The 446,750-nt window shown below is 66.7% G+C and carries 414 protein-coding genes, 9 tRNA genes, 2 pseudogenes and 1 riboswitch (2 of these 426 running past the window's edge); of the genes and pseudogenes, 201 read left to right on the top strand and 224 right to left on the bottom strand.

Annotation, left to right across the window (positions count from 1 at the left end):
* Positions 1-318: the 5' portion of a tripartite tricarboxylate transporter substrate binding protein gene (locus ACSQ9E_RS09585; RefSeq protein ID WP_436217574.1), read on the bottom strand. 687 nt of this gene lie to the left of the window's left edge; 318 of the gene's 1,005 nt are visible here — the first part of the coding sequence; it begins with the start codon at positions 316-318; the stop codon falls past the left edge of the window.
* 117 nt (positions 319-435) lie between these two features.
* Between ACSQ9E_RS09585 and ACSQ9E_RS09580 the strand changes: the two genes are divergently transcribed.
* Positions 436-1,335, top strand: coding sequence for a LysR family transcriptional regulator (locus ACSQ9E_RS09580; protein ID WP_436217573.1), 900 nt, complete (start codon positions 436-438; stop codon positions 1,333-1,335).
* 53 nt (positions 1,336-1,388) lie between these two features.
* A complete protein-coding gene (locus ACSQ9E_RS09575) occupies positions 1,389-2,009 on the top strand; it encodes a GNAT family N-acetyltransferase (RefSeq protein ID WP_436217572.1) in 621 nt (206 codons plus the stop codon).
* A 100-nt stretch (positions 2,010-2,109) separates the two neighbouring features.
* On the opposite strand, the gene ACSQ9E_RS09570 is transcribed toward ACSQ9E_RS09575, so the two are convergent.
* A complete protein-coding gene (locus ACSQ9E_RS09570; protein ID WP_436217571.1) occupies positions 2,110-2,574 on the bottom strand; it encodes a VOC family protein in 465 nt (154 codons plus the stop codon).
* Positions 2,575-2,694: 120 nt separating this feature from the next.
* On the opposite strand from ACSQ9E_RS09570, the gene ACSQ9E_RS09565 reads away from it, so the two are divergent.
* A complete protein-coding gene (locus ACSQ9E_RS09565; protein ID WP_436217570.1) occupies positions 2,695-4,434 on the top strand; it encodes a hypothetical protein in 1,740 nt (579 codons plus the stop codon).
* Between the two features lie 26 nt (positions 4,435-4,460).
* Here ACSQ9E_RS09565 and ACSQ9E_RS09560 read toward each other — a convergent pair whose 3' ends face one another.
* From ACSQ9E_RS09560 to ACSQ9E_RS09520, 9 genes are all read right to left on the bottom strand, one after another.
* Entirely contained in the window at positions 4,461-4,964 is a 504-nt protein-coding gene (locus tag ACSQ9E_RS09560; protein WP_436178733.1) for a GNAT family N-acetyltransferase, read from the bottom strand.
* 183 nt (positions 4,965-5,147) lie between these two features.
* Positions 5,148-6,263, bottom strand: a complete 1,116-nt coding sequence (locus tag ACSQ9E_RS09555; protein ID WP_436217569.1) for a Rieske 2Fe-2S domain-containing protein — start codon at positions 6,261-6,263, stop codon at positions 5,148-5,150.
* A 42-nt stretch (positions 6,264-6,305) separates the two neighbouring features.
* On the bottom strand, positions 6,306-7,265 hold the full coding sequence (locus tag ACSQ9E_RS09550; protein ID WP_436217568.1) for a PDR/VanB family oxidoreductase: 960 nt from the start codon (positions 7,263-7,265) through the stop codon (positions 6,306-6,308).
* Between the two features lie 29 nt (positions 7,266-7,294).
* The gene (locus tag ACSQ9E_RS09545; RefSeq protein WP_436217567.1) at positions 7,295-7,852 is read right to left on the bottom strand and encodes a MarR family winged helix-turn-helix transcriptional regulator; all 558 of its coding nucleotides are present in this window, start codon (positions 7,850-7,852) and stop codon (positions 7,295-7,297) included.
* A 29-nt stretch (positions 7,853-7,881) separates the two neighbouring features.
* A complete protein-coding gene (locus ACSQ9E_RS09540; protein ID WP_436217566.1) occupies positions 7,882-8,598 on the bottom strand; it encodes an ABC transporter ATP-binding protein in 717 nt (238 codons plus the stop codon).
* A 5-nt stretch (positions 8,599-8,603) separates the two neighbouring features.
* The gene (locus ACSQ9E_RS09535) at positions 8,604-9,362 is read right to left on the bottom strand and encodes an ABC transporter ATP-binding protein (protein WP_436217565.1); all 759 of its coding nucleotides are present in this window, start codon (positions 9,360-9,362) and stop codon (positions 8,604-8,606) included.
* The gene (locus tag ACSQ9E_RS09530) at positions 9,359-10,360 is read right to left on the bottom strand and encodes a branched-chain amino acid ABC transporter permease (RefSeq protein ID WP_436217564.1); all 1,002 of its coding nucleotides are present in this window, start codon (positions 10,358-10,360) and stop codon (positions 9,359-9,361) included. Before ACSQ9E_RS09530 ends, ACSQ9E_RS09535 begins: the two co-directional genes overlap by 4 nt.
* An 8-nt stretch (positions 10,361-10,368) precedes the next feature.
* Positions 10,369-11,226, bottom strand: a complete 858-nt coding sequence (locus ACSQ9E_RS09525; RefSeq protein WP_436217563.1) for a branched-chain amino acid ABC transporter permease — start codon at positions 11,224-11,226, stop codon at positions 10,369-10,371.
* Between the two features lie 39 nt (positions 11,227-11,265).
* On the bottom strand, positions 11,266-12,453 hold the full coding sequence (locus tag ACSQ9E_RS09520) for an ABC transporter substrate-binding protein (RefSeq protein ID WP_436217562.1): 1,188 nt from the start codon (positions 12,451-12,453) through the stop codon (positions 11,266-11,268).
* 280 nt (positions 12,454-12,733) lie between these two features.
* On the opposite strand from ACSQ9E_RS09520, the gene ACSQ9E_RS09515 reads away from it, so the two are divergent.
* Positions 12,734-13,624 (top strand): chromate resistance protein ChrB domain-containing protein, encoded by an 891-nt coding sequence (locus ACSQ9E_RS09515; RefSeq protein WP_436217561.1) that lies wholly within the window; start codon positions 12,734-12,736, stop codon positions 13,622-13,624.
* A 41-nt stretch (positions 13,625-13,665) separates the two neighbouring features.
* Positions 13,666-15,021: a chromate efflux transporter gene (gene chrA / locus ACSQ9E_RS09510; protein ID WP_436220206.1), complete on the top strand. Its 1,356-nt coding sequence runs from the start codon at positions 13,666-13,668 to the stop codon at positions 15,019-15,021.
* On the opposite strand, the gene ACSQ9E_RS09505 is transcribed toward chrA, so the two are convergent.
* Positions 15,018-15,902, bottom strand: coding sequence for a LysR family transcriptional regulator (locus tag ACSQ9E_RS09505; protein WP_057206917.1), 885 nt, complete (start codon positions 15,900-15,902; stop codon positions 15,018-15,020). The two genes, chrA and ACSQ9E_RS09505, sit on opposite strands and share 4 nt — an antisense overlap.
* 219 nt (positions 15,903-16,121) lie before the next feature.
* Between ACSQ9E_RS09505 and ACSQ9E_RS09500 the strand changes: the two genes are divergently transcribed.
* From ACSQ9E_RS09500 to ACSQ9E_RS09490, 3 genes are read left to right on the top strand one after another with little or no spacing between them, the layout of a single operon-like run.
* A complete protein-coding gene (locus ACSQ9E_RS09500; RefSeq protein ID WP_428000389.1) occupies positions 16,122-17,135 on the top strand; it encodes a tripartite tricarboxylate transporter substrate binding protein in 1,014 nt (337 codons plus the stop codon).
* Between the two features lie 2 nt (positions 17,136-17,137).
* Positions 17,138-18,319 (top strand): M20 aminoacylase family protein, encoded by a 1,182-nt coding sequence (locus tag ACSQ9E_RS09495; protein ID WP_436217560.1) that lies wholly within the window; start codon positions 17,138-17,140, stop codon positions 18,317-18,319.
* 54 nt (positions 18,320-18,373) lie between these two features.
* Positions 18,374-19,237, top strand: a complete 864-nt coding sequence (locus ACSQ9E_RS09490) for an alpha/beta fold hydrolase (protein ID WP_436217559.1) — start codon at positions 18,374-18,376, stop codon at positions 19,235-19,237.
* A 20-nt stretch (positions 19,238-19,257) separates the two neighbouring features.
* Here the strand turns inward: ACSQ9E_RS09490 and ACSQ9E_RS09485 are convergent, their stop codons facing one another.
* Both ACSQ9E_RS09485 and ACSQ9E_RS09480 read right to left on the bottom strand, forming a co-directional pair.
* On the bottom strand, positions 19,258-20,295 hold the full coding sequence (locus ACSQ9E_RS09485; protein WP_436217558.1) for a phenylacetaldoxime dehydratase family protein: 1,038 nt from the start codon (positions 20,293-20,295) through the stop codon (positions 19,258-19,260).
* A gap of 23 nt (positions 20,296-20,318) precedes the next feature.
* Positions 20,319-21,350: a carbon-nitrogen hydrolase family protein gene (locus ACSQ9E_RS09480; RefSeq protein ID WP_436217557.1), complete on the bottom strand. Its 1,032-nt coding sequence runs from the start codon at positions 21,348-21,350 to the stop codon at positions 20,319-20,321.
* A gap of 288 nt (positions 21,351-21,638) precedes the next feature.
* Between ACSQ9E_RS09480 and ACSQ9E_RS09475 the strand changes: the two genes are divergently transcribed.
* Both ACSQ9E_RS09475 and ACSQ9E_RS09470 read left to right on the top strand, forming a co-directional pair.
* The gene (locus tag ACSQ9E_RS09475; protein ID WP_436217556.1) at positions 21,639-22,604 is read left to right on the top strand and encodes a helix-turn-helix domain-containing protein; all 966 of its coding nucleotides are present in this window, start codon (positions 21,639-21,641) and stop codon (positions 22,602-22,604) included.
* Between the two features lie 20 nt (positions 22,605-22,624).
* Positions 22,625-23,419 carry a GNAT family N-acetyltransferase gene (locus tag ACSQ9E_RS09470; RefSeq protein ID WP_436217555.1) on the top strand — a complete coding sequence of 265 codons (795 nt, stop codon included), beginning with the start codon at positions 22,625-22,627 and terminating at the stop codon, positions 23,417-23,419.
* Positions 23,420-23,437: 18 nt separating this feature from the next.
* On the opposite strand, the gene ACSQ9E_RS09465 is transcribed toward ACSQ9E_RS09470, so the two are convergent.
* The gene (locus ACSQ9E_RS09465; protein ID WP_436217554.1) at positions 23,438-24,034 is read right to left on the bottom strand and encodes a hypothetical protein; all 597 of its coding nucleotides are present in this window, start codon (positions 24,032-24,034) and stop codon (positions 23,438-23,440) included.
* An 11-nt stretch (positions 24,035-24,045) separates the two neighbouring features.
* A complete protein-coding gene (locus ACSQ9E_RS09460; protein ID WP_082604450.1) occupies positions 24,046-24,705 on the bottom strand; it encodes a DUF1003 domain-containing protein in 660 nt (219 codons plus the stop codon).
* 440 nt (positions 24,706-25,145) lie between these two features.
* On the opposite strand from ACSQ9E_RS09460, the gene ACSQ9E_RS09455 reads away from it, so the two are divergent.
* Both ACSQ9E_RS09455 and ACSQ9E_RS09450 read left to right on the top strand, forming a co-directional pair.
* A complete protein-coding gene (locus ACSQ9E_RS09455) occupies positions 25,146-25,811 on the top strand; it encodes a lipocalin family protein (protein ID WP_436217553.1) in 666 nt (221 codons plus the stop codon).
* Between the two features lie 52 nt (positions 25,812-25,863).
* A complete protein-coding gene (locus ACSQ9E_RS09450) occupies positions 25,864-26,217 on the top strand; it encodes a FlxA-like family protein (RefSeq protein WP_082604452.1) in 354 nt (117 codons plus the stop codon).
* Between the two features lie 4 nt (positions 26,218-26,221).
* On the opposite strand, the gene ACSQ9E_RS09445 is transcribed toward ACSQ9E_RS09450, so the two are convergent.
* A complete protein-coding gene (locus tag ACSQ9E_RS09445; RefSeq protein WP_436217552.1) occupies positions 26,222-28,075 on the bottom strand; it encodes a sigma 54-interacting transcriptional regulator in 1,854 nt (617 codons plus the stop codon).
* Between the two features lie 267 nt (positions 28,076-28,342).
* On the opposite strand from ACSQ9E_RS09445, the gene ACSQ9E_RS09440 reads away from it, so the two are divergent.
* The 10 genes from ACSQ9E_RS09440 to ACSQ9E_RS09395 are packed head-to-tail and all read left to right on the top strand — an operon-like array spanning position 28,343 to position 38,602.
* Positions 28,343-29,818 (top strand): benzaldehyde dehydrogenase, encoded by a 1,476-nt coding sequence (locus ACSQ9E_RS09440; protein ID WP_436217551.1) that lies wholly within the window; start codon positions 28,343-28,345, stop codon positions 29,816-29,818.
* 52 nt (positions 29,819-29,870) lie between these two features.
* Positions 29,871-30,638 (top strand): coniferyl-alcohol dehydrogenase, encoded by a 768-nt coding sequence (locus ACSQ9E_RS09435; RefSeq protein ID WP_436217550.1) that lies wholly within the window; start codon positions 29,871-29,873, stop codon positions 30,636-30,638.
* A 15-nt stretch (positions 30,639-30,653) separates the two neighbouring features.
* Positions 30,654-31,568, top strand: coding sequence for an alpha/beta hydrolase (locus ACSQ9E_RS09430; RefSeq protein ID WP_436217549.1), 915 nt, complete (start codon positions 30,654-30,656; stop codon positions 31,566-31,568).
* A 34-nt stretch (positions 31,569-31,602) separates the two neighbouring features.
* Positions 31,603-32,802 carry an ABC transporter substrate-binding protein gene (locus ACSQ9E_RS09425; protein ID WP_057268841.1) on the top strand — a complete coding sequence of 400 codons (1,200 nt, stop codon included), beginning with the start codon at positions 31,603-31,605 and terminating at the stop codon, positions 32,800-32,802.
* Between the two features lie 35 nt (positions 32,803-32,837).
* The gene (locus ACSQ9E_RS09420) at positions 32,838-33,737 is read left to right on the top strand and encodes a SphA family protein (protein WP_436217548.1); all 900 of its coding nucleotides are present in this window, start codon (positions 32,838-32,840) and stop codon (positions 33,735-33,737) included.
* A 29-nt stretch (positions 33,738-33,766) separates the two neighbouring features.
* Positions 33,767-35,101 carry an ABC transporter substrate-binding protein gene (locus tag ACSQ9E_RS09415; protein WP_057206944.1) on the top strand — a complete coding sequence of 445 codons (1,335 nt, stop codon included), beginning with the start codon at positions 33,767-33,769 and terminating at the stop codon, positions 35,099-35,101.
* Positions 35,102-35,107: 6 nt separating this feature from the next.
* The gene (locus tag ACSQ9E_RS09410; protein WP_057206946.1) at positions 35,108-35,869 is read left to right on the top strand and encodes an ABC transporter ATP-binding protein; all 762 of its coding nucleotides are present in this window, start codon (positions 35,108-35,110) and stop codon (positions 35,867-35,869) included.
* Positions 35,866-36,651 carry an ABC transporter ATP-binding protein gene (locus ACSQ9E_RS09405; RefSeq protein WP_057206948.1) on the top strand — a complete coding sequence of 262 codons (786 nt, stop codon included), beginning with the start codon at positions 35,866-35,868 and terminating at the stop codon, positions 36,649-36,651. Before ACSQ9E_RS09410 ends, ACSQ9E_RS09405 begins: the two co-directional genes overlap by 4 nt.
* A complete protein-coding gene (locus ACSQ9E_RS09400; protein ID WP_436217547.1) occupies positions 36,648-37,547 on the top strand; it encodes a branched-chain amino acid ABC transporter permease in 900 nt (299 codons plus the stop codon). The genes ACSQ9E_RS09405 and ACSQ9E_RS09400 overlap by 4 nt, the downstream gene beginning before the upstream one ends.
* 8 nt (positions 37,548-37,555) lie before the next feature.
* The gene (locus ACSQ9E_RS09395; protein ID WP_436217546.1) at positions 37,556-38,602 is read left to right on the top strand and encodes a branched-chain amino acid ABC transporter permease; all 1,047 of its coding nucleotides are present in this window, start codon (positions 37,556-37,558) and stop codon (positions 38,600-38,602) included.
* A 78-nt stretch (positions 38,603-38,680) separates the two neighbouring features.
* Here the strand turns inward: ACSQ9E_RS09395 and ACSQ9E_RS09390 are convergent, their stop codons facing one another.
* The 4 genes from ACSQ9E_RS09390 to ACSQ9E_RS09375 are packed head-to-tail and all read right to left on the bottom strand — an operon-like array spanning position 38,681 to position 44,327.
* On the bottom strand, positions 38,681-40,297 hold the full coding sequence (locus tag ACSQ9E_RS09390) for an ABC transporter ATP-binding protein (RefSeq protein ID WP_436220205.1): 1,617 nt from the start codon (positions 40,295-40,297) through the stop codon (positions 38,681-38,683).
* A gap of 20 nt (positions 40,298-40,317) precedes the next feature.
* Positions 40,318-41,424: an ABC transporter permease gene (locus ACSQ9E_RS09385; RefSeq protein ID WP_057206954.1), complete on the bottom strand. Its 1,107-nt coding sequence runs from the start codon at positions 41,422-41,424 to the stop codon at positions 40,318-40,320.
* Positions 41,425-41,428: 4 nt separating this feature from the next.
* Positions 41,429-42,463 (bottom strand): microcin C ABC transporter permease YejB, encoded by a 1,035-nt coding sequence (locus ACSQ9E_RS09380; RefSeq protein WP_057206956.1) that lies wholly within the window; start codon positions 42,461-42,463, stop codon positions 41,429-41,431.
* 49 nt (positions 42,464-42,512) lie between these two features.
* On the bottom strand, positions 42,513-44,327 hold the full coding sequence (locus ACSQ9E_RS09375; protein ID WP_436217545.1) for an extracellular solute-binding protein: 1,815 nt from the start codon (positions 44,325-44,327) through the stop codon (positions 42,513-42,515).
* 118 nt (positions 44,328-44,445) lie between these two features.
* Here ACSQ9E_RS09375 and fabI point away from each other — a divergent pair, with 118 nt between their 5' ends.
* Positions 44,446-45,237, top strand: a complete 792-nt coding sequence (fabI, locus tag ACSQ9E_RS09370) for an enoyl-ACP reductase FabI (protein ID WP_436217544.1) — start codon at positions 44,446-44,448, stop codon at positions 45,235-45,237.
* Between the two features lie 817 nt (positions 45,238-46,054).
* On the opposite strand, the gene ACSQ9E_RS09365 is transcribed toward fabI, so the two are convergent.
* The 6 genes from ACSQ9E_RS09365 to ACSQ9E_RS09340 all read right to left on the bottom strand — a co-directional run bounded on the left by ACSQ9E_RS09365 (position 46,055) and on the right by ACSQ9E_RS09340 (position 52,306).
* Entirely contained in the window at positions 46,055-46,720 is a 666-nt protein-coding gene (locus ACSQ9E_RS09365; protein WP_057206961.1) for a methionine ABC transporter permease, read from the bottom strand.
* Between the two features lie 14 nt (positions 46,721-46,734).
* A complete protein-coding gene (locus tag ACSQ9E_RS09360) occupies positions 46,735-47,790 on the bottom strand; it encodes a methionine ABC transporter ATP-binding protein (protein WP_436217543.1) in 1,056 nt (351 codons plus the stop codon).
* A gap of 152 nt (positions 47,791-47,942) precedes the next feature.
* Entirely contained in the window at positions 47,943-49,151 is a 1,209-nt protein-coding gene (locus ACSQ9E_RS09355) for an MFS transporter (protein WP_436217542.1), read from the bottom strand.
* Positions 49,152-49,227: 76 nt separating this feature from the next.
* Positions 49,228-50,181 carry an ABC transporter substrate-binding protein gene (locus ACSQ9E_RS09350; protein ID WP_436217541.1) on the bottom strand — a complete coding sequence of 318 codons (954 nt, stop codon included), beginning with the start codon at positions 50,179-50,181 and terminating at the stop codon, positions 49,228-49,230.
* Positions 50,182-50,333: 152 nt separating this feature from the next.
* The gene (locus tag ACSQ9E_RS09345; protein ID WP_057206966.1) at positions 50,334-51,488 is read right to left on the bottom strand and encodes an acyl-CoA dehydrogenase family protein; all 1,155 of its coding nucleotides are present in this window, start codon (positions 51,486-51,488) and stop codon (positions 50,334-50,336) included.
* Positions 51,485-52,306 (bottom strand): class II aldolase/adducin family protein, encoded by an 822-nt coding sequence (locus ACSQ9E_RS09340; protein ID WP_436217540.1) that lies wholly within the window; start codon positions 52,304-52,306, stop codon positions 51,485-51,487. Before ACSQ9E_RS09340 ends, ACSQ9E_RS09345 begins: the two co-directional genes overlap by 4 nt.
* Positions 52,307-52,528: 222 nt before the next feature.
* Between ACSQ9E_RS09340 and ACSQ9E_RS09335 the strand changes: the two genes are divergently transcribed.
* Positions 52,529-53,551, top strand: coding sequence for an ABC transporter substrate-binding protein (locus tag ACSQ9E_RS09335; protein ID WP_436217539.1), 1,023 nt, complete (start codon positions 52,529-52,531; stop codon positions 53,549-53,551).
* A 65-nt stretch (positions 53,552-53,616) separates the two neighbouring features.
* On the opposite strand, the gene ACSQ9E_RS09330 is transcribed toward ACSQ9E_RS09335, so the two are convergent.
* A complete protein-coding gene (locus tag ACSQ9E_RS09330) occupies positions 53,617-54,723 on the bottom strand; it encodes an LLM class flavin-dependent oxidoreductase (protein ID WP_428000374.1) in 1,107 nt (368 codons plus the stop codon).
* A gap of 327 nt (positions 54,724-55,050) precedes the next feature.
* Between ACSQ9E_RS09330 and ACSQ9E_RS09325 the strand changes: the two genes are divergently transcribed.
* Both ACSQ9E_RS09325 and ACSQ9E_RS09320 read left to right on the top strand, forming a co-directional pair.
* Complete coding sequence (locus ACSQ9E_RS09325) at positions 55,051-55,215, top strand: hypothetical protein (protein WP_157421898.1); 165 nt, start codon at positions 55,051-55,053, stop codon at positions 55,213-55,215.
* A gap of 6 nt (positions 55,216-55,221) precedes the next feature.
* Positions 55,222-55,566, top strand: coding sequence for a hypothetical protein (locus ACSQ9E_RS09320; RefSeq protein ID WP_436178757.1), 345 nt, complete (start codon positions 55,222-55,224; stop codon positions 55,564-55,566).
* A 27-nt stretch (positions 55,567-55,593) separates the two neighbouring features.
* On the opposite strand, the gene ACSQ9E_RS09315 is transcribed toward ACSQ9E_RS09320, so the two are convergent.
* From ACSQ9E_RS09315 to ACSQ9E_RS09300, 4 genes are read right to left on the bottom strand one after another with little or no spacing between them, the layout of a single operon-like run.
* The gene (locus tag ACSQ9E_RS09315; protein ID WP_057206977.1) at positions 55,594-56,769 is read right to left on the bottom strand and encodes a c-type cytochrome; all 1,176 of its coding nucleotides are present in this window, start codon (positions 56,767-56,769) and stop codon (positions 55,594-55,596) included.
* A gap of 9 nt (positions 56,770-56,778) precedes the next feature.
* The gene (locus ACSQ9E_RS09310) at positions 56,779-57,582 is read right to left on the bottom strand and encodes an ABC transporter ATP-binding protein (RefSeq protein WP_436178758.1); all 804 of its coding nucleotides are present in this window, start codon (positions 57,580-57,582) and stop codon (positions 56,779-56,781) included.
* Positions 57,576-58,661: an ABC transporter permease gene (locus tag ACSQ9E_RS09305; protein ID WP_157412721.1), complete on the bottom strand. Its 1,086-nt coding sequence runs from the start codon at positions 58,659-58,661 to the stop codon at positions 57,576-57,578. Before ACSQ9E_RS09305 ends, ACSQ9E_RS09310 begins: the two co-directional genes overlap by 7 nt.
* A 7-nt stretch (positions 58,662-58,668) precedes the next feature.
* Positions 58,669-59,697: an ABC transporter substrate-binding protein gene (locus tag ACSQ9E_RS09300; RefSeq protein ID WP_436217538.1), complete on the bottom strand. Its 1,029-nt coding sequence runs from the start codon at positions 59,695-59,697 to the stop codon at positions 58,669-58,671.
* A 157-nt stretch (positions 59,698-59,854) separates the two neighbouring features.
* On the opposite strand from ACSQ9E_RS09300, the gene ACSQ9E_RS09295 reads away from it, so the two are divergent.
* From ACSQ9E_RS09295 to ACSQ9E_RS09270, 6 genes are all read left to right on the top strand, one after another.
* The gene (locus ACSQ9E_RS09295) at positions 59,855-60,514 is read left to right on the top strand and encodes a cysteine dioxygenase (RefSeq protein ID WP_436217537.1); all 660 of its coding nucleotides are present in this window, start codon (positions 59,855-59,857) and stop codon (positions 60,512-60,514) included.
* Between the two features lie 32 nt (positions 60,515-60,546).
* On the top strand, positions 60,547-62,148 hold the full coding sequence (locus ACSQ9E_RS09290) for a rhodanese homology domain-containing protein (RefSeq protein ID WP_436217536.1): 1,602 nt from the start codon (positions 60,547-60,549) through the stop codon (positions 62,146-62,148).
* A gap of 276 nt (positions 62,149-62,424) precedes the next feature.
* The gene (locus tag ACSQ9E_RS09285) at positions 62,425-62,958 is read left to right on the top strand and encodes a molybdopterin-dependent oxidoreductase (RefSeq protein WP_436217535.1); all 534 of its coding nucleotides are present in this window, start codon (positions 62,425-62,427) and stop codon (positions 62,956-62,958) included.
* A complete protein-coding gene (locus ACSQ9E_RS09280) occupies positions 62,939-64,576 on the top strand; it encodes a GGDEF domain-containing protein (protein ID WP_436217534.1) in 1,638 nt (545 codons plus the stop codon). Before ACSQ9E_RS09285 ends, ACSQ9E_RS09280 begins: the two co-directional genes overlap by 20 nt.
* Positions 64,573-64,935, top strand: coding sequence for a response regulator (locus ACSQ9E_RS09275; protein ID WP_436217533.1), 363 nt, complete (start codon positions 64,573-64,575; stop codon positions 64,933-64,935). Before ACSQ9E_RS09280 ends, ACSQ9E_RS09275 begins: the two co-directional genes overlap by 4 nt.
* A 1-nt stretch (position 64,936) precedes the next feature.
* A complete protein-coding gene (locus ACSQ9E_RS09270; RefSeq protein WP_436217532.1) occupies positions 64,937-65,551 on the top strand; it encodes a chemotaxis protein CheC in 615 nt (204 codons plus the stop codon).
* 21 nt (positions 65,552-65,572) lie between these two features.
* On the opposite strand, the gene ACSQ9E_RS09265 is transcribed toward ACSQ9E_RS09270, so the two are convergent.
* Both ACSQ9E_RS09265 and ACSQ9E_RS09260 read right to left on the bottom strand, forming a co-directional pair.
* Positions 65,573-66,505, bottom strand: a complete 933-nt coding sequence (locus ACSQ9E_RS09265) for an aldose 1-epimerase (RefSeq protein WP_436217531.1) — start codon at positions 66,503-66,505, stop codon at positions 65,573-65,575.
* A gap of 22 nt (positions 66,506-66,527) precedes the next feature.
* Positions 66,528-67,457 carry an SMP-30/gluconolactonase/LRE family protein gene (locus tag ACSQ9E_RS09260; protein ID WP_436220204.1) on the bottom strand — a complete coding sequence of 310 codons (930 nt, stop codon included), beginning with the start codon at positions 67,455-67,457 and terminating at the stop codon, positions 66,528-66,530.
* Between the two features lie 131 nt (positions 67,458-67,588).
* Between ACSQ9E_RS09260 and ACSQ9E_RS09255 the strand changes: the two genes are divergently transcribed.
* Positions 67,589-68,386: an SDR family NAD(P)-dependent oxidoreductase gene (locus ACSQ9E_RS09255; RefSeq protein ID WP_436217530.1), complete on the top strand. Its 798-nt coding sequence runs from the start codon at positions 67,589-67,591 to the stop codon at positions 68,384-68,386.
* Here the strand turns inward: ACSQ9E_RS09255 and ACSQ9E_RS09250 are convergent, their stop codons facing one another.
* Positions 68,387-69,349 carry a LysR family transcriptional regulator gene (locus tag ACSQ9E_RS09250; protein ID WP_057265621.1) on the bottom strand — a complete coding sequence of 321 codons (963 nt, stop codon included), beginning with the start codon at positions 69,347-69,349 and terminating at the stop codon, positions 68,387-68,389.
* A 118-nt stretch (positions 69,350-69,467) separates the two neighbouring features.
* Here ACSQ9E_RS09250 and ACSQ9E_RS09245 point away from each other — a divergent pair, with 118 nt between their 5' ends.
* The 15 genes from ACSQ9E_RS09245 to ACSQ9E_RS09175 all read left to right on the top strand — a co-directional run bounded on the left by ACSQ9E_RS09245 (position 69,468) and on the right by ACSQ9E_RS09175 (position 88,393).
* Positions 69,468-70,919, top strand: a complete 1,452-nt coding sequence (locus ACSQ9E_RS09245) for an aldehyde dehydrogenase family protein (protein WP_436217529.1) — start codon at positions 69,468-69,470, stop codon at positions 70,917-70,919.
* Between the two features lie 64 nt (positions 70,920-70,983).
* Positions 70,984-71,949, top strand: a complete 966-nt coding sequence (locus ACSQ9E_RS09240; RefSeq protein WP_436217528.1) for an ABC transporter substrate-binding protein — start codon at positions 70,984-70,986, stop codon at positions 71,947-71,949.
* A 111-nt stretch (positions 71,950-72,060) separates the two neighbouring features.
* Entirely contained in the window at positions 72,061-73,131 is a 1,071-nt protein-coding gene (gene chvE, locus ACSQ9E_RS09235; protein WP_436217527.1) for a multiple monosaccharide ABC transporter substrate-binding protein, read from the top strand.
* A gap of 99 nt (positions 73,132-73,230) precedes the next feature.
* The gene (mmsA, locus tag ACSQ9E_RS09230; protein ID WP_436217526.1) at positions 73,231-74,748 is read left to right on the top strand and encodes a multiple monosaccharide ABC transporter ATP-binding protein; all 1,518 of its coding nucleotides are present in this window, start codon (positions 73,231-73,233) and stop codon (positions 74,746-74,748) included.
* 1 nt (position 74,749) lies between these two features.
* A complete protein-coding gene (gene mmsB, locus ACSQ9E_RS09225) occupies positions 74,750-75,976 on the top strand; it encodes a multiple monosaccharide ABC transporter permease (RefSeq protein ID WP_436217525.1) in 1,227 nt (408 codons plus the stop codon).
* A gap of 5 nt (positions 75,977-75,981) precedes the next feature.
* The gene (locus ACSQ9E_RS09220) at positions 75,982-77,517 is read left to right on the top strand and encodes a sugar ABC transporter ATP-binding protein (protein WP_436217524.1); all 1,536 of its coding nucleotides are present in this window, start codon (positions 75,982-75,984) and stop codon (positions 77,515-77,517) included.
* Complete coding sequence (locus tag ACSQ9E_RS09215) at positions 77,510-78,568, top strand: ABC transporter permease (protein WP_057265633.1); 1,059 nt, start codon at positions 77,510-77,512, stop codon at positions 78,566-78,568. The genes ACSQ9E_RS09220 and ACSQ9E_RS09215 overlap by 8 nt, the downstream gene beginning before the upstream one ends.
* The gene (yjfF, locus tag ACSQ9E_RS09210) at positions 78,565-79,608 is read left to right on the top strand and encodes a galactofuranose ABC transporter, permease protein YjfF (protein WP_436217523.1); all 1,044 of its coding nucleotides are present in this window, start codon (positions 78,565-78,567) and stop codon (positions 79,606-79,608) included. The genes ACSQ9E_RS09215 and yjfF overlap by 4 nt, the downstream gene beginning before the upstream one ends.
* A 30-nt stretch (positions 79,609-79,638) precedes the next feature.
* Complete coding sequence (locus tag ACSQ9E_RS09205; RefSeq protein ID WP_436217522.1) at positions 79,639-81,372, top strand: IlvD/Edd family dehydratase; 1,734 nt, start codon at positions 79,639-79,641, stop codon at positions 81,370-81,372.
* A gap of 19 nt (positions 81,373-81,391) precedes the next feature.
* Positions 81,392-82,330 carry a dihydrodipicolinate synthase family protein gene (locus tag ACSQ9E_RS09200; RefSeq protein ID WP_436217521.1) on the top strand — a complete coding sequence of 313 codons (939 nt, stop codon included), beginning with the start codon at positions 81,392-81,394 and terminating at the stop codon, positions 82,328-82,330.
* Positions 82,330-83,355 (top strand): 2-dehydro-3-deoxygalactonokinase, encoded by a 1,026-nt coding sequence (locus ACSQ9E_RS09195; RefSeq protein WP_436217520.1) that lies wholly within the window; start codon positions 82,330-82,332, stop codon positions 83,353-83,355. The genes ACSQ9E_RS09200 and ACSQ9E_RS09195 overlap by 1 nt, the downstream gene beginning before the upstream one ends.
* Positions 83,352-83,996 (top strand): 2-dehydro-3-deoxy-6-phosphogalactonate aldolase, encoded by a 645-nt coding sequence (locus ACSQ9E_RS09190; protein WP_436217519.1) that lies wholly within the window; start codon positions 83,352-83,354, stop codon positions 83,994-83,996. The genes ACSQ9E_RS09195 and ACSQ9E_RS09190 overlap by 4 nt, the downstream gene beginning before the upstream one ends.
* A gap of 35 nt (positions 83,997-84,031) precedes the next feature.
* Positions 84,032-85,180 carry a galactonate dehydratase gene (gene dgoD / locus ACSQ9E_RS09185; protein ID WP_057207026.1) on the top strand — a complete coding sequence of 383 codons (1,149 nt, stop codon included), beginning with the start codon at positions 84,032-84,034 and terminating at the stop codon, positions 85,178-85,180.
* 103 nt (positions 85,181-85,283) lie between these two features.
* Positions 85,284-86,087 carry a hypothetical protein gene (locus tag ACSQ9E_RS09180; protein WP_436217518.1) on the top strand — a complete coding sequence of 268 codons (804 nt, stop codon included), beginning with the start codon at positions 85,284-85,286 and terminating at the stop codon, positions 86,085-86,087.
* Positions 86,084-88,393 carry an ATP-dependent DNA helicase gene (locus tag ACSQ9E_RS09175; protein ID WP_436217517.1) on the top strand — a complete coding sequence of 770 codons (2,310 nt, stop codon included), beginning with the start codon at positions 86,084-86,086 and terminating at the stop codon, positions 88,391-88,393. Before ACSQ9E_RS09180 ends, ACSQ9E_RS09175 begins: the two co-directional genes overlap by 4 nt.
* On the opposite strand, the gene ACSQ9E_RS09170 is transcribed toward ACSQ9E_RS09175, so the two are convergent.
* Entirely contained in the window at positions 88,382-89,155 is a 774-nt protein-coding gene (locus tag ACSQ9E_RS09170) for an alpha/beta fold hydrolase (protein ID WP_436217516.1), read from the bottom strand. The two genes, ACSQ9E_RS09175 and ACSQ9E_RS09170, sit on opposite strands and share 12 nt — an antisense overlap.
* A gap of 10 nt (positions 89,156-89,165) precedes the next feature.
* Positions 89,166-90,179, bottom strand: a complete 1,014-nt coding sequence (locus ACSQ9E_RS09165; protein WP_057265869.1) for a M14 family zinc carboxypeptidase — start codon at positions 90,177-90,179, stop codon at positions 89,166-89,168.
* Between the two features lie 159 nt (positions 90,180-90,338).
* On the opposite strand from ACSQ9E_RS09165, the gene ACSQ9E_RS09160 reads away from it, so the two are divergent.
* The 3 genes from ACSQ9E_RS09160 to trhA are packed head-to-tail and all read left to right on the top strand — an operon-like array spanning position 90,339 to position 91,263.
* The gene (locus ACSQ9E_RS09160; protein WP_255357714.1) at positions 90,339-90,470 is read left to right on the top strand and encodes a hypothetical protein; all 132 of its coding nucleotides are present in this window, start codon (positions 90,339-90,341) and stop codon (positions 90,468-90,470) included.
* Entirely contained in the window at positions 90,436-90,603 is a 168-nt protein-coding gene (locus tag ACSQ9E_RS09155) for a hypothetical protein (protein ID WP_164470696.1), read from the top strand. Before ACSQ9E_RS09160 ends, ACSQ9E_RS09155 begins: the two co-directional genes overlap by 35 nt.
* A 24-nt stretch (positions 90,604-90,627) precedes the next feature.
* Complete coding sequence (gene trhA / locus ACSQ9E_RS09150) at positions 90,628-91,263, top strand: PAQR family membrane homeostasis protein TrhA (protein WP_057265652.1); 636 nt, start codon at positions 90,628-90,630, stop codon at positions 91,261-91,263.
* Positions 91,264-91,275: 12 nt separating this feature from the next.
* Here the strand turns inward: trhA and ACSQ9E_RS09145 are convergent, their stop codons facing one another.
* The 11 genes from ACSQ9E_RS09145 to ACSQ9E_RS09095 form a co-directional block, all read right to left on the bottom strand.
* Complete coding sequence (locus tag ACSQ9E_RS09145; protein ID WP_436217515.1) at positions 91,276-92,652, bottom strand: LLM class flavin-dependent oxidoreductase; 1,377 nt, start codon at positions 92,650-92,652, stop codon at positions 91,276-91,278.
* A 157-nt stretch (positions 92,653-92,809) separates the two neighbouring features.
* Entirely contained in the window at positions 92,810-93,025 is a 216-nt protein-coding gene (locus ACSQ9E_RS09140) for a TOBE domain-containing protein (protein WP_056168199.1), read from the bottom strand.
* 65 nt (positions 93,026-93,090) lie between these two features.
* Positions 93,091-93,915, bottom strand: coding sequence for an ATP-binding cassette domain-containing protein (locus tag ACSQ9E_RS09135; RefSeq protein ID WP_057265656.1), 825 nt, complete (start codon positions 93,913-93,915; stop codon positions 93,091-93,093).
* A 4-nt stretch (positions 93,916-93,919) separates the two neighbouring features.
* Positions 93,920-94,891, bottom strand: a complete 972-nt coding sequence (locus ACSQ9E_RS09130) for an aliphatic sulfonate ABC transporter substrate-binding protein (RefSeq protein ID WP_436217514.1) — start codon at positions 94,889-94,891, stop codon at positions 93,920-93,922.
* A 142-nt stretch (positions 94,892-95,033) separates the two neighbouring features.
* Positions 95,034-95,903, bottom strand: a complete 870-nt coding sequence (gene ssuC / locus ACSQ9E_RS09125; protein ID WP_436217513.1) for an aliphatic sulfonate ABC transporter permease SsuC — start codon at positions 95,901-95,903, stop codon at positions 95,034-95,036.
* Positions 95,900-96,274: a VOC family protein gene (locus ACSQ9E_RS09120; protein WP_436217512.1), complete on the bottom strand. Its 375-nt coding sequence runs from the start codon at positions 96,272-96,274 to the stop codon at positions 95,900-95,902. Before ACSQ9E_RS09120 ends, ssuC begins: the two co-directional genes overlap by 4 nt.
* A gap of 29 nt (positions 96,275-96,303) precedes the next feature.
* Complete coding sequence (ssuD, locus tag ACSQ9E_RS09115; RefSeq protein ID WP_436217511.1) at positions 96,304-97,467, bottom strand: FMNH2-dependent alkanesulfonate monooxygenase; 1,164 nt, start codon at positions 97,465-97,467, stop codon at positions 96,304-96,306.
* A 29-nt stretch (positions 97,468-97,496) separates the two neighbouring features.
* Complete coding sequence (locus ACSQ9E_RS09110; RefSeq protein ID WP_164470697.1) at positions 97,497-97,637, bottom strand: hypothetical protein; 141 nt, start codon at positions 97,635-97,637, stop codon at positions 97,497-97,499.
* A gap of 21 nt (positions 97,638-97,658) precedes the next feature.
* Positions 97,659-98,630: a sulfonate ABC transporter substrate-binding protein gene (locus ACSQ9E_RS09105; protein WP_436217510.1), complete on the bottom strand. Its 972-nt coding sequence runs from the start codon at positions 98,628-98,630 to the stop codon at positions 97,659-97,661.
* A 175-nt stretch (positions 98,631-98,805) separates the two neighbouring features.
* Positions 98,806-99,396: an NADPH-dependent FMN reductase gene (gene ssuE, locus ACSQ9E_RS09100; protein WP_436217509.1), complete on the bottom strand. Its 591-nt coding sequence runs from the start codon at positions 99,394-99,396 to the stop codon at positions 98,806-98,808.
* 31 nt (positions 99,397-99,427) lie between these two features.
* The gene (locus ACSQ9E_RS09095; RefSeq protein WP_436217508.1) at positions 99,428-100,450 is read right to left on the bottom strand and encodes a sulfate ABC transporter substrate-binding protein; all 1,023 of its coding nucleotides are present in this window, start codon (positions 100,448-100,450) and stop codon (positions 99,428-99,430) included.
* Between the two features lie 159 nt (positions 100,451-100,609).
* Here ACSQ9E_RS09095 and ACSQ9E_RS09090 point away from each other — a divergent pair, with 159 nt between their 5' ends.
* The 15 genes from ACSQ9E_RS09090 to ACSQ9E_RS09020 all read left to right on the top strand — a co-directional run bounded on the left by ACSQ9E_RS09090 (position 100,610) and on the right by ACSQ9E_RS09020 (position 115,683).
* The gene (locus ACSQ9E_RS09090; RefSeq protein WP_057207053.1) at positions 100,610-100,885 is read left to right on the top strand and encodes an oxidative damage protection protein; all 276 of its coding nucleotides are present in this window, start codon (positions 100,610-100,612) and stop codon (positions 100,883-100,885) included.
* Positions 100,886-100,907: 22 nt separating this feature from the next.
* Positions 100,908-102,842 carry an FAD-dependent 5-carboxymethylaminomethyl-2-thiouridine(34) oxidoreductase MnmC gene (mnmC, locus tag ACSQ9E_RS09085; protein WP_436217507.1) on the top strand — a complete coding sequence of 645 codons (1,935 nt, stop codon included), beginning with the start codon at positions 100,908-100,910 and terminating at the stop codon, positions 102,840-102,842.
* 135 nt (positions 102,843-102,977) lie between these two features.
* The gene (locus ACSQ9E_RS09080; RefSeq protein ID WP_428000341.1) at positions 102,978-103,781 is read left to right on the top strand and encodes a sulfite exporter TauE/SafE family protein; all 804 of its coding nucleotides are present in this window, start codon (positions 102,978-102,980) and stop codon (positions 103,779-103,781) included.
* Between the two features lie 10 nt (positions 103,782-103,791).
* Entirely contained in the window at positions 103,792-105,576 is a 1,785-nt protein-coding gene (locus ACSQ9E_RS09075) for a nitrite/sulfite reductase (RefSeq protein WP_436217506.1), read from the top strand.
* Between the two features lie 30 nt (positions 105,577-105,606).
* Positions 105,607-105,999, top strand: coding sequence for a DUF934 domain-containing protein (locus ACSQ9E_RS09070; RefSeq protein ID WP_436217505.1), 393 nt, complete (start codon positions 105,607-105,609; stop codon positions 105,997-105,999).
* Positions 106,000-106,003: 4 nt separating this feature from the next.
* Entirely contained in the window at positions 106,004-106,627 is a 624-nt protein-coding gene (locus tag ACSQ9E_RS09065) for a phosphoadenosine phosphosulfate reductase domain-containing protein (RefSeq protein ID WP_436217504.1), read from the top strand.
* Positions 106,628-106,646: 19 nt separating this feature from the next.
* Complete coding sequence (gene cysD / locus ACSQ9E_RS09060; RefSeq protein WP_057265676.1) at positions 106,647-107,597, top strand: sulfate adenylyltransferase subunit CysD; 951 nt, start codon at positions 106,647-106,649, stop codon at positions 107,595-107,597.
* Positions 107,597-108,955 carry a sulfate adenylyltransferase subunit 1 gene (locus ACSQ9E_RS09055; protein WP_436217503.1) on the top strand — a complete coding sequence of 453 codons (1,359 nt, stop codon included), beginning with the start codon at positions 107,597-107,599 and terminating at the stop codon, positions 108,953-108,955. The genes cysD and ACSQ9E_RS09055 overlap by 1 nt, the downstream gene beginning before the upstream one ends.
* A gap of 135 nt (positions 108,956-109,090) precedes the next feature.
* On the top strand, positions 109,091-109,420 hold the full coding sequence (gene fdxA / locus ACSQ9E_RS09050) for a ferredoxin FdxA (protein WP_436217502.1): 330 nt from the start codon (positions 109,091-109,093) through the stop codon (positions 109,418-109,420).
* 21 nt (positions 109,421-109,441) lie between these two features.
* A complete protein-coding gene (locus ACSQ9E_RS09045; protein ID WP_436217501.1) occupies positions 109,442-110,521 on the top strand; it encodes an NAD(P)/FAD-dependent oxidoreductase in 1,080 nt (359 codons plus the stop codon).
* Positions 110,522-110,575: 54 nt separating this feature from the next.
* A complete protein-coding gene (locus ACSQ9E_RS09040) occupies positions 110,576-111,277 on the top strand; it encodes a response regulator (RefSeq protein WP_436217500.1) in 702 nt (233 codons plus the stop codon).
* Positions 111,274-112,605 carry an ATP-binding protein gene (locus tag ACSQ9E_RS09035; RefSeq protein WP_436217499.1) on the top strand — a complete coding sequence of 444 codons (1,332 nt, stop codon included), beginning with the start codon at positions 111,274-111,276 and terminating at the stop codon, positions 112,603-112,605. The genes ACSQ9E_RS09040 and ACSQ9E_RS09035 overlap by 4 nt, the downstream gene beginning before the upstream one ends.
* Before the next feature lie 1,046 nt (positions 112,606-113,651).
* A complete protein-coding gene (locus ACSQ9E_RS09030; protein WP_436217498.1) occupies positions 113,652-114,725 on the top strand; it encodes an intradiol ring-cleavage dioxygenase in 1,074 nt (357 codons plus the stop codon).
* Positions 114,726-114,913: 188 nt separating this feature from the next.
* Positions 114,914-115,090, top strand: a complete 177-nt coding sequence (locus ACSQ9E_RS09025) for a hypothetical protein (protein WP_157412592.1) — start codon at positions 114,914-114,916, stop codon at positions 115,088-115,090.
* A 116-nt stretch (positions 115,091-115,206) separates the two neighbouring features.
* Positions 115,207-115,683 carry an ABC transporter substrate-binding protein gene (locus ACSQ9E_RS09020; RefSeq protein WP_436217497.1) on the top strand — a complete coding sequence of 159 codons (477 nt, stop codon included), beginning with the start codon at positions 115,207-115,209 and terminating at the stop codon, positions 115,681-115,683.
* Positions 115,684-115,730: 47 nt separating this feature from the next.
* Here the strand turns inward: ACSQ9E_RS09020 and ACSQ9E_RS09015 are convergent, their stop codons facing one another.
* The 3 genes from ACSQ9E_RS09015 to ACSQ9E_RS09005 all read right to left on the bottom strand — a co-directional run bounded on the left by ACSQ9E_RS09015 (position 115,731) and on the right by ACSQ9E_RS09005 (position 118,210).
* Entirely contained in the window at positions 115,731-116,264 is a 534-nt protein-coding gene (locus ACSQ9E_RS09015) for an Rrf2 family transcriptional regulator (protein ID WP_179680754.1), read from the bottom strand.
* Positions 116,265-116,604: 340 nt separating this feature from the next.
* The gene (locus tag ACSQ9E_RS09010) at positions 116,605-116,949 is read right to left on the bottom strand and encodes a hypothetical protein (protein ID WP_436217496.1); all 345 of its coding nucleotides are present in this window, start codon (positions 116,947-116,949) and stop codon (positions 116,605-116,607) included.
* A 76-nt stretch (positions 116,950-117,025) separates the two neighbouring features.
* The gene (locus ACSQ9E_RS09005; protein WP_436217495.1) at positions 117,026-118,210 is read right to left on the bottom strand and encodes an esterase-like activity of phytase family protein; all 1,185 of its coding nucleotides are present in this window, start codon (positions 118,208-118,210) and stop codon (positions 117,026-117,028) included.
* Positions 118,211-118,352: 142 nt separating this feature from the next.
* On the opposite strand from ACSQ9E_RS09005, the gene ACSQ9E_RS09000 reads away from it, so the two are divergent.
* Positions 118,353-118,910, top strand: a complete 558-nt coding sequence (locus tag ACSQ9E_RS09000) for a hypothetical protein (RefSeq protein ID WP_436217494.1) — start codon at positions 118,353-118,355, stop codon at positions 118,908-118,910.
* Positions 118,911-119,665: 755 nt separating this feature from the next.
* Here ACSQ9E_RS09000 and ACSQ9E_RS08995 read toward each other — a convergent pair.
* The gene (locus ACSQ9E_RS08995) at positions 119,666-120,268 is read right to left on the bottom strand and encodes a hypothetical protein (RefSeq protein WP_436217493.1); all 603 of its coding nucleotides are present in this window, start codon (positions 120,266-120,268) and stop codon (positions 119,666-119,668) included.
* A gap of 122 nt (positions 120,269-120,390) precedes the next feature.
* Positions 120,391-120,495, top strand: a riboswitch (TPP riboswitch).
* Positions 120,496-120,596: 101 nt separating this feature from the next.
* Here ACSQ9E_RS08995 and ACSQ9E_RS08990 point away from each other — a divergent pair.
* The gene (locus tag ACSQ9E_RS08990; protein ID WP_436217492.1) at positions 120,597-121,877 is read left to right on the top strand and encodes a purine-cytosine permease family protein; all 1,281 of its coding nucleotides are present in this window, start codon (positions 120,597-120,599) and stop codon (positions 121,875-121,877) included.
* On the opposite strand, the gene thiD is transcribed toward ACSQ9E_RS08990, so the two are convergent.
* Positions 121,878-122,741: a bifunctional hydroxymethylpyrimidine kinase/phosphomethylpyrimidine kinase gene (gene thiD / locus ACSQ9E_RS08985; protein ID WP_436217491.1), complete on the bottom strand. Its 864-nt coding sequence runs from the start codon at positions 122,739-122,741 to the stop codon at positions 121,878-121,880.
* A 233-nt stretch (positions 122,742-122,974) separates the two neighbouring features.
* Between thiD and ACSQ9E_RS08980 the strand changes: the two genes are divergently transcribed.
* From ACSQ9E_RS08980 to ACSQ9E_RS08965, 4 genes are read left to right on the top strand one after another with little or no spacing between them, the layout of a single operon-like run.
* Positions 122,975-124,105 carry an FAD-dependent oxidoreductase gene (locus ACSQ9E_RS08980; RefSeq protein ID WP_436217490.1) on the top strand — a complete coding sequence of 377 codons (1,131 nt, stop codon included), beginning with the start codon at positions 122,975-122,977 and terminating at the stop codon, positions 124,103-124,105.
* Positions 124,102-124,299, top strand: coding sequence for a sulfur carrier protein ThiS (gene thiS / locus ACSQ9E_RS08975; RefSeq protein WP_436178803.1), 198 nt, complete (start codon positions 124,102-124,104; stop codon positions 124,297-124,299). Before ACSQ9E_RS08980 ends, thiS begins: the two co-directional genes overlap by 4 nt.
* A gap of 15 nt (positions 124,300-124,314) precedes the next feature.
* Positions 124,315-125,127 carry a thiazole synthase gene (locus tag ACSQ9E_RS08970; protein ID WP_057203559.1) on the top strand — a complete coding sequence of 271 codons (813 nt, stop codon included), beginning with the start codon at positions 124,315-124,317 and terminating at the stop codon, positions 125,125-125,127.
* Positions 125,120-126,028, top strand: coding sequence for a thiamine phosphate synthase (locus ACSQ9E_RS08965; RefSeq protein WP_436178804.1), 909 nt, complete (start codon positions 125,120-125,122; stop codon positions 126,026-126,028). Before ACSQ9E_RS08970 ends, ACSQ9E_RS08965 begins: the two co-directional genes overlap by 8 nt.
* Positions 126,029-126,088: 60 nt before the next feature.
* Here the strand turns inward: ACSQ9E_RS08965 and ACSQ9E_RS08960 are convergent, their stop codons facing one another.
* Positions 126,089-128,362 carry a hypothetical protein gene (locus ACSQ9E_RS08960; RefSeq protein ID WP_436217489.1) on the bottom strand — a complete coding sequence of 758 codons (2,274 nt, stop codon included), beginning with the start codon at positions 128,360-128,362 and terminating at the stop codon, positions 126,089-126,091.
* Between the two features lie 73 nt (positions 128,363-128,435).
* Between ACSQ9E_RS08960 and ACSQ9E_RS08955 the strand changes: the two genes are divergently transcribed.
* The 5 genes from ACSQ9E_RS08955 to ACSQ9E_RS08935 all read left to right on the top strand — a co-directional run bounded on the left by ACSQ9E_RS08955 (position 128,436) and on the right by ACSQ9E_RS08935 (position 134,364).
* Complete coding sequence (locus ACSQ9E_RS08955; RefSeq protein WP_057203562.1) at positions 128,436-129,959, top strand: 3-hydroxyacyl-CoA dehydrogenase; 1,524 nt, start codon at positions 128,436-128,438, stop codon at positions 129,957-129,959.
* A gap of 207 nt (positions 129,960-130,166) precedes the next feature.
* Positions 130,167-130,946, top strand: a complete 780-nt coding sequence (locus ACSQ9E_RS08950) for an oxepin-CoA hydrolase, alternative type (protein WP_436217488.1) — start codon at positions 130,167-130,169, stop codon at positions 130,944-130,946.
* Positions 130,947-131,135: 189 nt separating this feature from the next.
* Positions 131,136-131,855, top strand: a complete 720-nt coding sequence (locus tag ACSQ9E_RS08945) for a Crp/Fnr family transcriptional regulator (protein WP_057203564.1) — start codon at positions 131,136-131,138, stop codon at positions 131,853-131,855.
* Positions 131,856-131,969: 114 nt separating this feature from the next.
* Entirely contained in the window at positions 131,970-133,055 is a 1,086-nt protein-coding gene (locus ACSQ9E_RS08940; protein WP_436217487.1) for a phosphotransferase, read from the top strand.
* Positions 133,056-133,089: 34 nt separating this feature from the next.
* Complete coding sequence (locus tag ACSQ9E_RS08935; RefSeq protein WP_057265713.1) at positions 133,090-134,364, top strand: acyl-CoA dehydrogenase family protein; 1,275 nt, start codon at positions 133,090-133,092, stop codon at positions 134,362-134,364.
* A gap of 51 nt (positions 134,365-134,415) precedes the next feature.
* Here ACSQ9E_RS08935 and ACSQ9E_RS08930 read toward each other — a convergent pair whose 3' ends face one another.
* Together ACSQ9E_RS08930 and ACSQ9E_RS08925 are read right to left on the bottom strand one after the other, a co-directional pair.
* A complete protein-coding gene (locus tag ACSQ9E_RS08930; protein ID WP_436217486.1) occupies positions 134,416-134,829 on the bottom strand; it encodes an OsmC family protein in 414 nt (137 codons plus the stop codon).
* Positions 134,830-134,934: 105 nt separating this feature from the next.
* Complete coding sequence (locus tag ACSQ9E_RS08925) at positions 134,935-135,654, bottom strand: hypothetical protein (protein ID WP_436217485.1); 720 nt, start codon at positions 135,652-135,654, stop codon at positions 134,935-134,937.
* Between the two features lie 80 nt (positions 135,655-135,734).
* On the opposite strand from ACSQ9E_RS08925, the gene ACSQ9E_RS08920 reads away from it, so the two are divergent.
* Positions 135,735-136,469 carry a hypothetical protein gene (locus tag ACSQ9E_RS08920; protein WP_436178810.1) on the top strand — a complete coding sequence of 245 codons (735 nt, stop codon included), beginning with the start codon at positions 135,735-135,737 and terminating at the stop codon, positions 136,467-136,469.
* A gap of 8 nt (positions 136,470-136,477) precedes the next feature.
* Here ACSQ9E_RS08920 and ACSQ9E_RS08915 read toward each other — a convergent pair whose 3' ends face one another.
* From ACSQ9E_RS08915 to ACSQ9E_RS08905, 3 genes are all read right to left on the bottom strand, one after another.
* Positions 136,478-137,491: an asparaginase gene (locus ACSQ9E_RS08915; RefSeq protein WP_436217484.1), complete on the bottom strand. Its 1,014-nt coding sequence runs from the start codon at positions 137,489-137,491 to the stop codon at positions 136,478-136,480.
* A gap of 26 nt (positions 137,492-137,517) precedes the next feature.
* A complete protein-coding gene (locus ACSQ9E_RS08910; protein ID WP_436217483.1) occupies positions 137,518-140,076 on the bottom strand; it encodes a penicillin acylase family protein in 2,559 nt (852 codons plus the stop codon).
* Positions 140,077-140,187: 111 nt separating this feature from the next.
* A complete protein-coding gene (locus ACSQ9E_RS08905) occupies positions 140,188-141,117 on the bottom strand; it encodes an adenylate/guanylate cyclase domain-containing protein (protein ID WP_057265725.1) in 930 nt (309 codons plus the stop codon).
* 418 nt (positions 141,118-141,535) lie between these two features.
* On the opposite strand from ACSQ9E_RS08905, the gene ACSQ9E_RS08900 reads away from it, so the two are divergent.
* Positions 141,536-141,892: a hypothetical protein gene (locus ACSQ9E_RS08900; RefSeq protein ID WP_057203834.1), complete on the top strand. Its 357-nt coding sequence runs from the start codon at positions 141,536-141,538 to the stop codon at positions 141,890-141,892.
* A 40-nt stretch (positions 141,893-141,932) separates the two neighbouring features.
* Here the strand turns inward: ACSQ9E_RS08900 and ACSQ9E_RS08895 are convergent, their stop codons facing one another.
* The 4 genes from ACSQ9E_RS08895 to ACSQ9E_RS08880 form a co-directional block, all read right to left on the bottom strand.
* Positions 141,933-142,925 carry an LD-carboxypeptidase gene (locus tag ACSQ9E_RS08895; RefSeq protein WP_436217482.1) on the bottom strand — a complete coding sequence of 331 codons (993 nt, stop codon included), beginning with the start codon at positions 142,923-142,925 and terminating at the stop codon, positions 141,933-141,935.
* Positions 142,926-143,006: 81 nt separating this feature from the next.
* Positions 143,007-144,401 (bottom strand): tRNA adenosine(34) deaminase TadA, encoded by a 1,395-nt coding sequence (tadA, locus tag ACSQ9E_RS08890; protein WP_436220203.1) that lies wholly within the window; start codon positions 144,399-144,401, stop codon positions 143,007-143,009.
* Between the two features lie 5 nt (positions 144,402-144,406).
* A complete protein-coding gene (locus ACSQ9E_RS08885; protein ID WP_436217481.1) occupies positions 144,407-144,670 on the bottom strand; it encodes a hypothetical protein in 264 nt (87 codons plus the stop codon).
* 173 nt (positions 144,671-144,843) lie between these two features.
* Positions 144,844-145,464: a LysE family translocator gene (locus tag ACSQ9E_RS08880; protein ID WP_436217480.1), complete on the bottom strand. Its 621-nt coding sequence runs from the start codon at positions 145,462-145,464 to the stop codon at positions 144,844-144,846.
* Positions 145,465-145,563: 99 nt separating this feature from the next.
* Here ACSQ9E_RS08880 and ACSQ9E_RS08875 point away from each other — a divergent pair, with 99 nt between their 5' ends.
* A complete protein-coding gene (locus ACSQ9E_RS08875; protein ID WP_436217479.1) occupies positions 145,564-146,568 on the top strand; it encodes a GlxA family transcriptional regulator in 1,005 nt (334 codons plus the stop codon).
* A gap of 4 nt (positions 146,569-146,572) precedes the next feature.
* Here ACSQ9E_RS08875 and ACSQ9E_RS08870 read toward each other — a convergent pair whose 3' ends face one another.
* On the bottom strand, positions 146,573-147,688 hold the full coding sequence (locus ACSQ9E_RS08870) for a branched-chain amino acid ABC transporter substrate-binding protein (RefSeq protein ID WP_436220202.1): 1,116 nt from the start codon (positions 147,686-147,688) through the stop codon (positions 146,573-146,575).
* 219 nt (positions 147,689-147,907) lie between these two features.
* Between ACSQ9E_RS08870 and ACSQ9E_RS08865 the strand changes: the two genes are divergently transcribed.
* Together ACSQ9E_RS08865 and ACSQ9E_RS08860 are read left to right on the top strand one after the other, a co-directional pair.
* Positions 147,908-149,914 carry a peptidase U32 family protein gene (locus ACSQ9E_RS08865; RefSeq protein WP_436217478.1) on the top strand — a complete coding sequence of 669 codons (2,007 nt, stop codon included), beginning with the start codon at positions 147,908-147,910 and terminating at the stop codon, positions 149,912-149,914.
* Between the two features lie 162 nt (positions 149,915-150,076).
* Positions 150,077-151,360 carry an O-acetylhomoserine aminocarboxypropyltransferase/cysteine synthase family protein gene (locus ACSQ9E_RS08860; protein WP_428000316.1) on the top strand — a complete coding sequence of 428 codons (1,284 nt, stop codon included), beginning with the start codon at positions 150,077-150,079 and terminating at the stop codon, positions 151,358-151,360.
* 417 nt (positions 151,361-151,777) lie between these two features.
* Here ACSQ9E_RS08860 and ACSQ9E_RS08855 read toward each other — a convergent pair whose 3' ends face one another.
* The 4 genes from ACSQ9E_RS08855 to egtD form a co-directional block, all read right to left on the bottom strand.
* Positions 151,778-152,221 (bottom strand): hypothetical protein, encoded by a 444-nt coding sequence (locus ACSQ9E_RS08855; protein ID WP_157421904.1) that lies wholly within the window; start codon positions 152,219-152,221, stop codon positions 151,778-151,780.
* Between the two features lie 2 nt (positions 152,222-152,223).
* Complete coding sequence (locus ACSQ9E_RS08850; RefSeq protein WP_436217477.1) at positions 152,224-156,933, bottom strand: RHS repeat-associated core domain-containing protein; 4,710 nt, start codon at positions 156,931-156,933, stop codon at positions 152,224-152,226.
* A 212-nt stretch (positions 156,934-157,145) separates the two neighbouring features.
* Entirely contained in the window at positions 157,146-158,456 is a 1,311-nt protein-coding gene (gene egtB / locus ACSQ9E_RS08845; protein ID WP_436220201.1) for an ergothioneine biosynthesis protein EgtB, read from the bottom strand.
* Between the two features lie 100 nt (positions 158,457-158,556).
* On the bottom strand, positions 158,557-159,651 hold the full coding sequence (gene egtD, locus ACSQ9E_RS08840; protein ID WP_436217476.1) for an L-histidine N(alpha)-methyltransferase: 1,095 nt from the start codon (positions 159,649-159,651) through the stop codon (positions 158,557-158,559).
* 239 nt (positions 159,652-159,890) lie between these two features.
* Here egtD and ACSQ9E_RS08835 point away from each other — a divergent pair, with 239 nt between their 5' ends.
* The 3 genes from ACSQ9E_RS08835 (at position 159,891) to ACSQ9E_RS08825 (ending at position 161,950) form a co-directional block, all read left to right on the top strand.
* On the top strand, positions 159,891-160,964 hold the full coding sequence (locus tag ACSQ9E_RS08835) for a metal-dependent hydrolase (protein ID WP_436217475.1): 1,074 nt from the start codon (positions 159,891-159,893) through the stop codon (positions 160,962-160,964).
* Positions 160,965-161,075: 111 nt separating this feature from the next.
* Positions 161,076-161,327 carry a DUF1272 domain-containing protein gene (locus ACSQ9E_RS08830; RefSeq protein ID WP_322596572.1) on the top strand — a complete coding sequence of 84 codons (252 nt, stop codon included), beginning with the start codon at positions 161,076-161,078 and terminating at the stop codon, positions 161,325-161,327.
* The gene (locus ACSQ9E_RS08825; RefSeq protein WP_436217474.1) at positions 161,324-161,950 is read left to right on the top strand and encodes a LysE family translocator; all 627 of its coding nucleotides are present in this window, start codon (positions 161,324-161,326) and stop codon (positions 161,948-161,950) included. Before ACSQ9E_RS08830 ends, ACSQ9E_RS08825 begins: the two co-directional genes overlap by 4 nt.
* Here ACSQ9E_RS08825 and ACSQ9E_RS08820 read toward each other — a convergent pair.
* Positions 161,947-162,552 carry an OmpW/AlkL family protein gene (locus ACSQ9E_RS08820; protein ID WP_436217473.1) on the bottom strand — a complete coding sequence of 202 codons (606 nt, stop codon included), beginning with the start codon at positions 162,550-162,552 and terminating at the stop codon, positions 161,947-161,949. The two genes, ACSQ9E_RS08825 and ACSQ9E_RS08820, sit on opposite strands and share 4 nt — an antisense overlap.
* A gap of 310 nt (positions 162,553-162,862) precedes the next feature.
* A complete protein-coding gene (locus ACSQ9E_RS08815; RefSeq protein WP_057265757.1) occupies positions 162,863-163,855 on the bottom strand; it encodes a DUF808 domain-containing protein in 993 nt (330 codons plus the stop codon).
* 202 nt (positions 163,856-164,057) lie between these two features.
* Here ACSQ9E_RS08815 and ACSQ9E_RS08810 point away from each other — a divergent pair, with 202 nt between their 5' ends.
* Complete coding sequence (locus ACSQ9E_RS08810; RefSeq protein ID WP_057203585.1) at positions 164,058-164,762, top strand: class I SAM-dependent methyltransferase; 705 nt, start codon at positions 164,058-164,060, stop codon at positions 164,760-164,762.
* Positions 164,763-164,849: 87 nt separating this feature from the next.
* Here ACSQ9E_RS08810 and purL read toward each other — a convergent pair whose 3' ends face one another.
* Complete coding sequence (gene purL, locus ACSQ9E_RS08805) at positions 164,850-168,845, bottom strand: phosphoribosylformylglycinamidine synthase (protein WP_436217472.1); 3,996 nt, start codon at positions 168,843-168,845, stop codon at positions 164,850-164,852.
* A gap of 108 nt (positions 168,846-168,953) precedes the next feature.
* On the opposite strand from purL, the gene map reads away from it, so the two are divergent.
* Together map and ACSQ9E_RS08795 are read left to right on the top strand one after the other, a co-directional pair.
* Complete coding sequence (gene map / locus ACSQ9E_RS08800) at positions 168,954-169,805, top strand: type I methionyl aminopeptidase (protein WP_436217471.1); 852 nt, start codon at positions 168,954-168,956, stop codon at positions 169,803-169,805.
* 81 nt (positions 169,806-169,886) lie between these two features.
* Positions 169,887-172,478: a [protein-PII] uridylyltransferase gene (locus ACSQ9E_RS08795; RefSeq protein WP_436217470.1), complete on the top strand. Its 2,592-nt coding sequence runs from the start codon at positions 169,887-169,889 to the stop codon at positions 172,476-172,478.
* Between the two features lie 3 nt (positions 172,479-172,481).
* Here ACSQ9E_RS08795 and paoC read toward each other — a convergent pair whose 3' ends face one another.
* The 5 genes from paoC to ACSQ9E_RS08770 all read right to left on the bottom strand — a co-directional run bounded on the left by paoC (position 172,482) and on the right by ACSQ9E_RS08770 (position 178,608).
* Positions 172,482-174,689, bottom strand: a complete 2,208-nt coding sequence (gene paoC / locus ACSQ9E_RS08790; RefSeq protein ID WP_436217469.1) for an aldehyde oxidoreductase molybdenum-binding subunit PaoC — start codon at positions 174,687-174,689, stop codon at positions 172,482-172,484.
* A 3-nt stretch (positions 174,690-174,692) separates the two neighbouring features.
* Entirely contained in the window at positions 174,693-175,643 is a 951-nt protein-coding gene (locus ACSQ9E_RS08785) for an FAD binding domain-containing protein (RefSeq protein ID WP_436217468.1), read from the bottom strand.
* Entirely contained in the window at positions 175,640-176,296 is a 657-nt protein-coding gene (gene paoA / locus ACSQ9E_RS08780) for an aldehyde dehydrogenase iron-sulfur subunit PaoA (protein ID WP_057265768.1), read from the bottom strand. The genes ACSQ9E_RS08785 and paoA overlap by 4 nt, the downstream gene beginning before the upstream one ends.
* Positions 176,297-176,415: 119 nt before the next feature.
* Entirely contained in the window at positions 176,416-177,618 is a 1,203-nt protein-coding gene (locus tag ACSQ9E_RS08775) for a serine hydrolase domain-containing protein (protein WP_436217467.1), read from the bottom strand.
* Between the two features lie 9 nt (positions 177,619-177,627).
* Entirely contained in the window at positions 177,628-178,608 is a 981-nt protein-coding gene (locus tag ACSQ9E_RS08770; protein ID WP_436217466.1) for a Bug family tripartite tricarboxylate transporter substrate binding protein, read from the bottom strand.
* 117 nt (positions 178,609-178,725) lie between these two features.
* On the opposite strand from ACSQ9E_RS08770, the gene ACSQ9E_RS08765 reads away from it, so the two are divergent.
* From ACSQ9E_RS08765 to ACSQ9E_RS08755, 3 genes are all read left to right on the top strand, one after another.
* Positions 178,726-179,634 carry a LysR family transcriptional regulator gene (locus ACSQ9E_RS08765; RefSeq protein WP_436217465.1) on the top strand — a complete coding sequence of 303 codons (909 nt, stop codon included), beginning with the start codon at positions 178,726-178,728 and terminating at the stop codon, positions 179,632-179,634.
* Positions 179,635-179,779: 145 nt separating this feature from the next.
* A complete protein-coding gene (locus ACSQ9E_RS08760) occupies positions 179,780-180,415 on the top strand; it encodes a YbhB/YbcL family Raf kinase inhibitor-like protein (RefSeq protein WP_436217464.1) in 636 nt (211 codons plus the stop codon).
* A gap of 12 nt (positions 180,416-180,427) precedes the next feature.
* Positions 180,428-181,312: a helix-turn-helix transcriptional regulator gene (locus tag ACSQ9E_RS08755; protein ID WP_436217463.1), complete on the top strand. Its 885-nt coding sequence runs from the start codon at positions 180,428-180,430 to the stop codon at positions 181,310-181,312.
* 159 nt (positions 181,313-181,471) lie between these two features.
* Here ACSQ9E_RS08755 and ACSQ9E_RS08750 read toward each other — a convergent pair.
* The 11 genes from ACSQ9E_RS08750 to folC all read right to left on the bottom strand — a co-directional run bounded on the left by ACSQ9E_RS08750 (position 181,472) and on the right by folC (position 188,336).
* Positions 181,472-181,548, bottom strand: a tRNA-Asp gene (locus tag ACSQ9E_RS08750).
* Between the two features lie 52 nt (positions 181,549-181,600).
* Positions 181,601-181,676, bottom strand: a tRNA-Glu gene (locus tag ACSQ9E_RS08745).
* A 40-nt stretch (positions 181,677-181,716) separates the two neighbouring features.
* Positions 181,717-181,792: transfer RNA gene (locus tag ACSQ9E_RS08740), tRNA-Ala, on the bottom strand.
* 45 nt (positions 181,793-181,837) lie between these two features.
* Positions 181,838-181,914: transfer RNA gene (locus ACSQ9E_RS08735), tRNA-Asp, on the bottom strand.
* Between the two features lie 58 nt (positions 181,915-181,972).
* Positions 181,973-182,048, bottom strand: a tRNA-Glu gene (locus ACSQ9E_RS08730).
* Positions 182,049-182,084: 36 nt separating this feature from the next.
* Positions 182,085-182,160 (bottom strand) — tRNA-Ala (locus ACSQ9E_RS08725).
* A 99-nt stretch (positions 182,161-182,259) separates the two neighbouring features.
* Positions 182,260-183,690 carry a glutamate--tRNA ligase gene (gene gltX / locus ACSQ9E_RS08720; RefSeq protein WP_436217462.1) on the bottom strand — a complete coding sequence of 477 codons (1,431 nt, stop codon included), beginning with the start codon at positions 183,688-183,690 and terminating at the stop codon, positions 182,260-182,262.
* Positions 183,691-184,002: 312 nt separating this feature from the next.
* Positions 184,003-185,508 (bottom strand): amidophosphoribosyltransferase, encoded by a 1,506-nt coding sequence (gene purF, locus ACSQ9E_RS08715; protein WP_179680798.1) that lies wholly within the window; start codon positions 185,506-185,508, stop codon positions 184,003-184,005.
* Between the two features lie 72 nt (positions 185,509-185,580).
* Positions 185,581-186,069 carry a CvpA family protein gene (locus tag ACSQ9E_RS08710; RefSeq protein ID WP_057203839.1) on the bottom strand — a complete coding sequence of 163 codons (489 nt, stop codon included), beginning with the start codon at positions 186,067-186,069 and terminating at the stop codon, positions 185,581-185,583.
* A 23-nt stretch (positions 186,070-186,092) separates the two neighbouring features.
* Complete coding sequence (locus ACSQ9E_RS08705; RefSeq protein WP_428000298.1) at positions 186,093-186,983, bottom strand: SPOR domain-containing protein; 891 nt, start codon at positions 186,981-186,983, stop codon at positions 186,093-186,095.
* Between the two features lie 24 nt (positions 186,984-187,007).
* Positions 187,008-188,336, bottom strand: coding sequence for a bifunctional tetrahydrofolate synthase/dihydrofolate synthase (gene folC / locus ACSQ9E_RS08700; RefSeq protein WP_436217461.1), 1,329 nt, complete (start codon positions 188,334-188,336; stop codon positions 187,008-187,010).
* Positions 188,337-188,393: 57 nt separating this feature from the next.
* On the opposite strand from folC, the gene ACSQ9E_RS08695 reads away from it, so the two are divergent.
* The 4 genes from ACSQ9E_RS08695 to argG all read left to right on the top strand — a co-directional run bounded on the left by ACSQ9E_RS08695 (position 188,394) and on the right by argG (position 191,447).
* A complete protein-coding gene (locus ACSQ9E_RS08695) occupies positions 188,394-188,783 on the top strand; it encodes an arsenate reductase (protein WP_436217460.1) in 390 nt (129 codons plus the stop codon).
* Between the two features lie 146 nt (positions 188,784-188,929).
* Positions 188,930-189,553: a glycine zipper 2TM domain-containing protein gene (locus ACSQ9E_RS08690; RefSeq protein WP_057265790.1), complete on the top strand. Its 624-nt coding sequence runs from the start codon at positions 188,930-188,932 to the stop codon at positions 189,551-189,553.
* 212 nt (positions 189,554-189,765) lie between these two features.
* Positions 189,766-190,083 carry a pyrimidine/purine nucleoside phosphorylase gene (locus ACSQ9E_RS08685; RefSeq protein ID WP_428000295.1) on the top strand — a complete coding sequence of 106 codons (318 nt, stop codon included), beginning with the start codon at positions 189,766-189,768 and terminating at the stop codon, positions 190,081-190,083.
* A gap of 23 nt (positions 190,084-190,106) precedes the next feature.
* A complete protein-coding gene (argG, locus tag ACSQ9E_RS08680) occupies positions 190,107-191,447 on the top strand; it encodes an argininosuccinate synthase (protein WP_057265792.1) in 1,341 nt (446 codons plus the stop codon).
* A gap of 71 nt (positions 191,448-191,518) precedes the next feature.
* Here argG and murB read toward each other — a convergent pair whose 3' ends face one another.
* Positions 191,519-192,592 carry a UDP-N-acetylmuramate dehydrogenase gene (gene murB, locus ACSQ9E_RS08675; protein ID WP_436217459.1) on the bottom strand — a complete coding sequence of 358 codons (1,074 nt, stop codon included), beginning with the start codon at positions 192,590-192,592 and terminating at the stop codon, positions 191,519-191,521.
* A gap of 73 nt (positions 192,593-192,665) precedes the next feature.
* Between murB and ACSQ9E_RS08670 the strand changes: the two genes are divergently transcribed.
* The 3 genes from ACSQ9E_RS08670 to ACSQ9E_RS08660 are packed head-to-tail and all read left to right on the top strand — an operon-like array spanning position 192,666 to position 194,891.
* Positions 192,666-193,151: a YajQ family cyclic di-GMP-binding protein gene (locus ACSQ9E_RS08670; protein WP_008906652.1), complete on the top strand. Its 486-nt coding sequence runs from the start codon at positions 192,666-192,668 to the stop codon at positions 193,149-193,151.
* Positions 193,152-193,176: 25 nt separating this feature from the next.
* Entirely contained in the window at positions 193,177-193,830 is a 654-nt protein-coding gene (locus ACSQ9E_RS08665) for a retropepsin-like aspartic protease family protein (RefSeq protein WP_057203605.1), read from the top strand.
* 26 nt (positions 193,831-193,856) lie between these two features.
* Positions 193,857-194,891, top strand: coding sequence for an HD-GYP domain-containing protein (locus ACSQ9E_RS08660; protein WP_057203606.1), 1,035 nt, complete (start codon positions 193,857-193,859; stop codon positions 194,889-194,891).
* A gap of 50 nt (positions 194,892-194,941) precedes the next feature.
* On the opposite strand, the gene plsY is transcribed toward ACSQ9E_RS08660, so the two are convergent.
* Genes plsY through ACSQ9E_RS08645 form a run of 3 tightly spaced genes read right to left on the bottom strand, consistent with a single transcriptional unit; the run spans position 194,942 to position 197,099 of the window.
* Positions 194,942-195,595, bottom strand: a complete 654-nt coding sequence (gene plsY / locus ACSQ9E_RS08655; RefSeq protein ID WP_057203607.1) for a glycerol-3-phosphate 1-O-acyltransferase PlsY — start codon at positions 195,593-195,595, stop codon at positions 194,942-194,944.
* Between the two features lie 48 nt (positions 195,596-195,643).
* The gene (locus ACSQ9E_RS08650; protein WP_057265799.1) at positions 195,644-196,135 is read right to left on the bottom strand and encodes an aminoacyl-tRNA deacylase; all 492 of its coding nucleotides are present in this window, start codon (positions 196,133-196,135) and stop codon (positions 195,644-195,646) included.
* A 25-nt stretch (positions 196,136-196,160) separates the two neighbouring features.
* On the bottom strand, positions 196,161-197,099 hold the full coding sequence (locus ACSQ9E_RS08645; protein ID WP_057265801.1) for a LysR family transcriptional regulator: 939 nt from the start codon (positions 197,097-197,099) through the stop codon (positions 196,161-196,163).
* 167 nt (positions 197,100-197,266) lie between these two features.
* Here ACSQ9E_RS08645 and ACSQ9E_RS08640 point away from each other — a divergent pair, with 167 nt between their 5' ends.
* The gene (locus ACSQ9E_RS08640; protein WP_436217458.1) at positions 197,267-198,259 is read left to right on the top strand and encodes a Bug family tripartite tricarboxylate transporter substrate binding protein; all 993 of its coding nucleotides are present in this window, start codon (positions 197,267-197,269) and stop codon (positions 198,257-198,259) included.
* A 7-nt stretch (positions 198,260-198,266) separates the two neighbouring features.
* Positions 198,267-199,712 (top strand): M20 family metallopeptidase, encoded by a 1,446-nt coding sequence (locus tag ACSQ9E_RS08635; RefSeq protein WP_436217457.1) that lies wholly within the window; start codon positions 198,267-198,269, stop codon positions 199,710-199,712.
* 97 nt (positions 199,713-199,809) lie between these two features.
* Here ACSQ9E_RS08635 and ACSQ9E_RS08630 read toward each other — a convergent pair whose 3' ends face one another.
* The 8 genes from ACSQ9E_RS08630 to ACSQ9E_RS08595 form a co-directional block, all read right to left on the bottom strand.
* Positions 199,810-200,871: an aldo/keto reductase gene (locus ACSQ9E_RS08630; RefSeq protein WP_057203612.1), complete on the bottom strand. Its 1,062-nt coding sequence runs from the start codon at positions 200,869-200,871 to the stop codon at positions 199,810-199,812.
* Between the two features lie 78 nt (positions 200,872-200,949).
* Positions 200,950-201,834 carry a LysR family transcriptional regulator gene (locus tag ACSQ9E_RS08625; protein ID WP_057203613.1) on the bottom strand — a complete coding sequence of 295 codons (885 nt, stop codon included), beginning with the start codon at positions 201,832-201,834 and terminating at the stop codon, positions 200,950-200,952.
* A gap of 77 nt (positions 201,835-201,911) precedes the next feature.
* The gene (locus tag ACSQ9E_RS08620; protein ID WP_200963917.1) at positions 201,912-202,997 is read right to left on the bottom strand and encodes an ABC transporter ATP-binding protein; all 1,086 of its coding nucleotides are present in this window, start codon (positions 202,995-202,997) and stop codon (positions 201,912-201,914) included.
* A 13-nt stretch (positions 202,998-203,010) separates the two neighbouring features.
* Positions 203,011-204,756, bottom strand: coding sequence for an ABC transporter permease (locus ACSQ9E_RS08615; RefSeq protein ID WP_436217456.1), 1,746 nt, complete (start codon positions 204,754-204,756; stop codon positions 203,011-203,013).
* Between the two features lie 80 nt (positions 204,757-204,836).
* A complete protein-coding gene (locus ACSQ9E_RS08610) occupies positions 204,837-206,162 on the bottom strand; it encodes an ABC transporter substrate-binding protein (protein ID WP_057265815.1) in 1,326 nt (441 codons plus the stop codon).
* A 133-nt stretch (positions 206,163-206,295) separates the two neighbouring features.
* Positions 206,296-207,516, bottom strand: coding sequence for a dienelactone hydrolase family protein (locus tag ACSQ9E_RS08605; RefSeq protein ID WP_436178849.1), 1,221 nt, complete (start codon positions 207,514-207,516; stop codon positions 206,296-206,298).
* 36 nt (positions 207,517-207,552) lie between these two features.
* On the bottom strand, positions 207,553-209,097 hold the full coding sequence (locus ACSQ9E_RS08600) for a flavin-containing monooxygenase (RefSeq protein ID WP_436217455.1): 1,545 nt from the start codon (positions 209,095-209,097) through the stop codon (positions 207,553-207,555).
* A gap of 12 nt (positions 209,098-209,109) precedes the next feature.
* The gene (locus ACSQ9E_RS08595; protein ID WP_436217454.1) at positions 209,110-209,910 is read right to left on the bottom strand and encodes an SDR family oxidoreductase; all 801 of its coding nucleotides are present in this window, start codon (positions 209,908-209,910) and stop codon (positions 209,110-209,112) included.
* A 246-nt stretch (positions 209,911-210,156) separates the two neighbouring features.
* On the opposite strand from ACSQ9E_RS08595, the gene ACSQ9E_RS08590 reads away from it, so the two are divergent.
* On the top strand, positions 210,157-211,200 hold the full coding sequence (locus ACSQ9E_RS08590) for an AraC family transcriptional regulator (protein ID WP_436217453.1): 1,044 nt from the start codon (positions 210,157-210,159) through the stop codon (positions 211,198-211,200).
* Between the two features lie 7 nt (positions 211,201-211,207).
* On the opposite strand, the gene ACSQ9E_RS08585 is transcribed toward ACSQ9E_RS08590, so the two are convergent.
* The 10 genes from ACSQ9E_RS08585 to ACSQ9E_RS08540 all read right to left on the bottom strand — a co-directional run bounded on the left by ACSQ9E_RS08585 (position 211,208) and on the right by ACSQ9E_RS08540 (position 220,351).
* The gene (locus ACSQ9E_RS08585) at positions 211,208-212,278 is read right to left on the bottom strand and encodes a CDP-6-deoxy-delta-3,4-glucoseen reductase (RefSeq protein WP_436217452.1); all 1,071 of its coding nucleotides are present in this window, start codon (positions 212,276-212,278) and stop codon (positions 211,208-211,210) included.
* A gap of 17 nt (positions 212,279-212,295) precedes the next feature.
* On the bottom strand, positions 212,296-213,015 hold the full coding sequence (locus ACSQ9E_RS08580; RefSeq protein ID WP_436217451.1) for an ABC transporter ATP-binding protein: 720 nt from the start codon (positions 213,013-213,015) through the stop codon (positions 212,296-212,298).
* Positions 213,012-213,785, bottom strand: coding sequence for an ABC transporter ATP-binding protein (locus tag ACSQ9E_RS08575; protein ID WP_436217450.1), 774 nt, complete (start codon positions 213,783-213,785; stop codon positions 213,012-213,014). Before ACSQ9E_RS08575 ends, ACSQ9E_RS08580 begins: the two co-directional genes overlap by 4 nt.
* Positions 213,782-214,771 carry a branched-chain amino acid ABC transporter permease gene (locus ACSQ9E_RS08570; protein WP_436217449.1) on the bottom strand — a complete coding sequence of 330 codons (990 nt, stop codon included), beginning with the start codon at positions 214,769-214,771 and terminating at the stop codon, positions 213,782-213,784. Before ACSQ9E_RS08570 ends, ACSQ9E_RS08575 begins: the two co-directional genes overlap by 4 nt.
* A 6-nt stretch (positions 214,772-214,777) precedes the next feature.
* Entirely contained in the window at positions 214,778-215,698 is a 921-nt protein-coding gene (locus tag ACSQ9E_RS08565; RefSeq protein WP_436217448.1) for a branched-chain amino acid ABC transporter permease, read from the bottom strand.
* A gap of 37 nt (positions 215,699-215,735) precedes the next feature.
* Positions 215,736-216,950, bottom strand: coding sequence for an ABC transporter substrate-binding protein (locus tag ACSQ9E_RS08560; RefSeq protein WP_436217447.1), 1,215 nt, complete (start codon positions 216,948-216,950; stop codon positions 215,736-215,738).
* A 63-nt stretch (positions 216,951-217,013) separates the two neighbouring features.
* Positions 217,014-217,325 (bottom strand): anthranilate 1,2-dioxygenase ferredoxin subunit AndAb, encoded by a 312-nt coding sequence (gene andAb / locus ACSQ9E_RS08555; RefSeq protein ID WP_436220200.1) that lies wholly within the window; start codon positions 217,323-217,325, stop codon positions 217,014-217,016.
* Between the two features lie 86 nt (positions 217,326-217,411).
* The gene (gene andAd, locus ACSQ9E_RS08550) at positions 217,412-217,930 is read right to left on the bottom strand and encodes an anthranilate 1,2-dioxygenase small subunit AndAd (protein WP_436217446.1); all 519 of its coding nucleotides are present in this window, start codon (positions 217,928-217,930) and stop codon (positions 217,412-217,414) included.
* Between the two features lie 13 nt (positions 217,931-217,943).
* Entirely contained in the window at positions 217,944-219,224 is a 1,281-nt protein-coding gene (gene andAc / locus ACSQ9E_RS08545; RefSeq protein ID WP_436217445.1) for an anthranilate 1,2-dioxygenase large subunit AndAc, read from the bottom strand.
* A 122-nt stretch (positions 219,225-219,346) separates the two neighbouring features.
* Positions 219,347-220,351: an AraC family transcriptional regulator gene (locus ACSQ9E_RS08540; RefSeq protein ID WP_082604276.1), complete on the bottom strand. Its 1,005-nt coding sequence runs from the start codon at positions 220,349-220,351 to the stop codon at positions 219,347-219,349.
* Between the two features lie 200 nt (positions 220,352-220,551).
* Between ACSQ9E_RS08540 and ACSQ9E_RS08535 the strand changes: the two genes are divergently transcribed.
* The 9 genes from ACSQ9E_RS08535 to ACSQ9E_RS08495 all read left to right on the top strand — a co-directional run bounded on the left by ACSQ9E_RS08535 (position 220,552) and on the right by ACSQ9E_RS08495 (position 230,019).
* The gene (locus ACSQ9E_RS08535; RefSeq protein ID WP_436217444.1) at positions 220,552-221,478 is read left to right on the top strand and encodes an alpha/beta fold hydrolase; all 927 of its coding nucleotides are present in this window, start codon (positions 220,552-220,554) and stop codon (positions 221,476-221,478) included.
* 220 nt (positions 221,479-221,698) lie between these two features.
* Positions 221,699-222,803, top strand: a protein-coding gene (gene prfB / locus ACSQ9E_RS08530) for a peptide chain release factor 2 (RefSeq protein ID WP_436178860.1) whose coding sequence is annotated in 2 segments (ribosomal slippage) — positions 221,699-221,779 and positions 221,781-222,803 — 1,104 coding nt in all. Because the reading frame shifts where the segments join, the coding sequence is not laid out codon by codon here.
* Positions 222,803-223,537, top strand: coding sequence for an HAD family hydrolase (locus ACSQ9E_RS08525; protein WP_436217443.1), 735 nt, complete (start codon positions 222,803-222,805; stop codon positions 223,535-223,537). Before prfB ends, ACSQ9E_RS08525 begins: the two co-directional genes overlap by 1 nt.
* On the top strand, positions 223,521-226,235 hold the full coding sequence (gene pepN, locus ACSQ9E_RS08520; protein WP_436217442.1) for an aminopeptidase N: 2,715 nt from the start codon (positions 223,521-223,523) through the stop codon (positions 226,233-226,235). The genes ACSQ9E_RS08525 and pepN overlap by 17 nt, the downstream gene beginning before the upstream one ends.
* 15 nt (positions 226,236-226,250) lie before the next feature.
* Positions 226,251-227,093, top strand: coding sequence for a tetratricopeptide repeat protein (locus ACSQ9E_RS08515; RefSeq protein WP_436217441.1), 843 nt, complete (start codon positions 226,251-226,253; stop codon positions 227,091-227,093).
* A gap of 36 nt (positions 227,094-227,129) precedes the next feature.
* Positions 227,130-228,137 carry a class 1 fructose-bisphosphatase gene (locus ACSQ9E_RS08510; protein WP_436217440.1) on the top strand — a complete coding sequence of 336 codons (1,008 nt, stop codon included), beginning with the start codon at positions 227,130-227,132 and terminating at the stop codon, positions 228,135-228,137.
* Positions 228,138-228,149: 12 nt separating this feature from the next.
* Positions 228,150-228,225: transfer RNA gene (locus ACSQ9E_RS08505), tRNA-Thr, on the top strand.
* 462 nt (positions 228,226-228,687) lie between these two features.
* Positions 228,688-229,611: a proline dehydrogenase family protein gene (locus ACSQ9E_RS08500; protein ID WP_436217439.1), complete on the top strand. Its 924-nt coding sequence runs from the start codon at positions 228,688-228,690 to the stop codon at positions 229,609-229,611.
* Positions 229,612-229,812: 201 nt separating this feature from the next.
* Complete coding sequence (locus tag ACSQ9E_RS08495) at positions 229,813-230,019, top strand: hypothetical protein (protein WP_057265841.1); 207 nt, start codon at positions 229,813-229,815, stop codon at positions 230,017-230,019.
* 84 nt (positions 230,020-230,103) lie between these two features.
* On the opposite strand, the gene ACSQ9E_RS08490 is transcribed toward ACSQ9E_RS08495, so the two are convergent.
* On the bottom strand, positions 230,104-230,421 hold the full coding sequence (locus tag ACSQ9E_RS08490) for a single-stranded DNA-binding protein (protein WP_057203633.1): 318 nt from the start codon (positions 230,419-230,421) through the stop codon (positions 230,104-230,106).
* Positions 230,422-230,995: 574 nt separating this feature from the next.
* Here ACSQ9E_RS08490 and ACSQ9E_RS08485 point away from each other — a divergent pair.
* Complete coding sequence (locus ACSQ9E_RS08485) at positions 230,996-231,214, top strand: hypothetical protein (protein WP_057265843.1); 219 nt, start codon at positions 230,996-230,998, stop codon at positions 231,212-231,214.
* 36 nt (positions 231,215-231,250) lie between these two features.
* Here the strand turns inward: ACSQ9E_RS08485 and ACSQ9E_RS08480 are convergent, their stop codons facing one another.
* From ACSQ9E_RS08480 to ACSQ9E_RS08420, 13 genes are all read right to left on the bottom strand, one after another.
* Positions 231,251-232,018 (bottom strand): hypothetical protein, encoded by a 768-nt coding sequence (locus tag ACSQ9E_RS08480; RefSeq protein WP_436178866.1) that lies wholly within the window; start codon positions 232,016-232,018, stop codon positions 231,251-231,253.
* 355 nt (positions 232,019-232,373) lie between these two features.
* Positions 232,374-232,450, bottom strand: a tRNA-Pro gene (locus ACSQ9E_RS08475).
* Between the two features lie 31 nt (positions 232,451-232,481).
* A complete protein-coding gene (locus tag ACSQ9E_RS08470; protein ID WP_057203635.1) occupies positions 232,482-232,913 on the bottom strand; it encodes a MerR family transcriptional regulator in 432 nt (143 codons plus the stop codon).
* Positions 232,914-233,011: 98 nt separating this feature from the next.
* Positions 233,012-233,365: an integration host factor subunit alpha gene (locus ACSQ9E_RS08465; protein WP_057203636.1), complete on the bottom strand. Its 354-nt coding sequence runs from the start codon at positions 233,363-233,365 to the stop codon at positions 233,012-233,014.
* A 40-nt stretch (positions 233,366-233,405) separates the two neighbouring features.
* A complete protein-coding gene (gene pheT / locus ACSQ9E_RS08460; RefSeq protein WP_436217438.1) occupies positions 233,406-235,853 on the bottom strand; it encodes a phenylalanine--tRNA ligase subunit beta in 2,448 nt (815 codons plus the stop codon).
* 107 nt (positions 235,854-235,960) lie between these two features.
* Complete coding sequence (gene pheS, locus ACSQ9E_RS08455) at positions 235,961-237,013, bottom strand: phenylalanine--tRNA ligase subunit alpha (protein WP_436178869.1); 1,053 nt, start codon at positions 237,011-237,013, stop codon at positions 235,961-235,963.
* Between the two features lie 104 nt (positions 237,014-237,117).
* Positions 237,118-237,477 (bottom strand): 50S ribosomal protein L20, encoded by a 360-nt coding sequence (rplT, locus tag ACSQ9E_RS08450; RefSeq protein WP_057203639.1) that lies wholly within the window; start codon positions 237,475-237,477, stop codon positions 237,118-237,120.
* A 24-nt stretch (positions 237,478-237,501) separates the two neighbouring features.
* Positions 237,502-237,705 (bottom strand): 50S ribosomal protein L35, encoded by a 204-nt coding sequence (gene rpmI, locus ACSQ9E_RS08445; protein WP_082604278.1) that lies wholly within the window; start codon positions 237,703-237,705, stop codon positions 237,502-237,504.
* A gap of 189 nt (positions 237,706-237,894) precedes the next feature.
* Complete coding sequence (infC, locus tag ACSQ9E_RS08440; protein WP_057203640.1) at positions 237,895-238,431, bottom strand: translation initiation factor IF-3; 537 nt, start codon at positions 238,429-238,431, stop codon at positions 237,895-237,897.
* A 151-nt stretch (positions 238,432-238,582) separates the two neighbouring features.
* Positions 238,583-240,502 carry a threonine--tRNA ligase gene (gene thrS, locus ACSQ9E_RS08435; RefSeq protein WP_436217437.1) on the bottom strand — a complete coding sequence of 640 codons (1,920 nt, stop codon included), beginning with the start codon at positions 240,500-240,502 and terminating at the stop codon, positions 238,583-238,585.
* Positions 240,503-240,920: 418 nt separating this feature from the next.
* Complete coding sequence (aceA, locus tag ACSQ9E_RS08430; protein ID WP_057203642.1) at positions 240,921-242,240, bottom strand: isocitrate lyase; 1,320 nt, start codon at positions 242,238-242,240, stop codon at positions 240,921-240,923.
* Between the two features lie 330 nt (positions 242,241-242,570).
* Positions 242,571-242,993, bottom strand: coding sequence for a gamma-glutamylcyclotransferase family protein (locus ACSQ9E_RS08425; RefSeq protein ID WP_436217436.1), 423 nt, complete (start codon positions 242,991-242,993; stop codon positions 242,571-242,573).
* A 27-nt stretch (positions 242,994-243,020) separates the two neighbouring features.
* The gene (locus ACSQ9E_RS08420) at positions 243,021-243,998 is read right to left on the bottom strand and encodes a zinc-binding dehydrogenase (RefSeq protein WP_436217435.1); all 978 of its coding nucleotides are present in this window, start codon (positions 243,996-243,998) and stop codon (positions 243,021-243,023) included.
* A gap of 176 nt (positions 243,999-244,174) precedes the next feature.
* On the opposite strand from ACSQ9E_RS08420, the gene ACSQ9E_RS08415 reads away from it, so the two are divergent.
* A complete protein-coding gene (locus ACSQ9E_RS08415) occupies positions 244,175-245,128 on the top strand; it encodes a DMT family transporter (protein ID WP_057203645.1) in 954 nt (317 codons plus the stop codon).
* Here ACSQ9E_RS08415 and rraA read toward each other — a convergent pair.
* Positions 245,120-245,632: a ribonuclease E activity regulator RraA gene (gene rraA, locus ACSQ9E_RS08410; protein ID WP_057203646.1), complete on the bottom strand. Its 513-nt coding sequence runs from the start codon at positions 245,630-245,632 to the stop codon at positions 245,120-245,122. The two genes, ACSQ9E_RS08415 and rraA, sit on opposite strands and share 9 nt — an antisense overlap.
* Positions 245,633-245,946: 314 nt before the next feature.
* Between rraA and ACSQ9E_RS08405 the strand changes: the two genes are divergently transcribed.
* The 11 genes from ACSQ9E_RS08405 to ACSQ9E_RS08355 all read left to right on the top strand — a co-directional run bounded on the left by ACSQ9E_RS08405 (position 245,947) and on the right by ACSQ9E_RS08355 (position 256,500).
* Complete coding sequence (locus ACSQ9E_RS08405; RefSeq protein WP_007856154.1) at positions 245,947-246,279, top strand: SWIB/MDM2 domain-containing protein; 333 nt, start codon at positions 245,947-245,949, stop codon at positions 246,277-246,279.
* Positions 246,280-246,583: 304 nt separating this feature from the next.
* The gene (locus tag ACSQ9E_RS08400; RefSeq protein ID WP_436217434.1) at positions 246,584-248,824 is read left to right on the top strand and encodes a TonB-dependent receptor; all 2,241 of its coding nucleotides are present in this window, start codon (positions 246,584-246,586) and stop codon (positions 248,822-248,824) included.
* 57 nt (positions 248,825-248,881) lie between these two features.
* Entirely contained in the window at positions 248,882-249,574 is a 693-nt protein-coding gene (locus ACSQ9E_RS08395) for a Fe2+-dependent dioxygenase (protein ID WP_436217433.1), read from the top strand.
* Between the two features lie 27 nt (positions 249,575-249,601).
* On the top strand, positions 249,602-250,750 hold the full coding sequence (locus tag ACSQ9E_RS08390) for an alpha-hydroxy acid oxidase (RefSeq protein WP_436217432.1): 1,149 nt from the start codon (positions 249,602-249,604) through the stop codon (positions 250,748-250,750).
* An 82-nt stretch (positions 250,751-250,832) separates the two neighbouring features.
* Positions 250,833-251,105, top strand: coding sequence for a (2Fe-2S)-binding protein (locus ACSQ9E_RS08385; RefSeq protein WP_082604280.1), 273 nt, complete (start codon positions 250,833-250,835; stop codon positions 251,103-251,105).
* Positions 251,106-251,206: 101 nt separating this feature from the next.
* On the top strand, positions 251,207-251,902 hold the full coding sequence (locus tag ACSQ9E_RS08380) for an energy transducer TonB (RefSeq protein ID WP_057265863.1): 696 nt from the start codon (positions 251,207-251,209) through the stop codon (positions 251,900-251,902).
* Between the two features lie 15 nt (positions 251,903-251,917).
* On the top strand, positions 251,918-252,640 hold the full coding sequence (locus ACSQ9E_RS08375) for a MotA/TolQ/ExbB proton channel family protein (protein WP_057203651.1): 723 nt from the start codon (positions 251,918-251,920) through the stop codon (positions 252,638-252,640).
* Between the two features lie 3 nt (positions 252,641-252,643).
* Positions 252,644-253,051 (top strand): ExbD/TolR family protein, encoded by a 408-nt coding sequence (locus tag ACSQ9E_RS08370; protein ID WP_436217431.1) that lies wholly within the window; start codon positions 252,644-252,646, stop codon positions 253,049-253,051.
* A gap of 213 nt (positions 253,052-253,264) precedes the next feature.
* Positions 253,265-253,489 carry a hemin uptake protein HemP gene (gene hemP / locus ACSQ9E_RS08365; protein ID WP_057203653.1) on the top strand — a complete coding sequence of 75 codons (225 nt, stop codon included), beginning with the start codon at positions 253,265-253,267 and terminating at the stop codon, positions 253,487-253,489.
* A gap of 381 nt (positions 253,490-253,870) precedes the next feature.
* Positions 253,871-255,067, top strand: coding sequence for a fatty acid desaturase family protein (locus tag ACSQ9E_RS08360; protein WP_436217430.1), 1,197 nt, complete (start codon positions 253,871-253,873; stop codon positions 255,065-255,067).
* 131 nt (positions 255,068-255,198) lie between these two features.
* Positions 255,199-256,500 (top strand): IS4 family transposase, encoded by a 1,302-nt coding sequence (locus tag ACSQ9E_RS08355; RefSeq protein ID WP_436220183.1) that lies wholly within the window; start codon positions 255,199-255,201, stop codon positions 256,498-256,500.
* Positions 256,501-256,558: 58 nt separating this feature from the next.
* On the opposite strand, the gene ACSQ9E_RS08350 is transcribed toward ACSQ9E_RS08355, so the two are convergent.
* Positions 256,559-256,966: a GlcG/HbpS family heme-binding protein gene (locus ACSQ9E_RS08350; protein ID WP_057203655.1), complete on the bottom strand. Its 408-nt coding sequence runs from the start codon at positions 256,964-256,966 to the stop codon at positions 256,559-256,561.
* A 250-nt stretch (positions 256,967-257,216) separates the two neighbouring features.
* On the opposite strand from ACSQ9E_RS08350, the gene ACSQ9E_RS08345 reads away from it, so the two are divergent.
* Together ACSQ9E_RS08345 and ACSQ9E_RS08340 are read left to right on the top strand one after the other, a co-directional pair.
* Positions 257,217-257,912, top strand: coding sequence for a Bax inhibitor-1/YccA family protein (locus ACSQ9E_RS08345; protein WP_057203846.1), 696 nt, complete (start codon positions 257,217-257,219; stop codon positions 257,910-257,912).
* Between the two features lie 108 nt (positions 257,913-258,020).
* Entirely contained in the window at positions 258,021-258,380 is a 360-nt protein-coding gene (locus tag ACSQ9E_RS08340; protein ID WP_436217429.1) for a hypothetical protein, read from the top strand.
* Between the two features lie 61 nt (positions 258,381-258,441).
* On the opposite strand, the gene rlmD is transcribed toward ACSQ9E_RS08340, so the two are convergent.
* The 3 genes from rlmD to ACSQ9E_RS08325 all read right to left on the bottom strand — a co-directional run bounded on the left by rlmD (position 258,442) and on the right by ACSQ9E_RS08325 (position 260,833).
* Positions 258,442-259,905, bottom strand: coding sequence for a 23S rRNA (uracil(1939)-C(5))-methyltransferase RlmD (rlmD, locus tag ACSQ9E_RS08335; RefSeq protein WP_436217428.1), 1,464 nt, complete (start codon positions 259,903-259,905; stop codon positions 258,442-258,444).
* A 68-nt stretch (positions 259,906-259,973) separates the two neighbouring features.
* Entirely contained in the window at positions 259,974-260,276 is a 303-nt protein-coding gene (locus ACSQ9E_RS08330) for a hypothetical protein (protein ID WP_057203658.1), read from the bottom strand.
* An 83-nt stretch (positions 260,277-260,359) separates the two neighbouring features.
* Positions 260,360-260,833: an Lrp/AsnC ligand binding domain-containing protein gene (locus ACSQ9E_RS08325; protein WP_057268732.1), complete on the bottom strand. Its 474-nt coding sequence runs from the start codon at positions 260,831-260,833 to the stop codon at positions 260,360-260,362.
* A 127-nt stretch (positions 260,834-260,960) separates the two neighbouring features.
* On the opposite strand from ACSQ9E_RS08325, the gene putA reads away from it, so the two are divergent.
* The gene (gene putA, locus ACSQ9E_RS08320) at positions 260,961-264,707 is read left to right on the top strand and encodes a trifunctional transcriptional regulator/proline dehydrogenase/L-glutamate gamma-semialdehyde dehydrogenase (RefSeq protein WP_436217427.1); all 3,747 of its coding nucleotides are present in this window, start codon (positions 260,961-260,963) and stop codon (positions 264,705-264,707) included.
* A 15-nt stretch (positions 264,708-264,722) separates the two neighbouring features.
* Here the strand turns inward: putA and ACSQ9E_RS08315 are convergent, their stop codons facing one another.
* The 10 genes from ACSQ9E_RS08315 to ACSQ9E_RS08270 all read right to left on the bottom strand — a co-directional run bounded on the left by ACSQ9E_RS08315 (position 264,723) and on the right by ACSQ9E_RS08270 (position 276,759).
* Entirely contained in the window at positions 264,723-265,355 is a 633-nt protein-coding gene (locus ACSQ9E_RS08315; protein ID WP_305743357.1) for an ANTAR domain-containing response regulator, read from the bottom strand.
* Positions 265,356-265,626: 271 nt separating this feature from the next.
* Complete coding sequence (locus ACSQ9E_RS08310) at positions 265,627-266,778, bottom strand: transporter substrate-binding domain-containing protein (protein ID WP_436217426.1); 1,152 nt, start codon at positions 266,776-266,778, stop codon at positions 265,627-265,629.
* 9 nt (positions 266,779-266,787) lie between these two features.
* Positions 266,788-267,816 (bottom strand): asparaginase, encoded by a 1,029-nt coding sequence (locus tag ACSQ9E_RS08305; protein ID WP_436217425.1) that lies wholly within the window; start codon positions 267,814-267,816, stop codon positions 266,788-266,790.
* Position 267,817: 1 nt separating this feature from the next.
* Positions 267,818-268,537, bottom strand: a complete 720-nt coding sequence (locus ACSQ9E_RS08300) for a branched-chain amino acid ABC transporter ATP-binding protein (protein ID WP_436217424.1) — start codon at positions 268,535-268,537, stop codon at positions 267,818-267,820.
* The gene (locus ACSQ9E_RS08295; protein WP_436220199.1) at positions 268,534-270,324 is read right to left on the bottom strand and encodes an ABC transporter permease subunit; all 1,791 of its coding nucleotides are present in this window, start codon (positions 270,322-270,324) and stop codon (positions 268,534-268,536) included. The genes ACSQ9E_RS08300 and ACSQ9E_RS08295 overlap by 4 nt, the downstream gene beginning before the upstream one ends.
* 37 nt (positions 270,325-270,361) lie before the next feature.
* The gene (locus ACSQ9E_RS08290) at positions 270,362-271,195 is read right to left on the bottom strand and encodes a branched-chain amino acid ABC transporter permease (RefSeq protein WP_428000253.1); all 834 of its coding nucleotides are present in this window, start codon (positions 271,193-271,195) and stop codon (positions 270,362-270,364) included.
* 457 nt (positions 271,196-271,652) lie between these two features.
* Complete coding sequence (locus tag ACSQ9E_RS08285) at positions 271,653-272,843, bottom strand: substrate-binding protein (protein WP_082604281.1); 1,191 nt, start codon at positions 272,841-272,843, stop codon at positions 271,653-271,655.
* Positions 272,844-272,863: 20 nt separating this feature from the next.
* The gene (locus tag ACSQ9E_RS08280) at positions 272,864-274,525 is read right to left on the bottom strand and encodes a methyl-accepting chemotaxis protein (protein WP_057203665.1); all 1,662 of its coding nucleotides are present in this window, start codon (positions 274,523-274,525) and stop codon (positions 272,864-272,866) included.
* Between the two features lie 165 nt (positions 274,526-274,690).
* Positions 274,691-275,854 (bottom strand): substrate-binding protein, encoded by a 1,164-nt coding sequence (locus tag ACSQ9E_RS08275; protein WP_056172262.1) that lies wholly within the window; start codon positions 275,852-275,854, stop codon positions 274,691-274,693.
* A 71-nt stretch (positions 275,855-275,925) separates the two neighbouring features.
* Positions 275,926-276,759, bottom strand: a complete 834-nt coding sequence (locus ACSQ9E_RS08270; protein WP_436220198.1) for a nitrilase family protein — start codon at positions 276,757-276,759, stop codon at positions 275,926-275,928.
* A 500-nt stretch (positions 276,760-277,259) separates the two neighbouring features.
* Here ACSQ9E_RS08270 and ACSQ9E_RS08265 point away from each other — a divergent pair, with 500 nt between their 5' ends.
* Positions 277,260-278,174, top strand: a complete 915-nt coding sequence (locus tag ACSQ9E_RS08265) for a diguanylate cyclase domain-containing protein (RefSeq protein WP_436217423.1) — start codon at positions 277,260-277,262, stop codon at positions 278,172-278,174.
* Between the two features lie 40 nt (positions 278,175-278,214).
* On the opposite strand, the gene ACSQ9E_RS08260 is transcribed toward ACSQ9E_RS08265, so the two are convergent.
* Together ACSQ9E_RS08260 and ACSQ9E_RS08255 are read right to left on the bottom strand one after the other, a co-directional pair.
* A complete protein-coding gene (locus tag ACSQ9E_RS08260; protein ID WP_436217422.1) occupies positions 278,215-278,925 on the bottom strand; it encodes a response regulator in 711 nt (236 codons plus the stop codon).
* 49 nt (positions 278,926-278,974) lie between these two features.
* Complete coding sequence (locus ACSQ9E_RS08255) at positions 278,975-279,673, bottom strand: helix-turn-helix domain-containing protein (RefSeq protein WP_057203670.1); 699 nt, start codon at positions 279,671-279,673, stop codon at positions 278,975-278,977.
* A 132-nt stretch (positions 279,674-279,805) separates the two neighbouring features.
* On the opposite strand from ACSQ9E_RS08255, the gene ACSQ9E_RS08250 reads away from it, so the two are divergent.
* The 10 genes from ACSQ9E_RS08250 (at position 279,806) to ACSQ9E_RS08205 (ending at position 291,893) form a co-directional block, all read left to right on the top strand.
* The gene (locus ACSQ9E_RS08250; protein ID WP_436217421.1) at positions 279,806-280,207 is read left to right on the top strand and encodes a response regulator transcription factor; all 402 of its coding nucleotides are present in this window, start codon (positions 279,806-279,808) and stop codon (positions 280,205-280,207) included.
* Positions 280,173-280,943: an HD-GYP domain-containing protein gene (locus tag ACSQ9E_RS08245; protein WP_235514706.1), complete on the top strand. Its 771-nt coding sequence runs from the start codon at positions 280,173-280,175 to the stop codon at positions 280,941-280,943. The genes ACSQ9E_RS08250 and ACSQ9E_RS08245 overlap by 35 nt, the downstream gene beginning before the upstream one ends.
* 25 nt (positions 280,944-280,968) lie before the next feature.
* Complete coding sequence (locus tag ACSQ9E_RS08240) at positions 280,969-281,763, top strand: ABC transporter substrate-binding protein (RefSeq protein WP_436217420.1); 795 nt, start codon at positions 280,969-280,971, stop codon at positions 281,761-281,763.
* Between the two features lies 1 nt (position 281,764).
* Positions 281,765-284,308 (top strand): sensor histidine kinase, encoded by a 2,544-nt coding sequence (locus ACSQ9E_RS08235; RefSeq protein ID WP_436217419.1) that lies wholly within the window; start codon positions 281,765-281,767, stop codon positions 284,306-284,308.
* A gap of 335 nt (positions 284,309-284,643) precedes the next feature.
* Positions 284,644-285,162 (top strand): chemotaxis protein CheW, encoded by a 519-nt coding sequence (locus ACSQ9E_RS08230; RefSeq protein ID WP_436217418.1) that lies wholly within the window; start codon positions 284,644-284,646, stop codon positions 285,160-285,162.
* 88 nt (positions 285,163-285,250) lie between these two features.
* Positions 285,251-287,002: a methyl-accepting chemotaxis protein gene (locus ACSQ9E_RS08225; protein ID WP_436217417.1), complete on the top strand. Its 1,752-nt coding sequence runs from the start codon at positions 285,251-285,253 to the stop codon at positions 287,000-287,002.
* 151 nt (positions 287,003-287,153) lie between these two features.
* Positions 287,154-288,515, top strand: a complete 1,362-nt coding sequence (locus ACSQ9E_RS08220) for a methyl-accepting chemotaxis protein (RefSeq protein WP_436217416.1) — start codon at positions 287,154-287,156, stop codon at positions 288,513-288,515.
* Complete coding sequence (locus ACSQ9E_RS08215; protein WP_436217415.1) at positions 288,493-290,121, top strand: chemotaxis protein CheW; 1,629 nt, start codon at positions 288,493-288,495, stop codon at positions 290,119-290,121. The genes ACSQ9E_RS08220 and ACSQ9E_RS08215 overlap by 23 nt, the downstream gene beginning before the upstream one ends.
* 66 nt (positions 290,122-290,187) lie before the next feature.
* A complete protein-coding gene (locus ACSQ9E_RS08210) occupies positions 290,188-291,477 on the top strand; it encodes an HD-GYP domain-containing protein (protein ID WP_428000240.1) in 1,290 nt (429 codons plus the stop codon).
* 50 nt (positions 291,478-291,527) lie between these two features.
* The gene (locus tag ACSQ9E_RS08205) at positions 291,528-291,893 is read left to right on the top strand and encodes a hypothetical protein (protein ID WP_436217414.1); all 366 of its coding nucleotides are present in this window, start codon (positions 291,528-291,530) and stop codon (positions 291,891-291,893) included.
* A 429-nt stretch (positions 291,894-292,322) separates the two neighbouring features.
* Here the strand turns inward: ACSQ9E_RS08205 and ACSQ9E_RS08200 are convergent, their stop codons facing one another.
* From ACSQ9E_RS08200 to ACSQ9E_RS08180, 5 genes are all read right to left on the bottom strand, one after another.
* Positions 292,323-293,879, bottom strand: a complete 1,557-nt coding sequence (locus tag ACSQ9E_RS08200) for a methyl-accepting chemotaxis protein (protein ID WP_436217413.1) — start codon at positions 293,877-293,879, stop codon at positions 292,323-292,325.
* A gap of 825 nt (positions 293,880-294,704) precedes the next feature.
* A complete protein-coding gene (locus ACSQ9E_RS08195) occupies positions 294,705-295,037 on the bottom strand; it encodes a hypothetical protein (RefSeq protein WP_436178893.1) in 333 nt (110 codons plus the stop codon).
* A gap of 41 nt (positions 295,038-295,078) precedes the next feature.
* The gene (locus tag ACSQ9E_RS08190; RefSeq protein WP_436217412.1) at positions 295,079-297,046 is read right to left on the bottom strand and encodes a putative bifunctional diguanylate cyclase/phosphodiesterase; all 1,968 of its coding nucleotides are present in this window, start codon (positions 297,044-297,046) and stop codon (positions 295,079-295,081) included.
* A gap of 220 nt (positions 297,047-297,266) precedes the next feature.
* A complete protein-coding gene (locus ACSQ9E_RS08185) occupies positions 297,267-297,908 on the bottom strand; it encodes a response regulator (RefSeq protein ID WP_057203681.1) in 642 nt (213 codons plus the stop codon).
* On the bottom strand, positions 297,905-299,455 hold the full coding sequence (locus ACSQ9E_RS08180) for a PAS domain-containing sensor histidine kinase (RefSeq protein WP_436217411.1): 1,551 nt from the start codon (positions 299,453-299,455) through the stop codon (positions 297,905-297,907). The genes ACSQ9E_RS08185 and ACSQ9E_RS08180 overlap by 4 nt, the downstream gene beginning before the upstream one ends.
* Positions 299,456-299,608: 153 nt before the next feature.
* On the opposite strand from ACSQ9E_RS08180, the gene ACSQ9E_RS08175 reads away from it, so the two are divergent.
* From ACSQ9E_RS08175 to ACSQ9E_RS08160, 4 genes are all read left to right on the top strand, one after another.
* Positions 299,609-300,328, top strand: coding sequence for a helix-turn-helix domain-containing protein (locus tag ACSQ9E_RS08175; protein ID WP_436217410.1), 720 nt, complete (start codon positions 299,609-299,611; stop codon positions 300,326-300,328).
* A 48-nt stretch (positions 300,329-300,376) separates the two neighbouring features.
* On the top strand, positions 300,377-302,092 hold the full coding sequence (locus tag ACSQ9E_RS08170) for a methyl-accepting chemotaxis protein (RefSeq protein ID WP_436217409.1): 1,716 nt from the start codon (positions 300,377-300,379) through the stop codon (positions 302,090-302,092).
* 202 nt (positions 302,093-302,294) lie between these two features.
* Positions 302,295-303,923: a methyl-accepting chemotaxis protein gene (locus ACSQ9E_RS08165; RefSeq protein ID WP_436217408.1), complete on the top strand. Its 1,629-nt coding sequence runs from the start codon at positions 302,295-302,297 to the stop codon at positions 303,921-303,923.
* Between the two features lie 150 nt (positions 303,924-304,073).
* Complete coding sequence (locus ACSQ9E_RS08160) at positions 304,074-306,707, top strand: diguanylate cyclase domain-containing protein (RefSeq protein ID WP_436217407.1); 2,634 nt, start codon at positions 304,074-304,076, stop codon at positions 306,705-306,707.
* 278 nt (positions 306,708-306,985) lie between these two features.
* Here the strand turns inward: ACSQ9E_RS08160 and ACSQ9E_RS08155 are convergent, their stop codons facing one another.
* From ACSQ9E_RS08155 to ACSQ9E_RS08145, 3 genes are all read right to left on the bottom strand, one after another.
* Positions 306,986-307,642, bottom strand: a complete 657-nt coding sequence (locus ACSQ9E_RS08155) for a 2'-5' RNA ligase family protein (protein ID WP_057268745.1) — start codon at positions 307,640-307,642, stop codon at positions 306,986-306,988.
* A gap of 92 nt (positions 307,643-307,734) precedes the next feature.
* The gene (locus tag ACSQ9E_RS08150) at positions 307,735-308,469 is read right to left on the bottom strand and encodes a siderophore-interacting protein (RefSeq protein ID WP_436217406.1); all 735 of its coding nucleotides are present in this window, start codon (positions 308,467-308,469) and stop codon (positions 307,735-307,737) included.
* Positions 308,456-309,112: an MSMEG_1061 family FMN-dependent PPOX-type flavoprotein gene (locus ACSQ9E_RS08145; RefSeq protein WP_436220197.1), complete on the bottom strand. Its 657-nt coding sequence runs from the start codon at positions 309,110-309,112 to the stop codon at positions 308,456-308,458. The genes ACSQ9E_RS08150 and ACSQ9E_RS08145 overlap by 14 nt, the downstream gene beginning before the upstream one ends.
* A gap of 352 nt (positions 309,113-309,464) precedes the next feature.
* Here ACSQ9E_RS08145 and ACSQ9E_RS08140 point away from each other — a divergent pair, with 352 nt between their 5' ends.
* Complete coding sequence (locus ACSQ9E_RS08140; RefSeq protein ID WP_436217405.1) at positions 309,465-310,241, top strand: AraC family transcriptional regulator; 777 nt, start codon at positions 309,465-309,467, stop codon at positions 310,239-310,241.
* A 9-nt stretch (positions 310,242-310,250) separates the two neighbouring features.
* On the opposite strand, the gene ACSQ9E_RS08135 is transcribed toward ACSQ9E_RS08140, so the two are convergent.
* Together ACSQ9E_RS08135 and ACSQ9E_RS08130 are read right to left on the bottom strand one after the other, a co-directional pair.
* The gene (locus tag ACSQ9E_RS08135; protein ID WP_436217404.1) at positions 310,251-311,207 is read right to left on the bottom strand and encodes a succinylglutamate desuccinylase; all 957 of its coding nucleotides are present in this window, start codon (positions 311,205-311,207) and stop codon (positions 310,251-310,253) included.
* Positions 311,208-311,211: 4 nt separating this feature from the next.
* Positions 311,212-312,216 carry a Bug family tripartite tricarboxylate transporter substrate binding protein gene (locus tag ACSQ9E_RS08130; RefSeq protein ID WP_436217403.1) on the bottom strand — a complete coding sequence of 335 codons (1,005 nt, stop codon included), beginning with the start codon at positions 312,214-312,216 and terminating at the stop codon, positions 311,212-311,214.
* Positions 312,217-312,341: 125 nt separating this feature from the next.
* Here ACSQ9E_RS08130 and ACSQ9E_RS08125 point away from each other — a divergent pair, with 125 nt between their 5' ends.
* From ACSQ9E_RS08125 to ACSQ9E_RS08110, 4 genes are all read left to right on the top strand, one after another.
* Positions 312,342-313,202, top strand: a complete 861-nt coding sequence (locus tag ACSQ9E_RS08125; protein ID WP_436217402.1) for a MurR/RpiR family transcriptional regulator — start codon at positions 312,342-312,344, stop codon at positions 313,200-313,202.
* A gap of 58 nt (positions 313,203-313,260) precedes the next feature.
* Positions 313,261-313,893, top strand: a complete 633-nt coding sequence (locus ACSQ9E_RS08120) for an intradiol ring-cleavage dioxygenase (protein ID WP_436217401.1) — start codon at positions 313,261-313,263, stop codon at positions 313,891-313,893.
* Positions 313,894-313,958: 65 nt separating this feature from the next.
* Positions 313,959-314,207, top strand: a complete 249-nt coding sequence (locus tag ACSQ9E_RS08115; RefSeq protein WP_436217400.1) for a hypothetical protein — start codon at positions 313,959-313,961, stop codon at positions 314,205-314,207.
* Complete coding sequence (locus ACSQ9E_RS08110) at positions 314,204-314,959, top strand: zeta toxin family protein (RefSeq protein ID WP_436217399.1); 756 nt, start codon at positions 314,204-314,206, stop codon at positions 314,957-314,959. The genes ACSQ9E_RS08115 and ACSQ9E_RS08110 overlap by 4 nt, the downstream gene beginning before the upstream one ends.
* Here ACSQ9E_RS08110 and ACSQ9E_RS08105 read toward each other — a convergent pair.
* The 5 genes from ACSQ9E_RS08105 to ACSQ9E_RS08085 form a co-directional block, all read right to left on the bottom strand.
* A complete protein-coding gene (locus ACSQ9E_RS08105) occupies positions 314,870-315,118 on the bottom strand; it encodes an Atu4866 domain-containing protein (protein WP_436217398.1) in 249 nt (82 codons plus the stop codon). The genes ACSQ9E_RS08110 and ACSQ9E_RS08105 overlap by 90 nt on opposite strands.
* A gap of 76 nt (positions 315,119-315,194) precedes the next feature.
* On the bottom strand, positions 315,195-315,332 hold the full coding sequence (locus tag ACSQ9E_RS08100) for a winged helix-turn-helix transcriptional regulator (RefSeq protein ID WP_436217397.1): 138 nt from the start codon (positions 315,330-315,332) through the stop codon (positions 315,195-315,197).
* Between the two features lie 95 nt (positions 315,333-315,427).
* Entirely contained in the window at positions 315,428-317,146 is a 1,719-nt protein-coding gene (locus tag ACSQ9E_RS08095; RefSeq protein WP_436217396.1) for an acyl-CoA dehydrogenase family protein, read from the bottom strand.
* Between the two features lie 22 nt (positions 317,147-317,168).
* Complete coding sequence (locus tag ACSQ9E_RS08090; RefSeq protein WP_057203692.1) at positions 317,169-317,819, bottom strand: TetR/AcrR family transcriptional regulator; 651 nt, start codon at positions 317,817-317,819, stop codon at positions 317,169-317,171.
* Between the two features lie 177 nt (positions 317,820-317,996).
* A complete protein-coding gene (locus ACSQ9E_RS08085) occupies positions 317,997-318,992 on the bottom strand; it encodes an SLAC1 anion channel family protein (RefSeq protein ID WP_436178911.1) in 996 nt (331 codons plus the stop codon).
* Positions 318,993-319,101: 109 nt separating this feature from the next.
* Between ACSQ9E_RS08085 and ACSQ9E_RS08080 the strand changes: the two genes are divergently transcribed.
* The gene (locus ACSQ9E_RS08080) at positions 319,102-320,055 is read left to right on the top strand and encodes a GlxA family transcriptional regulator (protein WP_436217395.1); all 954 of its coding nucleotides are present in this window, start codon (positions 319,102-319,104) and stop codon (positions 320,053-320,055) included.
* 19 nt (positions 320,056-320,074) lie between these two features.
* Here ACSQ9E_RS08080 and ACSQ9E_RS08075 read toward each other — a convergent pair whose 3' ends face one another.
* From ACSQ9E_RS08075 to ACSQ9E_RS08060, 4 genes are all read right to left on the bottom strand, one after another.
* Positions 320,075-321,127 (bottom strand): hypothetical protein, encoded by a 1,053-nt coding sequence (locus tag ACSQ9E_RS08075; RefSeq protein ID WP_436217394.1) that lies wholly within the window; start codon positions 321,125-321,127, stop codon positions 320,075-320,077.
* A gap of 217 nt (positions 321,128-321,344) precedes the next feature.
* Positions 321,345-322,424, bottom strand: coding sequence for a hypothetical protein (locus ACSQ9E_RS08070; protein WP_436217393.1), 1,080 nt, complete (start codon positions 322,422-322,424; stop codon positions 321,345-321,347).
* 463 nt (positions 322,425-322,887) lie between these two features.
* Positions 322,888-323,709, bottom strand: a complete 822-nt coding sequence (locus ACSQ9E_RS08065; protein ID WP_436217392.1) for a hypothetical protein — start codon at positions 323,707-323,709, stop codon at positions 322,888-322,890.
* A gap of 61 nt (positions 323,710-323,770) precedes the next feature.
* Positions 323,771-324,157 (bottom strand): hypothetical protein, encoded by a 387-nt coding sequence (locus tag ACSQ9E_RS08060; RefSeq protein WP_436217391.1) that lies wholly within the window; start codon positions 324,155-324,157, stop codon positions 323,771-323,773.
* 735 nt (positions 324,158-324,892) lie between these two features.
* Here ACSQ9E_RS08060 and ACSQ9E_RS08055 point away from each other — a divergent pair.
* Together ACSQ9E_RS08055 and ACSQ9E_RS08050 are read left to right on the top strand one after the other, a co-directional pair.
* Positions 324,893-327,184, top strand: coding sequence for a hypothetical protein (locus tag ACSQ9E_RS08055; protein ID WP_436217390.1), 2,292 nt, complete (start codon positions 324,893-324,895; stop codon positions 327,182-327,184).
* Between the two features lie 12 nt (positions 327,185-327,196).
* Positions 327,197-328,894 carry a phospholipase D-like domain-containing protein gene (locus tag ACSQ9E_RS08050; RefSeq protein ID WP_436217389.1) on the top strand — a complete coding sequence of 566 codons (1,698 nt, stop codon included), beginning with the start codon at positions 327,197-327,199 and terminating at the stop codon, positions 328,892-328,894.
* A gap of 37 nt (positions 328,895-328,931) precedes the next feature.
* On the opposite strand, the pseudogene ACSQ9E_RS08045 reads toward ACSQ9E_RS08050, so the two are convergent.
* From ACSQ9E_RS08045 to guaB, 7 genes and pseudogenes are all read right to left on the bottom strand, one after another.
* Positions 328,932-329,855 (bottom strand): annotated as a pseudogene (locus tag ACSQ9E_RS08045) (IS30 family transposase).
* 102 nt (positions 329,856-329,957) lie between these two features.
* Positions 329,958-330,809, bottom strand: coding sequence for a hypothetical protein (locus ACSQ9E_RS08040; protein ID WP_436217388.1), 852 nt, complete (start codon positions 330,807-330,809; stop codon positions 329,958-329,960).
* Entirely contained in the window at positions 330,809-332,515 is a 1,707-nt protein-coding gene (locus ACSQ9E_RS08035; protein WP_436217387.1) for a hypothetical protein, read from the bottom strand. The genes ACSQ9E_RS08040 and ACSQ9E_RS08035 overlap by 1 nt, the downstream gene beginning before the upstream one ends.
* 113 nt (positions 332,516-332,628) lie before the next feature.
* The gene (gene guaA, locus ACSQ9E_RS08030) at positions 332,629-334,278 is read right to left on the bottom strand and encodes a glutamine-hydrolyzing GMP synthase (protein ID WP_436217386.1); all 1,650 of its coding nucleotides are present in this window, start codon (positions 334,276-334,278) and stop codon (positions 332,629-332,631) included.
* 57 nt (positions 334,279-334,335) lie between these two features.
* Positions 334,336-334,770, bottom strand: a complete 435-nt coding sequence (locus ACSQ9E_RS08025) for a type II toxin-antitoxin system VapC family toxin (protein WP_057268806.1) — start codon at positions 334,768-334,770, stop codon at positions 334,336-334,338.
* Positions 334,767-335,042: a type II toxin-antitoxin system Phd/YefM family antitoxin gene (locus ACSQ9E_RS08020; protein ID WP_428000207.1), complete on the bottom strand. Its 276-nt coding sequence runs from the start codon at positions 335,040-335,042 to the stop codon at positions 334,767-334,769. The genes ACSQ9E_RS08025 and ACSQ9E_RS08020 overlap by 4 nt, the downstream gene beginning before the upstream one ends.
* Before the next feature lie 109 nt (positions 335,043-335,151).
* The gene (gene guaB / locus ACSQ9E_RS08015; protein ID WP_436178924.1) at positions 335,152-336,627 is read right to left on the bottom strand and encodes an IMP dehydrogenase; all 1,476 of its coding nucleotides are present in this window, start codon (positions 336,625-336,627) and stop codon (positions 335,152-335,154) included.
* A gap of 140 nt (positions 336,628-336,767) precedes the next feature.
* Here guaB and ACSQ9E_RS08010 point away from each other — a divergent pair, with 140 nt between their 5' ends.
* Positions 336,768-337,319, top strand: a complete 552-nt coding sequence (locus ACSQ9E_RS08010) for a DUF4124 domain-containing protein (protein WP_436217385.1) — start codon at positions 336,768-336,770, stop codon at positions 337,317-337,319.
* Between the two features lie 60 nt (positions 337,320-337,379).
* Here ACSQ9E_RS08010 and ACSQ9E_RS08005 read toward each other — a convergent pair whose 3' ends face one another.
* Positions 337,380-337,739 carry an RnfH family protein gene (locus ACSQ9E_RS08005; protein WP_436217384.1) on the bottom strand — a complete coding sequence of 120 codons (360 nt, stop codon included), beginning with the start codon at positions 337,737-337,739 and terminating at the stop codon, positions 337,380-337,382.
* Positions 337,732-338,172 carry a type II toxin-antitoxin system RatA family toxin gene (locus ACSQ9E_RS08000; RefSeq protein WP_428000205.1) on the bottom strand — a complete coding sequence of 147 codons (441 nt, stop codon included), beginning with the start codon at positions 338,170-338,172 and terminating at the stop codon, positions 337,732-337,734. The genes ACSQ9E_RS08005 and ACSQ9E_RS08000 overlap by 8 nt, the downstream gene beginning before the upstream one ends.
* Before the next feature lie 148 nt (positions 338,173-338,320).
* Between ACSQ9E_RS08000 and smpB the strand changes: the two genes are divergently transcribed.
* The 5 genes from smpB to ACSQ9E_RS07975 all read left to right on the top strand — a co-directional run bounded on the left by smpB (position 338,321) and on the right by ACSQ9E_RS07975 (position 341,092).
* Positions 338,321-338,794 (top strand): SsrA-binding protein SmpB, encoded by a 474-nt coding sequence (gene smpB, locus ACSQ9E_RS07995; RefSeq protein ID WP_057268812.1) that lies wholly within the window; start codon positions 338,321-338,323, stop codon positions 338,792-338,794.
* A gap of 126 nt (positions 338,795-338,920) precedes the next feature.
* Positions 338,921-339,289, top strand: coding sequence for a COG4315 family predicted lipoprotein (locus ACSQ9E_RS07990; RefSeq protein ID WP_436178929.1), 369 nt, complete (start codon positions 338,921-338,923; stop codon positions 339,287-339,289).
* A gap of 21 nt (positions 339,290-339,310) precedes the next feature.
* Positions 339,311-339,883 carry an RNA polymerase sigma factor gene (locus ACSQ9E_RS07985; RefSeq protein WP_436217383.1) on the top strand — a complete coding sequence of 191 codons (573 nt, stop codon included), beginning with the start codon at positions 339,311-339,313 and terminating at the stop codon, positions 339,881-339,883.
* Positions 339,883-340,776, top strand: a complete 894-nt coding sequence (locus tag ACSQ9E_RS07980) for an anti-sigma factor family protein (RefSeq protein ID WP_436217382.1) — start codon at positions 339,883-339,885, stop codon at positions 340,774-340,776. Before ACSQ9E_RS07985 ends, ACSQ9E_RS07980 begins: the two co-directional genes overlap by 1 nt.
* A gap of 115 nt (positions 340,777-340,891) precedes the next feature.
* Entirely contained in the window at positions 340,892-341,092 is a 201-nt protein-coding gene (locus tag ACSQ9E_RS07975) for a hypothetical protein (RefSeq protein WP_436217381.1), read from the top strand.
* Between the two features lie 39 nt (positions 341,093-341,131).
* On the opposite strand, the gene ACSQ9E_RS07970 is transcribed toward ACSQ9E_RS07975, so the two are convergent.
* The 10 genes from ACSQ9E_RS07970 to ACSQ9E_RS07925 form a co-directional block, all read right to left on the bottom strand.
* Positions 341,132-342,256: an enoyl-CoA hydratase/isomerase family protein gene (locus tag ACSQ9E_RS07970; protein WP_436217380.1), complete on the bottom strand. Its 1,125-nt coding sequence runs from the start codon at positions 342,254-342,256 to the stop codon at positions 341,132-341,134.
* Positions 342,253-343,125, bottom strand: a complete 873-nt coding sequence (locus tag ACSQ9E_RS07965) for a DMT family transporter (RefSeq protein ID WP_436217379.1) — start codon at positions 343,123-343,125, stop codon at positions 342,253-342,255. The genes ACSQ9E_RS07970 and ACSQ9E_RS07965 overlap by 4 nt, the downstream gene beginning before the upstream one ends.
* A 214-nt stretch (positions 343,126-343,339) precedes the next feature.
* Complete coding sequence (typA, locus tag ACSQ9E_RS07960; protein WP_057268817.1) at positions 343,340-345,160, bottom strand: translational GTPase TypA; 1,821 nt, start codon at positions 345,158-345,160, stop codon at positions 343,340-343,342.
* Entirely contained in the window at positions 345,157-346,149 is a 993-nt protein-coding gene (truB, locus tag ACSQ9E_RS07955; RefSeq protein ID WP_436217378.1) for a tRNA pseudouridine(55) synthase TruB, read from the bottom strand. Before truB ends, typA begins: the two co-directional genes overlap by 4 nt.
* A gap of 3 nt (positions 346,150-346,152) precedes the next feature.
* Positions 346,153-346,527 carry a 30S ribosome-binding factor RbfA gene (gene rbfA, locus ACSQ9E_RS07950; RefSeq protein ID WP_057203714.1) on the bottom strand — a complete coding sequence of 125 codons (375 nt, stop codon included), beginning with the start codon at positions 346,525-346,527 and terminating at the stop codon, positions 346,153-346,155.
* 3 nt (positions 346,528-346,530) lie between these two features.
* Positions 346,531-349,404, bottom strand: a complete 2,874-nt coding sequence (gene infB, locus ACSQ9E_RS07945; RefSeq protein WP_436217377.1) for a translation initiation factor IF-2 — start codon at positions 349,402-349,404, stop codon at positions 346,531-346,533.
* Between the two features lie 24 nt (positions 349,405-349,428).
* Entirely contained in the window at positions 349,429-350,916 is a 1,488-nt protein-coding gene (nusA, locus tag ACSQ9E_RS07940) for a transcription termination factor NusA (protein ID WP_057203716.1), read from the bottom strand.
* 88 nt (positions 350,917-351,004) lie between these two features.
* The gene (gene rimP / locus ACSQ9E_RS07935) at positions 351,005-351,598 is read right to left on the bottom strand and encodes a ribosome maturation factor RimP (RefSeq protein ID WP_057203717.1); all 594 of its coding nucleotides are present in this window, start codon (positions 351,596-351,598) and stop codon (positions 351,005-351,007) included.
* Between the two features lie 251 nt (positions 351,599-351,849).
* Entirely contained in the window at positions 351,850-355,428 is a 3,579-nt protein-coding gene (locus tag ACSQ9E_RS07930; protein ID WP_436217376.1) for an SNF2-related protein, read from the bottom strand.
* Between the two features lie 314 nt (positions 355,429-355,742).
* Entirely contained in the window at positions 355,743-356,132 is a 390-nt protein-coding gene (locus ACSQ9E_RS07925; RefSeq protein ID WP_057203719.1) for a thioredoxin family protein, read from the bottom strand.
* A 151-nt stretch (positions 356,133-356,283) separates the two neighbouring features.
* On the opposite strand from ACSQ9E_RS07925, the gene ACSQ9E_RS07920 reads away from it, so the two are divergent.
* Positions 356,284-356,778 (top strand): rod shape-determining protein, encoded by a 495-nt coding sequence (locus tag ACSQ9E_RS07920; protein WP_057268835.1) that lies wholly within the window; start codon positions 356,284-356,286, stop codon positions 356,776-356,778.
* A 58-nt stretch (positions 356,779-356,836) separates the two neighbouring features.
* Positions 356,837-357,169 carry a helix-turn-helix domain-containing protein gene (locus ACSQ9E_RS07915; RefSeq protein ID WP_436217375.1) on the top strand — a complete coding sequence of 111 codons (333 nt, stop codon included), beginning with the start codon at positions 356,837-356,839 and terminating at the stop codon, positions 357,167-357,169.
* A gap of 26 nt (positions 357,170-357,195) precedes the next feature.
* Here ACSQ9E_RS07915 and ACSQ9E_RS07910 read toward each other — a convergent pair.
* Both ACSQ9E_RS07910 and ACSQ9E_RS07905 read right to left on the bottom strand, forming a co-directional pair.
* Positions 357,196-358,189: pseudogene (locus tag ACSQ9E_RS07910) on the bottom strand (Bug family tripartite tricarboxylate transporter substrate binding protein).
* Between the two features lie 43 nt (positions 358,190-358,232).
* A complete protein-coding gene (locus tag ACSQ9E_RS07905) occupies positions 358,233-359,330 on the bottom strand; it encodes a lactonase family protein (RefSeq protein WP_436217374.1) in 1,098 nt (365 codons plus the stop codon).
* A 436-nt stretch (positions 359,331-359,766) separates the two neighbouring features.
* Here ACSQ9E_RS07905 and ACSQ9E_RS07900 point away from each other — a divergent pair, with 436 nt between their 5' ends.
* The 4 genes from ACSQ9E_RS07900 to ACSQ9E_RS07885 all read left to right on the top strand — a co-directional run bounded on the left by ACSQ9E_RS07900 (position 359,767) and on the right by ACSQ9E_RS07885 (position 363,343).
* A complete protein-coding gene (locus ACSQ9E_RS07900; RefSeq protein WP_007857619.1) occupies positions 359,767-360,744 on the top strand; it encodes a Bug family tripartite tricarboxylate transporter substrate binding protein in 978 nt (325 codons plus the stop codon).
* 39 nt (positions 360,745-360,783) lie between these two features.
* Positions 360,784-361,695, top strand: coding sequence for a 5-dehydro-4-deoxyglucarate dehydratase (kdgD, locus tag ACSQ9E_RS07895; RefSeq protein WP_436217373.1), 912 nt, complete (start codon positions 360,784-360,786; stop codon positions 361,693-361,695).
* Positions 361,696-361,828: 133 nt separating this feature from the next.
* The gene (locus ACSQ9E_RS07890) at positions 361,829-362,293 is read left to right on the top strand and encodes a nuclear transport factor 2 family protein (protein WP_428000195.1); all 465 of its coding nucleotides are present in this window, start codon (positions 361,829-361,831) and stop codon (positions 362,291-362,293) included.
* A 93-nt stretch (positions 362,294-362,386) separates the two neighbouring features.
* Complete coding sequence (locus tag ACSQ9E_RS07885) at positions 362,387-363,343, top strand: 2-hydroxyacid dehydrogenase (protein WP_428000194.1); 957 nt, start codon at positions 362,387-362,389, stop codon at positions 363,341-363,343.
* Positions 363,344-363,416: 73 nt separating this feature from the next.
* Here ACSQ9E_RS07885 and ACSQ9E_RS07880 read toward each other — a convergent pair whose 3' ends face one another.
* Positions 363,417-364,688: a M20/M25/M40 family metallo-hydrolase gene (locus tag ACSQ9E_RS07880; protein WP_436217372.1), complete on the bottom strand. Its 1,272-nt coding sequence runs from the start codon at positions 364,686-364,688 to the stop codon at positions 363,417-363,419.
* Positions 364,689-365,507: 819 nt separating this feature from the next.
* The gene (locus tag ACSQ9E_RS07875) at positions 365,508-366,479 is read right to left on the bottom strand and encodes a ketopantoate reductase family protein (RefSeq protein ID WP_436217371.1); all 972 of its coding nucleotides are present in this window, start codon (positions 366,477-366,479) and stop codon (positions 365,508-365,510) included.
* 182 nt (positions 366,480-366,661) lie between these two features.
* On the opposite strand from ACSQ9E_RS07875, the gene ACSQ9E_RS07870 reads away from it, so the two are divergent.
* The 4 genes from ACSQ9E_RS07870 to ACSQ9E_RS07855 all read left to right on the top strand — a co-directional run bounded on the left by ACSQ9E_RS07870 (position 366,662) and on the right by ACSQ9E_RS07855 (position 371,729).
* Positions 366,662-367,192, top strand: a complete 531-nt coding sequence (locus tag ACSQ9E_RS07870; protein ID WP_428000191.1) for a MarR family winged helix-turn-helix transcriptional regulator — start codon at positions 366,662-366,664, stop codon at positions 367,190-367,192.
* A 42-nt stretch (positions 367,193-367,234) separates the two neighbouring features.
* The gene (locus tag ACSQ9E_RS07865) at positions 367,235-368,707 is read left to right on the top strand and encodes an efflux transporter outer membrane subunit (protein ID WP_436217370.1); all 1,473 of its coding nucleotides are present in this window, start codon (positions 367,235-367,237) and stop codon (positions 368,705-368,707) included.
* A 67-nt stretch (positions 368,708-368,774) separates the two neighbouring features.
* A complete protein-coding gene (locus tag ACSQ9E_RS07860; protein ID WP_436217369.1) occupies positions 368,775-370,085 on the top strand; it encodes an HlyD family secretion protein in 1,311 nt (436 codons plus the stop codon).
* Positions 370,086-370,097: 12 nt separating this feature from the next.
* Positions 370,098-371,729, top strand: coding sequence for a DHA2 family efflux MFS transporter permease subunit (locus ACSQ9E_RS07855; RefSeq protein ID WP_255357698.1), 1,632 nt, complete (start codon positions 370,098-370,100; stop codon positions 371,727-371,729).
* A gap of 71 nt (positions 371,730-371,800) precedes the next feature.
* On the opposite strand, the gene ACSQ9E_RS07850 is transcribed toward ACSQ9E_RS07855, so the two are convergent.
* The 5 genes from ACSQ9E_RS07850 to ACSQ9E_RS07830 form a co-directional block, all read right to left on the bottom strand.
* Positions 371,801-372,316 (bottom strand): MarR family winged helix-turn-helix transcriptional regulator, encoded by a 516-nt coding sequence (locus ACSQ9E_RS07850; protein WP_057203731.1) that lies wholly within the window; start codon positions 372,314-372,316, stop codon positions 371,801-371,803.
* 94 nt (positions 372,317-372,410) lie between these two features.
* Positions 372,411-373,046: a maleylacetoacetate isomerase gene (gene maiA, locus ACSQ9E_RS07845; RefSeq protein ID WP_436217368.1), complete on the bottom strand. Its 636-nt coding sequence runs from the start codon at positions 373,044-373,046 to the stop codon at positions 372,411-372,413.
* A gap of 14 nt (positions 373,047-373,060) precedes the next feature.
* Positions 373,061-373,765: a fumarylacetoacetate hydrolase family protein gene (locus ACSQ9E_RS07840; RefSeq protein WP_057203732.1), complete on the bottom strand. Its 705-nt coding sequence runs from the start codon at positions 373,763-373,765 to the stop codon at positions 373,061-373,063.
* A gap of 38 nt (positions 373,766-373,803) precedes the next feature.
* Positions 373,804-374,841, bottom strand: a complete 1,038-nt coding sequence (locus tag ACSQ9E_RS07835) for a cupin domain-containing protein (RefSeq protein WP_057269749.1) — start codon at positions 374,839-374,841, stop codon at positions 373,804-373,806.
* A gap of 21 nt (positions 374,842-374,862) precedes the next feature.
* Positions 374,863-376,074, bottom strand: coding sequence for a 3-hydroxybenzoate 6-monooxygenase (locus ACSQ9E_RS07830; protein WP_436217367.1), 1,212 nt, complete (start codon positions 376,072-376,074; stop codon positions 374,863-374,865).
* Positions 376,075-376,336: 262 nt separating this feature from the next.
* On the opposite strand from ACSQ9E_RS07830, the gene ACSQ9E_RS07825 reads away from it, so the two are divergent.
* A complete protein-coding gene (locus tag ACSQ9E_RS07825; protein WP_436220196.1) occupies positions 376,337-377,281 on the top strand; it encodes a Bug family tripartite tricarboxylate transporter substrate binding protein in 945 nt (314 codons plus the stop codon).
* Between the two features lie 123 nt (positions 377,282-377,404).
* Complete coding sequence (locus tag ACSQ9E_RS07820) at positions 377,405-377,563, top strand: DUF3309 family protein (protein WP_007856361.1); 159 nt, start codon at positions 377,405-377,407, stop codon at positions 377,561-377,563.
* 90 nt (positions 377,564-377,653) lie between these two features.
* Here ACSQ9E_RS07820 and ACSQ9E_RS07815 read toward each other — a convergent pair whose 3' ends face one another.
* The 4 genes from ACSQ9E_RS07815 to ACSQ9E_RS07800 form a co-directional block, all read right to left on the bottom strand.
* The gene (locus ACSQ9E_RS07815) at positions 377,654-378,211 is read right to left on the bottom strand and encodes a hypothetical protein (RefSeq protein ID WP_436217366.1); all 558 of its coding nucleotides are present in this window, start codon (positions 378,209-378,211) and stop codon (positions 377,654-377,656) included.
* 152 nt (positions 378,212-378,363) lie between these two features.
* Positions 378,364-378,741: a PH domain-containing protein gene (locus ACSQ9E_RS07810; RefSeq protein WP_057203736.1), complete on the bottom strand. Its 378-nt coding sequence runs from the start codon at positions 378,739-378,741 to the stop codon at positions 378,364-378,366.
* 40 nt (positions 378,742-378,781) lie between these two features.
* A complete protein-coding gene (locus tag ACSQ9E_RS07805; protein WP_057203737.1) occupies positions 378,782-379,234 on the bottom strand; it encodes a YiiD C-terminal domain-containing protein in 453 nt (150 codons plus the stop codon).
* Positions 379,231-379,767 (bottom strand): NUDIX hydrolase, encoded by a 537-nt coding sequence (locus ACSQ9E_RS07800; RefSeq protein WP_436217365.1) that lies wholly within the window; start codon positions 379,765-379,767, stop codon positions 379,231-379,233. The genes ACSQ9E_RS07805 and ACSQ9E_RS07800 overlap by 4 nt, the downstream gene beginning before the upstream one ends.
* 86 nt (positions 379,768-379,853) lie before the next feature.
* On the opposite strand from ACSQ9E_RS07800, the gene ACSQ9E_RS07795 reads away from it, so the two are divergent.
* Entirely contained in the window at positions 379,854-380,651 is a 798-nt protein-coding gene (locus tag ACSQ9E_RS07795; protein ID WP_436217364.1) for an inositol monophosphatase family protein, read from the top strand.
* Between the two features lie 5 nt (positions 380,652-380,656).
* Here the strand turns inward: ACSQ9E_RS07795 and ACSQ9E_RS07790 are convergent, their stop codons facing one another.
* On the bottom strand, positions 380,657-381,568 hold the full coding sequence (locus tag ACSQ9E_RS07790; protein WP_057269744.1) for a LysR family transcriptional regulator: 912 nt from the start codon (positions 381,566-381,568) through the stop codon (positions 380,657-380,659).
* Positions 381,569-381,742: 174 nt separating this feature from the next.
* Between ACSQ9E_RS07790 and ACSQ9E_RS07785 the strand changes: the two genes are divergently transcribed.
* The 6 genes from ACSQ9E_RS07785 to mmsB (ACSQ9E_RS07760) all read left to right on the top strand — a co-directional run bounded on the left by ACSQ9E_RS07785 (position 381,743) and on the right by mmsB (ACSQ9E_RS07760) (position 386,795).
* Positions 381,743-383,266 carry a CoA-acylating methylmalonate-semialdehyde dehydrogenase gene (locus tag ACSQ9E_RS07785; RefSeq protein ID WP_057203741.1) on the top strand — a complete coding sequence of 508 codons (1,524 nt, stop codon included), beginning with the start codon at positions 381,743-381,745 and terminating at the stop codon, positions 383,264-383,266.
* Positions 383,267-383,368: 102 nt separating this feature from the next.
* A complete protein-coding gene (locus ACSQ9E_RS07780) occupies positions 383,369-383,767 on the top strand; it encodes a lysozyme inhibitor LprI family protein (protein WP_436178951.1) in 399 nt (132 codons plus the stop codon).
* 47 nt (positions 383,768-383,814) lie between these two features.
* Positions 383,815-384,981 (top strand): acyl-CoA dehydrogenase family protein, encoded by a 1,167-nt coding sequence (locus ACSQ9E_RS07775; RefSeq protein WP_057203865.1) that lies wholly within the window; start codon positions 383,815-383,817, stop codon positions 384,979-384,981.
* A gap of 13 nt (positions 384,982-384,994) precedes the next feature.
* Positions 384,995-385,450, top strand: a complete 456-nt coding sequence (locus ACSQ9E_RS07770; protein ID WP_057203743.1) for a TfoX/Sxy family protein — start codon at positions 384,995-384,997, stop codon at positions 385,448-385,450.
* A gap of 24 nt (positions 385,451-385,474) precedes the next feature.
* Positions 385,475-385,867, top strand: a complete 393-nt coding sequence (locus tag ACSQ9E_RS07765; protein ID WP_436217363.1) for a DUF488 domain-containing protein — start codon at positions 385,475-385,477, stop codon at positions 385,865-385,867.
* Between the two features lie 40 nt (positions 385,868-385,907).
* Positions 385,908-386,795, top strand: a complete 888-nt coding sequence (gene mmsB, locus ACSQ9E_RS07760; RefSeq protein WP_436217362.1) for a 3-hydroxyisobutyrate dehydrogenase — start codon at positions 385,908-385,910, stop codon at positions 386,793-386,795.
* An 18-nt stretch (positions 386,796-386,813) separates the two neighbouring features.
* On the opposite strand, the gene ACSQ9E_RS07755 is transcribed toward mmsB (ACSQ9E_RS07760), so the two are convergent.
* From ACSQ9E_RS07755 to ACSQ9E_RS07740, 4 genes are all read right to left on the bottom strand, one after another.
* The gene (locus ACSQ9E_RS07755; protein WP_436217361.1) at positions 386,814-387,353 is read right to left on the bottom strand and encodes a retropepsin-like aspartic protease family protein; all 540 of its coding nucleotides are present in this window, start codon (positions 387,351-387,353) and stop codon (positions 386,814-386,816) included.
* 73 nt (positions 387,354-387,426) lie between these two features.
* A complete protein-coding gene (locus tag ACSQ9E_RS07750) occupies positions 387,427-391,080 on the bottom strand; it encodes an EAL domain-containing protein (protein WP_436217360.1) in 3,654 nt (1,217 codons plus the stop codon).
* A gap of 25 nt (positions 391,081-391,105) precedes the next feature.
* Positions 391,106-391,501, bottom strand: a complete 396-nt coding sequence (locus tag ACSQ9E_RS07745; RefSeq protein ID WP_057203747.1) for a response regulator — start codon at positions 391,499-391,501, stop codon at positions 391,106-391,108.
* Positions 391,498-393,342, bottom strand: coding sequence for a PAS domain S-box protein (locus ACSQ9E_RS07740; RefSeq protein WP_436217359.1), 1,845 nt, complete (start codon positions 393,340-393,342; stop codon positions 391,498-391,500). Before ACSQ9E_RS07740 ends, ACSQ9E_RS07745 begins: the two co-directional genes overlap by 4 nt.
* A gap of 267 nt (positions 393,343-393,609) precedes the next feature.
* Between ACSQ9E_RS07740 and ACSQ9E_RS07735 the strand changes: the two genes are divergently transcribed.
* Together ACSQ9E_RS07735 and ACSQ9E_RS07730 are read left to right on the top strand one after the other, a co-directional pair.
* Complete coding sequence (locus ACSQ9E_RS07735) at positions 393,610-394,059, top strand: hypothetical protein (protein ID WP_436217358.1); 450 nt, start codon at positions 393,610-393,612, stop codon at positions 394,057-394,059.
* Positions 394,060-394,061: 2 nt separating this feature from the next.
* A complete protein-coding gene (locus ACSQ9E_RS07730; protein WP_057203750.1) occupies positions 394,062-394,667 on the top strand; it encodes a hypothetical protein in 606 nt (201 codons plus the stop codon).
* Between the two features lie 55 nt (positions 394,668-394,722).
* Here the strand turns inward: ACSQ9E_RS07730 and ACSQ9E_RS07725 are convergent, their stop codons facing one another.
* The 4 genes from ACSQ9E_RS07725 to ACSQ9E_RS07710 form a co-directional block, all read right to left on the bottom strand.
* Positions 394,723-395,889 carry an ABC transporter substrate-binding protein gene (locus ACSQ9E_RS07725; protein ID WP_428000175.1) on the bottom strand — a complete coding sequence of 389 codons (1,167 nt, stop codon included), beginning with the start codon at positions 395,887-395,889 and terminating at the stop codon, positions 394,723-394,725.
* A 139-nt stretch (positions 395,890-396,028) separates the two neighbouring features.
* Positions 396,029-396,766 (bottom strand): SIR2 family NAD-dependent protein deacylase, encoded by a 738-nt coding sequence (locus ACSQ9E_RS07720; protein ID WP_436217357.1) that lies wholly within the window; start codon positions 396,764-396,766, stop codon positions 396,029-396,031.
* A gap of 4 nt (positions 396,767-396,770) precedes the next feature.
* Positions 396,771-397,517 carry a 23S rRNA (guanosine(2251)-2'-O)-methyltransferase RlmB gene (rlmB, locus tag ACSQ9E_RS07715; RefSeq protein ID WP_007859295.1) on the bottom strand — a complete coding sequence of 249 codons (747 nt, stop codon included), beginning with the start codon at positions 397,515-397,517 and terminating at the stop codon, positions 396,771-396,773.
* A 75-nt stretch (positions 397,518-397,592) separates the two neighbouring features.
* Complete coding sequence (locus ACSQ9E_RS07710) at positions 397,593-398,288, bottom strand: ABC transporter ATP-binding protein (RefSeq protein ID WP_007859298.1); 696 nt, start codon at positions 398,286-398,288, stop codon at positions 397,593-397,595.
* A 15-nt stretch (positions 398,289-398,303) separates the two neighbouring features.
* Here ACSQ9E_RS07710 and ACSQ9E_RS07705 point away from each other — a divergent pair, with 15 nt between their 5' ends.
* Complete coding sequence (locus ACSQ9E_RS07705; RefSeq protein ID WP_436217356.1) at positions 398,304-398,978, top strand: arylesterase; 675 nt, start codon at positions 398,304-398,306, stop codon at positions 398,976-398,978.
* A 69-nt stretch (positions 398,979-399,047) separates the two neighbouring features.
* Here ACSQ9E_RS07705 and ACSQ9E_RS07700 read toward each other — a convergent pair whose 3' ends face one another.
* The 3 genes from ACSQ9E_RS07700 to ACSQ9E_RS07690 form a co-directional block, all read right to left on the bottom strand.
* Positions 399,048-399,233 (bottom strand): hypothetical protein, encoded by a 186-nt coding sequence (locus ACSQ9E_RS07700; protein ID WP_057203754.1) that lies wholly within the window; start codon positions 399,231-399,233, stop codon positions 399,048-399,050.
* 72 nt (positions 399,234-399,305) lie between these two features.
* Positions 399,306-400,535: a PLP-dependent transferase gene (locus ACSQ9E_RS07695; RefSeq protein ID WP_436217355.1), complete on the bottom strand. Its 1,230-nt coding sequence runs from the start codon at positions 400,533-400,535 to the stop codon at positions 399,306-399,308.
* 287 nt (positions 400,536-400,822) lie between these two features.
* Entirely contained in the window at positions 400,823-401,281 is a 459-nt protein-coding gene (locus ACSQ9E_RS07690; RefSeq protein ID WP_057203755.1) for a BON domain-containing protein, read from the bottom strand.
* A gap of 128 nt (positions 401,282-401,409) precedes the next feature.
* On the opposite strand from ACSQ9E_RS07690, the gene ACSQ9E_RS07685 reads away from it, so the two are divergent.
* The 4 genes from ACSQ9E_RS07685 (at position 401,410) to ACSQ9E_RS07670 (ending at position 405,712) form a co-directional block, all read left to right on the top strand.
* Complete coding sequence (locus ACSQ9E_RS07685; RefSeq protein ID WP_436217354.1) at positions 401,410-403,107, top strand: SulP family inorganic anion transporter; 1,698 nt, start codon at positions 401,410-401,412, stop codon at positions 403,105-403,107.
* Between the two features lie 85 nt (positions 403,108-403,192).
* Positions 403,193-403,960 (top strand): GGDEF domain-containing protein, encoded by a 768-nt coding sequence (locus ACSQ9E_RS07680; protein ID WP_057203757.1) that lies wholly within the window; start codon positions 403,193-403,195, stop codon positions 403,958-403,960.
* 10 nt (positions 403,961-403,970) lie between these two features.
* The gene (locus ACSQ9E_RS07675; protein ID WP_057203758.1) at positions 403,971-404,825 is read left to right on the top strand and encodes a MinD/ParA family protein; all 855 of its coding nucleotides are present in this window, start codon (positions 403,971-403,973) and stop codon (positions 404,823-404,825) included.
* A gap of 140 nt (positions 404,826-404,965) precedes the next feature.
* Positions 404,966-405,712 carry a sulfurtransferase gene (locus ACSQ9E_RS07670; RefSeq protein WP_057269736.1) on the top strand — a complete coding sequence of 249 codons (747 nt, stop codon included), beginning with the start codon at positions 404,966-404,968 and terminating at the stop codon, positions 405,710-405,712.
* 57 nt (positions 405,713-405,769) lie between these two features.
* Here the strand turns inward: ACSQ9E_RS07670 and ACSQ9E_RS07665 are convergent, their stop codons facing one another.
* The 4 genes from ACSQ9E_RS07665 to ACSQ9E_RS07650 form a co-directional block, all read right to left on the bottom strand.
* Positions 405,770-406,669, bottom strand: a complete 900-nt coding sequence (locus ACSQ9E_RS07665; RefSeq protein WP_436180159.1) for a pirin family protein — start codon at positions 406,667-406,669, stop codon at positions 405,770-405,772.
* 240 nt (positions 406,670-406,909) lie between these two features.
* Positions 406,910-407,461 carry a flavodoxin family protein gene (locus tag ACSQ9E_RS07660; RefSeq protein WP_057269734.1) on the bottom strand — a complete coding sequence of 184 codons (552 nt, stop codon included), beginning with the start codon at positions 407,459-407,461 and terminating at the stop codon, positions 406,910-406,912.
* Between the two features lie 51 nt (positions 407,462-407,512).
* Positions 407,513-407,926, bottom strand: a complete 414-nt coding sequence (locus ACSQ9E_RS07655; protein ID WP_057269733.1) for a DoxX family protein — start codon at positions 407,924-407,926, stop codon at positions 407,513-407,515.
* Positions 407,927-407,979: 53 nt separating this feature from the next.
* Positions 407,980-408,681 (bottom strand): pirin family protein, encoded by a 702-nt coding sequence (locus ACSQ9E_RS07650; protein WP_436217353.1) that lies wholly within the window; start codon positions 408,679-408,681, stop codon positions 407,980-407,982.
* Positions 408,682-408,786: 105 nt separating this feature from the next.
* Here ACSQ9E_RS07650 and ACSQ9E_RS07645 point away from each other — a divergent pair, with 105 nt between their 5' ends.
* From ACSQ9E_RS07645 to ACSQ9E_RS07625, 5 genes are all read left to right on the top strand, one after another.
* Positions 408,787-409,725 (top strand): LysR family transcriptional regulator, encoded by a 939-nt coding sequence (locus tag ACSQ9E_RS07645; protein ID WP_436217352.1) that lies wholly within the window; start codon positions 408,787-408,789, stop codon positions 409,723-409,725.
* 75 nt (positions 409,726-409,800) lie between these two features.
* The gene (locus ACSQ9E_RS07640) at positions 409,801-410,958 is read left to right on the top strand and encodes an NAD(P)/FAD-dependent oxidoreductase (RefSeq protein ID WP_436217351.1); all 1,158 of its coding nucleotides are present in this window, start codon (positions 409,801-409,803) and stop codon (positions 410,956-410,958) included.
* Entirely contained in the window at positions 410,955-411,896 is a 942-nt protein-coding gene (gene gluQRS / locus ACSQ9E_RS07635; protein ID WP_436217350.1) for a tRNA glutamyl-Q(34) synthetase GluQRS, read from the top strand. The genes ACSQ9E_RS07640 and gluQRS overlap by 4 nt, the downstream gene beginning before the upstream one ends.
* On the top strand, positions 411,854-412,657 hold the full coding sequence (gene trmB / locus ACSQ9E_RS07630; protein WP_428000165.1) for a tRNA (guanosine(46)-N7)-methyltransferase TrmB: 804 nt from the start codon (positions 411,854-411,856) through the stop codon (positions 412,655-412,657). Before gluQRS ends, trmB begins: the two co-directional genes overlap by 43 nt.
* Before the next feature lie 36 nt (positions 412,658-412,693).
* Entirely contained in the window at positions 412,694-413,737 is a 1,044-nt protein-coding gene (locus ACSQ9E_RS07625) for a GGDEF domain-containing protein (RefSeq protein WP_057269728.1), read from the top strand.
* Between the two features lie 33 nt (positions 413,738-413,770).
* Here the strand turns inward: ACSQ9E_RS07625 and ACSQ9E_RS07620 are convergent, their stop codons facing one another.
* Complete coding sequence (locus ACSQ9E_RS07620) at positions 413,771-414,709, bottom strand: dienelactone hydrolase family protein (protein WP_428000164.1); 939 nt, start codon at positions 414,707-414,709, stop codon at positions 413,771-413,773.
* Between the two features lie 22 nt (positions 414,710-414,731).
* Positions 414,732-417,365, bottom strand: coding sequence for an alanine--tRNA ligase (gene alaS / locus ACSQ9E_RS07615; RefSeq protein WP_057269726.1), 2,634 nt, complete (start codon positions 417,363-417,365; stop codon positions 414,732-414,734).
* A gap of 483 nt (positions 417,366-417,848) precedes the next feature.
* On the opposite strand from alaS, the gene ACSQ9E_RS07610 reads away from it, so the two are divergent.
* From ACSQ9E_RS07610 to ACSQ9E_RS07565, 10 genes are all read left to right on the top strand, one after another.
* Entirely contained in the window at positions 417,849-418,763 is a 915-nt protein-coding gene (locus ACSQ9E_RS07610) for a dihydrodipicolinate synthase family protein (RefSeq protein WP_057203768.1), read from the top strand.
* A gap of 46 nt (positions 418,764-418,809) precedes the next feature.
* Positions 418,810-419,940, top strand: a complete 1,131-nt coding sequence (locus ACSQ9E_RS07605; RefSeq protein WP_436217349.1) for a branched-chain amino acid ABC transporter substrate-binding protein — start codon at positions 418,810-418,812, stop codon at positions 419,938-419,940.
* A gap of 81 nt (positions 419,941-420,021) precedes the next feature.
* Positions 420,022-420,960, top strand: coding sequence for a 4-hydroxyproline epimerase (locus ACSQ9E_RS07600; protein ID WP_436220195.1), 939 nt, complete (start codon positions 420,022-420,024; stop codon positions 420,958-420,960).
* Positions 420,961-420,975: 15 nt separating this feature from the next.
* Entirely contained in the window at positions 420,976-422,094 is a 1,119-nt protein-coding gene (locus ACSQ9E_RS07595; protein WP_436217348.1) for an NAD(P)/FAD-dependent oxidoreductase, read from the top strand.
* Positions 422,091-422,354 carry a (2Fe-2S)-binding protein gene (locus ACSQ9E_RS07590; RefSeq protein WP_057203772.1) on the top strand — a complete coding sequence of 88 codons (264 nt, stop codon included), beginning with the start codon at positions 422,091-422,093 and terminating at the stop codon, positions 422,352-422,354. Before ACSQ9E_RS07595 ends, ACSQ9E_RS07590 begins: the two co-directional genes overlap by 4 nt.
* Positions 422,351-423,667, top strand: a complete 1,317-nt coding sequence (locus tag ACSQ9E_RS07585) for an FAD-dependent oxidoreductase (protein ID WP_436217347.1) — start codon at positions 422,351-422,353, stop codon at positions 423,665-423,667. The genes ACSQ9E_RS07590 and ACSQ9E_RS07585 overlap by 4 nt, the downstream gene beginning before the upstream one ends.
* 141 nt (positions 423,668-423,808) lie before the next feature.
* The gene (locus tag ACSQ9E_RS07580; protein ID WP_057203774.1) at positions 423,809-424,444 is read left to right on the top strand and encodes a TRAP transporter small permease; all 636 of its coding nucleotides are present in this window, start codon (positions 423,809-423,811) and stop codon (positions 424,442-424,444) included.
* Between the two features lie 20 nt (positions 424,445-424,464).
* Complete coding sequence (locus ACSQ9E_RS07575) at positions 424,465-425,733, top strand: TRAP transporter large permease (RefSeq protein ID WP_057203775.1); 1,269 nt, start codon at positions 424,465-424,467, stop codon at positions 425,731-425,733.
* A 57-nt stretch (positions 425,734-425,790) separates the two neighbouring features.
* On the top strand, positions 425,791-426,810 hold the full coding sequence (locus ACSQ9E_RS07570; protein WP_436217346.1) for a TRAP transporter substrate-binding protein: 1,020 nt from the start codon (positions 425,791-425,793) through the stop codon (positions 426,808-426,810).
* A 67-nt stretch (positions 426,811-426,877) separates the two neighbouring features.
* Positions 426,878-427,555, top strand: coding sequence for a GntR family transcriptional regulator (locus ACSQ9E_RS07565; protein WP_436217345.1), 678 nt, complete (start codon positions 426,878-426,880; stop codon positions 427,553-427,555).
* 124 nt (positions 427,556-427,679) lie between these two features.
* Here ACSQ9E_RS07565 and ACSQ9E_RS07560 read toward each other — a convergent pair whose 3' ends face one another.
* Positions 427,680-429,089, bottom strand: a complete 1,410-nt coding sequence (locus ACSQ9E_RS07560) for a PLP-dependent aminotransferase family protein (RefSeq protein ID WP_436217344.1) — start codon at positions 429,087-429,089, stop codon at positions 427,680-427,682.
* Positions 429,090-429,242: 153 nt separating this feature from the next.
* Between ACSQ9E_RS07560 and gabT the strand changes: the two genes are divergently transcribed.
* From gabT to ACSQ9E_RS07540, 4 genes are all read left to right on the top strand, one after another.
* On the top strand, positions 429,243-430,535 hold the full coding sequence (gene gabT, locus ACSQ9E_RS07555; protein WP_057203779.1) for a 4-aminobutyrate--2-oxoglutarate transaminase: 1,293 nt from the start codon (positions 429,243-429,245) through the stop codon (positions 430,533-430,535).
* Between the two features lie 165 nt (positions 430,536-430,700).
* Complete coding sequence (locus ACSQ9E_RS07550) at positions 430,701-432,179, top strand: NAD-dependent succinate-semialdehyde dehydrogenase (RefSeq protein ID WP_436217343.1); 1,479 nt, start codon at positions 430,701-430,703, stop codon at positions 432,177-432,179.
* 150 nt (positions 432,180-432,329) lie between these two features.
* The gene (locus tag ACSQ9E_RS07545; RefSeq protein WP_428000153.1) at positions 432,330-432,686 is read left to right on the top strand and encodes a hypothetical protein; all 357 of its coding nucleotides are present in this window, start codon (positions 432,330-432,332) and stop codon (positions 432,684-432,686) included.
* A gap of 132 nt (positions 432,687-432,818) precedes the next feature.
* Complete coding sequence (locus ACSQ9E_RS07540) at positions 432,819-433,172, top strand: hypothetical protein (RefSeq protein ID WP_436217342.1); 354 nt, start codon at positions 432,819-432,821, stop codon at positions 433,170-433,172.
* A gap of 3 nt (positions 433,173-433,175) precedes the next feature.
* Here ACSQ9E_RS07540 and ACSQ9E_RS07535 read toward each other — a convergent pair whose 3' ends face one another.
* From ACSQ9E_RS07535 to ACSQ9E_RS07505, 7 genes are all read right to left on the bottom strand, one after another.
* Positions 433,176-434,330: an ROK family protein gene (locus ACSQ9E_RS07535; RefSeq protein ID WP_436217341.1), complete on the bottom strand. Its 1,155-nt coding sequence runs from the start codon at positions 434,328-434,330 to the stop codon at positions 433,176-433,178.
* 105 nt (positions 434,331-434,435) lie between these two features.
* A complete protein-coding gene (locus tag ACSQ9E_RS07530) occupies positions 434,436-435,659 on the bottom strand; it encodes a YeeE/YedE family protein (protein WP_436217340.1) in 1,224 nt (407 codons plus the stop codon).
* Positions 435,660-435,733: 74 nt separating this feature from the next.
* Positions 435,734-436,627 carry a sulfurtransferase gene (locus tag ACSQ9E_RS07525; RefSeq protein WP_200961150.1) on the bottom strand — a complete coding sequence of 298 codons (894 nt, stop codon included), beginning with the start codon at positions 436,625-436,627 and terminating at the stop codon, positions 435,734-435,736.
* A gap of 291 nt (positions 436,628-436,918) precedes the next feature.
* Positions 436,919-436,992: transfer RNA gene (locus ACSQ9E_RS07520), tRNA-Gly, on the bottom strand.
* A 33-nt stretch (positions 436,993-437,025) separates the two neighbouring features.
* A complete protein-coding gene (locus ACSQ9E_RS07515) occupies positions 437,026-437,391 on the bottom strand; it encodes a ribbon-helix-helix domain-containing protein (RefSeq protein ID WP_057203784.1) in 366 nt (121 codons plus the stop codon).
* A gap of 63 nt (positions 437,392-437,454) precedes the next feature.
* Positions 437,455-438,036, bottom strand: coding sequence for a DJ-1/PfpI family protein (locus tag ACSQ9E_RS07510; protein ID WP_057203785.1), 582 nt, complete (start codon positions 438,034-438,036; stop codon positions 437,455-437,457).
* 126 nt (positions 438,037-438,162) lie between these two features.
* On the bottom strand, positions 438,163-440,193 hold the full coding sequence (locus ACSQ9E_RS07505) for a Cache 3/Cache 2 fusion domain-containing protein (RefSeq protein WP_436217339.1): 2,031 nt from the start codon (positions 440,191-440,193) through the stop codon (positions 438,163-438,165).
* Positions 440,194-440,321: 128 nt separating this feature from the next.
* On the opposite strand from ACSQ9E_RS07505, the gene ACSQ9E_RS07500 reads away from it, so the two are divergent.
* The gene (locus ACSQ9E_RS07500; RefSeq protein WP_436217338.1) at positions 440,322-441,119 is read left to right on the top strand and encodes a 2-keto-4-pentenoate hydratase; all 798 of its coding nucleotides are present in this window, start codon (positions 440,322-440,324) and stop codon (positions 441,117-441,119) included.
* A gap of 10 nt (positions 441,120-441,129) precedes the next feature.
* On the opposite strand, the gene ACSQ9E_RS07495 is transcribed toward ACSQ9E_RS07500, so the two are convergent.
* The 7 genes in view from ACSQ9E_RS07495 to ACSQ9E_RS07465 are tightly spaced (at most 28 nt apart) and all read right to left on the bottom strand, a layout consistent with a single transcriptional unit that may run on beyond the window.
* Positions 441,130-441,822, bottom strand: coding sequence for a glutathione S-transferase N-terminal domain-containing protein (locus tag ACSQ9E_RS07495; RefSeq protein ID WP_436217337.1), 693 nt, complete (start codon positions 441,820-441,822; stop codon positions 441,130-441,132).
* A gap of 3 nt (positions 441,823-441,825) precedes the next feature.
* A complete protein-coding gene (locus ACSQ9E_RS07490; RefSeq protein WP_436217336.1) occupies positions 441,826-442,785 on the bottom strand; it encodes a Bug family tripartite tricarboxylate transporter substrate binding protein in 960 nt (319 codons plus the stop codon).
* A 28-nt stretch (positions 442,786-442,813) separates the two neighbouring features.
* Entirely contained in the window at positions 442,814-443,563 is a 750-nt protein-coding gene (locus ACSQ9E_RS07485; RefSeq protein ID WP_436217335.1) for an enoyl-CoA hydratase/isomerase family protein, read from the bottom strand.
* A 7-nt stretch (positions 443,564-443,570) separates the two neighbouring features.
* Entirely contained in the window at positions 443,571-444,377 is an 807-nt protein-coding gene (locus tag ACSQ9E_RS07480; protein WP_436217334.1) for an enoyl-CoA hydratase, read from the bottom strand.
* Positions 444,374-445,570 carry a CaiB/BaiF CoA transferase family protein gene (locus tag ACSQ9E_RS07475; protein ID WP_436217333.1) on the bottom strand — a complete coding sequence of 399 codons (1,197 nt, stop codon included), beginning with the start codon at positions 445,568-445,570 and terminating at the stop codon, positions 444,374-444,376. Before ACSQ9E_RS07475 ends, ACSQ9E_RS07480 begins: the two co-directional genes overlap by 4 nt.
* 23 nt (positions 445,571-445,593) lie before the next feature.
* The gene (locus tag ACSQ9E_RS07470; RefSeq protein ID WP_436217332.1) at positions 445,594-446,658 is read right to left on the bottom strand and encodes an ABC transporter ATP-binding protein; all 1,065 of its coding nucleotides are present in this window, start codon (positions 446,656-446,658) and stop codon (positions 445,594-445,596) included.
* 20 nt (positions 446,659-446,678) lie between these two features.
* Positions 446,679-446,750 carry the final stretch of an ABC transporter permease gene (locus tag ACSQ9E_RS07465; protein WP_436217331.1) on the bottom strand. The gene runs 1,638 nt beyond the window's last position, so 72 of the gene's 1,710 nt are visible here — the last part of the coding sequence; its start codon lies off the right edge, out of view; it ends in the stop codon at positions 446,679-446,681.

The following is a 446,750-nucleotide window of genomic DNA, read 5'->3' as shown; positions in this document are numbered from 1 at the left end:
CACGGTCTGCAGGCCGATGGTGTAGCCATCCGGTGCGGCCTTGGCCACCATGTCCACGCCGATGTTGCCACCGGCACCGCCCTTGTTCTCGATGAACAGCGAGCCACCTAGGGCCTTACCCCACTCGTCCGTGACCAGGCGGGCGGCGATGTCGGCGCTGCCGCCGGGGGCATAGGGCACCACGAGCTTGATGGCCTTGTTGGGGTAGCCGGCCGCCTGGGCCAGGGCCGCGGCGGGCGACAGCAGTGCCAGCGTGGCGGCAGCGGTTGCCGCCAAAGCCAGCCGGCGGCCTGGAAAACGGGACGGGAAATCAGTCATGGATTTGTCTCCTGCAGATGGTTATTTGTTGTGGATGGATCTTATGAGTGATGTGCAAAGCCATAAATACCGTCAAAATTACTTCATTCATAAATTCAAAGCACGAATCAAGCACCCATGGATGGCTTTTCGGACCTGCGCTTCTTTGCCCTGCTCATGAAGGAGGGCAGCCTGGCCGCTGCCGCACAGCAGATGGGCATCACCCCGCCCGCGGTCAGCCGGCGCCTGGCCCAGTTGGAGCACCGGCTGGGCGTACGCCTGCTGCACCGCACCACCCGGCGCATCCACCTCACGCCCGAGGGCGAGACCTACCTGCTGGACGGCGCCCGCATCCTCGGCGACCTGGAGGCGCTGGAGCGCACGGTGGCCGGCGCGCGCAGCTCGCCGCGCGGCCTCATCAAGCTGGCCGCCACGCTGGGCTTTGGCCGCGTGCACATCGCCCCTGCCCTGTCGGCCTTTGCCCGCGCCTACCCCGAGGTGGAGGTGCAACTGCACCTGACCGACCGGCCCGTGAACCTGGTGGAGCAAGGCTTCGACGCCGCCGTGCGCTTCGGCGACCTGCCCGACTCGCGCCTCACGGCCCGCCGCCTCATGGCCAACCAGCGCGTGCTGTGCGCGTCGCCCGCCTACCTGGCCCAGGCGGGCGAGCCCACGCAGCCGGCCGACCTGCTGGCCCACCATTGCATCGTGATCCGCGAGAGCGACGAAACCTATGGCACCTGGCACCTGTACCAGGGGGACAGGCAGGAGACCGTGAAGGTGCGTGGCATGCTCAGCACCAACGATGGTGCCGCTGCCACCACCTGGGCCCTGGACGGGCATGGCGTGCTCATGCGCTCGCACTGGGACGTGGCGCCCTACCTCGCCTCAGGCCGCCTGCGACTGGTGCTGCCGGGCTGGGCGCTGCCCGCGGCGGACGTGACGCTGGTGTATCCGACCAAGAGCGACCTGTCTGCCAAGACGCGGGCGCTGGCGGATTTTCTGGGGGAGTGGTTTGGCGGACGGCGGGTGGCGTAAGCAGCCGGCGCACGGATGCAGAATGCAGGCACACAGCAAGGGAGCACACAGGCATGGAGATCCGCCCCATCGCACGATCAGAACTCTTGGAGCTGCTGGCGCTCTACACGCACCTGCATGCTGACGATGACCTACCGCCCGACGGCGGGACGGCCGAGCGGATCTGGGATGAACTGCAGGGCAGCGGCCGCTATCGGTATGTGGGTGCCTATGTGGATGGCCAGCTGGTCTCCAGTTGCACCATCACGGTCATCCCCAACCTCACGCGCGGCGGCAGGCCGTATGGTTTGATCGAGAACGTAGTGACCCATGCCGACCATCGCGGGCGTGGCTACGCCAGGGCCATGCTGCAAGATGCCCTTGCGTTCGCGTGGGCGCAGGGCTGCTACAAGGTGATGCTGATGACCGGACGCAAGGATAAGGGCCTGTTAACACTAATTTCGGGGTCGCGAAGGCCCTTGCCGGCCTGCCAATCTAGGCGCGCGACGCAGCGTGTGCATGTGCACACGCAAGGAGCGCAACGACGAGTGGCAGGCCGGCAAGGGCCTTCCCTTCGGGTTGACCGGCCTGGGGGCCGTCTGCGGCGTTGCCCGCGCTTGCAAGGTTCCTACCTTGCTGCGCACGCGCGCCTTGCATCCAGCCCCCAGGCCGGGCAACGCGATCCCCGAAATTAGTGTTAACAGGCCCTATGCCACGCTGCGTTTTTATGAATCTGCGGGCTTTGACCGGCATGGCAAACAGGCCTTCATTGCCAGGCCTTGAGCCCCATTGGGTTCATGCAACGCCCGCAAACGCATCCTCGATGAAGCGCTGAAGCTCTTTTTCTTCCAGCAGTTCGATCGAAAAATGGCCAAAGCGCCTGGGCAGCCACAGGATGCGCGCGCCGCTGGGTGACTGCAGATCGCCACGCGCCAGGGGCTTGCCATGCTCGTCTTCCGGCTGCACACCGGCGGCCACCAGCTCATCGTAGGCCGCCTCGATGTCAGGGGTGGAGTAGCAGTGGCGGTAGATCGTGCCCTCGCCCTGGGTGTCCATCAGCGCCTTCAAGTTGCCGGCAATGGGCTGCACGAGCATGAAGCGCTCGGTGCCAAACATCACCACGGCATAGCGCACATGCAGGCCACCGCGCTCCCATACCTGGGTCTTGGAGACCCGGGCGCTGAAAACCCCGGCATAGTAGGCGCAGGCCTCCTCCAGGTTGCTGACCAGAACATCGACGTGGCTGAATTTCAGATCCATGGCTTGCCATCACTCCTCATTTTTTCAAGGGTGCAGAGCTTCGCACAGGCCAGGACCTTCAGTTTTCTCAAGCCCTGCCGAAAACAGCCGGAACCGCATCAACAAACCAAGAACCAGAAAATGAGCGCCGTCAGTCTTTCCTCTCCGGCAGCAGCCCTGGGCACACAGAGTGCCGCCATCAAAGCCTCCACCGCATCGAGCACGGTCCCTGCAACAGCCTCCAGTGGAGGGGGCGCAGCGGTCGCCACGGCCACGAGATTCACTGCATCTGTCCCACCGGCGATTGCACCATCGGCCACCGGCGACACCCGCTTTCTCCACGTCACGCAGTACCCCGCGTCCCTCGAAGCAGTGGACGTGACCTACGAGGCACTGGCGAACCTGCAGACCCGCAACGGGCAGATGCAGGTGTGGGAGCAGGCACCCACCACGGCGGTGGACCAGATCATCGGCCGCAACGCCAGTGCCACCACAGAGAAGGCCCGGTTTGCCGGGCTGGGCTCGGCCCTGCTGGAGCAGGTGGCCAGCACGGGCGCCAGCTACCGGCAGACCATCGTGAATGTGGGCGCAACCTACTCGCCGGGCAAGATCCAGGGCAAGGCCACCGATGCGCTGTGGGCCATCCAGTCCCGGCCCAGCGCCAGTGCCGAGCTGACCATCAAGACCCAGTCGGGCGCAACGGTTCGCATCTCGATTGCCGACCAGCGCGAGCCGATCGGCACGGGTTCGGGCATCGCGGTGCAGATCGATGTCGAGGGCGATCTCACGCCACAGGAGAAGCAGGCGCTGCAGTCACTGGCCAAGGGCTTCGACCAGGCCATAGAGGGCCTGGTGGGCGAGCCGCCGACGCTGGACCTGGAAGGCCTGTCGAAGTTTGACACCCAGTTGCTGGGCAAGGTCGAGTTCAAGACCAGCCTCTATGGCGTGGACGACAACGGCTCGCGCATCCAGAAGCTGGGCGTCCGCTACACGGCCGACGCCAGCAACCGCGAGATCGAGATCAAGACCCCCCAGGGCACGGTGGCCATGAAGACCGACCTGCGCCAGAGCGCGCTGTGGGGCACGGTGGACCAGAAGGCCTATGCCGTGCAGCAATACCTGGGCCGCATCGACAAGGCTGCCCAGCGCGGCAATGCAGACGCGGAACTGGTGGCGCTTTTCAAGTCCAGCTTCACGGCCATGAACGGCAGCTACGGGTCGGCAGCAGGCGCCTCAGGCAGCCGCACCACCACCGGCCTCGGGCCAACCCAGTCCGTGGACTTGAACCGCGATGCAGGCGCCTTCAGCGAAGAGGACCAGAGCCTGCTCACAGGCCTGGCGGATTTCAACGCCTCGATCACTGCCACCCGCCGCGCTTCGAACCCGCGCCGCCTCAAGGAGGTGGACAGCTTCGAGTACACGCTCAACCAGTCCACCCAGGTCTCAGGCACCTCGCCCGGCAACCGCGCCGTCACCCAGACCCAGACCGCCAGGCTGCTGGCGTCCTTCCACCAATCGCTCGACGGACCTTCGGCCAAGCTCAAGCTGACCTCCGATTCCGCCACGCAGAACTACTACTACAAGAAGGTGGAAGACAGCAGCAGCACCCAGGTGGAGCTGGCCTACGAGAAGGACGAGCCGGTGCGCGCACTGGTCACCCAGACCGCGTCGCAATCGCTGCAGTCGCTCAAGGTGGAAAACAACCGGATCACCGAGAACACGGCCGATCCGGCCCGCCAGCAATCGAAGCAGACGGACCTGCTGCCCCTGCTCAAGGAACTCAAGCGCCAGCAGGAGGCGAATGCGCTGGCGGATGACGAGAAGCAGAAGACGTTGCGGGAGTGGAATGGGATGGTGCTGGGGGATTGGGGAACGGCGTAGGGCCCCGGCTGCGCACCCGAATCCTGTCAGGAAGCCACCGCCAGCTCATACCGCGCCAACGCCCAGTTACCCTTGGGCACCTCGCTGTGCAGCACGAACCCGAAGCGCTCATAGATCGTGCGCAACGCCTTGCGGTCCGCCACGCAGTCCAGCCGCAGATGCGAAAGCTGCAGTGCCCGCGCCCGCTCGCGCGCAAAGTCGAGCAGTGCGGTGGACACGCCCTGCCCCGCCCAGGCCCGGCGCACCGCAAGCTTGTGCAGATAGACCGAGGTGCCGGGCGCGATCTCGGGCCAGCAGTGGGGGTCTTCCAGGTCCAGGCGCATCACGCCCGCCGCCTCGGAGCGGCTCCTATCGGGCCGGGCAAGCCAGTAGGCGCCAGCGCTGACCTCGCGCGACACGCGCTCAGGGCCGAATTCGGTGGGAGACCACAGGGGCCGGCCGGCGTTCTGCAGCCACTGCGCAACCTCCTGCAGGGTGGAGATGACGGCCTGCAGATCTGAGGCGCTGGCTTGTTCGATGTGCAATGGCATCAGGCTCGGCGGTGACTGGGATGGGCCGCCATCTTAGAGCGGCTAACAAAACTCTTCTGGCGTCGTTGCTGCGTCTTGTCGTACTGCTCGTACTGCCTGCGACGCAGCGCCTAGCCAGAACCGCTTCGCTGAGTTTTGTTAGCCGCTCTTAGCCAGCACACGCCACAGGTGCGCCGCCCTCGCTCAGGCTGCCCCACCCCGTTGCTGCTCCAGCAGCTTGGCCACGATGCGCCGCGCCCGGTTGCCGCCCACGTCCACGTGGATGTCGGTCCAGGTGGCACGCTCGCCGAACTGCAGCATGTTGCGGTACTGGGCCTCGATGATCGCGCGGTCTTCGTCGAAGGTGAAGGCGGTCTGCTCGATCACGGCCTCGATGTTGTCGGGCATGTCGGGGTGCTTGGTGCTCGACATGCTCCAGAAGTAGTGGCAGGTGTCGTCGGTCTCGGGGGTGATGCCGTGAAAGCCGCGCATGTGAAAGCCGCCACGCCCGGGGTCGTCGATGGCGTCGGTGCCGGGCTCCACGGCACCGGTCCAGATGCGCAGGTGGCTCACGTCGAACTCGATCTCCTGCCAGCGGTCGCACTGCTCACCAAAGGGCCAGGCGGCCTTGTAGGTGGGCGGCGGGGTGGAGCCAGGCATGAGGCGCACGACCTTGACGCCGTCGCCTTCGGAAGTGACCTTCATCTCGGCATTCATGTGCAGGCGCGCGTTGCCGCCAATGGTCTTGAGGTGCACATAGCCCAGGTGGCTCAGGTCCAGCAGGTTGTCGTGGATGAGCTGCCAGGGCGCCTGGTAGTGGTAGTTGCCACTGCCGAATTTATAGCGCGGGTCGTCGTGGTAGGGGTAGTCCGGGGGGGCCTTCGCGGGCTCGGTGCCTTCGGCTCGGGGCATCCAGATCCAGACGATCTGGTTCTTCTCGACCACGTGGTAGGCCCGGACCCTGGCCTTGGACGGAATGCGCTCCTGGCCCGGGATCTCGATGCACTGGCCGCTGGGCGCGTACAGCATGCCGTGGTAGCCGCAGCGCACGCCCGCGCCCTCCACGGTGCCGCACGACAGGGGCAGAGAGCGGTGGCAGCAGCGGTCTTCCAGCGCGGCCACCTGCCCGGCCCCGGTGCGGAACAGCACCACCTTCTGGCCCAGGAAGGTGCGCGCGATGGGCTTGTCCACGAGCTCGGACGAGAAGCCGGCCACGTACCACTGGTCCAGCGGAAAGCGGCCTGGGTCCGGGGCTGCGGCGCTGGTGGAGGGCTTGGTCTTGATCTCGCTCAAGGGGATGCAGGCGGTGGGGGTGTTCATGGGATGTCTCCTCTTGTCGTCAGGGATGGTGGGTGGTGGTGCTCAGAGTTCCAGCACCAGCAGCGGCGTGAGCGCCCTGGAGCAGCACGGCGTGAACTGGTCGTTGGCGGCGCGCTCGGCCTCGGTCAGAAAGGTGTCGCGGTGCTCGGGCACGCCTTCGAGCACCCGGGTCAGGCAGGTGCCACACACGCCGGATTCGCAGGAGTACGGCACATCGATGCCTTCGGCCGTGAGCACCTCGATCACGCTCTTTCCCGCAGGGATCTGGAATGTCTGGCCGGAGCTGGCCAGGCGCACGCCGAAGCTGCCGTCCGATGCGAGCGCGGTGGCGGTGCCGGCAAAGAATTCGCGGTGCAGTTGCGCCTCGGGCCAGCCATGGCGGCGCGCGGTATCGAGCACATGGTTCATGAAGCCGGCGGGGCCGCACACGTAGAGATGGGTGCCGGCCTCGGGGTGGGCCAGCACTGCATCCGCATCAAAGCGCTGGGCCTCGGGGCCATCGTCGGCATGCACCTGCACCTGGGCGGCGAACGGGGCCTGCGCCATGTCATGCACAAAGGCCATGCGGGCAGCGGCCCGGCCGCAATAATGCAAATCGAAGCTCTCGCCCGCGCTGTGCAGCGCCTGCGCCATGGCCCAGAGGGGGGTGATGCCGATGCCGCCGGCCAGCAGCAGGCTGTGGCGTGCGCCAGGCGCCAGCCCGAAATGGTTGCGCGGTGCGCTGATGGTGAGCGCCTGGCCCACCTGCACCTGCTCGTGCATGCCCGCCGACCCGCCGCGCGAGGCCGCTTCGCGCAGCACGGCAATGCGGTAGTGGTCAACGGTGGCCGGGTGGTTGCACAGCGAATACTGGCGCACCAGGCCAGGAGCCACGTGCACGTCGATATGGGCGCCGGCCGTGAAGGCCGGCAGGGCCTGCCCCTCGGGGTGCACCAGCTCGAAGCTGCAGATGCCTTCGGCTTCTGCGCGCCGGCTGCGGACGATGACTTGCATTGCGTTCATGGTGGGGGTGGCGTGGTCGCCGGGTTGTCTCAGTCGCCGGCCTTGTGCTGGCTGGCTGGCTTGGGAAAGTGCTTCTTCGCATAGTCCTGCGTGGCGGCATCCACCGCGGGCAGGTTCTCGTGCAGGCGGCGCAACATGCTCAGCAGCAGGTCCACTTCACCCTGGTCCAGCACGGACAGGAAGGCGCGCTCGCGCTCCAGCGCCATGCCCATGATCTGGCCGTGCAGCGCGCGGCCCTCGGGTGTGAGCACGGCGATGCGCAGGCGGCCATCGGTCTTGTCCAGCTCGGTGGTGATCAGCCCGCGCTCCTGCATGCCTTTGAAGCAGCGGCTCACCGAGCCCTTGTCCATGCCGATCACCTTGGACACCTGCTGGGCCGATATGGAACCCTCGATGGCCAGCAGCACCAGGCAGCGCCAGGTCTCGATGCCCACGTCGAAAATTTCCAGGTAGTGCTGCGAGGCCCCGCGCGAGAGCTTGTTGGCGATCCAGGTCAGGTAGGCCGGTACGTAGCGCTCCAGGTCCACCACGCTCTGCGCGTCGGGGAGCTGCACGTCGGAAGGCTTGCTGGCTTTCTTTTTGGTCATAGTCGATTCAATACGGAGTAAGAGGGTTTTCAGTGGACGGCCATGCCCACCCAACGCTCTAGCGTAGCTTCGTCTTCCAGCAGCTCGGCGGCGCCAGCTTCATGGACCACCGTGCCATGGTCCAGCACCACAGCACGCTGGGCGTAGCGCAGGGCTTCGTCCACCTGCTGCTCCACGATGATGGTGGCGATGCCGGTCTGCTGCGCCATCTGGGCGAACGCATGCAGCAGCTCCTGGCGGATCAGCGGGGCCAGGCCCTCCAGCGGTTCGTCGAGCAACAGCAGCGTGGGCCGGCCCAGCAGCGCGCGTGCCACCGACAGCATTTGCTGCTCGCCGCCCGACAGCTGGGTGCCGCCGTTGCGCCGGCGTTCGGCCAGGCGCGGGAACAGGGCGTAGGCCTCGTCGAGCGCGCTGCGCGGGCGGCGCTTGAGGCCGGCCAGCAGGTTCTCCTCCACCGTCAGCGAGGGGAAGATGTCGCGCGTCTGCGGCACATAGCCCAGGCCCAGCTCGGCACGCTGGTGCGGCAGCAGCGCGGCAATGTCCTGCCCCTTGAAATGCAGGCTGCCGCTGCGCAGCGGCACCAGGCCCATCACGGCGCGCAGCGCGGTGGTCTTGCCCACGCCGTTGCGACCGATCATGGCCAGGCGCTCGCCGGCATGCACGTCGAAGGACAGGCCGTCCAGCACGGTGGTGGGGCCGTAGCCGGCCACCACGTTCTGCAGGCTCAGCACAGGTGAGGAGTTCATGGTTCTCAAGCTCCCAGGTAGGCGGCGCGCACGCGCGGGTCGCGGCGGATCTCGTCGGGGCTGCCATCGGCCAGCACGGCGCCTTCGGCCAGTACCACGATGCGGTTGGCAAAGCGGAACACCAGGTCCATGTCGTGCTCGATGATGAGCACGGCCAGGTCGCCGGGCAGCGCGTCCAGTGCGGCCAGCAGCCGGGCGCCGTCGCCCTTGGGCACGCCGGCCATGGGCTCGTCGAGCAGCAGCACCTTGGGGCGCAGGGCCAGGGCCAGCGCCATCTCGATAAGGCGCTGCTCGCCATAAGCCAGGTCCTGTGTGGCCGTGGCGGCATGGGCCTGCAGCCCGAAGCGGGCCAGGATGTCCTGGGCCTCGGCCTGCAGCGCGGGGTAGCCGTCGATGCTGCGCCACAGGCGGCCCGTGAGGCCCTCACGCTCGAACAGCGCCAGCTCGATCTGCCGCTGCACCGCAAAGTGCGGCGCCAGCGTGGTGATCTGGAAGGTGCGGGCCAGCCCGGCGCGCACGCGCTGGGCCTGGCTGGTGCGCGTGACGTCGGCACCGCGCAGCCAGATCTGGCCGGCACTGGGTTCCAGCACGCCGCTGATCTGGTTGACCAGCGTGGTCTTGCCTGCGCCGTTGGGGCCGATCAGCGCCAGCCGGTCGCCCGCGCGCAGCTGAAAGGAGACATTGCGCGTGACATGCAGCCCGCCGAAGCGCTTGTCCAGCGCCTGCACATCCAGCAGGGTGTCCGGGGTGGCGTGGCCGCTCATCGCACTCCTCCCGCGCGCTGGCGCAGCCAGGCCCAGGCCTTCGCGGGCGGCACCAGCACCACCAGCATCAGCAGGCCGCCGACCACGAAGAGCCAGTGGTAGGGGTTGATGGACGCGGCGGTGTGGTGCAGCAGCGTGAACACCGTGGCCCCCACCAGCGCACCGGTGAGCTGCCCTGCCCCACCCAGGATGAGCATGACCAGCGCCTCGGCCGAGAGCGCGAACGAGAGGCCGTCGGTGCCCACCACCGCATTGGTCTGGGCCGACAGGGCGCCAGCGGCACCCGCCAGCGCACCCGCCACCGTGTACAGCAGCCACAGGCGGCGGAACACGGGCGTGCCCAGGGCGGCCATGCGGGCGCGGTTTTCATGGATGCCGCGCACCGCCAGGCCAAACGGCGACTGCACGATACGCTGCGCCCCATAGAACAACAGCACCAGCACCACGAGCGAGTACACGGCAGCCACCTTGCCCTCCAGGTCAAACGCAAAGCGGCCCAGCAACGGCGCCATGGCAAAGCCCGAGAGGCCGTCGTCGCCGCCCGTCCAGTCACGCGCCTTCTGCACCAGGCTCAGCACGATCTGCGAGACCGCCACCGTCAGCATGAGGAAGGTGAAGCCCTGGTAGCGCAGCAGGAAGGCGCCCGAGACCAGTGCCGTGAGCGCCCCGGCCACGATGCCCACGCCCAGGCCCAGCAACGGGTCGGCATGCGCATGCAGCGCAAAGATGCCGGCCGCGTAGGCGCCCAGTCCGAACAGGGCCGCATGCCCCAGCGTGGCCAGGCCCGCCACACCCACCACCAGGTCGAGCGAGAGCACGAACAGGCCGGTGATGAAAATGCGCGTGATGAGCCCCAATTGGTCGGGAAACGCGGCGCAGGCCGCCAGGCCCGCGACCAGCAGCAGCAGGGGTGCGCGCCAGGGCGGCGCACAGCGCGGTGCCGCCTGGGCAGGCTGCACGGGCATGGCCACGGCAGCGGCGGCTTGCACAGGAGTCATGGTGGTGTTCATCGCTTCAGGAGACCATGGGGTCGCCAGGCAAGCAGTGCAGCCATGGCGACAAAGAAGAACAGGCTGCCCCATTCGGACGCCAGGTAGCGGCTGGCGGTCTCGATGGTGCCCAGCAGCACGGCAGCAGCCAGCGAGCCGGCAATGCTGCCCATGCCGCCCACGGCCACCACCACGAGCACCAGCACCAGGTACTTGAGGGCGTAGTACGGCTCCAGCGGCATGAGCTCGGCACCCAGAATGCCGCCGAAGCCGGCCAGCGCGGCACCGGCCGCAAAGCTGGCGCACTGCACGGTGCGTATCGGTATGCCCAGGGTGGATGCGGTGCCGCTGTGGTCCACTGCGGCACGCAGCCACACGCCAAAGCGGGTGCGGGTCACCGTCCACGCGGCGGCCGCTGCCACGGCCAGCCCGGCACCGATCACCAGCAGGCGCTGCGCCGGCAGCGTGCGAAAGCCCAGGTCCACCGAGCCGGCCAGCAGCGGGGGCAGCACGATAAGCTGCACCTGAGGGCCGGCAATGGCGTTGGTCGCGGCGATCAGCACAAAGCTCAGGCCGATGGTGAAGAGCACCTGGTCCAGCTCCTTGCGGCGGTACAGGTGGCGCAGCACCAGCGCTTCGAGCACGGCGCCCAGCAACGCGGTGGCGGCAATGGCCACGGGCACGGCCAGCCAGAAGCTCCACTGCGCCTCGCGGGTGAGCCATGCCGCACAGTAGCCTCCCACCATGGCAAAGGCGCCATGGCTGAGGTTGACGAAGCGCATCAGGCCCAGCGTGACCGACAGGCCCACGGCGATGACGAACAGCACCATGCCGTAGGCCAGCCCGTCGATGAGGATGTTGAAAAGCGTGTTCACGGCGAAGGCAGATTCGTTGGGTTCCCGGCTGCGCTGGCCTTACTTGGCATCAAGCCCGTAGTCGCCGTGCGGGCCGAAGCTCTGCACCTCTTTGTTGACCAACTGGCCACCCACGCGCTCCACCTTGCGCAGGTAGACGTTCTGGGTGATGTGCCGGGTCTTGGCATCGATGCGCACCGGGCCGCGCGGGCTCTCCCACTGCAGGGTTCGGGCGGTGGCCAGGGCCTTGGCGCCGTCCTTCTTGCCGCCGGTGGCCTCGATCATCTTGTGGATCACGTGCATGCCGTCCCACGCGCCCACCGAGGCGTAGTTGGCCACGGCAGCGGGGTCACGCTTCTTGAGGGCATCGACAAACTTCTTGTTTTCGGGCGAGTCATGGGCACCGGAGTAGTGGAACGCCGTGGTCAGGCCCAGGGCCGAGTCGCCGAACTTCTGCAGATCGAACTCATCGGTTTCGGCCGTGCCCAGGAACTGCACGCCGGCCTTGGCCAGGCCGTTCTCGTTGTAGGCCTTGACGAAGCCCAGGTTGGGTGGACCTCCGGGCAGGAAGGTGTACACCGCCTGCGCGCCACTGGCCTTGATGCGCTGCACGAAGGGGCCGAAGTCGGTGGTGGCGATGGGCATGCGGATGCTCTCGACCACCGTGCCGCCCTGCTTCGTGAATTCGGCCTTGAACGCGGTTTCGGCGTCGATGCCGGGGCCGTAGTCGGTCACGGCGGTCACCACCTTCTTCATGTCCTGTCTGGCGGCCCACTGGGCGATGGGCACCGTGACCTGCCACAGCGTGTAGCTGGTGCGGATGAAGTACTCGGACTTCTCGGTGATGGCCGAGGTGGCGGCGTTGAAGATGACGGTGGGCGTCTGGGACTGCTGGATCAGCGGCGCCACGGCCAGCGCGTTGGGCGTGAAGACGAAGCCACCCAGGTAGTCCACCTTGTCCTTGACGATGAGCTCCTGCACCAGGGTCTTGGTCTGGCCGGGGTTGGGACCACCGGTGTCGCGGTAGATGAACTCGATGTCCTTGCCCGCGAGCTTGCCGCCCTGGCTGGCCACATAGGCCTCGGCCGCCGCCTTGAACAGTGCGCCGTAGTGTGCGAACGGCCCCGAGAACGGCCCCACCACCCCCACCTTGACGGCAGTGCTTTGCGCCTGCGCCTGCACGGGGGCAAGGGCCAGGCCGGATGCGGCAAGCAGCGCGCAGGCAAGGGTGCGACGGGTCGGGTTCATGGGGAGTCTCCTGGGTTGGACGCCTGCGTGGCAATGCGCTCGCAAGTCGTGTTGATATGCGTCAAATTATGGTTGGCTTACCAACCAGTTGCAATACCAACTTGTTAGGGGTTTTCCCGGAACGGACGTGCATTGGCAGGGCCAGGGGTGCCAGCGCTTGCGACGGAGAGTGCGTCAAAGACACCTGTTAAGATTTGCGCATCGGGAATCCAGCCTCCCGAATCCTCACGGATAGATGGTGTCCCATCCAAGCGCTGATCACTCTTTGCCGGAGTCATCCGTGGACACCTCTATGGGCAACGCCCTTCCCCTTTCCGTTCTTCCCCAAGACCTCGCCGCCCGCATCGGCACGCCCCGTGCCCCGCTCATCCTGGATGTGCGCCGGCGGCCCCGCTTTGCCGAGAGCACGCACCTGCTGGCCAGCGCGCGGCACTGCACACCCGAAGACATTGCCGCCCTGGCCGCCGACGCCCCGCCCTGTGAGGCCGTCGTGTACTGCGTGTACGGCCACGCCGTGAGCCAGGAGGCTGCGGCCGTGCTGCGGCAGGCGGGCTGGAATGCCCGCTTCCTGGCGGGAGGGTTCGAGGGGGGCGAGCCCGGCGTCGACACGCCCGAGGACCTGGCCCGCTGGCGCGCCGTGCGGCCCCTGGCGCTGCGCAAGCGGCCCGACCTGGGGGTGGATGGCACGGCCCCATCGCGCTGGATCACGCGCGCGCGGCCCCAAATCGACCGCATTGCCTGCCCCTGGCTGGTGCGCCGCTTCATCGACCCGCGCGCGGAGTTCCTCTACGTGGAAGCGGCGCAGGTGCTGCCCGAGGCGCAGCGGCTCCATGCCGTGGCCTACGACATTCCCGGTGCGCCCATCACGCACGAGGGCGCGCTGTGCAGCTTCGATGCGCTGCTGGCCGCGTTGGGACTGCAGGCCGACCCGGCCCTGGCTGCGCTGGCCCGCATCGTGCGCGGTGCCGATACCGACCAGCTGCAGCTGGCGCCGCAGGCCGCAGGGCTGCTGGCCTTGTCGGAGGGGCTTTCGCAGCTGCACGCCAGCGACGACCTGGGCATGCTTGCGGCGGCCATGCCCGTGTACGACGCGCTCTACGCCTGGTGCCGCCAGGGGGTGACAGGGCCGCAGGAAAGCCACCACTGGGCGCCCGAAGGCATGCCAGCATGACCGATGTGAATGAAATGACCGACACGAGCAACGTGGCCACGATGGCCGACAAGGGCGACGGCGCCGCCGCCGATGCACGCCCCGCTGACGTGCCGTTCGCCCAGGCCCTGTGGTTCTGGCTCAAGCTCGGCTGTATCAGCTTTGGCGGGCCGGCGGGGCAGATCGCCATCATGCACACCGAGCTGGTGGAGCGGCGCCGCTGGATCAGCGAGAAGCGCTTTCTGCATGCGCTCAACTACTGCATGGTGCTGCCCGGCCCCGAGGCGCAGCAGCTGGCCACCTACATCGGCTGGCTGATGCACCGCACGCGCGGAGCTCTGGTGGCGGGTGGGCTGTTCGTGCTGCCCTCGCTGGTGCTGCTGATACTGCTGTCCTGGGTGTACATCGCCTATGGGCACCTGCCCGTGGTGGAGGGCATCTTCTACGGCATCAAGCCCGCGGTGACGGCGCTGGTGCTGCATGCAGCCCACCGCATCGGCACGCGCGCGCTCAAGAACCGTTGGCTGTGGGGCATGGCGGCGGCAGCCTTCGTGGCCATCATGGCGTTCAGCGTGCCCTTCCCGGCCATCGTGCTCGCGGCCGCGCTCGCCGGGCATGTGGCCGGGCAGCGCTGGCCGCAGCTGTTCACGGCCGGAGGCCACGGCAGCGCCCAGCGGGGCTATGGGCCCGCGCTGATCGACGACGACACCCCCACCCCGGCCCATGCCCTGTTCAGCCGCAAGCGCCTGGCGCAGGTGCTGGCCGTGGGCGGAGGCCTGTGGCTGGCGGCCATGGGGGTGCTGGTGGCGCTGGTGGGCTGGGAGGGCACGCTCACGCAGATGGGCTGGTTCTTCACCAAGGCGGCGCTGCTGACCTTTGGCGGGGCCTATGCCGTGCTGCCCTACGTCTACCAGGGCGCGGTGGAGCACTACCAGTGGCTCGATGCCAGGCAGATGATCGATGGCCTGGCGCTGGGCGAGACCACGCCCGGCCCGCTGATCATGGTGGTGGCCTTCGTGGGCTTTCTCGGCGGCTGGCTGCACAACGTGCTCGGGCCCGACGCGGCCTTCTGGTCCGGCGCGCTGGCGGCATCGGTGGTGACCTTCTTCACTTTTTTGCCATCGTTCGTGTTCATACTGGCCGGCGGGCCGCTGATAGAGACCACGCACAACCAGTTGCGCTTCACGGCGCCGCTCACGGCCATCACCGCAGCCGTGGTTGGCGTGATTTTGAATCTTGCCCTGTTCTTCGCCTGGCATGTCTGGTGGCCGCAGGGCTTTGCCGGTGGGGTGGACATCGCCTCCATCGGCATCACCGTGCTGGCCGGTGTGGCGCTGTTCCGCTTCAAGCTGGGGGTGCTGCCGCTGCTGGCCGGCTGTGCGCTGGCGGGCCTGGCCCTGCGCATGCTGGGCGGCTAGTCCTTCAGAAGTTCCTGCACCAGTGTGCGCACGATGGGCATGGCCGGGGCTTCGGCGCGGCCGGCCAGGGTGACCAGGCCGAACAGCGCGGTGGTGATCTCCCCGGGCACCATGGGCAGCTCCACCAGGTCGGGCGCGGCGGCGCGCACGGCCAGCAGGATGGCGTCGCTCTTGCGCACCACCTCGACCAGGCTCGGTATCTCTTCGCAGCGCAGGGTCACGCAGGCGGCGGGGTGGGCCTCGGGGCCGTAGGTTTCCATGAGCCGGCGCGCCACCTCGTCGCTGAGCGGGGTGGAGGCGATGGGATAGTCCTTGAGCATCTCGAAGCGCACGCCGCCGCGCTTGCGCAGCAGCGGGTGGCCCCGGCGGACCATGAAGGAGCCGCGGATCTCGCAGACCAGCTCGGTGCGCAGGTCGGTGGCGGGCTGCAGCGAGCGGGCGTCGATCACCAGGGCGTCGAGCTGGCGGTCACGCAGGGCCTGCACCAGCCGGTCGGTGCTGCCGCGCGAGATTTCCAGCGTGAGCTGCGGGTGGCGCGTGGCCACCTGCATAAGCAGCGGCGTCATCAGCAATGCGCCGGGGCCCGAGCCCAGGCCGATGCGGATGGCGCCGCCCTCGCCCTGCTGCATGCGCTGGCCCAGCGCGTGCAGCTCGGCGGCATCGTCCACCAGGCGCTGGGCGCGCTGCAGCACCTGGCGGCCAAAGGGCGTGAGTTCGCTGCGCCGGCCGATGCGGTCGAACAGCGGCAGGCCGAGCTCGTCCTCGATGGCGCGGATGCTGCGGCTGAGCGCGGGCTGCGTGAGGTGCATGGCCTCGGCCGACTTGCTGAACGAGCCGGTCTGGGCCAGCGAAATGAAGTGCCGAAGCTGCACCAAAGTCATGCCGATTGCCCCCTTCTGGTGCAAAAAAGTTGAATAACTTCAACTCATGCTAACCCACTTTGCAATGCATTGGACGCGCAGATAGGCCAATCCTAAGATGGCCCGACTGACCTGCCACAGCCCCTGACAAGAGAAGCGTGGCGGGACCAGGGGTGTCGAAGAAATGGAGACCATGGGATGCCATGGCCGCTTACCAATCTGTCTGCAAGGGATCGATCAATGAACACAACGATTGCGATGAAACGCCTGCTCGCCACACTGGCCGGGCTCACAGGCCTGGTGCTCGGCGCCAGCCCCCTGGCCGCGCTGGCCCAGGCACCCAATGCCTACCCCGCCAAGCCGGTAAGCCTGATGGTGCCTTACCCTGCGGGCGGCCCGTCCGACGCGATGGCCCGCATCCTCAACACCCCCATGACCCGCGAGCTGGGCCAGCAGGTGATCGTGGAGAACCTGGGCGGCGCAGCCGGCGCCATGGCCGCGCAGAAGGTGCTGGCCGCGCCGGCCGACGGGTACTACATCTTCCAGGGCTCGCCCAACGAGGCTATCCTGGCGCCGCTGGCCAATGCCGCAGTGAAGCTGCGCACGGAGGACTTCCGCCTGGTGCACCCGGTGTCCGACGCGGCCATGGTCTTCGTGACGCGCAAGGACCTGGGCGTGAACAGCGTGGACGAGCTGATCGCGCTGGCACGCACGCCGGGCAAGGACCCGCTGAGCTACGGCAGCGTGGGCATCGGCTCGCTGTACCACCTGATCCTGGAGAAGGTGCAGCAGACCACGCACACCACCATGCAGCACATCCCCTACAAGGGCAATGCGCCCTTGCTGCAGGACCTGGGCGGCGGGCAGCTCGACTTTGCGGTGCTGGTCTACAGCTCGGCCATGGGCGCCATGGCCGACCAGGGGCGGCTGAAGATCATTGCCCAACTGGGCGCGCAGCGCTCGGAGATGCTCAAGAACATCCCCACGGTGAGCGAGGGCAAGGCCCTGCCCAACTTTTCGTACAAGATCTGGACCGGCTTCATGGTGCCCAAGAAGACGCCCGAGCCCGTGGTTCAGCGCCTGCACCAGGCCATCGGCCGCGCGCTCAAGGACCCGACGGTGCACACCCAGTTGGCAGCGCAGTCCATGGTGGCATCGCCCGCAATGACGCTGGCCGAGTCCACCGCCTTCTTCGAGAGCGAAACGGCCCGCTACCGCGAGATCGCCCGCTCCATCAACCTGCAGCCGCAATGACGATGACGACGATGAACCGCAGCTTGTTCGACACCCTGCAGGAGCACGCGAGCGAGTTCATCGCCCTGCGCCGCGACATCCACCGCCACCCGGAGCTGGCCTTTGAAGAACAGCGCACGGCCGAACTGGTGGCGGAGCGGCTCACGCGCTGGGGCTACGCGGTGGAGCGCGGCATTGGCGGCACCGGGGTGGTGGGCAGGCTGGTGCGCGGCCAGGGCCCGCGCCTGGGCCTGCGCGCCGACATGGACGCCCTGCCCATCACCGAGGCCACGGGCGTCGCCTGGAGCAGCGCCCACCCGGGCGTGATGCACGCCTGCGGGCACGACGGCCACACCGCCATGCTGATGGCGGCGGCCTGGTACCTCGCGGAGCACGGCCAGTTCAGCGGCACGCTGAACCTGGTCTTCCAGCCCGCCGAAGAAGGCGGCGGCGGCGCGCTGCGCATGATGGCCGACGGTTTGTTCGAGCGCTACCCCTGCGATGCCGTGTTTGCCATGCACAACATGCCCGGCGTGGAACAGGGCCACCTGCTGCTGCGCGATGGGCCGGCCATGGCCTCGAGCGACTACGCCACCATCACCCTGGAGGGCGTGGGCGGCCACGGCGCCATGCCGCACGTGGCCATCGACCCGGTGGTGGCTGCGGCCAGCCTGGTGATGGGGCTGCAGACCATCGTCTCGCGCAATGTCGACCCGCAGCAGATGGCCGTGGTGACGGTGGGCGCGCTGCACGCCGGCCAGGCCAACAACGTGATCCCCGCCAGCGCCGTGCTGGAGATCAGCGTACGCGCCATGGACAGCGGCGTGCGTGCGCTGCTGGAGCAGCGCATCCGCGCGCTGGTGGACGCCACCGCCACGGGCTACGGCGTGGTGGCCCGCCTCGACTGGCGGCCGGGCTACGCCGTGCTGGTAAACACCCCGGCGGAGACCGAACTGGCGCGCGAGGTGGCCCTGGACCTGTTGGGCCCCGAGCGCGTGACGCTGCAGGCCGCGGCCCTGCCCGCCAGCGAGGACTTTGCCTTCATGCTGGAGAAGGTGCCCGGCTCCTACCTGCAGATCGGCAACGGCAATGCCCCCGGGGGCTGCATGGTGCACCACCCGGGGTACGATTTCCATGACGGCAACATCGTGGTGGGCGGCGCGTACTGGGTACGGCTGGCCGAGACCTTTTTGCCGCCGCAGTGACCGAGGGTGCACCACCTTTCGCCCATTGAACCAACCGCCAGGGAGCCCGACCGCATGTCCGCAGATTCGACCTTCGACGCCCGACCATCGCCCAGCCGCGTGCTCTCCATCGGCTCCGAGCGCATCTCGGTACACGACAGCGGCGGCAGCGGCCCGGCTGTGGTGCTGGTGCATGGCAACTCCTCCTCGTCGCGCGTGTGGGAGCCCCTGCTCACCGGCGAGCTGGGCAAGAAGTACCGCCTGATCGCGCCGGACCTGCCGGGCCACGGCCAGTCCGCCGATGCCGAGCAAATGGTGCGCAGCACGGTCTACAGCATTCCCGGCTATGCCGATGTGGTCCGCGCCGTGGCGGGCCAGATGGGGGTGGAGAACGCCGTGTTCGTGGGCTGGAGCCTGGGCGGGCATGCCGTGCTCGAAGCGGCGGCATCCCTGCCGCAGGCGGCGGGCTTCATGGTCTTCGGCACGCCGCCCCTGCCGTTTCCGCCCACGGCGGATTTCGGCGGTGCCTTCCTCAAGCTCGGCCTGGGCTTCGTCAAGGACTGGTCCGAGGACGACGCCCGCGCCTGGGTGGCCGACTACATGGCGCCCGGCGTGGCTGCAGCCGATTTCATGCTGCAGGACGCCCGCCGCACGGACGGCCACGCCCGCGCATCCCTGGCGGCAGGCATAGGCACCGTGGGCTATGCGGATGAGCTCAACATCATCGCCACCATCGGCCGGCCCCTGGCCATCGTGCAGGGCGCGCACGAGCAGATCGTGAACGCGGCCTACCTTGACGGCTTGGCCCCCACCATCCCTACCCTGTGGCGCGGCAAGGTGCAGGTGGTGGAAGGCGCCGGCCACGCCGTGCAATGGGAGAACCCGGCGCAGTTCGGCGCGCTGCTCGACGCCTTCGTGGCGGTTTGCCAGCGGGGTTGAGTGCCGCCCATAGGGAGCGCCTACCCTGCCGCCCCCAGCATGCCCGTGCGCGGGTGGCAGTTGAAGTATTCGAAATACTGCTCTGCCGCCGTGGCCACCGTGACCTCGTGGTAGAGCTTGAGCTGCGCCGCCGGGCCCATGGTGCCCAGGTACTTCATGGCCGCGCCAAAGATGGCCACGTGCGTGGGGTGCGATTCGGCCCAGCGCTCCAATGACGCGAGACTGCGCCACCAGCCCATGCCGAAGCTCTTGTCCATGGGCTTGCCTGCAGCATCCACCACGGCCATGTAGCGGTTGGCATAGCAGTCCACCTGGCGACCCTGGTCTTGCAGGAAGTCCATGCCGGCGCGCAGCACGGGCTCGACTTCCTCAGTGTACATGCGCCGCTCATCGCCCTCTGTACCGGTCCAGTCCTGGCCGGAGCGGATGAGGCACAGGTTCTCGTGCGGCAGCACGCGCTGGTGCAGGCCCTCGGTGACCACCTTCGGCGCCCCGGCCGGCGACATGCCACTGGTCTGCGACAGGGCCAGGCGGTCGCGCATGCCGCCCCAGTAAGCGTGCTCCTGGATGGGTTCGCCCAGGCCTGTGGAAACACCAGCCACGCCCTCGACCACATCGCCGGAGAACAGCGTCTCGAAGCGGTCCGCTGCGGGCTGCAGCACCTCGGTGAACAGGCCCAGCCCGGGCTCGTTGAACGCGCCGGATGCCCAGCGCTCGCCGTGCTCGGCAAACCAGGCCGCATAGGCGGCCGGGTTGTCCCAGTAGCCGATGGTGATGGTGTTGAGGTAGCCCGCCTGGTCCACGCACTGCGCGCGGTCCCAGTGGCCCGGGCCGTTGGCCGCGGCAAAGGCCTCGGTGATGCAGTGCAGCGCCCGGGCGGCCAATGCCGGCGCCGGTATGTCAGCCCGGTACTGGATGCCGAAGTACCCCATGACCACACGCGTGACTTCTGGGTGGTAACGCGCCACGGTGGCGGGGTATGGCGGCACATAGTCGTCGGGCACCCTGCGGTGGCGCAGGCGCGGGCATTGCAGGTGGGTGGGGATGGCGGATTCCATGGCGCGGCTCCGGTGCGCAATGCTCAGGACTCGGCCAGCACGAGTGCGGGCTCGGCGCTGGCTTCATTGGCCGCCGCTGCCGCCATGCCGGCGGGTACCTGCGAGACCACACGGTCGCCCGGCGTCTGGTTGAGCAGCAGCCGCGTGACGTCGGGCCGGGCGTAGTGGCCGGCAGGGTCGGCGGCGGTCTTGGCCAGGGAGATCGTGCCCAGGTCGATATCGGCAATCACCAGGCCTTCATCCTTCTCGCCCAGCGGTGTACCTAGCAATGCGCCGTCAGGGCCGTAGATGCGCGCAAAACCGCCGCCTTCGAGCAGCAGCTGGCGCTGCAGATCGTCGGTGCAGAGCATGGCGTGCATGTCCTTTGACACGGTGGCGCATGGCGCGACGACGAAGCAGCCGCCTTCGACCGCGTAGATCTGGCTTGCGGCATTGTTGACCTCGGCCCCCAGGGCGTTGGCCGCACCCCGGTACAAAGAGAAGCTGGGCCAGGCGCCGATGTGGATCTGCTCGTTCTGCGCGTACATGGCGTACTTGCTCAGGGGCTGCAGGTGCTCCCAGCAGGCGAGCATGCCGACATTGCCGATGGCGGTCGGCATGACCGCCAGGTCGCTGCCGTCGCCCTCACCGAACACGGTGCGCTCCACGTGGGTAGGCTTGAGCTTGCGCCGCGTCTTGACCACGCGGCCCTGATCGTCGAACAGGGCCTGGGCGATGTAGAGGCTGCCGCCGGCACGTTCGCTGTAACCGGTGGACATCCAGATACCGATGTCGCGTGCGGCCTGCGCCAGGCGCTGGAACTCGGCCGAGCCGACCACCAGCGAGTTGTCGTTGTAGCGCTGCACATACTGCATGCCCATGGCGGGCGAGTTGAGCCAGATCCACCAGGGGTAGCCGGGGATCCACGTTTCGGGGAAGGCCACGAGTTGCGCGCCCTGCCTGGCCGCCTCCTTCATCAGCGCAATGGTCTTGTCGATGGTGGCGTCGAGGTCGAGGAACACGGGCGCGGCCTGGACGGCGGCTACGCGCAGCTTGGGGTGGAGGGTGGCGGGCATGGATGGGTCCTGTCGATCAAGTTGAAGGGGGGCTGGGGCCGTGCGCGGGCAATGCCTGCTGCGGTTCCCGAATGCTCGGGCCGAAGCAGCGCGCCGTCTTGCCTGTGGGTCTCGCGGCTCTTGCCGTAAAGCCACGCGGACGGCGACTTGACTGAAAGTCTCCCAAGGCTTGATCCAGGCTCGCCACCTGGGGTTAACCGGCATAGGCCTTGCTTGAAGAATGGGCGCGCCCGGAGGATGATGGGTGCTTCCGCTCCCTTCCTCCCCATGCCCGCTTGAGACCCCGCCATGAGCCAACTCTTGAGTACCGACCCCATTGCGCCGCGCGACCGGCTGGCCTACTGGACCGACATGATCTGCACCACCTACGTGCAGCTCGAATGCGATGCGCCGCGTGGCGACCGCTTTGGCGGCTCCATTCAGAGCCACCACCTGCCGGGGCTGGACCTGTCGGTGGTGCGCTCCTGCGCGCAGCGCGTGGTGCGCACGCCGAGCTTCATCTCACGCGCCACGGACGACTGCTTCATCGTGAGCCTGCAAACCAAGGGGCACGGCGTCATCTCCCAGGACGGGCGCGACGCCGCCGTGGCCCCCGGCGACTTTGCGCTGTACGACAGCACGCGGCCCTACACCCTGCAGTTCAGCGAGGACTTCGAAGAGATCGTGCTCAAGCTGCGCGGCGAGCAATTGCGTGCGCTGGTGGCGGGTACCGAGCAGCTTACGGCCACCACCGTCTCGGGCCGCAGCGGGGCCGGGCACCTGATGGCCAGCATGGATACCGCCTTGCGCGGCGAGGTGGACACCCTGCCCGCCGCCTCGGCCGCTGCCGTGGCCAGCGGCGTCATCAGCGTGCTGGTGGCCGGCCTGCAGTCGCTGCCCGCCTGCAGCCGGGCCGAGCCCTCGACCATGGGTGCCTACCATGTGGCGCGCATCAAGCGGCACATCGATGGCCGGCTGCGCGACCCGGCGCTGACCATCGAATCCGTGGCCACCGACCTGGGCATGTCCAGCGGCCACCTGCACCGCCTGTTCAAGGCCGAGCCGCAGTCACCATCGCACTACCTCTGGGGCCAGCGCCTGGATGGCGCGAGCCGCGAGTTGCTGGATGCACGCCGCACGAAGACCTCGGTGGCGGAGATCGCGTTCGGCTGGGGCTTCAACGATGCGGCGCATTTCAGCCGGGCGTTCAAGGAGCGCTTCGGGCAATCGCCACGGGGGTGGCGGGCACAGGGGCTGGCTGAAATCAGGGGCTGAGCGTTGGCACAATCGGCCCCATGCATGAACTGAATGCGGAAGATTTCCACCTACTGACCCCGCTGCTCGATGGGCTCCACGCGGGCACCGAGATCATGGGTGCCGTGCTGTCGGGCCACACCCGGGGCCGCATCTTTGTCCCGAAAGACGGCGACCTGCGCGCCGCCTTTGTCTACGACAACGGCTTTTGCGTGCTGGCGGGCGAGCGGCCCGACACGCCATTTGCAACGGCCTGCCTGGACTGGCTGCAGGCGCCTGCCCAGCAAGACTTCTTCATTCTGTACCCGGGCCATGCCGCCTGGGAGCAGGTGCTCGACCAGCGCCAGGCGCAAGGCGTGCAAAAGCTGCAGCGCGTGGCCTTCTCGTACGACCGCAGCCGCTTTGCGGCGCAGCGCACCGAACAGCCCCTGCCGCCGGGCCATCGCCTGGTGCCCCTGGATGCCCAGCTGCTGCGGCACCTGGCCGATGGTGGCCAGTACCCCTTTGCGTCCGGCATGTGGGCCTCCGATGCGCAGTTCGAACGCGATGGCGTCGGTTTTTGCGTGCTCCACGAGAGGCGGGTGGCCAGCCTGTGCTACTCGGTGTTCGTGAAGGGGGCGCGGCACGACATCGACATCTGCACCTTTGACGGTTACCGGCGGCTGGGCCTGGCCAGGGCTGCAGCCACGGCGTTCATCGATGCGTGCCTGCGGCGCGGGCTGGAGCCGGGGTGGGATTGCTTCAAGGGCAACCGGGCCTCCTACGAACTGGCCCAGGCCCTCGGATTCAAGCCGGTCCACGAGTTTGCGGTTTACTCCTGGAATCTTTCCAGCTGACAGAAGGAGAAGGTCGATTCACCCCAGCGACGGCCCCACCAGGTGCAGTTCGGCAAACGGCATGTGGTGCATCAGCTCGCGCAGCAGCAGCAAGGTGGTGGCGAACTCCACGCTCTCGGGCAGGCCCTCGCTGGCAGCGGGCCGGCCTTCGGACACGACGGCCAGGCGCTGGAACAGGCGCTCCATGGCGTCCAGGGTGAGCAGCATGGCGGGTGCACGGGGCAGGCCGGCCAGCTCAGCCAGGGCCACCAGATGCGCGTCGGTAGACCACCAGGCCCTACCCCGCGCATTGCCCTGCGCAGCGTACTGCCGGTGGGCCAGGTAGACCTCGTCTTCGACGCTGGCGATGGCGTTTTCCAGCTCCAACGGGGTCGGTATGTCGCGGCGGAAGAATGCGCGAGCGGTCTTGTGCGTGCCCAGGGCCAGGGTGATCGCGGCACCATGCGGGGCAGCGCCGGCGGGGTCCACTGGCACGATCAGCGTGCGCTCCGGCCCCAAGTACAGCAGCGTGAGAGGCCGCCCCGGCACGGAGTGGGCCTGCAGCAGTTGCAGGTCGCAAGCCGTGTCGAGGGCTGTGGCGCCATCGGTGGCAGGAAGCGGGTAGCGAGCGAACATGGCGTGGTCCTTCACCCTTGGCGCGGACCGCCCTCACCGCTGCCGCCATAGCTGCTGCCGGGCCCGCCAGACTGCTGGATGCCCGGCTGGTCGGCCTGTTGCTGGGCCCGCGCGAGGGCGGGCACGTAGTGCATGCGGTGGTGCATTTCCACCGTGAGGCTTTCGATGCGCTCGCTGAGCTTCTTGGTCATCTCGGTCAGGCGGGTGTTCTGCTCCAGCAACTCGATCAACTGGGCGGTGTTCTGGGTGGCAATCGCCTGGCGCTGCTCGGTGGCTCGGGCCAGGTCTTCACGGTGCTGGGCATCGGCATCGGCAAGCGCCTTGTCGCGCTCGGCCTGGCGTGTCTGCGCCAGCAGGATCAGGGGGGCGGCATAGGCCGCCTGCAGGCTGAACGCCAGATTGAGCAAGATGAAGGGGTAGGCATCGAATTTGGCAACGCCCGTCATGTTGGCGATGATCCAGACTGCGACGAATGCGGTCTGCGCGGCCAGAAATTTGGGGGTACCGAACACGCGTGCAAAGGCTTCGGCCTTGCGCGCGAAGCCGTCGTTGCCGAAGGCCGGGGACAGATGCTCATGCTTGCGCAGAAACCGCAGGTGATCGACCACGGGAGGCGAATCCTTGGCGGGAGCGGTGGACGCTGTACCGGGGACGGTGGATGTTGTCGTCATGCGAAGGACCTCATGCAAGCGGGGGAACAGAACTGGGCGCGCCATACGGCACAGGGTTGGTGCCACTCTACCCTGCAGTGCCCTGCCCCCTGGGAGCCTTCAAGTTCTGTGCCAGCAGGCGCGGGGATTGCGCGGGCAGTACGGCCGCCCCACTCCTGCCGCCAAACCGTGACTTTTGTGGCAATAACGCCGGCGGACTTCCAGCCCATCCACCTAAAACGGCGCCGCCCCATGGTGTGATGCGCGGCGGTGACCAGGGGGCGCTGCGCAGCATGGCCGCGCAGCCCCCTTCCCGCCGACAGGGGATGCCAGCGCGCGCCTACACGCGGCGGCCAGTGCCCTCACTACATTGACCACACCGCCGCAGAACAGGCTGCGCCCGCCCCAATGGCCGGCCCATGCCAAGGACTGCGACGAACCCCTCAGCCAGGGACAACACCATGCCTGACACGATTGAACTGCGAGCCATGCGAGACACGCCAGAACAACATCCACAGCACGCCGCCACCGCTGCCCGCACCGGTGCGGCGCGCTCTGCCGGCCGCCGCTTCCTGCCCAACACCATTGGCGTGCTGGCACTGGGCGCGGTGCTGTTCTTCACGGCCTGCTCCACGCACCCACCTGCCGGTATTGAGCCGGTGGCGGGCTTCGACGCGCAGCGCTATGCAGGCCAGTGGTACGAGGTGGCCCGGCTGGACCATTCGTTCGAGCGCGGCCTGCAGCAGACCACGGCCAACTACCTCCCCAACCCGGATGGCACCATCCAGGTGATCAACCGCGGTTTCGACCCCGGCCGGGACCGCTGGAAAGAGGCCGAGGGCAAGGCCCGCTTTGCCGGCGAGTCCGACAAGGGCGCCCTCAAGGTCTCGTTCTTCGGCCCCTTCTACGGCGGCTACAACGTGGTGGCGCTGGACCCGGACTACCAGTGGTCCATGGTGGTCGGCTCCAACCGGGGTTATTTCTGGATCCTGTCGCGCACCAAGACACTGCCGCCCGGCGTGCGCGAGCAATTGCTGGCCAAGGCCCAGGCACTCGGGGTGCAGGTGGACAAGGTGCTGTGGGTAGCGCAGGATGGCCCGGCTCCGGCAGCCCAATCGAAGAGTTGAGAGACCCCACACCGCACTAAAGTTTTGCGCCCACCCTGCCGATAAGGGAGGCATGCAAGTCTCCTCCTCATCATCGGCCGGCAAGGTGTCTTCGTCCAGCAGCGGCGGCGGCAGCGAGATCGGCAAGCTGCAAAAGCAGCTGCAGTCCCTGACCGAAGAACTCAAGAACGTGGCCACCTCCGACATGGACGCCAAGGCCAAGAAGGAGAAGGTCAAGCTGCTGCAGGCCCAGATCCAGATGGTGCAGGCGCAGATCGCTGCCATCCAGCGCGCGCGGCAGCAGGAACAGCAGGCCGCACAGGCCCAGAAGGCCGAGGTGGCAGCCCAGGCCGCACGCGAGCAGCGCGCCAAAACCGAAACCCAGGCCTCCACCAGCCTGGGCAGCCAGCTCGATACCTACGCCTGATCCCTCAGGGTCGACCAGCAGGAATGCCGAACTTTCGCAAGCGGTAGGCCAGCGTGGCGCGGCTGATGCCCAGCAGGCGGGCGGCAGAGGCCACATTGCCGGCGGCGCTGTGCAGTGCCTGGCGCAGCAGTTGGGCCTCGGCCTGGTGCAGCGGGGCCACCCCGGGCATGGCCGCTGCAGCGGCCTGGGTTGCCGGGGGGCTGCCCCCCGCCCAGGGCATGTGCAGGGTTGCGGTGGTGTCGGCACCCAATTGCAGGGACATCACGCCGGTGCCAGGCTGCTCGCCACTGCTAAACAGGTGGTGGGGCGCGATGGGTTCGCCATCGTTAACGAGGATCACACTGCGCTCGATGAGGTTCTGTAACTCGCGGATGTTGCCCGGGAAAGGGTAGTTGAACATGGCCTTCACGGCCGCCTGGCTGAAGCCCGGGCCCTGGCGCCGGTGCTTGCGCTGGTAGTGCGCGAGAAAGTGCCCCATCAAGAGCGGGATGTCATCGCGCCGGTCGCGCAGCGGCGGCAGGTGGATGGGAAAGACGTTGAGCCGGTAATACAGGTCTTCGCGGAAGCTGCCCTCGCGCACGGCCTGGCGCAGGTCCACATTGGTGGCGGCCACCAGGCGCACGTCCACCGTGATGGTGCGCGTGCCGCCCACCCGCTCGATCTCTCCCTCCTGCAGGGCCCGAAGCAGCTTGCCCTGCGCCACCAGGCTGAGGGTGGCGATCTCGTCCAGGAACAGGGTGCCGCCGTGGGCTCGCTCGAACCGCCCGGGCCGCGATGCCCCCGCGCCGGTATAGGCGCCGCGCTCCACACCAAACAGTTCGGACTCGACCAGTGTCTCGGGGATCGCGGCGCAGTTCAGCGCCACCAGGGGCTGGGCCTGGCGCGGGCTGATGCGGTGCAGCATGCTGGCAAACATCTCCTTGCCCACGCCGGACTCGCCGGTGAACAGCACGGTGGCAGCCGTGGGCGCCACGCGTTGCAGCATGTGGCAGGCGGCATTGAAGGCCGATGAGGCGCCCACCATGGTGGCACCATCGGCGGCGGGAGCCCCTGCCAAGGCCACCGAACCCGGCGAAGCCCCCAGGGTGCCCTTGCGCGATGGCGCCCGGGCCGCAGCGGGCGGGGTGCCCACGAAGTCCTGCGCGTTCAGGTAGAACAGGTCCTGCCCGGGGTCATCCCAGCGCTCGGCCGACTTGCCGATGACGCGGCAGTGCGCCGAGCCCGAGGAGCGGCACTCCACCTCGCGGAACACGATCATGCGGCCAAACAGCGTGCTCACATAGCCCGTGGCGTAGCCCACCTGCATCCAGCAGGCCGGAGACCCCCCCACGCCATAGGCGGCGATGTGCTCGTCGTCCTCGCTGGAGTTGTGCCAGATGAACTCGCCTTCGTAGTCACCGGTCTCGGCGTCGTAGCGCACGTGGACCACCTCCACCTGGACCACCCCTTCCAGCGCATGCAGGCGGGTGCCGGCGATGGCGGCGGCCGGGGGATCGGCGTCGGGCCACTGCTGGCGCACCATGCGCGCATCGCGCGCGCCACCGACGTAGCCGGCGCGGGTGAGCAGGCCGCGCGCCTTGTCCAGGCCAATGCTGTCGATCAGCTCGCGCCTGAGCGAGCCCAGGGCCTCGGAGTGCAACAGGATCATGCGCTGGTCCTGCAGCCAGATGCGACCGTCTCCCGGCGAGAAGAACAGGCATTCGCTGATGTCCGCCACCGTGGGGTGGGCATGCTGGCTCACGCCCACGGTGTCAAACCCGCCCAGCGCGGCCGGCAGCGCAGGCCCCGGCAATCCTGCGGCCTGGCCGGTGGCGGTGCTGCGGTTCAGGTCGGCCAGGGAGACACGGCGTCTGGGCATGGTGGTTACCAGGAAGTGATCGAAAAGTGATCATTTGAGCAATTGCCATTGCCCAAACTGCTTATTAATAGTAACTATTTTTGCGCAAAAAGTCGCCCGATCCAGCCGCTTGGATGCCTAGGGAAAGTCCGTAGCCTCGCCTCTCAAAAAGCAGGTGCCAGAGGCTGTTTTCGGCCGCCTTGCCCAGAGGGCTGGTACGCCCGTTGCAAATCCCTGTGCAGTTGCCGCCACAGTGCGCGCCGATTCTTTCAACCAAGGAGCAATGCAATGGGTGTTTCAGAAAAACCAGGCCTGCTGGACAACCGCCTGTGGGCGGGCAAGGCCTTCGACGGGGCATGGACCACGGCGCTCAAGGAGGTGCGCGACGTGGTGGAGCCGGCCACGGGCCAGGTGCTCGGCCGCGTGGGCATTGCCAGTGCGCAGGACATGCAGGCCGCCATCGGCCTGGCGCACCGGGCGCAGCCGGCCTGGGCAGCGCTGGGCCCGCGCGAGCGCGCCGCCATCTTCCACCGGGCGGCCGCCGTGTTCCAGCAGCACTTTGACGAACTGGCGCTGGCGATTGCCCGCGAAACCGGAGGCATTCTGGCCAAGGGCCAGCACGAGGTGCGCGAGGCCATCACCCTGTGCCAGTTGGCCGCCAGCCTGCCCATGCAGGCCCAGGGCCAGGTGCTGCCCAGCACCCCGGGCCGCCTGTCGATTGCGCGGCGCGTGCCGCACGGCGTGGTGGGCGTGATTTCGCCATTCAACTTTCCGCTCATCCTGGGCTTGCGCTCGGTGGCCCCGGCCCTGGCGCTGGGCAATGCCGTGGTGCTCAAGCCGGACACGCGCACCCCCGTGAGCGGTGGCTTCATCATGGCCCGGGTGTTCGAAGAGGCCGGGCTGCCCGCCGGCCTGCTGCAGGTGCTGCCGGGCGACGCGGCTGCGGGCGAGGCGCTGGTGGTGGACGAGCGCGTGCCCATGATCGCCTTCACCGGCTCGCCCGCCGTGGGCCGCCGCATCGGCGCGCTGGCCGGGCAGCACCTCAAGAAGGTGTCGCTGGAGCTGGGCGGGGCCAACAACCTCATCATCCTGGAAGACGCAGACCCCGATGCTGCCGCCAGCGCAGCCGCGTTTGGCGCGTGGTTCCACCAGGGCCAGATCTGCATGGCCGCCAACCGCATCCTGGTGCACGAGTCGATTGCCGACGCCATCCTGCAGCGCCTGGTGGGCAAGGCCACCCACCTGCCCGTGGGCGACGGCGCCAGCGGCCAGGTGGCCCTGGGGCCGATGATCGATGCCAAGCAGCTCGAACGCTTTGACCGGGTGATTCACGACAGCATCCAGCAGGGCGCCAGGCTCGAAGCGGGTGGCACCTACCGTGGGCTGTGCTACCAGCCCACGGTGCTCTCGGGCGTCAGGCCCGGCATCCGTTCGTTCGACGAAGAGCCGTTTGGCCCGGTGGCCAACCTCGTCACCTTCCGCACCGATGACCAAGCCGTGGCCCTGGCCAACACCAGCCAGGGGGGCTTGTCTGCCGCCGTCATCAGCCCCAGCGTGGGCCGCGCCATGGCCATCGGCCAGCGCCTGCGCGCCGGCATGGTCCACATCAACGACCAGACCGTGAACGACGACTGCACCAACCCCTTCGGCGGCCCCGGCCTGGGCGGCAACGGCGGCAGCGTGGGCGGGCCGGCCGACATGGATGAGTACACGCAGTGGCAGTGGATCACCGTCAAGGACACGCCGCCGCCCTTCCCTTTCTGACCGACAAGACGGCAATTGCTTTTCACAAAAAACATCCACAGGAGACAAATTCATGGCATTGCACAACAAGACCATCGTCGTCACGGGCTGCTGCTCGGGCATTGGCGCCGACTTCGCCAAGCTGGCGCGCCAGCAGGGCGCCCGCGTGATCGGCGTGGACCGCAACGCCCCCACGCTCACCCTGGACGGCTTCATCCAGGTGGACCTGGGCGACCCCGCAGCCATCGACGCCGCCGTGGCGCAACTGCCCGCGCAGGTGGACGCGCTGGCCAATATTGCCGGTGTGCCCGGCACCGCGCCCGCCGAGCTGGTGGGCCGGGTGAACTACCTGGGGCTGCGCCACTTCACGCAACGCGTGCTGGAGCGCATGCCCGAGGGGAGCTCCATCGTCCACATCGCCTCCATCCTGGGCGCCCAGTGGCCCGAGCGGCTGGAGCAACACCGCACCCTGGGCGCCACCACCAGTTTCGAAGCGGGCGCTCAGTGGCTCGCCAGCCACCCGGTGCCTCAGGAGACCTGCTACCAGTATTTCAAGGAGGCGCTGATCGTCTGGAGCGCCACCCAGTCGCAGAAGATCTTCATGGAGCGCGGCGTGCGCATGAACTGCGTGGCCCCGGGCCCGGTGTTCACCCCCATCCTGGGCGACTTCGTGCAGATGCTGGGCCAGGAGCGCGTGGAGAAAGACGCGCACCGCATGAAGCGCCCCGCCTTCAGCGACGAGGTGGCGCCCGTGATCGCCTTCCTGTGCAGTGACGCGGCGCGCTGGGTCAGCGGCATCAACCTGCCCGTGGACGGCGGGCTGGCCTCGACCTATCTCTGATCGAGGGGATTGCCCATGTCCGCACAACAACTTGAGGCCATCCTGCAGATGGCCGCGCAGAACCCGCCACCTGCACAGGCCAGCCCCGCGCAACTGCGCGCCTGGTTTGATGCCAGCAACTCGCAGATGCCCCTGGCCCAGGGGCTGGCCATAGAGAGCCTGCGCATCCCGGATGCAGCCGGCGGCAGCATGGCGGCAGAGCTGCTGGGCACGCCGCAGGCCGACCCGCGCAAGCTTGTCATCTACTACCACGCGGGCGGCTTCGTGTTTGGCTCGCTGGCCTCGCACCGGGCGCTGTGCTCCTACCTCGCGCAGTTCAGCGGAGCCCGGGTGCTCAATGTGGACTACCGGCTGGCCCCGGAGCACCCGGCACCTGCGGCGCACGACGATGCCTTTGCGGCCTACCAGTGGGCGCTGGCCAACGGCTACGCCGCGTCGGCCATTGCGCTGGCGGGGGACTCTGCGGGCGGCAACCTGGCCTTGTCCACCGGGGTGCGCGCCCGCAACCAGGGTCTGGCCCTGCCGGCGGCCATCGTGGCGCTGTCACCGGCCCTTGATCTGGCATCCGAGGGCGAGTCGCACCGCACGGTGGATGACCCGTTCATCACCCGCGAGCTCATGGGTTTCTTCAACGCCATGTATGTGCCCGGTGGCGATGTGCGCTCACCCACCGTCACGCCGTTCTACAGCGCCGAACTGCAGGGCCTGCCGCCCGTGCAACTGCAGGTGGGCAGCCGGGAGCGGCTGCGCGACGACGCGGTGACCATGGCAGCGCGCCTGAAGGCGGCGGGGGTGGAGGTCGAATGCACGGTGTGGGACGGCATGGTGCACTGCTGGCAGCTGTTTGCGCCCGTGCTCGATGAAGCCCTGGCGTCGCTGGAGCAGGCCGGGCGCTTCATGGCCGCACGCCAACGCAGCAGCGCGGCGTGATGCGACGGCGCACTGGCTTCCCCAAGGACTGACCATGACGACACGACCTACCGGCACCGGCCGGGGCGCGAGCCTGCGCAGCGCAGGGGTTGCGGTGCTGCTGTGCGGCGCCCTGCTGCTGCCCGCAGCCCATGCACAGGAGACGCACCGCCCCATCAAGGTGGGTGCGGTGAGCGCCCTGAGTGGGCCCCATGCCTTCCCGGAGTCGTCGCAGGCGGCCAGGGCCTATCTGGACGCGGTGAATGCCACCGGGGGCATACGGGGCCGCCGCGTCGAATACCTCTCGCTCGACGAAGGGAGCACGCCTGCCACGGCGGCGGCCGCTGCGGGCCGGCTCATCAACGACCCCGAGGTGGTGGCCCTGGCGGGCAGCTCCGGGCTGCTCGACTGCGCGGCCAACGCCTCCCGCTACGAGGCCGGCCGGCTGATGTCGCTGCAGGGCGCATCGGTCGCACCCGCCTGCTTCAGGTCGTCGCATGTGGTGCCGCTCAACAACGGGCCCTATGTCGGGCTGGCCAGCGCCGTGCTGTTCGCCCGCACCACGCTGCGCAGCACCAGGCTTTGCGCGGTGGCGCTGGATCTGCCGGGCATGGTGGAGGGCTACCGGCAGGCCCTCCGTCGCCTCGCCAAGGCGAAAGCCATGGAGGTGCCGCTGCTGCAGACCCTGGGGCCGGAGCAGGACCCTGCGCCCCTGCTCAGGACCTTGCAGGGGCAGGGGTGCGACACCGTGGTCTTCACCGGGCACGAGGACGCCGTGCTGCGCTGGAGCGGGGCCGTGCATACCCTGGGAGGGCGCGGCATGGCCTTCATCTACCTGACCCCGGCCTACACCGACCGGGTGGCCCGGGCGCTGGCGGCGCACGACGGCACGGTGTACGTGATGGCCGAGTTCGAGCCGTGGAAGAGCCGGTCGCTGCCGTCCCAGGACTGGCGGCGCCTGATGCAGGAGGCCCGGTTGCCGCTGAGCTCTCTGTCCCAGGGTGGCTATGTGGCGGCCCAGATCCTGGTGCGGGCCCTGCGCCAGATCGAGGGCCCCATCACCCGGGAGACGGTGACCCGTGCCTTGCAACAGATGCCGCCCACCAGCCATCCCCTGCTGGGAATGCCGTTCGAGATCGGCAACCGCCGGGCCCACAACCCCAACCGCACGGCCCTGCCGCTCAGGCTGCAGCAAGGCCATTGGTACATCGCCACCCCCGCCTGGATTGAAGTGCCCGAGCTGTTGGCGCCCTGATGCCCCCAAAAAATGAATTCAACAAGGAGACAAGCATGACAACGCAACACCCCTCTTCCCGCCTGGCGGTACTGGCCCTGGCCGGTGCCCTGTCGACGGCCGCCTTGGCCACCGAAGGCGGGGGCTCCACCTACCCGCTGGGCACCGAGAACTTCATAGCCGGTGCTGCCCCGCCGCCCGGGCTGTATGTGCTGGAGTACCTGAATTACTACACCACCAGCCGCGTGAACGATGGCCAGGGCAATGCCCTGCCCATCCCCGGCTTCAAGGTGCGCGCGGCGGCAGCGGCCACGCGCCTGATCTGGATCACACTGCAGCAGGCGCTGGGCGGCCAGGTGACCGCGCACGCCATCCTGCCGCTGGTGGACCTGTCGGTGCGGGCCGGCGGCGCAAGCGACTCGCGCACCGGCCTGGGCGACGTGACGGTGGGCGCTGGGGTGGCCTGGCACCACTCGGCCCAATTGCACAGCGTGCTGGGCCTGGACGCCGTGCTGCCCACCGGGGCCTACGACCGCACGCGCCAAGCCAACATTGGCCGCAACTACCTGTCGGTGCAGCCCCTGGGTGTGCTGACCTTCACGGACCCCGCCGGTTTCAACGGCGATGTGAAGGCCACGCTCAACTTCAACCGCACCAACAGCGACACCGACTACCGCTCGGGCCGCGAGCTCATCGTGGACTACGCCGCAGGCTGGGGCCTGGGCAATGGCTGGGTGCTGGGCGTGGGCGGCTACCTGTACCGGCAATGGAGCGATGACAAGGTGGGCGGCGTGGCCCTGGCGGGCTCGCGTGGCCGCAGCCAGTCGATCGGGCCTTCCGTGCGCTACGCCGACGGCAAGGGCTGGCTCATCACCGCCAAGCTCGAGAGAGAGTTCGGTGTGCGCAACCGCGCCCAGGGCTCGCAGTTCTGGCTCAAGACCACCGTGCCTTTCTGAACCCCACGCCCACTCTCTGAGAAATCACCATGAAAAATACACTTCCATCCTTCCCCGTGGCCGCCGAGACGGCCACGCCCCGCAAACTCTCGCGCCGTGACTTGATCACTGCGGCGGGTGCCGGCAGCCTGACGCTGGGCTCCGGCCCGCTGTGGGCCCAGGCGGCCGCTGCGGCGCCCGTGCTCAAGGTGGGCTTCATCAGCCCCCGCACCGGGCCGCTGGGCGCACTGGGCGAGACCGACAGCTTCATCCTGGCGCAGGTGCGCAAGACCCTGGCCGCAGGCCTGACCATCGGCGGTGTGAAATACGCGGTGGAGATCCTGGACCGCGACACCCAGTCGGACCCGGCTCGCGCGAGCCAGTTGGCCAAGGGCCTGATCAACAACGACAAGATCGACCTCATGCTCACCACCACCACGCCCGAGACGGTGAACCCGGTGTCGGATGCGTGCGAGGCGGCGGGCGTGCCCTGCCTGTCCACCGTGATGCCGTGGGAGGCCTGGTACTTCGGCCGGGGCGCCAAGCCCGGCGCGCCTTCGCCCTTCAAGTGGACCTACCACTTCTCGTTCGGCGGTGGCGGGTTCGCCAAGTCCTACCTTTCGCAGTTCTCCCTGGTGCCCACCAACCGGAAGATCGGCGTGCTCTACCCCAACGACGCCGACGGCAACGCCATCCGCGCCACGCTGGCGCCCGAGCTCAGCAAGGCCGGCTTCACTGTGGTGGACGCAGGGCCCTATGAAAACGGCACCACCGACTTCTCTGCGCAGATAGCGCGCTTCAAGGCCGAGCGCTGCGAGGTCTTCAACACCTTCCCCATTCCGCCGGACTTCGCCACCTTCTGGCGGCAGGCGGCCCAGCAGGGCTACACGCGCATGGTGAAGATCGCGCAGATCGCCAAGACCGGCCTCGTGCCCTCGCAGGTGGAGGCCCTGGGCCCGCTGGCGGTGAACCTGGGCGCGGGGTGCTTCTGGCACAAGACCTTTCCCTATGCATCGCCGCTCACCGGGCTCACCGGGGTGCAACTGGCCGATGCCTACGAGGCTGCCACGGGCAAGCAGTGGACGCAGATGCTGGGCTCCACGATGTCGCTGTTCGATGCGGGCAGCGAGGCCTTGAAGGCCAGCACCAACCCGCGCGACAAGGCAGCGCTGGCGCGTGCCATCAGCACGCTCAGGGCCACCACCATGCAGGGGCCGGTGGACTTTGCCAAAGGGCCCGTGCCCAACGTGTCGGTGACGCCGGTGGTGGGTGCGCAGTGGGTCAAACCTGCGCAGGGCAGCAAGTTCAAGCTGGACATCAGCATCACCGAGAACGCCAACGACCGCAGCATTCCGGTCGCGGCGGCCCTGAAGTCCTACAGCTGAGCGGCCATGGCACATCTACAACCACGAGGCCTGCCTGCGGGCGGCCCGTTGCTGCTGAATGCCCAGGGCATAGGGATGCGCTTTGGCGCGCTAAAGGTGCTGGACCGGCTGGACTTTTCCGTGGGCGCCGATGAGGCCGTGGGCATCGTCGGGCCCAACGGTGCGGGCAAGACCACGCTGCTGAACGTGCTGGCCGGGGCGCATGCGCCCAGCCAGGGAACCGTCTGGTTCAAGGGGGTGGACGTGGGCGCCTGGGGCGCGGCAGACCGCTGCCGCGCAGGCATTGCGCGCACCCACCAGGTGCCGCGACCGTTCCTGGGCATGACGGTGTTCGAGAACGTCCTGGCCGCCGCCACGCACGGCGCCGGCCTGAACGCCCGCGATGCGGGCGACCGGGCCATGGAGGCCCTGCACCTGTGCGGCATGGGGGCACTGGCCAACCGCCGCGCGGAAACCCTGGGCCTGCTGGGCCGCAAGCGGCTGGAGCTGGTGCGCGCGCTGGCCACACAGCCCACCGTGCTGCTGCTCGACGAGATCGGCGGCGGCCTGACCGATGCCGAGGCGAGCGAACTGGTGGACCTGGTGCGCGCCATCCGCAGCCACCGCATCGCCATCGTCTGGATAGAGCACCTCGTGCATGTGCTGCTGCAGGTGGCCACGCGCCTGGTGTGCATGGAGGGCGGCCGGGTCATCGCCAGTGGCGATCCGCAGGCCGTGCTGGCCGACGCCACGGTGGTCGAGGCCTATCTGGGCGGGGTGGCGGCATGAGCGCCCTTCTGGACATCGGTTCTGTGGACGCCCACCACGGGCAACTGCCTGCCGTGCGCAGCGTGTCGCTGCAGGTGCACCCGGGCGACATCCTGGCCCTGGTCGGCGCCAACGGCGCGGGCAAGACCACATTGCTGCGCACCGTGGCCGGCGCACACCGCGCCAGCAGCGGCACGCTGCGGTGGGACGGCGAGGACATCACCTGCCTACCCGCCCACCAGCGCGTGGCCCGGGGGCTGGCCCTGGTGCCCGAAGGGCGGCGCCTGTTTGCCGGCATGACGGTGCGCGAGAACCTGCTGGTGGCGCGGGCGGCCGGCCGGCGCGGGCCCTGGACGCTGGACACGGTGCTCGGTGCATTCCCCCAGCTGCAGCCCAAGCTGCATGCGCGGGCGGGCGAGCTGTCGGGCGGGCAGCAGCAGGCCGTGGCCATTGGCCGCGCGCTGATGACCAACCCGCGCCTGCTGCTGCTCGACGAAATATCACTAGGCCTGTCGCCCCTGGCCGTGCAAGGTGTGTACGACGCGCTGCGCGGCGTGGTGGGACAGGGTACCCCCCTGGTGCTGGTGGAGCAGGACCTGCAGCGTGTGCAGGCCGTTGCCACCCGCATCGTCTGCATGCTTGAAGGCCGCGTGGTGGCCGATGCGCCTGCGGCCGAACTCTCGCGTGCGCAGATCACCGCGCATTACTTCGGTGCGCAGCGGCCTGAGAGCGCGCGCACCGTTCACCACGCAGGTAGCCCAGGCGAGGCGTCTGCCGACAACCTCTACAAGGTGGCCGCATGAACCTGCTCAACCAGATCATCCAGGGCCTCTTGCTGGGGGGCTATTACGCCCTGCTGGCCTGCGGGCTGTCATTCATGTTCGGGGTCATGCGCATCATCAACCTGGCCCATGGCAGCTTGGCCGTGGTGGCCGCCTACCTGCTGTGGCTGCTGGCCGAGCCCATGGGCTGGCACCCGCTGCTGGCCCTGCTGGCGGTGCTGCCCGCCATGGCGCTGCTGGGCTGGGTGTTGCACCGGCTGGTGCTGGAGCGCAGCGCACGCCTGGGGGCACTGGTGCCCCTGCTCGCCACCTTCGGCCTGGCCAGTGTGATCGACAACCTGCTGTTCCAGCACTTCGGCGCCGACACCCGTTCGCTGGCCACCGCCATCGGCACGCTGGCCTACGACAGCTGGGAGCTGCCCGGCGGCATCTACGTGGGGCAACTGCCCGCCATGGTGCTGGTGTTTGCGGTGACCCTGCTGGGCGGACTGCACGCGATGCTGGCGCACACGGCGCTGGGGCGGCAGATCCGCGCGGCCTCGGAAGACGCCGACACCGCACGCCTGGTGGGCGTGCACACCGGGGCCGTGTTTGCAGCGGCCTCGGCCATCACCACGGTCACCGTTACCCTGGCCGGGGCATCGCTGGCCATGCGGGCCACGTTCGACCCGTTCTCGGGGCCACAGCAGCTCATCTTTGCGTTCGAGGCCGTGATCATCGGCGGCGCGGGCTCGCTGTGGGGCACGCTGCTGGGCGGCGTGGTGCTGGGCGTGGCGCAGAACCTGGGGGCGCAGGTGCATCCCCAGGGCTTTTTGATCGCCGGGCATGCCACCTTCCTCGCCATCCTGCTGGCCCGGCTCTGCGCGAGCGGCGCACTGCGCAGCTTCTTTTCCACCCGCCGTCAGCCCACACCATGAGCCTCCCTATGAGTTCCCCTTCTCCTGCACCCGTGGGCCAGCCCGCCTGGACCATTCAGCGCTGGACGCGTGCATCCGCTGTCTGCGCCGGGGCCGCCGTGCCGCTACTGGCCGTGCTCTTTCTGGGTCCGCTGTGGCTGCAGGCGGGCACGGTGGACCGGCTCACCACGCTGTTCATCTACGTCATCCTGGCGGTGATGTGGAACGCCCTGGCGGGCTATGCCGGGCTGGTGTCGATTGGCCACCAGGCATTCTTCGGGCTCGGTGCCTACGCCATGGTCCGGCTGGCCGATGCAGGCCTGGGCCCGTACCCCGCGCTGTTGCTGGGTGCCGTGCTGGTGGCGCTGGTGGCGGTGCCGCTGGCGGCCTTCATGCTGCGCCTGCAGGGCGGCGAGTTCGCCATCGGCATGTGGGTGGTGGCCGCGCTCGCGCACCTGTGCGTGAACCTGGACAGCCTGGTGCAGGGCGAAACCGGTACCTCCATGATTGCGCTGCAGCAGTACGCTGCGGGCGAGCGGCGTGCCTATACCTACTGGGCGGCGCTGGCGGCCATGGCGGGGCTGTGCGGGGCCGTGTTCCTGCTCTTGCGCAGCAAGGTGGGCACGGCGGCGCAGGCCATCCGCGACAACGAGACGGCGGCCATCTCCATCGGCGTGCGCGTGGTGGCCGTCAAGCGCCTGGTGTTCGTGCTGTCGGCGTTCGGCTGCGCGCTGGCCGGGGGGCTGTGGCTGGCCACGTCGATCAGCTTTCAGCCCAAAACGTACTTCAGCGTGCAATGGACGGCCTACATGATCTTCATGGTGCTGGTGGGCGGCATCGGCACCATGGAAGGCCCCATCCTGGGCGCGCTGCTGTTCTTTGCGGTGGAGACCTGGTGGGGCGGCCAGGGCGTGGCCTACCTCATCGGGCTGGGGGCCGTCGCCATGTTGTTTGCGCTGTTCCTGCCCAAGGGAATATGGGGTGCGGTGCAACAGCGCTGGGACCTGCACCTGCTGTCGGCCGGCTACCGCGTGCGCGCACGCGAACCTCATACGGATTTGCATTCAATCGGATAGCTAGGCGGTAAGCCGCAGACAGTGCCATAGCACGGCAAGGCGACCCAACGACGCTAGCCGGTTGAAGGCAAATCCGTATCAGTCCAGCCCGGCAGAGGCCACCAACCGCTGCGTGTAGGGGTGCTGCGGTGCATCCAGCACCTGGCCCACGGGGCCGCTTTCGAGCACGTTGCCGTCCTTCATCACCAGCACCTCGTGCGCCATGGCGCGTATCACCTGCACGTCGTGTGTGATGAGCAGGTAGCTCAGCCCCTTTTCCTTTTGCAGGCGCTGCAGCAGCTTGAGCACCTGCTGCTGGATGGTCACATCGAGCGCACTGGTGGGCTCGTCGAGCACCAGCAGCTGCGGCTGCACGATGAGGGCGCGCGCAATGGCCAAGCGCTGGCGCTGCCCGCCCGAGAATTCATGCGGGTAGCGGGCCAGCAGGCCAGGGAACTGCGCCTCGGCCAGGCCTACCTCGGCCAGGGCCGCCTCCACGCGGGTGCGCCGCTCGGCCACGCTGAGCGTGGCCTCGTGCACGCGCATGCCTTCGCCCACGATCTCCTCCACCGTGAGGCGTGGCGACAGCGATGAGAACGGGTCCTGGAACACCACCTGCACCTTGCGGCGCAGTTGCTGGTTGGCCGGCGAGTTGCGCATGGCCGGCGCCTGCCAGCCCTGCCCCGCCACCTGCAGCGATCCGCCAAACGGCAGCAGCCCCAGAATGGCCTGGGCCAGGGTGGACTTGCCCGAGCCCGATTCACCCACTACCCCGAGCGTGCGGCCGGGTGGCAGCGCCAGGCTGGCGCCCTGCACGGCCACGAACTCGCCCTTCTTGAACCAGCCACGCAAGCCAGGCAGTGGCGTGGGGTAGACCACACGCAGGTCGCTGGCCTGCAGCACGGGCGGGGTGCCGGGCGCAGGTGCGATTTCGGTCACGTCGCGCTGGGGCTGGCTTTGCATCAGCTTGCGGGTGTAGGCATGCTGGGGCGCACCGAACACCTCGGCCACTGCGCCCTGCTCCACCAGCACGCCCTGCTCCATCACGGCCACGCGGTCAGCAAAGCGGCGCACCAGGTTCAGGTCATGGGTGATGAGCAGCACGGCCATGCCGGTCTGGCGCTGCAGGTCGGACAACAGGTCAAGGATCTGGCCGCGCAGGGTCACGTCGAGCGCAGTGGTGGGTTCGTCGGCCAGCAGCAGTTGCGGCTCGCTGGCCAGGGCCATGGCGATCATGGCGCGCTGGCGCTGCCCGCCCGAGAGCTGGTGCGGGAAAGAATTGGCCCGGCGCGCAGGCTCCGGGATGCCGGTCTTGGCCAGCAGCTCGATGGCGGCCTGGGCACACTGCGCGCCCGTGAGGCCCTTCTTGAGCTGCAGGATCTCGGCGATCTGCTGGCCTATGGTCATCAGCGGGTTCAGCGCCGTCATGGGCTCCTGGAAGACCATGGCGATCTCGCCGCCGCGCACGCCGCGCATCTCACGCTCGCTCAGCGCCAGCAGGTCGCGCCCGCGCAGCAGCGCCTGGCCGCTGACCCGGGCATCGCCCGCCAGGCGCAGCAGGCTCAGCGCGGTGATGGTCTTGCCCGAGCCCGATTCGCCCACCAGGGCGAGCTTTTCGCCGGGGGCGATGGTGAAGCTGGCGCCGCTCACCACTTCCTTGGTGCCGAAGTGCACATGGAGATCGCGCACATCGAGCAAAGGGCCCGAAGGTGCCATGCCTGGACTGGATGCGGCGCTCACTTGTCGGCCTTTCGCGGGTCCAGGGCGTCGCGCAGCGCATCGCCCATGAAGGTCAGCAGCAGCAGGGTGATCACCAGCACGGCAAAGGTGCTCAGCGATATCCACCAGGCATCGATGTTGTTCTTGCCCTGGCTCAGCAGCTCGCCCAGGCTGGGCGTGCCGGGTGGAACACCCAGGCCCAGGAAGTCGAGGGCGGTGAGCGACAGAATGGCGGCGCTCATGCGAAACGGCAGAAAAGTGACCACAGGGGTCAGGCTGTTGGGCAGGATGTGGCGCCAGATGATCTGTGCGTTGCTGACACCCAGGGCGCGCGCGGCCTTCACGTAGTCGAGCTGTCGGTTGCGCAAGAACTCGGCGCGCACATAGTCCGACAGGCCCATCCAGCCAAACAGGGAGAGCAGGATGAGCAGCAGCGAGATGCTGGGCGAAAACAGCGCACTGAAGATGATGAGCAGGTACAGCTCCGGCATGGAGCCCCAGATCTCGATGAAGCGCTGGAACGCCAGGTCCGTCTTGCCGCCGAAGAAGCCCTGGATCGCGCCGGTGATGATGCCCAGCACGGTGCCGATGAAGGTCAGTGCCAGGCCGAACAGCACGCTGACGCGAAAGCCGTAGAGCAACTGGGCCACCATGTCCCGGCCGCGGTCATCGGTGCCCATCCAGTTGTCCCGCGTGGGGGCCGATGGATTGGGCTCCTTGGCGAAGTAATTGAGGGTGGTGGGCCCGTAGGGGATAAGGGTGTAGAGCGCCCAGTTGCTGCCGGCGCTCAAGCGCTGCTGAATGAAGGGGTCCAGGTAGTCCGTGGGGGTCTCGAAATCACCACCGAAGGTCTTTTCGGGGTAGGTCTGGAGCATGGGGAAGTAGGTCTGCCCTTCGTAGCGCACGATCAGGGGCCGGTCGTTGCTGACCAGCTCGGCCGCCAGGCTGATGACCACCAGCACGCAGAAGATCACCAGGCTCCACAAGCCCAGGCGGTTGCGTTTGAAGCGCAGCCAGGCCCGGCGCGAGGGAGAAAGGGACACGGGGGCCGTTGAGGCGGCTGGCGGGGCAACCGGCATGGCGGCTGCGGTGCTGCTGGAGGGACTTGCAGAGGGCAGGTTCATGCGGTCAGTCAAACTTCACGCGGGGATCAACCCACACATAGCACAGGTCGCTGATGAGCTTGGTGACCAGGCCGATCAGGGTGAAGAGGTACAGCGTGCCCAGCACCACGGGGTAGTCGCGGCGGATCACGCTCTCGTAGCCGAGCAGGCCCAGGCCGTCGAGCGAGAACAGCGTCTCGATCAACAGCGAGCCGGCGAAAAAGGCTCCGATGAAGGCGGCAGGGAAGCCGGTGATGATGGGAATCAGCGCGTTGCGGAACACGTGTTTCCACAGCACCTGCCGCTCCGACAGGCCCTTGGCCCGCGCCGTCAGCACGTACTGCTTGCGAATCTCTTCGAGAAAGGCGTTCTTGGTGAGCATGGCCGTCACCGCAAAGCTGCCGGCCACCATGGCCGTGACCGGCAGGGTGATGTGCCACAGGTAGTCGACGATGCGCGCGCCCCAGGTCATCTGGTCCCAGTTGGACGACACCAGTCCACGCAGCGGGAACCATTGCAGCTGCCCGCCAAAAATCACCAGCAGCGCCACCCCGAGCACGAAGCCCGGTATGGCATAGCCCACCAGGATGAGCAGCGTGGTCACCAGGTCGAAGCGCGAGCCCGCGCGCACCGCCTTGGCCACGCCCAGCGGTACGGCAACCAGGTAGCTGATGAAAAAGGTCCAAAGCCCCAGGCTGATGGAGACAGGCAGCTTTTCCTTCACGAGCTCCCACACGTTCTTGTTCTGGAAGAAGCTCTTGCCCAGGTCGAAGCGCGCAAACTGGCCCAGCATGATGAAGAAGCGCTCGTGCGCGGGCTTGTCGAAACCATAGAGCGCCTTGATCTGCTCCACCCGCTTGGGATCCACACCCTGGTCACCTCGGTAGACCATGCCGCCGCCTTCCGCACCGCGCCCCTTGCCTGCTGCAGCGCGCGCCTCGGCCATGTACTGCTCCACCGGGCCGCCAGGCACAAACTGGATCACCGCAAAGGTCAAAAGCAATACGCCCAACAGGGTGGGCAGCATGAGCAGCAGGCGTTTGGCGATGTAGGCAAGCATGGCGTGTGGCTGGGCTCCAGGGGTCAGGGCTGCATCGGGGGCTGGGCCATCATGGCTTGATGATGCTCCACCAGGAGAACATCAGCCACTCTTCTGCCTTGGCATAGGGGGGCATGGGCTCCTTGTAGGCCAAGCGCTGCTGGTTATAGACCACGCGGTGCGACGACAGGGTCCACTGCGGGATCAGGTAGTGGCTGTGCATGATCAAGCGGTCCAGCGCGCGGCAGGCGGGCAGCAGCTCGGCCTTGGTGTCGGCGCGCGTCAATCTGGTGACGATGGCGTCGACGGCCGGGCTCTTCACCCCCGTGTAGTTGCCAGCGCCCTCGACATCGGCGCGCTTGCTGCCGAAGTACTCCTGCATCTCCTGGCCCGGGTTGTAGGTGCCCTGAAACGCCAGGCTGATCATGTCGAAGTCGAACTTGTCCAGGCGCTGCTGGTACAGGGCATAGTCCACCGTGGCAAAGCGCAAGGTGACGCCCAGCTTTTCCAGATTGCGTATCCAGGGGGTCACGGTGCGGGCACCGCCCTCTTTGCTGTCCAGGAACTCGATCACCATGGGGTCGCCCTTGGCGTTGCGCAGGGCCCCGTCGCGGTAGGTCCAGCCCGCATCGACCAGCAGTTGGCGGGCGCGGCGCAGGTTCTCGCGCAGCGAATGGCCTTCGCCCTCGGTCACCGGCGGCTGGTACATGGGGCCGAACACAGCCTCAGGCACCTTGCCACGCCAGGGCTCCAGCAGCTTGAGCTCCTCGGGGCCGGGGGTGCCGGTGGCCTGGCAGTCGGTGTTGCCGAACAGGTCGGTCACGCGCGGGTAGCCGCCGTAGAACATCTGGCGGTTCATCCACTCGTAGTCGATGGCCAGTCCCAGCGCCTCGCGCACACGCGGGTCGCTCAGCATGGGCCGGCGGGTGTTGAGCACATAGCTCTGAAAGCCCGCAGGCAGGCGGTGCTTCATGTCCTTCTTGACCAGCACACCCTGCTTGAACAGCTTGCCGTTGATGCGGCGCGCCCAATCGCCTGCCGAGTACACGGTCATGAAGTCGAACTCGCCGGCCTTCACGGCCTCCAGCCGGGCGGTGTTGTCCTTGTAGATCTTGACGGTAATGTTGTCGAAGTTGAACGCGCCCTTGTTCACGTTCAGGTTGCGGCCCCAATAATTGGGGTCGCGCGCATAGGTGATGTCGCGCCCGAAGGCCACCGGACCGATGCGGTACGGGCCGCTGCCGATGGGCGTGTCGGTCACGACCTCATCGAAGCGCTTGGCCTTGCCATCGGCCTGGCGGCCCCAGGCGCGGCTGAAGATGGGCAGGCTGCCCACCGTGAGCGGCAGTTCGCGGTTGGGCAGCTTGAAGCGAAAGCGCACCGTGCGCTTGTCGACCACGTCCACGCCGGCCACTTCCTGCAGCGAGGTGGCGTAGCCAGGCGAGGCCTGGGGGCTGATCAGCGTCTCATAGGTGTGCTTGACGTCGGCCGCCTCCACGGGGCTGCCATCGTGAAAGCGTGCCTCGGCCCGCAGGCGGAACGTTGCGCTGAGCCGGTCGGGCGCCACGTCCACGTCCTCGGCCAGCAGGCCGTAGCCCGAAGCGGTCTCGTCCATGGAGCCGGTGAGCAGTGTCTCGAACAGCAGGTCCGACAGGTAGGCCGGCGGCGACCCCTTCATGGTGAAGGGGTTGTACTTGTCGAAGGTGGAGTAGCGCAGGTTGCTCACCATGCGCAGCTCGCCCCCCTTTGGTGCATCGGGATTCACATAGTCGAAGTGGGCAAAGCCGGCTGGGTACTTGAGGTCACCCCACAGCGCATAGCCGTGCGCGGCCCAGGCCGGTGCCGTGCAACAACCCATCAGCAAAAAAGTGAGCCAAAACCGCATGCGACAATTCTGCACTACGTTCGGCCGGCCCTGCAGCGGATAGCGCATATCCATACGCGGTGAATACCCCCGGCCCTGCATCGCCATTCATTCCCCCAATTCCACAGGAGAACAAACCATGGGTTTTCTGACCGGCAAGAAGCTGCTCATCACGGGCGTGCTGTCCAACCGCTCCATCGCCTACGGTATCGCCCGGGCCTGCCACGCGCAGGGCGCAGAACTTGCCTTCAGCTACGTGGGCGAGCGCTTCAAGGACCGCATCACCGACTTCGCGGCCGAGTTTGACTCCAAGCTCATTTTCGACTGCGACGTGGGCAGCGACGAGCAGATCGACCGCATGTTCGCCGAACTGGCCCAGGTGTGGCCAAAGTTTGACGGCTTCTTGCACAGCATCGGCTTCGCTCCGCGCGAAGCCATCGCCGGCGACTTCCTGGAAGGCCTGTCGCGCGAGTCGTTCCGCATTGCGCACGACATCAGCGCCTACAGCTTCCCGGCCATGGCCAAGTCGGCCCTGCCCTACCTCAACGAGAAATCTTCGCTGATCACGCTGAGCTACCTGGGCGCGCTGCGCACCATCCCCAACTACAACACCATGGGCCTGGCCAAGGCCAGCCTGGAAGCCAGCGTGCGCTACCTGGCCGAGGCGCTGGGCCCCAAGGGCATGCGTGTGAATGGCATCAGCGCCGGGCCGATCAAGACACTGGCTGCCAGCGGAATCAAGGACTTTGGCAAGCTGCTGTCGATGGTGGCGGATTCTTCTCCATTGCGCCGCAATGTGACCATTGAGGACGTGGGGAATGTGGCGGCGTTTTTGCTGTCGGATCTGGCCGGAGGGATGACGGCTGAGATCACGTATGTGGATGGTGGGTTCAGCCAGACGGCTGGGGTTAGCCGGGATACGGTGGGCTGATTGTCTTTGTTTGAAGCTTCACGGCCTTCGGGTCTGTGGATGCTTCAGTTGTTGATTGAAGGGCGGAGGCCGGGGTGTGCGCCCGGCGGCGCACCTACCTTCTTTTGCGTCGCCAAAAGAAGGTAGGCCAAGAAAAGGCGACCCCGCTGCCCGTGTCCCCCTCGCACTGCGTACGAGGGGGCAGCCTGCGATGCTCGGTCCTGGGGTGACGCCGAAGAACTCCCTGCGCTGCCTCTGCGAGGCAGCTCCGGTCAAACAGCTTCGGCGAGCCAGATGACGATGCGCGTGTCCTTCGGCACGCGCTCACCCCAGGCCCTGCGCTTCTCGGCACGGTCAGAAGGGGGTGGGAGCGGGCTCCATACGGGCCATTGCTTCGCTCGGCCTGTGGTCCTTCGATGCGCTCGGCTCGCCAGGGCGGCTGCGCCGCCCGTCGGCAGCGCGCAGCGCGTACCCGACCCCAGGCGCAGCTGCGAAGCAGCAGCCGTCTCTGACCCCGCTCCCCACCCCTGCTGGCTGCGCCGAGAAGCGCAGGGGCTGGGGTGGGTGCGTGTGCCGAAGGACACACGCACTTCGTGCTCTAGCTTGCCGATGCTGTTTGAGCGGAGTTCGAAGAACGCAGCGAGTTCATCGGCACCACCCCAGTTCCGAGCATCGCAGGTTGCCCCCATCGCCCGACAGGGCGATGGGGGACGCAGACTGGGGGCCGCCTTCTCTTTGGTGACTTTCTCTTGGCGGCCTAGAGAAAGTTACTGCGCCGCCGGGTGCACATCCCGGCTCCCGCCCTCAATCAAGGCAAAGAGCTACCACAGCCGACAAATCAACGATGGCTCAGCCGACGCACAGCCCAATCCCCAAGGCTCTGCACCGCCTGCACAAAGAAAATCAACACCAACACAACAGCCAACATGATCTCCGGCAAAAACCGCTGGTACCCATAACGGATCCCCAGATCCCCCAGCCCACCACCACCAATAGCCCCTGCCATGGCCGAGTACCCAGTGAGGCTGACAAAGGTGATGGTCAAGCCGGCAACGATGCCAGGCAAAGCCTCAGGCAGCAGCACCTTCCAGACGATCTGGCTGGTGGTAGCCCCCATGGCCTGAGCGGCTTCGACGAGGCCGTGGTCGACCTCGCGCAGGGCGGCTTCCACCAGGCGCGCCACGAAGGGGGCCGCCGCAATGGTCAGCGGCACCACGGCCGCCGCCGTGCCGATGGACGAGCCCGTGATGAAGCGCGTGAACGGAATGATGGCCACCAGCAGGATGATGAAGGGCGTGGAGCGCACGGCATTCACCAGCCAGCCCACGAGCTTGTTCACGGGGCTGTTTTCCAGCACGCCGCCCTGGTCCGTGAGGCGCAGGAACACGCCCAGCGGCACACCCAGCAGGCCTCCGACAAGGCCGGAGATGCCCACCATGATGAGCGTCTCCCACAGGGATGAGGCAAAGAGCTCCAGCATGGCCGGAGTGAAATGGTCGAACATGGCTTGTTGCCCCCTCAGGTTTCAATCGTGACTTGTTCGACCGCGACGCCACCGGCGCGCAGGTGCTCCACGGCGCCACGCAGGCGTTCAGGCTCACCACTCGCATAGACGGCCAGCGAGCCGAAGGCCTCGTCCTGGATCTCGTCGACCTGGCCGTGCAGGATGCTCATGTCCACGCCGAACTCGCGGATCAGTTGCGACAGGATGGGCTGGTAGGCGCTGTCACCCGAGTACGACAGGCGCAAAAGCCGGCCGGTGTTGCCGGGTGCCGTGGCGGCCAGTTGGCCGGTGAGCTTGCGCACATGGTCGAGCACGCTGGCGGGCAGCTCCTGCGGCAATATCTCGTCGATCAGGCTCTTGGTGATGGCCTGCTGGGGGCGGGTGAAGACCTCCAGCACCCGGCCCTGCTCCACGATGCGGCCGGCCTCGATCACGGCCACGCGGTCCGCCACCTGCTTGATGACCTGCATCTGGTGGGTGATGAGTACCACCGTGAGGCCCAGTTCGCGGTTCACCTGGCGCAGCAGGTCGAGGATGGCGCGCGTGGTCTCGGGGTCGAGCGCCGAGGTGGCCTCATCCGAGAGCAGCACCTTGGGGCGGCTGGCCAGGGCGCGCGCAATGCCCACGCGCTGCTTTTGCCCGCCGCTGATCTGTGCCGGGTAGCGGTTGGCCAGGGCCGACAGGCCCACCAACTCCAGCAGCGGGTTCACCCGCTCGCGGATGGCAGCCTTGTCCATGCCCGCCAGCTCCAGTGGAAGCGCAGCGTTGTCGAACACCGTGCGCGAGGACAGCAGGTTGAAATGCTGGAACACCATGCCGATGTCGCGCCGCGCCGCGCGCAGTTGCGCGTCGTCCAGCTTCGTCAGGTCGCGGCCGTTGACGATGACCTCGCCCTCTGTAGGCCGGTTGAGCAGGTTGATGACCCGCACCAGCGAGCTCTTGCCGGCACCACTCTTGCCGATGATGCCGAAGACCTCGCCCGGGTTGATGTGCAGGTCAATGCCCCGAAGGGCTTCCACCGGGCCTTGTGGGCCCGGATAAATCTGGGTGATACCCCGTAAGTCGATCATGAAACGCAAAGGGCCGCCGTACGCCTGTGGCGCCGGTTCGGCCCTGGATGAAGAGGATTAGGGAATGTACTATTGCAACATAAAGAAACCAACTATCAAAAAATTGAGTAATAAGACATGTTGGTTATTTAGAAAGCCCCCACCCTGCTGCATCATGCAGTGGCGGCCTGCATAACCCGGCCCTGCACCTTGCGCGACACAAGCACACCCAGCACCACGATGCCGAGCGAGGCGATCGAGAACACCTGCGCGATCCAGCCCCGGTCCACACTGGCCGCCACTGCCAGCACTCCGACCGACTGGCCCAGGAACAGCAGGCAGGCGAACAGCGTGACCGCCGTGCCGCGCGCCTCGGGCGCCATCTGCGTGGCCTGCACCTGCAAGGTGTTGTGCAGCATGTAGAAACCCAGGCCTGCACAGAAGCAGCCCACCACCGCCAGGTGCACCACGGGCGCCCAGGCCAGCAGCAGCAGGCCCACCGCGATCATCATGGCACCCAGCAGGGCCAGGCCCTTTTCGCCCAGCAGGGCCAGCCAGCGGCGCGCCATCAGGCTGTAGACCAGGCCACCCACGCCATACAGCACCATCACGCCACCGGCAGCCGAGGCCGACAGGCCAAAGCCATCGACCATGCGCGCCGGCACGAAGGCCATGGTGCCAAAGCCCAGCGCCCCCTCCACCGCCACGATGGCCAGCACCCAGCGCACGCGGGGCATGCGCAGCAGGCGCCCCGTGGTGGCCAGGTAGGCCGGTAGCGAGAAAGCAGCCGGCTCGGCCGGATGGTCACCCGCCGCTGCAGCACCCGCCACCGTGGCACGCATCTGGCGCAGCAGCATGGTGGCAGCCGTGAGGAACAGCACAGACAGCACGGCAAACGCCCAGCGCCAGCCCAGGGCCTCCACCGCGAAGCCGCCGAACCACTGACCCGCCATCATTCCCGACACGGTGGCCACCATGAGCCGGGCCAGCGTCTCCTGGCGCTGCTCGTAGGCCACGCTGTCCCCGATCCAGGCCATGGACAGCGGGATGATGCCCGCCGCCGCCGCACCCATGAACGCGCGCGAGACCACCAATACCGGCAGGGTCGGCGCCAGCGCCGTGACGGCACTGAAGACCGCGCAGGCAAAGGTGGCGCCGATGATCACGCGCACCTTGCCAAAGCGGTCACCGAGCGGGCCGTAAAAGAGCTGCAGCACACCGTAGGCCACCGCGAACGCGGCGATCACTGCCGATGCATCGCCGGTGGTGACATGGAACTCCTGGGACAGGGTGACCAACATCGGATCGCACACGCGCATGGATGCCATGCTGGAGAAGGCCGCCACGCTGATCAGGCGCAGCATCGTCGAGGAAGAATGCATAGGCGCCGATTGTGCGGCGCAGCGTGGCAGGCTGCAGGCGGCGGGTCAAATGCCCTGGGGCGCGGGGCCCCTGCCGTCAGGCCTTGCCGGTATTGAACCGCGTATCGAAGGTGCCCCGCACGTCCAGCCGCTGCTTGAGGAGGCCGGCCGCCAGGTAGAAATCCGCCGTGCGCTGCTGGTCGGCCAACACCTGGGCGTCGATGTCCTGCCAGCGCGTGGCGCGACGCTCGAATTGCAGTTGCGCGGCGTCGGCCGGAATGCCGATGATGCGCGCGAGCGATTGGCCAAAGGGCTTGGCGTTCTGGTACGACCAGACCTGGGCGCGCACCACGCGCTCCTTGAAGTCCTGCAGCACCGCCGTCTTCTCGGCCAGGGCCACCTCGGTGGCGGCCAGGTAGCTCAGCCCGGTCCACAACCCGCGCCCGTTGACCAGCACACGCGCGTGGCCGCTGGTCTCTGCCAGCGCGGTGTAGGGCTCCCAGGTGGCCCAGGCATCGACGGAACCCTGCGTCAGCGCGAGCTTGGCGTCTGGCGGTGGAATGAAGCGCAGCTGCACGTCGTCGGCCTTGAGGCCCGCCGACTCCAGCACCTTGAGCGTGACGAAGTGGCCGATGGAGCCACGGTTGGTCGCAATGCTCTTGCCCTTGAGGTCGGCTGCTGTCTTGAGCGGCGAATTTGGCGCCACCAGCACCGCCGTGCCATAGGCATCGGAACGGCTGGCGGCAAAAGCCTTCACACGGCTGCCTGCGGCCAGCGTGAACAGCAGTGGCGCATCGCCGATGGGTCCGAAATCCACTGCATTGGCGTTGAGCGCCTCGGCCAGCGGCGCAGCCGCAGGGAACTCGCTCCACTTGATGTCGTAGGGCAGGTTCTTGAGCTCGCCTGCAGCGTCGAGCAGGGCCTGCAGCCCGCCTTTCTGGTCGCCCGCACGCAACAGCACGCGCGACTGTGCGTGGGTGAGCACCGGCGACAGAAAGGAACTGGCGGCGACGGAGGCGGTGAGCAGGTGGTTGAATTGGCGGCGCAGCATGGTGGCGTTGGGCAAGAAGTGATCGGGTTGGACAGGCCTCATTGCAGCACCCGCCGCGCGCCAGGCCAACGAAGCCTTGCGTCCATGGATATGCGGTTTTCGCATGCAGCGGACATCGGTCCGGGGTCGGCACCCCGGACCGCATTGCCCCGTCAGCCCAGGGCCGCCTTGCCCGCCGCCACATGCACGCTGTCATCCTGCGGCGTGTGGATGCGCCCGCACAGCACGTCGCGCAAATGGCGCTCCAGCGGGTTGCGCCGGGCCAGGCCGTGGTTGCTGGTGAGCGACAGGGCCACCTCCACCGCATGCACGGCGTTGTGGGTCACGGTGGACTTGATCAGGCCGCTGTCCACCGACGAGACCGGCACACCGGCATCCATGTCGGCCGCCAGGCCGCGCAGCAGGCGCTCATTGGTGAGCAGCAGCCCTTCCAGCGTGCCCACGGCCTCCTGCACGCGCGGCAGGCTGGCCAGCGGCGCGCCCAGGCTGGCGGGGCTGCGCGTGCGCAGGAAGTCGAGCAGCCATTCGCGCGCAGCCCGTGCCACACCGGTGTAGAGCCCGCCCAGCAGGACCACCATCTCGGCCTGCACGGCGGAGTCACCCCGCGCCCAGTCCTGCGGCAGGCGCAGTTCCAGCGCATGGCTGGCGGGCACCGGCACGCTGTCGAAATGCACATCGTGGCTGCCGCTGGCGCGCAGGCCCAGGTGGTCCCAGGTGGGGTCGATGCGGATGCCGGGCGCCCCTGCCCGCACCAGGAAGGCGCCGGTGCGCGGCGCCTCCTCGTCGGTGCGGGCCCACACCACATACCAGCGCAGGATGGGTGCGCCGGTCGAATAGATCTTGTGGCCGGTGATGCGCCAGCCCGCGCCCGCACCCTCACCCGCGCGGCGTGCCACCGTGGCCGGCAGGCCGCCGCGCGCGGGCGAGCCCAGCTCGGGCTCCACACGCAGGGCATTGATCAGCGACACCTCGCGCACCGACTCCTGCACCAGTTGGCGCGCCAGCGCCTCGGGCCAGGGCGAACCGGCCCGGCCCATGGCGCGCTGCTGCATGTACTGCATGGTGAGCACGAGCGCGGTGGCCGGGCAGCCCTGGGCCACGGCACCGACCACCTCGCCCAGTTGGGCCAGGGATGCGCCCTGCCCGCCCAGATGGCGCGCCCCGGCCAGCGACAGCAGACCGGCCTGCTGCAGTTCGGTGAAATTGCGGTGCGGAAAGCTGCCTTCGCGGTCATGCACGGCAGCGCGCGCGCCGAACTCCACGGCCAGCGTGCGGGCCAGTTGGCCTGCCGTGAGGGGCGCGTTCACTGAAGCACCTCGGGGTGCTCGCGCACCACGATGTCGAACAGGCTCTTGAAGGTGAAGTGCGCCCCGCCCGGCCCACCAATCTGCGAATGCGGGTGGCGCGCCACCTCTGGGCGGATGGGCCGGGGCACGCCCGCGGCCTCGGCCAGCAACTGGGTGTGGCAGGCGTTCTCGAGTGCGATGTACCACCAGGCGGCTGCCTCCACCGAGGGGCCGGCGGTCAGGATGCCATGGTTCTGCAGGATCACGGCCTTTTGGTTGCCCAGGGCTTGGCCGATGCGAAAGCCCTCGTCCGTCTCCAGCACCACGCCCGTGAAGTCATCGAACAGCGCATGGTCCTCGTAGAAGATGCACGAGTCCTGCGTGAGCGGGTCGAGCCGGCGGCCCAGCGCCGACCAGGCCTTGCCGTAGGTCGAATGCGTGTGCGCAGCGGCCACGATGTCGGGCCGCGTCTCGTGCAACGCAGCGTGGATGGCGAAGGCCGCCCGGTTCAGCGGGCCATTGCCGACCACAATCTCGCCCGCGGAGTTGACCAGCAACAGGTCCGACACCTTGATCTGTGAGAAATGCAGGCCCAGCGGGTTGACCCAGAAGTGGTCCGCCCACTCCGGGTCGCGCGCCGTGATGTGGCCCGCCAGGCCATGGTCGAAGCCATGCTGGGCAAACAGGCGAAAGGCCACCGCCAGGTTCTCCTGTCGGTGGCGGCGCTCGGCCTCCAGCGTGGCGCGCGCTGCAGGCGGATCGAACCAGTCCTTGCGCTGGGGCGCGGGATTGCGGGCAGGAAAGTTCGGCGACGGGAACAGCGTGGCAGAGGAGGACATCGGGAGGCCTTGTGTCTGGGGAAATGTGCTGTCCACCATAAAGGCCGCCCCCGGCACCGCCAACGAAGAAAAGCGCGTGTACACATTCGGTTTTGGCATGAGGCGGGGCGCATGCTGCGGACCGCTGATTTGCGTATATCGATGCTACGCAATGGTCGTTGGAGCGGGAAAGCGGTTGCCGGAACCTTGGCGTTCCCGCAGAACGACGAAAGGACTTTCTCCATGCCATTGCCAACCACCTCCGGCACCCACCGCCGCACCTTGCTGCGCGCCGGCCTGGGCGCAGCCACCCTGGCCACTCTAGGCGCACCCGCCGTGGCGGCAGGTGCCACCGACCTCTCCAAGGTCACCCTGCGCATCGGCACCTACAAGGGCCTGTGGCGCCCCCTCATCGCGGCCAGCGGCCAGGGGCAGACGCCCTACCGTATCGAGTGGCGCGAGCTCAACAACGGCGTGTTGCACATCGAGGCCATCAACGGCGACGCGCTGGACCTGGGCTCGGGCAGCGAGATACCGGCCCTGTTCGCGGCGCGGCAGAAGGCGCAGGTGCGCTTCATCGCCGTCACGCGCGAGGATCTGAACAACCAGGTCACCCTGGCGCGCAAGGACGCTCCCATAACGCGCATCGCCGACCTCAGGGGCAAGCGCGTGGGCTATGTGCGCGCGACCACCTCGCACTATTTTCTGAGCCGGCAGCTGGCCGAAGCGGGCCTGTCGTTTGCCGACATCACGCCTGTGAGCCTCACACCGGCCGACGGCCTGTCGGCCTTTGACCGGGGCGACCTCGACGCCTGGGCCATCTATGGCTACAACGGCCAGCTGGCGCGCATGCGCTACGGCGCGCGCGTGATCAAGACCGGGGATGGCTACCTCTCGGGCAATTTCCCGATCTATGCCAACCCCAGGTCTGTGCAGGACCCGCTCAAACACGCCGCCATCAGCGACTACCTGCAGCGCCTGCGCCGCGCCTACCTCTGGGCCAATGGCAACTACCTGGCCTATGCCCGCGCCCAGTCGGAAGAGACGCGCGTGCCGGTGGGCGACCTGATCGAGCTGTGGAACAACCGCAGCACCGACTACGACCTGCGCGCCGTGGACGATGGTGTCGTCAAGGGCCACCAGGCCGTGGCCGACACCTTTCTGAAGCTGGGTGTGCTCGATGGACCGGCCCAGGCGGCCCCGCTGTGGGACCGCAGCTTCAGCGGGGCATTTGGGGCAAGAGGCGCTGTGCAGCCACCCGCCTGAGCCAAAAGCACTGCGGCGCGCACTCGCAAGAAGTGCGCGCCGCATCTGCCTGCAAGGCGCAGGACTCAGGCCACCTTCAGCGCCACATGTGCTGCGGTCTGCCGGTCCCGCTCGGCCACCTTGGCGCGCACCAGGGGCAGCAGTTCACGGCCATAGTCGATGGCATCCACCAGCGGATCGAAGCCGCGGATCAGGAAGGTGGTGATACCCAGGTCGTAGTATTTCAGCAGCGCATCGGCCACCTGCTCGGGAGTACCGACCAGCGAGGTGGAATTGGAGCGCCCGCCGATCTCGCGCGCAATCGCGGTCCACAGGCGCTCGTCCACCCGGTCGCCCTTGGCGGCGTCGGCCAGCAGGCGCTGCGCGCCCTCGCTCTGCTGGGGGCCATTACCGCGCGAGTAGCCCTGCTGCACGCGCAGGCGGCGCGTGTCTTCGAGGATCTGCTCGGCGCGCGCCCAGGCTTCGTCCTCGGTCTTGCCCAGGATGGGGCGAAAGGAGATGCTGAACTCCACCTCGCGGCCATGCAGCGTGGCCTCGGCGCGCACGCGGCGCACCAGGTCGCCGGCCTGGGCCAGCGACTCGCCCCACAGGGCATACACGTCGGCATGCTTGCCGGCCACCTGCAACGCGGGCGCCGAGGCGCCGCCGAAATAGATCGGCACATAAGGCTGCTGCAACGGCTTGACTTCGGACCAGACGCCCTTGGCGCGGTAGTGGGCGCCCTCGTGGTCGAAGGGCTTGTCGGCCGTCCACACGCGGCGCAGCAGTTCCAGGTACTCATCGGTGCGGGCATAGCGCTGGTCGTGGTCCAGGAAGTCGCCATCGCGCTGCTGGTCTTCGTCGGAGCCGCCGCTGATGTAGTGCACCGCCAGGCGCCCGCCGGTGTAGTGGTCCAGCGTGGCGAGTTGACGCGCTGCCAGCGTGGGCGCCACGAAGCCTGGGCGGTGGGCCAGCAAAAAGCCGATCTTTTCGGTGACCGAAGCCGCATAGGCCACAGTGAGCAGCGTGTCCGGGCTCGACGAACTCGCCGGCACCAGAATGCGGTCGAAACCTGCGTGTTCGTGCGCCTGGGCGAACACGCGCACATAGGCAGAATCCACGGCCGGACCCTTGCGGGCAATGGTTTCAGAGACTTCGTGCGGCTGGATCATGCCGATGAACTGGACGGGCATAGCGGGCTCCTGGTGATGCAAGAAAATGAACCGGTCCATGATGGAGCGCCCACCGCAGTCAGCCAACGAAGAAAACCGCGTTTGCAAATTCACTGCGCACATACCGCCTGCGGCCATCGCTGCGATGTGCGGTCACTACTGCCTCCCCCGGCCCCACCCCATGGCAGGACATGCGCATGTTGACGGCGGCGCCGTTCGCCATGAACGCGCTGGAGGGTTGAGCGCAGCCCTGGCAAAATGCCGGAAATAACACGACGAGAGAGGGATTTTCATGCATTGCAACCAAGGGATGGCCGTGCCTGCCGTACCCGCCCCGGAGGGTTTCAGATGAACCGCAAGACCCAGGCCGGAATCGCCGGCATGGCCGTCGGCGGGCTCTGGCTGCTGGCCAACCTGCGGCACGTCCAGGCACAGGGCTTCGTGGCCATCGGCATGCCGCTCGTCATCCTGGTGCTGGGCGGCATCTACTTCGCGTGGGGACGCAAGGAGTAAGCGGTCATGGATATTCGACACACCTTGGCCGGCATCGCACTGCTGGCACTCTCCGGCAGCGCCCTGGCGCAGCAGGGCACCGGCTGGCTGGCCGGCACCTGGCAACTGGCCGAAGACCGCAAGAAGCCCGGCTTCACCGACGACTTCATGGACTTCGACGCCCAGGGCACGGTGGTGCTGCGCGACAGCCAGAAGGCCTATGCCCACTGCCGCTACCAACCGGGTGCCGGCGTGCTGCTGCTCACCTGCATCGCGGGCGGCAAGGAACGGCCGATGACCATGCGCGTAGCGCCCGACAAGGCATCGCTGACCAATTCGGTGGGCGACGTGTACCGCAAGAGCCGCAAGTAGGGGCGCGCCAGTCCGCCCCCATCCGATTCAGTGCGGAAAGCCACCGCGCGTGAGCCGCACCGGTTCTGCGTCCATGCGGCGGATCAGCGCCTCCAGCCCGTCGCCCGGTGCGACGGCGGCGACCGCCACCGGTACATCGGGGGGCGCCCCGGGCACGGTGGTCGAGCGGCAGACCAGGTCGTCCTCGGACCAGGCCGCCTTGCCTGGCTGGCCGCGGGCACGCAGCCAGCCGGCGCGGTCCACGATCAACTGGTAGCCCGGCAGTTCGGCGGCCGGGATGCCCAGGACCAGCGCCAGAGCCTGGTCTAGAGCATGCAGGTCTGCCTGCGGCCGGCATTCGGAATCGCCCCCTGCAGGCAGAACGCCGGCGACCAGGGTGACCAGGCGCGGGTCGTCGGCCACGGGCTGCACGCCGGGCCCCGCCACGGCCACGCGCACGCGCTGCCCCACCAGCTCGCGGCTGTGTCGCGCGCCACCCTGGCGGCATTGCACGGCCATGGCCGGCAGGCGCACCGGGCGGTCCCAGGTGCCCGATTCGCGCAGCATCTGCCCGGCGGCATGGGCCTGCAGGTAGTCGAGCACCTCCCAGATCTGCGCGTCGCTCAATGCGCCGCCCACGCCGGGCATGGTGGGCACGCCCGCGCGGTTGTGCATGCCCTCGCGCACGCGCCAGAACAACTCGCCGTCGAGCCGCTTCCACAGCAGTGCGCCGTTCAGGTTGGGCGGCCACTGCACGAGCTGCGGCGCGTCGGGCCCCTCTCCGCGGCCGTCGGTGCCATGGCAGCGCACGCAGTGCTGCTGGTAGGTGGCTTGGCCACGCACGATGCCTGCCGCAGCAAAGCCGGTGGGCGACTGGTGCAGGCTGGTCGCCACGGCCGGCGCCAGCAGCAGGTGCGCCTGGGGCCAGGGGGCGAACACCAGCAAGGCAATGGCCAGCGCCCAGAGGGGAAGACGCGCACGTCGCCAGGGCAGCGATACCAACAAGACGACTAAGGCGGCGCCCGCACACACCAGCGACAGCAGAACGCGCCGCGCATGGCCGGCATCCACCACCAGCATCTCGGCCGCAATGCGCTGCCCCCAAGGCCAGGCGGGCTGGCCGTGCACTTCAGGAGCCAGGCCCAACGCGTGCAACAGGGCACGCAGCCCTTGCTGCGCGGCCTGCAGGCCTTCGAGCAGGCCGTTCAACAGTTCCGGCGACAACAGCCCGGCCTACCAGCTCGCATCCAGCCCCAGCAGGGCCAGAGCCTCATGGCGCAGCGCGGCCAGGCGCGGGTCGCCGCGGTGGCGTGGGTAAGGCAAATCGTTCACCAGCACCTGCTGGATACGCGCCGGCCGGTCGGAGAACACCACCACGCGCTGCGCCATGAAGAGCGCCTCTTCCACGTCGTGCGTGACCAGCAGGGCCGAGAAGCCGGTGCGCTGCCACAGGTCCACCAGCTCGGTCTGCATGGACAGGCGCGTGAGCGAGTCGAGCTTGCCCAGCGGTTCGTCGAGCACCAGCAGGCTCGGGTCGTTGACCAGGGCCCGCGCCAGCGCCACGCGCTGCGCCATGCCGCCCGACAGCTGGTGCGGAAAGGCCTTGGCAAAGTCCTGCAGCCCCACCAGGCTGAGGGCCTGGTCCACCCGGTGGCGCTGCTGGCGCAGGATGCCGCGCGCCTGCAGGCCCAGGGCCACGTTGTCCCAGACCGTGCGCCAGGGGAACAGCGTCGGGTCCTGGAAGACCACGATGCGCGAGGGATCGGGCTCGGTGATGGGGGTGCCGTCCTGTAGCAACTCCCCCGTGGTCGCGGGCTCGAGCCCCGCCACCAGGCGGAGCAAGGTGCTCTTGCCACAACCGCTGGGCCCGAGCAGCGCCACGAACTCGCCGGGGGCAATGGAAAGGTCGAGCTCGTCGATGACGTGCAGCGGGCCTGCGGGCAGGTCGAACCAGTGGCTCACATTGCGCACGTCGATGCGCGCACCAGTGACCCGGGCTGCGGCGCCCGCCTCGGCGGCAATCGCTGTACTCACCATTTCACCACCCCCTTCTGCCACGACAGCACCCGGTCGCGCAGTACGAACAGCAAGGTGATCACGCCCGAGAACAGCAGCGCCATCACGATCAGTGCGGCATACATGTTGGGGTACGCCGCCCAGCCCTGGGCCCAGGTCAGGTACCAGCCCAGGCCGGCCTTCACGCCCAGCATCTCGGCCACCACCAGGGTGGAGAACGCCGCGCCCAGGCCCATGAACAGGCCCACGAAGACCTGCGGCAGCGCGGCCGGTATGGCCACGCGCAGCACCAGGAACCAGGGCGATGCGCCCATGGTGCGTGCCACGTCGTAGTAATTTTTGTGCACGCCCGCCACGCCCGACCAGGTGAGGATGGCCACCGGAAAGGCCGTGCCCAATGCGATCAGGAAGATCGCCGTGGACCAGCTCGACGGGAAGAAATAGAAGCTCACCGGCAGCAGCGCCGTGGTGGGCACCGGCCCCAGGATGCGCAGCACCGGGTGGATCCAGTAGCTGGCCTGTCGCGACCAGCCGATCAGCACGCCGGTGACGAAGCCCGCCGCCGCGCCGATGGCGATGCCCAGGGCCAGTAGGCGGATGGATGCGCCGGCGCTTTCTAGCAGGCGCGCCCAGTCGGTCACATACACCTCCACCAGGCTTTGCGGCGGGGCAAAGAACGGGGGCGGCAGGGTACCCAGCTTGGCGGTGAACATCTCCCACACCGTGAGGCCGACGGCAATGGCCACCAGCCAGGGGCCCGCGCGGCGCGCGCGCGCACCCACGGCGCCGAAAGCCACCGGGGTCAGGGCCAGCGCCACCAGTGCCACGGCCACTACGCCGGCTCCCAGGGCAAATTCCTGGGTGAACTCCCATTCGCTGAAGCCCGCGGGCTTGTTGGGCCACAGGTAGGTGAGCAGGCCCAGGGCCGCCCAGGCGAAGGCAGCCACCAGCCCAGCCCACCAGATGGAGGGAACAGGCTGGGCCGCGCCGAAGGTGGCGGGCGCAGCCACTTTGGTGGCGGGCGCCGTGGCACGGGGCGCCCGGGGCGCATCGGCCACGGATGCGGGTGCAGGCAGAATATGGTCGGCAACGGTGCTCATGGCGGGATCAGGCCAGAACGTCGGCGTGCACATGTGCGGCAAAGCGCGCGGGGTCGGTGGAGGGCTTGAGCACCCCCACCAGCTTGAAATCGCGCGCGTAGAACTCGATCTCCTGGCGCAGGGCCGTGCCCACCGGGTGGCTGCGGTGCGTGAGCGTGCCCAGCACGGCACGCAGGTCTTCCTGCGGCACCTTGGAGTAGGGGCTGAAGATGCGTGCCGTCTCATTGGGGTTGTCGGCCACGAAGTCCGACGCCTCGATGATGGCGCGCGTGAGGGCCGCCGCCGTGCCCTTGTCGCTCCGCACCATGGCGCCGCTGACCCCCAGCACGCAGCAGGTCTTGGCCGCGTATTCGCCCGAGAGGTTGGAGGCCAGGTCCACCAGGCCCTTGGTGCGCCGCTGGATCAAGAGCAGGTTGGGGTCGCCGTCGGCAATGGCCTGGGCCTCGCCCTTTTCCACGGCCAGGCCCAGCATGTCGCCGGGGAATTGTCGCCAGGTGACGTCCTTCTCGGGGTTGAGACCGGACTTGGCCAGCAGCACCGAGAAAAAATTCTTGCCCGGGCTGTTGAGGTCCGAAACCGCGATGGTCTTGCCTTTGAGCTTTTGCAGGCTGGTCACGCCCGCCGCCTCGTAGCCCACCAGGCGCGAGCAGCCGCCGTGCGAGCTGCCCACCAGCTTCACGTCGAAGCCCGACTCCAGCGGCTTGATCCAGCGGTGCACCATGCCCAGGCCGGCATCGGCCTTGGAGGTGGCGATGGTTTCGAGCAACTGGTCGGTGGAGCCCGCGAAGTTGACCAGTTCGACCTTGAGGCCATGCTTTTCGAAGATGCCACGCTCGATCGCCACCGGGGCGGCCGACAGGCAGATGGCGTTGGCGTTCCACGCCAGCTTGACTTCGCGCAGCTTGCCGGCCGCCAGCACCTGGCTGCCCACCACGCCCGAGGCGCCCACCACCGTGGCCGCGCCCGTGGCCCGCAGCAACTGCCGGCGCGACCAGCGCACTTCTCCCCCACCCAGAATCTGGCCCTTGTTGTTCATGCTTGATACCCTGTGTTGAATGCAGACGACGACGGTGCTGGCACCGGACTGAACGCATTGCAAACTACGGGGCCCCGAAAGCAAACGAAGAAAAACGGAAATGGATATGCAAAACTTTCCACACACCCCTGCGCCCAACGCTGGTGCAATGCAGGGCATGAATGCCCTCGCCTCCACCGCCAAAGAACCAACTGCCCCCACCGCCGCCCCGACGTCCCCCGACACCGCGCGCCTGCGCAGCTTTGTGCAGCAACTGGCGGCTCTGGTGGAAAGCGCCCCGCCCGAGCCCGAACTGCTCAAACGCGGCGGCGCCCTGCTCGGCGCGCTCGTGGCCCATGACGACTGGCTGCCCGCCGCCTATGCGCAGCCCAGCCCCGAGCGCTACCAGCAGTTCCTGCTGCATGCCGATGCCCTGGGCCGCTTCTCGGTGGTGAGCTTTGTCTGGGGCCCGGGCCAGGCCACACCCATCCACGACCACACGGTGTGGGGCCTGATCGGCATGCTGCGCGGGGCCGAGGATTCGCAGGCCTTTGCCCGTACCGCAGACGGACGCTGGGCCGCCGATGGCGCGCCGCACCGCCTGCAGCCAGGCCAGGTGGAGGCCGTGTCCCCCAGCATCGGCGACGTGCACCGCGTGAGCAACGCGGTGGATGGCCAGACCTCCATCAGCATCCACGTCTACGGTGCCAACATCGGTGCCGTGCAGCGCAGCGTGTACCTCGAAGACGGCACGCGCAAACCCTTCATCTCGGGCTATAGCAACAGCACCCTGCCCAACATCTGGGACCTCTCGAAGAACCCGGCTCCCTCGGCCTGACCCTGTTTTCAAAGACCCGTACGATTCCAACAATGACCGCACCCGCCATTCCAGAAACTTCCGTCCTGACCGTCCGCGAGGCCCTGCTGGCCCGCGAGGAAATCGCCCTGCTCGACGTGCGCGAGGAAGACCCCTATGCCCAGGGCCACCCGCTGTTCGCCGCCAACCTGCCTGCGGGCAAGATCGAGCTGGACGCCTTCACGCGCATCCCCCGCCGCGACACCTTCATCGTGGTCTACGACGATGGCGAGGGCCTGGCAGAGCCAGCCGCGCGCACGCTGCAGCAACTGGGCTACACCCAGGTGACCTTGCTCGCACGCGGGCTGCAGGGCTGGCGCGATGCGGGGGGCGAGCTGTTCATCGACGTGAACGTGCCCAGCAAGTCGTTTGGCGAGCTGGTGGAGTCCGAGCGCCACACGCCCTCGCTGGCCGCCGAGGAGGTGCAGGCCCTGATCGACGCCAAGGCCGACGTGGTGGTGCTGGACGCGCGCCGCTACGACGAATACCACACCATGAACATCCCCACCGGGGTGAGCGTGCCCGGCGCCGAGCTGGTGCTGCGCGCCCAGGCGCTGGCGCCCAACCCGGCCACGCAGATCATCGTCAACTGCGCGGGCCGCACGCGCAGCATCATCGGCACGCAGTCGCTGGTCAATGCGGGCATTCCCAACCCCGTGGCCGCCCTGCGCAACGGCACCATCGGCTGGCTGCTGGCCGGGCAGACGCTGGAGCGCGGCGCCAGCCGCCGCTTCGACCCTGCCGTACACATCGACCGCAACCAGGCGCCACAGCAGGCGCGCAATGTGGCCGACCGCGCCCGCGTGCAGCGCGCCCAGGCCGACGACCTGGCCCGCTTTGCAGCCGAGGCCGGCCGCACCACCTACCTGCTGGACGTGCGCACGCCCGAGGAGTTTGCCGCCGGCCACCTGCCCGGCTTTCGCAACACACCGGGTGGCCAGCTGGTGCAGGAGACCGACCACACGGCCGCCGTGCGCGGTGCCCGCCTGGTACTGGTGGACGACGATGGCGTGCGCGCCAACATGAGCGCATCGTGGCTGGCCCAGATGGGCTGGGAGGTGTGGGTGCTCGACAGCGCACACCCCGCAGACTTCAGCGAAACCGGCGCCGTGGCCAACCAGGTGCCCGAACCCGCCGGCCCCATCGCCTGGACCACGCCGGAGCAACTGGCCGCATGGCTGCAGCAGGAGCCGGCCGGGCACACCGCCGTGCTCGACCTCACCAGCAGCGCCAACTACACCCAGCGCCACATCCCGGGTGCCTGGTTTGCCCTGCGCTCGCAGCTGGCACACGCCGTGGCCTCCATCCCGCAGGCGCGCCGCTACGTGCTCACCTGCGGCAGCAGCCTGCTGGCCCGTTATGCGGCGCAGGACCTGGCGCGCCTGACCGGGGCCGAGGTGCAGGTGCTGGACGGAGGCACCCAGGCCTGGATCGCCCAGGGCCTGCCGCTGGAGCATGGCGAAACGCGCCTGGCCTCGCCACGCACCGACCGCTACCGCCGCCCCTATGAGGGTACGGAAAGCCCGCGCGAGGCCATGCAGGCCTACCTGGACTGGGAGTTCGGGCTGGTCGAGCAATTGGCTCGCGACGGGACGCACGGCTTTCGGGTCATTTGAAGCGGTACCGCATGGGCGGCCGGCAAGACCGGCCCGCACACGCGTGGAACCCCGGGTGCCATAGGCCATTCTTGCGCACCATGGGCGCCCGGAATGCGCCGCCCGTCCACCCTTGCGGGGCACCGGGCTGCGTGGCCAAGCTGTCAACAATTGTCAAAGCGGGCCTATTGCCCCCACAACAGCGCGTAAACAGGCCCACCTTGCAGGGCATCCCGGCATAGTCGCTGCGTCTGCTCCCAAAACTGCATCCGAGGAGCGAGCCAGCGAGACCCCTTCATGACGCCCTGTTTTCGCGCGGGGCTGCCCTGCGCAGCGTTCGCCCTGTTTGTTGTCCTTTCCAGCCTGTGGCTGCCGTTGCCCTCCCATGCCGGCCTGGTGTGCCCGCCATCAGGGGCGCGGTCGGTGCTGCAACTGCAACGCCCAACCCAGCCGACCCTGGCCTGCGACCTCCAGGCGCTGGAGAGCCTGCCGGCCCGTGACATCGTCACCACCTTGCCGCAGGCACTGGGGATTGCCGGCAAGTCCCAGTGGCGCGGCGTATCCCTGCGCCAGCTGGTGGAACGGATGGGCGGCAACGAGCGCCACCAGATCGAGCTGACCGCCCTGAACGACTACGCCGTGCGCATCCCATGGAGCGACCTGTTGCAGTACGACCCGGTACTGGCCTACCGCCGCAATCACCAGCCGATCGGCGTGCGCGACAAGGGCCCCTTGATCCTGATCTATCCCTTTGACGCACACCCCCAGTTGCAAAAGCAGGACTACGTCAACCGCTCCATCTGGCAGGTCAATGTCCTCTCCGTCCGATAAGCCCCTGTCGCCTGCGGCGCAAGCCGCCCGCCTGCCACGCCACCAGCGTGGAACCTATTGGCTGCTGGCCCTGGTGCTGGCCATGGTGGTGGCGACATCCGTCGCCTTGTGGTGGACGCTGCGGCAGGCGCAATCGCTGGCGCAGCCGTTTCAGAAAAGCGATCTGTGGTACGTGTCGAGCGTGCACAGCGAGCTGGGGCGGGTCGCCCTGCTGGCGCGCAAGGTGAAAGCGCTGGAGGCGCCCGAGGAGGAGCTGCGCGAGCGCCTGGAGGTTCTCTACAGCACCCTGGACATGGCCGGCGCAAGCCAGCGCATCGGCGCGCGGCTGCGGCAGGATCTGGCGCAGCCAGCACTCGATCTGGAGGAACTGGGCCGGCATGTAAAGCGCTGGTCCAGCCGCATGGCCTCTGCACCGCCCGAGCGTGCGGGACTGAGCGACGACATCATCGCGCACACCGATGCCCTGCTGCAGAGCACCCGCAAGGCCGTGGTGGCGGTACACCTGTTTTCCTCGCAGGACACGGACCGGGTTCGCCAGGAACTGCACGACCATTTCATGCTGCTCAGCGCCGTGCTGGGGGGCCTGCTGATAGGCACGGCCCTCTTGATCCGCAAGCTGCTGCAAGAAGCCCGGGCGGCACAGGCCCTGTCCCAGCAGCTGGCGCAGGCCAACCGCCAGCTGGAGATGCGCGTGGCCAGCCGCACGCGCGAGATCGATGAGAACCGCGCGTTGCTGGGCTTCATCCTCGACTCCAGCCCCAGCGATGTCGTTCTTGCGGACGTCGAAAGCGGCTTCGTGCACTTCATCAACAACCAGATGGTGGAACGCCTGGGGCTGCAGTGGCCACCCATGAAGCTGTTCCTGCCCGAGTTGCTGCACGACCCTGCCACCAGCCGGCAATTGATGGATGCGCTGGAGAAGTATGGCCAGGTGGATGGCATGGAAGCGCTCATCGGCACCAGGAAACCACGCTGGAGCTCGCTGTCTGCGCGCCTCATCGAGGTCGATGGCAGACTGGCCCATCTGCTGTGGGGCTTCGACATCAGCACGCACAAGCAACTGGAATCGCAGTTGCGTGAACTGGCCACGCGCGATTCGCTGACCGGCCTGCTCAACCGGCGGGCCTTTCTGGAGCGCGGCACCGCACTGCTCGACCACTGCCGCCGCCATGCCAAGCCGTGCGCGGTGCTGATGATCGACATCGACCACTTCAAACGCATCAACGACCGGTATGGGCACCAGACCGGCGACGACTCGCTGCGTGCATGCGCCACCTCGATTGCGGGCGCGCTGCGCGAGGCCGATATCCTGGGGCGACTGGGGGGCGAGGAATTTGCGGCCCTGCTGCCCCACTCGTCCACCGAAAGTGCACACCTGGTTGCCGAGCGCATCCGCGACGCCATCTCGCAACTGCAGATCCTCTCCATCGCCAGCGAGCCGCTGAGGATCACCGTGTCCATCGGCATGGCCGAGATGGCGCACCGGGATGCCGGGATCGAGACCATCCTGGCATGGGCCGACCAGGCCCTGTACCGCGCCAAGGCCACCGGCCGCAACAAGGTGCTGGCCTACGAACGATCCACCCCGTCTCCAGATCCAACCGAGATCCTGCCATGAGCCTGCGACTTTTGATTGTTGACGACAGCCGCATGTCCCGGCTCATCCTGCAAGGATTCGTCTTGCAGGCCCACCCCCAATGGACCATCCTGCACGCCAGCAGCGGCGAGGAAGCCCTGAAAATGTGTGAAGAACACCCGGTGGACCTGGTTTCCATGGACTTCAACATGCACGGGATGACCGGCCTGGAGGCGGCCCTGGCATTGCGCGAGACCCGGCCCCACCTGCCCATCGCCATCCTCACCGCCAACGTCCAGTCTGCGATGCAGGAACGCATCGACGAGGCCGGCCTGGTATTCATTGCAAAACCCATCACAGCCGATGCAGCGAGGAAGCTCGCGGCACTGGCAGGAGCATGACATGACTGCCAAGCTTGATGCGGAACAAATAGACGCGCTCAGCGAAATCTTCAACATCGGTGTCGGCAAGGCTGCTGCGGCCATGGGCGATCTCATGCACGACGAGGTGCTGTTGTCGGTGCCGCACGTGAGCATTTTCACGGTGAGCGAGGCGGCCCAGCAACTGGGCACCGCCGGCAGCACCATGTATGGGGTGCGCCAGCCCTTCCGGGGCCTGTTCAGCGGCGACGCGCTGCTGATCTTTCCGGGCGACAAGAGCCTGGAGATCGTCCGCATCGTTGCGGGCCAGAGCGTGCCGGGCGAGGACCTGAGCGCCATCGAGCAGGATGCCATGACGGAGCTGGGCAACGTGATGCTCAGCGCCTGCCTGGCCACCCTGGCCGACCTGCTGGGCAACGAGTTCGAGCTGAGCCCGCCCCGTGTCGATATCGGTGACAGCCGCACCATTCTGGGCACGCGCATCCAAAACCACCTGGTGGTGTTCCTGCACATCCGCTTCGAGCTGCTCAGCAGCCAGATCGAAGGCTTCGTGGTGTTCGTGCTCAACACCACCTCCTTGCTGGCGCTGCGCGCGGCGGTGGACCGGCTGTTGGGCCGCCAGGCAGAGGTGGACTGATCCGACGGAAATCGCCTGTTGCTAGCCAACGGCCAGCCGGCCGTAGCGCCACTGCACGTTCAGCGCAAAGGATTCCCCCTGTGCCAGCACGCGCAGGCCCGGCTGCCCCCGCAGGTGGAAGGCATCGATGGGCTGGGTGATGGGCTCGAAGCAGAAGGCCGGGCCCTGCGGTGGGCGGTAGATGAGGCAAAAGTGCTGCCCGGCGCCGCCATCGGCACCGAAGTCGGGCATGCGGGCGGTCAGCCGCAGGCCGTGCTCGGGCCAGTCGATCTGCGCCGTGCCACCCCAACCGGTGTAGCCGTTGTCGATCAGGGTGCCATGGGCCGAGACGCCGGCATTCAGGTCCCAGCCTTCAGGGAACTGCCGGGTGTGTTCGGTCGGCAACGGGTCGTTGCCGCACAGCCAGACGGCCTGCACCGGTGCGCTGATGCGCGTGCCCGGCGTGCGCGGAAACCAGGGGTGCACGCCAATGCCGTAGGGCAGCGGCTCGGCACCGAGGTGGCGCACCAGCACATGCTGGTCCAGCCCGCCCTCCACCAGGCGAAAGGTCTGCACCGATTCGTAGTCGTAGGGGTTGCCTTCGAAGCGCTCCGAGCGCAGCTGCATCTGCAGCGTGTCCGGGGCGGGCTGCGACAGCACCCACGGCTGCAGCCAGCCATCGCCGTGGATGGGATACGGCTCGCCTGCCCGGTTGGGCTGCATGGGATGGAACTGCCCGGCGTGCGTGAAGCCGCCGCCGCTGATGCGGTTGGACCAGGGCACCATGGCAAACGAGGCCAGCTGGTACAGGTCGGGAGTGGCACCGTCCCAGGGGCGCCAGAGGTCGAGCCGGCCCCCGGGTTGCTCCGGGGCGTCGATCTGCCAGGCGGCCACGCTGCCGCCCAGGGAGGGGACCAGCCCCAGGTGCTGGCCCGCATGGCTCAGCCAGGTGATGGGATGGGTGGTTTCGCTCATGTGCAAGCTCTCGTGAAAAGGGTCAACCGCCGAACAGATGGGCGGGCACGCCGGGGCTGTCGATCTCCACAGCAAACACGCTGCCCGCCAACGGCTCGGTAGCAAGTTGCGCCGGCGTGAGGCCGACCCGCGCGGTGGTGATGAACAGCGTGCGCAGGTCCGCGCCGCCAAAGGCGCAGGTGGTGACCTGGCTGGCGGGCAGCACCACGCGGCCCAGTTCCTCGGCCGTCTCGGGGTCGTGGCAGCTCACGCAGTGGCCGCCCCAGTGGGCGATCCAGATGCGGCCCAGGGCGTCGGTGGTCATGCCGTCGGGCAGGCCGTCCTCGGCACTGAAGCGTTTCCACATCTGCTTGTTGGACACGGTGCCTGCCACCGCATCGAAGTCGTAGCGCCAGGTGATGGAACTCAGCGTGTCGTTGAAGTACAGGCGCTGTCGGCCCTCCGCCATGGCCCAGGTGGGCCCGTTGGTCACCACGAAGCCCTCGTCGTGGCGCGTGCAGCGGCCGTCGGGGTCGTAGCGGTAGAGCGCACCGGTGGGCAGCTTGCAGTCAAAGTCCATGCTGCCGCCCCAGAAGCGGCCCTCGGCATCGCACTTGCCGTCGTTGAAGCGGTTGCCCGGCAGCTCGGCTGCGGGCTGGTGCAGGCAATGCGGGGCGCTGTCGGTGGCGGGGTCGAACAGCGCGAAGCCGCGCCGCAGGGTGATGATCAGACCGGGCGCGTCCCGGCGCTCGGCCAGGGCCGATATCTCTTCGTCGAAGCTCCACTGCGTCTGCAGGCCCGTGGCCGGGTCCAACCGGTACAGGCGGCAGCCTAGGATGTCGAGCCAATACACCACCTGCTCCCGCACGGACCATACAAGCCCCTCCCCCAGCTGCGCATCGGCTTCGACCACGCAGCGCAGGGGCCCCGTGAGGGTGGGGACGGGAAATCGCGACGCAGCGGACGCTGCCATGGGACTCTGGTTGCTCAAAGCTTGTCTCCTGTTTGTTGTTTACCTGCCTGCCTCTTGACGCCGGGCATCTTATCAACGTCAATTGATGCATGGAATGATTATTTTTGGAATTTTTTGATATACAAATTGCAATGACAACTGGTATCCATATCCCCTCACAGCCCGCCACGCTCGCCCAATTTCCGAGCTTGCAAGGCCGCTCGGTCTTCATCACCGGCGGCGGCAGTGGTATCGGCGCTGCCATCGTCGCAGCGTTCGCCGAACAGGGTGCGCGCGTGGCCTTCGTGGACGTGGCGCGCGAAGCCAGCGAAGCGCTGGCGCAACAACTCGTGGACGCAGGCCACGAGCGCCCGTGGTGGCAGGTGTGCGACGTGCGCGACATCGCCGCGCTACAGGCGGCCGTGGCCGAGGCAGCAGGCGCGTTGGGTGATTTCTCGGTGCTGGTCAACAACGTGGCCAGCGACGACCGCCATACGCTGGAGTCCGTCACCCCCGACTACTACGACGAGCGCATGGCCATCAACGAGCGCCCGGCCTTCTTCGCCATCCAGGCCGTGGTGCCCGGCATGCGCCGCCTGGGCGCGGGCTCGGTGGTCAACCTGGGCTCCACGGGCTGGCAGGGCAAGGGCTCGGGCTACCCCTGCTATGCCATTGCCAAGTCGTCGGTGAACGGACTCACGCGCGGCCTGGCGCGCACCCTGGGGCAGGACCGCATCCGCATCAACACCGTCTCGCCCGGCTGGGTGATGACCGAGCGCCAGATCAAGCTCTGGCTCGATGCCGAGGGCGAGCAGGAGATCGCGCGCAACCAGTGCCTGCCCGACAAGCTGCGCCCGCACGACATCGCGCGCATGGTGCTGTTCCTGGCCTCGGACGATGGTGCCATGTGCACCGCCCAGGAATTCAAGGTCGACGCCGGCTGGGTCTGATCAGTCCCCGGCTTCCAGCCGGCGCCCGTACTGCACCAGGCTGGTCTGCTTGAGGGCCTTCATCATCACCTTGGCGGCCGGCGACAGCAGCCGGTCGGTGCGGGTGATGATGCCAAACGCATCCATGTGGCAGGGCATGGCCAGCGGCAACACCGCCACCATGCCGTGCGATGCGTAGTAGTGCGCCACGTCGGCACCGACCACGGCGATCATGTCGCTTTGCTGCAGCATGCGCGTCATGAACAGCAGGGCCGCCGTCTCCACCACGTTGACCGGCGGGGCCAGCCCGTCCTGCTGGAACATCAGATCGAAGCGGTGGCGCAGCACGCTGCCTGCGGGCGGCACGATCCAGCCGGCGGCCAGCACGTCGCGCAGGGTCAGCCCGGCCATGCCCGACAGCGGATGGCCCGGTCGGGTCACAGCGCAGACCAGTTCCTCGCTCAGCGGCTCGTAGCGCAGGTTGGCCTTGTCGTGCTCTTCGAACAGGCGGCCCACCAGGATATCGAGCTTGCCCTGCTCCAGCCGGTCCATCAGCACCGGGCTGGTCTCGATGTCGAGCGAGATGCGCAGGCTCGGGTGCTCCTGCTTGACCAGGGCCACGGCGGCGGGCAGCAGGCTCAGGCCCGGCGAGGTGATGGCCCCGATGCCCACCTGGCCGAAATGCCCGGTCTTGAGCGCTGCCAGCTCCACATGCGCCTGGTTCAGGCTGGCCAGCGCCATGCGCGCGTGGCGGATCATGGTCTCGCCATACCAGGTGGGGCGCATGCCGCGCGGCAGGCGCTCGAACAGCGATACCTCCAGCACGTCCTCCAGGTCCTTGAGCAGCTTGGACGCGGCCGGCTGCGTCATGCTGAGCACCTGGGCCGCGCGGTGGATGTTGCCCTCTTCGGCCAGGGCCACCAGCAAGAGCAGCTGGCGCGTCTTCAGGCGTGCGCGAATGAACCAGTGGTTGTAGGTGCTCATGGGGTTTTCCAGAATGCGTAGACGTATATCTATTTTGTCAAAAAAACTATTAGATTGATATCTAAATCGATCTTAGACTTTGCCGCACACCAGCACCAAGGTTCTTTCCAAGGTCTCCATGAAACTCGGCGATACGCAGCAAAACCCCCGGCACCTGATCAATGGGCGCTGGGAGATCGGTACCACCACCGGGGTGAGCACCAACCCGTCGGACATCCGTGAGGTGGTGGCCGAGTACGCCCGGGCCGACCGCAACCAAACCGAGCGCGCCATCCGCGCCGCCGCCGACGCCCTGCCCCACTGGAGCCAGAGCAGCCCCCAGCGCCGCGCCGACGTGCTCGACCACATTGGCAGCGAGCTGCTGGCACGCAAGGACCAGCTGGGCACCCTGCTGGCCCGCGAGGAGGGCAAGACCCTGCCCGAGGCCGTGGCCGAGGTGGCCCGCGCCGGCCAGATCTTCAAGTTCTTTGCCGGCGAGGCGCTGCGCATTCCGGGTGAGCTCATGGCCTCGGTGCGCCAGGGCGTGCAGGTGGACGTGACCCGCGAACCCGTGGGCGTGGTCGGCATCATCGCCCCCTGGAACTTTCCGTTTGCGATCCCGGCCTGGAAGATCGCCCCCGCCCTGGCCTATGGCAACACGGTGGTGTTCAAGCCGGCCGAGCTGGTGGCGACCTGCGGCTGGGCCTTGGCCGAGATCATCAGCCGCTGCGGCCTGCCGGCCGGCGTGTTCAACCTGCTCATGGGCAGTGGCCGCGAGGTCGGCCAGACCCTGGTGGACCACCCGCTGGTGAATGCGATCAGCTTTACGGGATCGGTCGATACCGGAGAGCGCATCCTCCAATCCGCCACGGCGCGCCGTGCCAAGGTGCAGCTGGAGATGGGCGGCAAAAACCCCCTGGTGGTGCTGGCCGACGCCGACATGGACCAGGCCATCGACTGCGCGCTGCAGGGCTCGTACTTCTCCACCGGCCAGCGCTGCACGGCATCGAGCCGGCTGATCGTCGAAGCCAGCGTGCACGATGCCTTCGTGGACCGGCTGCGCCAGCGGCTCGTGGCCCTCAAGGTGGGCCATGCGCTGGAGCGCGGCACCGAGATGGGCCCGGTCGCCGATGCCAGCCAATTGGAGCAGAACCTCTCTTATGTGGAGATCGCCCGCAGCGAGGGCGCCCAGCATGTCTGGGGCGGCGAGCGGCTCGAACGCGCCACGCCTGGGCACTACATGGCCCCGGCCCTGTTCCTGGCCAAGCCCGAGCACCGCATTGCGCGCGAGGAGATCTTCGGCCCGGTAGCCTGCGTGCTGCGCGCCGATGACTACGAGCATGCGCTGGCACTGGCCAACGACACGCCCTACGGCCTGTGCGCGGGCATCTGCACCACCTCGCTCAAGCACGCCATGCATTTCAAGCGCAACGCGGTGGTCGGCATGACCATGGTCAACCTGCCCACGGCGGGGGTGGACTTCCACGTGCCCTTTGGCGGGCGCAAGGATTCGAGCCACGGCCCGCGCGAGCAGGGCCGCTACGCCGCAGAGTTCTACACCACCGTCAAGACCGGCTACATGCTCGCTTGAATCGACCAATTTCTTTCCCGCAGTGCATTTCTTTCTTCAACAACAGACAGACAGGAGACAAATGATGAAACTGAACCGCCGGACCCTCGTATCCGCCCTTGCCTGCGCCCCCGTGGCCGGGATGCTCCCGGGCGCCGCCTGGGCCCAGAAACCCATCGTGCTGGGCTTCAGCCAGGTGGGTGCCGAGAGCGAGTGGCGCACCGCCAATACCGAATCGATCAAGTCCGCCGCCAAGGAGGCCGGCATCGAGCTCAAGTTCTCCGACGCCCAGCAAAAGCAGGAGAACCAGATCAAGGCCATCCGCTCCTTCATTGCACAGAAGGTGGACGTGATCGCCTTCTCGCCCGTGGTCGAGTCGGGCTGGGAGAATGTGCTGCGCGAGGCCAAGGCCGCCAAGATCCCCGTGGTGCTGACCGACCGCGCGGTGAACACGAAGGACACCTCGCTGTATGTGACCTTCATGGGCTCGGACTTCGTGGAAGAAGGCCGCAAGGCCGGCCGCTGGCTGGTGGACAAGATGAAGGACCAAAAGGGCGACGTCAACATCGTCGAGCTGCAGGGCACCGTGGGCTCGGCCCCGGCCATCGACCGCAAGAAGGGCTTCGAGGAAATCGTCAAGGCCGACCCCAAGTTCAAGATCCTGCGCTCGCAGACCGGTGACTTCACGCGCGCCAAGGGCAAGGAGGTGATGGAAGCCTTCCTCAAGGCCGAGGGCAAGAAGATCAACGTGCTCTACGCGCACAACGACGACATGGCCATCGGCGCCATCCAGGCCATCGAAGAGGCCGGCATGAAGCCCGCCAAGGACATCACCATCATCTCCATCGATGCGGTCAAGGGCGCCTTCGAGGCCATGATCGCCGGCAAGCTCAATGTGAGCGTGGAGTGCAGCCCCTTGCTGGGCCCGCAGCTGATGACCGCCGTCAAGGACATCAAGGCCGGCAAGGCGGTGCAAAAGCGCATCGTGACCGAGGAAGGCATCTTCCCGATGGAAGTGGCCGCTGCCGAGTTCCCAAAGCGCAAGTATTGATGATGCCGCTGCTGTCGGCGCAATGCCGGCAGCATGGCGGGAGGCCGCCCCGGGGCCATCGCAGGCCTGCAGGGGCCGGACACAAAACCATAAAACCAGGAGACAAATTCAATGAAACGCATCCTATTCAAGACCGTACTGGCCACCGCGGCCCTCGCCGCCCTGGGCGCCGCGCCGCTGGCGCTGGCCCAGGACAAGGGCAGCATCGGCATCTCCATGCCCACCAAGTCCTCGTCGCGCTGGATCGCCGATGGCGACAACATGGTCAAGGTGCTCAAGGAGCGCGGCTACAAGACCGACCTGCAGTACGCGGACGACGACATCCCCAACCAGCTCGCGCAGATCGAGAACATGATCACCAAGGGCGCCAAGGTGCTGGTGATCGCCTCCATCGACGGCACCACCCTCTCGCGCGTGCTGCAGAGCGCGGCCGACAAGGGCGTGAAGGTCATCGCCTATGACCGACTCATCAAGGGCTCGAAGAACGTGGACTACTACGCCACCTTCGACAACTTCCAGGTCGGCGTTCTGCAGGCCAGCTCCATCGTCGACAAGCTGGGCTTGAAGCAGGGCAAGGGCCCGTTCAACATCGAGCTCTTCGGTGGCTCGCCCGACGACAACAACGCCTTCTTCTTCTACGACGGCGCCATGAGCGTGCTCAAGCCCTACATCGACAGCGGCAAGCTGGTGGTGCGCAGCAAGCAGCTGGGCATGAACAAGGTGGGCACGCTGCGCTGGGACGGCTCGGTGGCCCAGGCCCGCATGGACAACCTGCTCTCGGCCTACTACGGCAAGGACAAGGTGCACGCCGTGCTCTCGCCCTACGACGGCCTGTCCATCGGCATCCTGTCGTCGCTCAAGGGCGTGGGCTACTGCACGGCGCAGCAGCCCTGCCCGGTGGTGAGCGGCCAGGACGCGGAGATCCCCTCGGTCAAGTCCATCCTCAAGGGTGAGCAGTTCTCTACCGTGTTCAAGGACACGCGCGAACTGGCCAAGGTCGCCGCCAACATGGTGGACGCCACGCTCTCGGGCAAGCAGCCCGAGATCAACGACACCAAGACCTACAACAACGGCGAGAAGGTGGTTCCGTCGTACCTGCTCAAGCCGGTGTCGGTCGATGCGTCCAACTGGAACGCGGTGCTGGTGGGCAGCGGCTACTACAAGGAATCGCAAGTCAAGTAACCCAGGCCTGGGTCAGGGGAGGCAGCGCATCTCCCCTGGTACCAGGGCCACGTGAGACAACAGAGGAAGCCCGCAGCGCTTCCTGCACGAGCCCAGTCCATGATTCTTGAAATGCGGAACATCCGCAAAACCTTCCCCGGCGTGGTCGCACTCAACCAGGTGAACCTGAACGTGCGCGCCGGCGAGATCCACGCCATCGTCGGCGAGAACGGCGCGGGCAAGTCCACGCTGATGAAAGTGCTCTCGGGCGTCTACCCGCACGGCAGCTACAGCGGCGAGATCGTCTTCGAAGGCCAGGAGCGCCAGTTCGGCGGCATCCGCGACAGCGAGCACCTGGGTGTGATCATCATCCACCAGGAACTGGCGCTGGTGCCGCTGCTGTCCATTGCCGAAAACATCTTCCTGGGCAACGAGACGGCGCGCCATGGCGTGATCGACTGGATGGCCGCGCACAGCAAGGCCCAGGCCCTGCTGAAAAAGGTGGGGCTCAAGGAGTCGCCCGAGACCCTGGTCACCCACCTGGGCGTGGGCAAGCAGCAGCTGGTGGAGATTGCCAAGGCGCTGTCGCGCCAGGTGCGCCTGTTGATCCTGGACGAACCCACGGCCAGCCTCAACGAGAACGACAGCCAGGCGCTGCTGGACCTGCTGCTCGAACTCAAGAAGCAGGGCATCACCTGCATTTTGATCTCGCACAAGCTCAACGAAATATCGCGCGTGGCCGATGCCATCACCGTGCTGCGCGACGGCAGCACCGTGGAGTCGCTCGACTGCCGCACCGGCCTGGTCAGCGAGGACCGCGTGATCAAGGCCATGGTCGGCCGCGAGATGGCCGACCGCTACCCGCCGCGCCAGCCCGACATCGGCCCCACCGTGTTCGAAGTGCGCAACTGGCGCGCCCACCACCCGCAGCATGCCGATCGCGAGGTCATCAAGGGCGTCGACCTGCATGTTCGGCGCGGCGAGATCGTGGGCATCGCCGGCCTCATGGGCGCGGGCCGCACCGAACTGGCGATGAGCATCTTCGGCAAGTCCTGGGGCCAGCGCATCAGCGGCCAGGTGCTGCTGAACGGCCAGGAGATCGACGTCGGCACGGTGGAGAAAGCCGTGCGCCATGGCCTGGCCTACGTCACCGAGGACCGCAAGGGCAACGGCCTGGTGCTCAACGAAGACATCCAGTTCAACGTCTCGCTGGCCAACCTGGGCGGCATCTCCACCGCCACGGTAATGGACCCCGGGCGCGAGCACCAGGTGGCGCAGGACTACCGGCGCAAGCTGCGCATCCGCTGCTCGGGCGTGGACCAGAAAACCTTGAACCTGTCGGGTGGCAACCAGCAGAAGGTGGTGCTCGGCAAGTGGCTCTTCACCAACCCCGAGGTGCTGATCCTCGACGAGCCCACGCGCGGCATCGACGTAGGCGCCAAGTACGAGATCTACACCCTGATCGCCCAGATGGCGGCCGAGGGCAAGTGCGTGATCGTGATCTCGTCGGAGATGCCCGAGCTGCTGGGCATCACGGACCGCATCTACGTGATGAACGAGGGCCGATTCGTCGCCGAAATGCCCACCGCAGAAGCCTCGCAAGAAAAAATCATGCGCGCGATCGTGAAAGCAAGTTGAGATGACCCCAATGACCCCCTCCCCCATTGCCACCCTCGCCAATCCTGCCGAGGCGGCCGCCCGCAACGACAAGCCGCTGCTCGAACACCTCAAGCACAACTTCCGTGAATACGGCATGCTGATCACGCTGGTGGCCATCATGGGCTTCTTCCAGTACATGACCGACGGCACGCTGATGCAGCCGCTCAACCTCACCAACCTGCTGCTGCAGAACAGCTACATCGTCATCATGGCGCTGGGCATGCTGCTGGTGATCGTGGCTGGGCACATCGACCTGTCGGTGGGCTCGGTCTGCGGGTTCATCGGCGCGCTGGCGGCGGTGCTGATGGTGGAGTACCACTGGCACTTTCTGCCCGCATCGCTGGTGTGCCTGCTGTGCGGCGGCATCATCGGTGGGCTGCAGGGCTGGTTTGTGGCCTTCTCGCGCATTCCGTCCTTCATCGTCACGCTGGCGGGCATGCTGGTGTTCAAGGGCCTGGCGCTGGCGCTGCTGGCCGGGCAATCGGTGGGGCCGTTCCCTGCCGAGTTCCAACTGCTCAGCTCGGGCTTCATACCCGACCTGTTCAGCGTGGAGGGGCTCAAACTGACCTCACTGCTGCTGGGCGTGGCCGTGGCCGTGGCGCTGGCCGTGGCCGGCGTGCGGGCGCGGGCCAACCGCCTCAAGCACGGCGTGCAGGCCGAGCCGCTGGCCTTCTTCGTGGCGCGCACCGCCGTTTTCGCGGCGCTGCTGGTCTATTTTGCCTACCTGCTCGCCTCGTACAAGGGCCTGCCCAACGTGCTGGTGGTCATGGCGCTGCTGATCGTGCTGTTCGACTTCGTCACCAGCCGCACCACCATCGGCCGGCGCATCTATGCCATGGGCGGCAATGAAAAAGCGGCCAAGCTTTCGGGCATCAAGACCGAGCGGCTGTCGTTCTACGCCTTCATCAACATGGGTGTGCTGGCCGCCTTGGCGGGCCTGGTGTTCGCCGCGCGGCTGAACACGGCCACGCCCAAGGCGGGCCTGGGCTTCGAGCTCGACGTGATCGCCGCCTGCTTCATCGGCGGTGCCTCGGCCTCGGGTGGCGTGGGCAAGGTCATGGGCGCGGTGATCGGCGCCTTCGTGATGGGCGTGATGAACAACGGCATGTCCATCCTGGGCATCGGCATCGACTACCAGCAGGTCATCAAGGGCGTGGTGCTGCTGGCCGCAGTCTTGGTCGACGTCTACAACAAGAACAAGGCCTGAAAGCCATGGACTCGGCCGCCGTTCACGCCCTTGCTCCCGTGCTGGAACTCGCGGGCATCCACAAGCATTTCTCGGGCATCCCCGTGCTGCGCGACGTGCAGCTGAACCTGTACCCGGGCGAGATCCACGCCCTCATGGGCCAGAACGGCGCGGGCAAGTCCACGCTGATCAAGGTGCTGACCGGCGTGCTCGAAGCCAGCGGCGGGCAGATGCGCCTGGCCGGCCAGGCCGTGTGGCCCGATTCACCGCTGGCCGCGCAGCGCCTGGGCATCAGCACCGTGTACCAGGAGGTCAACCTCTGCCCCAACCTGTCGGTGGCCGAGAACATCTTTGCCGGCCGCTACCCGCGTTGCGGCATCGCCCAGGGCTTTCGCATCGACTGGGCCACGCTGCACCAGCGCGCGCGCGATCTGGTTGCGCGCATCGGCCTGTCCATCGATGTCACGCGACTGCTCTCGGACTACCCGGTGGCCGTGCAGCAGCTGGTGGCCATTGCCCGGGCGCTGAGCATCGAGGCCAAGGTGCTGATCCTGGACGAGCCCACCTCCAGCCTGGATGACGACGAGGTGCAAAAGCTCTTCGAGGTGCTGCGCCGCCTGCGTGGCGAGGGCCTGGCCATCGTCTTCGTGACCCACTTTTTGAACCAGGTGTATGCCGTGTCGGACCGCATCACCGTGTTGCGCAACGGTGCCTGGGTGGGCGAGTGGGCGGTGGGCGACCTGGGCCCGCAGGCCCTGATTGCCGCCATGCTGGGGCGCGAGCTGGCAGCGCAATGCACCGAGCCACCGGTGATCCCCGTGTTCGACGACGCGGCGCCGGCCCTGCTGGAGACGCAAGGCCTGGGCCAGAGCGGGCAGTTGCAGCCCATCGACCTCAAGGTGCGGGCCGGCGAAGTGGTGGGCCTGGCGGGCCTGCTGGGATCGGGCCGCACGGAGCTGGCACGGCTGCTGTTCGGTCTGCAGGCGCCCGACAAGGGCGTGCTGCGCATCGATGGCCGTACTGTCACCTTCTCCAATCCCATGGATGCGATCCGCGCAGGCCTGGCCCTGTGCCCCGAGGAGCGCAAGACCGATGGCATCGTCGCCGAACTCTCGGTGCGCGAGAACATCGCCCTGGCGCTGCAGGCGCGCATGGGCATGGGCCATTTTCTGTCGCGAGCCGAGCAGACCGCGATTGCGGAGCGCTATGTGCAGCTGCTGGGCATCAAGACCACCAGCGTGGACACGCCCATCGCGCTGCTTTCGGGCGGCAACCAGCAAAAGGCGATCCTCGCGCGCTGGATGGCCATCGAGCCGCGCCTGTTGATCCTGGACGAGCCCACGCGCGGTATCGACGTGGCGGCCAAGCAGGAAATCATGGAGCAGATCCTGTGCCTGGCCGATGCCGGCATGGCGGTGGTCTTCATCTCCTCCGAAATGAGCGAGGTGGTGCGCGTGGCGCACCGCATCGTGGTGCTGCGCGACCGCCGCAAGGTCGGCGAGCTGCCTGCAGGCAGCAGCGAAGAAGCCGTGTACGAACTGATTGCCGCCGAAAATGCCTGACGCACCCTCCCCCTCCTCTTCCTTGCTGGCCGCTGCGCTGCGCCACCGGCTCACCTGGCCGCTGGTCACGCTGGCCCTGCTGCTGGCCGTGAACACGGCGTTCAACGCGAGCTTTCTGCACATCGAGTGGCGCGACGGCCACTTCTACGGCAGCCTGGTCGACATCCTCAACCGTGCGGCGCCCCTGGCGCTGGTGTCGCTGGGCATGACCATGGTGATCGCCACGCGCGGCATCGACATCTCGGTGGGTGCGGTGGTGGCCATCGCCGCCGCCGTGGGCGCCTGGATGATCGGCGGCTCGGTCTCGGGCGGCGAGAGCCGCTTTCCCCTGCCGCTGGCCATCCTGGGCGCCATCGGCGTGGCGGCCCTGTGCGGGCTGTGGAACGGCCTGCTGGTGGCCAAGGTGGGCATGCAGCCCATCATCGCCACGCTGATCCTGATGGTGGCCGGCCGGGGCATTGCGCAGTTGATCACCGACGGGCAGATCATCACCATCTACTACGCGCCCTTCTTCTTCCTGGGCGGGGGCTACCTGCTGGGCCTGCCGTTTTCGCTGTTCGTGCTGGCCGCCGTGTTTGCCGGGCTGTACCTGGCGGTCACGCGCACGGCGCTGGGCCTGTTCGTCCAGGCCGTGGGCATCAACCCCACGGCGGCGCGCGTGGCCGGCGTGCAGTCGCGCCGCCTGGTGGTCGCGGCCTACACCTTCTGCGGCGTGTGTGCGGGCATCGCCGGCCTGCTCATCAGCTCCAACGTGAAGAGTGCCGATGCCAACAACGCTGGCCAGATGCTGGAGCTCGACGCCATCCTGGCCGTCACGCTGGGCGGCACGGCGCTGACCGGCGGGCGCTTCAGCCTGGTGGGCAGCGTGATCGGCGCGCTCATCATCCAGACACTGACCTACGCCATCTACTCGCTGGGCGTGCCGCCCGAGATCAACCTGGTGGTCAAGGCCGTGGTGGTGTTCATCGTGATGCTGCTGCAGTCGCCCGACTTCCGCGCGCAGATCGGCGCCCTGGTGCGCCGGCCTGCGGCCGGGGGAGCCCTGTCATGAGCGGCGGACACAGCCCCACCCTGGATGTGGCACCTGCCGCCGCCGCGCCAACACAACGCCCTGTTTCTCCCAGCATGCGCCTGAACCCCAAGTACCTGCCGCTGGCGGCCACCATCGCGCTGTTCCTGGCCATGGCCACGGCGGGCTCGGTGCTCTACACCGGTTTCTTCTCGGCCCAGGTGTTCCTCAACCTGCTGATCGACAACGCTTTCTTGATCATCGTCGCGGTGGGCATGACCTTCGTGATCCTCTCGGGCGGCATCGACCTGTCGGTGGGCTCCGTGGTGGCGCTGACCACCATGGTGCTGGCCAGCCTGGTGGAGCACCACCACTGGAGCCCATTCGCAGCCATCCCGCTGGTGCTGCTCATGGGCACGGTGTTCGGGGCCTTCATGGGCTTTCTGATCGAGCGCTTTCGGCTGCAGCCCTTCATCGTGACGCTGGCCGGCATGTTCCTCGCGCGCGGCCTGTGCTACCTGATCAGCATCGACTCGATCAGCATGGCCGACGAGGCCTATTCCGCGATGGCGCAGTGGCGCCTCGAACTGTGGGAGGGTGCCTCGCTCTCGCTGGGCGCGCTGATCGCCATGGCCGTGCTTCTGGCCGCCATCTTCGTCGCGCACTGCACGCCGTTTGGCCGCAACGTGTATGCCGTGGGCGGCAACGAGCATTCGGCCGTGCTCATGGGCCTGCCAGTGCGCGCCACGGTGATAGGCGTGTACACGCTCTCGGGCCTGTGCTCGGCGCTGGCCGGCGTGGTGTTCACCTTCTACATGCTCTCGGGCTACGGCCTGCACGCCACGGGCATGGAGCTCGACGCCATCGCCGCCGTGGTGATCGGCGGCACCCTGCTCACGGGCGGCGTGGGCTACGTGGCCGGCACGCTGTTCGGCGTGCTGATGCTCGGAATCATCCAGACCCTGATTTCCTTCGACGGCACGCTCAGCTCGTGGTGGACACGCATCGTCGTCGGCGTGCTGCTCTTCGTCTTCTGCCTGCTGCAACGTTTGCTGACCCATCGCAGCGGCAAGCCTTCCTGAACCCATCGTATCTCCTCTCCCGATAAAAACATGACCACCTCCCCGCGCAAGCTCCGCTCCGCCGAATGGTTCGGCACCGCCGACAAGAACGGCTTCATGTACCGCAGCTGGATGAAGAACCAGGGCATCCCGGACCATGAATTCGACGGCCGCCCCATCATCGGCATCTGCAACACCTGGTCCGAACTCACACCCTGCAACGCCCACTTTCGCAAGATCGCCGAGCATGTCAAGCGCGGCATCTACGAGGCAGGAGGCTTTCCGGTCGAGTTCCCGGTGTTCTCCAACGGCGAGTCCAACCTGCGCCCCACGGCCATGCTCACGCGCAATCTGGCCAGCATGGACGTGGAGGAAGCCATCCGCGGCAACCCCATCGACGCCGTGGTGCTGCTGGTCGGCTGCGACAAGACCACGCCCGCCCTGCTGATGGGCGCGGCCAGCTGCGACGTGCCGGCCATCGTGGTCACGGGCGGGCCCATGCTCAACGGCAAGCTCGACGGCAAGGACATCGGCTCGGGCACGGCCGTGTGGCGGCTGCACGAATCGCTGAAGGCCGGCGAGATCAACGAGCACCAGTTCTTCGCGGCGGAAGCCGGCATGTCGCGCTCGGCCGGTACCTGCAACACCATGGGCACGGCCAGCACCATGGCCTGCATGGCCGAGTCGCTGGGCACCTCGCTGCCGCACAACGCGGCCATCCCGGCCGTGGACTCGCGCCGCTATGTGCTGGCGCACATGTCGGGCCGGCGCATCGTGGAGATGGCGCACGAAGGGCTCACTCTCTCGAAGATCCTCACGCGCGAGGCGTTTGAAAATGCCATCCGCACCAATGCGGCCATCGGCGGCTCCACCAACGCCGTGATCCACTTGAAAGCCATCGCCGGCCGCATCGGCGTGCAGCTGGACCTGGAGGACTGGACGCGCATCGGCCGCGGCACGCCCACGCTGGTGGACCTGCAGCCTTCGGGCCGCTTCCTGATGGAGGAGTTCTACTACGCGGGCGGCCTGCCTGCCGTGCTGCGCCGCCTGGGCGAGAACGGCCTGCTGCCCCACCCGGACGCGCTCACCGTCAACGGCAAGAGCCTGTGGGACAACGTGCGCGAGGCGCCGCAGTACAACGACGAGGTGATACGCCCGATAGACAACCCCTTGATCGCCGATGGCGGCATCTGCATCCTGCGCGGCAACCTGTCGCCGCGCGGCGCGGTGCTCAAGCCCTCGGCGGCCTCGCCCGAACTGCTGAAGCACCGGGGGCGTGCCGTGGTGTTCGAGAACCTGGAGCACTACAAGGAGCGCATCGTCGATGAAGACCTGGACATCGACGCCAGCTGCGTGATGGTGATGAAGAACTGCGGCCCCAAGGGCTACCCCGGCATGGCCGAGGTGGGCAACATGGGCCTGCCGCCCAAGCTGCTGCGCCAGGGCGTGAAGGACATGGTGCGCATCTCCGACGCGCGCATGAGCGGCACCGCCTACGGCACCGTGGTACTGCACGTGGCGCCCGAGGCGGCTGCGGGCGGACCGCTGGCCGCCGTGCGCGACGGTGATTTCATCGAACTCGACTGCGAGCAGGGCCGCCTGCACCTTGACATCAGCGACGAGGAACTGGCTGCGCGCCTGGCCGCGCTGGCCAATACCGACATGGGCGGGCGCGGCGGCTACCAGCGCCTGTATGTGGACCATGTGCTGCAGGCCGATGAAGGCTGCGACTTCGACTTCCTGGTCGGCTGCCGGGGCGCTGCCGTACCGCGCCACTCGCACTAAACATTGACCTGTAGACACCATGCCAGCAACCTCCCCCCAAAAACCCCCTCGCTACCGCGGCATCTTCCCCGTGGTGCCCACCACCTTCCACGAGGACGGCACCCTCGACCTGGCCAGCCAGAAGCGCTGCCTCGACTTCATGATCGATGCCGGCGTGGACGGCCTGTGCATCCTGGCCAACTTCTCCGAGCAATTTTCCCTTTCGGACGCAGAGCGCGAGACCCTCACCCGCCTGTCGCTCGAGCACGTGGCCGGCCGCGTGCCGGTGATCGTCACCACCACCCACTACGGCACGCGCGTGTGCGCCGAGCGCAGCCGCGCCGCGCAGGACATGGGCGCCGCCATGGTGATGGTGATGCCGCCCTACCACGGCGCCACCTTCCGCGTGCCCGAGGCGCAGATCTACGAGTTCTATGCCCGCGTGTCGGATGCGATCGGCATTCCCATCATGGTGCAGGATGCGCCCGCCAGCGGCACCATGCTATCGGCCCCGTTCCTCGCGCGCATGGCGCAGGAGATCGAACACCTGGCCTACTTCAAGATCGAAGTGCCGGGCGCGGCCAGCAAGCTGCGCGAGCTGATCCGCCTGGGCGGCGCCGCCATCGAAGGCCCCTGGGATGGCGAGGAGGCCATCACCCTGCTGGCCGACCTCGACGCCGGCGCCACCGGTGCGATGACGGGCGGTGGCTTTCCCGATGGCATACGCCCCATCCTTGAGGCGCACCGCCAGGGCGATGCCGACCAGGCCTTTGCGCTCTACCAGCGCTGGCTGCCGCTCATCAACCACGAGAACCGCCAGGGCGGCATCCTGACCGCCAAGGCGCTGATGAAGGAAGGCGGCGTGATCGCCAGCGAGGCTGGCCGCCACCCCTTCCCCGCCATGCACCCCGAGGTGCGCCGGGGGCTGATCGACATCGCGCGCCGGCTCGACCCGCTGGTGCTGCGCTGGGCGCGGTAATGACGAGCAACACAGCCCTTTCCAACGGCGCGGCCGCCCTGATCGGCCTGGACTGGGGCACCAGCTCGCTGCGCGCTTTCCGCTTCGATGCCGCTGGTGCCGTGCAGGAGATGCGCCACCGGCCCTGGGGCATCATGAACCTGCCCGTCGCAGCCAATGGCCAGGCCCACGCGACCCAAGGCGCTGCTTTCGAGCATGCCTTCGACGATGTCTGTGGCGATTGGGTGCAGGCCCGGCCCGGCATCCCCGTGCTGGCCTGCGGCATGGTGGGCAGCGCCCAGGGCTGGCGCGAAGCGCGCTACCTCGAATCGCCCGCCTCGCTGGACCACCTGGCGCGCGGACTCACGCTGGTGGAGCACAGCACAGGCCCCCGCGTGCATATTGTCCCCGGCCTGCTCCAGCGCGGCGACCTGCCTAATGTGATGCGCGGCGAGGAGACGCAGGTGCTGGGCGTGATGGCGGCCTCGGCCCTGCCGGGCGATGCCCCGGTGCTGATCGGCCTGCCCGGCACGCACAGCAAGTGGGTGCTGGCGCGCCGCCGCTCCATCGAACAGTTCCACACCTTCATGACCGGTGAGGTGTTTGCGGCGCTGCGCGGACACACCATCCTCGGGCGCACCATGCAGCCTGCCGAGGCGCCCGACGACGCAGCGTTTGCGCGCGGCCTGCAGGTGGCGCGCTCGGCAGAGGCCTCGCTGGGCCTGCTCTCGCACATCTTCAGCACGCGCACGCTGGGCCTGACGGGCGCGCTGCCCGCCACGGCCCAGGCCGACTACCTCTCCGGTCTGCTCATCGGCCACGAGGTGGCTGCACTGGCGGCCCAGCAAGAAGCAGGCGCCACGCCCGCACATATCGTGCTCTGCGGCGAGCCCGACCTGTGCCGGCGCTACGCCCTGGCCCTGGCCGCCTGCGGCTTGCCAGCACCCGAAATGGCCGACAACGCCACCGCGCGGGGGCTGTGGCAGATCGCGACCGCCGCCGCGCTGGTGACCCCTACCGACACACAAGCTGCACGATGCGCATGACTCCTTCAGACCTTCTTTCCGCCTCCATGCAGCGCTGCGGCCTGGTTGCCATCCTGCGCGGTGTGGCGCCCGCCGAAGTGGTACCCATCGGCCAGGCGCTCTGCGAGGCCGGCTTTCGCATCATCGAGGTGCCGCTCAACTCGCCCGAGCCGCTGGCCAGCATCCGCGCTCTGCGCGACGCGCTACCGGCCGAGGTGCTGATCGGCGCCGGCACCGTCATCCGCCCCGAGGACTGCGCCGCCGTGGCCGCGGCCGGCGGGCAGATCGTGGTCATGCCGCACAGCGATGCGGCGGTGATCCGCGCCGCCAAGGCGGCCGGCATGGCCTGCGCACCGGGCGTGGCCACGCTGACCGAGGCCTATGCGGCGCTGGCAGCCGGGGCCGATGCCCTCAAGCTCTTCCCCGCCGAGGCGCTGGCGCCCGCCGTGCTCAAGGCCTGGCGTGCCGTGCTGCGCCCGCCCGTGGCGCTGCTGCCCGTGGGCGGCATCACGCCCGAGGGCATTGCGGCCTATGCCGCAGCCGGTGCCAGCGGCTTCGGCCTGGGCTCGGCCCTTTACAAGCCCGGCGACAGCGCCGCCAGCGTGGCGCGCCAGGCGGCCGCCTTCATGCAGGCCTGGCGCCAGTCCTATCCCGCCTCCTGACGGACCCCACTCCACTTTTCGACGAACTCCCCGCAATGAAGATCACCCGACTGACCACGTTCCTGGTGCCACCGCGCTGGTGCTTTCTGAAAATCGAGACCGACGAGGGCATCGTCGGCTGGGGCGAGCCCGTGCTCGAAGGCCGGGCCCACACCGTGGCGGCCGCCATCGAGGAGCTGGGCGACTACCTGATCGGCAAGGACCCGCGCCACATCGAGGACCACTGGACGGTGCTCTACCGCGGCGGCTTCTACCGGGGCGGCGGCATCCACATGAGCGCCCTGGCCGGCATCGACCAGGCGCTGTGGGACATCAAGGGCAAGGCCCTGGGCGTGCCGGTGTCCGAACTGCTGGGGGGCTGCGTGCGCGACCGCATCAAGGTCTACAGCTGGATCGGCGGCGACCGGCCCGGCGAGACCGCGGCAGCGGCCAAGGCGGCCGTGGACCGAGGCTTCACGGCGGTGAAGATGAACGGCACCGAGGAACTGCAGTACGTGGACAGCTTCGACAAGGTGGAAAAGTGCCTGCAGAACGTGGCGGCCGTGCGCGAGGCCGTGGGCCCCAACGTGGGCATTGCCGTGGACTTCCACGGCCGCGTGCACAAGCCCATGGCCAAGGTGCTGTTCAAGGAGCTTGACCCGTACCGGCTGATGTTCATCGAGGAACCCGTGCTCAGCGAGCACTACGAGGCCCTGAAGGAACTGGCGCACCTCTCGTCCACCCCCATCGCGCTGGGCGAACGGCTGTACTCGCGCTGGGATTTCAAGCGCGTGCTGTCCGAGGGCTATGTGGACATCATCCAGCCCGACCCCTCGCACTCGGGCGGCATCACCGAGACGCGCAAGATCGCCTCCATGGCCGAGGCCTACGATGTGGCGCTGGCCCTGCACTGCCCGCTGGGGCCGATTGCGCTGGCGGCCAACCTGCAGCTCGACGGCGTCTGCTACAACGCCTTCATCCAGGAGCAGAGCCTGGGCATCCACTACAACGCCAGCAACGACCTGCTCGACTATGTCTCCAACGGCGAGGTGTTTGCATACGAGGACGGCATGGTCGCCATCCCCCAGGGCCCGGGCCTGGGCATCGAGGTCAATGAAGCCTATGTACGCGAACGCGCCGCCGAAGGCCACCGCTGGCGCAACCCGGTGTGGCGCCACAAGGATGGCAGTTTCGCGGAGTGGTGAGCTTCCCGGCGGTGTAACAACACGGTGAAGGGGTGACGGCAAGGGCGAAAGGGAGGAAAATACTGTAATTACAATCAGTGTTTTGACCAATCCCCGAGCCCATATGACGGCGCCGACCATCAACCGCTTCCACCGCACCCGCCTGATGCAGATCTGGCGTTCGGCTGGCTGGCCCTGCAAGGACGCGCTGGAGATCGACCTGCTGGCTGCGCAGTTGGTCGCCCTGCACACCTCGCCCGAGGGCTTCGAGACCCTGAAACTCACCGAGGACGGCATCCGCACACTGGCCGAGGCGCGCAAGCGCAGCGTGCGCGCCCTGAGTGCGCACGACCGGCTGGGCCAGAAGTTTGCCGCGCACCTGCTGGCCTCGGGCCGCATCGTCTGGCGCGAGCTGTCGCTGCGCGCCGTGATCGAGGGTGCGGCCCCGGAAACTGCGCCGCTGACTCCGGCAACCAGCAACCCGCTGTGGAGCGAGGACACGCCCGCAAGCCGCAAGGCCGCCAATGTCTGGCGCATGGCACGGCCGGACCTGTTCTCGGTGCGCAACACCACGGTGCCGGCCTACCTGCAGCCCATGGTGCACGAGATCAAGTACAGCCGCGCCGACCTGCTGTCGGACCTGCGCCACGACGCCAAGCGCCAGGCCTACCAGTGGCTGTGCGAGGAGTGCTACTACGTGTTCCCTGCCGGCGTGGCCGAGCCCGGCGAGATCCCCGAGCACTTCGGCATCTGGGTGCTGCACGGCGGGCTCGACGAGGGCCGCTTCGAGATGCTGCGCCCCGCGCGCCATGCCAGCTGCACCCTGCCCTTCGCGGTGTGGATGGCCCTGTGCAAGGCCACGCCGCTGCGCAGCGAAGACGAGCTGGCCCAGGCGCACCTGGGCGAGCCGACCACTGGCGGCCTATGACCTATACCGTGGCGGTGCGCGAGCTGTGCGAGTTCACCGCCAAGCAGGGTGATCTGGACCTGCGCTTCACCCCCGCCCCCACGGCCCTGGAGGGCATGGCCGGCCATGCGGTGGCTGCCGCGCGCCGGGGCGACGGCTACCGCACCGAGGTGGCGCTGGCCGGCAGCTACAAGAGCCTGCGTGTGCGCGGCCGGGCCGACGGCTTCGACCCGGCGCATGCACGGCTCGACGAGGTCAAGACCTTCAAGGGCCGGCTCGACCGCCAGCCCGCATCGCACCGCGCCCTGCACTGGGCCCAGGCGCGCATCTACGGCTGGCTGCTGTGCGCGCAGGAGGGGCTTGAACACATCGACCTGGCGCTCGTGTACTTCGACATCGGCAGCCAGAAAGAGACGGTGTTCACCGAGCGCCGCAGTGCGACCGAGCTGCAGCGGCATTTCGAGGAACAGTGCGAACGCTTTCTCGCCTGGGCCGAGGCACAGGTGGCGCACCGCATGGCGCGCGATGCGGCGCTCACCACCCTGGCCTTCCCGTTCGGCGGCTTTCGGACCGGCCAGCGCCCGCTGGCCGAGGCGGTGTACAAGGCCGCCAGCGCCGGGCGCTGCCTCATGGCCCAGGCGCCCACGGGCATCGGCAAGACCATGGGCACGCTGTTCCCGCTGCTCAAGGCGGCGCCCACGCAGCGGCTGGACAAGCTGTTCTTCCTGGCGGCCAAGACCTCGGGGCGGCAGACCGCCCTCGATGCCCTCGCGCGCCTGTGCGACAGCGCGCCCGCACTGCCGCTGCGGGTGCTTGAGCTGGTGGCGCGCGACAAGGCCTGCGAGCACCCTGACAAGGCCTGCCACGGCGAGTCCTGCCCGCTGGCCCAGGGCTTCTACGACCGCCTGCCGGCCGCGCGTGCCGCAGCACTGCAGGCCACCGCCGGCAGTGAGCGCATCACCTTGCACCAGGCCGAGGTGCGCACTGCGGCGCTGGCGCACCAGGTCTGCCCCTACTACCTGAGCCAGGAGCTGGCGCGCTGGGCCGACGTGGTGGTGGGCGACTACAACTACTACTTCGACATGGGTGGCCTGCTGCATGGCCTGGCCCAGGCCAATGGCTGGCGCACGGCGCTGCTGGTGGACGAGGCCCACAACCTGGTGGACCGGGGCCGCAAGATGTACACCGCCGAGCTGCGCGCCGATGGCCTGGCCCTGGCGCGCAAGTCCGCCAGTGCCAGCCGCTACCCTGCCGTCAAGAAGGCACTGGACAAGGTGCGCCGCGCCTGGGTGGCGCTGGACAAGCGGCAGGCTACCGCCTATGCGGTGCACGAGGCCTTTCCCGAAGACCTGCTCACCGCGCTGCAGCAGTGCGGCAACACCCTCACCGACCACCTGGCCGAGCACCCGGCAGAGCCCGATGCCGCCCTGCAGGCCTTCTACTTCGATGCCCTGCACCTGGTGCGCATGGCCGGGCTGCTCGACGCGCATTCGCTGGTGGACATTACCCAGCCGAGCGCGCCGGGCCTGCCCAAGGCAGCGCGCGCGCCCGGCAGCTCCACCCTGTGCATCCGCAACCTGGTGCCCGCGCCCTTCCTCGGCCCGCGCTGGGAGGCCGCGCACACCAGCACACTGTTCTCGGCCACGCTGCGGCCCGAGCGCTACTACACCGACCTGCTGGGCCTGCCTACGGACCACTTGGCCATCGACGTGGAATCCCCGTTCCAGGCCGCGCAACTGACGGTGCAGGTGGCGCGCCACATCTCCACCCGCTACCCGGACCGCAAGGCTTCGCTCGCACCCATCGTGGCGCTGATGGCGCAGCAGTTCACCGAGCGGCCGGGCAACTACCTGGCCTTTTTCAGCAGCTACGAGTACCTGCAGCAGGCCGCCACCATGCTCGCCGAGCGCCACCCGCACCTGCCGCACTGGAGCCAGTCGCGGCGCATGCTCGAATCGGAGCAAAAGCAGTTCTTGGCGCGCTTCACCGAGAGCAGCGAGGGCATCGGCTTCGCGGTGCTGGGCGGTGCGTTCGCCGAGGGCATCGATCTGCCGGGCCGGCGCCTGATCGGCGCTTTTCTGGCCACGCTGGGCCTGCCGCAGGTCAACCCCGTTAACGAACAGGTCAAGGAGCGCATGCAGGCGCTGTTCGGCGAGGGCTACGACTACACCTACCTCTACCCTGGCCTGCAGAAGGTGGTGCAGGCTGCGGGCCGCGTGATCCGCACGCCCAGCGACGAAGGCGTGGTGCACCTCATGGACGACCGCTTCGGCCGCCCCGAAGTGCGTGCGCTGCTGCCCACCTGGTGGGCGCAGTCAGGCCGCTGACCGGCGGGCCGCCGCCCAATCGGCCACCTGCCCGGCCACCCAGGCCGGATCGTCCAGCGGCAGGTCGTGCCCCGCCCAGGGGTGCAGCACCAGCGGGCAAGCCCAGGCGCTGGCGATGGCCTGCGAGCACTGGCTGCTCACCAGGCCGTCCTGGGTGCTGGCCAACAGCAGCATGCGGTCCACAGGGCATGTGCGCGGCGCCCGGTAGCGTGCAGCGGCCACCAGTTGGCGCAAGGCGTTCGATGAAGACACGGGCCTTTGCGCGCGCGCGGCCACCCAGTCGGCCACCACGGCCGCACGCTCCGGCGCACGTTTGCTGGTGAGCCGCAGCACGGCGGACTCCGCTGCGAGCGGGGTGGGCGCCATCAACACCTCGCGCAGCAGCGCCACATAGTTGCGCGGCCGCAGGCGCCGGTAGAAGGGGCTGAAGGTGCCGAAGCTGGTGTTGATGAGCACGCAGCCCTGCACCTCGGCCGGGGCGGTACGCGCCCACTCGGTGGCCACCATGGCCCCGAGCGACATGGCCAGCAGGTGGTGCGGCCCGGTGCTGCCGCGCCGTTCCAGCTCCGTCCGGCATTCGGCCACCATGGCCGCAACCGACAATGGGCTTGGGCGCGCATGCCACTGGCCGTTGCCCGGCAAGTCCAGCATCAGCACCTCAGCACCCGGAATGGCGGCCAGAAAGGCCGGCACGAAGCTGCCCCAGTGCACGGCCTCGCGCGTAAGGCCACGCAGAAAGATCCAGCGGTTTGGCTGCGGCATCGCCATGCCATCAATACCAGAAGCTGAGCGCATCGGCACGCCGCTGCACCCGCGCTTCAGGCGCAGGCACCCAGCGCTCGTGGCTGCCCGCCGCGCGCGAGAGAAAGTCGAGCAGCGGCATGTGCCGGCGCAGCACGCGCTGCAAGCGGTGGTTGATCAGCGGGTTGAAGATGCCCTTGCGCGAGAACAGCTGGCGCGGGTTTTTCTTGATCCAGCGCCACGAGCCCATCTCCAGCGTCAGCGGCAAGAAGGTGCGCGTGGGGTCGTTGCAGGCCTGCATGTACAGGTGGTCCCACAGGTCGCCATGCGTGAGGTACTGCGCGCTCTGCGGCTCGATGATGTAGGGGTGGTAGGCATGCGCCTGCAGAAAGATCTCGTGCAGCGCATGCAGCTCCGGCAGGTGGGCAATGGGCTTCTTCGTGTGCGCGAACGGAAACCACAGCCGGTCGCTGATGCCAAAGCCCGAGTGGCAGTCCAGCGCGATGCTGAACGGGCGCGACAGCAGTTCGTCGTGCACCACCTCGCACAGGGCCCGGCTCTCGGCCTCCATGGGCGCACCCGGTTTGCCGCGGTACCAGGGCAGGCCCGCGCTCAGGCGCTGGCCGCCGATGAGGAAGGGCACCCGGTCCAGTGCGTCGACCGGGGCATTGCGCATCAGGTCCACCCCATTGGGGTTGGCCCGGGTGGCGGCCCACATGCCGCCCGGGTTCACGATGGGCATGAACACCAGGCGCACCTGCTCGAGCTGCTGGTTCAGGGCCAGGTCCCAGGGCAGGCGCGTCACCACGTTCTGCAGGTAGGCAATCACCACCTCGGCGCCGATGCCTTCGAGCCCGTGGATGCCGCCGAAGAAGCCCATGGCCGGCACGCTGCGGTCGGGGTTGCCCAGGCTGATGGCGTGGATGGGAAAGCGCTCGCCCGAAGGCATCTCCACGGTATGCACCACCCGGGCGTCCAGGCGGTCGCCGCCTTGGTCGATGATCTTTTGCAGCGCCGCAAGTTCGGGCAGAACGGTGTCGGGCACGGTGGTGGTTGTCTCTGGCAGCGAAAAACAGCCAGCATAGCGCCCGCAGCCCCCTGCGCCAGGGTCTTTGCGCAGGCCTGTTGCGATTGCCACACTGACGCAAAACCGTCACACGGCAAGGCTATCTTGGGGGAGCTTCACACCACCCAGGAGGTCACCATGCTCTGGAAATTTCTCGGATTGCAGCGGTTGTTCGACGAGCTCTTGGACGAGAGCTGGTTCTCCTTCGACCTTCCTGACAACGACTGCTTCTTCCATGACGAACCGCTCCCGCTCTCCGCGCAGGATTGAACCGCTGCGCACCGTGGCGCTGTTCGGGATCATGGGCTGCGCGATGGCCTGGGGCCTGGTGGAGCTGTTCGCGCTGCAGCGCTCGCGCTACCACGCCTGGCGCGAACGGCAGCACACGGCCCTGCACCGCTGATCCCGGGCCGAGACGGTCCTTGCCATGCAGTGCCGCGACCAGACCCCTGGCGAAGAACTGGCCAACAGTGCCAGCCACGGCCTGGCACTGCTGGCCGCCGTCATCGCGGCCCCTTTCCTCATCGCCTCCGCACGCCCGCAGGGCGCTGCCAGCGTGGCCGGCGCCATCGTCTTCGCCGCCACCATGGTGCTGCTGTACCTGGCCTCCACCGTCTACCACGCCCTGCCCGAAGGGCGCTTCAAGCAGGCGGCGCTGAAGCTCGACCACGGTGCCATCTACCTGTTCATCGCGGGCAGCTACACACCCTTCGCCCTGCACCGTCCCGATGGCGACTGGAACTTCGCCCTGCTGGCGCTGGTCTGGGCCGTGGCCGCGCTGGGCCTGGTGCTCAAGGCCTTCAACCGGCTGCGCACGGCGTGGCTGTCCACCGGCATGTACGTGCTCATGGGCTGGCTGGCCCTGGTGGCCGCCCTGCCCCTCATCGGCCACCTCACGCAGTGGAGCGCGCACTGGCTCATCGCCGGCGGCGTGGCCTATACCGTGGGGGTGGCATTCTTCGTGCTCGATTCACGGCTGCGCTACGCCCACGCCGTATGGCACGGCTTCGTGGCCGCAGGCACGGGCTGCCATGCCGTGGCGATCATGGGCTACGGCGGCTGAGCCGGCCAGGGCTCAGGCTGCTACCGCTTCTTCGCGCACAAAGGCCGAACCTGCGGCCGCTACCGTATGCCGATTGGCGGGCACCGGCAGCTGGAAATGGCTGCGCAGCGTTTCGCCCTCGTATTCCGTGCGCAGCAACCCGCGCGCCTGCAGCACCGGCACGGCCAGTTCCACGAAGGCCTTGAGCGAGGTATTGGGCAGTGCCTCGAAGAAATTGAAGCCATCGGCCGCGCCGCCCTCGAACCAGCGCTGGATTTCATCGGCCACCTGCTCGGCCGTGCCCACGAAGGTGCGGCGCGGTCGGGCGTGCCACAGGGCCACCTCGCGCAGGGTCAGGCCGTGCTCGCGCGCATGCTGCTTGATGCGGTCGCTGGTGCTCTGCTGGCTGTTGCGGCCCAGGTCACCGAGGTCAGGGAAGGGCTCGTCCAGCGGGTACTGCGAGAAGTCATGGTCGTTGAACGGCCGGGCCAGCGCGGCGATGGCGTTCTCGATGTGTACCAGCGCGGCCAACTCTTCGTAGCGGCGCTCGGCCTCCTCCTCGGTGCTGCCCACGATGGGGCGAAACCCCGGCAGCAGGAACACCTCGTCAGGGTTGCGCCCCTCGGCCCGCACACGGGCCTTCACGTCGCGGTAGTAGGCCTGCGCCTCCTCGAAGCTGTCGGCATGGAAGAAGATCGCATCGGCCCGCTGCGCCGCAAAGGCCTTGCCATCGGGCGAGGCACCGGCCTGGAAGATCACGGGTTGGCCCTGGCGCGAGCGCGCGATGTTCAGGGGCCCCTCCACGGCGAAGAACTCGCCCTGGTGGTCCAGGCGGTGCAGCTTGGCCGGGTCGAAGAACCGGCCGGTGGCCTTGTCGCGCACCATTGCGTCGTCCTCCCACGAGTCCCACAGGCCCTGCACCACGTCCAGGTGCTCACCGGCCAGGCGGTAGCGCACGTCGTGCGCATAGTGCTCCTCGCGCCCGTAGTTGCGCGCGCTGCCGTCGAGCCATGAAGTGACCACATTCCAGCCCGCACGGCCGCCGCTGATGTGGTCGAGCGAGGCGAACTGCCGGGCCACGGTGAAGGGCTCGCTGTAACTGGCCGTCACGGTGGCCACCAAACCGATGTGCGAGGTGGCGCCGGCCAGCGCAGAGAGAATGGTCAGCGGCTCGAAGCGGTTGAGGTAGTGGGGACTGGACCGCGGCGTGATATGCACGCTGTCGGCCACGAACAGGAAGGTGAAGCGTGCCTGCTCGGCCAGCTGCGCCTGCGCCTTGTAGAAGCCGAAGTTCACGCTGGCATCGGTGACCGCATTTTCATGCCGCCAATCACCCCAGCCAGCGCCTACGCCATGCAGCACCAGGCCGAGTTGAAGGGTACGGGGCTTTGCGGTGCTGCTGGCGGTCATGCGGGAATCCTGTGGAGGCGAATCGAAGCCCGCAGCTTAGGTCTGGACGCTCCGGGAGCCAACGAAGAAAAACGGATATGGCTATGCCCGCCCCGCAAATGTGAAGGCCCCGCGTCGCGGGGCCTTCAAGGGGGCTGAAGGCGCCCCCAGGCAGGCATCACAGCTTGGCGATGGACACCTCGGTCGATTTCACCAGCGCGACCACGTCGGAGCCCACGACCAGCGCCAGATCGTCCACCGAGCGCGTGGTGATGACGGAGGTGACGATGCCCCAGGGGGTTTCGACATCGACCTCGGAGACGACGTCGCCGCGGATGATCTCGCGCACTTTGCCCTTGAACTGGTTGCGCACGTTGATGGCTTGAATGGACATGGTGTTTCTCCTTGAAAGTCCGGGAACGGATGGATGGGTCAAAAAATCAGAGGGGGCGAAGGCGCTCACACCGCCCAGCGCAGGCCATGCGCGGGCACGCCGGGCCAGCGCGCGTCGGCGGCGCTGGGCCCGGCATCGGGCTTTTGCAGCACGCGGTCGAGGATGCGTTTTTCGATGGCGGCAAACGCGGCATCGCCATGCGAGCGCGGGCGCGGCAGGTCGATCAGCTGGTCCAGCGCAATCTGCCCGTCTTCGATCAGGATCACGCGGTCGGCCAGGGCCACCGCCTCCTGCACGTCGTGCGTGACCAGCAGCGCGGTGAAGCCGCTGGCCTGCCACAGGCCTTCGATCAGGCGGTGCATCTCGATGCGGGTCAGCGCATCGAGCGCGCCCAGGGGTTCGTCGAGCAGCAAGAGGCGCGGGTTGTGCACCAGCGCACGCGCCAGGGCCACGCGCTGGCGCTGGCCGCCCGACAGGCGTGCCGGCCACTCGCCCAGCCGGTCGCCCAGGCCCACGCGGGCCAGCACGTCGGCGGCGGCGCCACGGCGCTCGGTGGGCAGGCCCAGGGCCACGTTGTCGGCCACACGCTTCCAAGGCAAGAGGCGCGAGTCCTGGAACATGATGCGCGTGTCCTGGCTCAGGCCGTCCACGGCCTGGCCGTCGAGGCGGATGGTGCCACCCGAGACAGATTCGAGGCCCGCCACCAGGCGCAGCAGCGTGCTCTTGCCGCAGCCGCTGCGGCCCACGATGGCCACGAACTGACCGGGCTCGATCACCAGCTCGGTCTTCTTGAGCACCTCGCGGGCGCCGTAGCGCTTGTCCACGCCGCGCACTTCCAGGCGCACGCCGTTGTTGCCGCCTGCGGGCGATGAAACGTTGGTTTGTGCCATGGTGTCAGGCTCCCGGCTTGAAGAGCGCCACGTCCAGCGTGTTCACACGCCGGGGCAGCAGTTTCTCGGACAGAAAGGCATCGGCAATGCGTTGCTGCTCGGAGAGGCCGCCCGGCAACACGGCACGCACCTCGTAGCTGCGGCGGCTGTTGGCCTGCTCCACCGTGGCGGCATCCAGCCCCCACACGGGTGCCAGCAACGCGGCGGCGTCCTTGGGGTTGCGCTTGACCCAGGTGCCGGCCTTCTGCAGCTCGGCGAACAGCACGCGCAGCACGTCGGCGCGCGCCTGGGCATATGGCGTGGCGGCCAGGTAGTAGCGCTGGTAGGAGGCCACATCGCGCCCGTCGGCCAGGATGCGCACATTCGACTGGCGCTGCACGGCGGCAAGGAACGGGTCCCACACCACCCAGGCGTCGATGGCACCGCGCTCGAAGGCGGCGCGGCCGTCGGCCGGCGTGAGGTAGGCGGGGTCGATGTCCTTGAACGACAGGCCGGCCTTCTCCAGCGCGGCGATCAGTAGGTAGTGGGCACCGGCGGCCTTGGCAAAGCCGATCTTCTTGCCCTTGAGGTCGGCCACGGTCTTGAGCGGCGAATCGGCGCGCACCACGATGGCCTGGGCCGAGGGGGACGGCGCCTCCTGCGCCACGAAGGTCAGTGCGGCGCCAGCCGCCTGGGCGAACACCGGCACGGTGTCGGCCACGTCGGCGCTCACGTCGATGTTGCCCAGGTTCAGGGCTTCGAGCAGCGGCAGCCCGCTGGTGAACTCATGCCAGGTGACCTTGGTGCCCAGGGGCGCCAGCAGCTTTTCGAGCGTGCCCTGGGTCTTGAGCACCACGATCAGGGTGGACGACTTCTGGTAACCAATGCGCACGGTATCGGGCTTGGCGCCGCTTTGTGCGGACGCCAGGCCGCTGGCCGTGGCAGCCAGCAGCGCCAGCGCCGTGCGCCGGGAGAGGATGGAAGAATAGGCAAACATGCGGGTCCTTGGAATCTTGGAATGCGGTGGTAGGGGTCCTACGGATTCGCGTTCGACCGTATGACTAGGCGGGAAGCCGCAGACAGTGCTGTAGCACGGCAAGGCGAACCAACGACGTCAGACGGTTGAAGGCGAATCCGTATCAGGCGCTCTGGTAGCCGGGGTGCCAGCGCAGCCAGTAGCCTTCCAGGCCCTTGGCGAACAGGTCGGCCAGCTTGCCCAGCAGCGCGTACAGCAGGATGCCCACGAGCACGATGTCGGTCTGCAGGAACTCGCGTGCGTTCATGGTCAGGTAGCCGATGCCCGACTGCGCCGAGATGGTCTCGGCCACGATCAGGATCACCCACATCAGGCCCAGCGAGAAGCGCAGGCCCACCAGGATGCTGGACAGCGCACCCGGCAGGATGATCTGGCGGTACAGCTGCCAGCGCGACAGGCCATAGGTGCGGCCCATCTCGATCAGGCCCGGGTCCACGTTGCGGATGCCGTGGAAGGTGTTCAGGTAGATCGGGAAGAACACCGACACGCTGATCAGGAACAGCTTGGCCGACTCGTCGATGCCGAACCACAGGATCACCAGCGGGATCAGCGCCAGCGCCGGGATGTTGCGCACCATCTGGATGGTGGAATCGAGCAGGGTCTCGAACAGGCGCACCGAGCCCGTGAGCAGCCCCAGTGCCAGCCCCAGGCCGCCACCGATGGCCAGGCCCGCCAGCGCCCGGCCGGCGCTGACCTTGACGTGCGTCCATAGCTCGCCCGAGGCGGTCAGCGTCCAGGCGGCCTTGACCACTTCCAGCGGCGCCGGCAGCACCCGGGTGGAGAGCCAGCCCAGCGACGAGGCGATCTGCCACACCACGATCAGCGTGACGGGCACGGCCCAGGGCAAGAGGCGCTGCAGCACGCCCTTGGCAAAGCGCAGCCATTGCGAGGGCACCAGCGGCGCCAGGCTGGGCGCGTCGATGGAGTCGGCCACAGGCGAGACCTGCAGCTCACGGAGGGATGATGAAGTCATGCAAACTCCTGTCGTTCGGTGTCGGGTTCCAGAAATTCCAGCTGGTTGCCCGCCGGGTCTTTCACGTAAAAGCGCAGGTAGCCGGGCAGCGCCCGGTTCTCCACCAGGGGCAGTTGGGCCTGCAGCAGGCGCCCGCGCAGTGCGGGCAGGTCCTGCACCTCCAGCGCCAGGTGCGACACCGAGGGCGCGCCCTGCCAGTGGTCGGTGGGCACCAGGTCGATGCGCTGGGTGCCGGCGGCAAAATGCAGCGCGTTGCCGGCCGCTGTGTGCACCTCGGGCAGGCCGAGCAGGCGGCTGTAGAAATTGCGGATGGGTTCCTCGGCACCGGCCGGAAAGGCCAGTTGCACGTGGTTGATGGAATGGATGGCCATGGGCGATCTCCTTGGGTGCTGTGCGGCGCTCAGCTTTGCGAGGCGCGCGGTGGCAGCTCGTTGGCGACGGATTCGCCGAACGGGCCCAGCGGGTTGCCGCCGGATAGCTTCTCGCGCACTGACAGGGGCAGCAGCGGGAACACCAGCTCGGCAAAGCGGTAGGCCTCCTCCAGATGCGGGTAGCCCGAGAGCACGAAGGTGTCCAGGCCCAGGGCTGCGTATTCGGTAATGCGCGCAGCCACCGTCTCAGGGTCGCCCACCAGGGCCGTGCCGGCACCGCCGCGCACCAGGCCCACGCCGGCCCACAGGTTGGGGCTGATCTCCAGGTCGGCCCGGGCGCGCTTGGCGCCACCGGCATGCAGGCGCGCCATGCGCCGCTGCCCTTCGGAATCCATGCGCGCGAACACCGCCTGGGCCCGCACCACGGTCGCATCGTCCACGTGGCTGATAAGCTCCTCGGCCGCAGCCCATGCCTGCGCGTCGGTCTCGCGCACGATGACGTGCAGGCGGATGCCGAACTTCACCGTGCGGCCCTTTTTGGCTGCGCGCGCACGCACGTCGGCCACCTTCTTGGCCACCTCGGCCGGGGGTTCGCCCCAGGTCAGGTAGGTCTCGACCTGCTCGGCCGCCAGGTCGTGGGCCGCGTCGGACGAACCGCCGAAGTACACCGGTGGATGCGGGTTCTGCAGCGGCGGGAAAAGCAGCTTGGCGCCCTTCACCGTGAGGTGCAGGCCTTCGAAATCATAGGTCTCGCCGGTGTGGCTGCGGGCCATGATCTCGCGCCAGATGCGGATGAACTCGGCCGACTGCTCGTAGCGCGTGGCATGGTCCAGGAACACGCCATCGCCCTCCAGCTCGGTCTGGTCGCCCCCCGTCACCAGGTTGATCAAGAGGCGCCCGCCCGAGAGCCGGTCGAACGTGGCGGCCATGCGCGCAGCCAGCGCGGGCTGGTGCAGGCCGGGGCGCACAGCGACCAGGAACTTGAGCTTCTTGGTGACCGCGATCAGGCTCGATGCGATCACCCAGGGGTCTTCGCACGAGCGGCCGGTGGGAATGAGCACGCCTTCGTAGCCCAGGCTGTCGGCCGCCACGGCCACCTGCTGCAGGTAGTCGTGGCTGAGCTGGCGCGCGCCCTTGGAAGTGCCCAGGTAGCGGCTGTCGCCGTGGGTGGGAATGAACCAGAAGATCTGCATGGGAAACCTTTTTTTGGTTTGTTATGGCGTCAGTAGGAGATGGCAAAGCCGAACCGGGGCGCACGCACACCCGCACAGCGCGGCCGGGTGGGCAGGCCCCAGGAACTCGCGGTCACGCACAGCACGCGGCGCAATTGCTCGTGCAGGGGAAAGGGCATTGGGGTGTGCATAGAAGGCTCCCGGGAAGAGGGTCAGGCGCCCAGGTCCACCGGCGCGGCGTGCAGCAGGTTGAGCTTCTTGGGGATGAGCTTGAGCTCGAAGAAGGTGTCGGCAATCGACTGCTGCTCGGCGATGATGTCGCGCGTCACGGGGGCGGTGCCAAACTTGGCGCGGCTCAGGTACAGGTCGGTGATGCTGCGGTCCAGGCCCAGCACTGTGGTCAGCTCTGCGGCGGCGGCGCCCTGGTTCTTCGAGGCCCAGGTGTCGATGGCATTGACCTCTTCGATGGCGATGCGCAGCACGTCGGCGTTGCGCGTGGCGTAATCGCGCGAGGTGAAGTAGTAGGCGCGGTTGTTGACCACGCCGGTAGCATCCACCAGCAGGCGCGCGTCCAGCGTCTTTTGCGCTGCGGCCAGGAAGGGGTCCCAGATGATCCAGGCGTCCACGGCGCCCTTCTCGAAGGCGGCACGCGCGTCTGCCGGGGCCAGGAAGATCGACTGCACGTCACCGTACTTCAGGCCGTTCTTCTCCAGCAGCTTGACCAGGAAATACTGCACGTTGGAGCCCTTGTTGTAGGCCACTCGCTTGCCCTTGAGGTCGGCCACGCTGCGGATCGGCGAGTCCTTGGGCACGATCACGGCCTCCAGTGCCGGGCGTGGCACGGTGGCGCCGGCATACACCAGCGGCGCACCGGCGGCCTGGGCAAAGATCGGGGGCGCTTCGCCCACGTCGCCGAAGTCGATGGCGCCCACGTTGAGTGCCTCGAGCTGCACCGGGCCGGCGTTGAATTCGGTCCAGGTGACCTTCACGCCCAGCGGGGCCAGGCGCTTTTCGAGCGTGCCGCGGCCCTTGAGGATGGACAGCCAGCCCTTCTGGTGGCCTACGCGCAGCACGCGTGCCGGCGTCTGGCCGAACGCCGTTCCACCGGTGGCGCCCAGGGCGGCAGCGGCCAGGCTGGAAAGGACCACCTGGCGGCGGCGCGAAGAGAGGAAGGTTTGTGTCATGGCAAGGTGTCTTTCAGCAATATCTGGTGGTGCGGTGGTTCGACCGGTGGCGGCGGGCATGCGGCGGCCTGGCCTGCCCGCATCGGCGGGTGCCGGCTCGACAACAAAATGGGGAGAAAAGAGGGGGATGTGGATGCCGCCGGAGCGTTGAAAAGCTCGGGCGACACCCACTGCGTCAGACGCTACATCGCACCTGCGAGAAGTGCACCGGCGCAAAGCGCCCGGCCTGCGCCGCCGGTGGGCGCAGGGTTTCGGTGATCAGCACGTTGACCGCTTCGTCCAGGCGTGCGGCAATGTCGGCATGCAGGTCGTAGGCGCCCTCGGGCGTCAGGGCGACCTGGGAGTCGGTGGCGTAGATGCTGGGCAGGATGTGCTTGGCGCCCAGCGACTGCAGCACGGGCCTGAGCGCATAGTCCAGCGCCAGCATGTGGTGCGGGCTGCCGCCCGTGGCCAGGGGCAGCACGATCTTGCCCTTGAGCGCGGTCTGCGGCAGCAGGTCCAAAAAGACCTTGAGCACGCCGCTGTAGGCCGCCTTATAGACCGGCGTGGCCACCACCAGCACCCAGGCCTGGGCCACCTGGTCGACGGCGCCGACCACCGTGGGGTGGGCGAAATCGGCCAGCAGCAGTGCCTGGGGCGACAGGTCGCGGATGTGGATGCGGTCCACCAGCGCGCCGCGCACCGACAGGCGTTGGGCCACGGCGTCCAGCAATGCGGCTGAGCGCGAGCGTTCCGACGGGCTGCCGGCAATCAAGAGGGCTGACATGGAGAACTGTCCTTTGCGCGATGGGCGGGGTTCACTTGCGTGTGTAGATCTGGTCGAAGCTTGCGTTGTCGGCAAAGTGGTCCTTGGCCGCCTTGTCCCAGCCACCGAAGGCGCCGTCGATGGTCACCAGGTTGAGTTTGGGGAACTGCTTGGCGTACTTGGCCTTGGCCTTCTCGGAAATCGCCGGGCGGTAGAAGTTCTTGCCGGCAATGTCCTGGCCTTCCTCGCTGTACAGGAACTTGAGGTATTCCTCGGCCACCACGCGGGTGCCCTTCTTGTCCACGTTCTTGTCGACCACGGACACGGCGGGCTCGGCCAGGATGGAGAGCGAGGGGGCGATCACGTCGAACTTGGTGCCGAATTCCTTTTCCAGCAGGTAGGCCTCGTTCTCCCAGGCGATGAGCACGTCGCCCTGGTTGCGCTGGGCGAAGGTGATGGTGGAGCCGCGCGCACCGGTGTCCAGCACGGGCACGTTGCCATAGAGCTTGGCCACGAAGTCCTTGGCCTTCGCGTCGCCGCCCAGCTTGCGCTTGGCGAATTCCCAGGCGGCCAGGTAGTTCCAGCGGGCGCCGCCCGAGGTCTTGGGGTTGGGCGTGATCACGCTGACGCCAGGCTTGACGAGGTCGTCCCAGTCCTTGATGCCCTTGGGATTGCCCTGGCGCACCACGAGCACGATGGTCGAGGTGTAGGGCGAGCTGTTGTGCGGCAGGCGCTTTTGCCAGTCTTTGGGGATCCAGTTGCCGTTGGTGTGCAGGGCGTCGGTGTCGCCAGCCAGCGCCAGCGTGGCCACGTCGGCGTCCAGGCCGTCGATGATGGAGCGCGCCTGCTTGCCCGAACCGCCGTGCGATTGTTTGATCGTCACGTCCTGCCCGGTCTTGCCCTTCCAGTACTTGGCGAAGGCCTGGTTGAACTCCACGTACAGCTCGCGAGTGGGGTCGTAGGAGACGTTCAGCAGCGTCACCGACTGGGCCAACGACGGCAATGCCGTCAGGGCCAAGCCACCCGCAAGGGCGAGAGCGAAAGGAAACTTGATAAAGTCGCGGCGAAAGTTCATGGAAGAGCCTCTTCAATTAGGGATGCGAATGGGTGCTGGACACCGATGGATCGCATTCTGGGAGGCCGCCATCAAAACTGAAACAACTAAGATTTCAGTTCTTTATACCGAAACTATCTGAGCACTTCGCTCGCACAACGATTTACAAGGAAAATCCCCATGGCACGCACCGTTCAATGCATCAAGCTCGGCAAGGAAGCCGAAGGCCTGGATTTCCCTCCCTACCCGGGCGAGCTGGGCAAGCGCATCTGGGAAGGCGTGAGCAAGGAAGCCTGGGCCGGCTGGCTCAAGCACCAGACCATGCTGGTCAATGAAAACCGCCTGAACCTGGCCGACGCGCGCGCGCGCCAGTACCTGGCACGCCAGATGGAGAACCATTTCTTCGGCGGCGGTGCCGACGCAGCAGCGGGCTACGTGCCCCCAACGCCTGAATAAGCGCTCAGCGCACGCCCTGCCCATGTCCGAGCCTGTCGACTGGCTGCCGGACGGCACCCCCTACAGCCCCCGCTTCGGCGACCGTTACCACAGTGAAAACGGCGGCCTCACCCAGGCCCGCCAGGTGTTTTTGCACGGCTGCGGCCTGCCGCAGGCGTGGGCTGGGCAAGCGCAATGGCGCATCCTGGAAACCGGGTTCGGCTTCGGCTTGAACTTCCTGGTGACCTGGGCTGCGTGGCGTGCCGATCCAAAGCGCTGCACCCTGCTGCACTTCGTCTCCACCGAGGCCTGGCCCGTGGGGGCCGATGACCTGCTGCGCGCCACCACGGCCCATCCCGAACTGGCACCGCTGGCGCAGCAGTTGCACGCCCAGTGGTGGGGCCTGCTGGCGGGCGTGCACCGGCTCAGCTTCGACGCAGGGCGGGTGCTGCTCACCCTGTACGTGGGCGACACCCAGGCCATGCTGCGCCAGCAGGCGCTCACCGTGGATGCCGTCTACCTCGATGGCTTCAGCCCCCAGCGCAACCCGGAGATCTGGGACACCCACACCCTCAAGGCCGTGGCACGCTGCTGCCGGCGCGGCACGCGGCTGGCCACCTGGACCATCGCGCGCGCCGTGCGCGATGCCCTGGCCCAGTGCGGCTTCGAGGTCACGCGCATGCCCGGCGTGCCGCCCAAGCGCGACAACCTGCACGCCACCTACAACCCACACTGGGAACCGCGCACCGCGCCGCAGACCCGGCAGGCGGAGCCGGAATCCCGGCCACCGGGAGACTGCATCGTGATCGGCGGCGGCGTGGCCGGCGCGGCCTGCGCAGCCAGCCTGGCACGGCGCGGCTGGCGCGTGCGGGTGCTGGACCAGGCGGCGGCACCAGCAGCCGGCGCCTCGGGCCTGCCCGCCGGCGTGTTCGCCCCCCATGTCTCGCCCGACGACAGCCTGCTGTCGCGCCTGTCGCGCAGCGGCGTGCGTGCCACCCTCGCCCAGGCCCGTGCCGTGCTGAGCGAAGGGCAGGACTTTGGCCAGAGTGGCGTGCTGGAGCGCCATGCCGCCGACAAGGCCCGCAACAAGGCCCTGCCCGCCACCTGGGCCCAGGGCCCCGGCACCGACTGGAGCCAGCCGGCCAGCGAAGACACCCTACTACAGGCCCAGCTGCCGGCCGACACCCCCGCCAACTGGCATCCCCACGCGGGCTGGCTGCGCCCTGCGCGCCTGGTGGCCGAACTGCTGGCCCAGCCGGGCATCACCTGGCAGGGCGACTGCCGCGTGGCGCGGCTGCAGCGCGTGGACGATTCACCCGGCGCCGCATGGCAGGCGCTGGACGCCGAGGGCCGCGTGCTGGCGCAGGCCCCGGTGGTGGTGATTGCCGCAGGCGCCGACAGCCGCCCGCTGCTGGCCAGCCACTGGCCCCTGCAGGCCTTGCGTGGTCAGGTGTCCATCGGCACCTATGGGCCCGGTGAGGCGCCGCTGGCGCCCTTCCCGCTCAACGGCAACGGCAACCTGGTGCCCAACTTTCCGCTGTCGGACGGGCCGGATGCGCCCCGCGCCTGGATCATGGGCTCGACCTTCGAGCGCGGCGCCACGGCCCTGCCCCCCACGCCCGCCGAACAACGGGAGGCCCATGCCGCCAACCACGGCAAGATGCAGGGGCTGTTGCCGTCTGCGGCCGAGCGCCTGCGGGCGGACTTTGCCGCCATGGCCGGCCCGCACGCGCCGGCCGAAGGTCTGCGCACCTGGGCCGCCGTGCGCTGCACCCTGCACGACCGATTGCCGGTGGTGGGCCCGGTCGATGCCGTGGCACTGCCGGGTATGTGGACCTGCACAGCCATGGGGGCGCGCGGACTGACCCTGTCCATCCTGTGCGGTGAGCTGCTCGCGGCCCGGCTGCAGGGCGAGCCTCTGCCGCTGGATGCGAAGCTGGCCAAGGCGCTGGGTGCCGAGCGGCTGGCCGGTGTGTAACCAGCATGCAACAAGGGTCTGGACCCTCCTGACCCATCGCAAACCCGCGTCAGCACTGGCGCATAAGCTTATCCGCATAAGGGCAGGACAAAACAATCGTTTGTTTCCATAAGGAGCGCTCTTACATTCGCTGGCATGCACGATCTGGCGTTTGTCTTTGCGGGGTTTGCGGTCGGGTTCATCGTTGGCCTGACCGGTGTGGGCGGTGGCTCGCTGATGACGCCTGTGCTGATCTTTTTCTTCGGCATCAAGCCCCACCTGGCCATCGGCACCGACCTGCTGTTCGCCGCCTTCACCAAGATGGGCGGCACGGTGAGCATGGCGCGCCAGCGCCTGGTGCCCTGGCGCGTGGTGGGCCAGCTGTGTGCGGGCAGCATCCCTGCCGCCATCCTGGCGCTGTGGGCGCTCAAGGAACTGGGGCCGGCCAGCGCCCAGGCCCAGCGCATCATGACCACCACGCTGGGCTTTGCCCTGCTGCTCACAGCCGCCGCCACGCTGTACAAGGTGGTCGCCTTTTCGCGCCAGCGCCAGGCGGCCGACCATGCCCTGCGCCTGGCCAACGCCGATCAGGCCACCCGCCCGCGCCACTGGAGCCTGCCGGTGCTGCTGGGCGCAGTGATCGGCACGCTGGTCACCTTCACCTCGGTGGGTGCGGGCGCCATCGGCGTCACCGTGCTGCTGCTGGTCTACCCGCTGCTGCCGCTGCCGCGCATCATCGGCGCCGACATCGCCTACGCCGTGCCATTGACCCTGGTGGCAGGATTGGGCCATGCCTCACTGGGCTCCGTGGACTGGAGTTTGCTTGCACAATTGCTGGCTGGCTCGCTGCCGGGCATCTGGCTGGGCTCACGCCTGGTCACCCGCACGCCCGAGCGCCTGATCCGCTCCGCCCTGTCCGTCCTGCTGGCCTGGGCAGGCGCCAAACTGATTCTGATTTAAGCCCACGACGATGTACCAATACACAGAATTCGACACCCAGTTCGTCCACCAGCGCGCGCGCCAGTTCCGCGACCAGCTCGAGCGCTGGCAGGCGGGCAAGCTGCCGGAAGACGATTTCCGCCCGCTGCGCCTGCAGAACGGCTGGTACGTGCAGCGCTACGCGCCCATGCTGCGCGTGGCCGTACCCTACGGCGAGATCGCCAGCCGCCAGCTGCGCGTGCTGGCCACCATCGCGCGGGACTACGACGAACCTGAAGCGGCAGTCTTCAAGGCCGCCATGGACGGCCAGGGCCTGCTGGGCACGACCTTTTTGCCCAAGAACTGCGCCCACTTCACCACGCGCACCAACGTGCAGTTCAACTGGATCCCGCTGTCCAAGGCGGCCGACGTGATGGACCTCTTGGCCAGCGTGGACATGCATGGCATCCAGACCAGCGGCAACTGCATCCGCAACACCACCACCGACGCACTGGCCGGTGTGGCCGTGGACGAGCTGATCGACCCCCGCCCCTACGCCGAAATCCTGCGCCAGTGGACCACGCTGCACCCCGAGTTCGCCTTTTTGCCGCGCAAGTTCAAGATCGCCATCAGCGGTGCAGCAGACGACCGCGCCGCCACCGGCTGGCACGACGTGGGCCTGCACATGGCCCGCAATGAAGCCGGCGAGATCGGCTTCAAGGTCTTCGTGGGTGGCGGTATGGGCCGCACCCCGGTGATCGGCACCGTGATCCGCGAGTTCCTGCCATGGAACCAGATCATGAACTACATCGAGGCCATCGTGCGCGTGTACAACGAGCACGGCCGGCGCGACAACAAGTACAAGGCGCGCATCAAGATCCTGGTCAAGTCCGAAGGCCAGAAGTACATCGACGATGTGGAAGAAGAGTACCGCCAGATCATGGAGATCGACGGCGGCCCGCACACCGTGCCCCAGGCCGAGTTCGACCGCGTGGCTGCCTGCTTCGTGCCGCCCGTGCTGGCCGACATCCCCGATGCCGACCCCGCCGCCCTGGCCGCATCGCTGCAAGCGCAGGCCGCCGAGCACGTGGCCTTTGGCCGCTGGCTGCAGCGCAACGTGCACGCACACAAGAATGCACAGCTGCGCACCGTGACGCTGTCCTTCAAGCGCCCTGGCCAGTCGCCGGGCGACGCCACCAGCGAGCAACTGATCGCCGTGGCCGACCTGGTGGACCAATACTCCGCAGGCGAAGCCCGAGTGACGCACGACCAGAACGTGCTGCTGCCTTGGGTGCACGCCAGCCGCCTGTTCGACCTGTGGCAGGAAGCCAAGGCTTTGGGCCTGGCCAGCGCCAACGTGCAGCTGCTCACCGACATGATCGCCTGCCCCGGCGGCGACTTCTGCTCGCTGGCCAATGCGCGCTCGCTGCCCATCGCTGAAGCCATCACGCAGCGCTACCAGGACCTCGACGAACTCGACGACATCGGCGAGATCGATCTGCACATCAGCGGCTGCATCAACAGCTGCGGCCACCACCACAGCGGCCACATCGGCATCCTAGGCGTCGACAAGGACGGCAAGGAGTGGTACCAGGTCACGCTGGGCGGCTCGGACGGCTCCGACCTGTCGGGCGCGGCCGTGGCCGGCAAGGTGATCGGCCCCTCGTTCTCGGCGGCCGAAGTGCCCGACGTGATCGAGGCCGTGCTCGGCACCTACCGCGACCTGCGCGAAAGCGGCGAGACCTTCCAGAGCACCGTGCGCCGCGCCGGCCTGGACCCGTTCAAGGAAGCCGCCAAGACGGCCCGCCACAAGGAAGAGGCCGTGGCTGCCGCCTGAGCCCCGCCCCAGAACAGAGATAGACACCCCATGAAGATACTTGCATCCCAAGACCACCAGGCCCCTGCCGAAGGCGACACGCGCAGCGTGGCGCTGGCCAACGATGCCGATGCCCTGGCGCTGGCACTGGACGGCGTGGAGCGCGTGGACCTGCACTTCCCCAGCTTCACCGACGGCCGGGCCTTCAGCCAGGCCTTTCTGCTGCGCCGCCGCCGCGGTTTCAAGGGCGACATCCGCGCCACGGGCGACGTGCTGATCGACCAGCTGGTGCAGATGCAGCGCACGGGCTTTTCGTCGGCCGTGCTGCGCGAGGGCGTGGACGCAGCGGACGCGCAGCGCCAGTTCGAGATGTTCCCTGGCTTCTACCAGGGCGACGCGGTCAACCACCAGCCGATCTTTGCCGACAAGGCCGCCACCGCCTAACACCATGAGCCAATTCGATCTCGCTACCGTCAATGCCGAACTCGGCCGCAATGCCGAAGGCCTCGTTGCCTGGGCATTGGGCCTGGGCCAGCGCCCCATCGTCACCACCAACTTTCGCCCCTTCGAGGCCGTGATCCTGCACATGGTCAGCCGCGTGCAGCCCGATGTGCCGGTGGTCTGGATGGACAACGGCTACAACACCGAAGCCACCTACCGCTTTGCCGATGAAGTGACGAAACAGCTCGGCCTGAAGCTGCAGATCTACCTGCCGCGCCGCTCGCGTGCGCACCGCGAAGCCGTGGAGGGCGCCACGCCCGGGCTGGACGACCCGCGCCACGCGGCCTTCACCGAAGAAGTGAAGCTCGAACCCTTTACCCGCGCCCTGCGCGAGACGGCCCCCAAGGTCTGGTTCACCGCGTTGCGCGCCACCGACACCGCCGTGCGCGCCCAGATGGACCCGGTGAGCATCAACCCCGACGGGCTGATCAAGGTCGCGCCGCTGCTGCACTGGTCGTCCAAGGAGCTGTACGAGTACTGCCAGAAGCACGGCCTGCCGAACAACTTCGACTACGTGGACCCCACCAAGGGCGAAGAGAACCGCGAATGCGGCCTCCATATAGCCCACTGACCCCACCGCTGACCCGACCATGAACGCCCGCACCGATGCCGCGCTGCTGCAGAACAAGAACATGAGCCACCACCTGAACAACTCGCACCTCGACGCCCTGGAAGAGGAAACCATCTTCATCCTGCGCGAGGTGGCTGCCGCCTTCGAGCGCCCCACCCTGCTGTTCTCGGGCGGCAAGGATTCGCTGGTGATGCTCAAGTGCGCAGAAAAGGCTTTCGGCGCGGGCCGCATCCCCTACCCGCTGCTCATGATCGACACGGGCCACAACTTCAAAGAGGTCACGGACTTTCGTGATTCGCGCGCCAAGGAACTGGGCGCCGAACTCATCGTGCGCAGCGTCGAGGACTCGATGGCGCGCGGCACCGTGCGCCTGGCCCATCCCGGCGAGAGCCGCAACGTGCACCAGTCGGTCACGCTGCTCGAAGCCATTGAGGAATTCCGCTTCGACGCACTGATCGGCGGCGCCCGCCGCGACGAAGAGAAGGCCCGCGCCAAGGAGCGCATCTTCTCGCACCGCGACAGCTTCGGCCAATGGCAGCCCAAGGCCCAGCGCCCCGAGCTGTGGACGTTGTTCAACACCCGCCTGCAGCCCGGCGAGCACTTTCGCGTGTTCCCCATCAGCAACTGGACCGAGCTGGACGTGTGGCAGTACATCGACCGCGAGCAGATTGGCCTGCCCAGCATTTACTACACGCACAAGCGCGAGGTGGTGGACCGCCGGGGCCTGCTGATGCCCGTGACCGAGCTGACGCCACCGCGCGAAGGCGAGACGGTGCAGACACGCGACGTGCGTTTTCGCACGGTGGGCGACATCACCTGCACCGCGCCGGTGGAGAGCACGGCCGCCACCCCGGCAGAGATCGTGATCGAGACCCTGGCCGCCGACGTGAGCGAGCGCGGCGCGACCCGCATGGACGACAAGACGAGCGATGCCTCGATGGAAAAGCGCAAGAAGGACGGGTATTTCTGATGACCACCGCACACCAAGCCACCGCCCCTGCCGCAGCCAACGCTGGCAGCAACCATGCCTCGGCCCTCAAGTTCATCACCTGCGGCAGCGTCGACGACGGCAAGAGCACGCTGATCGGCCGCCTGCTGGTGGACAGCCGCGCCGTGCTGCAAGACCATCTGGCCGGCGTGCAGCGCGGCGGCGAGACGGACCTGGCCCTGCTGACCGACGGCCTCTCGGCCGAGCGCGAGCAAGGCATCACCATCGACGTGGCCTACCGCTACTTCGCCACCGAAACGCGCAAGTTCATCATCGGCGATGCGCCCGGCCATGAGCAGTACACGCGCAACATGGTCACCGCCGCCAGCAGCGCCGACGCCGCCGTGGTGCTGGTCGATGCGACCAAGCTCGACTGGCAGAACGCAGCCCTGGCACTGCTGCCGCAGACGCGCCGCCACTCGCTGCTGGCCCATCTGCTGCGCGTGCACTCGCTGGTGTTCGCCGTGAACAAGCTCGATGCCGTGGCCAACCCCGAACTGGCCTTCGCGCACATCAGCGCCGCCCTGGCACAGTTCGCCGAAGCTGCCGGTATTGCCGTGCGCGCCACGGTGCCGGTCTCGGCCCTGAAGGGCTGGAACGTGGTGGACGCCCACGCCGGCTGGTGCGGCTACAACGGCCCCACGCTGCTCGAAGTGCTCGAACAATTGCCCAACACCCCGGCCGACACGGGCCTGCCGCTGGCCTTCCCGGTGCAGTGGGTAGAGAAGTTCTCGTCCTCCGCCGACACATCGCAAGGCCGCCGCGTGTTCTGGGGCCGGGTGGCCGCAGGCGCCGTGGCGCCCGGCACGGCCGTGCAGATCTTCCCGAGCGGTCAGAGCGCCACCGTGGCCCAGGTGCTCGACCATGCGCGCCGCCCCGTGGGCGTGGATGCGGGCCAGAGCGCCGGCATCATCCTCGACCGCGAGGTGGACGTGTCGCGCGGCGACTGGATCCTGGCCGCCCCCACGCCCGCTGCGGCGGCTGCCGAGGACGATTTCGACACCCCTGCCGCCGTGCCCGCCTGGCCCGCCAGCCGCGAGCTGCTGACCACCGTGGCCTGGATGGACGACGAGCCGTTGGTGGCCGGCCGCGTTTACTGGGCGCTGCACGGGCACCGCTGGGTCAAGGCCAAGGTCAAGCGCGTGGTGCACCGCCTGGACATCAACACCCTGGCAGAGGACGACGCCACGCAGCTTGACCCCAACGCCATCGGCCACGTTGAACTGCTGCTGCAGGAGCCCCTGCCCGCCGCCCCGTTCGGCCAGGCGCGCGTGCTCGGCTCGCTGATCCTGGTGGACACGGCGAGCCACAAAACGGCCGGCGCCGTCCTGGTCAACTGATCCGCATTCGCAATGGGCACCTCTTTGTGTGCCCCAAACCCCTGAGTCACCCCCTCAGACCCAGGGGCCCCGCAACCCAAGGCCGGTGAAAGCTCCTAAAATAGAGGGTTTTCACTGACCCACACAACTCTCGTCATGACCCACGTCGTCTCCGAAAACTGCATCAAGTGCAAGTTCACCGATTGTGTGGACGTCTGCCCCGTGGACTGCTTCCGCGAAGGCCCGAACATGCTCGTCATCGATCCCGATGAGTGCATCGACTGCGCCGTGTGCATCCCCGAGTGCCCGGCCAACGCCATCTTTGCCGAAGAAGACCTGCCGGCCGACCAGATCGCCTTCATCAAGCTCAACGCCGACCTGGCCTTTGCCGACGGCTGGAAGAGCATCACCAAGCGCAAGCCCGCCCTGCCTGACGCCGACGAGTGGAACGGCAAGCCCGGCAAGGTCAACGACCTGATCCGCTGAGCGGTATCGCTGCATTCGCCGGTGTCCACGCTCGCGCAATCGTCCCCTCCCATCGCCACGGATGCCGTGGTCATCGGTGCAGGCCCGGTGGGCCTGTTCCAGGTCTTCCAGCTCGGCCTGCAGGGCATCACTGCCCATGTGATCGACGCCCTGCCCCATGCCGGCGGCCAGTGCGTGGAGCTGTATGGCGACAAACCCATCTACGACATACCGGGCGTGCCCGTGTGCAGCGGGCGCGAGCTGGCGGCCTTGCTGCTGCAGCAGATCGCCCCGTTCCAGCCGCACTGGCACCTGGGTGCGCTGGTCGCGTCCGTGTCACTGCAGGACGATGGCCGCATCCTCATCGAAACCAGCCAGGGCAAGGCCCTGTTGGCGCGCAGCGTGTTCATCGCTGCCGGCGTGGGCGCCTTCGTGCCGCGCACGCTCAAGGTCGAGGGCATAGAGCCTTTTGTCGGCGCGCAGGTGCACTACCAGCACCTGCCCGCAGGCACCGTGGTGGCGGGCCAGCGCGTGGTGGTGCATGGTGGTGATGACGCCGCCGTGGCCCATGCCATCACCCTTGCAACCCTGCCCCAAGCCGAAGCCCCTGCCATCGTCCGCCTGCTGTACCGGCGCGATGCCTTCCAGGCGCCACCCGAGCAGTTGCAGCAATTGCAGGCCCTGCGCGATGCGGGGCGTATCGAGGTCATCGTCGGCCAGATCACCGGCGTGGTGGCTGCGGGCGGGCGCCTGACCGCCCTGCAGGTGGTGGACACGGAGGGCCGCAAGGCCAACGAACCGCTCGACTGCCTGATCGCCGCGCTGGGTATCTCCCCGCGCCTGGGGCCGATTGCCGACTGGGGCATCGCCATCGAACGCAAGCAGCTGGTGGTGGACACCGCCAGCTTTCGCACCAGCGTGCCCGGTATCTACGCCGTGGGCGACATCAATACCTACCCGGGCAAGCGCAAGCTCATCCTGTGCGGTTTTCACGAGGCCACGCTGGCCGCCTTTGCCGCGGCCGAGGCCCTGAGCGGCGACAAGGTGGCCTTGCAGTACACGACCACCAGCCCGAGGCTCCACGCGCTACTGGGCGTTGCCGCACCGCAAGCAGCCTCCTGAATCCGCCAGGGCTGTGCTACCTTCGGCCCTTCACCACTGCCACAAGATTTCCGCATGATCCGATGCCTGCTGGTGGACGACGATCCCGCCATCCGCACCCTGCTGCTCGACTACCTGGGAACCTTCGGCTTCACCACCGAGGCCGTGGGCGATGGCCGGGGCATGCGCGCTGCGCTGGCGCGCCAGGGTTTTGACGTGGTGCTGCTCGACCTGATGCTGCCCGACGAGGACGGCCTGACCCTGTGCCAGTGGGTACGCCGCGACCATGGCCAGTTGCCCGTGATCGTGCTCACCGCGCAGGGCGACCCGATGTCGCGCGTGCTGGGACTCGAACTCGGGGCCGATGACTACCTGTCCAAGCCCTTCGAGCCGCGCGAGTTGGTGGCACGCATCAAGGCCGTGCTGCGCCGCGGCACCGCCGCCCCGCCACAGGCCGACGCACCCCAGGTGCGCTTCGAGGGCTGGACCTTCGACCGCCTGCGGCGCGAACTGGTCTCGCCCGACGGCACCATGGTGGCCCTGTCGAGCGCCGAGTTCCGCCTGCTGGAGGCCTTCACCGCCCATGCCGGCAAGGTGCTCAGCCGCGACCGGCTGCTCGACCTCTCGCGCGCCCCCGGCGTGGTGGTGAGCGACCGCAGCATCGACCTGGCCGTATCGCGCCTGCGCGGCAAGCTCGGTGAAGGCCAGCGCGATCGCCCCCTGATACGCACCCTGCGCGGCGAGGGCTACCTGTTCGACGTGGAGGTGCAGCGGTGAAACCCGCAGCGCCGGGTGGGCGCTGGAATTGGCGTCGCCTGGACACCCTGTTCCTGCGCCTGTTCATCCTCATGTGGGTGGCGCTGGCCGGCAGCCACCTGGTGGCCTACCTGGTGGTCACCAACCTGCGCCACCAGCAGGACCTGGGCACTGCGCTCTCGCGCCTGCCGCCGCTGGCCTCGCTACCGCCTGGCAACCCCCTCACCGGCTCCGGCATGCCCGGTGGCCCGCCGCCGCCGCGGTCAGGACCGAATGCAGGCCCCGGCGGCAGCCCCTGGCCCGGCCCGCCGCCCATGGTTGGGGGCGAGCGCATGGCTGCGCCGTCCTTCCAGCCCCCCGGGGGCAGCGCGGGCAGCGGCGATGGCCGCCCGCCCAACCCGTTCACCGCCCCGGGTCCGCAGCGCATGGGCGGCTCCATGCCCGGCAACGCGCTGTGGCTGGACTACGGCATCCGCTTCGTGCTAATCGGCCTGGCGGCCTTCCTGGGAGCGCGCTGGCTGTCTCGCCCCATGCTGCGCCTGTCCCATGCCGCCAGCGCCCTGTCGCAAGGCATCGACAAGGGCGGCAGGCCGCCCGTGCTCGATGAAACGCTGGGCACCGTGGAGGTGCGCAACGCCGCACAGGTGTTCAACCAGATGTCGCAGCGGCTCAAGGAGCAGTTCGACGCGCGCGGCCTGCACATGGCCGCCGTGTCGCACGACCTGCGCACGCCCTTGACCCGGCTGCGCATGCGCGTGGCCCAGTGGCCCGAAGGCCCGGCGCAGCAGGCCGCCATCAGCGACATCCGCGAGATGGACGAAATGATCGGCGACACCCTGGCCGTGCTGCGCGAGCAGCACGAGGGCAGCCAGGCCCGCTCCATTGACCTGGTGGCCCTGCTGCAGGCGCTGGTGGACGACCTGGCCGACCAGGGCCAGCCCGTGCAACTGCAGGCCCCGGTCGGCAGCGCACCCGTGCGCGTGCGCGCCCGCACCGCTGCACTGCGCCGCGTGATCGGCAACCTGGTGGGCAATGCCGTGCGCCATGGTGGCGGCGCCACGCTCAGCGTGCACGCCCTGCCCGAAGGCGCGGTGCTGCACATCGACGACTCGGGCCCGGGCATCCCCGAGGCCCAGCTGGAGCAGGCGCTGGAGCCCTGGGTGCGGCTGTCGCAGGACCCGCTGCCGGCCCATGCCATGGCGGGCGAACTCCCGGCGCACACCGCCGGCTACGGCCTGGGCCTGGCCATCGCGCGCGACCTGGCGGAGCGCGATGGCTGCCGGCTGAGTCTGCACAACCGGCCCGAGGGTGGGCTGCGCGCGCAATTGGTGATACCGCTGGCAGGCTGACTGCTTGCTGCTTGCTGCAGCGAGAGGCCCTCAGTTCGTCCTCTTGTGCCGAGGCCAGAGTGCGGGATGTGAGCACCGTGCTGCCACTTTTTTTTAGCGGTGTGCCTTGGTGGAGGGCGGGAGCCGGGATGTGCGCCCGGCGGCGCAGTAACTTTCTCTTGGCCGCCAAGAGAAAGTCACCAAAGAGAAGGCGGCCCCCAGTCTGCGTCCCCCATCGCCCTGTCGGGCGATGGGGGCAGCCTGCGATGCTCGGATCTGGGGTGGTGCCGATGAACTCGCTGCGTTCCCCCTGCGGGTGAACTCCGCTCAAACAGCATCGGCAAGCCAGATCACGAAGCGTGTGTGTCCTTCGGCACACACGCCCACCCCAGCTCCTGCGCTTCTCGGCGCAGCCAGAAGGGGTGGGAGCGGGGTCACGAACGGCTGCTGCTTCGCAGCTGCGCCTGGGGTCGGGGACGCGCGCGGTGCGCGCTGCCGACGGGCGGTGCAACCGCCCTGGCGAGCCGAGCGCAGCGAAGGACCACGGGGCCGAGCGAAGCAAAGGTCCGCGTGGAGCCCGCTCCCACCCCCTTCTGACCGTGCCGAGAAGCGCAGGGCCTGGGGTGAGCGCGTGCCGAAGGACACGCGCATCGTCATCTGGCTCGCCGAAGCTGTTTGACCGGAGCTGCCTCGCAGAGGCAGCGCAGGGAGTTCTTCGGCGTCACCCCAGGACCGAGCATCGCAGGCTGCCCCACTCGCCCACCGGGCGAGTGGGGACACGGGCAGCGGGGTCGTCTTTTCTTGGCCTACCTTCTTTTGACGAAGCAAAAGAAGGTAGGTGCGCCGCCGGGCGCACACCCCGGCCTCCGCCCTCAAAACAACACCAGAAGCAACCACCGCCCCAGCCATTCCAACAGCGATCCAATAGCCCTTCATTTCAACCACGACACAAACTGCATAAACAGGGGATACAGGCTGGCGACACACTGTGCACACGGTCACCCAGACAGCCAAAGGCAGCGCAGTCCGGGTGAGTGGTTTTCTTCATCAACAGAACCTGCAAGCCCATGAACACCAACACCCTGCACCACGACGACGACACCGCCCACCACCACGGGCTCCAGCACGACCTCAAGACCCTGACCCGCCAGGCCGCCACGCGCCGCAATGCCTTGCGCTGGCTGGCCGTGGGCAGCATGGCGCCCATGTCTCTGCTCTCGGGCAACAGCATGGCCGACACGGCCAGCGACGCATCCACAGTGCTCAACTGGGCCCAGGCCAGCTACCCGCAGTGGTTCCCGGCCAGCTCGGCCGTGGCGCAGAGCAATGCCAATTTCATCTTCCGCTTCTACCCCACCACCGACAACTACCTGGGCGTGAGCCTGCAGGATTCGAACCTGTACGCCTACGGCCGCGAGACCGGCTACGCCTTCCTGAACCTCGGCCCCCTGTCGCACTGGGTGAGCATGGCCGCAGGCGGTGCCACCAGCCAGACCTGCAGCATCATCCCGCAGGAGACGGCCGGCCCCTACCCTGGCGACGGCACCAACAGCAACCAGTCGGGCGTGGCCAATGCACTAACACTCTCGGGCATCGTGCGCAGCGACATCCGCCCCAGCATCGGCGGCGCTACCGGCATCGCAGCGGGCATCCCCCTGCGCATCGAACTGGAACTGGTCAACGCCGCATCGAGCTGCGCCAGCCTGTCGGGCTACGCCATCTACCTGTGGCACTGCACGCGCGACGGCCTGTACTCGATGTACTCGAACGGTGTCACCAGCGAGAACTACCTGCGTGGCGTGCAGGAGACCAGCGCCTCGGGCGTGGCCACCTTCCAGTCCATCTTTCCGGGCTGCTATTCGGGCCGCATGCCGCACATCCACTTCGAGGTGTACCGCAACCTCGCCAGCGCCACGCGCGGCTCCAATTCCATCCGCACCTCGCAGCTGGCCTTCCCCGCCGCCGTGTGCCAGCAGGTCTACACCGCCGATGGCTACAGCGCCAGCGTGCGCAACCTCTCGCAGATCACGTTTGCCACCGACAACGTGTTCAGCGACGGCGTCTCGCTGCAGACCGCCACCGTGACGGGTGACAACGCCAGCGGCTACGTGGCCAAACTGCGCGTCGGCGTGAGCGGCTGAGGCTGCGCAGCCGCCATTTCTTTCTCTCTTCCCTCCCTTGGGTGCTGCCGGCCTGCCGGCGCACCTTTTTTTCATGCCCGGCGGGAACGCCCCACAACCGACTGCGCACTACAGCCAGGCCACCCATCGGCCTACAGCCGCCCCGCCCATGTGCGCCCAGACTGTGCGCACGACACCGGGAGACTTCCATGAGCGCGATTCCACCCAAGGACACCTACCAACTGGTCTTCGACTGCCTCACCGAGCAGGACTCGACGACGGCAGAGCGCACGGCGCGTCTGCTCGCCCAGGTCATCGACCACCTGGAGCAGCGCCGGGAGCTAGACCGCCAGGAAATCGAGGACATGGTCCGCAAGCTCGGCTGACCTGCCACGCTTCGTGCGGGCGGGTATCCATGCGCAGCCAATGCCTTTGGCGCAGCAGGGCCAAAGACCGGTTCAGTAGCATGTCCGCTCACCTGTACAAGGACCTGGATCTACCCATGAATGCTTCGCTTCGCACCACCTCGGCCGTCATCGCCCTGGCCATCGCCGCCCTGACCGTTCCCACGCTCGCGCAGGCCAAGCGCATGGGAGGCGGCAGCAAGCCCGCTGCGGCCCGTCCAGCACCTGCAGCAACCCCGGCTGCCACCGCCGCGCCCAAGGCGCCGGCAACTCCCGCCACCCCAGCAGCTGCCGCACCGGCTGCAGCAGCCCCTGCCGCTGCAGCACCTGCTGCGGCAGCGGCACCCACAGCGCGCCCCGGCATCGGATCCACCCTGGGCGCTGCCGCCGTAGGCGGCGTGGCCGGCGCCATGATCGGCAATGCCATGGCCAGCCCCAGCGCAGACAAGGATGCCAAGGCCAAGGAAGCCAAGGTGAAAGAAGCCGAAGCCGCCGAAAAGGAAGCCAAGGAACTGCAGCGCAAGGCCGATGAAGCCAAGGCCAAGGCCGAGGCAGCTCGCACGGCCGCCAAGTAACCGTAAGCAGCGCGGGCTGCGGCGGGCCAGCCCGGCCCGCTACCGCGCTACTCCAGCGCCCTCAGTGCGCCCAGTGCAAAGACGGAGTTGGGAACCCCTTCCCGGGGCAGCTGTGGCCGGGGCTTCATGCGCTTGGCAGGGCTGCTCTTTTCTGCGGCCACCGGCATGCGCTCGATGGGTGCCTGCTGGCTCACCAGCTCGGCCACGGACACCGATGCCAAGTACTCCATCACCGAATGGTTGAAAGCAGCCCAGAGGTCCGCCGTCATGGCCCCTTGCGAGGAACTCATGGCATCGACCGGTCGGCTGGAACCACCCGGTTTGCCGACCTCTGAAGCCAGCACGATGTCGGCCACCGAAATGTCGCGCGCGCCGCGGGCCAGCGTGTAGCCGCCGCCCGGGCCCCGGGTGCTGATCACCAGTCCCGCCTGGCGCAGACCGCTGAACAGGACCTCCAGGTAGGACACCGAAATCTCGTACCGCTCGCTCAGGGCAGACAGTGCCACCGGGCTGCCCACAGAGCGGGACGCCAGGTCCACGATGGCGACAACGGCAAACTTGCTACGGGTGGTCAGGCGCATGGCTTGCTCCGGAAATGGGGGGAGCTGTGGTGGGCATGCACCCCGGTGTTCTTGTTCATGGTGGTCAGGTGGGCAATGGCACCAGGGCCCGCAAACCCGCAAGGGTTGGACAGCCGCTTGGGCAGAAGAAAAGCAGGCACGGTGGCGATTTCCATGGTGAATGTCTGGGGCCGGTCGCCGGCGCCACGGGGTGGCGGCGCAGGGAATACCGGTGGGCGCTTCGGTGCAGAGGGGGATGCGGCAACAGCCAGGTGCGCGTGGCGCAAGGCTGCCGGGAGGCAGCCTCCCAGGAGAAACACCGCTTCAGCAGCGAAGGGGGAGCCGGCCGTGGGCCGGACGCTCAGGCGAGGATGCCCAGAGCTTTTGGCGGTTTGTGCGGTGGCGCAATGGCCGCAGAAGACGTTCGCACGGGGGTCAGCGCAATCAGGCCCCTGTCAGCAACCGTGCCGGTATCGGGCAGGGGCTGGGGCTGCAGCAGATCAGGAAAGTCCTGCCGGTCATCGAGCAGGGCATGGTCGTCCGCATCGGAATTGGCACCGGGCGCCTCCTGCACTGGTGCAGACTGGCTCAGCGCCGCCACGTCCTGCGGATCGAACGACGTATAGGGCTTGCTGGAACCGACGACGGAAATCCCCACGCACAGCAAAAAGTGCAGGAGAAAGACGGCGACAAGGCTCCGGAACATGGTGGCCAATTATAGGCAGCATGGCGGGCCTCCCAGGCCCGCCATGGATTCACATCGCCATCGGCAATGACCTCGATCAAGGAAGGACTTCAAACACCAGGTATTGGTTGCGGTCGGTCTGTGAGTCTGCCGTGGGAAAGTTGTCGTCCGCCACCACCACCAGCGAATCGCGCCCGTTGGCCAGCTTGGGGCCGAAGGTGATGCCTTCCAGATTGGCGATGCCGCCCAGCGGGCCCTTGAGCGTTTCGAAGTCGAGCACCAGGCGCTTGGTAACGGGCGTGTAGGCGGCACCGGCCAGTGCGGGCGTGGTCAGCACGTTCGAGGCGTTGGCGGTGTTGATTTCATACAGGCGGATCTGGTTGCCCACCACGCCCACGGAGAAGCTGCGCTCCAGCACCAGGAAGCGCGTGCCGCTCAGGGCCAGGATTTCCGTGGCACCGCTGACCGTGAACTGGTCCGCCGGCACGGGCACGGCCTGCACCTTGTCGACGGGATAGGCGTACTGCGCCACGGCCGCACCGGTGGCACGGTTGAACATCGTAATGCGCGACACGCTGCCGGCCGTGGTGGTCGATGCCGGGCCATCCTGCAGCAGCGCACCTTCCATCAGCACGGCAGCCCGGCTGTTGTCGGGCGTGAAGGCAATGCCTTCGAAGGCGAGGTTTCCGCGCGGACCGGTGTTGTCGGCCGACATGCGGAACATCGCAGGGATCTGGTACTCGCGCACATGGGTGCCGTCGGGCCGGATTTCGCGGATGAACGGGTCGATGATGCGCGCGGCGCTCGTGCCCGAGGCCAGCGTGCGGTCGCCCTCGCTGACCCAGACATAGTTGCCCGTGGCGCGATCGACGCGCACCGATTCAGGGTCGGCCACGAGCGGATCGGGCACCTTGGGGTACACCGCGCCATTGGGCTGCTTCATGCTGAAGGTGGAGAGGAACTGCACGCCGCTGAAGCTGCTGGCGTCGTAGTTCAGGCGCACGGTGTACATGCGCGGCGCATTCGCCGAATCGGTCGTCGTGCGGTCGTCCGACAGCAGGATGAACTGGTTGCTCTTGTCGTCATAGTCGATGCCGGAGATACCGCCGACGACGGTGCCCTGGTACTCCATGCGACGCGGCAGGATCTGCTGGCCGATGAGGCGCAGGGAGCCGACGCTGCGCTCGCCGTTGTTGTTGTCATCGCTGCCGCCACAGGCGGCGAGCAGTGCGGTGGCGGCGCATACCGCGCCCAGCGTCCAGATGCTGCGAAGAACTGTCATTGTGGTTTTCTCCCCGTGAGTAAAGCCGGGGAGTCTAGGGAGGGCGTGTGACAGAACGGAGACCTCTCGATGGCAGCCGGAGCACCACCACGCCGGCACGGCAGGAAAGCGATGCTAAATTTGCGGCAATCAAAGGATCCATGTGCCACTCTTGAAACTCTCGTGTGCCAGTTGCTCAGCTCCACTTGAGATCAGCGAGGATCTGGAGCGTTTCGCCTGCGGCTACTGCGGAACCCAACAGATCGTCAAACGCGCCGGTGGAGCCGTCTGGCTGAAAAAAATCGAGACCGCCGTCCGGGACGTGCAAAAAGGCACGGACCGCACGGCTGCGGAGCTGGCCCTGGTGCGGCTGGAACGCGAACTGGAAGAAGCCCAGGAAGCCAGGGCAACGCTGGTGCGTGAAGCGGATTCAAAGCGCGCCATGGCCAATGCCGGTCGGCTATTGCACGGCCTTGTTCCCTTCGTGGCCGTGTTCCTGATCGGCCCGTTCATCATCATCCTGCTTAACGAAACGTTCAGCGTATTGTCCGTGCTGGTCTGGCTTGCCGCTTGTGTTGGCGTCCCGGTGCTCGCTTTCCGGTCGATCAAGCTCCCTCCCATTGATATCCAGCCTTCACTGGCAGAAATCGACGCTCGAATCGCGCAAATCCATGAGCGCATGGAGATGAACCGGGCGATTCTGGATGCACCGCCGGCATGACGGCAAGCCGGACCATTGCCACGCACGGGGTGTGCCATCCAGCAGAGGGCGGCCGGTTGGCTTCAGAGCGGACAAGCCCGAGGTCGTTGGATGCATCCCGGGCATGTAAACCCGGAGCATGACCATAACCATGGGTCGGTATGATGCAGGACGACCTGCCTGCCTACCTGCACCCAATTGGGTGCTGGCATGAGCACCCGATATTCACCACAATAGCATGCCATGCCTCGATGCCATTCAAGGCCATCAAATAGTCAATATCACCCTCTATTGTCATATATATGCGCAAGACATTATTTATATTTATCGCAGCCATCTCATTATCAAGCACTGTAAGCGCGCACATATACAAGTGCAAGGATAAGAATGGAGTATGGAAAGAAGAGGCATGCCACGACTACGAGCAAAGAAGACAGCAAGAAGGGCGAAAAATTCTTGATGAGGCAGCCAGAAAAAACTGGACCCCTCAGATTGGCATGACTGCGACCGAGATAGAAAAAACCTTAAGAAGCTCTACTTGTCTCGAAATGAGGGTGAGACACTGGTGTCCACCCTGGAAGGTTAATACAACCAAAACAGCCCTCGGCACCAGAGAACAGTGGGTTTGGTCTGATGGCAATGGAATGCCAGTTTGGTTTATGTATTTTAATAATGGAGTACTTGTGTCGATCCAAGAATAGGCCCCACCCATTGGCCGACGTTCAACGACCGGCAACAACCCAAATGTTCGGCTGGGTTATTGCCGTGCACTACAGTCAGATCGGCAGCGTATCCAGAATGCGCCGGTTCGCCTTGATGTGCTCCCGGACCTTGTCGATCCTCTCGTCCAGGTGCTCCGTTTCTTGCACCAGATCGAATTTCGGCAGCTTGGTCTCCCGATAGACCAGGGCCGGGGTCCCGATCACCACCACCCAAAAAAGCATGATCTTCACGATGTTGCCCAGCGTCGATGTCGGCGCGATCGGACTCACGAAGATCGCCCAGAGGATCGCAACGCTAAACGTGGCGATGACGGCCATCGTGAGCCGACCGCTTTTGGCTCGCTCCAACCGCTGTTGCAACCGATGCACCACCTGGGCCCTCTGCGCCATGAGCTCATCCAGTTCACGGCTCAAGCGGGGCATGGCCAACTCCGCCGCCGTCCGGTCGGTGCCCCTTTGCACTGCGCTGATTGCCGCCTCCAGCTTGCGCGTTGACACCACCCCGCCCGAGCGCTCAACTATCTGCGCCGTCCCACAGTAGCTGCAGGTGAATCGCTCCAAATCTGCGGCCACCTCCAGCGGCGCAGAACAGTTTGCACAAGACAACGTCAACAACGGCACAAAGATCCCCTCTTTCGAATCGCCCGAATCTACCATCGGTGACCGAATGTAAAAACACCCAAATGTCGCAGATGATCAAAATGAAAATGCAGACCTGAGCATCCTCGGCAAGCCAAGGCCCGCACCACACGGGCCGTTTTGTTTCTGGCTATAGAATCGCGCCCAGCTAGGGGTGCCGAAGCCGGGAAACCGGGTGAGGCTGAGAGAGTCCCTTTGAACCTGATTGAGATCATCCTCGCGCAGGGAAGCAGTCCGCATACGCCATACCTGGCGCCCTGCCCTCGCGGCTGGTGCGTTGGGGTCCAGCCAGTACGCTGCCGACCCTGCTCTGTCGTCCATTGTCTGAACGGAGAGCCCGACCACCATGTCCGCACATGTTTCCACGACCGCCCCTGCCAACGAGGCGCTGGCCCCGGTAAGCCCCGACCGCCGCGTCTTCCAGTGGCATGACCATGCCTCGCTCTGGTTCAGCCTGGGGGTGGGCCTCCTGGTCATGCAGGTAGGCAGCTACCTCATGCCCGCGCTGGGCACCAAGGAGGCGCTGATCGCCATCGTCGCCGGCTCCATCGTGGGCGCGGGCCTGCTGGGCTGGGTGGCCAAGCTGGGCTGCGACAGCGGGCTGGCGAGCGCCGGGTTGATGCATGCAGTCTACGGCCGCACCTTTGCCAGCCTGCCCATCATTCTCAACATCGTGCAACTGGTGGGCTGGGGCACGTTCGAACTGGTGGTGATGAGCGAAGCCACCGTGGCCATCGGCCGCCAGTCGGGCAGCATGGCGGGCACGCAGTGGCCGGTGCTGGCCACGCTGCTGTGGGGTGGCGTGGTGATGCTGCTGATCAGCGCATCGATGGTGCAGTTGGTGCGCAAGGTGATTGCGCGCGTGGCCCTGCCGCTGGTGGTGCTGTCGCTGCTGTGGCTGAGCTGGCAGTTTCTGTCCCTGGCCAACGCCCAGGGCCTTGCGCAGCTGTGGAACCGGCCTGGCGCCGGTGGCATGGGCGTGCTGCCCGCGCTGGACCTGGTGATCGCCATGCCCATCTCGTGGCTGCCGCTGGTGGCCGACTATGCGCGCCATGGCAAAAACGGTGGATCGGCGCTGCGCGGCACCTGGCTGGGGTACGCGCTGGCCAATATGTGGTGCTACACGCTGGGTGTGCTGGTGGCGCTGACCCTGCCGAGCAAGGATCTGGTGCAGGCCCTGCTGCTGGCCCAGGGCGGGCTGATCGCGCTGTCGCTGATCCTGATCGACGAGGTGGACAATGCCTATGGCGATGCCTACTCGGGCGCCGTGTCGGCCCACAGCCTGCTGCCGCACTGGGGTGTGCGCCGCTGGGGTATCGCCATGGCCGCGGGCTGTACGGCCCTGGCGCTGGTGCTGCCCATGCACAGCCTTGAGCCCTTCTTGCTGCTGCTCAGCTCGGTGTTCGTGCCCTTGTTCGGCGTGATCCTCGGCCGCCTGGCCTTTGGCTCCAATGCCCCGGCACTGCTGCAGCGCGCGCCCCGGATCAACTGGCTGCCCGTGGCCATCTGGCTCGTGGGCATTGCGGTGTACCACCTGGCGCCGCTGGTGCTGCCGGGCGCGGGTTCTGCCCTGCCCGCGCTGGTATTCAGCTTCGTTCTGGCCTGGGCTACACGCCCAAAAGCCTGATCAGAACACGCGCTGCGCCACGGGCGCATAGCCATGGTTCAGCGGACCATGGCCGCCACCGGTGACCACATTGGCACCGGCGGCAATCGCACCCAGGATGTAGGCGCGCGCGCTTTCCACCGCCTGCTGCAGCGGCTGGCCCAGGGCCAGGTGCGCCGCAATGGCGGATGACAGTGTGCAGCCCGTGCCATGGCCGTTGTGCGTGGCGATGCGCGCCGACTGCAGGCGGTGGCCGGGCTGGCCCGGGGCGGTGGCCAGCATGTCCACCACCCAGTCGCCGGGCAGGTGGCCGCCCTTGAGCAGCGCGGCGCGCGCGCCCAGGCCCAGCAGATCCTGCGCAGCCTGTTCCAGATCATCCAGGCCCGCCAGGGTGCGGCCCAGCAGCCAACCGGCCTCGTCGAGGTTGGGGGTGATCACCTCGGCCAGGGGGAACAGCTCGCGTACCAGAACGCCCACGGTCTCCTGCGCGATCAGGCGGTCGCCGCTGGTGGCGACCATCACCGGGTCCAGCACCACGTGGGGCAAGCGGTATTCACGGATGGCATCGGCCACCACGCGCACCACCTCGGGCGAGTGCAGCATGCCGATCTTCACGGCGTCCACGCCAATGTCCTGCACCACCGCGTCGATCTGGGCCTTGAGCATCTCGGGCGGAATGCCATGGATGCCCGTCACGCCCCGCGTGTTCTGCGCGGTGATGGCGGTGATGGCGGTCATGCCGTAGCAGCCCAGCGCGGCAAAGGTCTTGAGGTCGGCCTGGATGCCTGCGCCGCCCCCGCTGTCGGAGCCGGCAATCGAGAGCACGCGTGCATAGCGCGGGGCCGTGGAGGGCCCAGCGGGCGCGTTGAGGGGGGCAGAAGTCATAGGGGGAAAATTATCGCGCATGACCTGGGTCAGCACCGGCCCGGAGGGTTGTGCTGTAATTGCGGCTTACGGACGAAACAGGGGTGTCCCGCCCATGCGGCGCGCGACTGAGAAATACCCTGGGGCCCGCGTACACGCGGCCCCGCTACCCGATCCAGGTCATGCTGGCGTGGGGAGTTTCCACAGTGACGGAAAGCCATCCCGTTTTGTCCACCTGTTGCACAGCTGGACGCATGAACCTCCCTTCCTCCTCGTCGTTTGCCATTCTGGGCGCAGGCCTCATGGGCCGGCTGCTGGCCGTCGAACTGGCCCGCCAGGGCCACGCCGTGGACATCTACGACGCCGCAGGCCCGGCAGCCGAGCAGTCGGCCGCCACGGTGGCCGCAGCCATGCTGGCGCCGCTGGCCGAGTCGGCGGTGACCGAGCCCGGCGTGGTGCGCATGGGCCAGCACGGGCTGGTGCGCTGGCCGCAGTTGCTGGCAGGGCTGGAGAAACCCGTCTTCTTTCAGCAGCAGGGCACGCTGATCGTCTGGCACCGCCAGGACGCGGGCGAGGCCCAGCGGCTTACGCTTCAGTTGCAGGCCAACAACCGGGCCATTCCCGAACTGCCCCCGCTGGAATTGCTCGACGGCACGGGCCTGGCCACCGTGGAGCCGGCGCTGGCTGGCCGCTTTACCAAGGGCCTGTACCTGCCCGGCGAAGGCCAACTGGACAACCGCCAGTTGCTGGCCGCCCTGTTGCACGAGATGCAGCGCCTGGGCGTGGACACGCACTGGCATGCGCCGCGCCACCCCGATGCCTTCGCCCCCGGCGAGCCGGGCCAGCCCGACTGGGTGCTGGACTGCCGCGGCCTGGGTGCACGCGACCCGTGGCGCGCCCTGCGCGGCGTGCGCGGCGAGGTGGTGCGCGTGCACGCGCCCGAGGTCACGCTGCAGCGCCCCACGCGCCTGGTGCACCCGCGCTACCCGATCTACATCGCCCCCAAAGAGGACCACCTGTTCGTGATCGGCGCGACCGAGATCGAGTCCGACGACCTCTCGCCCGCCAGCGTGCGCTCCACGCTGGAGCTGCTGAGTGCCGCCTACGCCGTGCACAGCGGCTTTGCCGAGGCGCGCATCGTCGAGGTGGCCACCCAGTGCCGCCCCACGCTGCCCGACAACCTGCCCGCCATCCGCCAGCAGCGCCCGGGCGTGCTGGAGGTCAACGGCCTGTACCGCCACGGCTTCATGATCGCACCGGCCATGCTCGATGTGGTGATGGAGTTGCTCGCTGCGGGCCAGTCCCGGCTCGCCCCCCGATTCGATCTGAACCTGCAATTGCTGCAGCAGCCCCAGGAGGCTGCTGTCGCTGCCCTTTTGCCATGAACGTTTCCATCAACCAGACCCCGCACGAGCTGCCCGAGGGCGCTACTGTCGCCTCTGCCGTGGCCGCCATCGCTGCCCGCCCCCCCTTTGCCGTGGCCGTGAACACGGTCTTCGTGCCCAACAGCCGCTATGCGGCGCACACGCTGAACCCAGGAGACAAGGTCGAGGTCATTTCCCCTGTAACAGGCGGCTGAGCACACCCCACCACCATGACAACACCCGCAATCAACGACCCCCTGGTCCTGTACGGCCAGACCTTCGCCAGCCGCCTGCTGCTGGGCACCTCGCGCTACCCCTCGCCCGCCGTGCTGGAAGCGGCGGTGCAGACCGCCCGCCCCGCCATGGTCACGGCCTCGCTGCGCCGCCAGGGCAGCAACCCGGCCGAGTCGGGCAGCAGCTTCTGGGAGCTGCTGCGCCGCCTGAACGTGCCGGTGCTGCCCAACACCGCTGGCTGCCACAGCGTGCAGGAGGCCATCACCACCGCGCAGATGGCGCGCGAGGTGTTCAACACGCCGTGGATCAAGCTCGAGCTGATCGGCGACGACTACACCCTGCAGCCCGACACGCTGAACCTGGTGGGTGCTGCCGAGCACCTGATCAAGGAAGGCTTCCAGGTGCTGCCCTACTGCACCGAAGACTTCGTGCTGTGCCAGCGCCTGGTGGACGTGGGCTGCCAGGCCGTGATGCCCTGGGCCGCGCCCATCGGCACCGGCCGCGGCCCGGTGAACCCCTATGCGCTGCAGATGCTGCGCGAGCGGCTCAAGGTGCCCATGCTGGTGGACGCCGGCCTGGGCCTGCCCTCGCATGCCTGCCAGGTGATGGAATGGGGCTACGACGGCGTGCTGCTCAACACCGCCGTGGCCCTGGCGCAAGATCCCGTGGCCATGGCCGGCGCCTTTGCCAACGCCGTGCATGCCGGCCGCACCGCGCGCCTGGCCGGTGCCATGACCGCGCAGGATGCAGCCCAGCCCAGCACGCCCGTGCTCGGCACCCCTTTCTGGCACCACGACGACCATGCCTGACACCGCACCCACCGAACTGGCCAAGGCCATCCTCGCGCACCACGCTGCCACGTTTGCAGGCTTCAGCGCCGAGCCGGTGCCGGCACCCACGTCCAGCGAGCCGGCCTACCTGGCCGCCCTGCAGGCCGCCAGCGCCCTGGGCTTCATCGCCCACGATGCCGAATGCATCGCCCGCGCCTGGCAGGCACGCACTGTCCGCACGGGCGCCGTGAGCCCCGAAACCTGGCCCGACGCACCTGAAGACTTCGGCCTGCAGGCCCTGCCCCGCGCCCACGCATTCACGGCCTGCCCCAAGGACCTGGGCCTCTACGCCGTGCTGCCCGATGCCGCCTGGGTGGGCCGCATGGCGCGCGCGGGCGTGCCCACGGTGCAATTGCGCTTCAAATCGGACGACCCGGCCGCCATCGACCGGGAAGTGAACGCTGCCGTTCAGGCGGTGCAGGACACCGGTGCGCTGCTGTTCATCAACGACCACTGGCGCGCGGCGATCAATGCCGGTGCCTACGGCATCCACCTCGGACAGGAAGACCTCGATGCCCTGAGCGCGGGCGACCTGCAGACCCTGCGCAACTCGGGCCTGCGCCTGGGCGTGAGCACCCATGGCTATGCCGAGATGGTGCGCGCCGATGCCGTGGGGCCGAGCTACATCGCCATGGGCGCCGTGTTCCCCACCACGCTCAAGAAGATGGCCACTGCGCCGCAGGGCGTGGGCCGGCTGCAGGGCTACGCGCGGCTGCTGCGCAGCTACCCGCAGGTGGCGATCGGGGGCATCGGTGCAGAGCAGTTTCCCAAGGTGCTGGCCACGGGCGTGGGCTCGATTGCCGTGGTGCGTGCGCTGGTCAACGCGCCCGACCCTGAGGCCGCCGCCGCAGCGCTGATGCAGGCGATGCAAGGCTCTTAGCAACACCCCAGGCCCACAAGCGGCCCTGTAAAAACAGGCCTTGAAGGCCTGTTTCTTTTTCTACTTCTTGCGTTCGTCGTCGTCCTTGCGCTGCTCCAGCTCCAGGCGCAGCTCCATGAGGTCGTTCTCCGCCCCGAAACCTACGGCCTGGCCGGCCGGCGGAGGGGGCGTGACCGGCACGGGCGGCAGGTCGCTCAGCGTGAGGTGCAGGGGCTCCGACAGATCCACGTCCAGGTTGATGGACGACCTGGTGTAGGTTGCCGGCGGATGGCGCGGCTGCGCGGAAGTCAGCGGTGCGGGGGAGGAAGAAACCCCCATGATGGGCGACAGGCCCGATGCAGGCTCCAGCCTCAGCTCGGCAGGCCCGGAATGCCGTACCACCGGCGCCGGAGCGGGCGAGGGAACCTCACCGAAATCGAACTCCAGGCTGGCGGCCAGCGAATCGAGCGGAAAATCGGGCTGTGTGTTGTCCAGCGGCGACAGATGGCTCAACCCCTTCTCGGCAGCGGCCTCGAACGAGTCTTCCACGGGCGTGGTGCGCTTGCGCGGCGGCGGTGCGCCCCGCGCGCTCGACGGCGTGGTCTGCGCAATGCCCAGCAGCAGCAGCAGGTCGTCGTAGGCGGCCAGATCGAAGGGCTCGGCCGCCTGGTTGCCCGGGCGGTGGAACAGAAACTTGTCCAGCGTGTGCAGCACGGCCGGTGAGCTCCACTCGGCCTCGACCTCGGCCAGCGCATCGGGGTAGCGGTCCAGCGGACGCCCCTGGCGGTTGAAGGCCGAAAACTCGGGCACCTTGGCGTTGAAATAGCGCATGAACTGCGCACGCAACTGCATGAAGTCCTCGGCCCGGCTCAGGGTGTGGAACAGGCGCAGCAGCTCCAGGTAGGCCACAGGCGTGGTTTCCTTGTGGTCAACGATGTGCTTGCGCAGCACCTCCACCGCCTGGTTGTGCTCGCCCACCGAGACAAAGAACTCGGCCTGCTGCTGGATGTCGAACAGGTCATCGGGGTTGACGATCTGCAAGGCCCTTGCCGGCTCGACCGCAGGGGCTGGCGCCTTGGCCTGAACTGGCACCCGGGCGGCCGCAGCCGCCACCGCCGTCGAGGCGGCATACAGGGGCGCCGGTGCGGAGACCGTCTTGGCGTCCTTGAACAATGCGGCGCTGCCGGATGGTGCCAGCAGATCGCCCTTCATCGAAGGGACGGGCAAGGTTTCGAGCGGCTCCCATCCAGGATCGACCTGCCCTGCCGTGGGTGCGCTGGAGTCCACGGCGCTGACCTTGACCGACTCGCGCCACGATTTTTGCGACAGCGTGGCCTGGCGGCTGGCGCGCTGCCAGACCCAGGCCAGCAGGCCCAGCGCCAGCGCCAGCAAGGCGCCCAGCACGTAGACCACCGTGGCGGGAAAGCGCTCCTGGGCCTCGTCGAGCTGCTGCTGCAATTGCTGCGTGGTGGCCAACTGCTGGGCCGAGCCCGCCTTCACGGCCTTGGCCTCGGCCTCCAGAACGCGCAGGCGCTCGGCATCCTGCGCCAGCGTTTCCGGCGTGGCGTTCAAGGCCTTCCAGGCGGCAGCCGCTTCGGCACGCTGGGGCGAGGACTCCTCTGCCGGGGTCGACAGCAGCTGCGCCGTGGCGCGCAGGGCCACCGGGCTTTCGAGCCACAGATCAAGGGGCTCCAGCACCAGGCGCGGGCCGGCGGCTGCTGGGGCGGGTGCCTGCGCACCGGCGAGCACGCGCGCATTGGTGCGGGCGGGTGCAGTAGCGGCGGCACGCGGGGCACGCACTGCAGCGGCGCTGGCCGGTGCCGCCCGGGTGGGCGCTGCGGCAGCGCCACGGGCTGCTGCACCGGCAGCATTGCGATCGAGTGGGGAAGAAGCACCGGCCAGGCCCGATGCGCCCGCAGCGAGGGTGCCCGGCAGTGCCGCCGGCACCGTTGGCAGTTGCCCTGCGGCAACAGGGGGGAGGCGCGCGGGGGGGTCTGCCAGAAAGGTGTAGCTGCGCGTGACCTTGCCTGCGCAGCCTGCGGTGAGCGTGACGGTCAATACGGGCTCGTCGACCACAGAGGTGGTCTGTACGCGGACGGAGGCCGCGCGCCCGGCCGATTCGGCCTGGGGCGTCACGCGCACCCGGGAGGCGCTGATGGGGGTGTCGCCCGCGACCAGGGTGGCACCGATACATGACGATGCGACGTCAGAGCCCTGGTCTGGCTGGATGTCGAAGACCAGATCGACGGGCGAGCCGATCACCACGGCGCCCCGCCCGTTGCCCATTGAAAGCGCCGAGGCGCCCATGGCAACCACCCACAAACCGGCTCCCAGAATGGTGTTACGGATATTCACAATAATTTCTGTTTTGAGCGCAGCCCATTCTTGCACATAAGTGCGCAGGCATGTCCACAGCCATAATGGCGCTATGAAAATTCAGTTTCTCAATGTCGGCATCGTGGGTTCGGGCGCCATGGGTCGCGGTATTGCACAGATCGCTGCCCAGGCCGGCAGCCAGGTTTTTTTGCTGGATGCCCAAGATGGTGCAGCACTTGCCGCCAAAGACAGTATCCACGACCAGTGGCAAAAACTCGTAGGGAAAAATCGCATTTCTGCAGAGCAGGCCACGGCCTGGTCTGCGCAATTGCACATTGTTGACAATGCGGCCGGCCTGGCGCAGTGCGACTTGGTGATCGAGGCCATCGTCGAGCGGCTGGATGTGAAGCGCGGCCTGTTTGCCGACCTGGAGAAGGTCGTCGGCGCTGACACCGTGCTGGCAACCAACACATCCTCCCTGTCGGTCACCTCGATTGGCGCAGGCATGCAGCGGCCCGGGCGCCTGGCGGGCTTTCACTTCTTCAACCCCGTGCCGCTGATGAAGGTGGTGGAGGTGATTGCCGGGCTCAAGACCGAGCCGGCTGTCTGCACCGCCCTGTCGGCCTACGCCAAGCAGATGGGCCACACGCCCGTGCAGGCGCAGGACACGCCGGGCTTCATCGTCAACCACGCCGGGCGCGGCTACGGCACCGAAGCCCTGCGCATCGTGGGCGAAGGCGTGGCCGATTTCGCCACCATCGACCGCATCCTGCGCGACCAGGTGGGCTTCAAGCTCGGGCCGTTCGAGCTCATGGATCTGACGGCACTGGACGTTTCACACCCGGTGATGGAATCCATCTACCAACAGTACTACGACGAGCCGCGCTACCGCCCCAGCGTGATCACTGCGCAGCGCCTGGCCGGCGGCGTGGTGGGCAAGAAGGTCGGCGAAGGCTTCTACCGCTACGACAAGGGCGTGGCCCAGGTGCCCGCCGAGCCCCCGGTGCCCGTGGTGGCCGAGATCCCGCCGGTGTGGGTGTCGCCCCGCGCCGCACGCCGGGCCGAGCTGTACCAGTTGCTCAAGGACCTGGGCGCCACCATCGAAACCGGCACCTCGCCGTCGCCCACGGCCCTCACCCTCGTGGCCCCCCTGGGCTTTGACGTGACCACCGTGGCCGTGGTGGAGCGCTTGGACCCGGCGCGCACCATCGGCATCGACATGCTGGTGGAAGAAGCCGCCACCAAGCGCCGCGTGCTGGCCACCAACCCCGCCACGCGCGTGGACATCCGCAACGCCGCGCACGCCCTGTTCGCCCGCGACGGCAAGCCGGTGAGCGTGATCCGCGACAGCGGCGGCTTCGTCACCCAGCGCGTGGTGGCCACCATCGTCAACATCGCCAGCGACATCTGCCAGCAGGGCATCTGCAGCCCGCGCGACCTGGAGACCGCCGTCACCCTGGGCCTGGGCTACCCCCTGGGCCCACTGGCCATGGGCGACCGCTGGGGCCCAACCAACATCCTGGAAGTGCTGTTCAACATGCAGACCGTGTATGGCGACACCCGCTACCGCCCCAGCCCCTGGCTGCGCCGGCGCGGTGCCATCGGCCTGAGCCTGACGCACGTCGAAGAAGCTTGATTCGGTACATCCCCCTGAGTCGCTTCGCGCCGTCCCCCTTCTCTCGAATGGCTGTGCAATTCGGGAAGGGGGACGCAGCCAGTGCGGCGGGGCGGCCCTTGCACGGCTGCCCTGGCTTGGGCCGCGCCCTGTTCGATAAGCTGAAGACGATGCGTAGCCCCGTGAAAACCTGACAACAGCCGTCCAAAGCCTTTACCCGGAGACAAGATGCCCGCAGAACTCAAAAGCACCAGCCAGGGCAAGACCCTGGTCCTGACCATCCACAACCCCGAGCGGCGCAACGCCATCGAGCCGGCGATCTACGCCGCCGGCGTGGAGGCCCTGAGCGTGGCCGAGAACAGTGACGACATTCGCAGCGTGGTGATCACGGGCTCGGACAGCATGTTCTGCGCGGGCGGCAACCTGCAGCGCCTGCTGGCCAACCGCCAGGAGCTGCCCGAGGTGCAGGCGCAGAGCATCGAAGGCCTGCACAACTGGATCGAGATGGTGCGCACCTACCCCAAGCCCATCATCGCGGCAGTGGAAGGAGCGGCAGCGGGCGCGGGCTTCTCGCTGGCGCTGGCCTGCGACATGGTGGTGGCCGCGCGCAACGCCGTGTTCGTGATGGCCTACAGCAATGTGGCCCTGTCGCCCGATGGCGGCGCCAGCTGGAGCCTGGCGCAGGCCCTGCCGCGCCAGATCGCCACCGAGATCCTGATGTGCGGCGACCGCATCCCCGCCGAGCGCCTGCACGCGCTGGGCGTGGTCAACCAGCTGGCCGACCCGGGCAGCGCGCTCGAAGTCGCCATGGCCCTGGCCGAGCGCCTGAACGCGCGCGCACCGAACGCACTGGCCAGCATCAAGGAACTGCTGGGCGATGCGCCCGGCAACCACCTCACGAAACACCTCGCGAGCGAGCGCGACCACTTCGTGAAGAACCTGCACCACGCCAACGGCGGCGTGGGCATATCGGCCTTTCTCGACAAGCGCACGCCGACCTACGAGTAGGCTCAATCGCCCTGCCCTGGGCGCAAACCTTGTCTTCACCGCACACACACGGCCCTTGCACAGGGCCGTGTGTGTTTGCGCTCGCGTTCGCCCAACAGATATCCAAGACGCTCAGGTGACAACCCTGACGCGGCGCGCCGGTCCCTCACGCGACAATGGGGCTGTTTCTAGTCACGCAAAAGACAGGCCATGGACGACCCGATTCTTACCATCGAAGAACGTGAAGCGATCAACTCAGGTCGCTGGTTTTCATCCCTATCACCTTCTCTACGCCACGACATCCTCCGATGTGCCTACGTCAAACGCTTCAAGGATGGCGGCCTCATAGCCGCCCGCGGGGACCCGCCCGAGGAGTGGATTGCGTGCGCGCGCGGTGCGGTGCGGGTGAGCTCCACCTCCATCTCGGGCAAGCAGATCACGCTGACCTACGTGGAGCCGGGCATCTGGTTCGGCGACGTGGCGATCTTCGACGGGGACCGGCGCACGCACGATGCCTATGCCCATGGGGACACCACCATCCTGTGCGTGGCCAAGGCCGACTTTCGCAAGATCCTGGCGGCGCACACCGAGCTCTACGAAGCCATGCTGCGCCTGCACGCACGGCGCATACGCCAGCTCTTCGGCCTGGTGGAAGACCTCAACACCCTGCCCCTGCGCTCGCGCCTGGCCAAGCAGCTGGTGCACCTGGTGCGCAGCTACGGCGTGCCCAGCCTGTCGGACGGCAGCGAGATGCGCATCGGCCTGCAACTGGCGCAGGAAGAACTGGCGCAGCTGCTGGGCGCATCGCGCCAGCGTGTGAACCAGGAACTCAAGTCGATGGAGCGCGAGGACGCCATCCGCATCGAGCCGGGCGGCCTCGTCATTCGCGACCGAGAAGCGCTGATGCGCATAGCCGACGCGGACACCTGAATCTGGCCGCAGCGAAGTCCGGTACGGCCCTCGCCACCTACAAGAACACCACCGCCTGCGCGCAGCGGTGGACAGAGACAAGCACGCGGCAACCCGCGTGGGGAACCCCAGTACATGAGCAATTTTGACCACTTCGTCGGCACCCGCGCGGTGTCGGAGCAGCACGCATTCGACGTCGAGGCCCTCACCGCCTGGCTCACCGCCCACATGCAGGGCTTCGAAGGCCCGATGACCGTGGAGATGTTCAAGGGCGGGCAATCCAACCCCACCTACAAGCTGGTGACCCCAAAGGCGAGCTACGTGATGCGCGCCAAGCCCGGCCCGGTGGCCAAGCTGCTGCCCTCGGCCCACGCGGTGGAGCGCGAGTTCGCGGTGATGAGCGGCCTGGCGGGTACCGACGTGCCCGTGCCGCGCATGCACGTGCTGTGCGAGGACGAGTCGGTGATCGGCCGCGCCTTCTACATCATGGAATGCATGCAGGGCCGCGTGCTCTGGGACCAATCGCTGCCCGGCATGACGCCCTCCGAGCGCGGCGACATCTACAACGAGATGAACCGCGTGATCGCCGCGCTGCACAGCGTGAAGTTCGCCGAGCGGGGCCTGGCCAGCTATGGCAAGCCGGGCAACTACTTCGACCGCCAGATCGGCCGCTGGAGCAAGCAGTACGTGGCCTCCATCACCCAGCCCATCCCCGAGATGGACAAGCTCATGGAATGGCTGCCCGCGCACATGCCGGCCAGCGCGCGCGACGAGGGCCATGTCTCCATCGTGCATGGCGACTACCGTCTGGACAACCTGATGTTCCACCCCACCGAGCCGCGCGTGATCGCCGTGCTCGACTGGGAGCTGTCCACCCTGGGCCACCCGCTGGCCGATTTCAGCTACCACTGCATGAGCTGGCACATCCCCGCCGGCATGGGCCGCGGCATTGCGGGCATGGACATCGCGGCGCTGGGCATCCCCGACGAGGACAGCTACATCCGCCTGTACTGCGAACGCACCGGCATCACCACGCCCGAAGCACTGCGTGCCGACTGGAACTTCTACATGGCCTACAACATGTTCCGCATCGCCGCCATCCTGCAGGGCATTGCCAAGCGGGTGGAGGCCGGCACCGCCTCCAGCGCCCAGGCCAAGGCCTCGGGCGACACCGCGCGGCCCATGGCCCAGCTGGCCTGGTCGTTCGCCCAGCGCAGTTGAGAACACACCCCACCGATTACCAACGGAGACCCCCATGGACTTTGACTATTCCCCCAAGACCAAGGACCTGCAGGCCCGACTGCTCCAGTTCATGGACGAGCATGTCTACCCCAACGAGGCGGCGTACAAGAACGAGCTGGCGGCCAACACGGCCGCAGGCAAGCGCTGGACGGCCCTGTCCACCATCGAGAACCTCAAGCCCAAGGCCCAGGCCGCCGGCCTGTGGAATCTGTTCCTGCCGGTGGACAGTGCCGCCGCATCGGGCTATGCAGGCGCCGGCCTGACCAACCAGGAGTACGCGCCCCTGGCCGAGATCATGGGCCGCGTGCCATGGGCCAGCGAGGTGTTCAACTGCTCCGCACCCGACACCGGCAACATGGAGACCATCGCCCGCTACGGCGACGATGCCAACAAGGCGCGCTGGCTCAAGCCGCTGCTGGAAGGCAAGATCCGCTCGGCCTTCGCGATGACCGAACCCGACGTCGCATCGAGCGATGCCACCAACATCGAGACGCGCATCGAGCGCGATGGCGACGAGTACGTGATCAACGGCCGCAAGTGGTGGATCTCGGGCGCGGCCGACCCGCGCTGCGCCGTATTCATCACCATGGGCAAGAGCGACCCCGACGCCCCGCGCCATTCGCAGCAGAGCATGGTGCTGGTGCCGGCCGACGCCAAGGGCATCACCATCATCCGTCCGCTCAATGTGTTCGGCTACGACGACGCCCCCCACGGCCATGTGGAGATGACCTTCGAGAACGTGCGCGTGCCGGTCTCCAACATCCTCTTGGGCGAGGGCCGCGGCTTCGAGATCGCCCAGGGGCGCCTTGGCCCTGGACGCATCCACCACTGCATGCGCCTGATCGGCCTGGCCGAGCGCGCGCTGGAACTGATGTGCAAGCGCGCCAGCTCGCGCATCGCCTTCGGCAAGAGCGTGGCCCAGCAGACCGTGACGCAGGAACGCATTGCCGAGGCTCGCTGCAAAATCGACATGGCCCGCCTCTTGACCCTGAAGGCCGCCTGGCTGATGGACGTGGCCGGCAACAAGGTCGCCAAGACCGAGATCGCCATGATCAAGGTGGTGGCCCCGAGCATGGCCTGCCAGGTGATCGACTGGGCCATGCAGGTGCATGGCGGCGGCGGCATGTGCGACGACTTCCCGCTGGCCTACGCCTACGCCGGTGCGCGCACCCTGCGCTTTGCCGACGGCCCGGACGAAGTGCACCGCAACGCCATCGCCAAGTGGGAGCTGGGCAAGTACGGCGCCTACGGCCGCGATGCCGGCGTGCCCATCACGCGCGGCAGCTGAGCAAGCCCTGCCCCTGCGCGCAGCGCAGGGGCTCTGCGCTGGCGCACGGCGTCAGCTTGGTTCAACGAGCGCAGAAGCGATGCGCACCTCACCGGTCAGCAGCTTGTGCACCGGGCAGGCATTGGCCACCTGCAACAGGCACTCGCGCTGCTCCTCGCTCAGCGCGCCCGACAAAGTGATCGTGCGCGTGATGTCGCTGCCGCTGGCGGGCGTGCCGGCGGGGTTGAGCTGCAGGGCCACCTCCACACCGGCCAAGGGCCATTGCTTGCGCGCAGCGAACATCTGCAGGGTGATGACGGTGCACGCCCCCAGGCTCGACAGCAGCAGGTGGAAGGGGGAAGGCCCGGCATCGGCCCCGCCAATCTCCGCAGGCTCGTCGCCCAGCCAGGTATGCCCGGCCTCATCGACCAGAGTTACGGTGTAAGGGGTGGTCCCGCCAATGGCGCGGACAGAGGGTGTGGTCATTCGAAATCTCTATGGAACGCAGGCCCTGATGATAGGAGCACTGCGAGCCCCGGCGCCGCAGGCGGGAGATTCGCAGAAGCCTGCCCCTGAAGCAGGGACCGCAGGTCAGGAATCCAGGTCCACCGGCGGTGCCGGCAGGTGCTGCGCGGCGGCCTGGGCTGCCGTCAGCAGCACCGAACGGGCATGGACGATTTCGGACAGGGAGCGGCGCGTGTGCTCGGTGCGCAGGTAGACCCGGCCGCGCGCAAGCATCAGCACCATGGGGGTTTCCGAGCGCAGCGCGCCCTGCTCGCCCTCTACCGCGTTGAGCAGCTCGGACACCAGGTGCGCGTGGATCCAGCGCTCGGCATGCTCGATGCGCTCGGCCACCACGGCGAAATGGCGCCGGAACGAGCCAGGCAACTCGGGCCAGGACACCTCGTCGAACATGGACAGCCAGCGCATCTCCTCCGGCAGGCGCGCGTCCACGCTGGTCTGCAGGCTGTCGGTGATGGCGTTGTAGGCATGGCGCTCGAGCGCGTCGCGCAGCGGGCGGTTGAGCACCAGCACGGCGGCGTCGGGGGCGGCATCCACGTCGGCGCGCCCGCGCAGTTCCAGCCCCAGGATGTAGTCGCGCGTGGAGGTGCTGCCCTCCAGCCGCCAGGGGCGGCCCAGTATGTCGCCCCCCACGTCGAAATGGCCTTCGACCGGCTGCGGCACGCTGTGCAAGCCCTGCTCTGCGATCCAGCGGGCCAGTTGCGCGCCGGTGACCGGCCCCGCATGGCCCAGAGTGGAATCAGCGTCGGCGGCGGTGCCGGCAAAAGCCTGGCGAATGCGATCGAACATGGTGGTCACAGGCCCGGGGGCCTTGCGGAAGTCGCGGGTAGCGCCATTATTGGCACAAACCGCTACGATTGGGGGGCACCATGACCTGCCCAACCGATATCACCTCCCCCGTCCGTGAATTTTTGGCGCTTTCAAGCGCACAGCAGCCCTGCGCCGTGCCGCGCCGCGCCCTGCTGGCCAGCGCCGGAGTGTTGCTGGCAGCGGCCGCCTGGTCACCCGCTGCCCTGGCGGCGGCGGACCCGTGGAGCCGCTCAGGCGCCTCGGTGGATGCACAGCGCCTGGTGCGCTGGGTGGCCGCCAGCGCCAACCACCAGGGCATGGCCTTTGCCGTGATCGACAAGCCTGCCGCCACCATCCACGTGTTCGGCCCCGCAGGCGGCTACGCCGGCAGCGCGCCGGTGCTGCTGGGCTCGGCCCTGGGCGACCGCTCGGCACCTGGCATCGGCCAGAAGCCGCTGTCACAGATCCGGTCGCACGAGCGCACCACGCCAGCGGGCCGCTTCGTGAGCGAGCCCGGCAGCAACCTGCAGGGCCATGACATCGTGTGGATCGACTACGATGCCGCCGTCTCGCTGCACCGTGTGCGCGGCGCCCCGGCCGAGCGCCGCGTGCAGCGCCTGGCCAGCCCCGTGCTGGCAGAGCGGCGCATCAGCAATGGCTGCGTGAATTCGCCCGCCGAGTTCTACAACCGCTGCGTTGCGCCCTGGTTCGGGCGCGAGGCGGGGGTGGTGTACGTGTTGCCGGACTCGGAGCCGTTCGCCACCTTTTTCCCGGCAGCGGATGCGGCCTACCCTCTCGCCAACCTGCCCTCCTGAGCCTCGCGTCAGGCTGCAGCGGTACCGAGCCTGAACACCGGCCGGCGGGTACCCACCTCGATCCCCTTCGGATTGACCAGGTGCGCCGAGCGGCGAGGGGCCAGCGCAGAGCGCTGCGCATCGCTGAGCCAGCCGAGCTGGTCCATCACTTCGACGGCCGCCGCCACCTGGGCCGGCATGTTGCCATCCATGATCTTGAGCGCGAAGGCCTCGCCCCGACTGCGGCTGCCTACCACCTGCACGCCATCGGCCCCGGTCTTGGAGACCCAGTCTCCGGCGCCCACGCGCATGAAGTCGAGGTCGTGCCGACCCGTGCCCGAGCCCAGCTCGGGCCGTACCACCATGGCATCGGCCAGCGCCGTGAGGCTCTCGTCGAGATCGGTGTCCGGCGCACCGCCGGCCAGGCGTGCATAGCCGCGCGCCAGGTTGGCCAGCGGCATGGCGTAGTTCGGGGCCGAGCAGCCGTCGGTGCCGGCGGCCAGGTCATTCACTTCCAACCCCACGGCCTGGGCCACATAGCCACGGATCGCTGCCTGCAGCGGGTGCCCGGGGTCCAGGTGGTCGTCCAGCGGCAGGCCCTGCTGCACACAGTAAGCGACGAAGCCGGCGTGCTTGCCGCTGCAGTTGTTGTGGCGTTCGTCGGGCACGAAGTCCGCCGGCAGGGAGCCGAGCCCCAGCTCGGCAAACAGCGGCCGGTGGCAGCCGCAGCGCAGCGCGTGGTAGTTTTGCCCCACGCTGGCGAGCATGTGCTCCACCTGCGCTACATGCATGGGCTCGCCGTTGTGGCTGGCGCACAGCAGCGCCAGGTCGGCAGGGCCCCAGCCCAGGGCCTTGGCCCCGCCCGATTGCATGAAGGGCAGCGCCTGGAAAGCCTTGATGGTGGAGCGCGTGAACACCACCGACTGCGGGTCGCCCACCTGGGCGAGCAGCCTGCCCGCGCGGTTGGCCACGGCCACGGCACCCCAGTGCTGGCATTCGACCAGGGCGCCCCGGGTCACTTCGATCAACGGTACGAAACCCATGGAAATCCTTGGAAACTGTTCTTGGCTCAAGGCGCCGGCGCGAGCGTCAGGGAGTGGCTGAAGCGCGCTGGCTGGCGCTGCAGCAGCCGGGTGCCAGACCCCGCCCAGGCGGTCGCCATGTCGCGGTAGCGCGGCGAGAAGACCAGGCCGCTTTGCCCCGTCTGGTAGATGAAGGTCGATTTTTCCAGGTCCGCCAGGTCGTAGATGGCGCGCAGCGACGCGGCGTGGCGGTTGGCGAAGGGGCCCTTGGCCTCGCCCGCGTTGTACTGGCCCACGTTCACGGTGTAGCCGTCGCCATGGGAAGGCACGCTCACGTCGAAGAAGCGCGCCAATGCCGCCACACTGCCAAAAGGCCGGTGGGCACTGAGCGCGGGGTGGGCATCGCCCCAGCGCCACGCGGCCGGGTCGGCGCCATAGGCGGCCTGCAGGCGATCGAGCGCACGGCCCAGGGCGGCGCCGGCCTGCTCCGCGCAGGTGGAGGGCTGGCACCACCAGGTGTCGTTGCGCTGCAGGATGCCTTCGATGCCGGCGCGGTAGTCGCGCTTGCCATAGGTGGCGGCAAAGCGTGCCTCGCCAATGCGCGGAATGATCACACCACGCGCCAGCTCGTCGGCCCAGGCGGCAAACACCAGTGGCGCTGCACGCCCGGCGTCCATCACGCCGTCAAAGTCCTTGAGCAGGGCCTGCGCCCTGCCGGCCAGCGGGTGGCTGGATTGGGCCTGCTGCAGGTACGGCAGCAGGCGCCGGGTGGCCAGCGAGGTGATGTCGAGCTGGATGGCCTGCAGGCTGGCAGCCGTGTGCCGAGGGCGCGCCTCGATCAGCTCGGCGATGCGCTCGTAGCGGTAGGGCAGCACCCAGTCCTGCGCCAGGTAGTGGGGGTAGCCGGGCGGCGTGACGCGCTGGTTGGCCGTGGCGATCCAGCCCTTGGCGCCCTCGTCCTGCGGGGTCTGGTCCAGCGGCAGCCAGCCCTTCCAGTCGTAGCGCGCGTCCCAACCGGGCGATGGGGCCACGCCGCGGATGTCGTTGTCCGGCGCGCGCACGGGCACGCGGCCCATGGCCTGGAAGCGGATGCGCCCACTCACGTCGGCCGCCAGCACGCTCTGCATGGGCGCCTGGTGGTACTCAAAGGCGGCGAACAGGTCCTCCACCGTGGTGGCTTGGTTGACCATCAGTCCCGCCAGCACGGTCTGGTTGTCCGCCTCCAGCGCCGTCCAGCGCAGGGCCAGCACGTACTTCTTGAGGTCGAGCACGTCGGCGTGCGACCTCTGTGCATCGCTGAGCACCGGGCCGTGGCGCGTGCTGCGCAGGGCGATCTCCACGTCGGGCTTGCCCTTGACGCGGATGGTCTCCTTGCGCACGGCGAACGGCGCCCAGCCTTCGGGCGTGCGGTACTGCGTGGCGTCCGCCGGGTTGATCTGCTCCAGGTACAGGTCCTGCACGTCGGGGCTGGTGTTGGTGAAGGCCCAGGCCACGCTGGCGGTGCGGCCCAGCACCACGAAGGGCAGGCCCGGCAGGGTGGCACCCATGGCATCGATGGCGGCGATCGGCGAACCGTCCGACGCCTTGCCGGCCGGTGCCTGCAGGCGCGCGAAGTACCAGATGGCAGGCGCGCTCAGGGAGAGGTGGGGATCGTTGGCCAGCAGGGGCTTGCCGCTTTCGGTGCGTGAACCTGCCACCACCCAGTTGTTGCTGCCCTTGCCATCGCTGGTGCCAGCGTTGTGCGTCAGCTCATCGGCCCAGGCCAGCATGCCGGCGCTGATCTGGCGCGAGAGCGGGTTGCCGCCCTGCTCTGCCGCAGGCGCAGCGTCGGGCTTTCGGGCCTGCAGCGCGGCGCCACGGGCCAGACCGGCGCTGGGCGCGGCGGCAGCGGCATCGCTGCGGTAAACGCCCAGTTGCCGGTACAGCGCCGCCAGGTCGGCCGATGCGGCGGGTGGCTCGCCCGGGTATGGCGGCATCAGCTGCCACAGCCGGTCGGTATTGAGCGTGCGGGCCACGGAAAGGCGCGCGAATTCATTGCCCCAGTTGCCGCCCAGGTCCAGCGCCATCATCAGCGCCCAGCCCACGCTGTCCTCGGGCTCCCACACCGCGCCGGCCTCGCCACCGGGCTTGGCGCCGAGCACCAGGAACTCGGGCGGCAGGGCCTGCGGTCGGTCCTTGTGGAAGGCATGGATGCCCTTGCTGTAGGCCTGCAGCGCCTCGCGGGCGTACAGGGGCAAACCGGCGTACTGCTTGCGCGCCGTGCCCAAGATGTCCAGCGAGCGCATGAGCTTGTCGGTCTCCAGCGTGGCTTCGCCAAACACTTCGGAGAGCTGGCCATGCATCACACGGCGGTTGAACTCCAGCTGCCAGGTGCGCTCCTGCGCATGCACATAGCCCATGGCGAACCAGGCATCCTGCGGGCTTTGCGCGCCGATGTGCGTCACGTCCGCGCCGTCGCGCCGCACGCTCACGGGCTGGGCCAGGCCGGCGACGGTGATCTTGCCGTCCACCACCGCAAACGTGCGCTGCACGTAGATGGCAGCGCCCGCACCCGCCAGCAAGGCCGCAGCCACCAGGCCCACGGCCGTTTTCTTGATCCACGCCATTGTTGCGTCCTGTCTTGTCTCGGGTTTTCTTGTGCCGGCGATTGTGTCAGAACGTACGCAGGCGCTGAAAGCGCACCGATCCTCGCCAGCCCGCAGACGGCATTCCAGCCCTCAGCCGAGATGCACGTTGCCGCCCACCACCTGGAAGCGCATCTTGGGCGCAGTGGACTCGCTGAAAGAGACGCCCAGCGCAATCTCCCCCGTGCCGTGCAGGATGCAGGCATCGCGGCGCAGGCGCACGGGCGAGTCGCTGCCCTCGAAGCGCACCCAGGTGCCGAAGCTGCTCATGTCGGTCAGCACGAAACCGCTGTTGCGCCAGTCGATGCGGGCGTGCAGGCGCGACACGCGGGGGTCATTGATGCGCAGCTGCATCTCGGTGGCTCGGCCCACATGCACGGGGGCATCGGCCGAGCTGAACGACAGGTCCACCCCATGCCAGGAGAACTGGATCTGCCCCAGGATGGAATCGACGGGCGAGAAACTGCTGATCAGCGCCGACTGCATGGTGAGCGAGTCGGGCTCCTCGTCCTGGCGCCACTCCACCTGGTAGAGCATCAGGGTTTCGGCCTTGCCACGGATTTCCATCATCCCCAGCTTGCGGTACCAGACCGAGGCCGCAGCGCCTGCCAGCAGTACCGCCGTTTCGGTGGCCCAGATCTCGGACGGGCCGGCCCGCTCGCACAGGCGAGAGGCCACGTTCACGGCGTCACCATAGCAATCGCCATCGACATCCACCACCTCGCCACTGGCCACGCCCACGCGGATGTCCATGCGCAGGGGGTGGGGCCAGCGGTCCAGCCGCACCAGGTGCATGCGCTGCATCTCGGCCATGGCCGAAACGGCACCGGCGGCATCGCCAAAGATGCCCAGCACCCCATCGCCCAGTTTCTTGACGACGCGGCCGGCATTGGCTTCGATGGTGTCGGCGATCCACTGGGTCAGCTGCGTCACCGCTTCGGTGGCGCGCTCGTTCCCCAGCGTCTCGTACAACGACGTACTGCCGGAAATGTCGGCAAAGACCACCGTCGATAAAACCGTCATGGGTACGCAAGCGCAGGTAACTTCATGTGAATCAGTTTAGTTCAAGCGCCCACAGAGCGCATGGCGCCACTGCGGCTGCACACGCCTGGCAACGGCCCTGCGCAGAGGCACGGCGGCCCGGCCGGGCGGTCTTTGCTGGCGCAGCCACACGGCAGGCTTTTAGCCCGCATTCACAGGCCAGCAGCGCTTTGCAAGCAGCTGCCGGTGGATGGTTCGAAGCGTTCAGAGCACCGGGCATGACTTCTGCTTAATCCATTCGTACTACATTCAAAAACAAATCGAAAGTTTGCAATTGTTTGCAAAAAGCTATCGAGGCTTGTTGGCTTTATGCGAAAAGCGGGAGCGGCCCCCTTGCATTTGCGCAGTCGGCCACGTACCTTGAGTCCCTTGTTACTTATTTATGGTGAAGAACCATTCCATGCGCTGGAACAAACCCTACGTACGCGGCAGCAGTCTGCACGGCCTGATCGGCCGTGACGCACCCGCGTCGACCGCCTGGGTGCGTGACCAGCAACTGGAGGAAGTGCGCCGCGCCATGATCGGCAGCCTGTCGGGCTTTTCCGGCTGCGAAGTGGCGCGCATGAACATCCGCCTGCGCTATGCAGGCGACATCGAGGCGCTGTGGTACCTGCGCACCGACCTGCAGAGCACCCTGGTCCCCTTGCAGGGCGAGCCTTCTGCCAAAAACGTCATCGCGCAGGTGACACTCCTGTTCCAGGGTCTGTTGCCGCGCGCCTTGGGTACGCCGGTGGCACGCGCGTCGTCGGCATCCTGAGCGGCAAGCCCCTGCGTCGCGCGGCGCCTTTGTGCAGGGCCTACAGATGCCCCCAATAAATCAGCGCGTCGCGCTCTTCCACCGACAGTGACACCGTAGCCCCCACGGGCAGCAGCACCTTGGTCTCCACATGCCCGAACGGCAGGTTGGTGAGCACCGGCGCCTTGATCTGGCTGCGCAGCCAGTCCACCACAGATTGCAGTTTGTAGCCCTTGTCGTGCGGCACCAGCTTGAACTGGGTGAACTGGCCCAGCACCACGGCCTTTTGCTGCGCCAGCACGCCCGCGTGCAGCAACTGCGTCAGCAGCCGCTCGATGCGGTAGGGGTGCTCGTTCACGTCTTCCAGGAACAAGATGCCGCCCTTCACGCCGGGCAGGTAGGGTGTGCCCACCAGCGATGCCAGCACCGCCAGGTTGCCGCCCCACAGCTGGGCACTCTTCACGTAGATGTCGGGCACGGCCGGCTTGCCGGTGGTGGCATGGGGCTTTTCGCGGTGCATGCGCCAGCCCGCGCCTTCGCCGTGGCCGGTAAGCAGGTCGTCGAAGCAGGCCTCCATGATGTCGTCGGGCTCGCCCGCGACGCCGAAGTCGGCGCCCAGGGCGGGGCCGGCCCAGCTCACGGCGCCGGTCTGCGCCAGCAGCGCATTCTGGAAGGCCGTGAAATCGCTCAGGCCGACGAACTTCATGCCCTTGTCGATGGCCTTGGCCACCGCCTTGTAGCGGATGCCCGACAGGATGCGCGACAGCCCATAGCCCCCGCGCGAGATCAGTGCCACATGCGCGCCGCTGGCGGCCGCGCGGTGGATGGCGGCCAGGCGGGTATCGTCGTCGCCGGCAAAACGGGTGTGGCTGGCCAGCGCGTCCACATCCACCTCCACCTCATGCCCCAGGGCCTTCAGGCGGGCAATGCCCCGCTTGAAGGCGGCCTTGTCGCGCACGGCGCTGGAGGGCGAGTAGATATAGATGTGCTTGGGACCATGGTCGTGGTCGCAATCGGCGTGGTCGTGATGGTGGTGATCGTGATCGTTGTGCAAAGCGTTCAGGCGCCGGTGTCGGGCCTGCTCCGTGGAATGGTATGCCGCTGGCGGGCCGCAAAAAGCGGCGCTGGCGTGCGGTCAGGGTGCGAAGTATTCCACAGCCCGTTCGGCAATGCCCCGGCCATGCTCCTGCACGAAGTGCCCGGCCTGCGGCAGCACCACGGGATCAGAGCAGTTGCGGATGTCCTTTTGCAGCGCCTGCATGGTCGCCAGGCCCAGCACCGGGTCCTGCGCGCCCACCACCATCAGGCTCTGGCCCTGCCACCGTTGCTGCCAGAAATCGCGCGCCTGGCGCGAGACTGCGGCGCCCTCGTCCCCCGGACCGGCAGGCACCCGCTCGGGGAAGGCACGCAGCGCGGCACGGTAACCCTTGTCCGGGAAAGGCGCGTCGTACGCTGCGCACTCGGCCGGCGAGAGCTGAAGATTGCCGCGCCCCAGCAATCGGCCCACGCCATACAGCGGCTTGTCGCGGCACATGGCACGCCAGTCCACAAAGCCCTGCGGCAGCGGCACGTCGCCGGTGGCGAGCAGCGTGTTCATCACCAGCAGGCCCTTGAAACGCTCAGGGCAGTCCATGGGCAGCGTAAGCCCCAGAATGCCGCCCCAGTCCTGCACCACCAGCACGGTGCGCTGCAGGTTGAGGCGCTCCACCAGCTCCAGCAGCACCTGGCGGTGCCACTCGAAGCGGTGCGCGGCCTCCTTCTTGGGCTTGTCGCTCTTGCCAAAGCCGATCAGGTCGGGCGCCACCACCCGGTCGCCCGCCGCCAGCCACACGGGCAGCATGTGGCGGTACAGGTAGCTCCAGGCCGGGTTGCCATGCAGGCACAGCCAGGTGCGCGGTGCATCCTGCGGGCCTTCATCCAGGTAGTGCAGGCGCAGGCCGGCCAGGCTGGGCAGGTCGCTCACGTAGTTGGGGGCCCAGGGGTAGCCGGGCAGGTCGGCAAAGGCCGCCTCGGGCGTGCGCAGTGCGTCGTCGCGCAGCGGGTGGCGTGCCAGCGCGTCGGCACGCTGCTGGCTGCGCCGTGCGCCAAAAAAACCGGTGAGCAGCGCGCTGCATTCGTCCGCCAGCACCCCGCCCTGCACACCCGTCTGGTGGTTGATGGCGGTGTGGGCAAACAGGTCCAGCACCGAGCCCGCAGCGCCGGTCCGGGGCTCGGTGGCGCCGAACACCACGCGCGCCAGCCGCGCATGCAGCATGGCGCCGCTGCACATGGCGCAGGGCTCCAGCGTGACATAGAGCGTGCAGCCGTCGAGCCGGTAGTTGCCCAAGTGCTGCGCGGCCGCGCGCAGGGCCACGATCTCGGCATGCGCCGTGGGGTCGTTGGCCTGCACGGGGGCATTGCGGCCGGTGGCGATCACCTGGCCGTCCTTGACGACCACGGCGCCCACAGGCACCTCGCCAGCCTCTGCGGCGGCACGCGCTTCGGCCAGCGCCAGGCGTATGCCGTCCTCGTCGGTGAGCACCACGGCCACGCCCGTCACTTGTCGGCGTCCGGCAGGGCCTGCGCGCGCTGCTTCATGATGTCATCGAGCTGCTGCTGGACCTGTTGCTGCACCTGCTGGCTCTGCTCGCGCACATTGCCCGTGGGGTTGATCACCGGGGCCGATGCACCGGTGCCCGCGATGGGCGCCTGTTGCAGCGCCGCCGCAGGCGCGCGCGTGGCCGACAACTGCTTCTTGGCGACGATGCCCACGATGGCCAGCACCACGACCAGCCCCACCAAACCAAACAATCCACGCATTCCCTGCTCCCGGTACGCGACTGACAAAACTCTTCTGGCGTCGTTGCTGCGTCTTGTCGTACTACCGTACTGCCTGCGACGCAGCGCCTAGCCAAAACCGCTTCGCTGAGTTTTGTCAGCCGCTTGTTTTACTGTGCAGCCCGCACTGTAAACCGGGACGGCGGTGAAGGAGGTCAATGCGTCATCGGCAACGCCGCCCCCATCAGCCCGAACAAGGCCCCGCAGGAGCGGTTGAACTTGCGCCCCGTGCGCTGCAGCCAGGGGCGGATGCGGTGCGCCAGGCTCGCCAGGCCGAACTCCACCAGGCACTCGACCGCCGCGAAGGTGCCCGCCATGACCACGAACTGCAGCCACAGGTCGCGCCCCGGCGCGATGAACTGCGGCAGGAACGCGCCGTAGAACAGCAGCACCTTGGGATTGGAAATCGCAGCCAGCAAGCCTTGCCGGAACAGCCTGCCGCCGGTGACCACCCGCTCGCCCTGGGCATTCGGCAAGGCCTCCAGCTGCATGGCCGGCGCCCGCCACAGCTGGATGCCCAGCCATACCAAATAGGCGCCACCCACCCACTTCATCACCGTGAGCGCATGGGCCGACGATTGCAGCAGCGCCCCGATGCCCAGCATGGACAGCCCGATCAGCGCCACGAAACCCACCGCCCCGCCGCCAATGGTCCACAGCGTGCGCGCCCGCCCGTGCAGGGCGCCATGGGCCAGCACCAGCAGGCTGTTGGGGCCGGGGGTCAGCGACAGGCCAATGACCGCGAGCAGGTAGATCAGCCAGATTTTCAGTTCCATTGCGGCACCATCTTCTTGAATATGGTCTGCAGTCTAGGTGGGTGGGGTCGTCCGTATGGCATCGAATTTGGCTACTATCAATACCAAACTGGACTCCCCATGAGCGCCCCCAGCCCCCTGCCCCGCCCCGACGTGCGCCTGTTGCTGCTGCCGCTGCCCGACTTCGCGCTGCTGCCCTTTGGCGGCTTTCTGGACAAGCTGCGCTTTTCGGCCGACGACGAAGACCACAGCCGCCAGCGCTACTGCGCCTGGACGCTGCTGGGCATCGACGATGCGCCCGTGCTCTCCAGCAGCGGCGTACAGGTGAACATGGACACCACGGCCGATGCCGTGGACCTGGCGGCATTCGAATACCTGGTGGTCTTTGGCAGCCGCACGGTGCAGGCCTCGCGCGCGCATGTGCAGGCCTATGGCCCGCTGCTGCGCAAGGCGGCATCGCGGGGCCTGCCGCTCGTGGCCATCGACAACGCCAGCTTTCTGCTGGCCGAGGCCGGCCTGCTCAAGGGCCATCGCGTGGCGCTGCACTGGCGCCATGTGGCCGAGTTCCGCGAGGCCTTTCCGCGCATCGTGGTGGCCGATGAGCTGATCTATTGCTTCGACCGCGACCGCATCACCTGCGCGGGCGGCACGGCGGCCATCGACATGGCGGTGGAGCTGCTCTCACGCCACTGCGGCCGGGTGCGCGCCTTCAAGGGCCTGGCCGACATGCTGGTGGACGCGCCCCGGCACCAGGCGCACCACCTGCAGTCGATGGAAGGCGCAGGGCCCGACCTCACCCGCCACCTGTCGCGCGCGGTGGCGCTGATGCGCAGCGCCCTGGCCGATGGCCTCACCGTGGCGGATCTCGCCGAGCGCATCGGCATCGGCCGCCGGCAGCTGGACCGGCTGTTCGCCGAGCAGATGGGCATGAGCGCCCATGACCACTGGACAAAGATGCGCATGGAGCACGCCCACTGGCGCGTGACCAATTCGCACCACAGCCTGGCCGCCATTGCCGACGAGGTGGGCCTGGGCAATGCCAGCAGCCTGGCACGGCTGTTCCGCAAGCACTATGGCACCAGCCCGGGCGCGGTGCGCGCAGGGCGGGCCAAAGCCGCGCCCTGAAAGATCAGTTCAGTGCTACGCGGCTGCCGTCCTTGTACGTGTACAGCGTCACGGCCGGGGTCGTCAGCTCGCCCTTGGCCGTGAAGGCGATGTTCGCCGTCACGCCCTTGTACTCGGTCTTGCCGATGAAGGGGATGAACACCTTGGGGTCCACCGAGTTGGCGCGCTTCATGGAGTCGACCAGCACCATGGCCGCGTCGTAGGCGTAGGGGCTGTAGATCTGGAACTGGCCGGGGAACTTGGCGTCGTAGCGCTTCTTCCAGTCGGCGCCGCCCTGCATCTTGGCCACCGAGGCGCCGCCCGTGGCGCAGGTCACGTTCTTGAGGGCGGGGGTCTTGCCGGCCAGCTCGGGCAGCTTCTCGGTGCACAGCGCATCGCCACCAAAGAACTTCACGCCGCCCAGGCCCAACTGCTCCATCTGGCGCAGCATGGGGCCGGCCTGCGCGTCGAGGCCGCCGTAGAAGATGGCATCGGGCTTCTTGTTCTTGATGGCGGTGAGGATGGCCATGAAGTCCGTGGCCTTATCGGTGGTGAACTCCTCGCCCACCACCGTGAGGCCCTTTTGCTGCGCCGTGGCCTTGAAGACCGAGGCCACGCCCTGGCCATAGGCCGTGCGGTCGTCGATGATGGCCACGGCCTTGAGTTTGAGGTGGTCGGCCGCGAAGATGGCCAGTGCCGCGCCCAGCGCGCTGTCGTTGGCGATCAGGCGGTAGGTGGTCTTGTAGCCGGGCTTGGTCAGGTCGGGGTTGGTGGCCGCAGCCGTGATGTGCGGCACGCCGCACTTGTCGTACACCGATGCGGCGGGGATGGATGTGCCCGACTGCAGGTGGCCCACCACGCCAGCCACCTTCTGGTCGCACAGTTTCTGCGCCACGGCCGTGGCCTGGCGCGGGTCGCCCGCATCGTCTTCGGCAGCGATCTCGAACTTGATCTTCTTGCCACCAATCACCAGGTTCTGCGCGTTCAGGTCATCCAGCGCCAGGCGCACGCCGTTTTCCGTGTCCTTGCCGATGTGGGCAATGCCGCCCGACAGCGGGCCCGCATGGGCAATCTTGACGACCTGCACGTCCTGCGCCAGGGCGGCGGAGCAGACAACGGTGGCGGCTGCCGCAGCAACCAGTGAGAGATGAAAGCGCGAACGGTAAGCAAAAGACACGGGCAAAACTCCGGATGAACAAGGACAAGGGAGAGCGCTCTGACCAGAGGCCCGGCCAGGCGCCGCCATCCTATCCCGTCTTCGGTACATCAGACTTGCACAACAGAATTGCATACAGCATTAGTCGAGCTAATTGCAATCCCATTGGACCGGGAGTGGCCGCCGCTGGGATAATTGCGCCCCATGTCTCTCTTGCCCCACCAGCTCGAACTGCTCGCGCCTGCGCGCGATGCGGACATTGGCATCGAAGCCATCAACCACGGTGCCGACGCCGTCTACATCGGCGGCCCGGCCTTCGGCGCACGCGCCGGGGCGGGCAATGACATCCGCGACATTGCGCGCCTGGTGCGCCACGCGCACCGCTTCAACAGCCGCATCTTCATCACGCTCAACACCATCCTGCGCGACGATGAACTCGAAGACGCGCGCCAGATGGCCTGGCAGGTGTACGAAGCCGGGGCCGATGCGCTGATCATCCAGGACATGGGCCTGCTCGAAATCGACATGCCGCCCATCCAGCTGCATGCCAGCACGCAGACCGACATCCGCACGCCCGAGAAGGCGCGCTTTCTGCAGGACGCGGGGCTGTCGCAGATCGTGCTGGCGCGCGAGCTCACGGTGCAGCAGATCGCAGCCGTCCACAAGGCCCTGGGCCCGGTGGACGCGCCGAGGCGCGCCAACATCGAGTTCTTCATCCACGGTGCGCTGTGCGTGGCCTACAGCGGCCAGTGCAACATCAGCCATGCGCAGACCGGCCGCAGCGCCAACCGCGGCGACTGCAGCCAGGCCTGCCGCCTGCCCTACCAGGTGACCGACGCGCAGGGCCGCTTCATCGCGCACGACAAGCACGTGCTCAGCATGAAGGACAACAACCAGAGCGACAACCTGCGCGCCCTGATCGATGCCGGCGTGCGCAGCTTCAAGATCGAAGGCCGCTACAAGGACATGGGCTACGTGAAGAACATCACCGCCCACTACCGCACCCTCATCGACGGCATCATGCAAGAGCGCGAGTCCTCGGGCCACCCGCTGTCGCGCTCGTCGAGCGGGCGCACCAGCTTCACCTTCACGCCCGACCCGCTGCAGAACTTCAACCGCGAGTTCACCGACTACTTCGTCACCGGCCGCAAGCAGGACATCGGCGCCTTCGACACGCCCAAGAACCCCGGCCAGGCCATCGGCTGGGTCACCAAGGTGGGCGCCGATTTCGTGGAGCTCGAAGTGAGCAGCCCCGCCACCGTGCTGCACAACGGCGACGGCCTGTGCTACTACGACCTGCACAAGGACCTGGTGGGCATGGCCATCAACCGGGCCGAGCCCGTGTCGCCGCGCAGCACCACGCAGTGGCGCGTGTTCCCCAAGGATCCGATGGAGGGCTTCAAGGATCTGCGCAAGGGCACCGAGATCAACCGCAACCGCGACATGGACTGGGTGCGCACGCTCGACAAGAAGTCAAGCGACCGCCGCATCGGCCTATGGGTCTACCTGTCTGAAAAGCCAAGCGGCTTTGCGCTGACCCTGACCGACGAAGACGGCTATGCTGGCGGCGCGCAACTCGACCACGCGCACCAGCCGGCCACCGATGCCGCCAAAGCCGAGGCCAGCCTGCGCGAGCACCTGGCCCGCTTTGGCGCCACCATCTTCGCGGTGAACGACGTGGGCCTGCAGCTCTCGCAGCCCTGGTTCATCCCCGCATCGGCCGTCAACGCCCTGCGCCGCGACGCACTGGCCGACCTGGAGGCCAATCGCGCCAAGGGTTTTACGCGCCTGCAGCGCGCCACCCCGGTGGAGCCCCCGGCCCCGTACCCTGAGGACACGCTGAGCTTTCTGGGCAACGTGTTCAACCACAAGGCGCACGACTTCTACGTGCGCCACGGCGTGAAGGTGATCGACGCAACGTACGAGGCGCACGAAGAAGAAGGCGAAGTCAGCCTCATGATCACCAAGCACTGCGTACGCTTCTCGATGAGCCTGTGCCCCAAGCAGGCCAAGGGCGTCACCGGCGTGCAGGGCACCATCAAGGCCGAGCCCTTGATGCTCATCAACGGCAAGGAAAAGCTGACCCTGCGCTTTGACTGCAAGCCCTGCGAGATGCACGTGGTGGGCAAGATCAAGCGCCAGGTGCTCAACAGCCAGGCGCGTGAGACGCCGCTGAACTTCTACCGCACGCGACCGCAGCAGGGCAGCTGAGCGGGGCGCCAGCCTGGCAGGTCCACCCCTGCCGTCACTGGCCGCATAAGCACATACGAAACGATTCGATCTGCCTCGGGAGGGGCGGTGGAAGAATGGTTCAGGCACTCCATTGGGGTGCTTGGCCCCTTCGTACCAAACCCTTCCAAGAGACAAACCCTCATGCAGATCGAAACGCTCGCAGTCCACGCCGGCTACAGCCCCGACCCAACGACAAAAGCAGCCGCCGTACCCATCTACCAGACGGTGGCTTATGCCTTCGACAGCGCGCAGCACGGCGCCGACCTGTTCGACCTCAAGGTGCCGGGCAATATCTACAGCCGCATCATGAATCCGACCAACGACGTGCTTGAAAAGCGCGTCGCGGCGCTGGAGGGCGGCATTGCCGCGCTGGCCGTGGCATCGGGCATGGCGGCCATCACCTACGCCATCCAGACCATCGCCGAGGCGGGCGACAACATCGTGTCGGCTAGCACGCTCTACGGGGGCACGTACAACCTGTTCGCCCACACCCTGCCCCAGCAAGGCATCACCACCCGCTTTGCCGACCCGCGCGACCCGGCCAGCTTTGCGCAGCACATCGACGCGCGCACCAAGGCCATCTTCATCGAAAGCATCGGCAACCCCCTGGGCAACGTCACCGACATCGCCGCCCTGGCCAAGGTAGCCCACGACCATGGCGTGCCGCTGATCGTGGACAACACCGTGCCCAGCCCCTACCTGCTGCGCCCCATCGAGCACGGGGCCGACATCGTGGTGCACTCGCTCACCAAGTACCTGGGCGGCCACGGCAACAGCGTGGGCGGCGCGATTGTGGACAGCGGCAAGTTCCCTTGGGGCCAGCACAATGCCCGCTTCCCGCGCCTGAACGAGCCCGACGTGAGCTACCACGGAGTGGTCTACACCGAAGCCCTGGGCCCCGCCGCCTTCATCGGCCGCGCCCGCGTCGTGCCCCTGCGCAACACGGGTGCCGCGCTGGCACCGCAGAACGCCTTTTTGATCCTGCAAGGCATCGAAACCCTGGCCCTGCGCATGGACCGCATCTGCGACAACACCCTGGCCATCGCCCAGTACCTGCAGGCCCACCCCAAGGTCGAATGGGTGCGCTACGCCGGCCTGCCCGACCACCCGGACCATGCGCTGGTCCAGCGCCAACTGGGCGGGCGCGCATCGGGCATCCTGAGCTTTGGAGTGAAGAACAGCGATGCCGATCCGCGGGCTGCGGGGGCGCGTTTTCTCGATGCATTGCAGCTGTTCACCCGCCTGGTGAATATTGGCGATGCGAAGTCACTGGCCACGCACCCGGCATCGACCACGCACCGCCAGCTCAATCCCGAGGAACTGGCCAAGGCCGGGGTGAGTGAGGGGATGGTGCGGTTGTCGGTGGGGATTGAGCACATCAGTGATCTGAAGGCGGATTTGGAGCAGGCGCTGGCGAAGGTTTGATGTCGACCTGCCGACGACGACCTCTGCAATTAAGTATTGTCTCGTCACAAATCGGATTTAAGGGGCTACGCGAATGGCCCTTTTTTTATATCTGCCGCTAACCTACAGCTTTAGTTTCTTGCGCTCAAATTCTCCGCAGAAGACGAGCTGCAGTTAACCCCCTCAACAGTCTACCCCTTTGGGAAGGTCTGCATAAATCGATTATTCGCTCATTCGCCGCTATAACTCGTTGATTTAATTGATGCACACCATACTGAAGTTGATTTATGCAGAGGATCCTTTGACGCATGCATGATGCATTAATAATACACAGAAAATCCTCCCATCGAAATTCGTATTTTTAGGCCTCGGAATTGAATGGATTTTTTATAGGTTGCCGCCTACCCGCACCCGCCTTAAGCCCTTCCATCAAAAAACTCATCCCCCTATTCCTTTCAGCACCTTCTCAACAGAAGGTTTCCAAATTCCCTTCATTGCACCAACCCGCTCACGCGCGAGACTCATTAAAGCGGGGTGAGATGAGGCAATATAAACCCTTGAATTATTCATTTCATCCAAAACAGCAATAATATCACGCACCTCCAAATCTTCGTCAGAAATCTTCAGCCGCGCTACTAAAAGAGCCACGGCAGGCTCTCCATTTTTGGCAAACTCATTTATCAAATGAATTTGCGGCGGATGGACATTTTCATTCCCAACCCTCATCAGCCTATACTGCTCATCAATCGAATAAGAACGAAATTGCAATATTTGCTCGTTTGTTTTTATGCGAAAAAATCGCAAATCCGCTTCACGCTCCACCTTGAAATTGCACCCTACCAATACGAGCATCAAAAATAAAACCGCGAATACTCTTGACATACTCACTCCTTCCACGAGGCCTTAAGCTCTCTGTAAATTTTGCGATGCAAATCATGCGCCGGTATTTCATAGGCATTTTTCTCATATCCGTTTTTACTGGCTAACAGGTAGCTCAGCCAAGTCATTCCCTCACGATACTGCCCCACGTGAAATAATTCATGACCCAATAAAGCCAAATCCTTTGGCGTGCAAAATGTTTGCCCTGGATCTGTAAAATAAATTACATTCCCACGAGTTATCGCATCCACTCCGTTTTGCGTGTAAAACGGCTTTTCACCAACTCGTATGTCAGCACTATCCAAGTCGATTTTTGGAATATACGGCTCCAAAAAATCCTTCTCACGCTGAGTTAGTGGCCGAAGCCCCCAATAGTCAAAATTATTTAGAGAATTCCCCTCCACATATCCAAACCGATTGAACCCACCCTCCAACCCAATCGGATCCGCCTGCGTATACCGCCCCCGCTCCGCACTGTAGCTGCGGAAGTAGTTGTAGTGCAGGTTGCTTTCTTTATCGTAATACTGCCCCGGGTAACGCAGGTTGAAGGTCACCTCGGGGATGGTGGTGGTGCCCGTGGTGGGGTTGGTCGTTTCGTTGGTGAAGCGCTTGGAGCCCAGGGTAGGCTGTTCGTCGCCGAAGGCGCTGTAGGCCCATTGCCAGGCCACCTGGCCGTCGGGCTGGGTGAGCTTGCGCGGGGTGTTCAGGTGGTCGCTGTGCACGGCATAGGCAACCCCATTGACGATGGCGGCAATGGGCATGGGGCCGTTGGCCGTGGGCAGGTAGATGTACTGGGTGGTGCCGGTGCTGTTGCTGCCGCCCATGCCGTATTCGCCCAGCAGGGTGCCGTCCTGGCCGTAGACATACGCGAAGCCGAGCTTTTGCGCGTCGCTGCTGCCGGGGCTCCACAGGCGGGTGAAGAATTCGTAGGCGGTCTGGATCAGGCCTTTGTCCTGTTCCTTCTCCGCTTGCTCCTGGTCTTCGGGGTCGGCCAGCAGGTTGTTGAGGTTCTTGCCGCTGGTGGTGCTGCCTGATCCTGATCCGCTGGCTGCAAACAGCGGTTCGGTCTTGAACACGCGCTGGCCCAGGGCGTTGTGGGCGTACTGGGTGCTGGGGGCGTCTGCTCCCGTGCCGGTGGTGACTTTTTCCAGGCGTTCCTGGCTGTCGTACTGGAAGGTGCGCAGGCCGTCGGTCAGCAGGTCACCGGCGACGTTGTACTGGAAGTCGACCAGGGTGTTGGCGGTGCCGCCAGGGCCGGACTTGGTCTGGCTGAAGGCGGTCTGGCGGTTGGCGGTGACGGCGTAGGTGCGGTTGGTGGTGGTGCCTGCGCGCTCCTGGGTGCTGGTGGTGCGGTTGCCGTTGGCGTCGTAGGTGTAGGTGGTGGTGTCGACCGGCATGCCAGGGTAGGCGTGCCGGTTGAAGCCGATGATGCGGCCTGCGCGGTCGTATTTCACGGTCCAGCCGAACTCTGCTTGCAGGGTGCTGCTGCCTTGCGGGTCACTCTCGACAGGATAGCGCAGCATCTGTGTCAAGGCGGTGATGCGGCCCCCTTCGTCGTAAACGTAGTTGCTGAATTCGGTGCTCTTGAGCCTTCCAGCCGTATCGTAGGAGCGAGCGGCGGGAATGGCGGCTGCGCTGCCTGCCAGGTTCCAGTTCCAGCCGGTGGGCTGCCCCAGAGGCGTCCATGCAATGCTGCTGACAATGGGCTGGCCAGCCCATGTCAGGCCAGTGAGTTGGCCGGTGGCGTCGTAGACGTTCTGCAGGGCCTGGCCGCCGGGGTAGGTGGTGCTGGCCAAGAGACCCGTAGTGGCGTTGTAGCTGTAGGCCAGGGTGCGGGTGTCGTTGTTGATGAGCTTTTGGGTCTGGCTCACTACGCGGCCGTGCGCATCGCGCTGGTAGGTGGTCAGGCCGCTCGAATCCTCGATCTCGCTGAGGTAGCCCTTGCTGGCCGGGGTCTGGTCGTAGCGCAGGGTGGTGGTGCCGCCTGTGTGCACGATGGACGTGGGGCGGCCCAGCAGGTCGCGGGTGATCGTCGTTGCCTGGCCAAGGGCATTGGTGATGCTGCTGGGCAGGCCCAGGGCGTCGTACTGGGCGGTTTGGTTGCCGCTATCGAGGCTGGATTCGCTGGTAGCGTTGCCCTGAAAATCACGGGTGTAGTCCGTGGCTATGCCATTGAAATCCTTGGCCTGGGTGATGGCGTCCGCACCGCTGTAGGTGAGGCTGGCGGTGGCATTGGCCGCATTCGTAATGCTCTTGACCCGCCGAACTGGATCGCGCCCGTAGAACTCGGTGTGGGGAACGCCGCCCATCGTCTGCGACTGTCTCGTCATATCCCCGTTGCCGTCCTGCCAATAGGTTAGTGGCTCTGCGGAATCGCCCAAGGTCGTGGTTTCTACACGGTTGATGTAGCTCATCGTGCGCGCCAACCGCCATGCTAATTGACCGTTGCCGGCGCGCACCTCCTCTACCGTGCGATTGCCCATGGCATCGAGCACGTATGTGGCTGACGCTCCGCGGTTGTCTGTCCATCCATTCAGGCGGTGCGCGCCATCGTAGTTGTATGTGATGCGGTGGCCATGCGGCAAAATGACGGTGGCAACCTCGCCGCTGACCCTGTAGGTAAAGGTGGTGACCAAGCCGCCACGATTGAGGGTCAGCACATTGCCGCGAGGGTCATAGGTGTAGGCCGTGACCAAGCCATTGGGCGCGGTATGGGTCAGCACCCGGCCCGTACTGTCGTACGTGTAGGCATCCACATGCCCCAGCGCGTTGGTGGCGCTGGTGAGGTTGCCTGCGCCGTCGTACTGGTAGATGGTGACGGCGCCGTTGGGCGCCTTCTCGGTGGCAACCAGCCCGCTCACATGGTAGGTCCAGGCCCAGGTATTGCTGGCGGTGGCACCCACCTCTGTCTGGGTCAGTACATTGCCGAACGTGTCATAGGTGTAGTTGACGATGCCACGGCCCGGCACCGAGACGGTGGAGGGCGAACGCCATTGCGGGTGCCAGATGAAGTTGGTAGCACGGACTTCTGGCTTGCCAGGAGCTTCGGTGATGGAGATCGGCAAGCGGCGTGGTGCATCCCATTCATAGGTGGTTTCGTTGTACTCCTGGTCATACTTCTGAGCAGGCAATCCGTCTTCCCGTATGGTGCGGGATTTAATAGGTGGATCGCTTGGCGATGCTGAAGCCAAGGATGAACCGGTATACACCAGTTCATTGCCATAGACGCGGAAGCTATGGCTACGCGAGGTTCCCAACGGATCTACAAATCCATCCACATAAGGTACCGAATATTTGTCGACACCTCCCGCCTTTTCCGTGCTGAATGCAAAGCCCTCTTCGTCGTACTTGAAGGTGGAATGCCGTTGTCCATGCTCGTCAATCCGGCCCGCGAGCAATGAGCCCACCGTTGGCGTGCTGACGGTGTACACATACTCGCTGGTGGTGCCGTCGGCTTGCTGAACTGTCTTGAGGGCACCGGCGTCCGTGTAGGTGAACGATACGCTGCGCTGGTCGTTGCTGGTAACGCTCACGAGCTTGCCTACACCGGAATACACGAACCCCAGGCTTTGCCCGAAATTGTTGGTCACCGACGCGGGGCGATTGCCCGAATCGTAACCATAGCTCAGGCGCCAGCCATTGCGGTAGATTTGCTCCACAAGCAGGCCTTTTTCACTGAAGACATAGCGCCTCTCGTTTTCTGTATCGTCAAAGACCCAGCGATTACCGTCCTTAACCAGCGTGTGAAGCTTGTTGCGACCGATGAATGCCGAGTCGCCATTCTGTCGGTGAAAGTAATTGAAGGTGCCGTCGCCCATGTGCACACGGACCAGTGCGAAGCCACTGCCCAGGTCAAACCCGCTTTCCTGCCCGCTGCGGGTAGCGCTGCTTGAGTGGATGGCGGTGCCATCGCTGGATTTGGCGGACGCCAGGTAAATGTCGTGGTTGTGGAGCCAGCCGTCACCGAGGGAGTCCTGGCTGGCGCTTTTTTTGAAATAGGTGCCGAACCAGAGTTTTTTATCGCGCGCGCGGTGGCTGCGGTACAGGCGGCGAAACTCCAGTGGCATGGGGCCGGCGTTGACCAGGTCAACCACCGACTCGATCTTTTCTCGGGTGGTCACCAAAATGGGGTTGCCTTTTAGGGCGATTTGCGGACATGTCTCGCATGGCGGAGGAGTTTTCGCCACCGGGTTGACGCACATGTAGGTCTGCTTGTCCAAAGCCCAATATCCTGCAGTGCCACTCCATGGATGATTGCAAGTAATTGCACGTGAAGCATAGACCTTGACGATGCTTGAACTCACATCGCGGCATGTGGTGCCGCTTTTCCATCCATATGTAATGGTCAGCGGTGCATACTGGAAAAGGGGCTCTTTAGATTGGATAAACTGATCACGGTCAATAACTTCAACCCCTCCTACTGAGTAGGAAAATTGACACATATTTCCATAATTCGGGTTGGTGTATATCAGGTAATTGAGGGTCTCCTGAACCGCCTTGTCCTCTGTCGCATAGCTACTTCCCGAATCGGGAGGAGCCACTCCGTAGCCAGAGCCATACCCCCAGTCAGTAAATCCATCCGGTTTGAGCCGACAGGTCATGTAGCCATTTGGACCTCCCTCGACACAGGAGTCTTTGAAATTGCTTTGCGCGTTTGCCGCCCCCACAAACAGCAACGTGCACGCAACCACCACCCTGGCAAACCAAGTCTGCATATCCCACCCTCTCTTTGTGAATCGCTTCTTTTGACAAGCTGGTCCCGCCTACGCTGGCCAGCCATGCTTAAAGTTTCACACAGGTGGGGGACTGAAAAGAATTTTTACAAGAGCGGTTGGCATTTTCCAACGCGTGTTCAGTACCCGACGTTGGTCACAGGCGAACCGAGCGCTGCCTAAGAGACGGCGCTCTTCCAATTCAGTGCGTGAATCTACACATCCCGCGCCAACCGCACCCCCGAAAACTGCCACCGCGCAGTCGCCGGAAAGAAGTTGCGGTACGTGGCCCGCACATGCCCCGCAGGCGTGGCGCACGAGCCCCCGCGCAGCACATACTGGTTGACCATGAACTTGCCGTTGTACTCGCCCACGGCGCCCTCGGCCGTGCGGAAGCCGGGGTACGGGGCGTAGCTCGACTGGGTCCACTGCCAGGCATCGCCGAACATCTGCGCCATGCCCCCGCCCTCGGCCGCACCGGGGTGCAGCAGGGCATCGGGGCCATCGGCAAAATGGCCCTGCAGGGGCTGGCGCGCGGCGGCGCATTCCCATTCGGCCTCAGTGGGCAGGCGGGCGCCGGCCCAGCGGGCGTAGGCGTCGGCTTCGTAGTACGACAGGTGCACGGCGGGCAGTGCGCTGGCCAGGGGTACGAGGCCGGCCAGGGTGAATTCGTGCCAGGCATCGCCATCACCGCCCTGCCCTGCGCGGTGCCAATAGATCGGTTGTTCTAGGCCCTGCGCGGTGCGCCAGTCCCAGCCTTCGGCCAGCCAGTGCACGGGGTTGCGATAGCCGCCGTCTTCGATGAAGGCGGCATATTCGCCATTGCTCACCAGGCGCGATGCCAGGGCGTGGGGCTGCAGGTAGACGCGGTGGCGCGGCAGTTCGTTGTCGAAGGCAAAAACGCCGTTGTTATTGTTGTTGTTGCCACCGGCATGGCCGATTTCGACCACGCCGCCGTCGCTGCGGTGCCAGGTGAGGGGCTGGGCGGGGCCGCTGCCTGCAGTAGTGGCTGGCTGGAGGGCGTGGTACGGCGGGAACAGCGGGTTGCACGACAGCAGGTGCTTGATGTCGGTAACCAGCAGCTCCTGGTGCTGCTGCTCGTGGTGCAGGCCCAGCTCCACCAGGGCCAGCAGCTTGGCGTTGCCTGCGTGGCGGGCCAGCAGGTGCTGCATGCGCTCGTCCACATTGGCGCGGTAGGCCAGCACTTCGACCAGCGAGGGGCGGGTGAGCAGGCCGCGCTGCGCGCGCGGGTGCTTGGCGCCCACGCCGTTGTAGTACGAATTGAACAGCACGCGGAACGCGTGGTGGAACGGCGCAAACGCCAGTTCATGCGGTTCCAGCACAAAGGTCTCGAAGAACCATGTGGTGTGCGCCAGGTGCCATTTGGCGGGGCTGGCGTCGGGCATGGACTGGGCGCAGGCGTCTTCCGCCGACAGCGGGGCCGCCAGCTCTACCGAGCGCTGGCGCACGGCGGCATAGTCTGCGGGCTGAGGGGGCGGGTTTGTCGTCGTCGCCAGCGTGTTCATCATCCTGCCAGTGTGCCCCAGCGTGGCGGCATTCGGCTGGGAAAATCGCTCGGGCAACCCCGCGTTGCCGTGCAGTGGTGGCGGCGCAAGCCGCGTGTGATCAAGGCTGCGCATGCACCACCGCAAACCAGCCACGCGGATCGGTCCAGGCCTGGGCGCGCGAGAAGCCGGCGCGCGCCAGCAGGTCGGTAAAGGCAGGCAGCGTGTACTTGTAGCTGTTCTCGGTGTGGATGCACTCGCCCGCCGCAAAGTCGCGCACACCGCCGCCCTGCCAGCGCACCTGCAGGGGCGACATGGCCTGCAGGTGCATTTCGATGCGCGATTGCAAGGTGTTGAAGAAGGCCAGGTGGCGCCACTGCGCAGGGTCGAAATTGCTGCCGATGAGGCGGTTCACATGCGTGAGCACGTTAAGGTTGAAGGCGGCGGTGACACCGGCGGCATCGTCGTACGCGGCCTCCAGCACGTCCACGTCCTTGGGCAGGTCGATGCCGATGAGCAGGCCGCCGTTGGCATGCGGTTCACCCTCGCCGTCTACCAGGTCGCGCATCTGCTCCAGCAGCATCAGCGCGTGCGGCGGGTCGAAGTTGCCGATGGACGAACCGGGGTAGAACACCAGGCGCCCGGTGCGCGGGATGTCGGCCGGCAGGGTGACGCCGCGCGTCATGTCGGCGCCAACCGCGCGGGCGTCCATGCCGGGGAACTCTTCGCGCATGCGGGCCACGGCCTCCTGCAGAAAATCGGCCGAGATGTCCACGCCCACAAAGCAGGCCGGGGCCAGCGTGCGGCACAGGGTGCGCGCCTTTTCGCAGTTGCCAGCGCCCAGTTCAATCAGCGTACGGCCGTGGCCCACGGCGTCTGCAATGGCGGCGGCGTGCTGCTGCATCACCGCATGCTCGGTGCGGGTGGGGTAGTACTCGGGCAGTCGGGTGATGGACTCGAAGAGCTCCGAGCCGAGCTGGTCGTAAAAATACTTGGGCGAGATGGTGGCGGGCTGCTGCAGCAGGCCCTCGGTGATCTCGTCGAATACGGACTGGTCTGCCAGCGCGGATACGGCTTGCGCGTTGTCGGTCTCGGGGGCCAACCCCTCGAAGGCTTCGAAGGCCAGGTGGGGTGGCTTGGCGTTCGAGGCCGCTTGGCGCGGCGCGCCCTGGGTTGGAAGCAAGGGCGACGGGTTCTGGAGGAGTGCGTGGGCCATGGTTCGGTAGGTTAGCGGCGGGGCCGGGGCCCCAAAGTAGGACGAGCGCGCATGTGCCTGATCATGGGGCATCCTGGATGGCGCTGCTTGGGCGCAACTGCGCAGGCTTTCCTGTCATCGGGCCATGCCACCATGATGTCGCCACCAAGCGGGCGCGGCAAGCCCTGTTGTGGCTGGCCCGCATTTCGCTTGCAGACACATCTTTGCCACAAATACACCAGACAAGGACACACCGCCCCATGGATTCATTGACCCAGATCGCCCTGGGCGCCGCCGTCACCCTCGCCACCATGGGCCGCCGCACCGCCGCGTGGAAGGCCGTCTTCTGGGGCGCCGTGGCCGGCACCCTGCCCGACCTGGATGCCTTCATCGACCATGGCGATGCCATGCTCAACATGGTGCTGCACCGCAGCAGTAGCCATGCCTTGCTCAACCTCACACTTTTGTCAGGCCCGCTGGCCTGGCTGGTGGCGCGCCTGCATGGCGAAATACCGCACCTGCTGCGCTGGTGGCTGGCCTTGTGGCTGGCGCTGGTCACGCACCCGCTGCTCGATGCGATGACCGTCTATGGCACCCAGCTGCTGTACCCGTTCACCAACCACCCCTACGGCGTGGGCAGCGTGTTCATCATCGACCCGCTGTACACCGTGCCGCTGATCATCGGGGTGGTGGCCGCACTGGTGGCACGCGGCAGGGACGGCAGGCGCGGCCTGCGCTGGAATGCCTGGGCGCTGGTGTTCAGCACCGCCTACCTGGGCTGTGGCGTGCTGGCGCAGCAGCATGTGGAGGGCATTGCGCGTGCCTCGCTGCAGTCAGAGGGCATCACTGCAGAGCGCGTGCTGGTGACGCCCGCACCGTTCTCTGCCGTGCTGTGGCGCGTGGTGGCGATGACGCCTACGCATTACCTGGAGGGCTTTCGCTCGCTGGCCGATGGCAGCCAGCAGCCCATGCGCTGGACGCGCCATGAGCGCGGTGCAGACCTTTACGCCACCTACCAGGGCAATGCGCATGTGCAGCGCCTCTCGCGCTTCACCCACGGCTTCTACCGCATGAACGAGGCCGGTGGGCATGTCTACATCACCGACCTGCGCATGGGCATGGAGCCTGCGTACTCGTTCCACTTCGACATCGGCACGCCGCAGCAGGTGCTGGCCGGCACGGCCAGGGCCCGGCAGGAGTTGCAGCGCCCCGATCTGGAGACCGCCCTTCCCTGGCTGTGGCGGCGCATGTGGGCGCTCGACGATGGCCCCCTGCGCCCACCGCCAGGCACCGGGCCGACAACACCCGCGCCGACGGCGACCCCGGCGGGCTGAGCACGCAGGCAGCAGTACAGACGGCGCTGCTGGCAGCAGCTGTCTGTATCTTGCCGGGCACGGCCGCTGCGCATAGAGTGAGCGGTCTACCGACCACCCCGAGGCCCCGCCATGCTCCAGATGCGCCCCAGCTGCGAATGCTGCGACAAAGACCTGCCCCCTGATACGACTGCCGCGCGCATCTGCACCTTCGAGTGCACCTTCTGCAGCACCTGCGCGGGCGGCCCACTGGGCGGCATCTGCCCCAACTGCGGGGGTGAGCTGCTGCAGCGCCCGCGCAGGCCCGCATCCAAGCTCGCGAAGTTTCCCGCGTCGACCGAACGCGTGCACAAACCGCAAGGCTGCGGCCCGGTGCTGGCATGAGCACCACCACCCTGCTGCTCTTTGCGCTGGTGGCCCTGGTGGCCATTGCCACGCCCGGGCCCACGGTGCTGCTGGCGCTGGCCAATGGCTCGCGCTATGGCGTGCGCCGTTCGGTGCCGGGCATGCTGGGAGCGGTGGCGTCCGACTTTGTGCTGGTAGGCGCCGTGGCGCTGGGCCTGGGTGCGCTGCTGGCGGCCTCGGAGTTCTGGTTCTCGGTCGTCAAGTGGGTGGGCGCCGCCTATCTGGCCTGGCTGGGGCTGCGCCTGCTGCGCTCGCAGGGCGGGCTGGAGCTGTCGCAGCCCGGCGGTACCCAGGGTGTGACGGCCCGCAGCGTCTTTGCCAAGTCGTTCCTGGTGGCGGTCACCAACCCAAAGGGCTATCTGTTCTGCTCGGCCCTGTTGCCGCAATTCATCGACGCGAATGCGCCTCAATGGCCGCAGTACGCTGCTATTGCGGTGGTGTTCGCAGGCCTGGATTTCGCGGTGATGCTGGCCTATGCCATTGTGGGCGCCAAGGCAGTACAGCTGCTGCGCCGCCGCGCCGTGCTCTGGCTCGACCGCTGCTGCGGCGGGGCGCTGTTGGCGCTGGCCGGGTCTTTGGCGTTCTACCGCCGTAGCGCCTAGAACCGGTAACCCAGACCCACGCCGACCAGCACCGGATCCACCTTGAAAGTCCCCGCCTTGGCGCCGCCAGCGAACACGTCGGTCTGGATGTAGACCTTCTTCACGTCCAGGTTCAAATACAGGTTCTTCGACAAGGGAATGTCCACTCCCACCTGAAGCGCGCCGCCCCAGCTGCTCTTGTCGATGCCCACGCCGGCAGGCAGGTGCACGCTGGAAAAGCGCGTGTAGTTCAGTCCCGCGCCCACATAGGGCTTGAAGCCGGGCGCGTCGAAGTGGTACTGCAGCAGCAGCGAGGGCGGCAGGTGCTTGAGCGTGCCGATCTTGCCGTTCAGCGCAGTGGCGTTGACATCGTGCTTTTGCGGCACGGTCAGGACCAGCTCGGCGGCGATGTTCCTGGTGAAGAAGTAGGAGACGTCGACCTCGGGGATCACCTTGTCGTTGATCGACAGGCCCAGGCCGGTGAAGTCCTTGTTGGCACTGGCCAGGTTAACGGCGCGGGCGCGCACCAGCCAGGGGCCTTCGGATTCTTGTGCCATGGTGGCGCCGGATGCCAGCGCGCAGGCGGCCACCAGGGCCAGGTTCAGCAGCTTGTTGTTCTTCATGGGAGCGATCGATTCGATGCGGTTGCACGGGGACGACCCCCGTGCATGCATTGGGCCCCCACGCGCACCGATGCGCCTTGCCACAGATCAACCATCGGCACCGCTAACGCGGCGCGCCACCGACCCAGCGCCCAGGCTTCGATCTGGATCAACAATCTGTGCGCCACCCGCGTCGCATGAAACTGGCGCGGCCTAAGCCAGCGCCCCCGCGCAAGGGCCGCCCCGCCGCGCTGGGGGCGTCCCCCTCCCGAATCGCGTAGCGAGTCGAGAGAGGGGTGAAGGCGCGCAGCGCCTCAGGGGGTGCTTCACTTCAGTGCGAGGCCGCGCCCTTGCCGCGCATTTTTTGCACGGCAGTCACCACAGCCACCACCAGGCCACCCGCGACGATGCCCACCACCGCATTCAGCAGATTGGAGATCAGCCCGCCCCAAAGAGCGCCCGCAGGCCAGGTGCCGGCTGCAGCGCCAGCCCCCTCCACGGCATGGTGCAGGGCCGGAATGCCGTGCACCAGAATGCCACCGCCCACCAGGAACATGGCGGCCGTGCCGGCGATAGACAAAAATTTCATGAGCCAGGGGGCCGCATTGACGATGCCCGTGCCCAGCGCCTTGGCCACGGCGCTGCGCTTGTTGTTGAGCCACAGGCCCAGGTCGTCGAGCTTGACGATGCCGGCCACCAGTCCATAGACGCCTATGGTCATGATGACCGCGATGCCCACCAGCACAGCCACCTGCTGCGCAAACGAGGCCGTAGCCACCGTGCCCAGCGTGATGGCGATGATTTCTGCCGAGAGGATGAAGTCGGTGCGCACGGCGCCCTTGATCTTGTCCTTTTCCATGGCCACGAGGTCCACGGCGGGGTTGGCATTGGCCTGGGCACGGCTTTCGTGCTCGGCCTCGTCCTTGCTCTCGCTGTGCAGGAACTTGTGGGCGATCTTCTCGAAGCCCTCGAAGCACAGGAAGGCGCCGCCGATCATCAACAGCGGCGTGACGGCCCAGGGCGCGAAGGCGCTGATCAACAGCGCTGCCGGCACCAGGATGGCCTTGTTGATCAGGGAGCCCTTGGCGACGGCCCAGACCACCGGGATCTCGCGCTCGGCGCGCACGCCGGTGACCTGCTGGGCGTTGAGCGCCAGGTCATCGCCCAGCACGCCGGCCGTCTTCTGTGCGGCCACCTTGGTCATGACCGATACGTCGTCGGCCATGGCGGCGCTCTTCTTGGCCGCCACCTTGGTCATGAGGGCGACGTCGTCGAGGATGGTGGCGATATCGTCCAACAGGGCTAGAAGGCTGCCAGCGGCCATGGAATGTCCTTGCGATTGCGGTGAATGCGCCGACTATAGCAACGCGCAGGGCCCGTCCCCACGCGTCCAACGGCTACATGCAAAGTAGGCCAGGAGCCCATTGCGGGCCACGCAAGGAAGCCCCTACAGGCCAAAAGGCGCATACTTGGCGCTGCACCACCAACCTTTGGGGTCCCTTGATACCGGGCTTCTCGCCCGGGCCATGCCAGGCTACCTCACCAAGCAAGACAGCGTCCCGATCGCGGGCGCTGCGAATCTCATCATCCGTTCGCTGCTGGACAGGCAGCAGTTCTCTGACCCGCTGGGCGAAGCCGAGCGGCTCGGCATTTCGTCGGCCCTGTGGCCGCTGTTCGGCATGCTGTGGCCCTCGGGCACGCAACTGGCTGAGCGCATGGCCACCCGGCCGCTGAAGGCGGGCGAGCGCGTGCTGGAGATCGGCTGCGGCCTGGGCCTGGCCAGCCTGGTGTGCCACCGGCGCGGCATGGACATCACTGCCAGCGACGGACACCCGCTGGCCGACCGCTTTTTGCTAGAGAACCTGCGGCTGAACGCCCTGCCGCCCATGAAATACTGCGCCGGCCACTGGAACCCACCCGAAGGCACCGAGGGCGACGGCACCGCCGCCAGCACCGTGAGCGGCCAGTTCGACCTGATCATGGGCAGCGACGTGCTCTACGAGCGCGACGCACGCGCCACCCTGGCCGGCTTCATTGACCGCCACGCCGGCGTGGGCGCCCAGATCTGGATCGTGGACCCGGATCGCGGCAACCGCAGCGCCTTCCACAAGCAGATGGCCGTGCACCGATTCGCCGTGGTGGAAGAGCGCCTGGACCACCCGGCCCTGGACGACCGCCCGGCCTACAAGGGCCGCCTGCTGGTCTACCAGCGGCCTGCACTGGCCAGTTGAGACAGCAAACGGCTCGCCCATGAAAAAACGGGGCCGAAGCCCCGTCCCTTGATCCCGGTCACGGCCTGAACGGCCGTACCCACCGGATCAGCCAACCCACTTGCGGGCATTTTGCCAAAGGCGCATCCACGGGCTCAGCTGGGTGCGGTCTTCGCTGGTCCAGCTCATCTGCACGTTGCGGAACACGCGCTCGGCGTGCGGCATCATGGCCGTGAAGCGGCCGTCGGCCGTGGTCACGGCGGTGAGGCCGCCCGCGCTGCCGTTGGGGTTGAAGGGGTACTGCTCGGTGGCCGCGCCGTGGTTGTCCACGTAGCGCATGGCCGCAATCGCCTTGTCGGCATTGCCGCGGTAGCGGAAGTTGGCATAGCCCTCGCCATGCGCCACGGCGATCGGCAGGCGGCTGCCGGTCATGCCCTGGAAGAACAGGCTGGGGGATTCAAGCACCTCCACCATCGACAGACGGGCCTCGAAGCGCTCGCTCTGGTTGGTGGTGAAGCGCGGCCAGTCCTGCGCACCGGGGATGATGTCGGCCAGCTCGGCAAACATCTGGCAGCCGTTGCATACGCCCAGGCCGAAGGTGTCCGTGCGGCCGAAGAAGCCCTGGAACTGCTCGGCCAGCACCGGGTTGAAGGTGATGCTGCGCGCCCAGCCGATGCCGGCACCCAGGGTGTCGCCATAGCTGAACCCGCCGCAGGCGACCACGCCCTTGAAGTCCGCCAGTTGGGCACGGCCGGTCTGCAAGTCGGTCATGTGCACATCGTAGGCCTCGAAGCCCGCTTCGGTGAAGGCATAGGCCATCTCGATGTGCGAGTTCACGCCCTGCTCACGCAGGATGGCGACCTTGGGGCGCGCGAGGTTGAGGTACGGCGCTGCCACGTTCTCGGCCGTATCGAATGTGAGGTGCACGTGCATGCCGGGATCGGCCGGGGCGCCGGCAGCGGCGTGCTCGGCATCGGCGTTGGCGGGGTTGTCGCGCTGCTGGCAGATCTTCCAGCTCACGGCGTCCCACACCTGGTGCAGATCGGTCAGCGGCGCGCTGAACACGGCCTTGGCATCGCGCCAGACCTGCAGCTCGCCCTTGCCGGCGTCGATGGTGGAAGACACGGGCCGCGTCTTGCCCACGAAATGGCTGAAGCGCGACAGGTGGTGCTCGCGCAGCAGCTGCATCACGTCGTTGCGCTCGGAGGTGCGCACCTGCAGCAGCACGCCCAGCTCTTCGTTGAACAGGGCCTTGAGCGTGAGTTCTTCGCGGCGTGCGCTGACCTGGGTCGCCCAGTTCTTGGCGTCGCCGGTTTCCATGCGGCTGTCGCTGATGCCGTCGCCTTCGGTGACCAGCAGGTCCACATTGAGCGACACGCCCACGTGGCCGGCAAAGGCCATTTCGGCGGCAGCGGCCAGCAGGCCGCCATCGCTGCGGTCATGGTAGGCCAGGATCTGGCCCTTGGCGCGCAGCGCGTTCACGGCGTTGACCAGGTTCACCAGGTCCTGCGGGTCGTCGAGGTCGGGCACCACATCGCCGCTCTGGTCCAGCGTCTGGCCCAGGATGCTGCCGCCCATGCGGCTCTGGCCCTTGCCCAGGTCGATCAGCACCAGGGTGGTGTCGGCTTCGGTCGCATCGAGCTGCGGCGTGAGCGTGCCGCGCACGTCGGCCAGCGAGGCGAAGGCGCTCACGATCAGGCTCACGGGCGAGGTGACCTTCTTCTTGTCGCCACCCTCTTGCCACTGCGTGCGCATGGACAGCGAATCCTTGCCCACAGGGATGGAGATACCCAGGGCCGGGCACAGCTCCATGCCCACGGCCTTCACCGTGGCGTACAGCGCGGCGTCTTCACCGGGTTCGCCACAGGCGGCCATCCAGTTGGCGCTGAGCTTGACGCGCGGCAGCTCGATGGGCGCGGCCAGCAGGTTGGTGATGGCCTCGGCCACGGCCATGCGGCCCGATGCGGGGGCGTTGATGGCGGCCAGCGGCGTGCGCTCTCCCATGCTCATGGCCTCGCCGGCAAAGCCCTTGTAGTCGGCCAGGGTCACGGCGCAATCGGCCACGGGCACCTGCCAGGGGCCCACCATCTGGTCGCGGTGCGACAGGCCGCCCACCGTGCGGTCGCCAATGGTGATGAGAAAGCGCTTGGACGCCACCGTGGGGTGGGCCAGCACGTCGATCACGGCCTTCTGCAGGGGCACGCCGGTGAGGTCCATGGGCGCGAACTGGCGCTCCACCGTGGCCACGTCGCGGTGCATCTTGGGCGGTTTGCCCAGCAGCACGTTCATGGGCATATCGACGGGGTTCTTCTGGTCGCCAGCGGCCACGGCCGTGTCTTCCAGCACCAGCTGGCGCTCTTCGGTGGCGGTGCCGATCACGGCAAAGGGGCAGCGCTCGCGCTCGCAGAAGGCCTGAAACTGGGCCAGCGAACCGGGGGCGATGGCCAGAACGTAGCGCTCCTGGCTCTCGTTGCTCCAGATTTCCTTGGGCGCCATGCCCGATTCTTCGAGCGGCACGGCGCGCAGGTCGAAGCGTGCACCGCGGCCGGCGTCGTTGGTCAGCTCGGGGAAGGCATTGGACAGGCCGCCCGCACCCACATCGTGGATGGCCAGGATGGGGTTGGCATCGCCCTGCGCCCAGCAGTGGTTGATGACCTCCTGTGCGCGGCGCTCGATCTCGGGGTTGCCGCGCTGCACGGAGTCGAAGTCGAGCTCGGCCGCATTCGTGCCGGTGGCCATGGAGCTGGCGGCGCTGCCGCCCATGCCGATGCGCATGCCGGGGCCGCCCAGCTGGATCAGCAGCGAGCCGGCGGGGAACTCGATCTTCTTGGTCAGGCCGGCGTCGATCACGCCCACGCCGCCCGCGATCATGATGGGCTTGTGGTAGCCGCGCTGCACGCCGCCTACGTTTTGCTCGTATTCACGGAAATAGCCGGCCAGGTTGGGCCGGCCGAATTCGTTGTTGAACGCCGCGCCGCCCAGCGGGCCTTCGACCATGATCTGCAGTGGGCTGGCGATGTGCTCGGGCTTGCCGACCTCGCTGCCCCAGAGCTTGGAGACCGTGAAGCCGGTCAGGCCCGCCTTGGGCTTGGAGCCCCGGCCGGTGGCGCCTTCGTCGCGGATTTCACCACCCGCGCCGGTGGAGGCACCGGGGAAGGGAGAGATCGCCGTGGGGTGGTTGTGCGTTTCCACCTTCATCAGCACATGCTGGAGAGCCTCGCTCTTGGCATAGCCCACCGTGCCGGCATCGCCCATGCGCGCCAGGAAACGCTCGACCTGGTGGCCTTCCATCACCGAGGCGTTGTCCGAATAGGCGATCACCGTGTGCTGGGGTGCCAGCTGGTGGGTGTTGCGGATCATGCCGAACAGGCTCTTGTCCTGCGCCACGCCGTCGATGGTGAACTCGGCGTTGAAAATCTTGTGACGGCAGTGCTCGCTGTTGGCCTGGGCGAACATCATCAGCTCGACGTCGCTGGGGTTGCGCGCCAGGCCGGTGAAGGCGTTGACCAGGTATTCGATCTCGTCCTCGGCCAGGGCCAGGCCGAAGCGGGTGTTGGCGGCCTCCAGCGCGGCACGGCCGCCGCCCAGCACATCCACATGCTCCATGGGGGCGGGCTGCAGCTCGGTGAACAGCGCTGCGGCGCCGCTGCGGTCGGCCACCACCGACTCGGTCATGCGGTCGTGCAGCAGGGCCGCGACCTGGGCCACCTGGTCGGCGCTCAGCTCGGGCGTGCCGCCCAAGAGGCCGGGCTTGAGAGCCACGCGGTATTCGGTGATGCGCTCCACGCGGCGGATCGCGATGCCGCAGTTGCGCGCGATGTCGGTGGCCTTGGAGGCCCAGGGCGAGAGCGTGCCCAGGCGCGGGGTGACGACGATGACCGCGCCATTGTCTGGGCCGGAATAGGGGTCCCCGTAGGTCAACAGGGCCGCCAGACGCTCCTGATCGGCTGGCGAGGGTGCCGCATCGGTGGCCACCAGGTGCACGAAGCGCGCAGCGATGCCAGTGATCTTGGGGTGGATGGCCTCGAGGGCAGGCTGGAGTTGCTGGGCGCGAAAGGTGCTGAGGGCGTTGCCGCCCGCCAGCGTGGTCATGTGCAAGGTCACGGTAGCGGCCTGTTGGGGTGTGAGGGGTACGGTGGGCGCCGCCGCCATCCGAAAAACGCAGGCTTGGTGGCGGTTAGCCTCCCATTTTAACCGGCGTCGCCCCACCGCATGCGCCGTCCGGCCCGCAATGGGATAATCCCCTCCATGAGCATCACCATCAAAACTGCACAGGACATCGAGGGCATGCGCGTCGCCTGCCGCCTGGCGTCTGAAGTGCTGGACTACATCGCCCCCCACATCAAGCCCGGAATCACCACCAACGAAATCGACCGGCTGGCCGCCGAATGCATGGTCCAGCAGGGCACGATTTCGGCCACGGTGGGCTACCAGCCGCCGGGCTACCCGCCCTACCCCAAGTCGCTGTGCACCTCGGTCAACAACGTGGTATGCCATGGCATTCCCAACGACAAGCCCCTGAAAAAGGGCGACATCGTGAACGTGGACGTCACCGTGATCACCAAGGAGGGCTGGTACGGCGACAACAGCCGCATGTACCTGATCGGCGAAACCTCCATCGCCGCCAAGCGCCTGTGCGCGGTGACCTTCGACGCCATGTGGCACGGCATCGTGCAGGTCAAGCCCGGCGCCCACCTGGGTGACATCGGCCACGCGATCCAGAAGTTTGCCGAAGGCCTGGGGTTTTCCATCGTGCGCGAGTTCTGCGGCCACGGCATCGGCCAGCGCTTCCATGAAGAGCCCCAGGTGCTGCACTACGGCAAGCCGGGCACGCTCGACGAACTCAAGCCCGGCATGGTGTTCACCATCGAGCCCATGATCAACGCCGGCCGCCGCGAGGTGAAGGACCATGGCAACGACGGCTGGACCATCGTCACCAAGGACCATAGCCTCTCGGCCCAGTGGGAGCACACGGTGCTGGTCACCGAGACGGGCTATGAGGTGATGACGCTGTCGGCCGGCTCGCCGCCGCTGCCGTCCTTTGTGACCGCCACAAAGACATAAAAAGTCAGCGGGAACCCCGCTGCGCACGACTCTTGCGTGGAACACTGCATGGCCATATCGACTGCAACGCCCCTATCGTCCATGACCGACATCCACGCCCTTCGGGACGCCTACCGCCGCGACAAGGCGGCACTGATGGCCTCCATCCAGGCCACAGGCGCCTCCACGCGCGGCATCCGGGTGCTGCTGCGCAAGCTCTCCACACTGGCCGGCGCCCTGCTGCAGGAGCTGTGGCGACGGGCCGAGCTGCCCCCCGACCTGGCCCTGGTGGCGGTGGGCGGGTTCGGGCGCGACCAGCTGTTCCCGTATTCCGACGTGGATGTGCTGCTGCTGCTGCCCGACGACCGGGCCGCCGATGGCTGCAGCGTGCTGCGGGCCCAGCTCGAAGCCTTCATCGGCAGCTGCTGGGACGCGGGGCTGGAAATCGGCTCCAGCGTACGCACCGTTACCGAATGCCTGGCCGAATCGGCCGCCGACGTGACGGTGCAGACCTCGCTGCTCGAAGCGCGGCAGATCTGCGGCAGCACCGGGCTGTTCGCGCAGTTCCAGGTGCAGTACCGCGCACAGATGGACCCGCAGGCCTTTCTGGTGGCCAAGACGCTGGAGATGCGCCAGCGCCACAACAAGTACGAGAACACCCCCTACGCGCTGGAGCCCAACTGCAAGGAGTCGCCCGGCGGCCTGCGCGACCTGCAGATGATCCTGTGGGTGGCCCGCGCGGCCGGCCTGGGCAGCACCTGGAAGGAGCTGGCCACCAGCGGCATGGCCACCGCCTTCGAGGTGCGCCAGATTGAGCGCAACGAGGCCGTGCTGTGCCTGATCCGCGCGCGCCTGCATGCCGCAGCCGGCCGTCACGAGGACCGCCTGGTGTTCGACCTGCAGACCACGGTGGCCGAATCCTTCGGCTACCGCTCGCAGGCGCCCGACGGCTCACGCCTGCCCATGCGCGCCAGCGAGGCCATGATGCGCCGCTACTACTGGGCGGCCAAGGCGGTCTCGCAGCTCAGCCAGATCCTGCTGCTCAACATCGAGGAGTCGCTCAACCCCTCGGCGCACGAACCGCGCCCCATCAACGAGCGCTTCTTCGAGAAGTCGGGCCTGATCGAGGTGGCCAGCGACGACCTGTACCTGAAGGACCCGCACGCCATCCTGGAGACCTTTCTGCTCTACCAGACCACCGTGGGGCTCAAGGACCTGTCGGCCCGTACCCTGCGGGCCCTGTACAACGCCCGCAGCGTGATGGACGGGGCCTTTCGCAGCGACCCGGTGAACCGCGCCGCCTTCATGCGCATCCTGCAGCAGCCCGCCGGCATCACGCATGCCATGCGACTCATGAACCAGACTTCGGTGCTGGGGCGCTACCTGTGGGCGTTTCGCGGCATCGTGGGGCAGATGCAGCACGACCTGTTCCACGTCTACACGGTGGACCAGCACATCCTGATGGTGCTGCGCAACGTGCGCCGCTTCTTCATGGCCGAGCATGCGCACGAATACCCCTTCTGCTCGCAACTGGCCGGCGGCTGGGACAAGCCCTGGATCCTGTACCTGGCCGCGTTGTTCCACGACATCGGCAAGGGCCGCGGTGGCGACCATTCGCAGATCGGCGCCATGGAGGTGCGGCGGTTCGCCCGCCAGCACGGCGTGGACCGCGAGGATGCGCAGCTCGTCGAATTCCTGGTCAGCGAGCACCTGGCCATGAGCCGCATCGCGCAAAAGGAAGACCTGAGCGACCCCGACGTGATCGCCGCCTTTGCCAAGCGCGTGGGCAATGAGCGCTACCTCACGGCGCTGTACCTGCTGACGGTGGCCGACATCCGCGGCACCAGCCCCAAGGTGTGGAACGCCTGGAAAGGCAAGCTGCTGGAAGACCTGTACCGCGCAACCTTGCGCGCCCTGGGCGGGCGGGCACCCGATGCCGCCGCCGAGGTCGAGGCGCGCAAGCGCGAGGCCCTGGTGCTGCTGGCCCTGAGCGCCCTGCCCTTCGAGGCGCACAAGGCCCTGTGGGCCACGCTGGACGTGAGCTACTTCATGCGCCACGAGGCCGCCGACATCGCCTGGCACACGCGCCACCTGTCGCGCCACGTGGGCGCGCCGCGCGCCGTGGTGCGTGCCCGCCAGTCGCTGGCCGGCGACGGCCTGCAGGTGATGGTCTACGCGCCCGACCAGGAAGACCTGTTCGCCCGCATCTGCGGCTACTTCGACCGCGCGGGCTTCAGCATCCTGGATGCGCGCGTGCACACGGCCAACAACCAGCATGCGCTCGATACCTTCCAGATCGTGGCCGACGACCAAGCCGGCCACTACCGCGAGCTGACCCACATGGTGGAGAGCGACCTGGTGCATGTGATCGAGGAAGGCGGCCCGCTGCCCGAGCCCACGCGCAAGCGCGTGTCGCGGCGGGTCAAGAGCTTCCCCATAGCCCCGCGCGTGACCCTGCGCCCGGACGAGAAGGCCCAGCGCTGGCTGTTGGCCATCTCGGCCAGCGACCGCGCGGGCCTGCTCTACCTGGTGGCCCGCGTGCTCGCCAACCACCACCTGAGCGTGCAACTGGCCAAGGTCAGCACCTTGGGCGAGCGGGTGGAAGACACCTTTTTGGTGCAGGGGCCCGAGCTGCAGAACAACGCGCGGCAGATCCAGATCGAGACGGAGCTGCTGCGCGAGCTGTCGAACTGATCGTCAGGTCACTTCAGGCAGCTTGTCGAGCAGCTTGTCCAGCGTGACGGGGTAGTCTCGCACCCGCACGCCCGTGGCGTTGAAGACCGCGTTGGCCACAGCCGCCGCCACGCCGCACAGGCCCAACTCGCCCACGCCCTTGGCCTTCATGGGCGAGGAGACCGGGTCCGTTTCGTCCAGGAAGATCACCTCCTGGTGCAGGATGTCGGAATGCACCGGCACCTCGTAGCCTGCCAGGTCGTGGTTGACGAAGAAGCCCTGGCGCTTGTCCACGGCCAGCTCTTCCATCAGCGCGGCGCCCACGCCCATGGTCATGGCGCCGATCACCTGGCTGCGCGCGGACTTGGGATTCAGGATGCGGCCGGCGGCGCACACCGCCAGCATGCGGCGCACGCGGATCTCGCCGGTGGCCACGTCCACCCCCACCTCCACGAAATGCGCGCCGAAGGTCGATTGCTGGTACTTCTTGTCCAGGTCGCCGTATTCGATGCTGTCCTCTACCACCAGTTCGCCACCCACGGCGGCCTCGGCCAGCGGTACGGAGCGCTCGCCCGAGCGCACCATGCCGTCGGCAAACACGGCGCCATCGACCGGCACGCCGAGCTTCTGCGCCACGGCCTCGCGCAGCTTCACGCAGGCGGCGTACACGCCGGCAGTGGACGAGTTGCCACCCCACTGCCCACCCGAGCCGGCCGACACGGGGAAGGCCGAGTCGCCCAGGCGCACCATGACCTTGTGGATGGGCACGCCCATCATCTCTGCAGCGGTCTGCGCGATGATGGTGTACGAGCCGGTGCCGATGTCGGTCATGTCGGTCTCCACCGTCACCACGCCTCGGCTGTTGAGGCGCACCCGCGCGCCCGACTTCATCACCATGTTGTTGCGAAACGCCGCCGCCACCCCCATGCCCACCAGCCAGCGGCCATCGCGCACCTGGCCGGGCTCGGCCCGGCGCTGGCCCCAGCCAAAGCGCTGGGCACCGGTGCGCAGGCACTCGATCAGCTGGCGCTGCGAGAAGGGTCGCTCGGGCTTTTCGGGGTCGACCTGGGTGTCGTTGATGATGCGCAGCTCCACCGGGTCGATGCCGAGCTTGGTGGCCATCTCGTCCATGGCGATTTCCAGCGCCATCAGCCCAGGAGCTTCGCCGGGCGCGCGCATGGCGTTGCCCTCGGGCAGGTCGAGCACGGCCAGGCGCGTGGCGGTGAGCCGGTGGGCGCCGGCGTAGAGCAGCCGTGTCTGGTTCACCGCCGTCTCGGGCTTGCCGTCCGGCAGATCGCCCGACCAGCTCTCGTGCGCAATGGCGCTGATCTTGCCGTTTTTGGCGGCGCCAATGCGGATGCGCTGGATGGTGGCGGGCCGGTGCGTGGTGTTGTTGGCCACCAGCGGCCGCTGCAGCGCCACCTTCACGGGCTGGCGCGCCGCCTTGGCGCCCAGGGCGGCCAGCAACACGTCGGCACGGGTGAAGAGCTTGCCGCCAAAGCCGCCGCCGACGAAGGGCGAGACCAGGCGTACATTGTCCTTGGGGATGCCCAGGGTCTTGGCCAGGTCGCCCACGCTCCAGTCGATCATCTGGTTGGAGGTCCACACCGTGAGCTTGTCGCCCTTCCACGCTGCCGTGGAGGCATGCGGCTCCATCATGGCGTGCGAGTGGTCGGGTGTGGTGTAGGTCGCATCGTGCTGCACCGGGGCGGTATCGAAAGCTTTCTCGAAATTGCCCTTGCGCGTGTCGGCGGGCGACCCATCCTGTTCGGGCGGCTTTTGCGCCGAGGGGCGGGCCGCAGCCAGATCGAAACGGCCGTTGGCGCGGCTGTACTGCACCTTCACCAATTGCGCAGCCGCCCGCGCCTGCTCGAAGGTCTGTGCCACCACCAGCGCAATGGCCTGGTGGTAGTGCGCGATCTCGGGGCCGCCGAGCAAGGCGGCAGTGTTGAACTGGCCCTTGCCGAGCTTGCCCGCAGTCTGCGCCGTGACGATGGTGATCACGCCCGGCGAGGCCTGTGCGGCGCGCAGGTCCATGGACTCGATGCGCCCCTTGGCGATGGCCGCACCCACCACTACGCCGTAGGCGGGGTTCTGCACCGCGTCGTGGCGCTCATAGGCGTAAGGGGCGGTGCCGCTGGTCTTCATGGGCCCGTCGATGCGGTCCGTGGGCTGGCCAATGAATTTGAGCTGATCAATGGGGTTGGTGGTGGCGGGGGTATCGAACTTCATGGCTCAGCTCCTTGCCTGCAACAGTACGGCGGCGATGGTGCGCTCGGCCAGCGTCAGCTTGAATGCGTTGTCGTGCGCCGGCTGCGCGCCAGCGAATAGCCTGGCTGCCACGGCCTTGGCGCCCTGGGGCATCTCGGCCTCAGCGGCCGCCACGCGCCAGGGCTTGTGGGCCACACCGCCCAGGGCGATGCGGCCGGTGCCATTGCGGTTCACGATGGCGGCCACCGATACGAGCGCAAAGGCGTAGGACGCGCGATCGCGCACCTTGCGGTAGATATGCGTGCCGCCCAAGGGCTTGGGCAGCGTGACGGAAGTGATGAGCTCACCCGGGGCCAGCACCGTCTCCACATGCGGGGTGGTGCCGGGCAGGCGGTGGAAGTCGGCGATGGGAATCACCCGCGTGCGGCCATCGCCGCGCACGGTCTCCACCGTGGCGTCAAGCACGCGCAGGGCCACGGCCATGTCGCTCGGGTGCGTGGCGATGCAGGCCGCGCTGGTGCCAACCACCGCATGCTGGCGCGTGACCCCGCCGATGGCGCTGCAGCCGCTGCCCGGCTGGCGCTTGTTGCAGGGCATGTGGGTGTCGTAGAAATACGGGCAGCGCGTGCGCTGCAGCAGGTTGCCGGCCGTGGTGGCCTTGTTGCGCAACTGGCCCGAGGCACCGGCCAGCAGTGCGCGCGAGAGCACCGCGTAGTCGCGTCGCACGCGCTCGTGCGCGGCCAGGTCGGTGTTGCGCGCCAGCGCGCCGATGCGCAGGCCGCCGTCGAGCGTGGGCTCTATCCTGTCGAGCTGCAAGGCGTTCACGTCCACCAGGTGCACGGGGTTTTCGATCTGCAGCTTCATCAGGTCCAGCAGGTTGGTGCCGCCGGCGATGAACCTGGCGCCGGGGACGCGTTCGACGGCGGCGGCCGCCTCTGCGGGGGACTGGGCGCGTTCGTAGGTGAAGGGCTTCATGCTTTTGCTCCCGCCGCCACTTCGGTGATGGCATCCACGATGTTCGAATAGGCGCCGCAGCGGCAGATGTTGCCGCTCATGCGCTCGCGCAGTTCATCGGCCGACAGCAGGGGCCGCGCCGTGAGGTCGGCGCTCACATGGCTCGGGATGCCCCGGCGGATCTCGTCGAGCACGCCCACCGCCGAGCAGATCTGCCCCGGCGTGCAATAACCGCACTGGTAGCCGTCGTGCTTGACGAAAGCCGCCTGCATGGGGTGCAGGTTGCGCGGCGTGCCCAGGCCTTCCACGGTGGTGACCTGCGCTCCCTCGTGCATGACAGCCAGGGTCAGGCACGAATTGATGCGCCGGCCATCCACGATCACCGTGCAGGCACCGCACTGGCCATGGTCGCAGCCCTTCTTGGTACCGGTAAGGTGCAGGTGCTCGCGCAGCGCGTCGAGCAGCGTGGTGCGGGTGTCCACCTCCAGCTCGCGCGGCTGGCTGTTCACGATGAACGTGACCTTGGCCATGGGGGTGGGCACGGTGACGCCGGGCGGCTGGGGCGCCACGGGTGTCTGGGCGTCGGCGGGCATGGCGGCTGTCGCCGCGCCGGAAGCGGCGCCGACGATCAGCAAATCGCGCCGGGAAATCGGCAGCGCAGTCGCTTGTTGCATGTTTTTGTCCTGTGGGGGCGGATCAATGCATGCTGGGCGCTGCAACCTTCCGCGCCATGGCGGCCGTGTCCTGATTTTCTGTAGGACCAGGCCCCGCCCTCTCCAAGAGACCTTGCGGGTCAGGCCCTGCAGGCCTGTATGAAGCTGTGCAGCTCCGCATCCCGGTCGTGCTCGTGTGCGCCCACGTAGCGCGGCTCGGGGTACACCGCCAGATTCACCACCACCAGCTTTTCGGCGCGGTGGATGTAGATGCGCTGGCCCGAATGGCCCATGGCCAGCATGGCGCCGTCATCGGTCAGCCACCAGCCAAAGCCGTAGCCCGTGACCCCCAACGAGCGCCGGGCGGGATGGAAATCCTCAGGGATGTCGAAGGCGCGGGTGGCCATGGCGTCCACCCAACCCGGGTGCAGGATGGCCGCGCCATCCTGCACGCCGTACGCCGCGACCAACGACGCCAGCCGCCCCATGTCGCGCAGAGACATGCCCGCGCGGCTGCCCGCGATCTCCTGACCGCCATCGGATTCGAGCGTGTAGTACGCATCGTCCTCCATGCCGCAGGGCTGCCATACGCGGGCGCTCATGTAGTCGGCCAGGGTCTGCCCCGTGGCCGCACACAGCACGCACCCGAGCAGGTAGGTATCGCCCGTGTTGTAGTGCCAGGTGCTGCCGGGCGCGTGCTGCGGGGGCACGGCCTGCAGCATGCGCAGCACCCCGCCCGGCACCTTGTCCGCGAGCGACTTGCTGTAGCGGTTCACGTCGGACTGCTTGTCGGTGTAGACCTCGGACCAGGCCACGCCCGAGGACATGGTCATCAGTTGCCGCACGGTGACCTCGGCGTAGCCGGACGCCTGCAGTTGCGGCAGGTAGCGCACCACCGGGTCGTCCACGCTGCCGATGGCGCCATCGCGCACGGCAGCGCCCACCAGTAGCGCCGTCATCGACTTCACGGTGGACATGGTGCTCCAGCGCTCACCCGGCTGCAGGCCCAGGCCATAGCGCTCGAGCACCACCTGGCCATCGCGGATCACGAGCAGGCCGGCCACGCTGTTGCGGTCCATGAAGTCCTCGACCGTGCGCGCCTCGCCCGCGTGGGCATAGTGCAGCTGCAGTTCACGGCCACGCACAACAGGTCTGGCGACTGGGCCACGCCGGATGGTGCGCGTGGCAAAGAGCTGGTCCACGATGCGGTAGCCATAGGCCTGCAAGGGGGGCGACCAGAGCAGGAAGTCCTCGCTGCGCGGCAGGTGCACCCTGGGTTGTGCGGTGGGGGCCGTGTCGATGGAAGGAGAAAAAGGCATGTCGGACACCGTATTGCGCTGCATGAAGGGTGCTCACTCGTTCTGGATGCCCAGGCGCTTGATGATCGGGCCCCATACCAGGGCCTCGTCCTGCATGGTCCTGGCGACCGCTTCGGGGCCCAGGGCCATGGGCGGGTCCATGAACAGCGCGTCCATGCGGGCCTTGACGGTCGGGTCGGCCCAGAACTTCCTCGTCTCGGCATTCAGCAGCGCCACCACCTCTCTGGGTGTGCCCTTGGGCACCATCAACCCATACCAGCCGCCGGCAGGGAAGTCCTTGAGCCCGGCTTCGTAGACCGTGGGCACATTTGGCAAGGCCGGTGAGCGCTGGCTGCCGAACACCAGCAACGGCACCACCTTGCCGCCCTTGGCCTGGGGCACCACGCTGGTGATGGCATCGGCCGTGACCTGGGTCTCGCCGCCCATGAGCCCGACCATGGCGGGGGCCGCGCCCTTATAGGGCACGTGGGTCATCTGCAGGCCATAGTGCTGCGCCAAGAACTCGACGTTGAGGTGCGTCGAATTGCCCTTGCCGGCAGACCCGTAGTTGAGCGAGTCGGGCTTGGCGCGGGCCAACCTGACAAGGTCGTCCAGCGACTTGATGCCCGACGCCGGATTGGCCACCAGCACCTGCGAGGTGCCCGCGAGCATCAGCACCGGATCGAAATCCTTCACCGGGTCGTAGGCGAGCGTCTTGTATGAGAAGCGGTTGAGCGACATGTTCGACGTGCTGCCGAACAGGATGGCGTAGCCATTGGCAGGCTGCTTGGCGACGTAGCTGGCCGCAATGCCGCCATTGGCACCGGGCTTGTTGTCGACCACCACGGGTTGCCCGAGCGATTTGCCCACATGGTCGGCCCAGGCCCGCGCCAGGCCATCTGCGGCACCGCCCGCGGCCACCGGCACGACCACGGTGATGGCCCTCGACGGATAGGCCTGCTGGGCCTGCAGCGGCATGGAGGCCAGAGCGCAAAGGCCCATCGCCAGGCTTGCGAGAAGAGGATGTGAAACCATGGATCGCCTTCGCAGTGAGTTGATTGCAGGGCAATGCTAAGCAGCGCGAATCATGCCGTCCAATGCATAATTATTTGAAATCTCATTACCAACCCTCATAAAATCCGAGGCACTTGCATGAACCTCCAGCAGTTCGATCACTTGCTCGCCGTTGCCGAAACCGGCTCGTTCAGCCGGGCGGCCGAGCAGCTGCACCTCACACAGCCCGCGCTCAGCCGCAGCATCCTGGCCCTGGAAGACGAGCTGGGTGCCCCGCTCATCGAGCGCGCCGGCAAGCGCAAGGAGCTCACGCCGCTGGGTGTTCTGGTCGCTGCGCGCTCCCGGCGCATCGGGCTGGAGCTGTCCGAGCTCAAACGCAGTGCCAGCCTGCTAGCCGGTCTGGAAGTCGGCACCGTGAAGCTGGGCCTGGGCCCTGCGCCCACGGCGATGCTGGCCGTGCCGCTGTTGCAGCACATGCTTGCGCACCACCCGCGCATCAAGGTGCAGCTCTCCAGCGGCCCGGCGGAGCTGCAGTTGCAGAGCCTGCGCGCCAGGCACCTAGACGCGCTGGTGATCCACCGGCGCTCCCTGCCCCCGTACGACGACCTCAACGTGGACCTGTTCCCGGAAATGCGCCTGGGCTTCGTCTGCCGCAGCGGCCATCCGCTGCAGGGGGCCGCGCAGGTGTCGTTCGCCCAATTGCGCCAGTACCCGCTGGCCGCCAGCGGCACGGGCCTGAGCGACGAGGCGGTGCAAAGCCTCAATGCCCACTTCGGCCAGTCCGTGCACTTCAACGAAGCCATCCAGCTCCAGTCGGACGAGGCGGCCTGCCTGCTCGAAGTGGTGCGCACCACCGACGCCGTGTTCCTGGGCGCCATCGAAGTGGCGCGCTCGCCCATCGACCGGGGCGAACTGGCGGAACTGCGGCTGAGCCGCCCGCTGCGGCTGACTTCGCAGTTTGCCTTCGTCACGCTGGAAGGCATCACCGAAGCCCCCGCCCTGAAGGTGGTGCGGGACTTCTGCGCAGAGCGGATGCACGACCGCTGACGGCACGGCCGCCACGCAAAGGCTCAAATGCCGTCACATTGAGCGGATCGGGAGTCCATTTGATTGGCCCTGGAACGTCATCGGCGCGGCATGTCCCTAGAATTCGGCAGCATCCATCCCTCACCCCCAACACAGGACACAAGCCATGCAACTCACCAGCCAAAGTTTCCAGGACGGCCAGGCGATCCCAGGCGAATTCGCGTTCGCGGTGCCCGACGCCGCCACGCACGTCGCGCTGTCGTCCAACCGCAACCCGCACCTCGCCTGGAGCGGAGTGCCCGAGGGCACCCAGTCGTTCGTGGTGGTCTGCCACGACCCGGACGTGCCCAGCCGCGGTGACGACGTGAACCAGGAGGGCCGCGAAGTGCCCGCAGCGCTGCCGCGCGTGGACTTCTTCCACTGGCTGCTGCTCGACCTGCCGGCCGATACCCGGCAGATCGCGGCGGGCAGCCATTCCGACGGGGTGACGCCGCGCGGCAAACCCGGTCCTGCCGCACCCGGCGGTGCGCGCCACGGCATCAACGATTACACCGGCTGGTTCGCGGGCGACGAACAGATGAAGGGCGACTACCACGGCTACGACGGCCCCTGCCCACCGTGGAACGACACACTGGTGCACCACTACATCTTCACCGTCTATGCACTGGCCACGCCCACGCTCGCCGTCGCAGGCCCGTTGACGGGCGCCAGCGTGCGCGCGGCGCTGGCCGAGGCCCCAGTGCTCGGCCAAGCCAGCATCACGGGGCTGTACAGCCTCAATCCTGCGGTATCGGTTGGCTGAGCGATTGGCCCGATGGCGCCCAGGCAGGTCTTTTCCACCGGCACGCGCTCGCCGCAAGAAGCCAGCGGCACGCCCGTGCCCTGGCAGTTCCCATCGGGTGCGCCCGTGCTGCGGCGCAGCCTGTGCACGCTGGCGCAGCCCTGCCTGAAACAGCCGCAGCACACGCCGCGTTTCGTGTTCCACGAGGCTGCGGTGGTGCTGGTAACGGCAGGCCGGCTTGATCTCGACGACGGCGTTGCACAGGTGGCAGTAGACTCACCGGCATCGCTGCTGCTCGTCGAGCCCAACACCCGCGCGGACCTCGTGAAGACACCAGGTGGCAGCGAACAGCGCTTTCGCTCGATCCTCTTGACGCTCGCCTCCCCGCTGCTGGAGGCATTCCATCGCGCCCGCTCACCCGCCCCAGCGGACCGGCAGCCGCACCCAGCCCCGTTTCGGCAACTGCTACTGGACGACGACCTCGCCTCGACCTTGCGGCACGTGCATGCCAGCGTCGAGGTGCAGCGCGTGGGCGATGAGCGGCTCCAGTACCGGCTGATGGACCTGCTTGCAGCCTTGGCTGAACGCGGCCATGTCTTTGCGCCAAGCGCGCAGCACAGCACCGCCGGACGTCTGCGCTCCCTGATCGGCGAGGCACCCGAGAGGCGCTGGACGGCCCATGAGGCCGGGCGTGCGCTCGCCATGAGCGAAGCCACGCTGCGCAGGCGCCTTGCGAACGAGCGCGAGCGCTTTGACAATCTGCTGGTCGATGTGCGCATGCACCACGCGATGATGCTGGTGCAGACCACGTCGTGGAGCATCCCGCTCATCGCGCAGGCCTCGGGCTACCAGTCGCGTGCGCGCTTTGCCGAGCGCTTTCGCGCGCGCTTCGGCTACCTGCCCTCATCTGTTCGCTGAACCGGAGCCCCCTCCCCTGAAAACAGCTTATCGGTAAATCAGCGACAACGCAGCTTGAATACCAGCCAGCGCGGCCGCGCGATCTAGACCGGATTAATACCCACGCCGCGCGAGAAAAGAAAAAAGGGTTACGCCATTGCTGACGTAACCCTTTAATGGTGGCGGAGTGGACGGGACTCGAACCCGCGACCCCCGGCGTGACAGGCCGGTATTCTAACCAACTGAACTACCACTCCTGGTAGATAGCTTTCGCCTGCATCTTTGTGACACAGGCCAAGCGCTACAACTTGGCGACCCTACGGGGATTCGAACCCCGGTACTCACCGTGAAAGGGTGATGTCCTAGGCCTCTAGACGATAGGGTCAAAACCTTGGAACCAACTCACTGACTGACTCAACAAACCGTGGTGGAGGTAAACGGGATCGAACCGATGACCTCTTGCATGCCATGCAAGCGCTCTCCCAGCTGAGCTATACCCCCACAAACCTCTGTGCGCCACCAACGCGACACACAACGGCAATAAACTGGCGGAGTGGACGGGACTCGAACCCGCGACCCCCGGCGTGACAGGCCGGTATTCTAACCAACTGAACTACCACTCCTGGCAGGCAGCTTTCGCTTGCAGCGGTGTTGCCACCACACAAGCCAAGCGCTACAACTTGGCGACCCTACGGGGATTCGAACCCCGGTACTCACCGTGAAAGGGTGATGTCCTAGGCCTCTAGACGATAGGGTCAAAACCTTGGAACTTGCGAACCGTTTCCGATGTAAGTGGTGGAGGTAAACGGGATCGAACCGATGACCTCTTGCATGCCATGCAAGCGCTCTCCCAGCTGAGCTATACCCCCACTTGAAGTGGCCGAAAATCTCTTTTCAACCACTCTTTTCAGACTTCATTCACACTGTGTATGTCGTCTTCATCAGAGCCTTGAATTATAGACAGGTTTTTAGCGGTTTTGCAAACGAACGCCAACTTTTTCGCGTCCAACCAATTCCAGCACCGCATCGACCGATGGAGTATGCGCCGTTCCGACCGTGAGCACACGCACGGGCATGGCCAGTTGGGGCATCTTCAGGCCCTGTGCAGCCAGCACCTGCTTGAAGGCGGCGCTGATCGCGGCCTTGTTCCACTCGCAAGTGGCCAGTGCTGCAGCCAGCGCATCGATGGCGGGGGCAATGGCCTCGGTCACATGCTGGGTGCGCTCGGCTTCGTTAGGGGTCACGTCGCCATAGAACACCTGGGCCCAGTCGGCCAGGGCCACCGTGGTGTCGCAGCGGTCCTTGAACAGTGCGCAGATGCGGGGCAGGCGGCCATCAGCCAGCTCGGCTGCGGCCACGCCGCGCTTTTGCAGCAGGGCCGACACCAGGGCAGCCAGGGCCTCGTCGTCCATGGCCTTGAGGTGCTGGGCGTTCACCCAGCGCAGCTTGGCCTCGTCGAACTGCGCGGCGCTGCGGCCCAGGTGGTCCAGGTTGAACCATTCGAGGAACTGCGCGCGGCTGAAGATCTCGTCGTCGCCGTGGCTCCAGCCCAGGCGGGCCAGGTAGTTGACCATGGCGTCGGGCAGGTAGCCCTCGTCGCGGTACTGCGTCACGGGCTTGGCGCCATTGCGCTTGCTCATCTTCTCGCCCTGCTCGTTCAACACGGTAGGCAGGTGGGCGTAGACCGGCGGCTCCTTGCCCAGGGCGCGGAAAATGTTGATCTGGCGCGGCGTGTTGTTCACATGGTCGTCGCCGCGGATCACATGGGTGATGGCCATGTCGATGTCGTCCACCACCACGCAGAAGTTGTAGGTGGGCGTACCGTCGGGGCGCGCGATCACCAGGTCGTCGAGTTCGTCGTTGCTGATCTCGATGCGGCCCTTGACCTTGTCGTCCCAGGCGACCACGCCGCCCTGCGGGTTCTTGAAGCGCAGCACGGGCTGCACGCCTTCGGGGATGGCCGGCAGGGTCTTGCCAGGCTCGGGGCGCCAGGTGCCGTCGTAGCGCGGCTTTTCCTTGGCGGCCATCTGCGCTTCGCGCAGGGCATCGAGCTCGGCGATGCCCATGTAGCAGGGGTAGACCAGGCCGGTGGCCTTGAGGTCTTCGAGCACGGCGCGGTAGCGGTCCATGCGCTGCATCTGGTAGAACGGGCCCTCATCGGGCTGCATGCTCAGCCATTCCATGCTTTCCAGAATCACGTCCACCGCGATCTGGCTGGAGCGCTCCACGTCCGTGTCTTCGATGCGCAGGATGAAGTCGCCGCCCATGGCGCGCGCGAAGGCCCAGGGGTACAGGGCCGAACGGATGTTGCCCAGGTGGATGAAGCCCGTGGGAGACGGGGCAAAGCGGGTACGCACGCGGCCCGCAGCTGGGGTGGAGGTGTTGTTCTGGTCGGTCATAGGTCTTGCTGGGTGGGGCGCCCTGCCCTGCTGCGATGCGGGCAGGTGCGAAGGCGGCGGTCGATGCCGGTAATGATAAGTGCCCGTGCCGTGGCCGGGCTTCCGGGCACCTGAAACGGAACGGGCGCCCCGACCGATCGGCGCGCCCATGGGCGGATGTTCAGTGAGCAAGGCGTGCGGTGCACAAAGCGCCGCACCAAAACCTCTCCTGCGGATTTGGATTCAGCCGGATAACTAGGCGGGGAGCCGCAGACAGTGCTGTAGCACGGCAAGGCTCCCCAACGACGTTAGCCGGTTGAAGGCAAAGCCGCGTCAAGCGTCCTGGGCGTTGGGCAGGGCCAGGCGAGAGGTGTCTTCCTCGTTCTCTTCCACACCCACGCGGCCTTCGTTCAGGCGGGCGATGTCTTCGGCAGTGATGTCACCGGTCACATAGGTGCCGTCGAAGCACGATGCGTCAAAGCCAACGATGGCCTTGTTGAGCGAGCCGATGGCGCGCTTCATGCCGTCCACGTCCTGGTAGATCAGGGCGTCGCAGCCGATGACTTGGCGAATCTCTTCCACCGTGCGGCCATGGGCCACCAGCTCGCTGCTGGTGGGCATGTCGATGCCGTACACGTTGGGGTAGCGCACCGGCGGCGCAGCGCTGGCCAGGTAGACATTGCGGGCACCGGCGTCGCGCGCCATCTGCACGATTTCGCGCGAGGTGGTGCCGCGCACGATGGAATCATCCACCAGCAGGACGTTGCGGCCCTTGAACTCGCTGGCGATCACGTTGAGCTTCTGGCGCACGGACTTCTTGCGCACGCCTTGCCCCGGCATGATGAAGGTGCGGCCCACGTAGCGGTTCTTCACGAAGCCTTCGCGGTACGGCACGCCCAGCAGGTGCGCCAGTTGCGTGGCGCTGGGGCGACTCGATTCGGGGATCGGGATGATCACATCGATCTCGTTGGGCGGCACGGTGGAGACCACGCGCTTGGCCAGGGCCTCGCCCAGGTTCAGGCGGGCCTGATAAACCGAGATGCCGTCGAGCACCGAATCGGGGCGTGCCAGGTACACGAACTCGAAGATGCAGGGATTGAGCTGCGGGTTCTCGGCGCACTGGGCCGAATGCACGGTGCCGTCGAGCGTGATGAACACGGCCTCGCCGGGTTCGACATTGCGCTCGAACACGTGCGATGTGCCTTCCAGCGCCACCGATTCGCTGCCCACCATGACGTTGCCGTCCGCGCTGCGGCCGATGGCCAGCGGGCGGATGCCATGCGGGTCGCGGAAGGCCAGCAGGCCGTGGCCGGCGATCATGGCGATCACGGCATACGAGCCCTTGATGCGCTTGTGCACGGCACGCACAGCGTCGAACACATTTTCGGGCCGCAGCGGTACGCCTGCGGTGGCGCGCTCGAGTTCGTGCGCGAACACGTTGAGCAGCACTTCCGAGTCGCTGTCGGTGTTGGTGTGGCGGTGGTCGGTCTGGAACAGCTCCGTGCGCAGCGTCTGGGCATTGGTCAGGTTGCCGTTGTGCACCAGCACCAGGCCGAAAGGCGCGTTCACGTAGAAGGGCTGCGCCTCTTCTTCGCTGTAGGCGTTGCCGGCGGTGGGGTAGCGCACCTGGCCCAGGCCCACATTGCCAGGCAAAGCCCGCATGTTGCGCGTGCGGAACACGTCGCGCACCATGCCCTTGGCCTTGTGCATGAAGAACTTGCGGCCCTGCTGGGTCACGATGCCGGCGGCATCCTGGCCCCGGTGCTGCAGCAGCAGCAACGCGTCATAGATCAACTGATTGACGGGCGCGGTACTGACGACGCCGACGATTCCACACATAGTTCGTTTCCATCCGTTTGCGGGAACATCCCCGCTGCAAACCCACGACAACAGCTTCTGGCCGTTGCCGCCTCACGAAGGCAAGTGCCTCGTAAATTCTTCCGGAAGCGCCGGTTTCAACCCTTCGAGTACCTGGGTCAATACCGGTGCACCCCGCGATTCCTGCCACCACGCAGCCTCGTGCAGGGGCGTGAGCCCCGCCACCACGGCCACGGCCAGCAGCAGCACCATGCCCCGGAGCACCCCGAAGGCCGCACCCAGAGTGCGGTCCACCGGGCGCAGGCCGATGGACTCCACCAGCTTCTTGACCAGCCACGCCACGAATCCGCACGCAAACACCGCACCGATGAACACCAGGGCAAAGCCCGCCGCATAGCGCAGGCCAGCGGCCGATTCGCCCATGGGCAGCAAGGCCGCCATATCGTCGGCCAGCCACTGCGCCACAAAAAACGCCACCACCCATCCCACCAGGGACAGCACCTCGTACACCAGGCCGCGCCAGGCCCCCATCAGCATGGAAGCGAGCAGGACGGCCACGAAAACCCAGTCCAGCGCGGCCATCACCGGCGCAGCCTGCTCCGGCATCAGAGCGTCAGCACCGATGCCGACAGTTCCAGCGCGCGGATCTTGCCAGCGGCCTTGTCCGCATCGGCCCGGTTGTTGAAGGGGCCCACGCGCACCCGGGTGCGCTTGCCGTCCTTGGTATCCACCACCTGCACAAAGGTCTTGAGGCCGGAGCGCTCCACCTTGGTGCGCGCCTCGCGGGCCTTGTCCGCGTCTGCAAACGCGCCCACCTGCACGATGAAACGGGCATCCTCAGAGCTGGCCGAAGCCACGGCGGCAGCGGCCGGCGCCGCGGTGCGGCCCTCCAGCAGGGCACGGGCGCGGGCGGCTTCGTCGTTGGCACGCGCCGGCACCGCCGGGGCGGGCGCTGGCGCGGCCGCCACCACTGCCGGCTTGGGCTCGGGTTTCGGCTCCGGTTTCGGTTCGGGCTTGTGCTCTGGCTTGGGCGCGGCGGCCACCACGGGCGGCTTGGGCACCATCGCGGGCTTGGGGCTGGCGATGATCTCCTCGCCCTCGCTCAGGCCATTGCCTGCGCTGGCCTGTCCCACCGCAGTGCGGCTGCCGGAGGGCGTGGCCGGTGCCGCTGGGCGTGCCACGGCCGCAGAGGCCGGCGCAGGCGATGGGGCCTGCGCGGCAGCGGGTGCGGGCACCACCACGGGCGCGGTCTTGTTGCGGTCGGGGATCTCGATGGGAATGTCCACCGCAATGGGGCGCGGCTGGGTATCGAACAGCAGCGGAAATCCCACCACCCCCAGGGCCACCAGCACGGCCGCACCAATGAGGCGGTGGCGCGCACGCCGGCGCATCGCTTCGATGCTTTCGGCGGGGGGCGCTGCGCGCGAGCGCTTGGCCGGCTTGTCGGCCGGTGCGGGTTCACTCTGACCGGGCCACCGAAACTTGAAAAATGCCATGGAGTTGAGACTCGTGCGGGGTGCTTACGCGCCCAGATGTTTGGCGTGCAGGCGGGGGGTGCCGTTGATCAAGACCCCGCCCACCGTGTAGAACGAGCCAAAGACCACGATTCTATCAGCGGGCCCTGCCGCCGCCACGGCGGCCTGCAGTGCCTGCATGGGGTCTTGGTGCACGCTGGTGGCCACCTCGCGGCGCCCGCCGGCCACCATCTGCAGGGCGTTCCACTTCTGCTGCACCGCCGCCCCCGTCTCGGCCCGCGCCGTGGGCAGGCTGGTGAAGTACCAGCGGTCCACCAGCGGGCCCACCTTGGCCAGCATGGTGGCCAGGTCCTTGTCCGCCATAGCGCCGAACACGGCGTGCGTGGTGGGGAAGAAGCCCATCGCATCCAGGTTGGCCGTGAGGGCCGCCACCGAATGCGGGTTGTGCGCCACGTCCAGCACCAGCGTGGGCTCGCCCGGCACGATCTGGAAGCGCCCGGGCAGCTCCACCATGGCCATGCCCGTGCGCACGGCCTGGGCCGTGACGGGAATACGCTCGCGCAGCGCCTCGAAGGCGGCCAGCACGCCGGCGGCATTCACCAGCTGGTTGGCACCGCGCAACGAGGGGTAGGCCAGGCCCGCATAGCGGCGCCCGCGCCCGGCCCAACTCCACTGCTGCTTGTCGCCCGAGACATTGAAGTCGCGGCCCGAGCGCCACAGGTCGGCGCCGATCTCGGTGGCATGGTCCACCACGCTCTGCGGGGCCATGGGGTCGCTCACGATCACCGGGCGGCCGGTGCGCATGATGCCGGCCTTCTCGCGACCGATGCTTTCGCGGTCCTTGCCCAGAAATTCGGTATGGTCGATGTCGATGCTGGTGATGATGGCGCAGTCGGCGTCGATGATGTTGGTGGCGTCGAGCCGCCCGCCCAGGCCCACCTCCAGGATCGCCAGGTCCAGGCGCGCCTGGCTCATCAGCCGCAGGATGGCCAGCGTGCTGAACTCGAAGTAGGTCAGCGAGATGGCCTCGCCGCCCTGCACCCGGGCGGCCTCCACCGCCGCGAAGTGCGGCACCAGGTCGGCGGCGGCCACGATCTCGCCATGCACGCGGCAGCGCTCTTCGAAATGCACCAGGTGCGGCGAGGTGTAGACCCCCGTGCGGTAGCCCGATTGCAGGCCCACGGCCTCCAGCATGGCGCAGGTGGATCCCTTGCCATTGGTGCCCGCCACGGTGATCACCGGGCAGTCGAAGCGCAGCGCCATGCGGCGGGCCACTTCGCTGACCCGGTCCAGGCCCATGTCGATGTTGTGCGGGTGCAGCTGCTCGCAGTGCTGCAGCCAGCCTTCCAGGGTGTCGATATTATTGGTGTGCATACAGCCCGCGATTGTCGCCGAGCCCACGGTCACACACATCCTCAAGCCCTATTTCCCATGACAACTGCACCCACTATCACCGTCTACGGCATTCCCAACTGCGATACCGTCAAGAAGTCGCGCACCTGGTTCACCGACCAGGGCCTGGCCTACGTGTTCCACGATTTCAAGAAGCAAGGCGTGCCGGCCGACCGCCTGCCCGGCTGGCTGGCAGCTGCGGGGCGTGACAAGCTCGTCAACCGCCAAGGCACCACCTGGCGCAAGCTCGACGCAGACACCCAGGCCGCCGTGACCGACGACGCCAGCGCCAGCGCCCTGCTGCAGGCCCAGCCCAGCGTGGTCAAACGCCCTGTGGTGGAGTGGGTGCAGGGCGGCACCACCCGTATTTCGGTCGGCTTTGTGCCCGAAACCTGGAACGAATGGGGTTCAGCGGGCTCCAACAGCTGACATCGCAGAGATTGCGTGCACTGAAACCGGAGATATTGCACAAATCTTTACGCAGTTTTACGGCCTGCCCACCCGGTATTGACGGGTTGCGCCTAAACTTTTCAACAGTCTGGTGCGTTATGTACCGACCTGAAAGGAGTTTCTCCATGAAAAAGATCGTCATTTTTTCCGCCATGGCAGCCATTGCCTCCCTGGCCGCAGCCCAGGAACAGGGCCGCGTGCTCTCAACCACCCCCATCGTCCAGCAGGTGGCCGTGCCCCAGCAGGTATGCAACAACGAAACCGTGTACAGCGGCAACCGCACCACGGGTGGCGGCGCAGTGATTGGCGCCATTGCTGGCGGTGCCGTCGGCAACCAGATCGGCAAGGGCAGTGGCCGCGCGGCGGCTACGGCACTGGGCCTGATCGGTGGTGCCGTGCTGGGCAACAACATCGAGGGCGGCCAGCCGCAGTACGAAAACGTGCAGCGCTGCCAGAACCAGACCTACTACGAGAACCGCACCGTGGGCTACAACGTGACCTACGAATATGCAGGCCGCCAGTACACCACCCGCACCCAGTACGACCCGGGCCGCTGGATCCCCGTGAGCGTGCAGCCGGGCCAGACCTACTCCACCGAGCCCTCGTACCAGCAGGGCTATGCCCAGCCCGGCGTGGTCACCTCGACCTACCCGGCACCGCCCCCCACCTACGTGACGCCCCCGGTCACGGTGATCGAGTACGGCTACGACCGCTCGTACCACCACCCGCGCAATCCCTACTGGCGCTAAAAACCGCTGAGTTTTGGCGGGCAGCCCAGGCAGCTGGCGGCATGAACACGCTGCCGGCCCAGTGACCATTGCCGTTGACGGCCGCCCTCCCCTGGTGTCCAGTCCTCCAAAGAGCCCTTCGGGGCTCTTTTTTTTGCCCTGCGCCGTATCGAAAGCTTCCCTGCAGCACGGTGGCCTAAAATCAGGGGTTTCCCTCTAACCAACGCGCATCCATGACCACCGAAAAAATCGACGGCGTGTCCGTCACCACCCAGGCCAATGTGTACTTCGACGGCAAGTGCGTGAGCCACAACATCACCTTCCCCGATGGCACGAAGAAGTCGGTGGGCGTGGTGCTGCCCGCCTCGCTGACCTTCAACACCGGCGCGCCCGAGATCATGGAATGCGTGGGCGGCGAGTGCGAATACAAGCTCGACGGCACCGACGCCTGGGTCAGGTCCGCCGCAGGCGAGAAGTTCAGCGTGCCCGGCAACTCCAAGTTCGAGATCCGCGTCGCCAGCGCCTACCACTACATCTGCCACTTCGGCTGAGCCGCCAGAAAGCACTGAACGACATGGCCACCATCCTCCAGAACCTGCCCCTCAACGAGAAGGTCGGCATCGCCTTCTCCGGCGGCCTCGACACCAGCGCCGCGCTGCGCTGGATGAAGAACAAGGGCGCCGTGCCCTACGCCTACACAGCCAACCTGGGCCAGCCCGACGAGCCCGACTACGACGCCATCCCCGCCAAGGCCATGGAATATGGCGCCGAAAAGGCCCGCCTGGTGGACTGCCGCACGCAACTGGCACACGAAGGCATCGCCGCCCTGCAGGCCGGCGCCTTCCACATCAGCACCGCCGGTGTCACCTACTTCAACACCACGCCGCTGGGCCGTGCCGTCACCGGCACCATGCTGGTGGCCGCCATGAAGGAAGACGACGTCCACATCTGGGGCGATGGTTCGACCTTCAAGGGCAATGACATCGAGCGCTTTTACCGCTACGGCCTGCTGACCAACCCCTCGCTCAAGATCTACAAGCCCTGGCTGGACCAGCTGTTCATCGACGAGCTCGGTGGCCGCGCCGAGATGTCGGCCTTCATGACCAAGGAAGGTTTCGGCTACAAGATGAGCGCCGAGAAGGCCTACAGCACCGACAGCAACATGCTGGGTGCCACGCACGAGGCCAAGGACCTGGAGTTCCTGAACAGCGGCATCCGCATCGTGAACCCCATCATGGGCGTCGCGTTCTGGAAGGACGACGTGCAGGTCCAATCCGAGGAAGTCTCGGTGCGCTTCGAGGAAGGCCAGCCCGTGGCCCTGAACGGCGTGGAGTTCAGCGACCCCGTGGCCCTGATCCTGGAAGCCAACCGCATCGGCGGCCGCCATGGCCTGGGCATGAGCGACCAGATCGAGAACCGCATCATCGAGGCCAAGAGCCGCGGCATCTACGAGGCCCCGGGCCTGGCGCTGCTGCACATCGCCTACGAGCGCCTGGTGACGGGCATCCACAACGAGGACACGATCGAGCAGTACCGCCTGAACGGCCTCAAGCTCGGCCGTCTGCTCTACCAGGGCCGCTGGTTCGACCCCCAGGCCATCATGCTGCGCGACACGGCCCAGCGCTGGGTGGCCCGCGCCATCACCGGCACCGTGACGCTGGAACTGCGCCGCGGCAACGACTACTCGCTGCTGAACACCGAGTCGCCCAACCTGACCTACGCGCCCGAGCGCCTGAGCATGGAAAAGGTCGAAGACGCGCCGTTCTCGCCCGCCGACCGCATCGGCCAATTGACCATGCGCAACCTGGACATCATCGACACGCGTGCCAAGCTGGGCGTGTACGCGCGCAGCGGCCTGCTGTCGCTGGACGGCAATGCCGCATTGGCGCAGCTGAACAACGAGCGCGGCGAGTAACACCGCTCCCGCACCATGAAGAAAGCCACCCTCGGGTGGCTTTCTTGCATTGGGGGGCGAACAGAAGCGGCCTATACAACCACCGGCTCAGGCTCCAGCCGGATGCCAAAGCGCTCGTACACGCTGGTCTGGATGGCCTTGGCCAGGGTCATCACCTCGCCGCCGGTCACGCTGTGGGCACCGCGCCCGCGGTTGACCAGCACCAGGGCCTGCTTTTCGTACACGCCGGCCTTGCCGATGGACTTACCCTTCCAGCCGCAGGCATCGATGAGCCAGCCGGCGGCCAGCTTGATGCTGCCATCGGGCATGGGGTAGTGCACGATCTTGGGCTCGCGCGCGATGATGTCGGCGCACTGCTCGGGCGATACCGTGGGGTTCTTGAAGAAACTGCCGGCATTGCCCACCACGGCGGGGTCGGGCAGCTTGGCGCGGCGGATATCGCACACCCAGTCGAACATTTGTTGTGCCGTGGGATGGTCGATACCGGCCTCGGCCCTGCGGCGCTCCAGCTCCACGTAGCCCAGCACCGGCTTCCAGGGGCGCTGCAGTCGGAACCGCACATGCGTGATCACCGCGCGCCCGGCCAGGCCCATGCCGCGCGGCAGGCCACCGGCCACCTCGGGTTGCGAAGGGGCGTGCTTGAACACCGAGTCGCGGTAGCCGAAGGCGCACTGTGCGGCGTTGAGCGTAAAGCGCTCGCCAGTGGCCAGGTCCATCGCGTCCAGCGACTCGAAGCGGTCCTGCAGTTCCACGCCATAGGCGCCGATGTTCTGCACTGGCGATGCCCCCACGGTGCCGGGGATCAGCGCCAGGTTTTCCAGGCCCGGATAGCCCTGCGCGAGGGTCCAGGCCACGCAGTCGTGCCAGACCTCGCCGGCACCGGCCTCGACGATGAAGGCCTTGGGGGTTTCCTCGACCAGGCGCAGGCCCTTGATCTCCATCTTGAGCACCACGGGGCGCACGTCACCGGTCAGAATGATGTTGCTGCCGCCGCCCAGCACAAAGACCGGGCTGCCAGACAGTTCTCTATCGGCCAGGAAGGCCGAAATATCATCGGCCGAGCGCACGCGCACCAGGGTTTGGGCGCGTGCCGCAATGCCGAAGGTGTTGCAGGGCTGCAAAGGGGCGTTTTTCTCGACTAACATTGACCCGATTGTCGCACCCGCGCATCCTGGCGCTGCGGCGAAAACCGTATTCCCGAGAGAGAGAACCACCACCATGCCATCTTTTGACACCGTCTGCGAAGCCAACCTGGTCGAAGTGAAGAACGCGGTCGAGAACACCGCCAAGGAAATCGGCACCCGTTTCGACTTCAAAGGCACGTCGGCCAGCATCGAGATCAAGGACAAGGACATCACGCTGATCGGCGATGCGGACTTCCAGCTCACCCAGATCGAAGACGTGCTGCGCAACAAGCTCACCAAGCGCAATGTGGACGTGCGCTTTCTGGACATGGGCGACGTGCAGAAAATGGGCGGCGACAAGGTCAAGCAGGTCATCAAAGTGCGCAACGGCATCGAAAGCGAGCTGGCCAAGAAGATCCAGAAGCTCATGAAGGAAAGCAAGCTCAAGGTGCAGGCCGCCATCCAGGAGGACAAGGTGCGCATCACCGGCGCCAAGCGCGACGACCTGCAGGCCGCCATGGCACTGATCCGCAAGGACGTGACCGACGTGCCCCTGTCGTTCGACAATTTCCGCGACTGAACGGACCTGCGCGGCCTCGACCTCCATGCAAGCCCTTCGCACTGCGATCTCCCTGGCCCTGGCGGCCGGCCTGGCCATTGCGCTGCCTGCGGTGGCCGCCGACCAGTCCATCGCCCTGGCCGGCGTGCTCGGCAGCAAGGCGCTGCTGGTGGTCGATGGCAGCGCACCGCGCGCCGTCGGACCGGGCGAGACGCACCAGGGCGTGAAGGTGCTGTCCGTGACGCGCGATGAGGCCACGGTGGAAGTCCAGGGCGCCCGCCGGATGCTGAGGCTGGGTGAGTCCCCCGTGGCGCTGGGTTCCAGCGGCAGCGGCAAGCGCATCGTGCTGATGGCCGACAGCCAGGGCCACTTCGTCAACACCGGCACCATCAACGGCAAGCAGATGAAGTACATGGTGGACACCGGCGCGTCCGTGGTCGCCATCGGCAGGCCCGATGCGGAGCGCATGGGCATCAAGGTCGACGACAGCCAGAAAGTGATCATGAGCACGGCCAACGGCTCTGCCACCGGCTGGCGTGTGCGCCTCAATTCCGTGCGCCTGGGCGATGTGGAAGTGCTCGGTGTGACGGCGGTCATCATGCCCGAGGGCATGCCCTTCGTGCTGCTGGGCAACAGCTTTCTGACGCAGTTCCAGATGACCCGCACCAACGACCAGATGGTGCTGGAAAAGCGCCACTGAGCAGGCGCGGCCCCACCAACCCCGCCATGAACGCCACCCCCCACCTGCCCAGCAACAGCAGCCCCCATGAGGGCGAGTACGAGGACTTGCTCGGCCTGTGGTCGGACCTGGAGTCGGCCCTGTCAGTGCTGCTGTCCAAGCCGCTGCAGGTGCAGGATTTTCCGGGCAAGGTGCGCAGTTTCGACCTGTGGCTGCAGGACCTGGTGGCGCACGACATCGATGCGGCGCTGTACCTGATGTTTCAGTTGGCGTCCACCTCGTCGGTGGGCTACAGCGCAGCGCACGCGCTGGTCTGCGGCACCTTGTGCCACATCATGGCGCAGGACCTGCGCCTGGTGCAGAGCGAACGCGACAGCCTGGTGCGCGCCGCGCTCACCATGAACATCGGCATGACCGCGCTGCAGGACGAACTGGCCGAACAGCGCGAGCGCCCCAGCAACGTGCAGCAGGAAGCCATCCGCAGCCACCCTGAGGAGAGCCAGGCCCTGCTGGAGCGTTTGTTCGTGAACGACCCGCTGTGGCTCGAGGTCGTGGGCCAGCACCACACCAACATGGCCGACCAGGTTCCCCTGGCCCAGCAGAACCCCGAGGACCGCCTCACGCGCATCCTGGGCACCATCGACCGCTACGCGGCCATGATCAGCCCGCGCAAATCGCGCGCCGGGCGTAGCGCCACCGATTCGGTGCGCGCCATCGTGGGCCAGGAGGTGGACCAGCGCGACGAGGTCAGCTATACGCTGGTGCGCTCCATCGGCCTGTGCCCGCCCGGCACCTTTGTGCGGCTGGACAACGGCGAGGTGGCCATCGTGCTGCGCCGCAGCGAAAAGGCCAACTACCCGCTGGTGGCCAGCCTGCTCGACCCTGTGGGCCAGCAGCAGAACCTGCCCAACCTGTACCAGACGGCCAGCGGCAAGCCGCGCATCCAGTCGGCCGTGGCCCGCTCCGCGGTGAAGGTGGAGCTCAACCACCGCACCATGGTGCGCCTGGGCCTGTATGCGGCACAGCGCATCTCGAGCATGCGCTCGCTCATCACGGCACCCGCATCCCTCGGAACGCGCTGATTCATTGCAAGGCAGCCCACCGGGCTGCAGCCTTCGCGGTATTGAAGGACTCAGCCCTTGGCGCCCTTGGCCTTGACCACCTTGCTGCTGCCCAGGCGCGATTCCTTGCCCTCCAGCAGGCGCTTGATGTTCTCCTTGTGGCGCCAGGCCAGCAGCAGGGCCATCACGGCCATGGCGGCCGCAATGCGCCCATCGGCATTCCAGACCACGCCATCGGCCAGCAGGTAGTACACCGGCGCGAACACCGCCGCCACCAGCGAAGCCAACGACGAATAGCGAAAGAAGAAGGCGATGATCACCCAGGTGACCGCCGTGGCCAGGCCCAGCCAGCCGCTCACGCCCAGCAGCACGCCCAGCGCCGTGGCCACGCCCTTGCCCCCTTCGAAACGGAAGAACACCGGCCACAGGTGGCCGAGGAAGGCCGCCAGCCCGACCAGCGCCATGGTGCCCTCTTCCATCCCGTAGGGCTTGCCGAACCAGACCACCAGGGCCACGGGCAGCCAGCCCTTCACGGCATCGAGCACCAGGGTGACGACGGCCGCCACCTTGCTGCCCGAGCGCAGCACGTTGGTGGCGCCGGGGTTCTTGCTGCCATAGGTGCGCGGGTCGCGCATGCCCATGGCGCGCGTCACGATCACGGCAAACGACAGCGAGCCGAGCAGGTAGGCGGCTATGGTGGCCAGAAGGGGGTACACGGCGGTCAAATCAGCTCCTTGGAATGGGGGTGCGCACGGCGGGCGTGCACAGGCCCGCTATTCTGCCAGCGCGCAGTGCACGGTCTGCGCACCGAGCAGTTGCACGCAGACCTGCGGGTCGATCTGCACCAGGAAACCGCGCCGCCCGCCATTGATGGCGATGCGCGGCAGGTCAAGGATGCTGCCTTCGATGTACACCGGCATCTCGCGCCGCGTGCCAAAGGGCGAGGTGCCGCCCACCAGGTAGCCGCTGTGGCGGTTGGCGACCTCGGGGGCGCAGGGCTCGACCGACTTGGCGCCGATCTGGCGCGCCAGGTTCTTGGTGGAGACCTTGCGGTTGCCGTGCATCAGCACGATCAGGGGCTTGGCGCTCTGGTCCTGCATCACCAGGGTCTTGACCACGGTAAAGGGGTCGAGCCCCAGCACCTCGGCGCTGTGCAAGGCACCGCCGTGTTCCAGGTACTCGTAGGGGTGCTCGGTGAAGGCCACCTGGCGCGCCTTGAGCAACTGGGTGGCGGGGGTTTCGGAGACATGTTCTTTCTTGGCCATGGTGCACCGATGGTACCCGCCCGAATCAGGCAGAACGCCTGCGCCGCCCCACCTTGCGCTTGCCGTACTGTTCGATGGCGGCCACCAGCACCCCGGTGAATTCCTGCACCAGCGGCGGTTGCACGCGCCCATCGAGCGCCAGCACCTGCAGGCGGCGCTGCTGCAGCTGCACGTCCTCGAACGGGCGGGCTGCAAGCACACCCTCTTCGACCCAGCGCGCGGCCGTGAGGTAGCTGGCCAGCGCCACGTCACGCGGCCCCAGCAGCGGCAGCAGCGCCGACGAGAAGTTGCTCACCACGGCCGGCGTGTAGCGCAGGCCCTGCAGCGTGCACGAGAGGTCGAACAGCTGGCGCCCGGTGATGCCGGCCGTGCCCAGCAGCAGCGGGTAGCGCACCACGTCGGCCACGCTCACCATGCGCTGCTGCGCCAGCGGATGGGCGACCACCGTGATGGCGAACACCGGGGCAATGGCCGAGTGCAGCACCGCAAGGCCCTTCTCGGGCGCCACGCTGTACTTGAGGGCCAGGTCCGCGTCGCCACGCGCCACCTGCGCCGAGACCTCCTCGGGCACGCCCACATGCAACTGCAGTTCGACCTCGGGGTGAGCACCGCGGAACGCCGCCATCACCAGTGGCATGAAGCCCGCCGCAAAGCCCTCCGTGCAGGCCAGCCGCACGCGCCGCGCCTCCTGCGCGGCCAGGCCCTGCAGCTGCTCCACCAACTGGGCCGACTCCTGCGCATGCGCGCCCGCATGCGCCAGCAGGCGCTCGCCCGCCGCCGTCAGGCGCATGCCGCGCGGCTGCCGCTCGAACAGCGACACACCCAGCGAATCCTCCAGCTTGCCCAGTTGGCGGCTCACGGCTGAAGCGGCCACATGCAGGCGCTGCGCGGCCTGGTTGACCGAGCCGGTGCGGGCCACTTCGAGGAAGTAGCGCAGGGGCAGGCTCAGCAGGGACAGGGACATGAGGCGCTCTTGTATTGCCTTCAAGGCAATGGTTAGTTGCTTATTCTCTATGAATAGCAATGGTAAACCAGCATCGATCTTGCGTGCATCGAGGCTCCAATCAACCGATAGCCACGCGGGTGCTGCGCCTTGCGCTGCAAAGCCCGGCGCCCTACTCTGGAGCTTCCATGAACCACCGCCTTCGAATCCCCCTGCTTCTTGCCGTGCTTGCCACCACGTTGACAGCGGCACATGCCCAAACCACCACTGCCGCCAAAGACCCTTGGCCCGAGCAGAGCGTGCGCCTGGTCGTGCCCTTCCCGCCCGGCGGTGGCACCGATGCAGTGGCCCGCGCCCTGGGCCAAAAGCTCGGTGCCCGCCTGGGCACGCCCGTGGTGGTGGACAACAAGCCCGGTGCCTCGACCATCATCGGCACCGAGGCCGTTGTGCGTGCCAAGCCCGACGGCTACACCCTGCTGGTCTCGGGCTCCACCAGCTACTCGGTCAACCCCGCGCTGCGCAGCAAGCTGCCCTATGACCCTGCGACGGACCTGATCCCTGTGGCCACCGTGGCCCGCGCGCCACTGGTGATGGTGGTCAGCGCGAGTGCACCCTACAAGGACCTCAACGCCCTGATCGCAGCTGCCAAGGCCGCGCCCAAGACCCTCCACTACGCCACCTTCGGCTCCGGCTCGGGCCCACACCTGGCGGGCGCACTGCTGGAGCAGGCCGCTGGCATCCAGCTGCAGGACGTGCCCTACCGCGGCAGCAGCCAGTCGCTGATGGCGCTGATCGGCGGTGAAATCCAACTCGGCATCGACACCGTGGCCGCCGCTGCCCCGCAGATCCGCGCGGGCAAGCTGCGTGCCCTGGCGATTGCGGGCAAGAGCCGCTCCAGCATGCTGCCCGGCGTGCCCACGGTGGCCGAACTCCAGCTGCCCGACGCGGCGTTCGACGCCTGGTACGCCATCGCCGCGCCGGCACGCACGCCGCTGCCCATCATCCGCCGGCTGGTGACCGAGGTCGAGGCCGTCACGCGCGACCCCGCCATTCAGGAACAGATGCGAGCCCAGGGCATGGAGCCCGTGCACCTGGGGCCCGTGGCCACGCGTGCCGTGATCGACGACGAGATCGGGCGCTACCGCGCCCTGGCACACCGCGCCAAAATCATTGTGGAGTGATGACAGCATGACGACAACGACGATGAACCCATCCCGCGAACAACTGCTGGCCAGCGTCCAGCACCACTTCGACGGCGGCAGCTTCGAGGCCGACCTGCGCCGCCGCGTGGGCTGGCGCACCGAGAGCGACACCGGCCAGCCTGGCGCCCCCGCCCTGCGCCAGTACCTGACCGACGAGATCGTGCCCGGCCTCGAACCGCTGGGCTTTGCCTGCGAGGTGCTGGACAACCCCGACGCACGCGGTGGCCCGGTGCTGCTGGCGCGCCGCGTGGAGTCGCCCGATCTGCCCACGCTGCTCACCTACGGCCATGGCGACGTGGTCAACGGGCAGGACGCCAACTGGCGCGAAGGCCTGTCGCCCTGGGAACTGAAGATCGAAGGGGACCGCTGGTACGGCCGCGGCACGGCCGACAACAAGGGCCAGCACACGGTGGTGCTCGCGGCCCTGGCACAGACCATCGCCGCCCGCCAGGGGCGCCTGGGCTACAACGTGACCCTGCTCATGGAGATGGGCGAGGAGGCCGGCTCACCGGGCCTGGCGGCCTTCTGCCAGCAGCAGCGCGAGGCCCTCAGGGCCGATCTCTTCATCGCCAGCGACGGCCCGCGCGTGAACGCGGCCCGGCCCACGCTGTTTCTGGGCTCGCGAGGCGCCATCAATTTCTCGCTCAAGATGAGCAGCCGGCCCAAGGCCTACCATTCGGGCAACTGGGGCGGCGTGCTCTCCAACCCCGCCACGGTACTGGCCCATGCAGTGGCCAGCATGGTGGACGCCCGTGGCCGCATGCTCGTGCCCGGCCTGCTGCCCCCACCGCTGCCCGAGAAGCTGCGCACCGCCCTGAAAGACGTGGTGATCGGCGGCGGCGCCGACGACCCAGCCCTGACGCCGGGCTGGGGCGAACCGGGCCTGACCTCGGCCGAGCAGCTCGTGGGCTGGAACACGCTGGAGGTGCTGGCCCTGGGCGCAGGCTTGCCCGCGCGCCCCGTCAATGCGATTCCCTCCAGCGCCGTGGCGCACTGCCAGTTGCGCTTCGTGGTCGGCACGAACTGGAAAAACGTCAAGGACATCGTGCGCGCCCACCTGGACGCACACGGCTTTGCCGACGTGGAGATCGAACTCGGGATGCAGTGCGGCGCCACGCGCCTGGACCTGCACAACCCCTGGGTGGACTGGGCGTTGGCGTCCATGCATCACAGCGCGGGCGAGGCCGCCACCTTGCTGCCCAACCTGGCGGGCTCCCTGCCCAACGACATCTTTGCCGACGACCTGGGACTGCCCACGCTGTGGGTGCCCCACTCGTACCCGGCCTGTGCCCAGCATGCGCCCAATGAGCACCTGCTGGCCAGCGTGGCCCGCGAAGGCCTGGCCGTGATGGCGGGCCTGTTCTGGGACCTGGGCGAGCCCGGTGGCGTGCCCTGGAAGGAAGGCGCGCTGAGCACGATCACCAGCGCCTGAAAGTGGCACGGTCCGGCCAGTGCCCCCGCGCAAGGGCCGCTCCGCCGCGCTGGGGGCGTCCCCCTGGGGGGATGGCGCGAAGCGACTCAGGGGGGCTTCACAATGCCGGGTCGCGCAACTCCAGGCGAATGGCGTCGATGGCCTTGAGCAGCTCGGGCGACAGCTCCGTGCCCCAGGCGTTCAGGTCTTCTTCGAGCTGCACCACCGAGGTCACGCCGATGATGGTGCTGGCCACCTGCCACTTGGTGTAGCAGAACGCCAGCGCCAGCTGCGTGGGCGTGAGGCCGTTTTCGCGCGCCAGCGCGTTGTAGCGGCGCGCGGCCACCAGCGACTCGGGTCGGCCCCAGCGCTGCTTGCGCACCGACTCGTAAGACGAGATGCGGGCGCCTTTGGGGGCATCGGGGCCGGTGGTGCCGCTCTCGTCGTACTTGCCCGTGAGCAGGCCGAAGGCCAGGGGCGAGTAGGCCAGCAGCGACACGTTCAGGCGGTGGCAGGTCTCGTCCAGCGCGTTTTCCCAGGTGCGGTTGACCAGGCAGTAGGGGTTCTGCACCGTGGCCACGCGCGGCAGGCCATGCTGCTCGGCCAGGCGCACGAACTCATGCACACCGTAGGGCGTCTCGTTCGAGAGGCCGACATAGCGCACCTTGCCGGCCTTGACCAGGCCCGCCAGCGCTTCCAGCTGCTCGTGGATGGGCGTCTGTGAGGTTTCCTTGGCCGGGTCGTAGTACATGGTGCCGAAAGCCGGCACATGGCGCTCAGGCCAGTGGATCTGGTACAGGTCGATCACCTCGGTCTGCAGGCGGCGCAGGCTACCTTCGCAGGATGCGACGATGTCTTGAGGCGTCAGGCCCTTGCCTTCGCGCACCCAGGGCATGCCGCGCGAGGGGCCAGCCACCTTGGTGGCCACCACCAGCTTCTCACGCGCGCCCGGGTTCTTCGCGAACCAGTTGCCGATGATGGTCTCGGTGGCGCCGAAGGTCTCGGCCTTGGCGGGCACCGCGTACATCTCGGCGGTGTCGATGAAGTTCACGCCCCGGGCCAGCGAACGGGCGAGGATGTCGTGGGAATCGGATTCGTTGACCTGTTCACCAAAGGTCATGGTGCCCAGGCAAATGGGGGTGACGTGCAGATCGCTCTGACCGAGCTGGATGGTTTTCATGCGGACTCCGTTGGCAAGCCGCGCAGTTTACGGGTTGCCGGCAAAGTCTGCAGGCCAGGGCCTGACCACCCCCAGCCCTTACCCCGACAGACCCCAGACGCTGCGCAGCAACTGCAGCGTGGCCACGATGGCCGGGTCGTGCTCGGCCGCGCGCGGATAGATGAAGCTCAGAAGCGCCCCCACCCGGGCATGCGGCCAGATCACCACCTCGCCGCGCTCGCTGGCGGGCAGCGCCACGTCCTCGCGCAGCAGCGACAGGCCCACGCCCGCACGCACCAGGCTTTGCGGCAAAGAGACCTCGTCGGACTCGATCACCTGGTGCGGCGTGAGCCCCTGGCGCGCGAACATGTCGCGCATCAGCGTCTGCACATGGTGCAGCGGCGGCGCACCGATCCAGGGCATGGCAGCGATGTCGCGCCAGCCCGCATGCAGCACCTGCGGCGCCTGGCTGGCCGGTCCAGCAATGCGGTAGTGGATGGTCTGTAGCGCCAGCCCCATCACCTCGCGCGGGATGTTGGGGCCGATGTAGAAGGCACCCTGCAGCAGCCCCGCCGCGACCTGCTCGCGCAGTTCTTCGGCCGGGCCATTGCGCGTGCGTATTTCCAGCAACGGCAAGGTGCGCACCAGCGCGCCGAGCAGCGAGCCCAGGCGCAGGGTGTCGGGGTCGGCCACCGTGCCCAGGGTCAGCGAGCCGGTGACCTCGCCCTGCAGGTCGCGCGCCTTGCCCAGCAGGTGCCCGGCGGCCGTGAGCACGTTCTCGGCATCGGACAGCAAGGCCTCGCCGGCCCGCGTGAGGCTGATACGGCCCGGCCGCCGGTCGAACAGGGCCACGCCCAGTTCCTCTTCCAGCGCCTTGATCTGGGCGGTGATGGCCGGCTGGGTCAGGTGCAGCGCTTCGGCGGTGCGCGTCACATGGCCGAGCTTGGCCGCCGTGACGAAGGCACGCAGTTGGTAGATCTCCATGCCGGTCAGGCCACGGAGAAGCAGAAGAAGAAGAAAGGTTCAGGCATCGGGCTGCATTGTGGCGTGGTCACACCTTCTTACTGGTCCAGAAAGCGCACCTGCGTGGGCTCGATGCCCAGGCGTACCTCCGAGCCGGGCGCGAACATGGCCAGCCCGGCATAGTGCGGCTGGTCGGTGACCATGGCCACCTCCCCCACGCGCACCCGGTAGCGCGAGAACTCGCCCAGGAACTCGGCGCTCTCCACCAGACCGTTGAGCCACAGGCGCGAGGCATCGACCTGCTCGTCGCGCACGCGGATGCTCACCTGGTGCGGGCGGAAGGCCATGGCCGCAGCGCCCACGGCCGGCGGGTCGGCCGGCCGGGGCAGCGTGAGGTTTCCGAGGCCATCGACGCGGAACACCAGCGTCTCGCCGCCCACGGAAACCACCTGCCCCTCGAGCAGGTTGGCCGTGCCCACGAAGCCCGCCACGAAGCGGTTGATGGGAAAGTCGTACAGCCCCGTGGCGGCCCCCACCTGCTGCAGGATGCCCTTGTCCAGCACGGCCATGCGGTCGGCCGTGGTCATGGCCTCCTCCTGGTCATGGGTGACGAAGATCGTGGTCAGCCCGAGCTTGCGCTGCAGGTTCTTGAGCTCCTCGCGCATCTGCACACGCAGCTGCTTGTCCAGGTTGGACAGGGGTTCGTCGAGCAGCAGCAGCTTGGGCTCGATCACCACGGTGCGCGCCAGCGCCACGCGCTGCTGCTGCCCACCCGAGAGCTGCCCGGGCCGGCGCTGCGCGTAGTCACCCAGGCCCACCAGCTCCAGCACCGCGCCCACCTTGCGGCGGATGGCATCCTTGGTCTCGCGCCGCTCCACCAGGCCGAAGGCCACGTTGTCCCACACCGTCATGTGGGGCCACAGCGCGTAGTTCTGGAACACCATGCCCACGTTGCGCGCGTGTGGCGGCGTGCCGGTGATGTCCTGCCCGTCCACCAGCAGCTCGCCGCGCTGGTGCTGGTTGAAGCCTGCGATCAGGCGCAGCAGGGTCGACTTGCCCGAGCCCGAAGGGCCCAGCAGGGCGAAGAACTCGCCGGGTTCGATGCGCAGGTTGACGTCGCGCAGCACCTCGGTGCTGCCATAGCTCAGGCTGATGTGCCGGGCGTCGAGAGAGACTTTGTTCAGATGCATGGAATGTTCACCCCTGTTTGGCCTGCACCGTGGTGCGCGAGCGCTCCACGAAGCGGTGCGAGAAATAGGTACCCAGCCCCACCACCACGACGGCCAGCACACCCAGCGCCGCGCCCGGGCCGCGGCCCGAGATGCTCTGCATGTACAGGTAGATGCCGTAGCTCATGGGCGCCTGGCTTTGTGCCGATGAGAGAAGGATGGTGGCCGACAGCTCCACCGCCGCCGTGATGAAGCTGGTGACGAAGCCCGCGAGAATGCCGCCCATCATCAACGGCACCATGACGCGGCGGATGGTGGACAGGCGCGACGCCCCCAGGCTCTGCGCCGCCTCTTCCAGCGACACATGCACCTGCTGCAGCGCCGCCATGCACGAGCGCAGCGCATACGGCAGGCGCCGCACCGCGTAGGCCAGCATGATCAGCACCCAGGTGGTGACCACCGGCGTATCGGTGAACGGCAGGTTCACGCCCTTGAACATGCGCAGGTAGCCAATGGCCAGCACCAGCCCCGGGATGGCCAGCGCGGCCGACGCCAGGTAGTCGAGCCAGCGGCGTGCCGGCAGCTGCGTGCGCAGAATCAGGTAGGCAATCGAGGTGCCGATCACCACGTCCAGCCCGGCCGCGATGAAGCAGTAGAGCAGCGTGTTGCCTATCATCTGCTTGGAGTCGGTGAACACCGTGGCGTAGTGCTCCAGCGTGTAGGAATCGGGCAGCACCGAGAAGCTCCACACCTTGGAGAACGACATCAGCAAAATGCCGATGTGCGGCGCCAGCGTGACCACCAGAATGAGCCCTATCCAGCCATAGGCCAGCACCGACTCCCACGCCGACAGCCGCCTGCGCTGCAGCGAGCTACCGCCCTTTTGCAGGGTGGCGTAATCCTTGCCCCTCATCACGCGCGCGGCCATCCACAGCGCGAGGATCGAGAAGGCGATCATGATCACGCTGATCACATAGCCCAGCGGGTCGTCGATGCCTACCGAAGTGATGCGCAGGTAGGCCTGGGGCGCGAGCATGTTGGTCACGCCCATCACCAGCGGCGTGCCCAGGTCGTCGAACACCTTCACGAAGACCAGCGCCGCACCGGCCAGGTAGCCCGGCATGGCCAGCGGGAAGATTACGCGGCGGAACAGCCGCCAGCCGCGCGCGCCCAGGTTCAGGGCCGACTCTTCCATGGCCCCGTCGATGTTGCGCATGGAGGCCACCAGGTTCAGCAGGATGAACGGAAAGTAGTGAATGCTCTCGACGAAGGTCACGCCCACCAGCCCGTCCATGATGGGCACGGTGAAGCCGAAGTATTCGTTGAGCAGAAGGTTGATTGAACCATTGCGCCCGAAGATCAGCTGCAGCGCCACGGCCCCGACGAAGGGCGGCATGATCAGGGGCAGCACGCCCAGCGTCTGGATCAAGAGTGCCCCGCGGAACTCGAAGCGCACCGTGAGGTAGGCCAGTGGTACGGCGATCAGGCTCGCAAAGAACACGCTGGCCAGCGAGACCACGAGGCTGTTGAAGAACGACTCGCGGAACACCGACTGCTCGAAGAAGTTGGCGAAGTGCCCCAGCGTGAGCGCGCCCGTCTCGTTGATGAAGGCGGTATAGACCACCAGCCCCACGGGGATCAGCAAGAACAGCAAGAGGAAGGCCAGGATCAGCCCGAAGGCGATCCAGGGGCCCACGCCCGTGAGGGCATGCAACAGGCGCGGGCGGGCCGCACCGGGCCCGGCGGCGCCGGGTTCGGAGTAGACAGCAGACATGGTGGTGGCTTCCCGGCGCCCCTGCAGGGCGCCTTGGGCGCGATTGCGCCGGGTTGTGGTGTGGAGTGCGTGCCGTCTTCTTACTTGGCCATGCCCTGTGCTTGCTGGGCCAGCGTGCGCGCGCGGTCATAGTTCTCGCGCGCCTTGGTGGCCCACAGCTGCTCCAGCCCCGTGAGCTGCTTGGACACCGCCACATCGCGCCGGTTCTTGCGGAACAGTTCGAGGAACTCTTCGTTCTTCACATTGGCCTCGCCCACCAGCGAGGTGAAGGCCAGGCTGCGCGCCTGCTGCAGCAATTCGGCGCCCTTGGCGTTGGGCTTGGCCTTCAAGGCCTTGTCCGCATCATGGATGGCGCGGGTGGCGGCCTGCAGCTCCTTCAGGCGAAAGGTCACCATCTGGTCGAACAGGCTGGTCACCACCTGGTAGCGGTTCTCGGACAGCACGGCATCGAACTGCACCTTGGCGCGCTGCGCCACCTCCTGCGGCACGGGGTAGCCTGCGGGTGCCTTGAGGCTGCTGTAGGGCAGGATGGGCAGGCGGCTGATCTTGGGATCGAACAGCAGTTGCTGCCCTTCGGTGGACATGCTGAAGGCCATGAACTTCTTGGCCTCGTCCGTGTTCTTGCCGCCCGCGATCAACGCGATGTTGGCTGGCACCACGGCCGTCATGGCCGGGTAGACGAAATCCACCGGAAAGCCCGAGTACTTGCCCGCCAGGCCAAAGAAGTCGATCACGATGCCGATGCCGTACTGGCCGTTGTTCACGCCATCGGGCACGGCAAAGCTGCGGTCGGTCACGGCGGCGGCATTGCCCATCATGGCCAGCAACTGGGCCCAGCCCTTGTCCCAGCCCTCGCCCTGCAAAATCGTCTCCACCGTGAGCTGCGTGGTGCCCGAGCGCGATGGCGAGGAGATGGCCACGTGGCCGAAGTATTCAGGGCGCGTGAGGTCGGCCCACGCCTTGGGCGCAGGCAGCTTGTTGGCCTGCAGGTAGCGGGTGTTCCACATGATGCCGTAGCCCGCCAGCGCCTGGCCGTAGTACAGGCCCTGCGGGTCGTTGAGCGGGTAGTTGCCGATCTTGGCCGGCGCGGCGGGGTTCTTGGTGTCCGGTGCAGCCTGCAGCAGCTTGTTGCGGGCCAGCACCTCGAACGCATCGGGGGCCGAGGCCCACATGATGTCGGGCCGCTGGCCCTCGGGCAGCTCACGCACATAGGCAATCGCCGCCGTGGTGTTCTTGTTCAGGATCTCGATCTTGATGCCCGGGTTCTTGGCCTCGAAGGCTTTCTGGTACGCGGTGGTGAGTTCCTTGGGAAAGGACGTGAGCACCGTCACGGTGCCCGCCTGGGCGCCCTGCACGGCACACAACAAACCGGCGGCCAGGGCCCCCGCACAAAGAATGCGCTGCATGGATGTCTCCTCTATGTTCTAGTGGCCCCAATGTAGGCGGCCCGGTCACCGGCCGCCAATCATTGTTTCTGATGCGGTACATCAGTCGCACGGCCTGTCGGGTTATCACCTAGAACGAGAAGACCCCCTGCATTCAACGCTCCATCAGCCCATTCGACGGCAGCGTTTCATCGAGCAACTTGCGCCCCGCCTCCACCCCCGCCACGGGCAGACCCTTGGGGTCCAGCAGCCCCACCTGCACCAGCACGCTGGCCTGGTCCCAGTAGATGTGCTCGTGGTAGAGCTTGTCGCCGCGAAACTTCACCACCGCCAGCAGCGGTATCTCCACACGCCGGCCCGTGGGCGCCACGCCGGGCAGCATCCACGGGATCTCGGTGGTGTGGGTGAAGCAAAACAGCATCTCATCGACCACCTGCGTGGCGCCCACCGTGCGCGAGATGGGGGTCAGGCTGGTGTCGGGCGGGTTGCTGTTGACGAAGTGGCGCGTGTAGAAGTCGTGCAGGTGGCGGTAGCCCACGCCGCCCGTCATGGTGGGGATGTGGTTCACATAGGGCTCGGCCACCATGGTGGACATGGTGGCGTCCACGTCGCGCGTGGCGAATTCGTACTCGCAGTGCTTGTCCCACAGAGCCGACAGGTCGTAGTGCGGGCCCATCTCGCGCCGCAGCGCGGCCACGCTGCGCTGGTGCGCCATCAGCGCCGAAGGTTTGTGGAAATGGTCGCCCCCCGCGCGCGCAAACGCATGGTCGGTGCCGGGGTAGACGTACAGCTCCACGCTCTCGCGGCCCGAGAGGGCCTGCACGATGGCCTCGCGCGCAGGGGGCGGGCAAAAGCCGTCGAGCTCGGCGATGTGCAGCACCAGGCGGCACTGGATGTCCGCCGCATCGGTCAGCGCGGCCTCGATGCCCACGCCGTAGTACCCGACGGCCACGTCGGCATCGGTGCGGCAGGCGGCCAGGTAGGCCAGCTTGCCACCCAGGCAAAAGCCCAGCACGCCCACCTTGCCGCCGTGCGCGCGGACCTCGGGGCGCGCACGCAGCGCCGAGATGGCCGTCTGAAGGTCCTGCACGCCCTTGGCCTCGTCAAAGCCCTGGTAGAACCCGAAGGCGCGCGGCATGTCGCTGGCGGCGTCCAGCTCCACGGCAGGCTCCTGGCGCCAGAACAGGTCGGGCACCAGCACCACATAGCCTTCCTCGGCGTAGTAGTCGGCCACATCGCGCATGGTGGCGTTCACGCCGAAGATCTCCTGCGCGAGCACCAGCCCAGGGCCGCTGCCGCTGGCGGGGGTGGCAAGGTAGGCGCGAAAGCTGCCGCTGCCGTCTGCAGCGTCGAGCGTAGTCCATTGTCCTGGCATGGTAGGGTTCCTTATGGTCTTGGGTTCGTGGGAGTTTCAGGAAGCGGTAGCACCGGGCACGGCCTGCGACGCACCAGCCGCAGGGGATGCGCCGGCATGCCGCGCCAGCAGTTGCCGCGTGACCACAGCATAGTCCGCCGGGTCCACCGGCCCCAGCCACTGCTTGAAGCGGGTGAGCACGCCCAGGGGCAAACCCATGTCCTGCAGCAACTCGTCGATGTTGTGCACCGAGAACGGGATGATGTTGGTGCCCTTGGAATGCTTGCCGTCGGTGCGCTCCTCCATCCAGGCCAGGCGCCGGTCGATCTGCGCGTTCATCTGGTCTGGGGGTGGCAGCTGTAGCCCGCCGCGCAGGTGGTTGGCCAGCCATAGCGCACCGATCTCGCAGTTGAGCTGGCTGAAGAACGAGGAGTTGTAGCCGTTGAACGCCAGGCGCGGCATGGCCACCGGCAGGATCGAGCGGTACAGGCGGAAATTGCCGCGCGCATCGGCCACGCGCTGCAGCACGCTGCTGTCCAGAAACGGCACCTGCTGGTGCCAGCCCGTGCCGCAGACCACGAGGTCGGCGGGCACCGTCTCACCCGTGCTCAGCACGGCCTGGCCGGGCTGCAGCGTACGGATGCTCACGCCCTTGCGCACACCCAATTCGCCGGCAGCCACCTTCTCGTAGAAGCCGTCGGTCACCAGGCTCACGGTGCTGCGGGCGATGGTTTCGAGCGGCGTTCCCGGGTGCAGGCCGATCTCGCGCAATTTGAGCTGGCGCGTGACCACCGACTCCACGCTGCCCAGCATGGAGTTGCGCACCGGCAAGCCCGGGCCGTGCAGGAATTTCTCGAACCCCTTGGGCTCGATGTACTTGAACAGCGCCTCGCCCATGCGCGTGAGCAGCAGGAACTTGAAGTTCAGCACGTTCATGAACTTCTTCGGGATCTTCCAGATCAGTTGGCGCGCGAGCACCGTGGTGCTGGCGCTGTCGGCCGCGATGGCATTGGCCACGTCGCACGACGATTTGCCGTAGCCCACCACCAGCACATGCTTGCCGCGCGCCTCGTTCGCGTCGTTGAACTGGCTGGTATGGCACACGCGCCCGCCAGCAGCCACGAATGCATCCGCGCCCGGGTACTGCGGCACGGCCGGCTCGCTGAAGATGCCGTTGCACACCACCAGGTAGTCGAAGCGGTGCACCTCGGCCGGCAAGGCGCCGCCCTGGCCGGTTGCTGCTCGGCGCGCCTTCAGGGTCCACACGCCGGCCTCTTCGTCCAGCACGGCGCTCTCCACCGTGGTGGACATGCGCAGGTGCGGCACCAGTCCGAAGTGCTCGGCATACGACTGCAGGTAGGCCTGCACCTGCTGGCCCGAAGGCCACTCGGGGTAGCTGGCCGGCATCGGAAAATCCGACAGCGCATAGGTAGTGCGCGGGTTCTGCGTGGTCAGGCCCGGGTAGCGGCGCGAAGCAGCCCAGACGCCGCCCACGTCGGGCTCCTTCTCGAACACCGTCACCTCGAAGCCGAAGGCGCGCAGCACCTTGGCGGTGGAAAGGCCGGCAAAGCCGGCACCGATGATGCCTACGGTTCTGGTCATGGTGGCGCTCCTTCAGGACATGAGTTTGGGAATGGCGGGCTCGTGCGACTCGGGCCCCATGGCCGAGTAGCCGCCGTCGCATGCATAGTCGGCACCGGTCACGAAGCTGGCCAGGTCCGAGCACAGGAAGAGCACCACGTTGGCCACCTCGGCCGGGTCGCCGACGCGGCGCAGCAGGTGGAAGGGCGCGGCCACGCGGTCGGTCTTGGCGCGGTCGCCGCCGGTGAGCTGGTCCATGATGGCCGACCAGGTCCAGCCGGGCGAAACGCTGTTCACGCGCACGCCCTCGCCCGCCAGGTCCATGGCCATGCTGCGCGTGAGCTGCACCATGGCCGCCTTGCCCACCGGGTACAGCCAGCGCCCGGTCTGCGCCACGCCCGAGGAGATGCTGGTGAAGTTGACCACCGCCCCGCCCCCGGCCTGTTGGAAATGCGGGCGCACGGCCTTGAGCACCATCACCGCGCTGACCAGGTTGACGTTGAGCGAGGCCAGCCAGTCCTCGCGCGGCGAGGCGATGCCATCGTCCAGGTACGAGCAGGCCAGGTTCACCAGGTAGTTCACCCCGCCGTGGCGTTCTGCGGCCAGGGCCACACAAGCGGCCACCTGGGCGTCATCAGTGATGTCGGTACGGCTGAACAGCACCCCGACCCCCAGCTCGTCCGCCAGCGCCTGCCCGGCCTCGGCGTTGATGTCGGCCACCACCACCCGCACCCCAGCCTGGTGCAGGGCACGCACCACCCCGGCGCCGATGAGGGTGGCGCCCCCGGTCACGATCGCGCTCTTGCCGCGCATGCTGTCGAATCCCTGGACCATGCTGACTCCTGTGTTGTCCGAAACATGTTGCAGTGCATCAGCGGTAACACGCCGTCACATCCGCCCTGTGCACCCGGGTGCTAACGCTCTTGCGCAGCACCCGGGGCCTGCACAAGAATAGAAAGGCAGCCCGCGCATCCGCATCCCGAAAGCGCAGGGCGTATCCCGCAAACGCATGTTTTCGCGCCCCCTGCCGTGGCGTGTTTCGTGCTTGCCCAAGAACCAACACCCCACCGGCCGAACCGCATGCACACCGCCCAGCAGAGCAGCACCGCGCACCCGCTACCGCTGGAGCGCTTTCGCTTGTTCGACAGCCACGACCTGGACGAGGCGCGCGAGTTCGTGGGCCGCGTGTTCTGCCCGCACGAGCTGGCCACCCTGCACCGGGGCGCGCAGCTCGATGCCTGCCACCACAGCGTGCCCCTGCACCGCGATGCCAGCCTGAACTACGTGCAGTACGGCCCGGCCGTGCGCATCGAGCCGGGCCACCTGGGCGGCTTCTACCTGCTGCAGATACCGCTGCGCGGTGGCGCCACGGTGCGTTGCGGCGGCCAGGCGGTGGAATCGCATGCGCTCATGGCCTCGCTGCCCTCGCCCACCGAGCCGCTGTCCATGCGCTGGCACGAAGACAGCCCCCAGTTCATCGTCAAGATCGACCGCGCGGCCTTGCATACCCGCCTGTCGGCCCTGCTGCAGGCACCGGTGCAGCAGCCACTGGTGTTCGACCTAGGGGTGGACCTGGCCCAGCCCGCGCTCATGGGCATGGCCAGCTTCATTGCCTACCTGCGCTCGGCGGTGGAGACCAACGCCTTCCTGCTGGGCCACCCGGTGCTGGCCGAGCAGGCCGAGAACCATCTGCTCACCAGCCTGCTGCTGTCCACGCAGCACAACTATTCACAGGCCCTGGCGGCCGGCACGGCCATGCCGGGCAGCGCACCCGTGGTGCTGCCGCGCGTGGTCAAGCGCGCGCAGGAGTTCATGCACAGCCGGCTGGAGCTGCCCATCACCCTGGCCGAGGTGTGCGCGCACGCGGGGGTCAGCGCCCGCTCACTGCAGCAGACCTTTGCCCAGTGCACGGGCAAGAGCCCCATGGCCTTCCTGCGCGAGCTGCGGCTCGATGCCGCGCGCGCAGCACTGCAGCAGCCCTGCGCGGCCGAGCGCGCCCCGCAGGTCTCGGACATCGCGGCGCGCTACGGCTTCTTTCACCTGGGGCACTTCGCCGAGGGCTACCGCAGGCGCTTTGGCGAGACGCCTTCGGACACGCGCCAGCGGCACGGCCAGCCGCACTGAATCCGGCTCACCCCGGCTGCGCCACGAAGGCGTCGGCAAAGAACGCCGTGGGCCGCATGCCGGCCTGGGCCGCAAAATCGCGCCGCGCAGCATCCACCATGGCCGGCGCACCGCAGGCATACACCTCGTGCTGCGACAGGTTCGCATGGTCCTGCAGCACGGCCTGGTGCACCCAGCCGGTGCGGCCGGTCCAGGCGTCGGCCTCGGGCGCATCCGACAGCACGGGCACATAGGTCAGGCGGCCCTGCAGGGTCTTCTCCCACGCGAGACACAGGGCGTGCAGGTACAGATCCCGCTGCGCACGGCCGCCCCAATACAGGTGGATGCAGCGCCCGCTGCCAGCGGCCAGCAATTGCTCCACCAGCGCTTTCACGGGCGCGAAGCCGGTCCCGCTGGCCAGCAGGATGGCCGGCGCCTGCGATGCGCCATCGTGCATGCCGAAGGTGCCGAACGGTCCCTCGATGCGCAGCACGTCGCGCACCTTGAGCTTGCCGAACACCTGGTCGGTGAACAGGCCGCCCGGCAGGTGGCGGATATGCAGTTCCAGCAGCTCCTGCCCGTCACGGGCCGGCGTGGCCAGCGAGTAGCTGCGCCGGCGGTTGCCAGGCAGCAGCACGTCCACATACTGCCCGGCGGCGTAGTGCAGGCGCTGGCCTGCCGGGGGCTGCAGCTGCACGCGCATGACATCGGGCGCCAGGCGCTCCAGCGCGGCCACGCGCACCGGCAGCTTGCGCACGGCGATGCCGGGGATGTGGGGAATCTCGGCGCATTCGATGCGCAGGTCGCTTTTCGCCTGCGTGCAGCACAGCAGGTATACGCCCTGCCCGGCTTCGTCCGGCGCCAGGGCAGCAGGCTGCGCGCCGGGCAGGCACGCCGCCTTGCCACCGACCACCCGGGCACGGCAGGCGCCGCAGGTGCCGGTCTTGCACTGGTGGGGCAGCAAGATGCCCTGGCGCAGGGCGGCATCGAGCACGCTTTCGCCCGCCTGGCTGGTGAAGGCCTTGCCCGAAGGTAACAGGGTGATGGCATGCACAGGCACTTCGGCCACGGCTGCGCCGACCTCTTCGATCATCTGCATGGGAAACCCTTGGTGGCTTAGACGGTGAGGTAGCGCGACCACAGGCTGCGGTCGGCATTGAGCGCGGCGGAATCGCCCTGCCAGACCACGCGCCCGCGCTCCAGGATCACATGGCGGTCGGCCAGTCCCACCAGGCGGTGCACGTACTTGTCGACCACCAGGATGGTCTGCCCGGCGGCCTTGAGCGTGGCCAGGCAGCGCCAGATCTCCTCGCGGATGACCGGGGCCAGGCCCTCGGTGGCCTCGTCCAGGATGAGCAGGCGCGGGTTGGTCGACAGCGCCCGGCCGATGGCCAGCATCTGCTGCTCGCCACCCGAGAGCTGGTTGCCCAGGTGGTTCTGGCGCTCCTTGAGGCGCGGGAACACCCCGTAGATGCGCTCCATATCCCAGGCATCGCGCAGGCCGTTGCGGTGGTCGGCAAAGGCCAGCAGGTGCTCGCGCACCGTGAGGTTGGGGAACACGTGGCGCCCCTCGGGCACGATGGCCAGGCCCAGGCGGGCGATGGCGTCGCTTTTCATCGCCCCGGTAGCCTGCCCCGCAAAGCGGATGCCGCCGGCCGTGGGGCGCAAGGCCCCTACCAGGGTCTTGATGGTGGTGCTCTTGCCCATGCCGTTGCGGCCGAGCAGGGACACCACCTCGCCTGCAGCGATGGCGAGGTCGATGCCGAAGAGCACCTGGCTCACGCCGTAGCCGGCCTCCAGGCCCTGGCAGCTCAGCAATGGCTCGGGCGCACTCATGGGGTCGTCTCCAGGGTTTCGGTGCCCAGTGATTCAGTACCAAGGTAAACGGCCTGCACCTCGGCGTTGTTGCGGATCTCGTCGGGCGTGCCGGCAGTGAGCACCCGGCCATAGACCAGCACCGAGATGCGGTCGGCCAGGCGGAACACGGCCTCCATGTCGTGCTCGATCAACAGCACGGCCATGTCCTTGCGCAGGGTTTCGATGAGCTGCACCATCTGCAGCGATTCGTCAGGCCCCATGCCGGCCATGGGCTCGTCCAGCAGCAGCAGCTTGGGGGCCGATGCCAGCGCCAGCGCCACATCCAGCGTGCGCTGCGCGCCATGCGGCAGGGCTCCGGCGGTCTCGCCCATGCTGCCTTGCAGCCCAACCCGCTCGGCCAGCCGGTCGGCGGTCTCGTACAGGCCGCGCGCCTGCGAGCGCGGCTGCACAAAGCGAAAGCTCGACCCGCTGTGCGCCTGCACGGCCAGCAGCAGGTTGTCGCGCACGCTCTGTTTCGGAAAGATGCGCGTCACCTGGAAGCAGCGCGACAGCCCCTCGGCCACGCGGCGGTGCATGGGCAGCGCGGTGATGTCGGCACCGTCGAGCAGCACCCGGCCCGCGTCGGGCGCCAGCAGGCCCGAGATCTGGTTGACCAGCGTGGTCTTGCCGGCGCCGTTGGGGCCGATGAGGGCATGCACCTCGCCATGCGCCACCGAGAGGTCCACATGGTCGGTGGCCAGCAGGCCGCCAAAGCGCTTGACCAGGCCCTGCACTTGAAAAAGGCTCATCGCGGGCTCCTTGCGCGCAGGTCTGCCAGCGCCGCCAGGCCCTTGGGCGCATACAGCGCGGTGGCGATCAACAAAACGCCCAGCGGCATGTGCCAGTAGTCGGTGTGCAGCTTGAGCACCTCTTCGAGCGCAAGCCACACGGCCGCGCCCAGCGGCCCGCCCCAGCGCCGGCCCAGGCCGCCGATGACGACCATCACGATCAAGGTGGCCGATTGCGTCCAGTGCATCATCGACGGGCTCACGAAGCTGTTGCCCGTGGCCAGCAGCGCACCCGCCAGGCCGGCGACGGCACCGGCCAGCGTGAAGGCCGCCAGCTGCAGCAGGTACACCGGGTAGCCCAGGGCACGCATGCGGGTTTCGTTGTCGCGGATGCCCGCCAGCGCCGCGCCGAAAAGCGAGGCCGTGGCCCGGTCCAGCCACCACAGCACCAGCGCCACCAGGGCCAGCACCACCCAGTACAGCGTGGGCTCATGCATCACATCGAGGCCCAGGCCCAGCGCCGGCCGCATGGGCAGCGTGTAGCCATCGTCGCCGCCATAGCTGCGCAGCGAGACGAACACGAAGTACAGCATCTGCGCGAAGGCCAGGGTGATCATGATGAAGTACACGCCCTTGGTGCGCAGCGAGATGGCGCCCACCAGCGCCGCCACCAGCGCGGCAGCAGCCATGGCAGCGCCCCAGACGACCCAGGCCGAGGTAGCGCCCGCATCGCTGAGCACCACCACCGCATAGGCGCCCACGCCCACGAAGCCCGCATGCCCCAGCGCCACCATGCCGCCAAAGCCCATGATGAAATTCAGGCTGGCGGCGGCCAGCGCCACCACCAGCACCCGGCGCACGAAGCCGATGTAGAAATCCAGGCCCAGGGCCGATGCCACCAGCGGGAACAGCGCCAGCGCCACCAGCAAGGCCAGCGGCAGCACTGCGCCGCGCCAGCGCGGCACGGCGGAGTCCGCAGGCAGGTAAGAAGTCAGGGAAGCGGACATGGTGGCTCAGGCCTTGGCAGAAAACAGCCCCGCGGGGCGAAAGCTCAGCACCGCCGCCATCAGGGCGTACATGGCCACCTCGGCGCACAGCGGCCCCAGGTCGGCGGCCACGGCGGGCGGCAGGGTGGCACGCAGCAGCAGCGGCAAGAAGGCGCGGCCGATGGTGTCCACCAGCCCCACCAGCAGCGCAGCCACGAAGGCCCCGCGCACCGAGCCGATGCCGCCGATGACGATGACCACCAGTGCCGGGATCAGGATGGCCTCGCCCATGCCCACCTGCACGGCCATCAGCGGGCCCATGAGGGCCCCCGCCAGGGCGGCCAGCGCCGCGCCGAGCACGAAGATGCCGCTGAACACGCGCTTGACGCGCACACCCATCAGCTCGGCCATCCAGCGGTCCGATGCCCCCGCACGCACCAGCATGCCCACGCGGCTGTGGTTGACCAGCAGGTACAACAGGCCCGCCACCAGCACCCCGGCCGCCAGCACCACCAGCCGGTACGAGGGGTAAGGCAGGCCGGCGATCAACTCCACCGGGCCCGACAGCAGGGCGGGCGTGGGCGCCATCACGGGCGATGGGCCCCAGACCATCTTCACCGCATCGTCGGCCACGAGGATCACGCCGAAGGTGGCCAGCACCTGAGCCAGGTGGTCGCGCCCGTAGAGGCGGCGCATCAGCGTCACCTCCAGCAGCACGGCCACCAGCACCGTGGCGGCCGCCGCCACCAGCACCGCCCCCGCGAACGAACCGCTGTGCACATGCACGGTGGCCGCCACGTAGGCGCCCACCATGAACAGCGAGCCGTGCGAGAGGTTCATCACGTCCATGATCCCGAAGACCAGGGTCAGGCCCGCTGCGATCAGGAAGAGCATGAGCCCATAGCCGGCTCCGTTGAGCAACTGCTCGATGACGAGGATCGGATTCATGGCGTGAAGGGGCTGCGCAGGGGCAATCGTGGCAAGGTCACTTCAGCGGGCACTGGGCGGAGAAAGCGTCGCCGTAGTTCTCCAGCACCGTCTTGATGGTCTTGTTGGTCACGCGGCCTTCGGCGTTCTTGCCGATGGTGCGCAGGTAGAAGTTCTGCACCGGGTAGTGGTTGTTGGCATAGCGGAAGCTGCCGCGCACCGAGGGGAACTGCGCCTTGGCCAGGGCCTTGACCAGGGCCTCGCGGTCGGCCACCTTGCCGCCCACGGCCTTGACTGCCGAATCCATGGCGCTGATCACGTCGAAGGCCTGCGCAGCGTAGATGGAGGGGTAGCGCCCGCCGTATTCCTTGCGGAAGGCGGCCACGAAGGCCTTGTTGGCCGCGTTGTCCAGGTCATGCGCCCAGTGCGAGGTGTTGAACAGGCCCAGCATGGGCTCGCCCACCGCGCCGATGATGTCCTCGTCAGCCGAGAAGCCGCTGGTCACCAGCATGATGTCCTTGGACAGCCCGGCCCCCACGAACTGCTTGATGAAGTTGATGCCCATGGCACCGGGCAGGAAGAAATACACGGCCTCGGGCTTGGCGGCGCGCAGCTGCGCCAGTTCGGTCGCGTAGTCGATCTGGCCGACCTTGGTGTAGATCTCATCGACCACCGTGCCCTTGAACTTGCGCTTGAAGCCCGTCAGGCCATCCTTGCCGGCGGGGTAGTTGGGGGCGATGAGCACCATGCGGCCAAAGCCGCGGTCGGCCGCGAACTGGCCCGCAGCCTCGTGGTACTGGTCGTTCTGGTAGGCGGTGCCGAAGAAGTAGGCATTGCACTGCGCACCGGCCAACTGGCTCGGGCCGGCGTTGTTCGACAGGTAGGGCACCTTGGCCGCGAACAGCGTGGGTGCCACGGCCAGCGCGACATTGGAGGCGATGGGGCCGGTGAACAGGTCGATCTTCTCGCGCTGCACGAAGCGGTCCACCAGCTGCTTGGCCTGGTCGGGGCTGCCGGCCATGTCGGTCTGCACGAACTCCACCGGCTGGCCACCGAGCTTGCCGCCCAGTTGCTTGATGGCCAGATTGAAGCCATCGCGTGCGTCGGCACCGGGTCCGGAGAACGGGCCCGAAATGTCGAGCGCCATGCCGACCTTGATGGGGCCCTGCTGCGCCGTTGCTGTGAAGCTTGCGCAGGCCGCCAAAGTGGCCAGTGCGGCCAGAGCGACTACTTCGAGCCGGTTGCGAAGCGAGGTGCGGGAGAGTTGTGCCATCTTCAATCCTTATCCATCAACAAAAGGAAAACCAAAAAACCGGGAGCGCTGCGGATGCGGGTGTCAAAGCCCCACTTCGACACGCCCTGCCACCACGCGCACCGGGAATGTGCGCACCGCTTCGGTGACCGGTGCCCTGCAAGGCGCCCCCGTGCGGATGTCGAAGGTGCCCTGATGCAAGGGGCATTCCACACAGCCGTCTTCCACCCAGCCGTCGGACAATTTGGCGGCGCCGTGGGTGCACAGGTCGTACAGGGCGAACAGCCCCTCCCCGTCGCGGAACACCGCCACGGGCAGGCCATCGACCACCACGGGCCACACGGCACCGTCCGGGAAGTCCTCGGGCTCGCCCACGTCGTGCCAGGCTGCCACCATTGCTGCTGCAGCAGCTGCAGCGTCGGCGGTGTCCACCGCGCCCTGTTCCAGTGCGTTGTCGGTCGTTGTCTGCATGGCGCTGATCCTCAGATGGGGGTGGCAAGCAAGGTGGCCACGCGCGAGGTGTCGTAGACCACGCGCTTGCTGCGGTAGCGCCATTCGCCTTCGTGCAGCACCACCTCGTCGAGGTACGTACCGGCCTGGTAGACGCTGGACTCGCCAGCCGTGCCGGTGATCACCACCACGTAGCTCGACTGGGTGTGCACCACGCCGTCCTTCACGGCAGTGATCACCAGCCCCGAGGTGCTGTGGCGGTACACGTGGTCTTCGAAGATGTTGGCGTTGCGCAGGGAGAGCACGCGGTCGCGCAGCATGCCAGCATTGCGGCAGTACATGATGGGCGCGGGAAAGCCGGCGTCGAAGTTCTCCTTGGGGATGATCTCGTAGCGGCCTTCCTCGACGAAGAAGCCGGGCCACTCTTCAAGGCGGTTGTTGTCGAGCGCGCTCACGTAGCGGTGCTGCAGCTCCAGCAGTTCGTTCCACAGCTGCAGGCGCTCCTGGCGGCTGATGGCGACGGGGGCGGTGGGGGGGGTCATCGTGGTCATGGTGTGCGGTGCCTCAGTAGCCCATGAGTGCCTGGTAACCCACCCAGAAGCGGCGGATCAGGTTCTCGGTGATCACGGTGTCCATCTGCTCGGGCGCCTCGCGCGCCATGGCGATGTAGGAGTGCTTGTCGCCATCGCGCGCGGTGCCGCGCTGCACCAGCTCGGTGGCCTCGGTGTCCTCCATCGAGATGTAGCCGGCAGGCCCCACCAGGTTGGCCTGCAGCATGCGCAGCTCGCGCAGCTCGGGGGTGTCGTCGGCATAGCCGAAGAAATGGAACACCAGCTCGAAGTTGCCCGGCCCCTTGGGCAGCAGCTGGCGCGCCACCAGTGTGTTGTGGATCTGCTGCACCACCAGTTGCGGAAAGATCGGCTGGATGTGGTTGGTGGTCATCTCATCGAACTCCTGGATCTGCCCCAGCAGCGCGGGTTCTTCGAGCGCAAAGCCCTCGTCCATGGACCGGATGTTCTGCGCGCTGTAGGCCGCGGCGGTGTCGGTCTCCACCTCGGGCTTGGTCACGGTGATGATGCTGTGCAGGCCATGCGTCGCATCGGGAATGGAGCGCGCCTTCATCCCCACGCGGAAGATGTTGAAGGTGGTGTGGAACAGGTGCAGCAGGCTGGCGTGGTAGGGGTCCTTGACGTTCTCGAAGTACAGCTTCCAGTTCGATTGGGAGTACTGGCGCGTGCAGCCCAGGTACTCGATGGGCTTGTGGAAGATGCGGTCGATCCACGGGCGCATCTGCTCGCCCAGGTACTCGGGCAGCGGCGGCGTGTCGTCGCTGAAGGTAGCGAACAGCAGGCCCTTGTAGCTGTCCACGCGCAGCTTCTGCAGGCCGTGCTCTTCGGTCTTGAAATCCTTGGGCATGCCGACCATGCCCTTCTGGCCACGGCGAAACGGCACGCCCTGCAGGTCGCCGTTGGCGGCAAAGCTCCACTGGTGGTACACGCAGGTGTGGCTGGCGGCGTTGCCGCGCTTTTCGCGGCAGACCATGGCGCCCCGGTGGGCGCAGCGGTTGACCCAGCAGGCCAGCCCCTCGGCCGTGCGCGTGACCACCACGGGCGTGTCGCCGACGAAGGTGGACTTGAAATCGCCCACGTTCGGGATCTCGGCCTCCAGCCCCAGAAAGCTCCACACCGGGCCGCGGAAAATGCGCTCCTGCTCGCGCTCGTACACCTCCTGCGAGCTGAACACCCGGTAGGGCACGCTGGAGCCATCGGACTGCGGGAAGAATACCTGCCGCTGCGCCTTGAGCGAAACGGGTGGCGCGACTTCGACGACGGGGATTTCAGACATGGACGAGACCTCTTCGATTGCTATGCCTCCATGCTAGAAACGCTCGCCCTGCCCCGCTATCCAGTATCGGCACGCGGCGCTGCGGGCCTGTCCGGTTCTTGCAAATGTGCAGTGGCGCCCGCTCAATTGAAGCTGGTCTGGCTCGGCAGCTCGCCGAAGCGCTCGCGGTAGTAGCTCGAAAAGCGGCCCAGGTGGCCGAAGCCGAACTCCAGCGCCGCATCGGTCACGCAGTGGCCGGGGCGCTCCTGCAGGCGCGCACGCACCGCGTCGAGCCGCATGTTGCGCAGCAGCGCCATGGGTGATTCGCCATGGTGGCGCTGGCACAGCATGTTCAGGCCGCGCACGCTGACACCGGCGGCACGCGCCAGGTCTTCGAGCGCCACGGGCGCGCACAGGCGGCTGCGCATGTAAGCGTCGAGCCGGTCGAGCCGGCGCACATCGCCATGTGCGCCTGGCAAGGGGTTGCCGGCACCCGCGTCCAGCAAGGGCACCATGGGCGCCGCAGGCACGGGCACGCTCTGCGCGCAGGAGGCCAGGAACAGCGCCACGTTGCTCTCCATGTGGTCCACCCAGCGCGCATGCGCGGTGCTCTCCACCGCCTGCTGGCTCACGTGCAGCAGCGATTGCATGAGAAAGTGCCACTGCTGGCCCTGCCCTGCGCTCAGCGGCAGCAGCGGGTGAACAAAGGTCGAATCACCCACCAGCGACTCGGGCGCCCAGGCGCGCAGCAACTGGCACGGCACCTTGAGGATGAGCTGGCGCGCGCCCTGCTGCCAGCGCATGTGCAGGTTGTGGCGCGGCGCGATCAGCGCGGCGGCGCCTGCAGGCAGGCGGATGGGCACGCCGTCGGACACCATCTCGGCCGTACCCGAAAGCGACAGGTGCACCAGTACGAAGTCGTCGAAGGGGCGCGGGCGAATCTCCACCTCCGCACCGTATTGCAGCATGAACAGCTGCAGCTGGCGCACCCGCACCTTGGACAGCGAGGTGGCCACCGGTCCGCCGCACCATTTCAGCCCATGGTCCGAGAACTCGCGCGCCACCAGGTCGTGCGAATCCACCCGCAGGTCCGACGTGAACAGCGGGCGCTGCTGCAGCGCCGACAGATCCAGGGACAGGGCAGACATGGGAACCATCAGGCAGGACCTCGGCGTGGGTGGGGGCGCAGCACGCATCGGAGCGTACCGCTTTGATTTGCGTCAACCTCAGCAATTTCCATACCCATGGCTCGGCAGGCGCCAATGCGACAACCCCGCAGCCACCACCGCCAGGCTGCCGACGTACCATAGCAGCAACGCCTGTTCACCCTTTCACCCCGCTGCTCTCCATGTATTCCACCGTCCGCACCTCGCGCAGCGAGTTCGTCCCCATCCGCACCCTGAACTACCACGTCCGCCACTGGGGCGAGGCATCGAGCGACAAGGTCAGGCCCCCGCTGGTTCTGGTGCACGGCTGGATGGACGTGGGCGCCTCCTACCAGTTCGTGGTGGATGCGTTCTCGGCCGCGTTCGCCGATGGCCGGCACATCATCGCCCCCGACTGGCGCGGCTTCGGCCTGAGCAAAGTGCCCACGCCCTGCGACCACTACACCTTTCCCGACTACCTGGCCGACCTGGACCTGCTGCTCGACCACTACGTGGGCGACCAGCCGGTGGACCTGGTGGGCCACAGCATGGGCGGCAACATCGCCATGATGTATGCGGGCGTGCGGCCCGAGCGCATCCGCCGCCTGGTCAACCTGGAGGGCTTCGGCATGCCCGCCACGAAACCCGACCAGGCGCCCAAGCGCTATGCCCAGTGGATCGACGAGATCAAGAAGCTGCAGACAGGCGACATGGCCCTCAAGGCCTACGATGGCGTGGACGGCGTGGCCCAGCGCCTGATGAAGACCAACCCGCGCCTTTCGCAGGACAAGGCCGACTGGCTGGCCCGGCACTGGGCCGAGCCCAATGGGGAGGGCCGCTGGGAGATCCTGGGCGACCCGGCGCACAAGATCACCAGCTCGCAGCTGTACCGGCTGGACGAGGCACTGGCCCTGTACGAGCGCATTTCCGCACCAGTGCTGGCTGTGGAGGCCAGCGACGACAGCCTGGGCCAGTGGTGGAAGGGCCGCTACGACTTGGGCGAATACCACCAGCGCCTGACCCACGTGCGCAATTGCCGCACGGCCGTGGTGCAGGACGCCGCCCACATGCTGCACCATGACCAGCCCGAAGCGGTGGCGCGGCTGATCGAAGGGCACCTGTCTTGCTGAGAGGCTGAGCCATCCTGCGGCCCTGTTCTGCGGCCGTTTTCACAAGGGCAAGGGGCATTGCAGGCCTCCCTGCCCATCCATGAGAAAATGGCCGATTCGGGCGATGCTGAACCACCCCGCCCCAGTGCGGGTCATCCCCTTGCGTGCGCCCACAGCGCAGTGCACCAGGGGCCTGTTCAGCCTTGTCACCCTCTACAGAACACACCTACCAGACACCACCATGGACGCAGAACGCATCAACCTCATCGGCAACACCTTGAGCGACCTGACCGTGCGCACGCAAGAGTTACGGAGGTATCTTTGACTTCGATGCCAAATTCGAACGCCTGAGAACCGTCAACGCATCGCTCGAAGACCCCTCGGTCTGGAACGATCCAAAGAAGGCCCAGGAACTGGGCAAAGAGAAGAAGTCGCTGGACGGCGTGGTGCTCACGCTGGAACGACTCACGCGCGAGCTGGCCGACAACACCGAGCTCTATGACATGAGCAAGGAAGACGGCGACGAAGACGGCCTGATGACCATCGAGGCCGAAACCGCCAAGCTGCAGCCCGAGATCGAGCAGCTCGAGTTCCGCCGCATGTTCCGCCACGAGGCCGACCCGCTCAACTGCTTTGTAGACATCCAGGCCGGCGCCGGCGGCACCGAGGCCTGCGACTGGGCCGGCATGCTGCTGCGCCAGTACCTCAAGTACGCCGAACGCAAGGGCTTCAAGACCACGGTCGAGGAAGAAACCCCGGGCGACATCGCCGGCCTCAAAAGCGCCACGATCAAGGTCGAGGGGGAGTACGCCTACGGCCTGCTGCGCACCGAGACCGGTGTGCACCGCCTGGTGCGCAAGTCGCCGTTCGACTCATCGGGCGGGCGCCACACCAGCTTTGCCAGCCTGTTCGTCTACCCCGAGATCGACGACTCGATCCAGATCGACATCAACCCCTCGGACGTGCGCACCGACACCTACCGCGCATCGGGCGCGGGCGGCCAGCACATCAACAAGACCGACTCGGCCGTGCGCCTGACGCACATGCCCACCGGCATCGTGGTGCAGTGCCAGGACGGCCGCAGCCAGCACGGCAACCGCGACATCGCCTGGCAGCGCCTGCGCTCGCGCCTGTACGACCACGAGATGCGCAAGCGCCAGGAAGAGCAGCAAAAGCTGGAGGACACCAAGACCGACGTGGGTTGGGGCCACCAGATCCGCAGCTACGTGCTGGACAACAGCCGCATCAAGGACCTGCGCACCGGGGTGGAAATCTCGGCCACGCAGAAGGTGCTGGACGGCGACCTGGACGCCTTCATCGAAGCCTCGCTCAAGCAGGGCGTGTGATGCAGCGCGACGCAGCAGCCGCCACCACCGTCGAAGCCACGGCCCCGCGCGGCAGCCCGATTGCCGTAGAGGCCTTCATCTTCGACATGGACGGCACCATGATCGACTCCATGCCCTGGCACGCCAAGGCCTGGGTCGAGTTCACGCGGCGCCGCGGCATGGCCATCGACGTGCCCGACCTGATGGCCCGCACCACGGGCCGCAACGGCACCGAGTGCATCCGCGAGCTGCTGCAGCGCGAGGTCGAGCAGGCCGAGGCCGACGCCCTCACACGCGAGAAGGAAGACATCTACCGCGAGCTGTTCGGCCCCGCCTTCACCGAAGTGGCGGGTTTTCGCGCCTTCGCGGCACAGGCTTCCACCCGCGGCTACAAGCTGGCCGTGGGCACGGCAGGCGACATCCACAACGTGGCCTTCGCGATGTCGCGCCTGGGCATGGAGCCCGAGCCGCTGACCATCGTGCGCGGCGACGAGGGCCTGCCCGGCAAGCCACAGCCTGCGATTTTTCTCGAAGCGGCGCGCCGCATCGGTGCCGCGCCCGAGCGCTGCATCGTGTTTGAAGACGCCCCCTTCGGCATCGAAGCCGCACGCCGCGCGGGCATGCGTGCCGTGGCCGTGTGCAGCACCCACAGCGCGCAGGAACTGGCGGGCCCGCATGTGCTGGCCGCCGTGCGTGACTACCACGAACTCATGAACACCGACTTTCTGGAGCGCATCCATGTTGCCATCGCCTAACGCAGACGCAAGCGGCGCGGGACCGGCCATTGCCATCCGCCGCGAGGATTACACCGCCCCCGCCTACTGGATCGACAGCGTCGAGCTGACCTTCGACCTGGACCCGGCCAAGACGCGCGTGCTCAACCGCATGACGCTGCGCCGCAACCCCGACGTGGCCGAACAGCCCCTGAAGCTCGATGGCGAGGACCTGAACCTGGCGCGCGTGCTGGTCAACGGCCAGGGCACCTCGTTCAAGATGGAGGGCTCGCGCCTGGTGCTGGAGAACCTGCCCACCGGCACCGATGCCTTCGCGCTCGAGATCTTCACCACCTGCTGCCCGGCCAAGAACACGTACCTGATGGGCCTGTACGTGAGCCAGGGCACCTTCTTCACGCAGTGCGAGGCCGAGGGCTTCCGCCGCATCACCTACTTCCTGGACCGCCCGGACGTGATGGCCAGCTACACCGTCACGCTGCGCGCCAACAAGGCCCAGTACCCGGTGCTGCTGTCCAACGGCAACCTGGTGGACAGCGGCGACCTGGAAGACGGCCGCCACTTCGCCCAATGGGTGGACCCGCACAAGAAGCCCTGCTACCTGTTCGCCCTGGTGGCGGGCAAGCTGGTGGCGCGCGAGCAGAAGATCCGCGCCCGCTCGGGCACCGACCACCTGCTGCAGGTGTACGTGCGCCCGGGCGACCTGGGCAAGACCGAGCACGCCATGAACTCGCTGATGGCCAGCGTGGCCTGGGACGAGGCGCGCTTCGGCCTGCCGCTGGACCTGGAACGTTTCATGATCGTCGCCACCAGCGACTTCAACATGGGCGCCATGGAGAACAAGGGCCTGAACATCTTCAACACCAAGTATGTTCTGGCCAGCGAATCGACCGCGACGGACGTGGACTTCGCCAACATCGAGAGCGTGGTGGGCCACGAGTACTTCCACAACTGGACGGGCAATCGCGTCACCTGCCGCGACTGGTTCCAGCTGAGCCTTAAGGAAGGCCTCACGGTGTTCCGCGACCAGGAGTTCAGCCAAGACCTGGCCGGCAGCCCCTCGGCCCGCGCCGTCAAGCGCATCGAGGACGTGCGCGTGCTGCGCACCGCCCAGTTCCCCGAGGATGCAGGCCCCATGGCCCACCCGGTGCGGCCCGACAGCTACATCGAGATCAACAACTTCTACACCGTCACCATCTACGAAAAGGGTGCCGAGGTGGTGCGCATGATGCACACCCTGGTGGGCCGCGAAGGCTTCGCCAAGGGCATGAAGCTGTACTTTGCGCGCCACGATGGCCAGGCCGTGACCTGCGACGACTTCGCCCAGGCCATTGCCGACGCCAACCCCGCCAGTGACCTGGCGCGCCTGCTGCCCCAGTTCAAGCGCTGGTACAGCCAGGCCGGCACGCCGCGCGTGAAGGCCACGGGCAGCTACGATGCCGCCGCGCGCATCTATACGCTGACCCTGGCGCAAAGCTGCGCCCCCACGCCGGGCCAAGCCGAGAAGCTGCCCTTCGTGATCCCCGTCGGTCTGGGCCTGCTCACGCACGAAGGCGCTGCCCTGCCCCTGCAACTGCAGGGCGAAGACACGGCCGGCGCACCATCGCGCACCGTGGTGCTGACCGAAGCCAGCCAGACCCTGGTGTTCACCGGACTCGACGCCGAGCCCGTGCCCTCGCTGCTGCGCGACTTCACCGCCCCCGTGGTGCTGGACATCGGGTACACCGACGAACAGCTGCTCACCCTGCTGGCCAACGACACCGACGCCTTCAACCGCTGGGAAGCCGGGCAGCGCCTGGCGCTGCGCACCGCCATCTATGCCATCATCGGCAGCGGCCCCACCAGCGGCGACATTCTGCCCACCGCCGTGGTCGACGCGCTGCGCAGCGTGCTGCGCAACCCGGCGCTGGACGCGGCCTTCAAGGAACTGGTCCTGACACTGCCGTCGGAGACCTACATCGCCGAACAGCTCGACGTGGTGGACCCGCAGCGCATCCACGCCGTGCGCGAAGGCATGCGCGAGCAGCTCGCCCTGGCCCTCAAGGCCGACTGGGAATGGGCCTGGGAGCAGAACCAGGACACCGGTGGCTACAGCCCCGACCCGGTATCGTCCGGCCGCCGTTCGCTCAGCGGCATGGCGCTGCACATGCTGTGCATCGCCGCCCAGCGTACCGGCGACGAAGTGTGGCCCGGCAAGGCCTACCAGCGCTTCAAGGTGGCCAGCAATATGACCGACCGCTTCAACGCGCTCACGGCCCTGGTGGCCAGCGGCAGCGCGCATGCGGCAGCCGCACTGGCGCGCTTTCACGCGCTGTTCAAGGACGAGCCCCTGGTCATCGACAAGTGGTTTGCGCTGCAGGCCGGCGCGCCGGACAAGGGCGGCAACGTGCTGCCGGCCGTGCGCCAGCTCATGCAGCACCCGGACTTCAGCCTGAAGAACCCGAACCGCGCTCGCAGCGTGATCTTCAGCTATTGCAGCGCCAACCCCGGTGCCTTCCACCGCAGCGATGCAGCAGGCTACGTGTTCTGGAGCGACCGCGTGATCGAGCTCGACGCCATCAACCCGCAGGTCGCCGCCCGGCTGGCGCGTGCGCTCGACCGCTGGAAGAAGCTGGCCGAACCCTGGCGCACCGCAGCCCGCGAGGCCATCGCCCGCGTGGCCACGCGCCCCGACCTGAGCAACGACGTGCGCGAGGTGGTCACCCGCGCACTGGCGGACTGACAGGCAGCGGCACCCATGGCATCCACCACCCCTGCCGAGCAGTTCGCGCAGCGCTTCAACCCGCTGCGCGACACCGTGTACGACGCCAGCGCCATGTTCAGCGGCTCGGCCATGTCGGCCGACCTGGCCGCCCTGCGCCCACTGGCGGAAGGCCTGGGCGCAGAGTCCTCCGAGCTGGCCCAGCTGCTCTGGCTGCAGTTCGTCGTCTATTCCAAGCGCCAGATGGACGACGAGGGACTGCCCCTGGGGCTGCGCGCCCTGGCCATCCGCAGCGCCCTGTCGGACCTCACGCCCACCGAGCGCTACGAGCAGCACTACGCCATCGGCGAGTCGGCCCTGCAGTCCGAAGAGTACGACACTGCCATCGAGCACCTGCGCCAGTCGGCCCACTGGGCCGACCATGCCGGCGCCACGCTGGGTGCCGAGCAGAAGCTGGGCATTCGCGAAGAGATCGGCTATGCCCTGCACGAGGCCGGGCGCTTTGACGAGGCGCTGGCGCACAACCAGCAGTTGCTGACCGATGCGCAGAGCGCCTTCGGCTCCGACACGGACGTGCGCTTGTCGGGCCTGATCAACAACCTGGCGCAAAACGCCTACGAAATGGGCGACGCGGCCCAGGCGCGGCGCTACCTGCAACAGCGCCTGGCGCTGGGCCAGGCCCTCAACGACGACGGCATCGTGCTGGACACGCTTTTTCAGCAGGGTGTGCTGGCGCACGAATCCGGCGACAGCGCACTGGCGCACAGCCTGCTTGAGCAGCGCGTGGCCATTGCCCACGCCAGCGGCGATGAAGACCTGCTCGAAGAAGCAGAGGCCACGCTGGCAGAACTGGCCGAGCGCGAGCAGTCGAAACCCTGATTTCACAAAAACCCAAAGCCCAAGGACACACCACCGATGAGCTCCCGCATCTCCCTCACCCGCTACCTGGTCGAGCAGCAACGCATCGACGGGCTCATCCCCTCGCAGCTGCGCCTGCTGCTCGAAGTGGTGGCCCGCTCGTGCAAGAGCATCAGCCAAGCCGTCAACAAGGGCGCGCTCGGCGGCGTGCTGGGCACGGCCTCCAGCGAGAACGTGCAGGGCGAGATCCAGAAGAAGCTGGACATCATCGCCAACGAAGTGCTGATCGAAGCCAACGAATGGGGTGGCCACCTGGCGGCCATGGCTTCGGAAGAAATGGACGGCATCTACCTGGTGCCCAACCGCTACCCGCAGGGCGAATACCTGCTGCTGTTCGACCCCCTCGACGGGTCGAGCAACATCGATGTGAACGTCAGCATCGGCACCATCTTCAGCGTGCTCAAGAAGCCCGATGACGACCGCGGCGTGGAGGCTGGCGACTTCCTGCAGCCCGGCACGGCACAAGTGGCGGCCGGCTACTGCATCTATGGCCCGCAGACCACCCTGGTGCTCACCGTGGGCGACGGCGTGGCCATGTTCACGCTCGACCGCGAGCAGGGCTCGTTCATCCTCACCGAAGAGAATGTGCGCATTCCCGACGACACCAAGGAATTCGCCATCAACATGAGCAACATGCGCCACTGGGACGCCCCCGTGAAGCGCTACATCGACGAGTGCCTGCAGGGCAAGGATGGCCCGCGCGGCAAGGACTTCAACATGCGCTGGATCGCCAGCATGGTGGCCGACGTGCACCGCATCCTCACGCGCGGCGGCATCTTCCTGTACCCCTGGGACAAGCGCGAACCGAACAAACCCGGCAAGCTGCGCCTGATGTACGAGGCCAACCCCATGTCCTGGCTCATCGAGCAGGCCGGTGGCGCCGCCACCAACGGCAAAGAGCGCATCATGGACATCGAGCCCACACAGTTGCATGAACGCGTCAGCGTGATCCTCGGATCAAAAAATGAGGTCGAACGCGTCACAAGCTACCATTCCACGCTATAATCTGAGGCTTACGCCGGTGTAGCTCAGTCGGTAGAGCAGCTCATTCGTAATGAGAAGGTCGGGTGTTCGATTCATCTCTCCGGCACCAAATGAAAAGCCCCTGATTCGCAAGAGTCAGGGGCTTTTTGCATGGGGACTGAGGCGCAGATTTTGATGGCGCGCCCGGAACGACCCGGCCACCGCCACGCCTGCAGAGGCCTGAAGGCGCGGCAATTTCCCGGCTCCCACGCAGGATCTGCGCACGAAGGCTACACTGCGCCACAGCAGTCGCATTCCACCCTGCCGATTGACACCCGCAACCCCCATGCACGCAGCCGCCTGGCCTCCCCTGACGAAGACACGCTGAACGCGCTCGCATGTCGCGCACGCCACCACTGGCGCGCCTGACTGCTGCAGCTGCGTCTGAGGCACCTGCCGGATCCAGCCATCCGGCGGGCCGCTTCGCATCGCGCCACTCCCTGACACCGCACCGCGCCATGCCCTGGCGCGGTGGTGCGTGCCCGTGTGCGGGCGGCATCTTGTTCCGTTGTCATCGCCACCTGGATAGCCCATGCTTGCCTCTTTTTTCAACACCGCAGTGGCCCGAGCCATTGCCCATGTGCCCCGTCCTCTCGTGCAGAAAATCTCGCGCCGCTACATTGCCGGCGCATCCATCGCCGAGGCCGTCGTGCGCGTGCAGGCACTCAATGCACAAGGCTTCACAGCCACCATCGACGTGCTCGGCGAGGTCACCCGCGACCTTGCACAGGCACAGCAGACGGCCGATGAATACCAGGGCGTGCTGGACGCCATCCACCACCACGGCTTGCGCGCGAACATCTCCGTCAAGCCATCGGCGCTGGGCCTTCTGCTGAATGCGCAGCAGTGCGAGACCCACATCGCGGCGCTGGCCACGGCAGCCCGGCGGCACGGCAATTTCGTGCGCATGGACATGGAAGACCTGCAGTGCACCCAAGCGGAAATCGACCTGCTCCAGAGGCTCAGGGCCAATGGCCATGGGAATACCGGATTGGCCCTGCAGGCCTACCTCAAGCGCACCTACCGGGACATCGAGCCACTGCTGGGCCGCCACAACAACCTGCGCCTGTGCAAAGGCATCTATGTCGAGGACAAGGCCCACCTGGTAGAGGGCGCCCGCCACGACCGGCAAGCCATCAACAGCCACTTTCTGCACCACGTCGAGCGCTGCCTGGACACCGGCACCTTCGTCGCAGTGGCCACCCACGACGAGGCGCTGATCGAGCAGGTCATTGCGGCAGCAAGGCGCCGTGGCAATGGCGCCCCTTCTTCAGGGCTGGAATTCCAGATGCTGCTGGGCGTGTGCGAGCCCCTACGCGACCGCCTGCGCGACAGGGGCTACCCGGTGCGGATCTACGTGCCCTATGGACAGGACTGGCATGGCTACAGCATTCGTCGGCTCAAGGAAAATCCGCAATTGGCGGGGTACGTGCTCAAGGCCGCGCTGATGGGCTGATACATCCAGCCCAGAGGGTGGCAGCACCCCATCTCCAGGCATGCCCGCCGCAATCGTGAACAAGCGTTGCGGGGCGGCTTAGGCGCCCATTTCACGCCAGCAAACGGTGGCCGGTCGGGCATACTCAAATCACCCTGAGGGCAGGCACAAGCGCAGTGCCTGGCGCGCAGCGAATGCACACCAACCACTACCGACCCCACCATGGACAAGCAAATCCCCTGCGACCGCCGCAGCGGCAAGGACCGCCGCCAGACTGAAGCCGGCCCACCGGATAAGCACGAGCGGCGCCGCTCCATCGAGCCGCGCCAGCCGGAAGTGCGTGAACTGCATCTTTCGCCCGAGGAATTGGTGGCCATGGGCTTTGGCGATGCGCAGGCAGGTACCACCGCGCCGAACAAGGCATCCTGAGCGCAGCACAGGCAGCAGGGGTCGCCGCGCACAGCGAACGGCAGGGCCAAGGCGGTAACGCCCACCCCACCAGCCAGTTGCAGTTCAGTTCGTTTGCGTCTGGCAAGCGTCGCGCGCGCTCATCACGCGGTGGGCGACCATGTCGAGCGCCGGGCGCACATTGCCCTGCTTGTCGGTCCACACCTTGGGGGTGACCGAGCCGGCCACAGAGATGGACTCGCCATCGTGCAATTGCTCCATGGCCATGCACACGTCGTCATCGAACGCAATGACGTTGACGAACAGCATCTCGCCCTCCGCACTCGGCGCCCGCACCTTGGCCACCATGTAGGGCTTTCCTACCTTGTCCAGACGCCGCTCTGGGCCCCCGTAGAGACGGCCCGAAATCAGTCCATCGATCATGCAATCCCCATCCAGCACTTGTTGTCGGTTTGTTCTCGCCGGGGCCATCGCCCCACCCACCCAGCCGGAACACAGCAGTCTCGAAAAACCCGCCACCCCTGCCCACAAAAAAAGCCCAGGACCAACGGCTCTGGGCTTTCGCTGTGAATGATGGGGTCGCCGCCAGCACGGGCGTTTTCCAGGAATGCCAGGCCGCAGCAGCATCGCCAACCCGTGGCGATCACCCCACCCCGCTCCCCTGAAACCATGGCCCGCCTCGGAGTCGAACTGCCCCGTCGCATCGGACCAACCCGCATGGCGCCTTGTCTTGACCTGCGGAGCAACCACCATGGGCGCCACGCACATCCATCCAAAAGCCAGTACGTATTGTAACCACCGACCTTTCAAACAGGGCGCTTTGACCACACGGTGCAGCATGCGCGCGACACTGCCAGCCCACTTCGACAGAGCCCCGTCCAAGCCAGCCAGCTTCACACCGGCGCACAATCCGCATTTGGCGCACACCGGCAAACCGGTCACAATGGCCCGGCAAGCTCCACCAGTTCGCACCCACCATCTTTCGAGAGGGGCCACCATGACTGTCCTGGACGACGCCAGCATCGAACTGCCCTGCCCGCACTGCCAGCAGGCCGTCAAGGAGCGGCTGGGCAAGCTCAAGCTCAGCCCGCGCATCACCTGCCCCCGGTGCCGCCGCACCAGCGAGGTCACGCCCGAGGCGTTGCAGCGCGCCACCCACAAGCTCACCCAGGCCTTTGCCAACATCCAGCAATCGCTGGCCAGGCTGGGGCGCTGACGCACCGCGCCGTCGGGGCGCCTGGATGGCAGCCGCTCAAAGCACGGGCTTGGCAGGAGGGGAATTCACAGGCCCGGGCGCCGCATTGGCAGGGGCCAGGGGCACGGCATCTGCCGCCGAGGTGGCGGCCCCATCCACGGCGGGGGCTGCAGCAGCGGGCGGGGTCCATTCCACCGCGAGATAACGCTGGCGCACCGACTCCGGCGTCTGGCTGCACACATGCTGCCCCACCTGCGTGAGCTCGGGCACCCGCACACACAGGCCCGGCGAATGCCGGAACGGGGTGGCCGTGTACTCGTCCACATAGCGCATCTCACCATCGCCCTGGCGCACGGTGTAGCGGAACTGGAAGCGCGATTGCGGCCTGCGGTCTGCGGCCGAACCAATGGCCGCGCCCAGCAAGGTGGCAGCCAGCGCGCCACCGACAGAGTAGTTACCCCCGCGCAGGCCACGGTCCAGGTAAGCCGCGCCCGCGATGGCACCGCCAAGGTGCGCGCCAGCCGTGGTGCCGGGGGTGGATCGATCGACGCCCTGCACATCCACGATGGCACCGTAGGCATCGGCGCGCAGCACCTGGGTTTCATACTGCAGCCGGAGCCGGTCGCGCTCGGCCTGCGCCAGCCCATCCCATACACTGGAAATGATCACCGCATCGGGCCGGCGCTCCACCGGAGCCACCGCAGGAGGGAACGCAGCGCGCAAGGGCTCTGGAATGGCCCGGTTCTGCGCGGCGCGGTTGGCACAGCCCACCAAAAGAATGGCCACCCCCAGCGCGGCAGCCAACGAAGCCCTTGAACTCGCCATCGAATCCCTCCCGGAAAATGGTCGACTCTACCTGCAATCTTGTTTCAAAACATTACCAGATATGCAAAAAGAGACAAGCAAAGAATGGCGTGGAGCGAGACCCAACCGCCGGGCAAGAGGCATCCACCCATGGGCGAAGAATCCCAGGCAGGACCTGCAGGGCATGCCGGCAGACGAATGCAAGAACCCGCCATGGAACGGGCGTTGGGCCCGCCCTGCAAATATGGACCCGCCTGCCGGCCAGACCCAAGGCAGCCGACGCATCGAGACAAGGAACAGGGGGCTTTGGCGTGCCAACGCACAAAGAAAAACGGGCTACCGCTTGTGGCGATAGCCCGTTGTTCATCGAAGAAAATGGTCGGCGTGGCGGGATTCGAACTCGCGACCCCTTGCACCCCATGCAAGTGCGCTACCAGGCTGCGCTACACGCCGACAAGACTTAGATTATATGCACAATTTCAGGTCAGTTTGGAGAAAGCAGTGCTCTGATCTCAAATAATTCCTGGCGCACCGCATTCGAGTCAAAAGCATAGGCCGACGAGCCGATGGAAAGGTCACCCGCGTCGTCCACCAGCATGCTGGGCAGCTCGACATCGCTACCGTCTGCATCGCCCTGCCCTGCATCGCTGCGCGCGGGCAGCGCCAGTTCCTGCAGGCGGTTGCGGGCACCGCTGATGGTGAAGCCCTGGTCGTACAGCAGGTCGCGGATGCGGCGGATCATGAGCACCTCGTGGTGCTGGTAGTAGCGGCGGTTGCCGCGCCGCTTCATGGGGCGCAGCTGCGTGAATTCCTGCTCCCAGTAGCGCAGCACATGCGGCTTCACACCGCACAGCTCCGCCACCTCACCGATGGTGAAGTAGCGCTTGGCAGGAATGGCGGGAAGCACAGTGCCCATGGGGTTCCGGATTCAAACAGGAAAGCCTGCAAGGGTACTGCAGGCCGGCGGGAACTGCCAGCCCACCCCTGAAATTCAGCGCGCAAACTGGCAAAAATTCACAATCCGGCAGCCGCCTGGATCTGCTCCTTGAGCTTGCTGCTGGCGTGGAACGTCACCACGCGGCGCGCCTGGATCGGAATCGCCTCGCCCGTGCGCGGATTGCGCCCCGGGCGTGGCGCCTTGGTGCGGATCTGGAAGTTGCCAAAGCCCGAGAGCTTCACGTCCTTGCCCTCCACCAGGCTCTGCGAGACGAGGTCGAAGAACGCGTCGATCATGTCCTTGGACTCGCGCTTGTTCAACCCGATCTGGTCGAACAACAGATCGGCCAGCTGCGCCTTGGTGAGCGCAGGGGTTTCCAGGCTTTCGACTGCAAATTCGATCACGGCATCTCTCCCCGTCAGCATCGTCATGTTGTTGTGTTCGTCGCTTGGGCTATTGTCGCCGCGATGGTCAGCCGCGCAGCCGCGCGCCCACGCGCTGTGTGAGCTGCGTCACAGCCGCTTGCACGGCGGCCTCGATCTCGGCTTCGGTCAGGGTGGCTTCGTCGCTGCCCAGAGTCAGGCGCACGGCCAGGCTCTTCTCGCCCGGGGCCAGGCCGCCGGCCGGCGTCTCTTCGCCGGCCTTGAGCGGCTTGGGACGGTAGACGTCGAACAGCACGGTCGAACGCAGCATGCCGCCAGGCACGGCGGCCTGCACGGCAGCCACGACTTCGGTATGTGTCACGCGCTCGGCCACGACCACGGCCAGATCGCGTTCCACGGCCTGGTGCTTGGCGACCGACTTGAACTGCGGCACCACGCGCTGCAGCACGGCATCGAGCTCCAGCTCGAACATCACCGGCGCCAGCGGCAGCTCCCATGACTGGCGCCACTGGGGATGCAGTTCGCCCACAAAGCCGATGGGCTTGCCTTGCACCAGCACGCGGGCACAGCGGCCGGGGTGCATGGCCGGGTGCTCGCCCGGCTCGAACGTGGCCTGCAGCGGTGCCAGCAAGGCCTCCACGTCGCCCTTCACGTCGAAGAAGTCGATGCCCTGATCCTTGCGGCCCCATTGCAGCATGTCGTTGGCACCATAGGCCACGCCGGCCACGCGCATGGGCTGGTGAAAGCCCTCCACCGTGGTGTCGGTGTTGCGCACGCTGGCATCGCGCAGGAACACGCGGCCCAGCTCGAACACGCGCACGCGCTCGGCGCGGCGGTCCAGGTTGAACTTGAGCACCTGCAGCAGCGAACCCAGCAAGGTCGAGCGCATCACGCTCATCTGGCTGGCGATCGGGTTGAGCAGCTTGATGGGCTGCGCATTGCCCGCCAGCTCCTGCTCCCAGCGCTCTTCCACGAAGCTGAAGTTGATGGTTTCCTGGTAGCCCAGGCCGGCCAGCGTGCGGCGCACGGCGAACGGGCTGCGCGTGGCCTCGGCCGGCAGCTTGGGGGTGATGGGGGCCAGCGGCGGCGTGGTGGGCAGGTTGTTGTAGCCCACCATGCGCGCGACCTCTTCGATCAGGTCTTCCTCGATGGTGACGTCGAAGCGGTAGGCTGGCGGCGCCACGGTGAGGGTGCCCTCGCCTTCCGTGAACGGCAGGCCCAGGCGCTTGAACACGTCGGCGCACTGCGCCTGCGTGATCGGCATGCCGATGACCTTGGCCGCGCGTGCCACGCGCAGCGTGACGGGCGCTGGCACGGGCAGGTTCACGCGCTGGTCGTCCATCGGGCCGCAGGCCGTCTCGGGCGTGCCGCAGATGTCGATCACCAGTTGCGTGATGCGCTCGATGTGCTCCACCGTCAGCTCCGGATCCACACCGCGCTCGAAGCGGTGGCCCGCATCGGTCGAGAAGTTGTAGCGGCGCGAGCGCCCGGCCACGGCCTTGGGCCACCAGAAGGCGGCCTCGATGTAGATGTGCTTGGTGTCGTCCGACACGGCGGTGGCATCGCCACCCATGATGCCGGCGAGCGATTCAACCTGCTGGCCGTCGGCGATCACGCCGACCTTCTCGTCCACGGTGATGGTATTGCCGTTGAGCAGCTTGAGCTGCTCGCCGGCCTTGCCCCAGCGCACGTCCAGCCCGCCATGGATCTTGTCCAGGTCGAAGATGTGCGAGGGGCGGCCCAGCTCGAACATCACGTAGTTGGAGATGTCCACCAGCGGCGACACGCCGCGCTGGCCGCAGCGAGCCAGGCGGTCGAGCATCCACTGCGGCGTGGTGGCGCGGGTGTTGACGTTGCGCACCACGCGGCCGCTGAAACGGCCACACAGGTCGGGGGCGCTGATCTTCACGGCCAGCATGTCAGCCACCTTGGTCGCCACGGCCGGGAAGGCCGGCTGCGAGAGCGGCACGCCGGTCAGCGCCGAGACCTCGCGCGCAATGCCATACACGCTCAGGCAGTGCGCCAGGTTGGGCGTGAGCTTGAGGGTGAACAGCGTGTCGTCCAGGTTCAGGTGCTCGCGGATGTCCTGGCCCACGGGCGCGGAGGCATCGAGTTCGAGCAGTCCGCCATGGTCTTCCGAGAGCTTGAGTTCGCGCGCCGAGCACAGCATGCCCTGGCTTTCCACGCCGCGCAGCTTGCCCACCTTGATCAGGAAGGGCTTGCCGTCGTCACCGGGCGGCAGCTCGGCACCCACCAGGGCGCAAGGCACCTTGATGCCCACGCGCGCATTGGGAGCACCGCAGACGATGTTGAGCAGAGCGCCCTGCCCCACGTCCACCTGGCACACGCGCAGGCGGTCGGCGTCGGGGTGCTGCACGGCCTCCTTGATCTCGCCCACAACGATCTTCGCGAACGGCGGGGCCACGGGGCGCAGCTCCTCCACCTCCAGGCCAGCCATGGTCAGCGTCTCGGCCAGCTCGGCAGTCGAAAGGGGTGGGTTGCAGAACTCACGCAACCAGGATTCAGGGAATTGCATAGTCGAACTCTTGTACGGAAAGTGCCTTGCGCGGCCAGGATCTCGAAGCGCGCGCCAGGGCGAAAACGGCTGGGTGGCCCGGCCTTGCAGGCAGGGCCGGCCTTTGCTTACTGGAACTGCGACAAGAAGCGGATGTCGCCGTCAAAGAACAGGCGCAGGTCGTTCACGCCATAGCGCAGCATGGTCAGGCGGTCGGGGCCCATGCCGAAGGCAAAGCCGATGTACTTTTCGGGGTCCAGGCCCATGTTGCGCACCACGTTCGGGTGCACCTGGCCCGAGCCGGCCACTTCCAGCCAGCGGCCGGCCAGCGGGCCGGTCTGGAACTGGATGTCGATCTCGGCGCTGGGCTCCGTGAAGGGGAAGAAGCTCGGACGAAAGCGCAGCACCAGGTCGTCGCTTTCGAAGAACGTGCGGCAAAAGGCGGTGAAGATCACCTTCAGGTCCTTGAAGCTCACGTTCTCGCCGATCCACAGGCCTTCGCACTGGTGGAACATGGGCGAGTGGGTGGCATCGCTGTCCACGCGGTAGGTGCGGCCCGGCGCGATGACGCGGATCTCGGGCATGGGCTGGCCGGCATCCAGCGCGGCGCGGTGCTTCTTGACGTGCTGCACCGCGTGGCGGATCTGCATCGGGCTGGTGTGCGTGCGCAGCAGGTTGGGCGCCTCGGGGGTGCCGCCTTCCACATAGAAGGTGTCGTGCATGGAACGCGCGGGATGGTCTTCCGGCGTGTTCAGTGCGGTGAAGTTGAACCAGTCGGTCTCGATCTCGGGGCCCTGGGCCACGTCGAAGCCCATGGAGCCGAAGATACCCTCGATGCGCTCGAGCGTGAGCGACACCGGGTGCAGGCCGCCCTGACCGCGCTGGCGCCCTGGCAGGCTCACATCCAGGGCCTCAGCCTTGAGCTGGACCTGCAGCTCCGCATCGGCCAGTGCCTGGCGGCGGGCAGTGAGTGCGGCCTCGATGGCCTGCTTGGCGACGTTGATGGCCGCGCCGCGGGACTTCTTCTCGTCCACCGACAGCTGCGCCATGCCCTTCATGAGCTCGGTCACGCGACCGGCCTTGCCCAGAAACTGCGCCTTGGCGTTTTCCAGATCAGCAGGGGTGGCGCTTTGGGCAAACAGTTGCGTCGCGCTCTCGACCAGGGAATCCAACTCGTTCATATCGACTCTTGAAAATGAACAAGGGCTAGTGCCTTCACAAGCCCTAGCCCTTGCTGTTATTGCGCAAACAGCCGTCCGGTAAGAGACGGCCGCCTGTCGTGAACTCAAGCAGCCAGCTTGGCCTTGACTTGCTCCACGATGCTGCCAAAGGCAGCCTTGTCGTGCACTGCGAGGTCGGCCAGCATCTTGCGGTCGATCTCGATGGATGCCTTCTTCAGGCCGTTGGCGAACTGGCTGTAGGTCAGCCCCAATTCGCGCGAAGCGGCGTTGATACGGGCGATCCACAACTGGCGGAACACGCGCTTCTTGGTGCGGCGGTCGCGGTAGGCATATTGCCCAGCCTTCATTACCGCCTGTTTGGCGATACGGTAGACGTTACCGCGGCGACCACGGAAGCCCTTTGCAAGGGCGAGAACTTTCTTGTGACGGGCACGGGCCGTTACACCACGTTTGACGCGAGGCATGTGAGTACTCCTTGTTCGTCGTTATTAAAGGCCAGCACCGGGCAGCATTTGTGCAATAGAGCCCATATTGGTCTCATGCACAGCAACCGAACCGCGCAGTTGGCGCTTGTTCTTGGTGGTCTTCTTCGTCAAGATGTGACGCTTGAAGGCTTGACCGCGCTTGACGGTGCCACCGGGACGAACGCGGAAACGTTTTTTCGCGCTGCTCTTGGTCTTCATTTTGGGCATGTGAATGCTCCTTTTCGTTGTGCTCGTGAGGCGTTTGCAAAGGGATCTGCAAACTTGTTGGCCCCGAGCCACTTTTTCAGCCGGTTTGCACCGGCTGTGCGGCAGCGTGTGACCGCTGCCTATCACCCGGCGAGCCCCTTGCGGGGCCCGCCTGGCAAATTCTGTCTCTTTCTTGAGGACTGCCAGCCGTCAGGCTGCGCTGCCGGAAGGCGTGCTCTCGGCACTGGCCTGCTTGGCAGCGGCGGGCTTCTTCTTGCCCGGCGCAATCATCATGATCATCTGGCGGCCTTCCAGCTTGGGAAACTGCTCGATCAGAATGGTGTCGGCCAGCTCGTCGCGGATGCGGTTGAGCAGCGCCAGGCCCAGTTCCTGGTGGGTGATTTCACGGCCGCGAAAACGCAGCGTGATCTTGCACTTGTCACCCTCGGCCAGGAAGCGGCGGATGTTGCGCATCTTGATGTTGTAGTCGCCATCGTCCGTGCCCGGACGGAATTTGACTTCCTTGATCTCGATCACCGTCTGCTTGGCCTTCGCCTCGGCAGCGCGCTTTTGCTCCTGGTACTTGAACTTGCCGTAGTCCATCAGGCGGCACACCGGCGGGTTCGCTGTGGCAGCGATTTCCACCAGATCCACATCCAGCTCACCTGCCATGCGCAGGGCTTCCATGAGGCTGACCACGCCCAAAGGCTCATTTTCCGGCCCGGAGAGACGGACTTCCGGGGCCATGATTTCACGGTTCAGGCGGTGCTTGCGCTCTTCACGGTGGCGACGATCACGAAATTCAGTAGCGATGGCTATCTTCCTTCAATCAAAATACTACAAAATTGTAGCTACAACCGTACAGCTGGCAAGCGACAAAGCAGGTTTTGAATCAAACTCAGGCTTTGGTGGCGATGTCATTGGCGATCAACTCAGCGAACGCTTCGATGGACATCACTCCGAGGTCACGATTGCCCCGGCCGCGTACTGCAACGGCGCCTGCGGCCTTCTCCTTGTCGCCCGCGACGAGGATATACGGCAGCTTTTGCAACGAATGCTCGCGTATTTTATACGTAATCTTCTCGTTGCGCAGATCCACCGCCACCCTAAGGTCTTGATTCGGCAGTGCTTTTTGCAGCCGTTCAACAATTTCGCGACAGTAATCGGCCTGCGCGTCGGTGATATTGAGCACCGCAACCTGCACCGGGGCCAGCCACAGGGGGAAGGCGCCGGCATAGTGCTCGATCAGCATGCCGATGAAACGCTCCATGCTGCCCACGGTGGCGCGGTGCAGCATCAGGGGGCGCTTGCGGCTGCCGTCCTCGGCCACATACTCGGCGTCCAGGCGCTCGGGCAGGTTCGGGTCGATCTGCATCGTGCCGCATTGCCACTGGCGGCCCAGCGCGTCTTTCAGCGTGTACTCGATCTTGGGGCCATAGAAGGCGCCCTCGCCTTCGGCGATCTCGAACTCGCAGCCCGAATGGCGCAGGCCATCCATCAGCGCCTTTTCGGCACGGTCCCAGGACTCGTCGGTGCCGATGCGCGCCTCGGGGCGCGTAGCCACCTTGTAGATGATGTTCGTGAAGCCGAAGTCCTTGTAGACCTTCTGCACCAGCGCCGTGTAGTTGGCGCACTCCTCCAGCACCTGCTCTTCGGTGCAGAAGATGTGGCCGTCGTCCTGCGTGAAGCCGCGCACGCGCATGATGCCGTGCAGGCCGCCGGTGGGCTCGTTGCGGTGGCAGGCACCGAACTCGCCGTAGCGCAGCGGCAGGTCGCGGTAGCTCTTGATGCCCTGCTTGTAGATAAGGATGTGGCCGGGGCAGTTCATCGGCTTGAGCGCGTACTCGCGCTTTTCCGACTCGGTCGTGAACATGTTCTCGTGGTACTTGTCCCAGTGGCCGGTCTTCTCCCACAACTGCTTGTCCAGGATCTGCGGACCCTTGACCTCCTGGTAGCCGTTGTTGCGGTAGACGCGGCGCATGTACTGCTCCACCTCCTGCCATAGGGCCCAGCCCTTGGGGTGCCAGAACACGGTGCCGGGCGAGTGCTCGTCCATGTGGAACAGGTCGAGCTCGCGGCCGAGCTTGCGGTGGTCGCGCTTTTCGGCCTCTTCCAACATGGTCAGGTACTGCTGCAGTTCGTCCTTGGTGGACCAGGCCGTGCCGTAGATGCGCTGCAGCATCTCGTTGCGGTGGTCGCCGCGCCAGTAGGCGCCGGCCACCTTCATGAGCTTGAAGAACTTGAGCTTGCCGGTGCTGGGCACGTGGGGGCCGCGGCACAGGTCTTCGAAATTGCCTTCACGGTACAGGCTCACATCCTCGTTGCTCGGGATGCTGGCGATGATCTCGGCCTTGTAGTTCTCGCCCAGGCCCTTGAAGTAGGCCACGGCCTCGTCGCGCGGCAGCACGCGGCGCACCACGGGCTCGTCCTTGGCAGCCAGGTCGGCCATGCGCTTTTCGATGGCCACCAGGTCTTCGGGCGTGAAAGGGCGCTTGTACGCGAAGTCGTAGAAAAAGCCGTTCTCGATCACCGGGCCGATGGTCACCTGCGCCTCGGGGAACAGGTCCTTGACGGCATAGGCCAGCAAGTGGGCGGTGGAGTGGCGGATCACGTCCAGGCCATCGGCATCCTTGGCCGTGACGATGGCCAGCGGGCTGTCGGCCGTGATCTGGTAGCTGGTGTCCACCACCTTGTCGCCGATCTTGCCGGCCAGGGCCGCCTTGGCCAGGCCGGAGCCGATCGAGGCCGCCACTTCGGCGACCGTGACCGGGCCGGGAAACTCTCGCTGCGAACCGTCGGGGAGCGTGATGTGAATCATGAGGGGTCTCTTGTCCGTGGATGTGGGTAGGGGGGTCGATCACGGGGCAGGTGCTGCGGCGCACGCCAGCCGGAATCGAAAAACAAAAAAGCGCGGAACCGGCCGCGCTTTTGATTGGGGAGAGGTGAATCTCGTGCAGGCGCGAACGGCCAGCCACTAGTGGCCGGTGGAGAACTCCGTTGTAGTTCGCGGTGTCATAACCAGATTGCCTTTCTCGCCCTTGTGGGAAATCAAACAGTTGATGCCGCCATTTTAACCATGTTCATGAAAGGGCGCACGGCCCGGGCCACCCGACGGCCCCGCCAGTCGCGCCCCGACAACATGCGCAGCGCGGAAAAACCGGCAGCCCAACGCAAGAAGCCACCCCGCGGGGTGGCTTCTTGCAGTCTACTCACCCCTCTTGCCGAGGGATTTCAGATCAGTGGAACTGCTCTTCCTCGGTCGAGCCGGTCAGCGCGGTCACGCTGGACTTGCCGCCCTGGATCACGGTGGTCACTTCGTCGAAGTAACCCGTGCCCACTTCCTGCTGGTGCGACACGAAGCTGTAGCCACGGTCGCGGGCTGCGAACTCGGGCTCCTGCACCTTTTCCACATAGGCCGACATGCCGCGGGCCACGTAGTCCTGGGCCAGATCGAACATGTTGTACCACATGGAGTGGATGCCAGCCAGCGTGATGAACTGGTACTTGTAGCCCATGGCGCCCAGCTCGCGCTGGAACTTGGCGATGGTGGCATCGTCCAGGTTCTTCTTCCAGTTGAACGAAGGCGAGCAGTTGTAGGCCAGCATCTTGCCGGGGTGCTTGGCGTGCACGGCGTCGGCGAACTTCTTGGCGAACTCCAGGTCCGGCGTGCCGGTTTCGCACCACACCAGGTCGGCGTACTCGGCATAGGCCACAGCGCGCGAGATGGCCTGGTCCATGCCCTTCTTGGTCTTGTAGAAGCCTTCGGCGGTGCGCTCACCGGTCAGGAAGGGCTTGTCGTTCTCGTCGTAGTCGCTGGTCAAGAGGTCAGCGGCTTCGGCATCGGTACGGGCGATCACCAGGGTGGGCACGCCGTACACGTCGGCAGCCATGCGGGCAGCGATCAGCTTCTGGCAGGCTTCCACAGTGGGCACCAGCACCTTGCCGCCCATGTGGCCGCACTTCTTCACGGAAGCCAGCTGGTCTTCGAAGTGCACGCCACCGGCGCCGGCACGGATCATGGCCTTCATCAATTCGTAGGCGTTGAGCACGCCGCCGAAACCGGCTTCGGCATCGGCCACGATGGGTGCGTGGTAGTCGATATAGGCCTTGTCACCGGGGTTGATGCCCTTGGACCACTGGATCTCGTCCGCACGGGTGAAAGAGTTGTTGATGCGCTCCACGACCTTTGGCACCGAGTCGACGGGGTACAGCGACTGGTCGGGGTACATGGCCGAGTATTCGTTGTTGTCGGCAGCGACTTGCCAGCCCGACAGGTAGATGGCCTTGATGCCGGCCTTCACCTGCTGCATGGCCTGGCCACCGGTCAGCGCGCCCAGGCAGTTCACGTAGGGTTCGTTGTTCACCAGGTCCCACAGCTTCTCGGCACCACGGCGGGCCAGCGTGTATTCGACCTGGAACGAGCCGCGCAGGCGCACCACGTCGGCAGCGGAGTAGCCGCGCTTGATGCCCTTCCAGCGGGGGTTGGTGGCCCAGTCTTTTTCCAGGGCGGCAATCTGCTGTTCGCGGCTCAGTTGTTCGTTGAAGGATTGGGGCATGGGGTCTACTCCTGAGGTTGGTTGAAAACACCGGGCTGCGTCTGCGGCCCATGGAGAGAACTTTAAGTCTTCTATAAGAGTTGCACAAGCTCTTATGTCTTATATAAGAGATAAATTTTTCTCTTTTAAAACAACACCTTATGCTTCAAATTCCTCAATGTGAAAACCATTTTCTCGTATTGAGAGAAATTGCCGCACCGCAACATTCTTGCATTCCATATCGCCAAAAGCAATTTTTGCAATGTGAAATTGCATGGATTCAGTCACGCAAGAAGTCCACGCCCTCAGGCGCAGGAGGCAGCTCTCCCAGCCACCGCCTTGCCCGCAGCCTCATTTCCTTACAGAGCGTGACAATTCGAGCATCCAGTCGCCGCTCTCTATGCGTGCGGCAGAGGTCACCCGGCCAGGGTTGATCTCGTACACCAGGCAGTCGACCGGCCGGCCATCCACCGGCAGCGTGAGCTCGCGTTTGAAGTATTCGTCGTCAGATCTTCCGTGGATTTCCTCGATCCCATCGAGACGCTGCTCCAGCGCCGGCTCGATGGCGTAGACCTCCCCCACGACATCCACGGCGCCGCCCAGCAGCAGCCCGGGATAGGCGCCCAGGTGGTACAGCGTGCCCGCAAGGCGCGCCATGCCGACAAAGCGCGGCGCCGGCCGCAGCCGCGTGATGTCGTTGGAGCCGCCCTTGCGCAGGGTGCCGTACACGAACACGCAGCGCAGCGGGCCAGAGAGAGGGGATGCGTCAGGCATCGTGCAGATCCTTTGTTGGGACAACCGTCACGCGGTGAGCGTGATCTTTCCGGCGCGGCCCGGCACATCACTGGCGGCAGCCGCCCTGGCCGCATCCGCGATGTCGAAAGAGGCCTCCACGGGCAGGCGCAGTTCGCCGCTGGCGGCCAGGCGGATCAGCTCGCCGATCAGCCGCGCCATCTCAGCCGGTGGCGTGGCCTCGGAGCGCTTGGCGCCCCAGAAGCCCTTGACCGTGGCCTGCTTGAAGATCAGGTTGTTGGCGCTCAGCACCAGCGGCTGGCCCGACATGGCGCCAAACGACACCAGCGTGGCCCCGGCCGCGACCACATTCATGATCTGGTTGGCGGCGTCGCCGCCGATGGAGTCCACCGCACGCACGATGGGCTCACCGCCGGTGAGGGCCTGCACGCGCTCTTCCCAGCCTGCCTGCTCGGTCGAGACGCCGTTGGCAATGCCCAGGGCATCGAGTTCGGCCACGCCCGCGTCGCGGCGCACCAGGTTCACCACCTTCACGCCGCGCGCCTGGGCCAGCATGGCCACGGTCTTGCCCACGGCGCCGTTGGCGGTGTTCTGCACCATCCACTGGCCCGGCTGCAGTTGCAGGTCTTCCAGCAGCATGGCGGCCGACAGGGGCATGGCGATCAGTTGGCAGGCCAGGCCGTCGGACACCGCATCGGGCACGGGGATCAGCTTGGCGCCCTGGGCCAGGAAAAACTCGGCCCAGGTGGCGCTGGCGCCGGCCAGCATCACCCGCTGGCCCACCTTCAGGTGCGTGACGCCGTCGCCCAATGCGTCGACCACGCCCACCGCCTCCGTGCCCGGCACCGCCGGCAGCGGCGGCTTGTAGCCATATTTGCCGCGGATGATGGCCAGGTCATGGTTGTGGATCGGCGACATCGCCATGCGCACACGCACCTGGCCGGCTGCGGGCTCGGGCTCTGGGCGGTCGGCCAGAACCAGCACTTCGGAAGGCTCGCCAAAGGATTCGAAAACGACACTGCGCATGGGGTATTCCTCGGAACAAGGGTTTGAAAAAAGAGCGGCGCCAGATCTGCGCCGTGAACCCAAAGGAGCTTAGCGCCTGTGCAATCATCGCGGGGTCGCTCTGCCGACACCTCCATCCCGCTCGCGACCCCGGTGCACCGTATCGGAACGCGGGTGCGCAAGCCTCCCTCTGCCCCATGACCGCCCCCAGCCGCACCGTTGCCTACCTTTGCCTGGCCCTCAGCATGTCGCTGGTGGGCAGCTATGTCGCCCTGTCCAAGCCGCTGGCGGCTGTGCTGCCGGTGTTCCTGCTCGCGTGGATGCGCTTTGGCATCGGCGGCCTGGCCATGCTGCACTGGCTCAAGAAGCCGGCCGACGAGCCACCGATGACGGCGCAGACCAGGCGCCTGCTGTTCCTCGAATCCTTCCTGGGCAACTTCCTCTTCACCGCCTGCATGATCTACGGCGTGAGCCTGACGAATGCGGTATCGGCCGGCGTCACCATGGCCAGCATGCCGGCGGCGGTGGCGGTGATGAGCTGGGCCTTTTTGCGCGAGAAGGTGGCGCCGAGAACCTGGGTGGCCGTGGGTTGCGCCGTGGTGGGCATTGCCCTGTTTTCCTTGGCAAGTCCCAGCGCCGGCCATGCAGGCCCGGCAGGTGCCGATGCGCCTGCAGGCAAGGCCGACCTGGCCTGGCTGGGCCAGTTGCTGCTGCTGGGCGCCGTGGTGTGCGAAGCGGCGTACTCCGTGATCGGCAAGAAGCTCACGGGCGCGCTGGGGCCCAAGCGCATCACCTCCATTATCAACCTGTGGGGCTTCACGCTGTCCATGCCCCTGGGCCTGTACGCGGCGTGGCACTTCGACTTTGCCGCCGTGGGCTGGGGCACCTGGGTGCTGCTGGTGTTCTACGCCCTGGCTGCCAGCATCTGGACGGTGTGGCTGTGGATGACGGGCCTGCGCGTGGTGCCCGCCGCACAGGGCGGTGTGTTCACCGTGCTGCTGCCGGTGAGCGCGGCCCTGGTGGGCGTGCTGGTGCTTGGCGAATCGCTCAGCGGCCTGCAGTTGCTGGCCTTTGCCATCGCGCTGGCCAGCGTGCTGCTGGCCACCCTGCCCTCGCGCCTGGCCTGGCGCGTGGGAAAAAAGTCAGGCTGACAGAGGCGCCGCGCTGACCACGATGCCATCGGCATCGGCGTAGAGCCAGTCCCCCGGGCGCACCCAGACGCCCTGGATCTGCACGGCCACGTCGCGCTGGCCCTCGTTGCGCTTCTCGGTGGGCAGGGGCATCAGGGCCAGGGCACGGATGCCGACGGCCGCCGCACGCAGCTCGGCGATGTCGCGCACGCAGCCGTCCACCACCACGCCCGCCCAACCATTGCGCGCGGCCGCAGCGGCCAAGTTGCCGCCGACCAGCGCCCGGCGCAGCGAGCCGCCGCCATCCACCACCAGCACGCGGCCGTTGCCGGGCGAATCGACGGCGGCCTTGACCAGGGTGTTGTCTTCGAAGCATTTGACGGTGCTCACCGGCCCGCTGAAGGCGGCCACACCGCCCAGGTCCTGGAACACCGGGGGCAGCACGCGAAAGGCACCGCTGTCGTCGCCCTTGTGCGCGTCGCAGAAATCACAGGTGCTGAAGGCTGCAGAGGAGGGGGCTGTCATGTTGCAAAGACCTTTCGTGCAAAAAAGACCAGAAGAAAAGAGGGTGCTGCGCGGACACTCAGCGCCTTTCATTGTCATGCACGGTGGTCGGGTGGCGCCCGCACCCGCATAAATCGCCAGGACCCACTTTCCTCCTGGGGAAAGCACCAAAACGGTGAGCTTTACCTTTCCTGGGGCACCCAAGCAACAAATCGAGGCAAAAAAAGCGTTTTCTCCCTTGGAAACGCGTTTTTTTCCCAGTAGCATCGGCCTGCCAGCAGAGAGGCTAGGCTTTCACTGGTCAGACAATCTACTTCCAACAAGGAAAATCCAACATGGCAACTGCAAAAAAGGCTCCGGCAAAAACAGCACCCGCAGCCAAGACGCCCGCCACCAAGGCGGCGGCTCCTGCCAAGAAGCGCACGCCCAACGCTGCGTTCATGAAGGCCCTCACCCCCAGCCCCGCTCTCGCGGCTGTGGTCGGCTCGGCACCGCTGCCACGCACGGAGATCATCAGCAAGCTGTGGGTCTACATCAAGGCCAACAACCTGCAAGATGCTGCGAACAAGCGCAACATCAATGCAGACGCCAAGCTCAAGGAGCTCTTCGGCAAGCCCCAGGTGTCGATGTTTGAACTGGCTGGCCTGATCGGCAAGCACGTCAAGTAAGCACGCAAGCGCACAGAGCGCACCCCGCACTCTCTGAAAAGCCGGCCTCGCGCCGGCTTTTTTGCGTCATTTTCGCGAAAGCCATTCAGGATCGTTGCAAAAAAGCAACACTGTGAATATGAATAATACGCAATAAGATTAATATTCCGACGCCATGAAGCACAGCCACGCACGCGATCTGCCGTTGCCAGCCACTGCACCCTTTGCAGAACTCCTGCCCTGCACGCCGCCTGCCAGCCACTGCTTCTGAACACCCCCGCCGCGGGCCCCGCAGCGACCCTTTTGTTCCGTTGGAGAAGCCACCTTGGCCAAGAAAAACATCCGCCGTGCAGCGCAGCCTGCTGCGCGCGCCGCCGCCGCTGCACACACCGCTGCAGCCACCACCTCCTTCACGTCCGACAAGGGCCTTCTGCCCCTGGGCGCCCTCATGCTGGCCGCATCGGTGAGCAGCTGGGCGCAGACCGCCGCGCCCACCCTGGGCACGGTGACGGTCAAGGAAGCTGCCGAAGTGCAAGGCAAGGACACCCTGCTGCTCAAGAAGACCACGGTCGGCAAAGGCAACCAGGACATCAAGGACATTCCCCAGTCCGTGACGGTGTTCACCGAAAAGCTCATGAACGACCGCAACCAGGACGACTTCCGCGAGGTGCTGCGCACCACCGCAGGCGTGACCTTCCTGTCCGGCGAAACAGGCGAGGAAGACGTGCGCCTGCGCGGCTTCTCCCTGGGACAGGCCGGCGACATTTATGTGGACGGCATGAAGGACGCACCGCTGATCGAGCGCGACACGTTCAACAACGATCGCATCGAAGTGCTCAAGGGCTCTGCCTCGATGCTGTTCGGCAAGGGATCGACCGGCGGCGTGGTCAACCAGGTGAACAAGTACCCGCTGCTGATCGACCAGCACGAGGCTGCCTATACCTTCGGCACCGGCCAATACCACCGCGCCACGGGCGACTTCAACTTCAAGACCGGCGAGAACGCGGCCTTCCGCCTGAACGCCATGGTGCAGGAGTACGACAACTACGGCGCCAAGCAGGACAAACGTGGCATTGCGCCCACTTTCGCCTGGGGTATCGGTACACGCGACGAGTTCTCGATCGGGCTGTACTATTTCGAATCCAAAGGCCGCCCGCTGTACAACCACCCCTGGCGCCTGGTCGACGGCAAGATCAACACGCCCCTGGAGGCGCGCAACTACTACGGCCTGGCCAGCGACCACAACAACACTTCTTCGCAGTACGTCACGCTGGGACACATCCACCGTTTTGACGACAACGGCGAGCTGACCACGCGCCTGCGCTACGGCAAGTACGAGCGCGACCTGCTGGCCAGCACCATCGGTTTCCAGAACGGCGCCCTCACGCTGGACCAGATCAACGGCGACACCGTGCTGACCCGTGGCTCCAAGGGCCGCCTGGGCGAAAGCGAAGTGCTGCAGGTGCAAAGCGACTACAACAACACCTTCAACTGGGGTGGCCGCAAGCACGCGGTACTGGCGGGCGTGGACTACTACGACGACGATGCCAAGCGCAATCAGAACTACGCCAACACCACGCCACGTCCGAACACCACCGTGGGTTCACCCAACGATGGCGCCTGGGTGGCCGATGGCCGCGCACCGCTGCAGTGGAACACCTTCGCCTCGCGCAACCTGGGCCTGTACTTCCAGGACACGGTTTCGCTCAACGACACGCTGAAGCTGGTGGCCGGCCTGCGCTATGACGACTTCAAGGCGTCTTACAACAACGCGACCGGGGCCCTGAGCAACTCCCGCTCCGACAGCCTGTTCAGCCCCCGCTTAGGCCTGGTGTTCCAGCCCAACGAGCTGGCTTCGTACTACGCATCGTTCGGCACGTCGTACAACACCTCGGGCGACACCTACCAGTTCGGCAACCCCGGCAACGGCACCGCCCGCACGGCCAACACCCCGCCTGAGAAGAGCCGCAACTTCGAGATCGGCAGCAAGTTCGAACTGTTCGAGCGCCGCGCGCTGCTGGGTGTCGCCGCCTTCTATAGCCAGAAGTACAACGAGCGCAACACCGACTCCGATACCGCAGCCCAGCAGGAGCTGCTGTCCGGCAAGCGCCACGCTACCGGCATGGAGTTCAATCTGGCGGGCCGCCTGACACCCCAGTGGGAGCTGTTCGCCAACCACACCTGGATTCCTTCGGCCAAGATCGACCAAAGCAACGTGGCGCTGGCAGCCAATGGTGGCGGCGCGCAGGTACAGGGCGACCGCCCCGGCCTCACGCCCAAGCACAGCGGCAGCGTGTGGACGACCTATGCCCTCACCGCCAAGCTGCGCCTGGGTGCAGGCCTGACCTACCGCGGCAAGCAGAACCCCGAAGGCTCGCGCGCGGTGTACGCCAGCGGCTTTGCGGTAATGGATGCCATGGTCGAATACGCCTTCGACGACAAGACCTCGCTGAAGCTGAACGTAAACAACGTGTTTGACCGCACCTATGCGGACGGCCTGTACCGCGGCTTCTACACGCCGGGCGTGCCACGCTCCGTGCAGATGACGCTGAAGACGCGCTTCTGATGATGTGACGAGATGGCTCCGCCCCCTTCACCGGGGGCGGAGTCACAATCAGGCCCCATGTTCCTGCACATCAAGAATGTACTGACGGCCGAAGAAATCGCGCTCTTTCGGCAAAAGCTCTGGGCACCCGACACCCCGTGGGTGGACGGAGCCCGCAGCGCGGGAAGCCAGGCGGTGCACCAGAAGAACAATCTGCAGCTTTCGCAGGGCAGCGAGCTCTCGGGCCAGCTGCAGGGCCTGGTCAAGGCGGCGCTCGCCCGCAACGCATTGTTTTTTTCAGCCGCCCTGCCTCGGCGCATTTACAACCCGCTTTTCAACCACTACGCAGACAGCGCCAACTTCTATGGCGACCATGTGGACAGCGCCGTCATGCACTCCAGGGCCGACAACGCGTGGATGCGCAGCGACCTTTCGTGCACGCTGTTCCTGACCCCGCCGGACGAGTACGAAGGCGGCGAACTCGTGGCCACCGAGGCCTGGGGTGAAAAACGCATCAAGCTGCCAGCTGGCGACATGGTCATGTACCCCGGCAGCACCGTGCACCAGGTGTTGCCCGTTACCCGCGGCCATCGCATCAGCAGTTTCTTCTGGGTGGAAAGCATGGTGCGCGGCCTGGAGCAGCGGCAATTGCTGTTCGACATGGACATGGCGTTGCTGCAGCTCAGACAGAGCGTGGGCGAAACACACCCTTCGGTGATCACGCTGTCGGGCACTTACCACAATCTGCTGCGCATGTGGTCCGATGTGTGACCTGACGCCGGGTTCTTCTGTCACTTCATGACCTACGTTCCATCACGCCAACAGCTTCCCCCTGGCATCGCCAGCTTGGCGGATCACGAACAGCACGCCAGGCAGCACCTGGACGACAACGCCTGGGCCTACTTTGCCGGTGGCGCGGCCGACGAAATCAGCCTGCGCGCCAACCGCAGCGCCTGGGACGCCCTGACCCTGTGGCCACGCGTGCTGCGCCCCCTGGCTGGCGGCCACACGCGCATTGAGCTGCTCGGCCGCACGCTGGCCCACCCGGTGCTGCTGGCGCCCGTGGCCTTTCAGCGCATGGCCCATGGCGATGGCGAGCTGGCCACCGCCTACGCGGCTGCGGCGATGGGCGCCGGGCTGGTGCTCAGCACCCAGGCCACGCTGCCGCTGGAAACCATTGCCCAGGCCGTGCTGAACGATGCCGGGCGCGGGCCCCTGTGGTTCCAGCTGTACCTGCAGCACGACCGGGGATTCACCCGCGCCCTGGTGGAGCGTGCCGAAGCCGCCGGCTACGAGGCCCTGGTGCTCACCGTGGATGCGCCTTCCAGCGGCGCGCGCGACCGCGAGCGCCGGGCGGGCTTTCGCCTGCCGCCCGGCATCGACGCCGTGAACCTGGCCCAGATGCCGCCAGCACCGCCCGTGGCGCTGCAGCCCGGCCAGAGCGCCCTGTTCGATGCCCTGCTGCACCAGGCGCCCACCTGGGACGACGTGGCCTGGCTGCAGTCCATCACCCGCCTGCCGGTGCTGCTCAAGGGCGTGCTGCACCCTGCAGACGCCCGCCAGGCCGCCAGCCTCCAGGTGGCGGGCCTGGTGGTGTCCAACCATGGCGGCCGCACGCTCGACACCGCCCCCGCCACGGCCACCGCGCTGCCGCGCATCGTGCAGGCGGTGCAGGGGGCCCTGCCGGTGCTGGTGGACGGCGGCATCCGCCGGGGCACCGATGTGCTCAAGGCCATGGCACTGGGCGCATCTGCGGTGCTGGTGGGCCGCCCCGTGGTGTGGGGCCTGGCCAATGCGGGTGCTGCCGGGGTGGCGCATGTGCTGCGCCTGCTGCGCGATGAGCTGGAAATCGCCATGGCGCTCACCGGCTGCGCCACGCTGGCCGATGCCTCGCCGGCCTTGCTGGGAGCCGATCTCGACGCGGACTATCGGGTTTTCCCCTCCTGACAGAATTGATTTATTGCAAATGCGAAAAATTCGCATTTATAATCGTTCATCTTCTACCAGCCAGCCACCACTGCCTGCCGCCATGATCGTCTGTGTTTGCCGCCGGATTTCTGACCGCGAGATCGCCCGCCACGCCCGTGCAGGCATGAGCTTTGATGAAATCCAGTTCGAACTGGGCGTCGCCACCCAATGCGGATGCTGCGAAAGCTGCGCCCGCGACGTGGTGGCCCAATGCAGCGCATCGAGTCCGGTCGCCGCCCTGCACAACGAGGCAGCGCCCCAGACGATCCAGCTTGCCAGCTCCATCATGGAAAGCAGGGCATGGAACTCCTCTCGACACTCGCCGGCAGCCTGATCCTCGTCGCAGGCTCGGCCTGGTGGATCTTCCGTAAATAATCAAGGTCTCACAGGCCTGTGCCGTTTGCCGTGCAAGCGGCGGCAGCTGCCATCACACTTATGTCTCACCCTGATCGTTTTGCCCCTCCCGGGGGCGTCAGCCGCAATACCGTGATCGTAGGTTCCGTCGTGCTGCTGCACGTGGCCGGGATCTGGGCACTGCAGTCGGGCCTGCTGCGCCGCGCGGCAGAAGTCATCGTGCCGGCAGAGCTGCTCAGCGAATTCATCGCACCGCCGGCCCCCAAGATAGAGCCGCCGACGCCCAAGCCACCGGTGCCGCCGCCACCCAGGCCCGCCCCGCAGGTGAAGGCCCCGCGCCCGGCCCCCATGCCCGTGGCCATTGCCGACCCGACGCCCGCGCCCAATGCCCCCACGGGCGTGACCACGCCGCAGCCTCCTGCCCCGCCCATCGAGGCGCCCGTGGCCGTGCAGGCGCCGCCACCGGCACCGCCCGCCCCTCCCGCCCCACCCAAGATCGAGCTGCCGTCGAGCGACGCGGCCCACCTGAACAACCCCTCCCCCAGCTACCCGGCCATCAGCAAGCGCATGGGCGAGCAGGGCAAGGTCATCCTGCGCGTGCTCATCGGCACCGACGGCGTGCCGCAGAAGGTCGAGATCAACAAGTCCAGCGGCTATGACCGGCTGGACCGCCAGGCCCAGGAAGCGGTTACGCGCTGGCGCTTTGTGCCAGGCAAACGCAATGGAGTGCCCGAAGCCATGTGGTACATGCAGCCCGTCAATTTTGTTCTCGAATAATCATCAGGAGTTCTCATGGAATCACAATTCGGCATCGCCAACGTCTGGATCCAGGGTGACTTTGTCACCCGCGCAGTGGCCGTGCTGCTGCTGGGCATGTCCCTCGCCTCGTGGATCGTCATCATCATCAAGGCCCTGGACATCATCAAGTTCAAGAAGCACACGCGCTCTGCCCAGGACTTCTGGCACAGCGAAGACTTTGCCGCCGGCCTGACCAAGTTGGGCCAGGACAACACCAACCCGTTTCGCCACCTGGCGCTGGAAGGCCGCGAAGCCACGGCCCACCACCGCAACACCAAGGCGCACCTGCACGACAGCCTGGACGTGAGCGACTGGGTCACGCGCTGCCTGCGCAACTGCATCGACGAGTTCACCGCACGCCTGCAATCGGGCCTGGCCATCCTGGCCTCGGTCGGCTCCACCGCCCCCTTCATCGGCCTGTTCGGCACCGTCTGGGGCATATACCACGCCTTGCTGGCCATCGGCACCTCGGGCCAGTCCACCATCGACAAGGTGGCCGGCCCCATCGGTGAAGCGCTGATCATGACCGCCCTGGGTCTGGCCGTGGCCATCCCCGCCGTGCTGGGCTACAACGCCCTGGTGCGCGGCAACAAGTCCATCCTGGGCGGCCTCAACAGCTTTGCGCACGATCTGCATGCCTACTTCGTCACCGGCGCCCGCGTGTCAGCTGGCGGCGGCGAGCAGGGCAAGGTGCTGCCCATGAAGAAAGGCGGCTAAGCCATGGCCTTCGGAACGCAAGACGACGCCGATGACGTGATGAACGAGATCAACATGACGCCGCTGGTGGACGTCATGCTGGTGCTGCTCATCATCTTCATCATCACCGTGCCCGTCATGAAGCACTCGGTGAACGTGGACCTGCCGCGCGCCACCAACCAGCCCGAGAACATCAAGCCCGAAACCGTGCGCCTGTCCGTGGCGGCCGACGGCAAGTACTACTGGAACGAGTCGCAGGTGAGCGACGAGGAACTGCTGCCCCGCCTGCAGGCCGAGGCGGCCAAGCAACCCCAGCCGGACCTGCACATCCGCGGCGACAAGGAAGTGCGCTACGAACGCGTGGCCCAGGCCATGGCCAGCGCCCAGCGCGCCGGCGTGCGCAAGATCGGCTTCGTGACCGATCCGCAGTGATGCCCTGCGCCCGCAAGGCGCAGTCCGCTGCCATGCAAAGACAGGCCTTCGGGCCTGTTTTGCTTGGTGCCTGTGGCGCACAAGCCGCAATGCCCCCCAATGCGGGCCCTGCCCAGGATTCATTTTGCTCAATGTGCGAAATCACTTGACCAGTAATTGCGAATCACTATCATTAGCAGGCCGTACACCATTCAACGTACCAGGAACCCTTCCATGCAAGCCACCCTCACTGCCGCCACGCTCATGCGCCCCGCCTCTGCAGATTCCCTGCAGCCTCAGCAGGCGGCCGCATTGCGCAGCGCCGCCGCAGTGGATGGAGCGGCCGCCGTGGACAGCAACGATCTGCTGCAGGGCCAGAAGGCCGTGGCCATCAGCCACAACGGCTCGGTGTACCGCCTGCAGGCCACCAAGCTTGGAAAGCTGATCCTCACCAAATAACAGGTTTCATCGTGGGGCGACTCCCGGGCTTCCAGTCCACAAGGGTCGTTTTTGCCAGCCAACGGGCCAGATTGACCCGCGTAGCCAGGCCTTTTTTCCACGGGAGCTTCTTCAGGCAGAGCCAGCCGTCGCTACGGCCCTCGCCCATCCAACGGCCCTTCGGGGCCGTTTTCTTTTGGGACACCGCGCATCCTTGCCGGCAAATGCCCGAAATGGGCGGATTTCACCCTGCTGTTCCGGCGCGGGATCCGGGGTCCTGTGTGAAACACTTCTTGACGTTTCTCCCCTTTGCGCGCACGCCACAGAGATCCCATCTGGCGGCCACCCACACGCCACCGGCGTGACGCACAAGGGGCCATCCGCCCACCCAGTGCACCGCCCATGACCCAGCCCACCGCCACCCGGCCCGAGATTTCCAAAGCCCAGTTGCTCCAGGAGCTCTCGGCCTTCGCCAATCCCAGCGACCGCAAGGGCGTGACCCTGGTACTGCGCGACCATGTGCTGTACTGGGCCTTCATCGCCACCGTGCTGCTGGCCGAGCCGATGTGGCTCAAGGTGGTGGCCGCGCTGATGGCGGGCGTGCGCCTGTCCTCGTTCTACACCCTGGCGCACGATGCCGCGCACGGCACGCTGGCGCGCTCCAAACGGCTGAACTGGGTGCTGGCGCTCGTGGCCGGCGTGCCCGCCACGCACAACTACCGCATGTGGTCGCACGACCACAACAAGGTGCACCACCCCTACACCAACGGCGACCACTTCGACTACTACACGCCCTACTCCAAGGCCGGCTACGACGCGCTGCCCTGGCACAGGAAGGTGCTGGAGCACATCTACCGCGCGCCACTCGGTATCGGCCTGTGGCTGTACTTCGCGATCCACTGGTTTCCGACCCGCGTGTACCCCAACGTGCGCACGCCCAAGGACCAGGTAGCCGAGTCGCGCAGGTACTCTGCCCTGCTGCTGGCCTACCACGGCAGCTACGTGGCCTTGCTGCTGTGCTCGCCCGCCTTCGCCCCCGTCACGGCCCTGCAGGCCGTGCTGCTGGGCTGGGTGCTGCCCCTGTTCACGCTGATGTTCCTGAGCAGCACCTCGCTGTACATCATGCACACCCACCCCAACATCCCCTGGTTCAAGAGCGACGACCTGCGCCACAACCGCCACAGCCCCGAGGTGTGCTCGGTGGTCTGGGTGCTGCCCGACTGGATCTCCAAGGTGGTCAACAACGTCTACAACCACGCCGCGCACCACGCGCACGCCGGCATCCCCTCGTACCACCTGCTGGCCGCGCAAAAGCGCATGAACGAGCTGGTGGGCCACAAGCTGGTGATCGAGCAAGCCTCGGCACGCACCCTGCTGCGCACCATGCGCACCTGCAAGCTCTACGACTACGAGAACCACCAGTGGCTCGATTTCAAGGGCCAGCCCAGCGCCCCGCGCATCGACCTGGAGCAAAAGGGCCTGGTCGCACTGCGCCACCCCGTGCGCCGGCCCACCGTGGCCAGCCCGTTGCCCGCGCCGGCAGCGCCCGTCGACAACGGCCATGCCATGCCCCACCCCATGGCGGACGCAACTGCCTGAGCCAGCTCGCAGCTCCAACGAAAAAACCGGCCTCGGCCGGTAATGCCGTTCACTTAAGCCAGTGAGCGGCATTTTTCCTGTCTGCCCATAGCCCATACTCAGAGCCAGTTGCTTCACCCACCTTGGCTCTGATGGTCGGCAAGACTCCCACCCTCCCCGATTTCACCGCGCTGTCCCAGCACATTGATCCGCAATGGATCGCCCATGCCCTGGCCCTCACTGGCAAAGCCAGCGTTCGGCGGCGTAAGTTGCCGGCCGAGCAAGTCGTCTGGCTGGTCATTGCGCTGGCGATGTACCGCCACCAATCCATCGCACAGGTCGTGGCCGAGCTCGATCTGGTGCTGCCTGATGAGGTCAATCCAGCCATTGCGAACAGCGCCGTGACCCAGGCGCGCCAGCGACTGGGCCAAGAGCCCTTGGCCCAACTTTTTGGCCTGTGTGCCAGCGCTTGGGATGAGCGCCACCAGCGCGGCAGAAGCTGGCGGGGCTTGGCCCGCTATGCCATCGATGGCAGCACTTTGCGAACGCAGGACACCACGGACAACCGTCAACACTTCGGCGCTCAGGAGTACGCATCGGGCGTGGTCGCCAGCTATCCGCAGTTGCGCATGCTCACACTCACATCGCTGGCAACGCACCTGCTCAGAGATGCGGTCTTTGGCGAATACGGCAAGAACGAGATGCGCTATGCCAAAGAGTTGATTGAGGCCATTCCCGAGCACTCACTCACGGTCTTTGATCGGGGCTTCCTGAGCGCAGAGATCTTGCTGCAGGTCCAGCAAACAGGCACCCAGCGCCATTGGCTCATCCCCGCCAAGAGCAATAGCCAGTGGGAGAAACTGGACAAGCATCCGACAGACTATCGGGTGCGCATGAAAGTCTCCCCCCAGGCGCGCAAGGCCAATTCCTGCCTGCCCGCGTACTGGGAGGCCAGGGCGATAGAGGTCATCTCGCGCCACGGCCAGCGGCGCATCTTGCTGACCTCGCTGCTGGATGCAAAAGCCTGGCCAGCCAAAGAGATTGCGCTGCAGTATGAGCAGCGCTGGCACATCGAGACCAGCTACCGCGAACTCAAGCAGGAGATGCTGGGGGCGGGGTTGACGCTGCGCAGTGGCAACCCCCAGACCGTCAGGCAGGAGGTATGGGGAGTCTTGCTGGCCTACAACCTGGTGCGTCTGGAGATGGCTGAGGTTGCGCGAGAAGAAGGAGTAGAGCCCACCGAGCTGAGCTTTACGGTGGCGCTGCATTATTTGCGCTACGAGTGGCACTGGCTGGCCACCAGCAGCCCTGGCACCTTGCCCAAGCATCTGCAGCGTTTGCGTCAGCGTCTTGGGGATTTGCTGGTGTCAAAACAGCGACGGGGGCGTCAATGCCCCCGTGTGGTGAAAAAGCCGCCTGCGCGCTATCCAATCAGGCAAGTTCGCTTTAAGTGAACGGCATTAGGCCTCGGCCGGTTTTTTCATGGGCGCATGCCGCAGGGCATGCTGCAGTTCACAGGCCGATGGCGGCAATACCGGCGCGGGCGACCTGCGCGTCTTCGGTTGACTTCACGCCGCTCACGCCCACGGCGCCCAGGCACTGACCGTCCTTGAGGATGGCCACGCCGCCTTCGAGCAGGCCGTCGATGGTCGGGGCGCTCAGGAAGGCGGTGCGCCCGCCGTTCACGATGTCCTCATAGACCTTGCTGTCGCGGCGGCCCAGCGCGGCCGTGCGGGCCTTGGAGGGGGCGATGTGCGAAGACACGGCGGCTGCGCCATCCAGGCGCTGCAGCCACAGCAGGTGGCCGCCATCGTCGACGATGGCGATGGTCACGGCCCAGTTGTTCTTGAGCGCTTCGGCTTCGGCGGCGGCTGCAATGGCCTTGACGTCGGCCAGTTCGAGTTCGTGCTTGGTTTTCATGGGTGCAATGCCAGGGTTGAGGGGGCGCGCGGGGCGGCCCCGGATGGAAACCGGCAAGCATAGCGGCTACCGATGCGGCCACAAGCACTGCCTGGGGCGAAAGAATATTGACCCAGCCGGTGCAATGCCCCACCCTTGGAAAAGATCGCAAGCCCGTTGGCCGGTGCGGGTATTGCCATTTGCAGGAACGCCACCACCTAGAATTTGTCAAGTCTGCGACGTGCAGGCCACAAAGGAGAGACACAAGATGATGAATGACCAAGTCACCACCCTGGGGAGCTCTGCGGGCTATGGCATCTCGCAGGAAGAGCGCCACAAGGTGCTTCGCAACACTTACTGGTTGCTCGCACTGAGCATGATCCCCACCGTGCTGGGCGCCTGGATCGGCGTCGCCACGGGCATCACGCAGTCGCTGCGCGGCGGTGTGGGCCTGATCGTGTTCCTGGGCGGCGCGTTCGCCTTCATGTACGCGATCGAAAAGACCAAGCGCTCGGCCGCCGGCGTGCCCGTGCTGCTGGCCTTCACCTTCTTCATGGGCCTGATGCTCTCGCGCATGATCGGCATGGTGCTGGGCTTCAAGAACGGTACCGACCTGGTGATGACCGCGTTTGCGGGCACCGCAGGCGTGTTCTTCGTGATGGCCACCCTGGCCAGCGTGATCAAGCGCGACCTCTCGGGCATGGGCAAGTGGCTCATGGTGGGCGCACTGGTGCTGATGGCCGGAGCCATCATCAACGTGTTCGTCGGATCCTCAGTCGGCATGATGGCCATCTCGGTGGCAGCCATCGGCATCTTCAGCGCCTACATGCTGTATGACTTGAAGCAGATCCTGGACGGCGGCGAGACCAACTACATCAGCGCCACGCTGGCCCTCTACCTGGACATCTTCAACGTGTTCCAGAGCCTGCTGGCCCTGCTGGGCATCATGGGCGGCGAAAGGGACTGAGCTCCTTTGGCACCGTTCCCTCAAAAGGCTCCTTCGGGAGCCTTTTTGTTGACCACTCGCAATGGTCAACCCTCAATACCGCTGGCCAGCTGCCGATAATGAGACCACATGCGCTCTACTGCCCCCTTTGTCCCCCTCCCCATCCTGCGCCTCATGGCCGCGTCCGTAGCCGCGTTGCTACTGGCCGGGTGCGACAAGATCCCGGGCCTCGGACCGGATGTGGGCGCCATCCAGCGGGAAGCCGACGCCAAGGCCATCGGCGGCGCCTGCCGGCATGCGCTGCGCGGGGTGGAAGACTGCTACACCCTCAACCCCAAGGCCACCAAGGCGGCTGTTTTCGACGGGTGGAAGGAGATGGACCAGTACATGCGCGAGAACAAGATTGAAGGCAGCCCCTCGGTGATCACCAAGGCGCCGCCGCCGGAGGCGTCCGCGCGCGCCGCGTCGAGGGCCGCCAGGGAAAACTGAGCACCAAAACGAAAGGAGCCCGCAGGCTCCTTTTTTGTATCCAGCCTCCCGGCGGCGCAGGTCAAGCCCGCTCGAACACCGCCATGCTCTCCACGTGGGCCGTGTGCGGGAACATGTTGACCATGCCCGCCGCCGTGCAGCGGTAGCCAGCCAGGTGCACCAGCAGGCCCGCATCGCGCGCCAGCGTGGCGGGGTTGCAGCTTACGTAGACGATGCGCTTGGGCGGCGTCCAGTGCTCGGCCCCTGGGGGCAGCGGCGCCGCGCCCTCGGCACCGATGCGCGATTGCTCGATGTCGGCCAGCGCCCTGGCCAGCGCGAACGCGCCTTCGCGCGGCGGGTCCACCAACCATTTGTCGGCCGAGCCATCGGCAATCAGCATCTCGGGCGTCATGTCGAACAGGTTGCGGGCCACGAAATCGGTGGGCGCCAGGGCCTTGCCACCCTCGGCCACCAGGCCCTGGTTGAGCCGGTAGTTCTCGCGCGAGCGCGCCACCAGCGCCTCGCTGCCCTCGATGCCCAGCACCTCGCGGCCCTGGGTGGCCAGGGGCAGCGTGAAATTGCCCAGGCCGCAGAACCAGTCGATCACGCGCTCGTGCTTTTGCACGTCCAAAAGGCGCAGCGCGCGCGTGACCAGCACGCGGTTGATGTGCGGGTTCACCTGCGTGAAATCGGTGGGCTTGAAGGGCATGGTGATGCCGAAGTCCGGCAGCGCATAGGACAGCTGCTCACCGCCCTCGTCCATGAGCTTCACGGTCTCGGGGCCCTTGGGCTGCAGCCACCATTGCACCTGGTGGGCGGCGGCGAAATCGCGCAGCCGGGTGAGGTCGTCCGCGCTCAGCGGCTCCAGGTGGCGCAGCACCAGCGCGGTCACGCTGTCGCCACAGGCCAGCTCGATCTGCGGGCAGGTGTCGCGCGCGTCCATCGAGGCGATCAGCGCGCGCAGCGGCATCAGCATGGCGTCCACATGCGGGGGCAGCACCGGGCAGGTCTGCATATCGGCCACGTAGCGGCTCTTGCGCTCGTGAAAGCCCACCAGCACCGTGCCCTTCTTGATCACATGGCGCACCGACAGGCGCGCGCGGTAGCGGTAGCCCCAGGCGGGGCCCTCGATGGGGCGCAGCACCATCTCGGCCCGCACCTTGCCCAGGTGCCAGAGGTTGTCTTCGAGCACGCGCTGCTTGACCGCCACCTGCCCGCCCACGTGCAGGTGCTGCATCTTGCAGCCGCCGCAGGCGCCGGCGTGCAGGCCGAAATGCGGGCAGCCCGGGCGCACGCGCTGGGACGACTCGCGGTGGATCGCCGTCAGGCTGGCCTGCTCCCAGTTGTTCTTCTTGCGGTGGGTGTTGGCGGTGACGTACTCGAACGGCAGGGCGCCGTCGATGAAGACCACCTTGCCATTGGGCCGGCGGGCCACACCCTGGGCTTCGAGGTCCAGGGACTGCACGGACAGCCAGCCTTCCGGCAGTTCTCCCGCTTCCTGCTCGGCGGGTTCATACGAGGGGGACAATTCTTTGGGTTCGCTCATCCTCCGATTGTCTCAGAGGCTGCGATCCGTCCTGCGCACCCGTCCCCGGGGCGCGCAGATGCAATGGCTCAGCCGCGGTCGGCGCGCGGCGCGCGGCGCCCGCCTGGGCCCGTCATGCGGGCAGGTGCGAAGCGCGGCAGCTCGTTGATGCGCAGGTCGCAACCATAGTTGTCCAGCGTGAACACCAGCGTGCTGCCAGGTGCCACGCGGGGCAGGACTTCATGGACCTGGAACGACATGTCCACCGGCGGCTCGGGCGCACGGTAGATGATTTCCTTGGCCGGGCTGTAGACCACGTAGCAGGCAGCGGAGGCGGTCTGGCTGAAACAGGCAGCCACCAGGGCCGCTGCGGCGAATTTGAATGCGGACATGAGAACTCCTCCTGCGACTTTCGGTATTGCACCCATTATGCGGGCTTGTGCACCGCGCGCCAATGCAGGCGTTGCGCGCGTGCCTACCGCAGCACCAGGTGATTGCTGTGCTTGACCTCCTCCATCACGGCATAGGTACGTGTCTCGCGCACGCCCGGCAGTTGCCAGAGCACCGCCCCGGCGAACACCCGGTAGGCATTCATGTCGGCCGAGCGGGTCTTGAGCAGGTAGTCGAAGCCGCCCGCCACCATGTGGCATTCCATGATCTCGGGATGCACCTGCACGGCCGCCTTGAACTGGTCGAACACGTTGGGCGTGGTGCGGTCGAGCAGCACCTCCACGAAGACCAGCATGCCCGCCCCGAGCTTGAGCGGGTTCAGCCGCGCCTCGTAGCCCAGGATGAAGCCGTCGCGCGTGAGCCGCTGCACGCGCGCCAGGACCGCCGTGGGCGACAGGGCCACGGCCTCGGCCAGCTTGAGGTTGGCAATGCGCCCGTCTTCCTGCAGGATCGACAGGATCCGGCGGTCGATACGGTCCAGATCGGCATCATTGGTCATTGACTCTAGTGATTCATTCGTTCGATAGGCCAATTTTCGAACATTTATTCATCGCAAGTCCAGAGATGATCCGTTTCAGTGGGCCGGACAGCCGTCGGGCCCGAATATTCCTCTGCGAGAACCCGCCATGACAACGACCGCCGCCGCTTTTGCAGACTTCGCTCCGCGCACCCCGCTGGCCAACCCGCTGCGCGCCGCCATCACCGCCGCCTGCCGCCGGCCCGAGCCCGAGGCCCTGGCCCCGCTGCTGGCCCAGGCCCGCGTGCCGCAGGACATGGCCGCCGCTTCAGAGCAACTGGCGCTGCGCATTGCAGGCGCCCTGCGCCAGCGCAAGGCCGCCAGCGGCCGTGCCGGCATCGTGCAGGGGCTGCTGCAGGAGTTCTCGCTGTCGTCCCAGGAGGGCGTGGCCCTGATGTGCCTGGCCGAGGCGCTGCTGCGCATTCCCGATGCAGCCACACGCGACGCGCTGATCCGCGACAAGATCAGCAACGGCCAGTGGGAGCCGCACCTGGGCAAGAGCCCCTCGCTGTTCGTCAACGCCGCCACCTGGGGCCTCTTGATCACCGGCAAGCTGGTGGCCACGCACAGCGAAGGCAGCCTGGGTGCATCGCTGGGCAGGCTCATCGGCCGGGGCGGCGAGCCGCTGATCCGCAAGGGCGTGGACATGGCCATGCGCATGATGGGCGAGCAGTTCGTCACTGGCGAGACCATTGCCGAGGCCCTGACCAACGCCCGCCGCATGGAGGCCGAGGGCTTTTGCTACTCCTACGACATGCTGGGCGAGGCGGCGCTGACCACGGCCGACGCCGAGCGCTACTACGCCTCGTACGAGCAGGCCATCCACGCCATCGGCAAGGCATCGGCCGGGCGCGGCATCTACGAAGGCCCGGGCATCTCGATCAAGCTGTCGGCCCTGCACCCGCGCTACAGCCGCGCGCAGTTCGCGCGCGTGATGGACGAGCTCTACCCCCTGGTGCTGCGCCTGACCGAGCTGGCCAAGCGCTATGACATCGGCATCAACATCGACGCCGAGGAGGCCGACCGGTTGGAAATCTCGCTCGACCTGCTGGAGCGCCTGTGCCATGAGCCCAGCCTCGCGGGCTGGAACGGCATCGGCTTCGTGATCCAGGCCTACCAGAAGCGCTGCCCGCATGTGATCGACTTCGTGATCGACCTGGCCCGGCGCACGCGCCGCCGCCTCATGGTGCGCTTGGTCAAGGGCGCCTACTGGGACAGCGAGATCAAGCGCGCCCAGATCGATGGCCTGGCCGACTACCCCGTCTATACGCGCAAGGTGCACACCGACATCTCCTACGTGGCCTGCGCGCGCAGGCTGCTGGCCGCGCCCGAGGCGGTGTACCCGCAGTTCGCCACGCACAATGCCGAGACGCTGGCCACCATCTACCACCTGGCGGGCAGCAACTACTACGCGGGGCAGTACGAGTTCCAGTGCCTGCATGGCATGGGCGAGCCGCTGTACGAGCAGGTGGTGGGCGCCATCACCGCCGGCAAGCTGGGCCGCCCCTGCCGCATCTACGCCCCGGTGGGCACGCACGAGACGCTGCTGGCCTACCTGGTGCGCCGCCTGCTCGAGAACGGCGCCAACACCTCCTTCGTGAACCGCATCGCCGACGAGACCATCGCCCTGGCCGAGCTGGTGCGCAGCCCCGTGCAAGTGGTGGACGAAGCCGCCGCCCGCGAAGGCCAGGCCGGCCTGCCCCACCCGCGCATCCCGCTGCCCGGGGCGCTGTACGGCAACAGCCGCGCCAACTCGCAAGGGCTCGACATCGCCAGCGATGCCACGCTGGCGCAGCTCACCGCCACGCTGCAGGCCAGCGCCCTGCACGACTGGCAGGCCGGACCGCTGCTCGCCACCGATGCGCCCACCGGCCCGACCATCCCCGTGCGCAACCCCGCCGACCTGCGTGATGTGGTTGGCCAGGTGCAGGAAGCCACGGCCGGCGACGTGGACCAGGCACTCAAGAACGCACAGTCGGCCGCCCCCGCCTGGGCCGCCACCGCCCCAGCCGAGCGTGCCGCCACCCTGCAGCGCACGGCCGACCTGCTCGAAGAGCGCATGCAGCCGCTGCTGGGCCTGTTGATGCGCGAGGCCGGCAAGAGCGCCAACAACGCCATCGCCGAGGTGCGCGAGGCCGTGGATTTCTTGCGCTACTACGCGGCCCAGGTCGAGGGCACCTTCGACAACGCCACGCACATCCCCCTGGGCCCCGTGGCATGCATCAGCCCGTGGAACTTTCCGCTGGCCATCTTCATGGGCCAGGTGGCTGCGGCGCTGGCCGCCGGCAACCCGGTGCTGGCCAAGCCGGCCGAGCAGACGCCGCTGGTCGCCGCCGAGGCCGTGCGCCTGCTGTGGCAGGCCGGAGTGCCGCGCGGCGCGGTGCAGCTGCTGCCCGGCCAGGGCGAGACCGTGGGCGCGCGCCTGATCGGCGACACCCGGGTGATGGGCGTCATGTTCACCGGCTCCACCGAGGTGGCGCGCATCCTGCAGCGCACCATCGCCGGCCGGCTCGATGCCGCGGGCCGCCCCATCCCGCTGATCGCCGAGACCGGCGGGCAGAACGCGATGATCGTGGATTCCTCGGCCCTGGTGGAGCAGGTGGTGGCCGATGCCGTGTCCTCCGCCTTCGACAGCGCCGGCCAGCGCTGCTCGGCCCTGCGCGTGCTGTGCGTGCAGGAGGATGCCGCCGACCGCGTGGTCGAGATGCTCAAGGGCGCCATGGGCGAGCTGCGCATGGGCAACCCCGCAGCCCTGGCGGTGGATGTGGGCCCGGTGATCGACGCCGAGGCCCAGGGCGGCATCAACAAGCACATCGAGGCCTTCAAAAGCCGTGGTCAGCGCGTATTCCAGCACTGCCGCAGCGACGAGGCCGAGGCAACGCAGGGCACCTTCGTGCCGCCCACGCTGATCGAGCTCAACGCCATCAGCGAGCTGCAGCGCGAGGTCTTCGGCCCGGTGCTGCACCTGGTGCGCTATGCGCGCAACGACCTCGACAAATTGCTCGACCAGATCAACGCCACCGGCTACGGCCTGACGCAGGGCGTTCACACCCGCATCGACGAGACCATCGCCCGCGTGGTGGACCGCGCGCACGCCGGCAATGTCTACGTCAACCGCAACATGGTGGGCGCCGTGGTGGGTGTGCAGCCCTTTGGCGGCGAAGGCCTGTCGGGCACCGGACCCAAAGCTGGCGGCCCGCTGTACCTGCTGCGCCTGCTGGCCGCGCGCCCGGCCAACGCACTGGCGCAGACCTTTGCCGCCGCCGACCGCGCCGTGCCCGCCGACATGGCTGCACGCGACCACCTGCTCATGCCCCTGCGTGCCCTGGAGCGCTGGGCGCAGATGCAAGGCCATGCCCCCCTGGCCGCCACCTGCCGCCGCTTTGCCGCCGAAAGCCAGAGCGGCACCGCACGCACCCTGCCCGGCCCCACGGGCGAGCGCAATGTCTACAGCCTGCTGCCGCGCGCCACCGTGCTGTGCATCGCCACCACGCAGGACGATCTGCTGACCCAGCTGGCCGCCGTGCTCGCCAGCGGCGGCAAGGCCGTGTGGAGCGATGCCCACACCGCCCTGCGCACCACGCTCCCGGCCGAGGTGCAGGCGCGCATCAGCACCACCGGCAATGCCCTGGCCGACGGCAGCATCGAGTTGGCTGCCGTGCTGCACCACGGCAGCCCCGACGAACTGCGCAGCGTGTGCGAGCAGCTCGCCCACCGCCCGGGCCCCATCGTGGCCGTGACGGCCATGGCCCCGGGCAGCACCGAGGTGCCGCTGGAGCGCCTGGTGATCGAGCGCGCGCTGAGCGTGAACACGGCGGCGGCCGGGGGCAATGCGAGCCTGATGACGATCGGCTGACGCGCAGGCGCCGGGCTACCTGGCCTTGCCCGCCGGCTTGGCCGCCGCAAACCCCAGCTTCTCCATGGCCTCGTGCGTCTCCAGCAGCATGGCCGACACCTCGGCCACCGTCACACGCAGGCCGGTGGCGCGCTCGCGCATGTGCTCGTAGGCCTGGGCCTCGGTCATGCGCTGGTAGTCGACCAGCACGCGGATGGCCTTTTCGATCTGGCGGCGCGACTTGATCGTGGACTCGAGCTTCTCGATCTTGCCCTGCTGGCGCTGCTGGAAGCCCTGCGAGGCCCGCGCCAGCACCAGGGTGCTGAGAATGCCCGAGGAACGGAACGGCTTGGTGATGACGCCATGCGCCTTGGTGTCGAGCAGCAGCTTGAGCGTGGTCGGGCTTTCATAGTCCGACAGGGCCACGAAGGCGGCGTCCACGGCGCTGGCGTTCCAGGCGCTGCTGCCTTCCAGGTCCTGCGAGACCTGGAAGAAGATCACGTCCACCCCCGTGGGCGGCTCGGCCGGGAACGGCCACACCACCTTCAGGCGGCAGCCGATGCGCTGCAGCTGCTGCACAACCACGTCGCGGTCCTCCCCCGGCGGATAGACCACGGTGACGCTGATGCTGCGCAGGTCTTCATAGAGACGGCGTAGGCTTGAACTCATAGAAGAACGTGTTTACGGTTTTTCCGATGCCGCGTTGGAGCGCAATCGGGATGAGTGGATGCTTCGGGTGCGCTGCATGGGCTCATGCCCATGCAAACAATCGGGGCGTCCAATCGCCCGATTTAGCCCCAACCCTTTGGGCAAGTGCCTTGCCGGGCGGTCTGCGGCGTTGCGGCGCTTGTTGATAGTCAAGCTATCAACTGCGCACCGCGCCTTGCATCCCATCCCGGCAAGGTACTTGCGCGGCTTCGGAAAAACCGTAAACACGTTCTTACCTCAGCCAGAACTCGGAAAAACCGAAGGTGGACAGGTACGGATCGGGCCGCACCGGCTCGGACGCTTCCCAGGCGATGTCGAACTGCCCATCCGCTCGGCAGATGCCGATGCGCGGTGTGAGCGCGCAGTGGTTGTTCTCGGCATCCACCGTCACGCGCCCCTCGGGCGAGTCGAAGGACACGGCGCGCGCCGCCTCCACCAGCTTGCGCCGGTCCATGCTGCCTGCACGCTGCAGAGCGCGCGCGAACAGGTGCACCTGGGTATAGGCCATCTCGGACCAGGTGCTGGTGGGTCGGTCGCCAAAACGCTTGCGCCACAGCGCCACGAAGCGCTGGTTGCTCTCGTTCTGCACCGAGCCGAAGTAGGTGGCCGAGGTGATGTGCCCCTCGCACAGCGCCGGGCCGATGAGGCGGATCTCCTCCTCGGCCATGGACAGGCTGGCGATCGGCATGGTCTTGGGGTCCAGACCGAAGTCGCGGTACAGCTGGTAGAACAGGCGGGCCGACTGCCCCACCAGCGTGGAGAACACCACGTCGGGCTGCTGGGCCTTTATGTCCGCGAGCACTTCCCTGAGTTCGGAGGGGCCGGCCTCGATGGGCAGGTAGACCTCTTCGAGAATCTCGCCGCCATGCTGTTCGACCATGTCGCGCATGATGCGGTTCGATTCGCGCGGGTAGATGTAGTCCGCGCCGACGAGGAAGAAGCGCGTGCCCCGGTTCTGCATCAGGTAGGCGGCCAGTTGCACGCTGTTCTGGTTGGGCACGGCACCGGTGTAGATCACGTTGGGTGAATACTCGAAGCCTTCGTAGAACGAGCAGTACCACAGCAGTGCGTTGTTGCGCTCGATCACCGGCAGCACGGCCTTGCGGCTCGATGAGCGCGAGCAGCCGAAGACCACATTGACCTCATCCTCCAGCAGCAGCCGCGTGGCGAGCTTGCGGTACTCGGCAATATCGCCCTTGGGGTCGTAGACCACGGGGATCAGCGGCCGGTCGAGCACGCCGCCGAGCTGGTTGATCTCCTCGATGGCCAGGGCCGTGCCGAAGAAGTGCTCCGACTCGGTGACTCCCGTGGGCCCCGAGCGGGAAAACAGCACGCCAACGCGCCAGCCGTCATCGGGCTGCTGCATGGAGGGATCATCGGACATGGCATTCCTTCATTGGTCGAACATGCTTTGCAGCTGGTGCGGCGTTCGTGCGCCCTGCAGCAACAGCATCAGCAAGATGCGCGCCTTGTGCGGGCTCAGATTGTCGGCGAACACGGCGCCCGCGGCCTGCAGCGTGTGCCCACCGCCGTCGAATCCGTAGGCCGGCTGCACGCGCCCGTTGGGCACCCGGGTCGAGATGACCACGGCCACCCCGCGCGCGATGGCTTCACGGATGGCCTCGAACATGCCGGCATTCACATTGCCAAAGCCAAGCGCCTGCACCACGACGCCGCGCGCACCCAGCGCCACTGCGGCGCGCACCAGGTCGCCGCTGGCGCCCGCGAACATGGGCACGATTTCGACGCGCGGCAGATCCCCCGCGCGCAGCGGCACATGCTGGCGGCGCGTGGGCTGGCGCGAGAAGACCACACGGTCAGCGTCCACCACGCCCAGCAAGCCGAAGTCGCCGGATTTGAAGGCCTCCACGTCGGCCGTGTGGGTCTTGGTGGCCTCGCGGGCGGCGTTGATCTGGTTGTTCATCGCCACCAGCACGCCCTGGCGGCGCGCCTGGGGGGCCACGCAGATGCGCGCCGCATTGAGCAGGTTGCGCGGCCCGTCGAAATCGGGCACCGAGGCATTGCGCTGCGCGCCCACCAGCACCACGGGCTTGTCGCTGGCCAGGGTCAGGTCCAGGAACCATGCCGTCTCCTCCAGCGTGTCGGTACCGTGGGAGATGATGACCCCGGTGATCTCGGGCCGCACCAGCGCCTCATGCACGGCATGCCACAGCTGCACCCAGCGCCCCGGGTCCATGTGGTCGGAGGGGATGTTGAACAGCTCGCGCACCTCCAGCCGTGCCACGCGCGACATGGCCGGCACGGCCGCCAGCAAGTCCTCGCCCGACAGCGCGGGCACGGCCCCGCCCCGCTCGGGGTCGAGCTTCATGGCGATGGTGCCGCCAGTGGCGATGAACTGGCACAGCGGCAGGGGCAGCGGTAGGGTCGGTGGTGCCGGCAGGGGGCAGTCCTGGGCGTGCATGTCAGACCCTCAGGTGGCTGAAAACCGCCTCGACAGCCCCATCGGCCTTGGCCAGACCCTCGTCGACCAGCTCGCCCTGCTTGAGGACCACGTAGCGATCAGCCACCTTGAGCGCAAAGGGCACGTTCTGCTCCACGATCAGCAAGGTGGTGCCGTGCTGATCGCGCTCCTGCAGCAGGGCATTCGCCAGCCGGTCGATCACCGAGGGCTGCAGGCCCTCGGTGATCTCGTCGAGCAAGATGACCGAGGGCCGCACCATCAGCGCCCGTGCCAGCAGCAGCATCTTCTGCTCGCCGCCCGACAGCGTGCCAGCGTACTGCGCGAGGCGGCTGCCGAACACCGGAAACAGCGGCGCCACCGCCGCAAAGCGCTCTTCGAACAGCGACTCTTGCGCCAGGCCCAGGCGCAGGTTGTCGCGAATGCTCAGGTCGGCGAACAGCGGCTGCTCCTGCGAGGCGTAGGCCACACCCTGGCGCGCGATGCGGTGCGGCGGCAGGCGGGTGATGTTCTCGCCATGCAGGTGGATGGCGCCGGCCTTCTTGGCCAGGTAGCCCATCACCGTCTTGAGCAGGGTGCTCTTGCCCACGCCGTTCTTGCCCAGCAGGGCCACGGCCTCGCCCTTGCGGACCTCAAGGCTCAGGCCGCGCAGCACCACGGAGGCGCGGTAGCCGCTGGTGATGCCGTCGAGCACCAGGGCCGACGGGGATGCAATGGCGTTCATGCGCCCTCCTTCATGGCATGCGTGCTGCCCGAGTAGATGGTCTTGACCAGGGGCGAGTTGACCACCTCCTGGAAGCTGCCCTGCATGGCGATGGCGCCCTGATGCAGCACCACGATGCGGGTGGAGATGAGCTCCACGAAATCGAGGTCGTGCTCCACCAGCAGGCAGCACAGGCCGTAGCGGTGCGCCAGCGACGACAGCACCTCGCCGATCTGCGTGCGCTCGGTCTTGGTCAGCCCGGCAGTGGGTTCGTCGAGCAGCACCACGCGCGGCTCCAGCGCCAGCACCATGGCCAGCTCCAGCGCCTGCTGCTCGCCGTGCGACAGGTCGCGCGCCACGGTGGCCAGCTTGCCCTCCAGCGCCGTGGCCCGCACCACATGCAGCGCATAGGGCGGCAGGCGCAGCACCGGGTCCTGGTGCAGCAGCGAGGGGCGCTCCAGCCGCGTACCGGCGATGCGCAGGCATTCGGCCACGGTCAGCGACTCGAAGATGTTGGCGTTCTGGAACTTGCGCCCCAGGCCCAGGCGCACGCAGGCCTCGGGCGGTAGCTGGCGGATGTCGCTGCCGCACAGCTCCACCGTGCCGCCGCTGCGCTCGGCGCCGTCGCTCATGCAGCGCATCAGCGTGGTCTTGCCGGCGCCGTTGGGCCCGATCAGCCCCACCAGCTCGCCTGCGCGGGCCTCGAAGTCGATGCCCTGCAGCACCTTGAGGGAGCCAAAATGCTTGGTCACGCCCTGCAGGCGGATGGCCACCGCATCGGTCGCCTGGCCGTCGGTGCTGCCCGGCCGCTCCTGCAGCTGCGGCATGCGCGTGGCACCCTGCAGCACGCCGAAGGGCTTGAGCAGCAGCGGAATCAGCCCCTGCGGAAACAGCACGATGACCACCACGAACGCCCCACCCAGTATCAGTTGCCAGGCAAAGGGCATGCTGCTGCTCAGGTAGGCCGTGGCCACGTTGATCAGCACGCCACCCGCCAGCGGCCCCCACAGCGTGCCGCGCCCGCCCAGCGCCACCCAGATGATGAGCTCGGTGCCCAGCGCAAAGCCTGTGAGCTCCGGCGCCACCACGCCGCTGAACGCGCCGTAGCCAAAGCCTGCGATGCCGGCCATCACACCCATGGCCGTGAGCAGCGCGATCTTCACCCGCGAGGTGTCGATGCCCAGGTAGGTGCAGCGCACCTCGTTGTCGCGGATGGCCGCGAGCACGCGGCCCGCATCGCTGCGCACCAGCACCCAGCCGATGGCACCAGCCACGGCCAGCATGGCGCCAGCCACCCAGTACCAGGCCTCGAGCGACCAGTCGAAACTCTGGTAGCCCGTGAGCCCCGAGCTCGACCCCGTGAAGCTGCCGCCCGACAGCAGCAACTGCGTGAGCACGATGGGCAGCACCAGCGAGATCACCGTGGCGAAGAACGGCGAGGCCCCGCGGTAGAACGAGAGCCAGCCCACCAGGCCGGCCACCGCCGCGCTGGCCAGCACCGTGGCACCGATGGCCAGCAGCACGGTGAAGGTGCTGAACCCGACGTGGGTGAACACCAGCCCGGCGGCATAGGCGCCAATGCCGAAGAAGGCCGACTGGCCGAAGGTGAGGTAGCCGGTGTAGCCCCAGAGGACGTCCACCGTGATCGCCGCGATGGCGAAGAAGAAGGCCTTGATCAGGATGTTCAGCAGGTAAGTGTCGAACACCCAGGGCCCGGCCACGAGCAGCGCCACACCGATGGCGCCGAGCACCAGGAGGCTGTTGAAGGGACGCGCCCGTACCACCGGGTCAGCGGGTTCGGCGGGCATGGCGGGCGGCAATGCCGCATTGGAATGGGTGGTGGTATCAGCCACGGGCAAACCCCTTGGGACGGATGCGCAGCGTGACTGCGGCGAGGACGGCGATGGTCAGCCCGCCAAGGACGGGGCTGGCGTAGGTGCTTACCAGCACCTGGGCCGCGCCGAACACGACGCAGGTCAGCAGCAGGCTGGCCATGGAATGGCCCGAGACCATGACCAGCATGAAGGCGCTGACCAGCCAGGGCAGGCCCATGTTGGGGTCGACGCTGGACAGCGGCGTGATCATGGCGCCGGCCAGCGTGCCCAGGCCCGCGCCCAGGCTGAAGGTGATGAAGCGCACGCGACCCGAATGGATGCCCAGGCTGCTGGCCAGGTCCTCGTTCATGATCACGGCGCGGGTGCGCACGCCAAAGCGCGTGCCGTTGAGCAGCCCCGTGAGCGCCAGGCACAGCACGATGGCCACCGGTACCAGCACCAGGCGGTAGGCCGAATAGTCGACCCCGGCCACCTGCCAGGTGCCCGACAGCGGGGCACTGACAAACTGCACTTCGCGCCCGAAGCCCATCACGATGAGCTGGCCGATGACGATACCCAGCCCCCAGGTGGCCAGAATGGCGTCGAGCGGCCGCTTGTACAGAGGGCGCACGATGAGCCCTTCCACCAGCATGCCCACGGCAATGCCGACCACGATGGCCAGCGGCCAGGCCAGCCACGGGTCCATCTGCAGCCGGGTGACCACGTAGCTCGCATAGCCGCCCAGCGTGAGCAGGGCACCATGCGCAAAATTGACGATCTTCATCACCCCGAAGACCATCATCAGCCCCGCCGTGACGACGAACAGCATCGCCGCCGTGGTGAGCAGATCCAGCAAGAGAACCATGGTGTGCTCCTAGGAATGGGAAGGAATCGGGCCGCGCAGGGACAACGCGGTGGTGGTGGCGGTACGGGTCATGGGGTGTCTCCTGGGTCTTGTGGGTATCGTGGGTATCTTGGGTAGCGCAAGCAGTGCCTGCACAGGCAATGCACAGGCCGTGCCTGCCAGGCGGGCCTGGCGCACGGAATCGGTCAGTGGAAGGAACAGCGGGAGGGGTCCCACAGAAAACATTTTTCAAGCTCCAGAAAGCAAAAAGCCCCTGACCGCGCGGTGTGCGCATTCAGGGGCTTTCATAGCCGGTATGTGGTCAGCAATGCTGCTGAGGGACTGCAGTGGCTTGGCCAGTGCGGTCGTTTCAATTATGACAGCCGGTCACACCAGCGTCAATCAACTGCGAAGCCGCTTTCTTCGCGATTTGTCCTCCCTGCAGGCGCCCTCAGGCGGGTCATTCAATCGGCCCAACTCACTCCATCTGCGGGCATTGCGCGCCCGGGTCCACGCTCGCGTAGGTCTCCAGGATGCGGATGCTGCCGTCGGAGCGCACCTGCCCCAGGCGCATGGCCAGTGGCGTGTGCCGGCCCTTGCCCATGCGCAGCGTGCCGCGCGGGCCGGTCACCGTGACCTCACCCAGCGCCTTGATGACCTTGGCGGCATTCGTGCTGCCTGCCGCCTCCACCGCCGCCTTGTACTGGAAGAAAGCCTCGTACTGCGGCACCGAGAGTTCGTTGGGCGCCTTGAGGTCCGCGCCGAAGCGCACCAGCATGCGCATGCGGAACGAGCGGTTGTGCGCCGTGTCGATGGAGGGGAAGTAGGACGCCGCCATGAGCATGCCCGTCGCCGCGCTGCCCATCTCCCGCGCAGTGCTTTCATCGATGGACAGGTTGCCAAGCGGTATGCGCACGTCGGCGGCCTTGAGCTGCCGGGCCAGCGACACGTTGGGTGCGCCGCCTGCGGTGGCACTGATGATCGCGTCGGGCCTGGCCGTGCGGATTTTGGCGATCACCGCCGTCCAGTCGCTGCCGTCCACGGGCAGGTATTCCTCGCCCACCACCTGCCCACCGCCCTTTCTGATGGTCTGGCGCGCAAACTCGAGCATGCCTCGGCCGAAGGCGTAGTCGCTGCCCACGAGAAAGAAACTGCGCGCATTCCGGTTGCGCGCGAGGTACTCGACCACGGGCGCCACCTGCTGCTCGGGCACCCAGGCGTTGACGTACATCCAGGGGCTGCACGAGCGGCCTTCGTAGAACGAGGTATAGATATAAGGCAACTGGCCGCGCGCGACGATGGGCAGCGCCGCATTGCGCGCCGCACTGGTCTGCATGGCAATGAGGGCGTGCACCTTCTTGTCGAACACCAGCGCCTGCACGGCCTTCTGCGCGCCCTCGGCGCCAGAGGCATCGTCCATGATCTCGAGCTGCACCGGCCGCCCCAGGATGCCGCCGTTGGCATTGATCTCCTCGACCGCCAGTTGCGAGGACTGCACCACGGCGGGCGCCACCACGCTGTTGGCGCCCGAAAGCCCCACGGCCACGCCGATGCGGATGGGCTCGGCCGCACGCGGCTGCGCCGAGACAGTGGTGGCCATGGCAAGCAGCACCGCCGTGGCGAACAGGGCTAGCACGGCCATCTGCAGTGTGTTCAGAAGCATCTTCATCGCAGCATCTCCCGCCGTGGTCAACGCGCAGCGGCAAGGGGCAGCCACTGCGGCGCGCCCCCGCGCCAGGCCGCTGCAGGCACGGCCCTGGCAGTGCCTGCCGGCGGCGCGCTGTCGACGGGCTCGGCCCCCAGGTGAAAGGTGGACACCAGCGCGAGCAGACGGCGCGACTGGTCCTGCAGGCTGGCGGCTGCGGCGGCGCCCTCCTCCACCAGCGCGGCGTTCTGCTGGGTGGCATGGTCCAGCGCGGCGATGCCGTGGTTGATGCCGTGGATGCGCCCGCTTTGCGCGGTGGATGCCCCGGCCACCTCGCCGATGATGGTGGAGACCCGCTCCACGCTGGCCACGATGTCGGTCATGGTGGTGCCGGCGCCCTGCACCAGGCGCGCGCCCGCCGCCACATGCGAGAGGCTGTCGTCGATGAGGCCCTTGATCTCCCTGGCCGCCGAGGCACTGCGCTGCGCGAGCGCACGCACTTCGCCCGCCACCACGGCAAAGCCACGCCCGGCGTTGCCCGCACGTGCCGCCTCTACCGCCGCATTGAGCGCCAGGATGTTGGTCTGGAAGGCGATGCCGTCGATGACACCGATGATGTCGGCGATGTGCCGGGATGACTGGGTGATCTGGCCCATGGTGTCCACCACCTGGCCCACGGCCGCGCCGCCGCGCTGGGCCACGGCCGCCGCATTGCCGGCCAGACCGTTGGCCTCGCCTGCCGCCTCGGCGCTGTGGCGCAGGTTGCCGGCGAGCTGGTCCAGCGAATGGGCCGTCTCCTGCAGGCGCGTGGCGGCCTGCTCGGTGCGCTGGCTCAGGTCCAGGTTGCCGGCCGCCACTTCGGAGCTGGCGGTATCGATGCTCACGGCGGCATCACGGATGTCGGCCACCAGGCCGCGCAGGCGCCGCTGCATGGTGGCGATGGCGTCGAGCAGGCGGCCTACTTCGCCCTGCCCCGCGCCTTCGATGGCATTGTCCAGCGCGCCCTCGGCAATGCGCTCGGCGATGCGCACCGCGCGCTCCACCGGTCGCTGAATGCCACGCGCGATGCGCCAGGCCACAAGCACACCGAGGGCCACTGCCGCCAGCGCCAGCAGCGCGCCGATGGCGGTGGAGCGCTGGATCTGCGTGCCCACCGCCGTGGCCAGCACCGCATTGCGCTGGGTCTGCAGGGCAATGAGTGCATTCACCCTGGCGCGCCACTGCGCCTCCACCGGCCGCAACTCCTGCGTGAGCGTGGTGGTCGCATCGATGTTGGCACCCGCCAGCCCGTGCCGGGCGGCCTGCTGCACCAGCGCCATGCCGCGCGCGCCCAGCGTGGCGATGTCTGACGCGAGCTGGCGCTCGTCGGCCTGGGCATCGGCCATGGCCGCGGCCAGCGCCTTCTCGGCGCGCACGTACTCGCCGCGCGCTGTCTCCAGGGTGGCGCCTTCGGCCTTGAGCTCGGCCATGTCGGTGAGCAGCACGATGGAGCGCACCTGCACGGCCATCAGGTTGATGTTGTCCAGCAGCTCGCGGGCGAAGGCGGCGCGCTGGTTGTTGACCTCCACGATCTGGCGCACCTGGCTGCCCACCTGGTGCGAGGACCAGGCATTCATGCCGGCCACGGTCATGATCAACGCCAGCAGGCAGCCAAAGCCGAGCGCCAGGCGGCTGGCGATGGAGTGGGTGAATCGGTGCAAGGTCATGGAAAACTCCTCGAGTCGGGCATGGCTGCGCCCAGGGGTGGCGCGGGTGGCGCCGCCCCTCGTGCAGCGGGTCGTGGTGGTGTTGGAGGAAAACCCGGCCCTTGCGGCCAGGTGGAGCGAGCGGCCGGCACCGCATTGGGATACCGGCCGCCTGTGCTTGCAGGCTTACTTCAGGTCAGGGCACTGCGCGCCGGGGTCCACGCCCTTGAAGGTCTGCAAAATCTTGATGGCGCCGCCGGCCTGGATCTGGCCCAGGCGCATCGCCAGCGGGGCGTGGCGGCTCTTGTTCATGCTGACCTCGCCGCGCGGGCCTGTGTAGGACACCTCGCCCAGCGCCTTGATGATCTTGTCCTTGTCCACCGCGCCCACCTTCTCGACGGCGGCCTTGTACAGGTAGAAGGCCTCGTACTGGGGTTCGGACAGTTCATTGGGCGTCTTCAGGTCGGCACCGAACTTCTTCGTCATCGCAGCGATGAACTTCTGGTTCTCGGGCGTTTCGATGGTGGTCAGGTACGAGGCCGACATGTACATGCCCGTCGCCACGTCGCCCATGTTCTTCGCGGTGGCTTCGTCGATGGCAAGGTTGCCATAGGGCAGGTTAAGGCCTGAGCCCTGCAGCTGCTTGGCCAGCGAGACGTTGGGCGCGCCGCCGGCGGTGGCGCTGATCAGCGCATCGGCCTTGGCCGCGCGGATCTTGCTGAGCACCGGGGTCCAGTCCGAGCCGTCGATGGGCAGGTACTCCTCGCCCACCACCTTGCCGCCATTCTTCTCGATGTACTTCTTGGTGAAGTCCAGCATGCCGCGGCCGAAGGCGTAGTCATTGCCCACCAGGAAGAAGTTGCGCGCCTTCAGGTTGGACCAGAAGTAGTTGACGATGGGCGCCACCTGCTGCTCGGGCACCCAGGCGTTGACGTACATCCAGGGGTTGCACGAGCGGCCTTCGTAGAACGAGGTGTAGATGTAGGGCACCTTGCCGCGCGAGATGATGGGCAGGGCCGCGTTGCGCGCGGCGCTGGTCTCCATGGCGATGACGGCATCGACCTTCTTCTGGAACACCAGGGTGTCGAAGGCCTTCTGCGCGCCCACGGCGCCCGAGGCATCGTCGACGATCTCGAGCTCGACCTTGCGACCGAGAATGCCGCCTGCGGCATTGATCTCTTCGACCGCCAGTTGCGAGGACTGCACCACGGCCGGTGCCACCACACTGTTGGCGCCCGAGAGGCCCACGGCCACGCCGATGCGGATGGGGTCGGCGGCCTGGGCCTGCAGGGCCAGCGCGGCCGCCAGGGCGATTGCGCCGTAGCGCAGGAGGGAAGCAAAGGGGGACATCATCAGAAGGCTCCTTGGGTTGGGGTTGAACGAAAAAGAGAACACGGGGCGGGAAAATTCGGAGGTAGGCATCAGTGCCGCGGCAGCGGCCAGCCGGTGCCCAGCATGGGGTCGTAGACGTCGTCGCGGCGGTCGCGCAGCACGTGGTTGAAGGCGTTGAGCTGGCGCGCCTGGCGTGTGGCCCGAAGGTCCAACTGCGCCGTGAGCACCAGGTCATCACCGCCCACGGCAGCGGGGCCCGCCAGCGGCCAGCCCTGGGCATCGACGATCAGGCTCTGGCCGATGAAGGGCTGGCCACGCTCGGTGCCCGTGCGGTTGGCGCAGACGATGTTCAGCCCATTGCTGTGGGCGCTGGCCATGGCCAGCGTGTTGGCCATGGCCGTGCTGCCTGCGGGCTGGCCCGGCATGGGCACCCAGTTGGTGGGCATGGCCACCACGTCGGCGCCCTGCATGGCCAGCAGGCGGTAGACCTCGGGGAACCAGCCGTCGTAGCAGATCACCACACCCAGGCGCCCCCACGGCGTGTGGAACAGCGGCAGGCCCCTGTCGCCGGCTTCGAAGAACAGGTGCTCGTCACCCCACAGGTGCAGCTTGCGGTAGGTGCCCAGCCAGCCCGTGGGGCCAACGACCACGGCCGCGTTGTACAGGCGCTCGCCATCGCGCTCGGCCATGCCGGCCACGATGAGCGTGTTGCAGCGGCGGGCCACCTCGATCCAGGCCTGCGTGCTGGGGCCGGCAGGCACAGGCTCGGCCAGTGCGAAGGCCTCGGCGCGGCTCTCGAACATGTAGCCGGTGTTGGCCAGTTCGGGCAGCACCACCAGGGCAGCGCCGCCTGCGGCCGCACGCTCGACCAGGGCCACCGAGCGCGCCAGGTTCTCGTGCTTGCGGCCGATGCGCGGCTCCATCTGGATGCTCGCCACGGTGACGAGGTGCCCCGCAGTGCTTGGCGCGGGGAGGTTTCCCGAATCGGACGACAACGACATTCAAACTCCAAAAAGCAAAAAGCCCCTGACCGCGCTGTACGCGCATGTCAGGGGCTTTCATAGCCGGTATGTGATCAGCAATGTTGCTGAGGTACTGGTGCGGTGAAGACCGAACCAGTGCTGCGAATTATGGACGTGTAAAAAATCGGAGTCAACAACTTGTCACAGTGTCGTTGTTGCGCCCTGTAGTCGATCGGGCATGCAGGCGAACAAAAAATAGCCATGGCGAGCGGTGTGAATTTTCCGGAACGCAATAGGCGCCCCTGCTTCGCCTCGCCAACTCGCACTTTCGCCGTCACGCACGCAAGACTTGATGCACGTCAAGCCGGTGAACCTGCACTTGGCCGACCATGGGAAGGTACCCGGCCCCACAACGGTTCCGGTGCACCGCCCAGCAGGGCTACCCACGGATTCCGCGCCCCATGAACCTTTCCGAGCTCATCGTCACACAGGCGCCCGACGGCATCCTGTTCGTATCGGACGCCGGCACCATCGTGCTTGCCAACGAGGCGCTGTGCACGCTGTCAGGCTACCAGCCCCATGAACTGCTGGGGCAATCCGTCGAGCTCTTCTTGCCGGCCGACCTGCGCCGATTGCATGTCGAAAACAGGCAGCGCTATGCGAGTGAACCCCAACGCAGACCCATGGGAACCATGGGAGATCTGACCCTGCTGCGCAAGGACGGAACCAAGGTCCCGATAGACATCGCACTGAGCCGCGTGGATGGCGAAGGCCATGTTGGCACCATCGCCTTTGTTCGAGACACCAGTGAGGCGAAGCAGTCCGAACGGCAACTGCAGCACCAGGCAACGCACGACGCACTGACGGGCCTGACCAATCGCTGGCTGTTCAGTGAGTACCTGCGTCACGCCATCGCGCATGCACAGCGCGCTGGCCGGCGGGTCGCGCTGCTACTGCTGGACCTTGATGGCTTCAAGTCCGTCAACGACACCTTCGGCCATGCCATTGGAGACAAGCTGCTGATCGATGTGGCCGGGAGCCTGACAGCCCAAGTGCGTGCCAGCGACGTCGTTGCGCGCATTGGCGGCGACGAGTTTGTCGTTTTGCTGCGCGAGGTCGACGAGCTATTGGACGCAGTCATGGTGGCCACCAAGCTCATCGCCGCGCTCTCAAGCCCTCGCAACCTCGATGGCTTCCCGGTTCAGACTGGCTGCAGCGTGGGTATCGCCATGTACCCCATGGATGCGCAGGAGCCCGAGGCCTTGATGCGCTGCGCCGACCTCGCCATGTACCACGCCAAGGCCCAAGGCCGGGGGCGCAGCATCGTTTTCAAGCCTGGTATGTCAGATCTGATAGCAGCCGCCAGACGCACTTGAGCCAGCGCTGCAACCCGCAGTCAGCACATCAGGCCGTGTCTCAGCAAAGCAGCCGAGGGCGCAATCGGGCCCAGGCAGTGGCTGAAGCCTGCGCATCTCCCTCCGCAGCAAACACCTCCAGTTGCTTGGCCACCTTGCCGTCCTCTTCCCAGCCCAAGGTACGAAACACAGTGGCAAGGCTGTGCGACAAGCGCTGCAGCCCCGCGAGATCGCCCGACCGCAATGCGGCATCACCCGCAGCCAGATCGTGTTCAAACTGCACAAGGCACTTGGCCCGGTACGCACGGAACAGGGCGGCGTCGCCGCCAAAATAGGCAAGTACAGCATCGCTCTCGGCGCTGCTGGGGTCGGCAGGCTGCGCCGGCACGTCTTCTGCTGGCGGCGCTGCATCATGTCCTGCAAATGCCTCCAGTACGCAGGCCTGCAACTGGGCAACCGACGCCGGCTTGCGCAGGATGCGCCATATGCCACGGCCTTCAAGCCGCGCCTGCTTGTCCAGGTTCACACCCGCGCTGAAGATGACCAGCCTGGCGCCAGCAAGCAGCGCGGGCTCGGAATGCAACCGCTCCACCAGATCGTAGCCCGACAAGCCGGGGAGCATCAGGTCCGTGATGACCAGCCCCACAGGGCCCTTGTGCAGCACGGCCAAGGCGCTTTCCACATCGCCGCAGACGGTCAGATCCACCCCCTCGTCTTCCAGCGCCATGTCGATGAAGCGCGCAATCGAGGCATCGTCTTCCACCAGCAACACGCGCCGAACCGGCACAACAGATGCGTTGGTCATGGAACCCTCGCTGCGCTCAGGACGCGGCCCTGACTTCCGCACTCTGGGCAAGAAGCGCTGGCAACTCGGCCACCAGCCGCGGCTTGTGAATCACGTTCACGCCCTGCAACGCAAACGCATAGGGCGCGCGCTGGGATTCGTCCAGCGAGGTCACGACGATGAGGCGGCTGCGGGCGAACTGGGGATGCGAGCGCAGCGTCGTGATGAGGGCCGCGCCATCGATTCCGGGCAGCAGAATGTCCACGATCAGGATATCGGGCTGGATCTGCCCGTACATCGCCAGCCCGGTGATGCCGTCATTGGCAATGTGCAACTGCCATGCCGGAAAGTGCTGCTCCACCAGCAAGGACACCAGGTTCTGGAAGTGGATGGAGTCCTCGATCAGCAGCACCTTCATATCACCAGGCGCCTGCACTCGCCCATCTGCAAGCTCCGGGATCGGCATGGCCGTGTGCCTGAAAGGTTCATGCGCTGCGGCCGCTGAAAACTGTGCATCGGCCGCAGGCACCGGTCCGCCAGAGCGCGAACGCAACCACTGCTCCACCGAGCGGCGCGAAATACGCCGGTGCCCGCCCGGCGTCTTCCATGCCTGGAGCTCGTTGCGGTCGACCATCAGTTGCACGGAGCGCACGGCCATTCCGAGCATCCGTGCAGCCTCAAAGGTCGTGAGCTGATCGGCGGCAGATGAAGTGTCTAGAGATTTTTCAGTTTTCATGGCTGCACCATTTTACTTGCAAATCATTTTTATTGAAGGCGCTTGCAAATGATTTAAATGATTGATATGATTCATCAACAGAACAATTTGTCAAATTTTGGCAAATAGGCCAACAACTGCAACAGGCACTCCATGAAAAAAGTACTCATCGTCGAAGACCACGCCGACATCCGAAAGCTACTGCACATGACCATGGAATTCGAGGATTTCGAGATCTATGAGGCCGCCAACGGCGATGTGGGGCTGGAAATGGCCCGTGCTCACTCACCCGACGTGGTGTTGCTGGACATCATGATGCCGGGCACCCTGTCGGGGCTGGAAGTGTGCCGCTGCATCAAGGCCAACCCCGCGCTCAAGCACACCAAGGTCATCATGCTCACCGCGCGCGGCCAGGCGGAAGACCGTCGCGATGGCATGAAGGCAGGCGCAGACGAATACCTCATCAAGCCGTTCAGCACCATCCAGGTGCTGGAATCAATTTACCAGCTGGAAATCGCCCATGACCGAAACCATTCCGATGCCTTCCCATTTTGAAGGCGAGAGCACTCGCTTCGACGAAGCGGCAGCTGAACAGATGCTGCGCTTCGTCGAAGACTTTGGCCACATGTACCGTGAGCGAAACAAGGCGCTGGATGAAATCACGCGGGCGCACAACGAGGCTTTGCTGCAATTGTGCATGGCCGCCGAGGCCCGCGACGATGACACTTCCGTGCACATCGTCCGGATAGGTTTCCTGGCCGAGGCGCTGGCACTGCTCGTGGGATCGACACCTGGATTTGCCAGCTTGTTGCGGCGTGCTGCGCCCATGCACGACATCGGCAAGATCGGCACTCCAGACCATGTGCTCAAGAAGGCAGGGCCGCTCACCGAAGAAGAGCGGGCTGTCATTCAACTCCACCCGGCCATTGGCGCGCAGATCATCGGCAAATCCCGCGTGCCTGTGTTCCTGCTTGCCGCCGAAGTGGCGCTTACCCACCACGAACGCTACGACGGCAAAGGCTATCCCCGCGGGTTGGCAGGCGAGGATATCCCCTTGTCGGGCCGCATCACGGCCATCGTGGATTTCTACGACGCATTGACCATGGACCGCGTCTACCGCCCCGCATTCAGCCCCCAAAAGGCCTTGTCCATGCTCATCGAACAGCGCGGCACGGCATTCGACCCCGTGATCGTGGACACTTTCGTCCAGCACTTCGATCATCTGGACACGTTGCGGCGCAAGGTCACCGAGCAACGCCCCACCTTCGCCGATCTGATCGACGCCCCCTGAACCATCCTCCCACTAGGATAGCGCCATGCCCCCCATCCTCCGAATCGCCTTCACCAGCGCAATTGCCAGCCTGATGCTCTGCGGACCCGCTCTGGCAGGCCCGGTGCAGGAAAAGGTATCGGCACGGCATGCCATGCGCGTCTGCATCTGGCCCGACTACTACGGCATCACATTTCGCAACCCGCGCACCCAGCAGCTGGCAGGGATCGACATCGATCTGTCGGCCGAGCTGGGCAAGGATCTGAAGGCAAAAGTGGAGTATGTGGAGACGTCTTTCGCCACCCTGATCGAAGACCTGCAGGCAGACCGTTGCGATGTGGGCATGTTCGCCATTGGCATGCTGCCCCAGCGCATGGCCCACCTCAAGTTCACCCAGCCCTACCTGAGCAGTGACATCTACGGCATCACCACCAAGAGCAATGCCGTCATCAAGCAATGGGCCGACATCGACCAGCCCGGCGTGCTGGTCGCCGTGCAGGCCGGAACCTTCATGGAACCGGTGATGGGCGAGCGCCTCAAGCATGCCAAGCTGGTGAGAATATCGCCCCCCGCCACGCGCGAACGGGAGCTCGAAGGCGGTCGGGTGGATGTGTTCATGACCGACTTCCCTTACAGCCGGCGCTTGCTCGACAATGCCGACTGGGCACGCCTGGTGTCCCCGCCCAAACCGGTGTTCGTGCTGCCCTATGCCTATGCCGTGAAGCCGGGCGACGATGCCTGGCTCAAGACCGTGGATGACTTCGTGGCACGCATCAAGCGTGACGGCCGGCTCGACGCCGCGGCCGCCAGGCACGGACTGACCGAGATCGTTGTGCACTGACATGGCACAGCCCTTCACCCGCAGCGCACCCTGGCGCCACGCCCAGGGCCTGGTGAAGCTCAGCCGCAAGGCGAGCAACACCGCACTGCTCTGCGGCCTGCTGCTCGTGGCGGGCATCCTGGCGGCCACGGCCTGGATATCGCTGAAAGACAGGTCCAAGGCCATCGCCTCGGACACCGAGAGGGCCGAACTCCTGGCGCGCGTGCTCGAGGACCAGACCACCCGCACGGTGGAAAGCGGCCTTTTCATCCTGGCCACCATGGGCGATGCCAATGCCTTGCACGCCCCCGGGGCCGACCTGCCGCGCACCGAGGCGTTTCTGCGCGAGGCAATGGCAGGCGCCCCCTTCCTGCGCACGGTGCTGGTAGCCGATGCCACCGGCCTGGTCATCGCCAGCAGCTCGCCACAGGAGGCGGGGGTTACCATCGATCTGCTCAAACTGGGGCCACGTCCGCAGAAGGGCAAAACCACCCTGGGCCCCTGGATCGCCGGCCGGGGCGTGGGCAGCCTGCGCGCGGGCGCACCGCAAGGCGCCACCCCGGCGGGCCTGGGCTTCATTCCGCTAATGCGCAAATTCGTCACGCCCGACGGGCAAGACCTGCTGCTGATCGGGCTGATCAACCCCGACGCGCTGGCCAATCAACAGCAGTTGGCCATAGGCCAGGTCGGCTTCAGCTCCGCGATCGCATCGTACGACGGCAAGATTCTTGCGACCTCCCAGGAGACCGCACTGCATGGCGCACAGGCCAGCGACCTCCCCGTTTTCCGCACCTACTTGCCCGCGCGCGAGCACGGCAGCTATGTGGGCCAGGGGCTGGGTGGCGGCAACCAGATCGTCGCGTTCCGCCTGTCCAGAACCCAGCCGCTCGTAGTCCTGGTGGAGGAGCCACGAGACGCTGCAATCAACCGCTGGTGGACCGAATCACAGGGCTACATCTGGCTCAGTTGCGCCGCGACCCTGGTGGTGCTGCTGCTCACCCTCGTGGCCTGGCGCAGCCTGCGCTCCCGCGAGGCCGCCAGCCACGCTTCCCGGCACGCCCAGATACGCATTGCCCACAGCGAACGCGAGCTGGCAGTGCTGATGCGCAGCGTGCAGGAGGTCATCTTTCGCACCAACACCGCCGGCCGCATCACCTTCGTCAACGCCCGGCTGGCATCGCTGATCGGTGGCAGCGAATCCGCGGCCATAGGCCGGCCACTGCAGGAACTGGTGGAGCCCGGCAGCCGGCCCGCGGTGGAAGGCCTCTTTGCCAACGGCGAAGCGGGCGGGGTGCGCAACTGCCAGGCCATGATCCACCTCGACACTGGCCGCCAGTTGCTGTTCGACGTGGCACTGGTGCCCTTGCTCGACGAAGGCGCGGTCATCGGCTTTGCAGGGAGCGCCGTGGACGTGACCGAGCGCTGGGTTGCACAGCAGAGCCTCCAGACCGAGCTGGAGTTTCGCGGCCAGATGCTGGAGATGAACCCCCTGCCGATCTCGATGACCGACATGACGGGCCACCTGGTGCTGGTCAACCGCGCCTGGGAGGAGTACAAGGGGCGCAAGCGCGCCGACGTGATGGGGCTGCGCCTGGCGGACTTCCTGCCCTCCGAAGAAGCAGCCGTGCACCAGTCTGCAGACAGGCAATTGCAGCAACAGGGCGGCCGGGTGATGTTCGAGACACGGGTGCTCTACGGTGGCCAAACGTGGCGCGATACGCGGGTGACGAAAGCGGTGGTGACCGATGCCCGCGGGCAGGCCACCGGCATTCTGTCCACGTTGATGGATGTCAGCGACTTCCGCGAGGCCGAGCGGCTGACCCGCGAGGCCCACGAGGCCGCCGAGGAGGCATCCCGCTCCAAGTCCGAGTTCGTGGCCAACATGAGCCATGAGCTGCGCACACCGCTGCAGTCCATCATGGGCTTTTCGGAGCTCGGCATGCTGCGCGGCAAGGCCGACGCCCGGCTGGCGGGCATGTTCGAGGACATCCACCGCTCCGGCGAACGCATGCTCTCGCTGGTCAACGACCTGCTGGACGTGGCCAAGCTGGAAAGTACCGTGGGCACCTTCCACCTGGAGCGGGTGGACCTGCGCGGCATCATCCACCCCGTGTTGCGCGAGCTGGAGCCGCTGCTGGCCCAACGCAAGCTGCACCTGGAGGTGGCGCTGGGCGACCTGCCGCTCACGGCCAAGGTCGATCCCGTGCGGTTCCAACAGGTCATACGCAACGTGGTGGCCAACGCCATCAAGTTCTCTCCCGAAGCATCGTCCATCACCCTGCTGGGCAGGGTCGACCGCCGGGGCCAGATACGGCTGGCCGTGCGCGACCACGGCCCGGGCATCCCGCAAGACGAGCTCGGCGCCATCTTCGAGGCCTTCAAGCAGTCCAGCAAGACCAAGGACGGCTCGGGGGGCACGGGCCTTGGCCTGGCCATCTGCAAGAAGATCGTGGAGGCCCTGGGGGGGCAGATCTACGCCGAGAACGTGCGGCAAGGCGGCTCGGTGTTCCACATCATCCTGCCCGCACGCGGCGCCAGCGAGACCATGCCGGCCGAGCTGGAATAGCCCGGCCTCCAAAAGCCGCACAGCCGGCAAGAAGGTGGCAGGTGGGTGGCTGGTGCATGCCGACGGCCTGCAGGGCGCAGCTGCGTCGCATCGCGCGCAAGACAACCCCCAGGCACCTCGCATTGTCGTGAGTGCGTTCCAAGGATCCTGGTGGTGCGCAGGGCGCCAGCGGCGGCCCCGCGCTGGGCCACCTCACTACTCCAACGCCGGCGCCCGCGGAATCACCCAAAGGTAGCAAATATGAATTTATTGTCAAAGCAAGACGTGAATCGCTTGCTTAAATCATTTTTATCATTAAAATTACGACAAACCCGCAAGACACCACTTTTTTTATCATGAACACCACAATTTCCACCACCCCCAAAACCTCAGGCATCGCTCTGGACTCCGCCGCACCAGGTGAGTACCTGGCCTTTCGCCTGGGCGCCGAGCAGTACGCCATCGACATCCTGCGCGTGCAGGAGATCCGCTCCTACGAGCAGCCCACCCGCCTGGCGCATGCGCCCGACTTCATCAAGGGGGTCATCGACCTGCGCGGGCGCATCGTCCCCATCCTGGACCTGCGCATCAAACTGCAGTGCGCCGAGGTCGCCTACAACGACTTCACCGTGGTCATCATCCTGGACATCGGCACCTCGGTGATCGGCGCGGTCGTGGATTCGGTGGCCGACGTGGTGTCGCTGGCGCCCGAACTCATCAAACCGGCTCCTCAGTTCGAAACCCAGGGCGACGTGGACCCTTCGTTCGTGCAGGGCATTGCCAATGTGGACGGCCGCATGCTGATCCTGATGGACATCAACGCCTTGCTCAGCCACGAGGAAATCGGGCTGGTCGAGACCACGGCAACCGCCTGATACGGCGCATTGCACCCCAGAACATCCCGGACCGGCCGCGCCACAGACGAGCTGACCCCGGACCCCTCCTGTTTCAAAGCTCAATCCCATGAACAACCTGAAAATCTCCACCCGCCTGGCCGGCACCTTCGCGGTTCTGGTCGCCGTCTTGCTGGCCGTCGTCATCGCCGCCTGGTCGCAATTGGCTGCCATGGGCGCCCAGACCCGCGAGATCACCGGCAATTGGCTCCCCAGTGTGGAACTGGTGAACCAACTCGACACCGCCATTGCCAAAGCCCGACTCTTTGAACTGCGCCATGTGATGGCCGCCGATGCAGCCGCCACCGCCACCCACGAGAAATCCATGGGAGAGTTGCAGGCAGAGCTGGACAAACTGAAAAAATCCTACGAAGTCCTGATCAACTCGCCAGAAGAGCAAAAGATCTACGACGATTTCATTGCCGACCGCAAAAAATACGTCGAGCTCACGGCGAAGATTTTCGAATCTTCGCGCAAGAACGACAAGGACCAGGCGGCAGCCTTGCTGGGTGGCGAATCCCTGCAGCTGTTCAACAAGACCTCTGCCACCCTCGAGAAGCTGGTGGAGCTCAACAGCAAGGGAGCACGGCAAGAAGCTGAAAATGCCAAACAGACTGAGGCAACCGCACGGGTGGTACTGATTGCGGCAGCAGCCCTGGCCGTGGCCTTTGCAACGCTGGCAGCCCTGTGGTTGATCCGCTCCATCACCCGGCCGCTGGAACAGGCCGTCAACGCGGCCGATCGCATCGCCCAGGGCGACCTGAGCGGCCAGATCGTGGTCCGGAGCCAGGACGAAACGGGCCACTTGCTCAGTTCCCTGCAGCGCATGCAGCAAAGCCTGGTGACCACCGTGGGCGCCGTGCGCCAGAACGCCGAGGGTGTGGCCTCGGCCAGTGCAGAGATTGCCTCGGGTAACAACGACCTCTCCAGCCGCACCGAACAGCAGGCCAGTGCGCTGGAAGAGACGGCCGCATCGATGGAGGAACTGTCCAGCACCGTCAAGCAAAACGCTGACAGCGCCCGACAAGCCAGCCAATTGGCCATCAGCGCCTCCACGGTGGCAGTGCAGGGCGGCGATGTGGTGTCCGAAGTCGTGGAGACGATGAAGGAAATCAACGCCAGCAGCAGCAAGATCGCCGACATCATCTCGGTCATCGACGGCATCGCCTTCCAGACCAACATCTTGGCCCTGAATGCAGCGGTGGAAGCTGCCCGGGCCGGCGAACAGGGCCGCGGCTTTGCCGTGGTGGCCAGCGAAGTGCGCAGCCTGGCCGGGCGCAGCGCCGAGGCGGCCAAGGAAATCAAGGGCCTGATCACCGCCAGCGTCGAGCGCGTGGAGCAAGGCACGCAACTGGTGGACAAGGCCGGCACCACCATGACCGAGGTGGTTGCCTCCATCCGTCGCGTCACGGACATCATGGGTGAGATCAGTGCTGCCAGCAGCGAGCAGGCTGCAGGCGTCGCGCAGGTAGGAGAAGCGGTCACGCAGATGGACCAGGCCACCCAGCAGAACGCAGCGCTGGTGGAAGAAATGGCGGCAACAGCCAGCAGCCTGAACGGCCAGGCGGGCGAGCTGGTCAACGCAGTGGCGGTGTTCAAGCTCGATGCCAGCGCCCGCAGCGCGCCGGCCCCAGCGCCCCGCCCGGCCACCGCCGCGCCGCGCCCCACCACGTTACAGCGCAAGGCGCTGCCCAAGGGCAATGGCGGCTTCACGCAGGCCAAGGCCAAACCACTGACGGGCCCGGCATCGTTGCGGACCAGCCCCGCCCTGGCCACCGGCAAGCCTGCGCAAGGCAACAACGACGAATGGGAAAACTTCTGACCGGCTGCTGCATGGTTTCCGTCTCGCCCCGGTGGTGCAGTAGCCGCAGCAGGGGCAGCGCCACCTACAAAGCAAGTCCTGGTCATTTGACTTTTGCCCGGCTCCACACCGAGCGATTCGCCTGACCAATCCATCTCCCGAGAGCTTCACCATGAACTCCACATCCATCTCCGCCTCAGATTTACTGCTGGCAGAACAGGGCCCGCGCACGCAGGCGCTGTACGCAGCCATCAACCGCGTGCAGGCGGTCATCGAGTTTTCGCTTGATGGCCGGGTCCTGCACGCGAATGACAATTTTCTGCAGACCTTTGGCTACTCGCTGCAGGAGGTGCAGGGGCAGCACCACCGCATGTTCTGCGCGCCGGAGTTTGCCAAGTCCCGCGATTACGCCCTCTTCTGGGACCGACTGGGAAGGGGCGATTTCGATGCGGGGGAATACAGGCGCATGGACAAGCAGGGAAAGGAGATCTGGATACAGGCGTCCTACAACCCGGTACTGAACGCCGACGGGCGGCCTGAAAGCGTGGTCAAGTTCGCCACGGACATCACGGCCGAAAAGCTGCGCAGCAGCGAATTCGAAGGAAAGCTCGATGCCCTGTCGCGTTCACAGGCCGTCATCGAGTTCGATATGCAGGGCAACGTCATCGACGCCAACCCCAACTTTCTGCGCGCTCTGGGCTATACGCTGCCAGAAATCAAGGGCCAACACCACAGCATGTTCTGCACGCCCGAGCTGGTGAAGTCTGCCGAGTACCGCAACTTCTGGGCCGATCTGTCGCTGGGCCAGTTCCAGAGCGGACGCTACATGCGTATGGGCAAGCATGGGGCAGAGGTCTGGATCCAGGCCACCTACAATGCCATCCTGGATGCTGATGGCAATCCCTACAAGGTCGTCAAGTTCGCGATTGACGTGACCGAACAGGTCCACAGGGAACAAACCATCCGCGAAAAAGTCCCCGAGATATCTGCGGTACTGGAACAACTGTCGGACTCTACCGATGGCATCACCAGCAGCTCACAGCAGTCGCTTGCGCTGGCTCTCTCGGCCCAGGAGGAGGCATCCGGCGGCACGGCGTTGCTGGAGCGCTCACGCGAAGCGACGCGGCAGATACAGAATGCGTCGCGCAGCGTCAACGACATTGTGGACACCATCCGCGACATTGCCAGCCAGACCAACCTGCTGGCTTTCAATGCCGCCATCGAAGCCGCCCGTGCCGCCGAGCACGGCCTGGGCTTTTCGGTCGTGGCCGACGAGGTTCGCAAGCTGGCAGAGAAATCCTCCGCCGCGACCAAGGGCATCAGCCAGTTGATGACCGAGACCCTGCTGCGCATCGAAGAGGGCAGCAGGCTCTCGGAGCAGGTCGAGGACGTGTTTTCGCGCATCACGCGCGCGGTAGGCAACTCCTGCTCCGCCATGACGGATATCCACAAGGCATCGGCGCAGCAGGCCCAGGCGACGCACAGCGCTGCGCGCCTGCTGTCCGAGTTGCATGGCTCGGCGAACGGAGGCTGAAGCAGTGTCGACTTCGTCCTCTCTCCCCCCACCCAGGGCCAACCGGTATGCCATGGTTCGCACGGCAGGCATCACCCTGGCCGTACCGGTCAACGAAGTGGGCCAGGCATTGCCGCTCAACGGACCGGCCGCCCATCTGCCGCGCAGCGAACGTGTGCTGGTAGGCGTATTCCAGCACCGGGGACAGGTGGTACCCATCGTGGACCTGACCTGCTGGGGCAGCCTGCTGCAGGCGGATGCCCCCCCCGCCCATGCGCAGGTCATGATCCTGCAAAAATCAGGGCGCATGACCGGCATCGCCATCGAACGCACGGTGGGCATCGTGTTGGTCGAGCCTGGCGCCGTGCACCAGATACACCATGACAGCGCTGCGCACGAGCTGTTCCACAGTGTCCTTCACGTCAAGGGGTTCGAGCACCCGGTTCCCCTGCTGGACACAGAGCATCTTCTGCAGCAAACCCAGGTCTGGGTGCAGGAACAGCCGGCCATGCGCCAGGCGCTGGGCGCGTCTTCAGCATCCGACGACCGGCCCGCCCAGCAAGGCAGTATCGACGACGCGCGCCCTACTCACACGGAGACCCACGTCGTGGTCGGGCTGGGAGGGTTGCGCTTTGCGGTGCCGGTGCAGTCGGTGGGCACCTTGATGCCGACCCCGCCCCTGCAAAAGCTGCCGAGCCTGGTCAAGGGCTTGCAAGGCGTGTTTGCCTGGGGCCAGCGCAAGGTACCAGTGGTTGGGCTCCACCAGGAACTGGGGCTGAAAAGCCCCCCTTCCGACACCCCGCTGCCACCGTGGCTGCTGGTGGTCCGCACGCCAAGCGAAGCCCTGGGGATTCTGGTCGACGAGTTCGTGGCGGTGCAGCGGTTCGAGTCAGGTCGGCTTCGACCGGCGCTCACCCCGCTGGGCTCCAGCGTGGTCTCAGACCCCGGCGACCCCGCCGGGCGCCCCATACAGCTGCTGTCGGTCACTGCACTGTTCAGCGCCTTGCCCATGGGCGCCATCGGTTCCGAAGACATGCAAACGCTCGGCCGAGCAGGCTCCAGCCTGGGCAAGGGTCTCGGTGGCCGGTCTGGAGATGAGGCCAATGTCTCACCAGAAGCACACCTGGTCTTTCAGGCAGGTCGTACCATGGCAACCCCTCTGAAGGGCATACAGGAGATCGTGAAGGCAGAAGCAGACGAGGATGGGGCCACACTGCCCTTGGCAACCCACTGCCAATGGCGGGGGACACTGGTGCCGCTGCTGGACCTGCGCCTTGCCACAGAAGGGGTGCATTGCATCACCGGGCCGGAACGACGCCTGCTCATTGTAAAAGAAGCGAACCGGCTGACCGCGCTGGTGGTGGAGGCTGTCATCGATCTGGTACCCGCGTTTGTGGGCAGCATTGTCTCGCTGCAACTGAACAAGGGCCGCCGCCTCAACGTGCTCACGACCGAAGTGGCCGGCAAACAAGGCAGCTATGAAATCGTGGACATTGGGCGCCAGGCCCAGGCATTCCAGGACCATGGCCTGAATGCACAGAATTCGACGCCCTCCCGTCCAGGCAGCGGCTCCGGCGCCACCTCCGCCACGACGTCTTCCAGCCAAGGGCAAGCCCTGCCTGGCTGAATCTGGCGTTCTTCCATCTTGAAATCTTGATCGCTGCCGAAGCGCAGCTAAAACGGGAAATTCTTCATGCTCAAGCGCATCAGCATTCAGCACCTTACCTTGGGCATGTATGTGCACGATTTCTGCGGATCGTGGATGGACCACCCGTTCTGGCGGGCCAAGTTCGTCTTGAAGGAGCCCAAGGATCTGGCGCGCATCAAGGCCGCGTCCATCGAGGAGGTCTGGATCGACACGTCCAAGGGCTTGGACGTGGCGGCCGGTGTGCGCTCCGTCTCGCGCGAGGAGGCGGATTTTCAGGTGGAGACCGATTTCGGCATGCTCGACACCATGCCGCCCCTGGTGGTGGATCCGCCTCCCCCGCCCTCGCCGCCGCCCCGCCGTGCGCGGGGCCGGGCACCTGCCAGCATGCACAGCGAGCTGCAGGCGGCGGCGTCCATCTGTGTGGAGTCAAAACAGGCGGTGGTCTTGATGTTCAAAGAGGCACGCATGGGCAAGGCGGTGAATTCCGAGAATGCGCGCAGCCTGGTGGAAGAGATCTCCGACTCCGTCACGCGCAACCCGAGCGCGCTGATCAGCCTGGCCCGCCTGAAGACGGCAGACGACTACACCTACATGCATTCGGTGGCGGTGTGTGCGCTGATGGTGGCGCTGGCCAAGCAGATCAACCTCAATGAAGAGCACACCCGCAGCGCCGGCATGGCCGGGCTGCTGCATGACCTGGGCAAGGCTGCCATTCCGCTGGCGGTGCTCAACAAGCCAGGCAAGCTCACGGATGAAGAGTTCACCGTGATCCAGAGCCACCCGGTGCAGGGCTACCTGATGCTCAAGGAGGGCGGCAGCGTGGAAGACTCGGTGATGGACGCCTGCCGCCACCACCACGAGAAGATGGATGGCTCCGGCTACCCCGACAAACTCAAGGGCGAGGAGATCAGCCTGATCGCGCGCATGACGGCTGTCTGCGATGTGTACGACGCCATCACCTCCGACCGCCCCTACAAGCGCGGCTGGGACCCAGCCGAGTCGCTGCGCCGCATGGCCGAGTGGACCAAGGGGCATTTTGACCCGCGCCTCTTCCAGGCGTTTGTGAAGAGTATCGGCATCTACCCCGTGGGCTCGCTGGTGCGGCTGACCTCCGGGCGCATCGGCGTGGTGACCGAGCAGGGCCAACAGTCGCTGACCTCGCCCAAGGTCAAGGTGTTCTTCTCCACCAAGTCGGACATGCGCATTCCGCCCGTAACCATCGATCTGGCCGAGCCGCAATGCACAGAGAAGATCGTGGCGCGCGAAGACCCGGACCAATGGAAATTTCCGGACCTCAACGAGCTGTGGTCTGGCATGCAGACGCTTGCCCGTTAGTTGTTGTTCAGGCCGAGGCAGCGATTGCAAATCGTCGAGGTAGTTCGACCATGCAGTTTTGGCTCCAGCGGCTTTCCGGCCCTCCATGGGTCGCACCAGCTTTCGCGCAGAACCGGTGGCTTGATTCAAGCCGGCACGGCCTGACAGACGGGTTGCCGATGGCAGTTTGCTCCGGCCTCGGCCGGCGCAATGCTCCCGTTGGGCTCCAGCAACCGGCGATGATTGATTCACCCAACCCATTGGGGCGTGGCAATTTCGACCCCGTACTCGGACCTGTGCGGCGCTCGTCGGTGCAGCAACATGATCTGGAACAGCCCTTGATCGTCTCTGCCAGGGCGTTGCCGCAGCCGTCGCAGGACGGAGGGCTCGACGCCAGCCTCGGTCAGCCGCTTGAAGCTGTGGATGCTGATTACTGAAGACCTATGTGGGATTGATGGATCACCACCCTGTCCCGCTCGGGCTTGCGCGCTTGCTCCGGGCGCGTCGAGCATGAAGTCCGTGCGCATCGACCTGCTGACCCGCAGCCCACGATGAGGCGGGCATACACGCCGATGAGGAAGGCCACGCAGACCATACCCGGCCAGGTCGAAAAAAAGGAAAGGAAGTCGCTGTCCCAACGCCGTTTCAGGCTGCACGCATGAAACTGCCGAATCCTGCGGTCCCGCGGAAAAGGTGCCTGCGCGTAGGGCACCATGGCGCGCAACCTTTTGACGCCCCGGGGGTCTTTACAGCCCTTGAGCCGCATCGGCCGAACTGGCCGCGCAGTGCGCCACCGCCACGCGCTCGATGGACTTCCGAGGAAAACCCCAGGGGCCTTCCCCGCAGCTCCATCCACCATGCGAGAACTATGCTGTGACCATCGCGTTTGAGCCAGAAAGGCGGAAGAACGCCACGGTCTGCACGAGATCACGGGCCTGGTTGTTGAGGCTGCCTGCAGCGGCTGCCATCTCCTCAACCAAAGCGGCATTCTGTTGGGTGACCTGATCCATTTGCGTGACAGCGTCGCCCACCTGCGACACCCCCTGGCTTTGTTCGCTGCTGGCAGCGCTGATCTCGCCCATCAGGTCGGTCACGCGCTTGACGGCACCCACCACCTCACTCATGGTTGTACCTGCCTGCTCCACCAAGACAGAACCCTGTGTAACGCGCTCGACACTGTCGCTGATCAATGCCTTGATCTGTTTGGCTGCATCGGCTGATCGACCTGCCAAATTGCGCACCTCCGACGCCACCACAGCGAATCCCCGGCCTTGCTCACCAGCCCGCGCAGCTTCCACTGCGGCGTTCAATGCCAGAATGTTGGTCTGGAACGCTATGCCGTCAATGACGCCAATGATGTCCGCAATTTTGTGGCTGCTGTCATTGATGCCTTTCATGGTGTTGACAACCTGGCCTACGACGTTGCCACCATGGACAGCGACGGTTGATGCGCTCATGGCCAGCTGATTGGCTTGGCGTGCGTTGTCAGCGTTCTGCTTGACCGTGGCGTTCAATTCCTCCATCGAAGCCGCCGTCTGCTGCAACGCGCTGGCTTGTTGCTCGGTCCGGGCCGACAGGTCATTGTTACCCTGCGCGATTTCAGAAGAAGCAGTGGAAACGTTCTCGGAGCCTTCACGGACATGGCGCACGATGCCTGACAAGCTGTTCTGCATCTCCACCAGAGTCTGCAGAAGTTGAGCCATCTCGTCCTGTCCATGTACGCGGATATCGGATGCCAAATTGCCTTCGCTGATCTGCCTGGCAGCATTGACCGCCATCGACAAAGGCTTCGTAATTGAGCGGGTTGCCGAAATTGCAAACATAGCGCCAAGCACCATGGAAATCAGCGCGGCAAGACCCAATGCCCACTGACTCTTTGCTGTGTCAGCGATGACCCGGTGTTCAAATCCGATGAGCTGATCGCTTGTGTGGCTGGCCACGGCGGAGAGTGCCTGAATGTATTGAGTTGCCAAAGGCCGAAGGTCGCTGTCCACCAGTGCAAACACATCCTCACCAGCCTTCTTGCGCTCCAGCAGCTTGGCACGTGCACCGACGTAAGCGCTCCGATAACTTGCGACATCGGCAAGCAGCATCTTCCCTTTTTCGTCATCTACCAAAGCTTCCAACTTCTGCTGCGCATCAGAGGCTTGCTTGGAGCTTGCAGCCATGTCCGCTGTGAGGGCACTTATATAGCCAGCATCACCAGATTTGAGCGAAGCGGATGCCCGCACCCAATTCACGTCGATTGCAGCTTTCCACTCATGTGCCAGAGCACTGCGCTCCAACTCCACGGTTGCGATGCGTTCACTTGCGCCCTTCAGTTCGGCGAGGCGCCAGATGCCGATGAGAGCAATCAGCGCGGTAACACACAGCACCAGGCCGAATGCCATTCCCAGGCGGGTTCCAATTTTGAGACGATTCATATGTTCTACTAGATTCACGGTGGGCGAGCACTTGAGATGGCTCGGATGGCACCATTGTATCTGTTTTTATCATATTGATCAATAAAGCAATTTTGACTACTTGAAGTAGCGTGGGGTCGGGCGGACAAACCTTTTTCCAGGGCCTTTCTCGCATCTTCTGCGCACGGTCAGCTTCGAGCACACCCCATCTATCTAGCAGTAAAATCATTTCAAGTGGTGGCCATCGGCTGCAGGAGAGGCCAGAACTCTTGAACTTACGGCGGGGCATGAACGGATCGAACAAGTTCGCACCAGCAGAACATGAGTCGATCTGGGAAGTCTGGGTGCGCCGAGAGATGGTGTGGCCCCCGCAAGGACGCGGAAAATCGAAAGTTTCCGGGCCTCCTGAGGGATGCTCTACCTGTAGTTGCCCGATCAGGCACGATGCACCAGTACAGACGCTAAGGCAGTGGGCCTTCGGCGGGAGCGATCTACCGCATGTGTGATCCTATGGATGCCGAAGGCATTCTTCGAAGTTCCAGCGATGAAACGGGCATGGAGCCCCCGACCTGTGCGAAAAAGGCATACAGGGCATCGTCCACCAGGGGCCGATCAAGAGCGCATGCAAAATGCAAGGCCCACCCCTGTCCAGGGTCCGAGGATGGTTGGCAGCTGGCGCCCAACCACGGCATGGCGCTGAAGTAGCGCTCGAACGACGCGCGGAATTGACCGAGTTCCTGCAGCAGTTGCTGTGCGGCCACATCGGGGCCATGCAATCTTTGGCGACGCTCGCTCTCCGTGCCAGACTGAACCACCAGGTACGCGTACCGCATCACAGCCCCTTTCTCAGGCATCCTGAAGCAGGCGATCCAGGGTCGCCTCCATGTCCGACCAGGCATGCCCTTGCGACAGATCGCCCGTGGTCGCCGTGCTGGCGGAGTGCTGCTCTGCACGGAACAAAGCCGTCTTCGCCCTGGGCGCGGAGCGGCGGGCATGGTGCAGGAGCACCCCGAGCATGTCACCTGCGAGCCCCATGTCCACCACCATCAGATCGACGGGCTCGCTCAAGAGCACCAGCACCGCATCCGTCACGCTGGGTACGTCGGTGATGACGCAGCCGGGATCGCGCACCCGGCAAACCGCCTGAACCGCCTGCCTGTGCCAGCGGGTCGGCAGCATGGTCAGAACCCTGCACGGTGCAGCGGTCTGCCGGACGGCGTTCAGCCTGTCTGGCACATGCCACTCCTCAAGGGCCCAGGGCCCCTCGGTGCTCCCTGCGGGCTCAGGAAGGCGGCGCCAGAGGTATCGGCTGCGGCTCGCATGTCTTGGAAAAGCCCTTCAGAAAATGGGACCGTGGCAACGTCGCCATTGCAACGTGCAGGGGGTGATTGTGGTTGGCAGTCTCCTTGGGCACCTTGATCCATGTCAACCTGCTCCGATTCCACAGGCACCGATTCGAAAAGCGCTGCCCAGGGCAGACGGCCGGCGAGCACCCCCTGCATGGCGCTGGTGTCCAGCGGGCGCGCCAACAGAAAGCCCTGCCCCTCGTCGCAGCCCATGGATTGGAGCAACTTCAGTTGGGCCTCGGTTTCGATGCCTTCGGCGATGCAGCGCAGGTTCAGCCGGTGCGCCATGTCCACGATGAGGCGCACGATCTCGCAGGCGCTGGCGTCATCCCCCATGGCGGAGACAAACTGCCGGTCAATCTTCAGGTACTGCACCGGAAAGCGGCGCAGGTAGGCCAAGGAGGAATAGCCCGTGCCGAAGTCGTCGATGCTCAGTGCAACCCCCAGGTTGCGAAAGGACTTCAGAGACAACATCACGGCATCGATATCGCCAAACAGCAGCGACTCGGTCAATTCGATTTCGAGCAGTCGGGCAGGAATGCCGTGGCGGTCCAGCGCGAGCGCAACGTGCTGCACATAGTTTTGGCGTTGGAACTGCAGCGCAGAGAAATTGACCGCCACCACCGGCGCTGCCAACCCCATCGTCTGCCAGGCTGCGATTTGCGCCAGCGCCTGCTCCATCACGCTGTCGCCAATCAATCCGATCAGGCCACGGCGCTCCGCCAGTGGAATGAACTCAGCAGGGGAGATACTGCTGCCATCGGGCAGCACCCAGCGGGCCAAGGCCTCGACTCCCGACAATTGCCCGGAAGCCAGATTCACCTTGGGTTGATAGGCTACGGTGATCTGCTCCAGGCGCACCGCATCGCGCAGCGCGAGCGCCATGCGGCGCTGTCCATCCTGAGCCTCATAGCACTGCAACATGGGCAACCCCGGCACGGCTTCCTGGCGGGCCGCCGACGCATGGAGCAGTGCTTCGGCAGCGCTTGCACACCCCTGCGCCAACGATGACAAGCCCACACTGACCGAGATCTGGATGTGCTTTCCCTCGCCGAGGTCAAAGGGCAATGCCGTCTTCGCATACAGGCGCGAGGCGAACGACTGAACCGCATCACCGCCCTCCGCATGGGGGTCTGCCAGCGCGATGGCGAACTCATCGGGCCCGACGCGGGCCACCAGCGCCGGCCGGCCGTCGGCAGCGGCGACCTCCGTGCAGCGCAGCGCCATCTGGCGCAGCACGGCGTCGCCCGACACCAGCCCGTGCAGTTCATTGAGTTCCGTGAAGCCATCGATGTCCAGCGCGAGCACATGCACCAGGGGGGACTTCTCGCTCAGGAGATCGGCGGCCTCGGTGAACGCCTTGCGGCTGAGCAAGCCGGTGGTTGCATCCGTGGCGGCATCGCGCCTCGCACGTCCGCTGCCCAGCTGTTGCAAGGTTTGCTCGGCATAGGTGCCCAGATGGTATGCGGCCACGCCATCCGATCCACGCAGGGTGACGATGGTCAGGTACTCCTGCGACAGCTGGCCGTCTTTGCGGCGGTTCCAGATTTCTCCTTGCCAGCGCCCCTGGCTGCCCAGCGACGCCCACATGGTGCTGTAGAAACTGCGCCCTTGCAGCCCCGAACGCAGCATGCCCGGGCTGCGCCCGACCAATTCGTCCATGGCGTAGCCGGTCGCGCATTCAAACGCCTCGTTCACCTTGAGGATGCATCCGTCCGGTTCGGTAAGCACCATCGGTGCAGGTGATTCCCGCATGGCCTGCAGCAGCATGCCGACCACCTCACTGCCAAATGCGGGGTGGGCGCTGTGTGCGTCGATGGAGATTGTGAATTGATCGGCCATATGTTTCCTTGAAGAGGAACCGGGAGCGGGCGTGTCGCGCTCCTGATGGCCCAGTGTAGGAACTGCCGGCAGCCCGGTCTGTGGGGAAGTCTCGATGGCCTGGGTGGGGGGGAACTCGACAGGAACCGGGTCGACACAGGTGCAAGAGCCCGCCGCGGGCCTCCCCTGCCCTCGGCATCGTGTCGCCACCGCAGCACTGCGCCGGCCCCCCGGGTGCAGGCTATTGAGGGTCCGCCCCCAGCAATTGGTGGCGCATTGCCAGACGAACCAGTGCGGTCACATTGGGCGTACCCAGCTTGCTCATGAGACGGCTGCGGTAGGTGTCCACGGTCTTGGGCGACAGGTGCAGCTCGCGGCCGATGGCGGCACTGGACAGGCCTGTGACCACCATGACGACAATCTGCCGCTCGCGCGGTGACAGCGCCCCGAAGGGGTCGACGTCTGCATCCGCCGTGAGGGCCTGCACCGCCAGGTCCGCCACCTCCTGGCCAAGGTAGCGGCGGCCCTGCAACACCACCTCGATCGCACGCAGCACCTCGCTCGATGGCGCACCCTTCAGGACATAGCCCACTGCGCCCATGCGCAACGATTCGGCCACATGCTGGGGTTGTGCCGACATGGTGAGCATGACGGTGCGCACGCTCAGCGAGCGGCGCTGCAAGTCGGCGAGAACTTCGAACCCGGACCTTCCGCCCAGGCTCAGGTCCAGGAGCAGTACGTCCGGCATCAGCCGCAGAATGTCTGCTACGGCCACGGTGGGGTCGGCGGTCTCGCCCACGACCTCATGGCCGGCGATCTGCAGCACCGCCCGCAGCCCCTCGCGGACCATCAGGTGGTCGTCCACCAGGTAGAGCCTGCTCATCGACGCACACCCCAGTCCAGCCGCACGATGGTGCCCCCCCCGGGGTTCGGCGCAATGCTGAAGCGGGCACCCGTGGCAAGGGCCCGTTCGCGCATGCCCACCACGCCCAGGTGCCCGGGGCGAGCGATCTGCGTATCCAGGGGCCAGCCCTGCCCATCGTCAATCACCTCGATCCGAAACTGGCTTTCATCGCCTGCCAGTACAACCCTCACAAGGGTGGCTTTCGCGTGCTGTACTGCGTTGGAGGTGGCCTCTCGCGCAACCATGAAGGCTGCGTACTCTGCATCGGCTGGCCAGCGTGTGCGCGCGACCTCGGGCTCGACTTCAAGCAACAGGTCAATGCCCGGAAGGGTGAGGTCGCGCGACCTCAATTCGTTGTCCAATGCGGCCGCGAGCCCGTCATCGTCCAGCAATGGCGGGCGCAGATCCACCAGGACCTGGCGCACTTGCTTGATTGCCTGGTCAATCAGGCCGCCCAGTTGCTGTCTGGCCTTCCCGCTGGCCTGCACATCCTGAGCGTTCGCCGGGCTTGCGTCGAAGGTGAGCCGGATCGCGGTGAGCGTCTGGCCGAGCTGGTCGTGCAGTGCCTGGGCCAGGCGTTGCGTCGTCTCTTTTTCCTGGTGCATGAGCTGCTGCGCCAGATCCGACAGCTCGCTCTGGTAGCGCAGCAGTGCTTCTTCTGCCCGCGCCCTTTGTGTGACATCGCGCAGGATCGCCGTCAGGGTCAGCTTGCCGTTGACCACCGCACGCGAGATGGAGGCTTCCAGCTCCAGAACCTCTCCGTCGGCGCGCACGCCTTTGACGCGGCCTGCGCCCATGGCGCGCCGCGTGACCTTGGATTCCACAAACCCATGCAGGTCAGCGCCATGCCCGCTGCGATAGCGCTCGGGCATCAGGGAGTCCAGCGGTTGATTGAGCATGCTGGCGGCTGAGCGCCCAAAAATGCGTTCGGCCGCCGGGTTGAACAGCACGATGCACCCCTCCTCGTCACAGCTGATCACCGCGTCGCTGGCCGCATCGATCACCGCGGCCAGGGTCTCCTGCTGCTCGCGCAGACGCAGCTCATTCTGGACGCGCTCGGTGACGTCGCGCAGGATGACGGTAAAGAGCTTCTGCCCGGCAATCTCCACCTGCGAGATGGATGCCTCGATGGGGAACTCCTCCCCGTCTGCCCTGAGGCCGCTGATGGCCCCGATGGAGCCCATGCGGCGGGTGGTGATGCCTGTGGTGCCGAAAGCTTCGACGTGGGCCGCATGCTGCCCACGAAATCGCTGGGGCATGAAGCGGGTGATCGGGTGGCCCAGCGCTTGCGCAGCCTCGCAGCGGAACATGCGCTCCGCCGCCTTGTTGAAGAGCACGATGCGCTGCGTTGCATCGATCGTGACGATGCCGTCCATGGCCGATTCGAACAACGCCCGCAGCCGGGCTTCGCTGTCGGAAAGCCCGGTCTGTGCCTCGGTCGGCAGTGGCGGCATGTCAGTCAAATGGAGGTACGCCTCTTGTTGGAACCAGGCGGCAGGCAGCGCATGCACCGATGCACCACCCATGCCGCTCCACCCTCTTTCAGTCATTGTAGGTTCGCTTTGTCAGGGCGGCCAAGGAAACATGACCGAAGCTCCCGTCAGGCGCAGTGGAGAACTCCCCACAGCCAGATCCCGACCGGCTGCCTACAGTCGTGACACCAACCGGGGACCTTCACCATGACCAACGCTTCCACCACCGCCACCTGCTCCCAGTGCACACAACGCGATGTGTGCTTTCCCGTGGACCTGGAGCCATCGCAACGGGTGCGTCTGGACCAGTTGTCGATTCGGCGCATCCGGATCAAGCGGGGCGAGCACCTGTTTCGCGACGGCGATGCATTCAAGGCGCTCTTTACCGTGCGCAGCGGCTTTTTCAAGACAGGCCTGGCCACCGAGACGGGGCACGAGCAGGTGACCGGATTCCAGATGGCCGGCGAAATGCTCGGCCTGGACGGAATCGTCACGGAGCGCCACATGGGCAGCGCGGTGGCCCTCGAGGATTCGGAGGTATGCGCCATTCCCTACACCCGGCTGGCCGAGCTTTCGCGTGAATTGCCCGCCATGCAGCAGCACCTGCACAAGGCGATGAGCCGGGAGATCGTTCGCGAGCACCAGATGATGCTGCTGCTGGGCAGCATGCGCGCGCAGGAGCGGCTCGCGACATTCCTGCTGAACCTGGTCAAGCGACTTCATGCACGCGGGTTTTCGGAATCGGAGCTGGTGCTGCGCATGACGCGTGCAGAAATCGGCTCCTACCTCGGGATGAAGCTCGAAACCGTCAGCCGGCTGTTCTCCAGGCTGACCCAGGAAGGAATCCTGACGGTACACCAGCGGCACGTTTGCATCGCCGACGCAGGCAGGTTGCTGGGCCACGAGTCGCAAGCAGCCATTCACTAGCAGGGCTTGACCCCACTGCCACTCACCCATTCCTACGAAGGATTCCCCATGCAGATCAACCTTCCCGTCACCCACCGCGAGCACGACTATCCCGATACCGATTCACTGGTATCGATGACCGATCGGCAGGGGGTCATCACGCACTGCAACCACGCCTTCGTCGACGTGTCCGGTTATGCGTACGACGAACTCATTGGTCAGCCGCACCACATGATCCGGCACCCCGACATGCCCGCGCAAGCCTTCAAGGACATGTGGCGGACCATAGGCGGTGGCGAGCCCTGGACTGGCCTGGTCATGAACCGCCGCAAAGACGGCGACCACTACTGGGTGGTGGCGAACGTCACGCCCATCATGGAAGGGGGCAAGCCCAGCGGCTACATGTCCGTGCGCACCAAGCCGACACGGGAGCAGATCGACGCAGCACAGTCGCTGTACCTGCGGCTGGCACAGCAGGCGAAGAACGGCAAGGAGGACTTTTATATTGCAGCCGGCCAGGTTCGCAGACGAGGTGTGCGAGGCCTGGCTGCCTCGGCGATCCAGTCATCGCTGACATCGCGCATGGGCTTCGCACTGGCACTGGTGGCCACCCTGTCGATGCTTCCCGACGCCATGGACTGGCAAGGCGCGGCCGCGACCATCGCGCGAACCGGCATCCTCGCTACCGGCCTGGGCATCGTATTTGCCTGGTTCACCTGGCGCCTGAATGCGGCGCTGCACGAAGCCTTGCGATTTGCGGGCGAACTGTCGGCGTGCAATCTGACGGGCGTCCCACGCCTTGACTTTCCCGAGCCCATGGGTGCCTTGATGCGCCGGCTCAACCAGGTCCAGATCAACCTTCGTGCGGTGGTCGGCGATGTTCGCAAGGAGATCACCGGATTCAACGCCTCCGCCAGGGAGATCGCGCAGGGCAGTTTCGACCTGGCGGGCCGCACCGAAACGCAGGCCGCCAGCCTGGAGGAAACCGCAGCAGCCATGGAGGAACTGGCAAGCACAGTGCGCCAGACCGCAGAAACAGCCTCAGTGATGGCGACACGCAGCGATGACAGCGGCCTCATTGCAGGCCGCGGAGAACAGGCGGTGCAGGATGCCCGTGTGGCGATGGACGCCATAGAGCAAACCTCCCGCAAGATCGGCAGCATCACGGCGGTCATCGAAGGCATCGCATTCCAGACCAACTTGCTCGCACTCAATGCAGCGGTGGAGGCTGCTCGCGCCGGGGAGAGCGGGCGCGGGTTTGCCGTGGTCGCCACGGAAGTGCGTGCGCTGGCCCAACGCAGCGCCACTGCCGCCAAGGAAATTCAGCAGCTGACCGCAGAAGCCGCCCAGCGCATCGCTGAAGGGTCTGAACGCATCCACGGCGCAGGCAAGACGCTGGTGGAGGTCACCACCTCCGTGAGCGAGGTGGGTGCCATGGTGAGACAGATCACCGGCGCCACCAGGGAGCAGTCACAGGGCATCTCCCAGGTCAACGAGGCGGTGCTGCAGCTGGACACCGTCACCCAGCAAAACGCGGCCCTGGTGGAAGAGTCGGCCGCATCAGCGGGCACCCTCAGCCAAAGCGCCGAGACAGTGCAGCGCGCCATCTCGGTGTTTCAGATCCACATCCATGGCAGTGCCAGTCGCCCTGGCCCACTTCAACAGAGGGCGCCAGCGCTGCAAAGAGCCACAGGGAGGGTGATGGCGCATGCAGGAAAAAAGCCCCAAGTGGCAAATAGAGGCCCAGGGGTGACTGCGTTGGGCCGCACCCTCCAACTGCCTTAGGGCTGGGCCGCTTTGAATTAAAAAAGCATAAAAGCAACACAATTGCCATATATGATTTAAATGATAGAATCACTCAAAGTCAAACACCGTCATCACCATCTGGATGGGCCTTTCGGCCCGTCGCCCTGATTGGAGTGCGTTCCAGGGCAGGCCGGCGTTGACTTAGTTCCAAACCATCAACACATCCCAAGCTGATCCCTTCATGAACTTCCAACACTCCAAAATATCCACCCGCCTCTCCCTCCTCCTTGTAGCCCTGTGTGCTTTGATGGCTGTCATCGGCTTTGCGGGGCTGATGGGCATGCAACGTTCCAACGCAGGCCTGAACACCGTCTACCAGGACCGGGTGGTACCACTCAAGCAGATCAAGCTGGTATCCGACGCCTATGCGGTCAACATCGTTGATACGGCGCACAAGGTGCGCGACGGTGCGTTGACCGCCCAGCAAGGCCTGGACTCCATCAGCAAGGCCAAGAAGGAGATCGGCGACAACTGGAATGCCTACCTGGCCACCACTCTGGTGCCTGAAGAAACTCGCTTGGTGGAGCAGTTCAAAAAGCTGCTGCCCGCCGCCGACGGCTCCGTAAAAATCCTGGAGGGACACCTTCAGAAAGGCGACCTGGCCGCATTGACCCAATTTGCCGCCAAGGACATGTACCCTGCACTCGACCCCTTGCAGGACGTGCTGGGGGGCTTGGTGCAGGTGCAGCTGGATACCGCGCGCGCCGAATACGAACACGCAGTCGCGTCCTACCAGAACACGCAGCTCTTCGTCGCCCTGTCCATCGGCATGGGCCTTCTGTTTGCATTGGGTTTCGGCTACCTGGTGGCCCGCAGCATCATCCGCCAGCTGGGCACGGAGCCTGGCACTGCTGCCCATCTGGCAACGAGCGTGGCGCAGGGCGACCTCACGGTGGCCATCGCCCTCAAGGATGGAGACACCACCAGCCTGATGGCACAACTCAAGCGCATGCAGGACAGCCTGGTGGCCATGGTTTCCTCGGTGCATCAGAGCTCCGAAAACGTCGCCAGCGCCTCGGAGCAGATTGCCCAGGGAAACACCGACCTGTCCTCGCGCACCGAAGAACAGGCCAGCGCCCTGGAGGAAACCGCGGCCTCGATGGAACAGCTGAACTCTGCAGTGCGCCAGAACGCCGAAAGCGCCCGCAGGGCCAATGAACTGGCATTGAGCGCATCGACCGTAGCGCTGCAGGGCGGTGCCGTGGTGGCCGAAGTGGTGCACACCATGAAGAGTATCAACGAGAGTTCCGTGCAGATCGCGGACATCGTCGGCGTGATTGACTCCATTGCCTTCCAGACCAACATCCTTGCGTTGAACGCGGCTGTAGAGGCTGCCCGCGCAGGTGAACAGGGCCGGGGCTTTGCCGTCGTGGCCACCGAAGTGCGCAACCTTGCAGGCCGTGCCGCTTCGGCGGCCCGCGAAATCAAGGGACTGATCGGTGCCAGCGTGGAACGCGTGGAAGCCGGCACCGCCCTGGTGGACCGTGCAGGCCAGACCATGGGCGAGGTGGTCAACTCCATCCGGCGCGTTACCGACATCATGGGCGAAATCAGTGCCGCCAGCGGCGAGCAGAGCATGGGGGTGGACCAGATCAACGAGGCGGTGACGCAGATGGACCAGACCACCCAGCAAAACGCCGCCCTGGTCGAAGAGATGGCTGCTGCTGCATCGAGCCTGAGCCACCAGGCGCACGGACTTGTGGAAACCGTTGCCCAGTTCAAGTTGCCCAATGTCCGCGCATTGCCTCTGGCCAATGGCGTGCCTCGCCTGTCCCTCATTGGCCATACGCGAGCTTCTGGCGCTGCTTGAACCCGGCCGCACTGAAAGCAACAGCCCAAGCCTGCCCGGCCTGAAGCCACTTCAGGCCCTTGGCATACAGCGCCGCAAACCCTTCATCTGGGGAAGGCGAGCTTGTGCAACAAAAATGAATCCACAATTCCGAGAACTATTCATACAACCATGGCTGTCGACTTGCGCCCCACAGTGGACCTGCGGACGCCCGCGCAGGGCCGTTTCAACCGCTGGCTCAAGATTGGCGTGGTGGCGCTATCGGCGCTGATCAGCACCCTGGCCGTCGTGTCACTGAAGTCCAGCCACGATGCCTTCGAGCAAAAGGCGCAGGTCGCAGCGGAAAACCTTGCGGCGACCCTGCAGCAAACCATCGACACCGAAGTTCTGAAGGTCGACACCGCGCTGCAGAACGTCATCGTTCAGGTTCGCCCCGCCCTCTCAGGCACCCGCCTCGCGGAGCGGTCTTTCGCCGAGTCCGTGTTGGCTGGGCAGGAGGCCCTCACCCCGGATCTGCACGGGCTTCGCATCACCGACGCGGATGGCATCGTTCGCGTTGGCACCGGGGTGGCGGCAGACGAGCACCTCGACCTGAGCGACCGGGAGTTTTTCCGCCTGGCGCGGGATGCGAAAGACGGTGGCCTGGTGATCTCCGGCCCCGTGCTCACGCGCACAGACAAGCGCTGGGTCATGGTCCTGGCCCGCCGTCTTGCCTCGTCTGAAGGGGCATTTTCCGGGGTCGTCTATGCCCATATGCCCATTGACCACTTCCAGCGAATCCTCGCTTCGGTCGACGTGGGACCGATGGGTGCCGTCACACTGCGAACCCATTCGATGCAGCTGGTGGGCAGGCATGTGCCAAGCCAAACGGCAAGCCTCCCGGTCGGGACCACCAATGTCTCGGAGGTACTGGTTCAGGCGATGCAAAGGGATCCCCGGCGTGGATCCTTCGTCGCCACAACAGCCCTGGACGGGGTCGAAAGAATCACAGCCTATCGGCAGGTGGGCAATCACCCCCTGCTCGTCCTCGTCGGCTTCGACCGAGCGACCTATTTCGGGCTCTGGCGCCAGCAGGCCCTGCTGGTCGGCGGGCTGACGGCGGTGGTGCTGATCGTGCTCTTCGGGGCTTCGACGCTGGTGCTGCGGGCCTGGCAACTGGAAAGCGTACAGCGCAGCGCACTGCTGCGCGAAGGGCGCCGCAACCATGGGCTATTGCTCACAGCCAGCGATGGCCTGCACGTGCTCACGCGCGACGGCATGGTCGTTGAATTGAGCGATCTCTTTGCGTCCATGCTGGGTTACGAACGCAATGCACTGATTGGCAGGCATGTCTCCACCTGGGACGCCAGCATTGACCAGGGGGTCATCCAACAATGGCTCCAATCCTTTGAACTGGGCGAGCGCCGCAAGTTCGCCACCCGGCACAGGCGCTCCGACGGAAGCCTGATCGACGTGGAAATCCACAGCGCGGGGGTTCGCATCGAAGACCAGGAACTGGTCTTCTGCTCAGCCCGGGACATCACGGCCCGCAAGCAAATGGAGCGCCAACTCGCGGCCTCGGCACAGGAAATCCACGACCTTTATGACAACGCACCCTGTGGATACCACTCGCTCGACGCGAATGGAATCTTTGTGCATATCAATGCCACCCAGCTGTCCTGGCTGGGCTACACGCGCAGCGAAGTCGTTGGAAAAAAGCATGCCTTCGAATTCCTGACCGAGCAGGGCCGGGCCACGTTCGAGCGAAATTTTCCACAGATCAAGGCCAATGGCCGCCTGGATGGCGTGGAAATCGATCTTGTCTGCCGCGACGGAAGCCGGCGTCGCGTGAGCATCAACTCCAGCGCCGTGCTCGACGGGCAGGGAAATTTCCTGCGAAGCCGCACAGCGGTTTTTGACATGACCGAGCTGCACCGCACCAAAGAGCAACTGAGCAAGCTCTCTCGCGAACAGGAAGCGATGCTCGACAACGACATGATCGGCATCGCAAGAATCAGAAACCGCGAAATCGTCTGGAAGAACCCCGCGATGGACCGGATCTTCGGATACGCGCCTGGCGAAATGATCGGCCTTCCAACCCGTCGGCTGCATGTGGATGAAGAGACGTTTGCCGCTGAAGGTGCCGCAGCCTACCCCCTGCTTCTGCAGGGAGGCCACTATCGCCGGCAACTCGAAATGAGCCGGCGCGATGGCCAGCGTATCTGGATCGACTCCAACGGTGTGATCATTTCGGGCGACACAGGCGAGTCACTCTGGATGTTCACCGACATCACGCCCATCAAACAGGCGCAGGCGCATGTCGAGCACATCGCATTCCATGACGGACTGACCGGTCTTCCGAACAGGCTCCTCCTCGCGGATCGCTTGCAGCAAGGCATGGCGCACGCGGCAAGAAATAACCGCCTGCTGGCTGCTTGCTATCTGGACCTGGATGGATTCAAGAAAGTCAATGATGAGCTCGGCCACGCGGCGGGGGATCTGCTGCTGCAGGAGATCGCCCGGCGGCTGCAGGCCAGCATACGCGCCAACGACACGGTGAGCCGGCTGGGCGGCGACGAATTCGTCCTGCTCATGACAGAACTCGAGAGCCGCGGCGAATGCCTGGCTGCGCTGGCCAGGATCCAGGCGGAGGTGGGCAAAAGCGTCCAGCTTCGCGATGGGCAGGAAGCCCTTGTATCTGCCAGCATGGGAGTCGCCTTCTATCCAGGCAACGGCAGTGATCCAGACACCTTGCTGCGCAATGCCGACGCCGCGATGTACAAGGCCAAGAGGGCAGGACGAAACCAGTTCCAGCTGTACGACTGAACCGGAAGCGGGCGACGCCCACGGCCCGCATGACAGAGTGGGCGAGCGTGCCTACTTCGGCTGCTTGCGGCGGCGTACCTCAGGCTTCTGCCCGCCGCGCGAGCTGTCCGGCCATAGGAGCCTGTCGGACTTGGAAATCGTCGGCTGCAAATCGGCCACAGCGGTCCATTTTTCACCGTCTTTTTGCCCCATAGCCTGGCTATGGGGCTGCAAATGCGGCAAAAACTGTCCTCGCTGAGGCCGATTTTCGCTTTCGACGCTCCAAGTCCGACAGGCTCCTAGTGAAACCGGTGGTGGTCCAGCCGCCAGCGCCCCAGCACCCGGTAGGGGCCGCCCGAGCCCAGCCGGTTGTAGAGCAGCTGGAACTCGCGCACCGTCCAGCACAGCGGCTCCACGGGGTGCTCCGCCACGTCGCGGGGGCTGTAGTACAAGGTCATGTGGGGGGTGATGACCGGCGCGGCACGCACGGGGTGCGGGCCCGGCCAGGATGCTTGCAGCGCATCGTGCAGTGCCTGGTACAGCGCCAGAAAGCCGGCCACCCCTTCGCCGTCGCCGCACAGCACCTGCGGGCGATTGCCCCGGCGCCGGTGAAAGCTCAGGAAGCGGTCGAGCCGGATGTTGAAGGCCGGCATGTCCACCCCGCTTGCTGCACGCGCCGCCCACAGGGCCATGGCTTCAGAAAACTCTGCATGCCAATCCAGCGAGACCAGGGTCAGGTGCAGGCGCTCGGTGCGCACCTCGCTGCCGGCCAGTTGGTGGCGTGCGATCAGGTCGCGGCGCAGGCGGTCTGCACACCATGCGGCCGCAGGCTCGGCCAGCACCGCAAAGAAGAGGTGGTGGGGCCGCGCGCGCTGCTCTGGCGCGGGCCTGGAGGGCGGCCGGGAGGGACGTGGCTCGGCGGGTTCCACCCCTGGCAAGGACAGCTGGTGTGGCATGGCGTGGCTCCATGGACTGGTCACCACACTAGCGCTCGCGGGCCCGCTTGTCCAGTGCGGTGCAGGAACAGATGCAACCGTGCCCTGGTCCCTCAGTCCATGCCGGCCTTTCCCGGCGCCCAGTACGCCTTGGACACGATGCGCGAGCCCGGCACACCGCGCGCCTTGAGTGCCTGGCGTGCCTGCTGGATCGACTGCGCCCGGCCCGTGAGCACGAACAGCGTGCCGTCGCCGCTGCACTGCGACCAGAGTTCGCTGGCCGCCTGCATGCGCAGCGCCTCGTCGCGTCGCTCCACCAGCACTGCGGTCGCTACGCCCAGCGCCTGCAGCGCCAGTGCGGATTCAGCGCGGGACTCCACCTCGAACACGCAGCGGGGCCCCTCCCTGCCCGCCATGGCGGCCACCACAGCGGCGGCCAGACCGAACGAGGTTTCGTCGCCATGCAGCACCACCGGCCCCGCAAGATCACCCAGCGCCAGCGAGCGGTGCGGCCCGAAGACCTGGCAGGCATCGCCCACCTGCACGCGCCGCAGCCAGTCGCTGCCGGGCCCGGCGCCGTGGGCATAGCCCAGGATGCGTGTGCGCCCGCCTTCGGCATCGAACACGATGGGCGTGAAGGTGCGCGCCGTGAACGGCCCGGCCACCTTGACCTGCAGCTTGTGCCCAGGCGCCCAGGCCGCGCCCTTTAGCGCCTCGCCCTCCAGGTCGATGAGCCGAAAGCGCTCCGACACCTGCTGCACGGCAGCAACCCGCGTGTTGCGCAGCAGCAGCCGGTCGAAGGTGCGCTCCAGCAGGCCCGGCCTGCGCTCCTCCTCAGTAGAGGGCATGCCGCACCTCATGGTCATAGTGCGCGTTGATCTGCCACACCTGCTCGTCGCCGATCTGCGTGGTGGCACCACCCAGCCGCGTCAGCTCCGCCAGCATCTGCCCCACCGTAGGCACGCTGGCGCGGTCCACCTGCGAGGCCGGGGCCCACAGCTTGGCGCGGTTCACCGCCTTGCCGCAGTGCATGAGCACTTCGGTGATGGCCACCACGGTGGCGGTCTTGGGCGTGCGCCCTTGTTCCGCCAGCTCGGCCAGCAGCTCGGGGGCGGTGGACACCCTGCCGTGGCCGTTGATGCGCAGGAACACCTCCAGCCCCGGAAAGATGAAGAGCATGCCCACGCGGTCATCGCGCTCCAGGTTGCGCAGGGACTCGATGCGGTTGTTGCCCGGCCAGTCGGCAAAGGCCACCGTGTGTGCGTCGAGCACATGCACGAAGCCCGCCGGACCGCCGCGCGGCGAGGCATCGAGCCCCTGGGCGCTGCCCGTGGCCAGGCAGAAGAAGGTCGCGGCCTTGAGGTAGCTTTCGTGCGAACCGATCAGGCGGTCAAGCACCGCTTTCTGGATCATCTCGGACGGCGGCGAATACAGCGCATCGAGATCGGGGGCATCCACCGCCACCGGCTCTGGCACAGGCGGCTCGACCAGGGCGCGCAACTGCGGGTCCCGGACCTCGAGCACGTCGAACAGCCCCAGCGCGCGCAGCGCCGGTGCCAATGCCTCGATGTCGCCCGCAGCGGCGGCGCGGGCCCCGGCGGATGCACCGGGGTCCTGCAGCACCCGTGCATTGGCGAGGAAGGCCCCCACCGATCCCTTGCGGACGGTGACGCCGCCCACCTCCACTTCGTTGACATGGTCCGGAAGAACATCCTGTGCGCGCATGGCCTGACTCCTGTTGATGCGATGCAAAAAAGAATAAGATGCATTTACCTGGCGGCTGTAGACTGCATGCGCCATTTGATTGCTCGATGCCGCCATTCACTCCGCCACCACCGTCCCCATGTCCGACCTGAAGCTCGACCTCGCCACCATCGACGTGCCCGACGGCCCGCTGGTCATCGCCCTCGCCGGCACGCAGGACGGCGAGCGCATGACCGAGCCGCACCAGCACGCGCGCGGCCAGCTCTTCGGCTCGCTGCGCGGGCTGATCTCGGTGAAGGTGCAGGATGCGGTATGGGTGGTGCCCGCCATCCATGCCGTGTGGCTGCCGCCGCACCACCTGCACGCGGCACAATCGCATGGCCCCTTCCATGGCTGGAGCGTGTATGTCGAGCCCGCCGCCTGCCAGGGCCTGCCCGCCAGGCCCTGCACGCTGCGCACCTCGGGCCTGCTGCGCGAGGCGGTGCTGCGCGCTGCCGAGTGGCCGCTGGGCCCGCTGGACGCAGGCCAGTCGCGCGTGGCCGGGGTGATACTGGACGAAATCCGCAGCCTGCCGGTCGAGCCCCTGGGCCTGCCCCTGCCCAAGGACGTGCGCCTGCAGCGCATTGCGCGTGCGCTCATCGCCGACCCGGCCGACGGGCGCGACCTGGAGGGCTGGGCCCGGTGGGCGGCCCTCAGTTCGCGCACGCTGAGCCGGCGCTTCGTGGAGGAAACGGGCTTCAACTTCACCGCCTGGCGGCAGCGCGCGCGCCTCATGCGCTCGCTGGAGATGCTGGCCGCCAACGTGCCGGTGAACAGCATCGCGCTGGACCTGGGCTACGCCACGGCCAGCGCCTTCATCACCCTGTTCAAGCGCAGCTTCGGGGAGACCCCTGCGGCCTACCGCCTGCGGCTGTGAACAGGCGATCTACACCTGCACCGTGAGGTATACCCCCTCGCGCCCCACCACCGGGTCGCGCGTGGGCATGAAGATGGTGCAGTCGTCGCAGGGCGAGCGGATCTCCTTGTCGGCATCCACGGCGATCAGCTCGCCCTTGGCAAAGGTCTCGAAGCCGATGACCGGCCGCGTGAAGGCGAACTGCGGCGTCTGCACCAAGTGCACCTCCAGCAGCCGAAAGCGCCGCGCGGGCGCGCTGTCGGCGGGTGCAGGCAGGGCGTCGATGAGCCCGTGGTGCGCCAGAAAGCGCAGCGTGACGTCGGTGGCCAGGTCGGCAGATGACCGGGCGAAATGCTGCCCACACTCCACCACCACCGCGCCCCGGCTGTCGCTGGCCGGGTCGCCATGGCGGGCATAGGACATCACCCCCGTGCCTGGCGCCGCGCCCGGGGGCATCACCAGGTGCACCAGCGGGTTGCCCACGGCCAGGGTCAATGCAGCATTGCGCGCGAACTCCGGGTAGACCCAGAAGGGCTGCACCGGTGCGCGGGTGGAGTGGATGTCGAGAATACTGTCGGCCGCAGCCAGCACCGGGCGCAGCTCGCGCGCGCGGCGCAGCTCGGGGCTTTGCTCGCTGCCGTCCAGCATCTCGGGCGACCAGATGCGGTTGAGGTTGTGCACCAGTTGGCGGTTCTCGTAAGGCCGGTCGATGTCGAAGGCCTCGTAGGCCTCGACGTTCGCAAAGCCCACCGTGAGCGTGCCGATCTTCGGGCGCACACCGGTGTCGAGCAGGTGCGTGGCCGCCACCATGCCGCAGATCTCGTTGCCGTGCGTGAGCGCATTGATCAGCAGGTGCGGGCCGGGCCGGCCCGACTCGAAGCGGTGCACGTAGTCGATGCCCGTGTTGCCCTGGCGGTAGGCCGACAGGTCACGCGGCAGCACCTCCAGGGGCGAATTGTCGGGGGCGAAGGCGGCTTGCGTCGACATCGGCTTACTCACCGCGGATGCCCAGGCGCTTGACCAGGTCGCCATACACCGCCAGGCGCTCACCCATCATCGCGGTGAACTGCGCGGACGACAGGGCCTCGGGCACCAGCGCGCCGCGTGTTTGCAGCGCTTCGATCATCGCGGGCTGCTCGGCCACCGAGCGCACGGCCTTGTACAGCGCGGCCAGCACCTCGGGCGGCGTCTTCGCGGGCGCGGCCAGGCCGATCCACGAGGTGGCGTTGACCACGGGATAGTCCAACTCGGCAAACGTGGGCACATCGGGCAGCACCGACAGGCGCGTGGGCGCGGCCACGGCCAGCGCTCGCAACTTGCCGGCCTGGATCTGGGGCAGGAAGGGCGCGAGGTTGTCCAGCCCGAACTGCACCTCGTTGGCCATCAGCGCGGTGACCAGCGGGCCTCCGCCCCGGTAGGGCACGTGCACCGCGTCGAGCTGCGCGGCGTTCTTGAACAGCTCGGCATTGAGCTGTCCCATGCTGCCCGGCCCGGCGCTGCAGAAGTTGAGCTTGCCAGGGTTGGCCTTCACGTGCGCGATGAACTCCTTGAGGTTCTTCGCCGGCACGGCCGGGTTGACCACCAGCACGTTGGGCGTGCGCGCCAGCTGCGCGATGGAGGCAAAGTCCTTGATCGGGTCGTAGCCCACGTTGGACTGGGTGAGCGGGTTGGCCAGGTGCGAGCTTTGCGAAGACACGACCAGCGTGTAGCCATCGGCCTTGGCGCGCGCCACCTGGGCGCTGGCGATGGAGCCGCCGGCACCGGCCCGGTTGTCGACCACCACCGAGGTGCCCAGTGCCTTGGCCAGCGGCTCGGCATAGAGCCGCGCGATCAGGTCCACCGAACCGCCTGCAGGGAACGGCACCACCAGCGTCACCGGGCGGGAGGGGAAGGCCTGCGCATGGGCCGCAAAAGGCAATGCGGCAGCGGCGGCAGCAAGGCCGGCACCCAGAAGCTCGCGGCGGCGCAGGGTGGAGGCAGGGGATGTGGAGTTCATGGGCTTCCTGGGGTGGTAGAGCAGTGGCAGGGAAAAATTTGAAGATATTCTTGCAGTTTGATTTCAATTTTGCAACAACATATGCAAAATGGACATTGCCAAGATCTGCGCACAATCACATGGCCATGAACCTGAACCAACGCATCGCCAGCTACGGCAAGAAGCTCACCAAGAGCGAGCAGCGCCTGGTCGCCGAGCTGCAGGCCCAGCACCCGCAGGGCCTGCTCGAATCGGCCACGCAGCTCGCGCGCAAGGTGAACACCAGCGCCTCCACCGTGGTGCGCCTGCTCATCAAGCTGGGCTACGAGAGCTATGCCCAGGCGCAGATGGAAGCCCGCTCGGAGGTGACCGCCCTGCTTGCCACACCCGGCACGCGGGCCAGCGCCGTGATCGGCGACGACATCTCCATCCGCTCCTGCCTGGACAACGTGCTGCTGCACGACCAGCACAACCTGGCCACCACCTTCGCGGCACTGGACGTGGCGGCCTTCGAGGCCACGGTGCGCCTGCTCACCCAGCGCAAGGCGCGCGTGCACGTGCTGGGCCAGCGCCACGGCGCACCCATTGCCAGCCACCTGGCCCTGCACCTGAACCTGTGCCTGCCCGACGTGCGGCTGATGGCCGCGACCACGCCGATGTTCGTGGAAGATGAAATGCTCTGGATCGGAGAGCACGATGTGCTGCTGGCCCCCACCTTCCGCCGCCACTCGCTGGCCATCACACGCGCCGCAAAATACTTCAGGGAGCAAGGCGCCCAGGTGGTGGTGATGACCGATGCGCCCACCGCGCCGCCCGTGGCCTCGGCGCACCAGGTGCTGCTGGTGCGCACCTCCAGCGCATCGCCGTTCGACTCGTACACCGCCGCACTGTCGGTCTCGAACGCGCTCATCATGGCCGTGGCCCAGCGCCGCAAGAAGGAACTGGGCGCCGCGCTGGAGCGCGGCGAGGCCCTTTGGGCCAAGCACTGGAAGGAAAACCCGGGCTGACGGCACCTGTGCGGGAACTCGCGCCCCGCCCTGCGCTCACATGGCGATGCACACCACCATGCCAGCGCCCACCACCACCGCCCTGCCCCGGCGCACCGTCGCCGCGGCCCTGGTAGTCGCCCCCGCGCTCTGGCTGGGCGCCCGGGCCCAACCGGCGGCGGCACGCACCGCCACCCCATCGCAGACCGAAGGGCCTTTCTATCCCGTGCGCCTGCCCGACGATGCCGACCACGATCTGCTGCGCAACGGCCAGCTCAGCTACCGTGGCGGCCAGCCCGCCTGGGTCGAGGGCACGGTGACCGACCTGGCCGGCAAGCCCGTGCGCGGCGCGCAGGTCGAGATCTGGCAGTGCGATGAACACGGCCACTACCACCACCCGGGCGACGGCGACAAGGCCGACGCGGCCTTCCAGGGCTTTGGCAAGGTGACCGTGGGTGCCGACGGCAGCTACCGCTTTCGCACCATCCGCCCCGTGCCCTACAGCGGGCGCACGCCGCACGTGCACTTCAAGGTGCGCCTGGGCCCGCGCGAGCTGCTGACCACCCAGCTCTACGTGGCGGGCGACGCCGGCAATGCGCGCGATTTTCTGTGGCGCAACCTGTCCGAGGCGGGGCGCGATGCGGTCACGGTGCCGTTCACACGTGGCGCGGATGGGTTGCAGGCGCGCTTTCCGATCGTGGTCGCGGCCTGAGGCAGGCCCGCGAGGGCCTGGCGACGCTCAAGTGAAGTAGCATAGAGAACGATTTGGAGCCCCCCATGAACACCCCGTCCCCCATCAGCGAAGAGTCCATGCTGCGCCTGGAAGCCCGCATACCAGTGCTGGCGGGAAGCGCTTTTCAGAAGGCATATCTACAGGCCCTCACGACGACCGGCAAAGTGATAGAGGCGCGCAATGGGCAGCTGATTGAAACCACCGCGGAGGGGGAGGTGCGCGTGATTCGCAATATTTCCAAACCCATGGCCGTGGCAATCGGCTCGACACGGGTGCGGGCGCGCAAGGCATGACGGCGCAGGTTCCCCGGCTGCGCATGTTTGCAGGGCCGAATGGCTCTGGGAAAAGCACCATCAAAGACATGCTGCCAGCCCAGTGGCTCGGCGTCTACGTCAACGCCGATGAGATCGAAAAATCCATTCGCGCGAACGGATACATGGATCTGGCCGAATTCATGGTCAGTGCCGATGAATCCGAGCTCCAGGCTTTTCTTCGTGCGTCGACCCTCCTGAGCAACGCAGGACTGCTCCGGTCGGCCCAGCAGCTGACCTTGGAGGATCGCAGGATAGTATTCGGCCCGGTTGCCGTGAATTCCTACTTCGCATCGGTGTTGGCAGATTTCGTCCGGCACAAATTGCTCAAAGCACAGACGTCGTTCACGTTTGAAACCGTCATGTCTTCACCGGACAAAATCGAATTTCTGCGAAAAGCACAGCAAGCCGGTTACCGCACCTATCTCTATTTCGTGGCAACGGAAGACCCAGACATCAATGTGGCCCGTGTTCAGTACCGCGTGCAGACAGGCGGACATCCTGTTGCCGAAGACAAGATTCGCAGCAGGTACGTGCGGTGCCTTGAGTTGCTCTCAGACGCAGTATCCAGTGCAGACCGGGCGTACATTTTTGACAACTCCGGGGCTGAGCGTGTCTGGATCGCTGAAGTGATCACCACCGGCTCAGACACGATGCACAGCGCACAAATCGAACTCAAGACTGACGAAATGCCCGCCTGGTTCAAAACCGCGCTGTGGGACCAGTTCGAGTAGACCGTTCAGCGCCAGCCTTGTAAAACCCCACCGCCAGCGGTAAAACACCATGCCCCCATGGTGCAGTTCGCCCGGGTTCACGAAGACACCATCGGTGGTGAAACCCGCGTCGCCCCAGCAATCGATGTGGTGCCGCGCACTTGGAGCCTGCTTACGCACTTTCCGCAACGCGTTGTCAGGCGCTGCGGTCCCCCCGTAGCGCCAGCAGCACCGAGGTATGGGTCTTGGCGACCCCTTAGCCGCAGATCAACCCCTGCGCCTCCAGCCTTGCCAGGCGGGCCTCCACCGTCGTGCGGGCAATGCCCATCTTGCGCGCCAGATTGGCCGTGCTCCCGACTTCCTGGCCAATCGCTTCGGCTAGGCGTACCAGCAATCCCGGCAGGTCGAGTTGATCGGCCGAGCGCCAGCGGTGCGGACAGGGCCGGTGCCACGCGCCGCGGCCCTCAGGTGCTCACGTGCTCCAGATGCTCATGCGGCCACCATCGTCCGCCGCACTACCTTCTGCGCGGAGGCCTGCGTGACGGTGAAGGCCAGCGTGCCATAGTGCGAACCCGATGAGCCACCACCCACGCCGGGGCCGCGGGTGTCCAGGAATACGTCCACCACCTCCTGGCTGCTGTGGCGCAGCAGCTCGGCGCCTTGCAGCACGCGCGCCACCGCTTCGGTCATGGGGCGGGCCAGGAACTCGTCATCCACCGCACCACGCACCAGGCGCTCGGTGTGCTGAACCAGGGCGTCGAAGCGCGCATCCTGCCCGGCCAGGGGCTTGAACTCGTCGAACAGGGCGTCGATGGTGCGCGAGTCCTTGGCCATGGCGCGGCGAACGTCCATGCACATCATGTTGGCCGAGCCCTCCCAGACGCTGTTGAGCGGGGCTTCGCGGTACAGGCGCGCCATCGGGTTTTCTTCGATGAAGCCATTGCCGCCATGGCACTGCAGTGCCTCGTAGGCGATGGACGGTGCGCGCGAGCAGTTGAAGAACTTGGCCGCCGGGGTGGCCACGCGGGCCAGCAGCCGCTCATGCTCGCTGGCTCCCATCCGGTCAGTGGCCTGGGCCACGCGCAAGGCCATCAGCGTGGCCGTTTCGACCTCCACGGCCATGTCTGCCAGCACATTGGCCATCATCGGCCGCTCGGCAATGGGCGTCCCGAAGGCGCTGCGGGTGCTGGTGTGCTGCAGGGCCAAGGTGAGGGACTGGCGCATGAGGCCGGCCGAGCCAATCGCAAAATCGAGCCGCGTCAGGTGCGCATGGGACAGGATCTCGCGGATGCCGCGCCCCTCCTCGCCAACCAGAATGGCCAGGGTGCCCGCGTACTCCACCTCGCTGGAGGCGTTGGACCGGTTGCCCGCCTTGTCCTTGAGCCGCTGCACGAAGAAGCGGTTGTAGCTGCCATCGGGCAGCGTGCGCGGCAAAAAGAAGCAGCTCACCTCGCCCGCGACCTTGGCCAGCGTGAAGAAGCCGTCGGACTGCGGCACGGAGCAGAACCACTTGTGGCCCGTCAGCTCATACCAGCGCGCCGTGGCGCCGTGGTAGTCGCCCGCATGCGAATAGTGCGCCGTGGTCTGCGTTTCGCGCAGGTCCGATCCGCCCTGCTTCTCGGTCATGGCATAGCCGATCACCACCGAGGGCTTGTCGCCCACCTCGCGGCGGCTGAATTCGTAGGCCGTGCCTCTGGACTTTTCGGCCCAGATGGCCAGGGCCGGCTCGGCAGCAAAGCCCGCATGGGAAGCATAGGCCATGCCGGTCGGGCAAGCCGTCCCTTGCTCGACCTGGTTCCAGAGATAGGAGAGCACGGCACGGGCGTAGTGGCCGTTCTTCTCCTGGGTGCGCCAGGCCAGGTTGGGCACCTCGTGCTTCCACGCCAGGGTCATCAGCTCGTGCCAACTGGGGTGAAAATCCACCCAGTCGATGCGGTTGCCAAAGCGGTCATGCGTCTTGAGTTCGGGCGTGTGGCGGTTGGCCAGGCGCGCCAGCTCCTGCACCTGCTCGTCCCCCACCAACGCGCCCAGGGCTTCGCAGCGGCCTGCAGCCCACGGGGCCTCGCGATCGATGGCCGCGCGCAGCACCGTGTCGCCGGTGAAGGCATTGAAGCCGCTGGCGGGCTGCGCCTGGTTGAGCACCGTGTGGGTGCCATAGCGGTCTGCGAACGATGCGTCGAGGATGCCGGGCGGATGGGGCTTGTTCATGGTGTTGTCTCCAGGGGGTTGGTTATCGAACCGTGGCCGGGGGTGTCGCAACGCTGGTGCACGCCAGGCGGGCGATCTGGCCGGCGAGCAGGGCCACCCCATGCCGGTAGCTGTCCGTGTCCTGGTGCTGCTGGCGGCTCAGCGGTGACAGCGGGCCGATCAGCCCCTCCATGAACCCGCCCACGATGACGGACGCGGCGATGTCGGGCTGCACGTCAGCCCGCATCTCCTGCGCCAGTTGCCCCGCAGCGATGATGGAGCGCACCACCTCGCTGATGGCGGCCCGGTAGGTCAGCCGGGCCTCGTCGATCTCGCGGTCGCAGGGCTCGGCAATCAGCGCATAGGCCAGGCGTGGGTTGCGCATGGCACGCCGCACAAAGGTTTCCACCGCCGAATGCAGCCGGGCCACTGCTGTGCCGTCGGACTTGGCGATCTCGGTCAGCACATCCACCTCGCGCTGGGACACGGCCGACAGCACCTCGGCAAACAGCTCGGCCTTGGACGGAAAGTAGCGGTACACCGTGCCCGTGGCGATGCCGGCCGCCGCTGCCACGCTGGCCACCTGCGCCTCCTTCCAGCCACCCTCGCTCACCAGGGTGCGCGCGGCTTGGAGGATGCGGCTGCGGTTGTCTTGCAGGCGGGCTTCCACAGCGGGGGTCTGGCGGTAGGCCATGAAGAAATGAACTCCAGTTCAGCAATGAAGTGAATTCTAGTTCAGTCTTTTTGTTTTGCACAAGGACAAGAGTCGTCTGCCCTCACAAGGGCCCTCCATGAACCTGTGCGCTGGATTCGCGTGGATCTATGACAATTCCAGAATTGTCCTACCCTGGTTCGCCAGTCGAGTGGCGGTTCACCTGAACAACGTGCCGTCCAGCGCAATCCGCACGGTGCGCACCGTGAGCACGGCCAGCGCCAGGCTCAGCGCGCCCAGCAGCACGATGGCGACCACCCACAGCGGCCCGCTCGCGCGCCATTCCGCATACTTCAGCGCCGCATTCGCCAGCGCCGCCATGGGGAAGCTGATGGCCCACCAGCCGGGCGTGAACGGAACGCCGCGCCGAAACACCTTGGGTGCCACCACGGCGAACATGAACAGCCCCACATAGAACAGCATGCCGGCAAACCGGTCGATGCCGCCAGCCAGGTTGGCATACGCCAGAAAGCCCACGGCAAACGGCGCCACCAGGATCATCAGCGAGGGAGCCATGGCCGGAGGCAGCGGCTCGCGGTGCACCAGCCGGCCGATGATCAGCGTGAGCAACACCAGGGCCAGCACGGTGCCGACAGCGCCGGCCAGCAGGTTGACCTCGCCCGCCCAGGCCATGGGCATGTGCCCGCCAGTCACCGGGATGTCGAGCGTGGCCACGCACGGCACGATCCAGGCCGGCACGGCCAGCGATGCGTCCACCTGCCCCTTGAGCAGGCGCGCGACGGCGATGAAGCACAGTGCCAGCGTGGCCACCACGCCCACCGTCCAGATGCCTTGCGCAGCGGGCGCACTGTAGGGCTCGACCACGGCAGAAAGCAGCAGCACCGAGATGGCGATGGTGCCGAAGAAGTTGCCCGCCACCGGGTGGTTGAACTCGGCGCGCACCGCGTCGGGGTGCCGGGCGATCTTGGCCAGGTAGCCCGCCGACAGGAGCACGAAGACCAGCAGCGCGAACCCGCCAATGGCCTCACCGATCACGGCCGGTGCGCCCAGGCTGCCGTGCGCCAACCGCCAGGCCAGCGCCAGGCCACTGAGGCCCATGACCGAGGCGAACAGGTTGACGGGCAGGTTGCGCACCGAGGCTTCGGTGCGCGGGTGAAGTGCCGATGGGGAGGGATGGATGGACGCGGTTTGCATGGCAGGCGCGCTTGGCAGAATTTGCATGGATAGGTAGTTTCTGCCAAACTGGCGCAGCCGTCCCAGGCAAGGCACGGCGTTTTCTGCCAATCACCGGGCCCCCACTGCCATGCGCGTTGCCATCCTCGCCTTTCCCCGCTTTCAGCTGCTCGACGTGGCCGGCCCGGCGGATGTGTTTGCCGAAGCGGCACGCCAGCTCGGCCAGCCGCGCGCCTACCAGGTGCAGGTGCTCAGCGCGACCGAAGGCCCGCTGCGCAGCAGCAGCGGCCTGCGCATGGCGGTGGATGCCACCGTGGCCACGCACCGCGGTGCCATCGACACACTGCTGGTGGCCGGCAGCCCCAACCTCGACGACATGGCGGCCGACGAGCACCTGCAAAACTGGCTGCGCCGCCGTGCAAGCACCGTGCGGCGCTATGGCTCGGTGTGCACCGGCGCCTTCGTGCTGGCCGCCACCGGCCTGCTCGACGGCAAGCGCGTGGCCACGCACTGGAACTCCACCGCCCGCCTGAGCGCCGCGTACCCGCAGGCCTGCGTCGAGGCCGACGCCATCTACGTGAAGGACGGCAGGCTCTTCACCTCCGCCGGGGTCACCGCAGGCATGGACCTGGCCCTGGCGATGGTGGAGGAAGACCATGGCCGCGATCTCGCGCTGCGGGTGGCGCGCGAGCTGGTGATGTTTCTCAAGCGCCCCGGTGGGCAAAGCCAGTTCAGCGCCCACCTGGCGGCGCAGACGGCCGAGCGCAGCAGCGTGCGCGCGCTGCAGGACCATATCCTCGCCAACCTGAAAAGCGACCTCTCCGTGCCCGCCCTGGCGGCGCACGCCGGCATGAGCGAGCGCAGCTTTGCCCGCACCTTTCGCAGCGGGGCGGGCACCACGCCTGCGGAGTTTGTCGAGAACGCGCGTATCGATGCCGCGCGCCGCCTGGCCGAGGAATCGGACCTGCCCGCCAAGCGCCTGGCCGATGCCGTGGGCTACGCCAACGTGGACGGGTTTCGCCGGGCGTTCACGCGCCGGCTGGGGGTGGGCCTGGTGGAGTACCGCAGGCGGTTTGCGGGGTGAAAGCGGTCAACCCGGTGAGCTATGCCACCGAGCCCCGCGGCAAAGCGCGCAGCGCCTCGGCCACCTTGTCGCCCCAGTCCGCGCTCCAGTCCGGGTGGATTTTGGCGTACTCCGCAGCCACGCGTTCGAGGGTGCTGTCGCCGGCAAGCCAGGCCAGGGCCAAGGTGAGCCGGCTCGGGCGCAGCACGCCGGGCTTCTCGTCCGGGTGCAGTGCAGCGTGCAGCACGCCGTCGGCCGTGGTGCAGGCGTCCAGCGTGGGCAGGATTTCGTCGTCCAGGTATTCGAACAGGCCATCGATCAGCCGGTCCACGTACTCGGCATTGCGCAGGGCGCCGCCAATGCTCAGCGGCTCATTGTCGGAGTCGCGCATGAAGGCGGCCATGCCACGGTACTCGCGGCCGCGCACCTGGATCTGCTTGACGCCGCCGCAGGCCTCGCGCACGGCGTCGGGCAGGCTCGGCAGAACAGCCGCCACCACGCTGCACGACAGGCGGTCCTGAAAGGCAGAAAAGCTGATCTCGATGCTCTGCGTGCCCACCGGCACCTTGCGCTCGGCCACCAGGGGAATCGCGTCGCGCACCAGTTCGCCTCGGCTGAGGCCAAAGCCCAGCGACTCGAAACGCGGCCGCCACGCCGCCTCGCAGCGCTCCAGCACCGCCTCGCGCTCTGCCGGGCCGATGCGGGGCGGCGGCATTGCGCCATCGCCCCAGTCCATGCGCGCAATGCCGTCGAAAGTGAGCACATAGCCAAACGGCAGGTACAGGCGCGCGGCCTGGTCGTCGTACACGCTCAGACCGAGCGACGTGGCGCTTTGCACCAGCACCTGCGGGAAATTGTCGGGCCCGTCGAACAGCAGGCCATAGGTGCGCTCCCGGTGCTCGGGGTCCATGGGGGATTCGATCCACTCCATGGGCGTACCCAGCGCCGCCATGTGCGACTCGACCGCATCGTGCAGGCGCTGCCATTTTGCGGAGCGGGGCGACGGCCGATCAGAAAGGTACTCGTGCAAGCGATCCGCAGCCGTCAGGCTGGCCGGTTCGGGGTGCTCCCAGATGTGGACCACGTAGCTCATCGAATATGCCTCCACTGCAACAGCGATGCGCCGCATTGTGCGTGAAGGCTGCCGCAACCTTCCACCCGCCCTGTGGCCCCGGCGCTACATGCATGACAATTTGAAAAATGTCATGCATTGGCACAGAGCTGGACGGGTCTATCTATCCCACGGCTGCGGGGCAAAACAGGCGCAGTGCCGTGACCACGGCCGGCATGCCAACCCTCCAGCCCGCACGCTAACGCGGGGCGTAGCACTGGCCAGCAGCGATGGCCGCCGTGACCACCGGCTCCAGGCTGGCGGCAGTGGAGAAGGTCGACAGCGTTGCCGGGTCGTCCAGCAGGCACAGGTGATTGGCCTTGCGCACCAGCGCCACACGCGTCCAGACCGGGGCAACCAAATGGCCGTACTGGAAGGCTTGGGTATTGCCCCAGAACACCGCCAGGCCTGTCCCGGCCTCCGAGCGTTGCGGCTGGAACCAGAAGCTGCGGCGGCTGGAGGCTCTCGGGTCAGAAGCAACACCCACGCCATCGCATTGCCCATTGGGGTAATTCACAGTGCCCACGGCCACGTCAACCGACGACCAACCCTCGCCCCGAACTGAAAGGCGCCACAGGTCTCGCACGCCGCCACTGGCCGAGGCCTGGCACCGGTCCTGCTGCCATTCACCGTCCGGCAGAGTGGACAGCGGCGCGCACCGCACCGCCACCGTGTTCACCGCCGCAGCGGCCACCACGCCAGAACCATTGCGCACCACGCAACCCGAACCAGCGGGGGCCGTCTTCACGGTCACCGAGTAGCTGGCGCCAGCGGCCAGCGGCCTGGGGAAGGTGAACGCACCGTCGGCGGCAACGGCAAGGTCCTCACCACCCGCGTTGGTCAGCACCACGGCCTGGCCAGCAGGCACGCCGCTCACCGTGCCGCCCAGCGTGTAGCCAGCCCCCACGCCCACGCAGTCGACCCGAACGTTCGTGGGCGCTGCCGTCAAGGTGCCTGTGCCCTGCCCCACCGTGCACTGCTGCCCGACGGGCTGGGCTTTGACGGTCACGGCATACGAAGCACCAAGCGCCATCGGCTGCGCAAAGGCAAATGCACCGTTGGCGCTGAGCGCCAGGTCATCACCGCCGTTGTTCTGCAAGACGAGCGACTTGCCCTGCTCCAGGCCGGACAGCACCCCGGATACAGAACCCAGGCCGCCGGAGGGATCGTCCCCTCCCCCGCCGCATGCCGCGAGCACGCAGACCGACAGGGCGCACAGCGCTGTGAAAGAACGATGTGCAGGGGCGCGCTGGATCAGGGGAGGCAGAGTGAAACGCATGAAGCCCTTTCAACGTGGTAAACGAAAAAGAGACACCCACCGCGCTCAACAACGCCTGGGTGGAGCCACTGCGGGCCTTGCGGCATGGCTTGCCTGCATGCATGCATGCTTGCTTGCTTGCTTGCTTGCTACAACAGCGGGCCCCTATCGCTCCAATACGCGCCAAGCATGTCCGACTGGCAGTGGATCTTCTCGCCCATCAGCGCCATCGCATGGTTCCTGCCCGGCCTGTCCGGCTTTTCGCGCGAACTGATGGACGTAGGCGGCCGATCCCATGCATGCGCGGAGCGTTTCCCGCTAAGGATCCTCTGCATAAACCTCGCGGATCGGTGGTAGTGCGGATCGGGATGGGCCGCAAGGCGTCTTCTTGCTGCCAATAGCAGGGCTATTGGCAAGAGAAGCAACGCAGCGGACCGCCCGAGTCCGCGCTGCCAACGGCCGCAGGGATTTGTGCAGAGGGTCCTCAAGGTACTTTGGTGAAACAGCCCAGCGCAGACAAGGTCGCGAGGCTGCTCTCTACGGCTTCCAGGGTAGGCTGTATAGAGGGTTTCTGGTCGCCCAGAAGGCATAGCACCGTCTCGCTTTTCTTGGCCCATATGGCGTGCAAAACGGTGCTGTTGACCGTGGTGAACTCGCCCCAATTCGCCGCGATGCGGTCGTTGGATTCGGATCTGGAGAAACTGACCTCCCCAAGCGCTTGCGGCATGACGCTGAAATTGGGGCCCGAACAGCTGCCGTTGGCGTAGCTGTGGAAGATTTGCGAGTACCAGACACTGGTATCGGTCTTCTTTGTGGCGCGCACAAGCCGCTTGTACGACTGGCCACCCGTGGTGACACAGCCGTTTTCCAACCAGTCGCCCAGCAGGCTTGGCACGCCGATGGCGAGCTTGTTGCCATTGCCGCCGCTCCCAAGGGAGCAGACCACTGCGACGTTGCCTGCGTTGTTGGCTGCGGTGGTGCCATTGCCGTTGCTCACCGCGCAGGTCTGACCAACTGGCTGGCTTTTGACGGTAACGGCATATGCAGCGCCAAGCGCCATCGGCTGCGCAAAGGCAAATGCACCGTTGGCGCTGAGCGCCAGGTCATCACTGCCGTTGTTCTGCAAGACGAGGGACTTGCCCTGCTCCAGGCCGGACAGCACCCCGGATACAGAACCCAGGCCGCCGGAGGGATCGTCCCCTCCCCCGCCGCATGCCGCGAGCACGCAGGCCGACAGGGCGCACAGCGCGGTGAGAGAAAGACGCGCAGGGGCGCGTTGAATCAGGGGAGGCAGAGTGAAATGCATGAAGCGTTGTCTATCTGGGTGGGTGAAGGGCGAAACTGAGACACCGACCGCGTTCATTCACTCAGCAACGGTTCGCCGCGCGCAGCAAGGCATTGCACGACGCGGGAGCGGGAGCAGTAGTAGCAGCGCCACCCCCACCCTGCCCTGCCATGGCCGTGCAGATCGCATCCGACTGCGGCGTCTGGCCGAAGGTCATCGCCTTCGTGAACTGCGAGGGCGAGTACATGTAGCAGGAATAGCTGGCGCCCTCGCGCGTGCGAACGCGGTAGTTGATGCGGCCGTTGCTGCCCTCTTCCTTCTGTTGGTCGCTGATGGTGAAACTGCCGACTTCGCGGCCAATGGCCTGCGACGTGCGCTGCTCGATGCCTTGCTGCGTGACGGTAGTGCCGCAGCCGCACAGGACCAGGAGGGATGCGGCGCATGCGGAGGAGACTCGAGGAAAGGTCATGGGCATGGTTTCGAAGATAGAGGAGATGGAGAATGGCCAGTTGCATTGCGCATTGCCCTGCGCGAGCGAGGGCAACACGGTTCAGGCCATTGTGGAAGCGCATAGCGGGCTCGGGAACCCTACTGAGGTATGGGTCCTGTCGGCGAGAGGGAGCCGTGATGAAGACCTGCAAGCGGCTGCTTGTCATGATCCAATGAAATAGGACACCTGGATCGAACCCATGCTGAAGGTCAGGGTCCGATGGATGCATCGTCTGACGTATGCCTCGGCCACTCATCTTGCTGCTCGCAGCGTGCGAGGTCAACCATTCGAAAAAGCGCCTGCTGCTGCGCCAAATATCAATCCCACTTCGGCGGCAAGCTCGCAGGCTGCCCATGGGTGTGTGGTGTCTGCTTCAGCCCCCAAGCCGACCATCTGCGCGAAACTCCGTCTGTATGCTGGTAACCGACGCGCACATCCGCGCCCATGACCCGCGGGCCATGAACAACGCGAACGCGCTGCTAGAGGCCAGGCTAGTCCCAGTAGACATGGTCCGCGTCCCCCTGCACCGACCGCCGAAGAGGCCCTGACTGGCGCGACGCAATCGCGATGGCGACTGCGCGCGGGTGCGGTGTTCGACGCGATAAGGGGCGTGAACAAACAAGCGCCAGTTCGAATGTTCTTACGCGGAAACAAAATGTTTGCACATTCACGAAACGCTACTTACTATTAATTTAGCTACTCGAGGAGGGGCAAATGAAACGACTCACTACAGCCGCAATTGCGACACTTGGCCTTATGGGCTGCTCCGGCAACGCCCTGAATTTCAATGAAACGCCGCAGGGAGGTCAGTCGGTTGCAAACCTTGATGAGGCTGGCTCCGTCCACGTCTCGGTCCTTGCTGTCATCCCCTGGGAAGATGTCAAGTCAAAACTCAAGCCCAATCTCACCATCGACGCCAAGACCCTGCGCGACCAAGCAATTCCAGTCACTTATGCGCTGCTGGACAAATACCTGGATATCCTGCGCTTTCAGGCCGCACTTGCGCCCAACACCGTTAAGACCACCTCCACCCTGACTTCTACCAGCGAGACAGGGGTGGATGACAACACAGCAAACACCCAGACCATCACCAAGGCGCCGGGCACGCCACGTGATATGGCTAGCACTGCGAGTCTCCCGGCGGGTTCTGGGCCGACTGCCAATGCGGCTACCGTAAGCGCAATCAACTCTTCGCTGACGGCACGAGCCATGGCATCGTTCGTCCAGGAAGTGCAGGCGCTCAACGCCGAGGTGGATGGTGCCGCGATGCGCACGGGCTACGACCCGTACCTGATGCGTATCCAGCTGAGCGTGATGCCGCGCCGCCGCCACTTGGGGTACGACGTCTATCCAAATCTCAGCTTCTTCGGGTACTCGGGCTCTTTCGACAAGGACACCGGGGCGCCTAGCGCCCGCACGGCCACCGAAGGCACGCCCTTTGTCGTCCCACTTCTTTCCAGCGATTCGATCGAAACTGCCCAGCGTTCGCAGAGCATCGAAGCACTGCGCGATGTCGGGGTGGCACTGGACTTGGTGAAAGGTTTCGGCGCTGCGGGCTTTTCCTTCAGTTCACAGAAGGATCGACAGCAGGCATTGCAGGGACTAGATGTGAACTCGGTGCTGACCTTGGGACGCCTGTCTGACAACACCATCCGGGTTCGGCTCGGTGCTGCCTACGATCCCGGTGGCGGCCACTCCGTGCACCCGCGTACCAATACTATTTCCCTGCTGGTGTTCTTCCCGAAAAAGGCGGACCTCAGCCGCGTTGTTGCACGCACTGAGTGGAACCACGTGGAGGGATCGGCAGCGCTCAGGAGGGGCGGGGACCCCTATGAAGAACGGCTAAAGAGGATTCAGGAGCAGTGGCCATCTTTGGGCCTGACACTGCATCATCTCAAGGAAATTGACGAACTGCCATTCGGGGGAGACTACAAGTCGTATGAGAACGCCATGAACGGTTTTCTCGCCGCGCGATGCAAGGACGTCGACCCCAAGAGCGACAAACAAGTACTCGAGGATTGCCCCGTATATGGCAGGACGCGTACCCACGTATTGAATCTGCCAGGGCGCGCCATTGAGAAAGAGCGGACTTACGCTTACTTCTGGGCTCACCTCCTGGCCGTATTGCCAGGCAGCCGCTACAGCACCACGATCGTGGACTTGCCGAAGTTGCGACCCATGTGTCCGCCACCCTCCCAGCTAGTGGCCTATCTGGAGGACGACAAGGGCATTTCCATCGCCCTGCGCGGCGGCAAGGACCTCTCGAGCCGTCTCAAGGCCGTCATGCACTGGTCGTACCTGACCACCGCAGCGCCGCCGGTCGCACCCGTGTCGGCCAAGCGCGCCAAGGGAGCCCCATCTGCGGTAGCCGTGGTACCTCCCCCGCAACGCAGCTATGCCGGCGGGCTGATGGCTTCGGCTATAGCGATCACGGATGAGCGAAAGGTTGCCGAGTTGCAATTTGCCTCCGATCGTATGGAGGCCCCCACGGGTATGCCGCGTACTGTGATGAGCCCGCTAGCAATCGAGCTTGGCGAATGCAATTTCGATGCTGCGCCTCCGATCCCCGGCAATGACGGAATCGTCCGGCTCCTTGATGCTAAATCCCAGTTCTATCTGCTAGGCGCCCGGATCCCGAAGAAAGAAAAGGATGTCGCCAAGGACAAAGTCTCTGAAGTCGCTCTGACCGCCACGTCAACGAACCTGCTTGTGAGCAAAGGCTCCGCAGCAACGACGGTGACGATTGACCTTGGCGAAAAGCCGAAGTCCGCATTTGCCCTGACAGTCGTTGGCGCGACGGTCAAGGCTGCGACGCCGGCCGACATGGTCAGCCGCAGGGGTGACGGTGCCTACCTCGTGAAAGCCTCTGGGCCAGTAGACCTCACCTTCAACAACCTACTGATCAACCAAACACTGGACCTGGAACTGCGCCCAGTGGATGAAAAAGACAAACTGGGCGCGGCGGCGAAAAAGCTGACGTTCACCGTTCGCAACAACAAGGGCTGAAAGTGACGCGCCATGACCATTGAACTTGCCGCTTTCTGCAACACCGACGATGCCTACCTAGTCTGGAAGGTCGATGAAATTGCCGACTGCCTGGGCTTCGCCATCGAACGGGTCTGGATCCAGACCGGCATCGTAGGCCGTGAAGTGGACAAGCCGGAATACTTGCTCAACCGGGTCGGTTTTGCTGCAGACGTTGACGGCGGAGCCGGGCAGCGGCAGCCTTCGAATATCTGGCCCTTCCAGCGCTACGACTGGACCGACCACGAGGTGTCGCTAGGTGACGTGGCCCGATACCGCATTGTGCCGATGACCGGCACGCGACTGGCGTTGAGCGCTCGCGAGGACCTTGCCAGCCCCTGGCAGCAAATCGCCGCGACGCAACCGCACGACGGTGAGTTGTGCGCCTTCTTCAACCGGCCGATGGCCGCTTCTCAATGGATGGCACGTCTAGCGGCTGAGCAGGGCATCACCACCTCAACAGCACTCGTCAACTTGGTCGCGAATGTCGAAAGCGAATTTCTTCGCGATTTCTGTGGAGGAACCCTGATTGTTGCATTGCGCGAACTCTTTGATGTCGCCGATGAAAATCCAACGATCCACTTGTATGCGGCCCTTTTCGAGCTGGAAGAGGAAGAAGTTACGGAACGGTTCTGCCGGCTGGGAGAACGTGCTCACGTGGTCTTGTCCAACGGCAGTCCCAAAGTAACCGAACCCGACCCGAACGAGAAAGCTAGGCACGCCCTGAAAGCGGCTGGTTGCGCGGTGGTCGACCGCTTGACGGCCAAAACTGCAGGGGGTGGAAACCTCGGCCATAATAAGTTCATCATCGTGGTCGAAGACGAGGAACCTGTGCAGGTCTGGACGGGCTCCACCAATCTCACGCCCACGGGTTTGTTCTCACAGATCAACAACGCGGTGCTCATCAAGAGTAAGCCCCTTGCCGATCAATTCATGGCGCAGTGGACCAGATTGGCAGAAGCCGGTAGCGAAGTCCCTTCAACACTCAAAAAAACCAATGCTGCGCCGGGCACCGATGTGGCCGCGCCAGCCGCTATGCAGGCTTGGTTCACGCCCACGGTAAAACAGACAGACCTGCGCCATATTCAGGATCTGGTTGAGCAATCAGACAAGGGCATCCTGTTCCTGTCGTTCATGCCTGGCACCACCGGGCCGGTACTCGACATCCTGGAAGAACGCGCACAGGGAAGCTTCGTCCGTGGGGTCGTCAACCAGTGGGTGGGTGGCGAAAGTGGGAAACTAGTGGCCGCACTTACCGGCGGCAGCAATGATGACCCGATGGATCTTGATGCGTTCACGCCTCAAGGTATCAAGAATCAGTTCGCCTTCTGGGCCAAGGAATTCTCGAAGGGCGGGAAGATCTCGGTGCTGATCCACAGCAAGGTCATGTGCATCGACCCTTTCGGAGACCATCCAATCGTCATCACCGGGTCGCACAACTTTTCATCAGCCGCTTCTGAGGGCAACGACGAAAACTTCCTCGTCATCCAGAATGACAAGACGCTGGCGCAGGCCTATGCGACTCACATCATCTCTGTCTACAACCACTACCGGTGGCGGCAATATGTGGCTTTGAGCGAAGCAAAGGGGCACATGCCCTGGCAAAAACTTGATCACAAGCCAGTTTGGCAGGCATCACGTATCAGCTCGAATAAACAGAAGGCGAACTGGAAATTCTGGCTGGGGAATTAGGTAGGGAGGATTCAGGAGCGAAACGCAACCCTGGATTTCAATGAACAAGAATGAGATGCGACAGGTTGTTGATCAGCAACTCGCGGTACAACGCCTCCGATGATCGCCCCCCAGCCCTTTCTGGGACGGTCGTTGATCTAATCGGCTATCGCATCGAGTTGCTCCTGGCTGTAGATGCTCAGGTCGGTCCCCTTGGGCAGGTACTGGCGCACCAGGCCATTCATGTTCTCGTTGGAACCCCTTTTCCAGGGGCTATGCGGGTCGCAGAAGTACACCGCTATGCCGGTTTGCTCGCTGAGCTTCTTGTGCATGCTCATTTCCCTGCCCTGGTCGTACGTCATGCTCAGGCGCATCGGCTGGGCAATGCCCAGCAGCTTGTCCGTGAAGCCCTGCAAGACGTTGGCAGCACTGTCCGACTTGAACTCAGGGAACTTGACCAGTTTGACCAATCGGCTGGTGCGCTCCACCAACGTCCCTACTGCACTGGCATTGCATTCGCCTTTGATCAAGTCGCCTTCCCAGTGCCTGGGGAACTGGCAGTCTTCTATCTCTGGAGGACGCACATGGATGCAGTTGTAGATGGTTTCGTGTCGAACTCGTGGGGGATGCGGTACTCATGGCCTTGGGGATGCAAGAGTGCCAGTGTCAGGGCAATTTGCTCGGGCGACCAGTGAAGCCGCAGCAAATGACCCACCAGGCCCCACAGGATGGAGTCAGCGTGCAGCTTGACTGCGGGCCTGCCAGAGCGCCTGCGCTGCAGGCAAAGGCACTGCGCCTTGACGCTGCCATAGCCAGATAGGTGAGCATTGCGCACCAACTCCCGGCTTATCGTTGCCGGAGAGCGCCGTAGTTGCCTTACGATGGCCCGCACGCTGTAGTTCTGCTGCTTCAGGCTGGCAATGGCGACTCGGTCTTCGGGCTGCAGTTGGCTGTAGTGGCTGGAGCGGGAGGGGTTGTGCATCTGCAGACCTTATAGGTTGGCAGGTGTTGCACTTAAGATTTTAATCCGCCGGGAATAAAAATGAAATTTTTTAGCCCCATTAAATTGGTTTCAGAATTAATACTAAGGAGATAGTATTTCACGGCGGCACTGAGCGGCCGAAAGTGGTTTTACCAAAAGGCCGGCTGCATCATCGCGTGCACTTCGAAAATGACGCCATAGTTGATTAAATTTTTCTCTGCGCAATGCATCGTTCCATCCATTGATAGCACCAGGCCATTTATCGCGCCAGCGCTCAGCAAAGCGCCTGAAAAGATCGGTGTTTATTGAACATACCAATGCAGTGCACATCAAGGATGCCTCTTGAAATCTTTCAAAATTAATATCAACCTTCATCGAAGATTTATTTTTTAAAATTTGTAATTTGAGTGCATTTTTTCCAGAAACCAATCCACCCGAATGAACTATCGCATGCCGCAACTCACATAAAACATCGAAATTTTGCAACAGTGGGTATGGATCAGATTTTTCATCAATCTTTATATCAAAATATCTATTAATGGTATCAATTATATTATCAGCACTCGCAAATGAAAAATGTTCAAAGGCGCCACGTTCCAAGCTACCAATTCGATGCCAAATTGCAGACCCGAGTTTCATATCGCGAGCAGAAGCTTTCACCTGTGACAACGGGCATATCAACAGCAACCCTGAAAACATACTTCTAAAATAATTCTCCGTATGAGAAGCTAATGCAGCAACAAGGAAAATCGAAAGTTCTGGACAGTTAGCAAAAAAATCCGGTGATCCTCGTTGATTAAGTCGCTCAGTTTCTTTGAAAAATATATCTATAGGAGATAATTCTTCATATTGAAGAATTGATACGTATCTAAAATATTCAGGCGTCGCGACTGATGCACCTGGCCGACAGACACTTTTATGCCAATCGGTGACAGCTTTAGGATGTGGCTTCATTACTCAACAAACTCCTCTGCGTAACGAGAAATTCTTGTAGCCCAAAAAGGCCCAATCATTCTCACTCTGAGTAGTTCACTATGATTTTTATCAAGAAGGACATCCTTCACCGTTTTAATACTACTTTGAGATTTAATCGTTGTAACGCGATTTTGCGTAAGGGGAAGAACCGCAATATCTTGATTTACGGCCGTTTCAAAGGTAGAGCTTACGGAAAGTTCAGCACCACAATTTAGACAAAATTTCGCACTTGGCGTTATCCGTTCCGTTTGACAACGCGCACAAGGGGGCAACATTAAGGGAAGAGCGCCAGAAATATCCTGAGTGCCAAGCAGTTTCGTCGGGGTTATACGAGCGAATGCATGTGGATCCCTGTGCGAAAGGGACTCAACGACCTCATTCAAACCTGCTGATCGCTTGCCAACAATTGCGTTCGCGTCAATAAGCAACGCATAGTGAATATCAATCACCCAAAATGTACCAATTTGACCGCGTTTTGCATCTCCACGGGGACGCACCAACCCCCCATATTGAAGAAAAGCCACTAAAGTTCTTAGTTCCGCTGGAATTGGATGTTGAAGTGCAATAGTGCTTGTATGCGACCTAGTCGTTAAAGCATTAAACTCTTTTATTACCCCAGTACCCCTAATCAGCAGCAACTCTCCTGCATCAATAAATCGAGAGTAAATTGGCAATTTCTTCTTCAACGATTTAAATATCTGAAGACTTAGCACGCCGCAAGTAGCTACCGCTCTTTGAATTGCCGTTCTAGATATAGCTGATCTTCTATCTTTCGAAGACGATCCCTCCAAAACATCTCGAACCATATTGAGAAGATTCCGAGGCACACCAAATGCCGCAAGTGCCAAGGCCCTAAAAGCATCGGCATCAGATTCAAATCTTTCAAATGAAGCAGCAGGGAGACGACGGCGCAACAAAGAATCCATGAATGTAAAATAATTCCCATCCGATGGATCAAGCCAAACATCAATTTCTTCAGCGTCGTGCCCTAGGTGGAATGACGCGGAAAAATCGGTCACGCCGGGATAGATCGCAGCTTTCGGGGAAATCCAAGACGATTTAATATCACGAAAAAAATCAAAAAAATCTCGCTGCTGCTCCGATGAAAATGCATGAGCAGCATCGTCAAACAATAGTACCGCTCTACGTCGACCTGTCCCGTTAAGAACCGACTTAACAATGCCACTCAGATCAGCCACAGTGAGTGCCTGTGGAATTAACTCAGAGGCCGACTCAATAGATCCTGCTTGCAATGCATCAATGCAGCGCAAAATTGCGTCTTTACCTCCTGGCGACACACTGGCCCATGGGAAACTTGCCCCCAGATTTTCAGCAGATTCAGCTATGCCAATGAGCGTCCGCAGTAGCAGCCATTGTCGAAACCAAAAAGTTGCATTTGCTGAACCCCGATATAACGGCTCAAGCCGGAGGGATGTCTTGAAGTTAACATAGGCTGGCATAACATCTGATGTCCCCTTCATCATCTGATTACGCGCGCGTAACATTAGAGTCGTTTTTCCAGTCCCGCGCGGACCGGTCAGTACTTTAGCGCCGCTAGCCTTCAGTTTACGAAGAATTTCATCTTCGCGAGGATGATGTACAAGCCATTGGGAAAACTGATCATCATCAAGATACTCAGCTTGTTCAACGAAAGCACTTTCGTTCGGGTTGGGGCCGGTTGACATAGTCTAAGCGCTCAGCGCGACCTCTTTTGCTTTATAGGTTGTTAAACTTTTAAGTGTACTTGTAGTCGGTGCTAAAGCTACTGCCAGCGCCCCAATTTTGAAAAGTCTTGGAATTACTCCCACTCAATCGTCGCAGGCGGCTTGCTGCTCACGTCGTACGTCACGCGGTTGATCCCCCGCACCTCGTTGATGATGCGCCCCGACACCTTCTTGAGCAGGGCGTAGGGCAGCTCAGCCCAGTCGGCGGTCATGAAGTCGCTGGTCTGCACGGCGCGCAGGGCCACGACGTAGTCGTACGTGCGGCCATCGCCCATCACGCCCACGCTCTTGACCGGCAGGAAGACGGTGAAGGCCTGGCTGGTGAGGTCGTACCAGTTCTTGCCGGTGGCTTCGTCCACGTGGTTGCGCAGCTCTTCGATAAAGATGGCGTCGGCGCGGCGCAGCAGGTCGGCGTACTCTTTCTTCACCTCACCCAGAATGCGCACGCCCAGGCCGGGGCCGGGGAAGGGGTGGCGGTAGACCATTTCGGGCGGCAGGCCCAGGGCCACGCCGAGTTCCCGCACTTCGTCCTTGAACAGGTCGCGCAGGGGCTCCAGGAGTTTGAGGCCCAACTGCTCGGGCAGGCCGCCCACGTTGTGGTGGCTCTTGATGGTGACGGCCTTCTTGCTCTTGGCGCCGCCGGATTCGATGACGTCGGGGTAGATGGTGCCCTGGGCCAGGAAGGTGGCGCCTTTGACGGCCGGTCGGCCGTCAACTCCTGCCTTGCCGCCTTCGCCGGCAGCCTTCAGTTTGGCGGCCTCGGCCTTGAACACGTCGACGAACAGGCCGCCGATGATCTTGCGCTTGGCTTCGGGCTCGCTCACGCCGGCCAGCTTGCCCAGGAACATGTCGCTGGCGTCCACGCGGATGACCTTGGCCTGCAGCTTGCCGACGAACATGTCCATGACCATGTCACCTTCGTTCAGGCGCAGCAGGCCGTGGTCGACGAAGACGCAGGTGAGCTGGTCGCCGATGGCGCGGTGGATCAGCGCGGCGGCCACGGACGAATCGACGCCGCCCGACAGGCCGAGGATCACTTCTTCGTTGCCCACCTGCTGGCGGATGAGTTCCACGGCTTCGGCGATGTGGTCGCGCATGACCCAATCGGGGCTGGTGCCGCAGATGCCGAGCACGAAGCGGTCGAGCAGCGCCCTGCCCTGCACGGTGTGCGTGACTTCGGGGTGGAACTGCAGGGCGTAGAAGCGGCGCTCTTCGTCGGCCATGCCGGCGATGGGGCAGCTGTCGGTGCTGGCCATGAGCTTGAAGCCTGGGGGCAGCTCGGTGACCTTGTCGCCATGGCTCATCCACACATTGAGCATGCCGTGGCCTTCGGGGGTGGTGAAGTCGGCAATGTCCTTGAGCAGTGCGGTGTGGCCGCGTGCGCGCACGGCGGCAAAGCCGAACTCGCGCTTGTGGCCGCCCTCGACCTTGCCGCCCAATTGGTGCGCCATGGTCTGCATGCCGTAGCAGATGCCGAGCACGGGCAGGCCGAGCTGGAACACGGCTTCGGGCGCCTTGTCGGTGGTGTCTTCGTACACGCTGGCGTGGCTGCCGGAGAGGATGATGCCCTTGAGCGAGCCGTCCTTGGCGTAGTCACGCACCCACTCGTCCGTCACGTCGCAGGGGTGCACTTCGCAGTACACGTTGGCTTCGCGCACGCGGCGGGCGATGAGCTGGGTGACTTGCGAGCCGAAATCGAGGATGAGGATTTTCTGGTGTTGCATGGCGGTGGGTGGCGTCGAGGGGATGAAAAAGAAAACGGGGCTGATCGAGGGGTGCGGTCAGAGGGTGGACAGGTCCAGCAGTTGCACACCACTGCGCTTTGCGGCGGCGGCCTGCGCGGCGTCGAACGTGGCCAGGGGCAGGCGCAGGGAGCGGGCCAGCCACAGGTAGGCGGCGTCGAAGGTGGGCAGGCCGGTGTCGAGCGCCACGTCGAGCACGGCCTTGTGCTGGGCGGGGGCCAGTTCGTGCAGCTCCACACGGTGGCGGATGGCTTCAAGCACGCCCCACAGGCCTTCAACCGATGCGGGCGGGATGCGGCCGCTGTGCACGCCGCTGCTGATGAGGTTGCTGCACTCCCACTGCCAGAGGTTGGGGGCCTGGGGCTCGACCTCGTCGCGGCGGATCAGGGTGTACAGGCGGCGCGTGTGCTCGCTGGCCGCATCGGGCAGCAGCCAGGCGGCGGTGACGGAGGCGTCGAGGACGAAGGCGGTCATGCTGCTGCGGCCCTGCCCTTGCGGCGTAAGGTGTCGGGGGCGGCGGTGGTGGTGGCGGCCTCGCCTGCGGGGCGGATGCTGGCGTGCAGCGCATCCATCTGGCCCAGCTCGCGGGCGATCTGCTCGTCGGTGATGACGGGGCGGCGGCGCACGGGCAGCAGGCGCACCACCTCTTTGCCGTGGCGGGTGATGCGCACTTCTTCGCCCTGCTCGACCAGCTCGATCAGGGCGGAGAACCTGCTCTTGGCTTCGTAGATACCGACGGACTGCATGGATGCGCGGACCCCCAAAAGAAAAAGTCTGGCCTGAATGGTTAATTCAGACCAGACTATATCATTCTGACCAGATATTTTCAATCAGGCCAGATTGCATCCACAACGGTCATTCAGCGCGGTAGTTCGGCGCTTCCTTGGTGATCTGCACGTCGTGCACGTGGCTTTCGCGGATACCGGCGGTGGTGATCTCGACGAACTCGGCCTTGTTGTTCATGTCGTCGATGGTGGCGCAACCGCAGTAGCCCATGGCGGCGCGCACGCCACCGGCCATCTGGAAGACGATGGAGACCATGGAGCCCTTGTAGGGCACGCGGCCTTCGATGCCTTCGGGCACGAGCTTGTCGGCGTTGGGGTTGCCGGTGGTGGACTCTTGAAAGTAGCGGTCGGCGCTGCCCTGCTGCATGGCGCCGATGCTGCCCATGCCGCGGTAGCTCTTGTAGCTGCGGCCCTGGAACAGGATGACTTCGCCGGGCGCCTCTTCTGTGCCTGCGAACATGCCGCCCATCATGATGGTGCTGGCGCCTGCGGCAAGGGCCTTGGCGATGTCGCCGCTGTAGCGCACGCCGCCGTCAGCGATCAGCGGCACGCCGGTGCCCTTGAGGGCGGTGGCCACGCTGTCGATGGCCATGATCTGGGGCACGCCCACACCGGCGACGATGCGCGTGGTGCAGATGGAGCCCGGGCCGATACCGACCTTGACCGCATCGGCACCGGCCTCGACCAGTGCCAGGGCGGCTGCGCCGGTGGCGATGTTGCCGCCGATCACATCGATCTGCGGGTAGTTCTGCTTGACCCAGCGCACGCGCTCGATCACGCCGCGGCTGTGGCCGTGGGCGGTGTCGACCACGATGGCGTCGACACCGGCACGCACCAGCGCTTCGACGCGCTCTTCGGTGCCCTCGCCCACACCCACTGCCGCGCCCACGCGCAGGCGGCCGGCGCTGTCGCGCGCGGCGTTGGGGAAGCTGGTCTGCTTGGTGATGTCCTTGACGGTGATCACGCCCTTGAGCTCGAAGTCGTCGTTGACGACCAGGATGCGCTCGAGCTTGTACTTGTTGAGCAGCGCCTTGGCTTCGGCAGGCGTGGTGCCTTCCTTTTCGTTGACGGTGACCAGCTTTTCGCGCGGGGTCATGATCTGGTGGACCTTGACGTCGTAGCGCGTTTCAAAGCGCAGGTCGCGCCCGGTGACGATACCCACCACCTTGCCGCCGTCGCACACGGGGAAGCCGGAGATGCCCAGTTGCTCGGACAACTGCAGCACCTGCAGCACGGTGTGCTCGGGGGTGATGACCACGGGGTCGCGCAGCACGCCGGATTCGTAGCGCTTGACCTTGGCCACCTGGGCGGCCTGCTCTTGCGCCGTGAGGTTCTTGTGCACGATGCCGATGCCGCCCTCCTGGGCAATGGCAATGGCCAGGCGTGCTTCGGTCACGGTGTCCATGGCGGCGGACACGAGAGGCAGGTTCAGCTGGATGTTACGGGAGAGTTTCGTCGCGAGGGACGTGTCCTTGGGCAGGACCTGGGAGTACGCTGGCACCAGCAACACATCGTCGAAGGTGAGCGCTTTTCCAAGAAGGCGCATGAGAAGGCTCCAAAAGACGGATTGTACCCGCCTGCGCAACGCGCTGCAGGGCGCCACACCCGCCCGTGCGGCGTTGCAGCATGCCCCACCCCTCCCGCCCGCACTGGCGGCAGACTTGTTGCACGGCTAAACTTGGCTGCATGAAATTGCACAAGATTGTTTTACTGGCCGTCGCCTGCACTTGGGCCCTGGGTGCTGCCGCGCAATGGCAGTGGATCGACAAGGACGGCCGCAAGGTCTTCAGTGACCGCCCCCCACCACAGGACATTCCGGAAAAGAACATGCTCAAGCAGCCGGGCTTTGGCGGCCCGCGCGTGACCACGCCAGCCGCCGGTGCACCTGCCGCTGCAGCCGCACCGGCACCGGCCGGCGCAGCTACCGCAGCCTCTGGCGCCGCCGCAGCCCCTGCGGCACCGGCCAGTGCCGCCAGCGGAAAGGACAAGGAGTTGGAGAAGCGCAAGGCCGAAGCCGAAGCCGCCGAAGCCGCCAAGAAGAAGGCCGAGGACGACAAGGTCGCCAAGGCCAAGGCAGAAAACTGCACCAAAGCACGCGATGCCAAGGCCCTGATGGACTCGGGTACGCCCCTGCGGCAGACCACGGCCCAGGGTGAGCGCGTGTTCCTCGACGAGGCCCAGCGCGCGGCCGAGACCAAGCGCATCAACGCGGTGATCGCCTCCGACTGCAAGCGCTGAGCCCGCCAAAAGCCCATTCGTGGCAAAAAAACGGCGCCTTGGGCGCCGTTTTTGTTTCATTTAGTATCCTGATTTACCGCCCGGCCGCTGCCGGGCAAACAGGCCGGTGGCGCGTGCACCCTGGCGCGCAAAGCGCTCGCGGCGTGCCACCTTGGGGTCGACCTTGAGGCCCCGGTACAGCTCCACCCGGTCCTGGTCCTTGAGCACGGTGGTCTCGGGCTGCACACGGCCCCAGATGCCGCACACCATGCCCTCGCGCTGCGCGGCCATGGGCCCGGCGGCCTGCAGGGCGTCGGCCAGGGTGCTGCCGGGGGGCAACTGCACCGTGCATTCGCTTACCTGCCGGGGCGCCGGCGAGACCACCACGGTGATCTGCAGGGCTGCCGCAGCCGCCGGTGCGGCACCTGTGCCATCAGCCATACACCTGCTCCGCGCGCTTCACGAAGGCGTCGACCATGCTGCCCGCGATGCGGTCGAACACGGGGCCCACCAGGGCGGCCAGGGCGGCGTTGTCAAAGCCGTAGTTCAGGCCCAGCTCGACCTTGCAGGCGCGCTGGCTGCCGTCGCCCACCGGGTGAAAGTGCCAATCGCCGTCGAGTTGCGAGAACGGGCCCTTGACCAGGCGCATCTGCACGCGCCGGCCGGCCTCGTGCGTGTTGCGGGTGACAAAGGCCTTGTGGATGCCGCCAAAGGCAATGCCCACCTCGGCCGTCATGCCCTCTTCCGACTGCTCCAGCACCGTGGCACTGTCGCACCAGGGCAGGAACTCGGGGTATTTTTCGACCCCGGTGACCAGGGCGAACATTTCTTCGGGGCTGTACCAGATGAGGACGGACTTGTTGACGGTTTTCATGCAGGAGAAGGGCTTTGGCCACGATCGTCGCCACATGCGGTGGCATGGGCCAAAGAAGATCGAGGACACGCCCTAAAATGACAGGTGCGAGACACAAGCATTGTAGGGAGGCCTTTTATCTCCTCGTTTGCGCCTCAATTAATAACTCATGGCCAAGAAACCCGATCCAACCGCCCGCATTGCCGATAACAAGAAGGCGGCCTACAACTATTTCTTCGAAGAACGCCACGAGGCAGGCATGGTCCTGTACGGCTGGGAAGTGAAGGCGCTGCGCGAAGGCAAGGTGCAGCTGACCGACGGCTACGTGCTGATCCGCGATGGCGAGCTGTTCTTGCTGGGCTGCCAGATCAACCCGCTCAAGACCGCTTCGACCCACGTGAGCCCCGATGCCATACGCACCAAGAAGCTGCTGCTCAAGAAGGATGACATCAAGCACCTGATCATCAAGGTGGAGCAAAAGGGCTACACGCTGGTGCCGCTGAACCTGCACTGGAAGAACGGCTACGTGAAGTGCGAGGTCGCCCTGGCCAAGGGCAAGGCCGAGCACGACAAGCGCGACACCATCAAGGACCGCGAAGGCAAGCGCGAGGTGGAACGTGCGATGAAAAGTCGCAACCGCTGACGACTGGCGGGCAGGCTCAACTTTTTTTCATGCGCGGTGGAATAAACCACTGCGCCCAGGTGTTTGTGGAGGTGCAAGGCGGCATTTGCCGGTGCCTGCAACCCCCTTCTTCCACTTGGAGAAACCATGAAAAAGACCCTGTTGTCCATCGCCGCGTTCGTTGCCATTGCCGGCTGCTCCACCATGGCCGCCGATGGCCCCGTGAAAACCATGGACGGCGTGCTCGTGGGTGCCGGCGGCATGACGCTGTATACCTTCGACCGCGACACCGCCGGCAGCGGCAAGTCGGTGTGCAATGGCCCCTGCGCCACCAACTGGCCGCCGCTGATGGCCGACAAGGCACCCGGCAGCGACTACAGCGTGGTCACCCGTGACGACGGCAAGATGCAACTGGCCTACAAGGGCAAGCCGCTTTACTACTGGGCCAAGGATGCCAAGCCCGGTGACAAGACGGGCGACGGCGTGAACCAGGTGTGGCGCACGGCACGCCCCTGATCGATCCCCCCTCCCTTTGGCATGAACCGCACCCAGGCCGTAGAGCAGTTGCCCGCACTGCGCCGATATGCGCGCGTGCTGACGGGCGATGCCTGGGCGGCCGACGACCTGGTGCAGGACACGCTGGAGCGGGCCTGCAGCAAATGGCTGCTGTGGCGCACGGGCAGCGACCTGCGCGCCTGGCTGTTCACGCTGATGCACAACCTGTACCTCAACCAGCTGCGCACCCAGCCGCCGCAGCCCCATCTGGACCTGGATGACCTGCACGACAGCCTGCAGGGTAGCGCCGGCATGGGCGATGATGCGCTGGACCTGGAGCGCTGCCTGCAGCGCCTGCCGCCCGAGCAGCGCGCCGTGCTGCTGCTGGTGACGCTGGAGGACATGGACTATGGCGACACGGCGCGCATTCTGGGCATCCCCGTGGGCACGGTGATGTCGCGCCTGTCGCGTGCGCGCAGCCGCCTGCGCCTGCTGATGGAGCGTGCGCCTGCCGCCTCGGCCAGCCCCACCACAGCGCCCCTGGCAGCCACCGAGAATCACCCGGACCACGGTGCACCCGCCGGCCAGCCAACCACCTTGCGCCGCCTCAAATGATGAAGCCCGAGCGCCAGCCCGCCATGGACAAGCACCACCACCCTGCCCCACCCACCGACGACGAAGCCGCATGGCATGCGCTGGCGGATGGCCGCCTGTCGCCTGCGGATGAAACCGCCCTGCGCCACCGGCTTGAAGGCCAGGCCGGCGCCGAAGAGACCCTGACGCACTGGCAGCAGCAACGCCAGCAACTGCGCGCCCTGCACCAGGGCATGCTGGCCGAGCCCGTGCCCGAGGCCCTGGTGGCCGCCGCACTGCGCACGTCGGCCCGCAGGGAGCGGCAGGACCAATGGTGGCGCTGGGGCGGCATGGCGGCGTCGGTGCTGCTGGCATTTGCCCTGGGCTGGACCGGGCGCAGCCTGTGGCCCGCCACGGGCCGCACCGACAGCCAGGCCCTGGTGCTGGCCGCCACCGGGCAGCGCTTTGCCCAGCAGGCTGCCGTGGCGCATGCCGTGTACCAGCCCGAGGTGCGCCACCCCGTCGAGGTGCCTGCCGCGCAGCAGGAGCACCTGGTGCAGTGGCTCTCCAAGCGGCTGGGTCGCCCGCTCAAGCTGCCCGTGCTGGCCGATGAGGGCTACGAACTGGTGGGTGGCCGCCTGCTGCCCGGTGATGCGGGCGCACGCGCGCAGTTCATGTACCAGAACACCAAGGGCGAGCGCATCACCCTGTACCTGGGCGCCATCGCGCGGCCCGGCACCCCGGCAACCCCCGTTGCTGCCAAGCCCGGTGCGCCAGCACCGCCCAGCGCGGCAGAGACCGCCTTCCAGTTCACCAGCGATGGCCCCGTGCCCGGGTTCTACTGGGCCGATCAGGGCTTTGGCTATGCCCTGAGCGGCCAGTTGTCGCGCCAGGAGTTGCTTACCCTGGCAGCGGCGGTGCACCGGCAGCTGTAGCGACCCATCCGCAGATCGGCCGATCTGGCACGGCTTTGCCCTGGTTTATCCAAGACCAGCAGGCACGGATTCCCATCAGACTGTTGCGCTAGGAACACCGATGGATCGATTCGCCATGACGACAGCACACAGCACCCGTTCTTCGGCCTCCACGCTGGAGCGCGCCGCCAGCCCATCGGGCAGTGAGCAGGTGCGGGCAGCCGACACACAGGCGGCACGTGCGCCTGCGCATACCGGGCTGACCAACGAAAAACTCGAGTCGATGCTGCTGCGCATGCACGCGCAGGCGCCAAAGGCCGTCGCAGCAGGGGCCTGACGGGAACCCGCTGACGAGGTCAGCGGGCCGCGTTCTGGGTCACACCAAGGCTGCCAATGGATGCGAGTGCGCGGGCCAGGGGCTGGCGAAGAACGGTGCCACCATTGCGGGGGTGACGTCTTCGATGCGTGCGGGGTTCCACTTCGGCGCATGGTCCTTGTCCACGGCCAGGGCGCGGATGCCCTCCACCGTTTCGCTCTGGCCGGGGCGCAGGTAAAAGCAGTGGCGCACCATGTCGCGCTCCATGCGCAGGTCGTCGGCCAGGCCCATGCCGCGCGCACGGCGGATCTGTTCAAGCACCACGTGCAGCATCAGCGGCGAGCGCTTGCGCAGAGTGGCAACGGTGGCGCGTGCCCAGTCGGAATCGGCGGCTTCGAGGGCGCGCACGATCTCGCCCACAGTGGGCAGCGCGAAGTAGGCGTCCGCCTGCGCCAGTTCTACCGCAACCGCCTGGCTCTTCGGCAGCAGGCGCGCAACGACGAAGGCCTTGACAGCCTCTGCATCGGCAAACTGCTGCGTGCCCAGGGCCTCCCACACGGGGGCCTGCTGGTCCACCGGGATGCAGCCATCGGCCAGGTTGCAGGCCACGGCCGCATCGGCGCCGATGGTGTCACCGGTGAGCGCCAGCCATTCGCCCGCGCTGCCGGGGCAGCGCGCCAGGAAGTAGCCACCACCCACGTCGGGGAACAGGCCGATGGCCGTCTCGGGCATGGCCATCTTCGTGCGCTCGGTCACCACGCGCAGCGCGGCGCCCTGGCTGATGCCCATGCCCCCGCCCATGACGATGCCGTCCATGAAGGCGATGTAGGGCTTGGCGTAGTTGTGGATCAGGTGGTTGAGGGCGTATTCCTCGGTGAAGAAGTCCTCGAGCTGCGGGTTGCCCTGGCTGCCGGCCTGGTGCAAAAAGCGGATGTCGCCACCGGCGCAGAAGGCGCCGAAGGGGCCTTCCTTGTTGCTGCCGCGGATGGCCACAGCCAGCACTGCATCGTCGTGCTGCCACGCGAGCAGGATGGCCATGAGGTCGCGCACCATGCCCAGCGACAGCGCATTGAGCGCGCGCGGGCGGTTCAGCGTGATGAAGCCCACCTGGCCGCGCACTTCGCTCAGCACTTCGGCAGCGGCAGCAGCCGCCGTATTGGTTGCAGTCCTAGTCGTCTCCGTCATTGTTGTTCCTTGAAAGCCAGTAATTCGTTGAAAACCAGCGCGCCGATCACCAGCGCGCCACCCGTCAGCACGGCGGCGGCGGGCTCTTCGCCCGCACCCAGCCATGCCAGCAAAATACCAAAGATCACTTCGAGCAGGCTCAGCAGCGCCAGTTCGGGGGCCTTGAGCACCTGTCCGCAGCGCACTGCCAGCACGCAGGGGATGGCCAATTGCACCACGCCCAGCAGGGCCAGCAGCCCAAGGTCATGCGCCGAGGCCTGGAACGGCAGCGCCAGGGGCAGCGTGGTCAGCACCGATATGACCGCCCCCACCAGCACGGCGGGCGCCAGGTCCACCGCATGGCCGTGGCGCTGCGCGTGCTGCACCACCGTCCAGTTGATGGCAGCGGCGACGGGCACGCACAAGGCCACCAGCGTGCCCACCACGGGCAGCCCGGCCATTTGCGAGCCGTACATCCAGGCGATGCCCAAGCCTGCCACACCGATGGCAGCCCAGGTGCGCGGGGCGATGCGGTGGCCGATGAACAAGCGCGCGAACAGCGCGGTGAGCAGGGGCCCTGCCGCCATGGTGACCAGTACATTGGCCACCGGCATGAGCAAAATGGCCACCATGAAGGCGGTGAACATCACGCTCCAGCACAGGCCCGAGATCCACAGCGCCCGCCCGCTTTGGCGCATGGAGGCGAACACAGCACGCCCCTGCAGCGCAGGCAGTATGACCAGCAGCGCAGCCAGCGTGAACAGGCTGCGCCAGAAGGTCACCTCGAAGCTGCGCGCCTGCTCCAGGTGGCGCGTGACCACACCGGCGATGGACCACATCAGGGTCACGGCCACCATCAGGGCCACGGCCTTTGAGTGGGTGAGCTTCATCGGGGCACCGCCATCGTCTGCATCTCTCGTCCATAACCAGCCCCATGCAACCCGCCCGCCCCGGAGGACTGGGCGCAGCGACGGCGCCGAAAGAGTTCTTTTAACCGCTCTTGACGACAAAAGGGCCACAGCATGGTGACTGTGGCCCTTTGGCAAGCCTTTCAGCCTGGTGTCGTCATTCCCCTCTCCAGCAAGGAGAGGGAACGCCGCGCGATCAGCGGCCCGCGCGCTTGCGGTCGCTTTCCTTCAGGTGGCGCTTGCGGATGCGGATGGACTTGGGCGTGATTTCGACCAGCTCGTCGTCCTCGATGAATTCCACGGCGTATTCGAGCGTGGCATCGATGGGCGGCGTGATCTTGATCGCGTCTTCCTTGCCCGAGACACGGAAGTTGGTCAGCTGCTTGGTACGCGTGGCGTTCACCACCAGGTCGTTGTCGCGGCTGTGGATGCCGACGATCATGCCTTCGTACACGGGGTCGTTCGCCTTGACGAACATGCGGCCGCGGTCATCGAGCTTGCCCAGGGCGTAGGTGAAGATTTCACCGTCGTCCATGGAGATCAGCACGCCGTTCTTGCGGCCGCCGATGTCGCCCTTGTGCGGCTCGTAGCTGTCGAAGATGTTGCTGATGAGGCCCGAGCCACGCGTCAGGTTCAGGAATTCGTTGGTGAAGCCGATCAGGCCCCGCGCAGGAATGCGGTACTCCAGGCGCACGCGGCCACGGCCGTCCGGCTCCATGTTCACCAGCTCGCCCTTGCGCTCGCCCAGCGCCTGCATCACGCCGCCCTGGTGGCCTTCTTCGATGTCGGCCGTCACCAGTTCGATAGGCTCGTGCTTTTCGCCGTTCACGTCGCGGAACACGACGCGGGGCTTGGACACGGCCATTTCGTAGCCTTCGCGGCGCATGTTTTCGAGCAGGATGGTCAGGTGCAATTCACCACGGCCCATCACTTCGAAGATGCCTTCTTCGTCGGTTTCCTTCACGCGCAGGGCCACGTTGTGCTGCAGTTCCTTTTGCAGGCGGTCCCAGATCTGGCGGCTGGTCACGAACTTGCCTTCGCGGCCGGCCAGTGGCGAGGTGTTCACGCAGAAGTTCATGGTCAGCGTGGGCTCGTCCACCTTGAGCATGGGCAGCGGAGCGGGGTTGGCAGGGTCGGTGATGGTCACGCCGATGCCGATGTCTTCGATGCCGTTGATCAGCACGATGTCGCCGGGGCCGGCCGAAGGCGTCTGCATGCGATCGAGACCCTGGAAGGTCAGCACCTGGTTGACGCGGCCCTTGACGGCCTTGCCATCGGGGCCTTCCATGACGACCACGTCCATCATGGGCTTGATGGTGCCCTGGCTGATGCGGCCCACGCCGATGCGGCCCACGAAGGTGGAGAAGTCCAACGCCGAGATCTGCAGCTGCAGCGGAGCGGCCGGGTCACCCGTGTTCGGGGGAACGTGGCTCAGGATGGTGTTGAACAGGGCCGACATGTCGGGGCCCCACTGCTCGCCAGGAGCGCCTTCCACCAGCGACGACCAGCCGTTGATGCCCGAGGCATACACCACGGGGAAGTCGAGTTGCTCATCGGTGGCACCGAGCTTGTCGAACAGATCGAACGCGGCGTTCACGACCTTGTCGGGGTTGGCACCGGGCTTGTCCACCTTGTTCACCACCAAGATGGGGCGCAGGCCCAGGGCCAGGGCCTTCTTGGTCACGAAACGCGTCTGGGGCATGGGGCCCTCTTGCGCGTCGATCAGCAGCACCACGCTGTCGACCATGGACAGGGCACGCTCCACTTCACCGCCGAAGTCCGCGTGACCAGGGGTATCCACGATGTTGATGTGGGTGCCTTCCCAGCTCACGGCGCAGTTCTTGGCCAGAATCGTGATGCCACGCTCTTTTTCAATCGCGTTGTTGTCCATCACGGTGTCGACGACCTTTTCATGGTCGGCGAAGGTGCCGGACTGGCGCAGCAATTGGTCCACCATGGTGGTCTTGCCATGGTCAACGTGGGCGATGATGGCGATGTTGCGGATCTGTTTAGTCATAGTTTTTCCAATGTGCCGCTGGCTTGCAGGTGCGGCGTACCTTCCAAAATTTGTTGAATTTCCAGCGGACTCAGGAGCCTGTCGGGCACCAGCTCCCCGCCCACGATGTGGCCCACCCCCAGCAGCGCCGGGGGATTGTCGCCAAACACCGCCACGGCCCCGGCATCGGGCCAGGTGCCTCGGCGGCGTACGCCCGACAGGAAGCGAGCAGCATTCTCGCTGTCCAGCGTGACACGCACGTGTTGCGCCAGCAGGGATTCGGGCGGCTCCAGCTGCGCCAGGCGCACCCCCTCCTCCATGGCTTCGAGCTGCGCCAGCGTGACACAGCGCTCCACCCCGATACCCCCGGTATCGATGCGGCGCAAAAAGGTAAGGTGGGCACCGAAACCCAGCGCCGCGCCCACGTCCTCACCCAGCGTGCGGATGTAGGTGCCTTTGCTGCACTGCACCACCATTTTAACGGCGATGGCATCCGGATTGTCCGCCAGCAGCGTGAGGGAAAGCGAATGGATCACCACGTCGCGTGCGGGCCGGTCCACCTCGATGCCGGCGCGCGCGTATTCATAAAGGGCCTTGCCGTCCTTCTTGAGGGCGCTGTACATCGGCGGCACCTGCTGAAGGGGGCCGGTGAACTGCAGCTGCACGGCGGCCAGGCGCTCGGGCGTGAGCTCGGCCAGCACCACGGGGCGGCGTTCGATCACGTCGCCCTCGGCATCGCCGGTGGTGGTGGTCACGCCCAGCAGGGCCACGGCCTCATAGGTCTTGGGGGCATCGAGCTGCAACTGGCTGAACTTGGTGGCCGCGCCAAAGCACAGCGGCAGCACGCCGCTGGCCAGCGGATCAAGCGTGCCGGTATGGCCCGCTTTTTCGGCGCGCAGCAGCCATTTGGCCTTTTGCAAGGCGTCGTTGCTCGACAGGCCGAGCGGTTTGTCCAGCAGCAACACCCCATGCACAGGGCGCCGCTGCACCCTGGTGCGAGGCGAGTGCATGGACTACTCCTCTTGGGCGCGCGAAGAGACGGCCTTGGCGATCAAGGCGTTCATGTCGGCCGCACGCTCGGAGGTGCGGTCGTACACGAAGTGCAGCGTGGGCACCGTGTGGATGTGCAGGCGCTTGAACAGGCCGTTGCGCAGGAACCCAGCCGCCTGGTTGAGCGCCGCCTGTGTTTCCACAGGGTCGCCCACCAGCAGGCTGAAGAACACCTTGGCGTGCGCGTAGTCGGGAGTCACCTCCACACCCTGCAGCGTCACCATGCCCACGCGCGGGTCTTTCAACTCGCGCGCGATCAGCTCCGTCAGATCGCGCTGGATCTGATCGGCGACCTTGAAGGCGCGGTTCGGGGTGGAGGACTTCTTCTTCGCAGCCATCGGTTACAGCGTCCGCGCGATTTCCTTGATATCAAAGAATTCGAGTTGATCGCCTTCCTTGATGTCGTTGTAGTTCTTGAGCTTGATACCGCACTCGAAGCCTTCCTTGACTTCCTTGACGTCGTCCTTGAGGCGCTTGACCGAGTCGACTTCGCCCGTGTAGACCACCACGTTGTCGCGCAGCAGGCGGAACCGTGCGTTGCGATGGACCATGCCCGAGGTGATGTACGAACCGGCAATCGTACCGATCTTGGTCGCCACGAACACCGTGCGGATCTCGGCCGTACCGATGATCTCTTCGCGCTGCTCGGGAGCCAGCATGCCCGACATGGCCACGCGCAACTCGTCCACAGCGTCATAGATGATGCTGTAGTAGTGCAGATCGACGCCATTGCTCTCGGCCAGCTTGCGTGCACCGGCATCGGCACGCACGTTGAAACCGATCACGATGGCCTTGGAGGCGATCGCCAGGTTGATGTCCGACTCGCTGATGGCGCCCACTGCGGCGTACACCAGCTGCACCTTGACCTCGTCGGTCGAGAGCTTGAGCAGCGACTGCGACAGCGCTTCCTGCGAACCCTGCACGTCGGACTTGACGATGATGGGCAGCATCTTCACTTCGCCTGCCGTCATGTCGGCAAACATGTTCTCGAGCTTCGCAGCCTGCTGCTTGGCCAGCTTGGTGTTGCGGAACTTGCCGGCACGGTAGGTGGCGATTTCGCGGGCACGGCGTTCATCCGTGAGCACCATGAATTCGTCGCCGGCCTGGGGCACTTCGGTCAGACCCTGGATTTCCACCGGGATCGATGGGCCTGCGGTCTTGGCGGTCTTGCCGTTTTCGTCCAGCATGGCGCGCACGCGGCCATAGGTCTGGCCTGCAAGCACCACATCGCCGACCTTGAGCGTACCGGACTGCACCAGCACCGTGGCCACAGGGCCGCGGCCCTTGTCCAGTTGGGCTTCGATCACCAGGCCCTTGGCCAGCGAGTCGACCGGTGCCTTCAGTTCCAGCACTTCGGCCTGCAGCAGCACCTGTTCGAGCAGGTCGTCGATGCCCTGGCCGGTCTTGGCCGACACCGAGACGAATGGCGACTCGCCACCGTACTCTTCAGGCACGACGGACTCGACCACCAGCTCCTGCTTGACGCGGTCGGCGTTGGCATCGGGCTTGTCGATCTTGTTGACCGCCACCACGATGGGAACACCTGCCGCCTTGGCGTGCTTGATGGCTTCCTTGGTCTGGGGCATGACACCGTCGTCCGCTGCCACCACCAGGATCACGATGTCGGTGGCCTGTGCACCACGGGCACGCATGGCGGTGAACGCCTCGTGGCCAGGGGTGTCCAGGAACGAGATCATGCCGCGCGGCGTTTCCACGTGGTAGGCACCGATGTGCTGCGTGATGCCGCCGGCTTCGCCCGAGGCGACCTTGGCACGGCGGATGTAATCGAGCAGCGAGGTCTTGCCATGGTCCACGTGGCCCATGACGGTGACCACAGGTGCGCGTGGCAGCAGTTCGACGTCCTTTTGCAAGGTGTCGTCGTCGGTGAAGGCTTCCGGATCGTCCAGCGCCGCCACCACGGCCTTGTGGCCCATTTCTTCCACCATGATCATGGCGGTGTCCTGGTCCAGCGGCTGGTTGATGGTGACCATCTGGCCCATCTTCATCAGGGCCTTGATGACTTCGTTGGCCTTGATCGACATCTTGTGCGCCAGCTCGGCCACCGTGATGGTTTCGGGCACGTGCACTTCGATGATGCGCGCCTCCACCGGAGCGGATTGCTGGTGGTGGTCGTCACGGTGGTCGCGGTCATTGCCACGGCGGCCACGCGGGCCTCCGCGCCAGTTGTTGCGCCCCACGCCCCCGCTGCTGTCGCCGCGGGTCTTGATTTCCTTCTTCTTGGCCGTGTCGCCCGCCCAGCTGGAGGACAGCTTGGCCGACTTCACTTCCTTGCCGGCGGCCGCGCCAGGCGCTGCCGCCGTGGCAGGTGCGCCAGGGCGTGCCGGACCGGTGCCCGTGCCCACTGCGGGCTTGTGCAGCGTGCCCTTCTTGGCATCGCCAGCCAGCGCGGGCTTGGCCACGGGCTTGGGTTCTTCGGGCTTCTTGGCCACCATGACCGCCTTCTTGGGCGTGGCCATCATGGATCGGATGGCGGCTGCCTCTGCTTCGGCCTTGCGGCGGCGTGCGTCGAGGTCGGCGGCGCGGGCCACTTCCTCGTCGGAGCGGGCCTTGGACTCGGCTGCAGCCTTTTCACGGGCTTCGGTCTGGGCAGCGTTGCGTGCGGCGGCCTCGGCGGCCTGCTCACGCGTGGCTTCCTGCTTGACGGCAGAGGCCTGGGCCTTCTTCTCGGCTTCCTGGGCAGCGTAGGCGGCAGCGCGCTCTTCGGCTTCGCGCTCGCGCTGTTCGCGGGCTTCGCGCTCGGCACGCTTTTCGGCGAGTTCGGTTTCCTGGCGGCGGATCAGCTCGGCCTGGCGGCGTGCTTCTTCCTCGCGGCGCGTCAGCTCGAGCTCTTCGCTCGAGATCGGTGCCTCTTCCACCACGGCGTCTTCGGACTCGGCAGAGCCCTCCACGCCATCATCGCGCTTGATGAAGGTGCGCTTCTTGCGCACTTCCACCTGGATCGTGCGCGCCTTGCCCGTGGCATCGGCCTGCTTGATCTCGCTGGTGGACTTCTTCGTCAGCGTGATCTTCTTGCGGTCGACCGCGGCGGTGCCGTGGCTGTTTTGCAGGTACACGAGCAGCTTTTGCTTGTCGGACTCGGTCAACGCGTCCGACGGGGCGGCCTTGCCCACGCCGGCAGCCTTGAGCTGGTCGAGCAGGGTTTCAGGCGATTTTTTGAGTTCGGTTGCAAACTCGGCGACAGTATTACTGGACATATGTGGTTCGTGCCTCCCTGACCCTTACTCTTGCTGCCCCGCGAACCAGTGTTCGCGCGCCTTCATGATCAAGGCTTTGGCATCGTCTGCAGACTGTCCGGTCAGGTCGGTCAGCTCATCAATGGCCAGATCGGCCAGGTCGTCACGTGTGTGCACACCGCCTTCGGCCAATTTTGCAATCAGCTCCGGGGTCAGGCCTTCGAGGTCGCGCAGGTCCTGGGAGACCTCTTCCACGCTTTCCTCACGGGCGATTTCCATGGTGAGCAGCGCATCCTTGGCACGGGCACGCAGCTCATTGACGGTGTCTTCGTCGAAACTTTCGATTTCCAGCATTTCCTGCAGCGGCACATAGGCCACTTCTTCCAGGCTGGCGAAACCTTCGGAGATCAGGATGTCGGCGATTTCCTCGTCCACATCGAGCTTTTCCATGAACAGCTTGCGGGCCGTGTCGGACTCGTTGGCCTGCTTTTGCGCCGACTCGGCGGCGTCCATGATGTTGATCTTCCAGCCGGTCAGGTCGGACGCCAGGCGCACGTTCTGACCACCGCGGCCGATGGCGATGGCGAGGTTTTCCTCGTCCACCACCACGTCCATGGCGTGCTTTTCTTCATCGACCACGATGGAGGAGACGTTGGCCGGGGCCAGCGCACCAATCACGAACTGGGCCGGGTCTTCGGACCACAGCACGATGTCCACGCGCTCGCCGGCGAGCTCGTTGGTCACCGCATTCACGCGGGTGCCGCGCACGCCGACGCAGGTGCCGATGGGGTCCACGCGCTTGTCGTGCGAGAGCACGGCGATCTTGGCGCGCGAACCGGAGTCACGGGCGCAGCTCTTGATCTCCAGCAGGCCCTGTTCGATCTCGGGCACTTCCTGGCGGAACAGCTCGATCATGAACTCGGGCGCCGAGCGCGACAGGATGATGGGCGCGCCGCGCAGCGTCAGGTCCACTTCCATGATCATGGCGCGCACACGGTCACCGCTGCGCAGGTTTTCCTTGGAGATCATCTCGCTGCGGCGCAGGCGGCCTTCCACCCGGCCGGACTCGACGATGATGTCGCCCTTGTCCATGCGCTTGACGGTGCCGGTGAAGATGCGCTCGCCGCGCGACATGAAGTCGTTGAGCAGCATTTCGCGCTCCGCGTCGCGGATCTTCTGCAGGATGACCTGCTTGGCTGCCATGGCGCCGATGCGGCCGATGGGCACGGATTCGACGCCTTCTTCGATGTACTCGCCGACTTCGATGTCGGCAATGCGATCTTTCGCATCCATCAGCAGTTCTTCGGCTTCCGGGTTCTGCAGGCCTGCATCGTCAGGCACCACCAGCCAGCGGCGGAAAGTCTCATAGTTGCCGCTGTCGCGATCGACGGACACGCGAATGTCCACCTCGCCCTGGTACAGCTTCTTGGTAGCCTGGGCCAGGGCCGACTCCACGGCGCCCAGGACCACGTCCAGCTCCACGTTCTTTTCGCGCGAAATGGCCTCAACCAACATCAACAATTCGCGATTCATGCGACGACTCTCCTAGTTCAATCACCCGATAAGCAAAGGCTGCACTCGGCGGCCATCTGCCCAATTCATTCAGCAGCCTGCTTGCAACTCAGGCGGGCTCGGCCCCTGGCTTGTTGCTGCGCCCCTTGAAATCGACAATGGGCGCCAGACGGACTTCCCGTGTTTCATCCAGGGTGAAGCCCAGCGCCTGCAACGGGGCGGGCACGCGCTTCTTGCTGATTCTTTGACCCGGCTTGACAGCGGGCTCTTCGCTCCAGACGATCTGCCAACCCCCTGCCTCGGCCCGCTCCAGCGTGCCGCGAAATTTCTTGCGCGTGGCATTCACCTGCCCCGCTCCTGCCGCGCCGATGGGCGCCCTCAATGTGATGTCGATGATCGAGCCTTCGAAACGCACGAAGTCCTGCTCGTGGCGCAAGGGTCGATCGATTCCGGGAGAAGACACTTCCAGGCGCTTGTATTCAACGCCATCGACCTCCAGCGCAAACTGCAGCTGGCGGGTGACCTTCTCGCAATCTTCGACCGTGACGTACTGCTCTACGGCCGGCGCGGGCGCATCGGCGGCAGGCTGTACCCAGGGCAAGTCGATGGTGATGCGCAGCAGACCACCAGCGGAGCGTTCGATCTCCACCAGGTCATACCCCAGGCCAATCACAATTTGTTCAACGACTTGCTGCAGTGCCACGTGTTCTATTCAATCCCGGAAAAACAAAAAACCCGATAACCCCCAGAGGCTTCGAGCTCCAAAAGCAAACGACCAAAAAAAACGGGCGGTTGGTACCCGCCCGCTTGGTCGTGAGAAACGTATTGTAGCCCGTAAAGCGTTGATTTGCCAAGACGCGGGGCCACGAGCACGCCGCAAACACCCTGCATGTGCGGCAGAACAACGCCCGGCGCGGGTTTGCGCGGAAAAACGCCTTTGCCAGCCCCTGTTGGCTACGGCAGCGAGAGCGGCTGCAGCAGCTCGGCAAGGTCGCTTTCGGTGAAAAGCGGCTGCTTTCGCCCCGCCGCACCCTGGTAAAGACTTTCGGCCAGCTGGGCCTTTTTCTCCTGCAGGGCCAGTATGCGCTCTTCGATGGTGCCGCGCGCCACCAGCTTGACCACCCACACGCTCTGCGTCTGCCCGATGCGGTGGGCACGGTCGGTGGCCTGGGCCTCCACGGCGGGGTTCCACCAGGGGTCGTAGTGGATCACGGTGTCGGCCTGCGGCAGGTTCAGCCCCACCCCACCGGCCTTCAGGCTGATGAGGAACAGCGGCACCTCGCCGCTGGTGAACCGGTCGATGATGGCGTCGCGCTTCTGACTCTGGCCCGTGAGCTTGACCCAGGGCAGGCCGTGTTTGGACAGCTCGGCCTCGATCAGCGCCAGCATGCTCGTGAACTGCGAGAACAGCAGGATGCGCCGGCCTTCGGCCAGCATCTCGGGCAGCATTTCCATCAGCTGCGCGAGCTTGGCCGAGGTGTGCACCTTGCGCGCCGCCTCCAGCGGCACGAGCTGCGGGTCGCAGCACACCTGGCGCAGCTTGAGCAGCGCGTCGAGGATGGTGATCTGCGAGCGCGCCAGGCCCTTGGCCTGCAGCGCCTCGCGCACGGTCTTTTCCATGCCCAGGCGGATGGTCTCGTACAGGTCTGCCTGGCCGCCCGAGAGGTCCACCGGCATCACGGTCTCGATCTTGGGCGGCAGCTCGTGCGCCACCACCGACTTGGCCCGGCGCAGCATGAAGGGGGTGATGCGCGCGCGCAGTTGCGCCAGCCGCTCGGTGCTGCCCTGGCGCTCGATGGGGTTGCGAAACAGGTCGCGAAAGCGCTGCTGGCTGCCCAGAAAGCCCGGCATGAGGAAGTGGAACAGGCTCCAGATCTCGCCCAGGTGGTTCTCCATGGGCGTGCCCGACAGGCACAGCCGGTGGTTGGCCTGCAACTGCGCCACCACCTGCGCGGCGTTGGTGGTGGCGTTCTTGATGTTCTGCGCTTCGTCGAGCACCACGATGTGCCAGCGCGCCTCCAGCCAGCGCTCGCGGTCGCGCTGCAGCAGCGAATAGGGGGCGATCACCAGGTCGTGCTCGGCCATGGATTCGGCCAGGGCGTGGCGCTCCTTGCCGTGCAGCACCACGCTGCGCAGGCCGGGGGTGAAGCGCGCGGCCTCGCGCTCCCAGTTGCCCATCAGGCTCACGGGCGCCACGATGAGTGCGGGCTGCACCAGGCGGCCGGCATCCTTCTCGACCTGGATGTGCGCCAGCGTCTGCAAGGTCTTGCCCAGGCCCATGTCGTCGGCCAGCACGCCCGCCAGGCCATTGGCACGCAGGAACTGCAGCCAGTTGAGCCCTTGCTGCTGGTACGGCCGCAGCTGCGCCTGCACCCCCGCAGGCACCGGCACCTCGGGCAGTTGGCCCTGCCCCTGCAGTTGCTGCACCAGGGCGTGCAGGCTGGCCGCCCCTTCCCACGCCACCCCATCGCCCAGCGAGGCGCTGGTGCGCAGCGCCTCCAGGCGCGACAGGCGCAGGCTCTCGCCCGAAAAATCATGTGCGCGGTCGCCCGCCAGGTCAAGCAGCGCCGCCAGCCAGGGCTTCAGGGTGTCGGTGGGCAGGCGCACGAAGCCATGGCCACTGGGGGCAGGAAGGTACAGAAACGGAGGCAGCGCCAGCCCCTTGGCGCCGCCACCGGGCTCGGCGGGGTCGGGCGCCGCGGATGCGGCCGCCGCGATCAGGTCGGGCAGCCAGGGCAGGATGTTGTGGCGCTGGCCATCGATCTCGATGCCCAGCGACAGCTCGAACCAGGGGGATGGATTGGGGTCGCCACCATCGCCGTGTGCGCCAGCGCCACCACCCGGCTCTGCGCCGTCCGCACCGTCATCCAGCCCGAACGCATCGTCCCCCCCATCGCCCTCAGCCCCCTCTGGGCCCAGGTGCACGTGGATGGTCTGCGCGTGCGTGATCCAGCCATCGAGCTCGGGCGCCACGGTGAGCGCAAAGCCGGCCTCGCGCAGCGCGGCGAAGCCTTCGTCGGCCCAGAGCATCCAGGCGCCCTGCGGCCGCTCGCCAGGGATGCCGAACAAACCCTCGTCCACGCCCAGCAGGCCCAGGTCCATGAGGCGCGAGACGGCGTCGATCTCGGCACGGCCATCGCGCTGCAGCAGCACCTTGTCGCCTTCACCGTCCAGGCCGTCCACCAGCACCGACAGGGGCTGCCCCACCCACCAGCCCACATGGCCCAGGTAGTCGAAGCGCAACTGCGCCGTGATGAGCCCCATGTAGGCCACCCCGGCTGCCGGCGTCGGCGCCAGGTGCAGGCGCGCCACGGGGGGCACGCCGTCAAGCCGGGTCAAGCCCTGCAGCACGGGCGGCAGCGGCACGGGGCCCAGGCGCCGGGCCACGTCGGCCTGGTATTTTTGCAGCGCAGCAGCACTCAGGGTGGGCGCGTGCAGCAGCACCTCCAGCTGCGCGGGCTCCATGCCCGGTGCATGCGCCAGGCCGCACAGGCCGGCAGCGGCATCGAGGTACATCGGCGGGTTGTTATGGCACAGCGTGGCGCCCGCCTGGGGCAGGCGCGCCTGCAACGCCCAGCCGCTGTCCTGCGCCTGTGCGCCGGCCGCACCGCCCGAGACGGCCTGCCAGGCCCACTCGATGGGCAGCAGCTCGCCCCACCGCAGGGGCGCCCCCACCGTGGAGCCGCCCGCATCGGCGAACAGGCGCCCGGTGCTGGCGGCCTGCTGCACGGCCAGCAGGCCGATCTGCCCCTCCACCACCGCGCAGGGCGCACCGCTGTAGGCGGAGTAATAGTTCTGGTGGCGCGGCAGCGCCCGCAGCAGTTGCAGCACCTGGCGGTCGGTGTCGCCGGCCCGGTCGAACACCGCCTGGCCCTTGCCCGGCTGGGTGCGCACCAGCTTGGGTTTGGCCCAGCCGCCGGTGACCTTGGGGTAGGACACCACGGCCTCCAGCTGCAGCAGCGGTGCCGCCCGCGGCGCCCCCACCACAGACAACAGGTAGACATATTGTTCAGGGCGGTCCGCCGCGCCGCCGGCACCTGCTGGCGCATCGCCATCGGCAAGGCCTGCGGCCTTGTCCAATGCCAGCAGCCAGTTCATGAGGCGCGCCTCCGACTCCATGCGGTGCACCTCGGCCATGCGCTGCTGCACGTCGCTGCGGGCCGGTGGCGGGCGGTTCAGCCCGGCAGCGGGCAAAGCCAGGCCCCTGGCCCGGTCCAATTCGCTCGGCCCCTGGCGCGCGGCCTGGTGCATGAGCGCCACGCCGTGCTTGCACTGCAGGCCCACGGGGCAACTGCACTGGCTGCGCCAGTAGTCCACCGCTCCATCGGGCATGAGCGCCATCGAGACGGACAGCTGGTAAGGCGCCAACTGGGTCCCCTGCACGTCGCCTTCGAGGCGCCAGTGGTCGCCCTGGGCGCTGACGGCCAGCCGCCGCACGGCACGCGCCTTGAACAGCGCCGTGCCCCGCGCCCACACACCATCGTCGCACAGCGCACGCAATGACTCAGGCTCGAACCAGAACTCCAGGGACATGGAAAAATTCAATACACAAACAGGAGGGCGACAAGGGCTATCGGAGGGGAGCGACAGCGGCTATCGGTTCATGGTACTGTACAAACTGCTATTCAAAAAATAGCAGATCAGAGCCCCCACCTGCCCCATGGAGGTGGCCGCTAGTGCAATGTTTCATGCTTGATGGCACAAATAAAAAGGGCGGATTTTTGGTCCTGGCAAGGCGCAAACCACAGCGATACCGGGCGTATCGCGAGGATTTGCAACGCGGCCAGGGCCGAAAAGACGACTTTTTATGTGCCAGATAGCGTGAAACACTGCACTAGACCCCTACCTCAGCCCCCGCGTGCCGCACGCACGCGCTCGAACACCTCTTGCGCATCACCGCCCGCCGCTGGCCCGCCCTGCACCGCCTGCAGGCTGGAGAGCAGCCGCGCCAGCACAGGCGCCTGGGGCAGCAGAGGCCCAAGAAAGCGCGCGCTCGCGCCATCGGCGATCAGCAGGGTGGGAAAGGTCTCCACATCCAGGTCGCCCGCCAGTTCGGACTCATCCTCGATGTCCACCCACTCGAAACGCACCTCCGGGTGGGCCAGGGCCAGGGTGTCAAAGATGGCACGGTAGTCGCGGCAGGTGCCGCACCAGTTGGCGCACAGGCACACGGCCCACCAGCCCCCGGGGGTGCTGGCGGTGGGCGTGGCGTTGGGCGAGGCGGCCGGGCTGTGCATCTGCGAAATCCTTCGGGGCTGTGGCGTGCCACTGTACAACGGCTTGTGCCCGGGCATCTGGACTGTTCTGCCCATACCCAATACCGGTGCCAGGGAACTGGCCACCTGGGCCAGAATGCGCACAGATCCACCCGCCTGCAACGCCCAACCCATGCTCAAATCGCTGACGCCCCTGTTGTACATCGCAATATCACCCGAGCGCCTGAGCGTGCGCAACCCGAAAACGGGCGCCACCTGGGACGAGGTGCCCGAGATTGCCCTGCAGGACCAGCCAAAGCCGCTCATCCTGGCCGTAGGCAACCGGGCCCGCGAGGCAGCAGCCCAGACCGGCGCGCGCATCGCGACCCCGCTGGCCCACCCGCGCTCCCTGGTGTCGGACTTCGTGCTCGCACAGCAGCTGCTGAAGCACAGCGTGCGCACCGTGCTGGACGAGGGATCGTTCTGGCGCTTCCTGCCATCGCCCCACATCGTGTTGCACCTGCCCGCGAACCCCGAAGGCCGCTACACCCACGCGGAGCTGCGGACGCTCAAGGAGCTGGCCCTGGGCTGCGGCGCCAACCGGGCCATGCTCTGGCAAGGCCCGCCGCTCACGGATGGCGAACTGCTCTCGGGCCAGTATCCGGCCACAGGCCATATCCTGGAATGAACACGCCGCGCGGTGGCTGGACGACAATGCCTGCATCCCGCCCACCCACGCACATCCCATGAGCCATCGCCCCGACACCCTTGCGCTGAGTATGCCGATCCCCAGCGGCGACCAACTCAAGGCCGCGCGCACGGCCGCCGGATTGAGCCAGGCGCAGGCGGCAGAGCTGCTGGGCTATCCGCTGCAGACCGGCAGCCGGGGCGGCCTGCAGTCACGCACTTGGCAGGCCCTGGAGAGCACGACCGACGAACGCAGCATGCAGGGCCCGGTGTTCGCCATGTTCCTGCTGCTGACCGGCCAGCACCCCGAGTTCCGACTGGAACGCAAGCCGCCAGCAGGCAGTGTGCAAGACACAGCGAGCGACGGCGAGGAAGCCATTTCCCCCGAGTAGAGGCGCCGCGCCGCCCAACCGTTCGATCAGTCCACCTTGATGTTGGCGGCCTTGATCACCTGGGCCCATTTCTCGACCTCGGCCTTCTGGAAGGCGGCAATCTGCCCCACGTTCAGATCGGCCGGCTCCATGCCGAAGCCTGCCAGGCGCTTTTGCATGTCCGGCTGCCCGAGGATCTTGCGGATCTCGTCGTGCAGGCGACCCACCACCGGCGCGGGCGTGCCGGCGGGCACGAAGATTGGCCTGCCAGGACTGGACCTGGAAGTCCTCGAGGCCCTTGATGCCCGACTCCGCCACCGTGGGCACGTCGGGCATGGAGGCCAGGCGCTTGGGCGCGGTGACAGCAATGGCGCGCAGCTTGCCGCTTTGCACATGCGGTGCAGCCACCACGGTGGTGTCGAACATCATGTCCACCTGGCCTCCTATCACGTCCTGGATCGCCGGGCCGCTGCCCTTGTAGGGGATGTGCGTGAACTTCACGCCCGACTTGAAGCCCAGCAGCTCCACTGCCAGGTGCTGCGAGCTGCCCGTGCCGGCCGAGGCGGAGGACAGGCCGCCCTCCTTGGTCTTTGCGGCGGCCAGCACGTCCTTGAGCGTCTTGTAGGGGCTGTTGGCGGCCACCACCAGCACCACGGGGTTGGTGCCGATCAGCGTGACCGGGCTGAACGACTTGATGGCGTCGTAACCCAGCTTGGGGTACAGGCTGGCATTGATCGCATGCGAACTCACAGTGCCGCCCAGCAAGGTGTAGCCGTCGGGTGCCGCGCGCGCCACCGCCTCCGAGCCCACGCTGCCCGCCGCGCCGGCCTTATTCTCGACCACCACGGTGGTGCCCAGCGCCGTGCCCAGTTGCTGGCCAATCATGCGGCCCAGCGTATCGGTGGTGCCGCCTGCGGCAAAGGGCACCACGTAACTGATGGTCTTGCCCGTGGGCCAGGTGCCCTGGGCAGCGGCGGGCAGCCCGATGAAGCAACTGACAGCGGCAAAGGCCGCCGCCGGGATGAAGGTTCTGCGTTGCATGGTGTTTGTCTCCTGATGGTGAAAAGCGGACGAAGAGCAGTGCTCAGGGGAAGTCGACGATCTCGACCCAGTTGGGGTTCTTGCCGGCGGGCACGCGGGTGGGCGCGCCCGGGATGCCCGTGGCCGCATCGATGGGGTGCAGCGAGAGGCTGTGCGACTCCTGCCCCGCCGCGATCAGGAAGCGGCCCGAGGAATCCACCGCAAAGCCGCGCGGCGATTTTTCGGTGGGCACCTGGCCCAGGGGCTGCAGCTGGCCCGTGGCGGCATCGACGCGGAAGCTGCTGATCGTGCTCGACGTGCGCTCGGACGCATACAGCGTGCGGCCGTCGGGCGACAGGTGCAGGTCGGCCGCCCAGGGCTTGCCGGCAAAGCCGGCGGGCAGCGCCGTGGTGCGCTGCACGGACCGCAGTGTGCCGCGCGCGGCGTCGTAGGCCATCACGTGCACGGCGGCATCGAGCTCGTTGAGCACATACATATGGCGTTGCGCACGGTCCCAGACGAAGTGGCGCGGGCCCGATTTCTCGGGCGCGATGGTGGTCAGCGCCGGCTCGTGGGCCGTGAGCCGCCCCGTCTCGGCATCGAAGCGCCAGGCCGAAAGGTTGTCGCCCCCCAGGCTGGTGGCGAACACATGGCGGTTGGCCGCATCGGCATGGATGGCGTGCGCGTTGGGCGCCGTGGGGATGAGCTGCTGCACGGCGCCCACGGCCCCGTCCTTGCCGATGCTGTTGACCGTGATCTTGTGGCCCGGGTACGAGGCGGCGAACAGCCAGCGGCCCGTGGCATCGGTGTCGATGTTGGCCATGCTGTCGGCAAGCGGCGCCTCGCCCAGCTTGCGCAACTTGCCGCTGGCGGGGTCGATGGCCAGGCTGACCACCCGGAACGGCTGGGAGCGCAGCGCCACATAGAGCACGCGCTTGTCCGGACTGACCGCCATGGGCATGGCCATGCCGGCCAGGGGCACCGTCTCCACAGGCTTGAGCGTGCCGGCACTGCGGTCGAGTTCCAGCACGGACAGATCCTGGCTGTCGGCATTGGACACATACACCCAGGTAGCGGCCGTTGCAGCGGACCATGCGCCCAGCCACAGGGCGCTGGCAGCCAGGGGCAGCACCAGGCCGCGCCAACGAATTACACGGGTCATCAGTATTTCCTTTCAACAGGGGGAGACCGCACAGGCGGCGGATACAGGCATGCGGGCGACACGACGCAGAAGGGTCCCCGCTTCCATGAAAAGGACTGCATGTCATATGTCGTCATACAACATTGCGGATTGTGGAGCCGCACAGCGCATCTGACCAAAGGGATTACCCGAACCCGATTGCATGCTCCCTTGGCTTGCAGTGCATGCAGCGAAGAAACTGCCGCCGACCAGCCATCCCCATAGGAGAATGCGGTGCCATCTACGCCCCTCCGACAACAGGCAACGGGCGATCGACTCCGCAGCCGCAGGGCATCCGGCACCCCAGGCGGCCACCTCATCGGCACTTTAATGCGCTCTTTTTTTGTAAGGGCAATTGTTTTTCTGCGCACTTGGTTGTACGATGACTAGCAACAACAGTGAAACCAGGAGACAACACATGACACTCACCCGCCGCGACGCCATCCTGGCGTGCACCGCCGCCCTTGCCGCCACCACCGCCACGGCCCAGACCGCCGCAGAATGGCAACCCACCAAGACCCTGAAGCTGATCGTGCCCTACCCTCCCGGCGGCAGCTCGGACATCATTGCCCGCTCCATCAGCCAGCCCCTGTCGGAAGCCCTCAAGCAGACCGTGATCGTGGAGAACAAGCCCGGTGCCAACGGCAACCTGGGCGCGGACTTCGTGGCCAAGGCCGATCCGGACGGCTACACCATGCTGCTGTGCGACGTCGGCGCCCTGGCCATCAGCCCCTCGGTCTACACCAAGCTGTCGTTCGACCCTTCCAAGGACCTGCGCGGCGTGACCATGCTGGCTTACTCGCCCCACCTGCTGGTGGTGCACCCCTCGGTCAAGGCCAACAACCTCAAGGAACTGATCGCACTGTCCAAGACAGCGGACCTGAACTTCGCCGTCACCGCCACCGGCAGCGCACCGCACCTGGCCGGTGTGGCGCTGGAGCGTGCCAGCGGCGCGCGCTGGCAGTACATCCCCTACAAGGGCGGGGTCACGGCCATCCAGGACACCGTGGCCGGCCAGACCCAGGTGCTGATGAACGGCATGCTGGCCACCCTGCCCCAGGTGCAGAACGGCAAGCTCAAGGTGCTGGGCGTGTCCAAGTCCACGCGCATGCCGTTGATCGGCGACGTGCCCACCATCGCCGAGCAAGGCGTGCCCGGCTACGAGTCCGGCACCTGGCAAGGCATTCTGCTGCCCCGCGGCACGCCAGAAGCCGTGGTGCAGCGGCTGAACAAGGCGTTGATCACCGCCATCCGCTCGCCCGACATCCGCTCGCGCCTGGCCGGCCAGGGCGCCGAGGTGGTGACCATGACCCCCACCGAACAGGACCAGTTCTTCGCCAAGGAGCGTGCGCGCTGGGCCTCCGTGGTGAAGGCCGCCAATATCAAGCTCGACTGAGCATCCGCCTCTTTTTTCACATCACCGCCCCGCACCACCATGAACCCGCAAGAACTCAAATCCATCATGGGCTCCGGCCTGCTCTCGTTCCCCGTCACGGACTTCGATGCCCAGGGCGACTTCAACCCCAGGGGCTATGCCGCGCGCCTCGAATGGCTGGCCCCCTATGGCGCCACCGCCCTGTTCGCCGCCGGCGGCACAGGTGAGTATTTCTCGCTGTCGGGTGCCGAATACGGTCAGGTCGTCAAGACCGCTGTGGACACCTGCCGCGGCAAGGTGCCCATCATTGCCGGTGCCGGCGGCCCCACCCGCACCGCCATCGCCCACGCCCAGGAGGCCGAGCGCCTGGGTGCCCACGGCATTCTGCTGTTGCCCCACTACCTGACCGAAGCCGGCCAGGAGGGTTTGATCGAGCATGTGGCTGCGGTCTGCAACAGCGTGAAGTTCGGCGTCATCGTCTACAACCGCGACCGCACCAAGCTGACGGCCAACTCGCTGGCGATCCTGGCCGAGCGCTGCCCCAACCTGATCGGCTTCAAGGACGGCGTGGGCAATATCGAGACCATGTCCTCGATCTTCATGAAGATGGGTGACCGTTTCTCCTACCTGGGCGGCCTGCCCACGGCCGAGGTGTATGCGGCAGCGTACAAGGCGCTGGGCACACCGGTGTACTCGTCGGCGGTGTTCAACTTCATCCCCAAGACGGCGATGGACTTCTACAAGGCCGTGGCGGCCGACGACATGGCCACGCAGCACCGGCTGCTCAAGGATTTCTTCATGCCCTACCTGGACATTCGCAACAAGGTGGAAGGCTATGGCGTGAGCATCATCAAGGCGGGCGCCAAGCTGGTGGGCCACGACGCAGGGCCCGTGCGCGCGCCGCTGACGGACCTGAAGCCGGCCGAAATGGAGCAACTGAAAGCGCTGATCGACAAGCTCGGCCCGCAGTAAGCGCCTGAAAGGGCCTGGATCACCAGGCCCTTTTTCATTTCACGATCTCCATTCGCCTGGCCGTGCACGGGCGCGTGGATTTTCCCTGCGGCACGCACCTACATCCTCAAACACAACAATGGAGACAGACAAGATGTTCAAGAAAATCGTCCTCGCAGCCGCTACTGCCGTGGCAATCGCAGCCCTTACCGGCTGCGCAAGCAACTCGCCTGCAGCATCGTCCGCCGCGTCCGAGCAATCGGTGGCCGCTGCGGCCGAGCGCCTGCGCGTGGCCATGGTCGACCCCACGCAGGCCGCACTGGCCCAGCTGGTGGCGGATGACCTGAGCTACGGCCACTCGGGCGGCCGCGTGGACACCAAGGACAGCTTCATCGGCGACCTGCTCGCCGGCAAGTCCGACTTCGTCACCATCACCATCAGCGACCAGACCATCAAGGTGGTGGGCAACACCGCCATCGTGCGCCACACGCTCACGGCCGACACCAACGACTCTGGCAAGCCCGGCAAGGTGCAGATCAAGATCCTGGGTGTCTGGCAGCAGCAGCAGGGCGGGCAGTGGAAGCTGCTGGCGCGGCAGGCAGTGCGTGTAGCGGCATAAGATCGCCACCATGGGGCTGCAGCACCGACGCTGCGGCCCGACCTCTACAACGGCCGGCCCGGCTTCCCGGGACTGGCCCATTTTCCTTTCTTCATGACCCAGCCCAAGCCCCGCCTCCTGCAAATCGCCCGCCTGCCCCTGCCCGCGCTGGATACCGAGCTGGCCGCCCGCTATGACGTGGTGTGCCTGTCCGACCAGGCCGACCCGGTGGCCTTTCTGGCAGAGCACGGCGCCAGCTTCACCGGGGTGGTCACGTCCGCATCCATTGGCCTCAAGGGCGAAGTGATTGCGGCCCTGCCCCGCCTGCAGGTGATCAGCAGCTTCGGCGTGGGCTTCGATGCGCTGGACATCGCTGCGGCGCGGGCGCGCGGCATTCCGGTCGGCTATACACCCGACGTGCTCAACGACTGCGTGGCCGACATGGCGTTCGCGCTGATGCTCGACGTGTCGCGCGGCGTGGCCGCGAGCGACCGCTTCGTGCGCCGCGGCGAGTGGCCCAAAACCCGCTATGCGCCGCTCACGCGCGTCTCGGGCAAGCGCCTGGGCATCGTCGGCATGGGCCGCATCGGCCTGGCTGTGGCCGAGCGCGCCACCGGCTTTCGCATGGAGGTCGGCTACTACAACCGCCGACCCGTCGAAGGCTCTGCGCTGCCCCGCCTCGAATCCCTGCTGGCGCTGGCGCAATGGGCCGACTACCTGGTGCTCACCGTGGCCGGCGGCGCCTCCACGCGCCACATGGTCAACCGCGAAGTGCTGGACGCCCTGGGCCCCAGGGGCTACCTGGTCAACGTGGCGCGCGGCAGCGTGGTGGACGAGGCCGCGCTGGTCGAGGCCCTGCAGCACAAGCGCATCGCTGGCGCCGGCCTTGACGTGTTCGAGAACGAACCCCAGGTGCCTGCGGCGCTGATGGCGCTGGACAACGTGGTCCTCACGCCCCACACCGCCAGCGCCACGCACGAAACCCGCCGCGCCATGGCCGACCTGGTGCTGGAGAACCTGGAATCCTTCTACGCCACGGGCGCGGTGCGCGTGCCCGTTCCGCTCGCCTGACGTGAAAAGGCCCCCGCCGGCGTGCACCGGCGAGGGCCAAAAAATACGCGCAGCCGGGGCGCGCGTGGGTGCGTTACTTCAACACGCCTTTGGAAATATCCATGATTATGCGCGTGGCCAGGTACAGGCGCGGCACGATGGTGTTGACCTGCACGTACTCGGCATCGTTGGAGTGGGCACCATAGCCCGACAGGCCCATGCCCTCGACCACGGCGCCCTTGTTCTTCAAGGCCGCGAACGCCGCATCGGTACCGCCGCCCGTGGCCTTTTCGACCACGCTGAGCGGCAGGCCCAATTCCTGGTAGATGACCTTGCCGTAGCCGGCCACGCGGCGCGATGCCTCGCTGGCCTCTAGCGGTGGGCGGCGCACCTCGAACTTAACGTCCACTTTGGAGGCCGGGATGAGCTTGGTCTTGATCTTCTCTTGCAGCGATTTTTCCAGCCCATCAAAGTCCGCCACCTTGAGGGCACGCGCATCGGCTTGGGCCGTGGCCTCGGCGGGGATCACGTTGCGGTTGGTGCCGGCCTTGGAAACGGTCCAGTTGAGCTTGAGGCCCTCGTCGCTCTTGGACAGATCCTTCATCTGCAGCAACTGGTGCGACAGTTCGTACAGCGCGTTCACACCGTCCTCGGGCTTGGCGCCGGCGTGCGATGCCTTGCCCTGCACCGTGATGTAGGCCGCGCCGATGCCGCTGGTGGCAAGGCGCAGGGTGCCGTCGGTGCCGCCGCCTTCGAACGAGAACACCACGTCCTGGTCAGCGGCCACGCGGGTGATGGTGCTGCGCCAGCCGGGCGAGCTGATTTCCTCGTCACCGTTGATCAGCACCGTGAGCGTTCCGTAGTCCTTGAAGTTGAGCTTTTGCAGCATGGCCACAGTGTGGATGATCAGGGCCACGCCCTGCTTGTCGTCAGAGATGCCCAGGCCATAGGCCTTGTCGCCCTCGATGCGGAAGGGCTGGCCCTTGAGCATGCCCTTGAGGTACACCGTGTCCATGTGCGCGATCAGCATGATCTTCTTGCTGCCCGTGCCCTTGAACACCGCCTGCACGGCGGGGCCCACCTTCTCGGGCGTGTCGTCCAGGCGGTAGACGTCGCTGGTCTGCAGCACGTCCACCGTGCCGCCCAGCTGCTTGAGCTGGCTGGCGATGCGCTCGGCGATCTGGTTCAGGCCCTCGATGTCCTTGCTGCCCGATTCGATGTGCACCAGGTCACGCAGGGTGTCGAGCAGGGGTTGCTGCTCCTTCTGTGCCAGGGCGTGGACTTCGGCCACGGGGGCGGCGTGGGCCAGGGCGGCGGCGAAGGCCAGGGAGAGGGAGGCGACCAGGGGACGAAGGGAATGGGACATGGTTTGGCTGCTTGCAACAAGTGAATGGCGAGGTCTGATTATGTTGCCGATAGCGGTCGCGTTTGCTTGCTGCATGCCTCGATAAAAGGCGGGAGCCGGGTCTCGGCCCGGCGGCCGAGGTACCTTTCTTTGAGTCGCCAAAGAAACGTACCCCAAAGAAAGGCGACCCCGCTGCCCGTGTCCCCCTCGCCCGGTGGGCGAGGGGGCTGCCTGCGACGCTCGAAGCTGGGGTGTGCCGCAGAACTCGCTGCGTTCTTCGAACTCCGCTCAAACAGCTGCGGCAAGCTAGACAACGATGCGCGTGTCCTTCGGCACGCGCTCACCCCAGCTTCTGCGCTTCTCGGCACGGTCAAAAGGGGGTGGGAGCGGGCTCCACACGGGCCATTGCTTCGCTCGGCCTGTGGTCCTTCGCTGCGCTCTGCTCGCCAGAGCGCTCGCGCCAGTTGCGTCGGCAGCGCGGAGCGCGTAACCGGCACCTGGCGCAGCTGCGAAAGCAGCAGCCGGGTGGTACCCGCTCCCCACCCCTGCTGGCTGCGCCGAGAAGCGCAGGGGCTGGGGTGGGTGCGTGTGCCGAAGGACACACGCACTTCGTGCTCTAGCTTGCCGATGCTGTTTGAGCGGAGTTCGAAGAACGCAGCGAGTTCATCGGCACCACCCCAGGACCGAGCATCGCAGGTTGCCCCCGTTCGCCCGACAGGGCGAAAGGGGGACGCAGACTGGGGGCCGCCTTCTCTTTGGTGACTTTCTCTTGGCGGCCAAGAGAAAGTTACTGCGCCGCCGGGCGCACATCCCGGCTCCCGCACTCAGCACAGGCAAGCGTCAACCACCACCGAAAGCCGATCCAGAACCACCCCGCCCTTCCGCCAGCTTCACCAGCACCTGCAGCGCCCGGTTCAGCGGCGTGGGCACGCCCAGCGCCGCGCCACGGCGCACCACATAGCCGTTGAGGTGGTCGATCTCGCTGGGCTTGCCGCGCGCCAGGTCCTGCGCGGTGGACGAATACTGGCCCGGCATGGTGGCCGCGATGCCGCGCACGGCCGCCTGTATGTCGCCGGGAATGGTGACACCATCGGCCTGCGCGACGGCCAGGCATTCGGCCACGGTGTCCGCGATCACGTCCGTCACACCAGGCACCTGCACCAGAGGGCCATAGGGCTGCTGCGCCAGGGCCGACAGCGCGTTGTAGGCGCAGTTGAGCACCAGCTTGGCCCACAGCGCGCCGCGCACGTTGTCCGAGATCTGCGTGGGAATGCCGGCGGCGGCGAACTGTGCCGCCACCGCCTCGCTGCGCGGCGAGGGCGCAATCACCAGCTCACCCCGGCCATGGTGCTGCACATGCCCGGGCCCGGCCATGGCGGTGGCCACGTAGACCACGGCAGCCGCCACGGGTGTGCTGGCGTCCAGCACGGCGCGCACGCGCTCGTCGTTGTCCGCCCCGTTCTGCAGCGTGAGCACCAGCGCACCGGGCGCGAGGAGGGGGCGGATCTGGCGCGCCGCGTCTTCGGAATCCGAGGACTTGACGCAGAACAGCACCACGTTGGCCCCCTGCACGGCGCTGGCCTCGGTGCTGGCCTGCATGGGCACCTGCACGTCGAGCACAGCCGTCTGCAGGCGCAGGCCATGCTGCTGCACCGCCTGCACATGGGCCTCACGGCCGATGAGGGTCACCGGGTGGCCGGCGCGGGACAGCAGCGCGCCGTAGTAGCAGCCCACCGCCCCGGCGCCCATGACGGCGATGCGCAACAACGAAGAAGGGTCCGCAGGCGCGATAGGGGAAGCAGGGGTGGTCATGAACGATTCGGGGATACCCGCAGGACTGCCGACATGGCCCGCCCACTATATCGGGCAGTGCACCCGCCCTCGCGAAGCCACGCCGACAACCCCCAGCGACACTGGTAATAACCCCTAGTTACAGCTCGGGAATTAATTGATTGCAATGACAATCATTGTCTAGTCAATTAAATTCCCATCCCATGACAACCAGCTCCGCACCCGCTTCGTCCACCCCTTTCTACGGCAAGAGCCACAGCCCTGCCGAGGAAAGCGTGGGCTACCTGATGCGCAAGGTGATGTCGTCCATCCGCACGCAGGCGGACGCGCAGCTGTCCACCCACGACCTCACCTTCGCGCAGTGGCTGCCGCTGTTCAAGATCTCCAAGTGCCAGGCCATGACGGGCCAGGCCGCGGCCACGGTGGCCGTGATGGCCCGCGAGCTGGAGACCGACGCGGCGTCCATGACGCGCACGCTGGACCGCCTGGAAGCCAAGGGCCTGGTGCTGCGCGAACGCTCGACCACCGACCGGCGCGTGGTGCACGTGGTGCTCACGCCCGAAGGCGAGGCCGTCGCCGCCAAGGTACCCCCTGTGCTCGCCGAAGTGCTCAACAACCACCTGCGCGGTTTCACCCGCGATGAATGGCAGCTGCTGCTCAGCATGCTGCGCCGCATGCTGGCCAACGGCGATGCCGTGCGCCAGGAACAACAACAGCAGCCACCGGCCGCCTGACCCGGCCGCCCCGCCCCCGTATCCCCCCAAGAGATAGCAGACATGTCCTCATCCACCACCCCCCTGTCCACCCGTGCCGCCATGGCGGCCCATTTCGCCGTGTCGGCCGTCGCGCTGGCGGCCGCCCTCTTCCTGGTCGGCTGCGCCAGCCCCGGCGCAGCCCATACGCCACTGGCACAGACTACGCCGGCCGCACTGGGCCTGAACGCAGCGGCCACCGAGTCTGGCGCCCCGCCGCAATGGTGGACCACCCTCGGTGACGCAGAGCTCAACGCCCTGGTCGACAAGGCCCTGCAGGGCAGCCCCAGCCTGGCCGTGAGCCGCGCCCGGCTGGAACAGGCCGTGGCGCTGAGCCAGGTGCGCGAAGCCGCCAACGGCCCGCAGGTGAACCTGGGCGTGGACGCCACGCGCCAGCGCTACACGGCCCACGGCCTGGTGCCCGCCCCGGTGGCCGGCAACACCTACAACAGCGGCACGGTGCAGGCCAGCTTCAGCTGGTCGCCCGACTTCTTTGGCCAGCACGCGGCCGAGCTGGAAGCGGCCCTGGGCCAGGCCCGCGCCGCCCAGGCCGATGCCGCCGCTGCCGCCAACACCCTGGCCGCCCAAGTGGGCCGCAGCTATGTGGCCCTGGCCCGCCTGGTGTCGCAGCGCGAGGTGGCCGTGCGGGCCCTTGCGCAGCGTGAAGAGCAGCGCCGCCTGACCAACGACCGCGTGGCCGCAGGCCTCGATAGCCAGGTCGAGCTGACGCAGGCCCAGGCCGCCGTGCCCGATGCGCGCACCCAGATCGAGGCGCTGGAAGAGCAGATCACCCTGGCGCGCCGCCAGGTCGCCGTGCTCAGCGGCCAGGCGCCCGATGCGCTGACTTCGCTGACCCCGCAATTGGCCGCCCTGCAGCCCACGGCCGTGCCCGACGCACTGGGTGCCGACCTGCTGGGCCGCCGCCCCGATGTGGTGGCTGCGCGCTGGCGTGTGGAAGCCGCCACCCAGGGCGTGAAGGTCGCGCGCACGGAGTTCTACCCCAACATCAACATCGCCGCCTTCATCGGCCTGAACTCGCTGGGGCTGGACAATCTGTTCAACGCAGGCTCGCGCCAGATGGGCGTGACGCCCGCGCTGCGCCTGCCGATCTTCGACGGTGGCCGGCTGCGCGCCCAACTGGGCGGCCGCCAGGCCGAGCTCGACGCTGCCATCGCTCAGTACAACGGCATGGTGCTCGACGCCGTGAAGGAAGCCGGCGACGCCATGGCTTCCGTGCAGTCGCTCACGCGCCAGCAGGCGCTGCAGGACGAGGCCGCCGCCAGCGCCGAAAAGGCCTACCGCTTCGCACAGGAGCGCTACCGCGCGGGCCTGGGCAACTACCTGGTGGTGCTCTCCACAGAAAGCCAGGTGCTGGCCCAGCGCCGCCTGGCCGTGGACCTGCGCGCGCGCCAGCTCGACACCCGCCTGCAGCTGATGAAGGCCCTGGGCGGCGGCTGGACGGACGACACGGCCACGCTACAGACCGCGGCCCGCTGAGCACCAGCACCCCGATACGACGCATAAAAAACCACACACAACAGCACATTCCCGAAGGACCCTTGCCATGAGCGAACCCCTTGCCTCCAACAAAGAAGCCACCAACCCCGCGCGCCGCCGCGGCCTGACCCTGATCGCCGCCGCCGTGGCCCTTGCCGCCATCGGCTGGGGCGCATGGCACTGGGCCAATGGCCGCCACATGGAAACCACCGACAACGCCTACGTGGCAGGCAACGTGGTGCAGATCACGCCGCAGGTCGGCGGCACCGTGGTCTCCATCGGTGCGGACGACACCGACTACGTGAAGGCCGGCCAGTTGCTGGTCAAGCTCGACCCAGCCGACGCCCGCGTCGCGCTGGAACAGGCCGAGGCCCAACTGGCGCAGACGGTGCGCGAAGTGCGCACGCTTTTCGCCAACAACTCCACCCTGAAAGCCCAGGTCAGCCTGCGCAGCGCCGACCTGGCCCGCGCCCAGGCCGAAGCCGCGCGCCTGCAGGACGACGTGGCCCGCCGGGCCCCGCTGATGGCCAGCGGCGCCGTGGGCAAGGAAGAGTTCCAGCACGCCAATGCCCAGGTGACCTCTGCCAAGAGCACGGTGGCAGCGGCCCAGGCCGCCGTGGTGGCAGCGCAGGAGCAGTTGGCCGCCAGCCAGACCCAGACCGAAGGCACCTCCATCGAGCAGCACCCCAACGTGCAGCGCGCCTCGGCCCGCGTGCGCGAGGCCTACCTGGCCGTGCAGCGCGCCCAGTTGCTCGCACCGCTCGACGGCCATGTCGCCAAGCGCGGCGTGCAGGTGGGCCAGCGTGTACAGGCCGGCGCCCCGCTGATGACGCTGGTGGCGCTGAACGACCTGTGGGTGGACGCCAACTTCAAGGAAAGCCAGCTGCAGAACCTGCGCATCGGCCAGCCCGCCGAGCTGGTGGCCGACGTGTACGGCACCAAGGTGGTCTACCACGGCAAGGTCACGGGCCTGGGTGCCGGCACCGGCGCTGCGTTTGCCCTGCTACCCGCGCAGAACGCCACAGGCAACTGGATCAAGGTGGTGCAGCGCGTGCCCGTGCGCATTGCGCTGGACCCCAAGGAAGTGAGCGAGCACGCCTTGCGCGTGGGCCTGTCGATGGACGTGAAGGTGGACACCGCCGACCAGAGCGGCAAGACCCTCTCGGACACGCAGCGCACGACGCCCGTGGCCGCCACCGCCGTGTTCGACGAGCAGTTCAAGGCCGCTGACGACGAGGTGGCAAACATCATCGCCGCCAACCTGGGCCGCAAGGCCGTGGCCGTGGCCTCACCCAAGGTGACCCAGGCACAGGCCAGCAGCGCAGCGCAGGCACAGAACCACGCTTCGGCGCCCGTGCGTGCCCCTGTGGTGCAGTAAGCCGGAGCCCGCATGACTGCCGCCAACCCCACCGCAGACCAGGCCGGCGCCTCGGCGCCGCCTGCTGTGACGACGCCGCCAGCCGCCCCGCCCGGGCCGCCTGCGGCGTATCCACCGCTGCAGGGCACGGCCCTGCTGCTGGGCACGCTGTCGCTGTCGCTGGCCACGTTCATGAACGTGCTCGATTCGTCCATCGCCAACGTCTCCATCCCCGCCATTGCCGGCGACCTGGGCGTGAGCCCGGGCCAGGGCACCTGGGTCATCACCAGCTTCGGCGTGGCCAACGCCATCTCGGTGCCGCTCACGGGCTGGCTCACGCAGCGCTTTGGCGCGGTGCGGCTGTTCACCATGAGCGTGCTGCTGTTTGTGCTGACCTCCTGGCTGTGCGGCTTTGCCTCGTCGCTGGAGATGCTGGTCTTCTTCCGCGTGCTGCAGGGCCTGGTCGCCGGGCCCATGATCCCGCTGTCGCAGACCCTGCTGCTGGCCAGCTACCCGCGCGCCCTGGCGGGCACTGCGCTGGCCCTTTGGGGCGTGACCACGCTGGTCGCGCCCGTGGTGGGGCCGCTCTTGGGCGGGTGGATCACCGACAACATCTCCTGGCCGTGGATCTTCTACATCAACGTGCCGGTGGGGCTGCTGGCCGGCCTGCTGACCTGGGGCATCTACCGCAAGCGCGAAACGCCGATCCGCAAGCTGCCTATCGACACCGTGGGCCTGTCCCTGCTGGTGCTGTGGGTGGGCGCGCTGCAGCTCATGCTCGACAAGGGCAAGGAGCTCGACTGGTTCGCCTCCAACGAGATCATCCTGATGGCGGTGGTGGCCGTGGTGGCGTTCGCGGTGTTCCTGGTCTGGGAGCTCACCGACAAGCACCCGGTGGTGGACCTCAAGCTCTTCAAGGGCCGCAACTTCACCTTCGGGGCGCTGGCGCTGTCGGTGGCCTACGCGCTGTTCTTCGGCAACGTGGTGCTGCTGCCGCTGTGGCTGCAGCAGTGGATGGGCTACACCGCCACCTCGGCCGGCATGGCGCTGGCGCCGGTGGGCGTCTTCGCCATCCTGCTCACGCCGCTGGTGGGCAAGAAGGTGGGCCAGTGGGATCCGCGGCGCATGGCGACGGGCGCGTTCATCGTGTTCGGCATCGTGCTGTGGATGCGCTCGCAGTTCACCGTGCAGACCGACTTCGTGCACATCCTGATCCCCACCCTGCTGCAGGGCGCGGCCATGGCGTTCTTCTTCATCCCGCTGACCACGCTGACGCTGTCGGGCCTGCCGCCCGAACGCATCCCGGCCGCTGCGGGCCTGAGCAACTTCGTGCGCATCACCGCCGGGGCGATGGGCACGTCCATCGCCACCACGCTGTGGGAGAGCCGGGCCGCCATGCACCATGCCCACCTGACCGAGGGCCTGATCCAGGGCCAGGGCGTGTTCGGCGCCACGCTGGACAACCTGATGGCGTCTGGCATGACGCAGTTGCAGGCACTGGCGCAGGTGAACCGGCTGATAGACCAGCAGGCCTTCACCCGCGCGGCAGACGACATCTTCCTCGGATCGGCCGGCCTGTTCGTGCTGCTGATCGGGCTGATCTGGCTGACCAAGCGGCCATCGCAAGGGGGCGCCGCCTCGGCCGACGCCGCAGGGGCCCACTGACACCGGGACTCCGGACCGCATGCATGACAAGGTGGCGCAGCCCTCGGGCTCGCCACCTTTTTCATTCCTGGTCAGCCCTTGCTGGCCTTGGCTCGGGTGCGCGAGGCGGGCAGCTCGGGCGTGCTGGTGACGCTGGGCGCCCGGCTGAGCACGTTGTTGGCGTTGACCAGGGTCTTGAGCATGGCCATGAAGAGCTCGCCCTGCTCGGGCGGCAGGGGGGCCAGCATGCGCTTCTGGGCGCGGCGCATACCGGGCTCCACCTGGCGCAGCAGGTCTTCGCCGTCGGGCGTGAGCATCAGCAGGCGAACACGCCGGTCGCCCGGGCTGCTGTTGCGCACCATCCAGCCGCGCGCCTCGAGCCGGTCGATCACGCTGCCGATGGTCGAGGTGTCAAAGCCGATGCGGCCAGCCAGCCGGCGCTGGTCCAGGCCCGGTTCGCGCTGCACGGCCGCCAGCGCGGCGAACTGCACGGGGGTGATGCCCACTTCCTGCGTCTCTTCGAGGAAGATGGCCACCGCGATCTGCTGCAACCGGCGGATGTAGTGGCCGGGCAGTTCTTCAAGCGCTGGGGAATGGGATGAGGACATGGGCAGACAAGCGAGCAGGCGGGCGGTGGTGGACAGCAGGCAGCGGCAATCCGTGAGGCCGCAGTCTATCGGAAGCCGCTGCCGGGCCGGGCACTCACGCGCCCGCCTGGGCCGCAGGCGCTGCGAGCCGGAAGGCAGGCAAGGCAGCGCAGGCCGCGTCTACCGCGCTGATGAGCGGCCAGCGCGCCAGATCGACCTGGAAGCGGCGCGCGCTTTCGACCTGGGGCAACAGGTACACATCGGCCAGCGTGGGCGCATGCCCGAAGCTGAAGGCGCCGCGCCCGGTATCGCGCGCCAGCAGCGCCTCATAGGCGTCGAAGCCCGCGCCTATCCAGGTGGCGCACCAGGCATTCACCGCTACCTCGTCGCAGCCCAATTGGTGGCGCAAATACTCCAGGATGCGGCGGTTGTTGACCGGGTGGATATCGCAGCCTACCAGTGCGGCCAGGGCGCGCACGTGGGCGCGGGCATCGGCGCCCGCCGGCAGCAGCGGCGGCTCGGGGTAGTGCTCCTCCAGCCATTCGATGATGGCGGGCGACTGGATGAAAGTCTGCCCGTCATGCTGCAGCGCGGGCACCAGCCTCTGCGGGTTGATGGCGCGGTAAGCGTCACCCAGGTGCTCTTCCTGGCGCAGGTCCACGGGAATGTGTTCGACTTCGAGGCCCTTGAGGTGCAGCGCGATGCGCAGCCGGTGCGAGGTGCCGCTGCGAAAGAAGTGGTGCAGCTTCATGCCGGCAGCGCCGCTCATTCCGCGGGGCCCACGGCCAGCGTGATGGAGCCCACGCCCTCGACATGGCCCTCGATGCGGTCGCCCGGCACGACCGCGCCGACACCCTCGGGCGTGCCGGTGTAGACCAGATCGCCCGGCTGCAGGTGGTAGAACTGCGACAGGTCGGCAAGGAGCTCGCGGATGTTCCAGATGAGCTGGTCGACGTCGGACTGCTGGCGCACCTGGCCGTTGACGCTGAGCGCAATGGCCCCACGCTCGATCACCACGCCGGGCAGGGGCACGACCTCGGAGGCGATGGAGGACTGCTCGACATCCTTGCCCAGGTCCCACGGCCGGCCCTTGTCGCGCGCCACGAGCTGCAGGTCGCGCCGCGTCATGTCCAGCCCGCAGGCATAGCCGTAGATGTGGGTGTGCGCCTGCTCCGGCGCAATGCGAAAGCCCGCCGTCCCGATGGCTACCACCAGTTCCATCTCGTAGTGGTAGCTCTCGGTGCCCGGCGGATAGGCCACGGTGGCGCCGGATTCGACCACCGTGGACGGCGACTTGGTGAAGTAGAACGGCCGCTCCTGCGACTTGTCCACGGGGCGGCCCATCTCGACCGCGTGGGCGTGGTAGTTGCGGCCCACGAAGAACAGGCGGTTCACGGGCAGGCGCGCGGCCTGGCCGCGCACGGGCAGGGATACGGTGGCGGGAGGGGTCCAGAGGTAGGTGGTGGACATGCAGGGCTTTCAAAAAGACAAAAGGAATGGCGCAGCGATCAGCCACGGTTCTCGAACACGCCCAGCTTGCGGTGCAGCGGGCTTTCGTCGGCGATGAAGAAAAAGGCCGGCTGGTCGGCCGAGCGGTTGGCCAGCGTGACGGCGGTGTAGCCCGGGGCGCAGCAGGTGTCGGCCTCGGCCAGCGCAAAGCACTGCTCCTGCACCTGCACGTCGGCCGCGCCCTCGATCAGGTGGAACACCATGGCCGGCGAGCGCGCGGGCAGGCGCAGCGTCTGGCCCGGGCGCAGCATCTGGGCGTAGAAGCCGAGGATGTTCTGGGCATCGGCGCCGGTCTCGGGGTTCACGTAGGTGATCTGCACCGACGCGAGCGCGGGCTGGTCAGCCGCCAGCGATTGCAGCGCCGCCCGGGCCTGGGCCCACGGGTAGCGCAGCATCGGGTAGGCGCGCTGCGTGCGCCCGAACACTGGCGTGGGCACGATGCCGCCGCGTGCGTAGGCACCATCGCCCGCAGCCTGGGTGATGGCCTGGCGCGGCCCATCCACGTGGTACGAGGCCTCCAGGTAGTGCACCAGCGGCAGGTCCAGCACGTCGAGCCAGACCACGGGTGCGGTGCCCTCGTGGGCGTGTTCGTGCCACAGGCCGGTGGGCGTGAGGATCAGGTCGCCGCGCTCCATGGGACAGCGCTCGCCGTCCACCGTGGTGCAGGCGCCCTCGCCTTCCACCACCATGCGCACGGCATTCGGTGTGTGGCGGTGCGCGGGCGCCCACTCGCCGGGCAGCAGCAGCTGCATGCCCAGGTACATGGCGGCGCTGGCCTGCATGCTGTCCGGCCCGTGGCCGGGGTTGGCCAGCACCAGCACCCGGCGCTCGGCCTTCTCGATGGGCGTGAGCTCGCCCGCCCGCATCAGCAGAGGCCGCAGCGCCGCATAGGGCCAGTGCGTGGCCAGGGTGCGCGGCCGCGGCTGGCCCGGCGGCAGCATGGCGCGCAGGTTGGGCCACAGGGGCACGAGGTTCGATTGCGCGAGTTCATCGCGGTAGTCCTGGGGCAGGTCTTCTAGGCGTCCTAGTTCTTGCATGGTGTTGTGTCTCCTCAAGGTTCAGTGCGCGGCCAGGCAATTGCCCACGTTCCAGCCATACAGCCATTCCATGGCGTCGTAGAAGCGCTCGGGGCTGCGCCCGCGCCACAGGTCGTTGCGCACCAGGCGCTCCACGCCCTTGGCGTGGTAGATGCGCCCCATCTCGCGGCCCGAGAGCACGATGTGCGCGGTGCGTGCCACGCGAGAGCGCTGGTACAGGTCGAGCGCAGCGTCCCAGTCGTTGCCGTGCACGCGCAGGGCCTCGCCCAGGGTCACGGCGTCTTCCAGCGCCATGCAGGCGCCCTGCGCCATGTACTGCGTGGTAGGGTGGGCCGCGTCGCCGAGCAGCGTGGTGCGGCCATGCGTCCAGCGGGCGATCGGCTCGCGGTCGGCGGTGGCCCAGCGCTTCCAGCTCCTGGGCAGGTCGATCAGCTGCCGGGCGCGGGGGCAGATGTCCTGGAAGTAGCTCTGCACTTCCTCGCGGCTGCCTTCGGTCACCCCCCACTCCTCCTTCTCGCGGCTGTGGAAGGTAACGACCACGTTGTACTGCTCGCCGCCGCGCAGCGGGTAGTGCACCAGGTGGCAGTGCGGCCCCACCCAGATGCTGGCGGCATTCCAGCGCAGGTCCTCGGGGAACTCCTCGCGCTCCACCACGGCGCGGTAGACCACGTGGCCGGTCACGCGGGCCGGGTCGCCCACGTACTGCTGACGCACCACGGACTTCACGCCGTCGGCACCGATCAGTGCCACCCCGCGCCAGGCCTTGCCATGCTGGTCGATGGCGGTGACACCGCCTGCATCCTGCTCGACGCGCTCGATGCGGGTGTGCGTCTGAAAGGTGACGCGCCCCGTGGCCAACGCACCCTCCAGCAGGCAGTTGTGCGCATCCACGCGGTGGACTACTGCATAGGGGTTGCCGAAGCGGGCACGGAACGCCTCGCCCGTGGGGATGCGGCCCACCTGGTACTCGTCCAGCGCGTCGTGCATCACCATGCAGTCGGTGAACACCGAGCGGCTGCGCGCCTGCTCCCCCACGCCCAGGGCATCGAAGGCATGAAAGGCATTGGGCCCCAGCTGCATGCCGGCGCCGATCTCGCCGATGGCCGGCGACTGCTCCAGCACCTGCACGGCAAAGCCCTGCCGCACCAAAGCCAGGGCCGCGGCCAGCCCGCCAATGCCACCGCCCGCCACCAGCACGGGAAGGCCCGCGGCGCGCTCATCTGTCTGCTCCATTGCTCACCTCTTGAATGAATTTAATCAGCATGCTGATGATTAGTGTAGCAATTACGATGGCATGAACGCAATCTGCCGTCGGTCATTTTTGCCGTCAAAAGCGCAGCAAGGGTTTTCACCGAGCGCATCCGCCATTCACCGGACCTATGATTTTCATCAGCATACTGTCAATCAGCCATCAGACGATCCATCACACCTCCAGGAGACACCCGTGAACCAGACCACCAGACGCCCATTGCTCGTTTCGCTTGCCTGCGCGGGCATGTTGATGGGCGCTGCGGGCACCAGCCATGCCCAGGGCAGCGACTTTCCGAGCAAGCCGGTCACGCTCTACACCGCCTTTGCCGTGGGCAGCGGGCCCGATGCCGTGCTGCGGCTGGTGGCGCACAAGCTGTCAACCCAGTGGAAGCAGACCGTGACGGTGGACAACTGCCCCGGCGGCGGCGGCTTCATCGCCATGGATGCTGCCAAGCGCGGCGCAGCCGACGGGTACACGCTGCTGCAGCTCGACAGCGAGCATCTGGCCGCCGTGCCGCACCTGTACAAGAAGCGCAACGTCGACACCCTCAAGACCTTCGACCCGGTGGCGCCGCTGTTCCGCACCCCGTTCATGGTGGCGGTGCCGGCGCAGTCGCCCTGGAAGAACATGACCGACCTGCTGAACGACGCCAAGACGAAGTCCGGCGAGCTCAGCTATGGATCGTGGGGCGTGGGCAGCCCGGGCCACCTGGGCGGCGAGTGGCTCGAATCCCTCACCGGCGTGCGCATGACCCATGTGCCCTACAAGGAGGTGAGCCAGCTGTACACCAACGTGGCCACCGGCGAGGTGGCCTGGAGCTTTGCCAGCATTCCGTCAAGCCAGGGGGTCTACAAGGCGGGCAAGATCAAATACCTGGCGGTGGCAGCGCCCAGGCGCATCCCGCAGTTGCCCGACGTGCCCACCGTGGCCGAGGCCGGCGGCCCGGCCCAGCTCGATGTGAACTCCTTCGTGGTACTGGTAGCCCCCAAGGGCGTGCCCGCCGCCGTGCGGCGCAAGATCCACGCGGACGTGCTCACCGCACTGGCCGACCCCGAAGTGCGCGAGCGCTTCAACACCTTCGCCTTCGAGCCGCTGGCCTGGTCGGTGGAGGACATCGGCCGCAACGCTGCGGCCAAATCGGTCCAGTACGAGCAGTTGATCACCAAGGCCGGGATCACGCTCGACTGACGCCAGGGCCCGCACCTCCCACACGCTGCGTCGGAAAAGCCTGACATGGGGGCGCGCCCGCCGCCTGCGATCCGGCGCAAGGGGTGATCGAACAATGCAGTCACCACAACAAAAGGAACTGCCATGTCGCTCTCCCTCATTCTCCTGATCGTCCTGATCCTCATCCTCGTCGGCGCGCTGCCCACCTGGGGCCACAGCCGTTCGTGGGGCTATGGACCCAGCGGCGGCATCGGTCTGGTGGTGCTGATCCTGGTGATCCTGCTGCTCATGGGCAGGATATAAACCTGCGGCGGCCTGCTGAAGGCCCAAAGCAAAAAGCGTGGCACGGCCACGCTTTTTTGCTTTCTGGATGCGCCCGATGGGTGCAGGCGGTCAGGCCGCCTTGCGCAGCTGCGCGTTGGCAAACGCCGTGGTGAGCTGTGCCAGTTCGGTCTGGTTCACCACGCCGTTGGCATTGCCATGGCGGTCCACCAGTTGCAGCAGCGACTGCGACAGCTCGCTGCCGCCGTTGGTGCCCGAGGTGGCGGCAATGCCCTTGAGGAATTCGTCGCGCGAGATGGCGCCGTCCTGGTTGGCGTCGAAGCCAGCGGCCAGTTGCTCTTTTTGCGCATCGCTGGCGCCAAAGCTGGCGAGCAGTTCCTGGAAATCCTTCTTGGACACCGCGCGGTCTGCCTGCGATGCCGTCAGCGCCGTGCCCGCATCGGCAGCCGCGTGTGTGCCCAGCGGGCCGTCGAGCTTGCCCGACGCCATCAGGATGCCCTTGCCGGCAAAGCCGGTCAGGGCCTCGGCCTCCTTGCTCAGGGTGACCACGGCCGATGGCTCGGCAGCAGCCGGCTGGTTGGTGCGCGAAGAGGCCGCTGATTTGCTGCCCGAGGCGGCGTTGTAGAGAAAGGATGCGACGGACGCGAGGCCGGAAATGAGGGGGGACATGGCCACTGGACTCCTGTGCAGGGATTGGCTGCCGGTGCTTTCCGGCAAAGCACCAGGGCAGACCATCGCCCGGTGGTCCAGCATATGCGGCAAGCGCCTCCTGCAATGGGCAGAAAAGCGGCGCTGCACAGCCGCTTTTCCGGGCCATGCCCCTACTTCAGCACGTAGCTGGCGAGCACGCTCTGCACGTCGTAGATGCTGAGCTTCTTGTTGAACTGCTTCTGGAACGGCGTGGCGCTGCCCGAGATCCAGATCTTGAGCTCGGCATCGAGGTCGAAGGTGCCACCGGTCTCGATGCTGAAGTGGGTGATGCTTTTGTAAGGCAGCGAGTGGTATTCGACCTTGCTGCCGGTGATGCCCTGCTTGTCCACCAGGACCAGGCGCTTGTTGGTGAAGACGAAGTAGTCGCGAATCAGCTGGTAGGCATGCTCCACGACCTCGCCCGGCATCAGGATGCGGGCGAACTCTTCCTGAATCTTGGATGCATCGATCTTGGATGCATTGCCCATCACGCCGTCCAGCAGTCCCATGGTGGTCTCCCTTGCAGTTGGTCGACGCATGGTAGCGGGACTACCGATACCCCTGCCCGAAGGCCACGAATTCGCCGGTGAGCCGCCCGGCTGCCTGCCCCTGGTACATCAGCACCGACGCCTGCTCGATGCGGCCCAGGCCCTTGCGCTCGAACACGCGCACGAAGGCGCGCCAGGCCTGCTCGGTGGGCGCCTCGGCCACGGCCGTGAACGTCCCGTCGATGGGCAGCCCGTACTCCATGGTGTTGCGCTGGATCACCAGCCGGCTGCCCAGGTTCTGTGCCGAGAGCTTCATGTGCAGCATGGACCACGCGGCCAGGATGGCCACGGCCGATGCGCTGCCGCCGAACACGGTCTCGCGGTGGTTGATGTTGGGTGCCAGCGGCGCGCTGAGCACCACGCGCTCGAGCGATGCCTCCACCACGGACACGGCCATCGCGCTGGACAGGGGAATGTGCTGGTGCAGGTAGTCCTGCAGGTCGTTGGGGCTCATGCGGGGGCTTTCGAGGGGGATGGCGAAGGGGCCGGCAGCACCCCTGGGGGCAGCGGGTCGCGGTAGACGATGTGCAGCACCTGCGCGGTGTCGCGCGCCAGGGCATCGCACAGGAAGGGTGGGCGCAGGTCGATCCGCGCCAGTTCAGCGCGCTCGAACCAGGCGAACTCCAGCCTGCGCAGGCCCTCCACACCTTCATAGGGGCCGTCGGACTGGTCCAGCAGGCCCTGCGGCGCGGGGTGCACATGCAGGTACAGGCCGGTCTCGTGGTACGCCACGCCGGCATAGAGAAAGAAGTTCTCGACCACGCAAGCCAGCGCGCCGGGCACCACCGCCAGGCCGAGTTCTTCCTGCATTTCGCGCACCAGGGCCTCGCTGGCACTCTCGCCAGGCTCGATGCCGCCGCCGGGCAGGGCCCAGAACGCATCGCCTTCGGCGCGGTGCAGCAGCACCTGCCCGGGACGCGTGATGATGGCGGCGGCACGTGGGCGCACGCGGGGCGGGGTAGGCGTTTGGGCCACAGGCAAGGTCATGGAGGCCGATCCTATCGCGCCAGGCATTCCGGCGCAGGGGGTAGTAGCATCGCCCTGCCCTGCTTCACCCGCCCCGCTGCTGCCCCATGATCGACCAAGTCACCGAACTCCTGCGCCAGACGGCGGCGCAGGCCATCCTGCCCCGCTACCAGGCCCTGCGCGCGCAGGACATCGTGGAGAAGTCCCCCGGCGAGCTGGTGACTGCGGCGGATCGGGAGGCAGAGTCATTGATCACGGCCGGGTTGACGGCCCTGTTGCCCGGGTCGGTGGTACTGGGCGAGGAAGCGGTGAGCGCGCAGGCGCAGTTGCGCGAGCGCCTTGCCCACGACGGCGACCTGTGGCTGGTAGACCCGCTCGACGGCACGGCCAATTTCGTCGCGGGCCAGCCCTGCTTTGCCGTGATGGTGGCCCTGGTGCGGCGCGGCGAGACCGTGGCCGCCTGGATGCTGGACCCGCTGGCGGACCGGATGCATACCGCAGAGCGCGGCAGCGGGGCCTGGACCGACGGCGTGCGTGCGCACACCTCCCACGCAGCGCCCGGCGAAGAGGCCCTGCGCGGTGCCGTTTTCACGCGGTTTCTGCCGCAGGACCTGCGCACGCGCACCGAGGCACGCGCCGGGCGCATCGCCCAGGTACTGCCCGGGCTGCGCTGTGCAGGCCACGAGTACCCTGCCATCGCTGCGGGCCAGCAGCACTTCGCGCTGTTCTGGCGCGCCGAGTCCTGGGACCATGCGCCAGGCGCCCTGTTCCTGACCGAGGCCGGCGGGCAGGTGGCGCGTCTGGATGGAACGGGCTACACCCCGGTGGACGTGCGGCCGGGCCTGCTGGCCGCACAGAATCCGGACACCTGGGATGCCGTGCACCGGGCGCTGCTCGCGCCATAGCCCTATCAGCCAGCCGTGTTGTCCACGGGCTCGGGCAGCAGCAGCCCTTGCTGGGCCGCCACCGTCTCGCGCAGAAAGGCCCAGGTGGCCTGCATGCGCGCCACGTGCTTGTTCTCCTCGGGCATGGACATCCAGAAGGTGCGCGTGAAGCGCGCCATGCCGGGCAGCACGGGCGCCAGGGCCGGATCCTGCGCGGCGACGAAGGCCGGCAGCACCGCCAGCCCGGCACCGGCGCGTACCGCCTCGTACTGCGCGAGGATGCTGGTGCTGCGCAGCGCAAAGCGTGCGGGGCGGTGCAGCTCATCAAGGATCTGCAGCTCCTTGGTGAACAGCAGGTCGTCCACATAGCTGATGAAGCTGTGGCCGCGCAGGTCGTCCGCGGTACGGATGGGCGCATGGCGGGCCAGGTAGTCGCGCGTGCCGTAGAGCTGCAGCACGTAGTCGGTGAGCTTGACCACCAGCACCGCGCCGCGCGCGGGGCGCTCCAGCGAGATCACGATGTCCGCCTCGCGCCGCGACAGGTGCACCAGGCGCGGCAGGGCCAGCAGGTCGAGCACCAGGCCCGGGTGCTGCAGCGCGAAATGCGCCAGCTGCGGTGCCAGCACCAGGTTGCCAAAGCCCTCGGTGGTGCCGATGCGCACCAGGCCCTGCAGTCCCTGGCGCACGCCGGGGGCGGCGTTCTCCACCGCCAGAAAGGCGGCTTCCATGGCCTCGACCTGGGGCAGCAGCGCGCGGCCGGCCTCGGTCAGCCGGTGGCCGCCGGCCTCGCGGGCGAACAGGGCCGAGCCGACCTGCTTTTCCAGCGCCTGGATGCGGCGCGCCACCGTGGTGTGGTCCACGGTGAGGCGGCGCGCCGCACCCACCAGGGTGCCGGCACGGGCCAGTTCCAGAAAGTAGCGCAGGTTGTCCCAGTCCATGGAAGCTCTCGTCAAGCGTGCAGGTGCACATGCACAGCGGCCAGCGCATCATGTGCATTTTTGCAAACCTTGTGCGCAGTATTGTCTATTGTCTTCACAATTTTGCACAGCTACCATGCACAGGTTGCCAGATACTTCCCCGTTTTCGCGCCCCCACTTTCAGGAGACAACCCGATGAACGCACCTACCTCTTCGGCCGTACTGGCCCCCACCGTCAAGCTGCTGATCGGCGGCCAGTTCGTCGAGTCCAAGACCACCGAGTGGCGTGACGTGGTGAACCCGGCCACGCAACAGGTGCTGGCCCGTGTGCCGTTTGCAACGGCCGAAGAGATCGATGCCGCCGTGGCCTCGGCCAAGGACGCCTTCAAGACCTGGAAGAAGACACCCATCGGCACCCGTGCCCGCATCTTCCTCAAGTACCAGCAGCTGATCCGCGAGAACATGGCCGAGCTGGCCGCTATCCTGACGGCCGAGCAGGGCAAGACCCTGCCCGACGCCGAAGGCGATGTGTTCCGCGGCCTGGAAGTGGTGGAGCATGCCGCCAGCATCGGCAACCTGCAGTTGGGCGAGCTGGCCAACAACGTGGCCGGTGGCGTGGACACCTACACCCTGCTGCAGCCGCTCGGTGTGTGCGCCGGCATCACGCCCTTCAACTTCCCGGCGATGATCCCGCTGTGGATGTTCCCCATGGCCATCGCCACGGGCAACACCTTCGTGCTCAAGCCCTCCGAGCAGGACCCGATGGTGACCATGCGCCTGGTGGAGCTGGCGCTGGAAGCCGGCATTCCACCCGGCGTGCTCAACGTGATCCACGGCGGCGAAATGGCCGTGAACGCGATCTGCGACCACAAGGACATCAAGGCCGTATCGTTCGTGGGCTCCACCAAGGTGGGCACGCATGTGTACAACCGCGCCACCCTGGCCGGCAAGCGTGCGCAGTGCATGATGGGCGCCAAGAACCACGCCATCATCCTGCCCGACGCGAACAAGGAGCAGACGCTCAACGCCATTGCCGGCGCCGCATTCGGCGCTGCCGGCCAGCGCTGCATGGCACTGCCCGTGGTGGTGCTGGTGGGCGAGTCGCAAAAGTGGATTCCCGAGCTGGTGGCCAAGGCCAAGACGCTCAAGATCAACGGCGGCACCGAAAAGGGCACCGACGTGGGCCCGCTGGTGTCCTGCGCCGCCCTGGAGCGCGTGGAGAGCCTGATCGAACGCGGCATTGCCGACGGCGCCACGCTGGAACTCGATGGCCGCAAGCCCACGGTGCCCGGCTACGAAAAGGGCAACTTCGTGGGCCCGACCATCTTCTCGAACGTTCAGCCCGGCATGGCCATCTATGACCAGGAAATCTTCGGCCCCGTGCTGGCCCTGGTGCCTGCAGCCGACATCGACGAAGCCATCGAGTTCATCAACAGCAACCCCAACGGCAACGGCACGGCCATCTTCACCCAATCGGGTGCCGCAGCGCGCAAGTTCCAGGAAGAGATCGACGTGGGCCAGGTCGGCATCAACGTGCCAATCCCGGTGCCGGTGCCGCTGTTCTCGTTCACGGGCTCGCGCGCGTCCAAGCTCGGCGACCTGGGCCCCTACGGCAAGCAGGTGGTGATGTTCTACACCCAGACCAAGACCGTGACGGCCCGCTGGTTCGACGACAGCACCACCTCGCATGGTGTGAACACCACGATCAGCCTGAAGTAAAAATGGCCCCAGGCGGCGCTGTGCGTTGTGAGGGCATGGCTGGCAGGGCATGGTGAAATCGGCTGCATGTACCGAGATCCATTGCCCTCCCCGCCAGCCACCATGGCGCGCCTTGCTGCCCAGGCCATTGCCTGCGCCCTGCCCTTGCTCATGGGTCCATCCATCGCACTCGCCCAGGCCGGTGCCGCCTGCCGGCAAGGCGGCACGGTGGCCGAGACCAATGCCTGCGCGGTGCAGGATTTCCAGGCGGCAGACACCACCATGGCCGTGCTCTACGGCGACGTGATGCGCGCGCTGTCGGCGCATGAGCGCCCGCAGCTGCGCCAGGAGCACTCGGCTTGGCTGCGCGCGCGCACCACGCAGTGCAAGCAGGCCACTCGTGCCAGCGAGCAGCAGCCCGAAGGGCCCCGGCTCTACCACGAGTGCCTGACCCGCGAGACGCAGGAGCGCCGCAAGGGGCTGATGCGCTGGCTCAGCATGGACAGCCCCGCCAAGCCTTGAGCGCATTGCCCCAACAGAACAACAAAGACGACAGCGAGACAGACACCATGGACTTTGAGCTCTCCGAAGAACAACGCGCCTTTGCCCAGACGGCCCGCGACTTTGCGCGGGCCGAGTTCGCGCCTCACGCGGCACACTGGGACGCCGAAGGCATCTTCCCCAAGGAGGCCATTGCCAAGGCCGGCGAGCTGGGCTTTTGCGGCCTGTATGCGCCCGAGGCTGCGGGCGGCCTGGCCCTGCCGCGGCTCGATGCCACGCTGGTCTTCGAGGAAATGGCGGCGGTGGACCCGTCCACCACGGCCTTCATCACCATCCACAACATGGCGACCTGGATGCTGGGCACCTGGGCCACGCCGGCCGTGCGCGACCACTGGGGCCCGCTGCTGACCACCGGCGAAAAGCTCGCCTCGTACTGCCTGACCGAGCCCGGCGCGGGCTCGGACGCGGCCTCGCTCAAGACCCGGGCCGAGCTGGTGGGGCATGAGTACGTGATCAACGGCTCCAAGGCCTTCATCTCGGGCGCGGGCGCCACCGACGTGCTGGTGCTCATGGCCCGCACGGGCGATGCGGCCTCGGGCGCGGGCGGCATCTCGGCCTTTGCGGTGCCGGCCGACACACCGGGCATCAGCTACGGCAAGAAAGAAGAAAAGATGGGCTGGAACAGCCAGCCCACGCGCACCATCAGCTTCGACAACGTGCGCATTGCGGCCGACCACCTGCTCGGCCGCGAGGGCGAGGGCTTCAAGATTGCCATGAAGGGCCTGGACGGCGGGCGCATCAACATCGCCACCTGCTCGGTGGGCGCCGCCCAGGGCGCGCTCACGCAGGCCCAGCAGTACATGCACGACCGCAAGCAGTTCGGCAAGCCGATTGCGAGCTTCCAGGCGCTGCAGTTCAAACTGGCCGACATGGCAACGGAGCTCGTGGCCGCGCGCCAGATGGTGCGCATGGCCGCCAGCAAGCTCGATGCGGGCGACCCGAATGCGAGCACCTACTGCGCCATGGCCAAGCGCTTTGCCACCGATGTGGGCTTTACCGTCTGCAACGAGGCCCTGCAGCTGCATGGCGGCTACGGCTACATCCGCGAGTACCCGTTGGAGCGCCTGCTGCGCGATGCGCGCGTGCACCAGATCCTGGAGGGCACCAACGAGATCATGCGCGTGATCATTGCGCGGCGCATGCTCGACGGCGATGCCCCTGACGTGATCCGCTGAGCCCGCCGAACCCATGCCCGCCCGCCCCCTTTCCGACGAGACCCTGCACCTGATCGACGCCGTGCGCGCCGCGCTGGCGCAGCGCAGCGATGGGGACGAGCGCACCATGTTCGGCTGCTATTGCTTCTTCGTGGATGGCAAGCTGTGCATCGGCGTCAAAGGCGAAGAGCTGCTGGTGCGCCTGCCGCCGGACCGCCACCCGGAGTTCCAGGAAATGCAGAACACGCGCGAGCTGTCGCCCGGTGGCGGCATGAAGGGCTACTTCTGGATCGAGCCCAATGGCTACGCCACGCGCACGCAGTGGAGCTTCTGGATCGACACGGCCCTGGCATACAACCCCCAGGCCAAGGCCACGCCGCCGCGCAAGTCGGCCGCTGCCAAGGCCAGCCCGGCCACAAAAAAGCCAGGCACCGCCACCAAAAAGAAGCCAGCGACCAAGCGCCACAGCATCTTCGAGGCCGACGACTGACGCGCCACCCAAGAAGCCACCACCATGCCACTTCGCATCGTCCGCCTCGGCACCCCGCGTGCCCCCGGTGAAGGCACCCGCATCGGCACCGTGCGGCGGCCGCCGCGCGGCGTGCCCAAGGCCGAGTTCGGCAGCCAGAACTGGTACGACGTGTGGTACCCCCTGCTCTCGCCCAGCGCCGGCCTCATGGCCCAGGGCCAGCAGGCGCAGAGCGACAAAGAGTGGCAAGCCTTCGCCAAACACTTCCGCAAGGAGCTGGCCCAGCCCGAGGCCGCCCGTGCGCTGGACCTGCTGGCCACCTTGTCGCACCACGGTGCCATGTCGCTCGGCTGCTACTGCGAGAGCGAGGCGCGCTGCCACCGCTCGGTGCTGCGCGAGGAACTCGCCAGCCGGGGCGCGGACATCGCCACGGATTGACCCCCTTTCCACATCACAACGACACCAAGGAGATACGAACATGAAAATTGCATTCATCGGTCTGGGCAACATGGGCGGCCCCATGGCCGTGAACCTGCACAAGGCAGGCCACGAAGTCCGGGCCTTCGACCTTTCGCAGCCCGCGCGCGACAAGCTGGCCGCCGATGGCGTGGGCATTGCAGCCGATGCCTCGGCCGCAGTGCAGGGCGCAGAAGTGGTCATCAGCATGCTGCCCGCCAGCCAGCATGTGGACAGCCTGTTCCTGGGCCAGGGCGCGCTGCTGGCCCAGCTGCCGGCCGGCACGCTGGTGATCGACTGCTCGACCATCGCCGCCGCGACCTCGCGCAAGGTGGCCGAGGCCGCCAAGGCCAAGGGCGTGGCCTTCATCGACGCGCCGGTATCGGGCGGCACGGGCGGCGCCATTGCCGGCACGCTGACCTTCATGGTCGGCGGCGACGAGGCCGACCTGGAGCGTGCGCGCCCCGTGCTCGAAAAGATGGGCGCCAATATCTTCCACGCCGGTGGCGTGGGTGCGGGCCAGACGGCCAAGATCTGCAACAACATGCTGCTGGGCATTTTGATGGCCGGCACCAGCGAAGCGATTGCCCTGGGTGTGGCCAATGGCCTGGACCCCAAGGTGCTGTCGGAGATCATGCGCCGCAGCTCGGGCGGCAACTGGGCGCTCGAAAAATACAACCCCATGCCCGGCGTGATGGAGACGGCCCCTGCCAGCAAGGGCTACGCCGGTGGCTTTGGCACCGACCTGATGCTCAAGGACCTGGGCCTGGCGCAGGAGAACGCCGCCGCCGTGAAGGCCGCCACGCCCCTGGGCGGCCTGGCGCGCAACCTGTACGCAGCGCACAGCCTGGCGGGCCATGGTGCGCTGGATTTCTCCAGCATCATCCAATCGGTGCAGAAGAAGGGCTGATGCCCGGCACCTGGGTGCTCAACTCCCGCGCGGGTTGAGCACCATGGCGTCGCGCTTGATCTCCACGTCAAACTGGCGCAGGAAGTTCTGGCCCAGCAGCGCGTCGTCCTCGCTCTCGCCGGTATAGCCCGTGCCCACACGCAGGCCCGATACCGCAAGGTTGCGCACCGTGACGGAGTCGGAGGGGGCTACCCGCCCCTCGCGGTTGCCGTTGGCCGTGCGGAAGGTGGTGGGCACGCCACCCGTGAGGCCGGCCTTCTTCGCCACCGCATCGGTCACGGCGATCAGGCTGGCGCCCGTGTCCACCATGAAGTTCACCGGCACCCCGTTGACGGTACCCGCCACGCGGAAATGGCCGTCGTTGTGGCGCGGTATCACCAGCGAGCCGGTGGAAGTGACGGTGGCACCGCGCGGCGCCATGAACTGCTTCATGCCGAAGTAAAGAAGCCCCATGACCACCAGCCAGAAGGCCAGGATGGCCAGGGTGTTGGTGCGCAGTGCGCGGCGCGTCTGGTCGTCCGCTGGGGATGGTCGCTGGTGGTCGTGTTCTTCGCCCATGGGCCTGGCATTCAAATGCAGAGCCCCAAATCATAGGGCAGCTGCGAACCGCCGCCGGGCAGCAATGTCCTCATCAACTGGCGGGCTGCGCGCCGCGCAGGAACTGCTGCTCGAACACATCTGCCGGCACGGGCCGGCTGTAGAGAAAGCCCTGGATCTCGTCGCAGCCCAGCAGTGCCAGCAGGCGGGACTGCTCCTCGGTCTCCACCCCTTCGGCCACGACCTTGAGCCCCAGCGAATGCCCCAGGTTGATGATGGTGGACACCAGCGCGCTGCCCTTGGGGCCGGCGGCGATGTGCAGGATGAACGAGCGGTCGATCTTGAGCGTGTCGAGCGGCAGCCGGGCCAGGTAGCTCAGCGAGGAAAAGCCGGTGCCGAAATCGTCCATGGCCACGGTGATGCCCATCTCGCGGATGGCGTGCAGGCTCTGGGTGCTGTGCTGCACGTCGTCCATCACCATGCTCTCGGTGATCTCCAGCTCCAGCCCGGCAGCAGCCTCTGGGCCGTGCGCCACAGCCGCGCGCACCTGTTCGATGAAACCCCGGTGGCGCAGCTGCAAGAAGGAGACATTCACCGCCACCCGTATTGGCGCCAGGCCTGCGGCGCGCCAGCGCAGGTTGTCGGCCAGCGCCTGGCCCAGGGCCCAGCGGCCCACGTCGTAGATCAGGCCGGTCTCTTCGAGGATGGGGATGAACTGCCCCGGCGGCACCAGGCCGCGCCGCGGGTCGTTCCAGCGGATCAGGGCCTCGGCGCCGGTCACCTCGCCGCTGGCCAGGTGCAGCTTGGGCTGGTAGTGCAGCACGAACTCGCCGCGCTCCAGCGCTTCGCGCAGGTGGTTCTCCAGGCTCAGCGCCTCGGCCACGCGCAGATTCATCTCCGAGGTGTAGAACATCAGCGCGTCGGCCGAGGCCTTGGCCTTCTTGAGCGCGGCCTCGGCATTGCGCAGCAGCGCCTCGGCATCGCCGCCATCCATGGGGAACAGGGCCACGCCCGCCTTCGCAGTGATGCGCAGCTCCTGCGTGCCCAGCTGGAAGGGCTCGTCGAAGCAGGCGCGCACCAGGTGGTCCACGGCCATGGCCACCGCACTCGCATCGCGCGCCTCGCACACGGCCACGCCAAAGCTGTTGACGCCAATGCGCGCCAGCATGTCCATCGCACTGGCATGCAACTGCAGGCGCTGCGCCACCAGCTTGAGCAGCTCGTCGCCCAGCGAGCGCCCCAGCGTGTCGTTGACGATGCGAAAGCGGTTCACGTCGATCAGCGCCACCCCCAGGAAGGGCGCACCCTGCGGCCGGTGGCCCTCGCGCGCACGCATGTGCTGGTTCACGCGGTCCAGAAACAGCGTGCGATTGGGCAAGGTGGTGATGTCGTCGTAGTAGGCCAGGTAGTTCAGGCGGTCGGATTTTTCGAGGTGGTCGAGCGCAAAGCTGATGTCGCCGGCCAGCTCGCCCAGGAGCTTCATCTCGGTGGCATCGAAGAAGCTGGCCTCGTCGGAAAACAGCGCCATCACGCCCACCACCTCGTGTGCCACCAACAGGGGCAGCACGGCCAGGGAGGCCACCGAACGGGCCTGCAGCCTGGCCGGCAGCAGCACCCGGGGATCGCCTTCGACCTGGTCGCAGACCACGGCGCGCTTTTCTCGCACCACCGTGGCCGTGAGGCTGTAGACGCCCGAGGGCTCGTCCGCATACGACAGGCGGCCGGCAAGGTCGTCGAAGAAGTCCGGGTCGGTGCCGGCGATGGCCATGGGAATCACCTGCTGCGCCGCGCGGTCGACCCGGCCGATCCAGGCCATGCGGAACTTCCCGTGCCGCACCGCGATGTCGCAGGACTGGGCAAACAGCTCCTGGCGGCTGCGCATGCGCACCAGCAGCGTGCTGATGCCGCTGAGCACGGCATAGACGCGGTTGAGGCGCTTGATCTTGTGCTCGGCCTCGCGCCGCTCGGTGATGTCTTCGCCCAGGCAGGCGATGCCCGTGGCCTCGCCATCGACGGAGCGCAGCACCGTGTTGTTCCAGTACACCAGCCGGCGCCCGCCGGACCGCGTAAGGATCTCCTGCTCGAAATGCCAGGCGGCCGGCCGATCGGCCAGCATGTCCTCGAACCCCCGCTGCATGCCGTCCATGCCCGGCGGCAGGAACAGCTCGAACCAGTTGCGCCCGAAGATCTCGCCGCGCTCCCAGCCCGTCAGGCGCAGCAGGCAGTCGTTGCAGTAGGTGATGCAGCCGTTGCGGTCAAGCATCAGCGAGGCCATCTCGACCTTGTCGAGCAGTTCGTTGAAGCGCCGGTCGCTCTCGCGCAGCGCTTCTTCGGCCCGCTTTTGCGCCGTGACATCCTGGATGGTGTTGAACCAGCGCAAGCCTTCGGGGGCAGCGCCTTCGCCGGGCAGCGGCTCCATCACCTGGCGCAGGTGCAAGAGCGCCCCATCGGCACGCCACAGGCGGTAGGTGAAGTCCATGCGCACGCCTTCGCGCACCGCCTGCAAGGCCATGCTGCGCACCAGTGCACGGTCGTCGGCGTACACCATGCCGATCCATTCCCGGGCAGACGCCGGCATGGTGTTCGGGTCGCGCCGCAGCATCTGCGCCAGCGTGGCGGGCCAGCTCTCGAACTGCCCGCCCGGTCCGCTGATGATGTGGGTGATCTTGGCCAGCACCTGCGCCCGGTGCAATCTGGCCTCGCTGGCACGCAGCTCCTCCAGGGCCCGCCGGCGCTCGATCACCTCGATGTGCAGTTGCTCGGCATGGCGCTGCACCTCCAGGTAGAGGCTGCCGTTTTCATAAATGCGCCCCACCTGGGCCGCCAGGATGGACAGGATGCGTTCGTCCTCGGCGCTGAAGTGGTCGGCCCCCTCCTTGTTGGCCAGGCAGATCCAGCCATAGGACGAAGCCAGCGAGGTGACCGGCGCCTCCAGCGCGCAGTACAGCGGCGGGTAGCCCTGCGGCAGACCCGCCATGGTGGGGTCGCCGCCGGGGTTGAGCAGCCGCTGCGAGCGGCGCTCCGTCTGCAGCCGCCCCAGCAGGCCTGACGAGGCATCGGGCGCAGGCAGCGAGCGCGCCAGCACCGGGTCGATGCCACTGGTGCACACCAGCGACGCATCGCCCGGCTTGCGCACGGCGCACAGCACGGCGTACTGGGCGCCTATGAGTTCGCGTGCGCCCGTGCAGACCTTGTTGAGCAGCATGGCCGGGTCGCGCTCGGAGGCCAGCTGCAGATTGAGCTCGGTGAGCGCCCCCAGCCGGCGGTTGGTGGCCTCCAGCTCCACCACGTTGCCCCGCAGCTTGTCGGTCACCAGGCGCAGGTGCTGGGAGCGGAAGGCTGGCTCCACGACCGGGGGTGCGCCCTCGAAGCCGCGAGCCGCCTGCGCCAGCGTGCGTTCGATGGCGCGCAGGATGTCCTGCGGCTCGCAGGGCTTGACCAGCACCTCCGAGACGCCTCCGGCCAGCGCCAGGCTGCGCGCCTGCTCCCCCTGGTAGTGGGCACTGTAGAAGATGACCCGGGTGGCCGCCAGCGCGGGATCGGAGCGCAGCTGGCGCACGAACTCGTAGCCGTCCATGGTGGGCATGAGGATGTCCGAGATCACCAGCGCCGGCCGCTCGGCGCGCACCAGGGCCAGCGCCTGCGCACCGTCCACGGCCTCCAGGGCCTCATGGCCGCCATGCCGCACCAGCGTGACGACCAGGGCCCGGTTGGGGGCCTGGTCGTCCACGACGAGGATCTTTGCCATGGCTGCCGCCCTCCTTGCTTGTGGATCACCGCGGCGGGCGTACCGCCCGCGATGACGGCGAGAGATAGGCCTCGACCTGGCGCACGAAGCGCTCCGGGTCGATGGGCTTGGAGATGTGGTCCTGGAAGCCCACCTCCAGCGCCTTCTCCCGGTCTCCGGGCATGGAAAAAGCCGTCACGGCGACCAGCGGAGCCCGGCGCCAGCCGGGGTCGGCATGCAGCAGCCTGGCCACCTCGTAACCGTCCATGACCGGCATCTGCAGGTCCGACAGGATGAGATCGGGCCCATGCTCCAGCGCGGCGCGCACGCCATCGCGCCCGTTGGACGCGCTGTAGACCTGGTATCCATCGGCCTCCAGCAGGTAAGTCACCAGCATGCGGCTGGCTTCGTCGTCTTCGATGACCAGGATGCGGGCGGTCATCCCTGGGCTCCCGGCAAATCAAGAATGAAGGTACTGCCCTCGCCTGGCCGGCTGTGCAGCGTGATGTCGCCGCCCAGCGCCTGGGCGAGCTTGCGGCTCAGGTGCAGGCCCAGGCCCGAACCCTCCTGGTGCCGCTCGGCACCCTCCACCCGGGAAAACGGCTCGAACAGCCGCGACTGGTCCACGAGGGGGATGCCGGGCCCGGTGTCCTGCACGCGCAGGCTCAGCCGCGGGCTGGCCGGGTCCGGCGCATCGAGCTGCACCAGCACCTGACCCTGGCCCGTGAACTTGATGGCATTGCCCACCAGGTTGATGGCCACCTGGGCGAGGGCGCGCCGGTCGGTGCGGACAAGGACTGCATGCTCGGGCATGCTCACCACGAAGGCCAGGCCTTTGCGCTGCGCATCAGGGCCCAGGGTCGCAGCCACCTCCTCCACCACTGCGCAGCAATCCACCATCTCCCACTGAAGCACGTGCTTGCCATCGCGCAGCTTGGCCACGTCCAGCAGGTCATTGATCAGCGACAGCAGGTGGCGCGCGCCCGTCTGCACGATGCGCAGCTGCTTTTCCTGCTCGGCGTTGAGGGGCCCCGGCAGGCGCATGAGCAGGGTGCCGGTGAAGCCGATGACGGCATTGAGCGGCGTGCGCAGCTCGTGCGACATGCTGGCCAGGAAGCGGTCCTTGACCAGCGCGGCGTTCTCCAGCTCCAGGTTCTTGTCGCGCAGCGCCTGCTCGAAGCGCTTGCGCTCGGTCACGTCGCGGATGGCACTGGAGACGAACAGCCCCTCTTCGGTCTCCAGCGGGCTCAGGCTGATCTCGACCGGAAACTCGGAGCCATCCTTGCGCAGGCCGTACAGGTCCAGACCTGCCCCCATGGAGCGGGTGCGCGGCTCGGAGAAGAACCCCCCTCGGTGCCGCGGGTGCTGGCCGCGGTGGCGCGTGGGCACCAGCAGCTCGATCGGCTGGCCCAGCAGCTCCTCGCGCGCCCAGCCGAACAATTTGACGGCCTGGGAGTTGACCAGCACGATGTTCCCATCCCGGTCCACGATCACCATGGCATCGGGCGCCGATTCGAGCAGGTCGCGGAACTTCTGGTCGGCCTTCTTGCGCGCCGTGATGTCGCGGATGGCGCTCATCACCATGGTGCCCTCTTCCGTTTCCAGTGGACTCAGGCTGATTTCCACCGGAAACTCGCTGCCGTCGCTGCGCACACCATACAGCTCAAGACCCGCCCCCATGGTGCGCGTGCGCGGCTGGACGAAAAAGCCGCTGCGGTGCCCCAGGTGGGCGTTGCGGTAGCGCTGGGGCAGCAGCACCTCGACCGCCTGCCCCAGCAACTGGGCCCGGGGGTAGCCGAATACCCGCTCGGCCTGCGAGTTCACGAGCACGATGCGCCCGGTGGCGTTGACCATCACGATGGCATCGGGCGTGGATTCGAGCAGGTCGCGAAAGCGCGCCTCGACCAGCTTGGCATCGCGCAGCACCTTGAGCTGGGTGACGTCCTTCTTGCTTGACAGAAAGTAGGCCAGTTGACCGCCCTCGCCAAAGACAGCCCGGGTGGACACGTTCACATGGACCAGCGAGCCGTCCTTGCGCCGGCGCACCGACTCGTGCACGGATACGCCGGACTGCAGGGCTTCGGCACAGATCGACTCCTCGTCGTGTACCTGGTCCGGCGGCACGATCAGTTGCGCGAGGCTGCGGCCCCGGGCTTCGGCCTCGGTGTAGCCGAAGGTGGCTTCCGCTGCCGGGTTCCAGTGCAGGACAGCACCGTCCGGCGCGATGACCAGCAGCGCGTCAGGATTGTGCTCCCAGTAGGCCCCGGAGAAATCAGATGCCATACAGCCCTTTTCGTGAAGGGGCCTGGCCGTCGCTCACCCCCCTGCCCCCCGTTTGAAACATCTTAGGCATGCCTTGCGCAAAACGCCAAGCCAAATATTCCCCGGGCGGGTTGCAGGCAGGCCCCGCCCTGTGCAGGACGACCGCAGGCACGGGGTTCGCCGCAGGCACCGCAGGTATCTGCAGGCGGTACCGCAGCAGGGAGGATCGCCGAGTGCGCGGATCCTGCAGGATACTTGGGCACCCCCACACCCGCCGCAAAGGACCCCATGGGCCTGTTCACCCGCAACCTGCAGGCAGCACCCTTCGGTGCCCTGTCCGCCGAAGGCCAGTCCAAGGTCTGGGAAGGAACGGTCGGCATTGCCCACCTGGGCGACGGATTTGCCCTGCGCGTGCATGGCGCCAAACAGGGGCCGACGGCAGCGCAGGCCCAGGCTTTCTCGCGCTTGCTCGCCAATGCCCGGCAGATCCGCGACGACGCCACCCCGGCGCTCGTTGCCTTTCTGCTCGAATGCGAGGTGGTGCCACCGGGGGTTGCATTGAATGAAGGCACGCTCTGGGGCTTTCTGACGCCCTGCTTCATCGAAGTGCATCCCGACCACGGCCCGGGGGCCACGCAAAGTGCCTGCTCGGTGGGCTACGAGATTCCCTGGGAGCCAAGCCAGCTCGTCCACATCAACACCGCCAACGGTGCCTTCACCGACGTGCATTCGGAGTGACCATGGTGGCGCCATTCGACCGCCTGCGCCCGCTGCTCGCCCCCTGGGGCCACCTGCAACCCCAGCCCGCCAGCGACTGGCAAGGGCCCTTCCCTCTGCCCGCCATCGTGGAGGCCTTCTACCGCGAGGTGGGGCCCTGGGGCGAGACCTGGCATGCGTCGGTAGGCCCGGTGGGCCTCGCCATCAACGCGGGGGGCAACCCGGTGGACGTGCCGCCGCTGCACAAGCTCTGGGCACGGCAGGACGGCTATGCCTGGTCACGCAACCCCGACAACCCGATCAAGGGCTGGCCTGCACACTGGCTGGTGATCGCGCAGGAAGGCGCCAACCCATTCATCCTGGACCGCAACGACGGTAGCGTCTGGTTCGACATGGCGGGACGAGGAAACTTCAACGACCCGAACCGTTTTGCCGATGACCTGCCCACCGCGCTGGGCGCCATCGCCACGGTGGCCAACGCCCTGGCGGCCCTGGGCGACGATGCGCTCGACGACACCTATGAGCTCAAGGCCAGCAGCCGCGCGCAGGTGGCGCACGTGCTCGCGGCATTCACCGGCAGCGAAGCCACCGCGCAAGGCATGCTGCAGGCGTGGCGGTGGTACCTGTGAGCCTGGCGCAGCCGCTTGGTGCGCCGACCGCAGGCATGCAGGGAAAGGCCTTGGCTCAGCTCAGTCGGCGCGCGTTCTCGGCGTAGATGGCCAGGTAGATCGAGTCGGAGCCCACGTAGGGTGCCTTGCTGCCAAAGCCGACATTGAAGTCGCCGAACGAGAGCGAGCGGATACCCGCCAGGCCATTGCGCAGCTTGTCGCGGGTCAGGTCCTTGCCCGCGTTCTTCAGGCCTTCGATCATGATCTGGGCATTGACCCAGCCTTCCAGGGAGCTGCCGCTGTTGATGAAGGCGGCATTGGCACCCGTGGCCTTCATGGTGCTCTGGAACTTGCGCACCACCACCGACTTTTGCGAATTGGCGTCCGGGAACACCTGCACCAGGGCCATGCCGCGCGTGGCGGCGGCCAGCTTGGGCAGCTCCGACGAGATCACCGTGACCGACAGGCCGGCCAGCGGCACACCGGCCGCCTTGGCACGGAATGGCAGCACGAAAGCCGTGTTGGCCGTGCCGGTGGTGGCCAGCAGCACGGCGCCCGGGCGCTCTGCGGCCACCTTCTCGGCCAGCTCGGCACCATTCTTGCCGTCCACCGCCAGGGCGAATTCGCCGGCGCGCTCGACCTTGATCTCGTCGAGTGCGCGCGACATGTCCTTGAGCACTTCCTTGCCGAAGGGGTTGTCCAGGTAGACCACGGAAATGCGCTTGAGGCCCATCTCCACCACCTGCTTGACCAGGCGCTGGGTTTCGTCGCGGTAGCTCGGGCGCACGAAGAACACGTTGCGCTGCTCGGCCGAGCGCAGCGAGGGCGCACCCGTGATGGGCCCCACGGTGGGAATGCCCTTGCCTTCGATCAGCGGCAGGATGGCGGCCGTGTTGGCCGTTCCCAGGGGCGAGATCAGCGCGAAGATGGACTGCGCCTCCAGCATCTGCGTCACGTTCTGCAAGGTGCGGCTGGCGACGTAGGCATCGTCCTTGGCGTCCATGCGGATCTCGCGGCCGTGCACGCCGCCGGCCTGGTTCAGCTCGGCAAACGCGGCCTTCATGCCCGCCACCTGCTCGATGCCGGCCTGGCCCAGCGGCCCGGTCAGGGCAATGGAGCAGCCCAGGTTGACGTGCCTGGCCGACATCGGTTCTTCGGCAGCGCTCGCCGTGGAAGCCCACACAGGCAGGCTGGTGGCCGCAGCCATCTGGGTGGCGCGCAGGAGAAAGTGACGACGGCTCATGGTGTGAAGGTGCCCGGAGAATTGTGCAAAGGTGGCGCAGGCTACAGGCACGGCCCGTGACAACTTGTCCGGTCTGCGACAGTCTGTCGCACAAAGCGCACAATTTTGGGGCATGCCCCCTGAACCAGGCGTAGCCCGATCAGGCTTGCAGCAACTGCGGCAGCAGGGTTGCCGACGTACCGCGCAGCACGGCATCTGCGGCATCGTCGAGTTCGCTGGGGGCGGGGTTGACCACGACCACACGGGCACCGGCCGCACGCGCCTGGCGCGCCAGGCCTGCAGCCGGGTACACGGCGCCTGCCGTGCCGGCGACCAGCATGAGGTCGCAATCCTGCGCCGCCCGCTCAGCGGCCTCGAACACGGCCAGCGGCAGCATTTCACCAAACCACACCACGCCGGGGCGCAGCCGGTTGCCACAGCGGTCGCAATGCGGCGGGCTGCCGGCCACCGCATCGTCGATGTGGCAGCAGTTGCGCGGCGTGTCGAGCCAGCGGTTGGCGAACAGATCGCCATGCAGGCACAGCACGCCCGTGCTGCCCGCGCGCTGGTGCAGGCCATCCACGTTCTGGGTGATCAGCGTGAGCCGCCCCGGGTGGGCCGCCTGGAAGGCCGCCAGCGCCAGGTGCCCGGCGTTGGGCGCCACGCCCTCCATCAACTGGCGCCGGTGCTGGTACCAGTTCCAGACCCGCTCGGGATGGGCGCGAAAGCCCTCCTCGGTGGCCATGTCCTCGGCACGGAACTGGGCCCAGTAGCCCGTCTGCGCATCGCGAAAGGTGGGCACGCCCGACTCGGCGCTCACGCCCGCGCCGGTGAGCACGGCGATGTGCCGGGCCTCCTGCACCCAGGCGCGCACGGTGTCCAGGCGATCCTCCTGCATACGGTCAAGTCCTCTGGCGCAGCGCCTCGTAGAGGCAGACGCCGCTGGCGACAGACACATTGAGGCTTTCCACCGCGCCCTTCATGGGGATGCTGACCAGCTCGTCGCAGGTCTTGCGCGTGAGCTGGCGCATGCCGTCGCCCTCGGCGCCCAGCACCAGGGCCACGGGGCCCTTCAAGTCCACCTGGTAGACGGTTTTGGGCGCATCGTCGCTGGTGCCGATGCACCAGATGTTGCGCTCCTTGAGCTCGCCCAGGGTGCGCGCCAGGTTGGTGACCATGAAGTAGGGCATGGTCTCGGCCGCTCCGCTGGCGACCTTGGCCACCGTGGCGTTGATGCCCACGGCATGGTCCTTGGGGGCGATGACGGCATGGGCGCCGGCACCATCGGCCACGCGCAGGCAGGCGCCCAGGTTGTGCGGGTCGGTCACGCCGTCGAGCACCAGCAGCAGCGGGTTCTCGACGCCAGCGGCTTCGAGGTTCTCCAACAGCTCGTCGAGCGAGGTGATCTGGGCCACGGGCTCCACCCGCGCCGCCACGCCCTGGTGGCCATGGCTGCCGGCCAGCTTGGCGATTCGCTCGCTGTCAGCTTCGATCAGGCGGGCACCGGCCTCGCGGGCCCGGTCGAGGAACTGGCGCATGCGCGCATCGCGCCGCGTGACCTCGTAGTAGATCTCGATGACGGATTTGGGCGCGGTCTTCAGACGCACGCCCACGGCGTGGAAGCCGAAAAGAACTTTGGGGGAAGACATGCCCCGATTATCGGTTGAGCCGCTCGGCTATGGCTTCAATGGCGCTCCGATGCGTATCTCTTTCCCGAAACCGGGTCAGTTTTCAGCAACCTGCCCGGCATCGATGGTGATGCGCCGCTCGCAGCGCGCGGCAATGCCGCGGTCGTGCGTGACCAGTACCAGCGTGGTGCCCTGCTCGCGGTTGAGCTCGAACATGAGCTGCATGATGGTCTCGCCCGTCGCAAAGTCCAGGCTGCCCGTGGGCTCGTCGGCCAGCAGCACGGCCGGGTGCACCACGAAGGCTCGCGCCAGCGCCACGCGCTGCTGCTCGCCGCCCGAGAGCACCTTGGGATAGTGCGAAAGGCGCTGGCCCAGGCCCACGCGGGCCAGCATGTCGGCAGCGGCCTTGCGCGCGTCGCGCCGGTTGGCCAGCTCCAGCGGCAGCATCACGTTCTCCAGCGCGGTGAGGTTGCCCATGAGCTGGAAGCTCTGGAACACGAAGCCCACCTTCTGCGCGCGCAGCGCGGCGCGCTCGTCCTCGTCGATGGCGAAGAGGTCATGGCCGTCCAGGCGCACCGTGCCGCGCGTGGGCGTATCGAGCCCGGCGATGATGGACAGGAGCGTGCTCTTGCCCGAGCCCGAGGCGCCCACGATGGCCGCAGTTTCCCTTGGCGCCAGGCGGAAATCGATATCCCGCAGAATGTCCAGCGTACCGGTCGAATCCGTGACCGACTTGAAGACATGCTCGACGGCAATAATGGGGGTCACGGGCGATGGGGAAGATTCGGACATGAAAGGTTCTTTGCTTTGATTCGACATCTGCAGTATCGGCGCCACTTTATCCTCTCGGCAGGCATCCTGGGTTTGGCAGGGGTTTGTGCCCCTGCCGCCTGGGCCCAGGCGGAAGCATCTTCCGCGCCAGGCGCGCCTGCCATCCTGGTGCTGGGCGACTCGCTGAGCGCCGAGTACGGCCTGGCACGCGGCGCGGGCTGGGTGGCCCTCCTGGAAAAGCGGCTGCAGGAGGAAAAAATCGGGCGCCGCGTGGTCAATGCCAGCGTGAGCGGCGAGACCACCTCGGGCGGGCGCTCGCGCCTGGCCGCCCTGCTGACCCAGCACAAGCCCTCCGTGGTGGTGATCGAGCTCGGCGGCAATGACGCGCTGCGCGGCCTGCCGCTCAAGAACACCGAAGAGAATCTGAGCGCCATGACCGATGCGGCGCAAAAGGCCGGGGCCAAGGTCTTGCTGGTGGGGATGCAGGTGCCGCCGAACTATGGCACCGACTACGCGAACCGGTTTGCCGGCCTGTTCACCACCGTGGCCCAGGCCAAAAAAGTGGCCGTGGTGCCGTTTTTCCTCAAGGGCGTGGCCGATGGCCCGGACCCTACCCGCCTGTTCCAGGCAGACCGCATTCACCCGCGTGCAGAGGCGCACCCGCAGATGCTGGCCAACGTGTGGCCAGAGCTGAAAAAGCTGCTGCGCTGAGCGCCGTGCTGCCGGACCCGCCTGCGGCCATTGCGGCGCGGCAGGGTGCCGGACACGGCGGTCAAAGACTCAGCCGCCTGGTGCGCCCGTGGGCTGGTTGCCGCCCGGTGCGCCATCGCCATTGCCACCGGCTGGCTGGTCACCCTGTGGGTCATCCGGCCTGCGCTGGGTTTTGGAGCGCAGCTTCTCTTCTTTTTTTTGCTTTTTTGCGAGCTCGCGCTGGCGCTTTTCGTATCCGTAGTTGGGTGTTGCCAAGGTGTTTGCTTCCTGAAGTAGAGGCCCACTGTAACAGCTAGGCCTGTGTTTGCCGACATACCCCCGCGCCCGTCAAGCGGGGGCAAAGGCCCGCTGCAGGGACTGCTGCAGGTCCTGGCGCAGGTCGTCCACCGCCTCCAGGCCGATGGAAAACCGCACCAGCGTCCCGGGCTTCAGGTGCGCCGTGGGCCGCCCGCGCATGCGCGCCAGCGCATAAGGCACCACCAGGCTCATGGGCCCACCCCAGCTGTAGCCCAGCTTGAACAGGCGCAGGCCGTCGCAGAAGGCGTCGACTTGGTCCTGGCCGAAGCGCGCATCGATCACCACGCTGAACAGGCCGGCCGCCGCGCCCGCACCGCCATAGGCTGCGCCGCACAGCGCCTTCCAGTGGTCATGGCCCGGCGCACCGGCCAATGCCGGGTGCAGCACCTGGGCGATGGCGGGCTGGCCCTGCATCCAGGACGCCAGGGAGCGCGCCGCCTCGTCGTGCGCGCGGTAGCGCAGGCCGATGCTGGGCAGCGAGCGCAACACCGCCTCGGCATCGTTGCCACCGACGCCCAGGCCCAGGCGCATGTGGGTCAGCTTGAGCTGCATGTGCAGCGCCTCGTCGCGCGTGACGATGCTGCCCATGAGCACGTCACCGCCGCCGCTGGGGTACTTGGTGAGGGCGTGGGCCGAGATGTCCACGCCCAGGCTGCCGTCGCCCAGCAGGTCGAACGGCGCGAACGCCAGGCCCGCGCCCCAGGTGTTGTCCAGCGCCGTCGTGACGCCGCGCGCGCGGCAAATGCGCACCTGCTCGCACAGGTCGGGGAATTCCATGGTGACCGAGCCGGCCGCTTCAAGCCAGACCAGGCGGGTGGCAGGCGTGATGCGCGCGGCCAGATCGGCCGGATCGAGCGGGTCGTAGACCGCATGCGTGATGCCGAAGCGGCGCAGCTCGCCGTGGGTCAGGTCCTTGCTCGGGCCATAGACATTGTCGGGAATCAGCAGTTCATCGCCGGGCTTGAGCAGCGCCAGTGCCACATTGGCAATCGCTGCGAGGCCGCTCGGGACCAACAGGCACTGCAGGCCACCCTCCAGGGCGCACAGGCGCTCTTCGAGGATGAAGGTGGTGGGGGTGCCGTGCAGGCCGTAGGTGTAGCCGCTCTTGTCCTTCCACTCGCGACTGCGCATGGCGGCCACGTTGGGGAAGATCACGGTCGAGGCCTTGTAGACGGCAGTCTGGGGGGCCTGAAAGCCCGCAGGCGGAAGGTAATCGTGGTGGACGAGGCGGGAGGCGATGTCGGTGGCATGGTCTTGCATGCAGCCAATGGTAGCGCGCCGCACAATGGTCACCTTGTGCGGCGCGGCTCCTTTGCCATGGCCCCTGTTCGGGGGCGGGCAAAGGCCAGGGCATGGCCGATGGCTTGCATTGCACGCATCACTTGCCTGGGCGGTCTTCGAATGCCAGTCCTCGCAATGAAGATGAAGGAGGCAGCCTGCTCGCTGCCCGACTGGCGGGTCGCAAGTCCATCCCTGCCCGGTGCGCGTGGGGTCCGGTATCTTTACAGTCCCGGGGCCCGGTGCAAGCCGTCAGGTACGGCTGTGCCTTAGCTCGGTGTGACGGTCAACTGGTTATTGACCGAGGTAACGCCCTTCACGGCGGTGGCAATCGTCTCGGCACGCTCCTTGGCGGCAGGCGTGGTGGCGGGGCCGTTGAGCGTCACGGAGCCATTGACAGTATCCACATTGATCTTGATGGCGCTCAGGTCAGGATCCTTGGCCAGGCCGGCGGACACCTGGGCGGTGATGGTCGCGTCATCGATTTTTTCCATCGCGGTTTGCGAGCCTTGCTCCATCTTGTTGCCGGCACTTTGCATGGCGCTCTCGGCCTTGATGCGGGCTTCGGTGGCAGCCTGCTCGGTGCGGTCAACGGCCGAGTCCAGGCGCTGGCCCACGGTGGCGTCTTCGGTCTTGCTGCAAGCAGCCAGACCCAGCGCCAAAGCGCTGACGGCCAGCACGCTGGCGATGCGGTGAAGGGGGCGCTGAGCGGTAGTTGCGGTGTTCATGGGAAAGCTCCTTGCGGGTTGAAACATGCTTCGTACTTTAGGCAAACCGACGCGCGCACAGGGTCGGATAGCTCCGAAGTGGCTGTAGGACGCCAGGCAGCCCGCACAAGCGCGCGACAATCGGGGCCATGCCTTCCTTGCCCTCCCTGTCCCGCTGGTTTCCGTTTCTCGCCTGGCCCCGCCCCGACCGCCGCCTGCTCAAAGGAGAGTTTTCTGCCGGCATGACCGTGGGGCTGATGCTGGTGCCACAGGGCGTGGCCTATGCGGCCCTGGCCGGCATGCCGCTGGTGACCGGCATCTACGCCTCGCTGATCCCGGCCCTGGTGGCCGTGCTGTTCAGCTCCTCCACCCGGCTGGGCGTGGGGCCCACGGCCCTCACCAGCCTGCTGATCGGCGCCTCCCTGACCGGGCTGGCCGAGCCCGGCAGCGCGCAGTGGGTGGCCCTGGCGGCGTGGATGGCCCTGCTCTCGGGCCTGCTGCAGCTGGTGATGGGCATGGCACGCTTTGGCTGGCTGCTGAACCTGGTGACCTCGCCCGTGCTCAGCGGCTTCACGCAGGCGGCCGCGCTGCTGATCCTGGCCTCCCAGTTGCGCGCCTTCACCGGCCTGCGCTCGGACCTCGGCGCCCTGTGGTCCACGCCGTCGCTGGGCCATTTCGACCTGGTGGCTGCCGCCTTCGGCCTGGGCAGCCTGGCGCTGCTGGTGCTGGCCCGGCGCTGGCGCCCGAACTTTCCGGCCGCCATCGTGGTCGTGGGTGCTGCCGGGGCGCTGAGCTGGGCGCTGGGCTATGCCGACAGTGGCGGCTCGGTGGTCGGCACGCTGCCCGAGGGGCTGCCGTCCCTGTACTGGCCGGGCCTGCTGTCCTGGTCGCAGTTTTCCGCACTGGTGATGCCGGTGCTGGTGGTCACGCTGGTGAGCTTTCTCGAAACCGCCTCCAGCGCCAAGGTGGAGAGCCAGCGCTCGGGCGAGCGCTGGAACGAGAACCAGGACCTGATCGGCCAGGGCCTGGCCAAGATCAGCAGCGGCCTGTGCGGCAGCTTTGCCACCAGCGCCTCGTTCTCGCGCTCGGCCATCAACCTGTATGCCGGTGCCCGCACCGGCTGGGCCACGGTGTTCGCCATCGCCCTGGTGCTGGTGGTGCTGCTGTGGCTCACTCCGGCGCTCTACCACGTGCCGCAGTCGGTGCTGGCGGCCGTGGTGGTCACGGCGGTAACCAGCCTCATCAAGCCCGCCACCCTGCTGCGCCTGTGGCGCATCTCGCGTGTCGAGGCTGTGATGGCCGGCGTGACCTTTGCGCTGACGCTGGCCACCGCACCGCGCATGTACTGGGGCGTGCTGGTGGGGCTGGTGATGAACCTGAGCCACTTTCTGTACCAGCGCCTGCACCCGCGCATCATCGAGGTCGGCCTGCACCCCGATGGCAGCCTGCGCGACCGCCACCTGTGGCACCTGCCGCCCCTGGCCCCCCAGTTGCTGGCATTGCGCATGGATGCGGAGCTCGATTTCGGCTCGGCCAGCGCGCTGGAGCGGCATGTGATCGACCACCTGGCCGCCGACCCCGCCATCGTCCACCTGTGCCTCATGGCCCAGCCCATCAACCGCATCGACATCACCGGCGTGGAGACCTTTGCCGCGCTGCGCGCCCTGATGCAGGCGCGTGGCGGCATACTGCACGTGAGCGGCATGAAACTGCCGGTGGACCAGGTGCTGCGCCGCGCCGGCTTGCTCGAACCCGGCCCGGGGCTGCAGATGTACCGCACCGACGCCGAGGCCCTGCAGGCGCTGCAGCAGATACCACCGCCCGACCCTGAGGGTGCAGCCACCTGAGCCGTATCACCCCACGGCCCGCCCCGAAGCTGCATTTTTTGCGCCGTCCCGCTGCTACACTCAACGAACTCTGCCTTATCCATTTGTGTCTGACTCTGCGGCCTCTCATCTCGTAGACCTGCGCGATCTGCGTCTGGACATTGCACACGCCCTCGTGGCGCAGGCGGCCGGCAGCGAAGCCTCCCTGCAACGCGAGGCACCGTCGCGCTACCTCCAGGGCCTGATCGACGGTCTGTGCGAACTCTCCCTCAAGGACCCCCTTACCGGGCTGGCCAACCGTCGGCATTTTCGCGCCGTGCTCGAGCGCGAGATCGACCGCGTGACGCGCTCGGGCGAGGCGGCCCTGCTGCTGATGCTGGACATCGACCACTTCAAGGCGGTCAACGACACCCATGGCCACCTGGCCGGTGACGTGGTGCTGCAGTCGGTGGCACGCACCCTGAGCGCCTGCGTGCGCCCCATGGACACCCTGGCACGCTACGGCGGCGAGGAGTTCGCGGTGGTGCTGCCCGCCTGCCAGGCCGCGTTTGGCAAGGTGGTGGCAGAACGCATCCGCCGTGCCGTGGCCAACACACCTGTCAGAATCTCGCCCTCCGTGGAACTGAATGTCACGGTGAGCGTTGGCGGGGCCTTCGCCCTGCAATGGATCCGTTCGACCACCCTGCTGTGGACCGACCGGGCCGACCACCAGCTCTACCAGGCCAAATCGTCGGGCCGCAACCGGGTGAGCATCGAAGAGCAGCCCGACAGCACCGTCAGTGCCGAAGAGAAGAGCCTGTTGTTCGGCCCCTTGTACACCCCCTCGGGCTGGGGCGATCTGCCCCCGCTGGACCCAACAGGCAGCGCCAACTGAAAGTTAGAAGATGAGCGACGCGCTGTCCCCCCCACCCACATCCTCCGACGCCCCCCCCTCGCCCGGACGCCCTCCCGGCGCGGCGGCCACTGGTGCGCGCATCATTGCCATCACCAGCGGCAAGGGCGGCGTGGGCAAGACCTTCGTGTCGGCCAACCTCGCGGCAGCGCTCACGCGGCGCGGCCAGCGTGTGCTGGTGCTCGACGCCGACCTGGGCCTGGCCAACCTGGACGTGGTGCTCAATCTGCACCCCAAGATCACCCTGCACGACGTTTTCACCGGCAAGGCCTTGCTGGAAGACGCCGTGATCCAGGCGCCCGGCGGCTTCTCGGTGCTGCTGGCCGGCTCGGGCATGGTGGAGTATTCGCGCCTCACGCCCGAGGTGCGCAACCAGTTCCTGAATGTGATCCAGGCACTGGCGCCCAATTACGACGTGATCCTGCTGGACACCGGCGCCGGCATTTCGGACGTGGTGCTGTTCTCGATTTCGCTGGCCTCCGAGGTGCTGATCGTGGCCACGCCCGAGCCCACCTCGCTGACCGACGCCTACGCCGCCATCAAGGTGCTGGCCATGCAGCAAAAGCGCCAGCATGTGCGCATGGTGATCAACCAGGCCGCCCGCCCGGGCGATGGCCGGGCCATCACCAGCCAGCTGCAGCAGGTGCTGGACCGCTTCGTCAGCACCGAGACCGGCCGCGGCGTGCGGCTGATCCACATGGGCGACATCCCGGCCGACCCGTCGGTGCGCGACGCCGTGATGCGCCGCCAGCTGCTGCTGCTCAACACGCCGGGCTGCCCGGCGTCGCTGGCCATCGCCCAGCTGGCCAACAAGATCGAGACCACGCTGCTGGTACCCGCCCCCTGAGGGAACCTGGCGGGCAACCCGCCAGGCTACAGGCCAGGGGCCGGCAGCAGCGCGACAATCAGGCCGTAACCGCGCCCGTCCGGAGAGTCGCCCCCGGCAGAACACTCCTTTCCCAGAACCCGTGTAAACAGGCCATCGCCGTGAACGACGTCCTCAACATCTCCTGCTACCAATTCGTGCCGCTGCCCGATGCGCATGCGTTGCGCGACCTGCTGCACGAGCGCGCCACTGCGGCGCAGCTCAAGGGCACCATCTTGCTGGCCGAGGAAGGCATCAACTTCTTCCTGGCGGGCCCGGCCCAAGCGGTGCGCGGTTTCGTGGATGCGCTGCGCACCGACGCCCGTTTTGCCGACCTGGCGCCCAAGGAGAGCTGGTCGGACACGGTGCCCTTTCGCAAAATGCTGGTCAAGGTCAAGCGCGAGATCATCCGCATGGACCACCCCACCATCCAGCCCTCCACAGGCCGCGCCCCGGCGGTGACGCCGGCCACGCTGCACCGCTGGCTGGCGCAGGGCCACGACGACGAAGGCCGCGAGGTGGTGACGCTAGACACCCGCAACGCCTTCGAGGTCGACCACGGCACATTTGACAACGCCATCGACTGGCGCATCGACAAGTTCACCGAGTTCCCCCCGGCCCTGCGTGCCCACAAGGAGGAACTCGCCGACAAGACGGTGGTGAGCTTTTGCACGGGCGGCATCCGCTGCGAGAAGGCCGCCATCCTCATGCGCGAGGAAGGCCTGCCGCATGTCTACCAACTCGAAGGCGGCATCCTCAAGTATTTCGAGGAAACCGATGGCGCCCACTACCACGGCGGCTGCTTCGTCTTCGACGAGCGCCGGGTGCTGGCGGCCGACCTGTCCACCGACAAGCCTGAAGGGGCCTGACTGGTCCACTGAAACCGAGAAATCGGCGCCGATTTCTCGGTTTCAGTGGACCCTTGCTCAATCCGCGCGGAAACGGTGCTCCGGCAGCGGGATGAATTCCGTTTCGCCTGGCACCACCTTCATGCGGCCTGCTTCCCAGTCCCCGGCGGCCTGCACGATGCGCTCCTTGCGGCTGGAGACGAAGTTCCACCACATGTGGCGCGGCCCGTCGAGCGCGTCGCCACCGATGACCATCAGGCGCACGGCGCTGTCGCCGGCCTGCAGCCGCACGGGCGCCGCCGCAGCACCTGCGGGCAGTACCGCCAGGGTGTGGTCGGGCAAGGGCTCGCCGTCGAGCAGCAGCTCGGCATCCACGGGGTAGAGGGCCATTTCCTGCGCCAGGGCCGCCGGCAATTCCAGCACGCCGCCCGCAGGCAGTTGCACGTCCAGGTACAGCGTGGGCGCATAGGTCGCCACGGGCGAGGTCTGGCCAAAGGCGGTTCCGATCAGCACACGCACCACCGCATCACCGACCTGCACCTCGGGAATGGCAGCGGCCGGCGTGTGCACGAAGGAGGCATCGGCCTCCTCGGCCGCCACCGGCAGCGCGGCCCACAGCTGGATGCCGTGGTTCACATAGGTCATGTCGGCCAAGCTCTCGGGCCGGCGCTCGGAGTGCACGATGCCGTTGCCGGCCGTCATCCAGTTGATGGCGCCGGGCTCGATCTGCTGCACGTAGCCCAGGTTGTCGCGGTGCATGATGGCGCCGGAGAACAGGTAGGTCACCGTGGCCAGGCCGATGTGCGGATGGGGCCGCACATCGTGCGCCGCGCCGGGCACCACCGACACCGGGCCGAAATGGTCGAAGAAGATGAACGGCCCTACCGAGCGGCACTGCACGGCAGGCAGCAGGCGCCGCACGGTGAAGCCGCCGCCCAGGTCCTTGGCATGGCCGGACAGGCGCAATGCGCCGCTCATGAGCGTGCTCCAGCGCACGGGGCGCGAAGACGATGGCATGGTTGCATGGGAGGCTCCTGTAGTCGTGGGGTTGGAATCAGTTCTTCATTGCGCTATGAGCCAGCTGCGACGCATGAAATTGGCACGGCCAAGGCCAGTGCCCCCGCGCAAGGGCCGCCCCGCCGCGCTGGGGGCGTCCCCCTCCCGGCTCGCGCAGCGAGACGAGAGAGGGGGAAGGCGCGAAGCGACACAGGGGGTGCTTCACTTAAAGCGTGCAGCCAGCTCGGCCACACGCTGTCCCAGGAAACGGGCTGTGTCCAGGTCGCCCGGCGCCATCTCGCCGGCCGAAGCGTCGGAAGGTGATTGCGCCATGGCACCACTGTAAGCGCCCAGCCAGTTCACGTCGTTGCGCGTGGCGGCCTTGGAGTTCGATGGCAGCACGCCCGCCCCCACCCACAGGCCGCCATGCTGCATGGCCAGGTGGAACAGGTAGTCGAGCGTGATCTGCTTGTCGCCATTGGTGGCGGCGCTGTTGGTGAAGCCGGCGAACAGCTTGTTCTTCCAGGCCTGGCTGAACCAGGGCTTGGACGATGCGTCGGCAAAGCGCTTGAATTGCCAGCTGGGCCCAGCCATGTAGGTCGGTGAGCCGAAGATGATGGCGCTGGCGGCGGCCAGGGTTTCCCAGCCGCCTTCGGGCAGGCTGCCGTCCGCATCGATGGCGATCAGCTGCGCACCCGCGCCATCGGCCACGGCCTGGGCCATGCGCTGGGTATGGCCGTAGCCCGAGTGGTAGACGACAGCGATCTGCAGCATGCGGCGGTTCCTTGCAACGTTAAAACGCCATCATGCCGCAGGATGGCGACGTCAGTTGGAAGAACGGCGTGCGTCCACGCTCCAGCCACCGGCGCCGAAGGCCGCCAGGGCCAGCAGGCCGCCGGTCACGCCCACGTTCTTGAAGAACATCAGCTGCTGCATCATCTGCTTGTCGGCCGGCAGTGCCCAGTAGGCATGGAAGAAGAAGCTGGCGACCAGCGTGAAGAACGCCAGGGCCAGTGCGGCAAACCGGGTACCGAAGCCGAAGACCAGCGCCAGGCCGCCCAGCACTTCCACGGCGGCGGCCAGGCCTGCCGCTACGGTGGGCATGGGCAGGCCCACGGAGGCGATGTAGCCCACGGTGCCGGCAAAGCCGGTGAGCTTGCCGATGCCGGCAGGCAGGAACAGGGCAGCCAGCAGCAGGCGCGAGGCCAGGGCCAGGGGGTTTTGCAGGGAATTGAACATGGTGGACTCCTTCAGGTAACAGGTAAAGAACAGGGGGCGGACAAAAAATTAGGTCAAGGGGCCAGATCGAACACCAGCACTTCGGCATCGCGGCCTTCGGTCAGTGCCAGGGCCGTTTCCTTCTCGATCAGCGCGGCATCACCGGCCGACAGCGCCTGCCCGTTGACCTGCAGCGCGCCACGCACCAGGTGCACATAGGTATTGCGGGCCGGGTCGAGCGCCAGGGTGGCCGACTCACCGCCGTCGAACAGGCCGGCGTAGATCGTGGCGTCGGCGTGCACCGTCACGGAGCCGTCGGCCCCGTCGGGCGAGGCCACCCGGCGCAGCGTGCCGCGCTTTTCGGCATCGGTAAAGGCCTTTTGCTCATAGCCGGGTGCAATGCCCTGCACGTCGGGCAGCAGCCAGATCTGCAGAAAATGCGTGGTCTGACCCTCTGCATGGTTGAACTCGCTGTGCTGCACACCCGTGCCCGCGCTCATGCGCTGCACGTCGCCGGGCGGGATGCCCTTGATGTTGCCCATGCTGTCCTTGTGGGCCAGTTCGCCCGACAGCACGTAGCTGATGATCTCCATGTCGCGGTGGCCATGGGTGCCAAAGCCCATGCCCGCGGCGATGCGGTCTTCGTTGATCACGCGCAGGTTGCCAAAACCCATGTGCTCGGGATCGTGGTAGCCAGCAAACGAGAAGCTGTGGTGCGACTGCAGCCAGCCATGGTCGGCGTAGCCGCGGTCTTGGGATTTGCGAACAGTCAGCATGGTGTGTAGCCCTTTCAAGACGCAACTTTAGGCCCGTGCTCCCTGTTCCGGGCGCTGGCACATTGATGGCATGATTCAAAAAAATTGAATTACCATGGCACCACCATGCAAAACCCGCGCGATGTGCTGACCCCCGACAGCCTGGCCATGCTGCAGGTGATCGCCGAGGCCGGCAGCTTTGCCGCCGCAGCGCGCCAGTTGGGCCTGGTGCCCAGCGCGCTGACCTACCGCGTGCGCCAGATCGAGGATGCGCTGGACGTGCTGCTCTTTGACCGCAGCGCGCGCCAGGCCCGCCCCACAGAGGCCGGCGTGGAGCTGCTGCGCGAGGGCGCGCGGCTGCTGCAGGACATCGACGCCGTGGCCCACCGCGTGCGCCGCGTGGCCACGGGCTGGGAGCCGCAGCTCACGATCTCGGTCGATGGTGCCATTTCGCCGCACACCATGATGGAGCTGGTGGATGCGTTCTACGCCATGGCGCCCCCCACCCGCCTGAAGCTGCGCGACGGCATCATGACCGGCACGCTGGAGGCCCTGACCTCGGGCCGGGCGGACCTGGCCATCGGCGTCACCATTGCCGGATCCAGCGTGGCGGGCCTGCAGCAGGCCACGCTGGGCGACCTGCTGTTCATCTACGTCGTGGCGCCGCACCATGCACTGGCCTCGGTGCCCGAGCCCATCACCGACGCCACCCTGCTGCAGCACCGCGCCGTCGCCGTGGCCGACTCGGCGCAGCGCGGCGGCGCCACCATGGGCCTGCTGGGCGGGCAGGACGTGCTAACGGTGGACACCATGCAGGCCAAGGTGCGCGCCCAGTTGCGCGGCCTGGGCGGCGGCTTTCTGCCCGAGCCCATGGTGCGCCCCTACCTCGAAGCCGGGCGGCTGGTGACACGCAAGGTGGCGCGGCCCGAACGCCGCGTGCCCATCCACTACGCCTGGGGCGGCCCGGGCTTCACCGCGCCCGGCCGCGCGCTGCAGTGGTGGCTCAACCAACTGCAAAGCCCCGCCACACGCCGCGCACTGCTGGAAAACCACCATCATTTCTGATGCGCAGCCCTGCGCGGGGCGTGTAGAGTGGTCGGTGTCGGAGTTTTCCTGCCAACCGTTCCCGAAAGGCCTCCCATGAGCAAACCTGTTTCTCGCCCTGCCAAACGGCCTCGACGCCCTGCACCCAGCCCTGTGGCTGCTGCGGCGACCACGACGACAACCCCCTCCACCCGCAAAACCGCCGGCAGTGCCAAGGCACCCCGGCATTTCGCCATCATCGGCGCCGGCATGGCCGGCATTGCCTGCGCCCGCACCCTGGTGCAGGCGGGCCACCAGGTCACCGTCTTCGAAAAATCCTCCGCCGCCGGCGGACGCACGGCCACCATCGACTCACCCTTTGGCGGCTTCGATGCCGGCGTGCAGTACTTCACCGTGCGCGATGCGCGTTTTGCGCGCGCCATCGACACCGTGCCCGGCGTGTGCAAGCGCTGGAGCGCCAATTCCGTGCGCGTGCTGGACGCTGCTGGCCGCGTGACCGCCGCCGGCCTGCCCACGCGCGAAGCGCACTGGGTCGCCAGCCCCGGCATGCAGTCGCTGGTGGCCACCTGGGCCGAACCGCTGGCCCAGGCCGGCCGGCTGATCACCGACACTTGCGTCACGCGCATCGAGCATGACGCCTTGAACGCCCCCGGCTGGCAACTGCGCACCGAAGGGCCCGACGGCGGCCACCACGTGTACGCCGGCTTCGACGCCGTGCTGCTGGCCCAGCCGGCCACGCCCGCGCAGGCCCTGCTGTCCACCTCGGCCATCGACAGCAGCCTGTCAGCGGCCCTGTCCAGCGTTGCCATCGCCCCCTGCTGGACATTGATGTTGGCCTACCCGCAGGCCGTGCGCCCGGGCCTGACCACCCTGGGCCCGCAGTGGAATGCCGCGCGCAGCACACACCACCGCATTGCCTGGCTGGCGCGCGAATCCTCCAAACCCGGCCGCCCCAGCGTGGAGCGCTGGACCGTGCAGGCCAGCCCCGCCTGGTCGGCTGAGCACCTCGAAGACGATGCCGAGCGCGTGCAGGCCAAGCTGATCAAGGCCTTTGCCGAAGTGACCGGCATCCGTGCGCAACCCGCGCACGCCCAGACCCAGCGCTGGCGCTATGCCCAGACCACCCACCCCCTGGGCCGCAGCCACCTGTGGGACGCCCAGCTGGGCCTGGGTGCCTGCGGCGACTGGTGCCTGGGCCACCGCCTGGAAGATGCCTTCGTGTCCGGACTGGAGCTGGCACTCGCCGTGGCATGAAGGAAGGCGAGGACCCTGTGCAGGGCCCCGGGTCCGGCTACATCGGCCGCTTTGCGCCGTCGCCGACAGGGCCCCTGCATGCAGGCTCGCTGGTGGCCGCCCTGGCCAGTTGGCTCGACGCCCGCGCCTTCAACGGAGGGCGTGGCGGTCGCTGGCTGGTGCGCATCGAGGACGTGGACACCCCGCGCTGCATCCCGGGTGCAGGCGAGATCATCCTGCAGCAGTTGGCCGCCTGCGGCCTGGTGCCCGACGAGCCGCCGCTGTGGCAGTCCGCGCGCGGTGCCTTCTACCAGCAGGCACTGGATCGCCTGGTGGCCGAAGGCGCGGCCTACCCCTGCGCCTGCTCGCGCAAGGACATCGAGGAGGCCCAGCTCGCGCTCGGCCATGCGCGCGAGCGGCATGCGGCCCTGCCCTATCCTGGCACCTGCCGCCATGGCCTGAATGGGCGGGGCGGCCGGTCCTGGCGGTTTCGGGTGCCCGAAGGCCTCTTGCCCACGCGCTGGAGCGACAGGCGCCTGGGTGAACAGCAGCAAGAGGTGGCGGCCGAGATCGGCGACTTCGTGCTGCGCCGCGCCGACGGCCTGTGGGCCTATCAATTGGCCGTGGTGGTGGATGACGCGGCCCAGGGCATTACCCACATCGTTCGTGGGGAGGATCTGGCCGACAACACCCCGCGCCAGATCCTGCTGCAGCACGCCCTCGGCGCGCCCACGCCGCAGTACCTGCACACCCCCCTGGTGCGTGGCGACAACGGGGAGAAACTCTCCAAGCAGAACGGTGCCCAGGCCCTGGACCTGCACGATCCCCTGCAGGCGCTGGCCCAGGCGGCACAGGCCCTGGGGCTGCCCGCGCTGGCACATCCACACAACACTTGCACGGGGGATGCGCTGGCGCAATGGGCCAATGCGTGGTTCAGAAACTACAATGGCCCATCGTGACCGAACTGCCAATCCTTTCCCCCGCCCCCGACAGTGCGGCACCCGCCGCCAGGCCCCCCCAAGCCGGCAACACCGCGCCCGCTGGCGTTGCCCACCCCAAGACCATCAAGAGCTTTGTGCGCCGCGCAGGGCGCACCACCACGGGCCAGGCCAAGGCCTTCGAAGACCTGGGCCCGCGCTTCGTGCTGCCCTACACCGCCGCCCTGCTCGACGCCCCCGCCGCCTTCGGCCGCACGGCCCCGCTGATCCTGGAGATCGGCTTCGGCATGGGTGAAGCCACAGCCCATATTGCGCGCGTGCGCCCCGATGACAACTTTCTGTGCTGCGAGGTGCACGAGCCCGGCGTGGGTGCCCTGCTCAAGCGCATCGGCGAGCAGGAGATCGGCAACATCCGCATCCTGCAGCACGATGCCGTCGAGGTCATCGACCACATGCTGGCCCCGGCCAGCCTCGATGGCGTGCACATCTTCTTTCCCGATCCCTGGCACAAGACCAAGCACAACAAGCGCCGGCTGATCCAGTCGCCGCTGGTCGCCAAGCTGGCCGCCCGGCTCAAGCCTGGCGGCTATCTGCACTGCGCCACCGACTGGCAACCCTACGCCGAACAGATGCTGCAGGTGCTGGGTGCCGAGCCCCTGCTGGCCAACACCGCCGACGGCTTTGCGCCGCAGCCGGACTACCGCCCACTGACCAAGTTCGAGAACCGCGGCCTGCGCCTCGGGCATGGCGTGTGGGATATTGTGTTTGTGCGGCGCAATTAGCGCCCCCTCCACCGGACGACCGCCATCACCGCGCCTATGAAGCCCATCCTGCAACACCTGGTTGAAATGACCGGCCACCGCGACCACCTGCGGCTGGAGGTGTCGGTGCTCTCCACCCTGCAAAAACTCAGCGGCATCAAGGCGGTCCGGGCGCTGGAGCTGTTCACAGACAAGGGCGTGGCCCATGTGCGCCCACGCACCTGGGTGGAGGACGGGCAACTGGTCTCCACCGACTCCGAGGCTGCCGCCGACCCCCGGCGCGAACTGCTGGAGCAGTACCCCGAGCTGTGCGAATGCGTGAAGAGCCAGGGCAACAGCGCGCTTTCGCACCGCCCCGGGCGCCATACGCTGTGGCTGCCGGTATGGATGCACGAGAAGGTCAGCACCTGCCTGGAGATCACGCAGTCGCGCCCGTTCTCGGCCCACAAGCTCGAAGTCATCAAGGGCGTGTTCCTGGTCTACCAGAACTACCAGAACCTGCTGGACTACAGCGAACGCGACGCGCTGACCGGCCTGTTCAACCGCAAGACCTTCGACGAGCAGTTCTCCCGCACCGCCAGCGGCCTGAGCAGCAACCGCCCGCAAAGCGCCGAAGCGCTGGTCACCGAAGAAGTGGCCTCCGAAAGCGAGCCCGCGCAGAACTGGCTGGCCGTGGTGGACATCGACCACTTCAAACTGGTCAACGACCGCTTCGGCCACCTCTACGGCGATGAGGTGCTGATCCTGATCGCCAACATCCTGCGCACCTCGTTCCGCTCTCACGACCGCATTTTCCGCTTTGGTGGCGAGGAGTTCGTGGTGCTGCTGCGCAACATCACGCTGGCACGGGCGCACAAGGTGTTCAACCGCTTCCGCGAGACCGTGCAGGAGTACGACTTTCCGCAGGTGGGCCGCGTGACGGTGAGCCTGGGTTTCGTCGGCACCTCGCGTGGCTCCCCGGTCGAAATCCTGGGCCAGGCCGATCAGGCGCTCTACTACGCCAAGGAGCACGGCCGCAACCAGGTCTGCTTCTACGAAGACCTGATTGCCGGCGGGCACCTCACGGCCAAGGTCTCCAACGACGATGTAGAGCTGTTCTGACCCGCCGAGGGCCTACCGCAGGCCTTCTGCAGGTCAGCGGTTGAACGCCTTGCCCAGGGCGGCCAGCAACTCCTTGCGCGACTGCTCGCGCGCCACCGGGTGGCCACCCACATGCACGCCCTGCCCCGGGTACACGCCGTTGGGCACGTCGGTGCGCAGGCGCAAGGGCACGGTGCCATCGAAGCCATGGTAGGCGCCCTCGTAGGCCACCACCCGCACCTCGCGGCTGCCCGGGATGTCGTCGCGTGGTGTGCCGCGCGGCGCCGCCAGGGCCTGGCAGGGTGCGGCAGGGGTCCAGTCGTCCGCCTTGCCGACGAGCATCAGCGTGTCGGCGGCCGGCCTATAGCCGCCGCGCAGGTCGGAGCCACAGCCGGGGTAGAACGCCACGGCAAGGCGGGGCAGCACCTTCGCCGCCGCCACGTCAGCATGGCGCAGGTTGCTGGCGGCCAGCACGGCACTGCCGCCGTGCGACCAGCCCAGCAGCGCCAGCCGCTGGCCGTCCACGCCCGGCTGGGCGGCCAGCCACTGCAGGGCGGCCAGCGCATCGCGGCGGCGGTCGTTCTGGTTGATCTTGCGCGTGCCCACGCGCTGGGTGCACAGCTCCTTTTCGCCGCGCGGTGTCAGCGAATCCACGGCCAGGGCATGCCAGCCCTGCTGGTTGAGCAGGTCCGCATACTCGCGCATGCGCTCTGCCGGCTGGCCGCGCCGATTGAGCATGCCGCCACAGCCGTGCAGCATGACCACGGCAGGCAGGGGCCTGGTGTCCTTGCCGGTGGCCGGGGCCAATGCGGCGGGCGGACGGTACCACCAGGCCTGCAGGGTCACCGTGCCACCCGACTCACCGGCAGGCGCCTGGAACTGCACGCGCTCCACAGCATCCGACGGGGCGCCTGCGGCACAGGCCACCCATAGCCCCAAAGCCATGGCGAGCAGGCAGCGGCCCGGTTTGGGGATCAGTCCAGGCAGGTCCATCGGGTGTACCTGCCGTGGCAAATCAGGCGCGCTCGCGCACCCAGGCCTCGACGCTGGCCAGCGCAGCAGGCAGGCCCGCCGCATTGGTGCCACCGGCCATGGCCATGTCGGGCTTGCCGCCGCCCTTGCCGCCGACCTGCTGGGCAACGAAGTTGACCAGCTCGCCGGCCTTGACCTTGCCGATGCTGTCGGCCGTCACGCCTGCAGCGATCTGCACCTTGTCGCCATCGATGGCGGCCAGCACGATGGCGGCGGTCTTGAGCTTGTCCTTGAGCTTGTCCATGGTGTCGCGCAGGGTCTTGGCGTCGGCGCCGGGCAGGGCCGCAGCCAGCACCTTGATGCCGTTCACGTCCACCGCCTGGCCCACCAGCTCGTCGCCCTGGCTCGATGCCAGCTTGCCCTTGAGTGCTGCGATTTCCTTTTCCAGGGCCTTGACGCTGTCCAGGGTCTGGCCGATGCGGTGGTTGAGCTCGGCCACCGGGGTCTTGAAGGTGCCGGCCGCCTGGTTCACCGTGTCTTCGAGCTGCTGCAGGTAGGCCAGCGCGTTGGTGCCGGTCACCGCCTCGATGCGGCGCACGCCTGCGGCCACGCCGCCTTCGGCCACCACCTTGAACAGGCCGATGTCGCCCGTGCGCTGCACATGCGTGCCGCCGCACAGCTCGCGGCTGGTGCCGATGTCGAGCACGCGCACGGTCTCTCCGTATTTCTCGCCAAAGAGCATCATGGCGCCGGTCTTCTGGGCCGATTCGATGTCCATCACGCGCGCCTGCGTGGGCACGTTGGCCAGCACCTCCTCGTTCACCAGGCGCTCGATCTCGCGCACCTGGGCATCGGTCACGGGGGCGTTGTGGGCAAAGTCGAAGCGCGTGCGCTCGGCGTTCACCAGGCTGCCCTTTTGCTGCACATGCGTGCCCAGCACTTCGCGCAGGGCCTTGTGCATCAGGTGGGTGGCCGAGTGGTTGCGCACCGTGGCGGCGCGCACGGCCGTGTTGACCTCGGCCTGCACCGTGTCGCCCACGTTCAGCGTGCCCTCTTCGAGCGTGCCGTGGTGGCCGTACACATCGGCCTTGACCTTGAGCGTGTCGCCCACCGCAAAGCGGGCAGAGCCGCTGGTGATGGTGCCTTCGTCACCCACCTGACCGCCGCTTTCGGCGTAGAAGGGGGTGGTGTCGAGCACCACCACGCCGTTCTGGCCGGCCTTGAGGGCTGCACTGCTGGTGCCGTCCACGTAAATGGCGGTGATCTTGGCCGTCTCGGCCAGTTGCTCGTAGCCCGTGAAGCGGTTCACATCGCCGGTGTACTCCAGCGCCTTGTCCATCTTGAACTTGCCGGCGGCGCGGGCCTTGCGCTTTTGCTCTTCCATGGCGACCTTGAAGCCGGCCTCGTCCACCTCGACATCGCGCTCGCGGCAGACGTCGTTGGTCAGGTCCAGCGGAAAGCCATAGGTGTCGTGCAGCTTGAAGGCCACGTCGCCAGGCAGCACCTTGGCATCACCGGCCAGGGCCGTGTCCAGGATTTCCATGCCGTTGGCCAGGGTCTCGAAGAAGCGCTCTTCCTCGGCCTTGAGCACCTCGGTGATGCGCTGCTCCTGCTCACGCAGCTTGGGGTAGGCGTCGCCCATCACGCGCACCAGTTCGGCCACCAGCTTGTGGAAAAACGGGGTCTTCTTGCCCAGCTTGTAGCCGTGGCGGATGGCGCGGCGCACGATGCGGCGCTGCACGTAGCCGCGGCCTTCGTTGCTCGGGATCACGCCGTCGCTCACCAGGAAGGCGGTGGCGCGAATGTGGTCGGCGATCACGCGCAGGCTCTTGTTGTTCAGGTCGGCCACGCCGGTCTCGCGGCCAGCGGCCTTGATCAGCGCATCGAACAGGTCGATTTCGTAGTTGCTGTGCACGTGCTGCAGGATGGCGGCCAGGCGCTCCAGGCCCATGCCGGTGTCCACGCAGGGCGCGGGCAGCGGGCTCACCGAGCCGTCTTCTGCCATGTCGAACTGCATGAACACGTTGTTCCAGATCTCGATGAAGCGGTCACCGTCTTCATCGGGGCTGCCGGGGGGGCCGCCGGGGATGTGGTCGCCGTGGTCGTAGAAGATCTCGCTGCAGGGGCCGCAGGGGCCGGTGTCGGCCATCATCCAGAAGTTGTCGGACTTGTAGCGGCCGCCCTTGTTGTCGCCGATGCGGATCACGCGCTCGGGCGGCAGGCCGATTTCCTTGGTCCAGATGTCGTAGGCCTCGTCGTCCTCCTGGTACACGGTGGCCAGCAGGCGCTCGGGGGGCAGCTTGTACACGGTGGTCAGCAGCTCCCAGGCCCAATGCAGCGACTCGCGCTTGAAGTAGTCGCCAAAGCTCCAGTTGCCCAGCATCTCGAAGAAGGTGTGGTGGCGCGCGGTGTAACCCACATTCTCCAGGTCGTTGTGCTTGCCGCCGGCGCGCAGACAGGCCTGCACCGATACCGCGCGGTTGTAGGGGCGCTTGTCCGTGCCCAGGAACACGTCCTTGAACTGCACCATGCCGGAGTTGGTGAACATCAGCGTCGGGTCGTTGCCCGGCACCAGCGAGCTCGAGGGCACGATGGTGTGGCCCTTAGAGGCGAAAAAGTCCAGGAAGGACTTGCGGATGTCTGCAACCGAGATCGAAGGCGTGGTGTTGTTGGTCATGGGCGAAAAGGGGCAACGGGCCTGGAACGAATGATGGGCCGCTCGCGCAGGGCGCGGCAACCCCATTTTTGGAGATAACCACAGATTCTATCGAGGCAGCAGGCTGAAACGGCTTGCAGCCTGCAGAGACACTGCACTTGACTGTCCCGAACGCTGCTGGCAGGCGCCTCGAAGCAGCATCGCAAGGGCGTTGCGGGTCTGGGATCCCTTCGCATCCGCCCCGCACCAAAGTCATGCCCCGTTGCGGTGCCCAGCGCCCAAAAACGATGCACGAAGGCCCCCTGGCAGGCTTCTTCAGCCCCCGAACGCCCGGATGCAGCCCATCCAAGCGCAAATTTGGCTGGCACGCAAGCTGCTAAATACCCTCACAAGATATTTCAAATATTTTCTTAATATATTTACCAACGACACCGATTCATCCCAGCCACTGCTTTCCTTCACCCCCTTCGTTCCTTCCTTCTTTCATCCCCAGGAGTTCACCCCATGAGCAATCCCCGCTGGCAAGGCATCTTCCCCGCCATCACCACCAAGTTCCACGCCGACGAGAGCATCGATGCCGAAGGCACGGCGCGCCACATCGACTTCCAGATCCGCAACGGCATCCACGGCCTGGTGACCTGCGGCTCGCTGGGCGAGGCCAGCACCCTCACGCTAGAGGAGAAGCTGCAGGTCGCCAAGATCGCGCTCGACGCCGCCGATGGCCGCGTGCCCGTGCTGGCCAACGTCTCGGAGACCAGCACCCGCGAGGCGCTGCGCTACATCGATGGCGGCAACAAGCTGGGCGTGGCCGGCTACATGGTGATGCCCTCGGTGATCTACGTGGCCGATGCGCGCGAAGCCATGGCCAATGTGCGCGCCATGGCCAAGGTGGCACAGAAGCCGCTCATGGTCTACAACAACCCCGTGGCCTACCGCGTGGACCTCAAGCCCGAGCACATGCTGGAACTGGCCGACTGCGAGTGGATCGCCGCCATCAAGGAGAGCACGGACAACATCCGCCGCATCACCGACCTGCGCAACACCGTGGGCGATCGCTACCAGCTCTTCCTGGGGGTGGACGACCTGGCCTACGAAGGTCTGGCCCTGGGCTGCGACGGCCTGCTGGCCGGCGTGGGCTGCGCCTTCCCGCGCGAGACCGTGGCACTGTACGACCTGATGAAGGCCGGCCGCTTTGCCGAAGCGCTCAAGCTGTACCAGTGGATGACGCCGATGCTGCACCTCGATGTATCGACCAAGCTGGTGCAGAACCTCAAGCTCATCGACGTGCTGGTGGGCGTGGGCACCGAGCACATGCGCCGCCCGCGCCTGCCGCTGATCGGCGAGGAGCGCGCCTTCATCGAGCGCGTCGTGAAGAAGGCGCTGGACACGCGCCCCACCGAGTACCAGTCGGTCGCCTGAGCGCCCGCGCCCTCCCCCACTCCCTTCTTCCACCCAAAGGTCTCCCATGGCATCCAGATTCATGACCCCCACGGCGCTGGCAGCCCTGCTGCTGCTGGCGGCACCGGCATTCGCGCAGGAGCAGGTCGTCAAGATCGGCCACAGCGGCCCGCTGTCGGGCCCGAATGCGTTCGCGGGCAAGGACAACGAGAACGGCGTGCGCTTGGCCGTCGAGGAGCTCAATGCGAAGAAGATCGTGGTGGGAGGCAAGACCCTGAAGTTCGAACTGGTGTCCGAGGACGACCAGTGCGACGCCCGCACCGGCGTGAGCGTGGCGCAGAAGCTGGTGGACAGCGGCGTGAAGTTCGTCATGGGGCCTTACTGCTCGGGCGTGGCCATCCCGGCCTCGCGCGTCTACAGCGACGGCGGTGCCATGGTGTCCACCGTCGGCACCAACCCCAAGGTGACCGAGGGCGGCTACAAGAACCTGTTCCGCATCATCGCCAGCGACACCCAGATCGGCTCGAACATGGCCGTGTATGCCGCCCAGGTGCTCAAGGTCAAGCAGGTCGCCGTGATCGACGACCGCACGGCCTTCGGCCAGGGCGTGGCCGACCAGTTCACCAAGGAGGCGAAGAAACAGGGCCTCACCGTGGTGGGCCAGGAGTTCACGACCGACAAGTCCACCGATTTCCTGTCCATCCTCACCAGCCTCAAGGGCAAGCAACCGCAGGCCATCTTCTTTGGCGGCTATGCCCCGCAGGCGGCGCCCATGGCGCGGCAGATGAAGCAACTGGGCATCTCGGCCAAGCTGCTGGGTGGCGACACGCTGTGCAGCCCCGAGGTCGGCAAGCTCGGCGGCGAGGCCGTGAACGACACGGTGTTCTGCGCCCAGGGCGGCACCATGCTCGACAAGGCCGCGAGCGGCCCGGCCTTCAAGGCCAAGTACAAGGCGCGCTTCAAGCTCGATGCCGATGCCTACGCAGCGTCCTACTACGACCAGGTGATGTTCATGGCCGATGCCATGCAGAAAGCCCAGTCCGTGGAGCCTGCCAAGGTCGGAGCGCAGATGTACCTGGCAAGCCACCAGGGCGTGGCGGGCACCTATGCCTACGACGACAAGGGCAACCTCAAGCAGGCGCCGATCACGGTGCTGACCTTCAGGAACGCCGTCCCCGTGCCACTGGCCAGCTACTGAAACTGCTGGGATCGCGGCGGGGCTCCCGCTACGATCCTCGCACCCCAACCCACGCGACCCACCATGACCCACGACAGTGCTATGCAACGCATACAGATCCTCGACTCCCACACCGGCGGCGAGCCCACGCGCCTGGTGGTGGGCGGCTTTCCCGAGCTGGGCACGGGCAGCATGGCTGAGCGCCGCGCCCTGCTGGCCAGCCAGCACGACGCCTGGCGCGCAGCCACGGTGCTGGAGCCGCGCGGCAACGACGTGATCGTGGGCGCGCTGCTGTGCGCGCCGCAGGACCCGGCCAACGCGGCGGGCGTGATCTTCTTCAACAACACCGGCTACCTGGGAATGTGCGGCCACGGCACCATCGGCCTGGTGGCCTCGCTGGCCTACCTGGGTCGCATACAGCCGGGCGAGCACGGCATCGAGACACCCGTGGGCACGGTGATGACCACGCTGCACGGGGATGGCTCGGTCAGCGTGCGCAACGTGCCCGCCTACCGGCTGCACCAGGGCCTGTCCCTTGAAGTGCCCGGCATCGGCACCGTCACGGGCGACGTGGCCTGGGGCGGCAACTGGTTCTTTCTGATGAGCGCGCACGGCCAGCGCGTGGCCAGCGACAACCTGCCAGCGCTGACCGCCTACACCAGCGCCGTGCAGCAGGCCTTGAAGGACCAGGGCATCTGCGGGGACAACGGCGGCGATATCGACCACATCGAACTCTTTGCCGACGATGATGTGGCCGACAGCCGCAACTTCGTGCTCTGCCCCGGCGGCGCCTACGACCGCTCGCCCTGCGGCACCGGCACCAGCGCCAAGCTGGCCTGCCTGGCGGCCGACGGCAAGCTGCAGCCCGGACAGGTGTGGCGCCAGGCCAGCATCATCGGCAGCAGCTTCGAGGCGCGCTACGAACCCGATGCCACGCCCGGCCGGATCATCCCCACGCTGCGTGGCACGGCCCACATGAGCGCCGAGGCCACCTTGCTGATCGCGCAGGACGACCCCTTTGCCTGGGGCATCCGCCTCTAAGCCACCCCCCACCCCATGCAAGCTGCGGATGTGATCGTCATCGGTGCCGGCATGGTGGGTGCCGCCTGCGCCCACCTGCTGGCCAACGCCGGGCTGTCGGTGCGCGTGCTCGATGCGCGCCGCGGCGGCGCCACGCAGGCCGGCATGGGCCACCTGGTGGTGATGGACGACAACGCGGCCGAACTGGCGCTGAGCCAGGCCTCGCTGGACCAATGGCACGCCTGGGGCCCGCGCATGAATGCCGACCTGCCCGGCTGCGCGTATGCCAACTGCGGCACGCTCTGGATCGCGGCCAATGCCGAAGAAATGGCCGGCGCCGAAGCCAAGGCCGACGGCCTGCGCGCGCACGGAATCGCCTGCGAGCTGCTGGACGCCCCCACGCTGGCCCGGCTGGAGCCCGCGCTGCGCCCCGGCCTGCACGGCGCCTTGAAGGTCGGTGGCGATAGCGTGGTCTACGCCCCCAACGCCGCGCAGTGGCTGCTGGCGCATGCGGCGCGGCCCTTTCCGGTCGAGCATGCCCAGGTGGCGCGCATCGATGGCCGGCGCGTGCACCTGGCCGATGGCAGCGTGCGCGAGGGCGGTGCGGTGCTGCTGGCCGCCGGCATCCATGCCACGGCACTGTGCCCCGGCCTGCCGATACGCCCCAAGAAGGGGCACCTGGCCATCACCGACCGCTACCCCGGCACGGTGCGCCACCAACTGGTGGAGCTGGGCTACATCACCAACGCCCACCAGAGCGACGGCACCTCGGTGGCCTTCAACCTGCAGCCGCGGCCCACGGGGCAGTTGCTGATCGGCTCGTCGCGCCAGTTCGACACCACCGACCCGGACATCGACAACGCCGTGCTGGCACGCATGCTGCGCCGTGCGCTCGACTACGTGCCGGGCTTGGCCGATCTCAACGCCATCCGCACCTGGACGGGTTTTCGCGCGGCCACGCCCGATGGCCTGCCGATCATCGGCCGCCACCCGCACCAACCGGATCTGTGGCTGGCCGTGGGCCATGAAGGGCTGGGCGTGACCACGGCGCCGGCCACGGCCCAGCTGCTGGCTGCGCAGATCACGGGCGCCACGCTGCCGCTTGATCCCACCCCCTACTCGCCCGAGCGCTTTGCCGGGAGCCTGATCGCATGACTGCCCCCACGGTACGGATCCACGCCGATGGCACGCCCCTGCAGGTCGCCCCCGGCACGAGCGTGGCTGCAGCTCTGGCCCAGGTGCCGCCGGGCCGCACGCGCACCTCCACCACCGGCCAGCCGCGCGCGCCGCTGTGCGGCATGGGCGTGTGCCACGAGTGCCGGGTACGCATCGACGGCCGCACGCGCCTGGCCTGCCAGACCGTGTGCACCGAAGGCATGCAGGTCCACACCGATACCGGCAGGCCATGCCCATGACCTCTTCCAGCCCCTCGCCGAGGCATGAGCGCTGCGACATCCTCATCATCGGTGCCGGCCCCGCAGGCATGGCCGCAGCGCTGGCCGCAGCGCCCAGCGGCGCTGCCATCACCATCGTGGACGACAACCCCGCAGCCGGCGGCCAGATCTGGCGCGACGGCCCCGGTGCCACGCTGCCGCCCCTGGCCCGCCAGCACCGCGAGGCCCTGGCGCGGCACGCCAACATCCGGCTGCTGTGCGGCACGCGCGTGGTGGGCCTGGGCGAGCGGCAACGGGCCGACCATGCCCCTGCCCTGCTTCTCGAAGACGCCGACCGGGGCTGGACCCAGCACAGCCACCGCATCGTGCTGTGCAATGGTGCGCGCGAGCTGCTGCTGCCCTTTCCGGGCTGGACGCTGCCTTGTGTGACCGGTGCGGGCGCCTTGCAGGCCCTCATTAAGGCCGGGCTGCCCGTGCGGGGCCAGCGCATCGTGATCGCGGGCACAGGCCCGCTGCTGCTGGCCGCCGCTGCCACCGCCACCCAGGCCGGCGCCCAGGTGGTGCGGGTGGCCGAGCAGGCCGGCTGGCGCGCGCTCGCAGGTTTTGCCGCGCAGCTGCCGCGCTGGCCCGCCAAGGCCGTGCAGGCATTCACGCTGCTGCACCCGCAACTTCGTGCAGGCAGCCATGTGCTCAAAGCCGTCGGTGAAGGCCAGGTGCAGTCCGTGCGCCTGCGCACGGGGCGTGGTGAAGAAACCATTGCCTGCGAGCGCCTGGCGTGCGGCTTCGGCCTGGTGCCCAACACGCACCTGGGACAGCTGCTGGGCTGCGCGCTGGGCGGACCCTTGAGTGGCGGCCTGGGCCTGCAGGTCGATGCACAGATGCGCACCAGCGTGGCCGGGGTCTATGCCGCTGGCGAGTGCACCGGCTTTGGCGGCAGCGAGCGTGCACTGGCCCAGGGCGCCATCGCCGGCCATGCCGCTGCAGGCAACACCACCCCGGTGCACGCGCTGCAGGCCACACTGCGCCGCTGGGAAGGCTTTGCCCAGGCACTGCAGCAGTCCTTCGCACTGAACGAATCACTCAAGACCCTGGCCCGGCCAGACACCCTGGTGTGCCGCTGCGAGGACGTGCCGCACGCCGAACTGGCAGGCCGCACCGGCTGGATCGACGCCAAGCTGCACACGCGCTGCGGCATGGGTGCCTGCCAGGGGCGCATCTGCAGCGCCGCCACGCAGCACCTGTTCGGCTGGACGCCGGCGCCGCCGCGCCATCTGCTGGCACCGGCACGCATCGCCACCCTGGCGGCGGCTGGCGACGACGCCCCCTCCGGCTGAGCCTCCGCTGCAGGAAGCACCCGATCTGGGCACTCCCACCCTCCGCTACGGGCACTCATCTTGCTTCTACATATATTAAGAAGATATTTATTTTGGTGCCGTCGATCCCTCCTCCATAACCACTCCAACAGAGCCACCCCCATGCCCTCCGCTTCCACCTCAGCCACCCCTCCCGTGGCGCCACCACGCGCCCCCATCCGCTGGTTGCTGGATTTCTCCAGTTGGCTGCTGCGCATGGAGCGCCACCTGCTCACCGCCCTCATGACCCTGCTGGTGGCGCTGATCCTGCTCAACGTGGTGACGCGCTACAGCGGCATGCCCATCTACTGGATCGACGAGGCGGCGGTGTACACGGTGGTCTGGCTGACCTTTGTGGGCGCCTCGGTCATGACGCGGCTGCGCATGGACTTTGCCGTGACCATGCTCACGGACCAGTTGGGTGCACGCGCCGCGAAGGCCATCAAGGGCGTGGCCACAGCATGTGTGCTGCTGTTCGGCGCGGCCATGCTGTGGATGTGCTGGCAGTGGATGGACCCGATCGGCATCGCGCGCTACGGCTTCGACGCCAAGGAGTACGCGGCCGAGAGCTTCAACTTTCTCTACACCGAGCGCACGCAGACGCTCAACTGGCCCACCTGGGTGCTGCAGCTGATCCTGCCGATCTTCTCGGCCACCTTCAGCGTGCATGCGCTGGCCAACCTGCTCGAAGACCTGGGCGCGGCCGAGCGGCGCACGCACCCGGGCTTTGACGTGGTCAACGCCGACGCCGTGAACTGAAGACTCCCGAAGGCCCCTCCATGATCACCTCCCTCTTCTTCCTGGTTGCGCTGCTGGTCGGCGTGCCCATCGGCGTGTGCCTGTGCCTCTCGGGCATCGTCTACATCTTCGCCACCGGCGGCACGGTGCTGTTCCAGTCGTTTCCCATGCAGATGTTCGCGGGGGTGGACAGCTATGGGCTCATCGCCATCCCGCTGTTCATCCTGATCGGCGAGATCATGAACAGCGGCGGCATCACGCGCCGGCTGGTGGACCTGTCGATGGCCTTCATCGGCTCCGTCAAGGGGGGCCTGGCCTACGTCAACATCCTGGCCAACATGCTGGTCTCGTCCATCATCGGCTCGGCCACCGCGCAGGTGGCCATCATGTCGCAGGTGATGGTGCCCGAGATGGAAAAGCAGGGCTATGACAAGACCTTTGCCGCCGGCCTCACGGTGTACGGCGGCATGCTCGGGCCCATCATCCCGCCCTCGGTCATGTTTGTCGTGTTCAGCGTGCTGGCCCAGGTGGCCGTGGGCGACATGCTGATCGCCGGCATCATCCCCGGCGTGCTGCTCACGCTGCTGTTCTTCGTCGTGATCGCCCTTATGGGCTTCTTCGTCTACGACTACCCGCGCAGTGAAAAGCGCACGCTGGCCCAGCGCGCACGCACCATCGTGCATGCCAGCCCAACGCTGCTGATCCCCCTGGTGATCGTCGGCTCCATCCTGAGTGGCCTGGCCAACCCCACCGAAGCTGCGGCCGTGGGTGCGCTCGCCTCGGCGCTTGTGGGCCGATACGTCACCAAGGAGTTCAAGCTCAAGGCCATGCCCGCCATCCTGCTGCGTTCGGCCATCTACTCGGCCGTGGTGCTGTTCCTGGTGGCCGCCGCCGCCGTGTTCTCGTGGCTGCTGATCTACGGCAAGGTGCCCCAGATGGTGGCGGCGTGGATACAGACCGTGGCACACGACCCGGTCACCTTCCTGCTGCTGGCCAACCTGATCCTGCTGGTCATCGGCACGGTGATCGACGGCATTCCCGGGCTGATCATGACCGTGCCCATCCTGCTGCCGATCGCCACCGAGGTCTACCACATCGACCCGCGCCACTTCGGCGTGGTGGTAGTCATCAACCTGGTACTGGGCCTGATGACGCCACCCGTGGGCCTGAGCTTCTTTGTCGCATCGGCCGTGACCGGGGCCAAGCCCGGAAAGATGTTCATCGTCACCCTGCCGTTCTTCATCATCAGCTGCGTGGCGCTGGTGCTGCTGTCCCTGTTCCCCAGCCTGTCGCTGGCCTTGCTCAAGTAGCCGGCAGCGTCCTTTTCAGCCCTCTCACGTCCCATCCCTTCCAACACGGAGTTCACCATGACCACTACGTCCGTCTCCCGCCGCCATTTCATCCAGCGCCACGCCATGGCTGCCGCCGCTGCCACCGTGGGCGTCCCGCTCGCAATGCCGGCATTCGCGCAGGGTACGGGCGCCAAGGAATTCCGCCTGGGCCTGATCACCCCTGCCGGCCACTCGTGGAACCGCGCCGCGCTGCAGTTCGGCGAGGCGCTCAAGAAGGAGACCGATGGCCGCCTGAGCCTGACCGTCTTCCACTCGGGCCAGCTCGGCAACGAGGCGGCCATGATGCAGCAGCTGCAGTCAGGTGCCCTGGACATGGGCTGGATCCAGGCGGCCGAACTGGGCTCGCGCGTGTCCAGCATCGCCGCCATCAATGCGCCCTACCTCGTGCGCTCCACGCCCGCCGTGGCCAAGCTGGTCAAGCACCCTGCGGCCACCAAACTGCTGGAAGTGCTGCCGCGCGAGACCGGCACCATCGGCCTGGGCTGGGGCATCACCGGCATGCGCGCGGTGTTCTCCACCAAGGACATCTCCGTACCCACCGACCTCAAGGGCATGAAGCTGCGCATCAACCCCACGCCGGTGTACCGCGACTTCTACCAGATGCTGGGCGCCGCGCCCACGCCCATTCCGACACCCCAGGTGTTCGACGCCATGAGCAACGGCCAGGTGGACGGGCTGGAGGCGGACATCGAGTTCTCGTGGAACCAGCGCTTCGACAAGGTCGCTAAAACGCTGCTGCAGATGAATGCGCTGTTCATGCCCTTCGCTCCACTGGTGTCGGGCCGTATCTGGCAGGGGCTCGATGCCAAGGACAAGGACCTTATCCGCAAGCTGACCGCCCAGTCGCTGGACGCGCAGATCAACGACATCGTGACCACCGAGGCCGGCCTGATCGAGAAGTTCAAGGGCACCTCCATCGCCTTCAAGACCGCGTCCTCGTTCAACCCCGAGGCCACCATCCAGGAGTTCGACAAGCTGTGGCTGCCCAAGGCTCCGCAGATCGCGGAACTGCGCAAGGCCGGTGCCAGCCTGTGATTTAAGATGGTGCAGACCCCATGGTCCCCAGCCCGGGGGCCATGCCCTACCAGGCCCCTTCCACTCGATGACACCCAGCAGCAGCACACCCCTCCGCAAAGACACCGGCCCCAAGCGGCGCGCGGCGGACGTGGCCTATGACGCCATCGAGGCCATGGTCTCCACCCTGCAGCTGCAGCCCGGCAGCCCGGTGGTGGAGGCCGAGATCGCCGAGAGCACCGGCCTGGGCCGCACGCCCGTGCGCGAGGCCCTGCTGCGCATGGTCTCCATCGGGCTCATCGTGCAGCAGCCGCGCCGCGGGCTGCAGGTCTCCAACATCGACCTGGCAGACCACCTGGACGTGATCCAGACGCGCCGCGTGCTGGAGCGGCTGATCGCGTCGTGCGCGGCCCGCCGCGCCACCGCGCCGCAGCGCCAGGCCATCGTGCGCTGCGCCGAAGAGATGGTGCGCGCTGCCGAGCGCGGCGAGCTCGATGGCTACATGCTGGCCGACCACGGGCTCGACCAGATCGTGCACCTGGCTTGCCAGAACCAGTCGGCCGTCAAATCCGTGGCGCCGCTCATCGTGCAGTGCCGCCGCTTCTGGTACGCCTACCAGCACGAGGGCGATGTGACCGAGGGCGCGCGCGCCCACATGCACCTGGCGCAAGGCATCGCCAGCGGCGACGAGGCACACGCCGTGGCCGGCGCCAACCAGCTGATGGACTACCTGGAGCAGTTCGCGCGGCGCATCATCGACAGGTGATACCGATTTGCCTTCAACCGGCTTACGTCGTTGGGAAGCCTTGCCCTGCTACAGCACTGTCTGCGGCTTCCCGCCTAGTTACCCGATTGAATCCAAATCGGTACACAGCGCTGTGCCAAGGCTGCTAGGAGGCTTGGTGCCCCAGCGCGATGCGCTGCTCCAGAAAGCGCCACATGCGCTCGTCCGCGCAGAACGCCACGTTGAAGCGCAGCCAGCCCGTGGGCCGCGGCTCCACCAGGAACAGGGCGCCGGGGCCGAGCATGATGCCCTCCCTCGTGGCGTCCTGTGTGAGCAGGGCACTGTCGGGCAGGTCGGGGTGGCGGGCCCAGAGGTACATGCCCGCTTCGGGCTCGTGGAACAGTTCGAACCCCAGGCCTTCGAGCCGCCGCCCCACCGTGCGGTGGGCGTCGGCCAGGCGTTCGCGCAGCGACTTGAGGTGCTTGCGCCAGCGCCCGTCGGTCACCACGCCGAAGGTGATGCGCTCGGTGATGTCCGACGAAGTGAGGCCCGAGACCATCTTGAGCTGCACCAGTTCATCCACCAGGTCACGCCGGGCCGCGACATAGCCCGTGCGCAGGTTGGGCGAGATGGTCTTGGAGAAGCTGCCCAGGTAGACGACGCGCTTGAGCTGGTCCAGGCTCGCCAGCGAGGGGCGCACGCCCGCCTCCATGTCGGCATAGATGTCGTTTTCCACCAGCATGAAGCCGTGCTGTTCGGCCAGCTGCAGCAGGCGGTGCAGGTGCGCCATGGACGCGACCGAGCAGGTGGGGCTTTGCAGCCGCGGCTGGGTGAAGAAGGCCGTGGGGCGGTGCTGGGCCAGCAAGGCCTCCAGCGCCACCAGGTCGTAGCCGGTGGCCGTGCGCGGCACGCCCACGGCGTGCGCTCCGGCAAAGCGCAGGATGAAATGCAGGTTGGGGTAGCCCGGGTCGTCCACCAGCACCACGTCGCCGGGCTTGACCAGGCGGCGCACCACCAGGTCGAGCGCCTGGCTGGAGCCCTGGGTGAGCATGATGCGGTCGGCATCGGCGGTGATGTCGCGCTCGGCCATGGCTTCGGCCACCACCGTGCGCAGGCCCAGGTGGCCGTGCGGCAGGCCGTAGCCGTCGAGCTCCGTGCCGTCGGCCGACAGCTGGCGCATGCTGCGGCGCACGGCATCGCCGAACAGCCAGTCGTTCGGCAGCCAGCCGCAGCCGGGCTTCATGGGCAGGTTGCGGTTCTCGAAGATCTGCTGGAGGTACCAGCGGGCGTCAAAGGTGGGTGCAGCCCGCTCAGGCGCCGCAGCGCCGGGTGCAGCGGCCTCGCGCCGCTTCACAAAGAAGCCGGCGTTGGCCCGCGACACCAGCCAGCCCTGGGCCACCAGGCGGTCGTAGGCCTCCACCACCGTGAACACGCTCACGCCATGGCTGGCGGCAAAGCCGCGGATGGAGGGCAGCTTGCTGCCGGGCTTGAGCGACTGCGCGGTGATCAGGTCCCTGAGCCCGTCGACGATCTGGCTGACCAGGGGTGTCGGCAGGTCCTGGTTGAGTGTGAGCATCGATGGAAAGAGGAACAGAGGGTGTGCCAGAGCAGGTGTACTGGATTCTAGACCTGCACAGTGCACATGAATCAGCATGCCGGTGTACATGGACGGTGTGCAGCCGGGCTTCCAGAATGGCGCCATTCTTCACCACGCCTGAACGCCAACGCCATGCAGCACGACCGCCACTTCACCAATGCCGCCCTCATCGCCCGCCGCCACGCCGCCGTGGCGCGCGGCGTGGGCCAGGCCCACGAGATCTTCGTCCAAAGGGCGCTGAATGCCGAACTGTGGGACGTGGAAGGTCGCCGCTACATCGACTTTGCCGGCGGTATCGCCGTGCTGAACACCGGCCACCTGCATGCCGGCGTGATCGCCGCCGTCAAGGCCCAGCTTGACCTGTACACCCACACCTGCTTTCAGGTGGTGGCCTATGAGCCCTATGTGGAAGTGGCGGAGCGCCTGAACACCCTGGCCCCCGGCGCTTTCACCAAGAAGACGCTGCTGCTGACCACCGGCGCCGAAGCGGTGGAGAACGCCGTGAAGATCGCCCGCGCCCACACCGGCCGCCCGGGCGTGATCGCCTTCACCGGTGGCTACCACGGCCGCACCAACATGACATTGGGCCTCACGGGCAAGGTGGCGCCGTACAAGATCGGCTTCGGCCCCTTCCCCGGCGAGGTGTACCACGCGCTGTTCCCGAACGCGCTGCACGGCGTGAGCGTGGAGCAGGCCCTGCACTCGGTGGAGCTGATCTTCAAGAACGACATCGAGCCCGAGCGCGTGGCGGCCTTCATCATCGAGCCCGTGCAGGGCGAAGGCGGCTTCTACATTGCGCCCGGCGAATTCATCAGTGGCCTCAAGGCCTTGGCCGACCGCTACGGCATTTTGCTGATCGCCGACGAGGTACAGACCGGCGCCGGCCGCACCGGCACCTGGTTCGCCTGCGAGCAATGGCCCGTGGCCCCCGACCTGATCACCACCGCCAAGTCGCTGGCGGGCGGCTTTCCGCTGGCGGGCGTGGTGGGCCGCGCCGAGGTGATGGACGCCCCGGCGCCTGGAGGCCTGGGCGGCACCTATGCCGGCAGCCCCGTGGCCTGCGCTGCGGCACTGGCCGTGATCGACGCCTTCGAGAAGGAGCACCTGCTCGCGCGCAGCCAGGACATGGGCGCCCTGCTGGTGCGCGCGCTCAAGGACCTGGCGACCAAGGTGCCGCCCATCGGCGACGTGCGCGGCCTGGGGGCCATGGTGGCCATCGAGTTGTTCGAGGGCGGCGACCTCGCCCGGCCCGATGCGGCCCTCACGAAAAAGGTGGTGGCCGAGGCCGCGCGCCGCGGGCTGATCCTGCTGTCATGCGGTACCAACGGCAACGTCATCCGCATCCTGGTGCCGCTCACGGCCTCCAACGAACTGCTCGATGAAGGCCTGGCCATCCTGGCCGACAGCTTTGCCGCCGTCGCCTGAACCCGGGCTGCCAGGCATACCGATGACGCTGTCAGGGAGGTGACTGCGCTGCCTGCAGCGCCATCACCTCGCGTGTATATTCATTTTTGGCCCTTGGCGCCCCGGGCATGCGCTGCACAGCGGCGGCCCTGGTGCCCCCACTACAAACCGACGAGACACCACACCATGGACATGAAGACTTCGCCCCTTTCCCTGCTCAAGGACCCGAGCCTGCTCAAGACCGATGGCCTCGTCAACGGCCAGTGGGTGGCGGGTGCGAGCCGCTTCGACGTGAACGACCCGGCCACGGGCCTGAAACTCGCGAGCGTGGCCAACCTGGGCCCTGCGGACGCCGAGGCGGCCATTGCCGCCGCCAACGCCGCCTGGCCCGCCTGGAAGGCCAAGACCGCCAAGGAGCGCAGCATCATCCTGCGCAAGTGGTATGACCTTCTGATGGCCAACCAGGACGACCTGGGCCGCATCATGACGGCCGAGCAGGGCAAGCCCCTGCCCGAGGCCAAGGGCGAGGTGGCCTACGGCGCGAGCTTCGTGGAATGGTTTGCCGAAGAGGCCAAGCGCATCAACGGCGAGACCCTACCCCAGTTCGACAACAGCCGCCGGCTGATGGTCCTGAAGCAGCCCATCGGCGTGTGCGCGGCCATCACGCCGTGGAACTTCCCGCTGGCCATGATCACCCGCAAGGTGGCGCCGGCCCTGGCCGCTGGCTGCCCGGTGGTGATCAAGCCGGCCGAGCTCACGCCGCTGACCGCGCTGGCCGCTGCCGAGCTGGCCATCCGCGCAGGCATCCCTGCGGGCGTGTTCAACATCCTGCCGGCCGACAGCGACAACTCCATTGCCATCGGCAAGGTGCTGTGCGCCAGCGACGTGGTGCGCCACATCAGCTTCACCGGCAGCACCGAGGTGGGCCGCATCCTGATGGCGCAGTCGGCGCCCACCGTGAAGAAGATGTCGCTGGAGCTGGGCGGCAACGCGCCCTTCCTGGTGTTCGACGACGCCGACATCGACAGCGCCGTGGAAGGCGCCTTTGCCAGCAAGTACCGCAATGCCGGCCAGACCTGCGTGTGCACCAACCGCTTTTACGTGCAGGAAGGCGTGTACGACGCGTTCGTCGCCAAGTTCGCTGCCAAGGTAAAGACGGCCAAGGTCGGCAATGGCTTTGAGGACGGTGTGAACCAGGGCCCGCTGATCGAGGAAGCGGCGCTGGTCAAGGTGCAGCGCCATGTGGACGACGCCGTGGCCAAGGGCGGCACCGTGGTGGCCGGCGGCAAGCGCCTGGCCGGCCAGTTCTTCGAGCCCACGGTGATTGCCAATGCCACACAAGACATGCTGTGCGCGCGCGAGGAGACCTTCGGACCCTTCGCCCCGGTGTTCAAGTTCACGACCGAGCAGGAAGCCATCGACGCCGCCAACGCCACCGAATTCGGCTTGGCCAGCTACTTCTACACCCGCGACGTGGGCCGCATCTTCCGCGTGGCCGAGGCGCTGGAATACGGCATGGTGGGCATCAACGTGGGCATTCTGGCCACCGAGCATGTGCCCTTTGGCGGCGTCAAGCAATCGGGCCTGGGGCGCGAAGGCTCGCACCACGGCATCGACGACTACGTCGAGATCAAGTACCTGTGCCTGGGTGATATCCAGAAATAGACCGCGCAGCGCCAGAAGGCGTTGAAGAACCTCGCCCGGCAACAGCCCGGGTTGGGGCAGAATGCCCGCCGTGCGGCCCGCGACTCCACCACCAAGAGGCGCCCACTCCAGGGCAGCCCACCGGCCGCATGTTCACCGAGGGAAACCATTTTGAAAGCACTGATCCTTGCGCTGCTTACCGTGGCCAGCGCCGCGCACGCGCAAAACTCCGGCCTCACCGTCTTTGAATCGCACGGCACCATGCACTACGCCATGGTGCCCACCGACAAGGCCCGGGACACCCAGTACATGGAGAACGCGGCATACAGGTTTTGCCAGGACCAGAACAAGGGCAGCTGCCGCGTGATGATCTGGGCCGACAGCCTGGACAAGCCCACCGGCAACCCCTTCCATACACGCTACGACGAGAACAAGCTCGCCGAATACCTGCGCAACTATGGCGGGGCAGATGGCATGCGGTTCAATTGCAAGCTGGTGCCCGGAGCCAGCCGCTGCTACCAGCAGTAGCACGGCAACCGGGGGAAACTGGCGCAGAATCCCCCGGCCGGTCGGCAAACGCGCAACCCACAGGGGGTTGTGTGCCCGCCATAGGCAGCCGCCGAGTTGCCTGCCGACCGCGCAAACCCGAGGGACATCACCATGAAAGCCTTGATCCTCGCGCTGCTGACCGCAGCCACGGCCACCGTCACCCACGCGCAAACCACCGTCTTCGAGAAGAATGGCAGCATGCAGTACGTCATGGTGCCCACCGACAAGGCACGCGACACGCGGTTCATAGAGGACGCAGCCCTGAAGGCCTGTGGCGGCGAAAGCGTCTGCACCGTGATGGTATGGGCCGACAGCCTGGACAAGCCCACGGGCTGGCCCTTCCACCCGCGCTACCGCGAGAACCAGTTGGCCGAGTTCCAGCGCAACTACGGCACAGGCGTGGCGCGCAGCATGGCGTTCAACTGCAAGCTGATTCCCCGCACATCGGGCATGAACTGCTTCTGAGCATCAACCCTGCCCCGGCGCATCGCGCCGGTTGGTGAAGCTGGCATTGCCCAGCCCCGTGCCCACAGTGAGGATGGCCCAGCGCTCCACATCGTTGGTGAAGGGCATCTCCGACAGGCCCTGCACCACCGCATCGTTGTGCAGACACACCTGGGTTCGCCCATCGCCGATGTGCGGCAGGCGCTCGCACAGGTCGCGCGGCAGGTGAAAGCGCGTGCTCTCCCAGTTGCCGGGCAGGTTCTGCGTGCCGCCGGCCAGCGATCCGTCTTCCACGATCAGCCCCGGGCAGGCCACGCCGATGTAGGGGGCCAGGCGAATCTCCTTTTTCTCCGCGTAGGCGATCAGGTCTTCGAGGATGGTGGCGATGCCTTCCACCAGCTCGTCGCGCTTGGGCTCGTCATCCGCATGGGCCCACTTCTCGCGGCGCACCACTTCGGCCAAAGACATGTCGGGCGCCTTGTGCAGGTGGGTCTGCACGATGCCGCAGCGCACATTGGTGCCGCCAATGTCCACCGCCAGGATGGCGTCGTAGCTCTGCAGCAGAGCGGGAGGCGCCAGGTGCACCCAGCCGATCAGCCCGCCCTCGTCCGAATGGTGATGCAATGTGCGCAGCTCCACGGGCACCTTCTCGGCCTTGAGGATCTTGCCGGCACGCGCGATGGACATGCCGCCGACCTCGCTCTGGTGAAAGCCCCCACCGATGATGATGCGCTCCACGCCTTTCCAGGTCTTGTGCTTGAGAAAGCGCTGCACCACGTGTGCCAACTGCAGCGCATAGTCTTCCGATGCCGCCTCGATGGCTTGCGCAGCCGCTCCGTCCTTCTCCAGCATGGCATCGATCTGGTGCTTGCTGAGTTCGCGCGTGGGCTTGTCCCCCATCGGGTCCTTGCCTGCCATGGAGGTGAAGAGCTTGCGCCAGGCGTCGAGCATGTGGCGAAACGCCGTGCGGCTGGCCACGTCGCCCACGAAGCCATCGCCATCGCGCAGCTCCAGGCTGTAGCCCTCGATGACCACCGAGGCCAGGCGCATGTCGCCATGCGGGCCGACGATGCCCAGCTCGCGCTGGGCCTTGGCGTCCTTTTCCTCCTGCGCCGCACTGGGCTTGTCAGGCGTGGCTTTCTTGGCCTTCGTGTCCTTGTCTTTGTCCTTGGAAGCCATTCATTCCCTCATGCAATGGGGCCCGCACACGGGGCTGAAGGGGCATCGTGCCCCATGCTGCGGCGCGGCGGCGTCAGCCAATGCCTTGAGATGGCCCCAGGCCGATCAGGTCTTTGAGGTCTTGCCAAGCAAGGCCTTGGCACGCAGCCCGGCCCACACGGCGAAGAACAGCGATGCGGCGAACACCCAAGCGGACAGCCCCCCGGCCATGCCGCCCGAGAGCAGAGTACCGATGGTGCAGCCCAGCCCCGTCATCGCGCCCCAGCCCAGCAGCACGCCGCCCGAGAGGCCCCGCGCAGCATCGCGCCAGGTGGGCCAGCGTGGTGCGAACTGGCGGCTGGCCAGCGCGGCGATGAAGGCGCCGGCCACCAGCCCCGCGAGCAGCAGCGCATTGGGCGTGAGCCAGGTGGACTGGGGCAGCGTGGCGCAACCGGCAAAGCCATCGAGCCCGTCGAGCCGGTCCGGTATCAGGCCCTGCCCTTGCGCCCACTGGCGCGCCGCGCTGCCCAGCGTGGCCGTCACGCCCAGCGGGCGCATGCGCACGATGGCCAGCGCGCCGATGAGCCCCACGGCCAGGCCGCCCACCCAGTAGCTCCAGCGCCCACTCCACAACCGCTGCCACACGGCACGCAGGCCCGGGACACCCGCCGCGCGCACGTCCTCTGGCACCTGCTCGCGCGCAAACCCGCGCCACAGCCATGCCGCCACCGCGGCCAGCACCGCCAGTTGCACAAGCAGCGCCCCGCCATAGCCCAGGTGCGCAGGCAGCCACACGACGGGCGCATCGGCCACGCTCAGGCTGTACAGGCCGTTCCAGGTCTTGAACCCGAGGATGAAACCCAGCGCCGAACCGAGCAGCGCAAACGGCGAGACCGCCGAGCCCTCCGCCAGCCGGTACCAGTGCGCGCTGATGCACGAGCCCGAGACCACCATGCCGGCACCGAACGACAGGCCGGCGGCCACCAGCACCCAGCTCACGGGGCCGATGTGCATGTCCGGCGGCAGCTTGCCCGGCTGTGGCACCGGCAGCCAGCCGCCCAGCACCACCGTATGGCCGACCAGGCCCACGGCCAGCGCCAGCACGATGGCCAGCAGCCCGCGCGGGTTGCCGCCCTCGAACCAGTCGCGTGCATGGCAGTAAAAGCAAAAGCGCGAGCGCTGCAGCACCAGGCCCAGCACGGCGCCAGTCACCAGGGCAAAGACCAGCGTGCGCCCACCGGCAAGGCCCTCGACCCAGCGGGTGGACAGCGCCAGCGCAACCAGCAGGACCACGGCGGCGATGGGAGACAGGAACTTGATTGGGTGATTGCTTGTGGTTGTCGTCGTCATGTGTGGCACCGGAACGAAAAAAAGCCCGCCGAAGCGGGCTGTAAAGAGACCCCTACCAAAAAACTCGGTACGCCTTATTTGGCTGCCCAGACCGTGCCGGCCGGGTTGTTGATGGGCACGCCCACGGCGTTGCCGTATTCGGTCCATGAGCCGTCGTAGTTCTTCACGCTGTAGCCCAGGATCTTGGACAGCGCGAACCAGGTGTGGCTGGAGCGCTCGCCGATACGGCAGTAGGTGATGACCGGCTTGCTGCCGTCGATGCCCACGTTGGCATAGAGCTTCTTCAGGTCGTTGGCCGACTTGAAGGTGCCGTCTTCCTTGACCGCCTGGCCCCAGGGCACGTTGGCGGCGCCGGGGATGTGGCCGGCGCGGATGCTCAGCTCGGGCACGCCCGCCGGCGCAAAGATCTTGCCGGTGTATTCATCGGCCGAGCGGATGTCCACCAGCTTGGCGTTGCTCTTGCCCTCGGCCGCGGCCAGGGTGTCGGTAAGGCGCGCGCGCAGCTGCGTGTTGACCTGCGTGACCTTGTAGCTGGTGGCCGCGAACTCGGGCACGCGGTTGTTCAGCGGCTGGTTCTCGGCCTCCCACTTCTTGCGGCCGCCGTCGAGCAGCTTGACGTTCTTCACGCCGTAGATGTCGAACACCCAGGCGCCCCAGGCGGCAAACCAGTTGTTGGTGTCGCCGTAGAGCACCACCGTGGTGTCGGGCGCCACGCCGGCCTTGGACAGCAGCGCTTCAAAGGCTTCCTTGCTGACGATGTCGCGGCGCACCTTGTCGTTCAGGTCCTGGTGCCAGGAGAAGTTGACGGCGCCGGGCACGTGGCTGCGCTCGTAGAGGCCCGGGTTCACGCTGACCTCGACAACGCGCACCTGGGTGTTGTCGAGGTTCTGCGCCAGCCACTCGGTACTGACCAGCGGGCCCGCCGGGATGGGCGTGGCAGCAAAGGCCACCGATGCGCCCAGTGCCATGCCGGCGCCCAGCACCCATGCGCACAGGCGCCGGCCCAGGGGCTGGGTGGGGTGGATCGTCGTCGTGTGCTGCGGCTGGCTCATGCGGGTCATCCTTGTCGTCGGGTGGCCGGTGCTGCAACCATTGCGGCAACCGATGGACAGAATTTAGAGGAGCCGTGCCATCCAGGGAACAAAGCAAAACGTGCTTCGTTATGCGAAAAACGGCACGGCTGCCCCACACCAGGGCATCAACAGGCACAAAAGACGGGGGGAGAAGCTGGAACAGCGTTGCGCGATGGCGCAGGGGGATGGAGCGGGTGAAGGGAATCGAACCCTCGTCAGTTGCTTGGGAAGCAACAGCTCTGCCATTGAGCTACACCCGCAGTGCGCCGGATTATAGGGGGTTGCCGGGCCCGTCAGGCAGCCCTGGCCAGCACGCGGCTGCGCCCTTCGGTGGCAAGCACCTGACGGGCATTCAGGCTGCGGATGGAAATGGAGGCGTCCTGCGGTATGCCGCCCGACAGCTGCAAGGCCAGGTAGCGGCCACAGCTGACGCGCAGGAACGAGGCAAAATTGTCCACCTCGCCGCGCTCCGCGACCAGTTCGTCGTACAGCCGGGCGCACAATTGGGGCACGCCCATGCCGTCGCGCTGGGCGATCTCCTCGAGCACCTGCCAGAACAGGTTTTCCAGCTTGATGCTGGTGGCCACCCCGTGCAGGCGCACAGAGCGGGCGCGGCTTTCGTACAGGGCGGGGTCGGCGCTGATGAATACCTGGCACATGGGATTTCGCCTTTCAGAACGGCCTCCATCATGGAAGACCGCCCCTGCGGCGTCAAATGGTGCCTACAGGCTGATGCGCGTGCCCATCAGCGCCAGGAACTGCGCAATCCAGGCCGGATGCGCCGGCCATGCCGGGGCGGACACCAGGTTACCCTCGGTCACGGCGGCGTCGATGGCGATCTCGGCATAGGTGCCGCCTGCGATCTCGACCTCGGCCCTGCAGGCCGGGTAGGCGGAGCAGGTGCGGCCCTTGAGCACCCCAGCGCCGGCCAGCAACTGGGCGCCGTGGCACACCGCTGCCACGGGCTTGTTGGTGTCGAAGAAGTGCTTCACGGCAGCGATCACCGCCGGGTAGGTGCGCAGGTACTCAGGGCCGCGCCCGCCGGGGATCACCAGGGCGTCGTAGCTGGCCACGTCCAGGCCTTCAAACGTGGCGTTCAGTGTGAAGTTGTGGCCCGGCTTCTCGCTGTAGGTCTGCGCGCCTTCGAAGTCGTGGATCGCCGTCTTGATGTGATCGCCGGCCTTCTTGTCGGGGCACACGGCGTGCACGGTGTGGCCCACGGCCAGCAGGGCCTGGAACGGCACCATGGTCTCGTAGTCCTCGCAGTAGTCGCCGCACAGCATGAGTATCTTCTTCGCAGCCATGTCTTTTGTCTCCTCAGGGGTATGGGGAGTTCATTGTTGGACTGCGGCGCCGGCGGTGGGTGTTAGCCGGCTACTACATACCTGGCATGCGACATGGCTGCTGCCACCGCAGCCGGTGGCCGCCCGCTAACGCGTTGCACCCAGGCGCGCCTGGGGCTTGGCACGCAATGCCGGTGCTGGCGTGCCCGCATGCGTGCCGCTGCTGCCCAGGTTGAACTGCGCCACGGCCCCGACCATCTGCTCGGCCTGGCTGCGCAGGCTGCTGGCGGCGGCCGCCATCTCCTCGACCAGGGCCGCGTTCTGCTGGGTGGCCTGGTCGAGCTGGGTGACGGCCTCGCCCACCTGGCCCACCCCGGCGGTCTGCTCGCTGCTGGCGGTGCTGATCTCGGCCACCATGCTGGCCACGCGCCCGATGGACTGCACCACCTCCTGCATGGTGGCCCCGGCCTGGTCGGCCAGCACCGAGCCCTGCTGCACCATGGTGCTGCTGGCCACGATCAGCTCCTTGATGGCTTTGGCCTCCGCCGCGGTGCGCTGTGCCAGGTTGCGCACTTCGGCAGCCACCACGGCAAAGCCGCGGCCCTGCTCGCCGGCACGCGCGGCCTCCACGGCGGCATTGAGCGCCAGGATGTTGGTCTGGAAGGCAATGCCATCGATCACGCCGATGATGTCGGCGATCTTCTGGCTGCTGGTATTGATGCCGTGCATGGTGCTCACCACCTGGGCCACCACCTTGCCACCGTCGGTCGCGACCTGGCTGGCGCGCACGGCCAACTGGTTGGCCTGGGCGGCACCGTCCGCGTTGTGGCGGATGGTCGCGCCCAGTTCCTCCATGCTGGCCGAGGTCTGCTCCAGCGAGCTGGCCTGGCTCTCGGTGCGGGCCGACAGGTCCTGGTTGCCATGGGCGATCTGGGAGCTCGCGGCCGATACGCTCTCGGCGCTGGCGCGCACCGTGCCCAGGCTCTCCAGCAAGCGCACGCGAAAACCTTCCATGGCCTGCGCCAAGGTGCCGATCTCGTCACGCGACTGGATGCTGACGCCATGCGTCAGGTCGCCCTGCGCGAGGTAGCCCAGCGCGGTGCTCAGTTGCTGCACCGGTGCGCCCACCAAGCGCCGCGTGGCCAGCACCAGCACCACGGCCAGCAGCACCAGCGCCACCAGTACGCCCAGCCACAGCCAGGTCAATGCGCTGCGTGCCTCGCCCATGAGCTCAGCAACCGGCGCTTCAGCCACGATGGCCCAGTTCCAGGGCTTGTAACGCTCCACGGCGACAAAGCGGCGCGCAGTGGCTTCGCCGGAGGGGCGCGGCGACCAGGTGGCCTCGAAATCGCTGGCCTGCTCCGAGCTGGTGAGCGCTGCCAGCCAGGCTTTGCCCTCGTCGACCTTCTCGTCAACGACCAGTGCGGGGCCAGAGCCCCCCAGGCCGGCGATGCGACCCCGCGCCGGCCCCGAAGAAACATCAACCGCGTAAACGGCCCCCGTGTCGAACAGCTTGCGGCTGGCCATCAACTCGCTCAGGCTGCTGAGGATGGGCGCGATGTCGGAGCCGATGAACAGGATGCCGATGGTGCGGTTGCCCTCGCGAATCGGCTCGTACACGGTCATGTAGTCGCGGCCGAACAGGTTGGCGCGGCCGATGTAAGGTTTGCCTTCGGCCATGAGGGCATAGGCCGGGTGCTTGCGGTCCAGCAGGGTCTTGAAGGCGCGCTCGCCGTCCTGCTTCTTGAGCGAGGTCGTGACACGGATGAAATCGTCACCGGTGCGCGCAAAGATGGTGGCAACTGCGCCCTTGGCATCTGCGGAAAACCGGTCCACCACCTCAAAATCGCCATTGACCGGGACGCCCTGAAAGCTCAGCACGGCTTCGGGCTTGCCGTCCGCGCCCGGCTGCTCGGCCAGGCTGAAGGCCCCCGGAAAATTGGCCTTGAGCAAGCCGAAGTCGCGCAGTGCCAGTTGCTGCGCCGATTCGTCCATGGTCTTCACCAGGGTGCTGACCTGGGATGCATATTGCCGCGCATCACCGCGCGATGCGGCGCCAAAACTGCTCCACACCATGCTGCTGACCAGTGCCATGGTGGTCAGCAAGACGACCAGCAGGCTGGCCAGGGCCACGAAGGACAGCTTGAATGCGATGGACCGGGCGGCAAAGGATTTCATAGGAGCGCCTCGCGTGGTTGATTGAATCTGTCAATCGAATCTTGATCCAAGTCAATGTAAATCTTTGAAGCCCATACCGCCAGTGCCTGGCCCAAAATGGGCAGCCGCAAGACCGTGGAACAACACCTATGACCCCCGAGACGCTTCTCGCCCACTACGACAGTGGTGCACTCTGGCCCGCCAGCGGCGCGGCATCCGCCAACGGCGACGTGCCGGGCGCCTACCAGACGGCGCTCGCCGTGCGCGCCCTGCGCCAGGCCCGCGGCGAAGTTCCTCGCGGCTACAAGATCGGTTTCACCAACCGCAACATCTGGGCGCACTACAACGTGTTCGGCCCGATCTGGGGCACGGTGTGGTCGACTACTCTGGCTTTTTGCGGTGGGGACGGCAGCGTGTCGCTGGACCACTGCGCCCAGCCGCGCATCGAACCCGAGGCAGTGTTCGGGCTCAGGGCCACACCCGCACCGGACGCGTCCCTGGACGATCTGTTCGATGCCATCGACTGGGTGGCACCGGGCTTCGAGATCGTGCAGTCGCACCAGCCGGACTGGAAGTTCAATGCCGCGCAGACCGTGGCCGACAGCGCCCTGCATGCGCGGCTGCTGGTGGGCCCGCAGCGCCCGGTGCGCGAGTTCGCCAGCTCGGCGGCCGAACTGGACCAGCACCTGGCCGCCGCACGGGTAACGCTGCTGCGCGACGAGGAGTTGATGGAACAGGGCAAGGGCGCCAACGTGTTGGAAGGCCCGTTGAGTGCCCTGCACTACTTCCTGAAGGAACTGCGCGCCTGCCCCGGCGCGCCCGATCTGATGCCAGGCGACGTGGTCACCACCGGCACCTGGACCAATGCCTGGCCGGTGCAGGCAGGCCAACGCTGGAGCGCGGATTTCGACGCACCGCTGTCGCGGCTGTCGGTGACTTTTACCTGAGCAAGACCGGTCAGCGCTTCGCGTACTGCTGCGCCCCGAACAGCACCTCGCGCGATTGCGCATCGTGTGCGGGCTTGCGCAGATCGGCCAGCACGGCGATGCCGCGCTGCACTGCGGGGCGGCTGCCCACGGCAGTGAACCAGCGTTCGAGGTGCGGGTGGTCCGACAAGGTGATGCCCTGCTTTTCCCAGTTGCGCAGCCAGGGCCAGACGGCGATGTCGGCAATCGAGTAATCCTCGCCGCCCAGCCAGGGGCTGGCGGCCAGCCGCCGCTCGATCACACCGTAGAGCCGCTGCGCCTCGTTGGTGTAGCGGTCGATGGCATAGGGGATCTTCTCGGGCGCATAGAGCCTGAAATGGTGGTTCTGCCCGAGCATGGGGCCCACGCCGCCCATCTGGAACATGAGCCACTGCAGCACCTCGTAGCGGCCCCGGTCATCGGGTGGCAAAAAGCGCCCGGTCTTGCCTGCGAGGTACAGCAGGATGGCCCCTGACTCGAACAGCGTGATGGCCTGGCCGTCCGGCCCTTCGGGGTCGCGGATCGCGGGGATCTTGTTGTTGGGGCTGATGGCCAAAAACTCGGGGCGGAACTGTGCGCCCACGCCGATGTTCACGGGGTGGGCACGGTATGGCAGGCCACACTCCTCCAGCAGGATGTGGACCTTGTGGCCGTTGGGCGTGGCCCAGGAATAGACGTCGATCATCGATCACTCCACCTTCACGTTGGCGTTCTTCACGCGCTCGAGTTGCGCCTTGCCGGCATCCGCCGCCCAGGCATTGAATGCGGCCGGCGTGGCAAACGGCGCGGCCTCGTTGCCGGTGGACAGCAGCTTCTCCTGCACCTGCGGGTCGGCCAGCACCTTGCTGGATGCGGCGACCAGCCGGGCCTGCACATCAGGGGGCAGCTTCGCCGGGCCGAACAGCCCGAACCAGAACGAGAACTCGAAGCCGGACAACCCCTGCGAATCGAGGGTGGGCACGCCGGGTGCCACGGCCGAGGGCTGCTGCGTGGTCACGCCAAGCATCTTCACCACGCCCTGGCGGCCCAGGGGCAGCACCGAGGCCGCCGTGCCGAACGACAGGTCCACCTCGCCCGTGGCCACGGCCTGCAGCGCGGGCGCGCCGCCCTTGAAGGGGATGTGCACCATGGTGGCGTCAATGGCCTTCTCGAAGGACAGCGCCGCCAGGTGCGGCGAGCCACCGATACCCGAAGAGGAATAGTTGAGTTGGCCCGGCCGCGCCTTGGCCCTTGCGATCAGGTCCTTGAGCTGGGTGATGCCGCCCTTGGGGCTGACCGCCAGCACCAGGGGCGAGACGGTGAGGCGGTTGATGGGCGTGAAGTCTGCCGGGGTGTAGCGCACGTTGTACAGATGCTGGTCGATGCCGTAGAGCGTGCCCGTGGCCAGGCCGATGGTGTAGCCGTCCGCAGGGGCCCGCGAGAGCAGCGTGGAGGCCAGCGTGCTGCCCGCCCCGGGCTTGTTGTCCACGACGATGCCCTGCCCGAGTTCCTTGCCCATGGCCTCGGCGACGATGCGCGCGATGCCGTCGCCCGCGCCCGAGGGCGAATAACCCACGATGAGGCGGATGGGCTTGGCAGGGTAGTCGCTGGCCATGGCCGGGGCCGCCAGGCCGAGCAGCAGGGCAGATGCGATGCAGTGCAGTTTCATGGCGGTGGTCTACTGTGCCGGCGGTTCATCACTGGCCGGTGAATTGGGGTGGGCGCTTTTGCGCCCAGGCCGCCTGGCCCTCGCGCAGGTCCGCCGACTGGTAGGCGCGCAGGGTATCGGCGTTGAACTCGTCCACGTCCAGCGTGCCCCGGGCCATGCGGTTCAGGTGGCGCTTCATGCCCACCAGGGCCAGCGGCGCCATGCTGGCGCAGTCGCGCGCCAGGCCGGCCACCTCCTCCTCCAGCTGCGCCGCCTCCACCAGTTGCGTGAGGTAGCCGATGCGCAGCATCTGCGCCGCGCCGATCTTGCGCGCGGTGAGGAACAGCAGCTTGGCATGGTCCAGCCCCAGCCGGCTCACGTAGCGCTCCATGCCCGAGCGGTAGTAGTGCAGGCCCAGGCGCGCGGCCGGCATGAACATGTCGATGCCCTCGGCCCCTACGCGGAAATCGCAGGCCAGTGCCAGGTCGGTGGCCCCGCCGTAGACGCCTCCGTGCAGCACGGCGATGGTCACGGGCCGTGCCATCTCCAGCGCATCAACCATGCCCGCGAAATCGATCTTGCGCGGGGCGCCGATGCTGCCGATGTCGTAGCCGCTGCAGAAGTACTTGCCGGTGCTGCGCAGCTGCAGCACCAGGATGTCGGGGCGCTGGTTGACCTGCGCTATCAGTGCAGCCAGGTGCTCCAGGTCATCGGCCGTGAGGCGGTTGGCCTGCTCGGGCCGGCGCAGGGTGATGGTGGCGACCGCGCCGTCGGTGGTGAGTTCGGGAAGTGCGTTCATCGGAATGTCATCGGCCTTGGAATTGAGGGGTGCGCTTGGCCAGGAAGGCGCGGCGGCCCTCCCGGTAGTCTTCACTGTCAAAGCAGCGCAGCACCAGGGCGGCCACCGCATCGGCGCCTTCGGCTGCGTCGGAATAGTGCTCGAAAGCCTGCAGCGCCTGTTTGGCCGCATGCACGGTCAGAGGCGCATTGGCGGCGATCTGTGCGGCATAGGCGGCCACGCGCTCGCCAAGCAGTTCGGCATCCACCACGAAGTTGACCAGGCCCACGCGCAGCGCCTCGTCGGCCTCCAGAAAGCGTGCGCTGAAGAGGATGTCCTTGGCGGTGGACGGCCCCACCAGGCGCGCCAGCGCGGCCACGCCCCGGTAGTCATAGCCCAGGCCCAGCCGGGCGGCGGGGATGGCAAAGCGCGAGGATGAAGCAGCAAAGCGCACGTCCGCCGCGAGCGCGATCGCCAGCCCGCCACCCACGCAGTAGCCTTCGATCATCGCAATCAGAGGCTTGCTCAGCGCAGCCAGCCCGGCATGGCCGCGTGCGGCGATGGCGTCGTAGGTCTGCTTCTGCTGCGCGTCGGCCCGGTGCTGCTCGAATTCCGAGATGTCGGCACCCGAGACGAAGGCCTTGCCGCCTGCGCCCTTCATGACCACGGCACGCACGGCCGGGTCGCGCTCGAAGGCCTCGGCCGCGATGCCCAGGCCCTGCCACATGTCCAGCGACATGGCATTGCGCCGCTCCGGGTGGTTGAAGGTGATCCAGCCCACGCCGCCCTGCACCTCGGCCAGGATGCGCGGGGTTCCCAGGTCCAGTGCGCTCATGCCACCGCCCCCTCGCCGCGCATGGCGACAATCGATGCATCGGTATAGCCCAGCTCTCGCAGCACGTCGTCGGTGTGCTCGCCGGCATCGGGCGCGGCGCGGTGGAAGGCCTCGGCATGCGCGCAGGCCGACAGGTTGATGGGCGAGCGCAGCAGCTGCAGTGCGCCCATCTCGGCATGCGGCGCCGGGCGTGTCATGCGCAGGTGCTTTGCCTGCACATCCTCGAAGGCCTGGCCGATGTCATACACCGGCCCGCAGGGCACGCCGGCCTGGTTCAGGCGCTCCACCAAGTCGGCCACGCCGAACTGGCGCGTGATCGCGCTGATGGCCTCCTCCAGCTCACGCCGGTGGGCCAGGCGCGAGGGCTGGTCCTTGTAGCGCTCGTCCTGCGCCAGGTGCGGTGCCTGCAGGAAGTCGCACAGCTTGGCCCACATGGCGGCACCGGGCCCGCAGATGTTGACCTGGCCGTCGCGCGCCTCGAAGGTGCCCATGGGCACCAGCGTGGGGTGCGAATTGCCCTCCTGGCGCGCCACGTGGCCGTCCACGGTGTAGCGCGCGCCCTGGAAGTCGAGCTTGTTGAGCATGGCTTCGAGCAGCGAGGTGTGTACCCACTGGCCCTGGCCCGTGCGCTCGCGGTGCAGCAGCGCCAGCAGGATGCCCTGGCCCAGGAACATGCCGGCCGTGGTGTCCGAGATGGCGATGCCCGTGCGGTACGGGCCGCGCCCGGGCTCGCCGGTGACGGAGCTCAGCCCGCTCATGCCCTGCACGATCTGGTCGAGCCCCGGGCGCTCGGCATAGGGGCCGGTCTGCCCGAAGCCCGAGATGCTGGCCAGGATGATGCGCGGGTTCACGGCGCAAAGGGCCTCGTAGGTCAGGCCCAGGCGCTGCTTGACGGAGGAGCGGAAGTTCTCCACCACCACGTCGCTGCGCTCCACGAGCTTGCGCAGCACGCGCATGCCATCGGGGGTCTTGAGGTTCAGGCTCAGGCTGCGCTTGTTGCGGTGCAGGTTCTGCTCGTCGGAGCCGCGGCGCGGCCCCAGCGTAGGCTTGCGGTCGGGCGGGTCGATGCGCACCACGTCGGCGCCCCAGTCGGCCAGCAGGCGCACGGCCACGGGGCCGGCGCGCGCGATGGTGAGGTCGAGCACGCGGTAGCCCGACAGTGGCAAGGTGGTATTGGCAGGGTTGGCTTGCATGGGCAATTCGTTTCTCGAAGACATCACTGCACCGCCGCCACGGCGTAAGGATCCACGTACATCATCGACTGCTGCCCGACCTCCAGCACCAGGGACGGCGCCGCGTGGACCTTCAGCGGCGCACCGCCCGCGCTGGGCTGCACCAGGTAGTGCCAGTATTCCCCCAGGTAGGTGCGGCCCACGACCGACACGGCCCCGAGCGGCACGGCGCCGTCGGGCCCGGCGCCCAGATACAGCGATTGCGGGCGGATGGAGGCCTGCAGGCTGGCCCGGTCACCCACTGCCGCATCGGCCTGCAGCGGAATGCCTTCGGGCAGACCGTCGAGCCGCATGCGCCCGCCCTGCACCGCCCCTTGCACCAGGTTGGTCTTGCCGATGAAGCCCGCGACGAAGGGCGTCTGCGGCCGGTTGTAGAGGTTCCAGGGCGTGTCGATCTGCTCCAGGCGGCCCTGGTGCAGCACGGCGATGCGGTCGGAGATGGCCATGGCCTCGGTCTGGTCGTGCGTGACGTAGACCGTGGTGAAGCGGAACTCATCGTGCAGGCGGCGGATCTCGGCGGCCATCTCTTCGCGCAGGTTGGCATCGAGGTTGGACAGTGGCTCGTCGAGCAGCAGCACCTCGGGCCGCACGATCATGGCCCGGGCCAGGGCCACGCGCTGCTGCTGCCCGCCCGACAGTTCGGCCGGATAGCGCTGCGCGTAAGGGCCGAGCTTCACCACATCGAGCATCTCCTTGACGCGCTGCGCGGTCTCGGCGGCGGGCGTCTTGCGCACCTGCAGGCCGAAGCCCACGTTCTCGGCCACGGTCATGTTGGGCCAGATGGCATAGCTCTGGAAGATCATGGACATGCCGCGGTGCTCGGGCGGCACCGAGCGCGTGGGGGTGGAGACTTCGCGCCCGTCCACCAGGATGGCACCGGCGCTGGGCTCGATGAAGCCGGCGATCATGCGCAAGGTGGTGGTCTTGCCGCAGCCCGAGGGGCCCAGCAGGGTGACGAGTTCGCCGCGCCGCAGCTGCAGCGAAACGCCATCCACCACGGAGGCGCTGCCGTAGTTCTTGCGCAGGTCTTTGAGTTCAAGTTTGGACATATTCTTGCTTTCTCAGTTCTTCATCCCCGGCGCAGCATGAAGTCGCGCCCCGCGAGCTTCATGCCGATGGCCACGACCACGGTGACGATGAC

It is taken from the genome of Acidovorax sp. LjRoot118 (genome assembly GCF_964253575.1).
Classification (GTDB): Bacteria; Pseudomonadota; Gammaproteobacteria; order Burkholderiales; family Burkholderiaceae_C; genus Acidovorax.
The sequence above is the reverse complement of the archived record's forward strand: the minus strand, read 5'-3'. Positions and strand labels throughout refer to the sequence as shown.

What these genes read in the sequence shown, in the direction of transcription:
- ACSQ9E_RS09580 (WP_436217573.1), top strand. Translation starts at nt 436, where the DNA reads ATGGATGGCTTTTCGGACCTGCGCTTCTTTGCCCTGCTCATGAAGGAG.
- ACSQ9E_RS09575 (WP_436217572.1), top strand. Translation starts at nt 1,389, where the DNA reads ATGGAGATCCGCCCCATCGCACGATCAGAACTCTTGGAGCTGCTGGCG.
- ACSQ9E_RS09570 (WP_436217571.1), bottom strand. Translation starts at nt 2,574, where the DNA reads ATGGATCTGAAATTCAGCCACGTCGATGTTCTGGTCAGCAACCTGGAG.
- ACSQ9E_RS09565 (WP_436217570.1), top strand. Translation starts at nt 2,695, where the DNA reads ATGAGCGCCGTCAGTCTTTCCTCTCCGGCAGCAGCCCTGGGCACACAG.
- ACSQ9E_RS09560 (WP_436178733.1), bottom strand. Translation starts at nt 4,964, where the DNA reads ATGCCATTGCACATCGAACAAGCCAGCGCCTCAGATCTGCAGGCCGTC.
- ACSQ9E_RS09555 (WP_436217569.1), bottom strand. Translation starts at nt 6,263, where the DNA reads ATGAACACCCCCACCGCCTGCATCCCCTTGAGCGAGATCAAGACCAAG.
- ACSQ9E_RS09550 (WP_436217568.1), bottom strand. Translation starts at nt 7,265, where the DNA reads ATGAACGCAATGCAAGTCATCGTCCGCAGCCGGCGCGCAGAAGCCGAA.
- ACSQ9E_RS09545 (WP_436217567.1), bottom strand. Translation starts at nt 7,852, where the DNA reads ATGACCAAAAAGAAAGCCAGCAAGCCTTCCGACGTGCAGCTCCCCGAC.
- ACSQ9E_RS09540 (WP_436217566.1), bottom strand. Translation starts at nt 8,598, where the DNA reads ATGAACTCCTCACCTGTGCTGAGCCTGCAGAACGTGGTGGCCGGCTAC.
- ACSQ9E_RS09535 (WP_436217565.1), bottom strand. Translation starts at nt 9,362, where the DNA reads ATGAGCGGCCACGCCACCCCGGACACCCTGCTGGATGTGCAGGCGCTG.
- ACSQ9E_RS09530 (WP_436217564.1), bottom strand. Translation starts at nt 10,360, where the DNA reads ATGACTCCTGTGCAAGCCGCCGCTGCCGTGGCCATGCCCGTGCAGCCT.
- ACSQ9E_RS09520 (WP_436217562.1), bottom strand. Translation starts at nt 12,453, where the DNA reads ATGAACCCGACCCGTCGCACCCTTGCCTGCGCGCTGCTTGCCGCATCC.
- chrA (WP_436220206.1), top strand. Translation starts at nt 13,666, where the DNA reads ATGGCCGACAAGGGCGACGGCGCCGCCGCCGATGCACGCCCCGCTGAC.
- ACSQ9E_RS09505 (WP_057206917.1), bottom strand. Translation starts at nt 15,902, where the DNA reads ATGACTTTGGTGCAGCTTCGGCACTTCATTTCGCTGGCCCAGACCGGC.
- ACSQ9E_RS09500 (WP_428000389.1), top strand. Translation starts at nt 16,122, where the DNA reads ATGAACACAACGATTGCGATGAAACGCCTGCTCGCCACACTGGCCGGG.
- ACSQ9E_RS09495 (WP_436217560.1), top strand. Translation starts at nt 17,138, where the DNA reads ATGACGACGATGAACCGCAGCTTGTTCGACACCCTGCAGGAGCACGCG.
- ACSQ9E_RS09490 (WP_436217559.1), top strand. Translation starts at nt 18,374, where the DNA reads ATGTCCGCAGATTCGACCTTCGACGCCCGACCATCGCCCAGCCGCGTG.
- ACSQ9E_RS09485 (WP_436217558.1), bottom strand. Translation starts at nt 20,295, where the DNA reads ATGGAATCCGCCATCCCCACCCACCTGCAATGCCCGCGCCTGCGCCAC.
- ACSQ9E_RS09480 (WP_436217557.1), bottom strand. Translation starts at nt 21,350, where the DNA reads ATGCCCGCCACCCTCCACCCCAAGCTGCGCGTAGCCGCCGTCCAGGCC.
- ACSQ9E_RS09475 (WP_436217556.1), top strand. Translation starts at nt 21,639, where the DNA reads ATGAGCCAACTCTTGAGTACCGACCCCATTGCGCCGCGCGACCGGCTG.
- ACSQ9E_RS09470 (WP_436217555.1), top strand. Translation starts at nt 22,625, where the DNA reads ATGCATGAACTGAATGCGGAAGATTTCCACCTACTGACCCCGCTGCTC.
- ACSQ9E_RS09465 (WP_436217554.1), bottom strand. Translation starts at nt 24,034, where the DNA reads ATGTTCGCTCGCTACCCGCTTCCTGCCACCGATGGCGCCACAGCCCTC.
- ACSQ9E_RS09460 (WP_082604450.1), bottom strand. Translation starts at nt 24,705, where the DNA reads ATGACGACAACATCCACCGTCCCCGGTACAGCGTCCACCGCTCCCGCC.
- ACSQ9E_RS09455 (WP_436217553.1), top strand. Translation starts at nt 25,146, where the DNA reads ATGCCTGACACGATTGAACTGCGAGCCATGCGAGACACGCCAGAACAA.
- ACSQ9E_RS09450 (WP_082604452.1), top strand. Translation starts at nt 25,864, where the DNA reads ATGCAAGTCTCCTCCTCATCATCGGCCGGCAAGGTGTCTTCGTCCAGC.
- ACSQ9E_RS09445 (WP_436217552.1), bottom strand. Translation starts at nt 28,075, where the DNA reads ATGCCCAGACGCCGTGTCTCCCTGGCCGACCTGAACCGCAGCACCGCC.
- ACSQ9E_RS09440 (WP_436217551.1), top strand. Translation starts at nt 28,343, where the DNA reads ATGGGTGTTTCAGAAAAACCAGGCCTGCTGGACAACCGCCTGTGGGCG.
- ACSQ9E_RS09435 (WP_436217550.1), top strand. Translation starts at nt 29,871, where the DNA reads ATGGCATTGCACAACAAGACCATCGTCGTCACGGGCTGCTGCTCGGGC.
- ACSQ9E_RS09430 (WP_436217549.1), top strand. Translation starts at nt 30,654, where the DNA reads ATGTCCGCACAACAACTTGAGGCCATCCTGCAGATGGCCGCGCAGAAC.
- ACSQ9E_RS09425 (WP_057268841.1), top strand. Translation starts at nt 31,603, where the DNA reads ATGACGACACGACCTACCGGCACCGGCCGGGGCGCGAGCCTGCGCAGC.
- ACSQ9E_RS09420 (WP_436217548.1), top strand. Translation starts at nt 32,838, where the DNA reads ATGACAACGCAACACCCCTCTTCCCGCCTGGCGGTACTGGCCCTGGCC.
- ACSQ9E_RS09415 (WP_057206944.1), top strand. Translation starts at nt 33,767, where the DNA reads ATGAAAAATACACTTCCATCCTTCCCCGTGGCCGCCGAGACGGCCACG.
- ACSQ9E_RS09410 (WP_057206946.1), top strand. Translation starts at nt 35,108, where the DNA reads ATGGCACATCTACAACCACGAGGCCTGCCTGCGGGCGGCCCGTTGCTG.
- ACSQ9E_RS09405 (WP_057206948.1), top strand. Translation starts at nt 35,866, where the DNA reads ATGAGCGCCCTTCTGGACATCGGTTCTGTGGACGCCCACCACGGGCAA.
- ACSQ9E_RS09400 (WP_436217547.1), top strand. Translation starts at nt 36,648, where the DNA reads ATGAACCTGCTCAACCAGATCATCCAGGGCCTCTTGCTGGGGGGCTAT.
- ACSQ9E_RS09395 (WP_436217546.1), top strand. Translation starts at nt 37,556, where the DNA reads ATGAGTTCCCCTTCTCCTGCACCCGTGGGCCAGCCCGCCTGGACCATT.
- ACSQ9E_RS09390 (WP_436220205.1), bottom strand. Translation starts at nt 40,297, where the DNA reads ATGGCACCTTCGGGCCCTTTGCTCGATGTGCGCGATCTCCATGTGCAC.
- ACSQ9E_RS09385 (WP_057206954.1), bottom strand. Translation starts at nt 41,424, where the DNA reads ATGAACCTGCCCTCTGCAAGTCCCTCCAGCAGCACCGCAGCCGCCATG.
- ACSQ9E_RS09380 (WP_057206956.1), bottom strand. Translation starts at nt 42,463, where the DNA reads ATGCTTGCCTACATCGCCAAACGCCTGCTGCTCATGCTGCCCACCCTG.
- ACSQ9E_RS09375 (WP_436217545.1), bottom strand. Translation starts at nt 44,327, where the DNA reads ATGCGGTTTTGGCTCACTTTTTTGCTGATGGGTTGTTGCACGGCACCG.
- fabI (WP_436217544.1), top strand. Translation starts at nt 44,446, where the DNA reads ATGGGTTTTCTGACCGGCAAGAAGCTGCTCATCACGGGCGTGCTGTCC.
- ACSQ9E_RS09365 (WP_057206961.1), bottom strand. Translation starts at nt 46,720, where the DNA reads ATGTTCGACCATTTCACTCCGGCCATGCTGGAGCTCTTTGCCTCATCC.
- ACSQ9E_RS09360 (WP_436217543.1), bottom strand. Translation starts at nt 47,790, where the DNA reads ATGATCGACTTACGGGGTATCACCCAGATTTATCCGGGCCCACAAGGC.
- ACSQ9E_RS09355 (WP_436217542.1), bottom strand. Translation starts at nt 49,151, where the DNA reads ATGCATTCTTCCTCGACGATGCTGCGCCTGATCAGCGTGGCGGCCTTC.
- ACSQ9E_RS09350 (WP_436217541.1), bottom strand. Translation starts at nt 50,181, where the DNA reads ATGCTGCGCCGCCAATTCAACCACCTGCTCACCGCCTCCGTCGCCGCC.
- ACSQ9E_RS09340 (WP_436217540.1), bottom strand. Translation starts at nt 52,306, where the DNA reads ATGTCCTCCTCTGCCACGCTGTTCCCGTCGCCGAACTTTCCTGCCCGC.
- ACSQ9E_RS09335 (WP_436217539.1), top strand. Translation starts at nt 52,529, where the DNA reads ATGCCATTGCCAACCACCTCCGGCACCCACCGCCGCACCTTGCTGCGC.
- ACSQ9E_RS09330 (WP_428000374.1), bottom strand. Translation starts at nt 54,723, where the DNA reads ATGCCCGTCCAGTTCATCGGCATGATCCAGCCGCACGAAGTCTCTGAA.
- ACSQ9E_RS09325 (WP_157421898.1), top strand. Translation starts at nt 55,051, where the DNA reads ATGAACCGCAAGACCCAGGCCGGAATCGCCGGCATGGCCGTCGGCGGG.
- ACSQ9E_RS09320 (WP_436178757.1), top strand. Translation starts at nt 55,222, where the DNA reads ATGGATATTCGACACACCTTGGCCGGCATCGCACTGCTGGCACTCTCC.
- ACSQ9E_RS09310 (WP_436178758.1), bottom strand. Translation starts at nt 57,582, where the DNA reads ATGGTGAGTACAGCGATTGCCGCCGAGGCGGGCGCCGCAGCCCGGGTC.
- ACSQ9E_RS09305 (WP_157412721.1), bottom strand. Translation starts at nt 58,661, where the DNA reads ATGAGCACCGTTGCCGACCATATTCTGCCTGCACCCGCATCCGTGGCC.
- ACSQ9E_RS09300 (WP_436217538.1), bottom strand. Translation starts at nt 59,697, where the DNA reads ATGAACAACAAGGGCCAGATTCTGGGTGGGGGAGAAGTGCGCTGGTCG.
- ACSQ9E_RS09295 (WP_436217537.1), top strand. Translation starts at nt 59,855, where the DNA reads ATGAATGCCCTCGCCTCCACCGCCAAAGAACCAACTGCCCCCACCGCC.
- ACSQ9E_RS09290 (WP_436217536.1), top strand. Translation starts at nt 60,547, where the DNA reads ATGACCGCACCCGCCATTCCAGAAACTTCCGTCCTGACCGTCCGCGAG.
- ACSQ9E_RS09285 (WP_436217535.1), top strand. Translation starts at nt 62,425, where the DNA reads ATGACGCCCTGTTTTCGCGCGGGGCTGCCCTGCGCAGCGTTCGCCCTG.
- ACSQ9E_RS09280 (WP_436217534.1), top strand. Translation starts at nt 62,939, where the DNA reads ATGTCCTCTCCGTCCGATAAGCCCCTGTCGCCTGCGGCGCAAGCCGCC.
- ACSQ9E_RS09275 (WP_436217533.1), top strand. Translation starts at nt 64,573, where the DNA reads ATGAGCCTGCGACTTTTGATTGTTGACGACAGCCGCATGTCCCGGCTC.
- ACSQ9E_RS09270 (WP_436217532.1), top strand. Translation starts at nt 64,937, where the DNA reads ATGACTGCCAAGCTTGATGCGGAACAAATAGACGCGCTCAGCGAAATC.
- ACSQ9E_RS09265 (WP_436217531.1), bottom strand. Translation starts at nt 66,505, where the DNA reads ATGAGCGAAACCACCCATCCCATCACCTGGCTGAGCCATGCGGGCCAG.
- ACSQ9E_RS09260 (WP_436220204.1), bottom strand. Translation starts at nt 67,457, where the DNA reads ATGGCAGCGTCCGCTGCGTCGCGATTTCCCGTCCCCACCCTCACGGGG.
- ACSQ9E_RS09255 (WP_436217530.1), top strand. Translation starts at nt 67,589, where the DNA reads ATGACAACTGGTATCCATATCCCCTCACAGCCCGCCACGCTCGCCCAA.
- ACSQ9E_RS09250 (WP_057265621.1), bottom strand. Translation starts at nt 69,349, where the DNA reads ATGAGCACCTACAACCACTGGTTCATTCGCGCACGCCTGAAGACGCGC.
- ACSQ9E_RS09245 (WP_436217529.1), top strand. Translation starts at nt 69,468, where the DNA reads ATGAAACTCGGCGATACGCAGCAAAACCCCCGGCACCTGATCAATGGG.
- ACSQ9E_RS09240 (WP_436217528.1), top strand. Translation starts at nt 70,984, where the DNA reads ATGAAACTGAACCGCCGGACCCTCGTATCCGCCCTTGCCTGCGCCCCC.
- chvE (WP_436217527.1), top strand. Translation starts at nt 72,061, where the DNA reads ATGAAACGCATCCTATTCAAGACCGTACTGGCCACCGCGGCCCTCGCC.
- mmsA (WP_436217526.1), top strand. Translation starts at nt 73,231, where the DNA reads ATGATTCTTGAAATGCGGAACATCCGCAAAACCTTCCCCGGCGTGGTC.
- mmsB (WP_436217525.1), top strand. Translation starts at nt 74,750, where the DNA reads ATGACCCCAATGACCCCCTCCCCCATTGCCACCCTCGCCAATCCTGCC.
- ACSQ9E_RS09220 (WP_436217524.1), top strand. Translation starts at nt 75,982, where the DNA reads ATGGACTCGGCCGCCGTTCACGCCCTTGCTCCCGTGCTGGAACTCGCG.
- ACSQ9E_RS09215 (WP_057265633.1), top strand. Translation starts at nt 77,510, where the DNA reads ATGCCTGACGCACCCTCCCCCTCCTCTTCCTTGCTGGCCGCTGCGCTG.
- yjfF (WP_436217523.1), top strand. Translation starts at nt 78,565, where the DNA reads ATGAGCGGCGGACACAGCCCCACCCTGGATGTGGCACCTGCCGCCGCC.
- ACSQ9E_RS09205 (WP_436217522.1), top strand. Translation starts at nt 79,639, where the DNA reads ATGACCACCTCCCCGCGCAAGCTCCGCTCCGCCGAATGGTTCGGCACC.
- ACSQ9E_RS09200 (WP_436217521.1), top strand. Translation starts at nt 81,392, where the DNA reads ATGCCAGCAACCTCCCCCCAAAAACCCCCTCGCTACCGCGGCATCTTC.
- ACSQ9E_RS09195 (WP_436217520.1), top strand. Translation starts at nt 82,330, where the DNA reads ATGACGAGCAACACAGCCCTTTCCAACGGCGCGGCCGCCCTGATCGGC.
- ACSQ9E_RS09190 (WP_436217519.1), top strand. Translation starts at nt 83,352, where the DNA reads ATGACTCCTTCAGACCTTCTTTCCGCCTCCATGCAGCGCTGCGGCCTG.
- dgoD (WP_057207026.1), top strand. Translation starts at nt 84,032, where the DNA reads ATGAAGATCACCCGACTGACCACGTTCCTGGTGCCACCGCGCTGGTGC.
- ACSQ9E_RS09180 (WP_436217518.1), top strand. Translation starts at nt 85,284, where the DNA reads ATGACGGCGCCGACCATCAACCGCTTCCACCGCACCCGCCTGATGCAG.
- ACSQ9E_RS09175 (WP_436217517.1), top strand. Translation starts at nt 86,084, where the DNA reads ATGACCTATACCGTGGCGGTGCGCGAGCTGTGCGAGTTCACCGCCAAG.
- ACSQ9E_RS09170 (WP_436217516.1), bottom strand. Translation starts at nt 89,155, where the DNA reads ATGCCGCAGCCAAACCGCTGGATCTTTCTGCGTGGCCTTACGCGCGAG.
- ACSQ9E_RS09160 (WP_255357714.1), top strand. Translation starts at nt 90,339, where the DNA reads ATGCTCTGGAAATTTCTCGGATTGCAGCGGTTGTTCGACGAGCTCTTG.
- ACSQ9E_RS09155 (WP_164470696.1), top strand. Translation starts at nt 90,436, where the DNA reads ATGACGAACCGCTCCCGCTCTCCGCGCAGGATTGAACCGCTGCGCACC.
- trhA (WP_057265652.1), top strand. Translation starts at nt 90,628, where the DNA reads ATGCAGTGCCGCGACCAGACCCCTGGCGAAGAACTGGCCAACAGTGCC.
- ACSQ9E_RS09145 (WP_436217515.1), bottom strand. Translation starts at nt 92,652, where the DNA reads ATGACCGCCAGCAGCACCGCAAAGCCCCGTACCCTTCAACTCGGCCTG.
- ACSQ9E_RS09140 (WP_056168199.1), bottom strand. Translation starts at nt 93,025, where the DNA reads ATGTCCATTCAAGCCATCAACGTGCGCAACCAGTTCAAGGGCAAAGTG.
- ACSQ9E_RS09135 (WP_057265656.1), bottom strand. Translation starts at nt 93,915, where the DNA reads ATGGCACAAACCAACGTTTCATCGCCCGCAGGCGGCAACAACGGCGTG.
- ACSQ9E_RS09130 (WP_436217514.1), bottom strand. Translation starts at nt 94,891, where the DNA reads ATGTTTGCCTATTCTTCCATCCTCTCCCGGCGCACGGCGCTGGCGCTG.
- ssuC (WP_436217513.1), bottom strand. Translation starts at nt 95,903, where the DNA reads ATGACTTCATCATCCCTCCGTGAGCTGCAGGTCTCGCCTGTGGCCGAC.
- ACSQ9E_RS09120 (WP_436217512.1), bottom strand. Translation starts at nt 96,274, where the DNA reads ATGGCCATCCATTCCATCAACCACGTGCAACTGGCCTTTCCGGCCGGT.
- ssuD (WP_436217511.1), bottom strand. Translation starts at nt 97,467, where the DNA reads ATGCAGATCTTCTGGTTCATTCCCACCCACGGCGACAGCCGCTACCTG.
- ACSQ9E_RS09110 (WP_164470697.1), bottom strand. Translation starts at nt 97,637, where the DNA reads ATGCACACCCCAATGCCCTTTCCCCTGCACGAGCAATTGCGCCGCGTG.
- ACSQ9E_RS09105 (WP_436217510.1), bottom strand. Translation starts at nt 98,630, where the DNA reads ATGACACAAACCTTCCTCTCTTCGCGCCGCCGCCAGGTGGTCCTTTCC.
- ssuE (WP_436217509.1), bottom strand. Translation starts at nt 99,396, where the DNA reads ATGTCAGCCCTCTTGATTGCCGGCAGCCCGTCGGAACGCTCGCGCTCA.
- ACSQ9E_RS09095 (WP_436217508.1), bottom strand. Translation starts at nt 100,450, where the DNA reads ATGAACTTTCGCCGCGACTTTATCAAGTTTCCTTTCGCTCTCGCCCTT.
- ACSQ9E_RS09090 (WP_057207053.1), top strand. Translation starts at nt 100,610, where the DNA reads ATGGCACGCACCGTTCAATGCATCAAGCTCGGCAAGGAAGCCGAAGGC.
- mnmC (WP_436217507.1), top strand. Translation starts at nt 100,908, where the DNA reads ATGTCCGAGCCTGTCGACTGGCTGCCGGACGGCACCCCCTACAGCCCC.
- ACSQ9E_RS09080 (WP_428000341.1), top strand. Translation starts at nt 102,978, where the DNA reads ATGCACGATCTGGCGTTTGTCTTTGCGGGGTTTGCGGTCGGGTTCATC.
- ACSQ9E_RS09075 (WP_436217506.1), top strand. Translation starts at nt 103,792, where the DNA reads ATGTACCAATACACAGAATTCGACACCCAGTTCGTCCACCAGCGCGCG.
- ACSQ9E_RS09070 (WP_436217505.1), top strand. Translation starts at nt 105,607, where the DNA reads ATGAAGATACTTGCATCCCAAGACCACCAGGCCCCTGCCGAAGGCGAC.
- ACSQ9E_RS09065 (WP_436217504.1), top strand. Translation starts at nt 106,004, where the DNA reads ATGAGCCAATTCGATCTCGCTACCGTCAATGCCGAACTCGGCCGCAAT.
- cysD (WP_057265676.1), top strand. Translation starts at nt 106,647, where the DNA reads ATGAACGCCCGCACCGATGCCGCGCTGCTGCAGAACAAGAACATGAGC.
- ACSQ9E_RS09055 (WP_436217503.1), top strand. Translation starts at nt 107,597, where the DNA reads ATGACCACCGCACACCAAGCCACCGCCCCTGCCGCAGCCAACGCTGGC.
- fdxA (WP_436217502.1), top strand. Translation starts at nt 109,091, where the DNA reads ATGACCCACGTCGTCTCCGAAAACTGCATCAAGTGCAAGTTCACCGAT.
- ACSQ9E_RS09040 (WP_436217500.1), top strand. Translation starts at nt 110,576, where the DNA reads ATGATCCGATGCCTGCTGGTGGACGACGATCCCGCCATCCGCACCCTG.
- ACSQ9E_RS09030 (WP_436217498.1), top strand. Translation starts at nt 113,652, where the DNA reads ATGAACACCAACACCCTGCACCACGACGACGACACCGCCCACCACCAC.
- ACSQ9E_RS09025 (WP_157412592.1), top strand. Translation starts at nt 114,914, where the DNA reads ATGAGCGCGATTCCACCCAAGGACACCTACCAACTGGTCTTCGACTGC.
- ACSQ9E_RS09020 (WP_436217497.1), top strand. Translation starts at nt 115,207, where the DNA reads ATGAATGCTTCGCTTCGCACCACCTCGGCCGTCATCGCCCTGGCCATC.
- ACSQ9E_RS09015 (WP_179680754.1), bottom strand. Translation starts at nt 116,264, where the DNA reads ATGCGCCTGACCACCCGTAGCAAGTTTGCCGTTGTCGCCATCGTGGAC.
- ACSQ9E_RS09010 (WP_436217496.1), bottom strand. Translation starts at nt 116,949, where the DNA reads ATGTTCCGGAGCCTTGTCGCCGTCTTTCTCCTGCACTTTTTGCTGTGC.
- ACSQ9E_RS09005 (WP_436217495.1), bottom strand. Translation starts at nt 118,210, where the DNA reads ATGACAGTTCTTCGCAGCATCTGGACGCTGGGCGCGGTATGCGCCGCC.
- ACSQ9E_RS08995 (WP_436217493.1), bottom strand. Translation starts at nt 120,268, where the DNA reads ATGGTAGATTCGGGCGATTCGAAAGAGGGGATCTTTGTGCCGTTGTTG.
- ACSQ9E_RS08990 (WP_436217492.1), top strand. Translation starts at nt 120,597, where the DNA reads ATGTCCGCACATGTTTCCACGACCGCCCCTGCCAACGAGGCGCTGGCC.
- thiD (WP_436217491.1), bottom strand. Translation starts at nt 122,741, where the DNA reads ATGACTTCTGCCCCCCTCAACGCGCCCGCTGGGCCCTCCACGGCCCCG.
- ACSQ9E_RS08980 (WP_436217490.1), top strand. Translation starts at nt 122,975, where the DNA reads ATGAACCTCCCTTCCTCCTCGTCGTTTGCCATTCTGGGCGCAGGCCTC.
- thiS (WP_436178803.1), top strand. Translation starts at nt 124,102, where the DNA reads ATGAACGTTTCCATCAACCAGACCCCGCACGAGCTGCCCGAGGGCGCT.
- ACSQ9E_RS08970 (WP_057203559.1), top strand. Translation starts at nt 124,315, where the DNA reads ATGACAACACCCGCAATCAACGACCCCCTGGTCCTGTACGGCCAGACC.
- ACSQ9E_RS08965 (WP_436178804.1), top strand. Translation starts at nt 125,120, where the DNA reads ATGCCTGACACCGCACCCACCGAACTGGCCAAGGCCATCCTCGCGCAC.
- ACSQ9E_RS08955 (WP_057203562.1), top strand. Translation starts at nt 128,436, where the DNA reads ATGAAAATTCAGTTTCTCAATGTCGGCATCGTGGGTTCGGGCGCCATG.
- ACSQ9E_RS08950 (WP_436217488.1), top strand. Translation starts at nt 130,167, where the DNA reads ATGCCCGCAGAACTCAAAAGCACCAGCCAGGGCAAGACCCTGGTCCTG.
- ACSQ9E_RS08945 (WP_057203564.1), top strand. Translation starts at nt 131,136, where the DNA reads ATGGACGACCCGATTCTTACCATCGAAGAACGTGAAGCGATCAACTCA.
- ACSQ9E_RS08940 (WP_436217487.1), top strand. Translation starts at nt 131,970, where the DNA reads ATGAGCAATTTTGACCACTTCGTCGGCACCCGCGCGGTGTCGGAGCAG.
- ACSQ9E_RS08935 (WP_057265713.1), top strand. Translation starts at nt 133,090, where the DNA reads ATGGACTTTGACTATTCCCCCAAGACCAAGGACCTGCAGGCCCGACTG.
- ACSQ9E_RS08930 (WP_436217486.1), bottom strand. Translation starts at nt 134,829, where the DNA reads ATGACCACACCCTCTGTCCGCGCCATTGGCGGGACCACCCCTTACACC.
- ACSQ9E_RS08925 (WP_436217485.1), bottom strand. Translation starts at nt 135,654, where the DNA reads ATGTTCGATCGCATTCGCCAGGCTTTTGCCGGCACCGCCGCCGACGCT.
- ACSQ9E_RS08920 (WP_436178810.1), top strand. Translation starts at nt 135,735, where the DNA reads ATGACCTGCCCAACCGATATCACCTCCCCCGTCCGTGAATTTTTGGCG.
- ACSQ9E_RS08915 (WP_436217484.1), bottom strand. Translation starts at nt 137,491, where the DNA reads ATGGGTTTCGTACCGTTGATCGAAGTGACCCGGGGCGCCCTGGTCGAA.
- ACSQ9E_RS08910 (WP_436217483.1), bottom strand. Translation starts at nt 140,076, where the DNA reads ATGGCGTGGATCAAGAAAACGGCCGTGGGCCTGGTGGCTGCGGCCTTG.
- ACSQ9E_RS08905 (WP_057265725.1), bottom strand. Translation starts at nt 141,117, where the DNA reads ATGACGGTTTTATCGACGGTGGTCTTTGCCGACATTTCCGGCAGTACG.
- ACSQ9E_RS08900 (WP_057203834.1), top strand. Translation starts at nt 141,536, where the DNA reads ATGCGCTGGAACAAACCCTACGTACGCGGCAGCAGTCTGCACGGCCTG.
- ACSQ9E_RS08885 (WP_436217481.1), bottom strand. Translation starts at nt 144,670, where the DNA reads ATGCGTGGATTGTTTGGTTTGGTGGGGCTGGTCGTGGTGCTGGCCATC.
- ACSQ9E_RS08880 (WP_436217480.1), bottom strand. Translation starts at nt 145,464, where the DNA reads ATGGAACTGAAAATCTGGCTGATCTACCTGCTCGCGGTCATTGGCCTG.
- ACSQ9E_RS08875 (WP_436217479.1), top strand. Translation starts at nt 145,564, where the DNA reads ATGAGCGCCCCCAGCCCCCTGCCCCGCCCCGACGTGCGCCTGTTGCTG.
- ACSQ9E_RS08865 (WP_436217478.1), top strand. Translation starts at nt 147,908, where the DNA reads ATGTCTCTCTTGCCCCACCAGCTCGAACTGCTCGCGCCTGCGCGCGAT.
- ACSQ9E_RS08860 (WP_428000316.1), top strand. Translation starts at nt 150,077, where the DNA reads ATGCAGATCGAAACGCTCGCAGTCCACGCCGGCTACAGCCCCGACCCA.
- ACSQ9E_RS08855 (WP_157421904.1), bottom strand. Translation starts at nt 152,221, where the DNA reads ATGTCAAGAGTATTCGCGGTTTTATTTTTGATGCTCGTATTGGTAGGG.
- ACSQ9E_RS08850 (WP_436217477.1), bottom strand. Translation starts at nt 156,933, where the DNA reads ATGCAGACTTGGTTTGCCAGGGTGGTGGTTGCGTGCACGTTGCTGTTT.
- egtB (WP_436220201.1), bottom strand. Translation starts at nt 158,456, where the DNA reads ATGAACACGCTGGCGACGACGACAAACCCGCCCCCTCAGCCCGCAGAC.
- egtD (WP_436217476.1), bottom strand. Translation starts at nt 159,651, where the DNA reads ATGGCCCACGCACTCCTCCAGAACCCGTCGCCCTTGCTTCCAACCCAG.
- ACSQ9E_RS08835 (WP_436217475.1), top strand. Translation starts at nt 159,891, where the DNA reads ATGGATTCATTGACCCAGATCGCCCTGGGCGCCGCCGTCACCCTCGCC.
- ACSQ9E_RS08830 (WP_322596572.1), top strand. Translation starts at nt 161,076, where the DNA reads ATGCTCCAGATGCGCCCCAGCTGCGAATGCTGCGACAAAGACCTGCCC.
- ACSQ9E_RS08825 (WP_436217474.1), top strand. Translation starts at nt 161,324, where the DNA reads ATGAGCACCACCACCCTGCTGCTCTTTGCGCTGGTGGCCCTGGTGGCC.
- ACSQ9E_RS08820 (WP_436217473.1), bottom strand. Translation starts at nt 162,552, where the DNA reads ATGAAGAACAACAAGCTGCTGAACCTGGCCCTGGTGGCCGCCTGCGCG.
- ACSQ9E_RS08815 (WP_057265757.1), bottom strand. Translation starts at nt 163,855, where the DNA reads ATGGCCGCTGGCAGCCTTCTAGCCCTGTTGGACGATATCGCCACCATC.
- ACSQ9E_RS08810 (WP_057203585.1), top strand. Translation starts at nt 164,058, where the DNA reads ATGCCAGGCTACCTCACCAAGCAAGACAGCGTCCCGATCGCGGGCGCT.
- map (WP_436217471.1), top strand. Translation starts at nt 168,954, where the DNA reads ATGCGCCGTCCGGCCCGCAATGGGATAATCCCCTCCATGAGCATCACC.
- ACSQ9E_RS08795 (WP_436217470.1), top strand. Translation starts at nt 169,887, where the DNA reads ATGACCGACATCCACGCCCTTCGGGACGCCTACCGCCGCGACAAGGCG.
- paoC (WP_436217469.1), bottom strand. Translation starts at nt 174,689, where the DNA reads ATGAAGTTCGATACCCCCGCCACCACCAACCCCATTGATCAGCTCAAA.
- ACSQ9E_RS08785 (WP_436217468.1), bottom strand. Translation starts at nt 175,643, where the DNA reads ATGAAGCCCTTCACCTACGAACGCGCCCAGTCCCCCGCAGAGGCGGCC.
- paoA (WP_057265768.1), bottom strand. Translation starts at nt 176,296, where the DNA reads ATGCAACAAGCGACTGCGCTGCCGATTTCCCGGCGCGATTTGCTGATC.
- ACSQ9E_RS08775 (WP_436217467.1), bottom strand. Translation starts at nt 177,618, where the DNA reads ATGCAGCGCAATACGGTGTCCGACATGCCTTTTTCTCCTTCCATCGAC.
- ACSQ9E_RS08770 (WP_436217466.1), bottom strand. Translation starts at nt 178,608, where the DNA reads ATGGTTTCACATCCTCTTCTCGCAAGCCTGGCGATGGGCCTTTGCGCT.
- ACSQ9E_RS08765 (WP_436217465.1), top strand. Translation starts at nt 178,726, where the DNA reads ATGAACCTCCAGCAGTTCGATCACTTGCTCGCCGTTGCCGAAACCGGC.
- ACSQ9E_RS08760 (WP_436217464.1), top strand. Translation starts at nt 179,780, where the DNA reads ATGCAACTCACCAGCCAAAGTTTCCAGGACGGCCAGGCGATCCCAGGC.
- ACSQ9E_RS08755 (WP_436217463.1), top strand. Translation starts at nt 180,428, where the DNA reads ATGGCGCCCAGGCAGGTCTTTTCCACCGGCACGCGCTCGCCGCAAGAA.
- gltX (WP_436217462.1), bottom strand. Translation starts at nt 183,690, where the DNA reads ATGACCGACCAGAACAACACCTCCACCCCAGCTGCGGGCCGCGTGCGT.
- purF (WP_179680798.1), bottom strand. Translation starts at nt 185,508, where the DNA reads ATGTGTGGAATCGTCGGCGTCGTCAGTACCGCGCCCGTCAATCAGTTG.
- ACSQ9E_RS08710 (WP_057203839.1), bottom strand. Translation starts at nt 186,069, where the DNA reads ATGGCCGCGCTGGACTGGGTTTTCGTGGCCGTCCTGCTCGCTTCCATG.
- ACSQ9E_RS08705 (WP_428000298.1), bottom strand. Translation starts at nt 186,983, where the DNA reads ATGGCATTTTTCAAGTTTCGGTGGCCCGGTCAGAGTGAACCCGCACCG.
- folC (WP_436217461.1), bottom strand. Translation starts at nt 188,336, where the DNA reads ATGCACACCAATAATATCGACACCCTGGAAGGCTGGCTGCAGCACTGC.
- ACSQ9E_RS08695 (WP_436217460.1), top strand. Translation starts at nt 188,394, where the DNA reads ATGACAACTGCACCCACTATCACCGTCTACGGCATTCCCAACTGCGAT.
- ACSQ9E_RS08690 (WP_057265790.1), top strand. Translation starts at nt 188,930, where the DNA reads ATGAAAAAGATCGTCATTTTTTCCGCCATGGCAGCCATTGCCTCCCTG.
- ACSQ9E_RS08685 (WP_428000295.1), top strand. Translation starts at nt 189,766, where the DNA reads ATGACCACCGAAAAAATCGACGGCGTGTCCGTCACCACCCAGGCCAAT.
- argG (WP_057265792.1), top strand. Translation starts at nt 190,107, where the DNA reads ATGGCCACCATCCTCCAGAACCTGCCCCTCAACGAGAAGGTCGGCATC.
- murB (WP_436217459.1), bottom strand. Translation starts at nt 192,592, where the DNA reads ATGTTAGTCGAGAAAAACGCCCCTTTGCAGCCCTGCAACACCTTCGGC.
- ACSQ9E_RS08670 (WP_008906652.1), top strand. Translation starts at nt 192,666, where the DNA reads ATGCCATCTTTTGACACCGTCTGCGAAGCCAACCTGGTCGAAGTGAAG.
- ACSQ9E_RS08665 (WP_057203605.1), top strand. Translation starts at nt 193,177, where the DNA reads ATGCAAGCCCTTCGCACTGCGATCTCCCTGGCCCTGGCGGCCGGCCTG.
- ACSQ9E_RS08660 (WP_057203606.1), top strand. Translation starts at nt 193,857, where the DNA reads ATGAACGCCACCCCCCACCTGCCCAGCAACAGCAGCCCCCATGAGGGC.
- ACSQ9E_RS08650 (WP_057265799.1), bottom strand. Translation starts at nt 196,135, where the DNA reads ATGGCCAAGAAAGAACATGTCTCCGAAACCCCCGCCACCCAGTTGCTC.
- ACSQ9E_RS08645 (WP_057265801.1), bottom strand. Translation starts at nt 197,099, where the DNA reads ATGTCCCTGTCCCTGCTGAGCCTGCCCCTGCGCTACTTCCTCGAAGTG.
- ACSQ9E_RS08640 (WP_436217458.1), top strand. Translation starts at nt 197,267, where the DNA reads ATGAACCACCGCCTTCGAATCCCCCTGCTTCTTGCCGTGCTTGCCACC.
- ACSQ9E_RS08635 (WP_436217457.1), top strand. Translation starts at nt 198,267, where the DNA reads ATGACGACAACGACGATGAACCCATCCCGCGAACAACTGCTGGCCAGC.
- ACSQ9E_RS08630 (WP_057203612.1), bottom strand. Translation starts at nt 200,871, where the DNA reads ATGAAAACCATCCAGCTCGGTCAGAGCGATCTGCACGTCACCCCCATT.
- ACSQ9E_RS08625 (WP_057203613.1), bottom strand. Translation starts at nt 201,834, where the DNA reads ATGGAGATCTACCAACTGCGTGCCTTCGTCACGGCGGCCAAGCTCGGC.
- ACSQ9E_RS08615 (WP_436217456.1), bottom strand. Translation starts at nt 204,756, where the DNA reads ATGTCTGCTGTCTACTCCGAACCCGGCGCCGCCGGGCCCGGTGCGGCC.
- ACSQ9E_RS08610 (WP_057265815.1), bottom strand. Translation starts at nt 206,162, where the DNA reads ATGCAGCGCATTCTTTGTGCGGGGGCCCTGGCCGCCGGTTTGTTGTGT.
- ACSQ9E_RS08605 (WP_436178849.1), bottom strand. Translation starts at nt 207,516, where the DNA reads ATGCCAGGACAATGGACTACGCTCGACGCTGCAGACGGCAGCGGCAGC.
- ACSQ9E_RS08600 (WP_436217455.1), bottom strand. Translation starts at nt 209,097, where the DNA reads ATGACCAGAACCGTAGGCATCATCGGTGCCGGCTTTGCCGGCCTTTCC.
- ACSQ9E_RS08595 (WP_436217454.1), bottom strand. Translation starts at nt 209,910, where the DNA reads ATGGTCCAGGGATTCGACAGCATGCGCGGCAAGAGCGCGATCGTGACC.
- ACSQ9E_RS08590 (WP_436217453.1), top strand. Translation starts at nt 210,157, where the DNA reads ATGCACACCGCCCAGCAGAGCAGCACCGCGCACCCGCTACCGCTGGAG.
- ACSQ9E_RS08585 (WP_436217452.1), bottom strand. Translation starts at nt 212,278, where the DNA reads ATGCAGATGATCGAAGAGGTCGGCGCAGCCGTGGCCGAAGTGCCTGTG.
- ACSQ9E_RS08580 (WP_436217451.1), bottom strand. Translation starts at nt 213,015, where the DNA reads ATGAGTGCGCCCGAGCCATTGCTGAGCTGCCAGGGCCTGGAGGCCGGC.
- ACSQ9E_RS08575 (WP_436217450.1), bottom strand. Translation starts at nt 213,785, where the DNA reads ATGAGCCTTTTTCAAGTGCAGGGCCTGGTCAAGCGCTTTGGCGGCCTG.
- ACSQ9E_RS08570 (WP_436217449.1), bottom strand. Translation starts at nt 214,771, where the DNA reads ATGTCCGCTTCCCTGACTTCTTACCTGCCTGCGGACTCCGCCGTGCCG.
- ACSQ9E_RS08565 (WP_436217448.1), bottom strand. Translation starts at nt 215,698, where the DNA reads ATGAATCCGATCCTCGTCATCGAGCAGTTGCTCAACGGAGCCGGCTAT.
- ACSQ9E_RS08560 (WP_436217447.1), bottom strand. Translation starts at nt 216,950, where the DNA reads ATGGCACAACTCTCCCGCACCTCGCTTCGCAACCGGCTCGAAGTAGTC.
- andAb (WP_436220200.1), bottom strand. Translation starts at nt 217,325, where the DNA reads ATGGTGGCAGCCTGGCACGACGTGGGCGAGCCCGAGGACTTCCCGGAC.
- andAd (WP_436217446.1), bottom strand. Translation starts at nt 217,930, where the DNA reads ATGACCACGATGACCCCCCCCACCGCCCCCGTCGCCATCAGCCGCCAG.
- andAc (WP_436217445.1), bottom strand. Translation starts at nt 219,224, where the DNA reads ATGTCTGAAATCCCCGTCGTCGAAGTCGCGCCACCCGTTTCGCTCAAG.
- ACSQ9E_RS08540 (WP_082604276.1), bottom strand. Translation starts at nt 220,351, where the DNA reads ATGTCTGCCCTGTCCCTGGATCTGTCGGCGCTGCAGCAGCGCCCGCTG.
- ACSQ9E_RS08535 (WP_436217444.1), top strand. Translation starts at nt 220,552, where the DNA reads ATGTATTCCACCGTCCGCACCTCGCGCAGCGAGTTCGTCCCCATCCGC.
- ACSQ9E_RS08525 (WP_436217443.1), top strand. Translation starts at nt 222,803, where the DNA reads ATGCAGCGCGACGCAGCAGCCGCCACCACCGTCGAAGCCACGGCCCCG.
- pepN (WP_436217442.1), top strand. Translation starts at nt 223,521, where the DNA reads ATGTTGCCATCGCCTAACGCAGACGCAAGCGGCGCGGGACCGGCCATT.
- ACSQ9E_RS08515 (WP_436217441.1), top strand. Translation starts at nt 226,251, where the DNA reads ATGGCATCCACCACCCCTGCCGAGCAGTTCGCGCAGCGCTTCAACCCG.
- ACSQ9E_RS08510 (WP_436217440.1), top strand. Translation starts at nt 227,130, where the DNA reads ATGAGCTCCCGCATCTCCCTCACCCGCTACCTGGTCGAGCAGCAACGC.
- ACSQ9E_RS08500 (WP_436217439.1), top strand. Translation starts at nt 228,688, where the DNA reads ATGCTTGCCTCTTTTTTCAACACCGCAGTGGCCCGAGCCATTGCCCAT.
- ACSQ9E_RS08495 (WP_057265841.1), top strand. Translation starts at nt 229,813, where the DNA reads ATGGACAAGCAAATCCCCTGCGACCGCCGCAGCGGCAAGGACCGCCGC.
- ACSQ9E_RS08490 (WP_057203633.1), bottom strand. Translation starts at nt 230,421, where the DNA reads ATGATCGATGGACTGATTTCGGGCCGTCTCTACGGGGGCCCAGAGCGG.
- ACSQ9E_RS08485 (WP_057265843.1), top strand. Translation starts at nt 230,996, where the DNA reads ATGACTGTCCTGGACGACGCCAGCATCGAACTGCCCTGCCCGCACTGC.
- ACSQ9E_RS08480 (WP_436178866.1), bottom strand. Translation starts at nt 232,018, where the DNA reads ATGGCGAGTTCAAGGGCTTCGTTGGCTGCCGCGCTGGGGGTGGCCATT.
- ACSQ9E_RS08470 (WP_057203635.1), bottom strand. Translation starts at nt 232,913, where the DNA reads ATGGGCACTGTGCTTCCCGCCATTCCTGCCAAGCGCTACTTCACCATC.
- ACSQ9E_RS08465 (WP_057203636.1), bottom strand. Translation starts at nt 233,365, where the DNA reads ATGACGATGCTGACGGGGAGAGATGCCGTGATCGAATTTGCAGTCGAA.
- pheT (WP_436217438.1), bottom strand. Translation starts at nt 235,853, where the DNA reads ATGCAATTCCCTGAATCCTGGTTGCGTGAGTTCTGCAACCCACCCCTT.
- pheS (WP_436178869.1), bottom strand. Translation starts at nt 237,013, where the DNA reads ATGAACGAGTTGGATTCCCTGGTCGAGAGCGCGACGCAACTGTTTGCC.
- rplT (WP_057203639.1), bottom strand. Translation starts at nt 237,477, where the DNA reads ATGCCTCGCGTCAAACGTGGTGTAACGGCCCGTGCCCGTCACAAGAAA.
- rpmI (WP_082604278.1), bottom strand. Translation starts at nt 237,705, where the DNA reads ATGCCCAAAATGAAGACCAAGAGCAGCGCGAAAAAACGTTTCCGCGTT.
- infC (WP_057203640.1), bottom strand. Translation starts at nt 238,431, where the DNA reads ATGGCCCCGGAAGTCCGTCTCTCCGGGCCGGAAAATGAGCCTTTGGGC.
- thrS (WP_436217437.1), bottom strand. Translation starts at nt 240,502, where the DNA reads ATGATTCACATCACGCTCCCCGACGGTTCGCAGCGAGAGTTTCCCGGC.
- aceA (WP_057203642.1), bottom strand. Translation starts at nt 242,240, where the DNA reads ATGCCCCAATCCTTCAACGAACAACTGAGCCGCGAACAGCAGATTGCC.
- ACSQ9E_RS08425 (WP_436217436.1), bottom strand. Translation starts at nt 242,993, where the DNA reads ATGCCTGACGCATCCCCTCTCTCTGGCCCGCTGCGCTGCGTGTTCGTG.
- ACSQ9E_RS08420 (WP_436217435.1), bottom strand. Translation starts at nt 243,998, where the DNA reads ATGCGCAGTGTCGTTTTCGAATCCTTTGGCGAGCCTTCCGAAGTGCTG.
- ACSQ9E_RS08415 (WP_057203645.1), top strand. Translation starts at nt 244,175, where the DNA reads ATGACCGCCCCCAGCCGCACCGTTGCCTACCTTTGCCTGGCCCTCAGC.
- rraA (WP_057203646.1), bottom strand. Translation starts at nt 245,632, where the DNA reads ATGACAGCCCCCTCCTCTGCAGCCTTCAGCACCTGTGATTTCTGCGAC.
- ACSQ9E_RS08405 (WP_007856154.1), top strand. Translation starts at nt 245,947, where the DNA reads ATGGCAACTGCAAAAAAGGCTCCGGCAAAAACAGCACCCGCAGCCAAG.
- ACSQ9E_RS08395 (WP_436217433.1), top strand. Translation starts at nt 248,882, where the DNA reads ATGTTCCTGCACATCAAGAATGTACTGACGGCCGAAGAAATCGCGCTC.
- ACSQ9E_RS08390 (WP_436217432.1), top strand. Translation starts at nt 249,602, where the DNA reads ATGACCTACGTTCCATCACGCCAACAGCTTCCCCCTGGCATCGCCAGC.
- ACSQ9E_RS08385 (WP_082604280.1), top strand. Translation starts at nt 250,833, where the DNA reads ATGATCGTCTGTGTTTGCCGCCGGATTTCTGACCGCGAGATCGCCCGC.
- ACSQ9E_RS08380 (WP_057265863.1), top strand. Translation starts at nt 251,207, where the DNA reads ATGTCTCACCCTGATCGTTTTGCCCCTCCCGGGGGCGTCAGCCGCAAT.
- ACSQ9E_RS08375 (WP_057203651.1), top strand. Translation starts at nt 251,918, where the DNA reads ATGGAATCACAATTCGGCATCGCCAACGTCTGGATCCAGGGTGACTTT.
- ACSQ9E_RS08370 (WP_436217431.1), top strand. Translation starts at nt 252,644, where the DNA reads ATGGCCTTCGGAACGCAAGACGACGCCGATGACGTGATGAACGAGATC.
- hemP (WP_057203653.1), top strand. Translation starts at nt 253,265, where the DNA reads ATGCAAGCCACCCTCACTGCCGCCACGCTCATGCGCCCCGCCTCTGCA.
- ACSQ9E_RS08360 (WP_436217430.1), top strand. Translation starts at nt 253,871, where the DNA reads ATGACCCAGCCCACCGCCACCCGGCCCGAGATTTCCAAAGCCCAGTTG.
- ACSQ9E_RS08355 (WP_436220183.1), top strand. Translation starts at nt 255,199, where the DNA reads ATGGTCGGCAAGACTCCCACCCTCCCCGATTTCACCGCGCTGTCCCAG.
- ACSQ9E_RS08350 (WP_057203655.1), bottom strand. Translation starts at nt 256,966, where the DNA reads ATGAAAACCAAGCACGAACTCGAACTGGCCGACGTCAAGGCCATTGCA.
- ACSQ9E_RS08345 (WP_057203846.1), top strand. Translation starts at nt 257,217, where the DNA reads ATGAATGACCAAGTCACCACCCTGGGGAGCTCTGCGGGCTATGGCATC.
- ACSQ9E_RS08340 (WP_436217429.1), top strand. Translation starts at nt 258,021, where the DNA reads ATGCGCTCTACTGCCCCCTTTGTCCCCCTCCCCATCCTGCGCCTCATG.
- rlmD (WP_436217428.1), bottom strand. Translation starts at nt 259,905, where the DNA reads ATGAGCGAACCCAAAGAATTGTCCCCCTCGTATGAACCCGCCGAGCAG.
- ACSQ9E_RS08330 (WP_057203658.1), bottom strand. Translation starts at nt 260,276, where the DNA reads ATGTCCGCATTCAAATTCGCCGCAGCGGCCCTGGTGGCTGCCTGTTTC.
- ACSQ9E_RS08325 (WP_057268732.1), bottom strand. Translation starts at nt 260,833, where the DNA reads ATGACCAATGATGCCGATCTGGACCGTATCGACCGCCGGATCCTGTCG.
- putA (WP_436217427.1), top strand. Translation starts at nt 260,961, where the DNA reads ATGACAACGACCGCCGCCGCTTTTGCAGACTTCGCTCCGCGCACCCCG.
- ACSQ9E_RS08315 (WP_305743357.1), bottom strand. Translation starts at nt 265,355, where the DNA reads ATGAGTTCAAGCCTACGCCGTCTCTATGAAGACCTGCGCAGCATCAGC.
- ACSQ9E_RS08310 (WP_436217426.1), bottom strand. Translation starts at nt 266,778, where the DNA reads ATGTCCGATGATCCCTCCATGCAGCAGCCCGATGACGGCTGGCGCGTT.
- ACSQ9E_RS08305 (WP_436217425.1), bottom strand. Translation starts at nt 267,816, where the DNA reads ATGCACGCCCAGGACTGCCCCCTGCCGGCACCACCGACCCTACCGCTG.
- ACSQ9E_RS08300 (WP_436217424.1), bottom strand. Translation starts at nt 268,537, where the DNA reads ATGAACGCCATTGCATCCCCGTCGGCCCTGGTGCTCGACGGCATCACC.
- ACSQ9E_RS08295 (WP_436220199.1), bottom strand. Translation starts at nt 270,324, where the DNA reads ATGCCCGCCGAACCCGCTGACCCGGTGGTACGGGCGCGTCCCTTCAAC.
- ACSQ9E_RS08290 (WP_428000253.1), bottom strand. Translation starts at nt 271,195, where the DNA reads ATGGTTCTCTTGCTGGATCTGCTCACCACGGCGGCGATGCTGTTCGTC.
- ACSQ9E_RS08285 (WP_082604281.1), bottom strand. Translation starts at nt 272,843, where the DNA reads ATGAAGATGCTTCTGAACACACTGCAGATGGCCGTGCTAGCCCTGTTC.
- ACSQ9E_RS08280 (WP_057203665.1), bottom strand. Translation starts at nt 274,525, where the DNA reads ATGACCTTGCACCGATTCACCCACTCCATCGCCAGCCGCCTGGCGCTC.
- ACSQ9E_RS08275 (WP_056172262.1), bottom strand. Translation starts at nt 275,854, where the DNA reads ATGTCCCCCTTTGCTTCCCTCCTGCGCTACGGCGCAATCGCCCTGGCG.
- ACSQ9E_RS08270 (WP_436220198.1), bottom strand. Translation starts at nt 276,759, where the DNA reads ATGGAGCCGCGCATCGGCCGCAAGCACGAGAACCTGGCGCGCTCGGTG.
- ACSQ9E_RS08265 (WP_436217423.1), top strand. Translation starts at nt 277,260, where the DNA reads ATGAACCTTTCCGAGCTCATCGTCACACAGGCGCCCGACGGCATCCTG.
- ACSQ9E_RS08255 (WP_057203670.1), bottom strand. Translation starts at nt 279,673, where the DNA reads ATGAAAACTGAAAAATCTCTAGACACTTCATCTGCCGCCGATCAGCTC.
- ACSQ9E_RS08250 (WP_436217421.1), top strand. Translation starts at nt 279,806, where the DNA reads ATGAAAAAAGTACTCATCGTCGAAGACCACGCCGACATCCGAAAGCTA.
- ACSQ9E_RS08245 (WP_235514706.1), top strand. Translation starts at nt 280,173, where the DNA reads ATGACCGAAACCATTCCGATGCCTTCCCATTTTGAAGGCGAGAGCACT.
- ACSQ9E_RS08240 (WP_436217420.1), top strand. Translation starts at nt 280,969, where the DNA reads ATGCCCCCCATCCTCCGAATCGCCTTCACCAGCGCAATTGCCAGCCTG.
- ACSQ9E_RS08235 (WP_436217419.1), top strand. Translation starts at nt 281,765, where the DNA reads ATGGCACAGCCCTTCACCCGCAGCGCACCCTGGCGCCACGCCCAGGGC.
- ACSQ9E_RS08230 (WP_436217418.1), top strand. Translation starts at nt 284,644, where the DNA reads ATGAACACCACAATTTCCACCACCCCCAAAACCTCAGGCATCGCTCTG.
- ACSQ9E_RS08225 (WP_436217417.1), top strand. Translation starts at nt 285,251, where the DNA reads ATGAACAACCTGAAAATCTCCACCCGCCTGGCCGGCACCTTCGCGGTT.
- ACSQ9E_RS08220 (WP_436217416.1), top strand. Translation starts at nt 287,154, where the DNA reads ATGAACTCCACATCCATCTCCGCCTCAGATTTACTGCTGGCAGAACAG.
- ACSQ9E_RS08215 (WP_436217415.1), top strand. Translation starts at nt 288,493, where the DNA reads ATGGCTCGGCGAACGGAGGCTGAAGCAGTGTCGACTTCGTCCTCTCTC.
- ACSQ9E_RS08210 (WP_428000240.1), top strand. Translation starts at nt 290,188, where the DNA reads ATGCTCAAGCGCATCAGCATTCAGCACCTTACCTTGGGCATGTATGTG.
- ACSQ9E_RS08205 (WP_436217414.1), top strand. Translation starts at nt 291,528, where the DNA reads ATGCAGTTTTGGCTCCAGCGGCTTTCCGGCCCTCCATGGGTCGCACCA.
- ACSQ9E_RS08200 (WP_436217413.1), bottom strand. Translation starts at nt 293,879, where the DNA reads ATGAATCGTCTCAAAATTGGAACCCGCCTGGGAATGGCATTCGGCCTG.
- ACSQ9E_RS08195 (WP_436178893.1), bottom strand. Translation starts at nt 295,037, where the DNA reads ATGCTGCCGACCCGCTGGCACAGGCAGGCGGTTCAGGCGGTTTGCCGG.
- ACSQ9E_RS08190 (WP_436217412.1), bottom strand. Translation starts at nt 297,046, where the DNA reads ATGGCCGATCAATTCACAATCTCCATCGACGCACACAGCGCCCACCCC.
- ACSQ9E_RS08185 (WP_057203681.1), bottom strand. Translation starts at nt 297,908, where the DNA reads ATGAGCAGGCTCTACCTGGTGGACGACCACCTGATGGTCCGCGAGGGG.
- ACSQ9E_RS08180 (WP_436217411.1), bottom strand. Translation starts at nt 299,455, where the DNA reads ATGGGTGGTGCATCGGTGCATGCGCTGCCTGCCGCCTGGTTCCAACAA.
- ACSQ9E_RS08175 (WP_436217410.1), top strand. Translation starts at nt 299,609, where the DNA reads ATGACCAACGCTTCCACCACCGCCACCTGCTCCCAGTGCACACAACGC.
- ACSQ9E_RS08170 (WP_436217409.1), top strand. Translation starts at nt 300,377, where the DNA reads ATGCAGATCAACCTTCCCGTCACCCACCGCGAGCACGACTATCCCGAT.
- ACSQ9E_RS08165 (WP_436217408.1), top strand. Translation starts at nt 302,295, where the DNA reads ATGAACTTCCAACACTCCAAAATATCCACCCGCCTCTCCCTCCTCCTT.
- ACSQ9E_RS08160 (WP_436217407.1), top strand. Translation starts at nt 304,074, where the DNA reads ATGGCTGTCGACTTGCGCCCCACAGTGGACCTGCGGACGCCCGCGCAG.
- ACSQ9E_RS08155 (WP_057268745.1), bottom strand. Translation starts at nt 307,642, where the DNA reads ATGCCACACCAGCTGTCCTTGCCAGGGGTGGAACCCGCCGAGCCACGT.
- ACSQ9E_RS08150 (WP_436217406.1), bottom strand. Translation starts at nt 308,469, where the DNA reads ATGCCCTCTACTGAGGAGGAGCGCAGGCCGGGCCTGCTGGAGCGCACC.
- ACSQ9E_RS08140 (WP_436217405.1), top strand. Translation starts at nt 309,465, where the DNA reads ATGTCCGACCTGAAGCTCGACCTCGCCACCATCGACGTGCCCGACGGC.
- ACSQ9E_RS08135 (WP_436217404.1), bottom strand. Translation starts at nt 311,207, where the DNA reads ATGTCGACGCAAGCCGCCTTCGCCCCCGACAATTCGCCCCTGGAGGTG.
- ACSQ9E_RS08130 (WP_436217403.1), bottom strand. Translation starts at nt 312,216, where the DNA reads ATGAACTCCACATCCCCTGCCTCCACCCTGCGCCGCCGCGAGCTTCTG.
- ACSQ9E_RS08125 (WP_436217402.1), top strand. Translation starts at nt 312,342, where the DNA reads ATGAACCTGAACCAACGCATCGCCAGCTACGGCAAGAAGCTCACCAAG.
- ACSQ9E_RS08120 (WP_436217401.1), top strand. Translation starts at nt 313,261, where the DNA reads ATGCCAGCGCCCACCACCACCGCCCTGCCCCGGCGCACCGTCGCCGCG.
- ACSQ9E_RS08115 (WP_436217400.1), top strand. Translation starts at nt 313,959, where the DNA reads ATGAACACCCCGTCCCCCATCAGCGAAGAGTCCATGCTGCGCCTGGAA.
- ACSQ9E_RS08110 (WP_436217399.1), top strand. Translation starts at nt 314,204, where the DNA reads ATGACGGCGCAGGTTCCCCGGCTGCGCATGTTTGCAGGGCCGAATGGC.
- ACSQ9E_RS08095 (WP_436217396.1), bottom strand. Translation starts at nt 317,146, where the DNA reads ATGAACAAGCCCCATCCGCCCGGCATCCTCGACGCATCGTTCGCAGAC.
- ACSQ9E_RS08090 (WP_057203692.1), bottom strand. Translation starts at nt 317,819, where the DNA reads ATGGCCTACCGCCAGACCCCCGCTGTGGAAGCCCGCCTGCAAGACAAC.
- ACSQ9E_RS08085 (WP_436178911.1), bottom strand. Translation starts at nt 318,992, where the DNA reads ATGCAAACCGCGTCCATCCATCCCTCCCCATCGGCACTTCACCCGCGC.
- ACSQ9E_RS08080 (WP_436217395.1), top strand. Translation starts at nt 319,102, where the DNA reads ATGCGCGTTGCCATCCTCGCCTTTCCCCGCTTTCAGCTGCTCGACGTG.
- ACSQ9E_RS08075 (WP_436217394.1), bottom strand. Translation starts at nt 321,127, where the DNA reads ATGAGCTACGTGGTCCACATCTGGGAGCACCCCGAACCGGCCAGCCTG.
- ACSQ9E_RS08070 (WP_436217393.1), bottom strand. Translation starts at nt 322,424, where the DNA reads ATGCGTTTCACTCTGCCTCCCCTGATCCAGCGCGCCCCTGCACATCGT.
- ACSQ9E_RS08065 (WP_436217392.1), bottom strand. Translation starts at nt 323,709, where the DNA reads ATGCATTTCACTCTGCCTCCCCTGATTCAACGCGCCCCTGCGCGTCTT.
- ACSQ9E_RS08060 (WP_436217391.1), bottom strand. Translation starts at nt 324,157, where the DNA reads ATGACCTTTCCTCGAGTCTCCTCCGCATGCGCCGCATCCCTCCTGGTC.
- ACSQ9E_RS08055 (WP_436217390.1), top strand. Translation starts at nt 324,893, where the DNA reads ATGAAACGACTCACTACAGCCGCAATTGCGACACTTGGCCTTATGGGC.
- ACSQ9E_RS08050 (WP_436217389.1), top strand. Translation starts at nt 327,197, where the DNA reads ATGACCATTGAACTTGCCGCTTTCTGCAACACCGACGATGCCTACCTA.
- ACSQ9E_RS08040 (WP_436217388.1), bottom strand. Translation starts at nt 330,809, where the DNA reads ATGAAGCCACATCCTAAAGCTGTCACCGATTGGCATAAAAGTGTCTGT.
- ACSQ9E_RS08035 (WP_436217387.1), bottom strand. Translation starts at nt 332,515, where the DNA reads ATGTCAACCGGCCCCAACCCGAACGAAAGTGCTTTCGTTGAACAAGCT.
- guaA (WP_436217386.1), bottom strand. Translation starts at nt 334,278, where the DNA reads ATGCAACACCAGAAAATCCTCATCCTCGATTTCGGCTCGCAAGTCACC.
- ACSQ9E_RS08025 (WP_057268806.1), bottom strand. Translation starts at nt 334,770, where the DNA reads ATGACCGCCTTCGTCCTCGACGCCTCCGTCACCGCCGCCTGGCTGCTG.
- ACSQ9E_RS08020 (WP_428000207.1), bottom strand. Translation starts at nt 335,042, where the DNA reads ATGCAGTCCGTCGGTATCTACGAAGCCAAGAGCAGGTTCTCCGCCCTG.
- guaB (WP_436178924.1), bottom strand. Translation starts at nt 336,627, where the DNA reads ATGCGCCTTCTTGGAAAAGCGCTCACCTTCGACGATGTGTTGCTGGTG.
- ACSQ9E_RS08010 (WP_436217385.1), top strand. Translation starts at nt 336,768, where the DNA reads ATGAAATTGCACAAGATTGTTTTACTGGCCGTCGCCTGCACTTGGGCC.
- ACSQ9E_RS08005 (WP_436217384.1), bottom strand. Translation starts at nt 337,739, where the DNA reads ATGGCTGATGGCACAGGTGCCGCACCGGCGGCTGCGGCAGCCCTGCAG.
- ACSQ9E_RS08000 (WP_428000205.1), bottom strand. Translation starts at nt 338,172, where the DNA reads ATGAAAACCGTCAACAAGTCCGTCCTCATCTGGTACAGCCCCGAAGAA.
- smpB (WP_057268812.1), top strand. Translation starts at nt 338,321, where the DNA reads ATGGCCAAGAAACCCGATCCAACCGCCCGCATTGCCGATAACAAGAAG.
- ACSQ9E_RS07990 (WP_436178929.1), top strand. Translation starts at nt 338,921, where the DNA reads ATGAAAAAGACCCTGTTGTCCATCGCCGCGTTCGTTGCCATTGCCGGC.
- ACSQ9E_RS07985 (WP_436217383.1), top strand. Translation starts at nt 339,311, where the DNA reads ATGAACCGCACCCAGGCCGTAGAGCAGTTGCCCGCACTGCGCCGATAT.
- ACSQ9E_RS07980 (WP_436217382.1), top strand. Translation starts at nt 339,883, where the DNA reads ATGAAGCCCGAGCGCCAGCCCGCCATGGACAAGCACCACCACCCTGCC.
- ACSQ9E_RS07975 (WP_436217381.1), top strand. Translation starts at nt 340,892, where the DNA reads ATGACGACAGCACACAGCACCCGTTCTTCGGCCTCCACGCTGGAGCGC.
- ACSQ9E_RS07970 (WP_436217380.1), bottom strand. Translation starts at nt 342,256, where the DNA reads ATGACGGAGACGACTAGGACTGCAACCAATACGGCGGCTGCTGCCGCT.
- ACSQ9E_RS07965 (WP_436217379.1), bottom strand. Translation starts at nt 343,125, where the DNA reads ATGAAGCTCACCCACTCAAAGGCCGTGGCCCTGATGGTGGCCGTGACC.
- typA (WP_057268817.1), bottom strand. Translation starts at nt 345,160, where the DNA reads ATGACTAAACAGATCCGCAACATCGCCATCATCGCCCACGTTGACCAT.
- truB (WP_436217378.1), bottom strand. Translation starts at nt 346,149, where the DNA reads ATGCACTCGCCTCGCACCAGGGTGCAGCGGCGCCCTGTGCATGGGGTG.
- rbfA (WP_057203714.1), bottom strand. Translation starts at nt 346,527, where the DNA reads ATGGCTGCGAAGAAGAAGTCCTCCACCCCGAACCGCGCCTTCAAGGTC.
- infB (WP_436217377.1), bottom strand. Translation starts at nt 349,404, where the DNA reads ATGTCCAGTAATACTGTCGCCGAGTTTGCAACCGAACTCAAAAAATCG.
- nusA (WP_057203716.1), bottom strand. Translation starts at nt 350,916, where the DNA reads ATGAATCGCGAATTGTTGATGTTGGTTGAGGCCATTTCGCGCGAAAAG.
- ACSQ9E_RS07930 (WP_436217376.1), bottom strand. Translation starts at nt 355,428, where the DNA reads ATGTCCCTGGAGTTCTGGTTCGAGCCTGAGTCATTGCGTGCGCTGTGC.
- ACSQ9E_RS07925 (WP_057203719.1), bottom strand. Translation starts at nt 356,132, where the DNA reads ATGCACAGCCCGGCCGCCTCGCCCAACGCCACGCCCACCGCCAGCACC.
- ACSQ9E_RS07920 (WP_057268835.1), top strand. Translation starts at nt 356,284, where the DNA reads ATGCTCAAATCGCTGACGCCCCTGTTGTACATCGCAATATCACCCGAG.
- ACSQ9E_RS07915 (WP_436217375.1), top strand. Translation starts at nt 356,837, where the DNA reads ATGAGCCATCGCCCCGACACCCTTGCGCTGAGTATGCCGATCCCCAGC.
- ACSQ9E_RS07905 (WP_436217374.1), bottom strand. Translation starts at nt 359,330, where the DNA reads ATGACCCGTGTAATTCGTTGGCGCGGCCTGGTGCTGCCCCTGGCTGCC.
- ACSQ9E_RS07900 (WP_007857619.1), top strand. Translation starts at nt 359,767, where the DNA reads ATGACACTCACCCGCCGCGACGCCATCCTGGCGTGCACCGCCGCCCTT.
- kdgD (WP_436217373.1), top strand. Translation starts at nt 360,784, where the DNA reads ATGAACCCGCAAGAACTCAAATCCATCATGGGCTCCGGCCTGCTCTCG.
- ACSQ9E_RS07890 (WP_428000195.1), top strand. Translation starts at nt 361,829, where the DNA reads ATGTTCAAGAAAATCGTCCTCGCAGCCGCTACTGCCGTGGCAATCGCA.
- ACSQ9E_RS07885 (WP_428000194.1), top strand. Translation starts at nt 362,387, where the DNA reads ATGACCCAGCCCAAGCCCCGCCTCCTGCAAATCGCCCGCCTGCCCCTG.
- ACSQ9E_RS07880 (WP_436217372.1), bottom strand. Translation starts at nt 364,688, where the DNA reads ATGTCCCATTCCCTTCGTCCCCTGGTCGCCTCCCTCTCCCTGGCCTTC.
- ACSQ9E_RS07875 (WP_436217371.1), bottom strand. Translation starts at nt 366,479, where the DNA reads ATGACCACCCCTGCTTCCCCTATCGCGCCTGCGGACCCTTCTTCGTTG.
- ACSQ9E_RS07870 (WP_428000191.1), top strand. Translation starts at nt 366,662, where the DNA reads ATGACAACCAGCTCCGCACCCGCTTCGTCCACCCCTTTCTACGGCAAG.
- ACSQ9E_RS07865 (WP_436217370.1), top strand. Translation starts at nt 367,235, where the DNA reads ATGTCCTCATCCACCACCCCCCTGTCCACCCGTGCCGCCATGGCGGCC.
- ACSQ9E_RS07860 (WP_436217369.1), top strand. Translation starts at nt 368,775, where the DNA reads ATGAGCGAACCCCTTGCCTCCAACAAAGAAGCCACCAACCCCGCGCGC.
- ACSQ9E_RS07855 (WP_255357698.1), top strand. Translation starts at nt 370,098, where the DNA reads ATGACTGCCGCCAACCCCACCGCAGACCAGGCCGGCGCCTCGGCGCCG.
- ACSQ9E_RS07850 (WP_057203731.1), bottom strand. Translation starts at nt 372,316, where the DNA reads ATGTCCTCATCCCATTCCCCAGCGCTTGAAGAACTGCCCGGCCACTAC.
- maiA (WP_436217368.1), bottom strand. Translation starts at nt 373,046, where the DNA reads ATGAAGCTGCACCACTTCTTTCGCAGCGGCACCTCGCACCGGCTGCGC.
- ACSQ9E_RS07840 (WP_057203732.1), bottom strand. Translation starts at nt 373,765, where the DNA reads ATGTCCACCACCTACCTCTGGACCCCTCCCGCCACCGTATCCCTGCCC.
- ACSQ9E_RS07835 (WP_057269749.1), bottom strand. Translation starts at nt 374,841, where the DNA reads ATGCAAGAACTAGGACGCCTAGAAGACCTGCCCCAGGACTACCGCGAT.
- ACSQ9E_RS07830 (WP_436217367.1), bottom strand. Translation starts at nt 376,074, where the DNA reads ATGGAGCAGACAGATGAGCGCGCCGCGGGCCTTCCCGTGCTGGTGGCG.
- ACSQ9E_RS07825 (WP_436220196.1), top strand. Translation starts at nt 376,337, where the DNA reads ATGTTGATGGGCGCTGCGGGCACCAGCCATGCCCAGGGCAGCGACTTT.
- ACSQ9E_RS07820 (WP_007856361.1), top strand. Translation starts at nt 377,405, where the DNA reads ATGTCGCTCTCCCTCATTCTCCTGATCGTCCTGATCCTCATCCTCGTC.
- ACSQ9E_RS07815 (WP_436217366.1), bottom strand. Translation starts at nt 378,211, where the DNA reads ATGTCCCCCCTCATTTCCGGCCTCGCGTCCGTCGCATCCTTTCTCTAC.
- ACSQ9E_RS07810 (WP_057203736.1), bottom strand. Translation starts at nt 378,741, where the DNA reads ATGGGACTGCTGGACGGCGTGATGGGCAATGCATCCAAGATCGATGCA.
- ACSQ9E_RS07805 (WP_057203737.1), bottom strand. Translation starts at nt 379,234, where the DNA reads ATGAGCCCCAACGACCTGCAGGACTACCTGCACCAGCACATTCCCCTG.
- ACSQ9E_RS07800 (WP_436217365.1), bottom strand. Translation starts at nt 379,767, where the DNA reads ATGACCTTGCCTGTGGCCCAAACGCCTACCCCGCCCCGCGTGCGCCCA.
- ACSQ9E_RS07795 (WP_436217364.1), top strand. Translation starts at nt 379,854, where the DNA reads ATGATCGACCAAGTCACCGAACTCCTGCGCCAGACGGCGGCGCAGGCC.
- ACSQ9E_RS07790 (WP_057269744.1), bottom strand. Translation starts at nt 381,568, where the DNA reads ATGGACTGGGACAACCTGCGCTACTTTCTGGAACTGGCCCGTGCCGGC.
- ACSQ9E_RS07785 (WP_057203741.1), top strand. Translation starts at nt 381,743, where the DNA reads ATGAACGCACCTACCTCTTCGGCCGTACTGGCCCCCACCGTCAAGCTG.
- ACSQ9E_RS07780 (WP_436178951.1), top strand. Translation starts at nt 383,369, where the DNA reads ATGGCGCGCCTTGCTGCCCAGGCCATTGCCTGCGCCCTGCCCTTGCTC.
- ACSQ9E_RS07775 (WP_057203865.1), top strand. Translation starts at nt 383,815, where the DNA reads ATGGACTTTGAGCTCTCCGAAGAACAACGCGCCTTTGCCCAGACGGCC.
- ACSQ9E_RS07770 (WP_057203743.1), top strand. Translation starts at nt 384,995, where the DNA reads ATGCCCGCCCGCCCCCTTTCCGACGAGACCCTGCACCTGATCGACGCC.
- ACSQ9E_RS07765 (WP_436217363.1), top strand. Translation starts at nt 385,475, where the DNA reads ATGCCACTTCGCATCGTCCGCCTCGGCACCCCGCGTGCCCCCGGTGAA.
- mmsB (WP_436217362.1), top strand. Translation starts at nt 385,908, where the DNA reads ATGAAAATTGCATTCATCGGTCTGGGCAACATGGGCGGCCCCATGGCC.
- ACSQ9E_RS07755 (WP_436217361.1), bottom strand. Translation starts at nt 387,353, where the DNA reads ATGGGCGAAGAACACGACCACCAGCGACCATCCCCAGCGGACGACCAG.
- ACSQ9E_RS07750 (WP_436217360.1), bottom strand. Translation starts at nt 391,080, where the DNA reads ATGGCAAAGATCCTCGTCGTGGACGACCAGGCCCCCAACCGGGCCCTG.
- ACSQ9E_RS07745 (WP_057203747.1), bottom strand. Translation starts at nt 391,501, where the DNA reads ATGACCGCCCGCATCCTGGTCATCGAAGACGACGAAGCCAGCCGCATG.
- ACSQ9E_RS07740 (WP_436217359.1), bottom strand. Translation starts at nt 393,342, where the DNA reads ATGGCATCTGATTTCTCCGGGGCCTACTGGGAGCACAATCCTGACGCG.
- ACSQ9E_RS07735 (WP_436217358.1), top strand. Translation starts at nt 393,610, where the DNA reads ATGGGCCTGTTCACCCGCAACCTGCAGGCAGCACCCTTCGGTGCCCTG.
- ACSQ9E_RS07730 (WP_057203750.1), top strand. Translation starts at nt 394,062, where the DNA reads ATGGTGGCGCCATTCGACCGCCTGCGCCCGCTGCTCGCCCCCTGGGGC.
- ACSQ9E_RS07725 (WP_428000175.1), bottom strand. Translation starts at nt 395,889, where the DNA reads ATGAGCCGTCGTCACTTTCTCCTGCGCGCCACCCAGATGGCTGCGGCC.
- ACSQ9E_RS07720 (WP_436217357.1), bottom strand. Translation starts at nt 396,766, where the DNA reads ATGCAGGAGGATCGCCTGGACACCGTGCGCGCCTGGGTGCAGGAGGCC.
- rlmB (WP_007859295.1), bottom strand. Translation starts at nt 397,517, where the DNA reads ATGTCTTCCCCCAAAGTTCTTTTCGGCTTCCACGCCGTGGGCGTGCGT.
- ACSQ9E_RS07710 (WP_007859298.1), bottom strand. Translation starts at nt 398,288, where the DNA reads ATGTCCGAATCTTCCCCATCGCCCGTGACCCCCATTATTGCCGTCGAG.
- ACSQ9E_RS07695 (WP_436217355.1), bottom strand. Translation starts at nt 400,535, where the DNA reads ATGCAAGACCATGCCACCGACATCGCCTCCCGCCTCGTCCACCACGAT.
- ACSQ9E_RS07690 (WP_057203755.1), bottom strand. Translation starts at nt 401,281, where the DNA reads ATGAACACCGCAACTACCGCTCAGCGCCCCCTTCACCGCATCGCCAGC.
- ACSQ9E_RS07685 (WP_436217354.1), top strand. Translation starts at nt 401,410, where the DNA reads ATGCCTTCCTTGCCCTCCCTGTCCCGCTGGTTTCCGTTTCTCGCCTGG.
- ACSQ9E_RS07675 (WP_057203758.1), top strand. Translation starts at nt 403,971, where the DNA reads ATGAGCGACGCGCTGTCCCCCCCACCCACATCCTCCGACGCCCCCCCC.
- ACSQ9E_RS07665 (WP_436180159.1), bottom strand. Translation starts at nt 406,669, where the DNA reads ATGAGCGGCGCATTGCGCCTGTCCGGCCATGCCAAGGACCTGGGCGGC.
- ACSQ9E_RS07660 (WP_057269734.1), bottom strand. Translation starts at nt 407,461, where the DNA reads ATGCTGCAGATCGCTGTCGTCTACCACTCGGGCTACGGCCATACCCAG.
- ACSQ9E_RS07655 (WP_057269733.1), bottom strand. Translation starts at nt 407,926, where the DNA reads ATGTTCAATTCCCTGCAAAACCCCCTGGCCCTGGCCTCGCGCCTGCTG.
- ACSQ9E_RS07650 (WP_436217353.1), bottom strand. Translation starts at nt 408,681, where the DNA reads ATGCTGACTGTTCGCAAATCCCAAGACCGCGGCTACGCCGACCATGGC.
- ACSQ9E_RS07645 (WP_436217352.1), top strand. Translation starts at nt 408,787, where the DNA reads ATGCAAAACCCGCGCGATGTGCTGACCCCCGACAGCCTGGCCATGCTG.
- ACSQ9E_RS07640 (WP_436217351.1), top strand. Translation starts at nt 409,801, where the DNA reads ATGAGCAAACCTGTTTCTCGCCCTGCCAAACGGCCTCGACGCCCTGCA.
- gluQRS (WP_436217350.1), top strand. Translation starts at nt 410,955, where the DNA reads ATGAAGGAAGGCGAGGACCCTGTGCAGGGCCCCGGGTCCGGCTACATC.
- trmB (WP_428000165.1), top strand. Translation starts at nt 411,854, where the DNA reads ATGGGCCAATGCGTGGTTCAGAAACTACAATGGCCCATCGTGACCGAA.
- ACSQ9E_RS07625 (WP_057269728.1), top strand. Translation starts at nt 412,694, where the DNA reads ATGAAGCCCATCCTGCAACACCTGGTTGAAATGACCGGCCACCGCGAC.
- ACSQ9E_RS07620 (WP_428000164.1), bottom strand. Translation starts at nt 414,709, where the DNA reads ATGGACCTGCCTGGACTGATCCCCAAACCGGGCCGCTGCCTGCTCGCC.
- alaS (WP_057269726.1), bottom strand. Translation starts at nt 417,365, where the DNA reads ATGACCAACAACACCACGCCTTCGATCTCGGTTGCAGACATCCGCAAG.
- ACSQ9E_RS07610 (WP_057203768.1), top strand. Translation starts at nt 417,849, where the DNA reads ATGAGCAATCCCCGCTGGCAAGGCATCTTCCCCGCCATCACCACCAAG.
- ACSQ9E_RS07605 (WP_436217349.1), top strand. Translation starts at nt 418,810, where the DNA reads ATGGCATCCAGATTCATGACCCCCACGGCGCTGGCAGCCCTGCTGCTG.
- ACSQ9E_RS07600 (WP_436220195.1), top strand. Translation starts at nt 420,022, where the DNA reads ATGCAACGCATACAGATCCTCGACTCCCACACCGGCGGCGAGCCCACG.
- ACSQ9E_RS07595 (WP_436217348.1), top strand. Translation starts at nt 420,976, where the DNA reads ATGCAAGCTGCGGATGTGATCGTCATCGGTGCCGGCATGGTGGGTGCC.
- ACSQ9E_RS07590 (WP_057203772.1), top strand. Translation starts at nt 422,091, where the DNA reads ATGACTGCCCCCACGGTACGGATCCACGCCGATGGCACGCCCCTGCAG.
- ACSQ9E_RS07585 (WP_436217347.1), top strand. Translation starts at nt 422,351, where the DNA reads ATGACCTCTTCCAGCCCCTCGCCGAGGCATGAGCGCTGCGACATCCTC.
- ACSQ9E_RS07580 (WP_057203774.1), top strand. Translation starts at nt 423,809, where the DNA reads ATGCCCTCCGCTTCCACCTCAGCCACCCCTCCCGTGGCGCCACCACGC.
- ACSQ9E_RS07575 (WP_057203775.1), top strand. Translation starts at nt 424,465, where the DNA reads ATGATCACCTCCCTCTTCTTCCTGGTTGCGCTGCTGGTCGGCGTGCCC.
- ACSQ9E_RS07570 (WP_436217346.1), top strand. Translation starts at nt 425,791, where the DNA reads ATGACCACTACGTCCGTCTCCCGCCGCCATTTCATCCAGCGCCACGCC.
- ACSQ9E_RS07565 (WP_436217345.1), top strand. Translation starts at nt 426,878, where the DNA reads ATGACACCCAGCAGCAGCACACCCCTCCGCAAAGACACCGGCCCCAAG.
- ACSQ9E_RS07560 (WP_436217344.1), bottom strand. Translation starts at nt 429,089, where the DNA reads ATGCTCACACTCAACCAGGACCTGCCGACACCCCTGGTCAGCCAGATC.
- gabT (WP_057203779.1), top strand. Translation starts at nt 429,243, where the DNA reads ATGCAGCACGACCGCCACTTCACCAATGCCGCCCTCATCGCCCGCCGC.
- ACSQ9E_RS07550 (WP_436217343.1), top strand. Translation starts at nt 430,701, where the DNA reads ATGGACATGAAGACTTCGCCCCTTTCCCTGCTCAAGGACCCGAGCCTG.
- ACSQ9E_RS07540 (WP_436217342.1), top strand. Translation starts at nt 432,819, where the DNA reads ATGAAAGCCTTGATCCTCGCGCTGCTGACCGCAGCCACGGCCACCGTC.
- ACSQ9E_RS07535 (WP_436217341.1), bottom strand. Translation starts at nt 434,330, where the DNA reads ATGGCTTCCAAGGACAAAGACAAGGACACGAAGGCCAAGAAAGCCACG.
- ACSQ9E_RS07530 (WP_436217340.1), bottom strand. Translation starts at nt 435,659, where the DNA reads ATGACGACGACAACCACAAGCAATCACCCAATCAAGTTCCTGTCTCCC.
- ACSQ9E_RS07525 (WP_200961150.1), bottom strand. Translation starts at nt 436,627, where the DNA reads ATGGCACTGGGCGCATCGGTGGCCTTTGCTGCCACGCCCATCCCGGCG.
- ACSQ9E_RS07515 (WP_057203784.1), bottom strand. Translation starts at nt 437,391, where the DNA reads ATGTGCCAGGTATTCATCAGCGCCGACCCCGCCCTGTACGAAAGCCGC.
- ACSQ9E_RS07510 (WP_057203785.1), bottom strand. Translation starts at nt 438,036, where the DNA reads ATGGCTGCGAAGAAGATACTCATGCTGTGCGGCGACTACTGCGAGGAC.
- ACSQ9E_RS07505 (WP_436217339.1), bottom strand. Translation starts at nt 440,193, where the DNA reads ATGAAATCCTTTGCCGCCCGGTCCATCGCATTCAAGCTGTCCTTCGTG.
- ACSQ9E_RS07500 (WP_436217338.1), top strand. Translation starts at nt 440,322, where the DNA reads ATGACCCCCGAGACGCTTCTCGCCCACTACGACAGTGGTGCACTCTGG.
- ACSQ9E_RS07495 (WP_436217337.1), bottom strand. Translation starts at nt 441,822, where the DNA reads ATGATCGACGTCTATTCCTGGGCCACGCCCAACGGCCACAAGGTCCAC.
- ACSQ9E_RS07490 (WP_436217336.1), bottom strand. Translation starts at nt 442,785, where the DNA reads ATGAAACTGCACTGCATCGCATCTGCCCTGCTGCTCGGCCTGGCGGCC.
- ACSQ9E_RS07485 (WP_436217335.1), bottom strand. Translation starts at nt 443,563, where the DNA reads ATGAACGCACTTCCCGAACTCACCACCGACGGCGCGGTCGCCACCATC.
- ACSQ9E_RS07480 (WP_436217334.1), bottom strand. Translation starts at nt 444,377, where the DNA reads ATGAGCGCACTGGACCTGGGAACCCCGCGCATCCTGGCCGAGGTGCAG.
- ACSQ9E_RS07475 (WP_436217333.1), bottom strand. Translation starts at nt 445,570, where the DNA reads ATGCAAGCCAACCCTGCCAATACCACCTTGCCACTGTCGGGCTACCGC.
- ACSQ9E_RS07470 (WP_436217332.1), bottom strand. Translation starts at nt 446,658, where the DNA reads ATGTCCAAACTTGAACTCAAAGACCTGCGCAAGAACTACGGCAGCGCC.